Genomic DNA, 461,373 nt, shown 5'->3' with positions numbered 1-461,373 from the left:
TTATTATTCGTCATATGCGTTTCCGTCGTGGTGCAACCGAAGTAACGAGAAGAGACGACGCTCTAGGCGGAAATCCAATGGGAAATATCATTGTAGATCACTGTTCTGTTAGCTGGGGATTAGACGAAAACATTTCTTTGTACAGACATCAGTTTGCTGCTAATGCAAAATCGAAACTGGAAAAATTACCAGCTTGTAATATCACGATTCAAAACACTATTTCATCAGAAGGTTTAGATACGTATAACCATGCTTTCGGAAGTACAATCGGCGGATTAAATAGTACTTTTATGCGCAACTTATGGGCGGATAACATTTCTAGAAATGCTTCTATCGGAATGTATGGTGACTTTAATTTTGTGAATAACGTAGTATTCAATTGGTGGAATCGTACTCTTGATGGAGGCGATTATCGTTCGATGTTAAACATTATCAATAACTATTTCAAACCAGGTCCAATAACGCCACAAAACGAACCTATTTCGCATAGAATTGTAAAACCTGAATCTGGTTATATTGAGCCAAAGCAATATGGAAGAGCTTATGTTTCAGGAAACTTTATTGTGGGTTCTCCAGAAGTTACAGCAGACAACTGGAATGGCGGAGTACAATTGGAAAACCTTCCAGAAGCGGAAACGGCAGCATTTTTAGCAACTATTAAACAGCCAAAACCTTTTTCAATGCCAAAATTCAATATCATGTCGGCAGAAGAAGCTTATGATTTTGTTTTAACGAATGTCGGAGCCACAATCCCAAAAAGAGATGCTGTCGATGAAAGAATTATCAAACAAGTTAAAACTGGAAAAATCGAAGTAAAAGACGGCTTAGAAAATAATATCGGAAAAGAATTCATCAAAAGAAGATTGCCAGCAGATTCGTATAAAAAAGGAATTATAACACATCCTGACCAAGTTGGCGGTTATCCAACTTACAAAGGAAAAGCATACAAAGATTCAGATAATGACGGAATTCCAGATGCATGGGAAAAGAAATACGGTTTAAATCCGAATGATGCTTCAGACGCTAATAAAGACGCAAATGGAGACGGATATACGAACATCGAAAAATATTTTAACGGAATCGATCCAAAGGGCAAAACAGATTGGACGAAAATCGAAAATAATACGGATACTTTGGCGAAGTTGAAATCATTATTACAATAGTTAAGTATTCTCAACGCAAACCTGACAGGTTTTTAAAACCTGTCAGGTTTAATAACACAAAGAAAATCCATCTAGTTTGTCATTCCGAGGAACGAGGAATCACACTAGAAGCTCCGCAACAGTGAGTAAATCCCGCGTGAGATTTCTCCTTCGTCGAAATGACAAAATTGCGGAAATGCTTAACTTTAGAAAATTGAAAAATATACTAAAAGTGAATTTCATTAAACAAAATATAATCCCTTGCTTCAAAAACACATTAGTAATAATGTGTTTTACTATGTCTATATGTAGCAAGATCACAGCCCAAAACACTTTCCCAGATATCATCAAAACGAAAGAAGGAAAACTTTCTTTCACAACCGATAATCAAGGAAATCAAATCCCAGATTTTTCTTTTGCTGGATACAGAAACTCAGAAGTTGCCATTCCGAATCTAGACAACAAAATTTTTGTTTCTATACAAGAAGAAGACGCAACTCAGAAAATCCAAAATGCAATTGATTATGTCAGTGCATTAAAACCTGACAAATCAGGATTTCGTGGAGCAGTTTTGTTAGACAAAGGAACTTTCAAAATCAGCGGAACTTTATACATTAGAAAATCAGGAGTAGTTTTAAGAGGAAGCGGAAATTCCGAAAACGGAACCGTACTTTTAGGAACCGGATTAGAAAGAGAAGCTTTAATTAGAATTTTAGGTGTAAGCGATAAAATGTATAAAGATTCATTTGAATTTGCAAACGCTTATACGCCACTTGGAACTCAGAAAATCCAATTAAAAAACACTTCAAAATTAAAAGTTGGAGACGAAATCGAAATCAGTAAACCTTTAACGGATAATTTCATTAAAGAAGTAAACATGCAGGATTTCGGTGGAGAAACTTCATGGATTGGCTGGAAAAAAGGCGACTGGATTACCACTTGGAATCGTGTCGTTACCAAAATTAACGGAAACGAAGTAACCGTAAACGCGCCAATCACAATGTCTTTGGATGATGTTTTCGGAACTTCAAAAGTAACCGTTTATTCTTGGCAGGGAAGAATTGAAAATACTGGAATTGAAAACATATTAATAAAATCAACTTACAATCCTTCAAATTTAAAAGACGAAGAACACCGCTGGCAGGCAATCAGCATTGAAAACACTAGAAATGCTTGGGTAAAACAAGTGAATTTCAAACATTTTGCAGGCGGCGCGGTTACGATTTTAAAAACAAGTCAGCAAATTACCGTTGAAGATTGTATCGCTACAGAACCAATTTCAGAAATCGCTTCATTCAGAAGACATACGTTTTATACCGAAGGGCAGCAGACTTTATTCCAACGTTGTTATTCAGAATTTGGATATCATGATTTTGCTGTAGGCGGATTCGGAACAACGGGTCCAAATGCGTTCGTACAATGCGAATCACATTTGCCATTCGAAAACAGCGGTGCAATCGGAAGCTGGGCAACTGGAGTTTTATTTGACATTACCAATATCGACGGAAAAGCATTAAGCTATAACAACAGAGAACAAGGCGGAAGAGGCGCAGGATGGACAGCAGCTAATTCTGTAATTTGGGAATCATCGGCATCAAAAGTAGAATGTTATAATCCGCCAACAGCACAAAACTGGGCTTTTGGAGTTTGGGGACAATTTCGGGGAAACGGACATTGGAAAAACGTAAACGAACATATCAGTCCAAGAAGTTTATTCTACACGCAACTAGAAGCCAGATTAGGAAAACTTCCAGTTCAGCCTTTTATCTATGATTTAGGTTCAGAAGCTTCTTCAAGTCCGAGTGTAGAAGTTGCTGCAGAATTGACTAAAAACTCTGCTACAACGGCAAAAAGTTTACAAGAATTGATTGCAGAAGCTTCAAAAGCAAATCCGATTAATACAGACAGTAAAGGTTTAAAAAATGCAAACGATTTAAAAGTTGCATCAAATAAAACTGAAAAATCAACTTCTAAAGTAACAGTAGAAAACGGCTGGTTAACTTTTGAAGGTAAAGTAATTGCAGGAAAACAAACCAACGTAGCTTGGTGGAGAGGTGATTTAAGTGATGATTTCGTTAATAAATCAACACCGCACATCACTCGTTTTGTACCTGGAAGAACAGGAAACGGATTGACGGATAAAGTGCAGGAAACTGTAGACTATTTGACTAAAAATAATATCGTTGCCTTAGAACACAATTACGGTTTATGGTACGACAGACGAATGGACGATCACGAACGTGTTCGAAGAATCGATGACGATGTTTGGCCTCCGTTTTACGAACAGCCTTTCGCAAGAAGCGGGAAAGATTTCGCTTGGGATCATCTAAGTAAGTACGATTTAACAAAATTCAACGATTGGTATTGGAGCCGTTTAGCGCAGTTTGCAACTCTGGCAGAACCAAACGGACAATTGTTAATCAATCAGCAATATTTTCAACACAATATTTTAGAAGCTGGAGCGCACTGGGCAAGTTCGCCTTGGCGTTCAGCAAACAATATCAACAGTACAGGATTTCCTGAGCCACCGCCTTACGCAGGAGACAAACGTATTTTTATGGCGGAGCAATTTTATGATATTACGAATGCTCAAAGAAGAAAATTACACGAAGGATTTATCAGAAAATCATTCGAGAACTTTCAGGAAAACAGCAACGTAATTCAGTTGACAAGTGCCGAATATACAGGTCCGTTACATTTCATGGAATTCTGGTTAGACCAAGCCCAAAAATGGAAAGATGAAACTGGAAAAAAAGGCTTAATTGGTTTAAGTGCAACTAAAGATGTTCAGGATGCTATTTTAAATGATGCTAAAAGAAATAAAACCGTTGATGTAATCGACATTCGTTATTGGTATTACAAAGAAGATGGTTCGGCTTATGCTCCACAAGGAGGCGTAAATTTAGCACCGAGACAGCACGCCAGAAAACTAAAAACCGGAAAAGAAACGGATAATCAAGTATATCGCGCCGTTCGTGAGTACAGAGAAAAATATCCTGAAAAAGTCATTTTATATTCAACAGATGGTTCTTCAAGATTTGGATGGCCAGCTTTAATGGCGGGAGCTTCATTGCCAAACATTCCAAAAATCGAACTTCCTGAATTTTATGCCGCTTTAAGCGAAATGAAATTAGTTGATGGAAATACGTTTTCAGACAATCTTTGGAAACTCGAAAACAAAGGAAAAAGCTATCTTTTTTATTTGAAAACCGACCAAGATATCACAATCGATTTATCAAACGAAAAAGGAACATTTGAAGTATTTGCAATTAATGCAACAACAGGAAATATAACGAAAAAAGCAAATATCAGCGGAGGAAAACAAGTCACAATTCCACAAGCCGAAATAAAAGAAAAAGTGCTTTTTGTAGTGAAGAAATAAAAGTTTTAATAGCCACGAATTCACGAATTAATCAGATTGAATTGAGAATGAAATCTGCTTAATTTCCCAAATCTGCGAGAGAAAAAAATTCACGCTCCCGATAGTTATCGGGATAAAAAGATCAAAGCAGATTAAGCAGATTTTTTAAAATTTTGATCTGCGCAAATCAGCTAAAATCAGCAAAATCTGCGTGAAATAAAACACAAAGATTATAAAAGAATAATTCGTGAATTCGTGGCTATCAAACCAAGAAACATAAATTCAAAAACAACCCAAAATGAATCTGAAAATTAAATCTTTATACGCTCTTAGTATAAGCTTTATGTTGACAGCACAAAGCGGATTTTCGCAATCTGCTAAAACAAAAGCATCTCTGCCTGAAATCAAAGTTTCTAAAAATCAGCATTATTTTGTTACCGACAACGAAAAACCATTTTTCTGGCTTGGAGACACGGGCTGGCTAGCATTCGGAAAATTGGACAGAGCAGGAATTGAGAAATATTTCAAAGACAGAAAAGACAAAGGATTTAATGTAGTTCAAGTAATGGTTTTGCATAACATCAATGCTGTTAATGTTTACGGAGATGCAGCTTTGATAAATGAAGATGTTTCAAAACCGTTGATTACGGCAGGAAATGATTTCAAAGATGCAAAACAATACGATTATTGGGATCACGTTGACTACACTTTAGACGTAGCTCAGAAAAACGGAATTTATGTAGCAATGGTTCCAGTTTGGGGAACCAACGTTTCAAAAGGAAATAAAGTAAGCAAAGAACAAGCAACAGTTTATGCTGATTTCTTGGCTAAAAGATATAAAAACAGAACCAATGTAATCTGGTTAAACGGTGGAGATACTCACGGAAATGAATTTCAGGATATTTGGAATGCCATCGGAAATACTTTAAAAAATAACAATCCAAATCAGTTGGTGACTTTTCATCCTTTTGGAAGAACTGATTCTTCAGAGAACTTCCACAACGAAAAATGGCTGGATTTCAATATGTTCCAATCAGGACACAGAAGATACGATCAGGATTCAGTGAAAACGAATTTCAAAGAAGACAATTACAAATTCGTTCTAAGAGATTTCGAATTAAAACCAACAAAACCAACACTTGACGGAGAACCCTCTTATGAAGGAATTCCACACGGTTTGCACGACACTTTACAGCCAAAATGGACCGCAAGCGACGTTCGCCGTTACGGATATTGGTCGGTTTTATCAGGCGGTGCAGGTTACACGTACGGACATAACGCTGTCATGCAGATGTTTAGAAAAGGCGATAAACCAGCTTACGGAAATAAAGAATTATGGACATTAGCAATTAATTCGCCCGGAGCAAAACAAATGATTTATATCAAGAAATTAATGGAAGAGTTTCCATTTATAGAAGGAGTTCCAGATGTTTCTTTAGTCGTTAATCAAGAAGAGAAATACGATTATATTCCAGCCATAAGAGGAGAAAAATATGCTTTATTATACACGTACAACGGAAGAATAATTGAAGTAAAACTAGGAAAAATTTCCGGTGATAAATTCGAAGCAACTTGGTACAATCCAAGAAATGGCAAGAAAACCAAAATCGGAACATTTGATAATAAGGGAACTCGAAATTTTCAGCCAGAAGGCAAAAATGAAGATGGCAACGACTGGGTTTTGATTTTGAAGTCAAAGTAAAAAAGTCTAATATGTCCTCCTGAGCGAAGTCGAAGGACCGCAACGATTGGACATATTGTTTGATATAGCAAGCGCCCTTCGACTTCGCTCAGGGTGACACAAAAGCCTAATAATAAAACTCTCGCAGATTTTGCAGATCAAGCAGATAAAAAAGTCATTTTAATCTGTGATCCCGATAGCTATCGGGAGTGGCAGAAAAAAAGATCTGCACAATCTGCCAAATCTGCGAGAGAAAAAAAAACACAACTATGAAAAACATACTAATAATACTCTGCTTCATAACCGGATTAAACACCGCTTTCGCAAACGACGGCTGGTTAAATATCCTAAACGAGGGCGGAAACAACAAGGGAATAAAATGTACTCAAGCCATTCAGAATGCTATCGAAAAAGCATCTAAAAACGGCGGAGGAACTATCTTTTTTCCAGCAGGAGAATATTTAACGGGAGCCTTAACATTAAGAAGCAATATTACAATTCACTTAGATTCGGGAGCACTTTTAAAGTTTTCAGAGAATTTCGATGATTTTCTGCCTTACGTAGAAATGCGTTACGAAGGAATTGTAATGAAAAGTTTCCAACCCTTATTTTATGCTAAAGATGTAGAAAATATCACCATTACAGGAAGAGGCGTAATTGACGGACAAGGAAAAGCATGGTGGAATGAAGTGTACCGAATCGAAACAGCGAAAGAACCACTTCATCCAACCAAATACCAAACGATGTGGGCAGAGCAAAACAAAGGCCTTTACACTGAACCGTATTACAAAAGAACGGTGGACAAGAAATTCTTTAGACCTTCTTTTTTTCAAGCTTATAACTGCAAAAATATTTTGATTGAAGGCGTTACGTTTCAAAATTCACCTTTCTGGACCATTAACCCAGAATTCTGTGATAATGTAACCGTTACCGGAATTTCAATTTTCAATCCGCATTCGCCAAATACAGATGGAATCAATCCTTCTTCATGTACTAATGTTCATATTTCAAACTGCCATATTAGTGTTGGAGATGATTGTATTACGATTAAATCGGGAAGAGATGGCAACGGACGTAAATATGGTAAAGCTACAGAAAATGTAACCATAACAAACTGCACCATGCTTAGCGGTCACGGTGGAGTAGTTATCGGAAGCGAAATGTCGGGCGGAATCAAAAAAATTACGATTTCAAACTGTGTTTTCGATGGAACAGACCGCGGAATCCGAATCAAATCGGCTCGCGGAAGAGGCGGTGTTGTAGAAGATATTCGCGTAGATAATATCGTCATGAAAAACATCAAAGAAGAAGCAATTGTATTAAGCCTTTTTTACGATAAAGGAACTACAGTTGAACCTGTAACGGAGAAAACTCCGATTTTCAGAAATATCCACATGAGCAATATTACGGCTTCAAACGTAAACAAAGCTGGACAGATTTTAGGAATTACAGAAATGCCTATTCAAAACATCACTTTCTCGAACATTAATATGGATGGAAAAGAAGGTTTTACAGTAAGTACGGCCACAGATGTTGAATTTCACGATGTAAAAGTTAACGCAACTGTAGGTTCGTCTTTCAAAATTTCAGATTCAAAAAATATCATTTTAGACAATGTTGGGTCTTCAACAGCTATAAAAGGAGTTCCAGTTATCAAATTAGAGAATGTTTCGAATGCGTTAATCAACAATAATTTTCCATTCAACCCAACCGATATTTTTATCGAAGCGGATGGAAAAGAAACTAAAAATATTTTCTTGAAAAACAATGTTTTAAATAACGTGACAACGAAAATCAAAAAAGGAGCTTCTTTAGATAAAAAAGCAATTACAGAATAATTATTTAGCCGTATCCTAACAGGTTTTTAAAACCTGTTAGGTATTAATAATTAGAAGCAGAAGCATCAGGCATTTTTGGAAACATAGTCCCGCTCTTCGTTACAATCTTGTAAACTGAACCCCAGTTTACAAGGATTTCCACTTCGATCGGGGCTAGAGAGAAAGATTAGGCTTTTTTGGAATCAATAGGATTCTGGATTAAACATAAAATATACCTACAAGGTTTTAAAAACCTTGCAGGAAAGAAAAACAAAGCATGAAAAAAATATTCATCATAGTAACCCTTTCACTTTTTGCGATTAGCTATTCGCAGAAAAAGAAAGATTTATATCTTTTTACATCGTTTAGAGAACCTGCAACAGAAGGTTTATATTTGGCATACAGCGAAGACGGTTACAACTGGAAAGGTTTAGAAGGATCTTTTTTAAAACCAGAAATCGGAGCCAGTAAAATCATGCGCGATCCGTCAATCACAATAGGAGCCGACGGAATATATCACATGGTTTGGACAACCGACTGGAAAGGTGGAAATGGTTTTGGTTATGCAAGTTCAAAAGATTTGATTCATTGGTCAGAGCAACAATATATCCCAGTAATGAAAAACGAACCAGAAGTGGTAAACGTTTGGGCTCCGGAAATTTTTTATGATGATGTAAAAAAAGAATACATTATTATCTGGGCATCAACAATTCCGTTCCGATTTGAAAAAGGAGTTGAAGATGAGAAAAACAACCACAGAATGTATTACGTGACGACTAAAGATTTTAAAACTTTTTCAGATACAAAATTATATTACGATCCAGGTTTCAGCGTAATCGATTGTGTGATTGTCAAAAAAGGAAAGAAAGATTATGTTTTGGTTTTGAAAGACAATACAAGACCAATGCGAAATATAAAAGTTGCTTTTGGGAAATCGCCATTAGGTCCGTTTGAAAAGAGTTCTGAACCGTTAACAGAATATTTATCAGAAGGTCCAACAGTAGTGAAAGTCGGTAAAAACTGGTTGTTGTATTATGATAATTACGGTTCAAAAAATTATAAAGCGTTAAGCACAACAGATTTTGTTCATTTTGAAGATGTATCCTCCAAAATAAGCCTTCCAGAAGGACACAAACACGGAACGATTACAACAATCTCTGCGGACGTTTTAAAAGGATTAATTGAAAAGAAATAAATTATCTCCAGCAGACCTAACAGGTTTTTAAAACCTGTTAGGTCTCTTAGAAGTTATAAAAAGATAAAGAATAATGATTACTTTCCAAAACATAAAAACCAACATCATCACAGCCTCAATTCTTCTGGTTTGTACTGCTGTAAATGCGCAGAACGACACAGTGCGTTATGTTGGTAAAACACTTTCAAATGTCGATTACCATCACGGAATGTTAAGTCCAGCCGTTGGAGTTCACGCTACACAAATCATGCGTGCGAGCCGTGAACATCCTGAAAAAGCGGATGGTTTTGGATGGACATACAATCACCAGCCGATGATGGCGTATTGGAATAATACATTTTATTTGCATTACTTAAGCGATCCTTCGGGCGAACATATTCCGCCAAGCCAGACTTTATTAATGACTTCAAAAGACGGTGTAACGTGGACAAAACCAGAAGTGATTTTTCCAATTTATAGAATTCCAGACGGATGGAAAAAAGAAGGCGTTGAAGGCGTTGCAAAAAACTTAGATGCGATTATGCACCAAAGAATGGGATTTTATACTTCAAAAGACAAACGACTTTTTGCCTTAGCATATTACGGAATCGCAATGGATGAAAAAGACGATCCAAATGACGGAAAAGGAATTGGGCGTGTAATCCGTGAAATCAAGAAAGACGGAAGTTTTGGCGAAATTTATTTCATTAGATACAATAAAACATGGGACAAATCGAAATCGAAATTTCCATTTTATACCACATCAAAAGACAAAGGTTTGAAAAAAGTCTGCGAAGAAATCTTATCAGATCCTTTAGTTTTACAGCAATGGGTAGAAGAAGCCGATCGTGACGATGAATTGATTCCGTTACAGAAACCATATAAAGCTTTCAGCTATTACCATTTGCCAAACGGAAATGTCGTTGGTTTATGGAAACATGCTTTAACTTCGATCAGTAGAGACGGCGGAAAATCTTGGGATTATATGCCATTGCGTGCTCCTGGATTTGTAAACAGCAATGCTAAAATCTGGGGACAAAAAACGTCAGACAATCGTTATGCGACGCTTTATAATCCGTCAGAATATCGCTGGCCTTTGGCAATTTCAACAAGCGATGATGGACTGAATTATAAAGATTTATTATTGGTTCACGGAGAAGTAAGTCCGATGCGTTATGGCGGAAACTACAAATCCGCAGGTCCGCAATACGTTCGTGGAATCACAGAAAAGAATGGAACTCCGCCAGACGGAAAAATTTGGGTGGGTTATAGTGTAAATAAAGAAGATATTTGGGTGGCATCGGTTCCTGTTCCTGTAACTTCAGAAGTAAAAGAACAAGCCAATGACGTTTTCAATAATCTTCCAGACGGACAAGAATTAAAATTATGGAATACGTACGATCTTTCGTGGGCATCAACAAAAATTGAAAAGAAAGCTGATGGTAAAAAATGGCTGACTTTAAGAGATCAGGATTATTTTGACTATTCTCGTGCTGAAAGAGTTATTCCTTTTGCATCAAAAATGGAAGCTGTTTTCACAGTAAAACCAGAGCAAAATAATCATGGTTTATTGCAGATTGAATTTCAAAATAAACAAGGTTTGCCATCTGTAAGATTGATTTTTGATTCCGATGGAGAATTAAAGGTAAAAAATGGTGCTCGTTTGAGTTCGGTTACAAAATACGAAGCAAACAAAGCATATACAATCACAGTTAAATTAGATGCTAAAAACCGTCAATACACTATAAAAGTAAACGATGGAAAAGAATCAACAAAAATATTTTATGCGCCAACAGACGGTTTTGAGCGAATTATGTTCCGCACAGGAGAGCAAAGACATACCCCAAATCCTGACACCGAGCCAGATACAGACGATTACGACGATCTGCCTCAAACTGGAAAATTAATTCCAGAAGCAGTATTCAATATCGAATCGTTGATAACTAAAAAGTTGTAAAGAAAAATAGCCACGACCCGAGCGATAGCGAACGGGCGAAGCAATTCACGAATTATTTTATAAACGTTGCGTAATTTTTGCCACAGATTAAAATGATTAACACAGATTATAATCCAATTAATCCTTTAATCTGTGGCAAAAAAGATTAGAGAAATAAAACGCAAAGAATAATTGGAGAAAATTCGTGAATTCGTGGCGAAAAAAAAATATACAAAGTGAAGTTTTTTAAAAACATATTATTAGCCGTTTGTCTTCTAGCAACTGTAGTTTCTAAAGGACAAATTCTGCCTGTACGCCTAACAACAGAAATGGCAGAAAACCCATTAGCAGTTGTGGAGAATCAGCCGAAATTGAGCTGGCAATTGGTTTCAAAAGAATCCGATGCTTCACAGATTGCTTATTTGATTTTAGTAGCTTCATCAGAAGAGAAACTAAACAATGACGATGGAGATATATGGAATACAGGAAGAGTAAATACAGATAAAAATCTGCATATTGTTTATAGCGGAAAACCATTAAAAAGTGAAACCAAATATTTCTGGAAAGTAAAAGTTTGGAATCAGTCAGGAAAAGTTTCAAAATGGAGTAGAACGGCTACTTTCAGAACCACTCCATTAGAATCAGATTTAAATCCGGTTTGGATTGGTGCGATTACCAAGGTCGACAGTCATTTACCTGAAGGTAGAACTTATCACACGGCAACTTTCAATAGAGAAAAAAAGAATTCGTTTATCAATGCTTCCGATTCTTTAGCACGCAGAAGCATTATGTTGCGTAAACCTTTCGAAGTAAAAAAAGAAATCAAAGAAGCTGTAGTTTACATTTCAGGTTTAGGACATTACGAATTGACTATCAACGGAAAAAAAGTGGGTAACAGCCAATTTGCACCTCTGTGGACAGACTACGACAAAACGGTTAATTACAATGTTTACGAATTAAGCGCAAAAGAATTTCAAAAAGGCGATAACGTAATTGGCGTTCTTTTAGGAAACGGAATGTACAATACGCTTGCTGAAAGATATACCAAATTCTTCGTAAGTTTTGGCCCACCAACTTTATTCTTTAAAATGAAAATTAAGTATAATGATGGCTCAGAAGAAATTATAAAATCAGATAGAACTTGGAAATACAGCAAAAGCCCGATTACCTATAACAGTATTTTTGGTGGAGAAGATTACAATGCCAATTTAGAGCAGAAAGACTGGAATCGTAAAGGTTTTAAAGATAGAGATTGGAAAAAAGTTGTCATTCAGGAAGCACCAAAAGGAGTTTTGAGACCTCAGATAGCTCCGCCAGTTACGATTCAGAAACAATATGAAGTGAAAACCGTAAAAGAGCTTAAACCGAATTTCTATGTTTTTGATATGGGACAGAATCTTTCAGGATTTCCAACCATCAAAGTAAAAGGAAAAAGAGGACAAACGATTCGTGTTTGGGTTGCCGAAGGTTTAAATGAAGAGGGCACAATAGCGCAGGGAAGATCTGGAAAGCCATACTATTACGATTACACTTTAAAAGGCGATGGAGTGGAAGAATGGACGCCAAAATTTAGTTTCTACGGTTATCAATATGTTCAGATTGAAAACATTAATTATAAGGAAGATAAGAATAAAGAGCTTCCAACTTTGGTTGATTTAAAATCGAATTTCATTTACAATTCGGCTGGAGAAGCAGGAAGTTTCGCTTGTTCGAATGAGATTTTCAACAAAACACACGAGCTAATCAATAACTCGATCAAAAGTAATTTTCAAAGCGTTTTTACCGATTGTCCGCAACGTGAAAAGTTAGGCTGGTTGGAAGAAATTCAGTTAAATGGGCCTGGATTAATGTTTAATTACAATCTTCAGAATTTCCTTCCCGCAACCATGCAGAATATTTCTGATTCGCAAAGAGACAATGGTTTAATTCCGACAATAGTTCCTGAATATGTAATTTTTGGAGGTGATTTTACCGATTCGCCAGAATGGGGCGTTACAGGCGTAATTTTGCCTTGGATGTATTATGAATATTACGGAGATGCTTCACTATTAGAAAAATATTTTCCTACAATGAAAAACTACGTGGATTATTTAGGAACGAAAGCAACAAACCATATCGTTTCTCATGGATTAGGCGATTGGTACGATTACGGAACACATCAGGCGGGATATTCTAAAAATAGTCCGATTGCGCTTTCTGCTACTTCTCATTACTATTATGGAGCTTATTTAGTAGCAAAAGCATCAAAATTACTAGGAAAAACCGAAGATTTTGAGAAATATAATGCTTTGGCTTCTGAGATTAAAACGGCTTTCAATAAGGAGTTTTTCAACGAAGAAACCAAACAATACGGAACAAACAGCCAGTTTAGCAATGCCGTTCCGATATTTATGGATATCGTAGAACCACAGTATAAAGAGGCAGTAATTAAGAATTTATTAGTCGATATCAAAGAAAAAGGAGATCGTTTGACAACAGGAGATGTTGGAAATCGCTATTTATTCCAGACTCTGGCGAGAAACGGCGAAAACGAAACCATGTACAGAATGCACAATCATTACGATGCGCCAGGTTATGGTTTTCAGATTAAATTTGGCTTGACCACTTTAACAGAGCAATGGGATCCGAGAAAAGGAAATTCTTGGAATCACTTTATGTTAGGACAGATCGAAGAATGGTTTTATCAAAGTTTAGCAGGAATTATGTCCGATCCTGAAAAACCAGGTTTCAAACATTTCTTTATTCAGCCGGAAGTGGTTGGCGATATGACTTTCGTAAAAGCCGATTATCAATCGGTTTACGGAAAAATTGCTTCTTCTTGGGAAAAGAAAGAGGGCAAATTTATTTTGACAGTTCAGATTCCGGTAAATACAACTGCGACAGTAAAATTACCAGTTGCTAAAAATTCAGAGATAAAAATTGATAATAGAAGAGTTAGAGCAGGTTTTGATGAAAAAGCTCAAAAGCCATTTTTAGAATTAGGATCAGGAATTTATACAATAGAATGTCAATTGTAGTTATGAGTTATGAGTTATGAATTGTAATTAAACTCGAAAAAAAACAGAAAAAATTAATTGCCTCCTGCTTTAGCTGGAGGTTCAAAATAAGACAATTCACAGGGCTTTAGCCAAATAATTAAGTTCGGTTAAAGCCAATTTTAGAAATCAATTTGTTTTCTTCCAGCTAAAGCAGGAGGCAAATCAAAAAAATGTAATAATGAAAAGAATAAAATACATCATCCTAGTTTCCATTTTTGCTTTGACATTTGCCAATGCGCAAAGCACTTCTGACACTAATTTTAGAAAACCAGTATCAGAAACACTGAAAAAAATAGAAACTCTTTTTAACGTCACAATCAACGACGACAGAGGTTTATTAAAAGGAAAAGAACTGGATTATGCCGATTGGAGAATTGAACCTGGAAATCTGCCACTTTCGCTGACTAATATTTTAGCACCGTTTGAATTGATGTATTTCAAACAACCCGATGGAACCTACATCATACGCAAGTATGAAAACCATAAAGTTTCAGTTGATAAAGGAAAAGAACGCTTGTTTTACTTAGAAAACCTTTATTCGACTAAAGAAGAATGGGAAAAACGCAAAACGGAGTTAAAAGCTTGTATGATAACCTCATTTGGATTAGAAAAGGCTCCCCCAATGCCAAAATCTAAACCACTTTTAACTCCAAAAAGAATTTATAAAGACTACAGTGTTGAAAATATTGCTTTGGAAATTCTGCCGGGAGTTTATGCAACAGGATCGATTTACAAACCATATCCGTTAAATAAAAAAGCAGCTGTTATCTTAACACCTGACGGACATTTTGGCGACGGAAGATACAGAAAAGACGAGCAGTACCGTTGTGCCATGATGGCCAAAATGGGAGCAATCGTTGTAGGGTATGATTTATTTGCTTGGGGAGAATCGTTATTGCAGTTTCCAGAAGAAACGCATAGAAATAGTATTGCATCGACGGTTCAGGTTTTAACCGGAATTCGTTTATTGGATTATTTAGCAACGGTAAAAAATGCTGATATGTCAAGAGTTGGCGTTACAGGCGGTTCTGGTGGGGGGTCGCATACGATGTTTTTAGCTGCAATTGACGATCGAGTAAAAGTTTCAGCGCCAGTTGTAATGGTTTCTTCTCATTTCTCAGGCGGTTGTCCATGCGAAAGCGGACGCGGGATTCACTTATGCGGTAACGGAACTAATAACGCTGAAATCTCAGCGATGATGGCACCAAAACCGCAATTGATTGTTTCTGACGGAAAAGACTGGACATTAGCAGTTCCAGAATTGGAATTTCCCTTTATCCAAAGAACCTATGAATTATATGGGAAGAAAGATTTAGTTGAAAATGCTCATTTTGCAAAAGAAGGTCATGATTTCGGAATCTCGAAACGTATGGCTTTGTATCCGTTTATGGCGAAATATTTAAATTTAGATTTGAATAAAGTGAAGAACGACAAAGGCGAAATCGACGAATCGACGTGTGTGATTGAACCTTATGAGAAATTATATGTTTTTGGAAACAAAGCTGAAAATCTGCCAAAAAATGCATTGAAAGACATCAACAAATTATATGAAATGTTCGGAGAAAAAAATCTGAAAGTTTACGAGGTTAAGAAATAAGATAGACGTTGCCACGACCCGAGCGATAGCGAACAGGCGAAGCAATTTCACGAATTGGCACGAATTTTTTTTTCTGCCACAGATTAAAAAGATTTACACAGATTATTTAATTAAAAAAGAAATCCAAATAATCCTTTTAATCTGTGGCTAAAAATTAAAAAGAAATTAGCGCAAATTCCTGTAATTCGTGGCTGAAAAAAAATATACTATGAAGTTAAAAATTAAAGTAGCGGCAATCTGTATCGGAATTTTTTCCTTAACAGCAACAGCTCAAAGTGATCTGAAATTATGGTACGATAAACCAGCAGCAATCTGGAACGAAGCCTTGCCTTTGGGTAACGGACGTTTGGGTGCCATGGTTTTTGGTGATCCAGCAGTAGAACGTTTGCAATTGAATGAAGAAACGATTTGGGCGGGTTCTCCAAACAGTAACGCACATTCTAAATCGATAGAGGCTTTGCCAAAAGTAAGACAGCTTATTTTTGATGGAAAATTTGACGAAGCGCAAGATTTGGCTACGAAAGATATTATGTCGCAAACCAATGACGGAATGCCGTATCAGACTTTTGGAAGCGTTTATATTTCATTCAACGGACATCAAAAATATACCGATTATTACCGTGATTTAGATATCAGCAATGCGACGGCGAAAGTAAAATACAAAGTAAATGGCGTCGAATTTACAAGAGAAATTCTAACCGCATTTTCAGATCAGGTTATTGTGGTGAAACTCTCTGCAAGTCAGCCAGGACAGATTACTTGTAATGTTTTCATGAACAGTCCGATTGATAAAACCGTCGCTTCGACAGAAGGAAACCAGATTATCCTTTCGGGAGTTGGAACTAACTTTGAAGGGGTAAAAGGAAAAGTAAAATTTCAAGGTCGATTAACGGCTAAAAACAAAGGCGGAGAAATCGATGCCAGCAACGGCGTTTTAAGCATCAATAAGGCTGATGAAGTGACTTTATACATTTCGATTGCAACCAACTTTAAAAACTATCAGGATATTTCAGGAGATGAAATTGCGAAAAGCAAAGGTTATTTAGCGAAAGCGGAAACAAAAGATTTTGAAACTATAAAGAAAGCGCACGTTGATTATTACCAAAAATTCTTTAACAGAGTATCTTTAGATTTAGGTTCAAATGATTTGGTTAAAAAGCCAACAAACGAAAGAATTAGAGATTTCTCTAAACAATTTGATCCGCAATTAGCTGCTTTATATTTCCAGTTTGGACGTTATCTTTTAATTTCAAGTTCACAGCCAGGAGGACAGCCAGCCAATTTACAAGGAATTTGGAACGATATGGTCACTCCGCCTTGGGATAGTAAATACACGACCAACATCAATGCCGAAATGAATTATTGGCCGGCACAAGTAACCAATTTACAGGAAATGCACGAACCATTTGTGCAAATGGCAAAAGAATTAAGTGTAACAGGAGCAGAAACAGCTAGAATGATGTACAATGCAAATGGTTGGGTTTTACATCACAACACCGATATTTGGCGTGTTACCGCTCCGGTAGATTCAGCAGCATCAGGAATGTGGCCAACGGGCGGTGCCTGGGTTTGTCAGGATTTATGGGAAAGATATTTATATACTGGTGATAAAAAATATTTAGCAGAAATTTATCCAATCATGAAAGGCGCTGCTGATTTCTTTTTAGATTTCATGGTTATTGATCCTAATACAAAATATTTAGTTGTTGTTCCTTCGAGTTCGCCTGAAAATACACACGCAGGAGGAACAGGAAAAGCAACAATTGCATCGGGAACAACAATGGACAATCAATTGGTTTTTGATTTGTTTACACATGTTATCGAAGCTTCGGCTTTGGTTTCGCCAGATGCTGCTTATGCGAAAAAGGTGAGTGATGCTTTGGCAAAAATGTCTCCAATGAAAGTAGGTAAATACAATCAATTGCAGGAATGGCAGGACGATTGGGACAATCCAAAAGACAATCACAGACACGTTTCGCATTTGTATGGCTTGTATCCGAGTAATCAGATTTCAGCAATTAAAACACCTGAATTATTTGAAGCTGCTAAACAATCCTTGATTTACAGAACAGACGAATCTACTGGCTGGTCAATGGGGTGGAAAGTGAATTTGTGGGCGAGATTATTAGACGGAAATCACGCTTATAAATTGATTCAGGATCAATTGCATTTGGTAACAGCGGATCAGAGAAAAGGTGGCGGAACGTATCCGAATATGTTAGATGCACATCAGCCGTTTCAAATTGATGGTAATTTTGGATGTACAGCCGGTTTTGCCGAAATGCTGATGCAGAGTCAGGAAGATGCGATTCATTTACTGCCTGCTTTACCAACAGTTTGGAAAGATGGAAGTATAAAAGGATTGGTTGCCAGAGGCGGATTTGTAATTGATATGACTTGGAAAAATAATAAAGTTTCGGAGTTGAAAATCTATTCGAAAATAGGAGGAAACTGTAGATTGAAAGTTGAGAATACGTTGAAAGGTTCTTCGCTTAAAAAAGCAAAAGGAAAAAATTCGAATCCGTTGTTTTATGATGTAGAAGTGAAGAAACCGATTATTTCTAATGAAGCAAAATTGCCTAAAGTACAATTGCCAACTTACAATATTTACGATGTGAATATGAAAGCAGGGCAGACGTATACTTTTACGGGGAATTAATTTCATATCCTAACAGGTTTTAAAAACCTGTTAGGTATTTACAGTTTTACGGACAGTTTGTCATTTCGACGAAGGAGAAATCTCCACAAGTAACTCCGTAAAGTGAATCGCCAATCTTTGTCGAGTTTCTAACGAAGATTTCTCCTTCGTCGAAATGACAAGATTGGGTTGAAAAAATAAAATATAGCACTTACAAGGTTTTGGAAACCTTGTAGGAGTGAGAAAACGTAAAGGTCTCTTGCGTGAGTGGTGGAAGTGGAGCTCTCCCGATTTTTCATCGGGAAGCGGGAACGGACAGCACGACCCGGAGGGACACGCCCAAAGAATTAGTTTTAAAATAATAATTAGAATATGTTACAACATTTCAAACATAAAATAATAGCACTTTCAATAGTAATCGCTTGTATAAACAGCGGTTGCAAATCGACTGCGGAACATTCTCAAAAAGGAAAATCAGTAATTTTAAAAGAAAAAAACTTTAAACATTATGTGGATTATTTCAACACAATGGAAGATGAAAACTTAAAATTTGCGATTCCGAATGACAGTGCGTGGGCTTGGATGGAAAAAAATATTCCGTTGTTTGAATGCCCACAGCAGAATTTTGAGGAAATCTATTATTTCAGATGGTGGAGCGTTCGAAAACATATTAAGAATACTCCACAGGGATTTGCAATTACAGAGTTTTTGGTAGATCGTTCTTATGCAGATAAATACAATATGATTAGTTGTGCTTTGGGACATCATATTAACGAATTTAGATGGGTTCATGATCCCAAATACATTGAGCAGGATGTGAAGCTTTTGTATCGAGGAAATGATGGAAAACCGATGAACAAATTGTATAAATTCAGCAGTTGGACAGCCGATGCTTTGTATAATCGTTATTTGGTAAATAAAGATGAAAAATTCTTATTGGATTTGTATCCAGATATGGTTACCGATTATGCCGTTTGGGAAAAAGATCGCCAACGCAAAGATGGTTTGTTCTGGCAACATGATGTGAAAGATGGAATGGAAGAATCTTTAAGCGGAGGAAGAAAAGTGCAAAATGCAAGACCAACGATAAACAGTTATATGTACGGGAATGCTGTAGCGATTTCTAAAATGGCTGAATTGAAAGGCGATAAAGATGTTGAAGCAAAATTCAAGGCAAAAGCTGACGTTTTGCAACAATTAGTAGAAACGAAATTGTGGAATAAGAAAAGTGAGTTCTTTGAAACTTTTACAGAAAAAGATACATTAGCACAAGTTAGAGAAGCGATTGGATTTATTCCGTGGTATTTTAATCTTCCAGAGCAAAACAAAGGATTTGAAAAAGCCTGGGAGCAGATTAAGGATGAAAAAGGATTTTCGGCTCCGTTTGGTTTAACAACGGCGGAAAGAAGAAGTCCAAGATTTAGAACACACGGAACAGGAACCTGCGAATGGGACGGGGCGATTTGGCCATTTGCAAGTTCGCAGACATTAACGGCTTTAGCCAATGTTTTGAATAATTACAATCAGAATTTTGTTGGGAAAACAGATTATTTCAAGCAAATGGATTTGTATGTGCAATCGCAATATTACCGTGGAAAACCCTATTTAGGAGAATATTTAGACGAAACAACAGGTTACTGGTTAATGGGTGACAGAGAAAGAAGTCGTTATTATAACCATTCCACTTTCAATGATTTAGTGATTACAGGATTGGTTGGTTTACGTCCGAGAGCAGATGAAAAGATTGAAGTAAATCCGTTGATTCCGCAAGAAAAATGGGATTGGTTTTGTTTGGATAATGTTTTGTATCATGGAAATATTATTACCATTCTTTGGGATAAAACGGGAGAAAAATATCATAAAGGAAAAGGTTTTAGGATCTTTAAAAACGGGAAGGAAATTGCGGTTTCTGAAAGATTGGAGAAGTTAGTTTCTGAATAAAATTAAAAATTGTTACGCAGAATTTTTCACGCAGATTTTAAGCAGATTTTAGCAGATTAAAATAGATTTTTTGATGCATAATCTAATCTGTAAAATGATAATAAAAATCTGTGAACATCTGCTTAAATCTGCCAAATCTGCGTGAAACAAAAATCATCGCAAAGGCAATAAAATAAAATCATGAAAAAGTTTTTTTTACATCTGACAATAATCATTTCACTTTTCACCATTTCGGCGAAAGCCCAAACCAAAATAATTGTGAGTGATTTAAAATGCGAAATGCTTACCAATCCAGAAGGAATTGACGTTTTACAGCCAAGACTAAGCTGGAAAATTAAAGCAAGCGTAAATGATGTAAAACAAACTCATTATCAAATTTTAGCTTCTTCATCTTTAGAAAAACTAAATGCAGGAAATGGAGATTTGTGGGATAGTGGAAAAGTGCAAAGCGATGAATCGGTAAATGTAATTTATAACGGAAAAAAGCTAAAAGATCGACAAGACGTTTATTGGAAAGTAACGATTTTTACCAATAAAGGAGAAATTCAATCAAAAGAAACAGCACATTTCAGCATCGGAATTTTGACTTATGCTGATTGGAAATCAACACGATGGGTTGGCTATGAGAAAACTTCTCCAGGAGATAGTATTTCGCAGTATTCGCGATTATCGGCCAGATATTTAAGAAAAGAAATCGACTTGAAGAAGAAAGTCAAAAGTGCCAAAGTTTATATCATGGGAATGGGCTTGTACGAGTTATACATTAACGGAAATAAAATTGGAGATCAGGTTTTAGCTCCCGTTCCTACGGATTATACGAAGAATGTAAAATACAATGTTTTTGATGTGACTTCGCAATTGCAGGAAGGTAAAAATGCATTGGGAACGATTTTAGGAAACGGACGTTTTTTTACGATGCGTCAAGATTACAAACCTTATAAAATCAAGACTTTTGGATATCCTAAAATGGCTTTGCAGTTGTTTGTAGAATATACAGATGGAAGCAAAGACGTAATCAGAACCGACGATACTTGGAAAATTACAACTGACGGTCCGATTTTATCCAACAACGAATACGACGGTGAAGAATACGATGCCCGTAAAGAAATGAAAGGCTGGAATACCATTAATTTCAATGATAAAAAATGGCTTTCGGCAGAATATGTTCAGGAACCGGGCGGATTCTACGAAGGACAGATTTCGGCGAATATGAAGGTAAAACGTGAAGTAAAACCTATTTCGATCAAACAGACACCAAAAGGAACTTATATCTTGGATATGGGGCAAAATATGGTGGGTTGGCTACAATTGAAAGTAAAAGGAAACGCTGGCGAGAAAATCACGATGAAATTTGCTGAATCTTTACAGCCAGATGGTTCGTTATACATTGCCAATCTACGTGATGCCAAAACGACTGATATTTATACGTTAAAAGGTGAAGGTGAAGAAGTCTGGGAACCTCGTTTTATTTTTCACGGTTTCAGATTTGTTGAAATTTCAGGATTTAAAACCAAACCAAGTTTAGAAAATTTCGTTGGAAAAGTCGTTTACGATGATATTGCTACAACGGGAACTTTTGATTCTTCGAACCCAATAATGAATCAGATTTTTAAGAATGCGTGGTGGGGAATCAGCGGAAATTATAAAGGAATGCCAATCGATTGTCCGCAGAGAAACGAGCGTCAGCCTTGGTTGGGGGACAGAACAACTGGAGCTTACGGAGAAAGTTTCTTATTTGATAATCAGACTTTATATGCAAAATGGTTAGATGATATTAAAAACTCACAAACCATTGATGGTGGACTTCCGGATGTTGCGCCTGCGTTTTGGCGTTATTATGGAGATAATGTGACATGGCCGGGAACTTATATTACAGTTGCTGATATGTTGTATCAACAGTTTGGAGATAAAAAAGTAGTGGAAAAACAATATCCGTCGATGAAAAAATGGATGGATTATATGGAAGAAAACTATTTGGTTGATGATATCATGACCAAAGACAAATACGGCGACTGGTGCGTTCCGCCAGAATCGTTGGAATTAATTCGTTCGAAAGATCCTTCACGTTTAACAGATGGTGAATTGATTTCGAGTGCGTTTTATTATCAGCTTCTAAATATCATGAAAAAGTTTGCTGTTATTGCAAATGCGCAAAATGACATTAAACATTATGACGAATTAGCTTCAAGAATAAAAAAAGCATTTAACGCCAAATATTTTAATGCAGCTAAAAACAATTATGCTAATAATACGGTAACGGCTAATTTACTGCCTTTAACTTTCGGAATGGTTCCAGAAGAATTAGAGCAAAAAGTTTTCGAAAATCTGGTACACGAAGTGGAAGTGACTAAAAACGGTCATGTAAGCACTGGGGTTATTGGAACACAGTTTTTAATGCGAACATTAACAAATTTTGGTCGTGGAGACTTGGCTTTCAAACTGGCCTCAAATAAAACATACCCAAGCTGGGGTTATATGGTCGAAAACGGTGCCACAACCATTTGGGAACTTTGGAACGGGAATACAGCAGATCCTGCAATGAATTCGCAAAACCACGTCATGCTTTTAGGCGACTTACTGATTTGGTATTACGAAAATATGGCAGGAATCAAAAGCAATCCTGAAACTCCAGGCTTCAAACAAATTATCATGAAACCTGATTTTAATGCTGGATTGACTTATGTAAATGCTTTATACGAATCGATTTACGGAACAATTAAAAGTGATTGGAAAAAAGATAAAAAAGCTTTGGTTTGGAATATTACGATTCCAGCTAATACTTCTGCAATTGTGTATTTACCAACAACGAATGTTTCAGCAATAACTGTAAATAAGCAAAAGTTAGATAAGACTTCTTATGTTTATTCAACAGAAAAAAATCAAACAGTAGTTACACTTTCGTCAGGTAATTATGCGATAAACGTTAAATAATTTACATTTTTAATAATTCGGGACAGTACAGGATACATTGTTAATTTTTTAGTGTTATTTTTACACTTAATAAATATTTTTGCCTAAAAAAATGTTGGGTATGTATTTATAGTCAAAAAAAATAATTCATAATTTAATTTAAGAATGAAGTTAGCAAAATTAGCATTTGTCTTGTTTGGACTTTTCCTTTTAGGAAGTTGTAAATCGGCTTTAGAGAAAAAGACTTGGAAAGAAGGAATTTTAGTAGATGAATTTATTTATGATAAAGCACCTTATCCGTCTTGCCACGCCGTTACAATTGTCGAAGCTACAAATGGTGATTTAGTTGCCTCATGGTTTGGTGGAACTCACGAAAGACACCCAGATGTTTGCATTTATGTGGCCATTAAACCAAAAGGAAGTGATAAATGGGGAGAAGGTGTAAAAGTTGCCGATGGTGTGATGAAAGAAGGGCCGAGATTACCAACTTGGAATCCGGTTTTATATCAAATACCAGGAGGCGATTTAATGTTATTCTACAAAATAGGACCAAAACCATCGGAATGGTGGGGCGTAATCAGAACTTCATCTGATGGTGGAAAAACGTGGTCTGAGGCTCAAAAAATGCCAGACGGTTTCTTAGGCCCAATCAAAAATAAACCAGTTTTATTAAGCAACGGAACTTTATTATGTCCGTCAAGCATTGAAGGCGACGGCTGGAGACTTCGTATGGAATCTACTCCAGATTTCGGAAAAACTTGGGTAATGGGCGATACGCTTCCAAGAGGAAAACAAAAAATCAATGCGATTCAGCCAAGTATTTTATTTCATAAAGACGGAAGCATCCAAGCTATTGGAAGAACTAGAAATAGAGCTATTTTCAGTACATTTTCAAAAGATAATGGAAAAACTTGGTCGGATGTAGAGTTAATCGGACTTCCAAATAACAACTCAGGAACAGATGCTGTAACGCTAAAAGATGGTAAACATTTACTGGTTTATAATCACGTACTTCCTCCGGGAAAAGAAGCAAAAGGGCCAAGAACGCCTTTAAACGTTTCGGTTTCTAAAGACGGAATTCACTGGAATGCTGCTTTGGTTTTAGAAGATTCAAAAATCAGCCAATATTCTTATCCTTCAATTATTCAAAGTTCAGACGGAATGGTGCATATCGTGTATACTTGGAGAAGAGAAAAACTGAAATATGTAAAAATCGATCCAAGCAAATTAGTGGCGCTTCCGATCAAAAACGGAATCTGGCCAGGCGACGAAGGAAAAGTAGTTACAGCGGTAAAAGCCGAAGAAGAGTAAAATAAATTGAACCATTAAGAGATTAAGAAAGTTAAGTTGCTGTATCTATTTATTCTTTAAAAAGAAAACTAAGCTTAATTTTCTTCATTTTCTAATGGATAATTATAAAAAGTATTGAAGCTTAATTTCCTTAATGCCTTAATGGTAAAACCAAATAACATGAAGCTAAATAAAAATTTAATTGTTGCGCTGCTTGTTGTTCTATCAACAACATTCAATAGCTGTGTAACGGCTCAGTCTTCCAAAAAACAAAAATATAAAGTGGCAGTTTGCGATTGGATGATTTTAAAAAGACAAAAATTAGGCGCTTTTGGTTTAGCAGCTGAAATAAAAGCGGATGGAATCGAACTCGATATGGGAGGTTTAGGAAATAGACCAACTTTTGATAGCAAACTAGGCGACCCAGTTGAAAGACAAAAGTTTTTAGATAAATCGAAAGAAACTGGCGTTGGAATCAGCTCAATTGCGATGTCTGGATTTTATGCACAGTCTTTTGCGACAAGAGAAATCACACCGATGATTACGGATTGTATCAAAGCTATGAAAGACATGAAAGTAAAAGTAGCTTATCTTCCGTTAGGAACACAAACCGATTTAGTTAAAAATCCAGAACTACGTCCAGAAGTAATTAAAAGACTGCAATGGGCAGGAAAAGAAGTTGGTAAAATTGGCGGTGTAATTGCGATTGAAACGTCTTTAGACGCGACAGAAGAGAAAAAGCTTTTAGATGAAGTTGCCTCAAAATATATTAAAAGCTCTTTCAATTTTGCGAATGCTTTAGATAATAAAAGAGATATTTCATCAGAACTAAAAATATTAGGAAAGAAATATGTAGCTCAAATTCACGCTTCGAATACCGATCAGTTTTGGTTAGAAAATGACAAAGCGATCGATATGCCAAAAATCAAACAAACTTTGGATGAAATGAAATGGAGCGGATGGCTAATTGTAGAGCGTTCTCGCGACGTAACGCAAGTGCATAATGTAAAAGCCAATTACGGAGCAAACGTAGCTTATTTGAAGAAGATTTTCCAGAATTAAACAATAAACAGTGATCAATATGTAATCGTTAAACAACACAATTTTTCACTATAAATCTGCCGAATTTGCTAAATCTGCGAGAGATATTTTTCACGCAGATCAGGCAGATTTAGCAGATTATTTTTAGAATGAATACCCAAAAACAGCATACTATGAAATATTTACAATTACTTTTTTTATGTCTTTACGTCTCTTTCGCGACAGCGCAGAACATCACAGTTGTGAGTGATCCGAGTTCGCCAAGAGCAAAATTTGGAGCAGAGAAATTATCAGAAACCCTTTCAGCAAAAGGATTCAGTGTAGCTTCTTCTGATAAATTCAAAAAATCAAAAGATAAAGTAATTGTAATTGGAGAAAAAGGAACCGATTTCTGGAAGGAAAATGCTAAAAACGCTAAAATTGACGATAGCAAATTAACCAAGAAAGAAGGTTTTCAGATTCGCACTCAGAATAACGTAATTTATATTGAAGGAACAGATGCTTCTGGAGCTTTGTATGGCGCATTAGAATTAACAGATAAAATTAAAGCTTCAGGAAAATTTCCTTCAGAAATTAATATTGACGATAGTCCAGAAATGGTTTTGAGAGGCGCTTGCATCGGAATGCAGAAACCGGTTTATCTTCCAGGTCGTGATGTTTATGAATATCCGTATACGCCAGAAACTTTCCCGTGGTTTTATGATAAAGCTTTATGGATAAAATATTTAGATATGCTGGTAGAAAACCGCATGAACTCTTTGTACTTATGGAACGGTCATCCTTTTGCTTCTTTAGTAAAATTAAAAGAATATCCGTTTGCAGTTGAAGTTAGCGACGAAGATTTCAAAAAGAATGAGGAAATCTATAAATTCTTAACGGTTGAAGCCAACAAGAGAGGGATCTGGGTAATTCAGATGTTTTATAATATTATTGTTTCTAAGCCTTTTGCAGAGCATTACAACATTAAAACTCAAGATCGTTCAAGACCTATTACGCCTTTGTTGTCAGATTACACGAGAAAATCTATTGCAGCATTCATTGAAAAATATCCAAATGTTGGATTAATGGTTTGTTTGGGAGAAGCAATCAATACCGTTGATGATGATGTAGAATGGTTTACCAAAACTATTATTCCGGGTGTTCGTGACGGTTTACAAGCATTAGGAAAAACAGAAGAACCGCCAATTATCCTTCGTTCTCACGATACAGACGGACCTTTGGTTATGGAAAAATCACTTCCGTTATACAAAAACTTATATACAGAAAGTAAATATACAGGAGAATCTTTAACGACTTATACGCCGGGCGGACCTTGGGGAGAAACGCACAAACAGTTGAGTGCCCTTAAATCAATTCACATTGAAAACGTTCATATTTTGGCTAATTTAGAACCTTTTAGATACGGTTCACCAGATTTTATTCAGAAAACGGTAAAAGCGATGCATAGTGTTCATGGAGCAAATGCGCTACATTTATATCCGCAGGCTTCTTATTGGGATTGGCCATATTCGGCAGATAAAACGAAATCGGGAGAACGTTTATTAGAAATGGATCGTGACTGGATTTGGTACAAAGCTTGGGCAAGATACGCTTGGGACAGCAAAAGAGATCGAAACGAAGAAGTTAAATATTGGGATAATGATTTAGCAGCGAAATTTGGAACGAGTCAGGAAGCTGCAAATAACATTTTAAAAGCGTACGAAGAAACAGGAGAAATTGCTCCAAAAACATTAAGACGTTTCGGAATTACAGAAGGTAACCGTCAGACTTTATTGTTGGGAATGTTTGAAAGTCAGTTGGTCAATCCGTCAAAATGGAGAGTTTATCCAGGATTCCACGAATCATGCGGACCAGCGGGCGAATTGCTTTTAGAATATGCTAAAAAAGAGTGGAATAAAGAACCGCATTCGGGCGAACTTCCAACGCAGATTATTGCTGAAATTACAGAACACGGAAGATTAGCTGTTGAAGCAATCGACAAAGCTGAAGCAAGTGTAACCAAAGACAAAGAAGAATTTGAACGTCTTAAAAATGATATGCATGCTTATAAGGCTTTTGCCGATTTCTTCTCAGAAAAAGTAAAAGCAGCTTTATTGGTTTTAAGATACAGTTATTCAAATGATATTACTGACTTAGACAAAGCTTTGCCTCATTTAGAAAAAAGTATTGAGTATTATGAGTTATTGGTAAAACTAACAAAAGATACGTACTATTATGCTAACAGTATGCAGACTGCTCAACGCCGAATCCCGATTGGAGGAGACGACGGAAACAACAAAACTTGGGCTGAATTATTACCGCATTATGAGCGTGAATTGGCTAATTTTAAAAGAAATCTAGAGAAGCTAAAATCTTCTAAAGATGGTAAAATTGAAACCAAAGAAGGAAAACCTTGGAAACCAGCCGAAGTAACTTTTATAGATGAAAAACCGGGAACTTATTTAGTGAAAACAGGGACAAAAGTGTATGGAACAGACATTTCTGAATTAACTAAAATTGCTCCAGAACTTCAGAATTTAAGAGGTTATTCTTTTGTAGAAAACGATCAAAACGAAAAAGGAACACATTTGAAGTTTAGAAATACAAAAGCGGTTAAATTAGTGGTAGGATATTTCAATTCAGATCAGAAGAGATTTTTATTACCGCCAAGTTTGGAAACAGACGCAGCAGGAAATGCGCACGGTCAAGCCGAAGTTATTCTGGCAAGTGCGATGAATTTGAAAGATTTGCCACGTGTAAACATTCATACGTACACTTTCCAGCCAGGCGAAAATAAATTAGATTTAGGAAAAGGGAAAGTATTGATTTTAGGTTTTATCGATGCAGATCAAACCATAACACCACGTGATGTTGGATATATAGATGCAGGAGAAAAAGCAGCTATTGACTGGTTGTTTTATTAATCTGCGTTCCTGCAAGGTTTTCAAAACCTTGTAGGTATAATAAAGTTTAGAAAAAAAAATAATTTGGGCGTGTCCCTCCGGGTCGGGCTGTACGTTCCCGCTTCCCGATGAAAAATCGGGAGAGCTCCACTGCCATCCCTCACGCAAACTCGTAGTTAATTTAGACCTAACAGGTTTTAAAAACCTGTTAGGTCTGTGTCAAAAAAACATATAAGTTTCCTGCAAGGTTTTCAAAACCTTGTAGATATCTAAAATGAACGTTATAAATAAACCTACAAGGTTTTGAAAACCTTGCAGGACATAGAAAATATGAATAGAATAGTTTTTTTTATTTTTTGTTTTTTCTCAAGCTTTTGCTCTGTTTGGAGTCAGAGCAAAGATTCGGGGAAGTTTCGTAAAGAAATTTCACTGAATTCGTCTTGGGAAACCGTAATACTGGATAATCTTCCGCTGAAAGAAGAAGATTTTGTAGAAAATCCAAAAACTGATTCCAATTGGCAAAGGGTAAGTGTGCCTCACAATTGGGATCAGTATTATGGTTTCAGAAGAACAAAACATGGAAATTTACATGGTACTGCCTGGTACAAAAAAACGCTAAAACTTGATAGAAAAGAGAGTTCAAAACAACATTTTCTCTATTTTGAAGGTGTAAGTTCTTATGCCACAGTTTGGGTAAACGGTAAAAAAGTGGGCGAACACAAAGGCGGAAGAACTACTTTCACCTTAGATATTACAAAATCGGTTTCTTTCGATAAAGAAAATATCATTTTAGTAAAAGCAGCGCATCCCTCTTTTATTGCCGATCTTCCTTGGGTTTGCGGTGGCTGTTCGGGAGAATGGGGGTTTTCTGAAGGTTCTCAGCCAATGGGAATTTTCAGGCCAGTTTCTTTGGTAATTACAAACGATATTAGAATTCAGCCGTTTGGTGTTCATATCTGGAATGATAAATCGGTTTCCAAACAAAAAGCGATTCTTCATACAACTACAGAAATCAAGAATTATGGCACTTCACCGCGAAATTTAACCATCGAAAATATTCTTTTGGATGCTTCAGGAAAGAAAGTTGTCATTACAAAAAGCGACAACAAAATCAATTTAGGAGAAACAAAAGAAATAGCACAAACCCTTCCTGAGATTCAAAATCCGAAATTATGGTCGCCATCGAATCCGTATTTGTATAAATTGGTGACTTCAGTTTACGAAAACGGAAAAATAATCGATCAGTTAACAACGCCTTACGGAATTCGCTGGGTAAGCTGGCCTGTTAGCCGTGACGGAAAAGACAATCGTTTTTTTATTAATGACGAACCTGTTTTTATAAATGGCGTCTGCGAGTACGAACATTTAATTGGAAAAAGTCATTCGTTTTCAGATGAAATGATTCATTCTCGAATCGAACAGATCAAAGCAGGCGGATTTAATGCTTTTAGAGAAGCACATCAGCCTCATAATTTATTATATCAAAAAGAATTAGACGAAAACGGAATTTTGTTTTGGAGTCAGTTTTCAGCTCATATTTGGTACGATACACCTGAGTTTAAAGAAAACTTTAAAACCTTATTAAGAGAATGGATTAAAGAACGTAGAAACAGTCCGTCTGTAGTAATGTGGGGATTGCAGAACGAAAGTACGATTCCGAAGGAATTTGCCGAAGAATGCACACAGATTATCCGCGAAATGGATCCGTTATCAGCTTCTCAAAGAATCGTAACAACTTGTAACGGAGGAGAAGGAACAGATTGGAATGTCGTTCAAAACTGGTCGGGAACTTATGGCGGAGATCCGTTGAAATACCATCTGGAAATGACCACTCAATTATTAAACGGAGAATACGGCGCATGGCGTTCAGCCGATTTACATACAGAAGGCGAGTTTGACCAAAAAGGAACTTTAAGCGAAAACCGTTTTTCTCAGTTAATGGAAATTAAAGTTAGAGAAGCTGAATCGGTTCGTGATAAAATTGCGGGACAATTCAACTGGCTTTTTGCTTCACATGAAAATCCGGGAAGAGTGCAGAATGGAGAGGGATTTAGAGATATCGATAAAGTCGGTCCAGTAAATTACAAAGGACTTTTTACGATCTGGGGAGAACCTTTGGATGCGTTTTATATGTACCGTGCGAATTATGTTTCGAACAAAACCAATCCGATGGTTTATATCGTTTCGCATACCTGGCCAAGCCGTTGGGAAAAATCTGGAATCAAAAACGGAATTGATATTTATTCGAATTGTGATGAAGTAGAATTGTTTAATGATGTGAATAAATCTTCTTTAGGGAAACTAAAAAATCCAGGAATCGGACAGCATTTTCAGTTTAACAAAGTCAACATTCAATACAATGTTTTGTATGCCGTTGGATATGTAAACGGAAAAGCAGTTGCCAAAGATTATATCGTTTTAAATAATCTACCAAAAGCACCAAATTTTGATGCTTTAACAACGGATAAATCAGATATTACAAAAGCAAAAAGCGGTTACAATTATATTTACAGAGTCAATTGCGGAGGTTCAGAATTAAGGGATTCTGCTGGAAACACTTGGTTTACCGATACACATAAAAACGGTCAAAATACTTGGGGTTCTTTATCATGGACCGATAATTTTGAAAAACTTCCAGACTTTTTTGCCAGTCAAAGAAAAACTTTCGATCCAATAAACGGAACAAAAGACTCAGAATTATTTCAAAGTTTTAGATACGGCGTTGATAAATTACGTTATGAATTTCCTGCATCAGATGGAGAATATTTAATCGAATTATATTTCACCGAACCGTGGTACGGAACTGGAGGCGGAATGGATTGTAAAGGCTGGCGTTTGTTTGATGTTGCAATTAATGATAATGTAGTTCTAAAAGATTTCGATATTTGGGCAGAAGCAGGACATGATAATGCGCTGAAAAAGACATTCAAAGTAAAAAGCACAAACGGAAAAATTGTGATTTCGTTTCCAAATGCAAAGGCTTCTCAGGCGATTATTTCTGCCATTGCCATTGCGACAAAAGACATTCACGCAAGACCAGCATCCGAATCTTCAAAAAACATTCAAAATCTGGTTTTAGATTCTTATCATAAAACCAACAAAGTAGCTTCATGGCTGGATATTAATTCAAAACAATATTCAGATTCTGATATTGTCTTTACCGAATTACCTTCGGAAGTTTTTGGAGCAGATTATTTACAGTTTTCATCTCATTCTAAAAATAAAGGTTCGTTTACAGCTAAAGAAGAATCGACTGTTTATATTTTAGTTGATGCTAAAATAAAGACTTTAAAAGGGCTTTCAGATTATAAAAAAATAGAAGAAAAAGCGAAAAACAGCAACGGAATTTCATTTGATGTTTTCACTAAAAAAGTAAAAAAAGACGAGAAAATTCTTTTTGATAATACTGAAATTATAAATACAATTGCCATTGTTCCAACTTACGATATGGGCGAAAAAGACGATTCGAGACCAGTTCTAATTATCGAAGCAGAAAAGACAAAAACAACAGGAACAGGAATCGAAAAAGGAAATTTCAAAAAAGCCGATTATATTGAATTCACTAAAAAGACCAATAACAGTATCGAGTTTGAAGTAAAACCTGGTGTTGCTGGAATTTATTTAATGCGTTTTAAATTTATGAATCGAAATGAAACTCCGTTGAAAGTGAAGTTTAAAATGGAGGATGCGTACGGAATTTTAATGCGAAATGACACGATTGAGTTTTTCTCTTCGCCTGAAAAATGGAAAATTTTGAACACAACTTCAGGTGGTTATATTAATGCTGGAACGTATAAGATTACGTTGGAAGGTGATGATTTGAAGGGATTAATGTTGGACAATTTCGAATTTCAATAGGTTTTATTTAGGTTCAAAGAGGCAAAGGGACAAAGGTTTAATTAGGATTGCATTGTAGAGACGCACCGCAGTGCGTCTACGCTCCAATTGTCCATACTGTTTGTTAGACGCACTGCGGTGCGTCTCTACAGAATAATACGATTAGAATAAAAAACATATTTATGATTAAACATAAAAACATATTTCAAAAAATTACAATTGCGTTATTGTTTTCAGTATCCATTTTTGCACAAAAACAAGCTAGAATAGTCGAAGACTTCAATAAAAACTGGAACTTCAAGTTAGGTGATTATGCCGAAGCAGTTAAAGCTGATTATAATGCATCAGATTGGAGAACGCTTCAACTGCCGCACGATTGGAGCATTGAAGGCGCTTTTGATAAGGATAATAAAACAAAGCAGGCACAAGGATTTTTACCTGCTGGAAAAGGCTGGTACCGCAAAGTTTTCACTATTCCTGCAAACTGGAAGAACAAAACGGTTTCAATTGAATTTGACGGTGTTTTTAAGAACAGCGAAGTTTTCATAAATGGAAAATCATTAGGAATTCGTCCAAATGGTTATATTTCTTTTGGTTATGATTTAACGCAGTATTTAAACTTTGGAAAAGAGAATTTGATTGCCGTAAAAGTTGATAATGATTCTCAGCCCAATTCGAGATGGTACACAGGTTCTGGAATTTATCGAAATGTGCGTTTGGTTGCAAGTGAAAAACTTCATGTAGGGAAGTGGGGAACTTTTGTAACAACTCCTGAAGTTTCTGCGGAAAAATCAAAAATACATTTAGAAGTTACCATTGATAATGATAATGCTTCGGCGAAAGATTTTAAACTGGTTACTTCTATTTTAAATGCTGAGAATAAAGAAGTAGCAAATTTTACTTCAACAGAAAAAATCGGCGCTAAAACATCAGAAAAAAAGATTCATGATTTGGTTTTGAATCAGACGAAATTATGGAGTACAGAAAATCCGTATTTGTATAAGGTGATTACCAAAGTTTATGAGAAATCGAAGTTGGTTGACAATTATGAAACGCCGCTTGGATTTAGATATTTTAATTTTGATTCAGAGAAAGGATTTTCTTTAAACGGAGTTCCAACGAAAATATACGGCGTTTGTCTGCATCACGATAACGGTGCTTTAGGTGCGGTAGAAAACATTCATGCCGTTAGAAGAAAACTGACTTTGATGAAAGAAATGGGAGCAAATGCTATCAGAATGTCTCACAATCCGCATTCTTTGGAAATGATGCAATTGTGCGACGAAATGGGTTTTATTGTTCAGGACGAAGCTTTTGACGTTTGGAAAAAGAAAAAAGTAACCAATGATTACCACAAAGATTGGGATGCTTGGCACAAACAGGATTTAGAAGATTTTATCAAAAGAGACCGTAATAATCCGTCGGTTATGATGTGGAGCATTGGAAACGAAATTAGAGAACAATTTGATTCGACTGGAATTGCGATTACGATAGAATTAGCTAAAATTGTAAAATCATTAGACACAACTCGTCCCGTAACTTCGGCTTTAACCGAAAATATTATTGAGAAGAATTTTATTTATCAATCTGGTGCTTTAGATCTTTTAGGATTCAATTACAAACACGAGGATTATAAAGATTTTCCAGCTCGTTTTAAAGGACAAAAAATCTTGGCTTCAGAAAGTGTTTCGGCTTTAGAAACGCGTGGTCATTATGATTTTCCCGATGGAATTAAAGCTTGGCCAACAAAACACGGCGCTCCGTTTGACGGAAATGTAGATTGGACGGTTTCGGCTTACGATCAGGTAAAATCGTATTGGGGAGCAACGCACGAAGAGAACTGGAAAACAATTAAAAAACAGGATTTCATGGCGGGAACATTTATCTGGACCGGTTTTGATTATATCGGTGAACCAGATCCGTATCCGTTTCCTGCAAGAAGTTCTTATTTCGGAATTGTAGATTTAGCCGGACTACCAAAAGATGTGTATTATATGTACCAAAGCGAATGGTCGAACAAAACAGTTCTGCATATTTTACCGCATTGGAACTGGAAAAAAGATCAGGAAGTAGAAGTTTGGGCCTATTACAATAATGCTGATGAAGTAGAATTGTTCTTAAATGGAAAATCTTTAGGAAAAAAAGCAAAACAAAATGATGATTTGCATATTTCTTGGCGTGTAAAATTTGAACCAGGAACATTAAAAGCTGTTTCAAGAAAGAACGGAAAAGTAGTTTTAGAGAAAGAAATTCATACAGCTGGTGAAGCTTCTAAATTAGATTTGCAAGCAAATAAAACTTCAATCAAAAATGATACTTATGATTTGGTTTACGTAACCGTTTCTATGACTGATAAAGATGGCAATTTAGTGCCAAACGCAATGGATTTAGTTAATTTTGAAGTTACTGGCGGAGGAAAACTAGTTGGAGTCGATAATGGTTATCAGGCTAATCTAGATTCTTTTAAAGCGAATTCTTGTAAATTGTTTAATGGGAAATGTGTTGCTATTATTCAATCGAATGGTAAGAAAGAAAATATTCAATTGAAGGCGATGGTAGGGAACAAAGTCCCAGTTTCGTCAATTCAGATAAGCATTAATTAATTTAAAAAAAAGGCTAACTATAAATGCGTGTAAAAATCTTATTTTTTACTATGTAGTTTTATCCTTTTCTTAGCATTACTATTTGGACAAACGGATTCTCAATTTTCAATAAAAGGAAAAGAAAATTAAACGGATGCTACTCTACTACAGTTTTTTTTCCTTCAACAATTATTGTATGTTTGAAAGAAAATATCGCTTTTATGGAAATACATAAAAAAGAAACATATGATATTGAGTTTATTCAATCATTAATTACAAACGGTATTGAGGAATCTCCATATGTAGATTTTAAAGCGGCTCCAGCTTTGTCAAAAGAAGAGTCGAAAAAAAAAGAAATTTCAAAAGACGTATCAGCTTTTGCAAATTCTAGTGGGGGTATTATTATTTACGGTTTATCGGAAGAAAATCATAAAGCGAGCAGTTTATCATTTATCGATGGACATGAATATACGAAAGAATGGCTTGAGCAAGTAATAAGCTCTACAATTCAAAGAAATATAAATGGTTTAAAAATATTTCCAATACGAAATAATGGAAACATAAAGGAAACAATTTATGTAGTACAGATTCCTGAAAGCGTCGATGCTCCTCATATGTCATCAAAGGATCAAAGATACTACAGAAGATATGATTTTCGATCAGTTGCAATGGAAGAGTATGAAATTAGAAACTTATATGGTCGAAAATCAAAGGGAAAACTTATTTTAGAGCAGGTTAGCTTAAAATTTATTGAGACTGAAAATAAAATTTTAAAATTTCAAATTTTTATACAAGCTTATAACGTTGGTGATATCGAAGTAAATCAATATAAATTAAATACATATTTTGAGGATAATGTACCTGATACAATGACAGTAGCATGGGATAGAGATGACATTGATAAGCAATTTACCATGACAAGAGTAAGCGAAAAAAAATCAAAATTAAGTAATATTGGTACATCAGCAATTTATCCGGACGAAACTATGACAATTTCGAAATTTTATCTTAATATACATCAAGATGATTTTGATAACAATATTTCAAAAATGAAAATACACTTTGTGCTCTATTTCTCAGGGGGAGAAAGTACAGTAGAATTAAATTCTGATTTATTTTCAAGGGCTTTTTCAAAAAGAATAGATAATTAAATTAGGAGTTTGTCATTACATTTAAAAATGAAAGAAGAATTGTTTAAATATATCTTTATAGAGGTCGAGAACAAGTCTCATTGTAAAAGTGTAAAAATTAAACTGATTGATGATTTGTTTAAAGAGTAGAAATATTAAAGATGTAAAGCATAAGTCCAGAGAAGTTAAATATAACAAAAATCCGCTTCAATTTAGAAGCGGATTTTTTGTCTGGAATATTATATATTTATGGAAAATAAAGGACAAAATGGAACCAACATTTTTCGCAGATCAATCAGACTTTAGAAAATGGCTCGAGAAAAACCATCAGAAAGAAAAAGAACTTTTAGTTGGTTTTTATAAAGTCACAAGCAAAAAGCCCTCTATGAGCTGGCCAGAATCGGTTGATCAAGCGCTTTGTTTTGGTTGGATTGATGGTGTTCGAAAATCTATTGATACGGAAAGTTATACGATACGTTTTACTCCAAGAAAACCTTCTAGTATTTGGAGTGCGATTAATATTCAGAAGATAGAAGATTTGACTAAATCTGGACTTATGACAGATGCAGGTTTGAAAGCCTTTAGTTTTAGAACTGAAAATAAGTCTAAAATTTATTCGCATGAAAAAGAACCAGTTCCGCTGTTAGAAGTTTACAAAAAACAGTTTAAAAGCAATAAAATCGCTTGGGAATATTTTGAGAAGCAAGCGCCTTCTTATAAAAAAGTAATGATTCATTGGATTATGAGTGCCAAGCAGGAAAAAACACAACTGTCAAGGCTTGAAAAAACGATTGCTGAGAGTGAGAAACAGAAAAGAGTGCTGTAAATATTTCGAATAAAATCCTTATTTTAGTAATCTGACTTTTAGCGAAATATGGAAAGAGAAAATACCACAAAAATAAAAGGGGAGATTTTGCTGGGTATTATTTTTGCCTTAGAATTATTCGCCTTGCCTGTACAGTTTTATTTACTGGTAAAAAATCCTGAATTTACTTTTTTTAGCGCTGCAGTTCGTTTTTTTAGTTTTTTTACAATTTTAACTAATGCGATAGTTTTTCTTTGTGGCGCAATGTTGTTATTTGGCGGAAGTTCTAAACTGAATTCATTTTTTAAGAGATGTACAACTCTCACTGCTATAACAGTTTATATTCTAATTGTGGGAATTGTTTTTAATTTGCTTCTTCGCCCAATCATTGATTTGAAAGGACATCATCTTATTGTAAGCGAAATATTTCATACTGTTGTTCCAGTTTTATTTTTCTTCTATTGGCTGTTTTTTGTCAGTCCCGAGAAGATTTCTTTTAAAGTTATTTTTTTCTGGCTCGTATATCCGATCATTTATATTTTTTATACTTTATTTCACGGAATAATGACCAATTTTTACCCTTATCCTTTTATTGACGTAACTAAATTAGGTTTTGAGACGGCTCTCGTAAACGGATTATTTGTTTTAATCGCTTTTGTGGTTTTGTCTGTGATTTTGATTTCGATTTCAAAAATTAGGACTAAGAAGATTAGCTTGGAAGACTAAAATATTCAATCTTCTCGTCAGGAATTGACAAAAAAAGCAACTTTATTCTTTCTTTCTTTCTTTCTTTCTTTCTTTCTTTCTTTCTCCTGAAATTTTTCTACGAACTTCCGACGGCATTAATTTAATAGATCAAAAATATCTTGGTTTTTGTATCAATACTTCATTTTGATATTGTAATTAATTGTTCCTAAAGTTGTTAAAGGTAAAAAATCATTACCTGAATATTCCGTATTTACTGGTTTAACTAATTAATTAGTATAAATATTAACCAATTAGTTTTGCTACTAATTAATTAGTAGTTATATTTGTCAAAAGATTTCTACTATGATAAAATTAGCCAAACGAGAAGAACAGATTATGCAGGTTTTTTGGGATTTAAACAAAGCCTTCATCAGAGATATTATTCCATTGTTGCCAGATCCGAAACCACATTATAATAGTGTTGCGACGATTGTCAAAATATTAGAAGAAAAAGGGTTTCTAAATCGGGAAACAATAGGGAATATGCATTGCTTTTTTCCGGTAATTCAAAGAGAAGAATATCAACAATTTGCGCTGAAAGATATTGTGAGTCAGTATTTTGATAATTCGTATCCACGAATGCTTGCCTTTTTTGCTAAAGAGCAAAAATTAACCGAAAATGAATTGGACGAAATCGTAAACATGATAAAAAAAGATTCTAAATGATACCTTATATTCTATACACAGCGCTTATTCTTTTTGCTTGCCTTATGTTTTATAAGCTGCTTTTGCAAAAAGAAACTTTTTATAATTTGAATAGATTTGTTTTGCTTGGATGCATGCTAGTAGCTTTTACTTTGCCGTTGCTTCCGATTCCGCAGCAATTCTCCCTTCAAAAACAGAAAGCAACTGCAGCCATTCCTTCCATAAAAAAAACAGTTGCAAAAGAATCAATTGCTGAGCTAAAACCACTTCCTGTAAGTGAAGTTTTAGTAAATGAAACAAAGCAACAATTTAATATGGCTTTGGTCATGCAGTGGATAGTGTATTTGTATTGGTTTGGTGTCATTGTTTTTGCGCTTAATTTTTTGATGCAAGCTGTTATATTATTTTACAGAGCGTACACATCAGAGATTATTCGGGATGGAAAATTTAGAATTGTCGAAATAACAGGCGATAAAGCACCTTGTTCTTTTGCTAATAATATTTTTATAAATCCTGAAAAATACGAATGGGAAACGTACAATCAGATTTTGCTGCATGAAAAAATTCACATTGAGCAAAAACATACTATTGATCTTTTGCTTGCAGAAATCGTACTTGTTTTTCAGTGGTTTAATCCTTTTGCTTGGCAATGGCGAAAAGCATTAGAAAGTAATCTTGAATTTTTGACTGATAACGAAATGCTACAACAAGGTAGCGTAGAAAAAGAAAGTTATCAATTTAGCCTGCTTAAAGTAGCGGCGCCACAATTTCCTTTGAGTCTTACAACTAACTATAATCAATCATTACTCAAAAAACGAATCATTATGATGAATTCAAAAAAATCAAACGTAAACACAACATGGAAATATTTTTTCCTGTTACCATTATTGGTATTGTTTGCCTGCCTTTTTAATCAACCGGCAGCGCAAAGTCAGACGCTAACTTCGAATCTTAAAAGCGAAGAAACTAAAGCGAATTCAAACACTCACAAGGGTGATCAAACCGAAGGAAACTGGTTTGCCACAATCAAAGGCAATACGGTAGAAATGGAATTTAAAAACGACGGGAATAGCCATTCTACTCATACTTATGATATTAGCGAGTTTAGCGGATTATCAAAAGATAAACAAGGAACATTTTCTCTAACGCGTGAAGCGGGAACAATGAACTTTACCGGAAAATTTGACGGAAATAGCGGAATGGGAACGTATAAATTTGTTGGCAATAAAAATTTCGCCAAAGAAATGGCTGCACAAGGGATTACATTGGCAGATGATACAGATCTTATGGTTTTCTTTGCTGTAAATATAAAAACGTCGTATGTAAAAATGCTGCATAAAAAAGGGTATAAAAATGTAGACAAAGAACAAGTAATTCCGTTGGCGGCTTTAAACGTAAGTGAAGATTACATCGATTCTATTAAAGATGCCGGAATTGGAAATATAGATATTGAAACCTTGATTCCTTTTAAATCCTTAAACATTGATAAAGCTTTTATTGAAGACATTATTAAATCAGGTTATAAAAATGTTTCACCAGAAAATCTGATCACTTTAAAATCTCAGAATATTGACGGAAAATATATTAATGATTACCGTTCTTCGGGAAAAACAAAAAAGAATGGAAATGGAGAAGAAGATGAGGACAATATTGTTGCTTTCAAAGCTTTAAATATAGATAAGGCTTATATTGATTCTTTTAAGAAAATGGGTTATAATGATCTTTCAAACGATGACTTAATTGCTTTAAAAGCTTTAAATGTAACTCCAGAATATGTTGGCCAATTCGAAAAAGTAGGTTATAAAAACATTTCGTCTGAAAATCTTACGGCTTTAAAATCGCAAAATATCACGGCAGATTTAATTAAGGAATATAAAGATCTGGGTTTTTCAGATCTAGATTTAGATGATATTGTGGGTGCAAAAGCGGTTGGTGCAACGCCAACTTTCATTAAAGCTATGAGAGAAAAAGGACATAACTTTAAAGGTATTGAAAAGTATATAGCTTTAAAAGCAGTTGTTGGCAACTAAGCTGATATTGCTTTTGATAGTTAAAGCAATACATTTTCTCTGTAAATAAAATATTCAAGTTGTAAGACTACAATCAAAATGTACTAATAAAGCCCAAATCTACAGATTTGGGCTTTATTTTTTAGACAACTTCAAAAAACAGTTGTTTTAAAATAGTATACTCAAACGAATTATTTAAATAAAATCATTTCATACCAAAGTGCTGTAAAAAATGTTGTTGGTCGAAATTCTATTCGAAAGATTTCAATTTATAGTACATTTATGCTTTATAGACCATTTTAAAGCAGATCAGCAATGAAAAAAATATTCCTTTCCTTATGTCTTTTGGGTGTAATTTCTAATGCTTCAAGTCAGGAATTTGCGAATGCGCCAAAGCCTTTTGGACCAGTTCCGACGCAGAAACAAATCGATTGGCAGGAAATGGAATTTTACGCTTTTGTGCATTTTTCATTAAACACTTTTACCAATAAAGAATGGGGTTACGGAGACGAATCGCCAGAACTTTTTAATCCGTCGCAATTAGATGTTCGTCAATGGGCGCGCGTGGTAAAAGAAGCCGGAATGAAAGGAATTATTTTAGTTGCAAAACATCATGACGGATTCTGTTTATGGCAATCGGCTTATACAGAACGTTCTGTGAAAAATTCACCTTGGGAAAATGGAAAAGGCGATTTGGTTAAAGAATTAGCTGCTGCCTGTAAAGAATACGATTTAAAACTAGGATTATATCTTTCACCTTGGGATAGAAATCATCCGCAATACGGAAAACCTGAATATATCACGTATTTCAGAAATCAATTAAAAGAATTATTGACGAATTACGGAGATGTTTTTGAAATGTGGTTTGATGGTGCAAACGGCGGAGACGGTTATTACGGAGGTGCAAATGAAACTAGAAAAATCAATTCGCTTACGTATTATAATTGGGATGAAACCTATAAGTTAATTTACAGTATAGCACCAAAAACATTGGTTTGGGGAGTTGGTCCATCTGAAGCAAGATGGATTGGAAATGAAGAAGGTCGTGCAGGAAAAACCAATTGGTCGTTATTACGTCAGAAAGATGAATTGGCTGGAAAAGTTCATTACACTGAATTTATGTCTGGACATGAAGATGGTGAAAAATGGGTTCCTGGTGAAGCCGATGTTTCGATCAGACCGGGATGGTTTTATCATTCAGTTGAAGACGATAAGGTTCGTTCGCTTGACGAAATGGTAGATATCTATTACGAATCGATTGGGAGAAATGCAACTTTATTATTAAATCTGCCAGTTGACAGACGTGGTTTGGTTCATGAAAATGATGAAGAAAGATTAAAAGAATTAGTTGCAACAATCAAAGCCGATTTCAAAAAGGAATTATTAGCAGGAACAAAAATTCAAGCTTCAAATACAAGAGGAGTTGATTCTAATTTTGGACCTCAGAATGTTGTTGATGGGAATAAAAACACATACTGGGCAACAGACGATAAAGTAAAACAAGCTACAATTGAATTTACATTTAATAAGCCCACTGCAATTAATAGAATTTTGCTTCAAGAATATATTAAATTGGGACAGCGTGTAAAAGCATTTTCTGTTGAAGCAAATGTAAACGGACAATGGAAAACTATTGCCAATGAAACTACAATTGGCTATAAAAGAATTCTGCGTTTAGACCGCGTTACAGCTTCTGCAATTAGAGTTAATATTTTAGATGCAAAAGCGGGATTTGTAATCAATACAATTGAGGCATATAATGCGCCGACTTTTGTTAAAGAACCTCAAATTCTTCGTGATAAAAATGGTTTGGTTACGATTAAATCGGAAGAAGGAAATGCAGTTTATTATTCGCTTGATGGAAAAAATCCTTCAGAAAAAAGTACTTTATACAAAACTCCATTCATATATAATAAAGCGGTAGAAATCAAAGCTATTTCGAGAAATACGAAAGAGAAAATCAATAGTGCGGTAAAAACTGCGAAATATGGTGTTTCTAAAGAAAAATGGAAAGTGATCTCGGTTTCAAGCGGAGACGATAAATCGGTTGAACGAATTATTGATGGAGATGCAAACACAGATTGGGGATTTGGAAACGATGAAAACAAGCTGCCACAAACTGTTGTTATAGATATGGGAGAATTGGTCAGTATTAAAGGTTTTACTTATACGCCGCAACAGGTTGGTAACAATTTAAATTTGATTTCAAATTATGAATTGTATACAAGTGTAGACAGTTTTTACTGGGACAAACAATCAGAAGGAGAATTTTCGAATATTAAACATAACCCAATTGAACAAATTAAGAGTTTTACTGCAGTAAAAGCAAGATTTTTGAAATTTGTCGCTACAGCTGCTGTGGGAAAAGCGCAAACAGTTTCGATTGCAGAAATTGGAGTTGTGGAATAAAATATAGGTTTGCACTAACAATTCATTCCGTAGGAATGTTATATCGGTAGAATCAAATTGGAGTTATGGTTATACGTTCCGTAGGAACGTTTGATTAATAAAACAGATTAGAAATAAGACAAATGAAAAAAAGCTCCTCTAGAGCTTTATAATGTAAATCTTTATTCTTTTGCTATAAATATTTCGCTCCTCCGGAGCTTTATAATGTAAATCTATATCTTCTTTTTGCTATAAATATTTCGCTCCTCCGGAGCTTTATAATGTAAATCTATATCTTCTTTTGCTATAAATATTTCGCTTCTCTAAAGCTTGTAAAAAAAGAATTCCTTTTTTGAAACTGTCTTCTTTTGTCTTTTGCCGAAGCGCAGTCGTTATTAGTCGAATTTTTGTTTAGAACGGATAATTTAATTCTACTTTTAACTTAGAAATTAAATGACAAGGCATATGATTAAAGAAGATATAGGTTTTAGAGAAGCAGGAAAGTTTGAAGAAACTCGTTTTGAAAGAATTCACAATGTTATTTTCGAATCATCGCAAGAGGCATCTTTTTTGGTGGCTCAAGAAATCGCCAATTTAATTCAGAGAAAAAATGAGCTAAACGAACCTTGTGTTTTAGGTTTGGCTACAGGTTCTTCGCCAATTAAGGTTTATGAAGAATTGGTTAGAATGCACAAAGAAGAAGGGCTTAGTTTTGCAAACGTAGTTACTTTCAATTTAGATGAATATTATCCGATGGATAAAAATGATATTCAAAGTTATTATCATTTTATGCACGAACATTTATTTCATCATGTAAATATTCTTCCAGAAAATATCAATATTCCAGATGGGCAGGTGAGTGCCGAGGAATTACAGCAATATTGTATCGATTATGAAATGAAAATTAAATCGTATGGAGGTTTAGATTTTCAGCTTTTAGGAATCGGTAGAACAGGACATATTGGGTTTAATGAACCAGGTTCTCATGTTAATTCAGGAACCAGAAGTATTACTTTGGATCATTTGACTCGTATTGACGCGGCTTCTTCTTTTTTAGGAATTGACAATGTTCCGAGAAAAGCCATTACAATGGGAATTGGAACCGTTAGAAATGCAAAAAGAATTGTTTTACTAGGTTGGGGAATCAGTAAAGCAGGAATTATAAAAGAGACAATCGAAGGGGAAGTTTCTTCGCACGTTCCAGCTACGTATTTACAAGAGCATCACAACACAACATTTGTTCTGGATACAGAAGCTTCGTCTGAATTGACACGAGTAAAAACGCCTTGGCTGGTGAAATCTTGTGTTTGGACTGACGAATTAAAATTAAAAGCAGTGGCTTGGTTAAGTGAGTTAACGAAGAAACCTTTCCTGAAACTAACAGATAAAGATTACAACGACAACGGAATGTCGAGCCTTTTGACAGAAGAAGGAACTGCATACGATTTGAACATTAAAATGTTTAATAAAATGCAGCAAACCATTACAGGTTGGCCAGGCGGAAAACCAAATGCTGATGATACGTACAGACCAGAACGTTCTACTCCAGAGAAGAAAAGAGTAATTATTTTTAGTCCGCATCCAGATGATGATGTGATTTCGATGGGAGGAACATTCGACCGTTTGGTAGAGCAAGGACACGAGGTTCATGTAGCTTACCAAACTTCTGGAAATATTGCAGTTTCTAACGAAGAAGCTTTGAAGTTTGCAGAAATTTCAAGAGCATTAAATCCAAATTCTGAAGTTTCTGAGGAGATTATTAATTTCCTTAAAAATAGAACTGGAACAGAAATGGATTCGTCTGAAGTTAGAAAATTAAAAGGATTAATAAGAAGAAGCGAATCTTTTGGAGCGACTCGCTACATTGGTTTGCCAGATTCGAATGTAAACTTTTTAGATCTTCCGTTTTATGAAACTGGAACAGTTAAAAAGAACAATCTTTCAGATGCAGATGTTGACATTATGTGTGACATTATTGAAAGAATAAAACCGCATCAAATTTATGCCGCAGGAGATTTAGCAGATCCGCACGGAACTCATAAAGTGTGTTTAGATAGCTTATTTGAAGCTTTGAAAAGGCTAAAACACAAAAGCTTTATGGATGATTGCTGGGTTTGGTTGTACCGAGGTGCATGGCATGAATGGGAATCGTACCAAATTGACATGGCAGTTCCAATGAGTCCTGACCAAGTTTTAAAGAAACGACATGCAATTTTTTATCACCAGTCTCAAAAAGACGGCGTTATGTTTCAAGGTGATGACAGCAGAGAGTTTTGGGTTCGAGTTGAAGACAGAAATAGATTGACTGCAGAAAAATATCACAGCTTAGGTTTAGCAGATTATTCGGCTATCGAAGCGTTTAAAAGATATCATTTCTAAACTTTTGCAGCAATAAAGATAATAGACTATTTCATGGTTTATTTTGGTTAGTTACCTATAATTGAGAGAAAATGCGGTCGTGGTTGGCCGCATTTTCGTTTTTTATTATTTTGTAAAATGTTAATTGTAAAATGTGAAATGTGAAATGTTATTTGAAAAAGGAATAAAAAAAGTTAGACATTTTGTGTCTAACTTCTTGCTTATAACTTTTTACTTTTCACTAATCACTTCTCACTAGATCGAAGAATTCAATATTTTCTGTTTTACTTCGTCAATATAAGATCTTCCAATAACGTATCGAAGTCCTTCAATTTCAATACTGTTTCCTTCAACGGCATCGATTTTGTCAATCGCAATTGTGTATGATCTGTGGATTCTGATAAAATCTCTTTCAGGTAATAAACTAGTGAAATCAGATAAAGTGCTGTGAATGATAAACTTCCCTGAAGTTGTACTGATTTTTAAATAATCTTTTAAACTTTCGATTACCAAAATTTCGTTCAAGAAAATCTTTTTCATTTTTTTCTTGTCTATTTTAACGAAAATAAAAGGGTTTTCTTTGCTGTTTTCCTGCGGAAGCTTACTTGCATTATTAAGACGTTTGTTGATTTTGTTTACCGCTTTCATTAATCTCGGAAACTCAATTGGTTTTACCAAATAATCTAAAACATCAAGCTCGTAAGTTTCAATTGCAAACTGATCGTAAGCACTTGTAATAATAAGCAAAGGAGGATTTTCTAAACTTTTAATAAAATTAATACCGTCTAAAACAGGCATATTTATGTCTAGAAAAATTACATCAATGGTATTGTTTTTCAAGAAATTTAATCCTTCAATAGAATTACTAAATGTATTTACTAATTCTAAATCTTCAATCTGCTCAATATAACTCTTAATAACGTTTATTGCCAATGGCTCATCATCGATAATCAAACACTTTATTTTCATTTGTAATATTATTTTTGGGCCACTATTTGGTTTTTGTAGGGATAATTCTCAAAACAGTTAAAAACGGGGTTTACGTGACTTTTATAACTAGTTTAACGACAAAAATATTCTTTTTATTTTTAAATGAAAGCTTATAGTCACTTTTATTGTATCCTAATTCAAGTCTTTTTTTTACGTTTTCTATACCTATACCACTTGCCTTGTTAAAATTATCTTTATGTACGGTAAATTCGGGCATAGGGTTTGAAATTGTGAAATATAAATAATCGCCTTTTACTTTAAACCTGATATCAATGAGAACATTTCCAGTATTTTTATTAACACCGTGTTTAAATGCATTTTCGACAAAAGTCAAAAGTAAAACAGGAGAAATTTCCTTATCATGAATATCCCCCGAAATAGACATGTCAACTTCTAAACGTTCTCCGTTTCTAATTCTTTCCAAATCCAGATAATTCTGAATACACATAATCTCATTTTCCAAAGTCTGTTTTTTGCCTTTTGTTTCATATAACATATAGCGCATCAATTCAGAAAGCTTCAAAACGATTTTTGGAGTTTTGTTTGATTTTTCTACAGAAAGCGAATAAATATTATTTAAAGTATTAAAGAAAAAGTGCGGAGAAATCTGTGACTTCAAAAACAATAATTCGGTTTCCAGCTGAGATTTCTCTAAATCTGTTACACGTCTTTGTTCTTTCAAGAAATCTAGAGTAATTTTAATTGCGGTAACAAAAGTCATTACATACAATTCTCCCATCATCATATCTATAGTATAATTGAGTGTAAGTGTGCTGATGGTTTGTGGACCTTCGGGCCAAACATTGTGCGTAATCAGTAAATAAGTCAAATTAAATTTGAGTACCACCATTACAAAAATTGCAGATAAAACGGTTACTATATATAGGAAGTATTTTTTTCGGTAAACCAAATTTGGCATCAAAACCAAAATATTTAGATAACACAATGCCATGTGAATTGGAAATCCGAGTAAAGTGGTTTTTAACGAATAAACATAATCGTTAAAATAGCTTCCCCAACGGAATGTGTTGAACACAAAATACGTCAGCCAAAAGTAAATATGATAGCGTATAGGTAAGCTGTAAGGTTTGCTTGAGTTAAAAATCATATTGTTAATTTAAAATGTCGTTTGTTACTATTTTTTGATGTTTAGAGCTGTTTAAATGTCGTCCGTCTAAAAATATTTTGGTAAAAGTTGAATTTATCTAAATTTAAAGTTAAATTAATATTGTTTTGATATGAGGAAAATTACTCTGCTTTCTCTGACGGTAATTTTTACTGCAAGTTGCAAAATAAATGTAGATAAAAATCAACATAAAGAAAGTTTTGCAACAAATTATGTAGATCCTTTTATAGGTACTGGTGGTCACGGACATACGTATCCGGGTGCGACGGTTCCTTTTGGGATGCTGCAAGTAAGTCCGGATAATGGAATTTCGAGCTGGGATTGGTGCTCGGGTTATCATTATTCTGATTCTATAGTTTCTGGATTTAGTCACTTACATTTAAGCGGGACAGGAATCGGTGATTTGGCAGATATTTTATTTATGCCGACAAACAAAAAGTTAGACTTAACCGCCAAGGCCACTTCACGCGATTTCCTACCGTATAAATCAAAATATAATCATGTTAACGAAAAAGCAATACCGGGTTATTACCAAGTTTTTCTTGAAGATCCTAAAATCAATGTAGAATTAACTTCTACACAAAGAACCGCATACCATAAGTATACCTATAATAATAACGACAAACAATCTGTTGTTGTCGATTTAGGTTTTGCTATTAATTGGGATAAAGCGACAAAAACTGCCATTACAGTTGAAGACGAAAACACGATCAGCGGTTACCGTTACAGTACGGGTTGGGCAAAAAATCAGAAAGTATTTTTTGTAGCTAAGTTTTCTAAACCAATTACCGAATCTATTATCACAGCTGATAAAAAAGTAGTTTCAGCTAAGAGTGCAGAAGGCGAAAATACTGCTCTGCAATTATTCTTCGATTCTAAAAATTCTAAAGAATTAGGCGTAAAAGTTGCGCTTTCTTCTGTAAGTATCGCTAATGCGAAAGACAATTTAGATAAAGATCAAGAATTTGAAAAAGTTAAAACAGATGCATCTGCTATCTGGAATAAAGCTTTAAGTAAAATTACAGTTGAAACTCCAGTTGATTCTCTAAAAACGATTTTCTACACTGCTTTATATCACGCTCAAGTTGCGCCAGTTACATATAGTGACAAAAACGGACAATTTAGAACTGAAGACGATAAAATTGTTACTTCAAAAAATTATACAGCTTATTCTACTTTATCTCTTTGGGATACGTTTAGAGCTGAAAATCCGCTGCTTACTATTTTAGATCCAAATAGAGTTTCTGATATGGTTAATTCAATGTTAGCCTATTACGAAACTAAAAAAATACTTCCGGTTTGGACTTTATATGCAAATGAAACCAATACCATGACAGGATATCATTCGATTCCAGTTATTGCAGATGCTTATTTAAAAGGAATTAAAGGTTTTGATGCTGAAAAAGCTTTTGAAGCAATGAAAGCAACGATGATGCAGGACGAACGCGGTTTGAATTTCTACAAAAAATACGGTTACATTCCTTATAATTTATTAGATGAATCGGTTACCATTACTTTAGAATATGCTTATGACGACTGGTGTGTGGCTCAAATGGCGAAAGCTTTAGGAAAAACAGCAGATTATGAGTTTTTCTCGAAACGTGCAAAAGCTTACGAATATTTATTTGATGCGAAATCTGGTTTCATGAGAGGAAAATCTGAAGATGGAAAATCTTGGAATGAACCTTTCGATCCAAAACACTCTAACCACAGAGAGCATACAGATTATACTGAAGGAAATGCTTGGCAACACAGCTGGTTTGTGCCTCATAATGTTGACAATTTTATTTCGCTTCACGGAGGAAATGACATTTTTACAAAACGTTTAGAACAGTTATTTACAGAGAGTTCTGAAATTACAGGAAATAACGTTTCTGCAGATATTTCTGGTTTAATCGGACAATATGCGCATGGAAACGAGCCAAGCCACCACATTGCTTACATGTTTAATCATGCGAAACAGCCTTGGAGAACGCAATATTGGGTTCGTCATATTTTGGACACACAATATAATACTACTGCAAATGGTTTAAGCGGAAACGAAGATTGCGGCCAAATGTCGGCTTGGTATGTATTCAGTTCAATGGGATTATACCCAATGAATCCAGCTTCTGGTGAATACGAAATTGGAAGTCCGATTTTCGAAAAATCGACTTTAAATCTTCCAAATGGAAAAACTTTTGTAATTGAGGCAGAGAATGTTTCAGACAAAAACTTCTATATCCAATCGGCTACTTTAAACGGCAAAGCATTTAATAAAACAGCAATTTCTCACCAAGAAATGCTAAAAGGAGGCGTACTTCATTTTGTAATGGGAGCGCAACCAAACAAAAACTGGGGTCTGAACTAACTAATTCAAAATAAATAATTTAATGAACATAATAGACGTATCAATCATCTTAATCTATATCGTACTCTCGGTCGGTATAGGAATCTGGATTTCAAGAAAAGCATCAAAAGGTCTGGACGATTATTTCCTTGGCGGGAAATCAATCAAATGGTATTTTTTAGGATTGAGCAATGGCTCAGGAATGTTTGATGTTTCAGGAACTTCCTGGATGATTGGAGTTTTATTTTTATATGGCGTAAAAAGCTTCATGTTTATGTGGCTTTGGCCAATTTGGAATCAGATTTTCGTAATGATGTTCCTTGCGGTCTGGATTAGAAGATCAAAAGTAATGACGGGTTCTGAATGGATTTTAACTCGTTTCGGAAGCGACAAAGCTGGAAAAGCATCGCATATTATTGTAGCCATTTTTGCTATTATTTCTACAATTGGTTTCATCGCGTATTTCTTCGTTGGAATCGGAAAATTTGTAACTATTATTCTTCCTTGGGATTTGACAGTTCACATGAATGGCGGAGTTTTCTTAACGTCAGAACAAGCTTATGCATTATTAATCATTTTCTTAACGACAATTTATACCGTTAAAGGTGGAATGTTTTCTGTTGTGGCAACAGAAGTTGTGCAGTATGTAATTATGATTATTGCAGGAGTTTTAATCGCTGGTTATGCATTCATTAATTATACAGATATTCAAATCAATTCGGTAATTACGCCAGAATGGAAAAATGTTTTCTTCGGATGGGAATTTGAAACGCAATGGGGAGATAAATTCGAAACATTCAACAAATTAATTGATACGGAAGGCTATAAAATGTTTGGCGCTTTCATTGGAATGACGCTTTTTAAAGGATTCTTCGCGAGTGTGGCAGGGCCAACTCCAAGTTACGATTTACAGCGTGTCCTTTCTACAAAATCGGTAAAAGAAGCAGCTTATATGAGTGGTTTCACCAACTTGATTTTATTCATTCCGAGATATTTATTAATTACTGGAATCGTGGTAATTGCTTTGGTGAATTTAGCACCAGAATTAAATGCAAACGCAAATTTAACTGGGGCAGATTTAGAATTATTAATGCCAAAAGTGGTGAATCTTTATATCCCAGTTGGTATTAAAGGAATTCTTCTTGCAGGTTTATTAGCGGCGTTCATGTCTGGATTCTCAGCTTTCGTAAATGCAGGACCAGCATATATTGTAAATGATATTTATAAAAAATACTTTAAACCAGTTGCTTCAAACAAACATTATATCAAAGTAAGTCAGATTTCTTCTTTTTTAGTTGTTGGTCTTGGAGTTTTCATGGGATTCTTTGCAGATTCTATTAACTCATTAACACTTTGGATTACAAGTGCTTTATACGGAGGTTACGTTGCAGCTAACTTCTTAAAATGGATTTGGTGGCGTTTTAATGGATGGGGTTATTTCTGGGGAATGGTTGGCGGATTAATTGCTGCTTCTCTTCAGTTTGTTTTAGATCAAAACAAAGGAAATTTAACAGCTGGAACATTCTTGCATGATCTTTCGCAAGTACCTTCAATTTACTTATTCCCATTAATTTTCGGAATGTCAATTTTGGGTTGCCTTTTAGGAACTTACTTAAGCAAACCAACAGATATGGAAGTTTTAAAATCTTTCTATTCAAATGTTAGGCCTTGGGGATTCTGGACTCCAGTTTACAAACAATTAAAAGCGGAAGATCAATCTTTCCAAAAAAATAATGATTTCTATTTAGATATGATGAATTGTGTAATTGGTATTATTTGGCAGTCAAGTATGATTCTGCTTCCAATTTATTTCATTATCAGAGATTATCCAAAAGCGGCAGTTGCTTTGGTGGTTTTCTTAGTGACGACTACAGTGTTGAAGTTTACTTGGTTGGATCGAGTTCGTAAGATAGAAGAGTAAATTAAGTATTGCAACTTTGTCAAAGTTCAAAACTTTGACAAAGTTTTTTAACCATGAAGTTTGTCATTTCGAGGAACGAGAAATCACACTCGAAAATAGACAAAGATTGGTAATATAGATTGAGGAGTTTCTAGTGTGATCCTTCGTTCCTCAGGATGACAAAACGAAGCTTTAGAATAAAAGAACAAAAAAACTAATAAATAAAAAGAACAAAAAATGAGTACTATTCCTTGGCAAGACAGACCCGAAAACAGTAAAGATGTAATGTGGAGATATTCTGAGAATCCAATTATCGACAGATATTCGATTCCTTCATCAAACAGTATATTCAATAGTGCAGTTGTACCTTTTGGAGACGGATATGCTGGGGTTTTCAGATGTGATAATAAAGCAGTTCAGATGAATATTTTTGCTGGTTTCAGTAAAGATGGAATCAATTGGGACATCAACCACGAACCAATTGTAATGCAGTCTGGTAATACAGAAATGATCGAATCTGCTTATAAATACGATCCTCGTGTGGTTTGGATCGAAGACCGTTACTGGATTACTTGGTGTAATGGTTACAACGGACCAACAATTGGTATTGGTTATACTTTTGATTTTAAAGAATTTTTCCAATGTGAAAATGCCTTTTTACCATTCAACAGAAACGGAGTTTTGTTTCCACAAAAAATTAACGGAAAATACGCGATGTTAAGCCGTCCAAGTGATAACGGACACACGCCTTTTGGAGATATCTGGATCAGCTATAGCCCAGATATGAAATATTGGGGAGAGCACAGATTGGTGATGAAACCAAGTCCGTTTGAGCAAAGTGCTTGGCAATGTACAAAAGTTGGTGCAGGACCAATTCCAATCTTGACAGAAGAAGGATGGTTAATGATTTACCACGGAGTTATCAATACTTGTAATGGTTTCCGTTATGCAATGGGTTCAGCGCTTTTAGATGTTGATTCGCCAGACCAAGTAAAATACAGAACACAACCTTATTTATTAGGACCAGCAGAGACTTATGAAATGGTTGGAGACGTTCCAAACGTAGTATTCCCTTGTGCTGCTTTACACGATATTAAAGAAGATAAATTAGCGGTTTATTACGGTGCGGCTGATACTCACGTAGCAATCGCTTTCGGAAAATTAAGTGAAGTAATTCAGTTTACAAAAGAAAATAGTTTATAATATAAAGATGCATAGTAGAAGTAAATTATTGTCCCTAGCCGTTTTTTTTGTTGGATTGATGGGTTATTCGCAATCTGAAAAAGGGGTTACACCGAAAAGTTATATTGCGTATAAGACTTCAAAAGAAATTGTTATTGATGGAGACGGGGCAGATAAAGACTGGGAAAAAGCAGCTTGGACAACACCTTTTGTCGACATAGAAGGCGTTGAAAAACCAAAATACAATACTCAGGTCAAAATGCTTTGGGACGATAATTACTACTATATCTTGGCAAAAATAGAAGAGCCTCACGTTTGGGCAAATCTAAGACAACGCGATACGATTATTTTTTACAATAATGATTTTGAGGTTTTTATCGATCCAGATAATGATACACACAATTATTATGAATTGGAAATAAATGCATTAAACACGGCTTGGGATTTATTTATTAATAAACCTTACAGAGAAAAAAATACGGTTTTAAACGATTGGAATATTACAGGTTTAAAATCGGCGGTGAAGATTGACGGAACTTTAAATAATGCTTCAGATGTAGATAAAGGCTGGACATTAGAAATTGCAATTCCGTGGTCGGTTTATAAAACATCATATTTCGATGATATTGTTCCGAAAGATAAATTTTGGAAAGTCAATTTCTCTAGAGTGAATTGGCAGCATTCAGTCGTTGACGGAAAATATGAGCGTAAAAAAGATTCAGAAGGGAAATTTCTCCCAGAATACAATTGGGTTTGGTCGCCTATGGGAGTGATAAATATGCATGAGCCCGAAAAATGGGCTTATGTATACTTCTCTTCAAAAGAAATAGGAGGACAGGATACTTTTACAATTCCACAGGAAGAAAAAGTAAAATGGGAACTGTATACGTTGTATCGTGCTCAAAAGAGATATTTCGATAAAAATAAATCTTGGGCAAAATCACTGCAAAGTATCAGTAAAAAAAATATAGTTGTGGATGGAAAGACTTTAAAACCAGTTTTAGAAAATCATTCATCAGGATTTAATATCTTGGTAAAGAGTCCTTTTTCAAACAAAACCTTAATAATTAAAGAAGATGGTAAAATTATTACGAACGAATAAGTTACAAAAGCTGTCAAAAGTTTTAGTTTTGGCGCTTTCGCTGAGTTTATTTTCGTGCGGACAAAAAGAGAATAAAGATCAGGAAAACGGAAAATTCACTTTTGGAGTTTGGACAACTGCTGACGCTAAAAAATCGGATGCAGATTATTCGAAAGAATTTAAAAAATATAAAGACGGCGGAATCGATGAAGTTTTAATTAACACGCAAACAGATCCGAAACTATTAGCAAGATTAGTTCCTCTTGCAAAAAAAGAAGGACTAAAAGTTCACGCTTGGATTATGGCAATGAATCGTCCAAATGATTCAGTTGCCTTACAACATCCAGATTGGTATCAAGTAAGTAAAGAAGGAAAATCTTGTTTTGATAACCGTCCGTATGTAGATTATTACCAATGGCTTTGCCCAACTAAAGAAGAATCTAGAAACCACGTTTTAGGTTTAGTGGAAGGTTTAGCAAAAGTAGAAGGAATTGAAAGTGTACATTTAGATTATATTCGTTTCCCAGATATTTTCTTACCAATCAGTTTGTTGCCAAAATACAACTTAGTTCAGGACGTAGAATTACCACAATTTGATTTCTGTTATTGTGATGCGTGCGTAAGCAAATTTGAAAAAGAACATCATAAAAATCCAAAAAAGAGCCACAATACGTCAATTGATATGGAGTGGAAAAATTTCAGGTTAAATGCTGTAAAAGCTGTGGTTGACGACGCTTATAAAATTGCTCACAAATACAATAAAAAATTAACGGCAGCAGTATTCCCTTATCCAGAAATGGCAGATCACATGGTACGCCAGCGTTGGGATAAATGGAATATTGATGAAGTATATCCAATGATTTATCATAGTTTTTATGATGAAGAAATTGACTGGGTGGGTTACGCAACAAAGCAAGGTGTAACAGATTTAGAAGGAAAACAGACGAAAGTAAATACAGGAATTTATATTCCAGGATTAAAATCGGATGCAGAATTGAAAGAAGCGATTTTATTAGCTAAGAAAAATGGTGCAACAGGAGTTTCATTTTTTGACGGAAATGCTTTATCAGATAGTAATTTAAAAACAATTGCAGCCGTAAAAGAGGGGTTATAGACGATTTTACTGGGATTAAAAATTATTACTGATTAATTTAGCAACTATTAAGAACATTTTGTTTTTGAAAGTTGAATTAAAACAAAAAAGACATGTCAAATAGAAGAGATTTTATTAAGAAAACGACTTTAGGCACATTAGCCATTAGTTCTGTTTTGGGCGTAAGCGGATTTGCTGCAAATCACGAAAATGAACCAGAAGTAGAATCAAAAGATAAAAAACAGACAAAACCGATTATCATTTCGACATGGAATCACGGTTTGCCTGCTAATAAAGAATCTTGGAAAAACCTAAAAGAAGGAAAATCAGCATTAGACGCAATCGAAGCTGGAATGAAAATACCTGAAGCTGATCCAAACGTTCGCAGTGTTGGTTACGGAGGATATCCAGATCGCGAAGGAAAAGTAACTCTTGATGCTTGTATCATGGATCACAATAGTAATTGCGGATCTGTTTGTTTCTTACAGGGAATCATGCACCCAATTTCTGTTGCAAAAAGAGTTTTACAAAATACGCCTCACGTTATGTTATCGGGACAAGGCGCATTACAATTTGCTTTGTCAGAAGGATTTAAAGAAGAAAATTTACTGACTCCAGAATCTGAAAAAGACTGGAAAAAATGGCTGGAAGATTCAAAATATAAACCAGTCATAAATATAGAAAATCACGATACCATAAGCATGCTAATGTTAGACCAAGATGGCAATCTTTCGGGCGGATGCACCACGAGCGGTGCGGCTTGGAAAATGCACGGACGCGTCGGTGACTCCCCAATAATCGGCGCGGGTCTTTTCTTGGACAACGAAGTAGGAGCTGCAGCAGCAACAGGTTTAGGAGAAGCTGTTATTAGAACTGCTGGAAGCGCAATGGTTGTCGAATTAATGCGTCAGGGAAAATCTCCTTATGATGCTTGTAAAGAAATTACAGAGCGTATTTACAACAAACATAAAAACCACAAAGACATGGAATACTTGCAAGTTGGTTTTATTGCTTTGAATAAAAATGGTGAATATGCTGGTTACAGCTTAAGATCAGGATTTAATTACGCCGTTTCTGATGATGTGAAAGGCCACAGAATGGAAGACGCGAAATTTAAAATGTCTTGGGATAAATAATTATCACGTTTAGAACTTTGACAAAGTTTTTCGACAGTATTGTCATTTCGACGTAAGGAGAAATCTTCGAAAGTAGCTCCACAAAGATTAGTGAATTAGTATGAGGAAGTCCTAGTCTGGTTTCTCCTTACGTCGAAATGACATACAAAAACTAAAAAAATACATCTCTAAAAATAGCTTTATAAGAAGTATCAGAGAAACCAAAAAATAAAGAATGAAAAAAATACTATTTCTATTAACCGTAATCACTTCAATTTTTTCGGCTAACGCGCAGAAAGTTTACACGGAAAGTGATATTCATATCATTCCAAAACCGAGTCAGACTCTTATTAAAACAGGTGTTTTTGAATTTACAAAAGATACAAAGTTTGTAGTAAATGGTGATTTCCAAAAAGATGCAGCAAATGCTTTGGCTTCTAAATTTGAAGTTGCTGCAGGATGGAAACCAGAAACGACAACAAAAGCTCCAATAAGCAATTTTGTTCAGTTTAAAGTAGATCCGAACTTAAAAAATGAAGCTTACGTTTTAGATGTTAATCCGACAAGTATTGTTATTTCTGCAAAAGGAAATGTTGGTTTTTTATATGGTTTAGAAAGTGTTAGACAATTGCTTCCTGAAGCAATCGAAAGTAAATATGCGATCACTTCTGCAAAATGGCAGATTCCAAGTTTAACAATTACAGACGAACCACGTTTCAAATGGAGGGGTTTAATGTTGGATTTATCTCGTCATTTTTTTGATAAAAATTATATTCTGGCTACAATTGATCGTTTGGCAATGCACAAAATGAACGTTTTGCATTTACATTTAGTTGACGATCAAGGTTGGAGAATTGAGATTAAAAGATATCCAAAATTAACCGAAGTTGGTGCTTGGAGAGTTGATCAGGAGAATACAAGCTGGAATGCTAGATTAACAACAAATCCTGATGAAAAAGGAACTTACGGTGGATTCTTTACACAAGATGAATTAAGAGAAATCGTAAAATATGCATCTTCAAAAGGAATCGAAATTATTCCTGAAATTGAAATGCCAGCACACGTAAGCAGTGCAATTGCTGCTTATCCAGAATTGGCTTGTTTCAATCAGAGAATTGGTGTTCCGTCAGGCGGAGTTTGGCCTTTGACTGATATTTATTGTGCAGGAAAAGAATCGACTTTTGAATTTTTGCAAAATGTAATTGATGAAGTAATCACGATTTTCCCTTCAAAATACATTCATATTGGTGGTGATGAAGCGACTAAAACGAATTGGGCAAAATGTCCAAACTGCCAAAAAAGAATTAAAGATGAGCATTTAAAAAGTGTTGACGAATTACAAAGCTATTTTGTAAAACGTATGGAAAAATACATCAACTCAAAAGGTAAAAAAGTTATCGGTTGGGATGAAATTTTAGAAGGAGGTTTAGCTCCAGATGCGACTGTAATGAGTTGGAGAGGAATGAAAGGCGGAATTGAAGCAGCTGATCAAGGTCATGATGTTATTATGACTCCAGAATCTCCTTGTTATTTCAACTTTTACCAAGGCCCTCAAAACGAAGAACCTTTAGCTTTTGATGCTTATAATCCGTTAAACGAAGTGTACAAATTTGATCCTGTAGTTTCAACAATGACGTCTCAGGAAGCAGCACACGTTTTAGGTGGACAAGCGAATTTATGGACAGAACATTTAGCATTGCCAAAAGATTCTGAGTATATGATTTTCCCAAGATTGGCAGCATTATCAGAAACTTTATGGAGTCCGAAAGAGAAACGCAATTGGAATGATTTTACTGCAAGATTGTTTTCATTATTCAAACGTTACGATTATTTAGGAATCAATTATGCCAAAAGTGCTTATTTGGTAACTGCTTCTTCAACAGCAGATTTGCCTAATAAACAAATTAAAGTTGAATTGAAAAATGAGTTTCCTAATCCAGACATTCGTTATGCTTTAGGAGATAAAAGTATCGATCATCACGCTATAAAATATACGGCTCCAATTGAGATTAAGGAAACAACAGTTTTAAAAGCTTCTTTATTTCAAAATGATAAACCAGTAGGAAAAACATACACAGATACAATTGTTTTCCATAAAGCATTTGCACAAAAAGTGAAGTACTTAACACCTTATAATCAGAATTATAAAGGAGATGCAAATACAATGGTGAACACTATCAGAGGAAGTAAAAATTTCCACGACGGACAATGGCAAGCTTGGCTAGTTAATGATATGGAATTGGTAATTGATCTTGAAAAAATAGAAAGCATTGAACAAGTTACAGTTGGAGCTTTAGAAAGCCAAGGTGCAGGAGTTAATTTCCCAATTCAAGTGAAAGTGTTGATTTCTACAGATGGAATTAAATATACGCAAGTTGGAAAAATAACACGCCCGTATGCGGTAAATGCAGTTCCAGAATTGAAAGATTTCAAAATCAATTTCCAAAAACAAAATGCACGTTTTGTAAAAGTAATTGGAGGCAACTTAAAGAAAAGTCCAAAAGGAGAAAGCTCTTGGTTGTTTGTAGATGAAATTTTGGTGAATTAAATATTTTTCAACACATAGAAACATAGAGTTTTTTCTTTTGAAACTTGGTAAAAGAGTTTAGAAAGAAACTAGTTTCTAACACATAGTTTAACGTGAAATGCTTGTGACAGCTTTGTCAAAGTTTCAAACTTTGACAAAGCTTTAAAGTCATAAATGTATAATCTGAAAAAAAATGAATAAGATATTATTTAAGCTCGGAGTATTATTGATTTGTTTGATGCCGTTTTTTAATGCGGCGCAAACAAAAGGATTTTCTATATCTAATGGAGAATTTCAAAAAGATGGGAAAGTCATAAAAATACATTCAGGAGAAATGCACTATGAGCGTATTCCTAAAGAGTATTGGAGACATAGGCTACAAATGATTAAAGCTATGGGATTGAATACCGTAGCAACCTATGTGTTTTGGAATTATCACGAAATAGAGCCAGGTGTATGGGATTTTAAAACAGGAAATAGAGATTTAGGAGAGTTTTTACGTATTGCTAAAAGTGAAGGATTGTATGTGATTCTTAGACCAGGTCCGTATGCATGTGGCGAATGGGAATTTGGAGGATATCCTTGGTGGTTGCAAAATAATCCAGATTTAGTAATTCGTACCAATAACAAAGCATTTTTAGAAGCTTGCAAAACGTATCTGGAACAATTGTATGCAGTGGTAAAAGGAAATTTTGCTAACCAGGGAGGGCCAATTATTATGGTTCAGGCAGAAAATGAATTTGGTTCTTATGTTTCTCAAAGAACCGATATTAGTGCTGAGGATCATAAAGCATATAAAACTGCAATTTACAATATGCTTAAAGAAACTGGGTTTCCAGAGCCTTTTTTCACTTCTGACGGTACTTGGTTGTTTGAAGGTGGTATGGTTGAAGGCGCATTGCCAACTGCAAATGGGGAATCAAATATAGAAAATTTAAAAAAACAAGTTGATAAATACCATAAAGGACAAGGGCCTTATATGGTCGCAGAGTTTTATTCTGGATGGTTAGATCATTGGGCAGAACCATTTATTAAAATTGGATCTGAGGAGATTGCTAGTCAAACTAAAAAGTACCTTGATGCAGGTGTTTCTTTTAATTATTATATGGTGCACGGTGGTACTAATTTTGGATTTACCTCTGGAGCAAATTATAATGAAGAAAGTGATATTCAGCCGGACATTACAAGCTATGATTATGATGCTCCTATTAGCGAAGCAGGTTGGGCAACACCAAAATTTATGGCTATACGTGAAGTAATGCAAAAGTATTCTAAAACAAAATTAGCATCGATTCCAGAGAAAATACCAGTTACAAAATATCCTAATCAGCCTGTCAAATCAAGTATGGATGTTTTAAGTTGGATCAAAAAAGAAAAAGCGGTTGTAAATGACCAGCCATTAACATTTGAAAAATTGGGGCAAGGAAATGGATATGTTTTGTATCGAAAAAGATTTACGCAACCAATTTCTTCTGGCAAATTAAAAATTGAGGGATTGAGAGACTTTGCTACAGTTTATGTAAATGGAGTTAAGGTTGGTGAATTGAATAGAGTTTTCAAGAATTACGAGTTGACAGTTTCTATTCCTTTTAACGGTATTTTAGAAATTCTAGTTGAAAATATGGGACGTATTAATTACGGAGCCGAAATTGTACATAATACTAAAGGAATTATTTCTCCAGTATTCATTAATGAATATGAAATTAGTGGTGGATGGGAAATGTATAAAATGCCAATGAATGAAGCGCCAGTTATTAAAAATGAAACGATAAAACCAGGACGCCCAGTTTTATATGAATCTACAGTAAACATAGATAAACCAGCCGATACTTTTCTTGATATGACAAATTGGGGAAAAGGAATTGTATTTGTTAACGGCCACAATCTTGGTCGCTACTGGAAAGTAGGACCGCAACAAACACTTTATGTACCAGGCTGTTGGTTGAAAGCGGGCGAGAATAAGTTTGTTGTCCTTGAGCAACTTAATGAAAACACCCAAAAAGAACTAATTTTTACAGATCAACCGATACTTGAAAAACTAAACTAAAAAACAAAGAATAATAAATTATTAAATTAGATTAAAGATGAAAAAAGGAATATTCATAATCGCCCTTTTATTTTCAGCTCAGATATTCGCTCAGGCGATTTATGAAGATGAAAGATACGTACCAGAAACTGATCCGTTAGTTTTAAAGAACTTAGACGAATGGCAAGGCAAAAAATTTGGTTTGCTAATGCACTGGGGAACTTACAGCCAGTGGGGTATTGTAGAATCTTGGTCTATTTGTCCTGAAGATTACGGATGGTGTGAACGTAAAAAAGGAAGCAATCCGTCTAATTATAATGATTATATTAAAGATTACGAAGGTTTAAGAAAAACGTTTAATCCTGTAAAATTTGATCCTGAAAAATGGGCTAAAGCGGCTAAATATGCTGGAATGAAGTACATGGTTTTCACTACAAAACACCATGATGGATTCAATATGTATGATACTAAATATTCTGATTACAAGATTACTAGTAACGATGTTCCTTTTCATACAAACCCAAAAGCTGACGTTTTAAAAGAAATTTTCAACTCTTTTAGAGGTGAAGGTATTTCAACTGGAGCGTATTTCTCTAAACCAGACTGGCATAACGAAAATTACTGGGATCCATATTTTCCTCCATTCGACAGAAACGTAAACTACGATCCGTCTTTATATCCAGAAAAATGGCAGAAATATGTTGACTTCACTCACAACCAAATCTTAGAAATTCTTTCTAACTACGGAAAAGTTGATATCTTATGGTTAGATGGAGGATGGGTTAGAAAAAGAGACCAAGTAAACATCAAAGAAAACTATGACGAGAAATTTACTGAAAACGAATCTAAAAATGGTTTCATTAAACACAGAGTTGTAGACCAAGATCCTAAAATGGATGAATTGGTAATTAAAGCGCGTCAAAAACAACCTGGATTAATTGTAGTAGATAGAGCTGTTCACGGTAAAAACCAAAACTATTTAACTCCAGAAGGACGTGTTCCTGCTAAAACGTTGCCTTATCCTTGGGAATCTTGTATTCCAGCTGGCGGTGGATGGTCTTATTCTCCAGGTGCTACTTACATGACTGGAAGACAAGGAATTCATTTGTTGGTTGATATTGTGGCAAAAGGTGGTAACTTACTGTTAAACATTGCTCCAAGTCCAGAAGGAGAATGGGATAAAGGTGCTTACGATTTATTGCAAGCTTACGGAGATTGGATGAAAGTAAACAGCACAGCAATTTACAACACAAAACCAATCGAGCCTTACAAAGAAGAAAACATCTGTTTTACACAAAACAAAGCTGGAAATGTATTTGCATTTTATTTAGCTAAAGACGGAGAAGATAAAATTCCTGCTGAAGTTACAGTGAAATCTATCAGTCCTAAAAAAGGAACAAAAATCACGATGTTAGGTTCTAAAACTTCTTTAAAATGGACAAAAGAAGGAAACGGATTTAAAGTAATTATTCCAGAAAGCTTAAGAAAAAATCTTCCTGCGAAAGAAGCTTGGATTTTAAAAATCGAAGCTATAAACAGATAAGAATGAAGCCTATGCTTTTAAATATTAAAAATAAAATGAAGACAGCATGTATTTTATACATGCTGTTTTTTAGCATCACTATTTTTGCGCAGGAACCTGCTGATTTTGTTAATCCATTTATTGGGACTTCCAATTATGGTGCGGCTTATCCGGGTCCGATTGCACCGCGCGGAATGGCAAGTATTAGTCCGTTTAATGTGGCTGGAGTAAAAAATACTCCGATGGAAAAAGACAGCCAGTGGCTTTCTAATCCGTATGTGAATGAAAATAATTTTTTGACAGGTTTCAGTCAGGTGAATTTGAGCGGAGTTGGCTGTCCAGAATTGGGTGTTATTTTATTGATGCCAACCACTGGAGCAGTAGAAATTGATCACTTAAAATACGGTTCGACTTATTCTAATGAAGTTGCCAAAGCTGGCTATTACAGTGTAAACATCGAGAAATACAAAGTAAAAGGTGAATTTACAGCTTCAAAGCGAGTGGGAGTAAGCAGATTCACTTTCCCGAAAGGGCAATCTAATATTTTATTAAATCTTGGTTTAGGATTAACCAATGAAGAAGGTGCGATGATAAAAGTGGTTTCTGCTACAGAAATTGAAGGAATGCGTTCAGTTGGTTCGTTTTGCTACAATAGTCCAGAAGACGCTTATCCAGTTTATTTTGTGGCTCAATTTTCTAAACCTGCCGATAAATTTGGAGTTTGGAAAAAACCTGCAAAATACAACGGCGTTGAAGCGCAATGGATGGGCTACAACGGAAAAGCCAGAATGATGGAAAATACAATCAAAACCGTTGTGGGGGATAGTATTGGAAGTTATTTTACGTATAAATTCGACAAACAAGAAACGGTTGAAGTGAAGATTGGAATTTCGTACGTAAGTATCGAAAATGCCCGTGAAAACTTAGCAAAAGAAGTTGGTAACAGATCTTTTGATGCAATTTACAAAGAAACCTACAACCAATGGAACGAAGAATTGTCTAAAATTTTGGTTGAAGGTGGTACAAAAGATGAAAACACGATTTTCTACACAGCTTTGTATCACACTTTAATTCACCCAAATACTTTAAATGATATTAACGGACAATATCCCGTAATCAAAAGAAGTAAAATTGCTAAAACCGATGACACCCGTTATACCGTATTTTCTTTATGGGACACGTATAGAAATGTCCATCCGTTAATGTCTTTGGTTTATCCAAAACAGCAATCGGATATGGTAAAAAGTATGTTGGATATGTTCGATGAAAACGGCTGGTTACCAAAATGGGAATTGAATTCGACTGAAACTTTTACCATGGTTGGAGACCCTGCAAGTATTGTAATTACAGATACTTATATGAGAGGAATTCGTGATTATGATGTTAATAAAGCCTATTATGCGATGTTGAAAGGCGCAGATAATATTGAAAATAATCCGCTTCGTCCAGGATTGAAAGATTATATCAAAAAAGGATATTTAACAACTGACAATAAAGGCCCAGTTTCTACAACTCAGGAATATAATATTTCAGATTATTCTATTTCGCTTATGGCCAACGAATTCGGTGACAAAGACAATGTAAAACGTTTTAAAGAACGTTCATTATCCTACAGAAAATTATTTGATAAAAACTTAAATCTGCTTCGACCAAGAACGGCTGACGGAAAATGGTACGAGCCATTTGATCCTGCATCTGGAGCTAATTTTGAAGAAAATGTAGGTTTTATCGAAGGAAATGCTTGGCAGTATAATTTCATGGTTCCTCACGACATTATCGGATTAAAGAAATTAATGGGTGGTGATCAAGCTTTTTCGGCGCAATTGCAGAAAATATTTGATACGAAACAATTTGATATGGCAAATGAACCAGACATTGCTAATCCGTATTTATTCAATTATGTGAAAGGCGAAGAATATAAAGCTCAGGAAATGGTAAAGAAATTGGTTCACGAATATTTCAAAAATGAACCAAAAGGATTGCCTGGAAATGACGATACTGGAACAATGTCAGCTTGGTTGGTGTATTCGATGATGGGAATTTATCCAATATCGCCAGGAGATCCAATTTACACCATTACAGCGCCAATGTTTCATAGAGTGACGATTAAATTAGATCCAAGATATTATAAAAAAGAAAGCATTGTTATTGAAAGACAAATCAATAACGGTGGAAAAATCAATTCGATTGAGCTAAACGGAAAATCAATTAACAGCTTTTTTATTTCGCACGATGATTTTGTGAATGGAACAAAGCTTAAAGTGATTCAAAACTAAACACAACACAACTATGTTACAATTAAGAATGAGAAAAACGGCCATTATTTTTGTAATGGCTGTTGGTTTTTTAAACCAAACCCACGCCCAGAAAAAGTATCTGTATCAAGATGCGAAAGCGCCTGTTGAAGACAGAGTAAAAGACCTGTTAAGCCGCATGACCCTTGAAGAAAAAGTGCGTCAGATGGATATGTATAGAGGAGATTTTTTTAAAGAGAAAGAAGATTTTGCTAAAGCTAAATCGGCAGAAAAAATCGGAAAATTAGGAATTGGAGCAATTCATGATCTTTATCCGCGTTCAGCGAAAATGATTAACGACCTTCAAACAAACGTAATAAAAGGAAACCGTTGGGGAATTCCGGCGCTGATTATGTGTGAAATGCTTCACGGTTATTTAGACGAAGGAAGTACTGCTTTCCCAATGAACATAGGGCTTGGAGCAACTTGGGATACATCAGTTATTGACAAAGTTGGAAAAGTAATTGGTATGGAAGCTAGAGCGCATGGAGTTCATTTTGGATTTGGTCCAAACTTAGATTTAGGGCGCGAACCAAGATGGGGACGTGTTGCTGAAACTTTTGGTGAAGATGCTTTCTTGAACAGTGAAATTGGTTTGGCTTTCATTAAAGGACTACAAGGAGATGATTTAAAATCTGATCGTTCTATAATTGCAGAACCTAAACACTTTGCAGTTCACGGTATTCCACAAGCGGGAGGAAATTCTTCTCCAATTTTGGTTGGAGAACGTTCAGCAAGAGAAGATCATTTACCATCTTTCCAAAAAGCATTTACAAAAGGTGGAGCGTTGGGAACAATGTGTGCTTATTCTGAGTTAGACGGAATCCCTTGTGCAGCAAATCATTGGTTATTGACGGATGTTTTGAGAAACGAATGGGGTTTTAAAGGACTTGTAGTTTCAGATTTAGGAGCTATTAAATACATTCAGACAACTCACAAAGTGGCTGATTCTCCAAAAGATGCTATTAGAGAAGCGGTTTCTGCGGGTGTTGATATGCAGTTTTATGATTTTTCAAACGAATTCTGGCAAAATACAGTTATTGAATTGGTAAATGAAAAGAAATTGACAATGGAAAACATCGACCGTGCAGCGGGAGCAGTTTTGCGTTTGAAATTCTTGTTAGGATTATTCGAAAATCCGTACACAGATAAAAATCTGATTAAAGAGCGTTTTCATACTCCAGAAAACCAGCAAGTTGCTTTAGAAGCGGCTCAAAAATCAATGGTTTTATTGAAAAATGATAACAATACTTTGCCTTTAAGTAAAAACTTGAAAAACATTGCGGTTATCGGACCAAATGCAAATGCTTCAAGATTGGGAGGTTATGCTCCTAAAAATAGTGTCGGAATGACGGTTTACGAAGGAGTTAAGGAATTGGTTGGAAAAACTGCGAATGTAGTTTATGAAGAAGGAGTTCCATTGATCGTAAAAGGACAGATTATTCCATCTAAATATTTATTTACTCCAGACGAATCTCAAAACGGATTAAAAGGAGAATATTTCAATAACAGAAACTTAGAAGGAACCCCAGCATTGACACGTATTGACAGTCAGTTAGAGTTTGACTGGCCTTGGGCGCCAGGTGACGGTGTAAATGTGGATGATTTTTCTATTAGATGGACAGGATTCTTAAAATCAGACCAAGCATTGGATGGCTGGTTAGGTTTAAGTTCTGATGACGGAATCAGAATGTATATCGATGATCAATTGGTAATTGACAACTGGACAAAAGGAGCAACAAGCATGGTTACAGTTCCAAAAAATATTGAAAAAGGTAAAAAATACAAAGTCCGCATTGAAATGTGGGAAGGAGGCTGGGGAGCCAGAGCGCATTTCCGTTGGAATTTAGAGAAAGTAAACTTACAGCCAGCAATCGACGCAGCTAAAAAAGCAGATGTTGCGATTGTAGTTTTAGGAGAATCTAACGAATTGGTAGAAGAAAACAGAGATGTTGCTTCTTTAGATTTATTCGGAATACAACAGCAATTGATAGAAGAGATTCAAAAAACAGGAACTCCAGTAGTTTGTGTGTTACTAAACGGTCGTCCGCTTTCTACAAACTGGATTGCAGAAAATATTCCTGCTGTTCTTGAAGGATGGTTCCCAGGAGAATTAGGAGGAAGAGCAGTTGCTGATGTTTTATTTGGAGATTACAATCCAGGAGGAAGATTGCCAATTACAGTTCCAAAATCAGTTGGGCAGTTACCTATATATTATAATCAAAAACCATCTGCTATTCACAAATATGTAGCAGAAAGCGAACATCCTTTATATACTTTCGGTTACGGATTAAGTTATACGAAGTTTGAATATTCTAATTTAAAGGTTAGTTCAAAAGAAATTAAACCAAACGGAGAACTTAAAGTTTCTGTTGATGTGAAAAACATTGGAAATTTAGATGGAGATGAAGTTGTACAATTATATGTAAATGATGTTTACAGTTCTGTTACGACTCCAGAGAAAACTTTAAGAGGTTTTAAAAGATTAAATATTAAAAAAGGAGAAACTAAAAATGTTGAATTTACACTTACTAAAGACGAGCTAGGCCTTTATAATAGGGAGATGACGTTCGTTGTCGAGCCAGGAGACTTCGAAGTTATGGTGGGCGGAAACTCTACTGATTTGCAAAAAACGACATTTAAGGTTTCTAACTAAAAAACGTTAAACACAGAATAATTTTGAACGTTTTTTAGTTAAAAAAAAGAATACAATTAAAAAAGGCCAAAATCTATTAGATTAATAGATTTTGGCCTTTAAAATAAGGCAGAGTTTGATTACAAATGAAAACGTTTTCTTTCAATAATTGGCGAAACTTTCACCAACACCTTTTGAAAATTGTCATTTGTCGAAATAATGATTCGTTAACAAAATGTATTCTTAAATTTAACATGTTATTAACTCTAAAAAAACAACTAATATGATTAAAAACGTACTAAAATTACTGTTGGTCATCTGCCTTTTTGGGTTTCAAAGCCTACAAGCACAGACTACAGTAAAAGGAACGATAACAGATGCTGTTAGCGGAATTCCGATTCCTGGAGCAAATATTATTGTTAAAGGAACAAAGACGAGTGCTTCATCAGATTTTGATGGTAAATACAGCATTAATGTTCCAGGTCAATCAGCAGTTTTAGTTTTCACTTATGTGGGATCTGCTTCAAAAGAAGTTGCTGTTGGATCACAAACTACAATTAACGTATCTTTAGGTGCAGACACGCAGCAATTAGGAGAGGTAGTAGTTACGGCTCTTGGTATTAAGAGAGAGAAAAAAGCTATTACTTATTCTGCACAAAACGTTTCAGTAGGTGAACTTTCTGAAGCAAGATCATTAAACGTTGCCAACTCTCTTTCTGGTAAAGTTGCTGGTCTTAACTTCTCTACTACTTCTAATGGTGTTGGATCTTCTTCTAGAATTACTTTAAGAGGTAACAGATCTCTTAACGGGAACAACCAGCCTCTTTATGTTGTAGATGGTGTGCCAATTAGTAACGGAACAACAACAACTAATCCTGATATTGATACAGGAGGAACTACACAGCCTGATGGTATCTCTAACATTAACCCAGAAGATATTGCTTCGATGACTGTTCTTAAAGGACCATCTGCTGCAGCTCTTTATGGATCTAGAGCATCAAATGGTGTAATCGTAATTACAACTAAATCTGGTAAAGCTGGAAAAACTTCAGTTTCGTTATCATCTAATTTCATGGCTTCTTCTGCTTACAATTTGATGAACTTACAAAACGAGTATGGTCAAGGTACAAATGGTGTTTACGTTTCTAACTCAAGCTCAAGCTGGGGAGGAAAATTAGACGGAAGTCAAGTATCAGCATGGCAATTAGTTCGTAACCCAAATTATGCTGGGCCAGCTACACAAAGCTATTCTGCACAACCAAACAACGTTATTGATTTCTACAAAACAGGTTATAACTTAGCAAACACTTTAACTGTTACAGCTGGTAACGAAAAAGCGCAAGGTTATTTCTCTTATACTAACACACGTGCTGAAGGTATTGTTGGAGGAAACCAAATGGACAGACACAATCTTAACTTAAGATTGACTAGTAAAATTTCTGACAAATTAACTTTAGATGCTAAAACAAACTACATCGTTCAAGATATTAATAACATATTGAGAACTGGTGAAGAGTCTATTGGAACATCTGCTTATTTATTACCTCGTAGTATCGCTTATAACGATTACAAAGATTTCGAATATTTTGATGCTGCTGGACAAAGACAAGTAAACTACTTTCTTGATGAAACTGGAGCTCCAGGAGGAAACCCTTTCTGGTCTGCTTTAAGAGATGATGCTCGTACAGATAAAAGAAACAGATTTATTGGTTTAGCGTCTCTTAAATATGAGTTTACAAAAACATTAAGCTTACAAGGTAGAGCTGGTTTAGACCAAATGACAAATACAACTGTTAGAAACGGATATGCAACAAATGCTTTCAATAGTAATTTGGGATCATACAGAGAATCTTATGAGACAGTTAGCGAGTTAAACGTTGATGCTTTACTTGCGTATAGCGAAAAATTTGGAGATTTTTCTATTGGACTTAATGCTGGAGCAAGTTCATTGCAACAAAATAGTTCATCGTTAAATTCAGGTGGAGTTTTAAGTAAAAGAAACTTCTTTGCATTATCGAATGTTCAAACTCCAACATCTACTTCTACAGCTTCAGAGAAAAGAATTAACTCTGTTTATGGATTTGGACAAATTGGTTTCAGAAACTATTTATTCTTAGATTTAACAGCTAGAAATGACTGGTCTTCTACTTTACCAAATGATTATTTCTACCCATCTTTCGGGCTTTCAGCAGTTATCTCTGATATGGTAACATTGCCAGAAGTAATCAGTTTTGCAAAATTAAGAGCTTCTTATGCACAAGTTGGTAACGATACAGATCCTTATCAAACACAACAAAGATTTTCTTACATCGGAGGTAACGGTGGTATGTTATATGGACAAAGCACAAAAGCTAATCCAAACTTGAAACCAGAGATTTCTTCTTCTTCTGAGTTTGGTGCTGATGTTAGATTTTTCAACAACCGTTTAGGTTTAGATTTCACATACTTTAAAACGTTAACTAACAACCAAATTTTCTATATCAACACTCCTGAATCTTCTGGATACTCTAGAGCAATCGTAAACGGTGGAGATATTGAAAATAAAGGTATGGAGTTCACGCTTACTGCAACTCCAATTCAAACACAAAACTTTACTTGGGATATTACAGCAAACTATGCTTCTTATAAGTCAAAAGTAAAGTCTATCTTTGAAGGACGTGATGAATTAGTAATTGGTGAAGGACGTTTAGTAAGAAGTAAAGTAGTTGTTGGTGGAGAATATGGTGATTTATACATCAAAGGTTTCCAAAGAAATGATGCAGGACAAATTTTAGTTAACAGCGCTGGTATTCCTTTAGCTACAAATGGTTTTGATGTTCGTGCTGGTAACTTTAACCCAGATTGGACCGCAGGTTTCAAAAACAACTTCAAGTACAAAGATTTCTCTTTAAGCTTCCTTGTTGATTTCAGAATTGGTGGTGAAGTTATTTCATACACTCAAGCTAGACAAGCTGGTTTAGGGGTAAGCGACATTACGTTAGCTGGAAGAAATGGTGGAATTATTGTTGATGGTGTTGTTGATAACGGAAATGGAACTTATACTCAAAACACAACAAGTATTAATGCAGAGCAATATTGGACAGCAATCGGTCAAAGAACTCCAATTGCAGAACCATTCGTATATGATGCAACAAACATTAGATTAAGAGAGCTTGTATTTGGTTATTCATTGCCAAAACGTTTATTAGGTAACTCAGGATTTAGCAGTATTGACTTCTCTTTAGTGGGTAGAAACTTATTCTTCTTCTTAAACAAAGCTAAGTATTTTGATCCAGAGGCTGGAGCAGGTACAGGAAACTTACAAGGGATAGAATCTTTCAACATTCCTTCAACGAGAGATTATGGAGTTAATGTTAAATTCGGATTTTAATTAAAAAAAGAGATATCATGAAATATAGTTTTAAAATAAAAACACTAGGAGTTGCTCTAGCAATGCTATCTACTTTTTCTAGTTGTACAAAAGATTTCGACGAAATAAATACGGATCCAAATTCTCTTACAGAGAGTCAATTAGATCCAACCCTTGCAGGACCAGCATTTGCATCTGCACTTTATGCAGGTATCCACAACGGTTCTTACTCGTCACCTAGTGGTATTGATGACCAAGGTACTTGGGGTATTGCAACTGGTATTTTGTCTTCAACTTTTATTCACTACTTAAACTGTGGATATGGAACTGAAAGAAATGCTTTCGTTAACGGATACGAAGGTAGAGGATGGACAAGATTTTATACAGTTGCTGCACCAGCATTAACAAATGCTATTAAAGCTTCTGAAGGAAATGCTGAAGCATTAGCAGTTTTAAAAATCTGGAAAGTTTTCATGTACAACCAAATGGTTGATGCTTACGGACCAATTCCTTACACTCAAGCAGGTAATGGTTCAGATAAAGTTCCTTACGACAGTGTAGAATCTATCTATGAAGATTTCTTTAAATTATTAGACGAAGCTAATGCTACATTGTCTTCTACTTCAACAACTACAGTTGCATCTCTTTCTCCAAATGATAGAGTTTATGCTGGAAGCGTTGATAAATGGAGAATTTTTGGAAACAGTATGAGATTGCGTTTAGCTTTAAGAATTTCTGATAAAGATGCTGCTAAAGCAAAAACTCAAGCAGAGGCTGCTGTTGCTGCTGGAGTTATGCAAACAAACGATCAAAGCGCATTCTTTAAAGCAAGTAGCATTACTCCAAACAACTTAAACATGATTGTTAACAGCTGGGGTTATGTAATGACAGCTTCTATGGAAAGTATCTTAGTAGGATACAATGATCCACGTTTATCAAAATGGTTTGCCCCAATCGATACTGGAGTTTATAGAGGAAACCCTGTTGGAGGTTTAGAAGATCAATTTGGAACTACTAAATTCTCTGCTTTTAACAATGAAGTTTTAGGAAATGGTGCAGCTAATAACCTTAGTGAATCTAAAAACATTGAAATCTTAATGGCTTCTGAAAACTACTTAAGTAGAGCAGAAGGAGCTTTAAATGGATGGAACATGGGCGGAGATGCTAAAACTTTGTATGAAACAGGTATTAGATTATCTCTTGCACAATGGGGAATCACTGATACTGCTACAGTTAATGCATATATCAATGGAGTAACTTTGCCAACATTACCAAACATTTTAACATTATACCCAACTTTAGATTTACAAGATATTCCAGTTAAATTGCCAGTTGCTTGGTCTGCATCTACTGCTGATCAAAGAACTCAAATTGCAGTTCAAAAATACTTAGCAATTTTCCCAGAATCTTGGGAAGCTTGGGCAGATTTACGTAGAAGTGATGCTAAAGTAATCTATCCAATTTTAAACACTGATAACCCAGATGCTGGAGTTGGTAAATCTTTGATGAAAAGAATTATTTACACTACAAACGAGTACTCAGCAAACAAAGAAGCTGTTGAAGACGGAGTTTCTAAATTAGGAGGTCCAGATTCAGGTGGAACTAGACTTTGGTGGGACACAAAATAATTAATTTGGTAAGTAATGATCGACACAATCCTTACTTAAAACGCAAAAGGAGAGGTAACTCTCCTTTTGTTTTATTACAATGTCAGTATTTCTGATAATATTATGCTCTTTTAACTAAATGATGATTTTCTCCAATTTAATAAATCATCAAAACCACAAAAAACATTAAATAAAATAAAGAATGGTTAACGCAAATACCACTAACTCCTCACAAACCAAACCAAACTTATTACCAATATTAATAATCGCAAGTCTATTTTTCATTTTTGGATTCGTAACCTGGATCAATGGCGCTTTGATTCCGTTTATGAAAACCATTAACGAATTGACCTCTGCACAATCTCTATTAGTTGCTTCGGCATCTTATATTTCGTTTGTGGTTATGGCGCTTCCCGCATCTTATATTTTAGCTAAAATCGGTTATAAAAAAGGAATGTCTTTAGGATTATTCATTATGGGATTTGGAGCTTTAATCTTCATTCCCGCTGCCGAAGCTAGAACGTATTGGATGTTCTTAACTGGAATTTTTATTCAAGGAGCTGGAATGACTTTATTGCAAACCGCTTCCAATCCATATATTACTATTTTAGGACCTATCGAAAGTGCTGCAAAACGAATTTCTATTATGGGAATTTGTAATAAAATTGCAGGAGCTTTAGGTTCGCTTATTTTCGGATCAATTTTATTATCTGGAATTGATGAAATTCAGGAAAAATTAAGTAAAGTCAGTGTTTCTGAAAAGAATATTTTATTGAATAATATGGCCGACAGCGTTGTAGTTCCTTATATTTCTATGGCTGTCGTTTTGTTTATTTTGGGAATATTAATTCGTAAAGCACCGCTTCCAAATGTAGAAGCAGCGCCAATAGAAGAAGCAAAAGATGGACAAACAGTAAAAACGAGTATTTTTCAGTTTCCGCATCTTTGGCTTGGAGTATTAACGTTGTTTATGTACGTTGGAGTAGAAGTAATTGCAGGTGACACCATTATCGCTTACGGAATCGCTTTAGGATTTCCTGCTGCCGATGCTAAATTCTTTACCACTTTTACTTTATTAGCAATGGTGGCAACTTACGCTTTAGGAGCATTTTTAATTCCGAAATATATTACACAAGCTTTAGCTTTAAGAGTTAGTGCAGTTTTAGGAATTATTTTGTCTTTCTGTATTGTATTTTCAACTGGATTTACGTCTGTTTTATTTGTTGCTGGTTTAGGAATCGCAAATGCTTTGGTTTGGCCAGCAGTTTGGCCACTTACACTAAATGGACTTGGAAAATTTACAAAAACTGGAGCAGCTTTATTAGTAATGGCAATTTCAGGTGGAGCAGTTATTCCGCCATTGTATGGAAAATTCGTTGACGGTGCAAAAGCAGATTTAATTGCACAAGGAATTAGCGAAGTAAATGCCTCAGCAAGTGCATCAACAAAAGGATATTGGATTTTGCTTCCTTGCTATATCTTTATTTTATATTACGCAATTTCAGGACACAAAATAGGTTTGAAAAATAGTTAGATCTAAGATGTATTAGATGGAAGAATCAAGAAAAGATTTTTACTTTCCAAATCTTTTATCTTGAATCTTTCATCTAAAAAAACAAAAAATAATAAAATGATATCAAAAACAAAATATACTGCAGTAGCTGTACTAGTGATTTTTCTTTTTTCGAATGGAATAAAAGCACAGATAAAAGCAGTAAATATTGAAAGCAGTTATATTGCAGATCCTCCAGTTACGACTAATAGTCACGCATCGACTTTGGTGGAATATAAGCCAAACGAGATTTTAGCAGCTTGGTTTGGAGGAAAATATGAAGGCGCAAAAGATGTCGGAATTTATATTTCGGCTTATAAAGACAAAAAGTGGTCTTCGCCTAAAAACCTAATTAAACCTTTGATTAAAAACGGAGATACGCTTCCATGTTGGAATCCAGTTTTGTTTAAAAGCAAAAGCGAAAATCTGTATTTATTTTACAAAATTGGTAAAAATCCTAGAGAATGGTTTGGAGCTATGATTGTTTCAAAAGATAATGGAACAACTTGGGGCGAACCAAAATATCTTCCAGATGGAATTTTAGGGCCAATTCGTAACAAACCTATTGAAACTACTCCAGGTGTAATTTTATGCGGAAGCAGTACAGAAAGTGTAAACACAGACGAATGGCGCATACATGTAGAAGAATATACAGAAGCAACAGATTCTTGGAAGAAAATTGCGGTAGAAAACAATCAAAACTTAGATGTGATTCAGCCTACATTCTTAATTCATAGTTCAACTGATATTCAGATGTTGTCTCGAAGCAAACACAATAAAGTGGTATCGAGCTGGTCTGGCGATAATGGAAAAAGTTGGATTAGAACTAACACTATAAATGTGGTCAATTCAAATTCAGGCATCGATGCTTTAACTGTAAATAAAAATTTGTTTTTATTGGTAAATAATCCACTGCCAATTGGAAAAGATTGGTTTAACGGACGAAACATTTTAGATGTCGAATATTCTAAAGATGGTCTAAATTGGACAAAATTATTTGATCTTGAAAAACAAGAAAAAGGAGAATTTAGCTATCCAGCCATAATTCAGACAACAGACAAGAAAATTCATGTTTTATATACTTACGATAGAAAATATATTAAACATACCTCTTTTGAACTAAGCTTATAATTTTAGATAAGAACAAAATATGCAAACTCTAAAATATCTTTTTTTAAGCATTTTATTTTTTGGTATTCAAGCGAATGCTCAAAATAAAGACATATCTAAAACCTTTTATAAACATGACAAATATTTGTCTTCCGATAAATTAGAAGGTCGTTTTCCAGGAACAAAAGGGAATAACGAGGCTGCGGTATATATTCAGAAGTATTTTAAAAAATACGGTTTAAAAGAATTCAATAATTCCTATTATCAGCCTTTCAAACTTTTTGTGAAAGAAGGAATTAATAAAATGAAATCGGATAGTGTTGCAACTCAAAATGTTTTCGGTTACATCGAAGGTTCAGATCCGAATCTTAAAAACGAATACATTGTCATTGGCGCACATTATGATCATTGGGGCTGGGGCGGACCAAATTCAGGAAGTAAAAAGAAAGAAGCTTTTGCCATTCACAATGGAGCCGATGATAATGCTTCTGGCGTTTCGGCATTATTGTGCATTTTGGAAGAAGTTTCTAAGATGAAAGTAAAACCAAAAAGAAGCATCATTTTTATTTCTTTTAGCGGAGAAGAAGAAGGATTGCTTGGTTCGAAATACTTTATCAATCATTTGCCAATTCCAAAAGAAAACGTAAAAGTAATGCTGAATATGGATATGGTTGGAAGATTGAATGATAAAAAAGAGCTTTATATGGGCGGTGCAGGAACTTTTCCGAACGGAGTCGAATTAATGAAAAAACTCCAAGAAAACAGCGGATTAAATCCAGTTGTACATGCAGGCGACGTTGGCGGTTCTGATCACGTTTCTTTTTATAAAGAATCGATTTCTGCCGTAGGTTTTCATACAGGCGGACATCCACAATATCATACGCCTGATGACGATATTGATCTGATTAATTCAGATGGGGGAGCTTTGGTTGCAAAATACATTTACAATGCCCTCACCCAAATTGCCAATTATGAAGAAGCTTTAATTTTCATTAAACAAAATTAAAAAAGCGTTATTCAATACAAATAAGTTAAGTAGTTGAGTGAAATTATTTTAACACATAGAAGCATAGTTTTTAAAAACTTAAAAGTTTAAATGCACGTGCATAAATATTTTTCTCTTAGTCCTTCTTTTTAGGATAGAACCTATGTTTCTATGTGTTGAAATTAAATCCTGTACAATTTCACGAAATTAAGTTAAGTTAATTAGTTTTTTGTTGTTTGAAGAGGCGGTGTCTATTAAATAGTATAGACGCCGTCTTTTACTTTAAAAGCCCACGCAGCCATTGCATCAATAACGGGTAAAAGGCCATTTCCTGCATTGCTTAGTCTATAAGTAACAAATGGAGGAACAACAGGTTTTGCCTCTCGAATAACCAAACCATCTGCCTCAAGTTGTTTTAAATGCTAATAAGCATTTTTTCTGTTACTGCCGGAATTGCTTTTTTCAATTCGCTGTAACGCTTATCTCCGGTCGATAAATGATATAAAATAATGGGTTTCGAGTAGCCTCCAATTTTTTCCATAACAAAAGTTACGGGACATTTTTCCAATGCATACTGCTTGTTTTCCTGAATAGTAGACGATTCTTTAATTGCTGTCATGATACATACTTTAGGGTAAGTACTTGTATAAAAGTAAGTACAAAGATACCTTTGTAATGTTAAATAAAAAAAACATTTTAAGATGAAAATTATAATCTCAGGTTCATTAGGGAATATCGGAAAGCCATTAACGGCACAATTAGTAAAATCGGGACATGATGTAACGGTTATCAGCAGTAATACAGATCGAAAAGATGCGATCGAAAATTTAGGTGCAAAAGCAGCAATTGGGTCAGTTAGCGATGCTGATTTTCTTTCTAAAACTTTATCAGGTGCGGATGCTCTTTTTGCAATGACACCTCCAAATATGGGTGGAATAAATATTGTTAAAAACACAACAGATGCTGGTCACGCTTTCGCGAAAGCAATCCAGACAGCCAACATTAAAAGAGTAGTAATGTTAAGCAGTATTGGAGCTGATTTACCGACAGGAAACGGGCCAATTGCAGGTTTGTATAATATTGAAAAGATTTACGAGAAACTGGACACTTCAATTACATTTTTGAGAGCTGGATATTTCTACTTTAATTTCTTTAATGATATTCCGATGATAAAAGGAGCGGGGATTATGGGAGCGAATTTCCCTGCGTCAAACCGTATTCCGTTAGTGCATCCAGAAGATATTGCATTTGCTGCGGCAGAAGAATTACAGAAAACACAAGAAGGTAAAAACATTCGTTATATTATTAGTGATGTTAAAACGCCTTCAGATATTGTAAAAACTTTTGGAGCTGCTATAGAAAAACCAGAACTTCCTTGGATTGAGTTTACAGATGAACAATATTTTGGCGGAATGACACAAGCTGGAGTTCCTGAAGAAATGGCTGGTTTATATACCGAAATGGGAACAGGATTAAGAAACGAAACGATCGCTGCCGATTTCTTAAACAATGACGGAAACGTACAAGGAAAAATCAAATTAGAAGATTTTGCAAAAGAATTTGCTTCAAAATTCTAATTATAACCAGTTGATTGAAATTATTTTAAACACATAGAAACATAGTTTTATAAACTTAAAAAAGGCGTTTCACTTGTTTAAAAGCACATAGGAAACTATGTGAAATTATTTTTATCTCTTCAGCATGATTCTTACGCATAAAATCTATGTTTCTATGTGTTTAAATTTGATTCAGTTCAATTTCTCATGATAAATTAAAAAAACATTCCGCTTACTAAAGATAGAAGCGGAATGTTCAATTTTAAAAAAAAATCTCAAAATGAGAGCGGTTAACGAGCTGTTTTTACAGCCGTATTTTTTTAGAATACCCCAATATAGTGGTTTCCTGGTTTGTTCAATAATTTAGCACCTTTTGTCACTTGTCCTGAAGGAATATCAATTACATAAATGTTACCATCTTTTCCAACTGGAGTAACAGCGATGTAGAAGTTGTTTCCATCAACTACAAAACCTTGATATTGACCGAAATCTAAATCAGCATCATAAGCAATTCCTTCTACCAATGTTGCAGTTTTAGCATTCAAATCAAGTCTTGCTAAGAAACCTTGTTCAGTACCTTCGTAAGTATAAACCGCATAAGCAATTCCGTTTCCAACATATCTCCAAGCATCAATATAACTTCCTTTAACACCTAAAGCAGTATCTAAACTAAATACATAAGAGTTGTCATATTCATTATTTTGGTTGATTTTTAAGATATAAGAACCTTTTTGAGTATCCCTTTGTGTTGCTTGATAGATATTTCCGTCTGTAGCCACAAAACTGTTGAAACTTCTGTATCCGCTAGTGTCACCAAATCCTATAGTTGAAGTAATCACTTTTGGATTTTCCAATGAAGGATAATCAACCACAACAGATTTAGATCCTAAACGTGTGAAAGATGATGCGTTTTGTCCCGTTGCAGGATCAGTTTTACGCATCCAAGTCCCGATGATTAATTTGTTTCCAGCTTTATTTAAAGTTGGCGCATCTAAACGGAAAATATGGTGTCCTTGCGCTTCTTCTTCAGCAGTCAATGGAATTTCATATTGTTTGAAAGCAGAAATTAAAGTTTGCTGCATATCTAAAGATAAAACTGTCGCAACACCTCTTGTATTTTTGTATGTTTTATCTTCATTTGTGTTAACAACTGGAGTAGTTACGTTAACGGCTACACCTGTTTTGTCACCATCAAAAAGTTTTACCCATCTTGGAGACGTTCCAGCATATTGTGAAATATTTACTTTTGTCTGAGATTCTACAAAGTTATTAGCGCCGTTTACTTTATACGTCATGAATTCACCTCCATTAGCACCTGTATATGTGATGTTGAAAAGTGTGCTTCCATCTACAGAAGATTGCAAACGTGCTGTTCTGCTAGATTGTACAGGTACACCTTGATCGTAAACATTTACAGAAAAAGTAGGATCAATTGCATTTTCTTTGCTAATAGCGTAAACTCTCGTTCCGCCATTTCCGTCACCAGGTTCTGTCTGCATTAAAGCTCCAGCAACCGTAATCCAACGTCCGTCTGTAACAGGATTAACAGGTTCAGTATTTTTATTGTCATCGCTGCTGCAAGCTGTAGTTAAAGCAAATGCACCAACTAGTAAACTAGATGTAAATAATTTGAAAGTGTTCTTTTTCATCTTTATTGCATTAAAAAATTAGTTATTTATTGAATGATTAAAATTTATTAAGGTTGTAGTTAATTTTCAGATAAAATGCTCTTCCCGGTTTTTGGGCAGCAAAGTTGTCGTAAACCTGTTCATCCAAAATATTTCGGGCATCAAAACTAACAGTGAATTGTTTGTTCGGAAAAACATAACTTAAACCTAAATCCTGTGGAAATTGAGCTGAAGTTCGGTCGATTTCTAGCCATGAAGTATAAAATGGAGCAACATAACCGCAGTAGTAATACAAATTAAGTTCTGACTTACTCTGTATTACGTTTCTAAAGTTGTATTGAAGATTTCCGTTAACAGTGAAATACGGTTCATTTGGCAATTGTTTATTGTAATAAGGAAGTACATTACCGTTTGAATCGTATTTGTCCTTATATAGAGAATTGAATTTAGAAAGATTTATTCCTCCAAAAAATCGATCGTTGTACGAATACTGAAGCGAAGTTTCAAAGCCAACTGATTGTGCTTCTCCTAAGTTCACAAAAGGCGTAGCCTGTACTGCTTCATTTAAGCGAATGCTTATTTGACGTACAATTTTATCTTTTGAATTTCTTAGAAAACCATTTCCAGAAAATGTGATTTTATGATGATTAATTTCATACGGACCAAAACGAAATCCTGCATTAAAATTATTGCTTTGTTCAGGTCCTAAATTAGTATTGCCTAAAATGTTCTCGCCTGGACGCCCAAAGACTTCATCTTCTGTTGGAAGCCTAATTGCTTTTTCTGCAGAAAACATCGCCATTACTTTAGGGAAAAGTGTATAAGAACCAGCTATTCCATATCCTGTAAAATTGGTATTTTTTGATGAAACTTCAGCTCCAATAGTATTCTGACCATTTTCGTTGACAATTATAGGTTTAATTTCTGTGTTGTCTAAGTCATAATTTTTGACAAACAAACTTGCTCTTAAACGTGATTCAAAAGCTGACATTTCATAACCAAAGGATGAAACAATTTTGGTTAAATCGCGCGTTACATCAAAGTTTCTAATTAATTCAGGTTTCATTCTATCAAGCTCATTTTGGTCAAAAATGTGAGTCATTACATTCGCAAGAATTTTATGATTTTCATTGATAGAATAAGTTAATCCAACTCTGGTATTGAAAACATTAGCAGTTCTGTAATTTAATGTGGTGGCTCCTTGCTGCGCTCCAGTTGTTGACAAAATAGGCTCGCCGTATAAACCAATAGCTTTTTCTCCATTCCAGTTGTAATTCCATTTTACGGTATCACTTAGAAATTCTTTTTTGTGGCTATAGACCGCAACAGCAGAGAAATCCAGTTTTTTAATCAGGAAATCTTTTTTAGCATAAGTAAGGCTGAATACATTTGCGGCATTTTCACCATATCTTCCCTTATAAGGTTTTGTCATGTATTGACCATGCTGAATTTGGTTGTAATCCTGTGATCCGTTATAACTTACTGAGAAAGTATCAGCCCAATCTACATTAGTGAAGCCAGCTTCAAGTCTTCCTCCGTATGATCTGTACATACTCTCAAATCTTTTGGTTCTAATGTATTCGTAACGCCCATTTGGTAAGATGTTATAAACCCATCTTCCCCAAACTTCATAATCATTATCAGAGTAATTTTGGAAAGCATTTGCTTTTACTGTAAAGCCATTTTTATCTCTAAAAGTTGTATTTACATTAGATTGTACGGTGTTAAATGAACCGTAAGAAACAGAAGCATTTAAGCTATTTTTAGCTCCTTTTTTCAAAACCACATTAATTGCGCCGCCAAGAGAATCATCTGCTAAATAAGCTGGAACGACTCCTTTAAAAACCTCAATTCTTTCAATCAAAGCAGGCGGAATACTATTTAAACTGAAAGAAGCTCCATAAGTTTGAATTGGAACGCCATCGATGAAAATTCTAATAGCATTTCCAGACATTCCGTTAATATTATAGCTTACAGCAGAACCTAGACCTCCATTTTGTCTAACTCTTACACCACCAGAACGATCTAATAAATCGTTGGTTTGCAGGTTTCTTTTTGCAGCTTCTTCTGTTTCAATTACATTTACTGCAAAGCCTTTGTCAATGATTTCTTTTTTGAATGTTTTTTTCTGAATTTTAACTTCTTTCAGTGCTTTTGGATCTGTAGCTTTTTCGAGTTGAATATTAAGCAGTAGAGAAGGACGATTAACCACAACATTGACAGTTTTTGGTTTTGCCTCCATAGAAGAAATCTCTAAATTATAACTTCCATAAGTCAAGCCTTTTATTTCAAATTGGCCGTCGTTATCGACTACAACGAAGTTTTTTGTTCCGTTAATTTGAACTGATGCTCCGTAGGCATTTTCATTATTAGTAAAATAAACTTTCCCTGTAATTTTTCCAGTTTGAGACCAGCCAGAAAAGGTTATCATAAAAAGGAGAGCGTAAAGTATTCTCATATGGCAGTTTTATTGGACTGCAAACTTATATGATAATTTAAATTTAATCTAAATAAAGCAATTAGAAGATTATTAGAATTGAGTTGTAGATTCTAATGTTTTTTTAATATTGCTCTTTGAGTTATGAGTTGTGAGTTGTGAGATGTGAGATGTGAGATGTGAGATGTGAATTGGGAATTCGTGTTTTGTCTTCCTTAGCGATCCCGAAACTTCGGTATCGCTAAGGAAGACAACTGAATCAACCATCAACATCAACCATTAACCATCAACCATTAACAATTAACCATTAACAATTAACCATTAACCATTAACCATTAACAATTAACCATTAACCATTAACAATTAACCATTAACAATTAACCATTAACCATTAACCATTAACAATTTACAACTTATAGGAGAAGTTTTTAGATTTAATAACTTTCCCTTTATCAGTAATCATGAGACAGCTGTATTCAGGAAATTTTTGAAGTAAAAGCAAACCTTCTTTCTGGCCTAAAACCATCATAGAAGTACTCAATCCGTTGGCGGTTTCTGCGTTTGGACCAAAAACGGTTACGCTACATAAACCGGTTGCAGGATAGCCAGTTGCAGGATTTATAATATGAGAATAGCGTTTACCGTTAAAAACAACAAACTTTTCATAACTGCCAGAAGTAGTCACAGCGCCTTGTTTTAGCGGAACAGTTCCAATCAATTTTTCAGGATTAAACGGATTCGTAATTCCGATTTTCCAATCGTGTCCGTTCGGTTGTTTTCCCCAAGTGCTCATATCGCCCGAGCCGTTTATTATTCCAGCCTGAACACCTTTTTCGAGCATCATTTTACGGCATTTATCGGTTGCATAACCTTCGCCTAAAGCACCGAAACCAATTTTCATTCCTTTTAATTTTAGAAAAATAGTCGATTCTGTGCTGTCTAAAATGATATTTCTATAACCCACTTTCTCAACTGATTTTTTTATGGCTTCCGCCGAAGGCATTTCGGTCATCGAACCATCAAATTTCCAAATACGATCTAAAGCTGCAAAACTAACGTCAAATCCGCCGTTTGTAATTTCAGAAAGTTTAATCGCTCTTTGCGTCAATTCGAAAACTTCACGATCTACTTTAATGGGTTTTATTCCTGCATTTTGATTAACCTCGGAAACTTGAGAATCGGGTTTCCAATCAGAAATTAAATTTTCAATTCGGGTAATTTCGCCAATAACTAGATCAATGTTTTGCTCTGCCGAAAGAGAATCTTTATCTACAATACTAATATCAAAACGTCCGCCCATAAGCAAAGTCGTTCTTTTTCGTAAAACTTGCGAATGTGCTGAAAAACAGCAAGTAATTACAAATAGGAATAAAATTTTATGTGATAATAATTTGTGCATGAAAATAGTTTTAAAAGCTCCAGAGGAGCAAAATATTTATAGTTAATTGATTGATAATAGTTAACAAAGCTCCAGCGGAGCGACATATTTTACAACATTTGTGTCACCCCTCTGGGGCTTTAGCTGTATGTGGATCAAATCAAATCTATAAATATGTCATCCCTCTGGGATTTGTTTTAGAATTAAAAATTAAAAATTCCAGCTAGAGATCCAAAATCAGCAATCCAAAATCAACCATCAACAATTAACAATTAATAACAGTCGGTTAAAATTTGATTATTGGCTTTATATTCTGAAAGCGTTTTTAATTGGTTTGCTGTGCACAATTCGCTCAAAACTACTTCAACATCTTTCTGCATTTGAAGCGAACCGCAAATCATGATAACGCCACCTCTTTTTAATAAATACACAAAAAAAGAAGAATCTCTTTTAATCAAATCCATTACATAAATATGTTCTGCTTCGCGCGATAAAGCAACATGAAAATTATCAAGTTGTTCTTTCTGAATCATAATTCCTGCAAACTTTTTATAAGCCATCAGCGTTGGCGTTTCCATTCTGAATCCGCTATAAAGATGCAGTTCTTTTTTAGCTTTATTCTGTTCAATCATTCCTAAGAAAGGAGCAATACCTGTTCCGTTAGAAATAAAAGCTATTTTTTGCACTTTCTTCGGAAGATGAAAAGCAGGATTTTTAACAATCTGAGCTTTTATAACATTTCCAGGTTCTAAAGCATTTAAATATCCAGAACCTAATCCGTTTGGATGAAGTTTTACGACTAATTGAATATTTCCAGAATGATTTCCAATAGAGTAGAGACGCTCTCTCGAATCATTAGCCGGATAAATTGCTAATAAATCTCCAGAACTGAATTTAGTTCTCATATTCGGACGCAAAGTCAAAATAAAAGTATGTTCGGTTTCGGAAATTGGAGTTTTATCTAAAACCATTAATTTTTGCAAACCTTTTGGAACGTGATTGTATAAAGAAGGTGTTGTGGCCAATGGAATTCCAGTTTTGGCACTCCATAATTTCGCCCATTCAACAAATTCTACAGCCGATTTATCATTTACGGTTTGTAAATCTAAAAAACGTTCTGTCCAATTTTGATTTTCTAAAAGCTGATCAATTTCAATTGCAAATCCGCAGAAATCCGGATATGATTTAGAACCAAAACCGACTACAGAAAAATTGATTTTCTGCTCCTGATTTTGTTTTTCTAATAATGCTTTGAATTTATTAGCATTAGAAGGTGCGTCTCCCAAGCCATGCGTTGAAGAAAATACGATAATATGTTCCGCTTTCGGATAAACAGAAAAGCGATTTAATTCGGTAATAAAAGCTTTATGGCCTTGGTCAATTAATTGTTTTAGAATTGTATTTGCAAATCGGAAAGAACTTCCATTTTCAGATCCAACTAAAAGAATAAAAGCACTTTCATTTGCTTTAAACTTATTTTTAATCAAGCTTGATCTTCTTTTCAATGTAATCGCAAAGCCAGAATAAATGAAGAACAAAATATTAAGGCACGCAATAGCTAAAATTACAGCCCAAATTCCGTTAATTCTTCCCGTATGAAGATCGAGACTCAAAGCTGCATATTGTGCAGTTATAGGAGAAAGTTTTTCAGAAATTACAGTTCCTGTAACTTGATTTACTTCAACTTCTCGATCTTTCAATTCGATGATATAATATTCTTCTGGATCATCTGTAAACGGAAATTCGATTTTCTTTACATCCGATAATAAAGTTGTTTTGAAAATCGAAGCTGTTTTCGCTTTGGCAGAAAGTTCTGTTTTTACAGGTTTTGCTTTTTCTTCACCCATAAAAAAGTTGAATCTTTCCAGCGATAAATAAGTTCCTGTAAGTGCAATAATCAAAATCGGAATTAAAGCTAATCTTCCTAAAAGAACATGATAATATTGCGCAAAATATTCTTTAATAATTTTAGAAAAGAAATTTCGGATGCCGCGCTGTCTTTTTAGAACCAACACTAAACCCGAAATTGATATTAATAACAAGCAAAAAGAAATAACACCAACAAAAAAACGTCCCGCTTCATGAAGAAAAAGCGAACGGTGAAAACTCATAATCCATTTAATGAATTCTGATTTTTTTACAGGAGTTCCTAATGCTTTTCCAGTTTTTGGATCAATATAAGCATTAACGTCATTTCCATCTTCATCAATTGCCTGAAGTGTTACAAACTGATTGTAATCTACACTCAATTCTGTAATTTCTGGATATGCCTTCTTTAAAATTGGAAGGGTTTCGCCCAAAGTTATTTTATTAAAATTTTCAGCTTTATACGGAAGTGTTTTTTCCTGAACTGCATCGACTGCCAGAATGATTCCTGTTACCGAAGCCAAAAGCAAAAAAATAGAAGAAAATAAGGCCAAAGCCAAATGTGCGTAACGCCAAAAAGAAAGAGTCATTGAGTGTATTCTAGAAATGTAATCGTATTATATTTTACTTAATCTTACGTATTTGATGTAACCTTTACCATCTGTTTTATCGGCCATACCTTCTGTTGTAAGCGGAATTTCAAGATCGCTCACATAATATTTCTGATCTTCAACAGCAGATTCAAAACGTAATTTGTAACCTTTATTAATTTTAGAATTTTCGATTTCGATAGTTGTTACACTACGATCACCTCCAGTTACAGAAGCTCCAGTTTTTGCACTAATATCATCTGATTTTGCAGTGTGAAATTTATTCCATTCTTTTAAAGATTTATACCATTTTTTATCATCGCCCATTACATAAAGCGTTTTTTCGTATTCGCCAGCTGAATTAACTAGAGAAACTACAATGTAAGCACCTTCTCCCATATAATTATTCATTTGCAGCATAATCTTGTATTTGCTTGATTGCGCTTGAGATTGGAAAGAAACTAAAAAGATAAAAGCGCTTGTAAGAGCAATTTTTAATATTGATTTCATCTGAAATTATGTATTTGTGTGGATTTGTAATGTGAAATCCCAAACACCAAATGTAAAGTTTGGAATTTGGAATTTCAAATATTGATTATTAATTAATTGTTTATTTTAAAAATTCAACAGAAACGTTGTTTTTAGTTAGAAGCTCATTTTCTTTTGCCAAAGCGTAAGCCGTTTCATCAAATTCTGTGCTGATGTCTTTTTTTGCTCCTGCAGAAACTAAATATTTCAAGATTGAATCATCTTTAGAAGTCATTGCAGCTCTGTGTAAAGCAGTTAAACCATCTTTGTTTTTAGCGTTAATGTCTACTTTTAAATCAGTAATTTTTTTAAGAAGCGAAACATCATTTTTTGTAATAGCTAAATGATACAAAGTATTTCCATCTTTTTGCTGAGCCGCTAAGTCCAGTCCTTTATCTTGAAGGAATTTAGCTTTTGCATCAAAAGGATCTGTAGTTACTTTTTCTCTTCCAGCCGGACGATAAGATTGTACTAAATACACACCTAAATTATTTCCGTCTTTATCTTTTACATTTACATCTGCACCTTTAGCTAAAAGTAAATTTACTGCTTCTGGCGATCCGTTTCTAACTGCAAAAGTCAAAGCAGATTCTCCTTTTAAATTTTGAGCATTTATGTTTTTAGTAATAGGAAGAAGCAATTCTAAAACAGCAGTTTCTCTAGCCGCAGCTGCAGCCATTACAGGCGTATTTCCATCTTTATCGCCTTTATTTACGTCAACACCTTTTTCTAAGAAATATTTAATGATTTCTGTCTGATTAGGTTTTCCAGCCAAAATATGCAATACATTTTGTCCAGCTTTGTTTTGAGCAGTTGCTTTAATTTTTGCTTCTTCAACCAAATATTTATAGGTTTCCAAAGTATTAGTTTCTCTACGGCTTCCTTGAGCAGCAAATAAAAGAGCATCGCTAGTTGGTTTAATTCCTTTTTCTAAAAGTTTCTTCAAAAGCGGAAGATTTCCTGATCTTGCAGCATACGTAAAAGCAGTATTTCCGTAATTATCTAAATCTTTTAAAGACATTCCTTTAGTAGAAAAATATTCGGCAGCTTTTAAATCTTTATCAGACGCAATGGCTAAAAGTAGAAGATTAGCGCCGTTAGCATATTTTTTTGTCGGATTAAGGCCAGCTTTGAAAAATGCGTCATACATCGCTGGAGCTGATTGACCGTTTGAAGCAGCAAAATCTGCAGGAGCAGTTCCGTGGCTGTCTTCAAAATTTACATCAGAACCTTTTGTTATAAGATATTGTACCAATTCTGTATTACCTCTATAAGCAGCCCAGTGCAGATAGATACGATTATCGTGAGTTAATTTTGTGATCGAATTTCCAGGTTGTTCAACTAAAAATTTGATTGTTGCAAAAGGAGCATCATTATTAATGGCTAATGTTGTAACGTCAAACGCGTTTACATTAGCTTCAGCTGGATTATTTCCTTTAGCGATTTCTGCCTGAACCGTTTCAACACTTGGAGAAGTTTTCCAGAACGCAGCATCTAACAACGTGTTTTTTTGCTGAGCATTTACAAATAAAGACGTAGCAAATGCAAAAGAAACGAAAAGATTCTTTTTCATATTTCGATAATTTATGGTTATTGAATTGTACAAGATTAATTTAATTTTTCGGGAATATTTTGTTCTATTTAGAATAAATAAAAATAAAGCAAATGTAAAAATTAATATTCTTAAACCAATAATAATTTGCCGTAAAAAGGAATTTGGGTCTAGTTTTACCTAAAATTAAGAATAGCTTAAGCGAATTTTAATTTTTTTTTAATCTGATAAGTTGTATGAGATGGAAAAAGCTAAAATTTGAAGTTGAAAAAAGACTTAAAAGAGCGAAACTTGACGGAAGATTTTACTTTGTTGGATGTTTATAGCATTATTCGTCTTTTAATCTTATTTCGTATCAAAAAAAGCCTTTTTCATGATCTTGTTTTTTAAAACAGAAAAGAATCTTAAAAAAATATTGATTGTAAATGTTTGTGATCAAGAATGTTGTGATTTTTTTTGTGAAAAATAGCTTTAAAAATTATTTAGAATAATTATTAATAAGAAGCTTTTTTTGATTGAAAAATGCGACTTGGATTTTGCTTTTTTTAAATCGAAATGTTGATAACTGTTTTGCGTTTGACCCTAAAAAAGTTCGCTTTTTCATGTTGATAACTTAACATTAATTTTAAGGAAAATGCTAGCTCATTGACAATTACAAGATATTATGTTGCTGTTGATAAAATTTGCGAATTTGAGGTTTTTTGAAGTTTTAAAACTGTTGATAATTGGACGGATTTTTAACATCAAAAACTGGATAAAAGAAGAACTGTGGGTTAAATTTGTACTTATAGAAATCACGCCAATCCGACCCCAAATTTGTGCGCTCGCTTTTCTATTTCAAATACGTCACTTAAAACTCTATATATATGTCAATTTTTGATAAAAGAATCAATTATAAACCTTTTGAATATCCTGAGGTTCTGCAATTTACCGAAGCAATTAATAAGGCTTATTGGGTACACACTGAAGTAGATTTTACTGCCGATACGCAAGATTTTCATGCGCATTTAGATTTGGCTGAAAAAACAGCAATTAAAAATAGTTTATTGGCAATCGCACAGATTGAGGTAGCTGTAAAAAGTTTTTGGGGTAATATATATGAGCATTTTCCAAAACCAGAATTCAACGGTTTGGGAACTACTTTTGCAGAATGTGAATTCAGACATTCAGAAGCATATTCTCGTTTATTGGAAGTTTTAGGTTATAATGACGAATTTGAAAGACTTTTGGACGTTCCTGTGATTCGCAGACGTGTAGATTATCTTTCTAATGTATTGAAAGATACAAAATCTCAGGATAACAGAAAGTATATGGTTTCGCTGATTCTGTTCAGTATTTTAATCGAAAATGTTTCATTATTCAGTCAGTTTGCTATTTTATTGTCGTTCACAAGATTCAAAGGATATATGAAAAATGTGAGCAATATTATCGCTTGGACTTCAATCGACGAACAAATTCATGCAAATGGCGGAATTTATATCATCAATAAAATCCGTGAAGAATTCCCTGAATATTTTGATGCAGAAACTTTAGAATTAATTAGAGAAACGGTTAAAGAATCAATTACGGTTGAAGCTGATATTTTAGATTGGATTTTTGAAAACGGAGCGATTGAAACTATTAATAAAGAAGATTTGGTAAACTTTATGAAATTTAGAATTGACGAAAGTTTGAAACAAATCAATATCGAAACAATTTTTAATGTTTCTCCAGAAGAGTATTCAAAAATGACTTGGTTTGAAGAAGAAGTTTTTGCAAACAGTTTAGATGATTTCTTTGCAAAACGTCCAGTTGAATATACGAAACACGACAAGAGTATCACTGCAAACGATCTTTTCTAATACAAGCCCATAATATATGAATACAATAGACACAAACCCAGCAAATAACAATTTTGAACCACAAAACGACAGTAAAATGTGGTGGAAAAATTCTGAAAGTGAGCAGATTTTAAACCGCGGTTATCTTTTAAAAGGAGAAACTGTAGAAGGAGCAATCGATAGAATTTGCACTGCTGCTTCAAAAAGACTTTACAAACCAGAGTTGAAAGAGTCTTTTATGGAAATGATAGAAAGAGGCTGGATGAGTATCAGTTCGCCAGTTTGGGCAAATATGGGAACAGAAAGAGGATTGCCAATTTCTTGTTTTAACGTTCACGTTCCAGATAAAATTGAAGGAATTACACATAAGCTTGGAGAAGTAATTATGCAGACTAAAATTGGAGGTGGAACTTCTGGTTATTTTGGTGAATTGCGTGAACGCGGAAGTGCTGTAACAGATAACGGAAAGAGTAGTGGAGCTGTAAGTTTCATGAAACTTTTTGATACGGCAATGGATACCATTTCACAAGGTGGAGTTCGTCGTGGTGCATTTGCAGCTTATTTAGATATTGACCACCCAGATATTGAGGAATTTTTGAAAATTAAAAGTATCGGAAACCCAATTCAGAACTTGTTTACTGGAATCTGTGTGCCAGATTATTGGATGCAGGAAATGATTGATGGCGATGGAGATAAAAGACAAATTTGGGCTAAAGTATTAGAAAGCCGTCAGCAAAAAGGTTTGCCTTATATTTTCTTTAGTGACAACGTAAATAAAAATAAGCCACAAGTTTATAAAGATCAGAATCTAAGAATCAATGCAAGTAATTTGTGCAGTGAGATTATGCTTCCATCAACTCATGACGAATCATTTATTTGTTGTCTTTCTTCAATGAATTTAGAGTTGTATGAAGAATGGAAAGATACTGAAGCGGTTAAACTGGCGATCTTTTTCTTAGACGCAGTTTTACAAGAATTCATTGAAAAAACAGAAGGGAACTATTACCTTTCTGCAGCTAATAAATTTGCTAAAAGACACCGTGCATTAGGTTTAGGAGTTTTAGGATGGCATTCTTATTTACAGAAAAACATGATTCCGTTTGAAGGAATGGAAGCTAAAATGAAAACTACAGAGATTTTCAAACATATTAGCGATAAAGCCGATAAAGCAAGTCAAGAATTGGCTAGAATTTATGGCGAGCCAGAATTGTTAAAAGGTTACGGAAGACGTAATACAACGACAATGGCAATTGCACCAACAACTTCGTCTTCTGCAATTTTAGGACAAACTTCGCCAGGAATTGAGCCTTTCAGCAGTAACTATTATAAAGCTGGATTAAGCAAAGGTAATTTCATGCGTAAAAATAAATACCTTAAAAAACTCTTGGAAGAAAAAGGTTTAGATAATGAAGAAGTTTGGAGAGGAATTATGCTAAACGGAGGAAGTGTTCAGCACATGGAACAATTAACTCAGCAGGAAAAAGATGTTTTTAAAACATTTAAAGAAATTAGCCAGTTAGAAATTGTACAGCAAGCAGGAATTCGTCAGAAATTTGTTGATCAGGGACAAAGTTTAAATCTTAATATTCCAGCAGAATTGGCAATTAAAGATGTAAACCGTTTAATGATCGAAGCTTGGCAGCAAGGAGTTAAAAGTTTATACTACCAAAGAAGCCAAAGTGTTTCTAAAGAATTAGTAACAAGTCTTGTTTCTTGCAGCAGTTGTGAATCATAAAAATCATAAAGCCGGATCTAATTTAGATTCGGCTTTTTTAATTTAAATGTGTCGAAAGGTTTCACGCAGATTTTACAGATTTAGGCAGATTTTTAAGAAAAGTGTTTGCGTAATGTTTGTCATGTCGACGGAGGAGACATCTCCGCAAGTAACTCCGCAATCAAAATCAAACTTTAGACTTTAACCTACTTAAAGTTTCCTGAGAAATATTTATATAAGAAGCCACAATTTTATTAGGAAGCCGTTTTACAATTGCAGGATTTATTTTCAAAAGCTGATTGTACCTTTCCAAAGCATCCATAGTGGTAAATGACATTAAACGATTGGCATTATTAACATAGGCTTTCTCCAGATAATTGCTGTAAAACTCTCTCCATTGCGGAATAATTTTCATCAAATGATTAAAATCTTCATGAGAAATAGACAGCAATTCTGATTTCTCGACAACTTGAATATTTTCGAGAGCTGGCATTTTAGTTATAAAACTAACTAAAGCTGTAGCAAACTGATTTTCAAAAGCAATATATCGAGTTACATCTTTTCCTTCTTCATTTATAAAAAAGATGCGCAGACAGCCTTTTGCGACAAAAAAAGTCTCCTGACTGATTTGACCTTGAGCCAGTAAAATTTCATTTTTTCCTTTTTTAATAAGTTTAAAATAGGAGAGGATGGTTTCCAGATCTTCATCAGAAACGTTAATGCTTTTTCGAATGGAATTGCCAAGCTGTTCGTATATCATTTAATTGTAATCTCTAACGAATTTGCGGTAATAGATAATATCTTCAATAGATAAAACTACCAAATCATGTTGTTGTGCAAAGCTAATGATTTTGTCTAGTTTCGCCATGCTGCCGTCTTCGTTCATCAATTCGCAAAGAACAGCTTCAGGTTGCAAACCCGCCAATTTCATTAAATCGACACTTCCTTCTGTATGACCATTTCTTCCTAAAACGCCATTATTGTTTGCTCTCAGCGGAAAAATATGTCCAGGTTTTGCTAAATCTTCTGGCTTTGTATTTGTTGCAATTGCTGTTTTTATGGTCGTAATTCGATCTTTTGCAGAAACTCCAGTCGTCACTCCGTTTTTAGCTTCAATAGTAATAGTAAACGGAGTTTGAAAACTGCTGGTATTTTCTTTTACCATGTAAGGAAGTTCCAATTCATCAGCTTTTTCGTTAGTTAAACAAAGACAAACAATTCCGCTGCATTCACGAATCATTAAAGCCATATCTTGAACGTTCATATATTGGGCAGAAAAAATAAGATCGCCTTCGTTTTCTCTATTTTCATCATCGGTTACTAAGACACCTTTTCCGCTTTTAAGCTGTTCTAGGGCATTTTCAACACGATCTTTGCTGGTTAGTCCAAATTGCAATAGCGGACTTATTTCTGTACTTATCATTTTGGTATATTTTAAACTTATTTTGAAGAAACTAAAAAGCAAATCTAAAGTTGTTTGAAACCAAAAAGTTTGATATAAGTCAATAAATCGATGTTCTATTTTTTTATTGTTTATCTAATTTAGTTGCCATAAAATCTTAATTTAGTACCCAAAATCTATAATCCAAAATCCAATAAAACCATCTCACATGGAGAATATTACCGTTATTATAATGCTGCTTTTTGGAGTTGCTTTTCTTAGTCTTGTTAGCAAAAGATATAATTTCCCAATTCCAATTGTCCTTGTTTTGTGTGGCGTTGTAATTAGTGTTGTTCCAGGACTTCCAGTAATTGCTTTAAGTCCAGAAATAGTATTTATTATATTTCTTCCGCCGCTTTTATATCACGCAGCGTGGCATACTAGCTGGTCAGACTTTAAGCAAACGATCCGACCGATAACATTAGCAGCGGTTGGTTTGGTTTTTTTTACAACAGGATTGGTTGCTGTGGCGGCGCATTGGCTTATTGATGATATTTCTTGGCCGTTAGCTTTTTTACTTGGCGCTATTGTTTCACCGCCAGATGCAGTTTCTGCAACAGCGATTACAAAAGGTTTGGGACTTAATCCAAGATTAATTGCGATTCTTGAAGGAGAAAGTTTGGTAAACGATGCAAGTGGTCTTGTCGCGTACAAATATGCTCTTACAGCGATTACGGCAGGAAATTTTGTTTTATGGCAGGCAGGATTAAATTTTGTACTGATGTCAGTTCTTGGTATCGCAATAGGTTTAGCTGTTGGTTACATAATGTTTTATATTCATAAAAGATTTGTTTGCGATGATATTATCGAGGTAACACTGACCTTATTAACGCCATTTGCATCTTATTTAATTGCAGAACATTTTGAAGGCTCGGGAGTTTTGGCAGTTGTAACTACAGGTCTTTTCCTAGCGGCGAGATCAGGAACTATTTTTTCTCATGAAAGCCGAATCATGACCAATACAATTTGGGATGTTTTAAACAACATTCTAAATGGTTTGATTTTTATTTTAATCGGACTTCAATTGAGACAAATTATTGCAGGAATCAGCAATTACTCTGGAAATTCATTGTTTATTTGGGGAGCAGTAATTAGTATTGTGGTGATTTTAGTTCGCTTTTTATGGGTTATTCCAGCGACAATTATTCCGAGAATGATTAGTAAAAAGATTCGAGAAAAAGAAACTTTCGATTATCGGAATATGATCATTTTTGGATGGTCTGGAATGCGCGGTGTGGTTTCTATGGCTGCAGCTTTGGCTCTTCCATTAATGTTGAATAAAACAGAAGAATTTCCGCTTCGAAATTTAATCATATACTTAGTTTTCTGTGTCATACTTTCAACTTTGGTTATACAAGGTCTTACGCTTCCGTGGTTGATCAAGAAACTAAAAATTGAACGTTATTCGATTCTTGCAGAAGAATATAATATTAGAAATGTTATTGTCTCAGAAACTATCGCGCATATTGAAGATAATTTTTCTTTGTTAAATGATGAATTGCTTCACAACATAAAAAGCAAATACGAAGTAAAATTTAACCGTTTGCAAAAGACAGAACTTCCGGCTAATTTCTTTGGAAATGGTAAACTTCTTGGCGGTGAAATTTTCAATGATTTCACTAAAATTCAAATCGATTTGCTTAATGTAGAAAGAGCAAAATTAGAATCGATGCATAAACTAGGTTCTGTAAACGAAGAAATCTTCCGTAAAATAGAAAAAGAACTAGATTTAGAAGAAACCCGTTTGTGGATGGAAATGTACGAGGAGAATTAATTGTAAATTGTTAATGGTGAATGGTTGATGGTTGATTGTTGATGGTTTTCAAAAAAGAAAAAGCTTTGTCAAAGTTTAAAACTTTGACAAAGCTCAATAAAGTTGTCTTGTGCTTTTTTTTTAATTCACAATTCACAATTCACAATTCACAATTCACCATTCACCATTAAATCACGTTCATTTTCTGCATTAAAAATGTTGCACTTTTGTTTTTACAGATTCCGTTTCTGAGTTTGTAATCGAAATGCAAATCGTTGTTTTGAATCTCAACTTCGAAACATTGATTGATTAAAATTTCAGGATATTCGTTCGTAGTAAGACAAACTTCTATGTCATGAGTTGCGATTGCACCAATAGCTTTTTTAGAAATTATTTTCTTAACGACTTCAATTGTTCCGTTTCGTTTGTCATCAGAATTTGTACCTCTTAAAATCTCATCTAATAAAACAAAAGCAGGCTGATTTTCAAGCGCATCCATGATCTGTTTTAAACGTTTAATTTCAGCAAAAAAGTAAGATTCAGAATCAGATAAAGAATCTGACAATCGCATTGAAACTAAAACTGGAAGTGGATGAATCTTAGCTTCTGATGCACAAACAACTGAGCCAATTCCGCCAAGAACCATATTGATTCCCAAACTTCTTAAAAATGTACTTTTTCCAGACATATTAGATCCAGTCAAAATCACGAAAGAGTGAGGATGAAACTGAGTATCATTTCCAATTCTTCTTACAGGATTTAATAAAGGATGACTTAGATTTTTAAATTCAATTTTATACTCAGAATTGATTTCAGGGAAAACAAAATCTGGATTGTTGTAAGCTAAATTTGCTAAACTGTTTAGGGCTTCAATTTCTCCAATAATAGAAACCCAATGGTTCATTTCTGAAGCATAATTTTCTTTCCACTTTAATAATGCTTTTAAAACATGCAGATTGAATAAAAATGTTCCATTGAATAAAGTTGCTGTAACAAAGTTATTTATCGTATCCATTCTTGAAAATAACTCAGAAAGCTGTTTTAAATGCTGACTCGCTTTTGCATTCTTGAAATTTAATTGTTCTTGTAAATGAAGTAACTTTTTCGACTGGAAAGATTCGCGTTCAATTTTTTCAATTAATAAACTATATTGTTTTATGATGTTAGCGACATTGTCTGCTTTTGCTATTTCCGATTGAATTCTTTTTACAGCTCTTCCTAAAACAATCAAATTGGCAATAAAGACATATGTTAAATAAGAAAGTATAATAGTTTTTGATGTAATAAAATAAGCAACCAGAAATCCAAAAAATGTTACTGGGAGAATAAATGATAATGCAACTAAAGCTTTAGGTAATGAATTATTTGTAAAAGAAGCCCAATGTTTTAAAGCTTCATAAGATTGTTTTGAATCTTGACTTATAATGGCCAAGGCTTGAAACTCCTGTCGCCAGTCTATTTTAGTTTTTAATTCATTTACAGCTTCCTGATTCTCTAAAATTTCAGCTTCAGGTAGCGTATCAAGCAATAACTCTGCAAGTGTTTTTTTTCCAATAAAGGAAGCCGTTCTGTTTAGGTTTTGGAATAAAGAATGTTCTCCAAAAATATCCAAATCGTAAGCATACGGATGATGAAAATCGATAAATTCAACTCCATTTTCAAAGTGTGTTTTTTCTCTTTTTAGAAAAGCTATTTCATTTTTATTAATTTTTAAAAGCGTTTCAGCCAATAGTTTTTGAAAAGCCAGTTTAGAATGTATTCTCATTAAAACAATAAAACCAGCAAAAGATAAAACAGCTAAAATGACATAAAGTATTTCGTTTGTTTTGATGTAGTAAAACATAAAAAGCAAAAACATAAAAATACTCAATAACCTCAAAAGGCTTATGCTGTTATATTTTTTGTTGGTTTTATGATATAATTCTGAATGTTTTGTAACGTTGTCCTGATATGCTTTCATTCTAATAATTTGCTTGAAATACAAATATAGCTTTTAAGTTACAAAATTAATTCATAAGAACAGTTAATCTTCATGCATAACCAAAACTGGAATTTGGACTTCTTTTGATATTTTTTTACTAAAACTAGAATCAAATAAACTTTCAAAGAAAGAACGTTTGTGTGTGATAGTTGTCAAAATATCGATGTCTTTGTAAAGAACAAAATCAAGAATGGTTTCTTTTACATCATCACTTGGCAGAACCAAAAACTCTACGTTTTCATCTGCAAATTCTTTTTCCCATTCTTTTATAGTAGCATCCGAAACGTCAGAGTTGGATGTTCTTACATATAAACTTTTAACCTTTGCATCTGTTTTCTTTGCAATCTTCAAGATTTTTTTCAGCTCTTTTTTATCTTTTTCGCGGTAGCGCGTAGTAAATCCGATCGTTTTGATTTTTTTGTATTTGGCATCAACAGGCACACATAAAACGGGAACTTCTACGCCAGAAATTACAGAATTCGTATTTGATCCCGTAAAAAATTTCGTCCAGTCAGAAGCACCGTTTGTACCCATAATTACAAAATCAACGTTATCTTCTTCAACCGCATTTTTAAGGTTATAAATAAGATCACCATCCATTAGTCGGTGTTTTATTATGATGTCTTCTAATTTTCGCTCGGCAGCGATCGCGCGCAGTTTTGGAATTTCATCTTTGAACATTTCAAATTTTGCTAATTCTATCGAACTATATATCGCAGCATAATTCTCTGGAAAGAACTGGCTGTCGTAAACAGGAATCTCAAATGTATGAAGCAAGATTAATTCGGCTTTTACAACTTTAGCAAATTCTAAAGCGTGGACAAATGCGTTTGTAGCAGCTTCAGAGAAATCGGTAGGGAATAATATCTTTTTCATCGTATTTAGGATTAAGGTTTGTCTCTCAAATTTACTTATTATGTAAGGAAAATAACCTGATAATTATCAGTATTTTAACACTTAATGATTTCTTAACTGTAACTAATTTACAGATTTTTTACGAGAATTGAGCACGTGTCAGTACAGAAAAGAAATTAAGGCTTTTTTTATACCTTTGCAGCATGATAAATCAAGATTCTATAGTTGCTTTAGCCACACCATCTGGAGCTGGAGCTATCGCCATAATCCGTATTTCGGGAGCTGAAGCTATTACAATTGGTAATTCAGTTTTTAGATCTATTAAAAACAAAGATTTAACCAAACAGAAAACGCATACGCTTCATTTAGGTCATATTGTTGATGGAAGTAAAACTTTAGACGAAGTTTTAGTGTCGGTTTTTAAATGTCCAAATTCATATACAGGAGAAGATACGATCGAAATTTCGTGTCACGGATCAACTTATATTCAACAGCAGATTATTCAGTTATTACTTCGAAATGGCTGTAGAATGGCAGATGCAGGTGAATTTACGTTAAGAGCTTTCTTAAACGGAAAATTAGATTTATCGCAAGCAGAAGCAGTTGCCGATTTGATTTCGTCAGATAATGAAGCTTCTCACCAAATTGCAATGCAGCAAATGCGCGGCGGATTCAGTAATGAAATTGCAAAATTGCGAGAAGAACTATTAAATTTTGCTTCTTTAATTGAATTAGAATTAGACTTTGCAGAAGAAGATGTAGAATTTGCAGATAGAACGCAATTTCATGAATTATTAAATAGAATTGAATTTGTTTTAAAACGTCTTATCGATTCATTTGCTGTTGGAAATGTAATTAAAAATGGAATTCCTGTTGCGATTGTTGGCGAACCCAATGTTGGAAAATCGACTTTATTAAACGCATTATTAAACGAAGAGCGTGCGATTGTTTCTGACATTGCGGGAACAACACGTGATACAATCGAAGACGAATTGGTTATTGGCGGAATCGGATTTAGATTTATCGATACGGCTGGAATTCGTGATACAAAAGATGTTGTGGAAAGCATCGGAATCAAGAAAACTTTTGAAAAAATAGAACAAGCGCAAGTTGTAATTTATTTATTTGACGGTTTGAAATTTCAAACTTCAAGTTCTGAGTTTGTAAATGAAATTGAACAAATCAAGAACAAATACCCACTAAAACCTCTAATTATTGTAGTAAATAAAAGAGATATCCTTTCTAATGATGAAGTAGCAAATATTACGAATCAGTTAGAAAATTTAAATGCAAAACTGCTATTAATTTCTGCGAAAGAAAAAATAGGAGTAGAGGATTTAAAAAATGAATTATTGTCTTTTGTAAATACTGGTGCACTTCGAAACAATGAAACTATTGTAACTAATACAAGACATTATGATTCATTATTAAAAGCTTTAGATGAAATTCAGAAAGTGAAATTTGGCTTAGAATCCGGACTTTCAAGTGATTTAATGGCACTTGATATTCGTGAAGCTTTATACCAATTCGGTCTTATAACTGGTCAAGTTTCTAATGACGAATTGCTGGGGAATATATTTGCTAATTTTTGTATTGGCAAGTAGAGGGGACAAAAAAATACAAAATAAAAATAACAAAAAGAGCTAAAATGTTGGTAATTAACATTTTGGCTCTTTTTTTATTGGGTTGTTTTTTGGAATATTTGGGTGTTGTTTTGCTCAGATTTGTACCCCAGTTGTACCTCGAATTTCGAGGTACAAACAAAAATTAATGATAAGGGGAAATTTTGGCACACTTTGGCACCTTATGGCACATAATGACACATCAAAAGAGGATTTAATGGACAATGTAGGGCACATAACTAAAAAATTGAAAAATTATGAGTTCAAACATGCGAATTACAAGAATCTGCCAATTCTGCAAAGAAGAATTTACGGCAAAAACGACCAAAACCAAGTTCTGCTCCCTAAAATGCTCGAGTAAGAACTATAAATTAATTACCAGGCACAAGATAGTTGATATCAGCAATAAGGAAACTGAAAGGATTCGGATGCTGGATTTTGAGGCTGTCAAAAAAAGGGAATATTTAAGCATAAATAACTGCGTCCTGTTTTTTGGAATAAGCAGAAGAACACTCTACAGAATGATCGAGAGAAAGGATGTAGAAACAGTAAAACTGGGCAGACGGAATTTTGTCAGCACAAAGAGCATCCAAGCTCTGTTTGCAGTCAATGAAGCAGCTGCAGTCAAGCCGGCTGCTGAACCTCAGATTTTAGATTTAAATGAGTGCTGTACCATAACGCAGGCACAGGAACTTTACGGCATAAGCCAGACCGGGCTGTACTTTTTAATTAAAAAGCACAGCATACGCAAGTATGCATCCGGCAAATTTACTTATGTGCAGAAAAAGGATCTGGATATTTATTTAAAAAGTATTGATCATGAATAAAAGTATTATCACACTTAGAAAGAAAGCGATTTCAGGAGGACGATTATCCTTATATCTTGATTATTATCCTCCATACTGGGATTCGAAAACGAACAGTTTCTCGAGACGAGAATTTTTGAAGCTGTATCTTTACCAGAAGCCTGCAAATCAGTACGAGAAAGCCGCTAATGCTGAGAATCTCCACACTGCTGAACTTATAAGGGCAAGAAAACAGAATGAAATCAATAAAAGTGAAATCTATTCTGCATTTGAGAAAGAACAATTAGCAATACAGGAGGTTGGAAGGGAATCTTTTCTTGAGTATTATAAAAAATTAGGCGCCAAAAAAGTCGGCAACAATCTGTCAATCTGGACCTGTGCTATTACCCATTTTGAAGCCTTCCTAAAAGGGAAGGATCTGGCATTTAATGAGGTGACGGTTTCTTTAATTGAAGATTTCAGGGATTATCTTTTAAAAGCTAAAAGCTTGAGAAAGAATAAAAAGCAGCTGTCACGAAATACAGCCCTTTCCTATTATAACAAGATTAAGACAACCCTGAAGGCTGCTTATAGAGAGGATAAGCTGAAAACGGATATCAATGCCAAGATAGGATCAATAAAGGAAATGGAATCACAGCGGAATTTTATGACTCTTGAAGAAACGCGCACGCTTTTTGCAACACCCTGCCCTAATCTGACTGTACGTAAGATTTCAATGTTTTCGGTTCTTACAGGTGTAAGATATTCCGATATTGCCAAGCTGACCTGGTCCGAACTGCATTACATTGAGAATGACGGCCATTATATCATATTCAGGCAGAAGAAAACGGAAGGGGCAGTGTCCATTCCTATTTCTGATGAGGCTTTTGAGCTTTTGGGAAAGAGAAAAGGAGAAAATGAGAAGGTATTTAAAGGTTTAAACAAATGGGATGTTGACCGCGCGCTTCCGGTATGGGTGGCACTATCAGGAATAAGCAAGCATATTACTTTCCACTGCTTTAGGCATACTTATGCCACATTGCAGCTGACAGCAGGAACAGATATTTTTACCATTTCAAAAATGCTTGGGCATAAGAGCGTAAAAACGACCCAGATTTATGCAAAAGTGATTGATCAGAAGAAAAGAGACGCTGCTAACAGAATTTCCATCCAATAAATTGAAAGTGCTTATGAAATTTGAACGCCTCCTTTTTGCAAGTGAGGCGTTTTTTAGTTATGCGGTAAAGAACAGACAGATAAGCTAAGCTTCACTAGTATTGGAAGTCTGTGGATACAGAAAGAGTTTTCCAGTCCGACATCTCCTGATTCAGCTGCTCGATCTTATTTTTTGCCCTGTTGAAAGAATCGCTACCTAAAAATAAGTTTACTGGAGGGTTCTGGCTCGCGGCCAGCTGTAAAAAAACATCTGCGATCTGGTCGGGATTTCCCAGCTGCATGCCGTCCATGCTGTTCATTTTCTCATGATATTCGCGCAGATATCCATACTCCTGCATCTGGTTTTTATTGTAGGCGATTGAATCAGGTTTTGCAAAATTTGTCCTGAACCAGCCCGGCAAAACATTTGTGACATGCAGTCCAAGGGGTTTTAGATCATTTGCGAGCGCTTCGGACAATCCGCTTAGTGCAGATTTTGCTGCGCAGTACACTGGCCATCCCAATCCCGGTGCGAAACCCGCTATTGAGGAAATGTTAATGATATGCCCTGAACGCTGTTCCCTGAGGTAGGGCAGTGCATTTTGGATGACCCTTACGGCAGCAAAAAAATTCACCTCGAAATTTTCTGCCATTTCTTCAGAGGTAATTTCTTCCAGTGCGCCTCCTAAACCATAACCTGCATTATTCACAATTACATCTGCCCGGCCAAACTTTTCAATTGTTTTTTTTAACGAAAGCGCAATAGACCGTTCGCTTTTTAAATCGACCTCCAATGCCAGAAACCTGTCTCCATATTCTTCGAACTGCTCCAATGCGTCCGCAGTTCTTGAAGTGGCCGCAACGCTGTGGCCTTTAGACAGCAGCTGTTTTGTTATCGCCCTTCCCATGCCTTTAGAAGCTCCCGTAATATACCATACTTTAGTTGTGCTCATAATTTTTTATTTTGAGGCAAAGTTATGGCCGATATTCAACGCAGTTTTGTTAAAACAGAACCATTTTTTGTCAAATTCAAACCTTTCTGATAGAAGAGGGATTGGTATTTGTCTGCTTCTTGAAAAAGTTGTTAAAATGCGCCTGGTCTTCAAAACCCAGAGCATAACTAATTTCTCCGATACTCCAATCAGTATATTTAAGCAGGGCTTTTGCTTCGGCCGCAAGCCTTTCGAAAATATGATCTGTAGTAGTGCGTCCCGTAGTTTTTTTGATTGCCCGATTGAGATAATTGACATGAACAGAAAGCTTGTCGGCTATGGCTTTGGGAGATCTCAGGGTAAAACGCTGGGAAGCAGATTCAATAGGGAACTGCCTCTCAAGAAGCTCCATAAATGCAGATGTAATTCTGGAGCCGGCGTCAATATGCCCTAAAATTTCACTGGCAGGCCGCAGCTGCAGCGCCAGATAAATCAGCTCACTGACATAGCTTTTAATCAATTCAAACTTATAGATATAATCCTTTTCAAAGGCTGCAATTACCTTTTCAAAAATGGCACCGATCTCTGCATGCTGCTGGTCACTGAGTTTGAAAACGGGATAAAATCCAACGGAAAAAAGGGGGAGCTCGCTTAGATTGATACGAAAGCTTTCCTGGAAAAAATCTTCTTTGAATACGCAAAAGCATCCTGTGGTTTCCGGTTCAAGCGAATCGTAAGTGTATGGCACCCTAGGATTGAAAAACAGGAGCGTACTGCCCTCAACGCTTATGGTCCGATCGCCGTAATGAAAATTATTAGTGCCCGAATACAGCATGATTTTAAAAAAATCCCTGCGGATATACGAGGCGGAAACTGTATTGGACTGAATGCGGTCTTCAATTCTAAAAACATTAAACTGTCCAGCGTGTCTGGCCAGATTCTGTGATAGACCGCTGAATTTATGCCTGTAAAATTCTTCGAGCGATTCTGCTGATTTTACCATATGCGAATGTATTTTGCAAATTTCAAACTTTTTGCTGTAAAACCGGCTTCTTTTGCGGACTTTTAAGTTTTATTTTAAGCCAAGAAAGCCATGTGCTGGAAAATAAGCCTGGAAGCGCGGATCCATAGGCTTTGGAGGGCCCTGTCTTTTTAACATTTATGCGGTGGCAGGCTTTAATCAAATTATGTATATTTGGTTTGACCAAACAGCAAACCAGCAGATCTTTCACAATGGAAAAAGCGATACAATTAAAAGTGAGAAAAGATTTGGATGCCCGCCAGCAGCATACCGTTCTAAAGCTTAAAGGCAGCCTGATATCAAAAGGCTATACCGAGATTATTCATATAGTGGATCAGGATGAAGAATTTCATATCAATACTTTTGAAACTTCTTCTGAAAAGCGAAATGAAGTGCAGGAGTATATAGCTGCTTTTATCAATCAGGAGAACCTAGCGGACACAATCACACTTAAATAACAATGATTCCTTTGAATGCGCTTTCACATAAGAGGATAGAGGCATTATGCTTTATAAAATCAGTTTTAAATTCTCTGCTCTAATGGGCATCATATAGCAGAACAGAAAAATCCTTTAAAGGCATGAACATTTAAATGGGACCGGACCAGTATATCAGACTCTCACAGCTCAATGACCAGATCCAGGATGCGATCAATGCCCGATTTAAGGGCCAGACTTACTGGATAGTGGCCGATATCACCAATCATTCCTTTAAGGCTGACAAGAAGATCCATTATTTTGAGCTGGTGGAGAAATCAGAAAAAGACAGCACCATTACAGCGAAGATTAAGGGCAAGTCCTGGGGAACAGGTGCGCTGCGGATACTTGATTTTGAAATCGCAACCGGACAGCGCTTCACCAACAATCTTCATGTGCTGGTGCAGGTCAGCATAGACTTCCATCCGCTTTACGGACTATCTGTAAACCTGCTGGATATCGACAGTAATTTTATGCTTGGCATTCTGGAACAGCAGCGTAATGCCACCCTGGCAAGACTGGTCAGGGAAAATGGCTATATCTGGAAAGAAGGCGAGCAGTATTCTACGCTGAACAGCCGTCTTAAGCTTCCTGCGGTAATTCAGAAGATTGCGGTAATCTCTTCCAGCAGCTCTGCCGGAAATGAGGATTTCCGCCATACGATGGTCCATAATGATTTTGGCTATGCATTCCAGATTGATGATTACCATACTGTCGTGCAGGGAGACAATAATGCAAAACTCTTTCTGAATAAGCTTATTGATGTCTATAATACTGGAATCCCTTATGACGCCATTGTTATTGCAAGAGGGGGAGGTTCGCAGTCCGATTTTCTGATTTTTGACAATTACGGTATCGGCAGGGCGGTGGCGAAGTTTCCCATCGCGGTCATTACAGGAATAGGACACCAGAAAAACGTCAGCATCACCGATCTTATGGCGCACACCAGCACTAAGACCCCTACCAAGGCTGCAGAATTCATTATTGCGCATAACCGCAGCTTTGAAGAAGGCATACTCGCATTGCAGCGGACTATTGTGATCAGATCGCAGCAGCTTTTTCTCGGACATTACAGGGAACTCAGCCAGCTGAAAAACGCTGTTTCCTATAACGCAAAAGCACTGGCTGAAAACCATAAAAAGCAGCTCGAGAGGACCAGAGAGCAGCTTGCCAGAAATTCAAGGGCAGTGCTGCATGAAAACCAGAAAAGACTGCTTGTTGCCGCCCAGCAGACCCTTCAGCGCCCGAAGATGATTCTGGCGGAGCGAAAAGGAGAACTCGTTCAGTTGAGAAATGCCATTAAAACATTCAGTAATTCTTATCTTCGCAGAGAGGAGCTTACGCTGGAGCATCATCAGAAGACCATAAAAATGATGTCGCCGCAGAATATCCTTAGAAAAGGGTATGCGATTGTCAGAGTAAATAATGCCATTGCCAGCAGTGGCGAGAACATAGAGCAGGGGGACGATATAGAAGTGATCCTGAAAGACACCAGACTGATAAGCACCGTTAAAGAAAAAATACAATACAATGGAAGAGAACCTGACTTATGAAAAGGCTTTTGCCGAACTAAGCGCTATTTCAAAGGAAATTGAAAATGAGACCATTTCGGTGGACGAGCTGGCGGCAAAGGTAAAAAGAGCCTCAGAGCTCATTGAGTTCTGCCAGGCCAAACTCAAAGCTACCGAAGCCGAGGTGGGTAAAATCATCAGCAGCATGGAGAATCCTAAAGAATAAAATGTCGTTCCTTATACTAAAATCAAGATTTACGGCGTTATAAGGTAAATTATACTCCGACAAAACGGATGCCTCTGCTGAAAAGTTTCAGGCGTTCCTTATTTATATGCCGATACAAGACAAAGCCCATTGCTTCAGATGAACAATGGGCTTTTGTATTCAAGCAAGTGAATTAAGTTTTTTAGGCAGGGGTATTGCGATACTCGTTTTGCTACACGATTTTTTACCGTTCTTCCTGATTTTCGAGAGTATTTTTATCATATAAAAATTTCTGGGCATTCTGATTGGCTACCGCGTCAGTCTGTTCTGTCTGACCCGCAAATTTCCGCCAGGCATTGGTGTTTCCTTTCATCAGCAGAAAACAGAATTCTAAATGTAAAAAATATGCGGAAAAATATGTTATTGTTTTGATAATATTCAGTATTTTGTGAGATCAGCAGTATTTCCTACAAAAAGAAAAGCTACCTTTATGATCTAGTAACCGCTCGACGGATATAATTCGATTATTTATCGATTTTCAGCTGCCTGTATATTCCGGTATATGGCCTTTGCAGATTTTTAGATTCTTGTCTTCTGCAACTGCATAAAATATTAGGCCATGTTACAGCAAAAGAAGCCGCTCAAAGCCATTTATTTGGCTAATGATGATGCAGATGAGAGAATGCTCTTTCTCAGTGCCATGGAGGAGCTCGGCCTTCCTGTAATCGCAAAGGCTTACGAAGACGGACAGGAGCTGCTCAATATGCTTTATCAGGAGACGGCCAGCCTGCCGGAAATGATTTTTTTGGACATCCATATGCCCGTTAAAAATGGTTTTGAATGTCTGGAAGAAATCCGAAATGCCGAGGAGCCGTTAAGCTGCATAAAAGTGATCATCCTTTCCACGAGCAGCAGTCCTCAAGATATAGATCTATCCTATAAAATGGGTGCCGATTTTTACGCGATCAGGCCCTCCAGTTTTAAGGAGCTTAAAGATCTGCTGCAGGACATATTGGCAATAGACTGGAGCGCGACAGCCGGAAGAAATAAAACAAAGTTTCTTCTTTTCTAAGCCCGTAAAATCAGATGTTAAATGACAGCCCAGCCGGTGAATATTTTTTTTTGCTTTCGGAATTTTTGGGCCGTTTTTTTTGTTTGGCGGTGTTTTTAATTAGAATTTTTCTTACTATTAATAGCTGGCGGCTGCTTCAGGGATAATCCTCGCTGTCGTGCAGGCCAATCTTCTATGGCTTGCAGCGTTTTGCAATGAATAGATCTATACGGCTTCGTCTTCAGCAGGAGCTGCCGGGGGAGTTTCTTCAATTTGCGTGTCCGCAGCAGTTTCTGGAGGGTTCGATTCGGCCACAATCTCTTGTTCAGCCGTCTGCAGCTGGGCTGTTTTTTTCATGAGAATATAAAAATCCCTCAGATGCCACCATGCCGGACAGCGGTCTAGGGGACCGTTAAAGTTTCTGATGCCGATATAGCAGCTCTTAAGGAAAACCTGCGTATCGGTGATCTTTGCCCATTCTGTCCAAGTGACTTCTCTAGGCGGAGGATTGTTCTCAAAATGCCGTTTAATGTCTTCGTAATTCATGCTGCAAAAATAATTGAAAACTATACATCAGGCAAGACGGACTGCGGTTTTGCAGGATATTTGGCGATTGTTTTTCATACCGTTCTGGCACTGTTCTATCATTCAGGCATTTGCTTCCGGTCTGCATGCTGGAATTGATATAAGCGCTGTGTACGGTGCTGCTATCCGTATGCCCAGATCCTTTTGTTCTTGAAATGGGAGGCAGCTGCCTTGGATAGCGCATTATCGTTTAATCCCATCACAAAGTTCGGGCAGGAGCCTGCGGTTCGCCGCAAAAAATTCCCCCATAAATGCAGGACATCCGTCCTGCTTTATTGCGTTGCTTTCTGCGCTCGCTGGCCTCTGCCCGGTGCAGGTGCTGCTATTAACCTTAAATCTGCAGCATCATGAAGACAGAAGAAAACAAAAGCTGGAAAACCGTTTCAGAAATCGATCTGGTCTACAGGACAAAAGTTAAAAATTCCGAGAGACCCCATATTACATCCTCCAGATATGCATATAGCCTTATAAAGGACTGCTGGGATCCGGGCAAGATCGAATTCCTTGAGCAGTTCAAGGTTCTGCTGCTCAACCAGTCCAATAAAGTGCTCGGAATTTACGAAGCTTCCTCGGGAGGCATCACGGGAACCGTGGTGGATATCAGACTGCTGTTTGCGGCAGCGCTTAAAGCAGGTGCAGTAGGCCTGATTATCACGCACAACCATCCTTCAGGGTCGCTGCTGCCTTCAAACCCTGACCGATACATCACCGCAAAGATAGCACAGGCAGGAGAGCTGCTGGACATCAAGCTGCTGGATCATCTGATCATTACAGAAGAGAGCTATTATTCCTTTGCAGATGAAGGCGCTTTATAGCGCCTTTTTCTGTTTTTTATTCTTTTAGGAACAGTTCCAGAGTTGTGGCTTGGCATAGCTTAGAATCCTATAATCTTATTGGAAGATTCTGTAAGCTTTTGGATTTTTATTGCCGTAATTTTGGCTTTATATTAATAGCGATGCTGCACAATCAGCCAGAAAAAGCACAGGGGACCGGCGGGGTTCGTCTGGAGGTTCTGTACAATGATTTAGTTAGTTATCGCATACCATTTCAGGCACCCGCCGGCTGCCGAAGAGCTCCCTATTTTTTAGGGAGTTTTTCGTTTATTGATATAGGCAGGCCTTAGAGCAGATGCTATAAATGTATGGTCAGTGCATCTTTGGTATCCAGTATTCTATAATCGGCAGACTGCCTGTTAAAGAATATGATCTTGCTGTCGTACAATTGATAGTGCCTATAGATAGGCTCTACCATGATTTCGTTTTTGGAATTGATGAGTCCCCAGAGCCCATCCTTGACATACCATGCCCCATCTTCCTGTTCGCCCTGGTAATAGTACATCAGCCCTGAAGGGTTGATTAAAAACAGATCATCCTTAAGCGTCTGTCCGATCCAGCTGTATTCAAAAGGGATGATAAGGCTTCCGCCATGGTCAAATGCACCCCATTTTCCGCCGTCCAGCGTATAGTAGCATTCGGAGCCTTCCGCTTCTTTCGCCTCATAGTCACGGCCCACTTCCGCGTTTCTTTCTTCGTAAGCCAGAATAAACTTTTCGCCTTTAAAAATCAGATCATAAAGCGGGGGGATTATAGTCTTAAAGTTCTGGTCCAGAAGCCCCTGTCTGCCAATCATAACAGTCGGATCCACATAATCGCTGCAGAAGCTTCCGATATCATAAACCGTATAGAAGGAAGGGCTGTTGGCAAAATTGACCAGTCCGTATTCAAGGGTATTGACCAGCATGCCATTCTGGTCGAAGATCCTGTAAATGCTGCTTTCTTCTTCTTCTTCTTCTTCTTCTTTATTGATCTGTTCCCTAGCTTTGAAAACTTTTAGGGTTTCATTGTATTCAATTTCCCTGAACTTTAGAGGGATGATTATTTCAAATCTTGAATTGAGTATGCCCGCATAATCGCCAATAGTGGCCAGAAAGCTGTCTTCATTGATGTCTCGCAGGGAATCGTATTGGGCGGGAAGCAGGACCTCAAAGTTTTCATCCAGCACTCCCTTTCTGGTGGTATTATAGCCATCAGGCCTGTCTCTCAGCTCGCTGAAGAAAAGGATATTTCTTTTCGTATTGGACTGGTAGACCGAGTGGTATTTATGGGTGTCAATAAGAACTTCTGCAGTCTGCGAAACTTTCAGCGCTCTTGTTTTATTTCCCTGATCATTGTAAATATTAAGGACAGCGAATCCTCTTGTATCGCGAAATCCAAAGAACTCTCCGTATTTCAGGTTCAGCCTGCTGCAGATGAGATCAAAAAGGTCTCTGGTCTGCTGCATTTCAGCCTGTCTTTCTTCAAATCCTTTCAGTTCTTCGGGGGTCATATATTCAATATTAGCTGTCCAAAAATAGCATAAAAAGCAATATGGATTTAAGCTGTGCATAAACAAAAATAATAGTGCGCTGGGAATAGCAAAAAAGCCGTTAGAAATTTCATGCTAACGGCTTTTTCTTTCTGTTCTCTACTGTTTTTTTTCTGCTCCGAGGCGGGCAAGCTTTTCATTGAGTTCGGTAAGTCCGGCCCTGCTCAGGCAGTCTGCGGAAAGCTGTCTCAGTTCTTCAATGTTCTCCTCTGCGGCGCGTTGCAGCAGCACCGAAGGGCCGCTGCCATTTTGAATCAGGCCGCGTGCGATCGCATGGTGGAGCAGCAGCACATTTTTTCGTGAAATCTTCAGATCAATCCTCACCAGTTCATTCATGCCAGGGATACTCAGTATGGTATCAAAAACCTGGGCAGCTTCATTTTCTGTCAGCATAATTCAACGTTTTTAAATTAATAATCAGCTCCTGTAAAGATAGGCAGATGCCTTAAAAGCAGCCTATTCAAAATATGGGCATGATGGTAGGGATCGCTCTGCCTTTCATAACTTCGGGCAGGATTTATTTCTGGCGGCAGTGATGCCAAATGCTTTTATAGGGATTGGAGACTGCCCGCCTTGCTGCAGTCGGCCAGATGTCCGTTTGTTAAACAAACGAATCTGGCGGCCTTTCTGCTCGGAACTCGCGGGCAGCTGAAGCCTGAAGGGAAAGCATTTTAACGCTTAAAAAGAATGGAGGAAAAGAAGATGAAAAAAGAAATTTTAAACAGGACCCGCATCGCTGCGGTCAGATTTACAGCGGTAGAATATGAGGCGCTTGAAAGAAGATTCAAGGCCACCACATGCAGGCAGATGAGCGAATACCTCAGAAAATGCCTTCTAAACAGACCTGTAACGGTGAAGCACCGCGATGCCTCCCTTGATGAATTCATGCTCGAATTTATACGGCTTCGAAAAGAGCTCAGCGCTCTTGGAAATAACTTTAACCAGAGCGTTAAAAAGCTGCACACCCTGCAGCAGATCCCTGAGTTCAGGCAGTGGATTTTAGAGACTGGGCTGCAGCGCGATCGGCTCCTTTTTCAGGTGTCGCAGATCCAGAATCTTGCTGCTAAAATAAGCGGGAAATGGTTGCAGTCATAAAGACGGGGCATTCGCTGCACCGCATCTTCAATTACAATGAAAATAAGGTTCAAGATGGCCAGGCAAAATGCATCGGGGAAGGGAATTATCCTGCTGCAGCTGAAGACCTATCCAGGGCTATGAAACTCAACAGGCTCCTGCATCAGGCGGCCCTGAATGGGAACGTGAAAAGAAGCAGCGTCCATATCTCGCTGAACTTTCATCCGTCAGAGAATTATCCTGCTGAAAAGCTTATGGAAATAGCTGATAGCTATATGGAAAAAATAGGTTTTGGACAGCAGCCCTATCTGGTGTATGAGCATTTTGATGCGGGGCATCCGCACATCCATCTGGTGTCGGTTAAAATAAAGGAGGACGGTTCGAGAATAGACATGCAGAACATAGGGAGAAACCAGTCTGAAAAGGCGAGAAAAGAGATTGAAAAATCCTTTAATCTGGTGAGGGCAGAAGGGCAGGAAAGAGCAGCTGCCCTATCGCTGAAACCTGTGCCTGCAGGCAGAGCGGCCTATGGAAAAATGGAATCCAAAAAAGCCATATCAAGTGTGCTGCAGCAGGTGCTTTACAATTATAGATACGCATCGCTTGCAGAGCTCAACGCGGTGCTGCAGCTCTACAATTTAAAGGCGGATCGGGGCAGCGAAGATTCTAGGGTTTTCAAGTCGGGCGGGCTTGTATACCGCATACTGGATAAGGAGGGGAAGACTGCTGGAGTTCCCATTAAGGCAAGCGATTTTGCAATCAAGCCGACCCTTGCTTTTTTAGAGAAGAGATTTGCTTTAAATGCGTCAGAAATCGCGTTTGAAAAGAAGCGGATCCGCAATGCGGTGGACACTGCTTTTCTGCAGAAAGATATGGATTTGGAAAAGCTTTTTCCAATGCTGCAGAAAGAAGGGATCCATGCCGTGCTGCGGCGCAGCGATGCCGGAGAGCTTTATGGAATCACCTATGTGGATCATGTGACCAAATGTGTTCTAAATGGAAGCGCTCTGGGTAAAAGCTACAGTGCCAAAGGCATGCTGGAGCGCTGCGGCGGCAGTGTGAAAATGGAAGGCGGTGCAGCGCATAAAACCAGCTTGAAGAATGTGAAAGCCGAGCCACAAGAAACGCCCTTTAAAAACCTTTGCGCAAGCGCGGCCGAGCCTATCGCGGCCCAAGAATTGCAGAGGCTTTTAAAGCCTGAGTGGCAGCTGGACTATGCTCCTGCAGCATTGAAAAGAAAGCGCGGGAAAAGAAAAGGAAAAAGACGCTCAGATCTGAATTAATCCAAATTATTAACGGTAAAATCAGGCAGCTATGCAGACAGGAGAGAATGAACAGGCGCTGAGAAAAATACTTGATATGACAAGGCTGATGAGCATCGTTTTACTGATGCTGCATTTTTATTATTGCTGGTATGGAGCTTTCCAGTTATGGAATCTTACAGGCAGTTTTGTGGATACCATTTTAGTTTCGGTCTATAAGACGGGGCTGTTTGGCAGTTTCCATACATCCAAATTTATTTCGCTGGGGCTTCTGGCGGTTTCCCTATTAGGGGCAAAGGGAAGAAAGGACGAGAAGCTGCGGTTTAAGACCGCTTTTTATTATGCTGCTTTAGGGCTGGCTGTTTATTTTTTAAGCGGTTTTGTGCTGTTTTTTGGCGATGCTGTTCCAGCTAATGCGGTGCTGTATATGATTGTTACGGTTTTGGGGTATCTGATGGTGCTTTCGGGCGGCACGCTGCTGTCGCGCATCATTAAAAACAGGCTGTCCGCAGCAGATATTTTCAACAGCGAGAATGAAACCTTTCCGCAGGAAGAGAGGCTGCTGGAAAATGAATATTCGATCAATCTTCCTGCGCAGTATTATCTAAAGGATAAGCTGCGCAGCAGCTGGATCAACATCATCAATCCTTTTAGGGGGCTGCTGGTTTTGGGAACGCCTGGTTCGGGCAAATCCTACTTTGTCATCCGCCATGTGATCACCCAGCACATAGCCAAAGGTTTCAGCATGTTTGTCTATGATTTCAAATACGATGACCTTTCCAAGATTGTCTACAATACCTTTGAGAAGTATAAGCATGTCTATAAGGTGATGCCGAGATGCTACTTCATTAATTTTGACAGCATCATGCACCGCTGCAATCCTTTGGATCCGCAGAGCATGGAAGATATTACCGATGCTTCGGAGTCTGCAAGGACCATCCTGCTGGGGCTAAACCGGGAGTGGATCAGGCGGCAGGGAGACTTTTTTGTCGAGTCGCCGATCAATTTTTTATCGGCCGTAATCTGGTATCTCAGAAGATACAATGATGGGGAGTTCTGCACGCTTCCCCATGTGATCGAGCTCATGCAGATCGATTACGACAGCCTCTTTACCCTGCTGCGGACAGACAGGGAAATCGAGGTGCTTATCAACCCCTTTGTCAATGCCTATCTCAATGATGCCATGGACCAGCTGGAGGGTCAGATCGCATCGGCTAAAATAGCCATGGCAAGGCTTTCGTCGCCACAGCTCTATTATGTGCTTTCGGGAAATGATTTTACCTTAGACATAAATAATCCAGAGGAGCCTAAGATTGTCTGCATGGGAAACAACCCGCAGAAGATACAGATCTATGGAGCGGTTTTGTCGCTTTATGTGAACCGTCTGGTAAAGCTGGTCAACAAAAAAGGAAAGCTTAAATCCAGCCTTATTTTTGATGAGTTTCCGACAATCTATCTCAACAATATGGACAGCCTGATTGCCACGGCGAGAAGCAATAAAGTTTCAACCTGTCTGGGGGTGCAGGACTTCAGCCAGCTTAGAAAAGATTATGGGCGTGAGCAGGCCGATGTGATTCTGAATATCACCGGAAATATCATCTCGGGACAGGTCACGGGAGATACCGCCAAACAATTGTCAGAGCGCTTCGGAAAGATCATGCAGGACCGCGAGAGCATTTCCATCAACAGCGCCGATACCTCCATCAGCCGTTCCAGACAATTGGAAGCTGCTGTGCCGCCCTCTAAGATAGCCTCTTTAAGCTCTGGGGAGTTTGTGGGCATGGTAGCGGATAATCCGGACTGCAAGATTGCATTGAAAACCTTTCATTCGGAAATCTTAAATAACCATGAGGCTATACGGAAAGAGGAGGAAGGCTATAAAGAGATACCTGCAGTCAGAAGGCTGGATAATGCGATGGTCCAGCAGAACTTCAGCCAGATCAGACGCGATGTGCAGGAGATTATCCACACTGAGATGCAGAGGCTTTTGAATGATCCGGCGCTGGCGCATCTGATTGTGGCTAAGAAGAAATGAGCTCTACTTTAAATAATTTCTCTTTTGGGATAATAGATTCTGAATCAAATTTCTTTCCTCCTCTTCATTATTTCGGCGTTTATTAACTGCTATCCGACTATAAAATACAGATATGCCTGCGAACCATATTTTTCGCATCGCTTCTAAAACTCCGAAATCGCATATAATATCAAACTGTTTCATAAAGCTTGATTTAAAATTCCGGACAGCTTTCATGCGCTGCCCAATTAAACGCGCGCGAACTCTTTTATGCAAATGGCACTTTAGCTTTTTGTCTAAAACTAGAGCAGCTTCATTTTATTTAATGCTTACTCGTAATGGGATTCTGAAATGTTAAATTTTTTAAGTTTTTGTTTTGATGAGGTCAGTAAAAGTGGGTATTTCTGTTTTTTTTGATTTTTTTTTGAATAAAATTATCTAAAATATGGGAAACCGTAAGGATTTGAAAAAGATGGTTTTTAAGTTTGTTCTTACAATAATTTAAAAAATAATGAAATATAGAGGTTTCATTATATGAGGCTGGAAGAAAATAATACTTAGATAGTTTCTTTTCGGACTCGTTTAGCGATAGTGGAGCCTTTAGCAGTTTAAGTGCATGTAATCAGATAAAAACTATAATTATGAAAAAAGGAAAGAGATCCGCGCCTACTTAAAATTATTATACAATTGTGCCAATACCGGTAAAAGAATCATATCCTATTTGCTGCTGGCCTAAGCTCTCCTTCTAGAATCTTCAGGAGATGCCTTTTTTACATTTTTTACTTTTTTAATTATTTTATAACACTAAACATCTATGAAAAAAATTAAGCAGAATAAAAAAACTTTAAAACTTGATAAAAAGCAGATTACAAATTTAAGTGCGGATCAAATGGAAATGATTAAGGGAGGAAAGCAGCAGGATCAGCCACAGGTGACTGTAACAGTTGATTTAACTGATACGGGAGGAAGCCTTTTATGCACACTTAGCTTATAGATAGCAGAAGTCTATCTGAATGATTTTTTAGGAACTCTGCGATTTATTCAAAGAGTTCCTTACTGAAGGAAATATTTTAAAAAATTATTATGAAAAGCGTCTCTCTTATAGGCAGTAATATTTATGGCCCTGCAGGCATTAAATTTTCAGGGAACTTTAAGCTTGAGAATGAAAGCATCAATGTAGGCCTAGTTGAAGAAGAGGATCTGTCCTTAGAGCAATCTGCTGATCCAGATAATAGGGTGTTAATTAAAAAAAGGGGGATTTCATGCAATTATAGAGATAAGTCATTGATACTTAAATACGATAAGCAGATTAATGCACTGGCAGAAAGAGGAGAGGCCGGTTTTTCATATATCGGCTCTGAATTTGTTGGGGAGGTTATAGCTGTCGGCAAAAATGTTAAAACTCTTAAGATTGGAGATCGTGTTGTTGCAAATGCGGCATATCCATCTTATGCTAAGGGGTATATCGGCGGTCTTCCTTCGAACCATGCATCAAGAAGAATTGATGACTTTAATGAAAATAAGCTTATTAAAATTCCTGATGCGCTAACTGATGAAATTGCTTCAGCTTTTGTCATCGCCGCATTTACCGCATATTCGATGATTCGAAAAGTGGTTAGGCCCAATATAAAAGTTTTAGTTACAGCTGCTAAATCAAATACATCTTTGGCCGTCATTAATGCTTTAAGAAATTTTCCTGTAGAGGTGTATGCGATGACTTCAAATTTTAGGAATAATAAAATACTTTATGATTATGGAGTAAAAAAAGTTTTTGTGGTTGATCATAATGCTGACAGTTATCTTGAGGCTGATGAAATTTCTGATTTTGTCAATAAAAATGGACTTTTTGATGCAGTTATTGATCCTCTGTTCGATATTCATCTTGGCAGAGCCATAAAATTAATGAATTATGACGGCAGGTATGTCACCTGCGGCTTTTATAATCAGTTTCCGGAATTTTTGGATAATAAATTCCATGCGAGGGATTCTTTTGAGGATATAATGAAATCAGCTATGGTTAAAAATATCTCTATTATAGGAAACTGTATAGGGGTAAAAGAGGATTTTGACCTAGCGATGGAACATTTCCTTGCAGGTAAATTTTCAATCCTAATAGATAAAGTCTTTTTTGAAGGCGAAGAAAAGGAATTTTTTGATTTGAGCTATAACTTTAAAGACAGATTGGGCAAAGTGGTCTATCTATATGATAAAAGGCCCTAAGATTTCAGCTTGAAAACAGAAATGCAAAAAAGTAATAGTTTCCAATTTTAATCTCATGGAAAAGAATAAGTATAATTTGTGCGATAAATTTGTTTTGAGGACTCCTCTTCTAAGGTTTGATTCAGATTTTTTTGCAGCATTAAAAGAAGAAGACGTAATGTCGCTTCTTGAGGATGAAATAATTTCGGAATCGATTTATCTGGCATCCTGCGATCTATTGAATGAAGCAAATAAACAGATTGGCCTGAACAGAAAACTAAGTAAAGAAAGCCTATCGGCCTTTCTGAAATATTTTTCACGCATGAGTACAAGATGCACTCCATTTGGATTATTTGCAGGAACAGCTGTTGGAAATTTTGACGATGAAGCGAGTGCTCCAAAGCTGGGAAAGCTTAAAAATTATAAAAAGCATGTCCAACTGGATATGAACGTAATTTTCTCCATTTTCCAGCTGATCAATCAGAATAAAAAGATTAGAAAATATTTTACGTATTATACAAACACCACTATCAATTCAGGGGCATATCAAGATCGATTGACGTATGTTGAATATGTATACAGAAATGGCAAGAGGAACCATATATTAAATTCCGTAGCAAATAGTCTTTATCTGCATCTGGTTTTAGCAGAAAGTGAGGGCGGTTTGAAATTTAATGATCTGGTGAAATTGCTTGCATCAAAAGATATAGATAAAAAGGAAGCCCGCAGATACATTAATGATCTTATCGATTCACAGCTCCTAGTGAGTGAATTGGAACCTTTTACAACTGGAACCGAGCCGCTGAAATTCATATTAGAGAAGATCAATGGCATCATCGAATTAAAGGATCTGCATGAGAGTCTAAACGAAATAGACAGCATATTAGAGGATGTGAATAGGGCATTTTCAGACAGATTCTGCAGTGTTGAGCATTATTTAAGGGTACAGGAGATTTTGGACGGCCTTGATATAGCATATGATAAAAAACATCTATTTCAAGCTATCCTCACTACAGTTTTAGAAGAAAGAATGCTGTCTTCTAAAGTTCAAAAGGAAGTTTTGGAAGGAATAGAAGTATTGAACAGATTGACAGTAAAACAGTCAAATGCAAACTTAGAAACTTTCAAGAAGGAATTCTACGATCGTTATCAGGATCAGGAAGTGGTTTTATCAGAGGTTTTGGATATTGACAAAGGTGTTGGCTACTGCAATACTTCGACGAAGACCGATTCTCCGCTGCTGGAGGGGCTTTATTTTCCTGCGGGGTCCCAGAAAAGACCGGTTAAATCACAATACCTGCATGATTTTTTTATGAATAAGCTATCTGAGGCGTCCTTTTGCAACGAGAGAATAATTTATCTATCGGATAATGATTTGGAGAATTTCGAATTAAACTGGGAAGATCTTCCGCCAACCATGTCTTCGCTGGTGGAGATTTATGCAAAAGATGATTCTCAAAACATATATGCGATCACAAATTGTGGAGGAAGTTCCGCCGCCAATCTATTGGCTCGGTTTTGCAACTCAAATTGTGAAATATCAAATTTTGTATCGGATGAAATTATTAAGGCTGAAAACGATTTAATTGATGAAAATTTTATACTCGCGGAAATTAGCCATTTGCCTGAGTCTCGAGTTGGCAATATTTTGCTGCGGCCGCAATTTAGGCAATATGAAATTCCATATCTGGCCAAATCAAATCTGCCGATTGGCAGCCAGATATTTATAAAAGATATTTGGGTTTCTCTTAAGAATGATACAATTTGCCTATATTCAAAAAAACTGAAGAAGCATATCATTCCGATATTGACAAATGCGCATAATTATAACAATCCTTTTATGGTTTCTGCCTATCGATTTTTATGTGATGTCCAAAATCAAAACGGAAGAACTTCCATGGGCTTTTCTTGGGGGCCGCTTTCTGAAAATTTCATTTTTCTGCCTCGTGTGCAGTATAAAAATATTGTTATATCTAAAGCATTTTGGAACTTCAAAAAATGCCACATAGCACACCTGTATGATTTGGAGAGTGAAATGCTGATATCTGAAATCCACAAATGGAGAGCAAAGTACCATATTAAAGATGAAGTGATCATCAAAGATTTTGATAATAAATTGTACATCAATTTTAATAATAGGTTATATATTGAATTGTTCCTTAGGGTATTAAAAAACAGAGATAATTTTATAATCGAAGAGTTTTTATATAGTGAATTCAAGTCAATAGTCAGATCGGATATGGGTATCCATACCAATGAATTTATTTTCCCACTTTATAAAATCAACTAATGGAAATTCAGAGAAAGTTTATTTTAGGGGACCAATGGATTTACTATAAAATTTATCTGGGTGAATTTACATCTGATCTTATCCTGGTAGACTTAATTAAAAGTCTGGTTGAGCATCTGCTGGAAGCAGGCATTATTGATAAGTTTTTCTTTATTCGCTATAATGAAGGCGGACATCACTTAAGAGTGAGATTCCATTTGGCCGGCAAAGAAAAAATTATTCATCTGATCACGCTTTTTAACGAAGCTTTTAAAGAAAGCATGGAAAAAAACTTTGTTTCAAAGATTCAGGCTGACACATATGATCGCGAACTTGAACGCTATTTTGATGAATGCATTATTTTTTCAGAAAACATATTTTACCATGACAGCATTGCCATTTTAGATTTTCTAGCCCTTATGCGAAAGAAGAATCTGGATGAAAATTACAGGTGGCTTTATGGAATCTATATGATTGATTTTTTAATAAAAGATTTTGGATTCAATATGAATGAAAGGCTTAAAATCATTGAGTCGCTTAATGAATCTTTCAGTAGGGAGTTTAGTTTGGACAAGAGGCTTAAAGATCAGCTGGATGCTAAATTCCGAGCGGAAAGGGAAAAAATAAAAAGAATGCTGAATGGTGAAAATGGCGATTTTCAATCTCGATTGAAATTGAAATCGCGTCATATTTCGTCGGATATTGCTGATTTAAAATTAAGGCTTGGCAGGGACGAACAGATTAAAATTCTGGCCAGTTACATTCATATGTCCTGCAACAGATTGTTTAGGGGCAGCCAAAGAAAACATGAATTTGTCCTATATCATTTTTTATGGAAACATTACAGGTCCGAAGTTGGAAGAGCCAATCATCATAGCAAATCTCTAAAATCAAATGAAAGCCTTCTTTGATCATATAGCAGATATGGATTATATGATTAGTGATCATTAAAATTGCGTGAGAAAAATCTTTGTAATACATGGAGATGATTTAATTGTTAATTTAAGAAAAATACTATATTTGGTTTTTATTGCCAATACAGGAAATTCATAACCCAAATCTGAAATGAAGAAAAAAATATTGCTGCTGCTGAGCTGTATCACTTTCGCAGCCAGTGCCCAACAGATCAGCGGAAGCTGGGCCGGAACCCTTAAAGTGCAGTCTTCTTCCCTGAGGCTGGTATTCCATATCTCAAAAACGGAAGCAGGCTATTCAGCATTGATGGACAGCCCGGATCAAGGGGCTTACGGGCTGCCGGCTGGCAGCGTCACTTTTACCGATCCGTCTCTTTTAATCGAAGCCCCGGCGATGGGAATTATCTATAGGGGAGAACTTAAAGATGATCATATCACAGGAGTGTTCCAGCAGGGAGGGCAGAAATTTAATGTGGATCTCTTCCGCACTCAGACGCAGGAGGCCAAAGAAAGGAAAAGGCCTCAGGAGCCTTCAGCGCCCTATCCCTATTATACGGAAGAGGTTGTTTTTAAAAATGCAAAAGAGGGCATCGAGCTCTCGGGGACACTCTCACTTCCCAAAAAAGAAGGAGTTTTTCCAGTTGCAATCCTGATAAGCGGCAGCGGGCCCCAAAACAGGGATGAAGAACTGATGGGGCACAAACCTTTTCTGGTGCTATCTGATTATCTTGTCAGAAAGGGGATAGGCGTACTGCGCTATGATGACCGCGGCACCGCTAAATCAGGCGGAGTATTCAAAACGGCGGTCACTGCTGATTTTGCCCAAGATGCCGCATCGGCAGTGGAGTACCTGAAAACCAGAAAGGATGTCAATAAAAACAAGATAGGGCTTATCGGACACAGTGAAGGAGGCCTTATTGCGCCGATAGTGGCGAACTCATCAAAAAACACAGCTTTTATTATCCTGCTGGCTGGTCCGGCAATATCTGGAGACCAGCTGCTTCTAAAGCAGCAGGAGCTTATAGGGAAGGCTTCAGGGAAAAGCGAGGCGGAGATTCAGAAATCAAAGTCAGAGAATGAAAAAGCTTTTGAGATTGTAAAAAAGTATAGTGATCCGGCAGAATTAAAAGCTAATATGACCCGTTACATCAGCGAAATTTCCCAAAACGATCCTGCTAAGCCTGAAGGGATTTCCCAGAAGGATTATGCAGAAGCGCAGGTTGCAAGAATTCTGACCCCTTGGATGGCCAGCTTTATAAGATATAATCCTGAGCCTGTGCTGGAGAAGGTGAAGTGTCCTGTCCTAGCTTTAAACGGGGCAAAGGATCTGCAGGTGGCGCCAAAAGAGAATCTTGACGCCATGAGTAAAGCGCTGGGCAAAGGAGGCAATAAAAATATTGCCGTTAAGGAGCTGCCAGGCTTAAACCATATGTTTCAGGAATGCTCCACAGGACTGCCAAGCGAATATGGCCAGATCGAGCAGACAATTTCCCCTTTGGCTCTTAAAACAATCTCTGAATGGCTTGATTTATATATTAATTAAGAAAAATACTAATTAATTTATGTAAATTATAAGTTTTTATTTATATTTTAATTTTTTTTATTTGAATATTATTATATATTCGCAGGATAATTCCTATTACAAATAATAACCTAAAAAAATTATTTAAATGAAAAAAATCAGAAAATTTTCCAGCAGTCCGCTGGCCATTATCCTAGTGGCCATGAATTTATTATTTGCCAGCTGTTCCAGCGACGCGGCTTCATCTGCGGGCGATCAGACAGCGGCCAAGCTCAGCGGCGAAGAGCTTTTTAAATCCCTAATATTTGCGGACGGTGAATTATCAGAGGCAGTTCCGGCGCTGAAAAGCGCATTTGACATGGGCGATCTTACTGCAGAGCAGAAAGCAAACTACAAGAAAGCCGAGCAGGAGGCTATTGCCTATCTTAAAGCAAAAGATGCGGCATATTTTGAAAAATTCCAGAAGCAGATCTATTCAAAGGATCCTGAAACTATTCTTGCGAGCATCAAAAAGGTCGCTGGGGACATAAAGCCGCTTATTGACAGCAAGCTGGCGGTGTATAACCTATCGGTTGAAAAAATCAGTAAGGAGTATTACCAGAAAAACGCAAAAAATGCCCCATTGTCTGCAAAAGTGCAGGTAGAGGCTTGCGGGGTATGGGCTCTGGCTGTGGGTGTGGTAGTGGTTGCAGTGGCTGTTTTCTATGTGGCGGCAATCTCAGAGGTTACCTTCGGTCTTGTAGAGCCTGTTCCTCCAATTACAGAGGAGGCTATTGCCCTGCAGGTTGCTGAAGGAATTGATGGGCTTGAGACACCGATCGGACTAGAATGAGAAGAAGCTTTTTAAAGATAGCCTATTTCTATTTTCTGGCGGCAGTATGCTTCTGCATAATCGCATATCTTACGGTTTTGAGCGTAAAGCCCAATCCGATAACGCTGCGCTACGACCTGCCGTTTAAAAATACGTTAAATGCCCTTGCCCCTCAAGGCTGGGCATTTTTCACCAAAGACGTTAAAAAGGATTATTTCAATCTTTACACACAGGACAGAGAGGAATTTCAGCTAAAGGCTTCAGGCACCGAACAGTTCTTTGGGTTTAAGCGCGACAACAGAATCATCAATCATAAAATCGGAAGCGTACTCAATAATGTGAATGCCAAATACTGGTATTCGTTTAAGGGCGATCCCCGAAAAGTGCCGCAGGACTCCCTTACAAAACTCTCCATAAAGATAAGCCCTCCGATGGTTTACGGAGTGTTTCTGGTCGAAAAGGGGAAGCCTCTTCCATATGAGTGGCACATTTCAAAACTGAATGTGCGCCAGACCATGGATTATGTATTGCTTGAAATAAAAAAATAAACGCATGATTTTAAAACAACTCAGCGCAGCTGAATCATTTGTCAATAAAAACTGGTGGTCAAACTGGATGGGCCTTAGCAGGACCATTATGGCATCATCGCTCATTTTAACGCTGCTGTCCAACAGCAGGTACACGCTTTTTTTTACGGGCTATCAGAATGAGACTTTCCATAAGTTCACGCATTATGAATTTAATTTTTTCTCTTTCTTCAGTGATTTTCAGACCGGCATTGCCTTCGCTGTGGCAGGTCTGCTGCTGGCAGCCTCGGGAATCTATCCGCGTTTCACCTGCGTGCTGCACTGGTTTATAGCCTACAGCTTCAGCATCACATCAACCTGCATGGACGGAGGGGACCAGGTATCAGCGATACTGGCCCTGCTTTTAATGCCGATCTGCCTGCTGGATAAAAGGAAATGGCACTGGTCAGAGGATACCGCTGTACATTCCTTTTTCGCCAAAGCCACAGCTGCAGCGGCTTTTTATCTAATGTCATTTCAGATATTTGTAATCTACTTTTTCGCTTCAGTAGGAAAATTTAAAATAGAGGAATGGAAAAATGGAACTGCCCTGTACTACTGGTTTACCCAGCCATTGTTCGGTGTGACTGATTTTTTCAAGCCTTTTATTGAAGTGATTCTCAGCAGTCCGGTGCTCACAACGCTGCTTAACTGGTCGGTTCTTGTCATTGAATTATTGATTGCTTTGAGTATCTTTACAGCGGATGCAGAGAGAAAGAAAAAGATTGTTTTCGTAGGCATGCTCTTTCATTTTTTCATTGCGCTTTTTATGGGCATAATCAGTTTTTCATTCGTAATGTGTTCTGCCTTATTATTATTAATCTCTAATACAGCTAATTATGAATTCAGAAATGCTAATCTGCCTAGTGCTGCTTTTGATTTCAGGAGTCTATTATTTCTTCCAGCCAAAAAAGATAAATAGGTTTTACGGCTATAGAAGCAGCAAATCAATGAAAAATCTGTCTAACTGGCAGTATTCTAACAGGCTTGCAGCCATAGTGCTATTTTGGATAGCATTGTTCAATTCCATATTTGTATCAGTTATTTTCCTTTTAGGCGGAAGCCTGAACAAAAACATGTTCGGGATTTTTTTAATTGCCCAATTTGTTTTCATGTTTTTTTACATAGAAAGAAAGATCGGAGAATATGAAAAGAAATTGTAAATTGATTTGCAAGAATTGCTGAAGCAGCATGTAAAGCCATGTAAGCCTTAAGATTTTGACTTTTTTTTATGCTTGGGCATGGATGTAGTGCTTTTGGCAATGCATCAGATGTGCTGGCGGTTAGCTATTGCATAAAACATTTGCAGATTATCAATGATTTATAGTAGTATCGCATAAAAATTAAAACAGCCTTCGGGCTGTTTTTTTATTTTATAATCTGTTATATGCCAGATGGTTTATGGCTGTTTTCTTTTTAGGCTGTTTTTGCTTATTGATTGTTTTTTTTAGACTGTTTTTTTTAGACTGTTTTTTTTAGACTGTTTTTTTTTCATTTGGCTGGTGACAGGGATACTTATTATAGAGGGGGAGCTTTCTGATAGCTGTGCTGCAATTTAAATTTATGCGGAAGCTTTTAGTTTAGGATGCTATCCGTTTTCAATCGCAATAAAAGCAGGCCAAGCTAGCGGCCATCGCATGCGCGGTGCGCATAACGGACTCCAGCTTCTTTGTCCGCCTTCGGGGCTTATAGCGCCACTGCATTCTTCGTGCCCGCTTTTTCTGCGCTTTCTTTTTTTTTTTTTCGTTTTTTCTTTTGCAATGCAATATGTAATTAGAGGCAATGCTCTATATATATGCTTGTTGGTTTAATTTGTTTATTTACAGCGTGTTAAATTTAAATTATTATTGGGGACAGGTTTAATTTGTAAGATATTTTTTAGTTATTTTGTTTATGTGTTTTTTAATGTTAAAAAATATATTAAGCTTGTCTATCAGTGTTTTAAAAATTAGTGTCTAACATAAAATTTTGCCCAATGGAAAAAGAAATGGATTCTGGCAACGAAATGAAAAATGATTATCCAACAGTCGGCTTTCAGGATAATGCCGGCAATATTATAAGACAGATTGAGAAAATTGCAGAGCGGTATCCCCATAAATCGGCACTTGCCGATGGGGGAGGGAAAACCGCTTATGGGGACCTCAATGCCAAGGCCAATCGGCTGGCACGTTATTTACGGCTGCATGGAATTGGGCGGGGAGGGAGAGTGGGAGTGTGCCTTCCGCAGTCCGCCGACCGCATTATTGCTTTTTTGGCCATTTTAAAGTCAGGGGCAGCCTATCTTCCCATAGACGGAGAATTGCCCCAGGCACGGATACATCTGATGGCCGACGATGCTGAAATCGATCTGCTGCTGACCAGCCGGGAATATTTGGAAAAAGCCGGCAAAGATGGAATTGAAAGCATCGCATTGGACCTTCTGTTTCAGGATGATGGATATAAGCAGATGCCTGAAGACGGCATGCATGCTGAAATCCTGCCTCAGAACCCCGCTTATATCATCTATACTTCCGGGAGCACGGGAACGCCCAAAGGCGTCGTTATCGCACATGGGGCCTTTTATAATTTTGTGCGGCAGCAGGCTGAGGTTTTAGGCCTGTCTTCTGAGAGCAAAACGCTGCAGTTTGCCTCTCCCAGTTTTGATGCCGCTGTGATTGATATCTGGACGCCCCTGATAAAAGGCGCCTGCATATACCTATATCCCAACAACAGGATTGTCGGCGAGCCGCTTTTGGATTTTATTGCGGCCCATAATATCGATACAGTGCCTCTTATGCCTCCGATGGTATTGGCTTCACTGCCTCTAGATAAGCCCATAGGCAATCTAAAGGCCATCGCAGTTGGCGGTGAGGCCTGCAGTGAAAGCACTGTGAGATCCTGGTGCAGGAAAGTGCGTCTGATCAATAGCTACGGACCGACAGAGGCTACAGTTGCCGTAAGCAATTATGAGTTTAAAGAGGAAACGGATCCGAGAATTATCGGATCTGCAATGCCCAATGTAAATCTACTGGTCTTAGATGAAGATCTCAGGCCCGCAGCCAAAGGAGCCATCGGAGAGCTCTATATAGGCGGCCCCCAGCTGGCATTGGGCTATCTGAACCGGCCCGAGGATACCAGAAAAGCTTTTCTGCAGGCCCCGGAATGGCTTTCAGGCCAGCTGCAGGGCAGCGGGACTATCTATAAGACGGGAGATATGGTGCTTGAAAGGCCCGACGGAAATCTCGAATTCTGCGGCAGAAAGGACGATCAGGTCAAAATCAGAGGCTACCGCATTGAGCTTGCAGAAATTGAATACAATATGGCCAAATTGCCTCAGATTTCAAAGGCGGCAGTTAAGGTTGAAAAAAAGGCCAATGGCCTGCCCGCGCTCGTTGCTTTTGTCAAGCTCCGAGGCATTGGGGATGATCGGGCAAAATCCCTGCAGGGCATCAGAGCAAAGCTGCAGCAGGCAATGCCCCCGTATATGCTTCCCGATAAAATCATTGCCGTGGATGAAATGCCCCTGACGCATGCCGGCAAAATAGATAAAGCGCTTTTGGAAATCCCCGAGAGCCAGATTAAAAATGCCAGTCAGCCGAAATGGAAGGAAGATAACCTTACTGAAATTGTAAGGCATATCTGGAAGGAGCTGCTTTCGGCCGAAGACATTGGAGAGGAAGATGATTTTTTTGATTTGGGAGGGCATTCCCTGCTATTGGCGCAGCTTTATGCCCTTCTTCCCGAGCCTGTAAGAAATAGGATCAGCCTGCCGGAACTTTACATTTTCACGACTATTTCTGCGTTTGTAAAAGAAATTGACAAACGTATGCTTGAAACGGAGATTACGCAGCAGGCTAAGGCCCGAATAATGGCCAGCGAGCTGATTCAGGATTCGGAGCTGCGGATTGATTTTACTGTGGAGGCACTGCCGGATGCCGCTGTGCTGGGCAATCCCAAGAATGTTTTTCTGACGGGCGCGACCGGTTTTGTCGGCTCCCATCTATTGGCGGAGCTTCTGCAGGATACGGCCGCCAAAATATACTGCCTGGTGCGCGCCCCGTCTGCCAATGAGGGGCTGCAGCGCATTAGAAGCACTTTTGCAAAATTTAAGCTGCCCTGGCCTGCCGATTATGATGGCCGGATTGAAGCGATGCCAGGAGACCTGTCTCTGCCCCGCTTTGGAATGGAAGATCAGGCTTACCGCTTCATTGCAGAGGAGATGGAAGTCATATACCATTCGGGAAGCTCCGTAAGCTATGTGCAGCCGTATCCGCTGATTAAAAAGCCCAATATTGACGGGCTGCACAATATTATCGGTCTGGCCGCCGCAGCAAGAGTGAAATTTCTGGTGCTGCTCTCCTCAATGGGCGTCTTTAGCTGGGGAAGGCCTTTTACCGGAAAAACATGGATGTATGAGGATGATGCCATAGGCCAGAACCTCGAAGCGGTCTGCCGTGACTTAGGCTACATTAAAAGCAAATGGGTAATGGAAAGCATTGCCGAAAAGGCAAAGGCAAAAGGGCTTCCCATCATAAATTTCAGGCTGGGCTTTGCAGTATGCCATGGCGCTTCGGGCGCAACTGAAATGAACCAGTGGTGGGGTGCGCTCATAAGAAGCTGCGTCGAGCTGAAATCATTTCCGCTGGTGATGGGGCTAAAGGATGAACTGACAACAGTGGATTATATGTGCAGGGCCATTATGCACATCAGCAGAAAGAAGGAAGCCGTAGGCTTAAATTTCCATCTTTCCCCTCTGGCGGAAAATGACGTGTCCCTAACGGATTTCTGTGCTAAAATGAATGAATATTACGCCATGGGCTTGGAAGGGATGGAGTATCGCCAATGGCTCAGCCAATGGAAATATGACCATAATCTTCCCATATATCCTCTGCTGAGCCTCTTTACAGAGGATGTGCACGAGGGAAGATCCCTGGTGGAAGCCTATGAGAATACCTATTACTATGACAGAAGCAATACAAAGCAATTCCTGGAAGATGCCGATTTGGCGCCCCCTGTTTTTGACAGGGAGCTTATGGGGAGGTACTTGGAATTTATGGGGGTCATCTAAAAGGCAAAGATTTTTTTGCAAAAGGGATAATGCCTTTTTGCCTAAGCCGGCTATGTGTTTTTTTCTTTCTTTCTTTTCTTTCTTTCTTTTCTTTCTTTCTTTCTTTCTTTCTTTCTTTGTAAAGCTAGGGTAAAACTGACATTTTTTCGTTTATGGAAACTGAAAAAATGTCATTTTTTTTCTCTGGCATAATTTTGGTTTTTTTGTCCCTGGCACTGCAAAGGCAGTGTATGTTCAAAAATATTGTATAACAATTAAAAGTAAAATGTTATGAATCTTATCAAAAGAAATGCAAACCAGCATCGTGGCCTGCAGCATACGTTTTTTGATGACGTTTTTGGCCGCGAGCTTTTCAATTGGGAAAACAAAAATTTTTCTACAACAAGCACCACCCTGCCATCGGTAAACATCAGAGAGACTGCAGAGCATTTTGAAGTCGAAGTGGCCGCTCCTGGCCTGGAGAAAGACGATTTCAAAATCACCCTTGACGGAAACCTGCTGACTATTTCTTCGGAAAAGGAAAACAAGCAGACCATCGAGCAGGAGAATTTTACCCGCAGGGAATTCAGCTACCAGTCTTTCCAGAGAAGCTTTGAGCTGCCTAAAAATGTGGTGGACGAAGAAAAGATCAGTGCACGTTATGTCAATGGCCTGCTTCATCTGTCCATACCCAAAAAAGAGCAGGCGAAGCAGAAGCCGCCTAGAATGATTGAAATTGCCTGATTTCTAATCGATTATTTTACCTTTTTTATTTTAAAGCTGCCCCGAAGGGCAGCTTTAATCATTGCAAAAAGCTATAATTATGTTTTCGGACTTATTTTCTGCCCTGGCCGTGCTCTGCTTTGCTGTGCTGTTGCTGATACTGGTGCTGCGCCGCTTCAGGCAGCCCTATTTTATTGCCTATATAGCTGCGGGCGTGCTTTTGGGGCCAAAACTCCTGAATATAATTCCTGATCCGGCAGTGGCGGCGGAATTGGGCGAAATCGGTATTGTCCTTCTGATGTTTTCAATTGGAACCGAGATAGACCTGCACCATTTAAGCCAGCATTTCTGCAGGCCCTTTGCAATAGCTCTGGTCCAGGTCCTCTTAAGCGCCTTATGCATGTATGTCTTGGGAATGCAGTTGGGATGGCCAGCCAGTAGGATTATATTATTATCTTTTATCATAAGCCTCAGCAGTTCGGCTATTGTATTTCAGTATTTGCAGAGAACCGGCGAGATTAAAAGCCAGTTGGGGATTATAACATGCGGTGTGCTGCTGATGCAGGACATACTGGTTGTGCCAATGGTCTTATCGCTAAATTTCATTTCAGGCAGCAATACCTCTTTTTTGGAGCTTGCCAAGGTCAGCATAGGCGGCATGCTCATACTGCTTTTTTTGCGGTCAGCCATCAATAGGAGGATTTTTAATATTCCCATGAGAAGAGAGCTTATTGCCGACCATGATCTGCAGGTATTCATCGGCTTCTGCATATGTTTTGGGATGGCCTGGGTCAGTTTCTGGTTTGGGCTCTCGCCAGCCTTTGGAGCCTTTGCAGCTGGAATTGTGATCGGGCAGGATAAGGCAACGCGCTGGCTTGGAAAATCGCTGATTCCCTTTAGGGTCTTTTTTATGGCATTTTTTTTTCTGGCCATAGGACTGCAGCTTGATGTTGGATTTTTTGCAGCCAATGCCGGCACAATTGTCTTGGTGGCTATAAGCGTTCTGATAATCAATAGCTTGATCAATAGCCTGCTTTTTAAGCTAAGCGGAAACGGCTGGAGGGACAGCATATATGCTGGCGCGCTATTGTCGCAGATTGGCGAATTCAGCTTTGTGCTGCTTACGCTTGCCGCTTCTCTTGGGCTGGTTGGAGATTATATGCATCAGATTACTCTTGCAGTGATTACCTCCACCATGCTTCTGTCAAGCATCTGGCTGGCCATCATCCAGAAGCTGATCTATAAGCTGCCGGCTCAAAAGGCTTGAACTGGTCCGGCCATTGATTAATGCTCAAACCGCTTTGGGATTGCAGGACAGTATTTCAATAAGGGTTGAAAGCTCTCAGCAATGAGGGCTTTTTTTAATTTTTGTTATTTAGTCTTTGATTTTATTCCTTTTTTAATCGGACTGTTTTTAGTATGGTTTTGTCTGCCGAAAGGTAGGGTTGCCGGAGCGGTGTTGCTATTCGGATGGGAGATTTTGACTGCTTGAGTTTTTTGCTCTTAATTTAAAATTCACCTAATGCTATCGAAACATTTTGCAGACAGGAGCTTATTGTGTTTATTTATGTGAATTTTGATATATTGCAGGTTCAGTTTTAATTGTCGGCTCTTTATCTGTCATGCGCCGCATCGAATTATATGGTTCAGCATTAATGCATGCGGCTGCCTTAATCCTGCCGCATTTTTTTTAAATTTGCGCTATGCATCATCAGCTTCTCCAACTTATTGCACAAACGGTGGAAATTTCCGGCAGGGAAAGAGATTTGTGCACACAATATTTTGACCGGGTCGTGTGTTCCAAAAACAGTATTTTGGAAGAATCCGGAAGAATTCCCAAGTATTTATATTTTGTCGAATCAGGCTTTGTCCGTCTATTCCATTATAATAATAAGGGGGACGAGGTGACTACGCACATTAACTGCCCTCCCGGTTTTATAACATCCTATTCTAATTTTATCACTCAGACAATTTCAGATGAAAATTTGGAATGCATCACAGATTGCGTGCTTTTACGGATTGCAAAGGCAGATCTTGATTTGCTGATGCGCCAAAGTCCGGGTTTTAGGGACTTTAGCATTTTAGTGTTTCAGCAGTCATTGGCCTATAATGAAAAGCGCTCTAAAGATCTGGCGGCGCTCACTGCCGAGCAGCGCTATTTAAAGCTTATTGATGAGCGTCCGGAGGTTCTGCATAATGTCCCAATGCAGCATATCGCTTCTTTTCTAGGGATGAATCCTAAAAGTTTGAGCCGCATCCGAAAGCAGATCATTAGGTAACATTTGTGAAGCGGATTTAAATGGGCAAAGCAGAACTTTGCGCTATCATTTAAATTAAGATTCATGACAAATAAAAACTTAGTGCTGGTGTCAGGCGCCAATGGGCACTTAGGCAATAACCTGGTAAGACTGCTGATAAAAAAAGGATTTCAGGTTAGGGCTTCTGTCCGCGACATCAATAGTAAAGGCTGTTTTAAAGATCTGGACTGCGAAGTGGTTCAGGCCGATATTACGGATAAGGCTTCTTTCGTAAAGGCTCTTCGGGGTGTTGAGACATTTTATGCTGTAGGGGCCGCTTTCAAATTATGGGCAAAAGATCCTAAAAAGGAAATCTATGAAGTGAACATGGCCGGAATCCGCAACACAATAGCAGCAGCGGCGGAAGCCGGCGTAAAAAGGATTGTTTATGTGAGTTCCATTGCAGCGCTGGATTACACCCATCTCCCGACTAAAGAAAGCAATGGCTATAACCCCGATCGCAGGGATATGTACTATAACTCTAAAAATGATGGTGAAAAGCTGGCCTTTCAATTATCCAAAGAATTGGGCATTGAACTGGTGTCTGTAATGCCGGGCGCAATGATTGGAGGAGAGGCTTTTCTTCCCCTGAATGTTTCATACGGAGTGCTTAAGCTTATTTTAAACAGACAAATTCCGATGGACACCAGAATAACCTTAAATTGGGTGGACGTAAAAGACGTAGCCGAAGGCTGTCTTCTTGCTGCCCAGAAGGGGCGTTCAGGCGAACGCTACATTCTTGCCAATGAAAAATGCATGACCATTACAGATACCGCAAAATTGGCTCAAAAAAATTATCCGGAACTGAAGCTCAAAATTCCTGGGTCTGTCCCTAAGTTCGTGCTATATGCAATCGCAGGCTTTATGGAGCTTTCAGCTAAAATAAGCGGCAAACCGCCGGTTATCACAACAAAAGATATTGCAATGTTCTCTGGATTGCAGCAGGATTTTGACATATCCAAATCAAGGAATGAACTAGGCTTCAATCCGAAAAATGCGGAGCAGGCTGTAAAAGAAGCCTTGGCTTATCTTATGGAGCGCAGGAATTTGCTATAAATGGTTTTATTCTCTCAGATTCCCGATCAGCATCTTTAGCGGCAAGCCAGTGCTATTTTTTGCGATGTATTCAGGCCATGCAAAAGTCAGGGCCAATAGGCTCAAAAATAGCAGATGAAGGGAAAGCATAGAGCAGCGGCGGCCGCCGGTCCGGAAGAAGATTATAGAGGCAATGGATAAGGTCTCTGAAAACGGATTGGGTTTAAGTTGGAAAATAGCAGCGGTCTGGCTGTGATCATGGGGGGGTAGGATCGCAAGCATAAAAGCCAGCTCTTTATAAAAGAAAATTTCAGCAGCAATGGAAAGCTCTCAGAAATGAGGGCTTTTTTTATTTTTAGTTATTTAGTTTTAGATTGTTTTTATTTTATTGGAGTTTTTTAGTTTGATTTTGGCCGGTGAAAGCGGAGATGTTTAAAGTGTTTTGTGTATTTGAAAGCTGTCTTTTAATGCATCGAGCCTAAGCTTCTTAATTTACAGCTTCATTTTGGTCTGTTTATTTATGGTTTGATGTTTCATTTTATAAGATGAAACCATTTAAGGGATTGAATTGGAAGTGTTTATGAGAATTGGTTTTTAATTTTATTGGATACTAATCCAATAAAACGCAATTATGAGACAGAAAGCCATACTGTTAGCCGCCGCTTTAAGCGCGCTTGCATTTTTTAATGCAGAGGCTCAGACTAAAAAGAAGCCTAATATTATAATGGTCATCTCAGACGATACCGGCTGGGGAGATTTGGGAGTCTACGGGGGAGGGGTTGGACGCGGAATGCCCACGCCCAATCTGGACCGGATGGCCAAGGAAGGGATGCAGTTCTGGTCCTTTTACGGACAGCCCAGCTGTACGCCAGGAAGGGCAGCGATGCTCACTGGGAGGATTCCCAATCGAAGCGGTATGACTACCGTTGCTTTCCAGGGACAGGGAGGCGGACTGCCTAAAGAGGAATGGACGCTGGCATCAGTTCTTAAAAAAGCCAATTATAAAACCTATTTTTCAGGTAAATGGCATTTAGGTGAAGCAGATTATTCAATGCCTATAGCACATGGTTTTGACAAAATGCAGAATGTGGTGCTTTACCATTTGAATGCCTATACCTATGCTTTCCAGTCTTGGAATCCAGAGATGTCTCCAGAGATGCTGGAACTTTTCAAAAAAGTGACCACAGGCATACTTGAAGGCGAGGCAGGCGGAAAAGCCCGCGAGGTAAGCAAGGTGACCGAAGAGAATATAGCTGAGCTTGATATGATGATGGTGGAGAACAACTTAAAGCAGCTGGATGAATACGGAAAAAGCAAAGAGCCATTTTTTATGTGCATCAATTTTGCCAAAAACCATCAGCCCAACCTTCCTTCCAAGCAGTTTGTCGGCAAATCTCCGGGCAAAAGCAAATATTCGGATGCTGTAGTGGAGATGGACTACAATGTGGGCCGAATTATGGATAAGATCCGTTCTTTGGGCATTGCCGAAAATACCATTGTTATCTACACGGTAGATAATGGCGCGTGGCAGGACGTGCATCCCGATTCTGGATATACCCCTTTCAGAGGCACTAAAGGGACAGACAGGGAAGGCGGCAGCCGCGTGCCCGCAATTGCCTGGTGGCCGGGACAGATTGAAGCGGGAAGCCAAAGCCATGATATTGTCGGAGGGCTTGATCTTATGGCAACATTTGCAAGCCTTGCCGGAGTGGAGCTTCCTAAAAAGGACAGGGCGGGAGCTGATATGGTCTTTGACAGCTATGATATGTCAAATGTGCTGTTTAAGAAGGGAACGCCGCTTCGCGATAGGTGGTTTTATTTTACTGAGGCTGAATTATCGCCGGGAGCTGTGCGTATCGGAAAATTCAAAGCGGTATTCAATACCCGTGGAGATAATGGCGCTATTGCAGGTAGTGACGCTCCTGGACAGCAGCTTGGCTGGAGAGGAGATGAAACCTATGTGGCGACAGTTCCGGCTATCTATAACCTGTGGCAGGATCCCCAAGAGCGCTATGATCTGTTTATGAACAGCTGGACAGAGAAGACATGGACGGCTATAATTTTTAATCAGGCCATTGCCGATCTGATGAAAACTTATGCCCAGATACCACCAAGAGCGCCTCAGAGCGAAACTTTTACCGGAGAGATGCAGATTGAACGATACAGGACTATCGAACAGGTGAAAAAAATGATGAACGAAAAGAAGGTGAATCTCCCGCCGCTGAGCGTAGACCCTAAATAATCGGATATTCAGCTTTTCATATTGCAAGAGACGGCCTAGCCGTTTCTTTTCATTTTCTGCAGAAAAAACATTCTTTCTTTCTTTCTTTCTTTCTTTCTTTCTTTCTTTCTTTCAGTTATTGATTCTCTTTTATATTTTTTTATGCTGTTTTGGCCGCTGAGGGAATGCTTTTGAGAAAAATTAGGACAATAAGGTTTCAGATTATAAAGTGAAACCAAAACGGGAATCATTTTCAATAATTTTCAGCACAAAGCGCTTAATTTTGGATGCAGCTGCAAATCTGCTGTTTAATAGCCTTAAAATATGATCGAATTACAGACGGCCGTTTTTTTTACTCACAGCGATATCGATTCAGAACTCCAAAGGGTGCGGCATTTTCAGGAATTCAGAAAATCTGCCGTGCTTTCTGAATTTCTGAGGTTCATCGTAAATGAAACAATGCTTGAAAGAGCCGGGTGCATTAAGCAATATGCAATTGCTGTGAATGCATTGAAATGTCCGGCTTCTTTTAACGGCAGCAATGCCATTGTCAGAACCCGCGCAGTAAGGCTCAGAAAACTGCTGGGCCTATATTATCAGGCAGAAGGAAAGTATAATGATCTGCGGATAGAAGTGCCGTTAGGAGGCTATATTCCGGTTTTTAAAGCTCGTGAGGCTGCTATTTGCAATGCCATCAGTGATACTGATGGCGGGCTGACCCCAGCAGTATTCCCGTTAAAAGCTCTCTGCGCTGATTCCCATGCATCTATTCAGGCTTCTTTTCTAATGCAAGAGCTCAGTGCGCAGCTTTCAGTTTACAGTGGCACTGCTGTACTAGGATGCCATCTGGCCGAAATCCTGAGAATATATGAGAAAAATGCTTCAAAGGCGGCATCTGCTGCAGACCTCTGTATCAGCAGCAGCTTTGCGGCATCGGAATCACAGTTAGTCCAGTCGGTTTATACTAGCCTCATTAAATATGGATACATTTCAGCATACGATCCAGATTGTTGAGCTGAGATCTTAAGCTGTAAAACGGTTTTATTCTTGAGGCACTAATTAGCTTTGGATCATTTAGAGAATCTACAATGGAATGCTGGTCTGTTTTTTATTAAATTAAAGTAGGAACCTGAATTTATGGCTTAAAGATCGGAGGGATGCATCAGGAACTCCGCTAATGCCGGATTTATATCTGGTTTTTAGATGGTGCCTGCCACTGTAAAAAATATGTGCTTTATTATTTAATTGAAAATAATTTTAAAAAAATTAAACGTATGGGTAATATATTTCACAAATTAAGAAAGGAAGAAAAAGAAGAATGTTTAGCAGCAATAGAATTTTTTACAAATTCTAAAAAACTTTTTTTAAATAAAGATTTATGCCTGGCCCAGCTATCAGAAGAAACAGGAATCACAGTTCATAAGATTTCTTATCTTATCAATGCAGAGTTTGGCCTCAATTTTAATGACTACATAAATTTAAAAAGAATTCAGTATTTGATAGAAAATCTAAATGAACCTATGCTAAAGGATCTTTCTATTGAGAAAATCTCGTCTGCCTGCGGATTTGGCTCCCGAACAAGCTGTTTTAGGGCATTTCGTAAACATAAAGGTACATCTCTATCAAATTTTTTAAATAGAATCTCCAAAATCTAATGCGATCTTTGAATTATTTGTTCTTTAATATTTTATGGAAACAGATCAATTTATGGCCTCAGGTGGACAGCAGCAAATAGTGCAGATGTGCAATCTGTTTTGTAAAAATAATAATAATTGAAAATTAAAAAATAAAAGCTTGCAAAGATTTAAGTATGGTTAGTTAGTTATATTTTTTTTTCTCAGACTTATTTTATTTTTGGTTTTGGCCGGTGAGAGGGGAATTGGTTGGAGCAGGTTTGTTTTTTGGAATTGGATTTTTATGATGCTTCCGCTTCGCTGTCTTCAGATATTGCTAAGAAAATGGTACTGCAATATTTAACCTTAATCTTGTAATGTTAACTCCTGATTATTTTCGGTGCTGTTCCCAACCTTTTACGTTAATTGATCATCTATTGGAGTAGGGATGGGCAGCGAAACATGGCATTCGTTTTTAAAAATGCTATTCCTCTTCTGCTAAAATGGATTGGCTCAGAAGAAATGCTGTTACATCCATCTAATAAAATTAATTGAAAAAATATGTGGCAAATGAGATTTAGATTCTGGCTGTCGTGCTGTCTTTTATGCATTTTCGCATCGTGCGCGACTCAAAAAGATTCAAAATCCGGCATTAAAATTACTAAAACAGTGAGTGGAATTGTAATGGATGAAAATGGTCCGTTGCCAGGTGCCACTATAATCGTGAAAAATGAGAGAAAGGGGACTTATGCAGACATGGATGGAAAATTTGAAATCAGCATTAATGAAAATGACACATTAGTTGTAGGCTTTATAGGTTTAGAATCCAAAGAAGTTGCCATTACCTCTAAAGATTGCTATGAAGTGCATTTAGAGGCTTTTAAGCCTATTGAAAGCCGTAAGCAAAAAAGAAGAATAAGACGGGAGATGCGAAAAAACGGATATTATATCTATCCGGATTAGTACAGGCAGCCTATAGCCCCTGTTTGGCAGCATGGGTAATTTATAACTGAACAAATCGGTTTAGCTCTGTTTCTGCGGCACTCTTTTTAAAACCATTAGGCAGGGAATTGGGCTGAAATTCTTATCTTTGTAATAATGGATAAAAATCTCTATATAATAGCTGGCTGTAATGGTGCGGGTAAAACTACAGCTTCATTTACAATTCTTCCTGAGATATTACAATGCAAAGAGTTTGTAAATGCGGACGAAATTGCCAAAGGTCTTTCTCCTTTCCAGCCTGAAAAGGCCGCCTTTGAATCGGGAAGGATAATGCTTCACAGAATAAAGGAATTATTAGCCAATAATGAGGTCTTTGCTTTCGAAACTACCTTAGCGACAAAAAGCTATAAACAGAAAGTAATTGCGGCTCAGGAAAAAGGCTATAAAGTAGTGCTTTTATTTTTTTGGCTGGATAGTGTCGACCTGGCTATCGAGAGGGTGAGGACAAGAGTTCAGGAAGGAGGGCATAACATTGAAACCGATGTTATTAGACGCAGGTATAAAAACGGAATAAATAATTTATTCGATATATATCTGCCAATAGTCAATGAGGCATTGATTTTTGACAATACAGCCGTAAAAGCTGAATTGATAGCACAAAAGACATTAGGCAATCCAATTGAGATTATAAATAAAATCAAGTTAGATAGACTCAAAAATAACAGATGATGGGAGAACATAAAACAACAACGACACCGACTCAGAAAAAGATCATAGAGGCAATGGATAAGGTTTCTGAAAAATTAATTGAGTTTAAAAAGAAGAATAACAGCGATTTAGTGGTTATGAAGGATGGTAAGATCATAAGGATAAAAGCCAGTTCTTTATAAAAACAGTATTTTACTAAAACTTGAAAGCTCTCAGAAATGAGGGCTTTCTTTCTTTCTTTTCTTCTTTCTAAAGATGTTTCTGATTATGATTTTGACCGGTGACGGTAAAATTGATTGGGTTAGGGAATCTGTTTAAAAGGACAGGCTGTTTAAAAGTTAGTTAGTTAGTTAGTTAGTTAGTTAGTTAGTTAGTTAGTTAGTTAGTTAGTTAGTTAGTTAGTTAGTTAGTTAGTTAGTTAGTTAGTTAGTTAGTTAGTTAGTTTTTGATTTTCGCAGATTTTTTTAGTTTGATTTTGGCTGGTGATGGGGAGATGATTTAAGAGGGGAGTTGATCTGAATGGCGAAGATTTGATTATTCTTTTTTATAATTCATCAGACAAAGTAATTAGGAAGTATTTTTTAAGTGATGATAATGCTAATCCTTTTTCAGTTGCTAAAATTAACAGATAGTTCGGGACCTCCAAAGGACAAATTTCTATAAATTTTATAGACGATTTGAAGAGATTGGCGTACTAGATTTAGTGTATGTCTTCCATTGGCTTTGTAAATTTGGTTTGGATGTCCCGTTGGCGATTGAGAGAAAATTGATATCGTATTATTTTTGATTTTGCTACAAAATATACTCTAATATTTTTTACTTTATTTAATTAATTGTAAAAGATACGCCTTAACTTTTTGTGGCAAAAAAGGTATCCATTCCATAATATTTAAGCATGAAAAAGTCCTATTTCTAATAGGACTTTTTAGGGGAGAGGGCGGGATCATTATATTAGCACAGACATTATTGAAAAAATAAAAGACCTCTAAAAATGAATCGTTTTTAGAGGTCTGTTATTATTATATAGAAAAAATGATAAAATTAATTATGCGAAATTTGTTCGATTCTGTATCCTGATCCAGACGATCCAGCGATAAAAACGGTGTACACTTTTCCGGCCGCAAAATCTGTTTCTGGCAGCGTTGCCAGATTATCAGATGCTCCAGTTCCGTGTACCTGAATGCCTAGCGAACCAGCATTAATTTCAGTGTAATTGCTTTGACTGTAGCGTGAAACATTTGAAGCTAGGTTATTGCCTTGAGCATCAATAAAATCAATATTCGCAGGAGCTCCACCGCTTAAATGAATGAATTTTACTTTAGCTTTTCCACTAGCCGGCGCAGTTATATTGTCTTCATAAAGCCTTACTTCAGCATCGTCTCTCGATTCTCCTGTAAGATATACAGTATATCTTCTGTCATCGTTAAGATCAAGTTCTTCACTGGCATACAAATCATTATCATTTTCATCTCTAAACTGGCTTACAAGATTCTTACCTACAGCAACGTCATGATATGATACTGAATGCTCTAAATAATCCAGATCACTGATGTATGGAATGTTTGCCATAACAAATTTTTGGGAGCCTGAGTTTGGAGCCGCGTTTACGACTTTAAGGCGTGCAGAACCAAATGGATCGATTTCATTATTATCACAAGAGGATAAAAAGATCAGGGCCGCTGCAGCCATTAATGGAATAAAATTTTTAGTTTTCATAATTTTAATTTTGGATTTTACTTTTTTTTTAAAATTGCATTACATATATTTTACCTTAATGGTAATTTTATTGCTCGGGTTTTTTATGGTGATTTTAAAATCATCAAATACCGGTTTTTTCATTTTTTCCATGAAGAAATTAGAAAATCCAAAACCTTCTTTTGGCATGCCGATGAGATTTTTGTTTAGTGCTCCATTTTTATTCTCATCATCAATAAGTGTGATGCCGTATGTTCCCGGATCGAGATCACAATTAATAATTATGAGGTCATTACTGATTGCTTTTTTATCAAAGATTAATTTTTTCGAAACTTTTTCATTTTCGTAATCTTTGCTGTTTTTAAAAACATTTAGTATAATTTGTCCTTTTTCTGAACGGATGCCCGTAATTTTGATAGTGGTATTTTGGGCATAAGAGCGACCAAGGCATAAAAGGATTATAAAGACTATAAGCCAGCCTTTCTGAGGGATTTTCGTTTGAATCATTATGTTGATTTTTAAGATATTTGCACTGCGAAAGTAGCAGAGCAGTTGCTTAAAAAGCATAAAAAATAAAGTCAAACGGACAATCTTACGGGTGAACCGTTTCGTATAAAAAAACTGTTTAGTGAGAATTAAAAACTGGAAATTGTAAAAAAGGAAGATTTTTACAGCCTAAACTAGTATTTGTTTAAGCTCTTAGAATCGATCTATAGTTGCTTTATAAACAAGTTGCTTTTCTGAAATTCCTTTTAATTCAATATCAGTAATAGGCAAAAAACTAAAGGGATAATCAGCAATTAAATGATTGTAAAAACTTTCAGAAATAACTAAATCAGCATCATGATCACGGCACACTTTCTGAAGCCTTGAACATAGATTTAGGACTCCTCCATGATAGGCCATTTCTTTTTTATACACTCCAACAAGTGCAGCAGACACAATCCCGGAATGTATAGAACTTCTAAATTCTGGAAATTGATTGTGTTTATCAATATAATACTGTCGTTTTTTCTCCAAACGCTCTGCCAGAGAAAAATGCATTTGAAGCGCATTATTAAAACTTTTTCTTGTTGTAATCTGCCAGCTCAACACAGCTTCGTCTCCAACAAATTGGTAAATCTCTCCACCCAAATCCAGTGCAATGGCAGAAATATCTTTAAAGCAGTCCTGAATAAAACTGCTGAATTTTGTACTTCCCATTTTTTCTACTAATAATGTAGAGTCCTTAAGATCCATAAACATAAAAATTCGGTCTTCAAGTGAAGGTGTAAAATAGGCATTGCGAATGAAATTTCTAAAGTAGTTTTTACCCATATTAGTACGAATAGTAACTACCATTCCTACCAGAATTTCCATTAAAATCATCGAAATCATAACGCTCACCCCTGAACCCTCGGGCAGCGAATTACTTTTCCAGGTATTTGAAGGCATGCCTGAGAATTGAAAAGCAACTAAAATAAGAGCTGTTGTGAGTGCTGTAAAAACAGTGATACGTAAAACAATAGTGAGAATAATATTTCTGGTTTTTATCATCTTAGGATAAATCAGGGTATGAAAAACACCCATTAGCAATCCTATAGAAATGCAGGTTATTGCAGAAAATAAATAGATCCATTTTTTTGTCATTCCTGGAATTAGGGGATAGGCAATGGAGATGATGTGGTTGGGAATATCATTAAATTTTATGTATACAAAAAGCAGTCCGCCAAAAAACCATAACATGGTGACCGAGAGAATTTCGCGCAAATAATACTGAAGCCTGTAAGGAGTAATCTTCATTGTTTTTATTTTACAGGTTGCTGCTTTTTAGAAATTAATTTTCTAACCACGCCAATACTTTAGACCTTTTTTCTCTGCTGACAAAAATATCTTTATGGAAAGGAAATGAAAGGTTTATTTTCAGCTTTCGCGGAAAATAATCCGTAACATCAGCAATGGCATTTCGGTTTACGAGAAGCTGCCTGTTCATTCTGAAGAAAAAGCTGTTTGTTCTTTTTTCCAGATCTTCTAGGCTTTCTGTCAAGCTGTAACTTTTGCCATTATGTGCCAGCATAACTGTGGTTTCCGCTTCAACATAAAACAAAGCAATTTTTTCTAATGTAAAAGGAAGAAGGCGATCTCTGTATTTTACCATTATAGTGCTGCTGACCGGCTGCTGAAGGTTGGAAATAGTCTCCATTGCCTTTTGATACTGTGCAGCAATCTGACCGCTCATTATTTGCTGCATGTTATGAAATTTACTTAGAGCAATTTTTAACTCGGCTGCACTAAAGGGCTTTAGAATATATTCAATACCATTGGCTTTAAAAGCATCAAGAGCATATTCATTAAAAGCGGTACAAAAAATGACCGGAACATTTAAAGGTACAGTTTGAATAATTTCAAAACTCAAACCGTCTCCCAGCTGAATATCGCTAAAGATAAGATCAGGCTGAGGATTATTTTTAAAATAAGCAATTGCTTCTTTAACAGAACCCAGAAGGGCAGTGATTTCTATTTCGGCATTGCTGCTTTTCAGGCTTGATGCTAGATCTTCTGCTACGAGCGATTCATCTTCAATAATTATGATTTTCATCGGTATTTATTTTAAAGCTTACAGAAAAAGTTACGCCATCGTTGTTGATTATAATTTCATTTCCGGACCAAATCAGGCAGCGTTCAGCCAGATTTGCCAGTCCGCTTTTTAAGGATGTTTCACTGGGACATCTAACATTCATCGTATTGGATACTGATATGTATTCTCCTGTTTTCTCTATTTTAATCCGTAAGGGCTGCTGTTTGGTAAACCTGTTGTGCTTGATCGCATTTTCTGCCAGAGGCTGAAGGGAGAAGGTTGGCACAGTACATTTAAGCATCTCAGAATCATTTATTTTAATGTCCCATTCTAAGGCCTCACCAAATCTCATTTTCTGCATTTCAAGATAGTTTTGGCAAAAATCCAGTTCTTCCTGCAATGTAGTAGCCATGCTATCATTAAGGGTTACGGCACTTCTAAGAAATCCAGCCAGCTGAATTAGATAATGCTCTCCAAGAACAAGGTCTTTTTTATATAGGGCTTTCAGCGTATTGAGAGAGTTGAATAAAAAATGCGGATGAATCTGCTGTTTCAAAAGCAGGTTTTCAGCTTCTGCCGTGCGAAGCAATAATCTTGAATTTTCAATTTCGGCTTGTGTTTTAGCTAATCTTAAAATTGCAAAATCTTGTAACAGCAATATTAAAATGGTGATAAAAATAGCTTCTGCTAAAAAGGTCATAATTAGCTCTAAATTGTCAGCACTCCAAGAAATATGTGCCATGTAAGCAAAAAAAGGCCATAATAACATTTGAAGAAAAATGGAAGTGCAAAAGCTTGCCAAGTAACGCCAAAGCCTAAACTTATTAATATCATTAGGAAATTTAACGGCACAAAACTCCAATATAGCTGAAAGTGCAAAAGTTACAGTGAAAATATAAAACAGACTTTTTAAGGTCATAAAAAGTATAAGAGCTCCTGAGTTTTTAAAAATAATAAGAAAAAACAAAGCAATTAACGAGATAAACAACGTCAAAAAAATATTCATTTTATAAATCTCCCTCAAAATTAAAGGAGAGAAAGATTTGGCGATATTGTTCATGATCATGCTTTTATATTTTTGATACAGAACTTAATCCGTTTTAATTTTAGGTATGCAAAATTTAGGGAAAGTACAAAAAATAGTAATACTGCTCTTGTAATTTTGAACAATAAATAATACCGCCTGTAAATGCAGGTGGTATTATTTGGCTCTTAGTTTGTAAAATGAAATTTATCTGATTTAAAAAATGTAAAAAAGACTGACTTGTGACATATGATTTTGAAAATCAGTATTTATGGTCGTTGATTTTGTTTTGCTGACATCAGTCAGTCCCATATAATAGCGCGCTCCAATACCAAGACCGTTTGAAAACTGATAGCCGATACCCCCAACCATACCCGCATCAATTTTTTCTGCGAAATCAGTATCATTATTCGTTATTTCTTTAAAATCTTCGGAGGCTAAAATTCCTACTTGAGGACCTGCTTCAAAATAGAGTCCGAAGCTGGTTTTGTATTTTACTACGATCGGTATAGAGATATAAGATAGCTTCAGGTCTTTGCCATCAGTAAGTCCGCCTTTTAATTTAGCGCCCTGGGTAGAATATAAAAATTCTTCCTGTACAGACCAGTTTTTATTGATATCAAAAGCTACAATTGCTCCGGCGTGGAATCCAGGCAGACCTTCAGTATCAAAATCAGCATTGTAAAAATCACTGTAATTAGCACCGGCTTTAAGACCAAAATGAAGTCTGTCAAAAAAACTTTGGCTAAAAGCGCTTGAAGATACCAGAACAATGCAGAGCAAAAATAAATTTTTCATGATTTACTATATTTTAAATGTTATCAGGCAAAAGCCTTTTTTTAGTTTGATGATGCAAACATAAAAGGCACTTGTGACAGAACATAAAAAAAAATGGCTCAAACGGACAAAATTATATGTGAAACGGTTTTGCTTTTAAAATTGCTGTTGAAATAATTAGAATTTAAATGATTTTGATCAATGAAGAGGGGCAAATTATTTAGCTTTAGCTGATCCATTGTTTTAGAGAAATAACCTCTGCCTGCATCTGGAAAACTTTAGTGGTTAAAATGTGATGAACCTCTTCATCTCCATCGGCACAACAATCACTAAGAACCGTTAAGACAAAGTCCTTGTCAGAAGCTTCTCTAATAGTTGATAAAACTACGCCACTTGTAGCAATACCCGTTAGGATGAGATGATTTATATTTTGGCTTCTCAATATTAATTCAAGGTCGCTTCCTGTAAAAGCGCTATATCTGCGTTTGGTTACAATTATATCGTGTTCATACGGAGTCAATGAAGGATGTATCTTCATCATTTCGTTTACATCGGCATTTACCATACGTTCTTTACTAGCAGAAAAAGTTTTGTTATTAGCACCCACCTCCGGCATGCCTTGTCGAAAGCCAACTACAACATAAATAATGGATATTTTATTTTTTCGTGCATTTAAAATTGCTTCTGCAACATTATTTATTGTTGCTGTGCTATTAGGATATCTGTCTACTATCGCAGACTGCATGTCCATTACTAGAAGTGCTGTTCTTTTTTCGTTCATTTTTCTTTTGATCTTGTATGATAGTTATGTGTCAAGGGGAAGGGTATGTTGCAAATTTAGCAATGTTTTTTAACGTGATCATAATTTAATAAGGGATGAGATGTGATGATTTTTTTCTAATAGTATTTTTGTCTTTTTATAAAATTTAAAATGACATTCTAGGTAAGAGCTATTCCTAAAAAAAGCAAAAATGATTCAAAGTGACTTTATTTGGTAGTAAATACAAAAAAATGGCGTCAATTGTCTTCAATTGGCGCCATTTGGCTGTTGTGACAGGAACAGGACAAATTTCTATAAAATTTATCGATGATTTGAAGCGATTGGCTTACTGGAAGTAGAGGCTGTCTTTGAATGGCATAATGATTTTGGTTTGGATGTCCCGTTGGGGATTGTTGAAAAAAAATATTTGATTTCTCAAATGATTTTCAAGAAATACGAATCTCATAAAATCAAATTAATGTCTGGCTGGTCTTAAATCAAAGCTAAGAGTAAACATACTTATAGTGCAAGTACAATTAACTTTGGTTTTATTTGCAGCAAGTTTATAAAAAGTACGGCGTGGCCTGCCAGATATACCCATAACAAAACCCCAAATCTTTCAAAGCATTGTGCCAACATCTCCAAGGCAAGCAATAAACCCATTGTTAAAATATAAGTAAAGTATCCTGTTTGGCTAAATTACATTATTTGTTTGTCAGCCCGAATATCTATAAATGGTTTTGCATCTAATGTAGCTTCAGTCAGTTCAGGAATATTCACGATTTGTAATATTTGTGCTGGCAGTGCCGCTCCAACACCAATTCGAATAATTCTCTACCCCGGTAAGAGTATTGTTATAAGTAGTACTATTTTATTTTTCATATGTTTATTTTTATAGAAATATTTAAAATGAGTGAGTTTTATAAATTTAGATTTCTCACATTTAGTCTATCTGCTTGATAAACAGGATGGAAATTGCTTTTTTTTGGAATTTAAGATAAAGAGATTCACTCTACATTGCCTTTTTTCCTCCATTGTGTAAAACTCTATAATATTGGTTATTTTCAATTAACAAACCTTCTGATTTTTGGCTGGGAATACTTTTAGAATAATCTTTGGGATGTTTAACATCAATTCCTATCACTTTTCCGTTGAATTGTGTATTAATTTTTGATTGAAGAGTATGACCAACAACGATTGAATTTGCGTCGAATTTATTTAGTCCTCGCTCTACATCTTCCTGAGTCAAATCGTCTTTGAAATAGCCTCGGTACCAAGCGATGCCTTTGTGTGAAGAAATCAGTAATTGTTCTATATTTTTTTGTGGATTAGGATAGTAAGGTTTGTAATAATTACTGCGAATTATTTGATTTACCTCGTCCAGATTTATTTTATAATCACCCAAATCAGGATGTATTCCTCCGTGTGTAAAAAGGATACCATTAATTTTTTCAATGGTATTTTTGCTCGACATCCATTTGCCAAGAAAAGAATTTGTACCATATAACTCGGTTTGTTGTTTTTTTAAGATCGAAGCAACGTGATAATATTTTGGAGAAGTAGATTCAAAATTTCCCTGCATATTCTTCAATTCGTGGTTTCCTAAAATAAAATGAACTGTTCCGCCTTTCTCTTTTGCTTCCTGTTCTAATTTGTAAATAAACCAAAGTACTTGAGTGGTAGAAAAATCTCTGTCCACAAAATCCCCCAGCAAAACAAGATGTCCATTTGCAAATGTCCAATTTAGCTTTTCATTAATTACCTTATTGGCAATCAAAAAATCCCGAAAGGTTTTAAAACCGCTTTCAATATCGGAAATGGCTAAAATTTTAGAATTGTCATTATAGGTGTTTTTCGGAATCGTAATTTTGTTATTTATTGTAAATTCAAAAAGTGTTGCATCTAATGGGAAATAACAATAAGCAGGGATTTTTGAATTCAGGGCATAATCTTTTTGGTCTAAATAAAACCCTTCATCCTGATTTCCTCTAATGTAGCTGATAGTAGCAGTGCTGTCATTTTTATTAAAAACATAAGGGCCGTCTTTATCCCAATTCATCATTACTGGATTTTCTGCATAACGAAAACTTGCTCCGTGATATAGTCCGAATGAAACAACTATAAATACTAGTACTGCAAATGTGATAATGATATGTTTTACATATCTGAGATTTTTTTTTTCATTGTTTTTCGATTAATTTTGGTAAACATAGAAGTGCGTGCTTTACTATTAAAATAATTGTGACAAACGTCTTAATCTGCTCGATAAAAAGTGTTTGCGAATACTCAAACTGCTTTCATCACTCATTTACATCATTTCAAAACGCATTGACTGTTCTTTGTCAACATTCTTGCTGAGGGCTATTAATAATTGTAATATTGCAAAATGATTGCTGTGAAACGAAATTTAAAATGGGTTGTAATTGCTCTTCTGACAATAGGAGTTATTCCTCTAATAATTACTGTTTATGAAGTGATTTTTACGAAAAACAAATCCGTTGTATTTTTAGGCAATTACCATCCAAAAGTTGCCCTAATTGTAATTTATTACTATGTTTTGCTTGTATGCCTAGGGATTGTTTGGCTCATCAGACAGATTATTTTTATCACTAAACTGAAAAGCGAAAAAACAAAAGCCGAATTGATGCTCTTGAAAAGCCAGGTTAGTCCGCATTTCTTTTTCAATATGCTCAATAATTTATATGGTTTGGTTGCTAAAGATTCGCGAAAAGCACAAGAATTAATACTAAAACTTTCGGATATGATGCGTTACAGTATTTATGAGGGAGAAAAGGAAAAAGTTAAAATTCAGGAAGAAATTTATTTTTTGAAAAACTATATCGAACTGCACAAAATGCGTTACCATAAACATATTACAGTCGATTTTAATTGTGATGTAGATGAAAACCGAAAAGTAGTGCCGCTGTTGTTTATCATACTTTTGGAAAATGCATTCAAACACGGAGTCGAAAATTTGAGACAGAATGCTTACATTAAAATGAATTTGACCACCTCACAAAACGAAATAAGTTTTGCAATTGAAAACAACTACGAAAAAATGGATAACCAATCTGGAATTGGTTTGAAAAATCTAAAAAGAAGGTTAGAATTAATTTATCCAAACCAACATGATCTGACTTTTTCTAAAACAGAAAGTATCTATCAGGCCCGATTAATTTTGAAACAATTATGATTAGATATTTAATAATTGACGATGAGCCTATCGCTCACGACATCATTAAAGGCTATTGCGATTTAGTACCCAATATGCAGCTAATAAAAAACTGTTACGATGCTTTGGAAGCCTTTGAATTTCTGAACACCAATGAAGTGGATTTGATTTTTTTGGATTTGAATATGCCCGTTTTGAAAGGGTTTGATTTTCTAAAAACGCTGCAAAATCTGCCAAAAGTAATCGTTACAACCGCTTATCAAGAATTTGCATTGGAAGGATACGAATATCCTATTTCGGATTATTTACTAAAGCCTTTTGGTTTTGAACGTTTTTTAAAAGCCATCAATAAAGCGTTTAGTTCAGTTAATCAAAAGGTTATACAGTCTGGAAATAGTATTATTTCAAACCGAATATTTGTTCAGAGCAATAAAAAACACTTTCAAGTGGAGCTTGAAAACATACTTTATATTGAAGCAACAGGGAATTACACCAAAATTATAACCACGATTGAAACCATTACAATTCGTGAAAAAATCTCTGTGTTTTTAGAACAATTACCCAAAAATGAATTTGTGCAGGTTCATAAATCCTTTGCTGTTGCCATTAAACATATTAAAAGTGTGGAAGGAAACAGGATCAAAATCGGTGATTTTACAATTCCTATTGGTAAACTGTATAAGATAAATGTAAATGGGTTATTAAATTCAAAATTATAAAAGCATCATAATGTTTTCTTTATAAGTTTGTCCAATAGGTACTTTATATTTATCAATTAATATCCTGTTACCTTCAATCTGTTTAATTTTACCTTTTGCAGCAATAAAAGATTTATGGGTTCTTATAAAATTAAATTTTGGGAGAAGCTGTTCAAAATCTGAAATTTTCTGATGACTTATAATCATGTCATTTTTTAGATATACTTTACAATAATGTCCATAAGCTTCTATAAACAGTAAATCGTCAAAATGAATTTGATGGTACTTTTTATCACCCCTTAAAAAAAAGCTATTTGTTTTTGGCTCTGCTTCGTTTGTTGGCAATGCAACACTACTTTTTTTATTTTGAGCACTATCAAATGTCTTATTAATAGCTTTTAGAAATCGGTCAAAGTTAAAGGGCTTTAGTAAATAATCAGAAACATTAAGTTCATAACCCTCTAAAGCAAATTCTTTATAGGCTGTGGTCACTATTATTTTAGGTGGATTGGGTAATGTTTTTAAAAAATCGAAACCGGATAATTTGGGCATATTGATATCTAAAAATAGCAAGTCTACTGCATTTTTATTTAAGAATTCCATAGCTTCAAAGGCATTGTAGAAATTTCCTTTCTTTTGTAAATGCTGCAGGTTTTCACAATAGTTTTCAATAATACGATGTGCAATAGGTTCATCATCTATAATTAAAAAGTATATCATGTCATTTCTATTTTTAGATGTAATTTATAAATAGAATCTGTAATGTCAATTTTCATTTGGTCTTGCCTGTATGTATTAAAGGCAGTATTACGGTAAATTCAGCCCCATTGTCTTTTTGGCCAGATGCACTAATTCTTCCATTGTGTCTTTTCACTATTTTTTGGCACAATGCAAGCCCCAGACCATTGCCCTCGTATTGGTCTTTGGAATGGAGACGTTCAAATGGAGTAAATATTCTTTCACTAAATGCCGGATCAAGCCCGATACCATTGTCCTTAATTTTGATCTCTACAGATTTTATTCCTTTATGATCGATTAGTGATGAAGAAATGATTACCATTGGGGGCTGGTCTGCTTTTGAAAATTTTAAGGCGTTTTGCATCAGGTTGTAAAAAAGCTGGCTGATGAGAATAGGGGCCCCTTCCATTTCAGGGAGTTCACAAGTAATTAAAATAGCATCTTTTTCTTTAATGACAAGTTCAAGATCCGTTTTAATATTTTCAATAATTTGATTGAGGTCAATTTTCTCGAAGGGCTGACTAGTTTTGTCAAGAGTAGAATAGGTTAAAATGCCTTCTATTATATTTTCCATCCTCTTTGCAGACTGATCAATTTTTAATGTATATTTTTCTGAATTTCTATAGAAACCAGATTTGCTCTCATCACTCAGCAGCGTATTGAAAATTTTAATTTTTCGAACAGGCTCCCGAAGATCATGGCTAACAATACCTGCAAAATGAAGAAGATCATTATTGGAGCGTGTCAGCTCTTCTGTCTGATTTTCAACCTGTTTTTTTAGCTCTTCTTCAAATGCTCGGTGTTCTTGAATATCCTGAATGACACCGATAATAGTTTTGGGAATTCCCTTTACATTATTTATGATTTTACCGCTAATTTTGACCCATTTTGCAGATTGGTCATTGCTTATAATTCTGGCTTCATAGCTTATTTCTCCGGTAGTCAGAGCCTCCTTATGTGCCTTTTCCCGTACAGGCAGATCATCGGGATGCAGTCGGGAAATCAGCTCATCAGTGCTTATTTCTTTATCAATAGAGCAGATGGCATTAAAATTCCCGGAAGTTTTAATTTTTTTTGTGGCCAGGTCAATTTCGTAGGTTCCTATACCCGAAGCATCAATTGCCATGGTAAGTTTTTCATTTGAACTTTTCACCTCTTCTTTAGCCTTCTTAAGATCTGTTACATCGGTTCCTGTATTGAGTACACCGTATACTTCTCCCTTTTCATTAAATAGGGGAATAAAACAGTAATTAAAATAGTGTTCGGTCATGATACCCTCTATAATAAGGTCCACTTTTTTATTTTTGGCATGAAATGCAATGCCGGTTTTCAGCACAGTTAGCGCCTGATCAAAAATTTGCTGATCCTTAATTTCAGGGACTATATCAAGATAGTTTTTTCCAATTACCTGATCTCCTTTACCCCAGGTCTTAATCATGGCAGGATTGGCAATCTCAATGGTTAAATTATTTCCCACATACACTGCAACAGGCAGGGGAAGGGAATCAACTATATTATTCAAAAGCATCGGATTTTGGTACATAGCGATTCTGTTTTGGTACCTGCGAATCTAACTAGAATTTTTTAAAGAATCTTTACATTACATTTTTAAAGTGTTTCACAATTTCAATTAAAATATTAAAACGATTCAATTGTATATTATTTGGTTTTAAAAATAAAAATCTCAATTTCAGTAAGTTCCAATTAAATAAGCTATCTTTGAACAATTAAATACATTAAAATGCAAGAAGGTACAGTAAAATTTTTCAATGAAGAAAAAGGTTTCGGATTCATAACTCCTAATAATGGAGGGGACGAAGTTTTTGTTCATGCTTCAGGTCTATCAGAAAACATCGCTCAAAACGATGCAGTACGATATGACGTAGAAGAAGGCCGTAAAGGTCCAAACGCAGTAAACGTAGTTGTAGCATAACCATACTATCACAGTGAGTTTATATAAAGGCACCTGCTAAGCAGGTGCCTTTATTGTTTTATGGATGTGGTGTATATATTATTAGTATTTATTTTTCAGGAGCTCTTCCCGCTGTAAGATGCACCCGAGCGACAGCGAACTGGCGAAGCAATCTTTTGTGCCCAGCCTCGGGTCAATTGTATGTAATATTATTTTTTAGGAGCTTTTTCCCGCTATCCGTTCCAATCTTTTGTGCCGAACCTCGGCACAAAAGTATTTCCACTGCACACGAGCGAAACGAAGTGGCGAAGCAATCGGGGCTAAGGGCTGCCAAAGAGCCCTGTTTTTGTGTTGGAGAGATGTACCATTCAAACCCAATTGATGTCTTTCTATTCAACACAGAGAGTTGTCTTTCAGCTTTGCTGTACACTTAGCTTTTATACTGATATAATAAAAACAAAGTATATTTCAGCTCTTTAGACTAATAAAAATTAGAAAGGTTATATAAAAAAGGCACCAATTGTCTTCAATTGGCGCCTTTTGGCTTGTTTGTGACGGGGACAGGACAAATTACAGCATCTTTTTTGGATGATTTGAAGAAATTGGCTTATTATATGTAGTTATCTGTCCTCCAGTGGCTTTGGTAATTTGGTTTAGATGTCCTGTTGGGGATTGATGTAAAAAATTATAAAAACTAAATTTGTTTATGGTATTAAACTAATTTACCATTCTACAAATATTATGGAGGATTTGAAAAGATTTTTAGAGTTAAGTTGGAATTGTCTTTCATTGGCTATGTGAATTACTGTCTTGGATTTATGAATAAATTTATTTGATTTTTTATTTGTTTAAATAAGTCTTCTTTAATTTTTGTGGAAACAGTGTCAGAGTTTAATGGTTAACTAAAAGTGACCACATATTATTCGTCTTAGCTATTTGTGTGAGAAAAAGCATTAAGTCACAAATAAACCAATTTCTTGCATGAATTGAACAAGAAGTCAAAAGAGCAATCCGTTAAGCTAAAATGCAGTTTAAAAGTAAAAAAAAATAATTTGAGTTTCAGATTTGTTGCATAAAGCTCTAGCATTTATATAGAATGGAACTTGAAGCTTTAAAAAAAATGTACTGTGCCTTTTAATTATCATACATATTAATCAAGCGAAACATCTGTAAAATTCACTTTAATTTTTTGCAGCAAAAAAACATCAACTCCAACTGCTGGATTTTTAAAAATTTCCGTAAGATTAGAAGTTAATATTTTAAATTTGCTTTGTCATAATTTATAAAAGTGAGCAAATACACAAAAATTCAGAATTATAGCTTACGGGATATTATTAATATACTCGGGGATGAAGCTGAGTACGGTACCGAGTTTTATGTGCATTACAACAAAGAGCTCATTCAAGAAAATCCGTTCCCATTCCCTTTCAGATGCAGTAATACAGGAATAATGCTCCTCTTGCACGGTAAGATGAAAGTACAGGTAGATTTGCAGACCTACATTGTAAGTCCAAAGGACGTCATTGTATTTTCGTCGCAGTCTGTTATTCATATTTTGGAAATTATAGAACCTGCTCAGAATATAGGTTTTGTATTTACGGATGAATTTGCAATGACCAATATGCTTAATTATGAGGATATAAGACTTTTTAGATTAACGGAGCTTAACCAAACTCCAATATTATCGCTTACAGAAGATCAGTACAATATTATTTTCGATATTATGACAAAGATGTATATGCTTAATTTGTCACAATCCGAAACGAATCTCTTCAAGAACGCAAAAGCATTTCACTATTTTAATTTGCTGGCGCTTGAAATGATGGAAATACACCGTACCGGAGCAAATCAGGCCGATTTGAAAAACAGCAGAAAAAAAGAGATCATTCATGAATTTTTATCCCTACTTTCGATTCATGTTAGGGCGAATAGGAATGTACAGTTTTATGCCGACAAGCTTTTTATAACTTCGGGACATTTGTCTAAACTTTTGAAAGAAGCCACAGGAAACTCTTCGCGCGAAATTATTGAGGAAGCAGTAGTCATGGAGGCGCGAGACCTGCTGATGGAAACCTCTCATTCGCTGGCAGAAATTGCTGAAATACTTCATTTCAGTGACCAATCTTTTTTCGGGAAATTCTTTAAAAAGAAAATGAAAATCACCCCAAAATCATTTCGAGACAAATACAAATAACATTAAAATTAGTGCTGTATTTTTCTTAAAAAACTACCTTTCTTATGCAAGTGAGGCGAAACGCTATGGCCTAAAATGATGGTTATAGACCAAAAACGGCTCGGAACAGACCTTTTGTAGACTAAACATTCTATGGAGATTTGCACCATCAGTTGGAATAACTGCATGGATTTTTATTAATCAATATAAAAAAGCAAATTATATGGTAATGTTTAAGAGGAATATCTTATCTATTCTGAGTATTATGTTATTAAGTGCCGGATGCGGTAAAAAGGAAACAGACCAAAACCAGACAGTTGAACCTGTAAAAGTAAGTGTTAGGGAAATTGAACTGTCATCTCAGGCAGAAGTTTTGGATTACAGCGGCACTATTGAAGCAGACAATACTGTTTCTATCGGCTTTAGCATTCCGGGAAGGGTGACTGCTGTTCTGGTGCAGGAGGGAGAGCGTGTTGTCAAAGGACAGCTTCTGGCATCAATAGAGCAGAATGCCTATCAGAACAATCTTATCGTCGCAAATGCAGCCTTGGAACAGGCACAGGATAATTTCAACCGTCTCCATCAGCTCTATAAAAAAGGAAGCCTTCCTGAACGAGATTATATTTCTGGAAAAACGGGTCTGGCACAAGCAAAAGCAAATAAAGAAACGGCATCGAAAAACATGCACGATACCAAATTGTATGCTTCTTTCTCAGGAATCGTAACCCATAAACTCACCGAGGCAGGTGCCAGCGCGGCACCAGGAATTCCAGCTTTTACCATTGTGAAATCTGATAAGGTATATGCTGTGGCCGCTATTAATGAAAATGAAATCAGTTCATTGAAAATAGGGGCAGATGCCACTATTTCGATACCGTCTTTGAATAGGGAAATCAAAGGAAAAATTACCATAATTAATCCGCAGGGCGATGATCTTTCGAAAACTTACACCGTTAAGGTGCGTCTGGATAATGCCAATGGACAGCTGCTTCCTGGAATGATTGCCGATATCAGCATCAACTCCGGACAGATTCAAAATACAATAATTATTCCGGCGCAAGCCCTAGTGCGAGATCCGGATAATATAAACTACGTGTATATAGCTAAAGAAGGAAATACTGCTTTTAAAAAGAGACTCAATATATCTAAAATAACCGGAACCAATGATGTTGTAGTAAAAGAAGGACTTCACGCGGGCGACAAAATCATTGTAAATGGACAAACCAACTTATCAGACGGTACGCCTGTCAAATTCTAATTTCCTAAAATTCAATTAAAAGATGACAAAGCGAAAAATACACTTTTTAGAAGCCGCAATGAAACACAAGCAGGTGGTCATTGTACTGGTTGTGCTGCTGATGCTGATGGGAATTAATTCCTTAGTGAACATGCCCCGAAGCGAAAACCCTAGAATTGATATGCCTACAGCTCTGGTATATGCTATTTATCCTGGTGCTGACGAACATCAGGTAGAAGAAGAAGTGGCAAAGAAAATAGAGCAGTACTTATTCTCCTTTGAAGAAATCAAAAAGAAGAAAGTAAAGTCAGAAGTTCGTGAAGGACAGGTTTTCATTACCACCGAAATTTACACAAATGTAAAAGACAGAAAGAAATTCTGGCATACCCTTCAGCTGGATATGGATGCCAATTTGCGTTCAAAATTGCCTCAGGGTGTTATAGGTCCCTTTATCAATAGTAATTTTGCCGATGTTACGGCAATGATTATTTCTGTATCGTCAAAAGAGCGTTCGTATGCTGAGATCGAAAAATACCTTGACAAACTGGAAGACGGGTTAAAAGTCATTCCGATGGTTTCTAAGATCAATCGTTCGGGGGGGCAAAGACAGCAGATTTATATTAAAATAAACGATAAAAAACTTCAGCAGTACGGACTGGATGCCGGCACTTTAATGGGGATTCTGCAACAGCAGAATATTACAGGCTATACTGGAGAAGTATCAGTAGGATCTAATAATATTGTGCCTATTTATGCCAACAGCCGCTACAGGGATGAAAATGATATTGCCAGCCAGATTGTCTACACGACACCATCAGGAACAATTGTCCGTTTAAAAGATGTGGCTGAGATTGAACGCCGTTTCGAAGAAAAATCATCATTTGTACGTGTAGGGGAAGACAAATCTATGGTCTTGTCTGTCGATATGCTTCCGGGGAACAATATTGTAGCATTTGGTGAAGAAGTTGAAGCAAAAATTGCGGCTATCCAAAAAACATTTCCTCCGGATATTAAAATGAAAACCATTGTGAACCAGCCAAAAGATGTGGAGCACAGCATCAGCCATTTTATGAAAGAATTTGGTCTGGCAATCGGTTCAGTGCTTTTGGTGGTCATGCTTTTACTGCCTTTTCGTATAGCAGTAGTGGCTTCCGCAGCAGCTCCGATTTCTATGCTGATCACTTTTGCCTTTATGAACATGCTTGGTGTCGAACTTCATCAAGTAACACTGGCCGCTCTTATTATTGTATTGGGAATGGTAGTCGATAATGCCATTGTGGTGGTCGACAATTATATCGAAAAACTCGACGAAGGCGTAGAGCCTTGGACAGGTGCCTGGCAGGCTGCCAAGCAATTGATGGTTCCTATATTTACGGCAACACTCGCAATTATATTCGCATTCCTGCCGCTGGCCATTTTTATGGACGGAATTGCTAAGGATTTTATGTTTTACCTTCCAGTAACAGTTGCCATTGCTCTTATTGTTTCCATGCTTATTGCGCTTCTTTTTACCCCGTACACTTGTTATGTGTTTATAAAGAAAGGATTAAAACACAAAATAAGCGACAGACCCATAAAGAAAAACCTGCTGGATCACCTTCAGTCCGCTTTTGATAAAGGAGTAGAAGCAGCTTTTAGAAATCCTAAAATGACCATGGGATTGGGATTGCTTTCTGTTGTTGCAGCTCTCTTTATTGCTACAAAAGTCGATTCTGAATTTTTCCCTTTAAGTGAGCGCAATCAGTTTAATATGGAAGTCTGGATGCCAAACGGCACATCTCTGGAGAGAACCGAAGCGAAAGTAAAAGAATTGGAAAATATCCTAAAACAAGACAAACGGGTTGTTGACGTAACGAGTTTCATAGGAATGAGCTCACCGCGTTTTCATACGTCATACGCACCGGAAACTCCAAGAAAACAATTTGCGCAGGTATTTATTACAACAACGGACATTGATGCAACAAATGAAATGGCCAAGGAGTATCTGGACAAGTTAAAAGGTTTTATGCAGGACGGAGCGGTTAAAATCAAACAGCTGAGTTTTCAGGAGGGTGCTCCGATTGATATCAGGGTGGTAAGTGAAAATGAAGCTGATCAGAAACGAACAGCTATAGAAGTCAAAAAAATTCTGGAAAAAGCTGAGGGGGTCAACTATGTCCGATTGAGCAGCGAGTACGATTATATGGGGGTCAAACTCAATATAGATAATGCGAAAGCAAGCCGCTTAGGTATAAGCACACAAGCCATTACGCAGACTTTAGGAGCCGGTTTAAAAGGATATTCTATTTCGACCTTATGGGAAGGAGATAAGACGGTAGACATTTTCCTTCGTTATGACGAAGATAGTCGTAAAGATCTCGTTGCCTTGCAGAATCTTCACATTACAACACGTTATGGGAAGAAAGTGCCGCTTAAAGCTGTAGCAACTCTAGATCCTGAATGGCACACCGGAATGCTACTGAGAAGAAACGGATTAAAGATGCTGAGTGTATATTCAGAGGCGCAGCTGGGTAAAAAGCCCTCGCGTATTCTTCAGGAAATACAGCCGGAAATAGATGCTCTCAAGCTTCCTGCCGGAACTACGATTCAATATGGAGGCGATGCCGAATCAAGCGGTGAGAATGCGCCAAGTATGGGGATATCTTTGGGAGTTAGCCTTATTTTGATTTTCCTGACCCTTTTGTTTCAGTTCAAAAGTCTTGGAAAGGCACTTATCGTATTGTGTACATTTTTACTGAGTCTTTTTGGAGCCTTCCTAGGGCTTCTTGTAACAGGTAACCCACTTGGTATGACTGGATTTATGGGAATCATAAGTTTGATAGGCATCGTGGTGCGAAACGGAATCATACTGGTCGATTATGCAGATGAGCTTATCAGAGATCATGGATACAAACACAAAGCTGCTGCAATTGCCGCTGCTAAACGTAGAATGAGACCTATCTTCCTGACTTCTGCCGCTGCCGCAGTCGGCGTAGTGCCTATGATTATAGGTAAATCGCCTATGTGGGGTCCGCTGGGAAGCGTGCTAGCTTTTGGTTTGATCTTTTCGATGATCCTAACCCTTTTTGTGGTGCCTGTCATGTACTATAAGTTACTGAAGAACCCTATAATCGAAGATGAAGCGCCTCAAGAGCAGCCTGATGGAGAAGAGGATGTACTGTATAAGCCGGTTCACCAGCATTGATAAATAATAATAATTCTTCAAACCTCCTGTCGATTTGTAATAAAATTTCGGCAGGATTGTTTAAAAATGAATTGACATGAAAAGTAAACAAAACACTATATATTTTTTGTTCCTGATTTTTTTCTCAGGAATTGTTCACGGGCAGCAGACTGTCTCTCTGGATCAGATCAGAATCATGGCTTTGGAAAACAACAAAAAACTCAAGAAGGCCCAAAGCAGCATTAGTGCAGCCAAAGCGGCCAATCAGGCGGCCAATGCAGCGACAAAACCCACTGTAGAGGCAAGCGTTTTCGGGCTCTATCTCTCGGATCCTTTCAGGACGTTACTGCCTGAATACAGTGCTAATGGATCTGTAGCCGTGACCCAGGTTGTCTATGCAGGAAACAAAATCCAGACGGCAAAAAAAATGACAAGTTCATTGGTTGACCTGCAGAGCGCCCAGAAAAATTTAACCGAAGACGAGGTGCTGCTGAACGCTGAAACTGCGTATTGGCAGGCTGTCAACCTAAAGGAAAAAGTAGTTCTGGCAGAAAAATACCTAAGCCTTTTAGGCGAATTGAAAAAAGACCTTGAGAACTCTTTTAATGCAGGTTTGATCTATAAAAATGATCTGCTTAAAGTGGAAGTGCAGCAAAACGAAGCGATCCTTAACCTGACAAAAGCTAAAGACGGTTTAACGATAACCAAACTGGCTCTGTCTCAGATTACAGGTTTAAGTGCAGCTCAATACGATGTAGCAGGCAATTTTTCAGATGATATGCGGCTGATAAGCAAAGCCGATGTTGCGTCGGCTGTAAATAACCGTCCTGAGATCTATGCGCTCAGTAAGTCAGTCGAGGTCAACGAGTACCAGGCCAAGTTACTGGAAGGAGACCAAAAACCCACTGTTGCCTTAAGTGCAAACGGCCTGGCATCTTACGGTAAAAAGATTAATTTTTCTGACGGGAGCGATGATATGAAGGCATTTGTGGGACTGGTAACAGTTTCTGTTCCTATTCTGGATTGGGGAGCGAGGAAACAGAAGGTAAAAGAACAGCATTTTGTAACCGAAGCGCAAAAGTTGGAACTTGAGGAAACAAAAGAACTTTTGAGCATTGAGGTTCAGAACGCATGGCTGATGCTTAATCAGGCTGCAACACAAATAGATCTGAATAAAAAGTCACTAAAACAGGCTGAGGAAAATCTTCGTTTAAATCAGGATCGTTTTGATGCCGGAACCGTTCTGGGAGAAGACGTTTTGGAAGCCCAGGTGCTTTGGCAGAAAGCCTACGCTGATCTTATCGATGCAAAGGCAGGATACAAAATCAGCGAAGCCAAATACAAAAAAGCAATTGGCGAATACTAAATAATTTTATAAGCAGAAGCATTTTCTCTTCTGCTTATAATCAAAATATCTGATGGCTTGCAAAAGCATCTAAAAACATACAACTATGATCACACCGCTAACCATCATCGCTGCTACAAATTATTCCGATACAGCCAGAAATGCCGTTACCTATGCGGCAGGAATTGCCCAAGCCACAAATGCGAAACTTGTTCTATTTAACTCTTTTAGCTTAAATGTGCACAGCGCAAATGCGCTTATCAGCGCAGAAGAACTGCAGAAAGAATTAGACAGGGCTATTTTAAGACTGGAAAACCTGGGTAAAGAAATAGCCCATTTGTTTAAAATTGAAGTCCAATGTTGCTGCAGCTATTCCCTTCTGAAAGACGAACTGTCAGCTGTAATTGAAAGCACAGGTGCTGAATTGGTTGTAATGGGTATGGCAGAACGTTCTTTTGAGCAGGATCTGCTGGGCAACACCACAACATCAGTCATTAAAAATATTGATATCCCTGTTTTGGCAGTGCCTCTCAATGCCCGCTTTAAAAAATTAAGAAAAGTACTATATGCCTGCGATACGCTGAGTTTTTCGGCCGCTAGGAGATTCAGCTGGATTATCAAGGTAATAGGAAATCCTGATATTGAGATTGAAGTTTTCAGTGTCGAGGAAAGTGTTGCTGAAATAAGGAAACGGGATGAGGCAGCAGTAAGGGATGGCACACAGGGAAAAGAGTTTGAGGATGTGAAGTACATTTACAAGACAGTGCGGTCAAATGCCGTTATTAATGAAATAGAAAAAGAAATCAAGCGCTATCAGGCAGATATACTGGTCATGGTGCCTAAAAAATATGGTTTTTGGGATTCTCTGGTCCACAAAAGCAAAACAAGAATAATGGCATCTGGTTTAGATGTTCCTTTATTGTCATTTCCGCAGTATTAAAAAGCGGGGTGTTTAAAACGTTTATAACCAATGGGCTAGTATCCCATCGTACTTGCTTATTATTCAGGAGGCAATTTCGCTGCCTTTATTTATGGTTACTACTTTATCGAAAATATCAAGAAAAACTTCATTAAATAAATATGTTGCCGAGACTTTCGGTGACCATTATTTTAATTGAAAAAAGATTAAAAAACATCTGTTTAATCTTTTTTCGATTAAGTGCATTATAACGATATGAAAAAGCTACGCTTAAAAAAAAATAGACAATGAATGCCGTCATAACAGCTGTCGGTGGCTATGTGCCGCCTTTAATTTTAGATAATAAAAAAATTTCTAAAACAGTAGATACTTCAGAACAATGGATTGAAAAAAGAACAGGAATTAAAGAGCGCAGAATAGCCGACGATGATACTGCTGTATCTGATCTTGCATCTGGTGCGATTAATAATCTTATCGAAAACTATGAGGTTGACCCGTATGAGATTGAAGTCTTGATACTTGCTACTGCTACTCCCGATCATATGCTGGCGCCGGCAGCATCTCTGGTATGTGAAAAAAGCAATTTGCAAAATGCCTTTGGACTTGATATCAATGCAGCATGCAGCGGTTTTTTATATGCACTTGAATTAGCGGGCTGCCTGATCGAAAGCGGGCGTTACAAGAAAGTTATGGTGGCAGGGGCAGACAAAATGAGTTCTCTTGTAGATTATGAAGATCGCTCTACCTGTATTTTGTTTGGTGATGGAGCAGGAGCTGTATTGCTTGAAGCATCAGAATCTGATTTTGGATTATTGAAATCGATTCTTCATACTGACGGGAGTGGTACTTCTTCGCTTTTAGTTCCGGCAGGAGGTTCTAAAATACCTGCTGGTATGCAGAGTTTGCTTCATAGAGATCATTACATAAAACAGGATGGGGCTTATGTTTTTAAAAAGGCAGTTGCAGCAATGAGTTCTGTAAGCGGGGAAGTTTTAACAAGCTGCGGCTTTAGCACGGATGATATTGACTGGGTAATACCTCATCAGGCCAATCTGCGGATAATTGAGGCGGTGGGTTCAAATTTAAATATCGATAAGTCCAGAATAAAAATTAATATCGAGAAATACGGAAATACGACCTCTGCAACAATTCCTCTTTGTCTTTGGGATTTCAAAGATGATTTTAAGACAGGAGAAAACCTATTAGTCACAACCTTCGGGGCTGGCTTCTCTTGGGGAGCAGCTTGTATAAAATGGGGTGTAATGCGAGACAAAAAAAATGCTGACACAGCAATAAAAAGTCAAAAAGAAGTAGTGTCAATTTACTGAGGACTATTTTATACAATCTTAAATAATCTATTTGTGAGGCGCAGAATTTATTGTGATCTCTCTGCAAATACATTTTTAAATCTGCTATTGAGTTGAATTTAGAATAAATGGCTGATGCTTACTAATAAAAAATTATATGAAATGCAATCTATTTTCTCGGTACATAAAAAATAACTATTTCTTACTGTTATTAATGTTTTATACCTTCAGCTATGCGCAATTTTCCTTGGATAGAGATTCAATTCATAAAATAATTACCGAACTTCCTGCCTTTTCGATTTATAAAGATAATTATTTTGTAACGGGTGTGAATTTAGATAAAACACCTACGAGAAACAGCATGGATGCTAAGTTTCAGTTTAGCTTCAAGCAGCGATTATCAGACAAACCTTTGCTGTTTGATTCTTATGCTTATCTAACTTACACACAAAAATCCTTTTGGAAGATATATAAAGCATCAAGCCCTTTTGAGGAAAGCAATTATAATCCGGGATTGATGATGCTAAGACCCGTATTTAGAAATAATTATTTTGTTGGTGCTCTGACCTATGGAATAGAACACGAATCCAATGGACGCGACAGTATCTATTCAAGAAGCATAAATATGATTTCGATAGGATTTATTAGAGTATTTTCTCCCGAACTTTTTGTTTCGGTCAAGGCATGGCTGCCTTTTTTGATAGATAACAATCCATCTCTTCCAAAATACATCGGATACGGCGAGGGGCAGCTTCAGTGGATCACCTGCAATGACAGATTGTTTTTTGACTTAACGCTAAGAAAAGGCGCGAGCTGGGATTTCAAGGGAAGTTTGAATGCAGGGATCAGCTATAAACTGTCAAAAAAGGCTAATCAGCTCATTACCCTGCAGTGGTGGCAAGGTTATAGTGAGAGTCTGATAGATTTTAAATCTGAAAGGGGAATGCTCCGGGCAGGATTTATTTTGAAACCGACATTTCACCGTTTTTACTGAATTTATAAAAGTGATATTTAATGCTGATGAGGCCTAAATTGAAGTTTTGGGATAAATTAATGCTAACCCCTTTAAATTAAAAAAGCTTCATTTAGACCAATTTTGGCTATTTATTGACCTTTTTCTATTGATTTTGGACAACTACCTTTGCCCCGAAGCGAACTAGCGAAGCAATCGGGCTAAAGAAAGACAGAAGAAAGATAAAAATGATTCAAAGTTAACTTCTTTACTAGTGCAAATAAAAAAATGGTGCCAATTGTCTTCAATTGGCGCCATTTGGCCTTGTGACCTCGAGGGAACAAATTGCAACAAAATTTATGGAAGATTTGAAGAGATTGGCCCACTACAGGTAGGGTATGTCTTTGTATGTCTTGAACAATTTGGTTTGGATGTCCTGTAGGGGATAGATTGAAAAATTTTTATGATTTCACAAATCAAGCTTAAGGAAAAAAATTATTAGATCTTTTATAGACAGCCTTAAGATTTTGTGGCAAAAGAGGCATTCCATTGTGCAATCAGATGTTTTAATACAAAAAAGAACTGTAAGATTATTTTTTTCGAGAAAATAATTATGGTAAAAAAGATAACTAGAAATAGAAAGAATCTATTTTTCAATTACCAAGTATTTTGCAAAATTATTTCTCCAACTGATTCGTTTTTATTTCCAAGTGTTTTTATGATGCTGTACCTCGTATAATAATCAACTGTAACTTCAATAAGATAAGTTTCCGAGTTAAGGTTTTTTATTAAAAATTCGCCATTATCATCTCTGACTTTAAAATCTTGGATTATTTTTTTTTGATTTGTAATAGTATTAAGTTCGAAAACCTTAATCGAAAATGATTCAATAGGACTAAATCCACTATCTACAATCCTTCCCCAGATGTTAAAAGTTTCCTTCAGTGATGGAGTAGCAAAAAGGGGAATAGAAAGCAAGATAATTAAAAGTATTCTTTTCAGCATAACATTATAGGGGTTAAAACAGTTGATAAAGAGTTTTTATACGAGAGCGAAACTCTATGATTAGAGATTAGGTAATGGTTTATTTTTTATAATTATTTAAAAGCCTTCTCTAATGCTATCTGTTGTAAAATAGCACTTATTTTTCCAGGTGTTCTATTGTTGAGTTTTTTGACTATTAGTGAAGGATGGGTTGCTTTGTTTATGCAATTACTAACTTCATTGTAAACCAATCATTAATAAATTTAAATTCGATTTTATTATTGGTTTTGCGATATGATAATATAAAAGTTGTTATGTTTCAAAAATAATCAATGTGGATCTTAAGGAAAAAGGATAAAGATATTTGAATCGAAGACTTTTTACTTTGTAGTTTTATAAGTTTCAATTTGTGGCATCGTATCCCTTGTTAATTGTATTAATTATTGTGGAGCTATTATTTCTTTTATCATATCATTGATGGCGTTTTCAATAACTTTTGGTTGTTCCTGGTTTAAATAATGTCCACTATTGGGAACCAGAATTTGTTTGCTGTTGGTAGAGAGGATTAAAAAATCCTTTTGCATCTTAGTCCAGGCATTTATCATTTCCGATTTTAATTTACCGTCTTTAATAAAGGAATCATAGCGTTTTTGATCTTCGGCGGTCAATACGTAAAGAGGGATACTGCCAAAAGAGTGTATTTTTGATGCTTCCTTCTTGATGGAACGCATCTGATCTTGCTCTTCAAACACAGCCTCAGCACTCTTGTAAAGTAAAGCGGGCATTATTGCATTTTGATGTTGGTATTGTTTGTTCTTTGGAAACATGTTTTTGAACACTAATCTGACCAGTCCAAAGTTATTGGCGAATTTCAAAAAACCTTCTGGCAATCCTTGATTGACCATTTTAAATAGTTTGGGAGATAAATATTTTTTATCATTAGGACATTGACTATCCACTAATATTACACCAGCTACATCTTCAGGATATTTGTTGACAAAAAATCGAACAAGTGTCCCTCCAAATGAATGTCCTACAAGAATATAGGGTTTTGGAACATTGGCTTTTTCCAGTAAAAGATGTAATTCTCCAGCGATCTCCTCACCTGATTTGGGATTGTGCCCTCTATCACTCCATAAAATTCCTGCCCTGTCATATGAAAAGCTTGTATAAGAAGTTGGTAATTCTTGTTGAATATTATACCATTGCAGGTGTCCGCCAGGATCAAGTGCAGTTTCAAATACAACCGTTGGTCCCCCATTTCCTTTTTTAAAATAATGAAGGCGATGATCTCCAACTTCTGCAAAGCTGCCATCGGGATTAATTTTTTCAGCATCATTTCGGGATATCCTTTCAAACACAAATCCAACAAGAAGTAATAATACTATCAATGTAATTAAGCCTAAGCCTATTCGTTTTGACCATTTTATAAAATTTTTCATAGTTTTTTATTACCAAAGACATTTATATTTCATTTTACTTACACTTTGATGTATGTTTTGCAGATATATTTGACTAAACATAGTATTTAATTTTATTTCACCATGCAAAATATTGCATTTGCAAAAATTTGCTTCTACAACTAAATCTCACTTGCTTCTGCCACTGTAATATTCTGCTTTCTCAATTTCTGAATGCTGAGATTTTAAAATTAGAAACCAAGACCTTAGCGTCATTTTTATATTCCCATGGAGCGGTTATAAAGAAGTTTTTAGCTGCGCCAAGACTAAATAAAACGGTATCGGCAAGCTTTGTATTATTCAGATATACAGCCATCGTGTCTCCATCAATAGTTAAGGCAACATGCAAAGGCTGGTTAAGGTCCTGAGCAAGATCATACGTGGTATTGACAAATTTTTGTGGATTGCTGCTGCCGATATTGACCTGATTGGCGTCATAATAGTGCAGTTCTACATATGACCCCACATTACTGGTATACTCACGGTCACTATTATCTGCTGCAAAACCAAAGGACATGGGCGAAATATCGGTAATCTTATCTCCCGATGCCAGTATGTCAAATTCTACAGTAAATCGCTTTGGATACTTGAGTGCCTTTGAAAGCTTGAAGGTTGCTTTATCCTGCAAAACCATCCATTTTCCTTTCTGTCCGGCTACAATGGCCACAATCGCAGCACCGTTTGTCTTAAAACTCCCGGCGGAGGCGCCTGCTTTATATTTCGAAAAATCTTCATCAAAAATCAGCGTATCTCCTTTATGAAAATCACCAGAAGCAATGACAGTCCGTCCGGAATTTTTATGGCTTTTTGTGGACCTTTTATTATCTGTCTCTTTTTCAATTACTTGTCCAGCCTTATCCTTTGCTTTTTGAAGCAGGCCATCCAGCTGGGCGCTGGCAGAACTTCCGGTCAATAAGATAATTACAATAAGAAGTTTTATAAGCGATTTATATTTTAGCATGATTATAGGTTTGATGTTAGTAAATAAATTGTGAGGCAGAAATTATTAGTGTGACTCTAACTTAACAATCTCGCGATATTCCTTCTTCAATTCGATCCCGATATTTTAGCATTGTTTCTATGAATTATTTGACTGCACTCTATGGCACTTTTATGGATTTACCAGCTGATCATAAGGAAGATTGAATGAACCATTAGTGATTATCCTGGTTTCTCCTTGCTGGTTTTGAAGGGTTCCCGCCATTGTTCCTTTAATGCCTTCTTTGCTGATCGCTTCTATAGTTACCTTAAATGGCGAGTCATGCCAGGATGTATTATATACATTCGTTCCCTCGGAAGTCTGGATAGCATAGCGTACTATCAAGCGCTCATCTGTGGGACTAATATAATCACCGGGTTCGATATTCCCAGCGTTATACCATATTTCAAAATCAAGAGAAGGAGGCAATGGTCCATTAAAAGTATATGAAGTTTCATCAGCTCCAACTACGACATGTTCCCATATGTTATCAGTACCGCCATCGCCTTGAAATTTTGCGGAATGGTAATTTATTTCACGGCCATCAACGGTAGCCTTAAAATAATATTCAGATGTATTTCCTCCCCCTTCGTCATTGGAACAGGCAGAAAAAATCAAAGCAATCAGTGACAGCAATAGTATAGTATAAACGATTTTTAAACTTTCTCGAGCAGTTTCTGATTCCTGCAATAAAACATTGTTCATGATTGATTTTCTCATAAGTATAAGTTTATTTATAGATTAGAACACAAAATTAGCAGATGGATTTACCAAGAGATACAGGTTTAGTAATGGTTTTATTTTTTATAATTTATCTTAATGATCTTAAAGTCTCCTCCGCTGCTGTCTGCTGTAAACAGCCCTATTTTTCCAGGTGTTCGATTTTTTAGTTTTTCAACCATCAGCGAAGGGACGGTTGCATTGTTTATATATGCTTTAACAGTTGTTCTGTCAATTACTAATTTCATGATAAACCAATCATCAGGGTTTGGTGGATTGATGATTTCTTTCTCAAAAACAGCATTCCTTTCCTTTCTTAATTTTTCCCAGGTAAAATCGGGATGCGAGATGTATTGCACAGCATGAATTCTCCGAACAGAATCTTTAGCAAAAAAATTGAAAGGACGACAATAAACAGCATCATAATTAATATCATCGACACCATGAAAGGCAATCCCAATAAAACTTCGTTGAAAAACGTCTTTTCCACGCATTTCAATTTCAATTGTACCGTTTTTAAAGTCCCGAGCAGGCAGCCATATAATACCTTCCTTTTTACTTTCCAATATTTTTAGATAAGCTCCAATATCACTCGAAACGATTTTGATCTCTCTATTTACTGATTTTAGCTTTCCTTTTTTGTACAGGCTCGCGAGTTCGAGGGTTTGTTGTCGTTGGCCGAATAAAAAGCAGGGGAGTAATATCAAAGTGAAAATAGAGCTAAATTTGATTTGCTTTTTCATTGAAATGCTATTTTAATTGTCTGCTAGTTTAAGTGTCCTACTGAGAGTAGAACATATTTACTAGTGATTTCGATAAGGATGCTTGCTGTCTTTTGATAAAGATATTCTCATGTACAAATATATCATACATGTAAAATAGAATAGTTACCAGTTAGATAACAGAACTACCATTTTGATAAGCATTTCTAAATTCTTTTGGTGAGATTCCTGTTTGCGCCTTGAAGAAACGCGTTAAATGATTTGCCTGGGAGAATTTCAATAGGTATGAAATTTCATTTATATTCAGCTTCGTATAAGACAGCAGGGACTTTATTTCAAAGAGAATAAATTGATTTACCATTTCAGAAACGGTAACCCCGAACTGCTTTTTGATGCATTTGTTTAATGTTACTCTGCTGATACCTAACAGCTTCGCGTAATGGTCTATATTTCTTGTCGTGCGGACTTCATTTTGCAGAATCTCTTTAAACATAAATGCAACGCTGTTATTTTCTGTTTCTGAAGACAGAAGGTAATGCTCTGCATAGGCCCGGTTGAGTTTGATCAGTATAAAATACAGCAGTGCCCTTATAATATGTTCGCTATCTGACCTGAATGTTTTGACCTCAATAAGCAGCTCCTGAATTATATTCGTTAACTGTTTAAAGAAGTCATCGTTAACCTTTAGATAGAGCGGTTTGGTTTTGTTGTAGAAAAACTGCAGCCTGAAAGAGAAGAGTTTATCGGAGAAGAAATTAGATAGGAAGCTGTCCTGGAAAAAGAGGAAATAGCATTCGATCTTAGTCTTGTCCAAAAACCATCTTCTTTTTTGAAATGGGGAAATAAAAATGACTGTATTATCTGAAATTTCTACTCTCTGCTGGTCCAGTTCTAAACAGCCGTTTCCTTTAGAGAAAAATATAAGTTCATAAAAATCGGTATGATGAAGCTCACTTTCAAAAAAATAATAGGGGATGTCTTTATAAGTGCCAATATCAATTAGGAGCTCAACATTATATTTATTTTTTAAGAATTTAAATGTCTTCATTTTTAACGTTTTTCTCATTAGTTAGATGCGGATATTTAAATTGTAAGATTGACCATCTCATTTTGCTAACGATCATCGATACAAATCCAATGCAAGCCGGTAAAAATAGTTATTTAAACGCAAATTATGCGATAGGTTTGCATTCCAAGTTTGCACCTATCCAGGTTTTGAGAGCAACTATCCATAAATCCACGTTTTTTATCCCAGAAGCAAAACCGAGAAATTCATCGTAACTTATTTGGTGAACTTCCACCAGTCGTAATCAAAAAGGCCTTTGCTCGCTCTCTTAAAAACAAAGTATAGATCATGTATGCCTGCCTGCTTCCCGGTAAAAGTGTGCTAATAGAGTATTGAGGTAAGTGATCTGAAAAGGCATATTAATTTTTTTCAGGAGCTCTTCCCGCTATACTTTCCAATCTTTTGTGCCGAACACCTGCACAAAATGGTTTCACTGCTATCGGGGTATGGCTGCAGAGGACGCAATCTTGTCTTTGGAGAAATGTAAATTAGACCACTAAAAAAATAAATGTTTTATACTAAATAAATGGCGCTAATTGACTTGAATTGCGCCATTTGGCTGTGGTGACTCGACCGGACAAATTTCAACAAAATTTATGGAAGATTTGAAGAGATTGGCGCATTATATTTGGTTTCTGTCTTTCATTGGCTTTATAAATTTGGTTTGGATGACCCGGTGTGATTGATGAAAATTACGTAATAATTTATTTAAAGTAAATAAACTTTCATAGCTTATTATGGCAAATTTGAAGGGAAACAGCGCTCGTTTTTAGTGAGGCCACTAGCAAATAACCCTTTAAGAATTTTTATTCATTCTTTGCAATTCAGTTGGGGAGTAACCAAACTGTTTTTTGAACGCAAAGGAAAAATGCGATAAATTTTCAAAACCTGTTTCATAATAAATGTCGACAGGTTTTTTATTTTTTTCATTGAGCTGATAATGGGCTAGTTCTAATCTTTTTTTGGTTAGCCAGCGTTGCGGTGTAACGTTGAAAGCCTTATGAAAATCACGCTTAAAAGTGGTCAGACTTCGGCCTGTTAAATAGCCAAACTTTTCCAATGTCATATTAAACATAAAGTTCTTCTCCATAAAAGCAATTAAATCAATCTTGTAAGGTTCATCAAAGTTTGCCAGTATAGCGTCAATATCCGGGTCAATAGTTCTAAGTATCGAAATTGCCTCAGTAATTTTTAAGGAAGCGATATTTTCCGGGAAATTTTCCTGCATCTCAAAATACGGAATCAGCGAAGCCAAGCAGCTTTCCAATAAAGGATGTTTATGGAAACTGAAAATTTTTGGTGTCGCCGTTTTTGACTTTGCATTTTCGTGATCATAAAATTCCCGAAGTCTTTTTGCCGATAAATGCATGGCAACTGCTTTGTGCGGCAAACCATCTTTTGGAATATTAATAATGGCAGCCAATTGATTTCTGGGAATTAAAAAAGTACTGCCAGCACCAAATGCGAAAGTTTCATCTGCCTGAATAATTTTCGTTTCCCCCGAAATTAACCACACAAGCAAATGATCATTAAACGCGGCTTCCGTTTTAAACAGCTTGCCGGTATAATTAGAAAGTTTAATCTCTGGGTTTATGTAATTTACCTGATAATCCATAATTGCTTGTGTGGTATAAAGATACAAATATTAACGAAGATCGAATTTTATTCCAGTCATCTCCTCGCTTAATTTCCATAAACGTTTTGCATTTTTTTCATCTAATGAATACGATTTAATACCGCCAATAATTGCATCATTTGAACTCAATGCTGCTATATCCGTATTTTCACAGTAAACCCCGCCAATATCATTCAGCAATTTGCTTGTGGCTGCCCAAAGGGTTGTAGATGCACCTTGCGGAATTGTTTTTAATGACGCTGCAACTTCCGGAAGTATATTTCCTTCAGCATCACTGTAACCCAGTTTTTGAAACAAATCAACTGGTGCTTCTCTTGCTAATTCTGTTTCGCCAACAGCACCCGGACATAAAGAATAACTGCGGACATTATAGGCTTTTGCACGTGTATCTAATTCAACCGAAAAAAGATTAACAGCTGTTTTTGACTGTCCATATCCCTGTAAAGTTTCATACTCCCGATTGAGGAAATTAGGATCTTCAAAATCAAAATCTGAAAATTGATGTCCTCCCGAAGAAACATTAACCACCCTTGCGCCATTAGCCTTTTTTAGAGCAGGCCATAATTTTGCCGTGAGCTGAAACAGCGCCAGATAATTGGTTGCCAGCTGCGATTCATATCCTCGCTTATCCCTGCGCAGCGGCACCCACATAATTCCTGCATTGTTAATCAGTAAATGAAGCGGTTGTCCTGAAAGCAAAAACTTTTCAGCAAAAGCATCTATAGAATCGGGATTCATTAAATCCATTTTTTCTATTAATACATTGGCAATTCCTTCCAGATTTCTTTTGGCTTTTTCGACATCTCTGGCAGGTACGATCACTGTTGCGCCGGCTCTGGCAAGTGTTTTCACCGTTTCCAGACCAATACCTGTATTTCCGCCCGTAACAATGGCAATTTTTCCTCTAAGATCAATTCCTTTTATAACCTCGTTTGAGGTGGATTTGGCATCAAATCCGGAACCTGTAGCTTTCTGCAATTTTCCCTGATAATTATTCTGTTCCATTTTTTTTAATTTTAAGTTATTTAACAGGACAAAATTAGAGGATACACTAAGACATGACTTTGTTTAAACGTCTCAATATACATTGTTTAAACGTCCGAATTAAAAATGGGCGAGTCATATTAAACTCAAAATAATAATTCTAAAGTCAATCAAACCAGGGGTTTATTTCCAGTAATGTTTTAATATTACTACATTTATAGCATTACTATTCAAGCTGATTTGATTCTATATCAGTTTAATGATGTTTACAGACAATGAGAAAAGCAAAATCAACCCAAGATACAAGTGCTGGTGCAGAGACTTCTCAAAATGAGCTTTTGCATAACGAAGGATCCATCTTGTTAGAATTAGGGAAAGACATTACAAGAGTAAGAGAAAAAAAAAAAGGGAGAGTGGGGGCGAGTTGGAGATTGGATGAGACCTATATCAAAGTAAAAGGTATTTGGTGTTATTTATATCGAGCAGTAGATAAATTAGGCAATACAGCAGACTTTCTTTTGACCAGAAAAAGGCAGAGAATGAGTGCTCAGTCATTTCTAATTAAAGCAATTGGTAATAACTGCCGGCCAAGAGCAATAAACATTGATAAAAGCTGTTCTAATACTGCCGCTATCAAATTCTATAACTAGCGTTCGTGCTCTAATATTAAAATCCGACAGTGTAAATATCTCAACAATATTGTAGAGCAAGATCATCGTTTTATCAAGTGGCGCATACAAAATGGGTTAGGCTTTAAAAGTTTTGAATCGGCCAAAAGAACCTTGAGCGGAATTGAAGCTGTGCATATGCTGAGTAAGAATCAGATGGTTAGACCAGGTATAGCTATGTTTAAATCCTTCTGTAAATTGGCGGCCTAACTTTTAAATTACTAAAATTCTTATATTTGATTCTGACAGATGCGACAGAACCAAGAATTCTTAGCGTAATATTAAAATCATTATAAATGAAAAAGTTAATCAATAATCTTCAGAGCAGTTTTCCAAATAGTTTATTCTTGTATTTAATATTTGCAACAATGTTTTTAACTTTCAGCAATATCTCAGCTCAAAAAAAAGATATGATGGTTCGTCTTTCAGAAATTGAAATTTACCCGGAATATTTATCCGAATATAAAGCCATATTACAAGAGGAGTCTTCGGCTTCAGTAAACTTAGAACCTGGTGTACTGGCAATATTTCCCATGTATCAAAAAAATGATTCAACTCAAGTAAGAATATTAGAGATTTATAATGATAACAATGCTTATCAATCGCATTTAAAAACACCTCATTTTCAAAAATATAAAACAACGACAAGTAAAATGGTAAAATCATTAAAGTTGGTAGACATGAATACAATAGATCCAGAATCAATGAAAATACTGTTTAGAAAAATGATTGAATAAATAATTTATTGTATGCGATTTAAATTATAGGCTCTCCTTGATGAAGATGAGCAGATGCATTTTTCAAATTTAAAATCTAAGTTCTGATTCTTTACATTTTTTTTCAAGTTTTAAAAAAAAATTGGTTTCTGGGTTCACTCTTAACTTACTCGTAGACTTGTTTTAACTATAGTTCAAACTGTCTTTTGCCTACAACAAATAGTTTAGAAACCTCAAAATCATTTGATTTTGAGGTTTTTTGTTTATCGAGAGTTTGTAATTATTAATCAGCTGCACATTCGAACCTAAACTTGCGCAGACTTGTCGATGTTGAATTTTTAACTTACAAAATCAAATGTGCCACGATTTTGCCACAAAAATTTTGACCAAAATTATCTTTAAAAGCTGCCTTAGCTTTTTGTGGCAAGATCGGAAGCAGCTCCAAAATAAACAGTTAGAAGATTGTAATCATTTTTAGTTATTTTTGCGAAATAGTAAGCTAAATGAGGTTTCGCTGATTATCCATAAATATGGGCTGTGTTAGTACGCCTTTGGCTGTTCCTTTGTGGAAAGATCAAATAACAGACAACCATTAGAACGAAGATTTCAATATCATCTAGCTGCGCCCTGTAAAAAGATCTATCTCTAATAATATATTGAATAGCCATAGAATATGGTTTGGCGAATTAGATAAAACATTTACATTAATACAAAATTCAAAGAAGTATGCAGCAATCAAAAATCCGGTTATTATTATTACTAATTTTCATTATAGTTTGTCAGCCTGTTTTTAGTCAATATATCCCCTACTGCCAGAAAGATAAATGGGGATTTGCGAGTATCGATGGAAAAATAGTCGTAGCATGTATATATGATGCTGTGGACTTTTACTCGGATGATAATCTGGCAAAAGCAAAAAAATCAGGTAAGGTAGGGTACATTAATAAAGAAGGAGTGACAGTAATTCCATTTCAATATGACCAATGCACTCGAATTTATGAAGTTTATCATGGCGAGCATTCAGTTGGTATTAAAAACAACCCTGAGATTCTTTTAAATAAAGATTTTGATTTCCAGGATACTGCTAACAATCGGTTTATTGTCGCCAAAAATAAAAAATACGGCGTGATTCGTCTAATGGATGGAAAACCTAAGATATTGATTCCGCTGAGTTATTCCAAGATTCAATTTGATCCTTCTAATAAAACGTTTCATTGCATTTATAACGAAAGCACGGTATATTTTACTTCAAATGGAAAAAAGCTTACGGAGCAAGAAGTTAATAGCATTGAGAAAATTCAGTATTCGGGGATTGTCATGGGAGAAATGGAGAGGCCCCAACTTATAAAAAGCAAAGGCAAGATAGGGGTCATTCTAGAAAACACTTCACGCATGCAGCCTGTCTTTGATACATTAGTTCCTGCAATTTATGATGATATCATAACCGAGAAGTACGATAAAAACTATGCTCCGGGCAGAGATGTTTTTGGTGTAAAGATTGGCAGAAAATGGGGAATAGCCGGCAGTAAAAATATTATTCTTTTACCAGTTGATTTTGATGAGATCAATTTTGATTTGAGTAAAGATTCAAGGCACTGGGCAGTTTATCAGCGCATTTTTGTAGTTAAGAAAAACGATCGATGGGGAATTCTTGGAAAGAAGAATGACAGCAGTGAAGAGCTGAAGGTGCTTCTTCCCTTTGAATTCGACAAAATTAGTAAAATATATTACTCTTATCTTATGGTACAAAAGGATAATAGATTTCAGGTATTCAATATGGAGACGTATAATTTAATCAGTGATAAAAGTTATTCATCTTTGAGGCCGTATGAATATGAATCGGTGAACGATTTCCAGATCTTTGAAATCACTAATAAACTAGGGCAGACTGTATATCTTGGAAAAAATGGTGTGGAATTTTTTACAGATTGAAGATAGAGTAATTAGTTTGAGCTAAACCATTCTCTTTTTTTTACTTCACACCTTTGTACCTTCAGCTAAAGCTGGAAGCAATTATGCAAAACACAAGTGTTCATTGTGTAATATGATTTCAAAAGCAGCCTTACTAGATATTCCTGCATTAACAGCCTTGATCAATTCTGCATATAGGGGTAAAACTTCTAAAAAGTCTAGACTAAGTCTTAACGCGACTCGAACCAAATCCCTTGAAAATACAAGTATTTAAATTTTTCAAGAAATTGAAACAAAATCATCTAATAAAAAAGCCTGAGAAATCTTGATTTCTCAGGCTCTTGCTTTAAAGTTGTAGCGGGAACGCGACTCGAACCTGATAACGAAAAAAAATAACTATAATATATTCGAACCTAAATTCGGCAGGTATTGATTTTGCTGGATTTATGGTTTTCAAAAATACCTTGTGCCATGATTTTGCCACAAATCTTTAATTTCTAATTTTTATAGCAGTTTTTGATGTAGTAATGTTTCGAGCTTAGGGTTTTATTTCAAGTGATTGTTATATAGTATTTTAAATTGTGTTTTGATTCTAGGTGCATCGAATCTGCATCCATATTTATATTAATGCTATTTGAATTTTTCTAGCTATCTAAGTTTTTCTTTTATATACTCGAACTGGTTCTGTCGCATCTGTTAAATAACTATTACCTTTAAAGATTCAAAATATATGGCATGAATACCAAAGGTCATTGTTATCCTAAAGCTGTTATTCTTCAGGCGGTTTATTTCAAATTGAGATTTACATTGAGTACAGAGATGTTGAGGAAATAATGAAAATGCGTGCAATAGCAGTTGATCATGCGACCATTCAGTGCTGGATGTTTAAATTTGCGCCTTTAATTGAATCGGAAACCAAAAAGAGAAAGAATAGAGTAGGCGCCAGCTGGCGAATGGATGAAACTTATATAAAGGTAAAAGGAATCTGGTATTAATTATATCGGGCTGTTGATAAGTTGGGCAATGCGGTGGATTATCTTCTGACCAGAAGAAGGCAGAGAATTAGTTCCCAGTCCTTCCTAATTAAGGCAATAAAGAATTACAGCGGGCCAAGGATAGTAAACATAGCTAAAAGTGGCTCTAACACCATCGCAATACGAGTTTGCAACAAACGCTCATTTTCGAACATAAAGATTAGGCAATGTAAATAACTCTATAATATTGTGGAACCACATCGGTTTATAAAATGGAGAATACAAAACGGTTTGGGTTTTAAAAGTTTTGAGTCTGCCAGAAGAACCTTGGCAGGAATTGAAGTTGTAAATATGTTGAGAAAGAATCAGATGCTGAAGCCAGTAACAGGTATGTTCAAATCATTTTGTAAATTGGCTGCGTAATTTTTGGAGTAACTGATTTATCTTGAATTTATATGGCAAATGAGACAGAACCTAATCCAGAAGTATTGAATTGACTTTTTTTTTTACATAAACCGACAGACTAAAAATTTAAATATAAACCAAATGAAATCAAAATTTTTTTACGCACTAAGTATTTGTAATCTGGCAGCCTTTAGCTTCTATCTGTTTTCTTTTTCGACTAAGGAAAATAGTAAGGCTGTTGATTTTCAGGATAAAATAATAAAAGTCAGAGGTATTGTTGTTGTTGACTCACTGGGAGTTGAGCGGATTATTATAGGTTCGCATCTGCCTGAACCTAATTTGAGCAGTTATGGCAGCAGATTAAATTCCAGAGGTAAGGTTGGCGTTTCAGGTGTCATGCTTTATGATGCAGAAGGGCAGGAAAGAGGAGGATATGTTACAGATGACAATTTAGGAAATGCTTTTCTGTCTTTAGACTCGAAAACCAATATGCAATTGCTATTACTATCAGAGCCACAAGGTGCTGCAGCAATAATGTTAAATAGCCATGATAGAAAAAACACGATAATACTATCTACCAGTGATGAAAATGCAGATGTAAAATTGAAGCAGAATGATAAAAATGTAAAATTATATGAAAATGGAAAATAATAAAATTCTATATACGTACATTTTACTTTTTGCGATACTGGGTTGTAAGGGGCAAAATATTTTCATCCCTAAACTCACAAATATAAACCCGGTATCTTATACAGATGTAGTTTATGCCGGTGTTAAAGACACAGTTCTTGTTTCTACTTTCAGCGGGCGGATTTCAAAAAGAATAAATGGCAGCCCAAAAGAAATTGTAATTGCAAGAATTGCTGATGAAATTTATTCTCTGGCCTATAATCCCCAGCGAAAAGAAATTGCAGCCGCCACTTTAGAAAACAGCATCCTCTTGATCAATGAGAAAAATGGAAAAATTATAAAAAAACTGCCTTTAAAAACTACTTGGTCTATTAGCGTTTTCTATTCAGATAATTTGAATTATCTGATCACTCAGGACCAGAAAAAAAATCAATATGTCTGGGATGTTACCAAAAATTATCAGGAATTGATATTGCCATCTGATTTTCCAAAAGGAACTATTGTAGAAATTGACAAACAAAACATAGCAGTAATTGTTGCTCCAAGTAAAGTTACCTATTGGGATATGAATAACAATACGGTGCAAAAAGAGATGTTGGTTGACCTAAAGAAATTTGCGGACATTGATAATCAAGGAAATTTCCTTTCTTTAAATTATAATGAATGTACCAAATACAACAGCAATACGCATCAATCGGAATTTAAAGTAAAACATCCCAATTGGATTACGCATGATATCGAAGATGAAACTAAAGTTTACCAGGACGATTACAGCATGAATCTTACCACGGCAAAATTTGCTAAAAATAAAATTTATACGGCCAGTATTGACCGTTCTATAAGAGTTTGGGATAAAAAAACCGGTGAGCTTTTAAAATCACTTACAGACCATAAGGGAACCGTAAATAAATTAAAAGTTTCAAAAGACGAAAGCCAGCTCGTATCAATTGACCTGAAAGGCGGAATCCAGTTTTGGAATCTATAAGTTATCCTGAAAAGACTGGCTGATTGCTATTATAAAAGTACTTAAATCGGAACAGAATTAGTTTTGTCCCGATTTTTTTGCCTTTTTTAGACATGTGTATACTTTGTATTTGGATATCTCCTGCATGCTCAGATCATCTTGGTAATCGGGTTGGGCATTGTCTGTAAACAGGTGGGCTGCAGGGGAGGCGGTTTTCTGCTGTCCCTGCTTGCCTGAGTCTGTATTTTGGAAATTTTCGTCATCCTGACGGTCATTTTCCTTTGTATCTGTTTTCATCACATTCATATTTTTAAAATAATTTTTTGCTATTGTCTGCCGCTAAGGGATTGCCCTGCAGAGGGTATCGCAGCGACTGCCTGTCTCTGTAATTCTTTCGTAGCAAAATTATAGCGGACAGGTACAATTTTCTTTACAGAATAATGAATTCCAGTTATAAAATAGCTATAAGACAAGCAGGCAGGCAGATCCAATATGCTGCTGGAAGATGTTTCAAATACTGCTATTTAGCTGCTGCTGGATTAAGCTGCTAGGCAGCAAAAGGCATATCATTCTCGAAAAGGACCTTTGTCACAGGGAAATCTCTTTATTTTTATTCCACGCTTTTGAGTTCTTTCCAGATTAACGGCAGCACCCTGAATCCAGAGACAATGGTTAAATAGAATAGTTGTCCCGGCATTATTGTGATTATGCCGCATTTTAAAAAAAATTGCAGTAAATTTGATACAGCGTCAAATTGAAAAATAGACAAATCTTTCACAATGGAAAAATCGATACAGCTTAAGGTGAGAAAAGATTTGGATGCCAAAATGCAGCATAACATTCTTAAAATCAAAGGAAGCCTGATTGCAAAAGGTTACACTGAAATTATACATATTCTGGACCAGGACGAGGACTTCCATATCAATACCTTTGAAGCGGAATTGGAGAAACACACTGAAGTGCGGCAGTACATTGCCTCTTTTATAGAACAGGAAAACTTAGCGGCAGTAAAGAAACTGTGAAGAAAGAATTATTGTCGTTCCTTAAGGAAACTAAAGTAAGTGAAGTCATAAGTGTTTCAACTCTTTTTAATTTTGAAGACAGAATTTGGTCTGCACAACTTTTTGCTGAAGTAATGAAGGAAATTAACGAAAGCTATTTGTAATTAAGGTAAAAGAATCAGATACGCCAGCACAGCTTTAAAAACGATGCTCATATTACCGGCACAATAAAGACAATAAAAAATAATTCCGTTAGTGTGCACCTTCTACCCGAGAGTTTATGGTTCAAAGAAATGCAGTAAAGCCATTGGATTCCAATGGCTTTAATTTTTTGTGTAATACAGTTTCGAACCTATACTTTTTAGGGTGCTATTTTGCGAGGTTTCTATTTTTCAAAAACACCATTTGCCACGGTTCTGCCACAAAATTTAGACAGGTAAAATATTTTTAAAAAGCGCCTTATCTTTTTGTGGCAGAAATAGTATCAATTCCAAATGCCATGTGCCATGATTCTGCCATAAAACTCAAAACGATAAAATGTAAAAAACTAATTTATTTAAAATGGATGCTATGATTCATATTTTAAAAATGTAAAGTGAAGTAAAAAAAAATCTATGAAATTCAATAGACAAGGATGCAATTAAGCATTCAGCTCAATAAATAATATTTAATAAAACGAAAACAGCAAAAAATCCGTATATATAAGAAAGATGTTAATAATCTAGGATAAATAGTACTAAAGAAAGATATATGCTAGATTTTACCAAGTAGGAGAAGTACTAATATTGTTTTTTTATTACAATTGGAATATTGTTTTTTTATGATATTCTCATTATTGATTAAATATTGGCGTGTTTTTTAGCTTTATTCAGAGAAATCTATTTGATATTTGCTGATAGCTTAAATTTATATAGATTTGTTTTTTATAATATTGGCCTTTAGATATTGCTTTGGAAATAAATATTGTCTTAAAAGAACTTCAAAACCAAAATAAGTCCGTTTATAAAAATGTATTCAATCATTTTTATAAAGGGCTGGTTCTATATGCCAATAATTTTCTATTTGATCAGCAGGCAAGTGAAGATGCTGTTCAGGAAGTATTTATCTCTTTATGGGAAAATGCAAAAAATATCGAAATAAAAACATCTTTGAAAGCATATTTGTATGCCATGGTGCGCAACAGATGTTTGAATTATTTGAAATCAGTTAAAGTTACCGATGATTTAAATGTCATCGATTTAAACTCGATGCTCATATTGGATGAAGATTTGGATTTAATCTCAGACCAAGAAAAAACAATTCTCTACAATCATATTTTAAAAATTATTGAAACTTTTCCAGAAAGCATGCAGCAGGTCTTTAAACTTAAATTCATAGAAAATTATAAGTATGAAGAAATTGCAGAGCAAATGGGCATTTCTGTAAATACGGTAAAAACACAGCTAAAAAGGGCCAAAGTAAAAATCAGTGAATCGCTGGTTTTTGTTTTAGCGTTATTATCCATTCATTCGTAGGAAAATTATTTTGTTTTGTATATAATTTAATTTTTTCTTCATTTTTTCTTAAACTTTTGTCACCCATTATTTAGTTTCAGTTGTCTTGGTTATAAATTACATCATGTAATTGTTAATTTAAAGAGATTCTGAAAATGGAATTTAAACTGATCATAAAGAAAATAAACGATACTCTTACCCCAGAAGAAGAATCAATTTTTGCTGCATGGTACAAGGAGTCTGACTCGAACAGGGAGTATTTTAAAAGAGTGCAAAATAGGTATCAAATCGATATTGAGGAAATCGACCTTGAGAATGCCTGGGAAATTATTGGCCAAAAAATTACTCCAAAAAGAAGCAATAGAATATACTACAAATATGCAATTGCCGCATCTGCAGCTTTGTTAATAGGAATTGCTTATTTTGCCAAAACCAATACATCAATCAATAATTCAGTTGTTAAAACTGAAAATGCCTCAGCTTCAGAAAAAAAATCTAATGATATTGTACTAACCCTTTCTGACGGTTCAAAGGTGGTTTTGAATGAAGAGAAAAACGGTGTAGTGGCAAATCAGAAGGATGTTGTCATTACAAAAGACAATGAAGGGCAGATTCGTTATGGCCAAAATAATGGCGCACATACCGGAAAACCAACCTATAATACTCTAGCTACACCTAATGGAAAGACCTTTCAAATTGCATTGCCAGACGGAACTAATGTTTGGATGAATGCCGGATCTTCACTAAAATATCCAACTTATTTCAGCGGAAGCGAAAGAGCTGTAGTTTTAACGGGAGAAGCTTATTTTGAAGTAGCCCATAACGAGAAAATGCCTTTTAAAGTTTTCTCTAACGGCCAGCAGGTTGAAGTTTTGGGAACTCATTTCAATATTAGAGCCTACGAAAACGAACCAGTCTTAAAAACTACTCTACTGGAAGGAAAAATTAAAATTACAGAAGGCGGCAATTCTGCTTTAGTAAAACCAGGGCAGCAGATCGTTGTTTCGCTGGATAAACATTTGATGAAAACAAAAGAGGTAAATGCCGAACTCGCAATTGCCTGGAAAAACAGATTGTTTTATTTTGAAAATGCCAAGTATGACGAAATTATGCGCGAAATCGAAAGATGGTATGATGTAGATGTTATCTATAAAGGGAAAATTCCAGATGAGCGTTTTGAAGGCGCAATTCAAAAAGATTTAAAATTAAATCAGATTCTTAAAATGCTGGAGAGCAGCGATGTCCACTTTAAAGTTTCAGGAAAGGAGGTGATTGTGACACAGTAAAATTGTGAAGCAAGAACTGCCGCAAAAAAAATACCCAAAGCGTTCCCGCGCCTTGGGTATGTACAGCCTAGTTCTTAAATAAGAAAAATAACCGATCCTATTTATTAAACTAACCGATTCAAATGTAATGAATTTTTTAACTAATCAAAAATTAAGCAGGGACCAGAATTCCTATCAAAGAGATGCATTCAGGCCAAATGCAAAATGTAATTTGAAAAAATTATATTTTATATTATTTATGTTTTTTGCGTATGCAGCTGTTGCGCAGACCAATAAAACCGTAACGATAAAGGGAACAGATCTTACCTTCCAGAAAGCATTTGCTGCTATTACAAAGCAGACAGGCTATGTTTTCTTTTATAATGTTAAGATTTTAGACAAAGCAAAACCGGTAAGCCTAAATATTCAAAAGAAAAGCATTTCAGAAGCCTTGGGAATTATATTCGAAGGGCAGCAGTTTGCTTTTACCATTCAGGATAAAACTATTGTAGTTACCTCTACAAGTCCGCAAAGCCTTTCGACGGGTTCAATAGAGGTAAAGGGACGTGTGCTTAATTCCAGCGGAGAGCCTTATCCGGGTGTAAATATTTGGGTTACAGGCACCAAAAATGGTGCAACTACAGATTTTGACGGAAGTTTTGCTCTTTACGGCGTACCAACAAATGCCATAATCGAAGCTTCGGGATTAACCATTGAAACTGTGAGAGTAAACCTTGATGGCCGGTCCAATATAACAATAACAGCCAAAGAAAAAGTTTCGCTAATGAACGAGATTGTGGTAAACAACGGTTACCAGAAAATTTCTAAAACTCGTGCGACAGGTTCTGTATCTACGATTACCGCAAAAGATTTGGAGAAAATTCCAGTTTCGAATGTAATGCATCAGTTAGAAGGACAGGTTGCAGGTTTGGCAATCGATGTGATGGAGTCTGATAATTCATTTGTTTACGGAAATTTATTTGGTGCAGGTGCAGCAAAAACGAGTTACAACTTCAGAATTAGAGGACAATCCACTTATGATACAAGCGGTGCCAGCAGCTTGCCTTTAATCATCTTGGATGGTACGCCAACAGAATTGGATATCAGAACCCTGAATCCAAAAGATATTGAGAAAATAACCTTCTTAAAAGATGCTGCGGCCGCTTCTATTTACGGTGCAAGATCTGCCAATGGAGTTATGGTAATCGAAACCAAAAAAGGCAAAAGAGGGAAAACAAGATTCAGCGCTTCTCAAAATTATGCCATTGCCAATAAAGCCTCCTTATCCCGCCTGCCTTTGATGAATTCTTCTCAGGTATTGAATTTAGAGCAAGAATTAGTAGACAAAGGCATTATTACAGATCCAGCGGCAGCAACTAGCTTATATTATTCAACTCCAATTAGCCAAGGTGTGGAATATATGTTTCAGGAAAAAAGAGGAACTATAACAACAGCTGAAAAAAATGCACAGTTAGATATTTTAAGACCAAGAAATAACTACGATCAGATTACGAAGTATTTAATGCGTCCTTCTGAGTCAAATAATTTTGATTTTTCTTTTAGCGGAGGCCAAAACGATTACACCTATTTTACATCGGCTTCATTTTCTAATGAAAAGACTCAGGCTGTTGGCACTGGAGGCAAACGTATGACTTTTACTGTAAACCAGGATTTTAAGCTGCTTAACTACTTCAAGGTAAGCACGAGTTTAAAAGGGTCTATTTTTAATTACGAGCAAAACGGCTTAGGACTAAGTCCGCTTCAGGCATCTTTAACCTCATTTCTGCCATATAATGAAATAGTTGATGCTAACGGAAATTCAGTTTCATACGATCGACGTTTTTACAGTGCAGATACCCAAAGGCTTCAAAATCAAGGATATTTGCCATGGACTTACAATTATATGGACGAATTGGATAATAGCAGCAGAGGCATTAAAGAACAAAACTATTCTGCAAATATTTCTGTCACAGCACCTTTATTCAAAGGCTTGGATGCTGTTGGAACTTATTATATCGAAACTTCAAATCTGGACAATAAAAATCTATACAATCCAGATACGTATTTTGCCAGAGATCTTGTAAACCAGTATACAACTGTTAATACAGCCACAAATGAGCTGATTTATGGAGTTCCGTTAGGAGGAATCAGCCAAAATTCAAGATTTGGCAAAGACAGCTATACAGCAAGAGGCCAGCTGGTTTACAATACTACTTTAGCGCAAAGGCATGCTATTGATGCTCTTGGCGGCATTGAGTTTAGAGAAACCGTAGAATCAAATCAGGCAGGAACTTTGTTTGGCTATAATGAAACATCACAGACTTCTATAGATCTTCCTTCAAATACCCCTAATACAATTTATGGATATCCTCAGGGAATCAGCTACAACAATACATTAAAAAGCCAGACACGACGCTTTCTGTCTTATTATGGAAATGCTTCTTATACGTACGATAACAGATATACTGTTTCTGGAAGTGCGCGTTTGGATGATTATAACAATTTTGGCGTAGATAAAAGCTATAGAAGGACGCCTTTATGGTCTACAGGTTTCAAATGGAATATCAGCAGAGAAAATTTTATGAAAAATGTAACTTTCTTTGATAATTTGAGCTTTAGAGCAAGTTACGGATATAACGGAAATATTAGTTTAGATACATTCCCATTTACGAATATTTCTTTGGCGGATGTTGATAGATTTTCACAGCAGCCATTTGCTTTTATAACTGAAGCCGCAAATCCTGCGCTGCGCTGGGAAAAAACCGGAATTATGAATTTTGGTCTTGATTTCAGCATTCTTAATTATCGCTTAAACGGAACAATCGAGTACTACAGAAAAAATAGCAAAGATTTAATTACGGAATTCGATGTGTCGCCATTTTATGGAATTCCAAACAATATGCTGACTAGAAATGCATCAACCTTAGAAGGGCATGGAATTGATTTGAATTTAAACGGATCAATTGTTAAGAGCACAGATTTTAGTTTTGATTTAAGTTTAGTTACATCTTACAACACCAACGAAGTTACCGATTCGAGATTTACAAATTTTGCCAATATCTTAAACGGCTCGGGAAGCACACCGCCACTTGCGGGATATGGAACAAACAGTGTTTTTGCTTTTCGGAATGCAGGATTAAATAATGCGGGATCAGTGCAGGTTTATGATAAAGACGGAAATATTGTGCAGTCAAATGTCATGCTGACGGATATTGAAGACATGAAATATATGGGGACCAGCACACCTAAATATTATGGAAGCTTAAGTGCCAATTTAAGCTATAAAAAACTTTCGCTTTATCTCTTGGCTACCTACAAATTGAATTATGTACTGTTTAAACCATCTTTTGACCAGTATGTAGACAGATACGGAAGTTTCAAAGGATATGATTTAAATTCAGACATCGACTTAAGATGGAGAAATCCAGGTGACGAAGCTATAACAAACGTTCCGGGTGTAAGAGGAATGACAGGCTACAGTTATTCACGCTACCGATTGAGTGACGACAAAGTAATTGATGGAGACCATGTTCGCTTCAAAGAAGTTTCGATGAAATATGATCTGTCAAATCTTTTTGAAAATACATTTATAGACAGTGCTTCTTTAACTTGTTCTGCAAGAAACATTGGAATTATCTGGAGAAAAAATAATGACAATATCGATCCTGATTTTTTACCGGTTACCGGTACAGGCATGAAACTGCCTCCAACGGCAATGTATTCAATGGGATTCAATTTTAATTTTTAATAGCTGCAGCGATGAAAAAGTATTTAATATATATAGCCATTTTATCAGCACTTTTAACAAGTTGCGATAACTACGTAGATATACAGACAGAAGGGAAGCTAATCCCGAAAGAAACCATAAACTATAGATATCTGCTGCAAGGTGCAAGCACCTTTAACAGCACTTACAATTTAGTGGATGTAGCCTCAGATGATATTGTAATGCGTGATGACCATGCGAATTACTTTAATCGGTATTTTTCGGGTTCTGCTTATTACAAGCCTTATTTAGAAACATATAAATGGGCAGATCAAATCATTCCTGTGGGAGAAAGAGACAGCGATATGAATTCTTTATATGCGTCATTGTATACCTGCAACGTAATTATAAATGAGGTAATGACCAGCACAAATGGCACAGATGCAGAACGTTTGGCTATAAAGGGAGAAGCGCAAGTACATAGAGCATTTATCTTTTTAACTTTAGTTAATGTATTTGGAAAAGCGTATGACCCTGCAACTGCTTCTACAGATTTAGGAATACCGCTTTTAACTGTACCCACTGTAACAGAAAATATTACAAGAGCATCTGTAAAAGAAGTCTACGATCAGATTGTAAAAGATTTGACAGAAGCTATTGCATCGGGATTAAAACCGGTAAATAGATCCAGAAGCATATGGTTTCCATCAAAAGCATCTGCGTACGGATTATTGGCAAGAACAAATCTGTATATGGGAAATTATGCAGAAGCCCTGCAGAATGCAGAATCGGCTTTAGCATTGCAAAATACTTTGTTGAATTTAGAAGACTACCAAAATGCTGGAGATTACGGATGGCCGAGAACCTTTGATGATCCGGAAAACATGCTGGCAAAAGAATCAATGGCTTATATGTATTCGCCAACTCTCTTATCTCTAAGCGATGAGCTATTAGATTCATTTGATACTAAAGATCTTAGATATCAGCTCTACACAAGATCTATTAATGCAATGACTTACGGAAGCCTCACACAGGGAAGAGCCTATTGTAAAGAACTTTTATCTGGAGATGGCCGCAACGCCGGGCCAACTGTTCCTGAAATGTATGTGATCAAAGCCGAATGCGAAGCAAGAGCAGGAAATGCAGCAACAGCAATGGCAACTATTAATACATTAAGAAAGAAACGTTTTAAAGCGGCAGAATATACAGATTTAACTGCCGCTGATGCTAACGACGCCCTTGTAAAAGTTTTGGCCGAGCGCCGAAAAGAATTAATGGGAAGAGCAGGTTTTAGATGGGCGGATCTGAAACGCTTAAATAAAGATCCCCGTTTTGCTAAGACCATTACGCATAAATACCTAACAGAAACTTTTACCATTGAACCGGACGGAAACCGTTATCAGTTTCCTTTTGCGGCAATCTACTTTGATTACGCTCCGGATCTGCAGCAAAACAATTAAAAAGAATTGATTCAAAAAAATATGGCACGTTCAGTTTCGCTTGAACGTGCTTAAACAAAAAGAAAATGAAAATATTAAAACTATTAACGCTTTTTATAGCTGCAAATGCAGCTATATATGCGCAGGATCAGCCCAAAAGATTTGAAATTTCGCCAGAACAGCCAAATCCAGGAGAAGAAATCACGATTACCTATGATGCATCGGCAACTGTTTTGAAAAATGCAAAACAGGTTTCAGCAAGATTATATGCCTATGATAATTTTAGATGGTTAATTAAGGATATTAATCTTAAAGCAGCTTCAGATAAAAAATGGCAGACGAAAGTAAAGCTTTCGGATCATGCCTCATTGATAACTTGTATTTTTACTTCAGACACCCTGATCGATAAAGGGGGAGATGCTACCTACAGCTGGATGCTGCCAAAATCTCCGGGCGCTTATATTGGCTGGGGAATGCTGCGTAACAAAGTTTTTGAAAATGATGTTCCAAATATCGTAGATGAATCAGCTTTTAAAAATGATTCTGTAGCCGTAATGTGGGTAAACTATGAATTGCAATACCATCCGGAGAGCCGCAAGAAAATATTTTATAATGCATTAAAAGTCGCTCAAATTGTGAGAGGCGGCGATTTCTCTCCTCGCATAAAAAAAGAAGTCCGTTTTGCACTGACAGATGAGTTAGATAATCAGGACCAGTATAATGTAACCAGAACAATCGGTTTATTAGAACCGGCCGCCAATAAGGTTTTTATTGATTCAGTGCAGCAGGCATTGCTCAAAAAGTATCCAAAAGGTGTTTTAGCGCGTGATATCGAAATTAAGAAAATCTTTATGGAATCAGATTTTGACAAAAAGGTAAAGCAGTATGCTGAATTTGAAAAAAACTTTCCGGCGGAGAAATTCTCAGATATCACTACAGAAACGGAAAATCTTTTCAGCGATAAATTATTTAAAGCAATTGCTTACAGTTATATCGTAAAAAACAAAGATTACAATTTCGCTTTAAGCAGCGTTAAAAAAGCATCATTCAATATTCTATTGGATTACAGCTGGCACTTGGTTTCAATTCCCTTTAACAGACACGAAGACGGAATCGAGAAAACAGATTTGGAAACACTAAAAAAATACGCCGATATCTTCATTCCTGAAATGGAAAGCAGAGAAGCATTTGTGCCTAAAGAATATGCTCAAAAATTATCTCCTAAAGAATGGCAGGCAAAGACGATAGATTATGCGGCAAGAGAATATTTTACCTATGCAAAACTTCAGGAAATCTTTAAAAACTATGATCTAGAAAGAAGATATCTGGATAAAATTAAGCCATTTTACGGTTACAAAGATGCTAGCTACAACGAGGTGTATGCCAGAATGCTGCTTAGAGAAGGAAAAATGCTTGATGCCAAAGAATTATTGGCAATAAGCATTAGAGAAAATAAAGCGACTCCAGAAATGCTGGCTTCATTAAAAACAATTTATTTAAAGGAAGGCGGTGCCGCGGCAGGTTTTGAAGCATATGTAAATTCATTTAAATCAGACATCAATATTCAGGAACACAAAACCAGACTGATTGCAGAACTGATCAATATGCCAATAGAAGGTTTTGATTTAGAAAGCAGCAGAGGCGGTAATGTGAAGCTAGCCGATCAGAAAGGAAAAATCGTGGTGCTTGATTTTTGGGCAATGTGGTGCGGACCATGCAAAAATGCAATGCCGGGAATGCAGATGGCAGTGGAGAAATACAGACAAGATCCTAATGTAAAATTTTATTTTGTAGATACGCAAGAATACATTAAAGACTTTAAAGCGCAGACACAGGCATTTATTAAAGAAAAAGGATTTGACTTTACGATTTTGTACGATGGAAAAAATCCAAAAACTGGAAAGTTTGATCAAGCATATGAGAAATATTCTAAAGCATTTCAATTTTCTGGAATTCCAGAAAAAATGATTATAGATCAAAACGGAAAATTAAGATGGAAATCAAATGGATATTTTGGAAGCCCAACTGAATTGGCCGACGAAATTTCGATCATTATTGAATATTTGAAAGCTGAGAAAAAATAATTTAGTTAAAGGTTAAAAAATGAAAATTGTTAATTTTTTATATCTCAGTATTGTGCTATTGTGCTGTCAGATTGGTTTTTCCCAGACCATCTGGCAGGGACAATATCAATCCTATAGAATTATTGTATCTGGAGATTTCGATGCCAAAAAAGATTCCCTTTCCTTTAGCATTCCTGAATTAGGTTCAGACTGCAAGGTTGCTGTAAAAGCTGCCGCTGACAGTGTTTCTTTTAAAAATGGCATGTATGGCTATACTTTTAAAGGAAAATACAGTTCCGATAAAACTGCAGTTACAGGAATTTTTAATAATTACTCGATTCCAAATGCTGCTGTTGTTTTAAAGAAGCAAAACCAAATAAAGCCTTTGTTTTTTGCACAGCATCCGCAGAAACCGTATCCGTATGAAGTGAAGGATTTTACCTTTGTAGGGAAGAATACCAAACTGGCTTATGGCGCAACATTGACGCTTCCGAAAAACAGAAAGAAATATCCGCTGGCCATTTTAATTTCTGGAACCGGACAGCATGACCGCAATTATACGTTCATGGGAAGAGAATTTTTCACTGTTTTAGCTGATTATCTGGCTCGTAACGGAATCGCCTCTCTTCGTGTAGACGACCGCGGATTTGGTAAAACAGCCGGCGATTTTGAAAGTGCCACAACCGGCGATTTTGCAGATGATATAGAAGAAGAAATAGCGTATTTAAAAAGCGATAAAAATGTGGATGCTTCCTATATTGGTTTAATCGGCCACAGCGAAGGGGGAATGATTGCCTCTATTGTGAGTTCGAGAAACAAAGATGTAAAATTCATGATCAGCTTATCTGGAGTAGGGGTAAGCGGACTCGAGATGCTGAATCTGCAGAATACGGCGATTTTAAAAAGCTTTAATTTTACAGATGAGGTGGTAGCCAAACAGATGGAGCTGTACAATATTCTTTTCAAAGCCGTTTACGAAACCAAAGATGATGAATCTGTAAAGCCAGTGATGGAGATAAAGCTGAAAGAATGGATGCAGAAACAAGATTCGGTCATGCTCAAGAAAGTACAGCTTTGGGAAGGACGCGACCAGACTTTTTTATACCGATATGGAAAAGATGCCGACAGAAAATGGTATCGCTATACTATCCATTACAATCCAGAAGACTATCTGCCAAAAATTAAGATTCCGGTATTTGTTGGAAATGGAGACAGAGATATTCAGGTTCCTGCTCTAGAGAATATAAATTCATTTAAGAAATACCTTGGAACAAAAGATCTTACTTCGAAAATCTATCCGGGCTTAAACCATATGTATCAGCATTGCAGGACTTGTACGCAGAAAGAAGTCAAAGAATTAGATGAAGTTTTTGCACCGGAAGTTCTCGATGATATTTCCAAATGGATTTTGCAGCGATATAAAAAATGATCATTGAAACGTATTAATATAAAGACATAGAAACATAGATCTTAGAACTTTAAAAAGGCATTCCACTGCTCTTGACACACCAAGCTATGCCTTAATAATGAGTTTCTTCTAACTATTTTTTTGCAGGCAATAAGACCTATCTTTCTATGTGTTTAAATAATTTTTCTGCTTAGATACACAGCTTTCATGATGATCCAAGCGATCATCGTCCTAAATTTCTTTTTTATGAAAAAACTAATTCTTTTTATCGCAATTTTCTTTGCGATGCATAATCTTACTGCCCAGATTTACGACCCCGTGTCGTTTAAAACGTCTGTAAAAGAGGTGGATAACTCCAGTTATGAATTAAGCATTACAGCGCAGATAGACAAAGGCTGGCACATGTATTCTCAAAAAGTTCCCGCAAACGGGCCAATGCCAACCAGTTTTGTGTTTGCAAAATCTAAAAATTATGCGGCAAAGGGAGGCATTGTTGAGCCAGACGGACATGAAATTGATGATCCGATTTTTAATATGCGAATCAAACTTTTTGAAACAAAAGCTGTTTTTACGCAAAAAATAGAAAGAAAAAACAGCGATGCTTTTAAGGTCAAGGCAGCTATAGAATTTATGGTCTGCAATGATCAAAGCTGTCTGCCGCCAAGCGAAAGGGAATTTGTTTTTGAGATTCCCAAAGGTGCCGCAAAAGAAGAACTAAAAGCGGCAGAAGAGGTCAAAAAAGATGCCACTGTTCCTGTAAAAGAAGATGCAGTTAGGGCAGAAGTTCCTGTGAAAACGGTAATAAAAAAAGAAATTGCATCGCTGCAAAAAAATGAAGATGCAGCAGGAGGAGAAAATATCTGGAGTATTTTTCTATTGAGCTTTTTAGGAGGTTTAGCGGCTTTGCTGACACCATGCGTTTTTCCTATGATTCCAATGACGGTTAGTTTTTTTACCAAACAAAGCAAAAATAAAGCGGCAGGAATTCGAAATGCTTTGGTATACGGCATTTTCATTATTATTATTTATGTCGCTTTGGGCACATTGGTAACCACTATTTTTGGTGCCGATGCCTTAAATGCATTGGCAACAAATGTCGTATTCAATTTAATATTCTTCTTATTATTGGTTGTCTTTGCCATATCATTTTTAGGCGCATTCGAAATTGTTTTACCAAGTTCATGGCTTACCAGAGTCGATAATAACTCGCAGAAAAGCGGTGTAATCGGAATCTTTTTTATGGCTTTGGCGCTTGCCATTGTATCATTTTCATGCACAGGGCCAATCGTGGGTACTTTATTGGTTCAGTCGGCAAGCCAGGGCGGTTTGGCACCCGTTATCGGAATGTTTGGATTTTCGCTGGCCATCGCTTTGCCTTTTACGCTTTTTGCCGCTTTTCCGGGATGGATGAATTCACTTCCAAAATCGGGTGGCTGGCTAAATTCGGTAAAAGTAGTTTTAGGATTTTTAGAATTGGCTTTGGCTTTTAAATTTTTATCCAATGCCGATTTGGTTTTGCAGCTTCATTTATTAGAAAGAGAAGCCTTTTTAGCAATTTGGATCGCCATCTTTACAGCTTTAACCTTTTATCTATTTGGAAAAATCCAGCTTTCGCATGACTCGCCTGCAGGACACCTTTCTGTGGGAAGATTGGGTCTCGGAATTGCAGTTCTCGCTTTTACCATTTATCTGATTCCGGGATTATGGGGCGCGCCGCTGCAATGGATCAGCGGATTTCCTCCTCCAAAACAATACAGCGAATCTCCAGATGGATTAGGAATGTCGGCCACGCCAAGTACCGCCGCAGCAATCCTGGCTGAAGGTGCAGAAGAAGGTCCAAACGGAATTGCGGTTTTCAGGGATTATGATTTAGGATTGGCTTATGCCAAAAAAGTAAACAAACCCGTGATGCTTGATTTTACCGGATTTGCCTGTGTAAACTGCCGTAAAATGGAAGAACGCGTCTGGCCTGATCCTCAGGTTCTATCACAATTGAAAAATGATGTGATCGTAATTTCATTATACGTGGATGACAAAAGGCCGCTGGAAGAAAAGGAGCAGATTACTTCAAAGATCACTGGAAAAAAAATAAAATATATCGGTCAGAAATGGAGCGAATTTCAAATCCTGAAATACAAGACGAACGCCCAGCCATATTATGTTTTAATCGATCATAATGGCGAAAACTTAAATCAGCCTACAGCTTATAATCCTGATATTGCATTTTACGCCAACTGGTTAAAAGAAGGTGTGGGGAACTTTAAGAAATGATATTAGCCTTATTATCTTTTAAGGCATAGAAGCATAGCTTTTGCAGCCTTAATTTAGGCATTTCATTTTTAGCACATCCCAGTGCTTTTGGAATATGTGCGGGAAACGGGTTTCTTTTTGCAGGCTTTTCTGGAAAGGGAGACCTATGTTTCTATGTGCTTAAATAAAAAAACAATCTTTAAAAAAAGCAAAAAATATCAAATGAAAATCTTTCCATCAAAATGCTTTCTTCTGATCCTATTGATTGGATTTAAAAGCAGTGCGCAGTTTTCGACCACGATTCCGCTCAGTAAAGATGTGGCTTGGGGAACTTTAAAAAACGGAATGAAATATTACGTGCTCCATAACCAATGGCCAAAAGATCGTGTGAGTTTTTATTTCGCTCAAAATGTGGGTGCCATTCTGGAGAACGACGATCAGAACGGATTGGCACATTTCCTGGAGCACATGGCTTTTAACGGAACTCAAAACTTTGAAGGAAAAGGAATTATCGATATGCTCGAGAAAAATGGAGTCCGTTTTGGTGCTGATATTAATGCTTACACAGCTCAGGATCAAACGGTTTATAATTTAAGCAATGTGCCTTCGACAGATGATAAATTGGTAGATTCCTGCCTTTTAGCCCTGCATGACTGGTCTGGTTTTCTTTCTTTAAAAGAAGCGGAAATCGATGCAGAACGAGGTGTTATTAGGGAAGAGTGGAGAACAAGAAGAGACTCAGATTTCAGGCTTCGTTTGGAAACGGATAAAACCCTGTTTAAAGGTTCCAAATATGCAAAGCGTGATGTTATTGGCGATTTAAATATCATCAATAATTTTGGATATCAGGTGCTTAGAGATTATTATAAAAAATGGTACCGCCCAGATTTGCAAGCCATTATTGTGGTTGGCGATGTCAATGTGGCGCAAGTGGAACAAAAGATTATAAAACTTTTTTCCTCGATCGAAATGCCAAAAAATCCTGCGAAACGCTATTATGTCTCAATTCCTAAAAATAAAGGAATAGAATATGTTTTGGCAAAAGATAAAGAAGCGCAGGAAACAGCCATAGTGCTTTATTATAAAAAAGATTTTGATAAAGCTAAAAATGCGGCAAGCATAAGAAAGGATTTGGTCCATAATTTATGTGCCGATATGTTGAATAGGCGTTATCAGGAATTTATTCAGAATAACCAGTCATCAGTTTTGAAAATGGCGGGAGGAGCTTCAGAAGTATCAAGATTAACCAATTCATTCAGCTTGTATGTTGTTCCAAAAAACAATAAGACGGCCGCTGGGTTTAAGGAATTGATGATCGAAACCGAAAGAGCAGTCCGCTATGGTTTTACGCAAAAAGAATTAGACCGGAATAAAGAGGGAATTTTAAGCTATTACGAAGATCTGCTTCAGAATAAAGACAAAATAAGCAGCGATGAATTTGCAGAAGAACTGGTTAATTATTTCCTGAAAGCGGTTCCGTTTCAAAGCATTGAAACGCAATATGAAAACATCAAAAAAAGTCTGGCTTCGATTACGCTTTCGGAAATAAATCAGGCAGTAAAGAAACTGCAGACTGCCGATAATGTTGTTTTAACAGTTACCGGCCCTGATAAAAGCGATGCAGTCTATCCTTCAAAAGAAGACTATCTGGATATTATGGAATCGGTTAAAAAAATGCCTTTAGAAAAATACCAGCAGGCAGATACGGACCAGCCTTTGATTGCAGCAGCATTAAAAGGCTCTAAAGTATCTAAAGAATTTAAAGTTGACGGAATTGCGGCAGCAAAAGGCTATGTCTTAAATAACGGAGCGAAAATTATTCTGTATCCAACAGCGCTGTCAAAAGATGAAGTCTTGTTTTCGGCATTTAGCAGAGGAGGAAGCTCTTTAATTAAAACAGAGGATATTCCATCTTCGCAGATTGCGGTTGGTTTAGTGGAAAGCTCTGGATTGGGTAAATTTAAAAGCACTGATTTACAGGATAAGTTAAACGGAAAAATTGTAAGTCTAAAACCATATATTACAGAATTGACAGAAGGTTTTAAAGGTTCGAGCAATCAAAAAGATGTAGAAACTTTATTGCAGCTGCTTTACTTGTATTTTGAGAATCCAAGATTTGATAAAGATTCGTACGCAAGAATGCTCACTGGTTTTAGCAATTCTTTAGAAAATGCGGCAAATGCAAACGCTAAAGTTTTTCAGGATACCATTTCGCTTTTAAATTCAAATCGCAATAAAAGGCTTCCACTTTTTAATGAAGCATATCTCAAACAATTGAGTTTTGAAAAAGCATCAGAAATCTATAAAAACAGGATTCAAAACGCGGCCGATTTTACTTTCATTTTCACTGGAAATCTGCCTGACAATACGCTTTCGCTGATTGAAAAATACATTGGCAGCATTTCATGCGACAGCAGCAAAACCGAAAATTTTATAGACAATCGCATCAGTCCAGCTGATGGAGTTGCCAAACAGGTAGTAATCCGTGAAATGAATGTGCCAAAGGCAAGTGTCTATATCCGATTTGTAAAAGAGTTTCCTTACACCTATAAAAATGTTTTTACGCTTCATATTTTATCTGAATTATTATCTAAAAAATACATGGATTTGATCCGTGAAGAAGAGGGCGGAAGCTATGGCGTGCATGTGTCTTCCAGCGTGAGCAGACTTCCTTCTGACCAGTATGCGATGACAATTAATTTTGATTCTGATCCTGAGAAAGAAGAAAAGCTGACCAAAATTGTTTATGGGCAAATTGAATCAATGCAGCAAAAAGTGGCAAAAGAAGAAGATGTCCAATCGGTAAAAAATACAGTTTTGAAATCAAGAGCCGAAAAAGTTTTAACCAATAGTTTTTGGCTTGGCAATTTAAATAGCATGCTTTTAAATAATGAAGAATTTAAAGATGACACGATTTACAGGAAAACCCTCGATGAAATTACTCCGGCAGACATAAAAGTTTTTGCCAAGCAGTTTTTTGCTGCAACAAAAACGGTTGAGGTGATTATGAAATCGAAAACTCGCAGTGCTGATCCTCAATAGTAACAATAAAATGGTTTTTCATTGATTTTTATTTTGAAGTATATGAATTAGTAAGCTTGTACATTACTTGAAAAACCTAAAAGAGCTGTTTTGCCAACAGCTCTTTTTTTTTGGCTATTGATGGGATTTATAATTTAAATTATTTCGCTTGATCAGGTTCATAATTGATGCTAAAAGGAATGTTTTAATACAGTTTCGAACCTAAAGGCAGAAGGAGTTGATTTTACTATGTTTATAGTTGCTTAAAATAGCAAGTGCCACGATTTTGCCATAAAGCTAACAGTCGCATATCGTTAAAAACCGCCTAACTTTCTGTGGCAAAAATGTATCCGCTGCATTTAACTGTTGTCATATATTTTGAGATTTTCCCATTGCTTTTTCCACTGTTTTTCATTTACTCTTTTTTGGAAAAGAATTAAATCGAAATTTGGAGTTGGCTTAACTATTAAATTGAATAAATCGTATAAACCGTATGGAGCCAGAATTTCAATTTGATCATTTGGATTTAATCTTACCGAAACTGCTGTCGCTGTTTCCGGCCAGTGGGAAATTGCATTTTCAGTATTAATATATTTAGGATGATTATTACGAAAATGCATTCGTGCCTGATTTTTGACAGACCAATTATCCTCTGGACTTATTTGAGTAAGTTGATGCTCAATTTTTTTTTCTAAGTTTTCTGAAATATTGCTTTCATCAAAAAAGACCACATCTATATCATTTAGTTTCATAGTTTTTTGTCCATGTAAAATATCCCAAACTTTATTTCTTACAAATCCTGCGCCAATCCAGCAATCATTTAGGTTTAGATTTTTAACCCTGGTGAGTGTGCTGATCATTTGTTCATCTTTTACAATTATATCAGTTAATTCATTTTTAAATTGCATTTTAATTGGGAGTTAACGGCTGTTGACTTGGCTAATTTAAAAAATTATAGGCTTCAATATTAAATTTAGGCAAGAAATCAATTTGCAAGCCCTTGCTGCTGGCTAAGACTTCTTGAAGGCACCTGAAGCAAACCTTTTTTTTGACTCAGTCGAACAGCAATTAATAATTGAAGTTATGAGTGCAAAAAATTCAAGTAAATGTTAGACCATTTTCTAAATTAAATCGCATTATTTTCCATTTGAACAGCAGTAAAAAACACTTTAACCTTCTTTGGTTAATTGAACAGTCTTTTGATTGATATCTAATTTGTAAGCTTGATTGGTATAATTTTCAATAAGACGGTAACAGCATATTTTACAATAGTACTGCTGTTTGTAGTTTTTGTTCTCCCGTTTTTAATAACCTTTTTTCTTTACATTTTGGACAATTCATATAATCACTAACTCTGGAGCACTATGTCGGATTTTTACTCATTTTAGCTCATTTAAGGCAATATTAAAACAAAAAAGATGAGCAGTAATGCTCATTTTTAAATTATTTATTCCTAAAATTTGTTCAATTTCAAAAGGTTAGAATTCCAAAATCTCATATCACTAACTTTGAAACACTGCCAAATTTTCGAACCAAAAAAAGCCTGCAAAATATACACTTCGCAGGCTTTCATTTTTTTGTAGTGACGGGGACAGGACAAATTTCAACATCATTTTTGGATGATTTGAAGAGATTGGCTTTCTATATGTAATGTCTGTCTTTCATTGGCGTTAAAAAATTGGTTCGGATGTCCTGAGTAGGATTGATGCAAAAATTGTAAAAACTCAATTGATCCATCGCATTAAACTGATATATAAATTTACAAAATTTATGCAGGATTTTAAAAGATTGTTTAAGTTAAGGCAGGATTGTCTTTCTTTGGCTGTATGAATTATTTGATTGTTGTTCCACTGGAGCATTTCTATCCTAATTGGTGCTTTTAAATGAGTTTTTCGTAAAAGCAATAAGCCCGAAACAAATCGGGCTTATTGTCTTCAAATTTAATTATAATTCTAAACTTTTGGATGCATCGTAATTAAACTAGTTTTTTACAAGTTATGCAAGACTTTCTCCTATTCGGAGATGGGTACTGAGAACAACCCTGTTCCAAAGATTGATTGTTATGACGGCCGTTATTATATCTGCTATCTGGCTTTCACTGAAATACTGTAAGGCCTTTGTATAGGTTTCATCCGTTAATCCGTTCTCATGAATTAGTGTTATCTCTTCAGTTACCGCGAGCACCACTTTTTCCTCTTCTGTAAAAATGTCCCCAGCTTCTCTCCAAGCACTCAAGAGAAAAATGCGCTGGTTTGACTCGCCGTTTTTAACGGCGTCCTGAGTGTGGATGTTGATGCAGTAGGCACAGCCGTTGATCTGCGAGGCACGTATCTTTATGAGTTCTTTGGCTGTCTTGGATATGGAAATTTTTGAAAGGTAGCTTTCAAGTCCTATCATCGCTTTTAGTGCATCCGGAGCGGCCTGCTTAATGTTAAGTCGTTTTTGCATTGTATTATTCTTTTAAAATTGTTCAATGCAAAATTCAATAATAGGGAAAGGAAAAAACTTAAACTGGTTTAAGAAAGAAGCCTTTTGCGTATTTCGCTCAAGTATTCGGGCGTGAATCCTAGATAGGAAGCGATGAGGTATTGGGGAACACGCTGGATGAATTCGGGGTGGTTTCTGACTGCCTGGAAATAAAACTCTTCCTTAGAGAACGAGAAAAGAAATTTGATGCGTTTCTGTGCGGCTGCATAAGCCCTCTGGTAGACAAAACGGAAATAGCGCTCCATTACCGGAAACTCTTCCAGCAGCTTCTGCTGCTTCTCCAAAGTGATGTAAAGCAATGTTGATTTCTCTACTGCCTGAATATAAAATTCTGTCGCGAGCTGGTTCTCGTAGGCAAAGTTATCGGTAAGCCACCATGTTTCTATGGCAAATTCCGTGGTTTGTTCGGTACCTTTCTCGTTAATATAAAACTTTCTAAGCAGGCCGTCCAAAACAAAATAATGATGACGGCAGATCTGTCCCTCCTTTAGCAGGTTCTCTTTTTTACACGTTTGTTTTATGTCGAAGAATTTTTTGATTTGCTCAAAGTCATTGTCTGATACCTGTGCAAATTTGGCTATATGGTTTTTGAGTATAGTGGACATCTGGAGTAAATGACATATTGGTTTTGACTGTTCGGCCAGCTTTTTTAATCGGAATGGCATCGCTGGCAGGCTCTTAAGCAAATATAGCAATAATATACTTAAATACGTTTTGAAATCAGATTTCATTATTTGTCATTAAATAGTAATTGAAAGCAATTTGGAGATTATATAGAGTCAATTTCTATAATATTCTGGGGGTTCGAATCCTGTTAAGTTATCGAATGATAAATTAACTATTTGTATTATTTTTCATCTAAATATACACGCTGAAGCAATTTTTCTATTATTTTAGAGAAAGAAAATAAAAGCAAAAATGACTCAAAGCCACCGTATTTATTAGTGTAAATGAAAAAATGGCGCCAATTGTCTTCAATTGGCGCCATCTGGCTGAGTGACCCCGACGGGACAAATTTCAACATTTTTTTTGGATGATTTGAAGAAATTGGCTTATTATATGTAGTCACTTGTCTCCCAGTGGCTTAATGAATTTGGTTTAGATGTCCTGTTGGGGATTGAAGGAAAATACAGCTTCAAAAAACAAATCGCTAACCTCTTTTATTAAAACCGCCTTAGCTTGTGTAACAAAATTGGAGGCAGTTTTACACCTGCAGGAGGCGTGTTTTGTCATGCACATTCCAGCCCAAATTTATTGTGGCAAAAAAAGTAGTAGCTATGTAATATATACTATAGATTTGATTCAAGTTCTTTAAAAGCATTTTTAATAAATCCTTCCTTATCAGCATTCATTTGTGCCAGCAATTCCTTTCTTTTTTCAGGAATGTCGGTATACTTTTCTGCCCAAAGATTAATTTCAACAATTATTGGAATTAAATCCATTCCTTTCTGTGTCAATTGATATAATACTTTGGCTTTACTGTCGGGATGCTCCATTTTCTGAATAATTCCGTTTTCTTCTAATGAAAGCAGTCGAGCAGCCAAAATGTTAGTTGCGATCTTCTCATCAGATTTGGATAATTCGCCATAGGTACATTTTTTTTTAAGCATTAAATCTCTCACAATCAACAGCGACCACTTGTCACCAAAGGCTTCAAGTGAAAAACTTACCGGGCAGTCTGATCTCTTTTTTTGAGTTTTCATAAAATAAATTTAAAATCACTTGCTTTTTGCAAGTAATTGTATTTATATTTGCACTTGCATTTTGCAAGCAAATATAGAAATAATAAACTAAATAGAAAAATTATGGAATTAAAAGGTAAGACAATTTTGATTACAGGCGGCTCTGCCGGAATCGGATTAGAGGCTGCAAAACAATTCATTACAGAAGGCGCTAAAGTAATTATTACAGGAAGAGATCAGAAAAAATTAGATCTTGCCAAAAAAATGCATCCATCCATTACGACCATTAAAAGTGATGCGTCCAGTCAGGAAGCTGCGGTTGCTTTGTACAATCAAATTAATGAAATGGGCGGTATCGATATACTTTATAACAATGCCGGAATTATGAATGGCCAGGATAATTTAGGTTTCAGTAATTCAAAACATTTTGAAAAAGCTGCCATAGAAATTAATACCAACTACTTAGGAGTTATTCTCTTAAATGATCTTTTTCTGGATATGCTTAAAAGCAGAAAAGAAGCAGCTATTATCAATACATCATCGATATTGAGTTACACCCCGTCTAATCTTGTACCGACTTATTCAGCATCAAAAGCTGCAGTACGTTTTTATACAGAAGCATTACGAGATCATTTACAGATAATTGGAAGCAGAATAAAAATATTTGAATTATTGCCGCCGTTGGTAAAAACAAATATGTCTGAGGGAATGGAAGGTAAATCGATAACACCAGATGTGCTAATTGATGCTTTGATAAAAGGATTAAAAAACAATACGTACACTATTCGTGTTGGCGATACAAAAGCGATTTATCTGTTAAATAGATTTTTACCAAAGTTAGCTTACAAGTTATTGAATCATAAAGGTATTACGGCCAGATTGCAATCTTAATTTGTATAAAAATATTTAACTGAATAAAAAATGAACGGCGTTCATTTTATTTTATATCTTTGTCTGCAGCAAGCCTGGAATAAAAATAAGTATGAGTACAATTGATAGAAAAGCAAAAGAGAAAGAAGCTTTAAAAGCCCTGATATTAAAAGGTGCTAAAAAGCTTTTTGTTGAAAAAGGAATTGAACAGACTACCATAAGAAACATTGCTGAAGAAATTAACTACAGTGTAGGGACTGTTTATGTTTATTTTAAAGATAAAAATGATATTCTCCATGATCTTCATACAATAGGTTTTCAGGAATTAGATAGTTATTTTATGGAGCTATATACTATAGAAGATCCGAAGGAAAGATTAAAGAAAATGGGATTTACCTATATCAAGTTTGCCATCGAAAATTCTGAAATGTACGATTTGATGTTTAATCTAAAAGCTCCAATAGAATTTCTGAAAGACTCCGAGAATGAAGATTGGGATGAAGGATGTACAGCATTTGGATTAGTTAAAAAAACTATTGAAGAATGTATTAACAAAGGTTATTTTAAAGGCCATAGTGTAGAGCCGCTGGCATTTATGGTTTGGAGTTTGGTACATGGTATGTGCTGTCTGGAAATTCACCAGAGAATTAAAAATGTAAATTTTACGAATCCGGATACCATTTTGTATGACGGATACAATGAATTTTTAAAAATGATAGAAAAGCTTTAAAAATTTTTTTGCCAAAAAAATGAACAACGTTCAAATAATAAACAACGTATAATAAATGAAAATTAAACTAACTTTTGCAATACTCTGTCTAGGATATTTAGGGTATGCACAGAACAAGCTCGAAAGTTATATACAGACTGGCTTAAAAAATAACGAAGTAATCAAGCAGCATAATTTTGACATTAATAAAAGCATGTATGCCTTAAAAGAAGCACGAGCCTTATTTTATCCAACAGTTTCCTTAAACGGAAGTTACACCAAAACAGAAGGCGGAAGGACAATCGATATTCCGATTGGAGATATGCTGAATCCGGTGTATAGTACTTTAAATCAAATTACCAATTCTAACGCTTTTCCAATGTTAGAAAATCAGTCGGTCTTGATAAATCCGGATAATTTTTATGATGCTAAAATTCATACCACGATGCCATTGCTGAATTTTGAAATTATTTATAATAAAAGAATAAAAACCCAGCAGACGACGCTTCAAAAAATAGAACTCGAAATCTATCAAAGAGAGTTAGTAAAGGAAATTAAGATTGCCTATTACAAATATCTGCAGTCGGTTGAAGGAATTAAGATTTATGAAGATGCTCTGGCTTTGGTAAAAGAAAACCAAAGGGTAAATCAGGCTTTATTTAAAAATGAAAAAATAAACCGGACTGCCGTTTTACGAAGTGATAATGAGGTAATCCGCATTCAGGCGAATTTAGAAACCGCCCGACAAACCAGTAATAATGCAAGATCGTATTTTAATTTTTTATTGAATCAAAAACTTGATGCCGTAATAGATACTGATGAGAGTGAAGCACCGCCAACAGAAGTACTTTCAGAAAATACCCAAAATAGAGAAGAGTTGCAAAAGCTCACTCAGGCAAAAGAAATAAACGAAAATGTAAGCAAACTAACCAACTCGTACTGGCTGCCAAAAGTAAGTGGTTTTGCCGATTTCGGAATTCAGGATTTTGATTTTGAAGCAGATAAAAACTCACGCTACTATTTTGCCGGAGTGGGGCTGGAGTGGAATATTTTTTCGGGAAACAAAAACAAATGGAAGCTGAAACAAGTTCAAGAAGACAGTAAAAAAATCATTTCACAAACTGATAATGTAAAACAGCAGTTACTGCTTCAGTTTCAGGTTTCACAGAACAATCTAAAATCCACTTTAGAGCAGTTCTATGCTGATAAAAATCAAAAACAGTCGGCCAAAAAATACAATGATGACATTACCAAATTATACAAGGAAGGTCAGGCAATATATATAGAACTGCTGGATGCACAGAACCAATGGGTAAATGCGCAGCTTAACACTAATATTTCGCTTTATAACTCCTGGATTGCTTTTGCAGAATTAGAAAGAGCCAACGCCACTTTTACTTTTAACTAAAAACAAAAAACATGAAATTAACGATTCACAAATATCTAAAAAAAGATATCGCAGCCTCCAAAAAAGGGTTGATTATATTGCTTGCTTTAACACTTTTTTACGCTTGTAAAGAAGAAAAAAAGGAAAATTCGCCCTTTGAAAGCGCAGATGTCATCCCGATTAAAACAGCTCCGGTCGAATCTTTTGCTCTTAACAATACCATAAGCGCATCAGGTTTAGTAACAACAGAAAATCAGGCCAATTACGGATTTAAAATAGGAGGGATCATCAGTCGTATTTATGTTGAAGAAGGCCAGTTTTTTAAGAAAGGCCAGCTTCTGGCATCATTAGACGAAACAGAGATTAATGCAGGATTGAACCAAACCGATTTGAATCTCAAAAAGTACGAGCGTGATTATAAACGAGCTAGCAATTTGTACAAAGACAGTGTGTATACATTAGAACAGCTTCAGAATACCAAAACGGGTCTTGACATTGCTAAAAAGCAGAAAGATGCGGTTGCTTTTAATGCGCGTTATTCTAAAATTTATGCTGCTGCAGATGGTTTTGTTTCGAAAAAAATAGCAAACGAAGGAGAAGTAGTTGGCGCAGGATCACCAATTCTGGCTATAAATGAAACCAGCCAAAACAATAATTATCTGCTAAAAGTAGGATTGACAGACAAAGAATGGGCCGCGGTAAAAGTAGGGCAGAAAGCCACTGTGACGCTTGACGGTTATCCTGATGAAAAATTCGATGCCTTTATTTTTAGAAAATCGCAGGCGGCAGATGCGGCATTGGGCTCCTTTCAAGTCGAATTAAAACTGAGCCTTAAAAAAAGTAAACCAGCGGTGGGAATGTTTGGAAAAGCCGAAATAAAGGCAGAACAATCAGAAGATTTCATCATCATTCCGTACAATTCGCTTATTGAAGCTGACGGAAACAAAGCGTTTGTTTTTATTGTGGAAAACAACAAAGTAAAACGCCAGCCGGTGACCATTAATAAATTTGAGAACAATAAAGTATTCATAAAAGAAGGTCTTCAGAAAACAGATCAGATTGTGATCTCCAACAGTGCTTATCTGAACGAACAATCAACTATCAAGATCATTAAATAATCAGTATTATGAAAATAACAAACTTTGCTGTTAAAAATTATCAGTTTACGCTGATTATATTTCTGCTGGTTGCTGTGGTAGGCTATCTTACGCTGTTTACCATGCCGAGAGCGGAAGATCCTTCAACGCATCCGCCGCAATATTTAATTACAGTAATTTATCCCGGGACAAGTCCAAAGGATATGGAGGAGCAGGTTGTAAAACCAATCGAGAATAAAATTTACGGACTCGAAAACATCGAAAAAATATTAACCACAGTAGAAGACGGTGTTGCAGCTTTTCAGGTAAAATTTAAATACGGAGTAGATGTTGATAATAAATATCAGGAAATTTCCACGGAAATGAATGCCCTTAAAAACAGCGAACTTCCAAAAGATATTTATCAGATAAAAACCGAAAAAATTGCTTCTTCTGATGTGAAAATCCTTCAGATAGCGTTGGTTTCAGAAAATGCATCAGACAAAAAACTTCGTGATGAAGCGGATAAACTTAAATCTAAAATTGAGAAAATTACCAATCTGAAAGATGTAAAATATGCTGGAATTCCCGAGCAGGAAATTCGTATTGATTTACAGCTGGAAAAGTTGGCCCAATTAAAAATTCCGTTAAATGTTGTCATGGCAAGCCTGCAGAGCGAAGCGGCCGATATTCCAGGAGGAAGCATTGATTTAGGCAGTAAAGTATTTAATGTAAAAACCAGCGGTAAATTTAAAAATGCGGACGATGTATCCAATACAGTAATCTACAATGCTAACGGTAAAATAATCTATATGAAAGATGTAGCCGAAGTAGGCTACAAGTCGCAGGTTGTCGATCATATTACCCGCATCAACGGACACCGATGTGTACTGGTTACAGCTGGTATGAAAGACAATGTAAACATTACAGATGTGCAGAAAGAATTCCTGCCAATTGTTGATGAATTTTCTAAAGAATTACCATCAAACATCAAATTAATAAAAAACTTCGATCAGGCCAATATGGTATCGCAGCGTTTGGGACATTTAGGTTTTGATTTTACACTGGCAATTGTTTTGGTAATTGTTACTCTGCTTCCATTAGGTTTAAGAGCTTCGGGAATTGTGATGATTTCCATTCCGTTATCCCTCGCATTAGGATTAATTGCAATGAATGCTTTTGGCTTTTCTTTAAATCAGTTAAGTATCGTAGGTCTGGTAGTAGCTTTGGGATTATTGGTGGATGACAGTATTGTGGTAGTGGAAAACATAGAGCGATGGCTGCGGGAAGGACATTCTAAAATGGATGCAGTCCTTAAAGGTACCAAACAAATCGGAATTGCAGTAGTAGGATGTACCGCAACACTTATCATTGCTTTTTTACCGCTTGCTTTCCTGCCGGATGTTTCGGGAGAATTTATCAGAAGTCTTCCAATGGCAGTTATTACCAGTGTACTGGCATCGATGATTGTCGCTTTGACTTTGGTGCCGTTTTTAGGAAGCCGATTTTTAAAAACGCACGATCATGCGGGAGGAAATATTTTTCTTCAGTATCTGCAAAAATTCCTGACCAGAGCGTATAGTGATATTATGCCCAAAGCATTAAAATATCCTAGAACAACTATTGCTATTTCTATAGTCTTAAGCATAACTGCTTTTGGATTGTTTAAAGTGACGGGTTTTAAATTATTTCCAACTTCAGAAAAACCGATGTTTCTGATCAATATAAAAATGCCCCTTCAGGCCAATATTTTAGAAAGTGACCGTGTGACCAAAATTGTAGAAGCAGAGCTTAAAAATCATAAGGAAATTGTGTATTACACTTCGAACGTTGGTAAAGGAAATCCGCAGATTTATTACAATGTGCATCCCCAGGACAGAAAACCCGATTTTGCCCAGATTTTTGTCCAGCTCGAAGATGAAGCAAAACCATCAGAAAAAACAGCTTTGATTGAACAACTTCGAAATAAATTCAAAACAATGCCTTATGCAAAGGTAGAGGTAAAAGATTTTGAACAGGGAACACCATTAGAAGCTAATATTGTCGTAAGATTATTTGGTGAAGATCAGGAAGTGTTACGTAAGCTTTCTTCACAGGTAGAGACTATTCTTAGAAATCAGGAAGGAACCGTGTATATCAACAATGAGCTGAATACTTATAAAACAGATGTTAAAGTCAAAATCAATAAAGAAAAAGCTAGAACATTGGGCGTATTGACGAGCGATGTAGATAAGTTAATTCGTCTTTCGGTAGCAGGATTAACAGTTGGCGATTATATAGATGACAGGGGAGATGCCAGAAATGTTACGCTGACATTGCCCCGAGATAAATTTTCGAACCTCGATGCTTTGAAAAACCTGTACGTAAATAACCTTCAGGGAACCCCGATTGCACTGAACCAGATTGCTGAAATTTCGTTTGAAACTTCTCCAACTGCAATTAATCACTTTAATAAATCACGCTTTTCAAAAGTAACCGCTTTATCAGCAAAAGGGTATTATGCCAATGATTTATTGACGCACATTGTTCCAAAACTGGATCAATTGAAAATGCCAAAAGGATATTATTACAAATTATCGGGTGAGAAAGAATCGGAAGGCGATGCGTTAGGCGGTAACTTTTTGGCAGTAATTATTTTGAGTACCTTTTTGTTTGTTGCAGTTTTACTGCTGCAGTTTAAAACTTTTAAAGGAATTATTATTGTATTATCTATCATACCGTTGGGGATTTTAGGTGGTGTGTTATTATTGCTTCTCAATGGAAGCCCGATGTCTTTGGTTGCTATAATCGGTTTTATTGGTCTTTCGGGAATTCAGGTAAAGAACTCTTTGCTGCTGGTAGATTTTACCAATCAGCTAAGACAGGAAGGACATTCGATCGATGAAGCTATTTCAATTGCAGGAGAAACGCGTTTTCTGCCTGTAGTACTGACTTCAATTACTGCAATTTGTGGTTTAATTCCGATTGCGTTAAACTCAAATCCTTTGATCGCACCATTGGCAATTGTGTTAATTGGCGGTTTAATCAGTTCTACAATATTATCACGAATTGTAACGCCGGTGATGTATAAATTGATTCCTCCTAGTATTGAAAAGATGTAATGAGGCGGAATTACTTAATATTAAATATTATGTATGTAAAAAATGGCGCCAATTGTCTTCAATTGGCGCCATTTGGTTTGGTAAGATCGAAAGGAAAAATTTTTCCAAATTTTATGAAGAATGTAAAAATTTTGCTTACTATATTTAGTGTGTGTTTTTCATAGGCTTTATTAATTTGGTTTTGATGTCCTTTTGGGATTGATGCAAAATTTATTAAGTTTTATACAAGATTTTGCCCTGTAACCTAATCAGATAATTTTATATTCACCTAAAGGCCAAAAATAAATGTAGCTACATTTTGTAAACAAAAGCATTAGCTAAGTAATTTAATTTCTGCAATATTATCTTTCTTGAAATATTTTTTTCTTATGGTTTAATCCCCAATCTTTCATAGCGTAGATAATAGGGGTCAAGGTATCTGCATAGGGTTCTAAGCAATACGATATTTTGACAGGATAATCGTTCGTTATAATTCGTTTGATCAGCTGGTGCTGTTCAAGTTCCTTAAGTTCTTTAGAAAGGACTTTTGGAGTTAATCCTGGAATACTCTCTTGAATTTCAGTAAATCGGCTGTTTCCTACACCTACAGAAATAATGATTGATAATTTCCATTTTCCATTAATTACTTCAAGTGTGTCCCGTACTGGCTTTACGGTATTTAGGCACTCACAATAAGGTTTCTTTTTCGGCATGATAAATTATTTATTTCGCTTTCCTTTAGGAAAGAGCTATACAAAGGAAAGCAATTTTGTTTAATTTTGCAATATAATTAATCAAAATATTGAATTTATGAATGCTGTGGGAAAAATGCTTATTGGACTTCATCTTGGAAATGGATACGGATCTCAATCGGGAGCGTGGCGTATGCCGGGAGTTGATCCCGAAAGCTACACGAGTTTTGATATCCGTGTAAAGCAGGCTCAGGCTGCAGAGCGTGGAAAATTTCAATTTATATTTTTACCGGACGGTCCCGGTGCAGTTATGACAGATATAGAAACAGAATCACCCGTTTTCAATCTTGATGTAATGATGACCCTCGCCGCGGTTGCCAGAGAAACTCAATATATTGGATTGGTCGCTACCGGATCAACCACTTTTAATGAACCCTTTAATCTAGCCAGACAATTTAAGGCATTGGACATTATGAGCCATGGCAGGGCCGGATGGAATGCAGTTACATCAAGCGGGGAAGATGTTGCGGCTAATTACGGAAAAAGAATTCCGTCGAGCCAAGATCGTTATGGACGTGCTCATGAGGCTGTCCAGCTCATTCAATCACTTTGGGGGAGCTGGGGCAAAGATGCTTGGATACACGACCAAAAGAGCGGTCAGTTTGCAAAGAAAGATCAGATTCTTCCAATCAACTTACAGGGTAAATACGTCGGTTCAAGAGGACCTTTATACATTCCGCCGTCAGAGCAGGGACAGCCAATCATCTTTCATGCAGGCGGCAGCCCCAATGCACATCAGTTGGCAGGACGCTTTGCTAATGTGGTGATAGGTGCAGCATTTACAATTGAAGATGCAAGAGCGCAGCGTAATGCATTTAGAGCGGCAGCAAAAAGTTACGGCCGTGATCCGGATGAAATAAAATACATTGCTGGATTGATGACCACCATTGCCAAGGACAGGCGCACGGCGCTCGATCGCCGGATACAGTTAGGAGGCAGTTCACTTATACAAAAATTTGAATACCTGCAAAAAATGCTGGGTATTCCACTTGATCCTTCCTTAATGAATGAACCGCTATCAGAAGCGCAGCTGGAAAATGCCCGTCCATCTCCTTATGATCCTCGTTCTTCCAATGCATTGAAAATTGCCAGGCAAGGCTGGTCCGTTCTTGATATTCTTGCTCACGGCGTGATAGATTACCATCCTGTAATTGCAGGGCCGGGCGTAGAAGCGGCAGATCATATGCAGGCTTGGTATGAAGCCGGTGCTGCAGATGGTTTTTGGATTTCACCTGATGTTAATTCGGATGGAATTGATGCCTTTGTTGATCAGGTTGTTCCGCTGCTGCAGGAGCGAGGGCTTTTCCACAAAGAGTATGAATGCAAAACTTTGCGCGGACACCTTGGAGTTCCGGATCAGTATGGAATTGATCCAAGGGTTTAAATTGAAAATTATAACAAATGAAACTTATATAATATGAAAATAGGAATAATAGGTACTGGAGCAATAGGCGGTACGATCGCAAAAAAAATGGCACAAGCCGGTCATGAAGTAAAAGTTAATAATACAGATCAGGCTGATAAATTACAGACCCGTGCTGAGGAGTTGGGTGTTGAAGCTGCAACACTAAAGAATGTTGTAAAAGATGTAGATGTCATTATTTTATCATTGCCTACCATAGCAATACCAACTTTGCCTAAAGATTTGCTGGCAGGCGTTCCGGAAAATGTAATTGTGGTAGACACATCCAATTATTATCCGTTCCGTGATGCCGATATTGAAGAGATCAAAAACGGAAAAGTAGAAAGTATCTGGGTATCCGAGCAATTGGGAAGGCCTGTTGTAAAAGCTTTCAATAATTTGCTGGCAGAGACGCTGGCAAACGGCGGAAAAAACAGCGGTGCTGAAGACAGAATAGCAATGGCTGTAGCGGGTGATGATCCGCAGGCTAAAAAAGTAATTGCCGCATTAGTTAATGATGCCGGTTACGATGCAGTTGACTCGGGCGGACTTTCTGAATCTTGGAGACATCAGCCTGGAACTCCTGCTTACTGCACGGAACTTAATGAAGAAGAATTAAAACAGGCAATCTCTGATGGTGTAAAAGAAGCAGCACCGTCATTAAGAGATAAGGCTATAGCTGATCTTTCTGCCCTGCCTTCCTATCCATCACATCCAGATGTCGTAGAATACAACAGAGGATTGTTTCAAAAAAATCCTAAGTCAAAATAATTTATAATGACTGCACTGCAAAATCCCATCTCATTTATTGAGAGGGATTTTGTTTTTTTATATTCCTTCTTTGAAACAGTGAACCAGAGCCATTACAATTTCGTTAAAATGTTTCATTATTGCCTACTTTTGTATCACAACCGTCTGTACTATCTGTGCGAACTTTGTCCATATCAAAATATTAAGAATTAATATCATGGCAAAAACAATTTTTATAACAGGTGCTTCCCGTGGATTCGGAAGAATTTGGGCAGAGGCATTTTTAAAACGCGGCGATAATGTGGTTGCGGCCGTTCGCAATCCTGAAACACTAAACAAGCTTAATAAAGAATTTTCATCATCTCTTTTAGTGCTAAAACTTGATGTTACTGATCGAAACGAAAGTTTTGAAGCAATTGAAACTGCAAAAAAGCACTTTGGCAGCATCGACGTATTAATAAACAATGCCGGTTTTGGACATATAGGGGCAGTAGAGGAATTAAAAGAGCAAGATGTAAGAGCTCAGTTTGAAACTAATGTATTGGGATCATTATGGACTATTCAGGCAGTTCTGCCTATCATGCGCCAGCAAAAATCGGGACATATCATTCAGCTTTCAAGTGCGCTGGGTTTAAATACGGTATCATTAATGGGGCTGTATAGTGCAACTAAATTTGCTGTTGAAGGCCTTACTGAAACACTCGCGGGTGAAGTAAGCCGATTTGGCATTAAAGTTACCATAGTAGAACCAGGTGGTTTTTCTACAGATTTCTTCGGGACCACTTCCCTTGCACTCAGCGAATCAATACCGGCTTACGACGGTGTACGAAAAGATTTTTATCAGCATGCCGGCGAACAGGATTCAGGTAACCCTGCAGCCACTGCCAAAGCTCTTGTCAAGCTCGTTTATTCTGAAAATCCGCCGCTCAGATTACTGCTGGGTAAAACTACTTTTCCCTGGGTGCAGCACATTTACTCAGAAAGATTGAAAACATGGGAATCATGGCAGGATGTGTCGGTGGCAGCACATGGTTAATAGACGTTTGAATTAACAGGATCTAAATTTTTTTTTTGGTCTGTTTTTAAAATTAAGAAAAATGATACATTTCAAAAAAATCAGCGATCTGCATGAAGCGCTCGATATCAAACCTCCCCAGCATCCGCTCTTTAGTGCCGCATATGGTGAGCGGGATACCTGCAGCGGTAATACTATTCTGGAGTTTTCATCTGACTTTTATATTATAGGATTTAAAAAATTGAAATCTGGAAGCATGCAGTATGGTAAAACAAAATATGATCATGACCGCGGCTCCATGTCCTTTACAAAGCCCCAGCAGAAAGTAGTCTTTAAAAATGTGGAATTAGAGGAAAAGGGATTTCTAATTATGATTCATGAAGACTTTTTACCGGGAACAGTCCTTTACAACGAAATCAGGAAATACAGTTATTTTGATTACGAGGTTAATGAGGCTTTACATCTTTCACCTGCAGAGGAGGATATCATCTGGAATCTGTATTTCAATATTGAAAAAGAGTACAACAACAATACTGACGAACTCAGCAAAGCCATTATTGTAAGCCATCTCGATTCCATGCTTAAATATTCACAGCGCTTTTATAAAAGGCAGTTTATAAACCGTACAGAGCTTACTGGTTCTACAGTCACGAAGTTTAACGCTTTGCTTGCTGCTAATTTTGAAGAAAGAAAAACAAAAAATATTGGATTGCCAACGGTATCTCTCATGGCAGAAAAGCTGAATATATCTTCCCGTTATCTAACCGATTTGCTCAAACAGGAAACAGGAAAGACGGCCTTGGAGCTTATTCATCTTTTTTTGATCGGCGAGGCAAAAAACTTACTGACCGAAGGTGAACTGAATATATCTGAAATTTCTCACCTGCTTGGTTTCGAAAATACGACTTATTTTTCACGCCTTTTTAAAAAAGAAGTAGGGAGCACGCCAAATGAATTCAAGGCAAACATATTAAATTAAAATTGGTAAACATCATAAAAAAAAGTAAGAGATATACTGAATAAAGAATTAATTAAAACACATAAAAGTTTAAATCAATAAAATGTCAAACAATCAAAATAAAATAGCATTAGTAACAGGCGCAAGCCGTGGACTTGGAAAAGATTCGGCTTTACAGCTGGCGAAAAATGGATTTGATATCATCCTCACCTATCAGACCAAAAAAGAATTTGCGGACCAGGTGGCAAAAGAAATTGAAAGTATTGGACAAAAAGCGTTTGCATTGCCTTTGGACATTTCTTCAACTGCCGGTTTTGATCAATTTGTAACTGAAGTAAAAGATGTTTTAGATGCTCAATTTTATTCTGCCAAATTAGATGCGCTGGTAAACAATGCTGGTATCGGAATTAACCAAAGTTTTGAAACAACAACGGAAGAGATTTTGGATACAATGGCAAATATCCATTTCAAAGGACCTTATTTTTTAACACAAAAATTGCTGCCATTACTCAATGACGGCAGCAGCATCGTGAACACGTCTTCTGGTTTGGCAAGGTTTTCATTTGCTGGATATTCCGTTTATGGCGCCATGAAAGCGGCAGTAGATTCATTATCAAGATATCAGGCTTTGGAATTGGGAAGCAGAAAAATAAGGGTCAATTCCGTTGCTCCTGGGGCTATTGAAACTGATTTTGGCGGCGGTGCTGTACGTGATATTTCAGATTTGAATAAGCATCTGGCTTCTGAAACTGCTTTAGCAAGAGTCGGCTTGCCCGATGATATTGGAAGTGTAGTAGCCTTTCTTTGTTCTGATGATTCCAAATGGATAAATGCGCAGCGAATAGAAGTTTCGGGCGGATATAGAATATAATGGACCAACATATAGAAAAGCTATTTAGCTGGTTTAGAATGTTTTTTATACGTTAGTTTTACCAATCCAAAGAATTTTGTTTTGATCAACAAAAACTAGTTAAGTTATTTATAGAGTAATAAAAAATGGCGCCAATTGTCTTCAATTGGCGCCATTTGGCTTTGTGACCTTGACAGGATTCGAACCATTGATTTTTGGTGGAGATTTGAGCCCTTTGCTTTAAAGATTTCTTTCTTTCTAAGGATGTTTTCTAATTATAATTTTGACCGTGACGGTAAAATTGATTAGGTTAGGAATTTGGTTAGTTAGTTAGTTAGTTAGTTAGTTAGTTAGTTAGTTAGTTAGTTAGTTAGTTAGTTAGTTGGTTAGTTAGTTAGTTAGTTAGTTAGTTAGTTAGTTAGTTAGTTAGTTAGTTAGTTAGTTAGTTAGTTAGTTAGTTAGTTAGTTAGTTAGTTAGTTAGTTAGTTAGTTAGTTAGTTTTATACTGTTTCGAACCTAGAATTCTTTGGCTTTGATTTAGCTGATTTTTCAATTTTCCATATACTGATGTGCCATGATTCTGGCCCAGATATTAAGGTTTTTATATTATTGTCTGGACTTCGCGCTCTCTGCGGTGGGAGGAGTTTCAGCCCTTCAATCGCTCCCGCTGCAATCGGCAGGTGCTGCAAAGGCTCTATGTTAAGTTTATACGATTTTTGAAAACCTCGATGTATGTATTATTTTTCGTTCAAAAAGCAAACATGTAGGATTTTTTTTTGTATTTTGGTACAAGCAAAAAATAAAAGACTACTGCTTTTACCGCATATATGAAACGGATCTTTTCTTGCCTAAAAATAAGACGCTGTAGGATTTACTTCGAAAATTAAACTTTATTGCTTAAAAGAAAACAATGATGCACTAAAAACGGCCTCAATTAGAAATTGGCAAATCTATGATTCATAACTTAATTCAAACCAGTCAAACTAAAAAGAGATTTAAATGAAAACAGCCGCCATTTTATTTGAAAATAATTCTTTCAAGAAAGAATTCAATAATGATAATTTAGATTTCGCTGACTGCGAACTGGTTTTAGGCTTTGGCTCAAGAGATTTATTAGCAGATGAGAAAATTTTCGCCCAGTTAAGGAATAGATTTCCATCCTCGGAATTAGTCTTATGCTCTTCAGCGGGTGAAATTTATGAGAATGAAGTGTTAGACAATACTATAAGCCTCACTGCAATTAAATTCTCTTCGACTCAAGTTAAAACTTGTGAAGTTAATATAGCAGATTTTGAGAATAGTTTTGAGGCTGGCTCTTCGTTAATTAGGAAGTTTAGCCAAAATCACTTAAAATTGGTTCTCATACTTTCCGACGGAGGAAAGGTGAACGGGAGTGAGCTGGCAAACGGAATGAACTCGGTGAAAGAAGAGCGGGTGCTAATTGCAGGCGGTCTTGCCGGCGACGGAGCAAGATTTGAAAAAACACTCGTTGGATTGAATAAAATGCCAGAGCAGGGCAAGATAATAGCCATCGGATTTTATGGCGAGAAACTCTTGGTTTCACATGGTTCATTAGGCGGGTGGGAAAGTTTTGGGCTGGAAAGGCTTGTTACAAAAGCAGAAGGGAATGTTTTATATGAAATCGATGGGAGAAACGTATTGGATCTCTACAAAATTTATTTGGGGAAATACGCTGAAGAATTGCCAGGTTCGGCACTGCTTTTTCCCTTGTCAATCAAAATTGACGGGACAGATGAACCTATTGTTAGGACCATCCTGTCAATAGATGAAAAGAATCAGACCATGACTTTTGCGGGCGATGTGCCTACAGGCAGCAGAGTGCGGTTCATGAAAGCTAATTTTGACCGCCTCATCGATGCAGCAAGCGAAGCTGCTTTGTCCTGTCTGGAAGTTAATAGCTTTAAGCCCAAGCTGGCTCTTTTAATCAGCTGTGTAGGCCGAAAATTAATTTTGGGATCCAGAATTGATGAAGAAGTTGAAGCAGTCGCAGAGATTTTTGGCAATACCGCTATCGCTGGGTTTTATTCGTATGGGGAAATTTCTCCCTTAAAGCCATTTGGAAACTGCATACTGCATAATCAGACTATGACTGTTACCTGCATTAATGAAATGAATTAGCTATGGAGCTTCATAAACTTCTGCAGAGGCAGATAAATAAAAATCTGCCTGCTGAGCTGCAGGGCAATCCATCTTTTCAATCCTTTATAAAGGCGGTTAATGATTCATATTTATCTTTCGAAAGGGATAAGGATTTGATGGACCATTCTTTCCAAGAAAGTGAGAAGGAGTATAACGAGGTGCATGAGAACTTAAGAAAAGAGTACGATTTAAAACAGCAGTCAATTCTAAATCTCTATAAAAGCCTAAATGAGCTGGACCAGAGATATGTCTCTATTAAAGAAAATGAAAAGAATGATCTTCTGTTTATTTCAAAATATGTAGGCGAAGAGATAGCCAAAAGGAAAGAAACGGAGAAAAAATTAGTGCAGACTGCACAGTTTTTAAAGACATTATTGGAAAACTTACAGTCAGGAATTTTAGTTGTAGACAACAGTGGCACTATATTGTTTGTCAATCAGCATTTATGCGATATGCGCGGCATCAGGGCTTTGCCTGACGATATGATTGGAAAAAAGTCCAGTGAATACATACATGATGCCCAGCTGTTATTTAAAGACGGAGAAGCCTATAGAAGGAGGATTGATGAAATTTTGCTTCGTAAAGAAATTGTAGCGGGAGAAATACTTGAAACAGTCGACAATCGCTTTTTTGAGCGCGATTACATACCCATAATTGTGGAGAATGAATGCATTGGCCATCTCTGGAAATCCAACGATGTGACGCAGCGTACAAAGAGCAAAAACCTGCTCAAACAGAGTGAGGAGCGTAACCGCATTATCATGAATTCGTCGCTCGATGCGATTGTGACCATTGATATCACAGGAAAAATAACTTTTTGGAACAATCAGGCAGAAATTATTTTTGGATGGAGTAAGGAGGAGGTTTTAGGAAAAACATTAAACGATGCTATAATTCCTAAACGCCACAGACAAGAACATGCGAGAGGGCTGCAGCACTATCTCAAGACAGGTGATGGCTCCGTCCTGAATAGACATATTGAGCTTCCCGCATTAAATAAGGCCGGATACGAGTTTCCTGTAGAAGTTTCCATAATTCCCTTAGAACAGAACGGGGAGATTTTCTTCTGCTCTTTCATGCAGGATATTTCTGAAAGGAAAAAAACAGAAGCCAAATTAAAACTGCAGGAGGAGAAGTATCGAAATATTATAGCCAATATGAATCTGGGACTGATAGAAGTTGATAATGAGGATATAATCAGATATGCCAATCAAAGTTTTGCCAATATATCTGGGTTTGAAGCCAGGGAACTAATCGGCTTAAGCGCTTCCGATACTTTTGCATTCGGCGAGAATATAGAAAAATTGAAAGCTAAAAATAAATTAAGGAAAAAAGGCGTATCGGATGTTTATCAGATACCTGTAAAAAATAAAAGAGGAGAGCTCAGGTGGTGGGCAATAGGGGGAGCGCCTAATTACGATGACAAGGGAAATCTGGTAGGATCAATCTGCATTCATTTGGATATTACCGATCAGAAGCAGATGGAGATTGAACTTGAGAAGGAAAAAATCAAAGCGGAACGCGCCTCAAAGGCGAAAGAGGCTTTTTTAGCCAATATGAGCCATGAAATAAGAACGCCATTAAATGGCATAATCGGCTTTTTAAGAGAACTGCAAAGACAGCCGCTGACCGATCTGCAGAAAAAATATGTGGAAAACAGCGCTGTGGCATCCAGACATCTGCTGTCTATCATCAACAATATTCTGGATATCTCAAAAATTGAAGCGGGGGAGATGTCGCTGGAAGCAGAAGACTTTGTTTTTGAGAAGGTTATCGCCAATGTGGTCAACGTGCTTGGACCATTGGCAAAGAAAAAAGGACTGAAGTTAAACAGACAGATTTCCAAAGATGTCCACAAAATACTTAAAGGCGATATTTTAAGGCTCGAGCAGATACTGTTTAACCTGATTGGAAACTCCTTAAAATTTACCAGCAAAGGCAGAATAACCCTAAAATGCGAAGTGCTGAAGGATGCTGAAAATTTTCAGAGAGTGGAAATTTCAGTAATCGATACGGGAATAGGAATGGAACAGAGTTTTGCAGATAAAATATTCAACAAATTTTCCCAAGAGGACAAAGCGGCTAATCGGAAATTTGGCGGAACCGGACTAGGAATGGCCATTACAAAAGAGCTGATTCAGCTCATGAAAGGCGAAATTAAGGTTAAAAGCGAAAAGGGCACAGGCACTGAGATCAGTTTTGTAATTGATTTAGAAAAGGGTAATATCGATAATATCAGAAAGGCTGTGAATGAAATCAATGCCGACATTTCCGGCATAAGCGTTTTACTTGTTGAAGACAATATCATTAACAGGATGGTTGTCATCAATTCACTGAAACACTTTGATTGTGCTGTTACTGAGGCAGCTGATGGCCTCGAAGCCTTGGAAGTTTTAAAAAACAAAACTTTTGATGTTATATTAATGGACGTTCAGATGCCCGTAATGGACGGCATAGAGGCAACCATAAAAATAAGAGAAGAATTGAAGCTGCAGACACCTGTGATTGCCCTGACCGCCAGCGCTTTCAAAAGCGAAGTCTTTAGATGCAGAAATGCAGGAATGAACGATTACATTACCAAACCTTTTGAAGAGTTTGATCTCATTGAAGCCATTTCAAGACACATAGTTCGGTAAGAGGGAATTGCGGATGGTTTTGGCGGGCGAGAAAATTAACATCGTTTTTAACTACTCTAGTTAACGCCAAATCAATCAGATTTAAAATCTCTGCCTTACTTTTTTGAGCCAATTTAAAGGCCGCTTCAAAATTCTTAATTAGAGATTTATATTTATCCAAAAGTTACAGAACCAATTTTTTTGGTAAAAAGGTATACTCTCGAACATGAAAATGTTTTTTAGTTTTTTGAATAGACATATTCGTGTCTCATAATCCATTTATTTTCCCCAGAAAAGAGAACTTCTTTGCGTATAGAAAATACAGTTTTGCTGATCGTATAAGTTTGTCTTATTAGGGCTTCTTTATTATCATTACCGTCTTTTCCCTGTCTTTGAGTTACAATCTCTATTTGACCATCTGTAAGTTCTGTTCTTGAGACTATCTGTTCTTTTCCAATATATTTTCCATCTTTTGAAATGGTAATAATTTGAGTTGAGTTGGCACTTTTTTCTTTAGGGTAAGTATTAATGAATTCAAATTCATTAGAATCATTGATCCTTTTAACTTCAATGTCGGCAGACATTGTATAAGGTTTGCCGGAAGAATAATCCAAGTAGGTCAGGCTCCCGTTCCAGTTTCCAGACAATTTTTGAAAGTCCTCTATAAGCTGTTGTGAATTTTCCTGAGCATTTGTAGAATTAGAAACAAATAGAATAATAGCTAAGGCTATAATGACAGTGATTTTTTTCATTCGTAATATTTTTGCGTAATACATTACTTGATACTATCAAAATTAATGAAAATAAAAAGAGAAAAAATTGACTTTGGTTAAGTTTTTATCAATCACTTTTTTACATGTAATTGTTTGATAACTATATTTTTATTCTTTTTATAACGCAATAAATAAAGAATAAAGCTATGCAGAAACATTAATTTCTTTTATTTGTTTTGTTGGCTTTATTTTCTGCCAGCGCAATAAACAAAGAGGAAAATACTGCCAATGCCAGGTTTGCATATCTCGAGATTGAAATTGTCAATATGTGGTTTAAATTAAATTTTGCTTAAACGAATATATTTTATATAGTTTTTACCTTCAGTTTTTGCAGACAGCTGTTCATCATTCAGTACTATTCCAAGATCAGCGGGATAATATTTCTGATCTTCCACAGCACTTTCGAAACGCAGTTTATATCCTTTATTGATTTTTGAATCTTCCAGTTCAAGAGTTGTTATGCTTCTGTCTCCCCCTGTTATAGAGGCTGCGGTCAAGGCACTGATATTTCGCCTCTTCATGAATTTGTACCCCACGGGCATGCAAGCCAGAGAGAAATGGCAGAAGAGATGGATGTTTCACTTTCCGCATTGCAGGATAAAATAAAAATGATGCATGAGTCTAATCCAATGCTGGGGCACGGAGGATGCCGTTTGGGAAATGCATGTCCCGAAATTTCAGAAATGCAGACAAGGGCAATAATAGAAGCGGCTCTGAATCTGAAAAAAAAGCAGCTATTAAAACTTCTCCAGAGATCATGATCCCTTTAACGGGAACTCCTGCCGAAATGGAAATGCAGAAAAAGATTGTGAATCAAACAGCAGAGCAGGTTTTTGCAGAATGCGGGGAACGCATCAATTATAAAGTGGGGACTATGATCGAGGTTCCTCGTGCTGCTTTGGTTGCTGATAAAATTGCCCATTTCGCAGAGTTTTTCTCTTTTGGAACTAATGATCTTACGCAGATGGCCTTTGGCTATTCAAGAGATGACGCTGGCAAATTTCTTCCTTTCTATTTGGAAAATGGTATTTTAGAGCATGATCCTTTTCAGATATTGGATCAAAAGCTCATTGCTCACGGATTTTTTTATGATATTTTTCAACTATTTTTTTTTTGTAAAACAATATTGAAATAGACAACATTTTTAATAGAATCAGGCTCCGTTGGCTGGTCTCTTAAAGATAAAGCCTCCAAATTCTAACTTTGAAGGCTTTTATCATGTTAATAGAAAATGAATTCTAACAAGGAAGCGGATCTTGTCCTAACAGCTTGGTGCCTTTTTCAGCAGATTTACGCACAACATCAAATCCATATGCTGTAATTTCAGCCTCATATTCCTTTAAAGAAGCGGCAAGTTTTTTTTCTCCTCTGAAAACTTTAATAAGTTCTTTGCCAAGTATGGCAGCATCTCGTAAGGCAACATTTGCTCCCCTTCCTAAACTTGGGGTCATTGTATGGATAGCGTCTCCCAAAAGTGTAACATTTGGATGGCTTTGTAAAGTGAAAGGAATACTGGAAGTCATTTCAATATAAAAAAATGAATCTTTTTCTCCGGCTGCGGGAACAGCAGCAGCATTGCTTGGCCAGTCACTAAGTAAATCCACTGCCAATTGCTGCAGTTCATCGCTTGTCTTTTTTCGGATTTCCTGGTCTGTTGAGCCAAAGAATTCTTTTCGTCCCGATACGATGCATCCAAGATAATCATCTTGGGGACTTAAAGATTTATTAATTCCTAGGCTTTGTGCCGCAGCTTCCGGCCTTACCGGAAAAATAACAGGCCCCACTCCTAAAATCAATTTACGCACATCGGATACAGCTGTGAATACATCTGCCATACACAAGTCGGGTAAAACTTTTCGTGCCTGATCAGTTTTTATTCTTCCATATATTGCCCTTGCTCCAGAGTCCATGAAATTTGCTTCTGGCGCCCGCTGTTTGCGTACGGCAGAACCGGTTCCATCTGCACCGATAAGTAGGTCTCCCTCTATGGCTCTTCCGTCTTCAAAGTATGCAGTTACTCCGTTTAGGTCTGTTTTATAAGACTCCAATTTTGCTCCATAATTGCACACGTCATCTAAGTCCATAAGCAGTATCTCCCTCATAGTTGATCTGTTGACATTTAAATGTTTTGCGACACCAGATTCAACGTGATGTTCAGTTTTACTGTAGCTGTCAATAGGAAATCTTTTATTTAATTTTAGTCCTGTATCTAAAATCGTCGTATAAGGAAGGGGATTTGTAGATGTTGCTTCAAAGAGCTGGAATAATTCATTTGGCAGTGATTCTTGCAGAGCTGAAATACCATCTGCATCCAAATGTAGACGATATCCCTGCATACGCTCCGAAGGGCTGCTATCCCGTTCAAATATCTGAACATTTATGCCGTTTTTTTTCAATAGCTGTGCAAGGCATAGTCCCCCGATACCTGCACCAATAATTAGTGCTTTCATTTTGATTCTTTAATTTTTGAGAAATAATTTAGATCCAATCTTTGAAAGATTAGAATTTTGAAGCGTCCAAAAATTAAGGAGGTACTTTCTGTTTTATAAAAAAAAAGGCATAAAATAGCATAACATTATCTTTTAAGATTATGATGCCGTTTTTGCCTGCAAAAAAGATTCGCTAAAACATCGTCACGGAAGACGTAGAGTTTTGATAACTCAATATGCCGCAAATCTATTTTATTATTTTTAAAATAAAAAGAAATTAAAAGTTGTTTTTAATAAAATTAATAGATAGAGCAGGATTGTAAAGTGGTTTTAAGGTAAATTGTAAAAGCAAAATAGTTTTCTAAAATTGTATTTGGTTAATACCTAGTTGGCTTTCTCTTTCTGTCTGATAAAATTATATTTTTATATGGTTGCTTTAGAGTAGTTTAAATATCTAATGATTTAAAATCTTCATCTCTAATAATCTTTTTAACTCATCTGATGGTTTTGAAAAACAGTGTAAGTCATTTATTAATTCTTTCACTTTTTTTGATCAGTTGCCCAAGATGTAATAAGTCGCATTACAGCATTTTACTGGCTGTTTTTTAATAATAATCTCGAGGATGCCTAAAATTTTTTTACGCTGTTTTTATATTTTTTCGAAATATTTAAAAGTAAGATTAAAAATGAAGGATCATCTGCAAAACCTTCTCGGATTTTTTGAAAAAACAAAGCTGTAAAATTTTATTTGGATAAAATTGTTATTTTATTTTAGAAAAAACAAAAATGCTGTATTTTTGCTGGAGTTAAAAAAACAGACAAGCGTTTGAAAAGATTTCTCATCATAATACTTTCCTTTCTGATCTTAGTGCCCTCTTTTGGCAGTCTGTTTGTATATGCTTCATTTAAGATTAATCAAAGAGAAATTGCCCAAACAATCTGCGTTCAGCGAAAACAGGTTTTTAATACCTGCAACGGCCGCTGTGAACTTCAAAAAAGCATAAAAAAATACTCCGATAACGAAAAAGAAATGCAGGGCAGACTCAAAGATAAAATAGAGCTTGTCTACATTCAAAACGCAGCTGATGCCAGCTTCAGTTTTATGCCTTTATTTGAAGTGAAAGAAATCTATTTTGCTTCAGCTGAAAAGAAGCCGATTGCAGTTTCTGATGCTGCATTCCGCCCTCCTGTCTATTTTATATAGATTTAAACTCCTGTTTCAATTCTGTAATTAGATTTTAGTTGTTCTTGCTGTTCTAAACAATATTAATAATTATTTTTAATGTTTTAGTGTATGCTTAAATCACGCTGCCTGCTTTTGCATGTCTGCTGTGTTAAGTCTATATGTGTGCAAATATTTGTATTTATCATTTTTTACTGCATTAGGCCGCTAGGCCTTGCAGTGCATCTGCAATTCTTTTTTGCCGCAGTTTTGAGGCTCTAAATTTCATCACAGATTTTTTTATTTATCAACGCTGTATTCGAACTATTTACAGCACATGAAAACAATTATATATTAATGAGAAAAGCGATATTTTTTGCTGTGGCTTTGGCGGCTTCACTGCAAATCTCTGCACAAAAAAAAGACAGTATAGCCAGCAGATACACCCTAATGGACGAGGTTATTATTGAAGGGGTCAGAAAGTCCAAAGATGTATCCAGTGGACTGGCTTCCAAACTGCCGCTCAAGAACCTGGAAAATCCTCAGGTGACCGCTTCGGTTTCACCGCAGCTTATTAAAAACAGAAATTTTTTCACCCAAGGCGCAATGCTGCTAAATGCTGCTGGTGTTGCCCCGAGCTGGGCGGGAATTTCGCCTTATTATTCCATCAGGGGATTTCGTACCCGCTCCAGCTTCAGAAATGGCGTAAACGGTTATGTGGCCTCCGATATGGATCCGGTTAACATCGCCCAGCTGGAAGTGATTAAAGGACCGAGTGCCGTAATTTTTGGAGGAGGAGGTGCTACTATGGTTACTTTCGGGGGACTCATTAACCGTGTTACCGTAAAACCTCAGAATGCCGCTTTCGCCGACATCAGCGCAGCGGGCGGGTCTTACAATCTGCAGCGTTTAACCCTTGATGCCAACAGGCCTCTAGATAAAGACGGAAAGATTCTTGCACGATTGACAGGAGCTTATAACTATAATGATACTTTTCAGGACAAGGGTTTTTCAAAAACATTTTTTTTAGCTCCCAGCATTTCTTACAAGATTAGCGATGACTTAAAAATCCAGCTTGATGCCGAAATCTTAAACAAAACTGCTACGAACAATCCGCTGTATCAAGTGGCTTTGGGGACTGCTAAATCAGCTGATAAACTCAATTTAGATTACTACCGTTCTTTTAATGACAACTCGGTTACGATGAATAACAAGGCGGTAAATATTTACGGAAAAATCATTTACAGGCTTTCAGAAAATTGGAGATCGGAAACCAATTTAATTTCAATCAATAATAAAACTCCGGGGGATTACATTAGGCTAAGATTAGATGATGACAGCCAGAATGTGACACGAAGAGTGTACAGAATGTATCCGGAAAACATTGCCAGCGGGCAGATCCAGCAGGATTTTGTGGGGAATTTCAAAATCGGCAGTATGAAGAACCGGCTGATTGCAGGTGTTGAATATTACCATTATCTCTATGGGATTGCCAGCAAATCTATGAATTTTACAAAAGTTTCGGCTACTGCTGCAGATCCTGAGAATGCTAATTTCAATAATGAATATATTTCGGGTCAATTGGCCTTAAAACCCTATGGAGAGAATTATAAGGCGGTTCAGGATCATTACTCGATATATGCTTCAGATGTTATTAACCCATTGGAGAACTTGAGCGTAATGCTTAGTGCCCGAATAAATTACATCAATAACAAGGGGACAGAGGATCTATTAACCGAAACAGCTGCGGGTGATTATACACAAACGGCTTTTTCTCCGAAATTGGGAATCAATTACCAGATAATACCTGAAAGAATTGCATTGTTTGCCAATTATATGAATGGTTTTCAGCCGCAGGCACCGCAGTCTGTAAACGGGCAGATGACCAATTTCCAGCCCGTTTATGGAAACCAGTGGGAATCAGGCATTAAAGTTTCTTTGAAAAAGAACCTGTTGGATGCTGTTTTGAGCTATTATAATATTGATGTGGCCAATGTGGTAAGACAGGACCCAAATGATACGGCTTCCTATCTGCAGGACGGCGAGCAGCGCAGCAAAGGTTTTGAAGCCGATTTAGAATCAAATTCGATCAAAGGACTTTTTCTGCATACAGGTTTTGCTTATAATGATAGTAAACTCATTGTTTCTGACGCACTTACTCAAGGATTGAGGCCTGTTGATGCCGGTCCTAAACTATCTGGAACCTGGTACGTTAATTACGCTCCGCAGTCAAAAGCTTTATATGGCTTTTCCTTAGGCATAGGCGGCAGCCATTATGGCAAGGATTTGATTATTAATAACGCCAATGGCTCTTTTTACACCAATCCTTATACCTTAATCAGCTCGGTTCTAAGTTTTGAGAAAACAGGCTATGTATTTTCGCTATCTGCCAATAACCTGCTCAATGAGCACTATTGGTACGGCGGCCGCGGTATGATCACTCCGGGAACCCTTCGTCAGATCGTTTTATCTCTAAAACTAAAATTGTAATGCTGCAATCCAGAATTTCCAATGAAAAAAAAGACACTTTTTAACTAAACATTCACCTCGAATTGTTTTTCGGGATGCTGGATCTAGATAATGCATCAGTTGCTGGCCGGTTAATTATTGCATCTAACATTTGCAGATTATGAATGATTTATAGTAGTATCTCATAAAATAAAAAAACAGCCTTAGGGCTGTTTTTTTATTTTATAACCTGTTATATGCCAGCTGGTTTATGGCTGTTTTCTTTTTAGACTGTTTTCTTTTTAGACTGTTTTTACTTTTTGATTTTTGCCGCTGATGGGGATGCTGATATGGAGGTAAGCTTTCTAATGGCTGTGCTTGTAGCTTCATGAAGCAAAACGTAGATGATAGCATCAAGATTACCTGCTTCAATCATAACCTGATATTGACTCTCTGCTGAATTTTCATAGCAGGTGTTTTCTTTCCAGGTTGTCCACTTTCTTATGATTTGAAGTTAATTGAACTATTGATTAGTCTCGTGTCTCCACTAATTCATTAATGTAGCAAAAGCATCAAAATTAAGTTCTAATTTATATGAAAAGTATTCAATAAATTCAAACCCCTTTTGATGTTACATAAATTTTATTATTATATATTTGATAATAATAAATCCTGATATTTATGAGATATATCTGCTAAATATTGGTTGAAATGACTCATGTTTTCAGTAGTAATCAATAGTTAGTGGCAACAAAAAGTCAAAATTTCGCATGAAAAATTAATCCAAAAAATACAGAATGGAATTGAATTTTAAAGATTTTCCTATACTAATAACTGAAAGATTAATATTAAGAAATATTGAAAACACTGATGTTATTTTAATTCATAAATTACATTCTGATACAATTGTAAATGCTTTTGTAGGAAGAGAGAATTCATCAAGCTTAAAAAAAGCAGAAGAATACATAATTAAAATACAAAATTTAATAGCGAAAAATGAATGCGTTTATTGGGTTATAACCGAAAAAGAAAATAACAATCTAATTGGTTCAATTTGTTTATGGAATTTTGATGTTGAAAATGAAATTGTAGAAATAGGATATGAAATATTAAGTGAATTTCAAGGCAAAGGAATAATGACCGAAGCAATCAAAAAAATTATAGAATATACGTTTGAAAAAATAAAGGCAAAAATAATAACTGCTTTTCCGTCTTCTGACAATATTAATTCGGTATCAATATTAAAAAAAATGAATTTTGTATTGGAGAAGAAAAAATATAATAATACCCATCAGAATATAAAAAATCTGGTAACTTATACTTTAAGAAATAGTCAAACTAAGAACTAGACGAAAAATTAAAAATTTTCGAACCATAAAAAAAGCCCGAGAATCTATATTCTCAGGCTTTCAAAAATTTATAGTGACCTTGATGGTACAGAATTCGAACCATCTGTTAGACGATTTAAAAATTTTAAATGAGGTCTGATTTTGTGAGATTCGAGTGTAAATCCCTCCTAAGCAATAAATTAAAAAGCTTATTTTTGAAAAGAAGAAAATACTTATATTTATCTAGTGCAGCCAATACATAATGTCGGACATACATATAAGTTACCAACAAGCTTAAACAAGATGAACATACCAAAAACAACAGATGATTTTCAAAAAGAATTTTATTTGTCTATTGACTTAATGGATAAAATAGGAGATTTAAGAATAAGACAACTTATTGATAGGCTGGATAACGTTGTGGACGAAATAATTGTAAGCGCCATAATTAAAATATTCGAAAACGTAAATAGACCAAATACTCAATATACAGACCAAAAATATGCTGGAATAATATTGAATAAGCTAAAACCAAAAACAGAAATTGACTTAAGTATTGTTTTAAAATCTACAATCGAAAATTGGAACAAAAGCGTTGAAGAATTCCCTTTTTGGCTAAAGGAAAATTACGGTCTCGAATCACTCAAAAATACATTGACTGAATTTGATTCTCAAAAATTGAATGACATACAAACTGAAAAAATAAAAACAATGAAATGGTGGCTGAAAATATAAATCTTACTAAAAGCCATTAGATAAAAGTTCTTTCAAGTGATTTGCGAATTTTAGTGAGATTTATATTTCTATTTTTGGTTAACAGAAAATCCTCCATTTAATAACTAGCAAACCTCATGTAGCCTTAGAACGTTTGTGGCAATATCTCTCAACAATAGGAAAAATCAATAACATAATGTAACAAATGATAAAATTAAAGATTATTACCCGCTTATTTATATATATTACTTCAGTATTGATTTTATCGGCTTATACTGTTGATCTAACGGAGAATAAAATGGTCTCAATACAAAAAAAACATAGTGTCTCAGACATTTCAGGAATTTATGAGCTTCAAACAAGTTGGCTTCAATCAACTGTTAATTTTAAATCCGATGGAACTTTTGAAATGAGCTATACAATGGGCGAAAAGCATACAACTTTTGGAACTTGGACTATTAAAAAAGATATATTAATCCTAAAAAACGATGATAATTTCCCTGCAAATAAAAAATGGCTGATTAGAAATGAAAAGCTTTATCCAATTTTAAAATCATCAAAGGAATATGATATGAATTTTTTCTATGTAGCAAAAAGACAATCTATTGAAAAAGTAAATTGTTCATTTTTAAAAAATTGCAAATTAAGATATTCCGAAACAGATGATGATTCAACTTACATAATTATTAAAGACAATGTATTTACGGAGTATCCAAATGGTGATAAAAATTATATTAAATCAAACCTAGAATGGATAAATGAGTGTGAATACAATGCAATAGTAATCGAATTAACAGCTACCGAATTAAACTATAAAATAGGCGATAAAATGAACGTGAAAATTGATAGAATTGATAATAAAATTATTTACTATACAGCGACTTTTGAAGGTGAAACAATAAAAGGAAAATTTAAAATCATTAATTGATTCAAAATACTCTTCTATGGGATTCGAACCAAAAAAAAGCCTGAGAATCTACATTCTCAGGCTTCAATGTTTTATAGTGAACTTGACGGTACAGAATTCGAACCATTTAATGCAAGTTTTGAAGATTTTAGATGATCTGTAATTGCCAATTTGATTTCTTATGCAATAAAAATCCTATTTTTGATAACAAAAGAATGATATTTGTCAGACATAGTCAGGCTATATACAAGTTGTTGGCAATCCTAAAAGAAACTAAAAATTGACTGAAAATTATCTTATCACTAAAAAGAAAAAATACTATTGGAAAGACCATTTTTTTGGTCTACTATTATTTTTATTAATTGCAATTCTAACTTTTGTTAATTATACACCTAAAAACAATGCAAAAAACCTTTGTTTGATTTTGTTAATATTATCACTGATAATCATAGTTTTAATTTTACTCAATCTATTTTCAGTTAAAAATTATTGCTTTACAAAAAATGAATTAATTGAATCATCCTTCATAAAAAACAAAAAAAAAGTATACAATCTTGATGAAATTGATGGATGGACAGAAAAACAGTATAAAGGAAAATTTGAAAATTGGGAAGAAATAATAGTATATTTTAAGAATGGAGAAAAAACAAAAATATCAAGCGACTATTTTGAAAATTATTTTGAAATAAAAAACAAAATTGCACTAATCAAAAATAGAGATACACAAAAAGAGGAGTTAATCGAAAAAAGAATAAATAAAAAACTAGCAATTGCTTTTTTTATTATTTCACTTTTATTTTTTTATTGGGCTTACAACGCATTACAAGTTGAATATATAAAAAGTAATGATATTTTTGTCTTAAAAGATAAAACATCGGAGCGAATAAAATTAACTAGAGGCAAACATAAATCTATTGAGATAAAATTAGAAATGTATCCTGATTTAATTTTTAGAATAAGTGGAAATGATGCTATGAAAGCAACTCATGTCGAAAAATTAATTGAAGAAATTAAAGTAGGAGATTCAATTTTTGTGGGAATAAATAAATCAGACTACAAACAAAAGTTACTTAAAGTTGATTCTTTGACATTTGGCGACAAGTATTTTTTTAATGAAAATATTAGCGTAGAAAGTGTGAGATCTGTAAAATCTGATTATCTAAGTTTATCCGATAATAATTTGAGTAAATCCGAAAATAAATCTTGGAATTTTGGATGGTTTTTTGCATTTGGTATATTTTTTCTTTTGATGTCTATATTTGGTTGGAACAAAGAATAGATAAAAGTCTACCGCCAATAGCAAATACAGCGAATTTGGCCAATAGTCTGAAAAAGAATCGTAAAATTTTTCGCCAGATAAAAAAAGCCTGCAAAATATACACTTTGCAGGCTTTCATTTTTTTGTAGTGACCCTTACTGAACAATTTACAAACCATTTTATGAATGATTTAAAGAAATTAGCTTATTTTTAGATGATTTTGTAAGATAATTATTTTAAATTTTTACTAGAGAGCGGTTTGTATGTATTGTAAGGGTTAAACGTTAAAAAATGTTAATACAGAAGGATATTTAAATTTAATGGGATGTAAAAACTTTATAAAATTCTTGAAAATCAAATTTAGTATTGACTAAATAAAAACAGATTAGTTTTTAGTAAAATTAAACAATCATTTGGAGATTATTCAAATCAAAATTTGTTGAAGATATTAGATTTTTTAAATTGTTTTAATCTAATTAGAAGTTAATTTTGTTGGATACTTAATTTGTTAGTTTTCTGTACAAATAAAGATATTTAATTTAACTCATTAATTGTCGTTCGATTGGGGTTAAAAATTGATTTATTTTTGTCTAGTTAACTGCTGAATATTGCTCATCTGAGACAGGTTCAAGCCAAGTTACTTGAGTATCTCCCTTAAAATTGGTAATCGCAATATGAACCATTTTTGTATCCGCGGATGCGCCATGCCAATGCTTTACGTTTTCAGGGATATTTACAACATCGCCTTTTTTTATTAACTGTGCCGGTTTTCCTTCTTCTTGATAGATTCCACTTCCTTCTGTAACTAGTAAAACCTGTCCCTTAGGATGAGTATGCCAGTTGGTTCTTGCTCCTGGTTCAAATGTTACGCTTCCAGCTGAAAATTCATTGTTTTTGTCACGTGCCACTAATGGTTTTAAAAAGGCACTGCCTGTAAACCATTCGTTTGGAAGAGGCTCTCCTTGTGGAAAAATTTCTGTTGTGCTCATTTTATTTTCTGATTTAGAACTGCATGCAGTTAAAATTGAAGTTATTATAAATGTAAGAATTATTTTTTATTTTTTTTTATTCTGCAATAGCTTTAATAATTTTTGCTGGAATACCGCCGACTATTGTATTATCAGGCACATCTTTTGCAACTACCGCTCCAGCTGCGACTATTGAATTTTCTCCAACAGTTACCCCCGACAAGATAGTTGCCGCAGTTCCAATCCAAGCATTTTTTTTGATATGTACAGCTCCAGGCACAAGTGATTTTCTGTTTTGACTGGAAATGGGATGACCTTCCGAAATAATATTTACTCTTGGCGCAATCAATACATTATCTTCTATAGTAATGCCGCCTAAATCCAAAAATGTGCAGTCAAAGTTTATAAAGACGTTTTTTCCTATTCTGGTATTTTTTCCATAATTGATATGTATGGGCGTAAATACAGTAGTGGTCTGATCGATTTCGCTATTGGTGATCTCGCTTAATAGGGATCTGATTTCTGAAGGGTCAGCTGAACTATTCAAGCGGATAAGGAGCTTTTTTGTGGAAAAGGATTCTTCAAGCAGTCTGTAGGCCTGGCTATTTGCCGGAGATATGGTTTGGCCATTCATAAGCTGTTCAAAAACATCCTCTGTATCTTTTTTTATGTTCATTGCAGTTTAAGTTTAAAAGCATGAGGCTGGCTATTTTAGATTATTTTTAAAAAAAGCATCCAGCTTATCGAATGGTATTTTTTCTTTTCTGTCATACAGGTCAACATGGACCGCATCAGGTATAATCAGAAGTTCCTTAGGTTCGGCCGCCGCTTTGTAGATATCCTCGCTAAAATATCGTGAGTGTGCATTTTCACCGGCAATAATCAGTATAGGTCTTGGGGAGATTTCCTTAATGTAGGCCAGTATTGGCATATTCATCAGAGAGAAGCCATTTGTTTTTGTCCAGGCGCCATTTGAGTTTATTGAACGTTTATGAAACCCCCTTTCTGTTTTGTAATAATCGTAATAATCTCTTATAAATTGAGGTTCATCTCCTTTTATGGTATTTTGATTGGGGCAGTTTCCGTATTCAGGTCTGCCGGCTTCAGCGTCTTTCCAGCGCTGCAGGCTCATTTCTTCTAATGTTTTGGTGCGCTGCTCCAAAGTTACTTTGTCATAATATCCCTTTGATGCAGCTCTTGGAATATCGTACATGCTTGTTGTGGCTACCGCTTTTATACGTTTGTCAATCGAAACAGCGTTTAAAGCAAAGCCTCCAAATCCGCATATGCCTATAATGCCAATTTTGTTTCGGTCTACATTTTTCTGCAATCCCAGAAAATCTGCTGAAGCGCTAAAATCTTCCGTATTGATGTCTGATGAAGCAATATTGCGGGGCTCGCCGCCGCTTTCTCCAGTATAAGAGGGATCAAATGCCAAGGCCGCATAGCCGCGTTCTGCCATTTGATTGGCGTATAAACCCGATGATTGTTCTTTAACCGCACCAAAAGGACCGCTTATAGCTAGCGCCGGCAATAATTTTGTCTGTGGATTTTTTGGAAGATATAGATCTCCGCAAAGCGTTATTCCATATCGGTTTTTAAAGCTTACTTTTTGGCGCGTTACCTTATCGCTCAATTGAAATGTATAATGTTCCAATTCTGTCTTCATGTTTTTTTTATTTTGAGGTGATTCTTTTTTCTGTGCGTAGGCCTGTCCAATAAATAGGAAAGACATAGCTATGAATACTGTTATTCGCATATCAAATTATATTTTAAATTACAGTGCAAAAGTAAAACGGCACCCAGTGGCGCCGTTAAAGAATATCAAACTAAAGATTAAGAATTTCAAACTTCTGCACCTCTTAAGGATTTAGGATTGGTTCCAGTATGTTTTTTGAAAAAATTATTAAAATACGTAGGGTAGGCAAAACCTAATGCATATCCTATTTCGGCAATATTCCAATCGGTATGCTGTAAAAGGGCTTTTGCCTCTGCTGTAATTCTTTCTGTAATATGGGTTGTGGTAGATTTTCCAGTAATTTCTTTAACAGCACGATTTAGATAATTGACATGGATATGCAGATTTTCGGCATAATGCTGTGCAGTTGTCAGCTTTAGCGGGTTATCAGCGTTTTCAATAGGAAATTGTCTTTCGAGAAGTTCCAAAAATATCGAAGCAATTCGGGCAGTTCCATTTTTACCAACGTTATAATTTTCTGAAGGCTGCAGTTTCAGCGATTCATGAATTATTAAATTAATGTAGTTTCGTATTAATTCATCTTTGTATATATAGTCGCTTTGCTGTTCGTCAATCATTTTCTGAAAAAGGCCATTTAGAAAAAGTCTTTGTTCTTCAGAAATTTGAAGTATGGGAGTGCCGCCAATTTTAAAGAAAGGAGACTGGTGGAGGCTTTCAGATCGTTCGGAGTTTTTTAAAAAATCCTCAGAAAAAAGTATGGTATAACCGATGTACTTTGTAGAAATCGTTTCCCATGAATAGGGAATGTTAGGGTTGCCGAAAAATAGAATAGTTCCGTCCTGATCAAAACTTTTATCGGCATAGTGTATTTTACTATGTCCAGTGGTAAGGCAGATTTTAAAAAAGTCCTTCCTGCTATAGATGCGCGTGGCATTGCTGTCATCCTCAATCTGAAAAGCCTTGAATCCTTTTAGCTTAAGTTCACTGTTAAACTCTGAAATACTGCGTACTGTTTTCTTTTCCATAAGAGCAAAATTAATAAATTCAAATCTATTAAGTACGTTTATGAAAGACTTAAACTAATCTCCAGTTTTTAAGAAAAATTGAGGCTTGTATAAATTGCAAGCCTCAATTAAATTTTACGTACTTAATAGCCTTTCCTCAATAATGATAAAATGGCCCTCACGATAGTTTATAAGCCATTTGTCATTTTGGAATATGTATTTATCATCATATCTAACGCTGTAGTCTGTTAATACATTTTTTCCGTCAATTTCTCTTATCATTTTTATTTGGGCAAATGATACGCCAGAAGCTGTATCATTGTCAATTTGTACTTCATGCTGTCCATTAAGGGTGAAGTAGGTTTTTACCAGCGATGCATGACCAATAAATTCTTTCTCCATGTTAGTTTTTCCTGAAACTTCAGAGACAACTATCCCACCCATAAAGGCTTTATAGGTTATGTTAGGTGTAAATAATTCCATTTGCTCAGTAATTTTTTTATCATCTCCCAAAACAGCGTAATCATCAATTAGCTTTCTGAGTTTTTCTTTTTTTTCTAAAAATTCTAGTGTCATAATTTTCTATATTTAATAGTTATTGCAATATTATTCTGCCGCGGTTTCAGGTTAATACTGCTTTTTATCTATGTCAAAATTATTCTATATTTGCTAACAATTTATTAGTTGTTACCTAAAGGTTAGTGGCTAATCAAAATGTTTGCGAATGAAAAATCAAAATGAAAATAAAGAAGTAAATAAGGAGTTTACAGATGAATGCCATAAAGTATTGCTTGCAGTAAGTGATGCGCTTTATGCAATAGGAGGAAAGTGGAAACTTATGATAATTATTGCTATAGCTAGAGGTAATAATCGATTTACGGAAATTCAGAGACAGGTTACAGGAATTTCTGCAAGAGTTCTTTCGAATGAGCTCAAAGAACTTGACATGAATGGTTTTATCATTAAAAAAGTCGATGCTGGATACCCTGTAACTATAGAATATCAACTTTTACCATACAGCAATACTTTAGAAGAAGTGGTTAGTGCTATGACGAAATGGGGAATGCAGCATCGTGAAAAAATAAAAAAGGAAAGAAGTTAAGATAGTACTCTAAATTTATGCAAAATAGATTGAACTCGCTAATAGGAATTAGAGAACGGGAATAGATAAATAAATCAATTTTTAACCTCAGTTGACCTTGACGGGATTCGAACCATTGATTTTCGGTGGAGATTTGAGCCCTTTGCTTTAAAGATTTCTTTCTTTCTTTCTTTCTTTCTTTCTTTCTTTCTTTCTTTTTAAAGATGTTCTCTAATTATGATTTTGACCGGTGGCGGTAAAATTGATTGGGTTAGGGGATTTGTTTAGATGGATAGACTATTTAAAAGTTAGTTAGTTAGTTAGTTAGTTAGTTAGTTAGTTAGTTAGTTAGTTAGTTAGTTAGTTAGTTAGTTAGTTAGTTAGTTAGTTAGTTAGTTAGTTAGTTAGTTAGTTAGTTAGTTAGTTAGTTAGTTAGTTAGTTAGTTAGTTAGTTAGTTAGTTAGTTAGTTAGTTTTTGATTGCTTTTATTTTTGGTTTTGGCCGGTGAGAGTGCAGGCTGGCTTGAAGGGGAGCTGATATGGACGGAAGAATTATTATATGGTCATTTTATTTCTGATGATTTTATAACACTAGCAGGATATTGGTTAGAGTCCTGTTCGCACTACCATAGAAAGAAGAGATGTTCGCTGATAGTTTAAAATGAAGGTATAGGTTCCTAGCCTAACGGGACAATTTTCGAACCATTTTGTGGATGATTTAAATAAAATAAATATCAAGCAATATTAAATTTTTCGGTTCAAATCTATAAAGGTGACTAGTCCTGAAATAAGGATAAACAAAAGTATTATTAAGTTCATTTAAGCAATTATAATATTTCTTTGAAGTGTAATTCTTCTTCTTTTTAATATGATACTTTTGCTTCTTTATTCTTATCCTATGCTAATGCAATATAGTTGACGGGAAATAAAATTAGTTGATTGATAATTTTTTCCATTTTTAAAATTTTATTTAATTTTCTGGCAGAATTATTTTAAATTGATAAAGTTGTCCTTCTTTACCTTGTCCCTTATAAAAACCGTAAATACTACAATTCAATTCAGTGACATTAGGTTCTTTTTTTACGAGACATTGTAAGCGTGCATTAATATAATTTATCCATGTAGATTCGTTAAGGTCATAAACAAAGTCAATCGAAGAACATATATCTTTTTGGGTATAATCATTTGTTGCTAAAGAGAAGGAAAAAATAATGAAGCCTGATGAAATACCTGTTTTCTCTTTAATGATTCCATCTTCAATGCTATAAATTTGAAGAAGATGCATTGATTTATAGCGTACTGCTTGTACCTTAATGCCAAGACCCAAATCATCAATACTAATTGGCTTTCTTGGTGGACAACCTTTATCTAGATATAAATCCCAATCTTCCTTAAACTTCATTATTTTAAAAATCTTTTCATCGTCAGTATTAGAATTTTCTAGATAAAAATTTATATAACTTTTAATTCTAATTTGATTTTTTTCCGAATTTAGATATGCGCTATTGCATTTTTTACTTAAAAGCATATTGAATGCTTGTAGTTCCAAAAAAACTATTTTTTTGTTTTTTGACCCTAATTTTTGAACTGTTTGTTCACAGAAGTCAATAGATTCTGTGTATAAATTATTATTATAAGAATCTTCGGCTTTATGATATAGATATTGTGCATCAATATCTTTAGAAGCATTGTTTTGCGCTTGAGTTTGTACAAAAACTAAAATAAATCCTATTGTATATAGAAAGTTCATATGCTTTTTTTTAGTTATCCCAAAAGTTTTTTTCTTTTTCAGTTTGTTTTTTATTTATTGTATTTTTTTTACTTATTGGATCTCCCCAAAAATCCCTGTTGTTTACTGACTCATTATTTTGTTTGCTAAATGGATTATTGTTGAAGTTTACTAATTGCACTTCTAAATTTACTAAATGAGCACTCCCCATTTTTTTTGTAAAATCATCTTGAAATGTATCCAAATTTGTTATTGGATATAACATGTGAATTTCATTTCCATCGATTAGAGTTTTATCGATACTAGAAGATATTTTATTTTTTATTTCATCTTTTAAAGGATATGTATTGTCTGAATATTGAGTCACTTTAATGGCAACTGTAAAATATGCCTTTTGTTTATCTGCATTAAGATTTTTTGGGATAACTAAAATTGCTGCATATCTTTCTTTTGACAATAAATCTGAAAATTCATATTTATTAATATTCAAAGCATCAGAAATAAATTTTTCTTTAGCCTTTTTAATCAATTTTATTCGCTTGTTTTCTTCTTCAATTTTAGCCTCGTCCTCCAATTTTTCTGTTTTTTTTTCTCCTAAATGCATAAGTAAAGATAATCCAAGACCAACACCTGTATAAGCCAACTGTCCAGTAGGATCGCTAATTTGATTAGCTGCTGCAAGAGTAGCGTCCAGCATAGCTTCAGAATCTTTTTTACCATTGTTTAAAGACTGCTGATAAGAGTTCATTGAAGTATTCTTTGCGTTATCAAGTTCAATTTGTGTTTTTTCATAGCGTTGTTGATGTTCGGTTAATTGTTTTTGAACTTGATTTAATTTTTCGTGTTCCTGTTTTTGTTTGGCTAATTTTTGTTGCGATTGTAATTGTTGCTCGTTCTGTTGTTGCAGTTTAGTATTATTATGCAAATTATTAATGGCATTAATTTGGTTTTGGTTTTCTATGTAGGAATTTTGCCATGCTTTCATTCTATCTTCGCTTGTCTTATTCTCTTCTTTTTGCTTTTGAGCATAATCAATTTTAGACACTGGATTATTGATTACATCACCTTGTTGAGAAATACCATAAGTAGGTTGTTTAGGCGAACTATTTTTCTCTATCAGAACTTGATTTGACGGGGCTTTATTTGTTTGAGATGTATCAAAATCAATTTGAGAAATACTCCAGCCTGGGGTTACCGTTGAAGTAAAATACCAACCGCTATCATCTCCAAAAGTTTTATCGCCGGATTTAAGAATTACAGCACCTCCAAAACCAGTTCCCGACGGTTGATAATTTGTATGTATAACAACATCATATTCGCCTGGTGGTGTACACCATGATATCATGCTTGAGGGTTTTACTAATCCATAATATATCCTGGCATTTTTTCCTGAATTATTTGACAATGTCCACCGAATTTTAACAAGGTAAACAGTGGCCTTTTCTTTGGCGCAATAGGTATATTTTAATACTTCGGTTGTATAGGAGAGACTTATACCACCTTGGTCATATAAATAATTTTGTGCGAATAAATTAGAACATAATGTTGGGAATAATAAAATAGCAAATAATCTAATTTTATGAAGAATATTTATTTCAATTAGCATTGCTTGAAATTTTTGTTGTACCGCTTGAATTTGGAATCTCTGTAGAAGTGGGACTTACAATACCTCGTAAATTATTTGTTTTTTCTCTGGCTTGTTCCTTTTCATCATTAATAACTGGCTCGTAAGGAGCATAAATTATTTTTGGTTGTTCCTGGTCTTGATTGATCTCTTTCGATATTTCTTCAGTTTGCAATAGAGCATCATTTAATACCTTTCTTATTTCGGGTGTTGTCTCCGGATCTTTTAGCTGCTCTTTTATAAGAGAGATAGCCTGTTCATATTCATCTGTTTGTGCCTCAACTTTACAGGTAAGTAAAAAAGCTGAAACTAAAAATAAGTTTAGAATAAGTGGTTTAATAATTTGTGTTTTCATGATTTCTATGTTTTAGGATGAGTGTTTATTAGACAAATTGTTAGTTTTTTTCAATATTTCTATTTTTACTTTTACGTGACTGAACTATTTTAAAAAAAAATCTAAATATTTCAAAAACGGCCTTAGAACATAATTTCATTTTGACTGGTTCTAAAATACAAGTGTAAATTTCAATCTTAATTACATCCTAAAAAATACCTAATACTTGGTATTTTTCGCATATAATCTTATAAAACAGTTAGTTACTCAATTTTTTAATGCTTATAAAATATTTTTTATTACATTTAAAACTGCATTTAATACGATATAGGATGGAGACAACAAGTATTATAAAACTGTTTGATGTTTTCAGGTCTCAAAATAAAATTCTTAGACCAGCAGAAAATATAAATGTATTCGCGATAGTAGACCAGATTGCCGCTCTTTTTGCTGCGGGATCTTTTTACTACTTTGTGTTTAATTTGATCACACTTGAATTTGACTATGTTAGTGAAGGTACTAAGCCTTTACTAGGTATTGATCCTAAAAACTTTTCATTTATAAAATATCTTAATATATTGCATCCAGAAGATCAACACCAAATGAGATATAAAGAATCTACATCCTTAAATTTAAAACTAAATGTTATTCCTAAGCAGTATATTAAAAATTACAAAACAGTTTATTTGATGCGCGTAAAGGATAAAAAAGGGAATTATAAAATTATTTTGCATCAGGTTAAGGCACTCACGATTTCTGAAGACGGTAAAATCCAACAAACGATTGGCATTCATACTGATATAACATATTTAAAAATACCTTTTGATCATAAAATATCTTTTCTACCTATTGATTCTAAATTACCAATCTATCATTTTGAGTATTTAAATAACAAATACATGCTTGCTACTGATGATTCAAATAAATTTACAAGACGTGAAAATGATATTATTAAATTATTGGGACAAGGGAAAAGAGTTAACGAAATTGCAGATATATTGTATATTTCTAAACATACAGTCAATACACATAAAAAGAATATTTTTAAAAAATCAAACTGTAATAATTCGGCAGAATTGGTTGTTAAATGTTTGAGAGAAGGTTTTATGTAAAAACTTTGGCTGTGATTTTTTTTATGATATCGATAAATTGTAATGGTTGTTCTATACTTGGATAATGACCACAACCTTTAATAATAATTAGTTCACAAATTCCTTTACTATTATTAACCACCTGTAACAAATATTCAGTTTTTATACAGGTATCATGCGCTCCCGCAATAATAAATTTTGGAATTGTAAGATTGGTAAATATTTCAAATTGATTAGACCAATTGTTATTTGCAAAATCATTAGCCAAAGCTTTCCTTATTTTGGGATTGGTTTCTTTGTAAGATTTAATAAAAATATCAACTACTTTTTTATTAAATACAATAATATTAACAGCAGTCTCAATTTCGAGATCTGTTGCATATTCTAGGCTATAAATCTGTAATTCACTCATTGGTAGAATTGCCTCTTCAAAATTTAAAGGTTTTTTTAAAGGAGGTGTTCCAAAAATGACGAGCCCTTTTAATCTTGTTATTCTCTTAGAAATTTCAATTGCAATATGTCCTCCCAGGGAATTTCCGCATATTAAAATATCATCATCAATTTGATTTAAAATTGATATGATTTTTTCAGAGTATGATTTCATAGTAAAATCCTCTTCTTCATTATGAATATCAGTGCTTTTGCCATGACCTGGCAAATCAAGAGCCAACTTGCTTTGAGTAATTTTGTTTGAATTCATGATATCTTTAAAAACTTCAGAAGATGATGAGTTTCCATGAATAAACACAATAGTTCCTTTTTTAATTCCTCTGATTAATGAATAATTCATTTTACTGTATTGACTATAAATGCTTTAGTAAATATAAAATAAATTTCAGGACAACGATCATAAAAGTTAAAGGATGTTAAAAAGCAGCTATTGTGTTCAAATCTTTCAGTAAAAGGTTCGAAGATTTAAAAATTCTAAATGAAATCTAACACTTTAATTTGGAAATGAACCCAATCGTTTAATTGATCCGTTTTTATTATGATTTAAAATAATCATTAAATCGGAACAATTATCAATATTCATCTTTTATAAGATAACTATCTATTATCATGTCGAAAATATTATCCTCAATAACAACTTGTTTGAATATTTCTACTTGAATCTCTGCATCTAGTTCCTCTTCATTCATTGATTGTGCATCGGCAATATAAAAATTCCATGAAATCAAATCAATTTTGTCTTGATGCTCAAATAATAATTTTGCAAGTTCCAATTCTGACTCCGTTAGTTTTATCAGAGTACCCCACTTATCAAAGCCTGCTATATTGGCGATTATATGTTGTGCCTTCATAAGTGTGAAATTTTCCTCGTCGATTTCAAAGTCATGCACGATTGCATCAATAGTAAAATATTTAGGGCTGTATACATAAGCAAAACGATTAAGATCCTTGTCAAAATCAAGAATTTTTGTCTTGAAATCTCTGTATAGATTTTTTGCTTGAAGTTTAAAGTAGTCAATAGTATCCATAATATAATCCTTTAGTTCAAAGATTATCATCCTGAGATATTGCGTTCGTAAACTTTAGTCGGATAATAAGCTCTGAAGGTTATATTATCTAGCTATTGGTCGATGAAATCTTCGCACGAACGAGCAGGCGTACCAAAACACCTGACACAAATATAAAAAAACTAGCAAGAAATCAAATGAAATACTATTTATGCATATCGAAAACTAAAGAATCTTCAGCTTTTATAAAGTCTTTGTGCTGTCTGGTTAGTTAGTTATGTGTTTTTTCTTTTTTCTCAGAGTCCGTATTATTTTGATTTTGGCCGGTGAGGGGGAGTTGGTTAAATGGGGAAGTTTATTTAATTTGGTAGAATGACTGAATTCTTAGTAGTTCCTTAGGATTTAATAAGAACTGTATGGTGCTGGTTAGAATCCTGTTCCGGCTACTATAGAAAGAAGAGATGTTTGCGGATAGTTTAAAATGGAGGCATAGATTCCTAGCCCTAACGGGACAATTTTCGAACCATTTTTCAAATGATTTGAAAGAATTGAGTAGTTTTATTGAGTAATATTGAATTGATTGAACTGAAGTTTCATTTTCCAAAAATACATTAATATTTCGGCAATGTTTTATTTATATAAGGATTATAAATTCTAATAGTCAAATAGAGGAAACACCATTGTTCAAATAATAATCTTCTGCATTAATGTGTTTTAAAACTATTCCATTTTGTCTTTAACCTTCCTGAAATATATATTTCCATAAAATATAAATCATATTCAAGATCTTCAGGAATAACTACAAGTCTAAAATTTTTCATCTTTTGCTGTTCGGAGAATAGTTCTTCTTGATTTAATGCACTTCTATGTTGTCGATGATTTAATCTGTTTTTTGCCATTAAATACGCAAAGCTTGCTTCATTATGTTTAGTTCCCCATAAGTGCTGATAAAGTCTCCTAAAAACAGTTCTGGAGATGCCTACATATACTGGTTTTACTGCTCCCGAATTATCAATTTCTCCGAAAACGTATAATCCCTTAACCTCATTGTTTATTTTGTTTTTTAGTGACAATTTAGCATTACAGTTTAATTGTAATTTTTGAACAAAATCAATCTGCCTTTTTCCTTTTTTTGGATGATATAAATCTTTAACTATAACACATTCTTTATCTAGGAATTTTTGTTGTATTGTTGTAATTACTTCTTCACATTTTTGAATAAGTATATTTATATCTTCTGGAAATTTTTCATTAGCATAATTCATATATTGGTTTCTAAATCTTTTAGACACATACTTTCTTTGATGTTTGCTGTTAAGTTGCAAATAGTATTAGTGCTTATTATAAACTGCCATCCATTCAGGTTTATTTTTCATTTCTTTAAGGAAAGCAACTTTTAAAAATTTCGATTCATTATATTTGTCTAATTCGTAATTCATTATTTCAAAGTTTAAAACAGTATCATAGGAATTTCCATTATTTATTTCTTTATTCATATAAATTCTGTTTTTTATTGCACGTAGTTCCGTAAACGAAAAATCCCTGACCTCGATGTTGTATCGTTCTTTTATTCCAAATAGATAATCCCAAGTTTTGTTCTTTTCAGGATCTTCAGAAAATTTAAATTCAACATCTTCTTTTTGTAATTTCGAATAATTTAATGTGGGAGAATTTTTTATTTCAACCGAAACTTCAATGTCATTTCGAGCTTCAAATCCATAATATGCAACCCCATTATGCTCTTGTGGTGTTTTAGTTCCTTTACGTTTTTTATTACACTTCTCACAAACTGGTATAAGATTTCTAAAATTTACTGAAGCAAAAGGGTATTTTGAGATTGGAAAAAAGTGATCATTATCTTCTCTATAGTAAGATTCCGCTGATTCCATCTTAACTAATCCGCAACATGGGCATGTTTTATATTTTTCACCAACTAACGCATTATAATATTCTAGTTTATCCCCTGAAACTTCAGAACGATCAAGTAAAGGAGTATAAAATTTTTTCAACAGTGATGTCATGTGAGTAGTAACAACATCAGGGAGGTCAACTAATTCAATTGGCTTTAAGGTACCTTTGCACAATTCAGAAATCGAATTATTTACAAAAAATGCTTCTCGTATGTCAGCTCTGTCATCATCTGTCAAATCTTTACATTTTTCATAAATTACATCTACGTCTATTTTTAGCCAAGAATAAGCGTTATAAATTATTTCAAACTTTCTATCAAGCAAATTAGAGCAAGTAATATCATTTGAAGCATTACACCATACTTGACAAACCAGATGTTCAAGCATATTATGCAATTCAAAAATAGAGTGCTCTATTGGAGTATAAGTACGAAGCATACTAGTTATTTAATGAAATTCTATTCAATCTGGCTAATACCATATCTTTCTCAATTGATTCTCCTAAAACTCTTAGTTTAGCCTTTTGTTCTTGTACTTTTTCGTCTGAATCTAGATTATTAAAATCGATCTCATTCAAAACAGAATGTGACAAATCACCAATCGATTGACGATAATCAAACAATTTATCCAATATTAATTCTACTGAAGTTCCATAAGTATTAAAAGCATTGTTTAATTCTGAAACCTTTTTTGCTGTAACGGATCCATCATCCTTGCGCTCAAATAAAACGACATTATTAGGCATACAATCTGATATGATAAATGGAGAATGGGACGTAAGTAAAATATCTTTTCTTAAATGAATCATATTTTTGAGAGTATTTGACTCTTCAAAACTTACTTCTTCCTCTTCTTTATCCTGACTTGCTTCAATACTATCATTTAAAATTTTAATGAATTTAGCCCTCCAACTAGGATTAAAGTGTGTCTCTGGTTCGTCAAGAAGTAGTAATGTTCGTTTTGATTTAAGCATCAAACAAATAGCAGTTGTGTGCAAAAACTGGTGTTCACCATCACTTAAATCTCTTAATAATAAATCAAAAATTTTGTTTGATTTTTTTTCCTGTTTAATTAAATAATATTGCAGAAAATAAAAAGCATCATCGGCGGGACCGCCAACTGGTATTTTCCAGTCTGTATAGTTACCTTTTGATTGATAAACATCTTCTACATTACTTTTACCTATGAAATGATTATTAAGAATATAGAAAAGGTGAAATAGCTGAAATAATTCAAACGAACTTTCGAAATGAACTTTAAAAGCATTTTTAGTGGAGTCATTTACAAAATAATCGAGTGAAATACCTTCTTCATCTTCATACCAAAAACTGGCACATTTTTTTAGCTTCTCAATTTGTTTGGGTAATTCTTCCTGTATTTCAGGTTTATTAAAATTTCCTTCTAATGATTTAAATACATTTTCAGATTCTTTCTGAAAATCAAATTTTTGATAAGTAAGGTAAATTGTAAACCTTCTTAGCCCTAATATTCCAGTATTATCTATATCTCTAATTGGCGCTAGTGTAGCTTCACTTTCAAATAAAAGGCACGAAAGTAAAACTGCTTGGCTCATGTCATTGTCAATATAAATAAGACTATTTTCAGGCTCTTTATATTCACGAAGTTCAGCCTTGGTAGCTTCTTTATATTCGTCTAATTGTAAAAATCTACTTTTGATAAACGGTAAACTTAATAACTCATTTTCGCCTGATGAATATCCTATTATATGGTCTGGTAAGAAGATTTTAGATGGTGCACTTTTTTCTTCACCTGATTCAAATGATACAATAAGAGGCTTTTCTTCATTGTCAAAAGGATATGGTTTAATTTGCATTATTGGTTCATTTCCAAAATCTTTAGTTATGATGACTTTGGTTAGTGATTCTATCCCGTCTGAAGAAGAATCTTTCAATCCAATCAGGTATTCAAGCTTAAAAACATCTACAACACAAACACTACGTTTAAAATTTTCTTGGTTACGAATGGAGTCGGGGAGTATTCTGGCAGACATTACTTCTAAATGATAGAAGATGTTAGCTAAAGCTTCCAGTACGTTGGACTTACCACTTCCATTTAAGCCAGCAAAACAAAAAGGACTAAATTTAGTCATAGTCACTTCATCCTTTTCATTGTGAAATTTAATTTCAAATCCCGGTTTTAGACTTCTAAAACCAGTATTTAGCTTGTTTTTTGGTATAGAAAAAGATATTAGTTTCATTAGAGTTGTAAAGTTATTTTTCTTTCATCAAAATTAAAATTTTGTTTTATAAGATTTGATTCCTCCCTCATTATTCTGAAAACTGCGTATTTAGCTTTTTCGTACTGTTTGGAATTTTCAAAATCTTGATCTTCAAGCTTGTCAATCAATCGCTGAAGAAAGGTTAAATCATTTTTTAATGTTTCAATATTATTTTCATTATCTTTTTTCTCTATGTCAATTGCATTTAATAGAGAATCTAATTCTGCATCTACATCAATTGTAATACGTTCAGAAAAAACTTGTTGTGAAAGACTGTGTAATAAACTTGTCGCTCCTTCTTTAGCAGTGGTAATCTTGTTAATTATAGATTGTATGGTATTTGCTTTGGAGGCAAACTCATTTTGTAAATGAATTGGCGGGTAAATTAGCTCTAGGGTCTCAACTTGATTAGTACTTATATTCGCCTGTCGAACACCTTTTCCCTTTTTTTGTATTAAAGTTTTAATTTTTTGGTGTTTAAATAGGTAAAAAATAAAATCTTTATTATATATAGTTTCATTAATTATTAGCTTAGCCACCCTTTGGTTAAGCAAGTAATTTGGATAATGTCTTTCAACTTTACAGATATTTCCATAATCGTCTTTACCAACTGTGCCAGTCAATGTAATTAAAATATCTTCGGGGTATACAATATATTTTTGGTGTATTTCTGATTTCAATTCAGATAGAAAGGATAACGATTTAATATCAAAGAAACCTTTGTTGACGGTACCTATTTTTATTACTGGAATACCAGTATTTTGGAAATTTGAACTTTTAAATGCATATCCACCTAATAATTTCAGAGCATTGTCCATATTTAAACATCGTAGTGGATATTTGTTTGCGTTAGTCGGATCTCCAAACATTTCCCAAAAAACTGCACTAAGTAATTCATTAAATTTCCGAATAGTTATTTCACGCTTATCCAATATAGAATTTGCTTTATCTAAAACAGCAACAATTTTGTTTTGGGTTTCAATATCGGGGTAGGATACCACTATATTTCCTAAGTCACTGAAGGTGATTGCATCGAGACCTGTTGTCTTTTTTGCAATCTTATTCATATCATATTTAGTAAGCCAATAATAAAGAAATCGATTATTGATTTTGCTCTCATCTTTTACAATTAATGCGCAAATATGACTCACAATAATAGAATCTTCAGCTAATATAGCTCTATGGTTCAAACCAACAGAACCACTTCTTGGTAACAATATTGATCCTTTTGGAATAGGCTTAAAGTTGTTATGTAAAGCATATTCTATTGAAATCTTGTTATCTGTAGCATTTAGATTTGTTGTCAAATGATATCTTCCCAGATCTCTCATTCTAACAAAAGGAATTCCATTAGAATTGAACGCACCATTTTCATTTTTAGGTGCAGGTATGCCACCGACTATGTGACAAAGAGTATGTATTTTATGTTTATACCACATTATCCTATTAAATTTTTTAGTTCCTGCATATCTAGTTGAATTTCTTCTTCCAATTTAAATATGGCTTCTAAGATTTTTTGTGGTGGCTCATAGGTTTGTTCTTCGTATTCAAACTTTTTATATCGGTTGTAACTTAGATCTAAACCATTCGCTATTATTTCGTCTATCTCAACATAAAACTGACTAGTTCTATCAATGGGAGTTTGGGTTTTACGATTTTTGTAAGCATCTACAGCTATCGGCAAAGGGTTTTCTGCAAGTTTTCTGCGGTTATCATCTAAACTATAACCATCATTTTTCAATTCATAAAACCAGACTTTTTCAGTATGCCAAGTTTCACTTTGTTCTTTTACTTTGGTAAAAACCAATATAGCAGTCTTAACTCCCGTGTACGGTTTAAATGCACCACTTGGTAAAGAAATAACTGCTTCCAATTGATTGTCTTTTAAAAGTATTTCTCTAGTCTGTCTTTGTGCTTTACTACCTCCAAATAATACACCCTCTGGAATTATCACTGCGGCTTTTCCTCCAGAACTCAACATTTTTGAAATACGAATTAAGAAAAGCAATTCACTTTGCGTACCATCAATTTTCAAATTGCCACTCATTCCACCCTTGTCAATTCTACCTGTAAAAGGTGGATTCGCCATTATCACAGAATATTCTCCATCTTGATGTAATTGGTCGTATTTTTTGGAAAGCGTATCTGTATTTTCAACTTGTGGAATTTTAATTCCATGAAGCATTAAGTTCATCAAACCAATTCGCACCATTGTTTGATCTACATCGAAACCGAAAAATGCTTTTTCATTCAATCTATCCCAAACTTCTAATTTTGAAATTAGATCCCCACCAAATCTTTTAAATCTTTTAAATCCATTTTCATCTTCTGTAATTTCATTAGGACTAGTGTGTTTCGTTAAAATATGTTGATATGCACCAACTAAAAATCCTCCTGTACCACATGCAGGATCGCAAATTTTATCTGTCCAGTCGGGATCTATGATTTCACTCATAAACTGAATTAAATGCCTAGGTGTACGAAATTGTCCATTTTTACCAGCAGATCCAATTTCATTGATTAAATATTCGTAAACATCACCTTGAGTGTCTTGGAATTGTTGACCAGATTCTTGCTGTATTCTAATTTCATCAAAAATTTCATTTATAACTACAACTGCTTCCTCCAACAAAGCAGAATTATTTATTATGAATACAGCATTTTCCATGTACCTCGTGTAAGGTTGCGACGGATCATTTAGTGTTTTAATAAATGGAAAAGCTTTAGTGGAAACAATTTCTAACATTGTTTCAGGGTCTTTTTCTGAAAAATATGACCATCTACTTTCTTCATTTCCTTCAAAGATTGAATTAAAACCTTTTTCTTCAAAAATTGCCTTAGCTTTTTCAAGAGAGTCTGCATCGTCAATTCTCCGCATAAAAAGCAAATAAGAAATTTGCTCAATGGCTGTGATAGGATTTGTAATTCCTCTGCTCCAGAATTTATCCCAAAGTTTATTGATTTTTGATTTTAACTCGTTTGATAACATTTTTTAATCTTAAGTATTTATTAATGGTGGATGTATTTATTTCCCACTTTATGAATTATGGTTGTAATTTGTCCAATTTCTTTAGGAAAAAAAGTTGCTTATAACTTGTGCATGTACTTCTTTCCATGTTTAATTAAAATCTTTCTTTTAACCATATATTAATATGATATTTTTAGAGTAATTTCATTAACTCTCCTTGAATGTTCTATATGTTGGCACATTCTTAATTAAATTCATCAAAACCATTAAGCTTCCTCAAGAGGCTGAACTAATGTAAAACTACATAGGTTTGATAAACTATAAAACTTAGTGTGTTGATTATGTTAATACTTGCAATAAATTTTCAGTTACAAATGTGATTTTATATAATCATCGTTTGTGCTAAAGTAAGTGTTTAATAAAAATGATTGTGCTAAAGTATTGAATATATATTGAAGTTTAAGAATGAAAACTTTAAAGTATGTAAAAAAAGATTTTGGTATTATTATGATTAAATATTTGCGGGATGGATAAAGAAAAAAAGGAAGACAAAGTTAGGTTTAAATTAAAGTATTCTAAAAAGAAAAGTATAGCAAATTTATATAAAAGCAGAGAGCAAAAATGCACATATGTCGAGTTTGATTCTTCTTCTTTTATACTCAGTGAATTATAGTGTTTTTGCTATCTGACAACATATTTTTATGCTTTGTTTTTTCTTTTTTCTTTTCAGAAATTGTAATTTATTTTTTTGAAAAATGTCAAAGTCCATCTCGTTCCTGTAATATGCCAGATTCCCGTCTGTATTACAAACGATATCTTGTTGCCCTTCTGCTCGGAACTCGCCTGGCAGAGATTTTTGAAGCTCTAGAATTTTAGAACAAGGAAAAAATAGCTTAACAATAGTGGTGGTATTAGTGAAATTTGGTTTAGATATTTAGGTATAAACACTTGTTTTTATTAATTACATAATTAATATTTTTGATTTTACTAATGACTAAAGTTTTTATTAGAAGAAGATAAAACTGACCTCATGATTTAAATTGTTATAATATCAAATATCATTATTAACTCACAATTGAATTTAGTTTTTGAATATCAATAAGATTATAATATCGATACAAATTCCGCCTTTTATACATCTTAAATAATTTAAAACATTAAAATTTTGGAACTTAGAAGGTTCGGTTTGCAGTGTGAGAAAATATAAAAATTTTATATATATAATTATCGAAGACGATCTGCTACAAAGATTAAAATTTGCAATTAACAAGATATGGAGAATTTAAGTTATTTAGTTGTGAGCATTACAGTATGAAAAAGTTATATGGTTAAAAAAAATATAGGATATCTTTTAATCATAAAGCTAATTTACAGGTTATTAGAGATGCCCATAAAATATACCCGAAAAACAAGTATAGAAAAATTTGAAATTAATCCATTTTCATAAAACAAATATATTATGAAACTTAAAGTAAATATTAAAAAAATTAAATCTATTGAAAATTTAGAAATTAATTTACCTATTGAGAAAGGACTTTATGCAATAACTGGGCAGAATGGATCGGGAAAAAGTACTGTTGTGACTGCAGCCTCCTGTGTTTTTTTTACATTGCCAATGAATGATTATTTTGGAATAACAGAAGAAGATTCTAGAATTGATTTTGAATTGAATGGCGCAAAAAGAGCTTGGTTCAAGGAATCTGGTAAATGGAAAAAATTCTCAAATGGAAAAATGACAATTAAGGGGTTTTATGAAGGTTCTCTAATTTTTGGAAACAGATTTAGAAATACAAATTATGAAACTTTAAAAAAGTTTGATACCATTGATACTACAAAGCTTACAGAGGCACCAGATTTTATTAAAGAAAATTTAGGAATTATATTGCAAAATAATAAAAACTTTTATGAAAAATTATTTGTGTTAAAGTGGAAGGATATTGATAGTAAATCAAATTTTACCAGAGATATATTTTATTATAAAAAAGGTGAAAAAAGAGTTAGCCAGTTCCATATGTCAACTGGTGAAAATTTGATGGTTAGTATTTTAAACTCTATTTACATTAGAAATAATGATCGGGCAAGTTTGTTAAAGCCTTGCTTAATGTTTTTAGATGAAATAGAATTAGCTTTACATCCAAGTTCTTTAAAACGATTGATAAATTTCCTGAAGGAAATTTCGACGCGATTCAATTACGCAATATATTTTTCAACACATTCAATTGAACTGATTTCAGGCATTTTACCCGATAATATATTTTTTATTGAAAGATATCCTGATGATTCTCTTGACGTGTTAAATCCTTGTTATCCTGCTTATGCAACAAGAATTTTATATGATCATTCAGGATATGATCATATATTTTTAGTTGAAGATGATTTGGCTAAGTCCATTATAAATAAAATTTTGAAAAAAAAGAATTTACTTTCCAATAGACTCGTTCATGTACTACCCTGTGGAGGATATACAAATGTAATAGATCTTGCAGAAGAGGTTGTAAATAGTAATTTGGTAGGTAAGACTTCCAAAATTATGATTGTGCTGGATGGAGATGTCAAACAAGCTTCAAAGGCTTATCTCGCAAATAAACAATATACTAATAATATACCATTAAACTATTTGCCAATTGAAAGTCTAGAAAAATATTTAAAAGAAAGCTTGATAAGTAAAGTTGATCGTGAAATATTTAAGCTATTGAATGATTATGTATTTCAGCAAAAGAGCTTACAGAATATAATTGAAGAATATAAAAGTGAAAATGACTTGTCTAAAGATTCTAATGGTAAAATTTTCTATAAATACATAGATTCCGAGTTGAGAGCAAGAAATAAAACTAGAGATGAGTTGGTGATAATGATTGTAGATTATCTCTTCAATAAAAATGACACGAATCTTACTAAAATTGCGGAGTTTTTTGATAAACAATTGTCTTAGTGAATGAATCGAATTAATTGAGTTACGTATAATTTGATATTCCAACGAATATTGGTAGAAAAAGCTAAGGATGCATTTTTACACCCTTAGCTTTTCAAATACCATTATATAGTCTCTTTTTCTTTTTTGGTGTAAACTCTTTCGAAACTTAGTCAGTTATTCTCTCTCCACGAAGAAGAATATCTACCAGATTTTCTTTGATATACTGTCTTGATTTAAGATCTTGAAAGTTTTCAGAATTTGTTGAAATAGAATTTTGATACTTTCTTTCAAGTGAAAGAATGTTCATAGCACAGTTTTCCTGAATTCCTTTTGCACTGAATTCTTTTCCCAGACTGCTTCCGTTGAAAACGGATCTGGTTTTGTGGTCAATATAAGTTATTCCATAAAGCTGTCCTTCCTTGCTTTTTCTCAGTATCATGTGAATGCTTTCTCCTTCCAATGCTTTGGATAATTTTTCGGGAGAAAATATGCTTTCACGATAGAAAGCCATTTTTAATGCATTCTTCACATATTTTTTGCAAGACTCTTTCTCTGACTCATTAGACTTAAACTTTCTTTCCAAAAATTTTAAGGTAGGTCTGCTGTAGAATTCGCTGGCTTTTATTGGGACGCCTATCGGTTTAGAATTTTGGTCAAGTATCTTGTAAAGCAGTCCATTGTTTTTAAAAACTCTCGATTCCTCAGTCCCTCTGTCAGCATGAACATTATAGAGGTTTAGAACTGCATTGAGTTCAGGCAGGCTTGAATATTTATAATCAAATAGAACCTTATTCAAAACTGAATTAATTGCTTTTCTTGACTCTGCTTTTCCGTATTCGACTCTGCCGACACTTATCGGTTTTAAAGTGAAAACTTCTTTCTGTTTTCTACCTTCCGCTTTTACCAGCCCAAATATATCTTCAATTTCTTTTCTTGCAGGTTCTGATTTTTTAACGCCTATCAGATGCAGATCAATTCTTTTCCCGTCTCTCTGGATATTATTTGTGACTACGTGCAGATGAGGATGTCCCGCATCATGGTGCTGATAGACCAAATAGGGCTGTTTCCCAAAACCTATTTTGTCCATATAAGTGTCCGCAATTTCAATCAGCTTTTCTTTAGAATGATTTTCCGACGGATCAAAATTGAGCGATATGTGAACGCTGGTCCGTTTTGTGTTTTCATTAAGCGAAGACAGGTTTAAAAAACGGTTCAGTTTCTGGGTAAAGCTTAACTTCTCCAATTCCAATGGATAGTTTACGGCATTGATGCACTCAGCCACTCCTTCCTTAACTTTGTTTTCGTTATAGTTGAGAATGCTGTTTATTGAACGGCTGGTTTTTATCACTGCAACCATCGCTCAGATATTTTTTGGGTGTGACTGGAAACTTCTTCCATTTTATCAAAAAGCTTTTTTCTCTGCACTTCAAACAGATAAAGATGCCCTTTGAAGTCGGGAATCATTTTCAGTGTATTTACTTTTCTGGCAATCTGGTTGATGTTGTTTCCAATTGAACGGAGTTCTGAAGAAAGTACGACGGTTTCTTCCATAAGTTCGTCTAATGACTGGTTACGGTATTTGCTTGTGATCGGTCTGCTGAATAAGTGTTTTCGAATATAATCGCTTAATTTTCTGCGGGTGCTTGCTTTGAACTGGCTTTCAATTTTTGCATACTCTTTCTCTGTCAGGCGCAGGGTTATTCTGCGTGATCTGTTTGAATTTTCTCTTTCCATCATTTTTCCTTTTCATTGTTTTCAAACTCTCTTCTTTTAAGTTTCTCCACCGCCGAGTTCCGAGGCAATGGGTGGTAAGATAGGCGGTTGTTAAACAACCGTTCATCTTGCTGATTGCAGGAACGAGGTGGTGCTAGCATTTTGCATTTATATAATTGACAAAGATGTTTTTATAGTTCAGATTGGTTTTCATTCGAAACGGCTAAAAAGGGCAGCCAAGATAGCGCCGGCCGTATGCTGCATGCGCATAACTGGCTCTAGTTCCTTTCGCCAGCCCTTCGGGACTTATAGCACTCCGCATCCTCTATCTGGAGCTTATCTATGTTTTGTTTTTTATAAGATTGTTTTGAAGTATGATTTTGACCAGTAAGAGTAAATCAGGTTAGTTTTCTATATTGCAGAAAGATAAGCTTGCTTCAAAAGAAGCTGTAGTAAAGGTCGCATAAATTATGCCTATTTAAAGCCCTGAAATAAGCAAAGGATTGCTGCTGAAAATTATTAGGGGTTTTATGTTTAATCAGGGCTTATGCAAGAAAATCAAAATTTCATTCTGTGGCGAGGCAGGCTTATTTCATGATCCTGCGGATATGGCTGCCTGTGTGTGCTGCTGACATCCTGTTTGATATTGTGCTGCGTGGTATACCTTTTGTCTGAGTCCGAATATCTTGGGTCAGGAATGAAAGGCATTTTCGCCATCCTTGAAATGGTGATGGTCGGGAAATGATAGTCAATTTCCACGGTTCCCAATAGCAGGTAGCAGCCTCCTCCCTGAAATGGATTTTTTGCCAGACTGTCGGGAAAATGCGCTGTATCAAAGTAGGCTCCTTCATGATCAATCCATGTCCCGAAATACATATTGCCCCTTTTGGTGGGCACCTGTTTGGTCGAGATCAGGTAAGCCAGCATGCGGACCTGCTTTTTATGGTGTTTCAGTAGGTCGCGCACCATCACATCCCCGCGATAATTGGTCTGAAGCAGATCAAAAACGGTACAGGAAACAGGGAAATTCAGAAGCTCGATTTCATCAAAGGCATCTTCAAATACCGAGCGCTCCAGAACAGGCAGCTTAAATTCTTTGGCAGGTTGCTCAATGAGCATAAGCCCGCGGTTCTCGGGCTTGAAATTGTTCATCAGAAGGCTTACCTGCACCAGCAGCTGATTTTTGGTTTTTCCCGTAAAGCGGAAAGCGCCTATGAAAAGAAGCACCTTTACATTCTCAATGCCCATGGGAACCCTGTTTATGAAATCCTCCAGAGATTTATAAATGCCGTTTCTCTCGCGCTCAAAAGCGATGAACTGCGAGAGTTTGGAATCAAGGCCCTGCAGGTGCATAAAACCCAGATAGATATTGCTGCCATAAAGAGCAGTTTCATATCCGCTTCTGTTCACGCAGGGTGTATGGATGACAGCGCCGGCCATTCTGGCTTCGTGCACATAGATTTCAGTTCTGTAAAACCCTCCCTGATTATTTATGACGGCAACCATAAATTCAATGGGGTAGTGCACCTTCAGGTACAGGCTCTGGTAGCTTTCCACGGCATAGGATGCAGAGTGCGCCTTGCAGAAGGAATAGCCCGCAAAGGATTCTATCTGGCGGTAGATTTCCTGGCTCAGCGCTTCGGGATGCCCTTTTGCCGCGGCTGAAATAAAAAAATCGTCCTTTACTTTCTGGAGCGCCGCTTTCGAGCGTCCTTTGCCTGACATGGCACGACGCAGAATGTCCCCATCAGCGGCGGAAAGCCCTCCGTAATGCAGGGCAATTTTGATCACGTCTTCCTGATACACCATAATGCCGTAGGTTTCTCCAAGCTCCTTTTCAAAAACCGGATGAAAATATTCAAATTTTGACGGGTTGTTATGGCGGAAGATGTATTCCTTCATCATTCCGGACTGAGCCACTCCGGGGCGGATAATCGATGATGCCGCCACGAGTGTTTTATAATCGCCGCATTTCAGACGGCGAAGCAGTCCGCGCATAGCCGGGCTTTCAATGTAAAAGCACCCTATTGTCCTGCCCTGGGCAAGATAGACGTTTGCGGACGCTTCGTTTTTTGAGATTCTTGTATCGCGGATATTGATGCGAATGCCTCTGTTCTGCTCAATTATTTTTACCGTGTCATCAATATGTCCGATGCCTCTCTGGCTGAGGATGTCAAATTTTTCCAGCCCGATATCCTCTGCTGTATGCATATCAAAGAGCACTATCGGAAAGGCTTTTGGAGGCATTTCCAGCACGGAATAATTGGTTATCGGCTCCTCGGATATCAGTATGCCGCAGGAGTGCATGCTTCGCTGGTTGGGATATTTTAGCAGCAGCATTCCGTATTCCTGAACTTTTTTGACGACTTTATTCTGGGAATGCAGTGCCATCGGATTTTTAGCCAGAGCATCAAGCTCCTCTTTGGGAAGACCGTATACTTTTCCAACCTCACGGAATATGGATCTGTATTTGAATTCCACATTGGTGCCGCAGAATGCCACATTTTCATAGCCGTAGCGGCCGAATATATATTCAAGGATCACATCCCTTTCCTTCCAAGACCAGTCGATGTCGAAATCGGGAGGGCTTTTGCGGTTTTCATTCAGAAAGCGCTCAAAATAAAGATCAAGCTCCAAAGGGCAGATGTCTGTTATTCCCAGGCAGTAGGCAATAATGCTGTTGGCGCCCGAGCCCCTTCCGATATGGAGGAATCCCTTAGAATTGCTGTATTTTATGATATCCCATGTGATGAGAAAATACCCGCTGAATTCCAGCTGGTCAATTATTTCCAGCTCCCTAAGCATTCTGGATTCAGCCTCTGGATTGTTTTTTCCGTATCGCCATTCCAGACCGTCTTTCGCCAGAGCGGTCAGCAGGGACATGTCGTTTTTTCGGCTATTGGTGTAAAATTTCTTGTTTTTGGATGTTTTGAAGTCAAACTCAAAATTGCATTCTCTGATAATTTTCTCGGTATTGGCTATAATTCCGGGATACTGCCCGTAGCAGGACAGTATCCTTTCAGCCGCTACCATGATTTCCGAATGTCTGCAGTAATCGGCGGGCTTCAATTTAGAGAAAATGGTATTCAGGTCAATGGCGCGGAGAATTTTATGGAGTTCGTATTCTTTTTTGGTCCTGAAAGTGACAGGCTGGAGTATGACCATTTTTTCCTGCCTGCTTTTCCATTCCGATACAATCAGTTTCTGAAGCTGTTCGGGACGAATGCCTATATATTCATTCTCTCTTAAAATTAATGGAGCATTCTCCAAAGGATAGATAATGGACACTTCGGAAAAATTGGGGGCCGCAAGGGGTAGAACTGTTTTGTCAAAGTTGTGCTGTGTCAGAAAACGGTTCATTTCCGCCAGACCTTCAGCATTTCTGGCAAGACCGATATAGCGTAATTTGTGCCTGCAGCGGAATTCTATCCCGACAAGCGGTTTTATTCCTAAGGCTTCGCATCCTCTTATAAAATCATAAATCCCTGTTACGGTATTGATATCGGTTAAAGCTGCCGCCGTGGCACCGCAATCCGCTGCCTGTCTTATCAGATCATCCAGCGGAATGGTGCCGTAGCGCAGGGAATGAAAAGAGTGGCAGTTGAGGTACATGATCTATTTTTTGCGTTTTAAAATTTCGTCTTTATTATTGGGTTTGAAAGATGCGCCGGCACATCTCATCACGGCATCAAATCCGTAACGGGTCTTCATTCTGTCCATAGCCTGATAGAGTGCCAGCATTTCTTCGGTATCATTGAAAAGGTCAATCTGGTAGGTTCCCCTGACCAGTCCGCTGAAGCGGACTCCGATGAGGCGCAGCCTCATTCGGCGCTGGTACAGTTTGGTAAAGAGCTCTATCACCGTCTGGGTCAGAATATGATCCGCTGAGGTGTATGGCACCCTGCACTGTTTGGTTTCGGTATCAAAATTGGCGTACCTGATCTTCACGGTCACCGTTGAGGTTAGCCACTGCTCTGCACGCAGCTGATAGGCCAGTTTCTCTACCATTCTCTGCAGGATTCTGTTGATTTTCAGCACATCAATAGTGTCCTGGGAAAAGGTGTCTTCGGTTGAAATTGATTTTCTTTCCGTGTAGGGCTCCACAGGCGTGTTGTCAATGCCATTGGCTTTTTTCCAGAGTTCGGTTCCGTTTTTGCCGATCATCTGCTGCAGGGATTCGGCAGGCATTTCAGAGAGTGTCTGGATGGTGCGGATGCCGATTCGGGAAAGAAGCTCAAAGGTTTTCTGGCCGACCATCGGAATTTTTCTAATGGAGAGCGGATTTAAAAAGGACTGGACAAGATGTTCAGGAATTTCAAGGTTCTGCTTCTGCTTGCCTTCCCCTGTACCGATTTTCGATACGGTTTTATTGACCGAAAGCGCAAAGGTGAGAGGAAGGCCTGTTTCTTTTGTAATGCGCTGCGCGAGCTCATCGGTCCATCTGTAGCTGCCGTGGAATCTATCCATGCCGGTGATGTCCAGATAAAATTCATCAATGCTGGCTTTTTCCACCACGGGCGCTTTTTCCTGAATGATTTCGGTAATGTCATGGGAGAGCCTCGAATAGAGTTCCATATCTCCTTTCATGATTTTTGCCTGAGGGCAGAGCTTCATGGCCATATGGATCGGCATGGCAGAACGCACGCCGAATTTTCTGGCTTCATAGGAGCACGAAGCCACAACGCCTCTTTCACCGCCTCCGATAATAAGCGGTATGCCGTTGAGTTCTGAATTGGTCAGCCTTTCGCAGGAGACGAAAAACGTGTTCATGTCGATGTGTACAATAGCCCTGGCCATGATCTGTTCATTTTTATACGGATCAAAATTAGCACAGATAAGAACAATTTTAAAAATATTTATGTTACATATAATAACAAATTTTGAAAAGCCTTATTTTTCAGGACATAAAAAAGCACCCAAACTGGTGCGTTTTCCTTTATTAGGAATTTACGGAATGATTCAAATTATTCTGAAGCAGGTTCCTCGCTGATCGGCTGGGCCGATGTTTTCTTGATAAGAATGTAAAAAATCTTTGAGGTGCCGCCAGGCAGGGCATCTTTCGATATTTCCGTTAAAATTGTGGGTGCCGGTATAACAGCTGTTGAGGAAAAACTGCGAGTCGGTAATTTTTGCCCATGGTTTCCAGTCTGCCTCTTTATAGGATTGAGAAGCAGAGTTCGAATTTTAAGTGCAGCTGCTTTTTAGTTTTTCCATAAAGAGAAAAAACGGGGAAATGCTGTTTTCATTCGAAACGGCTAAAAAGGGCAGCCAAGATAGCGCCAGCCGTATACTGCATGCGCATAACTGGCTGCGTTTCACTTCGCCAGCCCTTCGGGACTTATAGCACTCCGCATCCTTGAGCCTGCGCTTGGCTCTTGCTTTCTTTTTTTCCGTTTTTTCTTTTGAAAACAATTTTTTGAAGGGGCGGAGCGGGAGTAAGGGAAGCGGCTGGATCAGCAGTTATTGGGTAAGCGTTTCATTAAGCATTCATTAGCTATTGGCCAGCTGGCAATTATTTATTCACTATTAAATTTTAAGGTTATGGAAATTACGGGTAGAGTTGCATCAGATGCAAAAGCGGTTAAAGTAGGGGAAAAAGAGGTTTTGAGCTTCAGCATAGCGGTTAATGACCGCTATAAGCCAGCGGGGAGCAGTGAGTTTAAAGAAGTTGTGACCTTTATCAGCTGTTCGTATTGGATAAGCATGAAGGCAGGGCAGTGGGTTAAGAAAGGGGCAGTGGTGCTTTTAAGCGGAAGGCTGGGCATGCATGTGTACATCAACAGCGATGGGAATCCGATAGGGAGCATTGACTTTCATGTCGACAAAATCAGCTTTCTTGCTTTTGCCAAGCGAAGCGGCAATAAGATAGATACTGATACTGATACTGATACTGATACTGATGCTAATGCTAATGCTAATGCTAATGGAAGCGAGGGTAAGGCACAGAAAGGTAACAGCAGAAGTGCTGCGGGAAAAGACAGGGCAACAGAAGACGTGCCATTTTAAATATGGCGTTTAATCATTTAAAAATCAGAAATCATGGCACATCATATTCATTTTAACGACGGGAATGGAAGACACAGTTTTTTCAGCGTGAAGGAAAAGCCTTGGCACAATTTGGGACAGGCAGTGGAAGACTATCCGACAAGCGCCGAGGCAATAGCCCACGCAGGGCTGGATTTTGAAGTGGAGAAAAGAAGGCTTTATACGCCTTCAGCTCCAATTGTAACGCAGGACTTTATAACTGCTGGCAGGCTGGATATACCAGATTACTGCAGTACAGTACGGACTGATACCGATACGGTGCTGGGAGTTGTCGGGAAGGATTATCATATCGTGCAGAACAGGGATGCATTTTCTTTTTTTGACAGCATCGTGGGCGGTGACGGCATCTTATATGAAACCGCAGGAGCATTGGGAAATGGCGAGAAGATCTTTATCACCGCAAAACTGCCTGACTATATCCGTGTGGGAAAGGAGGACCTGATTGAGAAGTATCTTTTTCTCACCACCTCCCATGACGGAAGCGGCAGCATAACGGCAGCTTTTACGCCGATCCGGATTGTATGCGCCAATACGCTCAATGCTGCCATGCAGTCCAAAACCAGCACGGTGCGCATACGCCATACTTCAAATGCGAAAGACCGTCTCGAGCAGGCTCATGAGGTTATGGGGATTTCAGATGCATTGGCTGGCAGTCTGGAAGCCGTTTTTAATTACTGGACAAAGACACGCATATCCGATAAGGAGGTTAAAAAACTGATCCAGCATGCTATGGCTCCAGGAAGAGAGGTTCTTAAAAAACTGCAGGAAGGGAGAAACGCGGAATTATCGGCCTGCTTTAACAATATGGTGGACAATGCTTTTGAGTATGCGATGAGCCATCCCACACAGCAGATGGCAACCACTAAAGGAACTGTATTTGGTGCCTACAATGCTGTGACGGGCTATTTTCAGAATGTGAGAAAATATAAAGATGAAGAGGCCAAGCTTTCTTCCATCCTGATGGGAGGAACGGCGCAGCTTCGGGGTCAGGCCGCTTTTAATCTGTGCTTTGATTTTGCTGTTAAAGGGTTTAGTTCTTATGTTGCTCAGAATTAATTTTGCTTAATAATGGGAATGCAGGCAGTTTTCAGCTGCCTGCATTATTTTTTCGGAGGTTCGGACGCGCTGCAAATCTTGCGATTTACAGCGCGTTTTTTATTTTAAAGATTATGGATCAAATCTGCCTGCTTTTGAAAAGTTTAGACGTGATTCTGATAATGGATGATAAATCTTACGGTTTTAGATTTGCATATCATTATGGTGGCCGCATCAGTTTAACGTAGTGCAGCCATATTTAAACTTTAGGATTATGAAATGGAGTGCGAGCATCAAAACGGTTTTTATCCAATCAGTCTGCTATCTGTTTGCTGTTCTATTTGTTTATGCCGCGGTAAGCAAAATGCTTGATTTTGAAAATTTTCAGGTGCAGCTCGGGCAGTCTCCGCTTTTGAGCGCTTTTGCCCGATGGATTTCCGTATTGGTGCTTGCAGCAGAATTAATTGCGGCACTGTTTCTTCTGATTGGCAGACTTCGCCATATTGGCCTTTATTGCGCACTTTCTCTCATGGTTATGTTTACGGCCTATATTTTTATTATACTGAACTACAGCTCTTTTATTCCGTGCTCCTGCGGAGGGATTTTGGAAAAGATGGGCTGGAATGCGCATCTGGTGTTCAATATTGTTTTTGTCTTTCTGGCTGCCTCCGCAATTGTTTTAGATGCATCGGTAGGGAAGGCTCGCAATACTGGCTATAGTTTTTTGGCTCAGACCAAATGGATAGCTGTAGCAATAGCGGCTAGCATATCGGCTGTTGCGCTTCTGTATATGTCTTCAGAAGAGGTGATGCACCACAGCAACCCCTTTATAAGACGATATCCCCACCATCCTGCAGAGTATTCCGCGTCTTTCAGATTAAAGTACAGTTCGTATTATATTGCGGGCTTTCGAGGCCAGCGGATCTATCTGGGAAACTATGAGTTTCCTTCCTATCTGATGTCGCTGGATTCCAGTTTGAAGCATCAGAAAATGGAAAGGATTTCTTTTTCTCCCGACAGCATACCTTTTAAAAATATCTATGTAAGGATTCAGGAGCCTTATTTCTATCTGTACGACGGAAGCGTTCCTGCCGTATTTCGCGGAGATGCGAAAGACTGGCGCATCACGAAAGCCTTTAAGGGCGTTCCGTATTTTACAAAACTGGCGCCGATTGATGGAGCTTCCATCGCTTTCAGATCCAATAATTCCAAAAAGCTGGCCCATGTGCTAGGCGTTTTCAATATGGATTCGGTTCCGAAAATAAGCTATAAGAGAAATCTGCTCCAAAAACAGATTGACGGGATCTTTGATACCGATGGGACACTGCTGTACAGCGAAGGAATGGAAAAGATGGTATACCTGTATTATTACCGCAATGAATTTATTGTGGCTGATAAATATGGATCGCTAGCGTACAGAGGGCATACCATTGACACTATTAGCCATGCTAAAATAAAAGTGTCGGAGCTCAAGGGCGGAAGGGAGTTTGCGATGTCTGCTCCTGCTGATGTGGTGAATTCGAATGCGGCAGTTTTTGAAAATCTGCTTTTCGTCCATTCGCTGGTGAGGGGAAGATACGAGAATGAAAAGCTGTGGAAGAAATCTTTTATTATTGATGTGTACGATCTGAGCAGTGGCTCTTATCTTATGAGCTTCCCAATATACCATACTTCCAGCAGCTCCTTAAATTCTTTCGCCGTTGCTGACGGATATCTGGCTGCTGTCATCGGGAATGATCTGATTGTCTATCAGCTAAAGGATGCCCTAAAAAAGGAAATAAAAAAAGAATAGGGATAGCGTTACAGCCCGTCTGTGGGCTATCAATATAATATACTGATCAGTGTCAGGAATCAGATCGAACACCTGTAGAAAAAAGTAGATCATATTACGGTTATAAATTTTAATGCTATGAAAACGTTAGTTTTAAAAAATGTGCTGCCCGCTGCTATTGTAGCCTTGGCAGTTTCAGGAGCTTTTGCAACCACTTCGATGCAGCGCGCACCTGAAAAAAGCACGGTTGCCTTTAAATGGGGCTATCTGCCGAATGCAAACGGAACCTGTTCCACTACACAGGTTTCCTGCAGTGACATACAGAAAGATCAGCTTTGCCGCGTAGGCGACACTTCTGGTGCCATTGCGTATGACAGAGACAGCCAGAACAACTGTGTTCAGCCTTTGTACCGTCTTATAAATGGACAGTAATCAAAGCCTGCTGAAATGGCAATGCAGTTCCATAGGAACTGCATTGTTTTTTTAAGCCTGATTCTATTCCATTCCATTGGCAATCCAAGGATAGGAATGGTTGCCTTTCAGATGATAGCTGAACCACTCCAGAGTGCGTATCGTAATATCTTTCTGCTGGCTAGGATCTATAAGAACGTGGCCTGCTTTTGGATATACCAGCATAATGCCTTTCTTTCGAAGCCAGCGAAGGGCAAGGTAAAGCTCGTAGCTCTGATGCGGATCCACCTGAGGATCCTTCTCACCAGTCCACAAAAGCAGTGGCGCTGTAATTTTAGGGGCATGGATTATAGGGGAGTTGGCCTGATAAAGTTTAGGGATCTCATAAGGGGATCCACCCATATTATACTGCTCTCCGCTATACCTCCATTGTTCGGGATCTCCCGCACGCGGACCGATGCTATTGTAGTGGCTGAAAAGATCCGTGATTGCTCCGCTTGCAATCCCGGCAGCAAAGAGATCTGTCTGCGACATTATAAAAGCGCTTTCAAAACCTCCGAATGAATGCCCTATGAGGCCAATCTTATGCTCATTTACAATCCCTTTTTCGATTATTTTTTTTACGCCCGATATGACGCAGTCAGCTGCAGCGATTGCGGGCTTCTGATATTCCAGCTGTATGTCGGGAAGGAAGACAAAATAGCCTTCAGCTGTGGCCAGAGTGATATTAAAGCCGGCTCCGTTTTGATAGGTCGGATTATCATAGATGTGAAGCTCATGGGACTGGAGCTCATAAATATGCACAATCATGGGATACTTTACTTTAGGATCATAATCTGCAGGATAGAATAAGACTCCTTTTAAAGATCGGCCTTCCGTATTTTTAAATTCGATCAGTTCAGATTTTCCCCAGAAATAGCCTTTATGATGGGGATTGCTTTTGAAAAAGCTCTTTTTGCCTTGTGTTCCTGTACTGCTCAAGAGCTCAGGAGGGCTGTCGAATTGCTGCTCCCTGAAAAAGAGTGTTTTCTTCTTTGGAGCGTAGTTTAGCTCATCGCTGTAATAGTCTCCGTACGTGACTGCTTTTTCTCCTGAAGTGCTGTTCCATCTGAAATAGCCTGTTTTCCCATCACGTCCGCTGCCGCGAAGCAGCAGTTCCTGCCGCAGATCAAAACTGTCGGCAACAGGGCCGTCATAAAGATGCTTTGCGCCCAGCCTATTGGGCTGCGGTGCTATTCGAAGCTTAATGCCCAATTCCCGTCCTTTGGTGAGCCTTCTAGAAGTGCTGCCGCTTGGAGATACAGCCCAGATATCAAACTGGTCATAAAGCAGGATTTCTTTGTCCTCAAGGCTCCATCCCGGATTGCCGTAAGTGGATTCAGGAACAAGCTCCTGAACTTTACCGCTAAATTTCACGCCTATTTTTTCAGATACATTTTTATGGATGCCTGTGGCAAATTCATATACCCACCAGCTGTTATCCCTAAAGTACGCAAAATATTTTCCCGAGGATGAAGGATTAAGCGCCCAAGGCAGGTAGACATGCTTTTCCAAAAGCATCTTCTTTTCAAATGTGGTGAGATCCATTACATAGAAATCCCTGACGTCCTGGGCTTCAAACTGCGGCTGGTGGCGGGCTGGGTCTGATAGTACGGCATACTTCATGTCATCCGTGAGCATTAGCAGTGGCAGCTCGTTTGTGGTAATCTGGCGTACATGATTCCCTGCTGGATTCCATACTGCGATTTTGGGCATTTTATCAAAACTTTCAAGGGTCTTATGCTGGGAATACACCCATTTGTCGTTTGCATTCCAGATCTGGACATCGGACTGTGATTTGTTTTCAGCGGTCTCAGCTTCTTTTTTGATGGAGAAGAACACGCGCTGCAGATCGCTTGAAATTACAATGGGAGAGAATGCATCGTAGAAGATGGAGGAATGGTTCGGAAAATCAGTGCACGAATCGGGTTCCAATTCATACATTCTGTTTTCAGTGGGAATATAAAGGCCTAGTGCTTTTATTTTCTGGTCTGCTGACTGTTTTAGAAAAGCCAGTGCCCTGCCTTCTTTTTCCCATGTAAGGCCAGCCAGTGGCTCTGCGTTTTTTGCGCTGATCCACTTTGCCTTTTTTGGCTGTTTAAGGCTCAGGACAGCTGCAGAGGCTTCTGAGCTGGATAAAACAGTAAAAGCCAGCATAGCTCCGTTTGGGCTCAGAGCAAATTGGCTCACATTCTTGAATGCAGTGCCTTCTGCTTTTTTAGGTGATCTGATATGCAGCATTCCTTTTTCTTCTGGACTGTCCAATAGGATAATAAGCTGATCGGTCTGTTTATCATAAGCATATTTCTGTATGCCAGAGACTGTTTCTGTTTTTAGCGTTTCCAAATCCAGAATCGTAAGATCAGAGCCGGTACTGCAGATGAAGAAATTGCTTTGCGTAAACAGCGTTTTTTCAGCATCGGTAAAAAAGTGTCTTTGGCCTGTTTTTATGTTCTGGATAAAAAGCGTATCGGCTCCGTTTTCATAAGCCATCCTGTAGGTTGCCCATTTTTCGTCACTTGAAATTTTATCCAGATGGACTTCGCCCCAGCGGGAGTAGTCAGCCGGAGAAAGATGCTTTTTTTGCATTGCCTGCCCCCAGAGGGGACAGGCTACTAATGGCAAAATAAATAATAAAAATAAAAATTCTAAAATAGGCACCGCGGTGAGCACTGCTGTTCGGCAGCTGTCGGTGAATATTGCTTTTGACATAATAGTGTATTGTTTAGTATCCGGGATTCTGCGGTCTCAGATTGGGGTTGGCACTCAGTTCGCTCTGCGGAATGGGGAATAGGCTGTCGGTCGAATTCCATCCCTGTTTGATGCGCGCCAGCTCTGCATCAAGCCTTCCAGTGCGCTTAAGGTCAAAGAATCGGTGTCCAGTTTCCGTGAATAGCTCCAGTTTTCTTTCCAGCAGCACGGCATCGAGAATTTCATTCTGCGTTTCGGCGAGCGTATCGGGAAGTCCGGCGCGGTTTCTTATTCTGTTCAAATCCTCTTTGGCTCCGATCAGATCGCCCTGCCATGCTCTGGCTTCTGCTCTGATGAGGTACTGTTCGGCAAGCCTGAATACGATGGAATATTCCTTGGAGACAGCCGTCGGAATGTTTTCTTTGTATTTGTAGGGATGATACCAGATAGCGGTTTCGTCTGAAAGGCTTTTAATCCAAGTGGATCTGCGAAGATCATCAGGAGAAAAGGAATCAGCCAGCGATTCGCTGAGCGATACATATCTTGGAGGCACCGAAGTAAAAATAAAGAAAGAGCCCTCCGCCGAATTCTGTCCCGCTGCACCGGACTGCAACTGCCAGATGGTTTCTCTGGAAGTGTTTAAAAATACTTCCAGAGGCTGTTCCAGACTGTAGGTCTGCTGCTGGTTTAAAACAGCAGATGCCATATTGGAAGCTTCGGGATAGGCATTGGTGTACAGAAAGGTTCTGGCAAGCAGCGCTTTGGCTGTAAAGGCATTGGGGCGGACTCTTGCCGGATCAGGATAGCTTTCTGGAAGCAGCGCAGCAGCATTTTCAAGATCAGCAATTATCTGCTCGTAGACCTGCCCGCTAGGAGTCCTTTTCACCGTGCTGTTTATTTTATAGTCGGTCTGCGTTACATAGGGCACATCTCCAAAGAGATTCACAAGATAAAAATGCACCAGCGCCCTTACAAACAGCGCTTCACCCTGAAGCTGTCTTTTCTGCGCATCGGTTAGATTTTTGCTTTCCGTAACTCCCTCAATAACGGCATTGGCAGCATAAATCTGATAGTAGGCCGAGTTCCAGTAGCCTGTGATGTAAGTATTGCTTGGCAGAAGCGCATTGGCATAAAAAGCAATGCTTGGATTGGAAGGGTTTTCGTTGCTGACCATCTCGTCGGAGTAGTTGCCGAGCTGATTGGAAATTCCGGTTCCGTCTCCGGCAAGAATGCCCTTGTCACGCAGATTGGAATAGATGTCTGCCATAGCCGCTTCCGCAGTATGATAGTCCTGAAAAACCGTTACAGCAGTAAGCTGATTTTTTGGAAGCTCCACTTCAACAAAAGAGTCGCAGGAGGTGCATGCAGTCAGGACGGCAAGCCATATCCACTGCGTCAGTATAAGATGAATCGTTTTCATAATGATAGGTTTAAAAGGTTAGCTGTATTCCCATAGTCACTACTTTGAGCGGCGGCAGGAAGCCATAGCTGGTAAATTCAGGATCTCCGTCTATGTACTTTGTAAAAGTGAGCAGGTTCTGCCCCTGAACCATGACTCTGCACTGCGTCTCCTTTAAGCCCAGAGGCAGATCATAGGAAAGGGAAATATTCTTAAGGCGTATATAAGAGGCATCCGTTACTGATGCTGTGCTCTCGTTATAGAGATAGGTGCCCATCAGGGCTGCGTAATTGTAGCCAGTGGTATAAATCTGGTAGGGAGCGATATCGCCCGGAACGCTCCAGCTATTGCTTATCCTTTCCTGCTGGTTAGACATCATTCCGGCCGTTCCCATCGGATAGGTCCTGTTTTGCTGCTTTACAAACTGGAACAGAAAATCAAGTGTTACGCCTTTATAGGTAAACTGGTTTTGAAGTCCGCCGTAATACTGGGGATTCAGATCCACTGCATTCTGCCGGTCTTCAGGAAAAGTTATGGCACCGTCATTATTGAGATCCTCAAAGGCATATACGCCTGTCTGGGGATAGACTTCTTTAAAGCTGTACAGCAGTCTGATGTTCAATGGCTCGCCAATGCGGTACTGCTGGCTGTAGGCAGAACTTTCCAGACCCGGAAACTTGAGAAGCTTATTCTTGGCAAAGGTCAGATTCAGGTTTGTGGTCCAGTTAAAGCCATGGCCGCTAAAGTTAACCGTGCGGAGCGTAAATTCGAGTCCGCGGTTCTGCACCACTGCATCAAGATTTGCCTGATAGGAAGTGAAGCCTGTGGAGCCGGGCAGAGGAATTCCTGTCAGCTGGTTGGAAGATCTGTTCTGGTACCATGAGGCAGTTGTGAAAATCCTATCCTTAAGGAATCCGAGCTCCAATGCCGCTTCAATTTTTCTATTGGTTTCCCATCCGAAGTCTGCGTTGAAGAGCCTGCTCGGAGCAAGTCCGGGTGTTCCGTTATACAATACTCCAGTGTTGGAATAGGTATCTAAAAACTGATAGTCTCCAATCTGGTCATTTCCTGTAGTTCCATAGCTTGTGCGTATTTTTCCGAAGCTCAGCCAGCTGTTGTCCTGCATAAAGGATTCATTTGAGAAAAGCCAAGCCAGTCCGGCCGCTCCAAAACCAGCGAACTGTCTGCCCGGACCAAAACGGCTTGAGCCGTCACGGCGAGCGGTAAGATTCAGGATATAGCGCTGCTTGTAGTTGTAATTGACCCTGCCAAAAAAGGCCTGATATTTATAAAGGGTTTCATCGTTGAGCAGCACTCTTGTGGTTTTTGCCGCAGCCAGATTGTAAATAAGGCTGTTTGAAGTGAATCCCGTTCCCGACTGCTGGATGCGAAGGGACTGCTGGCTCTGGAATGTGGCTCCTAAAAGGATATCAATTATGGAAGTTTTTAGATCTTTTTTCCAGCTGATCTGCGGCTCTGCTATCCATGAGCTTCTGCTGACATCGTTGAGAAAGAGCGCTGATCTTTCACTGCTGACATTGTAGGCAGGATCATAAATGGTTGATGGCACTATGCGCGTTTCATTATTGGCCAGATTGGTGTATCCCAGATTTGCTTTAGCGGAAAGCCCCTGAATTATTTCATAGGACAGCCCGGCGCTGGCGGTGAGATCATTGGTTCTGGATTCGAATTTTGTATTTAGATTTCCCAGTGGATTGGTCCAGGTGCTGTTCTCCCAATTTAATGTTCCGTCAGCATTGTATAAGGCTGGCGCATTAGGGGGAAGGCTGCGGGCATCATAGGTGAGGTCAAATGATGGCTGGTCATTATCCTGAAGGGTGACTCCCGCAGAGAAGGCCAGTCGGAATTTCTTGTCATCCGAGATATGGTTAAAGCTGAATTGGCTTCCGCCTTTCTTATATAGGAAAGTCCCAGGAAATACGGTAGACTCGGTGTGATAAGATCCGCTGAGCATAAACTGGGTGTTTTCTGATCCTCCTGATGCCGTTGCCTGAAGGTCGGTGATCTGGGCGGTGCCCCCAAGAAGCTCTTTCTGCCAGTCGGTGTAGCGGTTCTGATCCCAAGTGCCGTTGACATCATAATCCCAAGGAGAGTATGCTGTAATGCCGTCATTTTTAAATGCCTGCCTGCGCATGGAAAGGTACTGTTCGGTGTTCATGAGCTTCATGAATCTGGTGACTGTTCCGGCTCCTGTGGAGGCCGTTACAGTAAATTTTGTTCTTCCTGCTTTTCCTTTTTTTGTGGTGATCAGCACTACTCCGTTGGCTCCTCTAGATCCGTAGATGGAGGTGGCGTCAGCATCCTTTAGAACCTCAATGCTTTCAATGAAGTCTGGATTTATGCTATTTAAGGGGCTAGAGAGTGTTGGGAAAGTCAGGTTTGTTATGCCCGAACCGATTGGGTCTGAGGCATAGGGAACCCCGTCAATAATATATAGCGGCGCATTGGCTTCTGAACGCAGGCTGTTCTGTCCTCTGATCTTTATATCAAAGCCTCCACCTGGGACGCCCGTTGTCTGGGTGATGCTGACTCCAGCCATGCGCCCCTGCATGGCAGCGAGCACATTGGTGACAGGCTGGGTTTCGATGTCTTTGGAGGTGATGCGGGAAATGCTTCCCGTGCGTTCGCTTTCCTTGACGGTATAATAGCCCGCATTGATTTTCACTTCCTGCAATGTTGTGGTGTCATACTGCAGCTGGATGTCAATTCTGCTTCTCCCCTGGACAGGAATAAAGGCTTTTTTGAATCCGATGAAGGAAACGACTAGAGTGTCATTGGCAGAGACGGAAAGCTGGTAATGGCCATTGTAGTCCGTAATCGCATTGCCAGCTGTTCTGCTTTTAATGGCGACGGTTACGCCGGGGAGAGGCGCAGTACCGTCGGTGACGGTTCCCTGAAGCTGATACTGCTGATTAGATGATTGATAATTCCGTTTGGAATTTTTGGCGGATAGGGATGAAAAAGAAAGCAGCATGCCTGTAAAAATTAGGCAATAAAGAGCTTTTCCATCCTTGTAAAATGAAAAATAATTCATAATATTGGGATTGGTTAGTTAAATGGATATTTGATTGGCTACAGGCTCTCTATACTAGTTTGGCGACGAGGTAGAGGGCTTTTTTTGTCTTTTAATTCGCTTAGATTTATTTTTAAATTATCATGATTTAAGGTTATTATTTTAATAATAAGTTCGATTCTTAAAAGCGAAAATCAAATAAAATAAGGAAGTGTTGCTATGAATTTATAAGGAGATTTATCGCTTAATAAAGTGACGTGGAACTCAACTTAATGTTTAGAAGGATTTACTGGACTACCTGCGCACAAATAAGTGAGCCCACGCACTTTTAAGCGTAGGCATTTGCACTTATCATCTTGCGCGCTAAAAAAGTGTCCAGTTTTTCTAAGCAAGATTCAAAGCGAATGCTTCAAATATTTTTTATGAAGTATCGCAAAAATATGTATTTCATTACAAATATAACAAAATATTTTAAAATGCGCATTTTCGTGCGCATTATTTTTTATCTATTAGCTTTCCTTTGTTAGAATGGGCGACGTTAATAAAATAATATGTAATTATATTTATAAGATCTGGATTGAAACTTATAAGTCTCAACGTGCTTTCGGATTAGATCACGGCATTGAAGAAAGTATTGTAAGAAAAATAAAAAATACCGCACTTAATAAAGAAAAAGTAAATTATAATATTCCTGTGAATACTTTGAATAAAATTTGTGAAGCTAAGAATGTAAAACTTTCGGAGTTTTTTAAATTAATAGAAAAATAATTAAACATGTAATTAAATGTTAGGAGATGCTCAGGCATCTTTTTTTGTTAATATCAACTTTAAAACAGGTAATTATACTTATTCCTTTTATATATTAAAAAACTAATTTTCCATTAAAGAAAAAGTAAATTTATAAAGCCTTAAAATAAAGCAAAATGTTTATATTCAATCCGAATTTAAATTATAAATTTTAATAGTTGAGTGGGAATTGACACCACTCGGTAGCACATCCTAAAAATTTATAGATATGGATTTTGAGAATCTTTTTACAAACTTTAAAGGTTTAGGAATTGAGCGACTTCCTACAAAGGATGTTGCAAAATTTTTAACTGATTTTTTCGATGTATCATTATATAAAAAGCTCAGGGGCGAACAAAAGGAAAGTCAAATTTTTAAAAGTTACAACAATAATGAAGATTTTTGGAAAGACTGTTTGCAAAATAAAATCTTTGCAGGTAAGACAATTAAATTAGAAAACTTTTGCCTTATCGAGTGGCTACCTTACTCACCAGGATTATATTACACAAAAAGAGCATTTAATTCTCGCATGGAAGCTAGATCTATGATGAGCGCCGATAAAAACGAATATTTACCGTTAGGGAAAATGAATATGATGTTGGGAGGAGTTGGGTCTGTGAGACTAGCACCTGAAAAAAGTAATTTTTACTTGAATGCAACTTCAACAGGAACAAGTCATCAAGGCATACCAATAATAGTAAGCAAAGAAGTTTATAACCAATTTATTGACGAAATAAAGCACCAAGGATATTCCACAGTAGATATTATTGGAACAATTGAAATTTTACCTATTGAAAAGGCTTTAATTAATTATGCTAGAGAAATTCCTAAATATAGTTTAGTGATAACCTCGATTGCGAAACGAAAAATAGTAGAAAAAGAGATATTAGTTTCAGTTTCTGCGATTTACTCTAGCGAGCCTTATGACAATTATAGCACTGGACATTATTGGTCATTTGCATCTTTTTCTCCTGATGAAAGTGAAGTTGAATTGACAAAAGCTGTGGAATGGATTGAACAATATGCTCTTAGATATTCTAATGGCAAACCAAAAATTCTAACGGACTTTGACGAACATAAATCACATTTTAATGCAGATATAGAATTCAAGCTTCAAAATATAATGAGCGGTAATATTAATGAAGAGCTGCTTGTAAAATATTCTGAAAAATTTAAAATAATAATTAACAAAACTGTTATGGGAGACAATATTGAAAACAATTCAGGTAATATTATTAAAGGGAATACTGGAAATGTAGTTGCAACTAATTCAGGTGATATTAATGTTTCTAATTCTTTTAATAAAGTAAAAGATAAGTACGGTGAGGATATTGCAAATGCTTTAATTAAAGTTGATGAAATAATTAAAAAAGAAGGAAATGAAGAAGCGAAAGAACAATTTTTTACTTTTAATGAAGAACTTGAAAAAGAACAACCTAAAAGATCGACACTAAAGGCACTTTGGGAAGGCATTGCAACAGCAATCCCATTAATAAAATCCTCTGTGGAAATTTATGATAAAGTCAAAGATTTTATTGGCTAATTCATATCTTGAAGCTAATGATAGACTGAATTGAAAAAAAAATAGTTCTTCAATTCAGATTTAGTAATCAACCGGGCATTTGTACTCAATTCTTCCTGCCGAGTATAAAGCTTTAAAACGTTGGCAGTATTATAAGCACGACATAATAAAATGAACGAAAACATTTCGAGAATAAATGCACTTTATAATCAAGGTCTTGAAGCAAAAGATATCGCAAGAAGGAGTGACAATGATTTAGAACAGTATAAAATTGCTTCTAATTTTTATGAAAAAGCAGTTGAATTAATAGATCTCATTTTAAAAAATACAGACTATTCAAATATTAATTTTATAACGCAAACAAAAGCTTTACGGGAATATTATTTGTATGAGTCTAATGAATGTTTATATGCTTTCGATTATAAAAGAAACTTATTTGAGACAGCTATAGTTTTTGCAACCAAAGCAAAAAAACATATTCAATATGCTCTTAAAATCATAGATGAAAATTTTGATCAGTTAAATGAAGAAACAAAATCGTTTCTGTTAACGATGAAAAGTAATTGGACGCTTAGTATCCAAACCATTCCTATAAGACAATTAGAACCGATAGCCAAAAGAGCAATGCTTAATAAAGATTATATTACAGCATTAGACTCATATAGAGAGATGTGGGAACTTCAAGATAAAGCTCATAGCTATGTAATTAATTCACAATTACCAGAAGTTTTTAAAAGAACTGAAAGAGGCAATTATTTAGCAAGTAAAGCAAGTATTTCAATGTCCTTAGCTGGTGTCTATGTTGCAAAATCAATAAATAATAATTATCAAAAAGAAATACTAGAACAGTTTTTAATAGCTTTAGATTATATCAAGCAAGCTCAAGAAATTAATCCTGAACAAGATAAGTATAAAGTCGGAAAAGATCAGACTATAAGAAATATTCGCGAAATTTTAGAGAAAAATCCAGATAATTGGGATGCATTTTACTATAATTTTGAAGGCAATACACTTTTAAATAATATAATGAAGGAAACAAACGTAAAGAAGTTCAATGAAACGGAACTAAAAAGAAAATTAAATTTAAATGAGAATAAAGGAAAAAAACTTCTAATCTTTGGGGGATTTTGGCTTAGTGTGTTTATAATATTAATGTCATCTATTTCAATATTATTTATGTTGAACATTCCATGGTGGTCAATTATCCTCATTGTACTTCTAGTACAATTTGCTTATGCTTTAATTTCAGCAACAGTATTAAGAAATCTAGGAGATTTAAGTGAAAAGGGATTATTAGAAATTTATAAATTAACAATTAAATATAATTTTAATTTGTTCAATAGTAATAAACCGGGTAAAGAAGATGCTAAAATGTAAGTTAGGTTAAAGTCTTAAAACGTGTTACAGAAAATAAAATTTTAAAGATTCTATTTTTTGATTAATAATTTCCTGATGCAAGAGTTGGAAAAATATTTAAAAATCCATTAAAAAATCCCATTAGCATAGGTAATGGGATTTAAATAATACATGAAATTATTATTTTTTTGATTCCTCAATAGAAACTTTTCTAAACTCTTTTAAAAGTTTTTCAATTTCTAATGAAGATTTGCGAGCTCTTGCTCCAGCAGCTTTAACTCCTTTTTCTGCTAATGAATCCGATTCTGTTTTGAATGTTTCGATTTCAGCAGTAATTTTTACTAGTAGGTCTTTCATAATGTCATTTTTTAATTACGGCGTAAAAGTATAAAGTTAAATGAGATATCCTAACTCTTGAAGGAAATTAAAGTCTATTGCTTTTCTTTTTTTATCGCTGCAATGAAATATGACGGTGCAATTCCGGTGTTTGACAGGAAAGCTTTTGTAAAGCGTTCTGTGGTGCTGAAACCTGCTTCTTTTGCAAGTGCCTCGTACTTGTAAAGCATAATTTTGGAATCGTTACGGAGTAGTTCAGTAATATAATCGATACGCAGTCCGTTTATATATTCGTTGATGCCTTTATCTCTGTAATGGTCAAGGATGCTGGCTAAATATTTTGGGTTTGTTTTAAAGGCTGCGGAAAGAGTTGTAAGATTCCAGTCTTTTTCAAGGAATTTTTTATCTTTTTCGAAGTTTTCAAGCTGTTTGAGAAGCAAGACTACTGTATCGGAACTAATATTTTTAATAGGAGCCTTTTCTGTTTTTGATTTAGGCCTGTTTTTCTTTGTATCGAGCTCTTCCATCAGCAGCTTATAATTCTTTTTATATATTTTTCTGGTTTTGTAATATCGATAGGTAACCGCTGCTAAGATGAAAAAAAGTGCAATAATAATCCCAGCAAATATACGGTCATAGTATTTCTCCCAAATCAGCTCCGTGCTCATGTTCTGATTCTCTTCAGCTATTCTTTCTTTTTCCAGTAGCAGCTCTCTAGTGTCATACTGCTTATGTATTTTTGCGATGATATATTTATTGGTTTCTGTCAGCAGCGTGTCGGCTTTTAACAGCTGATTAATATAATAAAGCTGTTTATTTAGATCCTTTTTTGTTTTATAATAGCTGATCATAAGTTCGAAGTTCTGCCTTATATCAGATCTCAGATAGTTTTTTTTATTGAAGATTTTATCCACGAGCTCAAAATAGATTATAGCTTTTTCTTTCTGATGCAGCGACCAGTAGCTTTTTCCAATGTAGAAGTACCCGATTGCTTCATTTGCGAAATCATTATTTTCCTTAATGCCTTCAAGGGAAGATTCTAGATTTCTGATTGACGCTCCATAATTCTTTTTAAAATACTCATTGATTCCTTCAGAATGTGTAAAGTAGGCAGCCATTTCCTCAATTTTAAGCCTTATGCATTCTGAGATTCCAAGTTCGTTTATTTCAGTGCATTTTCCGTAGTTTCCTAGCTTGTTATAGCAGAGTCCGAGAGAATGGAGAGAATTTAAATACGGTTTGGGCTGTGTCTGTCTGTAGTAGTCAGCGCATTCTTTCAGCAGGGAAGCAGCTTCATCATAAAAGCCGATATAGAATTTAGTCAGTGCAATGCAGTATTTTACTTTATGGATAAGGTACTGGTCTTTTGTTTTTGATATATAGCTGTTGGCAATAAGATAATTATCCATTGCCTGCTGCTGGTGCTTTATTCCGTAATAGGCTGTGCCTTTGCTTAAATAGGCTGAACCGATCAGTGCGTCATCCTTTGCTTTCTTAGCGGTATGAACCATACTGTCCGTATACGCTATCCGAAGCTTTTCAGGAGCGATGAGCATTAGGTTCTGGTAGCCGTTTATGATTTCTTTCAGATTCTTCTCTTTCTTAGCTTTATAGAGAAAAGAATAGGCATATAATGACGCACGGATGCTATCTTTTTTATGCATATAGAATCGGTCATCCAGATATTCAAAATCTTTATTTTTCAGGGAATCGGGAATGTTGAAAGGATTTTTCTGGGCTGAAGCTGCACAGAAAAACATCAGAAGCAATAAAAGTGAATTTGGTTTAATCATAGTTATGGTTAGTTTGGGATTGTGCTGGGAATATTATAAGCTTAAAGATGGTAATCGCTGCAATAGCTCTACTTTAAGTTAATATAAAAATAATATAAACTATTGAATAATAGGTGGTTGTTGTCGTGAGATGCACTACGGATTTTCCGAAAATCCGTAGCGGAAATGGCGAAAATCCACACAAGTCAGGTTGCGGGAGATGTTTAGACGGAATAGTTTTGTCTTGAATTCAAAAGCAAAATGCCGGGCAGGGTGCCAGGTAAAAGTTCTGCTTATCCGGATGAAATGGACTGGGAAGGAATTCCCGTTCACCTTCAAACCATTAAACCATGAAAACCATTTTATTATGCATTATTACTATCCTTTTATCTGTATCATGTTCTGCTGATGAAGATTTTGAAGCTGCAGAGATTTTAACTGATTTAGCCAATGCGCCTGTCACGGATAATAATTTTCCTGCGAATCCGATTAACCCTTTTGATATGGAAGGAAAGAGAATCTATGAAGCGCTTGAAGTCTATTATCAGAAGAACCACTCTCCCAATTCAGTTTCAGAACTAGCAGATCAGATCAGGCATATTTCGAATAAATTAGACAGAGGAGAAGGGAAGAGCAGCAGGCTAATACCTTTTACAGACGAGATGGTGCAGTCTATAATGGATGATCCCGATAACAGCATGATCTCCATTGTTCAGAACAGTGTGCTGCAGGCTTATGCAAAAACTAACCTGATTAATTTTCTTCAACATCTTATCGTTAAAAGGCTCGAGGAATTCAGTATTACCTATAGCTATATTACAGATTATGAAGAAGAGGTGCTTGCTGATACAGTTTTCACTTCGGAAGAAACCGAAACCATTCTTACAGTTGCTTCGATATCAAGGTATTCGCTGTATTCGGAAGAGGAGCGAAAGGATAAGGATTGGGATATTCTTGTTGGAAGCAAGCCTGCAAGACCATTATTCGGGACCAATGAAGTGCCGATTGTTTCAATCATAGCTTTACTGGAAAGGATTCTTTAGTAATTAAGTGCTTAAAATGAAACTGCCAATTATATTATTTATACTGCTTGTCTGCTTTAATCTTTTGAGCCTTTATCTGATTATAGGTCTGTTCAGCTGGAATGGAGCTGAAGAGACTGCTATTGATACTCATGGGAGCGGACATCCCAGATTCATGGCTTATCTGCTTTATATTACAGTGCTTTTAAACCTTTATAGCCTATTCTATATAGCAGTAAGGAAAAGATTTGATGACTAGCATTGCCAGTTTCTTTTAAACTTCAATGAATCAATCAAACTATGCTTAAAGATTTGATCAATAGCGAAATTAACGGCCTGTTTTCTAAGGGAGTTGCTGTATATGCCGTTAAAGAATATTGGATAAAGTTTTCTTCTTGGGATTCTTTCCAAGTTAGGTATCCTGCGGTGCTGTTAATGAAATCAGGAAGATTTAAAATAAGGTCAGGAGAAACCGTCCATGATCTGAAAGCGCATGATCTTTTGATATTTCCAAAGAAGTCCCACTGCTCTGAGATGGAAGGTGGAGAAAAACTGCGGTTTTATCTAATCCGACTTTCTTCATTGAAAGATAGGACGGGCAGTATGAACTTACAGGCTGATTCTTTATTCTTTCTGAAAGTGAAAGATGCTGTGAAAATCAGTTTAGAGGCAAGCGATTATCTGTTGCTCTCACTGGTCTGCAGACTGCTTCACGCGGAAGAAATGAATCAGATTAGCACCGATTTTGAATTGGAGCTTCGACGGATCAGCACCAATCTGCTGCTGTTTGAACTCAAGCTTATCTACTCCAAGTATTTTGCTTCTGCTGCGCTGCACATTTCAAGGGCCGAAAAGCTGGCTGTGCAGTTTCTCACTGTGCTGTCCATCCACTGCAGAAAGCATCATACGGTGAAATTTTATGCCGGAGTGCTGTATGTGACTTCGGGCTATCTCAATAGGGTGGTGAAACAGATTACTGGAAAACCGGCCAAGAAGATGATCACAGATGCAGTTTTGGCTGAAGCTGTAAACCTTCTGGAGGATTCTGTCTTTACCATTGCCGAGATAGCAGAAGAGCTGCAGTTCAGCTCGCCGTCTGCATTTGATATCTTTTTTAAAAAATTAATGTCCTGCACGCCGTCAGAATACCGCGCAGAAGCTGCCGAGAGATTTAAGAGTCGTTAGTCCCTATTAACTGCAATTAAAACATGAAAATGATGAAGAGCAAATATCCTTTAGAATGGCTGGATAATCTGATATTGGAACGCCTTAATCCCAATAGGACAGATCTTAGCCAAATTTCAGAAGCTGAGCTGGCTGCAATTTCAGAAGATGCGGCAAAAGAATCTAAGCAGATTCAGGTTCGGATTAAAAATGAAATATTTGCCCTTAGGCGAAAGAGGCAGATCCGCCTTCTGGTCCGAAAATACCATTCGACATTAATTTTTCTATTGGATAGGATGTCAGACAGCCAGAAAAGCATCATATTCCAATCGGCTCTTATCTCAAAATGCGGGGAAGCGGTCATTGGATGTCTGGATGGGCTGCTGTCCTTTTTGGAGCAGCGCTATTCGGGCTATCTGAGTCTGGATGAAAAAGTCCCGATCACCTATCTATTGGTTTCCCGCAAGGAGCTGCAGCTGAAATTAAGCAGCCTTCAGAAGCGGAAATCTGACAGCGAAGAAATGCAGGAGGCATTAAAAGTGGTGGCTCAGGAACTGGGCGAAGCGCTGTCACTGCAGAGCAGAAGCAGGGTAACTTTCCGTCAGGTGCTCTATGAGCGAACCCTGCTAAATGGGCTCGTAGAGACTGACTGTTTGGAAGAAGGCCTATTCTCTTCGCTTGACCGGAAGCTGATCGGCTTGAATTTTAACAGCCCTGCCTATATCAGTCTGCTGGAAAGGCGCATTGTGTCAAAAATGGAGGCGAAGGAAAACTTTTCCGAAAAGGCCATTCTGCTGAGTCTGTATTTTAAGGAGTTCAGCCAGATCTATTGCAGCGATAAGCTTTTTTTTAATGCTGGGATGCAGCCAGTTAAAACCGTTATGGAGAACTGGTTTAAGCATGAGCTTGGATATTTGGAGAAGCAGGCTGAACTTGCGATTGTTCTGAATGCAGAATTGAGTTCCGAGGAGAGGCATAAATATAAGCTGGAGTGCGATCTGTCTGCAGATCAGATCGCGATTATCCTTCGAGCGGCAGATGAAGCGCGCATTGTCAAGTCCAGATCCATGAGCCTGGTCTTTCAGAGGATAGTGCCCCATCTCTCAACGGCCTTTAAAAAGGATCTGTCCTACCAGTCGGTTCGGAGCAAATCCTACAGTGCGGAAGAGAACGATAAAAACATAGCCATACTGACTCTGGAGAAGATGATCCGAAAGATCAGATCGTACTGATTTTTTAATTGTCTGACATTTAATGCTGTTTTTCTGAAACAAAACAGGCTCTGTATCGACTAAGTATTTAAGAAAGGGTTTTAGATCCTTTTGCTGTTAACTGTAAATACCATTAAAACTAAAACTATGATGACCTTAATTGCCATATTCTTTCCCTCGCTGTCTTTTCTTCTCAGAGGAAAGCTTCTGACCGCGCTGCTGTGCCTTATTCTTCAGATTACGCTGATCGGTTGGATTCCCGCAGCCATATGGGCTGTGGTGTCGCTCCAGAATTCAAGAGCGGACAGAAGAAACGCTAAGCTTATTAAAGCAGTTAGAACTAGATAAGCTGATTATACCAATGGAGCCTCTGGAAGCGTGGGATGTTTTCAGGGGCTTTTCGCGTGCGGCTGCTCTGTATGCCTGAATGAATTTGCGACAAGATGCTATCTGATAGTTTCTAGCCGTTAGATTATATAATAGATAGACCTAATTTTTGCGGCAAAAAAGGTATTGGCCCTGCCTTCCATTGGGCTTCAGACTGCAAAAAGGATCAGGTGAAACAAGCTGGAGATTGGATGGCGCCTGTACCGGAGCAAATGCATTTGGGCTTATAGATAAAGCCGTGCAAAAAATAAAATTTAACACAAAAAAAGCTATATTCGTGCTCTCAAGTTATTAGAAGATCTGATTCAATTAACCTTAAAAATTATGATGAAAAAATTACTGTTTTTTATTCTGCTTCCTTTATTGGGTATGGGGCAGGTGCAAATTGGAGATGATATTTATGGAGAACCCACTGCACGCCATAGCGGTAGCAGCGTTTCGCTTTCCAGCAATGGCAAGACCCTTGCCATTGGATCTCCCGGCACTGACAATAGGGGGAATGAAACAGGATCTGTCAATGTATATAAATACGATTCGGGCAGCTGGGGAAGGATAGGATACGAAATTCATGGAGTGGCGGCTGGCGATTATAGCGGTAGCAGCGTCGCCCTTTCCGGTAATGGCTATACTCTTGCTGTTGGATCTCCAGGGAATGATTTGGGGGGAGCTGATGCGGGATTGGTCAGGCTGTATTATTATGTTTCCGGTTGGTGGCAGCAGATAGGGTCGGATTTTTATGGAGAATCGGCTGGGGATAATAGCGGCAGCAGCATTTCCCTTTCCAGCAATGGCAATATCATTGCCATTGGATCTCCAGGAAATGATGGAAATGGAACTGACGCGGGATTTGTCAGGGTATATGAGAGCGTTGCCGGAGTCTGGACACAGGTGGGAGCCGATATAGATGGAGAAGCGGCTGGAGATGCCAGCGGCTCTAGTGTTTCCCTTTCTAGCGATGGCAGTATTTTGACTATCGGATCTCCCGGAAATGATGGAAATGGAACTGATTCGGGATCAGTTCGGGTGTATAAAAATGTTGCGGGAACCTGGACCAAGATTGGAGTTGATATAGATGGAGAAGCAGGAGGAGATAATAGCGGCACTAGCGTTTCCCTTTCCGGCGATGGCAATACGGTGGCTATTGGAGCCTCAGGAAATGATGGGAATGGAGCTGATGCAGGATCAGTTCGGGTGTATCAGAATGCATCCGGCACCTGGACAAAAATAGGAGGCGATATCGATGGCGAATCGGCTGGAGACAGCAGCGGCAAAAGCATTTCCCTTTCTGGCGATGGTGCCATCCTAACAATTGGATCGCCTTTAAATAAGGGAAATGGAGCTGATGCGGGATCAGTTCGGGTGTATCAGAATATATCGGGCACTTGGACAAAAATGGGGGCAGATATGGATGGAGTTGCGGCCGGAGATAATTTGGGCGCTAGCGTTTTCCTTTCGGGAGATGGCGCGACCCTTGCAGCCGGAGCTCCATATAATGATGGAAACGGACCTGGTGCGGGGGCAGTTTCGCTGTACCAGAATGTATCGGGCATCTGGACAAAAATGGGAAATGATATAAAAGGAGACCCATCTGAAGGCATGGTCGGCGTCAGCGCTTCCATTTCTGATGATGGCACCATCATTGCCGTAGGAGATTGGCTAAATGAGGCAAACGCAGGCGGATACCACACAGGATCGGCTAGGGTCTATAAAAATCTATCCGGCATCTGGACGCAGATAGGAGATGATATAGACGGGGAAAAAATAGGCGACTATTTGGGCTACAGCCTTTCCCTTTCGGGCAATGGCGCCATTCTGGCTGTTGGAGCTTATGCAAATGACGCCAGCGGGGACCAGGCTGGATCAGTTCGCGTCTATCAGAATGCATCTGGCACCTGGACACAGATAGGGGACGATATTGATGGGGAAGCGGCTGGAGATAATTTTGGCATTTGTGTTTCCCTTTCCGGTGATGGCACTGTCGTGGCTATCGCAGCTCCATATAATGATGCAAAGGGAGATGCTACAGGATCGGTTCGTGTGTATAAAAATGTGTCTGGCACTTGGACAAAAATAGGAGGGGATATAGATGGAGAAGCAGCCGGGGATTATAGCGGCAATAGCATTTCCCTTTCCAGTGATGGAAATACTTTAGCTATTGGAGCCTATCTAAACAGCGGCAGCGGAACTTATGCGGGATCAGTGCGTGTCTATCAGAATGTATCTGGTGTCTGGACGCAGATAGGTGCCGATATAGATGGGAAATCAGTTAGAGATAGAAGCGGTACTAGTGTATCCCTCTCTGGTGATGGAACAATTCTTGCCATTGGAGCTCCCGGAAATCTTGGAGACGGATCATATAACGGATATGTCCGAGTGTATAAAAACGTTTCGGGAACCTGGACACAGATAGGGGCAGATATAATTGGAGAAGCATTTTCTGATGAGAGCGGCTATAGCGTTTCCCTTTCCAGTGACGGCAGTATTTTGGCAATTGGAGCCCATTACAATGATGGAAAAGGAGACCGTTCCGGATCGGTTCGTGTGTATAAAAATGTATCTGGCGCCTGGATAAAAATAGGATCCGATATAGATGGGGAAGCGCCTGGAGATGAAAGCGGCCATATTGTCTCTCTGTCTGGAGATGGCAGTGCGCTGGCCATTGGAGCCCCTTATAATGGCACGAATGGCCATGTCCGCGTCTATGGCCTATCGCCTGTTTTGAGTTCAGACAGTTTTGTTCTGGGCAGTTTTTCAGTTTATCCGAATCCAGCATCAGAGGCTGTAACCATTAGTTTGGAAGATGGTTTGGCATTGGAGAAAGTATATGTCTACAATGCTTTAGGGCAATTGGTGAAAACAGAAAAGAAGGCTGTTATCGCTGTCAATTCTTTAGCAAAAGGAATATATTTTTTTCAGGTGATCACCAGTCAGGGAAAAGCCACCAAAAAGGTCATTATAAACTAGCCGCATTTAAAAGCCAGTACTAAGAATAATGCACGGGGCTTTCGCATTTGGAATAGCTTTGCTTTCTTTTTTTAAATTCACCGAAAAGAGGCAGTGCCGCAGATAGGCGCTTTTATGGAATAGCGTCGGAACGGACTGAAAAAGAATATGAAAATTAATTATCCAATAGTAAAAGAGACGGCCTACTGGCCGTCTCTTTCGTTTTTGGTCTTTATAAGCTTTAAAAAGGCTTTTGCCGGTTCTGCCGCATCTATTTAATAGATATTGAAGGAATTTCAAAATCAGACGATAGCCAAAATTATTGTGGATCTGCATTGTCATGCAGGAGGAGATGTTTCTTCCTTAATTTTTTGCGTTAAAAAGGTATCCACTTCAAGCTGAAATTTCTTTAAAATTTGCCTCAGCTTTTTGTGGCGGAAAAATGTATCAAGTCCATTTGCCGTATGTAAAAAATAATGATTGAAATCATTATTTTTTACATACATACATATAGATGACTATAATTTACTGCTGTTATATATTTTCTATTGCACCTTAAAAAAAGACCTTTGAAGTTAAATATTATAACTATTAAGAATATTTTACTCCTTTACGATCTTGGAACTATGCCAGTAAATCAATCAAATTTGCAATCGTTATAAAAGACGCTTCTATTTAAGATGTTGATAGGCTTTTTGGGGGAAGCTTATGATTCCTTTTGCTCCATCCTTGCGAGATTGAATTGAATCAATATCAATAATCTAAAAGCCGCTGTTTTGGTAAAAACTGACGGTCTGAGTAGATATAGAAATTCAATTGCTGGCTTACTGGCCAGTGATTGAAACTATAGATAATTTACGGATGCCGTCGGGTCTCTGAGAAAGCATGTTTTTGCCTCTTGCCCTCTCTTGGCAAGTGGGATATTTATAACTTTTAAAGGCATAAATATAAATAAATTTTTAGTGTGCAATTATAAATTTACTTTAATCATGGAGATAAATCCTATAAATAAAATATCTTTTTTTATGACTGTAAGCTCAAATTCACCTCCTGTTTTTTTGTCAAAGTATAATTTACTCTCCTAATTTCAGCGAAAATGCAATCAATAGCTTAAGATTATTTTAGAGTAGCAGCCAGCAAATTTATTTACCCACTTAGTACTTATTTAAATTATACGATATGAAAAAAAAATACTCATTAAATTTTATGCTTTTAATTTCTTTTGTGCTATCAGGCTTTCTACATGCCCATTCTGTTTTGGGCAGGCCTGTATTTCAAAGCAGCAGCCACTCTATATTATATTGCAAGAGTATTCCCGCAGTTGAAAGGCACCGAGTATGGCTTAATCTGACTAATAATGAAGGGCTTTTTAAGCAGCTTTTGATTGGCTACATGCAGGGAGCAACCAATGGTTATGATTACAATTACGATGCCGTTTCCATGGATGCAAATAAATATGCGGATTTTTACAGCATTAACGAAGGAAAGAAGCTGGTGATTCAAGGACGGGGCCTGCCGTTTCTTCTTAGCGATACGGTTCCTCTTGGCTACAGGTCTGAAATTGTCGGAGATTTAAGCATTTCAATTGATCATGCAGATGGCGATTTAGCTGATCAGGATATTTATCTGGAGGATAAAATGACCGGTACTATACATAATTTGAAAAAAAGTGTTTATACATTTTCAACAGAAAAAGGAACTTTTGCAGATCGTTTTATAATTCGCTATGCTGCCCAGGTAAATTTAGGAAATGCCCAATTTGAGGATAATCCCGAAAATCTAATAGTTGTTTCAAAAAATAAAGTGATCACATTAAAATCTTACGGGAACGCCGTGGAGCAGGTTTCAATTTATGATGCGGCAGGGAGGCTCATTTACAATATTCCGCAGATAAAAACATTTGATTTAGAGATTGATGGCATCCGATCCGGCCCTCAGGTATTGCTGATTAGGGTATTTTTTGAAGATGGGAGCAGGACATCAAAAAAAATATTATTTTAATTTCACATCATAATTATATCTTTCCAGCGGCAGTTTTTTTTTAAATTCTGCCGCTTTTTTTAAATAGGGCATTAAAATATCATAAAAATGCCAATAGGCGATAAGATCGGAAGTGTCTACGAATTGAAAAATTGCACCCAGAAAGCCATTTTTAAATGGGATTTCATTATTTGCAATAGAAAAGCAATTGAAATTAATTTTTCTTCAGCATGTAAAGAATGCATCTGTTTTCCAATAATAGATTAATGCATACTTTGATCTTTTTTATTTTTATCAGTCAGCAATTGGCTATATTGGGATTTTAAAAATCAAATGGATCAAAAAATATTGCTATTTTTTATTTCCAAATATACTTTTTAGTATATTTGCACCCTAATTGATTAGTAATGCTTAGTAAGGCTGAAAGAACAAAACAATTTATACTCGAAACTGCGGTGCCCCTTTATAATGAAAAAGGCATTTCGGGAGTCAATATTGATGATATCCTGGAAGCCACCAAACTTACAAAGGGCTGCCTTTACGGCCATTTTGAAAATAAAGAAGATCTGTCAGAGCAGGTTATTGATTTGTCGCTGAAAATGATTTCAGACAGAATCAGAGCGGCAGTTTATCAGGCAAAAACAGTTAAAGGCAAAGTGTCTGCATTTCTGGATTTTTATAAGGACCCAATTGAAACCTATATTTCCGGTGGCTGCCCGATACTTAATACTGCCGTAGAAGCAGATGATAATTATCCGCTTATAAAAGAGAAAGTTGCTAAAGTATTTAGAACCGGTCAGCAGGAATTAGCAGGTTTGCTTCAGCAGGGAATTGATTTAGGGGAGTTTTCCGCTAAACTTGATCCCGCTGTCTTTGCGTTTAAATTAGTCGCATCGGTTGAAGGCGGCATCGTAATGTGCAGGGTTATGGGGACAGCAAAACCAATGCAGGGACTTGTCAAAAGCCTAAAGTCTGAATTGGAGCAATATGCAATATAATTTTTTTTTGATTCAAAATATACTAAAAAGTATATTTTAAAATATACTAAAAAGTCTAAAAAAAAGGAATTTGTTAGCTTGATAGCTAAAGAATAAAAAATAATTTAAATAGAAATACTAATGAAAACAGCAGGGAATACAATATTCATAAGCGGCGGAAGTGCTGGAATAGGATTGGCAATTGCTAAAAAATTAAGCAGGTCAGGCAATAGGATAATAATTAATGGGCGCAGTGAAGAACGTCTGCAGAGCGCTTTAAAACAATTGGATAATGCAGCAGCGATACAAGGCGATTTATCTGAAGAAGCCGATAGAATTCGAATTGCAAAACAATTAAAAGAAGATTACCCGGAAGTAAATTTAATCATTAACAATGCCGGGGCAGCGTTTAGTTATCTTTTGAATGAAACTTTAAATGCCCACCAAAAAGCCGCTATAGAAATGAATACCAACTATTTGAGCGTAATTCATTTTACGGAGCTTTTACTGCCCCACTTATTGCAGAAAGCAGAATCTGCTGTAGTTAATATTTCCTCTATTGCAGTGTTTGGAAGCCATAAATTGCTTCCAACTTATGGAGCAACCAAAGCAGCACTGCATAGCTATACTGCTGCACTTCGATCTACTTATGAAGAAGAGAAAAATATTCAAATCTATGAAGTCTATCCGCCATTGGTAAATACTGAATTTTCAGCTGAGATAGGAGGGGTAAACGGCATTTCGCCGGATGAAGTTGCAGATGAATTGTTTTTGGCTCTTGGTAAAAATCAGTTTGATGTTCCGGTTGGTGATTCTAAACAATTCTTTAAATAAATCATTATGGACATAAAGGGCAGAACAATATTGATCACAGGAGGGGCTTCCGGTATTGGGTTTGAAGCGGCTAAGCAGTTTTTGGCAATCGGAGCTAAAGTAATCATTACGGGAAGAAATCAGGCCAAATTAGATGCCGCTAAAAAGGCATATCCTGCGATCACAGCAATTCAAAGCGATGCGGCAGATAAAGAAGATGCAAAATTTCTTTTCAGCAGAGTAAGAGAATTGGGCGGCATTGATATTTTGTATAATAATGCCGCGGTACTGGTGCCACCGTCAAATTTAGGCATTGCAGATGACAGGCATGCCGAAGGCGCGGCCTACGAAATGGAAGTGAATTATCTGGGGGTGATAAGGCTCAATAACCTGTTTATGGACATGCTGCAATCAAGAAAAGAAGCGGCGATAATAAATACGACATCAATATTGAGCCAGGCTCCGTCATTGATTGAAGCCACCTATTCTTCGTCTAAAACGGCACTGGCTTTTTATACGGTCTCGCTTCGAGAGCATTTGAAGATAATTGGAAGCAATGTAAAAGTATTTGAACTGATCCCGCCGCTTGTTGCTACAGAAATGACTGCAGACCGGAAAGATAAAAAAATATCTGCCGAAGAAATGGTAAAAGGGCTTATCGACGGGCTTCAAAAGGAAAATTACACAATCCGTGTAGGGGATGCGAAACTGTTTAGCCTAATTAACAGATTTTTTCCAAAAACAGCCTATAGATTGATTAATCCGAAGAAAAGCTATCAACTTTTAAAAAATTAATATGAAAGCATTTGTAATAAATAAATATGGTAAAGGAGCGCTCGAGTTTGCAGATGTTGCAGCTCCTGATGTGGGCAGCAACGATGTTTTGATTGAAGTTTATGCCGCAGGCTTAAATTTACTGGATTCAAAAATAAAAACAGGAGAATTTAAATTGATGCTTCCCTATAGGCTGCCTTTGATTCTGGGGCATGATGTGGCGGGTATTGTTATCAAAGCAGGCAAAAATGTCAGAAAATTTAAAGTTGGCGACCAGGTGTATTCCCGCCCTGCGGATTACCACATAGGAACCTTTGCCGAGTATATTGCCGTCAATGAAAAAGATGTGGCATTTAAGCCCAAAAATATTTCTATGAACCAGGCGGCTTCTATTCCATTGGCGGCACTAACGGCATGGCAGGCATTGGTGGAGCGTGCCGATTTGAAAAAGGGGCAGAAAGTATTTATTCAGGCAGGCTCAGGAGGTGTTGGAACCATAGCGATACAGCTGGCAAAGCACTTAGGTGCAGTGGTTGCCACTACAGCAAGTGCAAAAAGTTTTGAACTGCTTAAAAATCTTGGAGCAGATGTGCTGATCGATTACAAAACCAATGATTTTGAGCATATACTTAAAGATTATGATGCTGTGTTAAACAGCCAGGATCAAAAAACACTTGAAAAATCATTAAACGTTTTGAAGCCCCAAGGAAAGGCTATCTCTATTTCAGGACCGCCGACACCTGAATTTGCCAGAGAAATGGGACTGCCCTGGTATTTCAAAATCATTATGTCGCTGCTTAGTTTTGGCATAAGGAGAAAAGCCCAAAAAAAGCACGTTGATTTTAGCTTTCTATTTATGAGGGCTGAAGGAAACCAGCTGCAGGAAATTGCGGCTCTTATTGAAGCTGGGATTATCAGACCCACAGTAGATAGAGTGTTTGCTTTTGAGCAGACTAATGAGGCCCTGCAGTATGTAGAAAGCGGCCGCGCGAAAGGCAAGGTTGTAATAGAATTAAAGAGTGAGAAATAGTACAGGCCGGGAGTAAAATCTCATTGATTGATGCAGGTTTTGCTCTCAGCCAATAATAAATTTTTTAATCGCCGCCAATGCAGAAAACTAGCGACAGCCTCAATAATGCCAGTGAGTATCATCTGAATCAATATCAGCAGAATGCGCCAAGATTTTCTGTGTGCGAGATTGATGCTTACTTAAAAAAATATGATAAAAAAAGGAGGAAAGCCCATGCCGAGAACCACTATCAGATCATTTGGTTTAAAAAGGGGAACGGCAGCTATTTTGTTAATTTTAAAGCCTGGGATATTGACCGGAACACTCTTTTTTTTCTATCTAAAAATGATAATCATTATTTTGACAGAAATACCAATTACAGCGGAGTTTTAATTCAGTTTAATGAAGAGTTTCTGATTCAGGACAATAAGGATATTTCCTTTTTTTCAAAACACGGCCTGCTGGATAGCCAAAAACACACATCTTGTTCGCTTACCCAAGATGACGCCTTTATTTTGGATGAATATTTAAAGCTGATCAAAAATGAATTGGCAGATAAAAATGAAAACAGCCATGAGGAGCTTTTAAGGTCCTATCTCAAAGCATTTATCATTCAGGTTCATCACAGATGGGAAAAAGCAGGCACATCTGATGGGCGACAGATTTCGCCTGAGAATAGAAAGCAGCTGCAATTGAGAAAATTTGTTGATCTAGTGGAGGAAAATTATAAAAATGAACTTAAAGTCTCCGAGTATGCGGCGCTTATGCAGATGTCATCCAGGACATTGTCGGGCCTTACCAGCCAATTATTAGATAAAAGCCCTTCTGAGATTATCTGCGAAAGGATCCTAGCAGAAGCAAAAAGAATGCTCCTTGAGACTAGCTACAGTATCAGTAAGATTGGCCATTGTCTGGGCTTCGATGATGATTCCTATTTTGTAAAATATTTTAAAAAATATACCGGTGTCCCGCCTTCGGATTTTAGGAGGTCCAGCCTAAAGAAATAGCCAGGCAGGTAAGCCCTTAATAGTAATGGCTGCTAATCTTCCTTAGCGTATCATCGATTTGCCTAGTTCAGGAACAGAAAATAATTGCGTAATGTTTTTCATATCCAGCCAACCTGTTTTCGCCAGCGGTTAAACTCCAGGTCATGCGGGTGCAGGTCCATTTTGTGAACTGAAGCCACAAATTCTGCTATAGATTCTTCGTCATGCGGAGCCAGCTGGAGCTCTCTTCGCAGGCGGATCATTTCTGCCTTATCTTCTACGGGATACATGCCTCGGCGGTCAAACTGGGTGCCAAACTTCTGCGGCCTTCCTTCAAAATAGCATATCCTATCATGCAGGTAGGCAAGGTTTTGCGGACTCACTTCATTGGCCGCTTCGGATATGAGCGCATAGCATCTTTTCATAAAAAGCGGCAGGCTGATTGCGTGCTGGACAATGAGCCAGGCCGCCTGGCTGGCTTCTTCACCGACACTTGATTTTGTAGGGTATCCGAGAGAATCAATAATTTCCTCAAGCCGCTGCGCATTTTTTTTATGCACACGCTCCATATCGGGATTATAGCCTGGTGACAGCTTTCCTTCTTTTAGCAGCGCTTCGCGCACCTCCAGGTCATGGTGTGCCATTTCTATTAATTCTCTGGCAATATTTTTGGTGTTCTCCATTAAAATGTCAAATGTTAGTTTCTACAATGCATTATAATGCAACGGAAATTCCCTTACCTTCCGACTTGGGTCCTGTCTTGCATATTAAGAGCCAGCGCAGCAATATCCCTGACAGTCTGTGTAGGAGAATTACAGTCGCAATTGCTTAATCCTATAACATAAATATCGTGCTCGGGAATATAGACCGCCATTGTTTTGAAGCCGAAAATACTGCCTCCGTGTTCCCTAGATGCTATTCCGTCTACATCTTTTATGTGCCAGCCGTAGCCATATGCAAATTCATCGCCATTGTTTAATCTATGCCTGCTAAAAGCCTTGCTGGTCTGGTTCGCTCCAAGCAGCAGGTTCTGATTTAAGGCATTCTGCCATTTGAGCATATCCCCTGCGGTAGACATCAGCGAACCCGATATGAAATAGCTTATTCTTTGCAATTGCATTTCCAGCTAATTTTGACAAACATTCCAGCACAATTTTGATGGCTTTTATCAATGGAAAAAAATCAGTAAAGATTTTTTCAGCCAAGAGGGGCAAAGCGTGGAGTTTTATGCGGCATCCACTTTATTTAAATTCAAAAGCTTTCATAGCGGTCTTTAATCAAAATAGATGTAAAGAATTGCTATTGGCTCTTTCATCTATACAGATAAAATTGCCTATATTATTTTATATAGCCTAACAAAGCAAAAATAAGTGATGGCGCAGCTCCATTATTAGGATTAAAATTTTGTTATGTTAAACCTAAAAGAAATCTATGAACAGCGAATTGAAAACCATACGTGAACTGATATTGCATTATATAGACATTAATGACTCTGAATGGGAGCAGTGTAAGTCTATGTTTAAGCTTAAGCGCATTAGGAAAAAAGAGATAATTCTGTCTAAAGGAGAAATCAGCCGTGAAATATATTTTGTGGCAAAAGGGATATTGAGGATATATTTTGTTGATGAAAATGATGATGAAAAAACATTCCATTTTTCACTGGAAAATACTTTTGCCACCGATTATGAGAGTTTTTTAAAACAGACTTCTGCAGACTTTTACATTCAGGCACTTGAAAATACGACCGTTATCGTAATTACTTTTGAGATGCTGCAATTTCTTTATAAGAATCTTCTTTATGGAGAAAAGTTAGGGAGGCTTATTGCAGAGGACTATTTTTTTCTGATGAATTATAAAATCAAAGGATTTTATACGCAGACCCCCATACAGCGCTATAACAGCATGAATATTATGTTTCCCAAAATACTCATCCGTGTGCCTCAGCATTATATTGCCTCTTACCTTAACATAAGCTCTGTTCATTTAAGCCGCCTTAAACAGGGTGCTGAGCAGGAATGAGCCAAAATGTAAACAAATGTTATTGCTGTTGTTTTTTTTAGAATTTAATTTTACACGATCGCAAAACTAATAGAGATGCAGCATTTTGCCATTATGGATATTGATAAGCTGTATCTTTGAATATTGTCGAGAAGAATTAAAAGGATATGGTACTATGGAAATGTCAATAGGGGCTAAGATTAAAAGCATCAGGGAATTAAAAAATTACACTCAGGAATATACGGCGTATCGGCTGGGAATTACACAGGCAGGCTACAGCAAGATTGAAAAAGGAAAAACAGGCCTGAGTCTGGAGAAGCTTGAGCAGCTTGCCGTTATTTTCGATCTCTCTGTAGAAAATATAATCAATTTTGAGATTCAGAAATATTTTAGCGAAGAAAGGCATATCAAAAAGAACGGCACTTTAAATGGCCAAAATAACTTTCATTTAATTGCAAAGCTATATGAAGATAAGATTCTGCTTTTAGAAAAGCTGCTTGGCAAGACAGATCTCGAGCTTAAATATTACAAAGAAAAATGCAGCTCCCTATAGTCTGCAATCTTAAGGGCAAGCATGATATTAGGCAAGGCCAGCGGGAAATGTAATAAAGGGCTTAGGTAAGCCGCTGCCACGGGAAGCAGTTTGGCTATTTCCAGCTAAAAAAATAAGTCCCTTGAGCAGATTGCGGTTTATAAAAAGAAATTATTGCTTGCTGAGAAAACAGATGCTCTCGATTATGATCTTATGATAGTTCAGTAGCTGGAAAACCTTTTAAAGTTCGGTGAGGTCCTTTAAAATGGCACTTTAGCTGATTCGCGCGAAATGATTGGCTTAATTTTTCCTGAAAATTTCACATTTCGAGAAAGCGGAATAAAACCCGCTGAAGCAATGAAAAGGGGCTAACTGCATCTGATTGGCGGGTGATGGTTTGCATGTGGAAAAAATCTGGGCTCCCTGCCTTAAGCGGGAGGCTTTCTGCTCTTTGAAAAAGGGCGTGCGAAAGGCTCTTTTTCTTTCTGATGCTGGCCTAGGGGCATCATTTTTTAACGGCTCTTTATGATCTGGATTTCTCGCTGCTTTTAAAATTATTGGCTTATCGAAATCTTTTAGGCATTTATGTGCTAAATTTGAGGGTGTAAAACCGCTTCAAGATGATGAGTTCTGAAAATTCCCACCCGGCTCCTGAAGGCTTAAATGGCGAAGAGCCCCTGAAAATTATACTGGCCGAAGATGATAAGGACGACCAGGAATTATTCATAGATGCCCTCCAGGAAGCTGATGTTTCCTCTGAGGTGGTCACCGTTGAGAACGGGCAGGAGCTCGTGGACACCCTAAAAGATAAGTCCCAGCCCGATCCTGATATTATTTTTATCGATATCAATATGCCCGCTAAAGGGGGGAAGCAGGCTCTGGAAGAGATAAAGGCCGATAAGGAGCTTAAGGGCATTCCTGCCGTTATGCTCTCCACCTGGGATCACCCCTCGGATATTGAGGAAACCTTTGAGAAGGGGGCGGACCTTTATGTGCAGAAACCGAATTCCTTCAGCGGCTTTGTGATGATCCTAAAGAAGGTGTTCTTTCTGCACTGGGCCAAAGCTTTGCTAAACCCGGTTAAAAAATTATTTTTTGTTTCAGAAAAGAATATATCGCAGGGGGACTCCTAAGCGGCCTTGCCAGTGTTATCCGTTTATTTTTTCCCTGTGATGGTGCTTTAGGCATTTTTCCATTTTCTGTAGCAGCTGTATTTCATTCAGATCCCCTAAAGGATCAGATAGTCCTGTGATGGTCCTCTGGTAATTGAATCTTTGATCTTCAAAGAAGCAGGTCAATTTTGGGAACTCGTTGTGGGACACCAGCCAGGTGTCTTTGCCTGTATTTTTAATTTTAAATTTCTTCCTATTTCATAATCTGCTCAGCAGCTGCAGACACTCCGATATCGCTGCTGTTTAAATTTGCTTTTCTTAGTGGATTTCAAGCTGCAGAGTTAGGGGATTATTGAATTCTGAATGCGCAGCAGCGGCTGATGGAATTCAAAGATGGGGCATGGGAATCTCTCCGGCAAATGCTATTGCCAGGAGAAAAACCCAACCCATAGCAATGCAGCTGCGCCAGGTTGGGCTCAGAGAACCGTATAGGGAAGGATTTGAAATAAATTTTATCTGTACTTGATATTGATGCTGATGATATCCGAAGCCATATTGGTGGTTCTGGTGTAATGCCCGTAGCGGATCTCTAAAGTGTTCCAGTGCTTAAGGCCAAAAATGCCATTTGGCGGGGTGAATTTCATTCCCATTCCAAAGAAACTGCTGTCAAACCTGGACAGATCATAATTGCTGGTGTAGAATTCCTCAGCTGCTGTATGTTCTCCATAAGGCTTGAAATACTTGGTTCCGCTCTGGGTATAGTATCTGTAGAATGGGCTTAGAGAAAAAGCCTGCGTTAGCTTTACTGGAATTTCCAGATCTGCGGTATGCGCTTTGAGGCTCCAGTCATCCGTGTAATATCGGTAGTATGCCCTAATGATCATATTGTCACCCAAGAAATAGCTGGCTCTGATTCCCACCGGAATTTTAAGTCTGGTGCCAGGCATTTTTTCCTGATGCACCGAGCCATCTGCAAAGTAGACTCTGTGAAAAGGAAGGCTTAAATAGCCATTTTGGCTGATTACATCTCCAACCAGCATTATCTGGAGGTTTTTATTTATAACCTGGGAATAGCTTAAAGTTCCAGCAAAAGTATTCCGGCTGGCACTGCCATAGCCCTCGCTTCCCGGCTGGCGAAGCTCAACAGGCTCAATGAGCTTTAGCTGATCGATAAAGGTCTGCAGCTTGGCTGTAAATTCGCCGTTTTTATTTCTGGTTTTTTGAGAGAAGGCAATATTTGCTCCAAAAGACTGATAGTCAAATTCTGTTGAGGATGAAACCCCGAAGGCATATGCTCTTCCTTTTTCTTCATTTTCCCTCAGATAGGTGAGGGAAGGATAAAATCTGTTGTCTGAAGAAGAGGCTGATGAATTGGCGCTCAAATCAATCATATCTGATGAGGCGGAAGTGTAATGGTCAATTCCTGCTTCAATATCAAAAGTATGTCTGATTCCGGTTTCTCCGTATTTTACCAGTCGGACATCTATGGTATTGGCAATGTCAGTAAGATGCTCAGAACCGATCCCTCCTGTAACGGCGGAATTGTTTCCATCCTGCTTATAGTAGCTTGAAACTAGATTGACCTCTTCCAGCTTTAATTTTCTGCTTTTATAGCCTGTGGAATCCGTCGGGATATCCTGCGCTCTTGACTGAAACAATGCCAGCAGAGCAGCTCCTGTAAGGAATATTCTTTTCATTTTTAAAAGTATGAAAATTAGTTGCAGCCGCAGCCGCCGCCGCTTTTTCCTGAATTTGCCCCGGAAGCTCCTTCACGGTAGGATTGGAAGCTAAGCTCCGTTTTTTCAATCTTCCTGTTGGAAAGGACCATTTCAGAATCGTTGAGTTTTCCTTTTTGGTATTCCTTTACCGAAGTGCAGGAGCCAGCCATCAGGCCAGCGAGAGCAGCACTGCATAGCAGTGCAAAAAATTTCTGCTGTGGCTTTTTCATTTTAGGCGTATGTTTTTGGATGTGTAAATTTTATTGTTGTCATCAATTATTATGCAGTATAAATCAGGTATCTGATCTATTAAAAACAAGCCGGCTTTGATGCCCATAACAGCTATCGGGGTGGCCATTGCATCTGCAAACTCTGCATTTGAAGCTATGATGGTCACGCTTTTGATTCCAGTTATCGGAAGCCCGGTTTTTGGGTCAATAGTATGGGAATATTTTTTGCCTCCAATGGTGATGAACTTTTCATAATTTCCCGAAGTCGCCACGGCTCTATTGGATATCTCCATATAGGAAAAAGCAGCATTTGGAGAGTCTGGATCCGCCACTCCGATGGTCCATTTCCTGCCATCGGGCTGCAGTCCCCAGGCAGAAAGATCCCCGCTGGCATTAATGATGCCGCTCTGGACATTGTGTTTAAGCAGGACCTGTTTGGCCATTTCAGCGGCATATCCTTTTCCTATGCCGCCAAAACCAATCCTCATTCCTTTTTCCTTCAGAAATACAGTTGTATTTTCCCTGTCAAGTATAATATTGCGGTAATCGATAAGGTGCACCATCTTTAAAGCGGCAGCCGCATCAGGCAATTTAGCCATGGACTTGTCAAAATTCCAAAGGCTTTTATCTATGCTTCCATAAGAGATGTCAAATGCCCCTTGCGTAATTCTCGAAATCCCGATGCTTCTGTCAATTAGATTAAAAACTTCAAGATCTACTTTGACAGGCTTGATTCCAGCGCTATCATTGATCAGATTGGTCTGGCTGTCTTCTCTGTAGGTGGTCAGGAGTTTTTCAATGCGCCTGATTTCTTCAACAGCCAGATTAATATGCTCATTTCCCGTTTTTTCATTTTCGGCCACAACTGTAATAGTGAAGCTGTTCCCCATTAGTTTTAGGGACTCAGAGTATTTATGGCTCTTACTGATGCTATTTTCGGCTTTCACAGATTGCTTTTATTTCGGCTGTCCATTGTTCGGGTGAGGATTCTGGCTTTCCATGCCAGACTTTAATTACATTTCCTTCAGGATCAAGAAGAAGGGTTAGGGGGAAGCTTCCCTCTTTATTATATATTTCGGCTAAATCTTCGTTTTGCTTTACCTGCTGGGCAGTTCCAATATTTTTCTTTTTTCTCGGAAAGTCAGCATTAACCAGCACTAGGTTTTCATTTGCCATGGCAGTGAAAACCTCACTTTCAAAATAGTCTCTGCGCAAGACGATACAAGGGCCGCACCAGTCTGAACCGGAGAAGTTCAGCAGAATCAATTCGTGCTTTTCCTTTGCAGTCTTTTTGGCATTATTAAAGTCAGTCTCCCAATTAATCGGCAGCACTGCCAGTAGAAGGAACATTGTAATTAATTTCATTTTGCAGTCTGTTTTTGGATATGTGTAAAATAACGAATTGCTGCAGATCTTATTTTTCGGGCCTGCTTAAGATTAGATTAATTTTTCTAGGCACTTTGAACTCCAAAAAAATATCCAACCAAAGCCGATGCAGCCATTGCGAAAGTGCCCCAGATACAGATGCGCAGAACTGCTTTCAGGATATTTGATCCTCCTGCTTTAGCTGCCAGAATTCCTGAAAAAGCCAAAAAGAGTATCGAAAATCCGTATTGGTAAAATACCATGTCTTTGATTGGCGCTAAAATGGCAATCAGCAGAGGAAGCAGTCCCCCAATAATGAATGATGCTGCTGATGCAAGGGCTGCCGTTAGAGGATTTGCGCGGGTGGTTTCATTAATTCCAAGCTCATCTCTGGCATGGGGCTCAAGTGCGTTATGGGCAGTCAGTTCCACAGCAACCTGATGGGCAAGCGCTCTATTTAAGCCTCTTTGGATATAAATGTCTGCCAGTTCTTCCAGCTCCTGATCCGGCATGGTTTGGAGCGCAGATTTTTCCCTTTTTAAATCAGCATCTTCCACATCAGCTTGCGAACTTACTGATACATACTCCCCGGCCGCCATCGAAAGAGCTCCGGCAACCAGTCCTGCAAGGGCGGCAAGTAAAATAGGCTCTCTTGTTGCACTGGCCGCCGCAACACCGATAGCCAAGCTTGTAGTGGAAAGAATTCCGTCATTTGCGCCAAGAACTGCTGCCCTTAGCCAGCCGCTTCTGTTAATGTAGTGATTTTCTGTATGCATAGCTTGAGTTATAATGATTTAATCCAGTCAGGATCTTCACTGATTTTTTGCACGCCCCCAAAATTAGTTTTTAGAAATTCCCTGATTTTAAATTGCGATTTATTCTGGGTCTTGCTTTTCCATTCGTTAAAATCATAAATATGGATCTGCTGCGCGTTAGGATTGGCAATAAAGGAGATTCTGGATATTGAATCTTTATATTTTTTTAATTCATTTAGAACAGAGCGGCTTGGAACAACAACAAGGATAGTGTCCCATTTAAGGAAGTCCCTGTCAAGATCTTCCCTTGCGGCTAACCCCAAAGCATCAAATAATGCTGTTATTTTCTGATCATTCAACCGGTCAATTTTTAAGTCAATTTCTTTTAAGCCAGCCTGAAGCGCCTTTTCGTCTTTTTGGATGCCCATTGTATTGGATACTAATTGTTTACTAAATAAAATTACACCAAATTTTTCCCCATAACGAAATAAGGGGCATTAGAATGATTCTAAATTTTGCAGGCATTTATGATTCAGGCCATTTTAGCACATTTCTGAAGCACGGCGGCATCTTGGCCATTTTAAGAATAAAGTAAAATATATTAGAGTGTCTGCTTCTCATATCCAAGAGTGTGATCCTGCTTTAGAGCACACACTTGACTCATTGGAACAAGACTGCATACAGGAGAAATCTATGCTTGAAAATGCATTAAGCAGGCTAAGATAATGCTGGCGGTTTTATATTTTGATATTATAAATGGCTGTATCGGCGGACTAGGTATAATAGACCCGATATGGAATGATTCCAAATTTCATTCTTATGATTTTTTTTTGTGCAATTCATTTTAATTTAGCATTGCATGTTTAGCAGCTGATAAGTAAGATTGCTGCTGCAGCAGCACATCTTTCTATTCTTGATTGCCATTAGCCTATTTTGAATTGTAATTATAGCAAAAAGAAATCAGCATTTTAATTGGAATCCTAACCTATGTATACACTAAATACACAGCTTGCCAATTTTAAATACAATCAGGATTTTAAAAAGATGATTGTGAATGTTACATGGTACAGGCTGGAAAGCTTTAATGATGCAGGTATCAGCGCATTTTCGTTTAGCAAAGAAGAGCTGAATCTGCTGCAGTCCTTTATAGATAAAAACCCGATGAATTTTCCCGGATTGCAATTTGTTAAAGAAACGCCAGGAGAAGGGTTTAATACGCCCGCAATTAATGGATTGTTAAAATCGCCACTGCCAATTTTCCTAATTTTATCCAAACAATCTGTTTTAAGGCCAGATGATGAAGTTTGCCAGAGCATGATGATTGTTTTAACTGATAAAAATTATGAAATGTAGATCGATTATAATTTGGATATTGATGTTGTAGGCAGAATTGAAATCTACAGGGAAGTAAGGCAGCAATAGCCGCACCACTGCCAGATGCCGATTCGATATTGCCGCAATCATTTATTTGAGGGCTTCTTTCTTTTTTAAGCATTATGCAGTCTGGTCTTTGGATTAGAGAGATGGGGACTGACTGGGTAGGCTTCTAATTTTAAAGCATATGATAAAAAGGAAAAAATATCTAAAAGCCCAATATTGCTCTGCAATTTCCCAAATCACCAATTTATTTCCGTTAAGGCTTCTGGCTATTGAAAGGTTTTTGCCCTAATTCTGCAGATGGGAAATTGCTGTTGCTTAAATTCTTATGGCGGATGCCTGTTCTGATATCCCTTTGCGATTATCTATTTTGCCCAATCATTAATCCAGCCCGCTACAGTCTCACACCATTCATCGCCATCATTCAGACAAGGAATTGCCAGGAATTCTTCTCCTCCATTTGCCTGAAAATCTTCTTTGGCACGCATTGCGATTTCTTCCAGAGTCTCCAAACAGTCTGAAACGAAAGCTGGCGTTACAACTGCCAATCTCTTGATTCCTTTGGCCGGCATGCTGTCAATTTCGACATCGGTATAAGGTTCCAGCCATTTGTCTCCCGCCAGTCGCGATTGAAAAGTCAGACTGTATTTATCTGCAGGAAGCCCTAATAATTTTACAGCTTGTCTTGTTGTCTCGTAACATTGGTGGCGATAGCAGAAATCATGCGCAGGTGACGCTGTGCTGCAGCAGGAGCCGTAAATTTTACAGTGGGATTTAGTCACATCAGCTTTGCGGATATGGCGCTCCGGAATTCCGTGGTATGAAAACAATAGATGATCATATTCAAATCCGGCTAAATGTTTTTGGATTGAATCGGCCAGATTCTTAATGTAATCCGGTCTGCTGTAGAATGCCGGAAAATCTGTGAATTTCATATGAAGGAACTTCTTCTTGCGGATTTCTTCAGCTTTAGCCAAAATAGTCAGAGTCGAAGCCATTGCATATTGCGGATACAGCGGAAAAAGCAGCACATCTGCAACTCCCTTATCGCTCAGTTCCTGAAGCCCTTTTTCGATTGTCATGCTTCCGTAGCGCATTGCCAGCGAAACGGGAACATTCGCCAAAGGCTGAACTTTTTTGCGCATTCTTTCTGAAAGGACCACTAATGGAGAACCTTCTTCCCACCAGATTTTTGAATAGGCATGTGCGGATTCCACCGGTCTTTTTCTTAAAATGATCCCGCGAACCAATAAGGCTCTTAACAGATATGGAAAGTCTATTACATATTTGTCCATTAAAAATTCATCTAAATACGGTTTCACATCTTTTGCTGTTGGACTCTCTGGTGATCCTAAGTTTACTATTAATACGCCTTTCATTATCGTTTTTGTTTTAAGCTTTGTTTTAATTTTCCTCAAACTTAGTGCTTGCCGCTTCTTAGAAATTAATCAATATATTTTTATTTATGCCCTAATCTATAAAAGCGATACTGTTTTTATGATTGGTATTAATGGACATTAGATATCTTTTTGGGGTTGTGGAAAATTTTTTCTTGAATCCCGCAATAAAATGGCTTCCGGTGCTGTATCCTATTTTCAGGCCGACTTCATTTACATTGTAAGAACCGCTGTCCAATAGTTTTAGGGCAAAATCCATTTTGTAGTCAAAGAGAAAACCATAAACCGTATCTCCGTAAATTTGTTTGAAACCTGTTTTTAATTTTTTCATATTCAGTCCAATTTCATCTGCCAACTGCTGCAGTCCTGGTGGTTCGGCCATATTGGCGATAAGTATTTCTCTGGCCTTTTTGATTTTCAGCACGTTATCTTCATCAGTCAAAAATGGACATTGCACTGCGTTTGGATCTTCCATTTTATTGAAATACAGACTCAATAATTCATATCCTTTTCCTTTGTAATAAAGGTTCTTTAGGGAAGGGTGAAGGCTGTAATGAAACAGCTGGCTCAAAACAACAGCCATAGAAGGACTGATGTTCCCTTCGGTATAATACTTTTTTTTCTTCTTATCGGGGCTTAAAATAGTAATATAATCTGCCTGAACGGAAAATAACGAGTGAAATTTATTAATCGAAACAATAACAGAAATCACCCATGAATTTGGAGAAAGTTCTAACTTAAGCAATGACTGCTGCTGCAGATTGCACAATATCAGTGATTTTTCCTCTTTCAATTCTAAAGTGCAATGATCCTGACTGGACAAAATAAATGCATTGCCTTTTAGTCCGAAATGAAACTGTATCAGGCCGGCACCTATTTCGTGCTGTGCAGAAAAAGAATCTGGACTGTCGTTCTGGAAACGGATAAGGGTAAGGCCGTCCTCAATTTGTATTTCTTCCTCCATTTTTTTGATATAAAGATTACTGACTTTTCAAAATAGTGTTTAGGAGGTTATTGTCTTTTTGCACCTAAGACTGCGGCAACCTGGATATTTATTTTATTGGAAAGCTTGCTTTTAACCAAATTGGGGATTTCAATATTAAAATCACTGGCATTTACGCTGAAATTACATGAAATGCTGACCCCTGATAGTGATTTGCTTATCTTTGCAGCAGTATTTATATCTCTGGATTTACCGTGGAGTTCTAATTTGCCTTTAATGATAAAATCCTTAGCATCTGCGCTTAGGCTTTGAAGATCAAATCCTTCTATTTTTCCTTTAAATACGGCTTTTGGATACTGGTCGCTTTCAATATAATTTTCATTAAAGTGTTCTTCCATTAAGGCAACCTTAAATTGGAAACCTTTCATCAGTGCTAAACTTGCAATCTCTCCTGTTGCTGGATTCAAAACAAAAGTAACATTCTTATTTACTGCCTTAACTTCTTCAAAAGAAGGAACGGAAGCTTCAAAGGTAACTTTTGCCGATTTACTGACCATTTTTTCTTGTGATACACCGACAGCGCAGACACACAGCATTGCAATAAGTATTGTTTTTTTCATTTATTTTGCCTTTATTTTTTTTTAATAATTATCTATTTTGTGCAGCTCTTATTTTAAAACTGCAATAATTTGAATTTTGACTTTATTATCCAGTTTATATTTAATAAGCGCTGGAATCGGAATGTTGAAATCACTTGCATTTACTTCAAAATCAGATATAAAGGTGACTCTGGAACCCGATCTTGTAATTTTTGCATCGGCACTTATATCCTTGGATTTTCCATGCACTTCTAATTTTCCTTTTATGGTATAATCTTTATAATCTTCTGTTAGACTTCTAATGTCGAAACCTTCGATTTGTCCTCTGAAAACTGCTTTTGGATACTTATCGGTTTCCATGTAATTTTCATTAAAATGTTCTTCCATCAATGCCATTTCAAACTGGAATCCTTTCATTAATGCAAGACTTGCCACTTCTCCTGTTACGGGATTTAAAACAAAAGTTACGCTGCTGTTAGTTCCAACAACAGGCTGAAAAGAAGGAACGGAAGCTTCAAGGGTTATTGCCGCTGATTTGGTTATTATTTTTTCCTGTGAAAAAACAATGAAAGAAGCCAATATCATTGGCATTGTTATGATTTTCTTCATGTTCTTGTTCTGGATTATTGTTCTAATAATCCATCCTGATTCCATTTATTTATAATCTCTATAGTGGTCTGTGGCAGTCTTGGGCCTCCCTGGGGCATGAGGGAACTATCTCCGTTTTCTAAAGAAATTCTTGTAAGCAGTCCTCTATTTAAAACTGCATTTTTCACCTGTTCATAAGTAACTAAAGACATCGGCGCTCCATTTTTAGGAACTGCTGCATGGCACACAATACAGTTATTATCAATAATAGATTTTACATTTTGCCTGTATGCTGCCAAACCATTAATTGGTGCAGTGTCGCTTAGGGTGCTTGGATCGTCATTGGCACAGCTTACAAAGATTGAAGCTAATGATGAGATGGCCAGAAGGGTTTTTAGATTCATAAGATTGGTTTTTAGTTATAAATAAATGCATGACCTTAAGAATTACCAGGCATTTCAAAATCATATACGATGAAATGAATAATCCAGATTTCGAAGGAGGCATATTTAATGGTTTAAATCCAACAGGCATTTTTTAACGTAGATAAAACCAAATGCTAAAAATTAATCATGAGAAAAAAAATACTAATTGCAATTTCACTTTTTATAATAATCGGAATTTCGGCGTACCTCTACCTCTACAAAGGACATAGGGATGTAGAATCGGAAACTGCCGATTATGCTGTAACGGTCAGCGGACTGGAGAGAGAGTTTACTTCAAACGACTCTCTGGCTTACATCAAATATCAGGACAAAACAATTGAACTATCTGCAAGGGTAACTAGTATCGATAAAGCCGGCAATGGAATTGTTATGGGCGAAAAAGTATTTGTGACATTCAAAGGCCGTTTGCCGCAAAATATTATATCCGGGAAAAACCTAAAAATTAAAGGGCGTTTTTTAGGATATGACGAACTGCTCCAGGAATTTAAAATAGACCAATCTTCAGTTGTACACTAATGCAAATAACAATTTAAAACTAACCACATGAAAAACTTTATTCTATTATTTTTTTTATTTCCGCTTTTAACCTTTTCCCAAACCGATTTATTGTCTGGAGTAGAAACTCCTTCTGCAAAAGAAAAAGTGACCTCTGCATTCAAAGCCTTAAAAATTGTTAATCTCGAATCTACAAAATTGGCAGCAAAAGGCGATTTGTATTTTGTTGTTGCACACCGTTTCGGCTCAATTAAAGACGGCTTTGAAGGGTTTTACGGACTCGATAATGCCAATACGCAGATTAAATTTATTTACGGTCTAAAAAATGGACTCAACGTAAGTGCCGCCAGAAGTGAATTTGCTTATGATTTTGCGACAAAGTATATGCTGTTTCCTCAAATAAAAGACGGTTTTCCTGTTACTATCGCCGGGTTTAATAGTTTGTCTATCAACAATACATTAAAAGAAAGCCTTTATCCTAAACTTCAATTTAAAGACAGGCTTACTTATGTTGCGCAGCTGCTGATTTCCAGAAAATTTTCTGAAAAGCTATCTTTAGAAATTGTGCCGTCATTCTTTCATCAAAACTTTGTTGATGACGTAGACCAAAGCAATTCCCAATATGCCATAGGATTTGGAGGAAGGTATAAATTCGCTAAGCGCTGGTCTTTAAATATGGATTACGCGGCGCATTTAAACAGGGCGCCAAATTCTCTTTATAAAAACCCATTATCTATAGGTTTTGATCTGGAAACCGGCGGACATGTTTTTCAGATGCATTTTACCAGTTCACAGGCAATTGATGAAGCTGGATATCTAGGAAGAACCACTGGCGACTGGACAAAAGGAGATATATTTTTTGGATTTAATCTTGCCCGGGTTTTCTAGTATCTTCTTTATAATTAAATTATTAGGTAATTTCTGTATTTAAAACGATTCTAAATTGGATAATTTTCGATTATTTCTAAAACCGCAGGGCTAAAGTACACGTAGATAATTTTAAAACCGTAAAAATTATGAAAACTAATAAAATAATCAAAAAAGGACTTTTAATTCTGAGCGTAATATTTGTACTGTTTGCCGCGATTTTGCTTTTTCACATTATAACGGCCAAACCGCCCGTTTATGACACCCCGAATCTTCAGGTAAGCAGAATCGATTTTAAATCAGACATCGATCCTCTGCAGGCCAGAAAAATCTGTGCCGACCTGAGAAGCATAAAAGGCCTGACATCAGACTCTATCATTGTTAAAAGAAATGTTGTGGTGTACTTCCATAATAATAAAATTACAAACTCGGAGAAAGTTTTCAATGAGCTGATGGCTAAAGGAAGTTATGATGCGAAGCGTTATATACTGCCGGCAAATTTAGCAGACAAAGAAGTATGCCCAATGAATCAAAATAGTTTGAGCTATAGACTGTCTCAAAAAATAAATCGTTTTTTTAATTAACCCTTTAATACTTTAAATTTATGAAAGTTTATTCAAAACTTACACTTAGTGTACTAATTGCTGCATCGGCAGCTATGATTTCCTGCAGCAGTAATGACGATGAAACCCCAGCACCAGTTAAGGCTTCTATCTATGAGCGATTAGGCGGAACTAAAATGGTTTCTGATCCTGATAATTCCGGCCAGATGATCGAGCAGGGACGTTTGAGTTTCCGCAAAGTGGTAAATTCAACTATCGGATTGATTGTTGCTGATATCCAATCGAACGCATCAGGTAATCTGCAGGCACATTTTGCGCCTTTATTAGCAGAAACTGGAACTACCCAGTCTACCAATATTGCTAAATTATCAGATAACCTTACTGATTTCTTTTCCTTTAATACGGGAGGAACAAATGCTGTAAATACATATTCTGGTTTGAGTATGTCGGCTGCGCATGATCCTGCAAAAAATCCTCGTATGGGAACAAAATCAAGCAGTGCAGATTATACGAAATTTGAAGGATATGTTGGAGCTGCGGCCAATGCGAATGGCGTTGCTTCGAATACAGAACTTTATACTGATATTGTTGCTGTTTTGGAATCATTGAGAACTCCTATAGTTCAAAAATAAATTTCTTCTCAAAACGCTGCCTGAAAAAGGCAGCGTTTTATATTTCAATACTATTTGAAGTATATAAATATTTTTCAAAACCTGTTAGTTAGCTTTATAATACCTGGAAATTATCTAAAACTGCAGTTTAAATCCATTTATTCCATAGTGATCTAAAAAGCATTTCCGGCGCTGTTATATAAATCTGCAGGTACTAATTTTTGAACCTTTTAAGGAAACCATAAATATGGAAAATTTTACTATGTCCAGATCCACCACTTTTTATGCATTGGGGTTAAGCTACAAGAAAGCAGATGCAGTTATTAGAGGAAAATTTAGTCTAGATGCCCAGGCACAATCTGATTTATTGCAGCAGGCCAAGGCAGAAGGCATAGATTCACTGGTTGTTACTTCTACCTGCAATAGAACTGAAATTTATGGTTTTGCCCATCATCCTTATCAACTCATCAAACTGCTTTGCGAGAACAGCAATGGCTCTGTAGAAGAATTTCAGCAGGCTGCTTATATATATAAGAATGAAGAAGCTGTCAGCCATATGTTCCGGGTAGGAACAGGTTTAGACAGTCAGATTCTGGGTGATTTTGAAATCATCAGCCAGATTAAAACCGCCTTTGGCAATAGTAAACGGGAAGGTTTGGTCAATACATTTCTGGACCGGTTGGTAAATACAGTTATTCAGGCGAGCAAAAAAGTTAAAACGCAGACGCAAATTTCTTCCGGTGCAACGTCAGTTTCTTTTGCATCAGTGCAGTATATCATCCGAAATGTGGCGGATATTGGAAATAAAAATATTTTGTTATTCGGAACGGGGAAAATAGGAAGAAATACATGTGAAAACTTAGTAAAACATACTAAAAACAGCCATATTGCCCTTATAAACAGAACAAAAAACAAAGCTGAATTACTGGCTGGCAAGCTGAATGTTATTGTAAAAGATTATGCTGATTTAAAAGAAGAACTGCAGCAGGCCGATGTGCTGGTTGTAGCTACAGGAGCACAAAATCCGACTATTGACAAAACATCTCTTGCTTTACGGAAACCCTTATTGATTCTGGATTTATCCATCCCGCGCAATGTAGATGCCAATGTAGAAGAAATCCCCGGTGTAACTTTAATACATCTGGATGATCTGTCTCAAATTACGGATGACACGCTGGAAAGAAGAAAACAGCATATTCCTGCTGCAGAAGCCATTATTGATGATCTGAAATTAGAACTGAATACCTGGGTAAACGGCCGAAAATGTGCTCCGACTATTCATGCCTTAAAATCCAAGCTAAATGATATTGTATCAGCAGAATTTGCTTTTCAAAAAAGGAAAACAACCCATTTTGATGATGCACAGATGGATTTAATCAGTTCAAGAATTATTCAAAAATTAACAAACCATTTTGCGAGCCATTTAAAAAATGAAAACACTTCAGTGGATCAAAGCATTGAATTTATTGAAAAAGTATTTCAGATAGGACAGCTTGCATCGAATAAGGCTTCTTCGCCAATAGAAGAAAAATACAAAATCAATCTGTCATAAATGCTTAATCAGCTTCAGTTTCAAAGCTTACCAGAGTACTGAAACAAGCCATGCAAAAATAGAACCCGTCATCTGCGGTGCACGCTGCGACGGGCTTGTCCATAAACATAATCTTCCAAAAAATGTTTACTTAATTCTGCATGGGAGTAATCAATTCCCCATTTTGTAAAGTTAGACTAATTGATTTGGTGATAATTACATAATTATTAATTAATTTTATAATTAGCTTTTCTACTATAAATTACCTCACATCATTGATTCATGTTATAAAAGAGGCGGGCCGTCGCACCAAACGGTTTAGGAGAAAACTAATTTTTTGCCTCAGCTGAGCAATAATTGATAATCGGAGAGTGAGAGCGGAAAATTCAATAAATTATAAATAGTTAACCATTTATAATGGATTTTCATTATTTCAATTAAATAGAAATTTAAATAAAAGGAGTATGGGGCTATTCCATTTTTGGTGTTCGAATCCTGTTGGCTTTTAACTTAGGCTGCGCTTCAGTTTATCTTATTTTTAAAGTGAATTTGGAAGATGATTTTAGCTTTTTTACTATGGCTAAGGGGTTTGGGTAAAGTTCCGCCAGAGTGCAGTATTGAATCCCAAAAAGCGCATATTGAACAGGATCAATATGCACTTTTTAGTTAGGACTTTTTATAGAATTAGACTTTTCCTAAAGTATAAAGTTGCTCCATTGTAGGTGTAAGGCTTCCCCCTGCGGGTTCCAGCGTGATGCCAAAAGCTTCAGCTGAATCGGTTTGGCTTACAGCGAAGATTTTTTGAGAGTTTTCTTCAAAATTATCCAGCAGACCAATACTTGTCGGGGTAAGCACCGGACTTAGTTTTAAAGACCAAACCTGGTAAACCATTCCTTTTGGAGGGTTTGGCAGACCTGCCGCGTCGACATAAGTCGTTTTTGTTTCTCTGTTCCAGTATACTTTTGCAAATGATGCCGGAGATACGGATTGTCCGCCCAGAGCAACGCTTGTGTTTTTAATATCTCTTACAATGCTCAGGTTTTTCTCAGTCTTTTTATTCTGCTGGTCTAAAAAAGCATATTCTCTTTCAATTTTATTTTTTTCCCCTCCAGCCTCAGATACTGCCTGTTTGGATTTTGCCAGTTCTAAAGTCTGATATCCAAATCCTAACAACATTAATACTGCAGCCGCCCAGCCCAAGTACTGCGGACGCTTTGATGCTGGTCTTATATTGACAACTTTGCCATGGTCAAGCTCTAAACGCGCTTTTGTTTTCTCGAAATTGGCAACCGAGTGGAAAGGTGAGAAGCTAGATGATAAGGCCGAAACAGCTTTTTCTATAGAAATGATTTCACTTTCAATCTCAGGGTTTTCTCTGGCCAGTTCGGCAATTTCCAGGTTCTCCTTTTCTGTCAGCAGGCCGTAAACGTACAGTTCTAAAATGCCTGATTCAATATATTGATTCGCTTCCATTATATCTTTAAATAATTCCTTAAGTCATTGATACAGTTTCTGTTTTGTGTCTTTACAGTTCCCAAAGGTATAGCTAATTCTTCTGAAGCTTCCTGCTGGGTATATCCTTTAAAGAATAGCAGATCAATAATCTCGATGCATTTTGGTTTAAGTTTTTTAACGAACTCCTGAATGCCAATTGCATCTAGTTTATTAGCTAATTTATTACTGTCATCTAACAGATTTACGAAATTATCCGAAGAAAGGTTTTTTTGGCTGTTATTAAAATTTTTAGACCGCAGCCTGTCAATCGATGTGTTCCTTGCAATATTAAGGATCCAGGTGTAGAATCGCCCCTTGCTTTCGTTATAAGAATCGATATTTTTCCAGATTTTTACAAAGACTTCCTGCAGGACATCTTCGGCTTCTTCCCGGTTTTTTACCAGAACATTAATGACGGAAAACAAGCTTTTTGAATACATATCATAGAGATGGGTGAAAGCCCTTTCATCTTTTTTGCGGATTAACACCAATAATTCTTCTTGGCTCATAGGATTGGATTTAAAGCTTAAATAAATTTTTAATTTCTCATAAAGCGGCAATGCCCGATAAAGGTAATTTATTTTTTACGCAAATAATCCAAAAGCAGAAATAAAGGGCATCACTCTAAAAAAAGCCAGTTTTCGAAGGTTTATGCTATGCTTCTGTTTTTGTCCCGCACCGCTGTTTTGCAAGCTTTTGCGAATGTTTGGGAATTGCACCTGCGAGATTTATTTTATTTTTTTAGCACGATATAGCGGCATTGTCGATAAAGCTTTGGTGCAGACAGGCAGAATTCTGCACGGACTAAATTTATAGGGAATTTGGAACAGGAATTAAACCAAGTTTTGCCTCAGTTGAGCGGCAATCAATAATCAGAGTGATAAGGCCGGAATATTTAAGTGATGATCAGATTATCGGCCATTTACAGACCAATATGAAACGGATAGTTTATCTTTTCCATAAAAACGTATTCTTTGAATAAAAGCCTGATTAGTTGTATTAATAAAAAAATGGCGCTAATAGAGCTGGTAAAGATGGAAAGTATTTTTAACGGCATCTGAAAATGGGCAAGAGATGATAAAATCATATCACCCCAAATGGCTCAATACCAGGTGCCAGCCCATAGCGGTTTCTGATGTGCTGGAGTTTCTGATCCGCTCACTTCTGAGCTTTTAGGGAAGCTTATCAATTAATTGGAAATGCTAAGATTATTGCACAGCTAGCAAGATTTAAAGGATCAAATAATGAATCTGCCTTTTTTTTATGCTTATGTCATGGGCTAGATAGAAATAGCCATTTTTGCAGGAATTTCTTCTTCTATTTGAATGAGGGCCGCAATCTCTTGAAAACTTTGATAGCGTGCGTCTCAGCTAATAATATCCCTATTTCCTTTAAACATGGGTTCTCTAGTATTACAGGCAATGATGAAGAAAATGCAATATTAAAAATTGGGCTGTTAGTGCGTAAGATTATTTTTTCAGCCATATTTTGCAGGCTTGATAATATTGATTCTAAATTTTCCCATTTAACAGAACATACTATAAAATCAGCTATCTGTGCGCTGCCAACGATTTTTTTTTGCTATTTCCTTTAAATTGCCTATCTCCTTAGCATCAAAAGCTAAAACCCCATAACCTAATTGGGCTGCCTTAATCGCAAAATTAATTTTGATGGCTCCAGCCCCCATAACTCCTAATTTCATTTTTAGCATCTGTTTTTTAGAATGTGGCCTTCCGATTGATTTTTATGCTTTTAATGCTCGCTCAAGCAGTGCTTGCTGCCTATATGCCTAATGTTTTGCCATCACTAAAATACGCCTATCGGCATTCTGAACTGAAGCATTTTTTTTGAAAATTTAGTGGCTATTGGTTAGATCAGGCAAATTTTATTGGGCTTTTCCATTTTCAGTGTATTTAAAATATTAATATCTAGAGCAGCTGGACAATTTTTAATTTCTTCTTTTCGGCTTCCTTCCGATAGCTGGCTTTTTCCCCACTTGGTGGCTTTTTGAGTGATTTTTTTGATTATAAGCGACTGATATGTAGCGGTTTGAACTGTTAAATTTTTATTTTTGTTTAACCTTTTATTGTTTTCGTTAAACAAAATTGATTAACTTAGTGTGACAATAAAAAAAAAAACTTATGAAAACATTCAAAATTAAATTAATTGCTTTTTTAGCCTTAATTGCGTTAGTCAGTATTTCATGCAGTAATGATGATGATTCATCCCAGCAGCTTCAGCCAATAGCAGCTGCTGCCAAAACAAATCCTAATCTTAGCTCTTTGGTGGCCGCTTTGGATAAAGCGGGCCTTACTGCAACATTGAACTCCTCCGGTACCTATACCGTTTTTGCACCCACTAATGAGGCATTCACTGCCTTTTTATCTGCCAATGGCTACGCTAATCTTGATGCGGTTCCAGTGGCGGCATTAAAAGAAATATTGCTCAATCATGTTTTAAGCGCTAAAGTTAAATCTGCTGAAATTGAGACCGGTTATGTCAAAACCTTAGCCAAAGGCAGCGCCTCATCTTCCAATACAATCAGCATGTATCTTGAAAAAGGCGCCACTGTTGATGTAAATGGCGGTAAAGCAAATGGAGGGGCAACAGTAACAGCAGCTGATATTGAAGCTTCAAATGGGGTCATTCATATTGTTGATGGCGTTATCGGACTTCCTACAATTGTAAATCATGCGGCAGCCAACAAGAATTTCACAACATTAGTGGCTGCCTTGACCTATAATCCTGCCTCTGGTTTTGCCGGAATTCTATCGGGAACAGCCAGTTCTCCCTTTACTGTTTTTGCGCCTACCAATGCCGCCTTTGCCGCTTTTCTTACAGAAACTGGATTTTCCGGACTTGCGGCAATTCCTGCTAATGTTCTTGAAACAACTCTGAAGTATCATGTGGTGGCTGGAGCAAATGTAGAGTCATCTGCTTTAACGGATGGGCAGTCTGTAAGCACATTTGCAGGACAGAATTTTAAGGTTGGTTTAACCGGAGGCGCAAAGATTACAGATGCCAGCGGAAGAGTAAGCAATATTATCGCAACAGATGTACAGTGCTCAAATGGAATAATTCATGTAATTGATAAAGTACTGCTGCCAAATTTTAGCTTATAAGCCCTATTTGCACTGAAATATTGCTCAATCTTTCGGTAGGCTCTTAGAAATTTAAAAAGCGGTTAAAAACATTTTTAACCGCTTTTTTAAACCTATTGGGATATCTATTGAAATTTTGTGATTTGTATTCTAAGATGGCTGTTCAGGGCATTAAAAAAGAATCTTAATGAAGCTAAGCTGCATAATTAGATTTATTTTGTCCAGTCTTATCTGGCAATTGCCAAACAGCAGCCGCTTTCAATTCTAATTCGGCAGATTACGAAAGCCTGCTATCAATAAAATCGATTATAAATTTTAATCTGCATATGGAAATCATGGAAAATGTTGTTATAATAGGAGGCAGCAAAGGAATCGGAAGAGCTATTTTGGAGCAGCAGTTAGAGCATAAGCGGGTATGCAATATCAGCAGGACGGCACCTGAAATTCTGCATCCCAATCTGATTCACTGCAGTGCCGATGTATTAGCGGATGCACTTCCCGAAATAGAAGGCGTTGATGCTCTTATCTATTGTCCTGGTTCCATAAATTTAAAGCCTATTTTGAGTTTAAGCGCCGATGATTTCAGAAATGATTTTGAAATTAATGTGATAGGCGCCGTGAAGGCGATTCAGCATTTTCTGCCTGCCTTAAAGAAGGGAAAAAATCCTTCGATAGTTCTGTTCAGCAGCGTTGCGGCAAAACTAGGAATGCCTTTCCATGCCAGCACTGCAGCAGCCAAGTCGGGAGTGGAGGGGCTGGTTAAGTCGCTCGGTGCAGAACTTGCCCCTTTGGTTCGGATTAATGCCATTGCGCCCACTATTACGGAAACTTCCCTATCTGCTTCCATTTTAAGAAATGACCGCATGAAGGAAAATATGATGCAGCGGCACCCCATGAAAAATTACCTGAAGCCAAAAGAAGTGGCTCGTATGGCAGGCTATCTGATTTCTGAAGATGCAGCTTCAATTTCGGGCCAGATTTTCCCAATGGACTATGGTTTGGTAAGCTTTAAATTGTAAAAAATGAAAATTCTCTTAACAGGTGCAACAGGCTATATAGGCAGGAGGCTTTTACCCCTGCTGCTGGAGAATGGCAGTGAAGTAATCTGCTGTGTGAGGGATAAAAGCAGATTCCGTTTTCCTGAAAAGCTAACCGATAAAATACAGGTTATCGAAGTTGATTTTTTAGATCCGGGAAGCCTCAATAAGATTCCCGATGATATTGATGCGGCCTATTATCTGATACATTCCATGTCTGGCGCTTCCAATTATGATGAACTGGAAAGCATTTCGGCAAATTATTTCATTGAAAAAATAAACAGGACAAATGCAAAACAGATCATTTATCTCAGCGGAATTGTAAACGGCCGGTCACTATCCAAGCATTTGTCATCAAGAAAGGCAGTAGAGGATATTTTAAAAACCGCAGCAGTTCCCTCAACTGTGCTTCGGGCTGGAATCATAGTTGGATCAGGAAGCGCTTCTTTTGAGATAATGCGGGACCTGGTGGATAAGCTGCCCATTATGATTGCCCCAAAATGGCTCAATACGAAATGCCAGCCGATTGCAATCGGTGACGTTTTGGAATTTTTAATCCGGTCACTCTTAAATCCATTGGCTTACAGCAAAAGTTTTGATATCGGGGGGCCAGATATATTGACCTATAAAGAAATGCTTTTGGAGTTTGCTAAAGCTAAAAACCTGAAGAGGCATATTTTTACAATACCGGTAATGACGCCAAAATTATCGTCCTATTGGCTGTATTTTGTCACCTCAACTTCCTTCAAACTGGCTTCAGCGCTGGTCAGCAGTATGAAAACAGAAGTGATCTGCAGCGATAATAATATTAATAGCATGCTGGGAATCGCTCCTATTGCCTACAGGCAGGCAGTAGAGAGGGCTTTGAAAAAAATTAGTGAAGATGATATCCTCTCAAGCTGGAAGGACTCACAGGTAAGCGGGCTGTTTAGGGGAAATGTTTCCCAATACCTAAAAGTTCCAAAAAAGGGCTGCTATATTGACAGAAGGAAAAGAACGGTAATAGACCGGGAATATACTATTGCCCGAATCTGGTCTATTGGCGGAGAAACAGGATGGTATTATGCCGACTGGCTTTGGGATTTGCGCGGCTTCATCGATAAGATTTTTGGAGGTGTTGGAACCCGAAGGGGAAGGACAAATAAAAATGGGCTGCATGCAGGAGATGCACTGGATTTCTGGAGGGTGGTATATGCCAATAAAGCGGAAGGGAAACTGGTTTTATATGCCGAGATGAAGCTGCCCGGTGAAGCATGGCTGGAATTTAAAATAATCGGCAATACCTTATATCAGGCCGCTACTTTTAAGCCGCGCGGATTGATGGGCAAAGCATACTGGTATTGCGTCCTGCCGTTTCATGGCTTTATATTTGACGGAATGCTTAAAAAGCTGATTCAGCAGCGCAATTGACGGCATAACTCGATTAAATTAGGGTTTATAAGGCGCCTGTTTTAAACAGGCGCTATAAATCCGAATCTTTTTTCTCCATTAAAAATTCTACTGTGCCTTCCTGCATCTTAAATGCTTAATCTGTTCAAATGGAGCCTATTAAAGGATAGGGGGCCAGAAAATAATTTTTAGTTATGCTTTTATCAGCTTTAAGAAGCGGTAAGCTTTTTTTCCATTGTTTTTTTAGATGCATGACCGCTGAAAAGATTTCCTTTTTTGATTCTTTTTGTGAGGATTATAAAGGCAAAAACCGGCTGATAAAATAATAGGGGCGTCGGTTATGAATTAATTTGCCATTTGGGTCTCCGCATTTAATTATGCTTTAAATTTAAAGCATTAAACCATTGCAATGAAAATTAGTCTTATTAAAATAACTTTAAATGCGTAAAAATGAAGGCCCCAATTTTATTTATGATCTCTTTATTTCTATTACTGTCCTGCTCAAAGAACGAAGCAGATGATTCAGGCCAAGATTCCGCTTATGTGGACGATGATTTGGCCGGGCCCATTTCCAGGCCAAAAACCGGCTATGGATCAGATGGAGCCTATACTGTGGCAAAAATCAGTTTTCCAAGCCCGCTGTACAGTGGCAGAAATGTTGAAATATTTTACCCAAAAGATATTGCTTCCCCAAGACCCGTAATTTTTTATTCGCATCCATTTGGAGGAGAGGAAAGTGCATATAATATTGGATTGTATGAATTCATCGCAAAAAAAGGATATGCTGTGGTTTTTGCGCCTTATCCCACAACGGGTGTGACAGTGGATGAAAGGTATGGCGTACTATGGGAAAGCTTTAAAAAAGCTGCCGCGGATTACCCTGATGTAATTGATACCAAAAAAGTAGGCTTTATGGGGCATTCATTTGGCGCAGGAGCCTCTTTTGCTTTAGCCCATAGAGGGTTTGTTGATGAAGGCTGGGGAGAGAACGGACGTTTTATTTTTGCAATGGCGCAATGGTATTCCTATGAAATTACGCAGGAGGAACTGCAAAATTTTCCGGAAAACACAAAACTGATAACCCAGGTATATAATGACGACGTAACGAATGACCATAGGATGGCAATTGATATTTTTAAGAATATAAATATTCCAAACTCTGAAAAAGATTTTATTTTAATGAAAAAATCTGTATTGCCTACTTTCACATACAGCGCGGAGCATAATCTTCCCAATACGCAAAGCTCATATGATGCATATGATTACTATGGGATCTACAGATTGCTTGACGCACTGATTGATTATAGTTTTAATGGAAATTCGGCAGCCAAAAATGTAGCGCTAGGAAATGGATCTAAAGAGCAGGCAACAATGCCGAGCTATAATGGCCAGGCGCTGTCTCCATTGGAAGTGACTGATGATCCTTCTCCCTTATATCCACAGAGTAAATATTCTTTCCAATGTGGAGCATCAAATAATCCGAGAATTGCAAACTGCAATTAAAAATCTGTACATTTTGAAGAGATGGCTAAGACAAATAGACGCATTTTAGCTTCAGAGGCAATAAAAAGCTTGAGAAGCAGATTAATATTTCAAGAAGCTTAGAAAATGCTGTCTGCAGGCATTTTGCTGCTGTTTTCAGCATTCAGATTGAACAGGTCTTTTATGGCACTTTAAAGATGGGCATCACGCCCATCTTTTTTTTTGATGATTTTTAAGAGAATTGAAATAGGCAAGGCATTTTCTTCAGTTCTGGCAGGCTGCTGATGGAAATTGAGGCTTGCCATCATCATAAGGGACAGGAAGGCACAGCAGAAAGTTGTGCTTGTAATGGGGCTGATGTAATTGTTCCTTTGTCCTGCATTTAAATCAGAACGCGCTGTCTGATTTTTGCAATGGACGTTTAACGGTAAAAGAAACAGTTATGATTGCAGATATTTCTTGGGGAGCTTATGCGGCTTCCGTTATTGCTTTTGTTTTGGTGTGGTATGGGTTTGTGTATTTCCGATATTACTCGAAGAATATCAGCTCTGTTTTCAAAGGCAGATCGGGGAGCAGATCTTCTGTCGGGAAGAATGAAAAAAGGCTGGGGCCTTTTTCAGAATACAGCGAGCCTTTTGATACTCTTGAAGATGCTGAGGAATTGTTTAATAGGCTGTTAGGCGTGTTTTCTGAAAGTAACGATAGAGGTGTGTCTAAAGCTGAATTCAGGCATTATCTGCAGTTTGTGCTTGCTGAATATCCTTTTGTAAGGCAGTCTGCTTTACGCGATAAGATAAATTCCCTTACGGTCTTGGAAAGCCAAAAATATCCTGAATTTCTGCTGAGCGCGGAAGAGATGGATCGCTTATGGGACAATGGTGAAGAGTAAAGCTTATGCAGAGGAATATCCCTGTTCGCTCTAGTGCGGTATGGCATTTTGTGACAAGGAGATAGCAGCTGTAACAGCGGTATTTCTCTGCTTTTATTTCAAGTGATGGTTTAATTTAAATGATGGGAGATGAAAAGGTGTGGATGGAAATTAAAGGAGCTGGATGAAGAAAAAGTATTATCCTATTGTATTCTGGCATTAATGCTAATATATGAAGCTAGAATTTATGCCCAAGATGGAGTGGCTGGAATTAATGAGGCAAACCAGAAGGTGCGCAGCTATTTTGATGCGGGAACCGAACTGATGTATGCCGTAGGAGCCATACTGGGACTAATCGGAGCAGTAAAGGTGTATCAGAAATGGAATGCGGGTGATCCTGATACGGGCAAGGTGGCGGCCGCCTGGTTTGGGAGCTGCGTGTTTCTGGTGGTGGTCGCCACGGTCATTAAGTCCTTCTTTGGAGTCTGATGGCAAACAGTGTATATAAGATCAATAAAGGCATTAATCAAAGCATTGAATTCAAGGGTCTGAAAGCGCAGTATATCTGGTACTTGGGAGGTGGTGTTGTTATGCTGATGATCTTATTTGGCGTGCTGTATATTATTGGAATCCCTTCCCTTGCATGCGTTATTTTTATTGGAATGGCAGGAGGTCTTCTCGTTTTTAAAATATACAGAATGAGCAATAAGTATGGCGAGTATGGAATGATGAAAGCAATTGCTAAAAAGCAGGTTCCAAAATGGATCAAGGCGTACAGTAGGGCTATATTTATAAAATTATAGCTATAGAACGTTAAATGTGGATTATGATGTATGAAAATCTTAAACTTATATGCCGGAATTGGAGGCAACAGGAAAAGCTGGACAGCCGTATCAGTGACAGCTGTGGAGCTGGATCCTTTGCTGGCTGCGATATATGCACAGAGATTTCCTGATGATACAGTGATAGTTGCCGATGCGCATCAGTATCTTTTAGACCATTTCAATGAATTTGATTTTATCTGGTCTTCTCCGCCATGCCAGTCACATTCTTCTTTCAGGCACAATATATGCGTGAGATTTAGAGGCACTGTCCCAGTCTACCCTGATATGCGGCTTTATCAGGAAATACTGTTTCTAAAGCATAACGCTTTGTGTTTCTGGGCAGTTGAGAATGTCAAGCCTTATTATAAGCCTCTTATTGAGCCGGATGCAGTGCTGCATCGCCATCTGTTCTGGTCAAATTTCACGATACATGCAGCTGATGCCCTTTCAGACATAAAGATCAGATATGCCCAGATACCCGATCTTGAAAAAGTTTTAGGATTCAGCCTCAAGGAATTCAAGCTAAAGAATAGAAGACAGATTCTTCGCAACTGCGTGGATCCGCGGCTTGGACTCCATATCCTAAAAATGGCTAAAGCGGCATATGCCGGCAGCGGTAATCGTTCAGCTGTAAAACAGTAGGTAAAATACATTAAAGATGAAAAAGGAGATGAAGGAAATACTGCCGATTATGGCAGTGGAGCATGACTGCATTTTATCAAAGCAGGGGGATGCGACAGTAGTTTTTAAAGCGGAACTGCCTGAGATTTTCACATTGTCGGATCAGGAGTATGAAGCTTTTCACCAGTCCTGGATTAAAGCGATAAAGGTGCTCCCCAAGTTCTGCGTCTTCCATAAGCAGGACTGGTTTTTAGAGAGTGCCTATAAAGCTGATTTTTCAGGCGGTGGGGACAGTTTTCTGGCAAGAAGCAGCGAGCGTTTTTTTAATGAGAGGCCATTTCTGGACCATTGCTGCTATATCATGCTTACCAAGAAGCCGCAAGGCAGAAGGAATTCAACATCATTGTTTTCCAATCTGCTCAGGGGTTCCATCGTTCCTGAAGAGGCTTTAAAGCCGCAGCTGCTGCAGGATTTTATCGATGTATGCGGGCAGTTTAAAAGGATTATGGAAGACAGCGGGTTTGTTAAGCTTATTCGTTTGAAGAATGATTCGCTTAGAAGCCAGAGCAGAAGGATCGGGCTGGTGGAAAAGTACTGTTTCTTATCTGAAGCAGAAGATTCATTTGTTTTTAGCGATATCAGCTTTGATGAAGGGATTGCGGTTGGAGATAAGCACTGCCAGCTCTTTACGCTTGGCGATGTGGCCGACCTGCCGGGGCTCTGCGGCTCTCGGATCAATTTTGACCGCTATTCGACCGATAAGACGAAATTCAGTATAGGATTTGCCTCAACATTGGGACAGCTCTTATCCTGCAATCATATCTACAATCAGTATCTCTTTATTGAGGATGCCCAGAAGACGATCCAGAAGCTGGAGAGCAAAAGGCTTCGGCTCCAGTCCCTGTCCGCTTGCAGCAGGGAAAATTTAATAGCAAGGGATGCCACGAATGATTTTCTGAACGAGGCGGTCTCACAGCAGAGGCTTGCTGTCAAGGCGCATTTCAATGTTCTGGCATGGAGTGCTGACAAGGAAGAGGGGAAAGATATTAAAAACAAGGTGTCGTCAGCTCTGGCGCAGATGGATGCCGCCGCAAAACAGGAGACTGTCGGAGCGCCTCAGATCTATTGGGCCGGCATGCCTGGAAATGCAGCAGATTTTCCAATGAACGATGCCTTTGACACATTTACGGAACAGGCGGTCTGCTTTCTGAATATGGAAACAGGCTATAAGAGTTCGCTCAGTCCTGTCGGGATAAGGCTGGGAGACCGTCTGACAGGAAAGCCCGTGCATGTGGATATCAGCGATGAGCCTGTCAGGATGGGAATCTGCACCAACAGGAATAAGTTTATTTTGGGGCCTTCGGGAAGCGGCAAGTCGTTTTTTACCAACCATATGGTCAGAAGCTACTACGAGCAGGGAACCCATATTGTGCTGGTGGATGTGGGGCACAGCTACAAGGGCTTGTGCGATATGGTCGGCGGCTATTATTTCACCTATGACGAGAAGAATCCGATCCGGTTTAATCCGTTTTATATTTCAGAAGGGGATAATCTGGATACCGAGAAAAAGGAAAGCATCAAAACGCTTCTGCTGGCTCTGTGGAAGAAAGATGACGAGACTTTCAACAGGAGCGAGTATGTGGCGCTTTCCAACGCCCTGCAGCTGTATTATGGAAAGCTGGAAATCCATTCTGATATTTTTCCGTGTTTTAACAGCTTCTATGAGTTTTTAAAGGATGATTTTGTTTCCATTCTGGAAGATGATAAAGTGAAAGAGAAAGATTTTGATGTGAACAATTTTCTCTATGTGCTGCGTCCCTACTACAAGGGAGGGGAGTTTGACTATCTATTGAATGCAACAGAGAATCTGGAGCTTCTAAAGGAAAGATTCATTGTATTTGAGCTTGACAATATCAAAGACCATCCGATTCTTTTTCCAGTGGTGACAATCATTATAATGGAAGTGTTCATCAGCAAGATGAGAAAGCTCAAAGGCATACGAAAAATGATCCTCATTGAAGAAGCTTGGAAAGCTATAGCTAAGGAAGGTATGGCAGAATATATCAAGTATCTCTTTAAGACTGTCCGCAAGTTTTTTGGGGAAGCTATAGTAGTCACGCAGGAAGTTGAGGATATCATTTCTTCGCCTGTTGTAAAGCAGGCCATTATCAACAACAGCGACTGCAAGATCCTTCTGGATCAGAGCAAATACCAGAATAAGTTTGACCAGATACAGGAGCTGCTTGGTCTTACGGAGAAAGAGAAAGCCCTTGTGCTTTCAGTCAATAAAGCCAATGATCCTGATAGGAAATATAAGGAAGTTTTTATCTCTCTTGGCGGGATGCTTTCAAAAGTATACAGGACAGAGGTTTCATTGGAGGAATATCTTGCCTATACCACAGAGGAAAGCGAGAAGGTGAAAATGAATGCCTATGCGAAAAAGTTTGGAGGGGACATCAGAAAAGGAATTGCAGCAATGGCTCAGGACATTAGAAACGGAAATTAAATGAAAAGGAAAAATGAAAAAGAAATTAATTGCCTGCATGGTCTGCCTGCTGCTGATCACCAGTCCGGCAAGGCCTGCAGAAAGAATGGCCGCGCTGCCGATACTGGAGATTGTGAAAGCGGTTACCAAAAAAGTCATAAAAGCGATTGATCTGAGAATCCAGAGGCTGCAGAATAAAACCATCTGGCTTCAGAATGCGCAGAAGCAGGCAGAGAATGTCCTTTCAAAATTAAAGCTTGATGAGATTTCAGAATGGACACAGAAACAGAAAGACCTATACAAAGGCTATTATGAGGAACTGGGTAAGGTAAAATCAATTATCACCTATTACCAGAGGATAAGGGAAATAGCCAAAAAACAATCCAGACTGGTTCAGGAATATGAAAGGGCCTGGAATCTTTTCAGACAGGATCCCCATTTTAAAGACAGCGAAATCCAGTATATGGAGCGGGTCTATTCAGGCATTATGGAAGAAAGCCTGAAGAATATCGACCAGATCTTTTTGATGCTGGATTCTTTCACCACCCAGATGAGCGATCTCAAACGTCTTGAAATCATCAATAAGGCTGCAGACCAGATTGATGCCAATTATGATGACCTGCTGCTTTTTAACCGGCAGAATGTGATGCTGAGCCTTCAGAGGGCTAAAACAGAGGCAGATGCCAAACAGGTAAAACAATTTTACGGAATACCATAATTCAATAAAAAACATGAAAAAGATAACTGTAATTCTAATAGTGCTATGTGTTTTTAACCATAGTATGATTGGGCAGGCAAAGCAGAGAAAGGAACTGCTGCTTCAGATTGCGGCGCTTAAGGTCTATATTGACTATGCGAAGAAAGGGTATTCGGCCGTATCCAAAGGGCTGAATTTTATAGGGGATGCCAAGAGGGGCGAGGTGAACCTTCATGGCGATTATTTTGCATCGCTTCTGAAAATAAATCCAAAAGTCAGGGATTATTATAAAACAGCTGAAATTATTTCAATGCAGCTTCAGATCGTCAAAATCTATAAAAAGGCTCTTGCCGAACTGAAGGGAACGGATCTGTTTCATGGTGATGAACTGGATTATATAGAACGCTCCTTTAAAAGGCTTCTTGAGAACGGCAGCAGGACACTGGATGAACTGCTGGCTGTTACTGCTGATTCAAAACTGGAACTGAAAGATGACCAGAGGATCCAGCGCATTGATGCGCTGCACAGTACAATGCTGGAAGATTATAATTTCTGCGTTTCTTTCAGCAGGGAAGCCAAACTGCTTTCGCTCTCAAAAGCTGGCGAGAAAAAAGATTCTAAAGATTTAGATATTATCTACGGACTATAAAAATAAGCAGAGATGAAAAAGATGGCGATTATAGCACTGCTGGTTTTTCTGGGCCTGGTTCCTTATCGCACGAGAGGCCAGTCAGCAGAAATTCAGCAGCTGATCTTAAATATTGAAAAGCTCTCGCAGTTCAAAAAGATTCTCAGTGACATGAAAAAGGGATACGAGCTGCTCTCGGGAGGCTATAAGACAGTTAAAGACATGACGGAAGGAAACTTCAGCCTTCATAAAACCTTTCTGGATGGCCTGATGCAGGTCAGCCCTGCGGTTAAGAACTACAAAAGGGTGGGGGATATTGCCAATTTTCAGATTCTTTTAATGAAAGAAAGCAGGAAAGGGCTTTCCAGATTTATGGAAAGCGAAAGCTTCAGCGCGCAGGAAATTGCCTATTTCGAAAAGGTTTACGGGAATCTTTTGAGCCAGAGCCTGAGAAATCTTGACGAGCTGGCCACTGTGATCACTGCCGATAAGCTCAGGATGTCGGATGATGAAAGGCTTGAGGCTGTCGATGCTATCTATCTGGAGATGCAGGACAGACTGCTGTTTCTGCGAAGCTTTAATAGGGAATCAAGCGTCTTGGCGCTGCAGCGGGCTAAAGAAACAAAAGACGCATATGCATCGAAAGAACTTCAGAACTTAAAAAATTAATGTGATGGAAATCTATAAATCTTTAAGGGGAGCGCTGTTTTTAAATGCCTCATTGCTGATGCCTTTTGCGGGTCAGGCTCAGGGGCTGGGAGATGATATGCAGAGCCTTCACTCCGTATTGGAGAGGCTGTATGATGAGATGATGCCGCTATGCGGCAATCTTCTGGCAGTCGGGCAGGGTATAGCAGGGTTTGGAACGATCTGGTACATAGCTTCACGGGTCTGGCGCCACATTGCAAACGCAGAGCCCATCGATTTTTATCCGCTGTTCCGTCCTTTTGTGATCGGCTTCTGCATTATGATATTTCCATCGGTGCTGGCCCTGATCAACGGGGTGATGAAACCCACTGTAACGGCTACCGCCGCAATGGTCACCGGTTCCAATAATGCTGTTGCGGTGCTGCTGAAGGAAAAGGAAAAAGCGGTCAGGGAAACGGATCCCTGGAAAATGTATGTTGGGGTATCAGGTGCCGGGGACCGGGACAGATGGTATAAATACACCCATGATGAAGATCCTTCGGATGAGGGCATGCTTGCCGGTATAGGGAATGATGTGAAATTCGCGATGGAAAAAGCTTCCTACAGCTTCAGAAACTCTGTTAAGGAATGGATGGGCGAAGTATTGAGGGTATTATTCGAGGCGGCCGCCCTATGCATTGATACGCTCAGAACTTTTCAGCTGGTTGTGCTATCCATTCTGGGGCCTCTCGTATTTGGAATCGCCGTTTTTGACGGGTTCCAGCATACCCTCACTGTCTGGCTGGCAAGATACATCAACATATACCTCTGGCTCCCCGTTGCCAATATTTTTGGGAGCATCATCGGAAAAATCCAGGAACTGATGCTGAGGCTGGATCTGTCTCAGGTGCAGTCGACGGGAGACACCTTTTTCAGCAGGACCGACATGGCTTATCTCATCTTTATGATTATCGGCATTATAGGATATTTTACAGTTCCATCGGTGGCCAACTATATCGTCCATGCGGCTGGAGGAGGCGCTTTAGGCCAGAAAGTGACGGGTCTGCTGGGCAGTTCTGCAAGTTCGGCTGTTTCCAAAACATCCCTTGGGGCGGGTATGGCCATGGATGCTATGGGCAATGCGGCTGGAAGGATGTCCCAGAGCATGCCAGCATCTTCGGCGGGTTCGCCTTATTTTGAAGAGAAAGGAAATTATATGGGCGATAAGCTCAAAGGAAACTCAAAGTAATCTAAAAATAACAGGGCATGTTTACCAGAATGAAAAATATAGATACGGCATTCCGATATGTCAGGGGATTTACCATGCTGGTGATTGCAGGCTGCGTTATCATCTGCTGCTATACGCTCTACAGAAGCTTTGGGTCTGTGGCACAGATGCAGGACAGAGTCTATATACTGGCCAATGGCAAGGCTTTGGAAGCCTATGCATCAGAGCGGAAAGATAATGTGCCGGTTGAAGCAAGGGATCATGTAAAAACTTTCCATAAGCTTTTCTTTACCCTTGATCCCGATGACAAAGTGATTAAAACAAATATCACTAAAGCGCTCTATTTGGCAGATGACAGCGCTAAACGCATTTATGATGACCTGAAAGAGAATAATTTTTATTCCGGCATCATATCGGGAAACATAAGCCAGACTATCCAGATTGATAGCGTGAGCATCGATGTCAGGGAATATCCCTACCGTTTTAAATGCTATGCGAGACAGAACATTATCCGCACTACCAGCATTCTGAAAAGAAGCCTGCTTACCGAAGGTGCCCTGCGCAATGTGTCAAGAAGCGACAATAATCCGCATGGTTTTCTTATCGAGCGGTTTAATACGGTTGAAAATAAGGATCTCTCGGCTGAAGCCAGAAAATAGAATTGCATGAAGGCCTTATTTAAAAGACAGACTGAGCCTTTTGCATATCACAGGCATTACCTGCTGGCGCAGAAAAGATGGGCAGATGAAATGCAGAGGCTCACGGGTGGCCTCTCAAGGAGACAGCTGGTCTGGGCTCTGCTGCTATTTACGGTTTTGGCATCAGGCTTTTTAATCTATAGCCTGTATCGGTCATTTAATAAAGAAGCTGAGGCTTCTGCGGATTTAATAGACGCTTCAAAAATTAAGACAATCAACTTAAAAAAGTAAAACGATGCAAGAGAAAACATTATCTCCAAAAGAATCAAAAAAGAGAAAGATGCTTCTAGTGCTGCCTCTTATAGCGTTTCCATTTCTGACATTCTTATTCTACTCGTTAGGAGGAGGACGTATGGTAGCCAAAACTGCAGGGAATGATGAAAAGAAGGGATTTAATTTCAATCTGCCCCTGCCTAAATTTAATGAGGACTCAACACTTGACAAGATGAGCTATTATGATCAGGCGGCGCTTGATTCTATAAAATTGCGCGAGCAGATAAAGAAAGATCCTAATTATTCTGAAGGTAAAGCCTCAGAAGATAAAGCAAATTCTTTTTCGGCAGATGATTTTGAATCCCGCATTCTTTCAAAAAACAGAACGGCTTTTAATTCACTGTCTTTTCAGGACCACAATGAACAGAAAGTTTATGAGAAGCTTAGGGCTCTTGAAAAGGCAGTCAGCCAGCCTACTGCTGCTGCTTCGGGTTATGGACAGGACATGAGGGAATTTGAAAATTACGGCCTGTCAGGGGACTCGGATGGGATTAAAAAGCTCGAAGGGCTTATGTCCGCGATGAGCGCACCGCAGGAAGCTGATCCAGAACTTCAGCAGCTTGGCGGCATGCTGGAGAATATCTTAGACATACAGCATCCGCAGCGGGTGCAGGAAAGGCTTAAAGAGTCTTCCGAAAGCAAAAAAGGCAGGATATTTTCCGTACAGAAAAAGGGGGCAGAGAACATTATCAGCTCACTGGAGCAGAAGGCCGATATGCAGAGCTATCTAAAAACCAATGCATTTTATCCGCTGGATGAAGAACCGCCTGCTGAGGAAGTGCAGAACTCTATTGAAGCGGCCGTCCATCAGACCCAGACAATTGTTAACGGCTCGGTGGTTAAGCTAAGGCTTACGCATGATATTTATCTGCAGGGAACAGCCATACCCAAGAATACTTTTCTGTATGGAATAGCCGCCTTAAAAGGAGAGAGGCTTGAGGTAAAGATTGCCAATATACAGTACAATAATTCGATTTTTCCAGTGGATCTGGCTGTTTATGATGTTGATGGCATTGATGGCATCTATATACCCGGAGCGATCAGCAGAGATGTGGCTAAAGCATCCGCCGACCGCTCTATCCAGACTCTGGGGCTAACAGGAATAGCTGATTCCTGGGGAGCGCAGGCAGCAGGAATGGGAATCGAGGCGGCTAAAAGTTTGATGAGCAAGAAGGTTAAACTCATAAAAGTGGTGGTGAAAGCGGGCTATCGGGTCCTGCTCTATGATGAGAAGCAGAAGAATATAAAACCTTAAAGAATTGAAAAAATGAAAAAAATAAAGCATCTGCTTTTAATTGGATGGCTGCTGATCTGCAGCTGCGCCTATCCGCAGCCGGCAGCAAAAGAAACGGTCTTCTATGAAGATAATTACAGCAATCTTCAGATTGGGTTTTCCAAAACAACAAGCATTGTTTTTCCTTATGCCATTAAGAGCATCGACAAAGGAAGTTCAGATGTGCTGGTGCAGAAAGCCAAAGGGGTGGAGAATATACTGCTGGTAAAGGCAGCCAAGCAGTATTTTTTCCAGACTAATCTAACAATAGTGACTTCAGACGGGAGACTGTACGTATTTGTGCTGAATTACGATGAAGACTGCCCGGACTTAAGCATTAAAGCTGAAAATGCAGTTGCAGCCAGTAAAGATGTACTGTTTTCATTGGAGAACGAGAACCAGAAGAAAATAGAGCAGCTCGCATCACTTGCCTTATCAAAGAAGAAAAAGACGGGCGGTTTAAAAAAGTCAAAGTTCCGGATCAGCCTGGAGGTAAACGGCATTTTTATCCATCAGGATGTTCTGTATTTAAGGGTAGTATTCGAAAACAGATCCAAAATTAACTACGATATAGACCAGCTTCGATTCTTTATCAGAGACCAGAGAAAATCAAAACGCACGGCATCTCAGGAAATAGAACTGCAGCCATTGTACAGCACCTCTTCATCTTCTGTTGTTCCTTATAAGTCTGAAGTGGTTAAAGTCTTTGCGCTGGAGAAGCTTACCATACCTGAGAATAAATATCTGACGCTTCAGATGATTGAAAAAAATGGAGGCAGGCATTTGGAAGTCGATATTAATGATAATCTGACTGATAAAGTGTTTCCAATTGGCGAATCCAGCATCACTTCCAATTAAATGCTAAAAATAATTATGACTATAAATATTGCTGATACTGAAATGCTTTTGGGCTTTGCTAAGGAAATGGCTTCTCTTGGCTATCGCTATGCCGCGCATCCTTTGAATCTAGTGACTGACAGCGATAGCATTGCGTTTTTTAGAACAGCAATGGGCGCTGAGGACCACTGTCTTATAGGACCTAATGATACGGACTATTTTAAGAGCATGCCAATAGATTCGCTTATTGATGGCTTAAAGATGGTGATGCAGAGCGGAATGGACACCTGCGGCAATGGGACCCTTGATCTGGCATCGTTTGTCCGATCGGAAAGCGAAAAGAGGGAATTAACAGAGAATAACTTAAATGGAAATATTATGAATCAGAAGAATTTAGAATTTTTAGAAAACCAGATCAAATACACTGGTTTTGGAGAGTCACTGCAGATAGAGCTAAAAAAGAAGATGGAGAAGGGGGAAAAGGAGTTTACCCTTAGCCATGATGCAAGATTTGATACCGCCAGGCTTCTATCAGAGCTCAGCTTTAAGAAATCGGATCAGAGCGATCTGTATTTCTTTAACTCCTATAAGGCTATCCTTCAGAAAGAGGGCGCTCCGCATGCATTGGAGCAGATTTTTTACATAGGCAGTGAGAATAACTTTACGATGAAGGAAGCTTTTAATCTGCTGGAGGGAAGATCAGTGAATAAGGATCTGGTGAGCAGGGATGGGGAGATCTATAACTGCTGGGTAAAATTAGACTTTACTGATGGCGAGACCAATGGAAATTTTAAAATGCACCATTACCATCAGAACTACGGCTATAATCTGGAGGCGGCCCTTGAGAAGCATGCAATCAAAGAGCTTCAGACCCCAGAGGCTAAAGAGAGCCTGATGAATTCCCTTAAAAAGGGAAATGTGCAGGCTGTGACTTTTATCGTCGGCGGGGAGGAAAAAAGACAGTTTGTGGAGGCCAATCCGCAGTTTAAGACTATCAGGGTGTATGATTCCTCAATGCAGAGGATCAATGGCAGAGAGAGCCAAAATCAGAAGCAGCAGGATCCGCAGCAGAATGCTGTTTCTTCCTCCAAATCGCAGAAAAAGGGGGCGGATGGTGAAAGCAAAGGAGAAGATGTCTCGGAAGAGCAGCAGGAAAAGAAGGCTAAAAAAAAATCGCAGTCGATTTAAATCCAAATAGCGGGAAGATATGGAAAGCCTGAAGCCCTTAACGGACTTCTTTTCTGCAATTGAAAAGGATTACCGGATCAGCACTACGCATATTGCCATTTATGCGGCCCTTCTGCAGTTCCGATATGTTAGGGGCTCTGGCAATCCCATTGAGGTTTTCAGAAGGGAGCTCGCGCCCATTGCCAAGATTTCCTCCAGATATACCTACCATAAATGCCTTCGGGAGCTGGACGAGTACGGCTATCTGCATTATGAGCCTTCGTTTAAGAAGACCAGGGCCAGCAGAATTTACTTTTTTGATTTTGAAATCCGTAAAATGATAGAGCAATGAAACCGTTTACTTTTGAAGACCTGCCCAATATACTGGGAACCCTTATGATGCGCATGGAGAGCATTGAGCGTATGGTGAAGGACATTAGAAACAATAGGCCGCCTGAGGATTTTGATCCGGGACTGCTGACAATTCTGGAGGCTTCCAAACTTGTGAACCTTTCTGTGGCCACCATCTATTCCAAAGTGTGCCGAAATGAGATTCCCGTGAACAAGCAGGGCAAGAAGCTTTACTTTATAAAGTCGGAGCTTTTAGAGTGGATAAAGTCTGGGCGAATTAAAACCATTTCAGAACTGCGGTCCGAAGTGGAGCAGAGATTTAAAGGCAGGGATTGATTTTTCCTGCCTTTTTTTATGGCTGGATTTATCCTTTTTATGGAAGAGGTCTGTCTGATGTGAGGCTGATTTCTGCTTTCAGTAAAAAGTGAGATCGGATCCGGATGGTCAGACAGGAAATTCAAACAGCGGCGAAGTTGTCGAGGCGGTCTGCTATTGCAGTGCACGAAAAAAAATTATTGAGCAGTTTCTAAGAGAAGAAATCCATTAGCTTTGCGTAACTAAATCCTATTTTTATGTACAGTTTTAAAAATGATTATTCTGAAGGTGCGCACCCGAGTATTCTCAAGAGCCTTATGAAAAATAATCTGGACCAGCAGAATGGATACGGGGATGATGACTATTCCCTAAAAGCTAAAGAATGCCTGAAAGAGAAAATGGGCAATCCCGATGCCGCTGTTTATTTTGTGTCTGGAGGCACCCAGGCAAACCTTCTGGTAATTTCCGCCTTGCTGAGAACCCATGAAGCTGTAATCAGTGCGGCGACAGGGCATATTTTTGCCAACGAGACAGGTGCAGTAGAACTCACTGGCCATAAGGTAATTGCTGTTGAAGGCCAGAATGGTAAAATAACGGCTTCTGATATTCAGAATGCAGTTGATTCGCATCAGCTCAGGCCACACGCCGTTAAGCCTAAAATGGTCTATATCTCCAATTCCACTGAAATAGGAACCGTTTATAACAAGACGGAGCTCTGGGAGATTGCAGCGGCATGCCGCGCCCTTGATCTTATTCTTTTTATGGACGGAGCCAGGCTCGGCCACGCCCTTACTGCTGAAGGCAATGATCTGACATTAGCTGATATTTCACATCTAACCGATGTGTTTTATATAGGGGGCACCAAAAATGGCGCTCTTTTCGGGGAAGCCATCGTATTTAAGAACTCCAGCTTATGCAGTGAATTTGACTATGTCCTCAAACAGCGCGGCGCACTGCTGGCAAAAGGAAGGGTATTGGGAATTCAGTTCTATGAACTCTTTAGGGAAGATCTGTATTTTACTCTTGCGGCAAAAGCCAATGGATATGCCCAGCAGATTGCCGAAGCGATTTCAAAGGCCGGTTATGAATTTTTAACCCAGCCAGCCACCAACCAGCTTTTTCCGATTCTTCCTAAAAAGGTGATTGCGCGGCTGCATGAAAAGTTTGCGTTTTACGTTTGGAAAGAAATAGACAAAAGAAGTGCGGCAGTGCGTATAATCACTTCATGGGCGACGGATCAGAAATGGGTGGACGAATTTGCAGAGGATATTAAAAACAGCACTAATCCGAAATTGGACAGAATCTCTGGAAAGGGAAAATAATGATTATAATTCATTATAAATAAAAAAAGCACCTGTTTTTTGGACAGGTGCTTTATAAACTGCTACTATAGTATATTATGCTACGACTACGTTTACTGCGTTTGGACCTTTTCGGCCTTCCTGTATGTCATATCGAACCGAATCGTTTTCACGGATATTTTCCGATAGACCTGAAGCATGAACAAAAATTTCGTTTCCTCCATCATTAGGAGTTATGAATCCGAATCCTTTTTCTTCATTGAAAAATTTTACTGTACCTTCTTGCATATTAAATATTTAATTTGTGCAAATGTACTCTATTAGATAATAGCAGCTTAGGAAATAATTTTTATTTATGCTTTAATTAACTTTAAATGAAAAAAGATCCATTTTTTGGGTGCTGCTTTACAGGAGGTATCCTTTAAATAAATTAGGGAGGAAGAAGCGCTAATTTATTTTGGAAAGCATTAGATGATTTATTATACCATTAAATTTAATGTTATGATGCTGTCAAATCCTTAAAAATCATTATTTTGGCTGTAAAGAATAATTCAGGGAAATGCAATCTACAGCCAATGGAAAATAAAATAAATCTGGCACTCATTCTTATGGTGGTGCTTTTAGGCAGATCATCTGCACAGACCCATTATGATACTTTGTCGGTTGGCGGCATAAAACAGGTAATCTCCTATACGGGGAATGCCGATCGGCCTTTAATATTATTCTTGCACGGCGGTCCGGGCAGTTCCAGAATGAGCCAGTCTGATCTTTTTTCCGCAAGGCTTCGGGATCACTTTACAGTTGTGCAGTGGGACCAGAGGGAAACAGGCAGAACACTGTCCTTAAACCAGTCGCCGGTTCCCATTACATTGGAATTGATGGAAAATGACACTTACGAACTCCTGCAGCTTCTTTTGAAAAAGTTCAGCCAAAAGAAACTGTATCTCGCAGGAGAATCCTGGGGAACTGTCCTTGGCTTCAAAATGGCTGAAAAGCATCCCGGACTGCTGTATGCCTATCTCGCATTCAGCCCTGTTATCAATCAGAGCAAAAGCGAGCGGCTGCTGCTGGACAGGCTCAAAGCGGCTGCAAAAGAAAAAGGAAATCTGGCTGCTGAAAAAGAATTGAGTACAGTTAAAATTCCTTTTGAAAAATACCAGTCGCTGTATTACTCCAGAAAATGGATGTTCCATTACGATGGGCAGCCTTTTCCGGATAAAGACACCACTGCTGTTAAAGAGTATCTGAAAGGCTGGTCAGAGAAATGGCTGCCTACATGGAATAAGGCCGTCAAGCAGAATCTTATGAGGGAGCTTCCTAAAATCAGCTGCCCAGTTTATTTTTTCATCGGCGGAAAAGATTTCCAGACTAACTATGCCATCGCTGAAGAATACTTTAAGCAGCTTAAAGCGCCGGAGAAAAAAATATTCCTGTTTGAAGATGCTGGCCATTCGGTGCTGACGGAAAAGTCTGGGGAAATTCAAAAAATAATTATCGGACAGATTTTAGGTAAAAATTAAAATCCCGTCATAGGTGGGGTGGGAGGCAATTATACTGCAGGACCGCATCAGTAATAAAAAACATGATGCTGCAATGTAATTGGCAATGTTTGATAAAGTGTAGAACCTGCTGCCCAGCCATTATTCTGCTGTCTTTTATTTTCAGGCTTACTTACTTAATAATAAGCTGATTTCAGGTATGGGGGCCACTGTCTGCCATTAAAACCATTCAAAAGCGCATCGTCGGATTGCGGATCAATTGCGCTTTGGCAGTAGGTGGCATGCAGAAAATCCTGTAAAAGCTTTTAATCGGCTGTTTTTCTTATATTTATATTCTAATTCTTGTGAAAATGGAAACACCAAGGGATAAGATAATCATGATTCTCGACCGGCTCGGCATGTCTGTTAAAGTTGCCGCAAAGGCAATGAACATAAAAGAGGAAACCTTTCGAAGAAACAGAAGCGGAACAGATCCGAGAAATTATTTCAACGAAAAGAATTATACGGACCTTTTGGATTTTGCCATCTCGGAACTGGAGTATCTGATTGCATACAGTTTTACCAATAGCACAAATGCGGACCATTATAGTGATGCGGTCTCTCAGATCGGGAGAATATTTGAGGAGTATCCGGAATCTAAAAAGAAAAGGGGGTTCAGCCTTTTTGAGGAGCTAAAGGCTGTGGTAGATGGCATGGAAAAGGGAAGCGTCTTTTCAGATATGAATCTGTATGCCTTTCTTATCAATGATATCGTTGAGAAATCTTCGGCTCTTGAAAATGAGCCTGATGCCTTTACTATAAAGCGGTACAACAATTATGTGCACAGCGGAAAGAAAAGCGATCATCCGCGTTGGATCAGCTTTATTAATTGCCGCAGGCAGCAGGCTGTCCACAAAATCCTTCTTCGAAATATCAGCCAGCAGCTTTAGGCTATAAAAATTGGTTGGCTGAAAAGGTTTTTATAAGTGAAGATAATAAGACTGTGACTGATAATGTAAATGTTAATTGCAATTGTCAGATGAGTTAGATGTGTTAAAATGTAGATTTAAGTAAAAGATTAAATGTTTGGTTGTTAATAGTTTTAAATCAGATGATTAAGCGGGTTCGGATTCTTCTTTATAGATAGATTTGGCTAATGCATTTTCAGATAAAAGAGAATAAAACTCCCATAGTACCGTTTTTTATTAAAACGATATTATGGGTTTATTTGATTTTATGATAGTGGAAATCGCTATGGATTTGGGAACTGCCAACACTTTAATAATCCACGCAGGAAAGATTGTGGTAGACAGTCCTTCAATAGTGGCAAGAGATATCAGGAACGGAAAAATTATTGCCGTGGGCAAGGAAGCCAGCTTAATGCAGGGCAAGACACACGAGAATATTAAAACTATTCGGCCGCTTAAGGATGGGGTCATTGCTGATTTCGATGCTTCGGAAAAAATGATCAGCTGGTTTATCAGCAATATACCTGAGATAAAGAAAAATCTTTTTAAGCCGGCACTGCGTATGGTGGTCTGCATTCCAAGCGGTATTACGGAAGTTGAAATGAGAGCTGTAAAAGAGTCCTGCGAAAGGGTGAACGGAAAAGAAGTCTTCTTAATTCATGAGCCGATGGCGGCTGCTATAGGAATGGGGCTGGATGTTATGCAGCCCAAAGGAAATATCATCGTGGATATCGGCGGAGGCACCACAGAAATTGCGGTTGTTGCGCTTGGGGGCATCATCTGCGATAAATCCATTAAAATTGCGGGAGATGTCTTTACCGGAGATATACTCTATTATATGAGAACGCATCATAATCTGTATATTGGTGAAGCAACCGCAGAGCAGATAAAAATAGAAGTGGGTGCAGCAATTGAAGAGCTTGAGGATGCGCCAGATGATATGATGGTGCGCGGAAGGGATCTGCTTACGGGCAAACCCAAAGAAGTGCAGATAACCTCAAGAGAAATTGCAAGAGCTTTAGATAAATCAATACTGCGAATTGAAGATGCCATTATGGTAACGCTTTCAGTTACGCCTCCTGAACTGGCAGCAGATATTTACAACACCGGGCTGTATCTTGCAGGCGGTGGAGCAATGCTCCGCGGTCTTGATAAAAGAATTTCCCAGAAAACAGACCTGCCGGTCTATATTGCAGAAGATCCCCTGCGAGCGGTGGTAAGAGGCACGGGGATTGTTTTGAAAAATATAGACAAATATAAAAGCGTGCTGGTAAAGTAGGCTTTAAAATGTCAAGCAGCTGCGAAGCAGATAAAGAAATTAAAAAAGTATAGATATGCTTATGACTATTATCCACATGGAATAGCGCTTTCTGAAATTAATCTAATCTATTTGCTATGAGAAAAAAGGCAGAAGAGAACGGTGTGGCAGTAAGTGCTATTGCAGGTAATATACTGTTCATATCAAAGGATGCCTTGTGAAGATCCGCTCCCTTTAATTTCTTTAGATAATGAAAAACAGTCTTTACTAAGGCAAGCATCTTAAATGCTCTTTTAATTATGGCTGTTTTTAAAGGGTTTGATGGCAAGAGGGTTAATGAATCTTTTTAGATTTATTTCCTTCTGCAGATGAAATCTGGTTGAAAGGTCGATAGGAAGATAATGAAGCTTTTTTAGTAAAGCTCGGATCTGGTTTCTGGAATCTGAGTGGTCAGCTATAAAAAAAATATCTTCTTTGTTTTTGTTCAGGGCTGAGATCTGTTTTTGCTTAGTTTCGACTGGATTGAACAATTTTACCACATGAGCCTGCGGAAGCAGTGAGGCTGTTATTTTATAGGTCATGGCATTTGTGATGCCTGACAGCAGCAGATGCGGATCGAAAATCAGTCCGCTTGTATGAACGACTATCTTGCCGGACATGTCAGGCAGAGACTGTATAACGTTTTCTAAATCATCCTTTGCAAGAAACAGCAGAACTATTTCAGCAGAGGCTGCCTCTTCTAAGGTTCCAATCCTTGCGTTGGGCTCCATTTTTTTTATTGCCTCTTTTATAAGATTCCCGCCCCTGGGATTGTTTATTATCACTTCATAACCTGCGTCTGATGCCCTGCAGGCTAATTCAAGGGTAAGGCTGCTGATGCCGATGACTCCAATTTTCATAATTTCTTCTTTTTTAATTATTACTGCTCACTAGTAAATTTTAAGAATGTCGATGCTATATGTAATTGCATGTGGATTTATTGGAGAGAATGTCTTTCGCATCCGAGGAATAAATTTACTGCTATTATTTATTTGTAATCAGAGTATATTTACTTGTTTTCAATGGAAAAGCGAATTGTTGAGAAGTGTTAAAAATGAAAATGCAGTTTTATTTTAAAGCTGGAGATTAAACGGTTGTGGGTTAGAGCAGCTAAATTTTAGATATTTTTAATATATTTGTTTTAACTACTTTGTTATCGTTCTATTGAAGGCCCATTTATTTGTAAAAACAGCTCTTTTTGATTTTTTATTCTGTAAGAATTTTATATTTAAAATCTTGTACCTTAATTGTACCTCGGCATTGCTTAACCCTTATGAAATAAGGAAAGTTAATTTCTGTATTGGCAAGTAGAGGGGACAAAAAGAAACAAAATAAAAACAATAAAAAGAGTTAAGGTGTTTGTAAGAAACATTTTAGCTCTTTTTTTGAATATTTAGGTTTGTGAAACGCACCTTGATGTACCATCGCCTCCTTTTGGAAAGATGTTTACAGCCTTTTTTAAAATATCATGTTCTAATTCTTTTTCTTTTTCTTTTTCTTTTTCTTCTGAAGGGATAATAGCTACTTTTTAGGGAAATAATTAATGTTAATGAATTGTTATTTAGGTTTTTAAATATTTTGGTATTCTACATTTTATCTTCTGGATTGCGATTGTATCCTTATATCGTTTAGATTTACAATATAATATTACTATCTAAAAAACCGCTAACAATGAAGAACGCAATTATTATACTTGGTGCTGTGCTGCTCTCAAGTAGCCTTACAGCGCAGTTAAAACTGAACCCAAAAAATATTGATGCAGTCATTAAGGAAATGACCATTGAAGAAAAAGCCAATATGCTTGTAGGCTATACCTTTGGTAAATCGTATTGGGGGTTGCCGACTAACCCCGATCCTAATGCTGGAGCTATTGTACTTGGAGCAGCTGGAAATACTGCCAAAAACGACAGGTTTGGAATACCGCACACTGTTTTTGCCGATGGGCCTGCAGGTGTACACATAAGTGCTGAAAGGCCAAACGATCCCCAAAAATACTACTGTTCTGGTTTTCCAATCGGAACGCTGCTTGCCTCTACATGGGACACTGAACTTGTGAATGCAATAGGCTCCACCTTTGGAAGCGAGGTGAAAGAGTATGGCGTGGACGTTATATTGGGGCCGGGAATGAATCTGATGCGCAATCCGCTATGTGGGCGCAATTTTGAATATTATTCTGAAGATCCTTTTGTTTCTGGTTTGATTGCCGCGGCAATTATTAATGGAATTCAAAGCAAGGGCGTGGGAGTCTCGGCGAAGCATTTTGCGGCCAACAATCAGGAAGGAAACAGAACCCATAATAATGTGATAGCCAGCCAGCGTGTGCTCAGAGAACTGTATCTGAAAGGATTTGAAATAATGGTAAAGAAAAGCCAGCCTTGGACTATCATGAGCAGCTACAACTATATTAACGGAGTCTACACGCAGGAAAGTGAAGATCTACTCACTACAATCCTGCGTGATGAATGGGGGTTCAAAAACCTTGTCCTAACCGACTGGACGAATACGAGAAATACCGCAGCACAGGTGCATGCTGGAAATGATCTTTTGACACCAGGAAACGCCGAGCAGATCAAGCAGATTGGGGATGGATTGAAAAACGGCTCTATCTCTATGGCGGATGTCGACCGTAACCTAAAACGCATATTGGAATATATAGTTAAAACCCCAAGATTCAATGGATATAAATTTTCAAACAATCCTGATTTAAAAGCCCATGCAGAAATAATACGTAAAGCTGCACCTCAGGGAATGGTGCTGCTGAAGAATGAGGGCAATGTGCTTCCTCTTGCTTCTTCAATGAAAAAAGTTGCTCTTTTCGGACATACTTCCTATCATCTTTATGCTGGTGGTTCAGGATCTGGCGATGTAAATAAACCATACGTGGTGGACTTAGTTGAGGGACTTAAAAATGCGGGCATTCGAATTGATGACACTTTAAACACTGTCTATTCAAAATATCGAGATTATGCCCATCACGAGGCAGAATCTGAAATGGGAGCTTTTTCATCATCGAGCTATTTTCCAAGGCCAAGGGTGAAAGAACCGCAGATGGGAATTTTCACCTATGCCAATGCCGCAGAAAGAAATGAATTTGCCATTGTTACGGTAGGGAGAAGTTCTGGTGAAGGCAATGACCGTGCTTTTGAAGACTTTAATATAAACGCAGATGAACTTGATATGCTCAAACAGACTTATGAGGCTTTCCATAAAAAGGGAAAAAAGGTCATTGTAATTTTAAATGTGGGAGGTGTAATTGAAACAGCTCCTGTACAGAAATATTCAGATGCTATACTGCTTGCTTGGCAGCCAGGTATGGAAGCGGGAAACAGCATTGCTGATGTGCTTACTGGCAAAACAGCCCCTTCTGGAAAACTGACGATGACATGGCCAGAAGCTCTGGCTGATGTTCCTTCCACTAAAAATTTCCCTAATGGTTTAACATGGAGAGATGAAATTTTTGTCAAGCAGGATGAGATCAATAAAATGCCAAATTTGGGAGAAACTAGATACGATGAGGGCTTGGATGTCGGCTACAGATATTTCCAGACAGCAGGAAAGAAAACAGCTTATCCTTTTGGATTTGGAATGAATTACACGCAATTTGAATATGCCAATGCCTCAGTTAAGGAAAAGAACGGAGTGTACACAGCATCAGTAACTGTAAAAAACATTGGAAAATTAAGCAGTAGAGAAGCTGTCCAGCTCTACATTACAGCACCCAAAGGAAAATTGGCAAAACCAGTTTATGAGCTCAAAGCATTTGGAAAAACAAAAGAACTACAGCCAGGTGAAAGCCAAAAGATTGAAATGACATTTACCAATTATTATTTGGCTTCCTATGACGAATCAGAGCAGGCTTTTGTCACTGATAAAGGAGTTTATGTTGCACATTTCGCCGCATCGGCAGATGATATCCGCCAGAATGTTAACTTCAAGGCGGTGGCACAGACAGTCAAATGTCATGATGTTTTGAAATTGCAGCCGTAGCGTTGTTTATAAGTGTGGATATGGCTAGTTAAGATTTTACACTTTTTTATATAAAGGAGAGTATAAGTGATGAATTTAATTTTCTTCATTTATGCTCTTTTTTATTAGCAGTTATATGAGTAATGCTCCCGTTGTATTAGTTAATCTTTTTATAGTGTTATTGTACTAAATGGCTATTAGCAGCAGTTTTAATTATAATACTCTGATATTGTAATGAATGTGCTTTTTTCTTTTTCTAAAATCTGTATCCCTTCAGAAACTAAATTATCTTCTGGATCATCATCTTCAAACTCCAAAAATAATGATGAATTGGCATTGTCATTTTTTTTAAATCGGCCTTCGATAAGCTTTTTGCAATAGTTGTCAAATTTAAATTTACATGCTATATCGTTAATTTTGCCTATTAAAGCACTATCTAATTCCTTGTTTGGGTAAATATCTGTTTTAATTTCTACTGAACTGATAAAATGGTCACAGCCGCCTTTATATACAGTTAGAGTGTCTCCATTGTATATTAATGTCGCTTTGTTGGTTTTTGGATCCCAAACATATTTTTTGATTTCAAGCTCATTGAGCCATTCCTCTGTTATTTTTTTGTAATTGTCATCAAATACGCAATCTGAATCGTTTTCTGATTTACCATTATCTGTTTTTAAAACCGTATCGGATTTACTATTTTTAACTATAATATTTTCTGTCTTTGTTTTTTTCTCAGAACAGGAAAGTGCTATAATCAGTATTAATGTATAACAGAAAGTTTTTTTCATAAAATTATTCTTTAACTAAGATATATGTCTCACAAATACTTCGCTTATTTACCCTATTTTTTTGGGTGGGTTGGCGGACGCTAGTTTTTTTTTATTTTCAAAAATAGCCTTTTTATTTCATAGAACTTCAAGTGAATCCTTTTCATTTACACTGCGCGGTGAGTAGCATTTAGGTTTTGGCGGTTATATTGCGATTGTTATTTTTTAAAAGCCTTCCTAAGAATAAACAGAAAAAAAAAGGTATAAATTCATGAAAGGATTTTGGACTAATAGCTTCAGAATCTTTTTTTTGCATTTAAAAACGTCTTCTTTTTCTGCTAATATTAAAAAATCATTAAATGAATGTGTAAGCAAAATAATGAAACTCTGTTTGCGGTAATTTTGTAAGGATTCTTTTCCAATTTAAAATTATACTATGAGCACTGTTTTGATTACAAGATTAAGAAATGGAGATGATTCCTGCTTTAAAGAAATCTATGAATTGTATCATTTTAAAGTTTTTTGTTTTGTTAAGAAATATGCTGCTCGGCAGTCCGATGCCGAAGACATCACTCAGAATGTCTTTATCCATCTTTGGAAATATCGCAGTAAAATTGATCCTTCCGTAGAACTTGATTCTATTTTATTTAAAAGCTGCAAACAGGAAATTTCCAAATGGTATAAAAAGCAGAATCGCATTCTTTCGGTCGAAGATTCCCAGTTAATTAAAGAACTTGACAGTGCTGAAGAGGCAGAAACTGATCTGTCTTCAAAACTGGAGAAGATAGAGCATTTGCTGCAACAGATTCCTGAGAAAAGAAGAAAAATTTTCACACTCCATAAGTTCGATGAAATGAGCTACAAAGAGATTGCCGAGGAAATGGGAATGTCTCAGAGTGCCGTCGCTAATCAGATATCAAAAACACTCCAATATCTTAGAAAGAATTCTGTAGAAAGCCATGAACTGTATTGGTTTGCACTGTTTTTTATCAATCACTGCCATTCCTTGAATTCTTTTACTGATTTTTCATAAAACCCTAAAGCTATTTTGATTAAAAATGTATCGGCATTGTAAAGGAATTGTAACCTGATTTTTGAGCTTGTTTTTTAAGGTGTTAGATTTTAAAGGGTTAAAGGAAATATGGCTTTTTTTATGTATTAATAAATCATTAAGTCTGAAATTGCCCGTGATTTTTTGGAGTAAAGCTGTCTAATGTAGATTGACAGGATATTTTGAGGATTTTCCTTAAACATTAATTTTACTCTTATAAAATGAAATTAAATCGGCTAAAAGAAGAATGGGACGAATTACCGCAGAAAGGAATATTTCCCGAAGAAGTAAAACTGCGAATGTGGCATGCTGTTGCATCGGTAACTATTAATAGACGCAGAAATATTTACCGCGGAGCTGTGGCCGCCTGCGCAGTTCTTTTTATTTCACTTGCCGTATCTCAGTTTTATTTTGGATCTCAGTCTTTAAAAACTACTGGAGTTATCACACAAACCTATCCGCAAGATATTAGGCTAATTCGTCTGTCTGATGGAACCCGTGTCTGGGTAAATGAAAACACACGAATTGAATATCCGGAAAAGTTTGCTGGGAAGGAGCGAATCATAAAATTAAAAGGGGAAGCTTTTTTTGAAGTGGCAAGAGATACTTCACGTCCTTTTATTATCAGCTCAGGAAATATAAAAACTACCGTTTTAGGAACTTCATTTGATGTAAAAGCGTATGGGAATATTGCTGAGGTAAATGTAAGAACAGGAAAGGTCAAAGTAGAAAGTAGCCAGAATGCTGTTTTTCTTGAAAGAGGTTCTGCAGCTGTATTTGTTCCAAAAGAAAATATAGTTCAAAAACGTAAGGCTTTGGTTATTGATCCAGAATGGAAAAACTCCCTTATTGATGTAGACGGCTTAAGTCTTGAAGCCGTTATTGAAAAACTAAAAGCAAATCACGAGTTTACTTTTAAATATGCCAGTGAAGATCTAAAAAAGCTTCAGGTGAAAGGAACTCTTGATACCCGACAAGGAGTTCAGGAAATATTGCAGACTATTGCTTTTGCATTAGAAATTACCATTAAACCTGTTGGTAATGATACCTACGTTGTAAGCCGATAATCAGCATACGAAAAGGTCTGCTGAACCTTATCTCTATAATCCAGAAAAAAATATATACAACCAAAAACAAATTATTTATTATGAATGATTATTTTAGGCAGTTTCCTACTGCCGTACAAATTCTATTTTTTTGCATTTTCTTGGGGATCACAAATGTTTATTCTCAGTCGGGTGCTGTTTCTGTTGATTTTAAAAATGTTTCTCCACAGCAGGTTTTTGAAAATTTAGAATCCAGAACGCCGTATCGTTTCATTTATCAGAAAGATATGGATTTAAGCAAACCGCTTATTGATCTTAAAAAAGAGAATATTTCCATAGATGATCTTTTGGCAGAACTTCAAACACTTACGAACTTAAATTTCAGAAGAAATAATACCAATATTGCCGTAAATAAAAAATCGGCTTCCAAAAAGCTCGGAAGCATTTCAGGAAAGGTAGTAGACAAAAATGGTTTGGCACTTCCAGGAGCTTCGGTTAGAGTTATTGAAACTGCTAATGCTGCCGTTTCTGATTTTGACGGAAATTATTCATTTAGCTTAGAAGCTGGAACCTATTCGATAGAAGTAAGTTATGTCTCTTTCCAAACTCAAAAAATTACAGATATAAAAGTTGCAGAGTCTGACGTTGCGCTGAATGTTATTTTGAAAGATGATTCGGAATCTCTGGATGAAGTTGTAGTAACACAGACGTTTCAAAAAGCGACAGCTTCAACTGAAGGAATGCTGCTACAGCAAAAAAAAGCGGCACAGCTTTCAGATGGTATTTCTGCCGAACAGATTGCCAGAACACCAGATAAAGATGTTGGAAGCACTTTAAAGCGTATTACAGGAGTTACAACCATTGATGATAAATATGTAGTAGTTCGTTCTATGGGAGAACGTTGGAATCAGGCTGTTATGGATGGAGTAAACCTCCCAAGCACAGATCCAAGCCAACAGCAGTTCAATTTTGATATTATCCCGACTGCTATGGTAGAAAGCGTTGTAGTTAGTAAAAATGCTACGCCAGATATGTATGCCAATTTTGCGGGAGGATCTGTAGAGGTAAAAACAAAAGATATTCCTAAGAAAAATTTTATGGCTTTTTCTATTGGAACTTCATACAACAGCAGAGCCACTTTTAAAGATCGTTTGACAAAAAAGGAAGGAGAACATGATTATATAGGTTTTGACGACGGGACGAGAACTTATCCTTCAGGTTTGACAAATATTGATGTTCCAACAACTGAAGCAGAATCAGGTCCGTTTATAGAACAGTCTAAAAGGTTCACGCAGGATAATTTCACCACTTTTAAAACCTATGCTACTCCTGGAACTTCGCTACAATTTGCTTTGGGACAGGTTTATAAATTAAAAGATAATAATAAGTTTGGTTTTGTGGGATCGGCTATTTTTAAGAATACGCAGGATCAGTTAAAAATCGATCATACCGAAAGAGGAAGCTATATGCCAAATTCAGAGTTTGTTCCGGAAGAAGAAAATGGATATTCTACTTTCAAAAAATATGGCTTTAAAAATTCGGGAGCTTCTTATAACTTCAATTCTACTTTGGGCGGAATGTTAAATGCAGGAATCCAGTTAGGAAAGCATAAAATTACTACCCGAAATACCTATATGCATATGTATGACAACCAGCTTACTCAAATTACGGGCTGGAATATGTATACAGGAAACCTTGAAGGAATTGTTGACGGTACTTTTCTTCCTTTTACCAAAGAAACAGATTATCCGGTTTATCAGACTTTTATTCAAAATAAAATTGAAGGGAACCACCGTTTCGGGAAATTTGAAATCAATTGGTTTGGAGCTTTCAGTAGCACTTCAAAAGATACAAAAGATGCTACTTTCCTAACGAGCCTTCGCAGAAAAGTAGGCGATGATACGCAGCTTTATCAATTGGTTTACAATTCAGATCCTGAAAGCTTTAAAAGATCAAATTTCACCAATAGTGAAAACGATTATAATGGTGGAATAAACTTCAGCTATGCTTTTGACTTTAATGATTCTTTTGCCAATATAGTAAAAGCAGGATATTTTGGAACTTATAAAAAAGCCAAGAACCAGCAGGAGTCTTCAGCTTTAAATGTTGTTGGACAAGGAACAGATACTGCCATTGTTGATTTTCCTCTTTCAGAGCTGTTAGATGGCTCTTATTACCGCTGGGGAGGTTTTGGCTGGAAAAGGATTACCACTTATGGTAATGAGTATATAGGAGATGTAAAAGTTCATTCTCCTTTTTTAATGCTCGACAATAAATTTAGCCAATACGTTCGATTGGTATGGGGACTTCGTGCTGAAAGCTATGTATATACACAAATTGCAAGTCAGTCAGACAATGCAGGCGGTTTTGAAACGGTACAGAAAGATGATAAAGTTTGGCAATATCTGCCTTCAGCAAATCTTACGGTAAGCCCTTCCAATAAATTAAATCTTAGGCTTGGATATAATAAATCGGTATTGAGACCACAATTCTCAGAACGTCTAAACATGCCCTATTATGATCCAGTGCGCAATGCGATGGTATTAAACTATACAGGCGGAATTGTTTCTACAGTGGTTGATAATTATGATTTTAAAACAGAATGGTTTCCGTCGCAAGGTGAGATTATTTCATTTGGCATTTACAAAAAGAATATAAAGAATCCAATTGAAGGCGTTACTCAGATAGGAAATGATGGAGGAACGAGATACATCTATAACATGAATTCTGATAGTGCAGAACTGTTTGGATTTGAATTTGAAATCTATAAGAATTTATCTTTTTTAGGAGAAGGCGATTTATTGAGAAAAATTTTCATTTCTGGAAATGCAGCTTTCAATACTACCAAAGTAACAGGTTATGTCAATATTGATGGAACGGGAGGATTATATGAAGCAAACCGTCCGCTGTTTGGCCAGGCTCCTTACAACTACAATATTGGAATGGATTATATAGGAGACCGTTTAGGTTTCAGCATCAGACATAATGCAATAGGTGACCAGTACATTCTGGTAGGTTTTGATTATCAAGCCGAAGAAATCCGTATGCCTTATGGTGTAACTGATGCACAGGTAAGCTATAGGTTTTTTGAAGAAAGAAATTTAGAACTAAAACTGGGAATCAAAAACCTTTTTGATACTGCTATTGAAACCTATAACAATGCAAACAGCTATTCTAAAAATGTTGATTTTGAAGTTGGTGCGAATCCAAGAGATCAAAAAGCATTAGGAGCTGGAGCTTCAGACAAATATGATCCTTATATCGATAGAAAAATGTTTAAGGCTTGGACAGGCAGAAGCATCAATCTTTCGCTAAGCTACTCATTTTAATAACATTGAATACTTAATTTTTAACATAAGTGATGGTGAAAATTAAGAAACTGTTAAGGATGAAATTTTAAGTGATTTTTCCCTCATTTGAAATCTAATGTAAATAAATAAGCAATTCATCACGCTCTTATAAAGATCGGTTTAAAATTTTAATTCTTTTAAAAACTGCAGTCTGAAAGTAAAAAATTGACACGTCAGAAATCTGCAAATAAAATCCAAGTCACAAGAGCTGACTATATAGGTAAAATTGAATTTCACGAATAAAATTTCACTGTTAAGCCTGCCAATAGTTTTTAAAAGAAATAATCCTTTCGTGAATGCCCCTGAAACGAAAGAAGAATATAAGGGATAGGTCTCCGGCGGTAAAACGGAACACTTATTACAAAGTTTACCAAAAAAGGAAAAGGCCAAAGAGAAGATAATTTGCTGCTCCTCTCAATGACCTCTGATGTAAAAACATGCAGCAATATAATCAAAATTCAATTACCATGAAAAAAGTTTTTTTGTTAGCGATTGCAATGATGTTCTTTAATTCTTGCCAAAATGATGATGCGGCTGCTGATTCTTCTTTTGCAATAAACTCTGCTGGTGCAGATTATTCAGGTGTTCCAACCGCAGTTCAGACTGTAAGCGGAAACATTACTACAAACACTACTTGGACAAACGACAGAGTTTGGGAAATCAGTGGAGTTGTTCGCGTAATTGGGGCTAAATTAACTATACAGCCAGGTACTTTCATCAAAGCTAAACCGTTAACAGGTGGAGCAGCTACAGGTGTATTAGTAATCACTAAAACAGGACAAATTGATGCTCAGGGAACTGCTGCTTCTCCGGTTATCTTTACAAGCTATAACTTATTAGATGCAAACGCGGCTACTGTAGCTGCTCCAGGTGATTTCGGTGGTGTTGTACTTTTAGGAGATGCTCAAACTAACACAGGAGTTACAACTAACGTTATCGAAGGTTTAGGAGATCAGCCAAACGTATCTGATTTCTACTATGGTGGTTCAAACAATGCTCATAACGCTGGTATCTTGAAATATGTTCGTATTGAATTTGCTGGACGTATCCTTGATGCTGCTACAGGAGTTGAAATCAACGGTTTAACAGCTGGAGGTGTAGGTAGTGGAACATCTATCGATTACGTACAAGTTTCTTACGGTAGAGATGATTCATTCGAATTCTTCGGAGGAACTGTTAATGCTTCTCACTTAGTATCTTTCGCACCAGACGATGATAACTTTGACTTTGATTTTGGTTATACAGGAACAATCACTAAAGCTATCGCTATTGCTGATAAAAATTCTACTCACAGTTTAAGCGGAGGAAGCCCTGACTCAAATGGTATCGAATTAGATAACAATGCTACAGGTTCATCTACTACATTAATTACAAGACCAGTTATTTCTCAAATGTCTATCGTGGGTGCAAGTTCTTCAACAGATGCTGCTCTTTACGAAAATGCTATCCACGTACGCAGATTGGGACAAATCAGCCTTACGAACGTTACAGTTACTGGATATGTTACAGGTATCAGATGGGAAAGCCCTTCTTTACCAGCTAACTCTTCTTGGAGCCTTTTATCAGTTCACGGATTTACAAACCCTGTTCTTCCAGTTGGCACTTCATTAGGATTAGGAAGCACAACATCTACAGTTAATCCTGCAACTGCTTGGAGCTTAACTCAGCCATTCTTCAATAATGGAGCTTTAAACTTCACAGGAGCTACAGGAGCGTTTAAAACTGAAGCTAACTGGACTAATACTTGGACTAAGTTTACTAATTTTTAATTAGTACTCCGTATTAAATAATAGCATGAGACTGTCTGAAGAGTGTGTTTATGTTTTTTTCTTTAGAGCAGTACAAGTCGGTATATTTGTTTTGCTTTATCATTGCTCATCTTACTGCAAAATATATACTGCTGTGCCCGCTCTTTAGGCAGTCTCTTTTTAAATACCAAAAAATGAAACAAAAACTACTCGCACTACTATTTTTACTTGCTTCTGGAATGGCAAATGCGCAATTTACAATTTGGGAGGATGATTTTGAAGATGCTGAGGTATCTGATTGGATTTTAACAGATGCTGATGGAGATGGAATGAATTGGATCGCAAGAAACAATTTACAGCTTGATGAAAATGGTGCCATAACAGGTGGCAGTTACAAAGTGCTGGGCACTTACAACATTGATTTCGCTTCAGGTGCACCACTTGGAGTGGAACAAAAAAACTGGGCAATAATGCCAGAAATTGACTTATCATATTATGCAGGAGCTATGGAGCTGATTGTAAATGCACAAAAAGCCATATTCGACGGTCCTGATAATTTATACATATATGCTTCGATAACTGATACCAACCCTGATTCTTTTACCCAGATTGGAACTCTGGAAATTACAAGAGAATCGGTAACAGACGCGGAGTTTAAAGATTATATCCTAGATATCTCTCAACTTGTAGGACAGAAAAAAGTATATATTGCTTTTGTAACCACGCCAAACTTCGTTATCGGCTACGAAATAGATAAAATTTCGATTACTGCAGCAGCATTAGGTTTAGATAACGCTGATGGAAAGAAAACCACTTTCTTAAAACAAAATCCGGTAAAAGACCTTTTAAGACTTGAAATAGGAGATACAGTTGAGACTGAAAACCTCGATTTAAAAATATATAACGTCTCAGGAGTTTTGGTAAAAGAACCTAAATACAATGCCTCAGGAATTACAGTAAACGATTTGTCTTCAGGATTGTATTTTCTGGTTATTGAAAACGAAGATTCTATTCAAAAAATAAAGTTTATAAAGGAATAACAGGCTTTATGAACTTACAATCGCAAAAACATTTTTATAATATTTAGACTTCATGAAGAAAATAATCAAAGCCGCATTTCTTTTTTTAATTCCAATTGTATTTTTTACCGCTTGCACCAATGATAATCTGGTGCCACTTTATGAAGAGCAGAAAGCAGGTAAGATTGTTATACGTGGCTACAATGCCATTCAGGATTCACTGCAGATCGCTGTTGACGGCAAGATACTGGCTGTTGATGCCAAACATGATGCTTTCCTTAAAAAAATTGAGAAAAATCATGAGTTTGTATTTTATGGAAACAGCAGAAAAACAGTAGAAATCATCAATAAAAAAACTAAAGCAGTTATACATTCCTATCTTTTTACATCGGATAAACCTATAGATACACTTTCATTTTATACTAAAGAAGAAATCTGGGTAGACGATGTTTTATCTTTTAAACCTGGAACCTTATCAGCAGCGGGACGTACGGGATATAAATTTATTTTCCCCACAATGAATAAATATTCTAAAACCAGTTATACAGGCGCTTTAGATGCTATAATTAGAAAAGTAACCGGAGAGCAGGTGGGCATATGCGAAAATATAACCACAACAAATTTTAGCACTTTTGCCGAATATCAGTTTAGTTTGCCGCCAATTATTGATATTGAATTGGTAAAACATGGAACAAACGAATCTTATATAGCAGGACAGAGAGTTATTTTTCGCACTGTTATGCAGAAAAACAAATCAAGTCTGATTGTTTTTGAAGAGAAGCCAAAAGAAACAGGTGCATTTTCTCATGTAGAGGGATTAATTAATCTAACGGATTATTTCTCATTCTAGATGACATCCATTCCTAAATATCAGCCAGCTTTAATTATTCTATTAGGAGCTTTTTTTGTGGTCCTGTCCGTTTCGTGTAACAATGATTATGATCCTGCAGTTTATGAAAAAGGAACCAATGAATATACAAACAGTTGGATATTAGAACAGATGAAAAGGTATTATTTATGGAATGAAAATTTACCAGAAAACACCAGCTTATCTTTAAAGCCAGAAGATTACTTTAAAGAAATGCTCTATAAAGGCGATCGCTTTTCGTATGCTGTTCATCCATCATTACCGGAAACAGCACCTCAGAGTATCAGGAACAGTTATGGTTTTGATATTTCGTTTGCAGAATATGATAGCCAAATCTATGGAGTGATTTTATATGTGCTTGCGGATTCTCCAGCGGAACGTGCGGGCTTAAAAAGAGGATTGTTCATCAAATCTATTAACGGAACTTCTTTAAGTAGCCAGAATTTTGAAAATTTATATGAAGCTGCAGCATCTTCATCTAAATTGACATTGCAGTTAATGCAATATAGTGAGGCTGACGGATTTTCTGATGATGGAGAAATAGAAATTATACGAGGCTTCACATTTTCCAATCCAATCAGCAGTAAAGCGATTCTGTACGAAAATCAAAAAGTTGGATATATTGAAATCTCCCATTTTGACGTCGGGTTGGCGGGTTCGCTACTTTCGGTTTTCAAGGAATTTCAAAATCAATCGGTAACCAAAATTATTTTGGATTTGCGTTATAATGGAGGAGGAGATGTTTCTTCGGCTGCGGCTTTAAGCAGTATTCTGGCTCCTATTGTCAAATCAGATGATCTGTTTATTACATTTAGAGGCAATAAAAACGGAGGCGTAGTCAACAAAACATTTAAAGAAGCTTTAGTAATGACTGAAACTCAGGTAAGTTTTGAAGCATTACGGGCTGTCCATCCGCCTATTCAGGAATTATTTATTTTAACTGGTGGCCATACGGCATCAGCTTCTGAAATTATTATCAACAATCTTAAACCATATATGAAGGTTATGGTTATAGGAGAAAAAACGGTAGGAAAGGACGTGGCAGGATTTGCTATAGAAGATGATCGTATTTCAGAGGAAAGAGGATGGGTTTTATATCCAGTAATTTATAAACTCTTTAATGCCCATAATGAAGGCAACTATGCATTGGGAATAAATCCTGACATAGAAATAAATGAACTTCAGAATATTAAAGTTTTCCCATTAGGAGACATACAGGAAACACTATTAAATAAAGCTTTAAGCAACGAAATAAGTGCTAAAGGTCAAAAGAATATGCTAGTTAAAAAACTAACATTGCATAAAACCTATGATATTGATCCATTTGTTCAGATTAATTCTGAATGATTCCTTATTAATGACTAAAAAGAAATCTTACAGTTGCCATATATTGAAATTGGGTGGTAATTTTTCTTTATTCTGTTTCTGATCCGTTCGATAAAATCATGATTAGCTGAATTTTTGATAAATGATTAATTTAAGCTTGCTTTTGTTCCTATCCAAACAAGTCCCTTTAAAGTTATGCGGCTCTGGTCAGTAAGCGGATTTAAGACAATATACCCGCCATCATTCAGGGCAATCAAAGCGTCGAGCAACGCAGCCTGTCCATTTTTTTTGATGGAGGGCGCGCCGTCATAGCCAGCGGAACTGTCTGGTAAGGGTGAGACAAGCGCTGTAAGATGTTCCAAATTCAAGCCACTATCCCTGTCAGAAAGTGCTGTTAGAATTTTTGCAAAAAGGGAGGCTGTTGTATTCATAAATGCCGTTTAACCACATATACGAAAAAATCTTCATTTTGGTTTGCATTAAGGCAGCCAATACGGAATTCTGTCCGTCGCTTGCTTTAGATTTGAAACAAGGCTTAAATGTTTAATTCTTAGGTTTTTATTTATCTGAGTTGCATTAATATGCCTATATGTTTTCTAAAAAAGTCACCAGATTGATTTCCTCATTTTGGATATTAAGTTTTTTTCTTAACCTCGCCCTTGCTACATTAAGGCTGTTATAAGACTGACGTGTCAATGCGCAGATTTCTTTAGTGGTCATGTTCAATCTTAAAAAGGCACAGATTCTCTTTTCATTGATTGTCAGATCTGGATATTTAATGTTTAAACGTTCGTAAAAGTCATTATAAACCTGACTGAATCTAACTTCAAACTCTTTCCAGATATCATCATCTTGAGCATTTTTTATATCCAGAATTATTTTTTGAATAACGTCTTGATCGTTTTTTTTCATTTGCTTTTTAAGCTCCATCAATCGGTTTGAAATTTCAGTATTAAATTCGTTCTTTTTTAAGAGATACATAATATTTGTTGTAAGCTCTTTATTTTTAAATTCTAATTCCCTTTTTAAGGTATCTTCTCTTAAAGAAAGCTGTTTATTGCTCGATTCTGCGCTTTCTTTTGCCAATTGCTGGATTTTAGCTTTGGTTTCCTGAAGTCGGTACATTATAACCACGATAATGATTAACAGTATCAGAACAATCGCAATAATAGCGTAAACTAGCTCTCTGTGGTTTTGGGCTATTTTTGCTGCCTGTTTTTCCTTATCAAATTTATACTGCATTTCGGCCTGAGTAATTTTTTGCTGATTTTCTTTATTAAAAAGGCTGTCGTTTAGAGCTTTATAGGCAACGTGATATTGGTAGGCACTTTTGTAATCTCCTTTTCCGGCCATTACAAGACTCAGTTCTTCCAAAGCAGATGCTCTGGAAGATGAAGATTTGATTTGCTTAGAATATTTTAGGCTGGCAAGTAAGTGCTGTTGCGCTTTATCGAATTCCTGTTTTTCCTTATAAAGTCTTCCTAAGTGGTAATTTGATTTGGATAATCCGAAAATATTATTTTCTTTTTTTCGCAAATTAAGAGCTTCAATAAAAATAGCTTTAGCAAGATCGTAACGTTTCGATTTGAGGTAAATGATTCCCATATTTGAATATACAGAAGATAGATTTTCATTATCCTTAGCTATTTTACTATGAGTTGAAGCCTGTACATAATATTCTAGCGCAAGATCTCCCTGAAGTTTATTATCGTAAATTATGCCAATATTATTGAGCAGTTTTCCTTTAATAAAATGAAGTTTTTTAGGATCTTTTACAATATTTTTATTCAGCAGGGCTTTAAGTTGATTATATTTTTCAAGAGCTTTATCAAAATCAGTCTGATAATAATAAACGAGAGCTATGCTATTATAAACTCCTATAATATTTTGCTCGGGCGGATAACGCTCATATAATTTCAGTGCTTTTAACTGATATTCCAGACAGACATCAATATTACCTTTCAATAAATTTACATCTCCGACATTCGAATACACTTTGGCTAAAATGGTGTCACTGATTTTTTTTTCGAATGAAAGCGCTTTTTTATAATAAAACAGAGCTGAATTCAAGTTCTGTTTTTCTAATTTCTGCCCAATTTTAACAAGGAGATTTACTTTTTTATCCGCATCAGCGCTTTTTTCATACTGCAATTTTAAACTGGCAATATTTTGTGAAAACAGTGCTTCACAGACAAATATGAAAAAAACGGCATAAATGTTAAAACGTTTCAAATTAAATGATTTGTTTGCTAAACTATGAATAATTTTTGAAGATTTAGTTATGTAAATGGGATTTGCTCAAAAAGCAGGTAGATTGAATTTTACCTTAAAGGTTGCAAAGTTTTCTATTGCTGAAGTTATATAGAAATGTAAAGTCTGCAAAGCTTTATTATGGCCAACTTTTCGAACTTTCTGCATTTTTCTAATACAATATGATGCCAAAACTTTCTGTGGGTTGTTGCTATTTTGAATCATTTAAAATGGCTATTTTTTAAAAATTTTTAATTTGTAAAGTTCTTGTTTTTAGCGTTTTATGGTTTTTGTTATACAAATGTAATAGCTGTTTATTCGCTATATATAAGATGTAACTATGGTTTGAAGTCTCACTATTTGATTTTTCCATATCCTTGCTTCGAAACATTTAATGGGTAATGAAAACAGCAAACTCTTCGATACTAAGATTAGTGTTTAATCAAAAGGTTGCTTTATTAATTACACAAAATCATTAACTAACCAAAAAACAACTTTTAATGACAAATTATTACAAAAAAGGAAATCGATTATTATGGTTTTTTATTTTTTCGCTTTGGTCAGTTTTTTCCTTTGGTCAGCAGGCGACTTTTAAAGATGGCGTCAAACAAGGTTCTGTTAAAATTAAGTTTTCAGGACAGTTGGCACCGACTTTAAAGAAAATGAATCTGACAACCGGAAAAAAACTCACCACCGGAATTCAGGCTTTTGATCAGGTTTCGAGTAAGGTTGGAGCCCGGAATATGCGTAGGCTCTTTCCAGAAAATCCTAATCCGAGATTAGAAGCAAAATTGAAAAAGCATAAACTTGATTTATGGTATGTTGTAGACATAGACGCGAACCAGAGCGCTAAAGATGCAGTACAAAAATACAAGGGAATTGCTGAAATTGAAACAGCAGAAACAGAGAAACAAAAAGTGCTGTCTAATTACAATTTTAAAACAGTTGAAATTAGCAATGCAAAATCTTCGGCAGCTGATTCTTATTTTAACGATCCTAAATTGCCAGAGCAATGGCATTATAACAATACAGGACAAACGGGGTATCCAGATGGTTCTGATATTAATTTGTTTAAGGCTTGGGATGTTGTAAAAGGGAATCCAGAAATTGTAGTTTCAATACACGATCAGGGTGTAGATATTCAACATCCGGATCTTCTGGCGAATATCTGGACTAATAAAGCCGAACTTAACGGAGTTGCCGGAGTCGATGATGACGGAAATGGTTATGTTGATGATATTCATGGGTGGAATTTTGACAAAAATAGTGGAGCGATCGAAGGACAGCCTCACGGAACGCACGTAGCGGGAACAATATCTGCTGTAAATAACAACGGAATTGGTGTTTGTGGAGTTGCCGGTGGAAGTGGCAATAATGACGGTACTAAAATTATGTCAGTTCAGACTTTGGGTGGCGGAAGTTTTGAAGAAAGTTATATCTATGCGGCAAACAATGGTGCGGTAATTTCTCAAAATAGCTGGGGATATACGGAACCAGGAAATTTTGACGAATCGATAAAAGAGGCTATAGATTATTTTATTGCAGAAGCAGGAGATTATCCAAATAGTCCGATGAAAGGCGGAATAGTAATTTTCGCTGCAGGAAACAGTGATTCTGACGGAGAATGGTTTCCCGGTTATTACGAAAATACTCTATCTGTAAGTTCAATTGGGCCAAACTGGCAAAAAGCGAGTTATTCTAATTATGGAACTTGGGTAGACGTTGCAGCTCCGGGAGGAGAAACTGAGCTTGGGGCAAAAAACGGAGTTTTAAGCACATTACCTAAAAATCAATACGGTTTCTATCAGGGAACTTCAATGGCTTGTCCGCACGTTTCTGGTATTGCGGCACTTGCTTTGGCCAACAGAAAAAGCCAATTGACACCAGAAGTTTTGAGAACCAAACTTTTAACAGGAGTAGTAGATATCGATTCTCATAATCCTGATTATAAAGGGAAATTAGGTTCAGGACATATAGATGCATTTTTAGCGATCCAAAATAATGCAGGTGTTGCGCCAAATGCGATTTCAGATTTGGCAGTGACGGGAATTGCTCAGGAATTTGCCAACTTATCATGGACAGTCCCAGCGGATACGGATGATTTAAAACCGGTAGATTTTAGGATCTATTACAGTACTTCACCATTGACAAAAAATAATCTGGCTTCGGCAAAGTACGATATTATCAAAAATACGGATGAACCAGGAACAGTGGTAACTCATTCGATTAATGGACTTTTAGGACTTACAACCTATTATTTTACTGTGATTTCAGGAGACAGATGGAATAATTTGTCTGAATTATCAAATAGTGTTCAGGGAACAACAAATGCAGGCCCAGAAATTACGGTAGATGATAATAGTAAAGACATTGTAATAAATGTAGATGCTAGCACTTCTTTTAAGGGATCACATGACATGACGATCTTAAATAATGGTGAAGGAGTATTGAGATGGGAATTTTTAGCCCGTCATAAAGAAACTGTACTGTCTTATTCTGCAAAAAACATCAAATATCCTTCTGCAAAAACAACAAAAGTTGCAGCTGCAGGAAAAGTGGGTAGAAGTAAATCTAAAATCGCAGCTACATCAAAAAAAGCAGCAATCCAGCCGTTTGGATTTACTCAAGTAGATAAAGGCTATTCTGATTATCCTACAGATCTTATTGGAGATACAGATACTAATGTTCCAAACTCAGCTGCATCAAAATACATTGTTAGTGAAGCAGATGGTTTTAACTTAACACAAATTACAAGCTATTTAAAAGTAGATCCAAAATTTGGTCCTGTTGTAATTGAAGTTTATAAAGGAACGTCTTTAAATAAAGAAAATTTAATATACGCACAAGAATATACTCCTTTTGATGCGTCTGAAGGTTATGTGTCGATTAACTTAGAGGAACAATTGTTTTTTCAGCAGGGAGAAACTTTTTGGGTTGTATTGCATATTCCAGCTGGAAATCTTTACCCTTTAGGGCTTGGTTATGAAAATACACCTGAAGGCTCTGATAATTGTTTTATTTCTTTTGACGTAGGACAAACTTGGGGACCGTTGAGCACAGCTCTTGAAAGCAATGATTTTGCGTGGTTCAACATTATAAGTAGCCAAAATAAATATTTAGGAGAATATTTGTCCTTAGATCCTTCTAGTGGCGAAGTAAACGGAAAAGCAAATGAAAAAACAGTTCTTTCTGCCGATGCTTCTAATCTGATAAATGGAACTTATTATGCTAATGCGATTTTAAAATCTAATGACGCAGTTCAAAGAGAGCTTAAAATTCCGGTTACTGTAAATGTATCAGGTCAGCAGCCAATTCTACAAGGACCAGAAAAACTTGATTTCTCAAGTGTTTTTCAGGGAACTTCTAAAGAATTGGAATTTGTAGTAAAAAATACAGGACTGGGTAATTTTAATGATATTGCTCTAAATATCTCTAATCAAAATTTTGAACTTATTGATGCTTATCCAAATCAGCTTGCAGCTGATACTGAAGCGGTACTTAAAGTAAAATATACACCAAGCGCTACAGGAAACGATAATGGATTTTTAACGCTTACATCTTCTAGCAGTTCTAAAACTTTGCGTGTCATTTTATTTGGAGTAAGTTCTGAACCTGCAAAAATAGTGGTTGATCCAATGACTCAACTTATTGATAATGTTGCGTTGGGAGATCAGGTGACGGCTTCAGTTACTGTGAAAAATGAGGGTAAGGCTGCATTAAAATATTTTGTTCCAAAATTTGATCAGTCTGGGACTAGTGATACATGGGAAGGTGGATATCATAAATATGGATATAAATACCGTACAAGCTATGCTTCAGAGACGTCTCCGTTAACGTATGAATACAATGATATTTCAGGAACGGGAACAGACATTACAAGTTATTTTAAAGCAGAATCAAACCGATATTATCCTCTTGAAATGGGATTTGATTTTCCTTACTATGCTAAGAAAATGCAAACGCTGTACATTAGCTACAAAGGTTTTACAGCTTTTGATGATGAAATAAATCCGATTAATGATCCGGTTTTAGATGGGGCGCCTTATTCTCCAAAAGGCCTTATTTCTATTTTAGGAACGTACTTTGAATTAAGCAAAGGAGGTTCAGTTCATTATAAAGTGGAAGCAGATAGAGTTATAGTGCAATATTCTAATTTTGATGATGGGCTTGGAGGAAAGATCAGTGCACAGATGGTTTTATTTGCAGATGGGAATATCCGTTTTTACTATGACAATATTAATTATCTGAATGAAACCCTTGGATATCTAAACGTTCTTATAGAAGATTATGATCAAACAGATGGTATTTTAATCAATAATTATACTAAAATAGCAAACATTTATTCTGGACTTGCTTTAGGTTTTGATTATCCGGGTCCAGATATGATTACCTCTGTAACTAATGCTGGAGGAATTTTATTGCCAGGTGAATCTGCAAAAATGGATGTCGTTATGGAAACGGCAGCATTGAATGAAGGTATGATCAACAGATATTTGAATATCGTTTCTACAGATCCGATAAATGCGCAGGTTAATCCTTTAATACAAATTAATATCACAAGCGGAGGTAAGGCAGAGCTTGCTGTATCTGAAACAAATATTGATTTTGGAAATGTGTTTCAGGGAGCTGTTGCATCCAAAAAGTTCAGTATTAAAAATACGGGAACTACTTCTGTAACATTAACAGGTTTTACTTTAGACAATAATAAATTTCAAGTAACAGGTGAAACAACTGCAACAATAGCACCTGGACTTATTAAAGTTTATGATGTTATTTTACCTACTGATGTTGTAGGTGATTTTGCAGATGTATTGCATATTACCGATAATAAAGGAGGTAATTATACGATTACACTTGCTGGAAAAGTATTAGATCCTCCAGGAATAAAAGTTACAAATTTTGATCTAATTACAGAGACTTTACAACACGGAGAAACCTCTAAATATCCTTTACTTATTGAAAACACAGGTAAAGCTGATCTTGAAGTGGTAGCTACGGGCACAAACTGGCTAACGATGTCTGTACCGACAGCTGCTGCAGAGGCTATTCCAAATTTCACTTATAGTTATGAGCTTTCTAATGATGGAACAAACTATCAATGGATTGATATTCGTAAAACAGGAACTCAATTATCAGTAGGTGATGATCCAACGACTGTTGACGGATATTGGAAGAAAGTAACCATGCCATGGTCTTTTAATTATTATGGTAAAGATTATACAGATATGCATATTGGTATATCTGGATTATTAACTTTTGATCAGCCAGAAGCGCCTGCACCATTTATTGGAAATATGCCAACAGATGAATTAAAAACGGTTATTGCTCCTTATTGGGTATTTGGTGCTTTTGATACGATGACTTATCCAAAAGATGATGTTGGAGTTTTCTATTATGCAGATAATGATAAAGTTATTATCTCATGGGAATACGTTGTAAACTTCTTTGGCGGATTAGGAGATCCAACTTCTGCTCAGGTTATCATTTATAAAAATGGTACTATGAAGTTTCAGTATAAAGTTAATGGAAGTGCAGATTTTACAACAAATTTATCGGTTATAGGTCTTCAAAATGGTGATCAGTCAGATTCTGTTATCATTTCAAATCATGCAAATGTTAATCATGATAAAGGCTTGGCATTTTTGATCAGCCCTGCAAAAAAACATACAATTCCTGCAGGAACGACTTTAAGTGCTCAAATAGATATTGATGCAAGCAATATTTATGCAGGAGAATATAGTGGAAAATTAAAATTGCGTACAAATGTTCCGAATCAGGAATTGTTAGAAAAACCAATCAATCTGACTGTTACAGGAGCACCAATTATTGCATCAAGTTTAGAAGAAATAAATTTCGGTGAAATAATGGTGAACCCAGATGCAATTTATTCACGAGAATTTTTAGTTCAAAATACAGGTGCAGAGAAACTTCAAATCTCTAATATTTCGATAGAAAGTGGTTCTTCAGAATATGCCATTGAAACTTATGCTTTTTTTACAGGCTGGTTCGGCGGAGGCTATTGGAGCTGGACAAATATTAATGATTTAGCTGGTAATTACCCAGTAATATTGCCAGGAGAAAATTCTAAATTTAGAATTACTTATACTCCAACAGCAGCAGGTTCTATTAGTGATCATGTTGTTATTGAAAGTAATGCCACAGTAGCAAAATTCTTAATTCCGATTAAAGCTGAGGTTGTGCTGCCACCAACTTTAGCAGTAAAAACTACTGAAGTTAATAGTGTTGTTAATTATTTAACGGATACAGATACGCAATATGCTGTTTTTGAGAATGGTCAGGGCGGTGGAAATTTAAAGTACGAACTGAGCATTGATTATTTGAGAAAAGCTCCAGAAGGTATTGTTTCAGGTTCACAATCGATGGCCAAAAAAGCAAAAACAGCAAAAGCAGATTCATTATTAAAATCAAATCCAGTGGCTAAAGGTGGCGTTAGTGTTTATGCTGAACCTACTTTTAACAGAGTATTGGCTCACGAAGACAAGACGGCTGCAGATACGAGATTTGGTTATGATGGAGGAGAACCTTTTACAACCGCTACCAGATTTAATGCAGGTAAAGAAGGTTTCACGCTATCGCATTTTCAAACCTTTATGTTTGGTCTTGATAAACCATCAGGAACTATTGTTTACGAGATAAGAGCAGGCGGTTCTTCGGTTGCAGATGCAACAATAATAGATCAGGGTTCTGTTGATTATGTTTACGAAGGCGGTAAAACAGGGGCTTGGGTAACATTGCCTATAAAAGAACCTAAAGGACTTTATCCAAATGAAGATTTCTATGTAGTAATCACATATCCTTATGAATTACCGTATGTACAAGGTTCTATTTCTGGAATTGAAGATACTCCTGGCAGATATACATTAAGCGATGGCGAGAAATGGTATGATTTACAAGAAGCTGATTTATACCCAGGTTATGGATGGATGGTGAGAGCAGGTGAAGAAAAATATACTTCTAATGCATGGGTTTCTATAAATGGACTTTCAGATGGAACGATTACTCCTAGCGAGAAAAAAGATGTCCAGCTTGACTTTATAGCTGCAAATGGAGTTCGCGGAGATCAGCATGCGGTTTTAAACATTAGAACAAACGATCCTATTAACAGTGTCGGAAAGATTCCAGTAAAATTACATATTAATGAAGCTCCGATTTTCTCTAATTTACCAGTAGAAACTATCGTTGTTAATGAAGCTTCAGAAGTAACTGTGAAAATTGGGCTAACTGATCAAGAAGCGAATAAAATTACGGTTCAGTCTTCTAATGCTCCCTCATGGGCCACATTTGAACTGACTGATGGTGAACTTTCAGTAAAACTTGCTCCGGGTTATGAAACTTCGGGAACATATACAATCAATTACACTGCAACAGATGAGCTTGGTGCATCTACAGAAGCAGTATTCGAAGTTAAGGTATTGAAAACTAATCGTGCACCTATAGCAACTAACTCAGAAGAATTAATTTATTCTAAACTGAATTATTTTGATGTGAAAGTATTCAAGGATTATTTTACAGATCCAGACGGCGATGAAATGACTTTTAAAGCAACGACAGCAAATGATAAAATTGTAACTGTAACAGTTGGTCAGGAATTGGGTCAGTTTGTAATTGAAACGCATACTGTAGGAGAAACAATTGTAACCCTAACAGCGACAGATGCTTTTGGATTAAGTACAGAACAGCAGATAACTGTTAAAGTAATAAATAATAGTGCTCCTGTTGCACTTGGCGGAGAGGCAATTATATTCAATAAATTATCTGTACAGGAAGCCTTTAGTTTTGATAAATATTTTACTGATCCTGACGGAGATGAATTGACTTATCAGGCAGTGATAGCAGATCCAGCAATTGCATCATTATCAGCATCAGCAACTGGTTTTACAATTGAAAGTATTTCTAATGGTCAAACCGATTTAGTTTTAACAGCTACAGATATTTACGGAGCAAGTACAGAACAGCATGTAACGGTTATTGTAAACCAGTCAGAAGTTGCTGAACTTAATATATTTCCTAATCCTGTTGTAAATACTGTTAATATCAAGTGGACAAGCCGTTGGGTTGGAGATGTTACTGTTGAGGTTGTAGCTCTTAATGGTTCAATTGTACGCAAATTTAATATTGATGATGTACAGTTGAAACAGTATAGCCAGTTAGATTTGAGCACATTACCGACAGGCGCTTACTTTTTGCATGTTAGCGGAAAAGAAGGAACGTCATCAGTTTTCAAATTTATCAAAAGATCAGGAGAGTAAATAATGAAATGAAGAAATGCGCTGTGATGCAATTTTAATGTTGCATAAGAATTCAATCTGATGTCCGACAATAGATATTGCATCACGGAAGCGCATTGGAATTTCAATCAAAAACAATTAACAGATACACATGAAAAAAATATTTCTATTATTTATACTACTCTTTGGAGTTGGAAATCTACTCGCTCAAGAACAAAATAGGGCAATTGTTACTGCAGTTCCTTTTTTGCAGGTCTCAGCAGATGCGAGAGCATCAGGAATAGGAGATATGGGAGTTGCGACTTCGGCAGATGTCTACTCACAGCAATGGAATGCGGCGAAATATCCTTTTGCAGAAGACAAATTAGGAATAGGGTTGAGTTACACGCCCTATATGTCTTCATTGTCAAATGATACAGGTTTATTGAATTTAAATTTCTATAACAAGATTAATGAAAGAAGTGCATTTGCATTCAGTTTGAGATATTTTGGGATCGGAGAAACCTTATTCAAACAAGATGAAGATGATGCAGGACAAATTGTGAAGCCAAATGAACTTGCATTTGATGGATCTTATTCATTAAAATTAAGTGAAAAATTTGCCATGTCTGTTACAGGAAGATACATTCATTCTAATTTAGAAATTCAGCAGGGAAACTCAAGTGGCCATGCGTCGGGTTCATTCGCTGTAGACATTGCAGGATATTTTCAGACGGAGGAAACTGCTTTCAAAAACTTTAATGGCATCTGGCGAGCAGGATTTAACATTTCAAATCTTGGCCCAAAATTAAAGTATAATGGAGATTCAGGATCTGAAAGCTTTCTGCCAGCTAATTTAAAAGTAGGTGGTGGTTTTGATTTTATTTTTGATCAGGACAACACATTGGCAGCTTCTATGGAACTTAATAAATTATTAGTTCCATCACCACAAAATGACCAAACTAATGCCCAATATCAGGAAACAGGTTTTGTTAAAGGAGCTTTCAGTTCTTTTACTGATGCGCCAGGTGGTTTTAGTGAAGAATTAAAAGAAGTTACTTGGGCTCTTGGATTGGAATATCTATATCAAAAGTCCTTTGCCCTAAGAACAGGTTATTTTCATGAAAGCAGTGAAAAGGGAAACCGCAAATACTTAACCCTTGGAGCTGGATTTAAATACAAGAAAGTTAAATTTGATTTCTCTTATTTAAGCTCTGCGGCAAAACAGAAGTCGCCATTAGATAATATGATAAGATTTTCTCTGTCTTTTAATATTGGTGATAATGCTACGGCTGGGATTGAAGAACAGGAACAGGAAAAACCTGCTAATTAAGAAAAAAGTTTTTCTGATTCTCTGATCTGCATTTTAAATAGCTAGATCCGATTATTTCTTATCTATTGAGATGATATTTAAAAACCTCTAAAATTTAATTTAGAGGTTTTTTTATTTGATTTTCAATAAATTATGGTGTCAGATTTCTTAAAGGCTATTTTTTTTGGCACGTTTCTTGTCTTTTTAAACTGGTATAATAATAAATAAAAGTAAAATCATGAAAACTATCAAATATTTTATTATTGGAGTATTGTTTCTTTCTTTTAATTATTCCAACGCGCAAGTATCGGTAAACGTTAATATTGGAAATCCTCCAGCATGGGGACCGGTGGGCTATACAGACGTTCGATATTATTATCTGCCTGATCTTGAAACGTATTATGATATCAACACATCTAATTATGTTTATTTAAATAACGGAAGATGGATCAGAGCTAGATCTTTGCCATCGGCTTATAGAAATTATGATCTTTACAGCGAGTATAAGGTTGTACTGACAGATTACAGAGGCGAGCGCCCTTATGATAATTTCAAAAATCATAAAGTAAAATATGCTAAAGGTTATAAAGGAAAACCTCAGAAAACAATAGGTCAGAAACCTGGAAATGGTAACAATAAATCTGGAAAAGAAAAAGGACACCATGATAATGGCCATGGCGGAAAATCAAAAGGAAAACATTAATAAATTGTGTAATATTTATATTAATATCGCTTACAAATTAAAACAGCCTTCGAGCTGTTTTTTTTATTTTGATATAGAGTCTTTTTTCAGCTACAATAAAAAAGCTTCAGATTTCTCTGAAGCTTTTTTGTTTTTAGATGATGAAGTAATTTGCGTTCACAAGAAAAACGCTCATTCCACTGGGATATTACCAAATTGTGATTCGATCTTTCTTAGGCAAAAACATTTTGTCTCCCTGTTTTACATCAAATGCTTCGTAAAAAGGAGTAGTATTCATAAGAGGGCCGTTAACACGCCAATTTGGTGGAGAATGTGGATTGTTGTTAATCCACAAGCGTAGGAACTCGTCTTTCATTTTTACTCTCCATATTTTGGCTATAGAAATAAAGAAGCGTTGGTCTGGAGTAAACCCATCGATTTTTGTATTCTCTTGTCCTTGTTGGGTCATTTTAAAAGCATCATAGGCAACTGCTATTCCAGCAATATCTGCCGTATTTTCACCAACTGTCATCGCGCCATTAATGTGTAGATTGTCTAAAACGGTATAGGTACTGTACAAATTAATAACCTGTTGTATTCTTGACTTAAACTGTGCATAATCTTCTTTTGTCCACCAGTTTTTCAGGTTTCCATCTTTATCATATTGAGCACCTTGATCATCAAAAGTATGAGTTATTTCGTGACCTATAACCATTCCAATACCGCCATAGTTAAGAGCATCATCTGCATCATTATCAAAATATGGGGGCTGTAAAATACCTGCAGGAAAAACAATTTCATTTGCAGTAGGATTATTGTATGCTGTAACTGTTGGAACAGTTGTAAACCATTCTGATTTATCGACTGGTTTGCCCAATTTTGCCAATTGAAATTGATACGCAGCTGTAGAGGCCGAAACTACATTCTCAAAATAGGCATTCCTAGCTATCTGTACGTTGCTATAGTCTCTCCATTTATCTGGATATCCTATTTTCTTAGTAATAGCGAACAATTTTTCTTTCGCTTTTTGTTTCGTAATAGGACTCATCCATTCCAATTTATCGATTCTTTTAGCATACGCTTTCTGCAAATTATTTACGAGAATCAACATACGTTTTTTAGCATCTTCTGGAAAATATTTCTTTGCATACAATTCACCCAGAGCTTCGCCTAAGTAATTGTCAATAACATTAGCCATTTTTTCGCCACGTGATTTTTGGACAGCCTGCCCAGAAAGCACTTTGGTATACTCAAATGAAGCATCTACAAAAGGTTTGCTCAAATCGTCTGCATATCTTTCTATAGAATTTGCTTTCAAATAAATTTTCCAATTATTAATAGGGATGGTCTTTAAAAGCTTATTAAGAGCATCATAATAAGCTGGCTGACAAACATTAATTGAATCCGTTTTAGCGCCTAAATTATTTAAAAAAGTAATCCAGTCTATGTTAGGATGTCTTTTTACAAGATCCTTCACAGCCATTTTGTTGTAATTTGCCTGTACATCTCGAAGTTCAACTTTTGTTTTATGCGAAACGGCGATTTGTTTGTCAATATCGTAAACCAAATCGGCATTCTTTTTAGCCTCTTTGGCATCGCTGCCTGTTTGTTGAAATAATGCAGCAACGTATTTTTTGTATGATTTCTGTATGGCAACAGTTGATGAATCTGATTTGAAATAATAGTCCCTGTCAGGCAAACCAATACCCGTTTGATAGATTTCGGCAATGTTCATACTGCTGTTTTTTTGATCAGATGAAACTCCAAAAGCTATAATAGAAGAATTGCCTGCTTTTTCTTCATTAGCTACAAAATTCATTAAGGACGGCAAATCACTAATTGCTTCAATTTTGGCAAGTAAAGGTTTAATAGGCGCATAACCGCGTTTCTCAATGGTTAGAGTATCCATACCAGATGCATAAAAGTCTCCTACCTTTTGTGCTATACTTCCTTCTGGATTCTTGCTTTGCGAAATGCTATCCAATATTCCTTGTAATCGAATTCGTTGCGGGAAATTCATAAACATATAGGCACCTACTCCAGCTTGAGATGCAGGTATTGATACAGAATCGTACCACTTACCATTTACATATTTAAAAAAATCATTACCTGGCCGCAATGTGGAATCTATTCCGCTGATAGCAATATTTTTTTTTCCTTGATGTTTTGAGCATGCTGTAAAAGCTAGTAACGTAATGAAGAACAGAAATGATTTTTTCATAATCTAGATGATTTCTATTAAAATGAACTGAAAAAAGTTTGAAAGCAAGTATTTATGTATATGCCTGACATAGGCAATTTTTAGCAGAACAATATAGGAATTCCGTTTTTAATTTTAAAGTTTTTGTGGGAATTATTACTCGTAAAAATCAGAATTATAAGCAGTTATTTATCGTTAACCTATTGTTTTTCTGTGAAGAATACTCAGTAAATTACTTTAAAGCTTTATATTTAATATTCTGCAATAGACAGTAAATAAAAAAGCAGCCTTTTTAGTCGCTCTTATTCTATATAGATTTAAATGGAAAGAAAATTTTGATTACTTAGTTTTCGTTGGACGGACTTCTATTTTGCTTGGCAGTACATTCGGATTCATTTTTAAGAGGCCTACCACCATTTGGCCTATATCGGATGGCTGAATTTTCCATTCATCATCTTCATTCGGTGTATGGCCGTTAAAGTTTGTGCTAACTGAGCCAGGCATGATGGTGGTGCATTTTACGTCATAATCGCGAAGATCCAGCATGGCAGCCTGCGTAAAGCCAACAAGGCCGAATTTTGATGCATTGTAGGCAGCTCCTTTGGCAAAGAAATTGGTTCCCGCCAACGATGCGATTGAAATATAGTAGCCTTTGTTTGCTTTGAGGTGTTCACAGGTCGCTTTCAGGGTATGGAAAGCCCCAGTTAGATTGGTGTCAATCATCGCGTTCCAGTCCTCTAGGGACATTTCGTCTATGGACGCAAATTTTCCCACACCTGCATTGGCAATGACAATATCGAGTTTTCCGAATTCAGACACAATCTGCTGAACGGCTTTTAGTTCGTCATTGAAATTTCTGACATCAGACTCTATTACAAGTACGTTCTGGTTTCCTAATGTTTGACGTGCCTTTTCAAGCGCATTAGTGTCTCTTCCTGATATCGCCACTTTAACTCCGCTTCGCACTAAAGCTTCTGCAATGCCCAAACCGATGCCTTTAGACGCGCCAGTTATATATGCCACTTTGTTTTCTATGTTTTGCATTTTTATAAGATTAATTGAGGTTTTTTATTTTCATTTCTAAGTTTGATGTTTTCTCTGCACTTTTTTTTAAAGACAGACGGTCTATAAAAATACGATAAATTATAGTATTGAAGGCTCTCTTTTTTATTTTGACAGGTGAGATGAAAGCTGGCTGGAGTGGGGGATTTAAAAAGTAACTATTTAATAGATTCTAAGCTAAACTTTTTAGGTTTTGATCTTTCTAACTTTTTTAGCTATTGAAAACTTTAGGGAAAACAATAAAAAGTTATTCGCGATTATGAAATTATTGTTGTCAATCCGAATAGATCTATAGAAATTAAGAAAAATTTCAAAGCTTTCTATTAATGTATTAGCGTTGAGAAAAGGAATGATTTTAGAAAAAATAATAAAAAAGGTTTCATGTAACAGATTGATAAAGATGGTGTCTAACAAGAATTATCTAATCAATCAAAACTATGAAACAATCAATCACAAGATTTTTCCTTTTTCAAGGATTATTAATTCCATTTATTTTTTGGCTTTCTGTAATTGTTGCAGGAATGCAAAACGAAAATTACAGTCACGTTCGTGACACAATAAGCGCATTAGGCGCAATTGGTGCAAAATCCGAAAATCTTATGGAGATTTCAACCTGGTTATGTTCTTTACTTAGTATCCCTTTTTTAATCGGACTTTTCAATGTTTGCCACCAAGAGAAATTGAAAAAAGCACCACTTTTAGGAATTGTAGGATTTACTGTTATGTTAGGCTGGGCAGCATTTTATCATTCTGGAAATCCAATGCATTCTAAATCTGGGCCAATACTCTTGCTTCTGTTATTAGGACCATTATTGGCAGCTATTTTATGGAAAAGAAAAGGATTGAAAAATCTCAGAATTTTAAGTTTGATCAGTTTCTTTATTATGTTATTTATCTTGATCAGAGCAATTCCCTCAGAAACAATACAAATGAATTATACCGGACTTATTCAACGCTTTGTACATTTTGGTTGGACTGTTTGGTTTATTGCTCTTTCGTTGGGTTTTCTGCGATTGCTTAATATTTCTGCGAAAAAATAGATTTAATTATTGAAATGGCGGTTTTTTAAGGTTTAAATAATTGAAAAACAAGTGTTTGTACTTAGTGTAATTGTTTTAATATATTTTATTTTTGTTTTGAGAATAAAATTGGTTGAAATAACTAATGAAATGATCCTATGGCAACTAATCATACCACATCAATCGAGATTAAACACGGTGCTAATACACAAGGGTATTTTAGTTTTGAAAGCCCAGAGAACCTTATTGTTTTTGTTCATGGATTTGGAGGCAGCGCATTAGGAACATGGAACAACTTCCCCTTAATTTTACTTTTTGATGACCATTTTAAAAATTCCGATATTGTTTTTTATGGTTATGACACTTTTAAGGGACAAGCTGGTGACCATGCGGCGGAATTGTACCATTTTATAAATCTAGCTTTTAAACCTCTTCACAACCAAATTTTGCCTAGTCTTCAAAATTTACCTGAAAGAGACTATAAGCGAATAGTTCTGGTTGCCCATTCTTTAGGAGCAGTTTTAATTAGACAGGCCCAATTGCATGGCCATATTGCAGGAGATGATTGGGTAGAAAAATCTGAACTAGCCTTATATGCTCCAGCTCATCATGGAGCGGAAGTTATTTCCCTTGCGATGCAAGCTTTGCCTGGGTTATCAGGATTATTCGGCTTATTTGTTAAGTTTAGATTTCCAATATTAAATGATTTGGATTCAAAAAATAATGGGATTCTAGATTCAATCAAAAATCAGACTTCAGCTCTACAAAATGGAGGAGAAGGAAATTTTTCAAAAGCTAAATTGGTGGTATATTCTAAAGGAGATAAAATAGTTAGGAATTTCAATTATCTTGAGGATTCTCCGGCCCACGTAATCCCAAATACAACACATATTTCTGTCTGCAAGCCAAAAGACGCCTTCATCACACCTGTTGAGTTGCTAAAGCAGATTATTTAAAACATAGAAAAATGGAGCATAAGGAAAGAAATCTAATGTCATTAAAGGCAGAGTTTCATGATAAAGGAAAAGCTGCCCGCGGATTCAAAAATATAATGAATTTTATTGACCGAAATAAAGAGACAGAACTAAAAAAACTGCTCCGGTTTCATATTCCAGATGGTGTATATGGCCAAGAACTAATAGAGCGCTTTGAAATTGATGCTCTTTTGGAATATTACAATTTGCTATTAGTTGCCATATTTGCCGGTTATGTGCCTGGTAAATTTGATGAGATTTCTTCAAAAGAAATATTAGCAGTTATCAGACACCCTTCTGTTATGCCTTACTACAACGAGTATTATAAGTACAAAATGATTTCTTATACTGCTGAGTTTGCGGAAGAGAATAGGTATTTTGAGCTTGAAGGAAATTCAGTGACAATTTCAGCTTTTAACGAATTTATTTCGCTCAACCGTTTTTTGAAAAGAGATAAGGATGTTGAATTGTTTTTAGGAATGCTTGATTATGTTTGGTACGGCGACAATAAAATTTCAGATGTAATTAAAATATTATCGTCTGAAGAGAAAATAAATTCGGCGTTTATTACTGAAGCCGAAAAGAGAACTAAAGCACAATGTGGAGTTTGGGGCTTTATAAAATATACTATTTTTTTGAGCCAGTTAAAAGATTTGCTGAATTCAATTGATGGCTACCCCTTGCTTCAATCTTCATTCTGGATGTTCCACGGCTATTTCTTTGAGAGAATGAATTCGGAGATGAAAAGTATTTTCCACAAGGCTTTTGAAAATTTGGAAGAATCTTTCAGTAATCCTTTAATCTTTAAAAATTTAATTGAAGAAGTGTACGGTGGTGAAGCGCCTGAAGACTTTAATGAAGTGCAACTCAGTAAATTTGCAGCAAATGCGATAAGACAGTCGCGTGAAGATGTAGATTATGTATTAGATAGAAAGTGGAGCGATCCTTTGAGAGATTATTTTGGACATTGAAATTTATTTGTCTGAATTTGATTGCTAATGGTTTAATTAAAATGAAATTATGTGCGCTCGAGTACTGTTCAAGCTAGTTAACATTTCTCATGAAATTTAGGCTGATAACTTAAAATGGTTCGTTAACTAGGTAAGCTTCAATATAAAGCCATATTATGACATTATTAATCTTTACGAATAACAGCAGCGAAGAGGAGCAATATTTTTTCCATTAAAACAATATCTATTTTCACTTATACTTTAATAGATTCAAAATAAAGCTCAGGTAAAATTATTTTGATTTCCTGCGAAGTTTCTTCCTTAAACCAGTACAATATAAAATTTACATTTACACTTTTTAATTGATAGTGTCTAGACTTCATTATTTCAATTTTCTCGATGAATTGCTTTGAAAATTTCAGTACAGATTGTCCGCTTGAATTTAAGCATTCATAACCTTCAACATGTAGGATTTCTCCACACGTAAGTTTAGAAACCAAAACCTGTCTGTTAATAAAATAGTCTAACCAGATATCTTTGAATGTGGCATGTATCGCAATTTTATCAGGTGCATTGTAAGTTTCAAAATCATCGATTTGTTCAAGATTTTCCGCTACCAATGGATTGAGAAAGCCTGAATTTAAATGCACATATAGATTATATTTTGCTCTTGTCATTGCCACATAAAGTTGGCGCTTAGCATCATCTGTATCTATATTAAAATTCTCAAGCAAAAGGAATACATTGTCAAACTCTTTTCCCTTGGCTTTATGAATAGTTGATACAAAAATTGTTTCGCCATTTTCAGAATAGAAATCCTCCAGTTTAGACTCTCGGATTAAAATTTCTAAATCAGATTTGTACTTTTTATAAGGATTAGTGGTTTCAAAATCTTTGATGATGTTCAGACAAATCTCTAATTTATTGCTATTACGGAAAGTATTGATTAGCTCTCTTTTAGCATTGTCCCAAATCTCATCACTGATTGTGTAAATATCTGTTCCCAGATCGACTTTATCCAATAAAAACCGGACTTCAACTAGATTATACAGATTAAAACCATCATTAGATTGTATCAATTTTGCCTTGATGCCGTTCTTTAAAAGTAACCCCGCAACTTTTATAGCCTCTTCGTTTGTTTTTGTGAGTACGCACGTAGTTCCAGAAAGATCGGTGTTAACTATATCCGTTACAAGAGGTGTAATAAGGTTATTGCTTTGATATCTAATAATCTTGATTTTTCCATTATCAGTTTGATTAGCAATAATCGGTGTTTCTTTTAATCTGTGATGAATTTGTTGGACAAATTGATTTGAGAATGTAACCAGATTACTTTTACTACGGTAATTTTCAACCAATTCATGTTTTATGGTTTTGTTGTCATAAATGAACTGTTCAAGATATTTAGCACTAGCCCCCCTAAACTCATAAATATTCTGGTCATCATCTCCCACAGCAATAACCCTCATTTCTTCATTTTGCTCCATTAATGCATTAATAAGAGCGAACTCATCTGCATTCATATCCTGGGCTTCGTCAATAACTAAAACAGTCTTTGTAATTTTACTAGCCTCAACATCACCATTTTTGATTCTTTGAACCGTAGTGTTTAAAATATCCGTCGATTTTTCTAAAGTGCCAACCTTACCCAAAAGATCAAAACAATAAGAATGGAATGTTTTAATCTCAATAAAGTTAGCGGCATTGCCAATGAGCTTTAGTAAACGCTTTTTAAATTCGGTCGTAGCAGCCCTTGAAAAGGTTAACATTAATAGTTGCTCATGTTTAACATCTTCCATCAAAAGAAGCGAAGCCAGCTTATGGACCAAGACCTTTGTTTTTCCACTGCCTGGACCAGCAGCAACAACGATATGCTGTGTTTCGTTATCATTAATAATTTTCAACTGCGTAGGGGACAACTCCCCGAAGAGTTGTCTGAATTTTGCAGGTGTAATATTCCGTTTAATCTCATTTTGCCTGCTGCCTTTAAAATACTTGTTTAAGAAAGAACTATAATTGAGTTGGAAATAATCTTCCACAAACTGAAGTGCATTCCTGTAATCGGTAATCATCCTTTGAGCATATTCGCCTACAATGTGAATTTGCTGAACTTTACTTTCGTAAAATTGACTAAGCTTTTGATAATCTTCTTTAGTGTATTGCTTTTTATTATTTTGTTCGGTTCGCTCAATGGTTAAACAATTATATACAACAAGAAAACCGCCTTCTATCTTTATTGCCTCAATTCTTGAAAGATAGAACAGCGTATCTTCAATATCATCAATGCTTATTTCTTTTTTGAAAAGACTGAGACTATTATCATAAGTAGCCTTTAGTTCATGTACTGAAAACTCCACTAAAATCTCATCTTTATCTTCCTGATCTTTTATGGCTTCGGCGATGGTTTTATCATAAAAAAAATCAACGATAAATTTTGCGAGCTCATGCCGTTTTTCAAGCCTATCTTTTAGCTGTTCTTTGCTTTGAAGGCAATGTATAGCAATGTGATTTTTAGAATGTTCTAAGTTTTTTCTTTTAATCCAATTTTTAATAGACCAAAAGTTAATTATTGTTTTCAGCTTATTGGTATTTACACCATCGCACCCATTTTTTTCAGCTTCCTCGTTCAATTCTTTTAAATGGAAGATACTTTCTTCTTCTTTGAAAACTGGAAGTAAAAAGTTTTCAATTTTACTGTATATTTCTACAATGGAAAGGGAACGGTTTTTATTGTCTACTTTTTTTATAAATGCGGTCAGGTCCTTTGCATCTGCCAGAATATTCTCCTCACGCAGCAGGTTTATAATATTAATGACCTCTTCTTTTACAATACCCAAATGATCACTAATATAATCTACTCTTGATTCAGCAGTTTCGCTGTTGATCTGCTTTCTGCTTTTACTTGAAAAGAGTTTCTTTATAATACGTACACCTTGCTCTTTTTGCTTTTCTTCAAATTTTCCCGAAATGTTTATTTTATCAATAGCTTCTTGGGCATTTTTAGGTAAAATACTGTTAGCAAATACCCTCGGCATATTCTGCCCACGTTTAAGATATCCGGCATCTTCAAGAGCAGCAATTGCGGTAGTTACACGCGTTTCTATTTCTACAACATTGTCATCCCAACCTGCCTTACGGGCAATCTCTAATGCTGAATTGGATACTTTAGAACGAAATCTTGTAATATCTTTTATTGCTTTCCATACCTGTTGGATTTCTTTTAAAGAAAGCTTGGTCTGATTCAACAGGATAAAGTGCTTACTGAGATCCTCTTCGTTAAACAGTACAAAACAATCAGCTGAAATATTCTCATCCCTGCCAGCGCGTCCTGCTTCTTGAACATAATTTTCAAGGGAATCTGAGATTTCGTAGTGAATTACCAAGCCCACATCTTTTTTGTCTACACCCATACCAAAGGCAGAGGTCGCCACCATAATTTGCGTTTCACCATTTAAAAAGGCATTCTGGTTTTTAGTCTTTTCCTGTTTATCCATTTTGCCATGGTATGGTTTTGCACTAAAACCGTCATTAGCTAACCTTTCAGCTAGCAGATAAGCCTTTCGGGTTCGGGACACATAAATAATAGTAGGGCAGTTTTTTTCTTCGATTAAATCTCGGGTGGCCAAATATTTTTCTTCTTCATTTTGCTTTTCAAATACCTTGTATTGAAGATTAGTTCTTGATGCTTTTGAAGTGAAAATTTCAAGATCCAGTGATAATTTTTCGCTAAAATAATCCCGTATGTCCTCAATCACCTTCTGTTTGGCTGTTGCGGTAAAGCACGACACTGGAATGCCATTCTCAAGGTTTTTCTTTTCTTGAATTAGTTTTATAAAATCCCCGATGTATAGATAGTCTACCCTGAAATCTTGTCCCCATGAGGAAAAACAGTGTGCTTCATCAATTACAAAACGGGCAACTTTCCTGCCTAAAATTAGCTTTTCGATAGTTCTCGATCTTAGTGATTCGGGAGAAATGTATAAGATAGAAGCAGAACCATCTTCAATCCTTTCAAACGATTTGGCTCTTTCAATAGGGTCTAATAATCCGTTAATGGTAACAGCTTGAATTATGCCAATCTTTTCGAGATTATCAACCTGATCTTTCATTAGTGATTGAAGCGGAGAAATTACAATAGTCAATCCTTTTGAATTTTCAGCGTTTATTAAAGCAGGAACCTGAAATGTAATTGATTTTCCTCCGCCTGTTGGAAAAACAGCCAATACTGACTTGTTATTCACAGCTGCCTTAACGGCTTTTTCCTGGAGTGGCTCACCACCATAAGTCCGATATGAATCGAAACCAAAGAATCTTTTTAATCCTTTGTGGATGTCAAGGGCGTTATTACAATAATTACAACCGGTTATGCAAGGTTTATTCCTTAATAATAGCATTATGCGCTCTACATCAGGGAAGTTCTTTAAAACCCAAGGAGGTGTGATAGAATGAACAGTTTTATGGGTTATGAATGAATTAATCAATGCTAGGCAATACGCTAATTCAATAGGGTGTTCAGCAATTATTTTGGTTAAATCTGACTGTTCACAAATTTCATTTCGAAACTTTAATCTAATCTGCGCTTCTGCATTAGAGCTTATACTCCTGTAATTTACAAAACGAAAAAAAGCTCCAAACTCTTTTGTGGAATTTAAGAGAAAGCAGAAGATTTCTTTAAGTGTTTTATCAATTTGCCAAAAAGCAGCAACCTCACTATTGAATAAATCTCGTGCCTTAATGGAATCGTTTAATGGGTTGTTCGTGTCTTCCGTTTGAAGTTTGTCATCCTTCAATAATGCATGGTAGGGCTTTGTCGGAAATAGTAAAGGAGATAGGTATAGTGTATCAATTATGTTTAGAGATTTAATCCCAGCCTCATAAATTGCTTCACCTATATATTTTATATCGTGATTTAAAATGTTATGTCCGCATACATAATCGTCACCTTGGAGAAACTGTACAAAATCCCCTAAAGATGTTTTATGGAATTGATTACCGTTTTGTTTAATTGCACCTATATCAAGGATTTTACCTTTGTTTGGTTCAATTTCGGTATCAATGAATGTTATTGAATAAGTATTTTTCCGTTCATCTAATAGCATTAAATTCAATAAGATTATGGTTTGGTTTATCTATCTAGGCTATAAATTCACAAATATTTAATAGTCAATATGATAGTATGCTAATTTAATAATTTATTTCGTAAATTTTAAAGATATCTTTTAAATCAAAATTATGGTAATTGATAACATCAAAACCATTCGTTAAAGGACTTTGTTGCGTAAGTGCATCACAAAGAGCTTCTGCTTTAAAGAATTCCTGTTCGCTGAAATTTAGTATATTAGAGCTGGAAAACTAAAAGCTGTAAATTTAAATCAAATGCTCATGAATGCATATAAAAAGATTTTTCTAGTAGTGCTTGGTATGTTGTGTGCTACAGCGTGTGGCGATAAGCAAGCAGAAAAAGAAAGCGTATCTCTCGACGCGTACTTAAAAGATACATCTACTGGTATAAAAATGGGAGGTATAAAAGTTATAGAGATAAACACGCCGAAAGGAAAATTTAAGGTCTGGACCAAGCGCATCGGAAATAATCCGAGAATAAAGTTGCTTCTTTTAAATGGAGGGCCTGGAGCTACCCATGAATATTTTGAGTGCATGGAGAGTTTTCTGCCTCAGGAAGGAATCGAATTTATCTATTACGACCAATTAGGCACTGGCAATTCCGATAATCCCAATGATCCGACTTTTTGGGATCTTGGCCGTTATGTAGAAGAAGTGGAGCAGGTGCGACAGGCACTGGATCTGGATCAGAGCAATTTTTATCTCTTAGGTCACTCTTGGGGTGGCATTTTAGCCTCCCAGTATGCATTGAAGTATCAGCAGCATCTAAAAGGGCTTATTATTTCCAATATGATGATGAGCGCTATTGATTATGATAAGTATGCAGATGAAGTGCTGGCAAAACAGATGGATCCGGTTGTGTTGGCAAAGATCAGGGAGATAGAGAAGAATAAAGATTTTGAAAATCCACAGTATATGGAGCTGCTGATGCCAAACTTTTATGCCAAGCACATACTGCGTTTAGATCCAGACAAGTGGCCAGAGCCGGTAAATAGATCTTTTAGTAAAATAAATCAGTCGCTTTACGTAACTATGCAAGGGCCAAGTGAATTTGGACTGTCAGGAAAACTCGAGAAATGGGACATCAAAAAAGAGCTTCCAAAACTGGCTGTGCCAACATTATCTATAGGAGCTCGCTATGACACTATGGATCCCGAACATATGAAATGGATTGCCTCTCAGATAAAAAACGGTACTTATTTGTACTGTCCCAATGGAAGCCACATGAGCATGTATGATGATCAGGACATTTATATGAAGGGCCTTATTAAGTTTTTGAAAGATACCGATGCAGCGGATCAAAACAGAAAATAAGAGAAAAAAGCCAGAAATTAATCTGGCTTTTTCATAGCCTTGCTTGCAGGGTATATTCCGTTTTTTTTTAAGAGTTTTTAAAAAATAACTCTTTAGATGGAAACCAATTTGATCCTGCAGAAAGGTAGGATTATTTTCCGTCTACTAATACCAGTGAGACCCTTCTGTTAAGCGGCCTGTTCTCAGCAGGCGTGTTAGGGACCAGAGGTTCGCTTTCCCCTTTAGAGAAGAGATGCATTCGGCTGGATTCTATTCCTTTATTTTGTAAATAATCAGAAACAGCCTGCGCTCTCTTCATCCCGATTTCAAGATTTCGCTGCTGGGTTCCTATATCGCAGGTGTATCCGGTAATATTGAGCTCTGCATCTTTATCTGCTTTTAGTATCTCGGCGATTTTATCCAGTCTCGAAGCCAGTTCGGGAGTTACTTTTGCGCTTCCGATTTCCTGGAAGGCAAGGGGCTGCTTTTCGATGTAGCTCCTTTCCTCGGCAGTAAGCTCTTTTCTGGCTGGCGCAGCCTGGACAGCTTTCTGCTGTGCGGGAGCCGCCTGCTGAATTGGAGCCGTCTGCGTCTGTGCAGGCGGTTCCGCTTTCGCCTGCACAGGTTCCGGTCTGCCTTTAGCTAAAGAAAAGCCTAATTTCAGCTGGATCCCCGCAGAAAAGTAGCGGCTTTCCTGCACTATTTTTCTGTTTCCGGCCGTGCCGTCTGCCTGAATATTGTCAATTCCGTTCGGACTGTATGCCGCGATATTTGCATTGGGAGTCTCTTTTGCCAGATCAGTCAGGCCATAATCAATATATATGCCTGTGTAAAGCTGTGTCCTTTCTTTTAATCTGAAGGCAAGGCCTGTTTCGGCACTTAATAGAAAAGCAGGGTCTAGGCTTACGGCTGTCTTATCCTGCCAATCGGTTACTTTTCCGAATCCGTGGGAAGGCAGATCGTCAACCAGAAGATTCACGTCAGGATAATAGCCGCTCAGCTGCAGTTCGGATGCCGAAGCTTTTACGGTCTGCTTTCCGGGAAAGAGGATTTTTCCCCCGAATCCAAAATATAATCCTGTCTGTGAGGCAATTGATGTTCTGTACTGCATCATAAGGGGAATCGCAGCAGAAATAAAATGCTGGTCTTCCTTATAATTGGTCGGCGTAACCCGATACTCGAAAGCGGAGGTCTGGTCATCAACCTCATAGCTTGAGATTGTGGTTCCGTTATCCAGTCCAAAGCTGTTCTGGCTGTATGTGACATCAACGCCAGCTGTAATTCCCCAGTGGCCGCTGAAGAAATAGGTGTACCCGACACCTATTCCTCCGCCAAATTTCAGTTTTCCGTCTCCGATGCTGCTGTCATAAAGGATTCCAGAGGGGCCTGCGTTAATCTTAAAATTAAGTTCCTGCGCTTCTATCGAGATATTAAATAGTGCCAATACGGCTATAGTGATTTTAATCTTCATTTCCTGTAAATTTAAATTGGACCCCATTTTTATTTAACCAATAGGTTGATTGTTTTTATCTGCCCGTCGGCCAGCTTAAGGACCACAACATAAATGGCAGCCTGCGCAGGAGCGGTGATCTGGGTGCTTGCCTTTACATTTGAAATGGTCTGCACTAATTTTCCCGTAATGTCAAAAATAGCTATCTCGGCTCCATTTAGCTGGGATTCGCTGAAATCGCACTCTAAGGTAAATTCACCTGCAGGTTTAACCGGGTTTGGAAAAATCTTGATTTTCTTGGTGAAGACTGTTCCGGCTGTCTCAATCGGGCACGATTTGATCGAGTTTCCATTTCTGTCTTTTGCAATCACATGGTAAGTTCCATTCAAAGGCTGAAGTTCGCTATAGTATTGGCGGGTCGCACCGGAAACGGCCGCTCCGTTTCTGTACCATTGCCAGGCCACATAATTGTTTGATCTGTTGTCAAAGAACAGGACATTTGCCCACTGCTGCACAACAAGCCCGGACTGGCTTATTTCGATGGTTTTGACAACGGCCACAGCAGGGTTATGGTTCTGGTCGCCATTCTGCACAGCGGTAATGGTCGTGCTTCCAGCTCCAGCTATATTTAAGGCTGTTCCTGTAACTGCAGCCAATGCAGGGTCTGCACTGGTATAGGAAACCGGCAGTCCGCTGTCTGCTGTGGCAGTCAGGGCTAGAGAATTGGAATCGGAACAGCCAAATTCTAAGGTCTGGTCCCAAGTGATCGTCTGGTCTGCTTTAGTAATTTCAAATTCAGCACCTTCAAAAACAATGATATAATCTGCACCGGCGCTAACTGTTCCCAGTTTAATATTGTATTTTCCTGCATTTTCTCCGGCATCTCTGGACAGCAGTCCAGCAATTACTGACGGAGCGTCTCCGTTGGCAAGACCTAAATATTTATAGCCAAAGACAGGATCGGCAGTTCCATATACTTTTGTCTGTCCTGCGCTGGCAGTTATAGTAAGGGTATATTTTTCTGTAGTGAAGCTGACTTCGTTTCCGTAATTGACAAAACCACTGCTGTTTACCGCATAAGTTCTGACATAATAGGTTCTGTTTCCTCTAAGTCCAGCTAAAGAACCGGTAAATGTTCCTAACGCACTTGCAGCATTTATTTTAGCATCGGCTGTAGTAGGATCTGTATGCAGAGCATATACAAAACCGGCTTCTGTCAGACACTCTCCTGTATCTGCATTTATTCCGTCTGAAGATACAGTGCCGGATAAAGATGCGCCAGCTGCGGTTATTCCAGATACGGCTGAAGTGTTCAAACTGACAGGATTGGCAGGTTCAGCTATTACAACATCTATAGCAGCGGCACAAGAATTGGCATCTGTAACGATTACGCTGTAGGTTCCGGCAGAAAGCCCCGTTGCAATGGCGGATGTTCCTCCAGATGGAGACCATAAGAAGGTGTACGAGCCAGAACCGCCGCTAGGATATACTATAGCTGATCCGTTATTTCCTCCATGGCATGAAACCTGTGTAACGGCCGTAACAAGAGTTAAAGCATCTGGTTCTGCAATTGTAATGGTATTAGCAGTAGAGCATAAGTTTGAATCTGTTACGGTTACGGTGTAGATTCCGGCAGAAAGGCCAGACGCCGTTGCAGCAGTTCCTCCAGACGGTGCCCATAAATAAGTGTAAGTGCCAGTTCCTCCTGTAACGTTTACTGTCGCAGATCCATCATTACCGCCATGACAGGACACATTTGTCTGTGCATATGCTGCCGAAAGAGCCGCAGGTTCTGCTATCTGTACAGTCTGTGCTGTGAAGCATCCATTTGCATCGGTAACGGTGACAGTATAATTTCCAGGAGCAAGACCCGTTGCAGCTGCAGCAGTTCCTCCAGAAGGAGCCCATAAGTATGTATAGGCACCTGTTCCGCCAGTTACGGCAACAGAAGCAGATCCGTCAGATCCTCCATTGCATAAAACATCTGTAACAGCTGCAGTTAATGCTAAAGCATCAGGTTCTGTAATTGTGATAGTTTTATCAGTAGAACATGAGTTTGCATCGGTAACAGTAACAGTATACGTTCCAGCTGAAAGGCCAGCTGCTGTAGGAGCAGTGCCTCCAGAAGGCGACCATAAGTATGTATAAGACCCGGTTCCTCCAGAAACAGCTACTGAAGCTGTACCGTCATTACCGCCATTGCAGGATACATTAATTTGTGAATCTACCGCTAAAAGAACAGCAGGTTCAGTAATCTGAATAGTTTCTGTTATGAAGCATCCATTTGCATCGGTAACGGTGACAGTATAATTTCCAGGAGCAAGACCAGCTGCTGTTGCAGCAGTTCCTCCAGATGGTGACCATGAATAGGTGTAAGGGCCTGTTCCTCCAGAGGCAGTTACTGTAGCCGTGCCATTATCTGCCTGACTGCATAAAACGTCTGTTTTTGTTGTTGAAGCAGTAAGTGCAGCCGGTTCGTCTATGGTTACCGTTTCAGTTGTCTGGCATAAATTGGCATCTGTTACAGTAACAGTATATGTCCCGGCAATAAGGCCAGATGCAGTAGCAGCAGTTCCTCCAGAAGGAGCCCATAGGTAAGTATATGCGCCAGTTCCTCCTGTAACGCTTACTGCTGCAGATCCGTTAGTGCCTCCATTGCAGGAAACATTAGTTTTAGATATTGAAGCAGTAAGCGCAGTAGGTTCATTTATTATAACATTTGCATTAGCTGAACAGGAATTGGCATCTGTAACTGTTACAGTGTAATTTCCAGCAGATAGGCCTGTTGCAGTAGCAGCAGTTCCTCCAGATGGAGCCCAAGAATAGGTATAAGCTCCAGTTCCTCCAGTTACGGCTACAGAAGCAGATCCGTTAGCGCCTGTGCTGCATGAAACATCGGTTGAAGTTGCAGTTAATGCTAAAGCATCAGGTTCAGTAATTGTAATTGTATTAACAGCAGAGCAGGAGTTAGCATCTGTAATGGTTACTGTGTAAGTTCCAGCTGAAAGGCCAGCTGCTGTTGCAGCAGTTCCTCCAGATGGAGCCCATAAATAGGTATAAGCGCCAGTTCCTCCAGTTACGGCTACTGAAGCAGATCCGTCATTACCGCCATTGCAGGAAACATTTGTCTGTGAATCTACAGCAGAGAGAGCGGCAGGTTCAGTAATCTGAACGGTTTGTGCTATGAAGCATCCATTTGCGTCTGTAACTGTTACAGTATAAGTTCCAGGAGAAAGACCCGTTGCAGCTGCAGCAGTTCCTCCAGATGGTGACCATGAATAGGTGTAAGGGCCTGTTCCTCCAGAGGCAGTTACTGTAGCCGTGCCGTTATCTGCCTGACTGCATAAAACGTCTGTTTTTGCTATTGAAGCGGCAAGCAGAGCCGGTTCATCTATAGTTACCGTTTCTGCTGCAGAGCATCCATTTGCATCTGTTATGGTGACAGTGTATGTCCCGGCAGAAAGCCCGGAAGCGGCTGCGGCAGTCCCTCCGGAAGGAGCCCAAGCATATGTGTACGAACCGGTTCCGCCTGAAGCAGCTACAGCAGCAGATCCATTAGCTCCGCCATTGCAGGAAACATCGGTTTTAGATATTGCAGCCGTAATTGCATCAGGTTCTGTTATGGTAAAGCTTTCTGTCTTGGTGCATAAATTGGCATCTGTTATGGTAACGGTATAGGTTCCGGCAGATAGGCCAGTCGCTGTGGCTGCAGTCCCTCCCGATGGAGCCCATGAATAGGTGTAGGCGCCTGTTCCGCCAGTTACGGCTACAGAAGCAGATCCGTTATTTCCCCCATTGCAGGTGACATCTGTCTGCGCCGGAACTGCGCTGATTGCTGAGGGTTCAGTAATTGTAAAAGTCTTGGCAATGGAGCACCCGTTTGAAGAAGTGACCGTTACAGAATAGTTTCCTGCGCTAAGATTCACTGCCGTATCGCTGTTTCCTCCGAAAGGGGACCAGACATAGGTAAATGGCCCTGGAGCTCCGGATGGGATCACTGTTGCGCTTCCGGTTGATGAGCCGCTGCATAGTACGTTGGTTTGAGCGGTGCTGGCAACTAGAGTGTTGGCTGTACCGATTGTGAAGTTTTTGGTAATGGAACATCCGTTTGCATCTGTAATTATACAGATGTAATTACCTGCCGCTTTACCTGTAATGATAGGTGCTGTCTCGCCTCCTGGCGACCAAAGATAGCTATAGCCTGGTGTGCCGCCAAAGGGTGATACACCTGCCTGTCCGCCTGTTGAACAGGTAGCGTTAATTTGGGAAGTGGTAGCGGTTAATGGAGCAGCTGGCTGGGAAATGGTGAAGGATTCCGTCAATTGGCAGCTGTTTGCATCTGCAACAGTTACTGTGTAGGTTCCGGCAGTAAGGCCTGCTGCTGTTGCTGCAGTTCCTCCTGAAGGGGACCATGAATAGGTGTAGTTGCCTGAACCGCCAGAGACAGTGACAGATGCTGTGCCTGTCGCTCCGCCATTGCATAAAACGTCCGTCTGTGATTTTGACGCCGATAGAATAGCAGGCTCTGCAATGGTAAAGCTTTGTGCAGCCTGGCAATTATTGGCGTCAGTAACTGTTACCGTATATGTTCCCGCTTGAAGACCGCTGGCAGTTGCTTTGGACTATTCCAATCATACTTGAATCTCTAAAATATCATTTAAAGAATAAAATCTGTACTTCTTTTCTATTCTATATTTGTTTAGCTACAGTTTTAAAATGCTATATTAAAACTGGATTATTTTGCAGTCTTGCAAAAAATATTTTTGTAAGATTCTGACTTGTAAAATTTATATCTTATTTGTAGCTCGACAATGTCTATCATTATTGATAACTTACTTTGATTATTGTTTTTTTTAGTTAACGTAAAATTTATGTTTGAATAAACTCAGGATAGTATACTTGCGTGTTAAATAACATACAATGAACAGAATATTTATAATGTTTTTACTTTTGACAGTAAATTCATTCGCGCAACAGATAAAATTTGAAAATTTTACAACGAATCAAGGATTATCTAACAATTCTGTAGTGGATATAGAAAGCGATAGAGATGGAGGCTTATGGATTGCTACTTGGGACGGTCTAAATTATTTTGATGGGTATAATTTTAAGGTTTTTAAAAACGATTTTAATAACCCAAAAACAATCTCCAGTAATTATATTACTAAACTTAAAAAAGATATATCTGGGAAAATCTGGATCATGACAAAAGAAGGTCATGTGAACAGCTATCTTGGAAATAATGAATTTGAAGAATTTAAGTTTAAAACTACTCCAAAAAACGTTTATTTATCTCAAAAAGGGAATATTGTAATAGAAACAAATACCGCATATTACGAATATAAAAATAAATCTTTTGTTGAAATAGCTTCAAATAATGTCAAGAGAACGGATACCAGTAATCTAAAAAATATTTTACTTCAAAAATATCCTAAACTTATTATTAATGATGTTCTAAAAGATAAATTGGGAAACATATGGTTTGCTACTCGTGAAAACGGATTGTTCATTATTACAAACGAAAATAAAATAGAACATCTTACAGCAGATTTATATGCGCCATATTCTTTTAAAAATAACGAAATAGAAACACTCCACAATGACGACTTTGGGAATATTTGGTTGGGTCAGAAAGACGGAGGTTTGAGTATGGCATTTACTGGTTCAGAGAAAATAAACTCAATTGTACCGCATCCTTTAAAACAACCGAATCTTCCAGACGAAACAATTAGGGCAATAACCAAAGATACTAAAGGAAAAATCTGGCTGGGTTATTATACACGAGGGCTTTACTGTTATAACGACAGAAATCATTTTTTTGAGAAATTTAAAATAGATAAAGCAAGTTCTAATCCAGACTGGGAACGAATTCGAAGCTTATTTACTTCGAGCGATGGAAGTATTTGGGCGGGAACTTATAAAGGAATTCTCCGTATTTCAGACAATAAAGTTATTAGCTATGAAACTTCCAATATAGAAGAAGTTTCTATCAATAGATGCTATTCTATAATTGAGGATCAAAATAAACAGCTTTGGATGGGATGTTGGGGAGGTTTGGCTAAATTTAACTTGATAACGGAAAAGTTTGAAAATTTTAAAGGGCAGGAGTTATTAAGTAAATATCATATCAGAAATGTCAAAAAAGACAATCAGAATCTTATTATTTCTACCGAGAATAATGGCGTAATTCTGTTTAATTTATCTACTCATTCTTTAAAAAGAATTACTACTCTGGAAGGAATCTTAGGAAACAGTATTTATTCTATTTTTGTAGACAATGAATCTAATAATTATTGGATTGCTTCTTTGGGAGGCGTGAGCATTTTTAATAAAAAAACAGGAATCTTAAAAAACATTACAGAATTAGAAGGATTGCCAAGTCACATGGTTTATGGACTTATTGATACCGGCGATAAGGTTTGGATTAGTACAACAAAGGGAATTGCTTCTATTGATAAAAAAAAGTTTACTGTTACGGCTTATAATCCAGATCACGGATGGCAGGCAACTGAATTTTCTGAAGGAGCATATTATCAAGATCTTAAAAGGAATTTGTTTTTTGGAGGAGTAGAAGGACTTAATTATTTTAATCCAAGTACGATTCATACTAATAACTCGAAAGCAAAAATTAAATTGAAAATCGATGGCGTTGAAAATTCGATGGCTTCAATTGAAAAAAGTTTTAGTAATAATGCATTAGAAATTGAAGTTATACCAATAATTTTCCCAAGAAACAGCAAATATGAGATCTATTATAAAATGGAAGGGAAAGATGAAAATTGGATTCTTTTACCTGCCAACAATAAAATAGAATATTCTAATCTTTCTTCTGGCGATTACAATTTTGTGATTAAGCAAGGACGAAAAGGAAAACCGGAACCGGTATTTTTTTCACTTCATATAGGAAAAGCATTTTACGAATCGATAATGTTTTATATGCTCTTGTCAGGGTTTATACTGCTTATGTCTATTATTGTGGTTTACGTCAAAAACAAAGCGGCTCTTGTTCAGCAAATTTATCTCGAAGAACTTGTTGCCGCTAGAACAGCTGTGATTGAAAACCAGAAAAAAGAAATGGAGCAGGTAAATGAAGAATTGGATGAAAAAAATAGAAAGATTTTAGAACAGAAAGAAAAACTTCTTATTCTTCACAGCAATTTAAAAAAAGAAAATTTTGAAATAGAAAAGTTTAAAACTTTTATGCTGGCAGAATTCCAGGAACCAATATCCAAAATTATCAAAATATCGAGCGCATTTAAAAAAGATACAGAAACGCATCGGGATTTAATAGTACAATCGGGGAAATTGGTGAAACTAATCTCGGAATGGAATTATTTGGAACATGTAAAAGATCTTGGTCCAATAAAAAAATCGCCTGTAGGTTTGTTTCCTGTTTTTAAGAACAATGTCGAAAAATTAAAGAAAGACTTGCAGCTAAATGAAGTCAATTTTAATTGCGAAATAGATAATTCGAATTGTTTTGCTTCGGTAGATGTTTTACGTTTAAAACTTTCTATGCAATATTTTTTTAATGATTTAAGTAAATATTCAGACAGAGACAGTACTTTAAATATTTCAATTACTCACAAAAATAATTTTGTAGAGATTAAAGCAATTTCAGATAGTGTAATTCTAAAAGAGAACTGGTATAATATTTCACATTACAGTCCCTATTTTAAAGCCTTACAGGTTTTACTGCAAGATTTGGAAGGAGAATTAATTTCATCTGAAGAAGAAGATTTTGAAATCACTTTACAAATTCCAATAGAAGTTGTTGATCCTGATGTTAATTTTAAGGAAACTATTTCTTGGAAAAATTTTAATTCGACAGATCAATTTTCTGATGATAAAAAATGTCTTCTAGTTTTTGGAGATTCTTATAACAATCAAGCTGCGAGTCAGGTTTTGGAAAGTGAAAATTTCAATTTGATTTTTGAAAATTCTATTTTCAATCTGAATTCAATAATGAAACAAATTGATATTTCAGCTTTGGTTTTATATCAAACAGAATTCTCTAAAAAGCTAATTGATTTTTTAAAATTGAATAAAGAAAGTTCGAATATTAAAATTCCGATGATTTATATCTCAGAAGACATTAATTACGAACTGAACGAACAATTATTAGAAATTGGCATCGAAACCCACATTCAGCTTCCTGCCAGTGCATCATTCGTCAGAAAAAAAATTGACAGTTTGATTAATCAAAGTACAAAACCTCTTCGAGAGCATAAAATTCAGGAGAAAATTTTTGAAATTCTCACAGGAGATAACGAACACGTTACAGCCAATGACAGACTTTTAAGAAGAGCCTTAGAAATAATAAAAAGACAATTGCATAATCCGTCATTTAATGTAGAAGTGCTTGTAGAAGAATTGGGAATTTCTAGAGTAAAATGCTATCGCGTATTCAAGGAAACTTTAAATCAATCTCCTTCAGATATTTTAATGTCACTTCGATTACAAAAGGCAGAAGTTTTATTAAAAACAAAGAGATTGAACATATCTGAAATAAGTTTTGAATGCGGTTATAATGATCCAAAATACTTTGGACGTTCTTTTAAAAAGTATTTTGGGAAAACTCCTAAAGAATTTAAAGAGTTTAAAGAGTACTCGGTTTAGAATTTTTGTTAGCCCTGTATTTGCGCAAAGTTAGGTCAATGTTAATGTGCAAAATTCCCCTTTTTTACTGTTAATTCTATCCTAATTTGAATTAAAAGTCCTCTTTTGAATAACAAAAATCCTCCCTTTGGAGGTGTCGTTAAGATACTTTTGGCAAAACAAAAAAAGTATTTTAAATGAAAAAAATTTATGCATTATTACTTCTTGCCTTTGGATGTATGTCTTACTCCTATGGGCAGATAAATGTATCAGGAGTCGTGGTTTCTGATGTTGAAAAAGTGCCTGTACCAGGTGTTTCTGTTTATATTAAAGGAGAACCTAAAGGCGCAGTAACAACTGATTTTGATGGGAATTTTAAAATTAAATCTCAACAAAATGACGGTATTTTAGTTTTTTCTTATGTAGGATTTAAAACTAAAGAGGTTTCTTTCTCAGGTACTCAAAAATTAACTGTTTCTCTAGCAGAAGAAGTTAGTACTTTGAATGAAGTAGTAGTTGTTGGTTACGGTTCTCAAAAGAGATCTGATGTAACTGGAGCAATTTCTTCTGTAAAAAGTGAAAGTTTTAACAAAGGAGTAGTGGCCAATGCAGGACAATTGATTCAAGGTAAAGTTGCCGGGGTTAACGTTGTCGCTTCTAGCGGTGAGCCTGGAGCTACTCAAGATATTATTATTCGTGGAGTTGGAAGTTTACGTTCTGGTACAACTCCTCTTTATGTAGTAGATGGATTTGCTTTAGATAACAGTAATACTGGTGTTGCTTCAAATCCTTTAAACTTCATTAACCCACAAGACATTGAAAGTATTGACGTACTTAAAGATGCATCAGCTTCTGCAATTTACGGTTCTAGAGCTGCAAATGGAGTTGTGGTAATTACAACTAAAAAAGGTTCAAAAGGAAGAAGTCAAATCAATCTTTCTATGTCAACTGGTTTTTCTTCATTAGCGAACAAAGTTGATGTTTTTAGTGCTGACGAATTTAGAAGAGCAGTTGCGTCGGTAAATGGAAATTTACAAGACGGAGGAGCAAATACAGATTGGCAAGATGAATTAACAAGAACTGGAGTTTCTCAAAACGTTAATTTATCGATGAGCGGAGGAACAGAAAAATCTACTTATTCTGCATCTGTTGGTATGGATGATCAGGAAGGTGTTCTAAAAAATAGTGATTTAAAGCGTTATTCTGGACGTTTGAATTTAACTCAAAAAGCATTAAATGATAAATTTAATGTGGCTTTCAATTTGACTGGAACAAAACTAGAGAACTCTAGACCAGACGCTAGAACAGTAGTTGGAAATATGCTGACAATGAACCCAACTGATGCGGTTTATGTTAATGGACAACCAAATACTAATTTGAGCAATGATGTTTTGAATCCATTGATCAGTCAAAACATTTACTCAGATATTACGAACAACAATCGTATTTTGGCTAATATCGCACCATCTTATGAATTTATCAAAGGATTAACTTATAAGTTTAATCTAGGTGTAGATTATTCTATGTCTGAAAGAGACATTCAGGTATTGCCTTATTCATCGGCAACAAATACAACTTTGGGTTCTTTGAATAATATCATTACTACAAACAACAATACTTTATACGAGAATACTTTAACGTATAATTTCAATGTAAAAGCACATAGTTTTACGGTTTTAGCTGGTCAATCTTACCAAAAAATTCAAGTAAATCAAAAAAGCTATAATTTATCTGGATTCCCTGATAATGGTGTAGAACCAAAAAATCAGATCGAAACCGCAAGTGAGCGTACAACGCAATCTTCTTCTGCAGTAGAAAATGAACTTCAGTCTTTCTTTGGAAGATTAAATTATGCTTTCGACAACAAATATTTAGTAACAGCAACAATGCGTGCTGACGGTTCTTCTAAATTTGGTAAAAACAATAGATACGGATATTTCCCATCTGTAGCATTAGGTTGGAATATTACGAAAGAAGATTTTTTAAAGGAATCAGAAACACTTAATAATCTTAAATTAAGAGCAAGCTGGGGACAAACTGGTTCTCAAGAGATTCCTTCAAAAATTACAAAAGCAAGTTATACTGAAAGTAACACAGGAAACGATACTTACCCATTAGATCCTTCTGCGACAGATTTGAGCGGATATCCTTATGGTTCAATCTATACACGTTTGGCTAATCCAAATATCCAATGGGAGGTTTCAACACAAGCAAATATTGGATTAGATTTTAGTTTATTCAATAATAGATTATCAGGTACTGTTGATTACTTTAACAAAGTTTCAGAAAATATTTTATTAGAAGTTGCGCCTACAGATCCAATTCAGCCAACATCAAAATATTGGACAAATATTCCTAATATGCAGATCAAAAACAATGGTATTGAGGTGGCTTTAGATTACAGCAGTGATAAAAGCAAAGATTTCTCATATAACATTGGTGGAAATATTTCTTTCACAAACAATAAAGTAGAAAATTCTCCATATAAAATTTTAACTACAGGTGGTGCACAAGGAGGAGGACAATCTGGAGCTACTATCAACGGTGTACTTAACGGACAGCCTATTGGTTCTTTCTACATGCTTGATTTTATAGGAATTGGTACTGATGGTTTAAACCAATTTGCTGATACAAATGGAGATGGACAAATTCTTGATGATGACCGTATCGTTGCAGGAAGCGCTTTACCAGATTACATCTATGCTTTCTATTTAAACTTTAAATACAAGAATTTAGATTTAGGATTTAATTTCAATGGTGCTGGTGGAAACAAAATCTACAACCACGTTGCAATGACTTCATTCAACAGAGGAAGTTTAGCAAACTCTTTTAATACGACTGATAGAGCTACTCAATATTTAAATGAATCATCGACTAACTCGAATACAGTTTCTACAAGATATTTAGAAGATGGTAGTTTCTTAAGATTAAACAATGCTACTCTAGGATATAATTTAAGCCCAAAATTAGTTGGACTTGGCGATGCGATGGATAATATTCGTCTTTCAGTTACAGGACAAAACTTATTTGTAATTACAAAATACAGCGGTTATGATCCTGAAATTAATACAGGAACATCTGTTGGTGATATTCAATCTTTCGGAATTGATTATTTCAGTTACCCAAGAAGCAGAACGATTGTATTTGGCTTAAATGTAGCATTCTAACAAAAAAAACATAACATGAAAAATAAAATAATAGTAGCAGCTCTTGCAATTGGTTTATTATTTACCTGGAGCTGTACAGATTTAGAAGAAAAAGTGCTGGACGAATCCTTGAATGGAGGAGGACAGGCAGACGCGATAAGTGGTGCAATTGCTCCAGCTTACGGTCAGTTAAAAGCAACTTGGATCCATACTAACAATTTTGGTTTACAGTTAATTGCGAGTGACGAAGGAATTTTACCTTACAGAGGAGGAACAGACTGGTACGATGGAGGTAAATATTTAGCAGTTCACGCACATACTACTACACCTACAAATGACTTGGTTACAAGTACTTGGAATGAGCTTACTAAAAATATTTCAAGAACATTATCTGCTATTGAAGTTTTAACTCCGCTTGCAGCAGATGGAAATACTGAAGCACAAGGAGCGCTTTATGAAATGAAAGCTTTAAGAGCATATTTAAATATGATGACTTTAGACAGCTGGGGACTTGTATTCAAAAAAGAATCATCGGCTGCAACTTCAGAAATCCTTAGAGGACAAGACGCTGTTACATACATTGAGAATGAATTATTGTCAGTTGCTGATGTAATTAACACAGATAAAGGACCAGGTAGAATGACTCAATCTGCTGTTTGGGGACTTCTTGCAAGATTGAATTTAAATGCTGCTGTTTACCGTGATCCTTATGGAACACCAAATTTCACATCAGCTGATATGGATAAAGTTATTAAGTACACAGATAACATTATAAACTCAGGAAAATTTACTTTATCTCCTGAATATTTTGACTTATTTGATGATGATAATAACTCTAACAAAGAGTTGATTTTTGCAATTGATCAGCGTGGAGTTTTAAAAGACGAAAACAACCGTTGGGCTTATTGGTCTATTCCAGGATCAATGTTTCCAAGACCTGAATCTATTAATGCTGACGGAACTGACGGACCAGCTATTACTTCAGATTTCTATCAAACTTGGGTTGACGCTTACGGATCTGTAGATCCTGCTGATGCTGATTCAAGATTTTATAAAAACAATGCAAAAGTGCCAGATAACTTAAAAGATCTTACTGGACTTTCTCCTTTAAATGATGAGAATCACTACTACTGTGTAAAAGCAGAAGAGTTTGAAATTGATAGAGGAATTTTGAGAGGTATTCCGTGGGCTGCTAGAAAAGATGCTAATGGAGCATTTTATAAATGTGATACTGGATACAGAATTTACCCAGTTAAACAAATTAAAGGAAACGGACCAGACAAAAATGTGGGTTATGTTAACCTTACTTTGAAAGTTGATTTTACAAACGAAGGAAGTACACACGCTTCTGGATATAGAGTTTCTAAATACCAATTTAGCCATACTTCACCTGACGGAAATTACTACAGTAGTGTAGACATGGTTTTATTGAGATATGCTGAAATTTTCATGATGCGTGCTGAAGCTAAGTTGAGAAAAGGAGATAACGCTGGTGCACTTGCTGATATGAATACAGTAAGAACTTCAAGAACGGCACGAGCTCCAATTCCTGCTGCGCTTGCATCTATCAACTTGAATATTTTATACAGAGAATATGGATTCGAATTTTACTGGGAAGGTTTAAGAAGAAACACTCAAATTCGTTTCAGTCACTTCGAAGATAAATGGACTGAAAAATCAGATACAGATGTAAACAAAAGACTGTTCCCAATTCCTCAAGTAGCAATTGATGGAGCGTCTAACACACCAGGATATTTAGTTCAAAATAAAGGATATTAAGTAGTTGTTTTGTGTTTTATAGGAAGGCTGCCTATTGCTTAAGGCAGTCTCCTTTCGCTTAGTTGTTAAAACAGGGAGATTTTAAAGCTTATAAAACCCCCTGTTTTTAATTTTTTTCTTCAAAAATCCCAAATTCGTTTATAAAAATTTTAAGTTTTAATCTGATTGCCCTTCAGGGAAACGAATTCTTTTTATAATAAATCACCTTTTTTGCCCCTCAAACCTACCGCATTTTTTTACCCAATATTCATTAATTTATTTCAAAATGAAAACATCATTTTTATTCATAAGTTTATTTCTTTCTCTTTTTGGAGCAGGAAATCGACTATATTCTCAGGAGCAAGTTAAAATACATTCGCATAATGATTATAACCAAACCGTTCCTTTTTGGAATGCTTATGCAAATGGGGCATCATCTATCGAAGCTGATATTTTTCTAAAGGACAACAATTTATATGTATCACATGATGAGAAGGGAATTACCTCTTCTAGAACTTTAGAGGATTTGTATTTAAAGCCTTTAGAATCTGCTTTAAAAATGAATTTCAAAAAAGAGAATAAATTAACTCTACTAATAGACATTAAAACAGATGCTGAACCTACTTTGAACAAATTAGTTTCTGTTTTAAGCAAATATGAATCAATTATTACTAATAAGGATATTAAAATAATTGTATCAGGAAACAGACCTGATGCAGAAACGTATGTAAAGTATCCAAATTTTATCTACTTTGATTTTCAAGAATTAGGAAAATCAATTTCAAAAGAAAACTGGTCAAAAGTTGCCATGGTTAGTGCAGATTTTAAAAAGTATTCTGTTTGGAACGGATTAGGAAGACTAACTCATGACGATTATAACCGCATAAGCTCAGTTATTGCTAAAGCTAAAGAAACGAATAAACCATTCCGTTTTTGGGGCGCACCAGATTCAAAAAGTGCATGGAAAGCATTTTTAGAATTAGGAGTAGATATCATCAACACTGATTCTCCATACAATTGTGTTCAATATATTCAAACGCTTCCTAAAAGATTGGTTACAGTAACTAATTCTTCAAAAGTTTATAAACCTACTTATAAAACAGATAAAAAAGAAGAGCCAGTTAAAAACGTAATCCTTTTAATTGGAGATGGAAATGGTTTGTCACAAATATCATCGGCTGTTTTGGCTAATAATGGAGTATTATCTGTTACACAATTGAAAAGTATTGGTTTTATAAAAACACAATCTGCAGATGATTTCACAACAGATTCAGCGGCTGCTGGAACTGCATTGGCAACAGGCCAAAAAACAAATAATAGAGCAATTGGAACAGATAGTTTAAGAAAACCAATTGCAAATATTATGGAAGTTTTGCAAAAAAGAAAATACAGTACAGGTGTTATTACAACAGATGAAATTACTGGCGCAACTCCAGCAGCTTTTTACGCACACACAGAAGAGAGATCTAATACAGAGGAAATTGCTAAAGACTTATTAAAAAGTAAATTGAATTTGTTTATTGGAGGAGGAGCTTCTACTTTTAAAAATATTTCTTTGAGTTCTAAATTTAAATTATTGAATTCTGTTAAAGAATTAGAAACAGTAATAAGCGATACAGTTGGTGTTTTTATTGCTGACGGAAGAGTTCCATCGGTTATGGAAGGAAGAGGAGAATTACTGGCAGATGCTACAAAATATAGTCTTGATTTTTTTAACAAAAAGAAAAAGCCTTTTTTCTTAATGATTGAAGGAGCACAGATTGATAGTTTTGGTCATGTTAATAATGCTGGCGGAATTGTATCTGAAACCATTGATTTTGATACAGCGATAACTCAAGCATTGATTTTTGCAGATAATAATAAAGGAACTTTAGTAATTATTACGGCAGATCACGAAACTTCCGGATTTGCTATTCCGCAAGGAAATGTAAAAAAACATAAAATCGAAGGAGACTTTATAACAAACGATCATACTGCAACGATGGTTCCTATCTTTTCTTATGGACCTCATTCGCAAGATTTTCAAGGAGTTTACGAAAATAATGAAGTGTTCAATAAAATACTTTCATTATTGAAATAAAATCGAATCATCTCAAATTGACTAAATAACAAAAGGCCGTCTCAACGCTTGAAGACGGCCTTTTGTTTAACCTTTTAGACCAATATATGTTTTGAGACATTAAACTTAATTGTTTATCGTTTAGCGTAAGTAGTTAAACTCTAAGTTATTTCTTTTTTATACTAAATGTAGATACCCAATATTTAGTATTGGCTTTGAGAAATAAAAATCTCAGTTAAAACCAGCGCGAAACTCCAAAGGCGAAAGATCTGTTTTAATTTTAAACAATTTACTGAAGGATTGGGGATGTTCAAATCCCATTTCATAAGCAATTTCACTTACCGATAAATTTGTTGTAGATAATTTTTCTTTAGCTACAGCTATTAGCTTGGCGTGTATATGCTGCTGCGTGTTCAGCCCTGTAAGCACTTTTAGTAGAGTGCTCAAATATTTTTTAGAAACATTTAGTTCTTCTGCTAGAAATTGGACAGAAGGTAATCCGTGTTGAGAAATTCGGTGTTCAAAATAGTCATCAAGCAAATCTTCCAGCCGTTCCAGAATTTGATGATTGGCTTTTTCCCTTGTGAGAAACTGACGGTTGTAAAATCGGTCTGAATAGCTTAGCAGGCTTTCTATCTGCGAAATGATAATCTGTTTACTGAAACGATCAATATTTGTATGGTATTCCTGTATAATGTTCTCAATAATACCACTGATTGTTCTCTGTTCTTTTTCTGAAAGAAAAAGTGCTTCGTTTACTGAGTAATCAAAAAAATCATATCGTTTAATAGTTTTGACAAGTGATGTATTCCACAGAAAATCAGGATGTATTAATAGCATCCAACCAGAACGTTTTTCGGCTGGGTCATGAGCTGGCTGGATTCTGAAAACCTGATTTGGCTCCATGAACGCCATAACTCCTTCATCAAAATCAAATTCTTGCTGTCCATAATGCATTTTTCCAATCATTCCCTTTTTCAGTGAAATCATGTAGAAATCAAGAATCCAGTTTATTTCGCCAATGTCAACAGCCTGTTTAATACTGCTATAATCCACTACGCTAATAAGCGGATGCTCGGGTTTAGGCAGACCGCGAAGCTTGTGAAATTCGCTGATTGATTTGATTCTCTGTGTCTGCCTCTGTTCCATAAATGCAAATTTAGTAATGTTTTTGCTGTTCCTGTCTCTTTAGAAATAGTTTTGTTTCATATCGTCCAGTAATCCAATATGTTCAGGTTTCCAGTTTAGAAGTTCCTGCGTTTTTAAGTTTTCTGCTGGACTGTCAAAAGAAATAAAACGGCTCATCCATTCAAAGTGCGAAGCAAGATCATCGCCAGAGAAAGAAGCAGATGGCAGATTTAACTGTTCACTGATTAAGGTTGCAATGCTTTTTATTTCTATACTGTATTCGCCCACAACATTATATAGCGCACCTTTTATACCTTTCTCTGCAGCAAGACGGAAAGCTTTTGCTGCATCTAAACGGTGTACTGCAGTCCAGCGATTTGAGCCATTTTCAGGATAAGCTGAAATACTGTTTTTAAGCGCTTGTGCAATAATAAATGGAACAAAGCCCTTGTCGCCTTTGTCATGAACTGAAGGTGCAAGGCGGATTACAGAAGCATTAATACCTTTTTCAGCCAATGCTAGAGCAGTAGTTTCAGAAGAACGCGGAATGCCAGATGATCTGCTTTCTTCCGTAATGATTCCATTGATGAGTGGTAACCCCAAAGTGCCTGCTGTTACTACCAACGGTTTGTCTGTACCAACTAATGCTTCACCCATTGCGTTAATAGCCTGTTTGTCCATTTCTGCGGCTTTTGCAAATTGTGTAAAATCATGAAAAAAAGCAGTATGGATAACAGCGTCAGCCTGCAGAGCTCCTTTTTTTAATATTTCCAGATCTTCAAGATCTCCTATTAATGCTTCTGCGCCTAAATCTCTTATGATCTGTGCAGATTTTTCTGAACGCGCCAAACCAATTACTTGATGTCCAGCACTGATTAATTCTCTTACTACCGCAGAGCCAATGAAGCCCGAAGCTCCAGTTACAAATATTTTCATTTTAATACTGTTTTTATTTAGGCAAAGATCGGCACAACATGAAGAGTAAATGTTTCCAAAAGTCAGATTCTTGTAGCCAGAATGGAAATGGTATTTTAGTAAGATGAAGTTATTAAGAATGTATTAAACGATTTAAAGTAACAGAAGAAATCTACAATACATGTTATGAAGAAATCGTATAAAACGTGCAATAGCAAAAAGCTTTTAGCTTATTAGCTATTTTTAAGAAGTCTTAGTTTGGTATTCAATCAATTATTTACCATCCGCCTTTTAATCCTTCTTTTAGAGCACTGTTATATTTCTCCAAATCAAAACTATACAAATCTGGTGCTTTATGCGCGCCGCCTCTTCGTGATTCATCTAATTTCGTGAGTATATCGTAACGAAGAATTTTGCGGTAGAAATTTCCTCTATTTAATTTTTTTCCTAAAATACCTTCATATAGTTTTTGAAGTTCTGGCATTGTAAATTTCTCAGGAAGAAGATTATAGCCAATCGGATGATTGTTTAATTGTTCACGAAGTGTTAGCAAGGCTTTATCATAAATACTTCTGTGATCCATCATAAACTCGGGAAGATTGTCTATTAAATGCCATTCAACAGCACTGGAAAATTCATCAATAACCAAATTTACCTGCGAATATTCAGCCAAAGCATAATATCCAATTGAGATAAAACGCTGTTTGTACCAAATGTCATCATCATAGTCTGCAAAAGCATCTTCAGAACGATTGCGATTTCCAAAAGTATGAAACTGATGCAGATAAATATTTTCAGTTCCAGTTCTGTCTTTTAAGATGCGAACTGCAGCTTCATCAACATTTTCAGTCTTTTTTACATATCCGCCAGGTAGTCCCCAAGATTCCATGTCTTTCATTTTTAAAAGTAAAACATGAAGAGAATTTTGATGAAAACTAAAGATCACACTATCAATAGAAAGTGTCGGAATATATTTTTTCCAAGCCTCTTTAGACTCGATTTCGAGAAACTTTTTGAAATCCATGACGGTATAATTAGCTTCAAATTTAAACTTTTTAATAGTTACAAGTCAAATTAGCGCAATTTTTTCTGACAACTTTTTAAACGTCACAAAAAAAATGATAAAAGGTGATAATCTATTTTTTGATCCTCTTTTTTGAATTTGATAAATCAATTATAAATCAAGTCTTTTTTTCAATAATTACAGGACTTTACGCAAACGAGATAGTAAAATTTAAGTGTGAGTTTGACAATTCAGGCATATCTTCTTGTTTGTTGTTTTTATGCAATTTAAGGATAGGTTTTAATGCGATATTAAAAATTATAACATCAATTATTTGTTGATATGAAAAATAGTATTTAATATTGATTCATTATGAAGCAATGAAAAATTCATAATGAAAAACCTAACTTAACTACTCATGAAAAGATTAATTATTGCCACGATTTGTCTGGCATTTTATCCAGCTTCCGAAGCTTTTTCGCAAGAAGATAAAAAACAGCAAGCAACAGATTCGATTAAGAAAAACACCAAAATCGTAGAGACAGATACGAAAGAAGAAAAGAATAGAAACGTAATGCTTAATGCGGCCAACAATACGGGACCACGTGAAGTAAATATTGGTCTTCCTTCATCAGTTGGAGGAATTACGATTCAAGAAAATGATTTGCCAGTTGTTTATTATTTCTGGCCAGAACTTCCAAATCGTACTTGGAGACAAAGTACAAGCTTAGGAAGAACAGGATTATTAAAAGTTGGTGAAGCGGCGATTACTACTGGAGATTTAGGATTTGCTGTAAACTCATACACAAAACTGGGAACAGATAAATTAGAAATAGTTGGAAATCTTTCTGGTTCAAGTTTCGGATGGATGAAAGGAGACTTAAATGTTTCAGGCCCGTTGGCAAAAGGTTGGTCTTATACAATGGGAGCTTATGCCAATTTTGATCCGAATTCTTTTGATTTGAAATTTGCTAAATATTCAGACCGAACTCAAATTTATAGAGCGGGTTTGACTAAGAAGTTCAATAACGGAAAAGGTCAAATTAGCTTTTTATATAAATATGCAAACTCAGCATCCTTAACCAATTACGCAGTTTTTAAATATAAAGAAGGCGGAAAAGTTGAAGAATATAACGATTTTAAAATCGGACGTGATTCGTACATCGTAAATGATGGAATCATGAAATTCAAAGATATCTTGACTGGCGAAACTAAATTTGCCGATATGGGCGGAAGTGATGCAGCATCAACTTCGCATACTTTTGATATCTTAGGAAATTACGATTTGGCAAATGATTGGAAATTTAATTTCTCTACGCGTTTTCGTTATGCTGAAGCTTCTCAGTTAATAGCTATTCCGCTGGGGATTTTTGAAGCAACTGCTGCAGATAACTTCACTTACAAATCGACTGGTAATGCTTATGTTGGAAATGTAAACTCAATGTTGGGATTATACACTGACGGAACTCCGACAAAAACGGCAATGTCAAGATTTGAGCTTACAAAAAATATAGAAAAACACAAATGGAGATTTGGTTTAACCGAATACTATTATCAAGTTGATGACTTTACTTCAAGTAGATCTTTCTTTAATCAAACAGTTAGTGCAAATCCAGATAAATTGGTTCGTAATACGCCTGGAGGAACTTCAAATACAGATTCAGACGGATTTTACAATTACAATGTTGGAGGTGAATATCATAACGGTTTTGAAAATAAATTATCAGGTTATTTCTCTGATAACTGGACGATTTCAGATCGTTTCAGTTTAGCTTATGGAGTGAATTTGAGATACCACAAATTAAAAGGAGATTATTACCTGACGCCAAGAACTCCAGATTTGGTGTTTGATCCAAGTCAGAAAACGTATTTTGATAACAACTGGTTTCATTTAGGAGGTTCTGTAAATGCAGTTTATAAAGTAACAAGAAGTGCAGGAATACTTGCGGATTTTACTTATACAGAAAAAAATGGACAGTTAGAAAGCTACTCTGGAGCCGTAGCGCCAAATAATGCCAAATCAAAAAGTCCAATGGCAGCATTTGGATTATATTTCAATCAGAAAAATTTCAGCATTGTTTCTCAGGCGACTTATTTAACCAGAAATAATTATCTGGCGAGATTAAACTTAGTAAATCCATCAGATGCTACGCAGTCAGAAGTAGCAACGGTTTTCTATGATATTCAAACTTTAGGCTGGACAACAGATATTGTGGCTTCTCCATTCAAAGGATTTGATCTTCATTATTTAATTACGTTTCAAGATCCAGTTTACAAGAATTATGATTTTACTGCTTTTGGAAATAATTATTCATATAACGACAAAAACGTTTTGGAAATCTCTAAAGTATTAATGGAAATTGATCCAAGCTACACATACAAAGATTTCAAGGTTTGGGCAAGTTTCCGTTACTTCAGCAAGCAGTATGCTAACCAGACAAACGCTTTATATTTTGCGCCAAGATGGGAAACTTTCGGAGGTGTAAATTACAAAATCAACGATCATTTTGATATTGGTTTAACTGCTGTAAACTTCTTAAACCAAACGGGAGCAAAAGGAACAATCAACGGAGCAGAATTAATTACAGATGCTTCAGCATATTACGATCAGCTTTTGGTGGGATCTTACATTCGTCCATTTACTTTGGAAGCTTCTCTTAATTTCAGATTCTAAATTTTATTTCGATGAAAAAAATAATTATAACTGCTGGTTTCGCTTTTTTTCTGAGTGTGACAATGCAGGCACAGCAAGCCAATTTTACAATTGTTAAAAATAATAAAGGTGCAGATTTGGGATATTCTCCTGAATCTGGCATCAAGATTTTGACTGTAAATGGTAAAAAGTTTAAAGATTTAAACAAAAACGGAAAGCTTGATAAATATGAAGATTGGCGACTTTCGGCAGATGAACGAGCGAAAGACTTGGCTTCAAAAATGTCTGTTGAACAAATTGCTGGTTTAATGCTTTACAGCCGTCATCAAGCTTTGCCAGCAGGAGTTTCAGGATATAATGCTGGAACTTACAACGGAAAAGTATTTCCAGAAAGTAATGCTAAAGCATATAATTTAACAGACCAGCAGAAAGCATTTTTAAAAGAAGATAATCTGCGTCATGTTTTAATTACAAGTGTTCAATCACCAGAAGTTGCCGCTTTATGGAACAATGAAATGCAAGCTTTTGTAGAAGGAATTGGATTGGGAATCCCAAGTAACACGAGTACAGATCCACGTCATACAGCAAATGTAACATCTGAGTTTAACGCAGGAGCAGGAGGAACAATCTCGATGTGGCCTGATGGTTTAGGAATGGCTTCAACTTTTGATCCGAAAATTGTGGAGCAGTTTGGGCAAATTGCCGCAAAAGAATATCGTGCGCTCGGAATTGCAACGGCTTTATCTCCGCAAATCGATTTAGGTTCTGAGCCAAGATGGTACAGAATTTCGATGACTTTTGGCGAAAGCCCAGCTTTAACCAGAGATATGGGAAGAGCTTATATTGATGGTTTTCAGACTTCATACGGAAAAGACGAAATCAAAGACGGTTGGGGCTACAAAAGTGTAAACGCAATGGTAAAACACTGGCCAAGTGGTGGTGCGGAAGAAGGCGGACGCGACGGTCACTGGGCTTATGGAAAATTTGCGGTTTACCCTGGAAATAATTTACAGCAGCACATTGATCCGTTTATTAATGGTGCTTTCAAATTAAAAGGAAAAACGAGTAAAGCTTCGGCGGTAATGCCTTATTACACGATCACTTTTGATCAAGATAAAAAATACAACGAAAATGTAGCCAACGGTTACAGCAAATATATTATTACCGATTTATTAAGAGACAAATACGGTTACGATGGAGTTGTATGTACAGATTGGCTGGTAACTGCAGAGGAAGGAAAAACACCAAATGTTTTTGCGGGAAAACCTTGGGGAGTTGAGAATCTTTCTATCGATCAAAGACATTACAAAGCAATTATTGCTGGTGTAGATCAATTTGGTGGAAATAATGACAAGAAGCCAGTTTTGGCAGCTTACGAAATGGGAGTTAAAGAATTTGGAGAATCTTTTATGAGAGCCAGATTTGAAAGATCAGCAGTTCGTTTATTGAAAAACATTTTCAGAGTCGGACTTTTTGAAAATCCATATTTGAATGTGGAAGAGACAAAAGCTGTAGTTGGAAATCCGGAGTTTATGAAAGCGGGTTATGATGCACAATTGAAGTCGGTTGTGTTGTTGAAAAACAAAGCGGCAGTTCTTCCTGTAAAAGAAAAGAAAACCGTTTTTATTCCGAAGATATATACGGCTTCAACCAAAGATTGGTGGGGAGTTGCTAGTCAGCCAAAATTAGAATATCCAGTTAATTTAGAATTGGTTAAGAAATATTACAATGTTACCGAAGATCCTTCAAAAGCAGATTTTGCAATTGTTTTTGTGACAAGTCCACAAAGTTTAGAGGGTGGTTACGATTTGAAAGACAGACAAAACGGAAGCAACGGTTATGTGCCAATTTCACTTCAGTACGGAACTTATACTGCAACTGAAGCAAGAACAAAAAGTATTGCAGCTGGCGATCAGGTTATTGATCCAACAATAAAAGACAGAACTTATAAAAACAAAACGGTTACTGCAGCCAATACAATGGATTTGAGAACGATTCTCGATACCAAAGATATGATGAACGGGAAACCAGTTATTGTTTCGGTTACGGCAAATAAACCAATGATTTTTAATGAATTTGAAAAAGAAGTAGACGGAATTGTTTTGAATTTCGGAGTTTCTTCTCAAGCTGTTTTGGATATCATTTCAGGAAAAACAGAACCTTCAGGATTGCTTCCAGTGCAGATGCCTGCGAATATGGAAACGGTTGAAAAACAATTTGAAGATGTTCCGTATGATATGATTCCGCATAAAGATACAGAAGGAAATATTTATGATTTTGCTTTTGGATTGAATTGGAAAGGGGTTATTAAAGATGCCAGAACAGAAACATATAAAAAGCAGTAATTCTTTATAAGATTTTAAACCTAACAGGTTTTAAAAACCTGTCAGGTTTCTACAAAGTAAACACAATCTTGTCATCCTGAGGAACGAAGGATCACACTAGAAACTCGGTAATCTTTGTCGAATATTGGATGTGATCCTTCGTTCCTCAGGATGACAAAACAGGAAAGATTAAAAAAACAGAAAAACCATAAGTAATATGAAAATTAAATATCCAATATTATTAGTGTTTTGTTTGCTTTTAAGCATTTGTTCACAAGCACAATCAACTGCTAAAAACTCTATTTCGAAAGATTTGGTAAATCCCAGAATGCGTGTTATTGTCGACAATGATTTTAGTGGAGATCCAGATGGATTATTTCAATTGGTGCATCAGATTTTATCGCCATCGGCAGAAATTAAAGGCATTATTGGATCGCATTTAAAACCGGGAGATGGTTTTGATTCTTCATCAGAAACTGCTACAAATGCGGTTAAAAAAGTGAAAGAACTTCTGGAAGTCATGAAACTTCAAAGCGCTTTTCCAGTTTATGAAGGTTCCAATTTACAATTGAAAGATTCTAAAACGCCAAATATTTCTGAAGGAGCAAAAGCCATTGTAAAAGAAGCAATGCGTACCGATGTTAAAACGCCGCTTTATGTAGTGTGCGGTGCGGGTCTGACAGAAATTGCAAGTGCTTATTTAATGGAACCTAAAATTGCCGATCGCTTGACTTTGGTTTGGATTGGCGGTCCAGAATATACTGATTTGGCTTCTCCGCCACCAGGATATACTTCATTAGAATATAATCTTGGAATTGATATAAAAGCTGGACAAGTTGTTTTTAATGATTCGGAAATTCCAATCTGGCAAGTGCCGAGAAATGCTTACAGACAAACGCTTTTATCATATTCTGAATTGCTTTTGAAAGTGAAATCAACGGGAAAAACAGGAGAATATCTATCAGAAAAAATAGAAAGTTTAATGAAGAGAGTACAGCAATTCGATCTTCATATTGGCGAAACTTACATTATGGGAGACAGTCCGCTGGTTTTGCTGACTGCTTTACAATCTTCTTTTGAGTCAGATCCGAGTTCGAGTTTTTATGTTCTGAAACCATCTCCTTTAATTAATGCGCAAGGTCTTTACGAAACCAATCCTAACGGAAGAAATATTCGGGTTTACAATCAATTGGATACTCGATTGATGTTTGAAGACTTTTTTGCAAAGCTTCAATTATCAAAAATCTAACTTTTAAAAACTATATATTATGAAACATAAAGTTACAAAAACAGTGAGAGTAACGCTTTTAACGGCGCTTGTACTTTCTAGCTTGTCTTTTAACAAGTTACCTGATAACGAAAATGATCCTGTAATTACAATCAACGGATTTAGTTTTGTTGATTCGAATAAAAATGGAAAATTAGATCCGTGGGAAGATACGCGTCTTTCTGTAAATCAGAGAATTGATGCTATTATCAAAGAAATGACCAATGCAGAAAAAGTGGAATTATTAATCGGAACCGGAATGCCAGGGATTGAAGTTTTGACTGGTCCAGTTGGAGATTCTAAACAAGGTTTGGTACCGGGAGCAGCGGGAGGAACAGCAGCTTTTGAAAGATTCGGAATTCCTGCAACAGTCGTAGCCGATGGTCCTGCGGGATTAAGAATCGCGCCAACAAGAGAAAACGATTCTAAAACCTATTATGCAACAGCATTTCCTGTTGGAACGGCTTTGGCTTCGACTTGGAATAAAGCGCTTTTGGAAGAAGTGGGAAAAGCAATAGGAAATGAAGTTAAAGAATATGGTGTTGATGTTTTATTAGCGCCAGCATTAAACATTCAAAGAAATCCATTAAACGGAAGAAATTTCGAATATTATTCTGAAGATCCTTTAGTTTCTGGAAAAACTGCTGCAGCAATCGTAAACGGAATCCAGTCGCAAGGCGTTGGAACTTCGATCAAACATTTTGCTGTAAATAACGAAGAAACCAATCGTTTGACTGTAAATGCTCATGTTTCTGAAAGAGCGATTAGAGAATTATATTTGAAAGGTTTTGAAATTACCGTTAAAGAATCTGATCCTTGGACGATTATGTCTTCATACAATAAATTGAATGGAATTTATACTTCTGCAAATAAAGATTTATTGACGGAAGTTTTAAGAAATGAATGGGGTTATAAAGGAATTGTAATGACAGATTGGTTTGGTGGTTTCCCAGGTTTTGAATCGATCCAAAAAGGTTCAAATTCTGATGTTGTGCAACAAATGATTGCAGGAAATGATCTTTTAATGCCTGGAATTCCAGTTCAGAAAAAAGCGATGTTAGAAGCTTTAAATTCGGGAAAATTATCTCAGGAAGTTGCGAATACAAATGTTAGAAGAATTTTAGAATATATTTTCCGCACGCCGACTTTCGCAAAATACAAATACAGCGACAAACCAAACTTAGCTCAAAATGCTGCAGTAACTAGAAAAGCGGCGGCTGAAGGAATGGTTTTGCTTAAAAATGAAAAAAACGCGCTACCTTTCGCTGACAAGCAAAAAGAAGTTTCTTTATTTGGTGTGACTTCATACGCTTGGATTACAGGCGGAACAGGATCTGGAAGTGTAAATAACAAACACACAGTTTCTCTTTTAGAAGGTTTGAATGCTGCGGGTTACAAATTAGATAAAGAATTGGTTGATTTGTACACGCCTCACGCTGAGAGAGAAGTTGTTTTTGAAAAAGAAAGAAGAAAAGCAAGAGGTATTTTGGCTTTGCCAGAAAGACTTCCAGAATTAAAAATGGATGATGCATTCATTGCTAAAAAAACAGAAAGTTCTGAAATTGCTTTTGTAACTTTAGGAAGAAATTCTGGAGAAGGCGGAGACAGAGTAGTAGACAACGATTTTAACATGGCAAACGAAGAAATCGAAATGTTGGATAAAATTTCAAAAGCTTTTCATGCAAAAGGCAAAAAAGTAGTTGTGATTTTAAATATTGGAGGTGTAATTGAAACAGCTTCTTGGAAAGATAAAGTAGATGCTATTTTATTAGCTTGGCAACCAGGTCAGGAGGGAGGACATTCTGTTGCTGATGTAGTTTCAGGAAAAATCAATCCATCTGGAAAATTGACTATGACTTTCCCAACGAAATATGCTGATACACCTTCAGCTAAAAACTTTCCAGGATTCCCAATTGATAATCCGACAGAAGTAACTTATGAAGAAGGAGTTTATGTTGGATACCGTTATTTCAATACTTTCAACATTAAACCATCTTACGAATTCGGTTTTGGAAGTTCTTACACCACATTTGAATATTCGGGTATAAAATTAAGCTCTCCAACTTTCAAAGATAAATTGACGGTTTCTGTAACAGTTAAAAATACAGGGAAAGTGGCTGGAAAAGAAGTAGTTCAATTATATCTTTCGGCACCTTCAAAATCAATAGATAAACCGAAAGAAGAATTAAAAGCTTTCGCTAAAACAAAAGAGTTGAAACCAGGTGAGAGCCAGACATTGACGTTGACTTTAGCTCCGAAAGATTTGGCTTCTTTCTTAGAAAATAAAAGTGCATGGGTTGCTGAAGCAGGGGATTATAAAGTACTTGTTGGGGCTTCTTCTTTAAATATTAAACAAACTGCTTCCTTTTCAGTTTCAAAGGAAATTACAGTTGAAAAAGTGAAGAAATCTTTTGAATTAGATTCAAAGTTTACTGAACTTAAACCTTAAAATTTAGTTAGTTATTCCTGAAAACCGTCTTGATTTTTTTCGAGGCGGTTTTCTCGATTTATATATTTTGTTAGTTATGAATACCAAAAACACCTCTAATCAAGCGGTTCCAAATTATACTTTACCGCTTATTACAATAACATTACTATTTTTCATGTGGGGATTTATTACCTGTATGAACGATATTTTGATTCCTTATCTAAAGAAATTATTTGATCTTACTTTTGTAGAATCAATGCTGGTTCAATTCTGTTTTTTCGGCGCTTATTTTCTTGGGTCATTGGCTTATTTTATATTTTCATATTATAAAGGTGATCCAATTAATAAAGTGGGATATAAAAAAGGAATTCTTTCTGGAATTCTTCTTTCTGCTTTAGGCTGTATTTTATTTTATCCTGCAGCTACTTTTTCGGCTTATGGCTTATTTCTGGGTGCTTTATTCGTTCTCGGATTAGGATTTACTATTTTACAGATTACAGCAAATGCTTATGTGTCATTGCTTGGATCAGAAGAAAGCGCTTCAGGACGATTAAATATGACACAGGCTTTTAATGCTTTTGGAACTACTATTGCTCCCGTTCTTGGCGGTTTTCTGATATTTGGCTCAGGAAATGACCACAATATTACAGCAGAGGCGACACGTATTCCGTATCTTGTTTTTGCAGGAATTTTAATTTTGGTAGCTATTTTAATTTATAATGTAAAATTACCATCTTTTCAAACCGAAGAAACAGAACATGGGGGATTGGGAGCTTTGAAATTTCTGCATCTGAGATTAGGAATTTTAGGAATCTTCTGTTACGTTGGAGGAGAAGTAGCAGTAGGAAGTTTTATTATCAGTTTTCTAGAATTGGATAACATTGGAGGGTTAACGGAAGCTGTGAGTAAAAATTATCTTGCGATGTATTGGGGCGGCGCCATGATTGGACGTTTTTTAGGAGCTATTTCGTTAAATCAAAGTATAAATGCTTCTAAAAAAGTCTTATATATGATAATTACTGCTGGATCGGTTTTCGCACTGATTTATTCTATTGTAAATCTTACTTTTAGTCAGATGAGTTTTTTTATTGTCTTTTTGGTTTTGAACTTTTTTGCTTTTATGATTGGAAAATCAGCACCAGCAAGAACGTTGGCAATATTTGCTTCTATAAATATTGTTTTGTTGCTTTTAAGCATTTTTACTTCTGGGAAAATGGCGATGTACAGTATACTCGGAATTGGTATTTTTAACTCGATTATGTTTTCTAATATCTATACTTTGAGTATTGCAGGATTAGGAAAATATACAAGTCAAGGTTCGTCTCTTTTAGTTATGGCAATTTTAGGAGGAGCTTTGATACCGTTAATTCAAGGTGTACTTGCTGATTCTGCTTTTGGAGTGCAGAAGTCATTTATTGTTCCTGTATTCTGCTATTTATATATTCTTTGTTTCGGAGTGTATTGCGCAAAGAATATGAAGTTTGTCGTGCATACCAAAAATGTTTCTGGGCACTAATTTTTTTGATTCTCATTCTTCAATTAAGAAATCATTTAATTAGTAAACTTTTTATCTTATTTGAAAAACTTATATCCACTTTGCGCCTTGAACTTTAGGTGCAAGTGGATATACTTTTAAAAAAATGGGAAGATCCTTTATTTCTAAGTTTGTCAACTTCCGTTTTAAAATGTTCTTCTGGAAATACATTCTTATACAATATTTACTAAGAAGCTTTTTAAAAATTTAGTTACACACTATTTCTTTTCTGAATAATACTCAATTCCTTATTAAAAGAATTTCTATACTTTTTTATATATTCTGAAGGTTTCATTCCAAACAGTTTTACGAACTGCTGACGGAAATAACGCTGATCTTCTATTCCAACTTGAGGACCAACTTGTGCAATGTTGATATTTTCAGTTAGCATAATTACTGCAGCTCTACGGATTCTGATAGATCTAATAAAAACATTTACGGTTTGTCCTGAAATTGCTTTAATCTTTTTATAAAGACTTGAATGGCTCATTCCCATTGCAGCAGAAAAACTCTTTAGGTTAAATTCGCTGTTTTCAAGATTGGCTTCGACAATTTCGATACACTTATCAAGAAATTCTTTGTATTCAAGAGGTACTTTATTCACATTTTCACGAAGTGTAATACTATCCAAGAAATACTTGCGCAATTGCCCTCTGTTTCTAAGAACAGAATCAACTCGCGCCAGAAGTATATCACTATCAAAAGGTTTGGTAACATAATCATCGGCGCCCTCTATAATACTTTGTAAGTGAATGTTATTACTAGTTGTAGCCGTGAGAAGTATTACCGTTATATGACTCAAATCATCATTTTGTTTGATTTTTTTGCATAAATCTAAACCATTCATGCCTTCCATAGAAATGTCACTAAGAATAACATCAGGCATATGTTTTTCTACAAGCTTTAATCCATCGAGACCATTGAAAGCGGAATAAACGATATAGTTTTTAGAAAAAAGCTGCACAAGGTAATGATTCATTTCAGGATTGTCTTCAACAATCAGCAATACTTTTTTCGAGCTAATTAGTTCTTCCTGTAGAGTTTCTGGATGTGATGGCTGGATACTTTTTTCATTTGTAGTTTGATTTGCTACAGGCATTCCTTCAAGAAGTTCACCCACAATTGGAGACATTTGCTGATGATTTTCGTTTATGCTCATTTCTGCAAAATGACTATTTCCTTTTAAAAGTGTTACAATAAACGAAGTTCCCTCTCCAACTTTACTTTTACAAATTAATTCACCATGATGTTTATTCGTAAAATATTTAGCAATATAAAGACCTATTCCAAATCCGTTACTGGTTTTAGTTTGAATTTGCTTGAATTTTTCAAAAATCGTATCAATATCATTTTCATCAATACCGCTTCCAGTATCAGATATAATTATTGAAACATCAGTAATATTCTCAATTATCTCAATAGTTATTGATCCTCCATTTGGAGTAAATTTAAAAGCATTTGAGATTAAATTGAAAAGAGTAATTTCTATTTTTTCATAATCGCCATATATTTCTGTCGGCGCTTTTTCTTCAATAAACTGATATTTCAGACTTTTAGCTACTGCCATTTGTGTAAAACTTTCGTAGATTTCTCTGCAAAGAACATTTAAATTGATCTTTGAAATTTTGAGTTCATCAAGGTCAGTTTCTGCTTTTCTAAACAATAGTAATTGATCTGTAAGACTCAATAATCGTTTAGCATTTTTGTAGGCGAGATTTAGATCAAGATCATCTTCGGAATGTTTTTTTCTTTCAATTACACTTTTTAGAGGATTTATAATTAAGGATAGCGGAGTACGCAATTCATGAGCCATATAAGTAAACATAGAAAACTGCTTCTCGGCATGTTCCTTGTCTTTTGTATGTTCCATTCGGGCAAGTTTTATTTCATAGCGGAGCCTTTCTTTGTTTTTATGATAACCTACGTATGCATAAATAGCACTAATCGCGCCCATTAAATAAAAGATATAGGCCCACCATGTTCTGTACCACGGCGGAAGAATTTTTACAGTTGCCAGCGCCACTTCATTATTCCAATTTCCGAAAATATCGGTTGTCTTAACTTTAAAAACATAAGTTCCTTCGGTCAGTCTAGAATAATTTGCTCTATTATTTTTTGAAGTATAATTCCAGTTTTTGTCCCAACCATCAAGAAAGTATGCAGTGTTGATTTTTTCAGAATTGACATAATCAAGATACACAAAATCAAAACTTAAAGCCGATTTTTCGTAAGGAAGTTCAGCACTGCTGATCATTTCTAGCTTTTTTTCTGTTATGTAAGGGCTGTCTAACTTTAAAGATTGATTGTTCACAAGCAAATCATTCAATAAAAATTTGCCTGTATTTTTTTTATCTTTAATACTGTCAGGATGAAAAACATTGAATCCGTTTATACCTCCAAAAATAAATTCTCCTGTAGACAGTTTCGTACCTGCATTCCAGCTAAACTGATTGCTTTGGACACCATCGGTGACGCCAAAATTTCTAAATCTATTATTTCTGGGACTAAATCTTGAGATTCCATGATAAGTACTCATCCATAAATTTCCTTCTTTGTCTTCTAATAAACGAAGTATTGTATTGCTAGGAAGTCCGTTTTGAGTGGTGTATTTTTTATAAGTTCCTGTTTTTCTATCAAATAAAAGAAGACCGCCTTCGACTGTACCAATCCAAAGATTCTTATTTTGATCTTCAGTGATGCATCTAACAGTATATTCAGAATGATATTTTTTTACCTTTTTTGTTTTTGGTTCTATCTCAAAAAAAGAATTGAATGTTCCTCCCCAGATTTTTCCGTCTTTGGTCTCATATAGGCAGGTAACATCTCGTAAAGTATTACTGTAGCAGGTAAATTTATTTTGTTTTCTATCAAATTGATATAGAGCGCCAGAGTTTGTTATGGCAAGCCACAGCGTATTTTTTGAATCTAAAAAAAGAAGCCATGATTCCTGTTCCGCTTTTTTAGTAAATTGATTGTAAATTGAAAAATTTTGAATTGCCTTTGATTTTGGATCGATGCGGCACACTCCGCCTTTCCACATAGCGACCCAAATGGCATTATCAGAATCTCTGACAATACTTGTAACAAAATCACTTTGAATTTTTCTGCCAGCAGCCGATGTTGTTGAGTAAACATCATAAGTGTTTTGTTTTCTATTCCAATAGCGCATTCCAGCACCATCTGTGCCTATCCAGATATTTTTCTTTTCATCTTCACAAAAAGAAAGCATAAAGTTTGCCGCAGGATCTTCGTCTTCTTTATGAGTTAGTGGGTTCTTACTTTTAAAATGATTAAAATAGAGCGGTTTTTCCCCCATCATACTTACGCCTCCACGAAGGGTTCCAAACCACATTTCTCCAGTTTTGCTTTCAAATATATCGTATAAGGATTTACTATTAAGCAATGGAAGTGGGCCACTTGCTCGATATAAAACAGGAACAATTTGATTTTTTGTTATGGTGAAAATACCAGCTCCATCAGTGGCAATCCAGAGTCTGTTTTTTTGCTGAAAGAAATCGCGCACAACTGTTTTTTCAAGAAAGTAATTTTTAGAATAAGTATTTAAACTTTCATTATATAAATAAGCACCTTCGTCAGAACCAATCCAAAGTCCTTCATTTGTAAATTTAATGCAATTTGCACCCGTAATTGTATTGTTGAGAAGCGTCAGTTTTTTTGATTTAATATCGTATCTACAAAGCCCAATATCAGTTATAAAAACATAGAAGATTTGTTTTTTCTCATTGTAAGCTATTGATCTTGCGATGTAATTTAATTTTCCTTTGAATGGTATTGCAGTTCCAATTTTTTCGCCCTCTTTATAAAGTACAATTGCTTCTTTTGTGGCAACAAGAATAATATGAAGAGAATGTACAGCAATTATTTCGTAAGCAGTAACATTTAAAGTTTTGACTTTGTTGTTGGTATCATAATATTTTAGCGGACTGAAAGAAGACCGTTCAGCATTAAAAATGACTGGTCCTGCAGTTGTTCCTATCCATAAATTATTTTCAAAATCACCTTCAATACAGCTTATAGCATTTCCTTGAATAGAATTTGGATCGGTATGGATATGGCGATAAATTTTAAAATCATTTCCATCATATCGATTAAGTCCGTCAAAAGTTCCAAACCACATATATCCGTTTTGATCCTGATATATTGATGCAACAGAATTATTAGAAAGTCCTGAAGAAATATCAAGATGCTTTATTGGGTAATTCTGCCCAAACACACTTATAGAAAGAAGACTAATAAAAAGAAAAGACTTTAGCTTATTCATTGATTTTTTTTAAAAGCTTGTTACTGTTTGGTACAAGACACCGCGATCATAAAATCGGATTTGATTTTTATATTGATATATGTTAAATCAGTATAATTTACGAAAATAATGATTTATTGTAAAGCGTGTAAAAATAACATTTGTTTTTTGGATTAATTGTTACTGTGATTTAATGTTTTTTGTTAAACATTTAGAATACTGCAATTTTTTGAAGTATATGTTTCTAAAATTTATCAGTTAAAAACTACAGTCTAGTTGATTGTTAAAAACATTGTTATAGAAGGGAAATATTTCTTTTATCGTTTTTTTTAGAGTGAAAAAATGAATAATATGTTTTTATTGGGTGTTATATGCATGCTTTTACGAAATTGTCCCCTTTTATAAATGAATTTTTCCCTGTCTTAAAAACTTCCTGTAGCCTTAATTTGCAGTATGAGTTGATAAGCTATATCGTTTGAACAAAGTTGCTTTGTTTTTTTCTTTAAAGCATATCAATGAATGTAACCTAACTAATTATCTTAACCAAAAAAAACTAACATGACCAACACTCCAATTAAAATTTACGGTAGTAAACCTTCCTTCATTCTAGAAAAATAGAATAGCTTATTTGACAAGCAGATTGTAATCTTTTAGAGATATTTCTATAAAAACATTATTTAAATGCAAATGGAGAATATTTCCTTAAAGGTTATATTTCTGCAATGATTTCGTAATCAAACAAATTAACCAAACTAACTTAAAACCAAACTAATTAAAAGTATGAAAAGAATTAAAACCAAATTTTTACTTTTATTACTCTTACTTCCTTTTTGTGTCTTTGCTCAGAGCACAATAAGTGGTATTGTCTTGGAAAAGGATTCCAAGCAGCCCATACCAGGAGTAAACATTAAAGTGGTAGGTGCAAATATTAGCGCCTCTACTGATTTTGACGGAAAATTTCAATTAACTGGAGTAAAATCAAATAGTCAAATTGCATTTTCCTATACGGGTTATACCAGCCAGACGATTCCAGTTGGCACACAAAAAAACATTACTGTATATCTTGAAGAAGATACCAACCAGCTGAAAGAAGTAGTCGTTCAAGTAGGATACGGAATCGTTAAAAAGAAAGATGCTACAGGATCTGTTACAGCACTTTCTACAAAAGACTTTAACAAAGGAAATAATGTTACGACAGAAAGTCTGTTTAACGGAAGAGTAGCTGGTTTAACAGTAAATTCAACTGGCGCTCCAGGTTCTAGTTCTCAAATTAGAATTAGAGGAGGAAGTTCGCTTTTCGCAAGTAACGACCCTCTTATTGTCATTGACGGATTACCTCTTGATAATACTACAAATACAGGATCTTCTTCTTTTTTAGCGTCGTTAAATCCTGCGACTGTTGAGTCGATAACGGTTTTAAAAGATGCTTCAGCCTCTGCGATATATGGTTCTAGAGCTTCAAATGGTGTAATTATTATAACTACTAAAAAAGGGAGTAAAACATTATCAGTAGATTATAATGTGCAATATGCCGCAGGTTCGCTGACTAAAACGGTTGATGTTTTTAGTGCAGATGAATTTAGAAGTGTTATTGCAGACAGAAGAAGCGATGATCTAAATAAACTTGGAACTGCAAATACAGACTGGCAAAAAGCAATTTACAGAAACACTGGTACGATAGATCAAAGTTTAGCTGTGAGAGGAAATCTATTCAATATTATTCCAACAAGTTTAACTCTTGGAAATACAGATCAGCAGGGATTGCGCTTGACCAATACTTTTAAAAGAAATACGGTTGGTTTAGTAATGAATCCAACGTTTCTTGACAATCATTTAAAACTTAGACTTTCTGCTAATTATACAAACGAAAAAAACAGATTTACAGATGCTGTTGAAGGAGCAGCTATAGGTTTTGATCCGACGCAACCAATAAAAGTTGAAGGTGCACCTTATGGAGGTTATTTTGAATATACTACAGGGATTGATGCCAACGGAAATTATCCGTTAGTTTCAACGGCTGCAAGAAACCCTGTTTCGCAATTAGTAAATACAAATGATAGAGGTACGAATGATCGAATTTTTGGAAATTTTGAAATAGATTATAAATTTCATTTTTTACCTGCTTTAAGAGCTGTTGTAAATGTTGGTTTTGATGAATCGGATGGAGATAGAAGAAGATTAGTTGGTGCCGATGCTGGTTCTGCGCCATCAAACAACAACATTCCGTATGGAACAGATGAATACACAGAAGCAACTAGAAAAAATAAATTATTAGATACTTATTTAGTTTATAACAAAACTTTTAATGCATTAAATTTTGAATTGACTGGTGGTTATTCGTATCAAAAATTTCAAAGTTCAAGATTTGAGACTGGTAATATTCTAAACCCAGATTTGCCATCAACATTTCCTGAAACGACTCTAGATACAGATGTTGTTTTGATAGGATTCTTTGCCAGAACAAATTTGAACTTTAGAGACAAATATTTATTAACGCTATCTTACAGAAGAGATGGTTCTTCAAGATTTGAAGAAGATAATCGTTGGGGGAATTTCCCTTCTGTAGCTTTTGGATGGAAAATCAAAGAAGATTTCTTTAAAGAAAGCACTGTCTTATCAGACTTAAAATTAAGATTAAGTTATGGAATTACAGGACAGCAGGATATTCCTGAGCCAAACGGATACTTGCAAAAATATCAAGTGGGTGGTGGAAACTCTGAGTATTATTTTGGAGATAGTCCAATTCCAGTTGCACTTCCTTCAAAAAGAACAAACGATTTGAAATGGGAAGAAACTACTTCATACAATGCAGGTCTTGATTTCGGATTTTTAGATAATCGCTTAACTGCTGGACTTGATGTTTATTATAAAGAATCTAAAGATTTGTTAGTAAATGCAGCAATATCTGATGGAAGTAATTTTTCGAACCGTGTTTATCAAAATGTGGGAAGCTTTACCACAAAAGGGATCGAGTTTACGATTAATGCGAATGCAATTAAAACAGAAAATTTTAATTGGAATATGAATTTTAATATATCCAAGTTCGAAAGAAGAATCAAAAATCTAGTTGGAGGAACTGATATCTATTTAGGAGACAATATTGCAGGAACAGGAACTCCTGGACAAATTTTTAGAGAAGGCTATACTCCTTATTCTTTCTATGTATACAAACAGTTATATAATAGTGAAGGAAAAACAATCGAAGGAGCTTTTGCAGATTTAAATGGTGATAATATTAAAAATGATTCAGATAAATACATTTATAATAATCCAGATCCAGATTTTACATTAGGGTTTGCTTCTAATATGAATTATAAAAAGTTTGACTTTTCATTTAATTTAAGAGCAAGTATTGGCAACCGAATTTTTAATGCCGTAGACGCAAGTAGAGCGCAATATGATGCTATGGAAAATGGTGGAGTTTTAAGTAATATTCCATCTCAGGTATTAGATACTAATTTCCAGACTACTTCAAATGTTGTATTATCAGATCTTTATATTGAAAATGCTTCGTTTTTAAAATTAGACAACATTACGCTAGGATATACTTTAAATAATTGGGTAAACAGTAAAGCCTCGTTAAGAGTATCAACTGGAGTTCAGAATGTTTTTGTACTTACAAAATACAGTGGTTTAGATCCTGAAATCACAAATAACGGTGTAGACAAAACGATTTATCCAAGACAGCGATCAATCTTATTTGGTCTTAATCTTAAATTTTAATAGCGAAATCATGAAAAAATATATAGTAACAGCAATAGTTGCATTGACTTTGGTTTTTCAGTCGTGTACAGATGATTTAAATGTAGTTTCGGAAGATGATGACGTTCTTTCTTCGGATGTATTATTTTCTACACCTGAAGGATACCAGAAAGCATTTGCCGGAGTGTACGGAAACTTAACTTTAACAGGAGTGCTTGGTCCAGATAATTCTTCGCTTGAAGGTGTAGATGCTGGTACAAGCCAGTTTACAAGATGTTTGTTATACATGCAGGAATTAACTACCGACGAATTGGTTTGGAGTTATGAAAATGACGCAGGGACAGCAGAATTACAGCGTAATATCTGGACTGCTGCAAATCCTATTATTTTAGGAATGTTTAGTAGAACAATGGTTTCTGTTGCTTATGCAAATGAGTTTTTGCGTCAGAGCACACCAGAAAAATTAAGTTCAAGAGGTATTACAGACGCAGCATTTTTGACAGATATCGCTCTTTACCGTCAAGAAGTTCGTGTTTTAAGAGCGTATGCTTATTATAATATGATGGATTTATTTGGAAAAGCGCCAATGTATACGGAGAACGATCCTTTAAATTTTGCGGGACCTGAGTTTAACAGAAAGCAGCTATTTGATTATGTGGAATCAGAATTAAAGGCAGTTTTACCTGATTTAAAAGCACCAAGAACAAATGAATACGGAAGAGTAGATCAATCTATGGCGCGTATGATTTTGGCTAAAATATATTTGAATGCACAAGTTTATATTCAGGAAGATCGTTTTGATGACTGTGTTGCAATGTGTAACGAAATCATTGCTGGCGGTTATACTTTGAAACCGAAATATCTTGACAATTTTAAGGCTGATAATAATACTTCTGAAGAAATCATATTTGGAATCCAATCGGATGGAGCAGTTTCTCAAAACTGGGGAGCAACAACTGTTTTAACAAACGGACAGATTGGTGCTTGGGAAAATAATGGTGCTGATTTTGGAATTGGAGGTTGGACAGGAGCACTTAGAATTAGAAAAGAATTTGTTCAAAAGTTTGATGGAACAAAATTCAGCCAAGACACTAGAAATACGATAGGCAAAGGTGTTCAGGGCGATCCGTCAAAACAAAGATCTATTGATATCGATGATATTGGTGTAAAAACACAAGGTTATATTTTATCTAAATTTTCTAATAAAACTTCAACAGGAGTTAACGGCAGCAGTTCGACTTATGCAGATACTGATTTCCCATTATTCAGATTGGCAGATGTATATTTGATGTATGCAGAAGCTACTTTAAGAGGCGGAAACGGAACAACAGCTCAAGCTTTAGATTATGTAAATGCATTAAGACAAAGAGCCAATTCTAATTCAACTGTTGGAAACATAGCTTTAAGTGAATTAACGCTTGATTTTCTTATTGATGAAAGAGCCCGCGAATTACACTGGGAAGCACACCGAAGACAAGATTTAATCCGTTTTGGTAAATATACTGGAGGATCTTATAACTGGGCATGGAAAGGAAATTCTTCAAAAGGAATTGCTATTCCTACTTACATGAGTATTTTTCCAATTCCAGAAGGATCATTGGGAGCAAATAGAAATTTAACTCAAAACACGGGTTACTAATTTTTTTAACTTAAACGATATACAAAATGAAACTTATATATAAAATATTTATAGCTGTAGTATTGCTTACAGGATTCTGGTCTTGTGAAAACGAAGAAAATTTAATGATTTTAGAACCTCAGGAAGCTGCTTTTACTCTTATAACTCCAGAGAATGGTTCTTCAGTTATTTTAAATAAAGAAATACCAAACAATACAGCTCTGACTTTAACTTGGGAAAAAGTTAGTTACGGGACTCCAACAATTGTTACCTATACAGTACAATTTGCAGCTAGCAATACTGAATTTGCTGCACCGGTAGATATTACAACTGCCACAACCACGCATGCAACTATTTCGGTAGCAGAACTTAATGCAAAAGCTTTGTCTCTTGGACTTGCGCCTGATGTTGAAGGAACAATTGATATCAGAATTAAATCGACGGTTGGAACAACGCTTTCAGAACCAAAATTATCTACGCCAATTACCATTACAGTAACTCCGTTTAGAGGTGAATTCCCTAAAGTTGATTTGTTTTTAGTAGGACCTGGTACATCTGCAGGATGGAGTGTAGATAACAACAATATGCCAATTTTTAGAGATACTAAAGAAAATGCAAAACAATATTATACAGGATATTTTAATGCAGATGGATTTAAACTAATCGAGCAAATTGGTTTTTGGGCTCCAATGTACGGAACAAATGGTGCCGCAGTACAATACAGAGCAACAGAAAGCGATTCTGATCCAGGTGTTTTCCCAACGACAGCTGCAGGTTATTATAGTTTTGAAATAAATCTTGAAGAATTAACCTATAAAATTACACCATATACAGGACCAATGACAACGTATGCTACGATTGGTTTGACTGGATCTGTATTAACAGGTGATGATACTGGTTGGAATACTGAAGTTCCTTTAGTAAAATCTGATTTTGATGGACATATCTGGAAAGTTACTCAAACTTTAAAAGCTGGAAAAATGAAATTCAAAGCAAACAATAGTTGGGATGTTAACTGGGGCGATAATGGTGGAGATATTATTGTTGAGGCTGGAAAATATGATATCTGGTTCAATGACTTAGATGGCCGTTACATGTTCATAACAGTTCCGTAATTGAATTAAAAAATAAGAAGAAGCCTCTCTAAGCTTTTTGAGGCTTCTTCTTTACATTAAAAAGAACTTACTTTTTAAATTCAAAATTTCTTAATTACAATTCATATCATGAAAAAATATATAAAAATTCTTGGGTTATTAGCTATAACTGCAATTCAGTTTTCGTGCTCAAGCAATGATTCAACAGATACAGAAACGGTTGCTCCACCAGATGCGAGTGATACTTTTATCAGAGCCTCAGATGTTTCTTTTCTTCCTCAAATGGAGTCTTTGGGAACTAAATTTTACAGCAACGGCAAAGCCGAAGGAATGCTTACAACGCTAAAAAATGCTGGCTGTAATACAGTTAGAATTCGTTTATGGAAAAATCCTGTAAATGGACGTTCTGGTTTAAGTGAAGTAAAACAGTTAGCTCAAAAAGTAAGACAAGCGGGTTTAAGAGTTTGGCTTACCGTTCATTATTCTGATGATTGGGCTGATCCAGGAATACAGACTACTCCAGAAGAATGGAAAAATTTATCTTTTTCGGAGTTAAAAAAAGCAGTTTCAGATTATACAGCAACAATAATTTCAGAAATCAATCCAGATATTATTCAAATTGGAAATGAAATCAATAGCGGATTATTGTGGCCACAAGGGCATTTAATTAATAACGAAGAACAATGTTTAGCTTTATTAAGTGCCGCAAGTGCAACAGTTCGAAGTAAAGCTCCAAATGCAAAAATAATGATTCATTATGCAGGTGTTGATGGTGGCGCGACAGATTGGTTCTTCAACAAAATGAAAAATGTTGATTACGATTATATCGGACTGTCTTATTATCCGGTTTGGCATGGTAAAGATTTAGAAGTAGTAAAAAATACTATTAATGCTTTAGGAAGTAAATTCAGTAAAAAAGTCTTGATCGCAGAAACGGCTTATCCATTTACTTTATTACATAATGACCAAACGAATAATATTGTAGGGACAAATGATCAGCTAGTGCCTGGATATCCGGCAACTCCAGCGGGACAGAGAACTTTTGTAATGGATATTAAAAATATAGTAAAAACATCAGAATTCGGACAAGGATTTGCGTATTGGGGAGGTGAATGGGTTGCTTTCAAAGGGCCACAATCAACAAGCGGTTCTACATTCGAAAATCAAGCTTTATACAGTTTTGATAACAATGCGTTATCAGTAATGCAAGCCTTCAGTAAAGACTAAAACATGAAAAAATTACTTAAAAATGTTTCCTTATTAATGCTAATTGCCATTTTTTTTGCTTCATGTAAATCTCAAATGGCAACTGAAAAATATTCATTTTCTAAAGGAGCAGATGTAGGCTGGTTACCGCAAATGGAGGCGACTGGCTATAAATTTTACGATACAGACGGTTCTGAGAAAGACTGTCTTCAATTACTAAAAGATCGTGGAATAAATACCATCAGATTACGTGTTTGGGTAAATCCAAATGATGATAAAGCCAGCGGACATTGCAGTCCCGAAGAAACTGTTGTTATGGCAGTTCGAGCACAAAAAATGGGAATGCGAATCATGATCAATTTTCATTACAGCGATTCTTGGGCAGATCCTGCAAAGCAGAATAAACCTGCAGCATGGGCAAAACACTCTTTTCCAGAATTGTTAACTGATGTTTACAACCATACTTATGATGTTCTGAAGCTGTTAAAAAAAGCAGGAGTAACTCCAGAATGGGTTCAAGTTGGAAATGAAATTCCGGGCGGAATGCTTTGGCCAGAAGGAAGCACAGACAATTTTAATCAATTGGCGCAATTGCTTAATAAAGGATATGATGCGACAAAAGCTATAGATTCAAAAATCAAAGTTATTGTTCATTTGGACGAAGGAAATAAAAACGAAAAATTCAGATGGTTTTTTGATAAAGCGACTGAAAATAAAGTGAAGTATGATATAATTGGTCTTTCGTATTATCCTTTTTGGCTAAAAACAGATTATAAAGAAAACATTTCAGATTTAGAAAATAATTTGAAAGATATGGCTTCTCGATACAACAAAGAAGTTATGGTCGTTGAAGTTGGTGGTGATTATACGTTAGAGCAAAACACAAAAGACATGCTTGAAGCTACTATAAAAGCAGTAAAAAGTGTGCCTAACAATAAAGGTTTGGGAGTTATTTATTGGGAACCAGAAGGTGAAAAAACCTGGAGCGGTTATCAGTTAAATGCTTGGCTTCCTAACGGAAAACCATCACCAGCATTAGATGCTTTAAAAAATTAAATAATCAATTAAATTCTACCATTTAAGAAATCAAGAAAGTTCAGTTTAGAGACTTGATTTCTTAATGGCAAGAAAACAAAGAGTAAAATGAAACTAATTTTTAAATCGATATCATTCTTATTTCTAGTGATTTTTTCGTCTGGAAAAGTTATGTCACAATCAAAAACCGTTATTTTAAAAGATAACTGGCTCTTTTCTAAAGAAGTGAAAGGGGATGCTTTTTCGGTAGATTTTGATGCTTCAAAATGGGAAAAAGTAAGTGTGCCTCATGATTGGGCTATTTATGGACCTTTTGATAAAGAATGGGATAAACAGGTTTCGGCAATTGAACAAAACGGAGAAACAGTTCCAACGGAAAAAACAGGACGTACTGGAGCACTTCCACATATTGGCACAGGATGGTATCGAAATATATTTTCAATCCCAGAGTTTAAAAAAGGAAAAAAAGCACTTCTTATTTTTGAAGGCGCTATGAGTGAACCTCAAGTTTTTTTAAATGGAAAAAAAATAGGAGAATGGGGTTATGGATACAGCTATTTTTATATTGATATTACTAACGATCTTTTGGTTGGAAAAGAAAATGTATTGGCAGTAAAATTAACCAATAAGCCATTTTCTTCAAGATGGTATCCAGGAGCAGGTCTTTATAGAAAAGTTAGCATTGTGGTGAATGAAGAGGAAAATTTTGCACGATGGGGCACTTTTATTACAACTCCTGAAATGAAAGGCAATAATGCGAATGTTGACATTAAAGCGGAGTTTAATGGAAGCAACATATCAATGGTAACTGAAATAAAGGACGCTAGTAATAATGTAGTTGCGACACAAAAAAGTACAGAAGCAACAGGTGGAAAATTTCATCAAATAATTGAAGTTGCTAATCCTCATTTGTGGAGTCCAGAAACACCTTATCTGTATACAGCGGTAACTAAATTATATGCAGCTGATGGAACTTTAAAAGACGAACAAAACATAAAGTTTGGCATCCGATTTATTAAATACGAACCCAAAGTAGGATTTAGTCTTAATGGTAAAGTGACCAAATTCAAAGGAGTTTGTCTTCATCATGATTTGGGACCACTTGGTGCGGCTGTAAATAAAGCAGCTCTTCGCAGACAGCTAACAATTTTAAAAGACTTGGGCTGTAACGCGATTAGAAGTTCTCATAATATGCCCTCTTTTGAACAGCTTGAATTGGCTGACGAAATGGGATTTATGTTTCTTGCAGAAAGTTTTGATGAATGGGCAAAGCCAAAAGTACAAAACGGTTATCATCGCTTTTTTGAAGAATATGCAGAAAAAGACATTGTGAATTTAGTAAGAGCCACACGCAATCATCCTTGTATTGTAATGTGGAGTTCCGGAAATGAAGTTCCGGATCAATGGGGAGCTGAAGGGGTGAAACGTGCCAGATGGCTGCAGGACATTTTTCACCGTGAAGATCCTACAAGACCCGTGACTGTTGGTATGGATCAGGTAAAAGCAACTATGGAATCTGGCTTTGGAGCTTTGCTCGATATTCCGGGATTAAATTATAGAGTACATCTTTACGAAGAAGCGTATAAAACATTCCCGCAAGGATTTATATTAGGTTCAGAAACAGCTTCAACAGTGAGTTCAAGAGGAATTTATAAATTTCCTGTTGTGCAGGCAAAGAATAAACAATATGATGATTTTCAGAGTTCGTCGTACGATCTTGAAGCATGCGACTGGTCCAATGTTCCTGATGAAGATTTTGTGCTTCAGGATGATAAACCATGGGTTATTGGAGAATTTGTTTGGACTGGTTTTGATTATTTAGGAGAACCTACGCCTTACGATGAAAAATGGCCGTCAAGAAGTTCATATTTTGGAATTTCAGATTTAGCGGGACTTCCTAAAGACCGTTTTTATCTTTACAGAAGCAGATGGAATACTAAGGAGAAAACGCTTCATATTCTGCCACATTGGAACTGGAAGGGAAGAGAAGGAGAAATTACTCCTGTTTTCGTTTACACTAATTATGACAGCGCTGAGCTTTTCGTAAATGGGAAAAGTATGGGAATTCAGAAAAAAAACAATTCAACTCCGCAAAACCGCTATCGTTTAATGTGGAATGATGTAAAGTATGAGCCAGGAACTGTAAAAGTTGTTGCATTTGATTCAAATGGAAAAATAGCTGCTGAAAGTGAAGTTAAAACAGCCGGAGATCCTTATAAAATTGTTCTCGAAGCAGATCGAAAAACCATTAAAGCGGATGGAGAAGATATCTCTTTTGTAACAGTTTCAGTAGTTGATAAAAATGGAATACCGTGTCCTATAGCAGATAATGAACTTCAATTTAAAGTAACTGGAGCAGGAACTTACAGAGCAGCATGTAATGGTGATGCTACATCATTAGAAATATTTCACCAAAATAAAATGAAGCTTTTTAGTGGTAAACTTGTGGTTCTAGTTAAAGCAATTCAAACTGCAGGCGCAATTCAGCTGGAAGTAACAGGTAAAGGACTTCAAAAAGGTAAAATAAATTTAAAAGCAGAACATTGATGATTAGGCAACTATAAATTTTGAGTTTTTAGAATGTTAGTAATTTCGATGTTGAGGGAGAGTTTTTTTATTTAAACTCTCCCTTACTTTTCACTCGAACTATCAAAAGAGACATACGAGATATTTATCAAATAGAGAAATTGTCTTTTTTTTGATATTAAAAAGGCAATAACTCAGATATCACTTAAACCTTATTTTGTTTTCTTCTTTTAATTATTTTTTTGCCAATAATATAAAGCCCAATGATGGCTAGAAAATGAATTAAATAGGATTTTGGTTCACTGTTTCCAACTACAGAAAAAATACGATTCCATCTCAGTTTATTTAATCCTTTGCCATCTTTTTCCCAGCTGAACCATATAAAAACTGGTTTCCCAATTACATGGTCAAAAGGAACATATCCCCAAAATCTCGCATCTAAAGAGTTCTGGCGATTGTCACCCATCATCCAGTAATAATCCTGTTTAAAAGTGTAAAAATTGCTGACTTTACCATTGATCATAATTTTGTCTCCATTCACAACTAAGGTATTTTTCTCATATTCTTGAATGATTCTCTTATAAAAAGGCAGTGTTTTTAAATCCAATTTTACAGTTGCACCTTTTTTCGGAATGTAAATTGGTCCGAAATTGTCTATATTCCAGCCTAAAGAAGAAACATGAGGAAAAACATCACCGTCTACTCCCTTTGGGGTTAAATATTTTGTGACACTTTTCACCATTGGATTCTTTGCGATCAAGGCAGCTTCTTTATCGGTCAGAGTTAAAAAATATTGCCCTTTATCAGTTTGGGCAAAGAAGCCGTTGTCGTACTTCATACCTTCTCTGGCACCGTACATATTTACAAGAGCTTCTTGACCAATTGTTTGACCTTTTGTATCAACAAAAAAGTTATACTGTGGTTTCGCACTTTCAGGCATTACGCTCAATTTTCCATTAATGTAAATATCGCCATTACGAATTTCTAAAGAGTCGCCAGCTATACCAACACATCTCTTTACTAAATTTGTTTTCTTATCGATAGGCTTATAATAATTTCGATCAGGATGAAAATTATTCATGTCACGTAAGGTATCTGCTGGCTGATTAAATACGACAATGTCGTTGCGTTCTATTTTTTCTATTGCAGGAAACCTAAAGTAAGGTAGTTGAAACTTGTTTAATAATGATGTTTCTTTTTTTGTCTCATCATCATTAAACAGATACGATTTTTTATTTAAAACAGGAATTGTGTCATGAACCATTGGCAATGCGATGGTGGTCATGGGAGTTCTTGGGCCATAATTAATTTTACTTACAAATAAAAAATCCCCAATATATAAGGTCTTTTCTAATGATGAAGACGGAATAGTAAAAGGCTGAATAATATAAGTATGAACGAGAGTAGCGACAATAATAGCAAATAAAAGAGAACTTACTGTATCTGCTCCTTTTGACTTAGAATTAAGATCTCTATTTTCAATGTATACAAGATTTTCTGAGGTATAATTTAAAAAAGTGATGTAGAGTCCTAATGTCAGAACAACTAGTATAGTATCAACCATCGAGTTTTTTCCAAAACTTCTAATTGTTTCTACCCAGACCACAGGAATCATTATAAGATTAATAATAGGTAGAAATAATAGAAAACACCACCATTGTGGGCGGTTGATAATTTTCATTAAAACAATTAAATTATAAATTGGAATAAATGATTCTATAGCCTTTCTGCCAGCCTTTAAATAGAGCTTCCAAGTAGATAGTCCATGAATAATTTGCATAATTAAAATGAAAATAAGCCATTCTGATAAATTCATATTTTGCGTTTTTTGGTGTTTAAATGGAATAAGGATAAAAAATCAACAGGATCTTCAATTGAAATAATTAGTTATATGTAGTCTTTTTCAAAATATGTTACAAAGTAGTTAGGGAATAAATTATTTGGTCGAGTTAAGTTTAGAAGTGTTTAGAAGAATTTTATAATCGCGGGATTTTATGGTTTCACCTCATTAATTTGATTCTAACCTAGAGGATCGCTAAATTTGGGATAAATCCGTAAGATTTATGAAAAGGAAAATTTCGTTTTATGCGCTTCATCTGTGTTTGTGTTTGGCTTTTTTATTTCTGCCTTATGCATTTACATCATCAAAAACCATTTTTACATGGCCAGATTTATATTCAAATGTACACGACCGAATCTATTTTTTTATTTATTTCAGTTTATTGTGTTTCTTCTATTTTAACTACTATTATTTAATTCCCAAATATTATTTTAAAAACAAGCGGTTACTTTATTTTATAATGATTGTTTGTTTTCTTTTATTTTTTCTTTGGATATCAAGATTTCTAGATCATCCGGATCATAATTTTTTAGATTTTAGACCTCATCCAAGAAGTTTTTCTGGTGATCCAAAACCATTTGAAGGAATAAAACCACCGCCAGATTTTCGAGGAATGCCTCCGCATCCAATGCCTCTTGATACAATTGGCGGACCGCCAACACAATACGGACATACAGCGCTTGTGTATTTACTTGGGGTGATTTCAAGTTTGTTATTTGCTATTTCTGGAAGGCTGCAGAATGTAGAAAAAGAAAAAATGAAATCGGAACTTGCTTTTTTGAAAGCGCAGATTAATCCGCATTTTTTGTTTAACACACTTAACAGCATTTATGCGCTGGCTTTAAAAAAAGACGATAGAACTCCAGATGCTGTCATACAGCTTTCTGAACTTATGCGCTATATAATTTCAGAAGCTAATGAGGAAGTAATCGATTTAAGTAAAGAAATCAATTATATAAACAGTTTTATCTCACTCCAAAAAACACGTTTGGGTAATACTGCTAAGGTTGATTATCAAGTTAGCGGAAAGCCATTTGGTAAATCCATAACTCCGCTTATTCTAGTTTCATTTATTGAAAATGCTTTTAAGCACGGTGTAAATCCAGATCAAACTTCTGAGATTGGTATTCATATTGATATTTTAGAAGATATGCTTAAGATGGAAGTATCTAACAAAAAAACATTTTCTGTCAAATCTGAAACGGGCATTGGTCTACAAAATACAATTGAAAGACTAACGTTATTATATCCAAACAGGCACCAGCTGGAAATTGAAAATAGCGCTGATAAGTATATTGTAAAATTAAGTATCAAAGTATGATAAAAGCAATTGCATTGGATGATGAACCTCTGGCATTAGAAATTCTACAGAGTTTATGCGCAGAAATTGATTATATCGATCTGCAGAAAACATTTTCAAAATCTGAAGAGGCTTTTAAATACCTTAAAAAATACCCAGTTGACCTATTATTTTTAGATATAAATATGCCTGCCATTTCAGGATTGGATTTTTATAAAAAACTGCCACATAAAACAATGGTGATTTTTACAACGGCGTATTCACAATATGCTGTTGAGGGATTCACATTAAGTGCTACAGATTATCTTTTAAAACCGATTTCTTTTTCCCGATTTCAGCAGGCTGCCGAGAAAGCTTTGCAGCAATGGAAATATCAGAATCAGAATTTAGAACAGCAGCATCTTTTTATTCGTGCTGATTATAGTTTGGTTAAGATTCTTTTTTCGGATATTCTATACATCGAAGGTTTAGATGATTATCTTAAAATTCATATCCAAAATCAAAAAACGGTTGTGACGCGAATGACTTTGAAAACCATACTTCAAAAATTGCCAGAAACCGAATTTGTTCGTGTGCACCGTTCCTTCATTGTTCCTGTTTCTAAAATAGAAAGAATAAGGAATAAAATCATTTATATAGATCAGGCAGAAATACCAATAAGCGCTAGTTTTGAAACTGCTTTTTTTGAATTTTTAAGCAAAAAACAATAAATTTTTATTGAGCTAATTTTACTACAAAATATTTTTTCCTCTCGGTTTACCTCATAATTATTGCTGATTACCTCAAACTTTTTTCACGATTATAATTTCAGATAATTTTACTTAGAAAATACTGTTCATCATTTAAATGATTCTAACAAAAAAACAAGTGAATATGAAAAGAAAAGATTTTTTAAGAGGTTTAGGTTTAGTAGGAATAGGTTCATTTGCTATTCCAATCCTAAATGCATGCAGTAAAGATGATGATTCTGAAAGCACGTCAACAGATACGGATAGTGGTACAGCTACTGATACAGGATCTAATTCTGGTTCTACAGACTGCTCTGTAACTTCTTCTGAAACGGCTGGTCCATTTCCGACTATTACGCCGTCTTCTTTAGTAAAATCAGATATTATCATGGACAGAACGGGAGTTGCTTTTAAGATCAATATTACAATACAGAACACAAAAGCAAGTTGTGCCGCTTTAAAAGACGCTATTGTAGATATCTGGCACTGCGATAAAGATGGTTATTATTCTGAATATGGAGGAACTTCTATGCAGTCAGTTAACTACACTTCGTCGCATTTTTTAAGAGGAAGACAGACTACAGACGAAAACGGATTAGTGACTTTTACCTCTATATTTCCAGGCTGGTACACAGGTCGTGCAACACATATTCATGTTCATATTTATAATTCTAGCGGAACGTCATTATTAGTAACTCAAATTGCATTTCCTGAAGGATCTGGCAGTGCAGTTGCTCTGGTAAATGCATCAACAGCAAATGGATATACTAAAGGATTATCTGGTTATACATATAACGCTTCTGATAATGTATTTTCTGATTCGGTTGCCAATGAATTAGCTGAAGTTACAGGAAGTGTTTCAGAAGGATTTGTTTTAAAACATACTATTAAAGTTGCGGCTTAAAAATGTTTAAGTTAATTAAGATGATTAAGCAGATTCCAACACAAATATATAAGTCAGAAGCAAGAGGAGTTTTTAAAACAGAAAACCATAATTGCTTTGCCACTTTTAATTTTGCAGATTATCAGGATTTGTCAAGAAAACCATTTGGAACATTACAAATTTTGAATGAAGAAATACTTGGTCCAAATCAGCGTATTAATGTAACTGTTAAGGAGAATACAAATGTTGTTATTTTGCCATTATTTGGAGGAGTAGAATATTCAGATAATTATCTTAAATCGGAATTTTTAAGGGTTGATCAGGTTAAGTTAGTGAAAGTTTCAAGCGAAATGTCTTTTGAAATATTTAACCCGTATGAAAATGAAATCGTAAGTTATCTACAGATTGATTTTCTGCAAGATTTGCAATTTTATCAAAATCACTCTGAGCTTTCTGAAATCGATTTTACTTCTAGAAATAAAATGTTGCCTTTATTCGAAATCGGAAAAAATGCTGGTTTTATAGGTGTTTATGATGCGAGAAAGCATGGTTCTTATACTTTGAGAAATACTAAAAACGGTGTTTTTGTATTTGTGATTAACGGCGCTTTCGAAGTAGAAGACAGACTTTTAGAAGCTAAAGATGGTTTAAGTCTTAAAAAAGTAAGTGCAATAGAATGGGAAGCTCTTTCTGAAAATGCCGTTTTGCTTGTTTTTGAAGTTATCTTAAAACAAATTGGAATATAACACATGGAAATATCAAAAATAAGACTTGCATATCGTGTAATTATTGATAGTTCTTCTACAATATTATGGGATAAATATGTTTTTGAAGATACTTTTAAAGAATATAAAATGCAAAGCCAGCAGTTCAATTCTACTGAAAATCCTAAAAATACTTTCAGGCAATTATTGTCTGAGAATGAAAAAGCTTCACAACTGCATTTTCTTGTCGGAATTGCTGCCGATGGATACGTTCAACAGTTAAAAGGTAATTTTCATAGAGTTTCGGATGTGTTAGGAAATCAGTATTTTCCGTTTATTAATTACAAACTGGACATTATAAATAGTGATATCACAGATCCTTTAAAGCATAAAATAGGAATTACATTTTATTCTCCGCTATTAACTTATTTCGGAATTATTGATGGAAATTATGTAGTATCTAAAAATACGGATAATACAAACGAATATGAGGTAATTATGTTTCCAACAAGACAAAATCTGTCCATTTGTTTTATCCAGAAAGAATAGCATTTCATTTTTTTTTCAGGAACAATTTTAGAATAAAATATAAACAAAGAATCTGTTGCGAAGAATAAACTGCAACAGATTCTTTTGTATTTTTTCTAAACTTTGTGTTTCTATTTTTCTTATCAGAAGAATAAATAAAAGACATTTAAAAATTAATTAAAGTTTTTTCGAAGATCAATAATTGTCTGATTAGGAACATCAAGATTTACAAAACCTCTTCTAGGTCTGTCCAGATCGAGAGTAAAGAGAATTACAAGAGATACAAGAAGACAGAATCCAGTTTCAACTAACCAATCTACTTTTCCTTTTCTAGCGCTTGAATATCCGTTATAGAAAGCGGTAATAGCAGAAAGGAAAAATAACATTATCAGAATGCTTTGCGGAACTTTTGCTTTTTCTCCAGCAAGACGTGATGATGTAACATCGATCATCGTATTCAGAGCGGGAATCATCTGCTGTGTGGCAGCCAAGTTTTTAGGATCTTTAGACAGTTCCGCAGAACGCTTCCATAATCTAGATGAAATTACTTGGGAAAGACTGTCGGCTGCAAGTATCTTTTTTATATTTGGTCCTGCAGCGTAATAGTCTATTCTTGCATCTACATATTCTTTAAAATCCTTACGAAGTAAAGTCCGAACAGAATCTGGGTAAAGGTCGCAGCGAAGTAGTGCGGTACCTATGTCATTGGCTTCTTCAACTACTATTTTTCTTCTCGAATCGTATCGCTCGCTACTCATTCCAAATGTAAAGGCAAGCAGAAAGAAGAGCAGGGCAGTTAGTGCAGAAGTTTCTGAAGTTTTTTCCTCAGAAGCTTTTTCGTTGCGTTTACGGCTTCCAATTGTCTTCCCAATAAAAATAGAAAAAAGCATTACGATAAAAAGTAGAAGAGCGATGAGCCAAGCTTCAGTTTGAAGTAGCATATTAGGTTCCATTATTATACTGTTTTAGTTAAACCAATTTTTATATAAAGATGGAAAAAAAATATGTACAGTATATCAAAATTCCGTTTCAGATTATAATCTGAAACAAGCTTTAGCTATTTTACTTAAGAACGCGGCTTAGATAAATTTCTATCGTACATAACAATAGTTCCAGCCACTGCTACATTTAAACTTTTTTCTGATTTGAATTTTACTAAATGATGGCATTTTTCCATTACTTTTTTGGGCAAACCATGATCTTCTGCTCCTAATATATAGACACAGCGTCTTGGATGTTCAAAGGTTTCCAAGTCGGAAGCCTTATCAGATAATTCAACCCCAACTAATCTTGCTCCTTTTGGTAAATTTTCAAAAAAAGCTTCAAAAGTTTCGTAGTGAAAATAAGGAATTGCTTTTACTGCATCATGAGTATCACAAGCTTGTTTGGCATATCGATTACCAATAGTAAATATAAAAGTAGCGCCTAAATTTTGAGCCGATCGCCATAAGACACCTAAGTTTTCTGGCGTTTTACCGTTTTGTATTCCTATGCCGAAGTATTCATTTATAAAGTTGTCATTCATAAAAGCAAAAGTACAAACTGAATACACATAAATCAATATTTTATTGAGACGAAAAAATGATGTTTTGATTAGACATTTTCTACAAAAGTTGCAGGTTAACGAATCAATTTTTAAATGTTATGAGATTATTAAAAGAAATACTGCTCTAATTTTCCTAGAAATAAGAGAAATCTTTTTATTAAATTTATATAATTAAAAATGTTTTTTCTTTTCTAAAAGCCTTTTGTAAATACCGTTTGACCTTTATAAGCAATTGTAATTATAAAATAACTTGAAAATAGATTTTGTCTATTTTAGAAGTGTTATTTATGATTCGTCCTCATATCTTTCTGTTTCATTAGTTAGTAATTTAGTAAAAAATAAAAAATTTAAAACTATGGATAATCAATCGAATGACATCAGCAAATGCCCTTTTCATAATGGGAGCATGGATAAGCAAGCTGCAGCAGGAACAAAGAATCTTGACTGGTGGCCTAAACAGTTAAAGGTAAACATCCTGAGACAGAATTCATTATTGTCAAATCCGCTGGATAAGGATTTCAATTATGCAGAAGCTTTTAAAAGCCTGGATATTGAGGCTTTAAAGAAAGATCTACATGCTCTTATGACTGATTCGCAAGATTGGTGGCCTGCTGATTTTGGTCACTACGGAGGTCTTTTCATAAGAATGGCTTGGCATAGTGCTGGTACTTATAGAGTTCATGACGGACGAGGAGGTGCTGGAGCGGGACAGCAGCGATTTGCGCCTCTTAATAGCTGGCCTGATAATGTGAGTCTTGATAAAGCGAGAAGGCTGCTTTGGCCAATCAAACAAAAATATGGACAAAAGATTTCGTGGGCCGATTTGTTGATCTTAACAGGAAATGTTGCTCTTGAATCAATGGGTTTCAAAACATTTGGTTTTGCAGGAGGACGCGCCGATGTATGGGAAGCAGATGAATCTGTATATTGGGGATCTGAAACAACATGGTTAGGTGGTGATGAACGTTATAAAGATGGCTCAGAAGGTGTTCCAAAAGATCATGGTGTAGTATCAGCAGATGATGATGCAGATGGCAATATCCATAGTAGAAATCTAGAAAAACCTCTTGCAGCAGTGCAAATGGGACTTATATATGTAAACCCTGAAGGTCCTGATGGAAATCCTGATCCTATTGCTGCAGCAAAAGACATAAGAGATACTTTTGGACGTATGGCGATGGATGATGAAGAAACGGTAGCATTAATTGCGGGAGGACACACTTTTGGTAAAACGCATGGTGCCGCTTCTTCTGATAATGTGGGTAACGAACCTGAAGCTGCTGGTTTAGAATTGCAAGGACTAGGATGGCAGAACAGTTTTGGTTCAGGTAAAGGAGGAGATGCGATAACAAGCGGACTTGAAGTTACATGGACAACAACACCAACTAAATGGAGCAATAACTTTTTCGAAAATTTATTTGGTTTTGAATGGGAGCTTTCTAAAAGCCCAGCAGGTGCGCATCAATGGGTAGCAAAAAATGCTGAAGCAATTATTCCAGATGCTTTTGACGCTAATAAAAAACACCTTCCAACAATGCTTACTACAGATTTATCTTTAAGACTGGATCCTGCTTATGAGAAAATATCACGTAGATTTTTAGAAAATCCTGATGAGTTTGCTGATGCTTTTGCTAGAGCATGGTTTAAATTAACGCATCGTGATATGGGACCAAAAACACTGTATCTTGGATCTGAAGTGCCTTCAGAAGAATTATTATGGCAAGATCCAATTCCAGAAGTAAATCATGTATTAATAAATGATCAGGATGTAGCGCAACTGAAAGAAAAAATATTAAATTCAGGTTTGAGTACGTCTCAGTTGGTTTCAACAGCATGGGCTTCGGCTTCTACTTTTAGAGGATCAGATAAGCGAGGCGGTGCAAATGGTGGTCGTATTAGACTTGCTCCTCAGAAAGATTGGGAAGTAAATAATCCAGCAGCATTAAAAGTGGTTTTGGATAAATTAGAAACTATTCAAAAAGAATTTAATGGTTCACAAAATGATGGTAAAAAAGTGTCATTGGCTGACTTAATTGTTTTAGCTGGTTCGGCAGCTGTTGAGAAAGCGGCTAGAAACGCTGGAACATCAGTAACAGTACCTTTTTCTCCTGGACGTATGGATGCATCTGCAGAACAGACAGATGTTGAATCATTTGGATATCTTGAACCAAAATCGGATGGTTTTAGAAATTATAGAAAAACAAAATCAACTGTTTTAACAGAAGAACTTCTTATAGATAAAGCACATTTATTAACTCTTACTGCGCCAGAATTAACGGTACTTTTAGGAGGACTTCGCGTTTTGGATATTAATGCTGACGGAAGTAAAAATGGTGTCTTTACAACTCGACCTGGTCATTTGACAAATGATTTTTTTGTAAATCTTTTGGATATGAATACACAATGGCAGTCAGTTTCTAATGATAAAGAACTTTATACAGGAAACGACCGAAGCACTGGACAGCCAAAATGGATTGGAACTCGTGCTGATCTTGTTTTTGGTTCAAATTCAGAACTAAGAGCAATAGCTGAAGTATATGCTGCTTCTGATGCACAGGAAAAATTTGTAACTGATTTTGTTGCTGTATGGACTAAAGTAATGAATCTGGACAGATTTGATTTAAGATAATCTAACTGGAAACAGTAACCTTATAAAAGACGCCTTAATTGGCGTCTTTTTGTTTTATGATACTTACAGAAAGCGATCGTTTAAATATTTCCTTTTTTAACTCTTTATTAAAAATTGCTAAGCAATAAATAAATTAACTTTGATTTGTCCAATAAAAATGAATAAATGAAAGTAAAATCTATTCCTGTAAATACAATTCCTTCGGAATTTAAAGAAGGGATTATAATCGGAAAGGGAATATTTAATGGTGTACCTGATTCTAAAGAAGTAGAAAGATCCCATCGAGACGGAGGATACACCTTTATTCTACAGGAAAAAGGCACTACCAATATTGAAATTGATTTTCAAAAACAAGAGATAAAAGAATCATCAGTTATTTTTATTCATCCCGATCAAGTACATCGTCTCATTTCATTTGAAGAAGCGACAGTAACCAGCTGGATAATAACTGTCGAAAATCTCCGTCCTGAATATTTAAAACTGCTTGAAGAACTTTCTCCAGTGAATACATTATCATTAACAGAAGATGCTTTTTCTATTCTAAAAGAAAGTGCCTCATTATGTTTGAAACTTTCAGAAAGGAAACATGAAAAATTGTATGGTTCCATTTTGAAAGAAAGCGTTAATACATTAGTAGCATTAATAATTTCTCAATATGCTGTACAATCAAAATCAACCGATAACTATTCAAGATTTGAAGTTGTTGCTAAGACTTTCAAAGCGGCATTAGAATTAAATTTCGTCAAAATAAAAAGACCAGGTTCGTATGCTGATAAACTGAATATTTCTACTCCTTATCTCAATGAATGTGTGAAAACAGTAACAGGTTATCCACCTTCTTATCATATTCAGCAACGTGTTATTTTGGAAGCAAAACGCCTGCTTCATCATTCGGATAAATCCATCAAGGAAATTGCATCTGAATTAGGCTACGATGACTATTCTTATTTCGCACGTTTGTTTTCTAAAATAGCTTCCATGTCTCCAATAGCATTTCGAAACAAAAACCTCGATTAGTTCTATATCTGCTTCGTTTTGATATTGCTTATGCTTTTGAGACGCGTTTCCTTTGTACCTGAAAAGAATAAGAAGTAAAATGGAAACAATCAAAGGAATAAATCTTTTAGAAAATAAAAAAATAGCAATATTAGGTGCGGGTCCAGGCGGATTGACGCTAGCACGTTTGTTGCAGATGAAGGGTGCAGAAGTTAAAGTTTATGAACGAGACTTTAACCAAAATAGTAGAGTTCAAGGCGCAATAGTTGATCTGCATTTTGATTCGGGTTTAAAAGTGATGAAAGAAGCGGGCTTAATAGAAGCATTCAAAGCCAATTATATGAAAGGCGCTGATCGATATCGAATAGTTGATAAAGAGGCCAATCTTTTTGTCGAGGAAAATACAGGTGAAGATGATTTTGAAAATGAACATTTTAGACCAGAAATTGACAGAGGCGCATTAAGAGATATGCTAATTGAGAATTTGCTGCCAGATACCGTTGTTTGGAACAGTCAATTTTTGAGTATGAATAAAATTGGAAGTTCATGGGAATTGAAATTTCAAAATGGAAGTACAGCTTTTGTAGATATTGTAATTGGAGCAGACGGTTATCGTTCAAAAGTCAGAAGTTATGTAACCGATATAAAAGCATTGTATTCTGGAGCTGCAATTATTCAGGGAGAAATTGAAAATCCTAAAATAGATTGTCCTGATATTTATGAATTAGTAGATAATGCAAATCTTATTGCAATGGACATTGGAAAAACTATTGCTGTACAGCCAATGGGCAGTGGAGGATTGACTTTTTATGCTGCTTCTTTATATCCTGAAAATTGGCTGGAGTCAAACGGAATTGATTTCAATAATGCTGATAAGGTTTATAATTACTTAATTAAGTATTATGAAGACTGGAATCCTTTATTTTTCGAATTGTTCAAATCATGCCGTAGTTTTGTGATGCGTCCGTTAAATTATTTTCCAACTGATCAAAAATGGGAACCAAATGAAAATGTTACTCTTATTGGCGACGCAGCTCATTTAATGCCACCTTCAGGAGAAGGAGTAAATACTGCGATGCTTGATGCTTTAGATTTAAGTGAATGTCTTAGCAATGGTCAATTTAGTGATTTGAAATCTGCAATAGGAGCTTATGAATTAAAGATGAGATCAAGAGCAGAAATTCTTGGCAAAGATGCCATTGATGGTATTCAGGATTTCGCTTCTCCGTCACAGCAATCCATTGATGAATTGGTTGAAATGTTTAAATCTAAATAAAACACGATAAAACTAGTTTAAACGATGATGAAGGATAGTATCGATAAGTTCCACAATATTATCTATGCTATCTTCATTAGTTTCGATTGCTGAGCTGTAATTGTTGTAAGGAGCATATCTTTCCGGATTTGTAATGAACAAACCTAAAACAGGCACTTTTGTTGCACTTGCCAATTGCATAATTCCATTATCGGCACCAATAAATATAGAAGTATTGGCAATAATTGAAGCTGTTTTTCGAATGTCGCTGCTGTAAAATGATTTGGCTTTAAAGCCAATTTGAGAAACTTTTTCTGTGGGAAGAATTTCTATAAGGGCATAAGAAGGAAAACTTCCTCGCACTTTTTGGTAAAATTCCTCCCACCATTCTGCAGAATGACGTTTTTCTCCTTCCTCATAGGTAAAAATGCAGATTGATTTTTTTGCGGCTGGAGCTATTTTGCGAAAAATTCTATTTCCTTCAGACATCTCAGATGAATCAAGTTTTAAATCAAGATTAGGAACTTTATCATTCCATTCAAAAATGCCATCTTTCGATACCGAAAATCGGAAATCATATACAGAAGTTTTGGCCGCATGCTTGTAATCTGAAAAGATTAAAGCCGCAGATTCGCTTAAGGTATCACCGTAAAGTTTAAATCGGGCTCTTGTAAATTTGACAGCAATTCTTCCAAGCCATGATGATTTATCAGCATTAATTACCAGATCGTATTTTGTTCTTCTAAGTTTTCCCCAGCATTTTAAATATTCCAAAGGCTGTTGGAACGATTTTTCAGGAAGTTCAATTACGGTGTCGATGTTGTTGTAGTTTTTGAATATTTCTGTCGCCTTAGAGCCTTTCACAAATAAATCAATGTTTGCAGTAGGATAGGTGTTTGACAGTTCTTTTAAAAGCGGACTCATTAATAAAAGATCTTCAAGTTTAGAACTTGTTCGGCAGATTGCGATTTGTCCAATATTCTTAACAGGACCAATCTTTTTTAAAGAATTGGTGCAACCTGTAAATTGCGTTAAGGTATGCATTGCAAAACTACGCACGTTATTAGTTTTTATTTTAAAATCCATTTTTAAAGTATCTTTTCGAATCTGTTATATATGGCTTTCGCCGAATTCCTAATTTCGATTTAAAAGTAATTATCTATAATTAGATCAGCACATTAAATATACTGGCTAAGGAATTTCATAGACGAATAGTTTAATTTTACAGAATTTTGTTTTCGAGAAAATCTTAAAACTGAACATTTTAAATCAATTTCCAAAAGTGTATCGAATGGTAAGTCCTGAACTAATTGTAGTTAAAGGATATGTAGTTGAAATAACAGGTTTAGAAAATGAATGGTTATAATAAAATATCATAGTTAGGTTTTTGCTTAACGAATAATCTGCAGTTGTCTTTAAAGTCCAAATATTTTGTCCTGCCACTAGCTGATTGTTATCATAATCAAGATAACGCACAATAGTCTGATTGTTTCTGAGCGTCAAATCTGCTTTTATAATGATATCGCTTTTTACTGTATTTGTGGGATTATCAGCTAATCTAGAAGTGAAAACCACATCTTTAATACGATAGCCAACTCCTACAACATATTCTATTCCGTTTACTTCGGTTAAATTATTATTGTCAAAACTCATTGATAAAGACCTGTCTTTGTTGATTTGCGTGAGAAGTCTAAATGAATTCTTCATTTCAAAATCGACTTTTAAAAAAGGATTAAATTGTTCTGTTAAAGTAACATTAGACATAATCGTCTGATTATAATAATTGCCATTATCATCTATTCCGTTCGGATCTTTAGCATAATTATAATTTGAATTAAAGGCATTTACAGTATAAGTTGCCTGATAACTGTGCTGGAGCGAAAATCGTTTAAATGTGTTTTTGAAAAAATTATACCTCATCAAACCATTATATTTTAATGACCAGTTTGGGATAGGGAAGTTTCTAAATATTCCCAAAGCTGCATCGTTAGGATTAGTTCCTGTATACGCAGCAAGAAAAGAAGCCAATAAAACAGATTGATTAGTGCTTCCATATCCTAAAGGGAATCCGTCAGTACCAATATTAGTGCCGTTATTTACGTTTATTCCTCTTCTTTCAGCAAGTCGGTAGGCAATTGTTATTCGGTTTTTTCTAAAATTTTCAAATGCTTCAGAACCATTCTCGTCGCTGGCAGAAAATGCTGTTTTTATCAATGCTGTAGAAATTGAGAAAGTCCCCGAAGTATAAGGAGATCGCGAATTGTATTGTCCGTTGCTTATATCATATTGTTCTGAGAAATTTTGGGAATACGATCTATTCGCTTGCAAATCAATTTTTAAATCTGGAATTAATTCGATATTGGCAGTTCCTTTAAAAATCTTACTCTGAGAAGTAGAATACATTTGATTGAATTCTTGATAATTGGTCAGCCAGCCTTTTTTTGCCGCTTCATCACGAATGTCATGCTGACTTCCAAAAATAAATCCTAACGTAGGTTTAGAAAATCCCATAAACCCAGAAGTCGGAAGATAGCCGGGCAAAATGGTTCCATTATTTTCGCTAAAATTTAAAGTAATGTTTTTTACACTTGTTAATACACCATAGAGACTTTTTACAAATGTGTTTTTGTTTGTATTTTCAACAGTATTTGCTTTTACAATTTTTTCTCCAGGTTTTACAGCAGTGGCTTTCTGTGCAATGTTTTTATTATTTGCAGTTTTCGAAATGCCTAAATACTTGTATAAAGTTTCCATATTGAAAGTAGCATTCAAATTACTTGTATTTGCATTTTGAACAGTATTTCCTAAATTATAAGTAACGCCATCGACTTCAATTTTAGTTAGCGCTTCAGATGATCGTTGCCAGTTATAATCGCCAGTGTAAGTTAAATTAGCTTTTACAAAACTAAAAAGAGGAATTTTACTGATAGGAATTTCATAGTTTACAACCAGTTTTTGAACATGTTTATTTGGTTCTCCAATGTCAAAATAATGATCCGAAATTTTAAAACCATCTATAGGTTGATTGTTATTGTCCAAATAGTTTTTTACAATATTACTGGTCGAAGAGGTAAAGTTTAATTTTAAAGATTTAGTCAAATTAAAAGTAAAACCATACTGTATATTAAACTCAAAATTTCTGCTGTATGAAGGATCTAAAGCGATTCCCTCAACATCAGTCTGTCTAAATTGCTGTTGGTTAAACTGCCTTAAAATATTGGTATTGAAAGTAATATTTGAAGGCATATAATTGAAATTAAAATCGCTTAAAAGTTTCCAATAATTGCTCTTTTTCATGAATTCTGTTTTCTTGAAAGGCTCAACAGTTTTTGTTTCTGTGCTATAATCATAATTCAAAGCTGTATTGCTTCTTTGGTCAACATAGCTTTCCCTTTCGTAATCATGACTTGAAGTTTCATTAAAAGACTGCGAAAATGTAAAGTTTTCTATATCATAAATATGAGCTTTTTGTTCAGGCTTTCTTTCTTTTCTAACGCCAATAAAATTGATACTTGTGGTTTTTGTATAATCAATCGCTCTGTTTTTAATATTTTGTCTTTCTGCTTCACTTTCTGCCGTATTCAGCATAGTTTGAAGTGTAATGTCAGGATTTTCAGGATCGTATTTTGGCGTAATTGTAGCTTCAGATACAGCATAGTTAAATGGCAGGGTAATTCCCCAGTTTTTTGGCATCAATTTTCCAAAATTAACATTCGTCAGTAAGTTATATTGCTGTACATCTTCCTGACTTCTTTCTAAAGAAGTTTGTTCCAAAGATCCAAAACCAATTGTGCTCATTTTTCCTGTCGCCGAAACAGTCGCAAAATCGGCAAGGTTAGAATCGATGTTTACAACCGCAGCCATTCCGCCAGTATTGTCCATTTCTGCCAAACGAAGTTCATTAAACCAAACTTCTCCTTTTATATCCTGATGCTGATCGTTATTTTTAATTCCGATCATTAAGGTTCGCACATATCCCAGATTTGGATTTCCTTTTACTCCCAATCGCAGCTTATTTACTTTGCTGCTTAAAGAGGGATCTAGTTTCTCATTATCTTCGTCTAAATAATAAATTCCGTCAGCGGGAAGATCGGCAGTTGCTATTTTTTTGTATAGCATTTTCAGTTGAGATAATAATGATAAAGACAAATCGATTTCATTGCTTTCTGGCCAAACTACTTCTGGACTCAAATACGAACAGCCTGATGAAAGTGTAACTTTTAATGGAATTTCAATCTGATAAAAATTCTCGGTATAATCATTTCCTAACCGAATGAAAGCACTCATCTGATTATCTGCAAGTGGCGTCTGACCAGTTAATGATTCTGCATGCAAAAACATTTTAAGTTTTTTATACTGTCTCATGTCCATGCTTATGCTTTTGTAAACCGCACGTGAATCGTTTGCTTCCAATCCTTTTCCAGAAACTTTCAGACCAAGCGACTGTTCATTTTGATAGATAACAGTATTACCGCTGTAAGTTTGTTCTCTTTCTACGCCTGGAGGAAGTACATAGTTTACAGGACATTTTCCGTCGTTTTCTTCAATATTAACAGCTAAAACATCCAGCTCTGTATTATCATCTTCTGTATTGGTATCATTGATGTCTAAAGTTTCAGTATAGTTTCTCCAATCGCCTTTTTGAAGATCTAATGATCCAAAACGAAGCGTGACAGGCTCGCTGAAACCTGTCATAAACATACGCATAAAGCGAATTGAAGTAAAATCTGAAATACTTCCAATGGTATTTTCTGGCTGTGAAATAGGAATTTTAAACTGAATCCATCTTGCTTGTGTCGTATTTCCATTTGCCAACGTAACCTGAGTATTTCGAATATCAGTAATATAATTTTGCCCAATTTCCATGTTTGGTTTTATATCAATACTATATTCATAATAAGCATTGATCGTATTCATGGTAAAATCACTGTTTATGTCTTCTACATCTGGTAAAGTTGTAGATCCTCGATTGGCATCGTCTGCACTTACAGCTGAATTTCCCTCGGTTCCGTTATACTTTTTGTATCGTTCTAAAACATCTCCTGTACTGTTAAGATAATAAGTATAATCGTCAGCTGCGGGATCAGATTCTGAGGCATAATTAGTATAAATCTGTGCTTCTTCACTATTTTTTAAACCATCTAAACCTATATCCTGATTGGAACGATTTGCAGTATCGGTATCAAAAGCATAAGTCAACGATTGTGATGCTGGAACATCACCCCAAACTCCGCGAGGCGTTACCATTAATTGATCTGTTCCGAGTCCGTTCTCATATTGTTTTCTTCCATCTTTAAGAATATCTTCGGAGATTTCGCCTAAATTAAAATAGACTTTTCCTGAATTGACATCATTGGTTTTTCCGTTTCCAACATAAGGATCTAAAACCCAAAACTGAATATATTGTACATTTCCCTGTTCGAAATTGGTCGAATTTAAAGATCTCATGATTCCTCCAAAGTTTTCTTTTGGAGAAGCAGAATAATTGAGAGCATTGTTATATGGTCCTCTTTCTGAAGGATAATAGCTTAAATCTAAAGTGCTGACAACAAGAGTTTGTCCCGTTTCGGTTTCGGTGTTTGGATATAACTCTTCTTTATAAATTCTTCTGGTTGAATTAAGAGAAAGATCATCGTTAGAAATGCCTGAAGGTTTAGAAGTGTAAAATACTGGATCAATGCTGTACCATGCCAATTTAGCTCTTTTATAGCCATAACTTAAATCGGTTGCACTTTCGTTAAAATTATAAAGGCTTGTAGTATTATTTGCGGGCGTAGAAGCAAGGCTCCAAGAATAAGCAGAACTTAAATCGATAGTTGTCGCAGCAGTCTCAAAATCATCTACATAAATGGTTGATTCTCCTTCAAAATCGCTTGCTTTTGCAGTATTTGGTTTTAAAAAAGCAACTTCACCTCGAACCGAAAGATTCGACGGAACATCGGTATCAATATTAGGAAGTTTATTGACCAGTCGGGTAAAGAAAGGAACTTCGCTAGAAAAATTGGTATTCAATCCAAAAATGGTATTATCGACAGATTCCTGCCCATAAACCGACTTTTGTGTATAAGGTTTCTCCGTATATTTTAAATAAGTAGCTCCAATGGTAAATTGATCTGATATTTTATGATCGATATTTAAGCCAATGAAATTTTTAGTCTGTTGTCCAAAAACCGAGTTACTTTCTAGTGTCACCGTAATACTAGCATTTGAAGCCAATAATGCAGCATCAAGAATATGTACTTTTCCTAATTGATAATCTACGCTATAATCAATTCCTTCAGTTAACGTTCTTCCATCAGCTGTGACAATTACAGATCCTTTTGCAACGTTGGTTGAACCAATTGAAATTCCATCTGATCCTGACGATTTATATTTTCCCTTTAATAAATACTTGTTTTTATCACTATCCTGAAGAGCGCCAGTTTGCGTATTGTTGTACAAACTTCTAAAAACATACTTTTTCTGATTCGCATTGTATGATGCTGTATTGTTATAATCTTCTGATGAGTTTGTCGCTAGTTTTTTAAAGATCAGTTCGCCAAAAGGTTCTTTTGTGGTAAAAATAATTCGTCCGTTTGAAGCGTCAACTGTAATACCTGATACATAATCAAAAAAGCCATCTCCGCCGTCTTGTGGATCATTAGTTGAATTTAGCCTATCCATATCAAAAACTTTTAATAAAGGAGTTTCAGCAACTTTATTTTCGTCTGATGGATTTGGCGGAAAAGAAGTTACAGGCGTAATATAATTTAGCTGTGAAGGATTTGTATAAAGAATATTGAATTTAAAATCATCTTGCGTTATTTGGTAAGCATTTGGAATTTGGTAAATGTTTTTCATCATCAAATTCCAAACAGGATTTTTTATATTGACCAAACTGCTTTTCAGCATTTTTAAAACCAAACTTTGTGTTGTAATAGTTTGAGAATCTGTTACTACTGTAGCATCGACACCATCATCAGCAAATTCTCCAACTTGATATACCTGATCACCTGAAGTATACTGATAAGCAACGGCAAGAACTTCATCATTAGACAGTTTTTGAGTTAAAGAAATATATCCTAATTGCTTGTTTAAAGTATATTCTGTTGAAGTTAATTTCCTTGCATTTTCAAGTTTCGAATAATCTTGCCCTTCTTTTACAGACACATTAAAACCAGATGCTGAAGTAGCAATTTCACGAATATTACTATTCAGCAAACCACTTCCAGATTTAATCTGAGCAGGATCATAATCATTATTTGAATTATCAGGAGGAGAATCGGCAGCGTTATTAAACATTCCCGTTGAAGGACTCAGCACCACAACTTGATCATCTGAAAGACCAGTCAATTGTGCTTCACCCAAATCCTGAACAGCAACAATATTTCTTAAATTATTGGCAGTTGTACTAACGCGACTTTGCTTATTGGTTACCCAGACTTCAACTCTTGAAATCTGAATACGGCTATCAATTAATGGATAATTTTTTAGAGTAGCATCGTATTTGTTTCTAAAATACTGTGATAAGAAAAAGTGCCTGTTACTGTCATAATCCAAGGCATACAAATTAAATTCTTGAACCGCTCCGCTGCCTTCTGCACTTACAGTTTTCGTTTCTGATTTTTGCTGAGAGAAAACGCCTGTAACTGTTGTTTTTCCAAATTGTAAAGCTGTTTTTACGCCAAATAAGTTTTGCACTCCAGTAATCAAAGTGCTGTTTAAAGGCATACTAACATTTCCCACTTCAACTTTCTGGACAATATCATCTTCATCAGGAGTATATTCTAATTTGAACATATTCTGAAACGCAAATGTAGATTGAGTATCATAATTGACATTTACACTTAACCTTGTACCTATTTTACCCACTAGCCCAAGACTAATTCGCTGGTCAAAATCAAAAGTAAGACTTGATCTATTTCTGGTTGAAATTGCAGGATTATCTTGTTTAGAATACAATAAACCCAAATCCATTTCTACTGATCCTGTTGGTTTTACGTCGATTGTATTGCTTCCAAAAATAGATTCAAAAAAGCTTGAATTGACGTAATATCTGGGTAGCAAATCTTTTTTTGCATTTTCTGTACCCTTTTTTTTGCCATCAACCGCATCCATTTTTTTCCTGAAATAATTTCTTCTAGCTTCTTTCAGCATTAAATCTTCATATTCCGCAGGAGTTAGATAAAGAGGATAATTTATTGAAAAATCATCGACAGAATCGGTATAAACATAAGTATTGGTAAAAGGATCGTAAGTATAAGAAGATAAGATGCTTTTAGGGTTTTCGATTTCAATTTTCCCTATATCAAATCCACTTTTTATGGTGTCTTGCGATACTTGCGCATTTGAAATAAAGGCACAGAAAAATATCAGAAAAAAGAATAATTTTTTAATCATTTACCAGATCCTGATAACCTTTTGCTTATTGTTTTGAATGAATACTAGGTTCAAAAATCCCGATGAAAGTATATGAACACATTCAGGTTTTTGAAAAAGAAATAATTAGGATGTTACCAGAAGTAGTTTTGTTTGATAGGCGTGTAGGGTTAAAGGAGCTTTTTGGTTTTCTCAATTCTTACTCAAAGGAATGATTTCGCTTCGGGATAAAATAATAAAGTAGAAGTATAGAGATTATTACTATACTAAAAAGATAAATTGATCGATGAAAATTTATTGGATGTGGTGTAGATGTGGTGTTTTTTATTAATCAAGACTAATTTATCTACTCTAAGGAGAACAAACTGGCAGATATAGAATATGCTTAAAAACTGAGGAAGGAATTGATGTTGATTTAAATCTTTAATTGATTAGCATTCAATTGTATAATAAAAAAATACCGTACTTATCCTATTTTTTTACATGATTTTTATTGTTAATTTTATCTCAAAATAAACCAAAAACAAACCAATATATGAAGAAAATAATACTTGTTTTAACACTTACTCTTTTTTGTCAGTTTCTATATTCCCAAATTGGTCCTACGCTTGGGGTCGGTTTGGAAAAATTAACCATGAATAAAGGAACAATAGATGTCAAAGTATTAACCGAAATTATAATGCAAAAACAAAGCGAGCTTAAGCAAGAAGCTTTAAAGCGTTTTTTGTTTAAAATGTTTCCAGAATCAGATTATACTACAAAATTCTATGTTCAAAATTGCCTAAACATTTTTTTGAATGAAAAACAGCCTGAAGTAATTGAAAAAGAAATTTTGGAACTAACAACAAATTACGCTTTAGCACTTGGAATAACTCAAGCTTTGATAAAGTCTGAAAGTGATATTTTTCAAAAGCTTAATGATAAATATAATACCAATTTCATTGGTAAAACCAATTTTGATTTAGAATTAGAAAAGATAAACAAAAAAGAAAAACTTAGTTCTCCACGAGCAGCAAGATTAGAAAGTAAAATTGAATTGTACAGTTATTTTATAGAGTACTTAATTCATTGTGAAAATGGCGATTGCTCTCAAGAATCAACTAATATTCCTAGTAAGATAAAAGATGATTATGAAGAAAAGATAGCTGATAAAAAGACAAGTGACGAAATAACTAGTAAATTCATAAAAAGAAAAATAGAATCTTTAAACCGTAAGAAATCTCGTTTGTCTAAAATTAAAATGAAAAATAATATAAAACAAAACTTAGAAATAAATAATGATAAAGAAATAAAAAATGATCAATTAGTGAGTAATAACCAAACAGCAAATAACAATCAAATAACAAATAGTAAATCAGTAATAAAATCTAAACAGGTACAAAACAATGAGCAGGTAGTAAAAACTCAAAAAATAGAGATTAGCGTTCCTTTTGGGATTTTACTAGATGTTGTAAGTTTTACATTGTCAAATAATGAAAACGTTACTAAAAAAGGTTTCTTCAAAAATAAAATAGATTATCATAAAGATGATTATTATGTTGATGTACCATACAAAAATGAGATGGATTCTCTTCCCAAAAAGATTAAAGAAAAAATTGACCTTTACAGTGAGAATTACGATGTTATAAAGGAATTTTTATCAGTTAATTTAGGGAAGACTCCAGCTGATGTAGTAGATCAATTAACAACACAGGGCGTCAATGCTTTTAATTATGATGATAAAATATTTAAAGAAAATGATAGGTTAAGTTTAATTAAGCAAGATGTTGAAAAATTATCAAATTACATTAAAACTAGAGAAGTGGTTAGTGTGCTTGAAAATGCGGATTACACGAGTTTCAAATCAGACACAGGTACTAGTTTAAAGTCAGATTTAGATACTAACAATCTTAATACTTTAATCCTAAGATTAAATCCAACAATTAAAAATTATAATTCAAATATTAATACTTTCAAGCTTCTAGATAAAAATTTAGAAACAATAAATGAATTGGATATTAATAAGTATTATGTATTGAAAGATAATTATAAATTTAATGATTTAGATAAGATCGGTGATAATAATAAAAAAATGGTTCTAGATTTTATTAAAGATAAAAAAGTCGAGAATTATTTAAAAATAAAAACTGAATTAGAAAAAATTAGTGTAACAGATAACACCATAAAGTCTGAGATAGATTCTTTTTTGAATAATATTGTTATAACAAGAACTGACTATGATAAAGAATTTAGCAACATTAATAAAATTATTGATGATTTACAGAAACTAAAAAATTTGTCAACTCTTTTAGATTCATCGATTTTAAAGTATAAAAAAGAAATTACAAAATCGCAGGTCTTTTTTAAGGTGTATTTAGAGCAGATTTTAAAAGATATTGAAGAAGCCACTATGGTAACATCGAATCTAGATACGATTTCAAAAAATAAAATTTCAAGCTGTATCTCGGAACTTCACGCTAAAGTTTATTATTTGACTAAGAATGAAAATATAAAAATTGAAGACTTGAATTTTTTAGAAGAAATGGTTTCTAAAAAAATTATTGAAGTTGCTTATCTAGACAATCAAAATAAAGAAAGATATGTCAAAATACTAGAAAAAGTAAAATTATTAATACCTCTTTTAAAAATTCAAATTCTATCAAAAATTGATCAAAAAATTAGCTATAAGCCTGAAATGGCTTCATTATTTGAATTTATTTCAAACCTAGACAATTTAGATAAGGCACAGACATATGAGAGTATTATTAATTTGCTAAGAGAGTATAGTCATATTGTGGAAGGACAATTGCCTAATAGTAAATTCAAAGAGGGATATATTATTTTCATTAATGGAATGAAAAAATATACTTTAATTAATTCTTCGCCAGAAAACCAATATGTAGAAATTGATATTGTTTCATTTTTGAATGATTTACAGCAGTTTTACAATAGAAATAATCCATCTCGATTTTCATTGTATTTAACTTTAGGACTGAATGAAAATTTCTTCTTTAAAGATTTTACATTCCCAGATGATGGTTCCGAGGCTGAGAATCCAGACAATCCAAAGAAACCAGAAACTATAAAAACGATCGGTTTTGCATCTGAAAAAATAGGTGTTAAATATAAAATATACGATTTCAAAAAGTATAGAGGATATGAAAACGTAATTAAAGATGATGTTTATCTTAATAAAAGAGCTCCTTTTATTAATGAGTTTTATACTATTCTATACGGCTCAGGACTACTTTATACTTTAGCGAATACTTCTACAGATCAAAATTTTGATTTTCCTCATGTAGGAGCAGGAGTGGGATTACGTTTTTACAATGCTTTAGATTTTAATGTTATACTAGGATTTCCATTCGTTAAGGATAGAAATTTTGGAAAAGATGGATTTATAGGTATTGGTCTGGATATTCCTTTAGGTGAATATTTGGAAAAAGTAGGTAATAAAAACTAATAAATTATTGAGTTTATTTACTAATCATAAAATTTTACGTAATAAGTATATCTATTTGTTTTTCAAATAGATATACTTATTTTTTTGTAGTTTTGTACAAAACATATCTTCCTCAATCTGCCAAAGTAAAAACGGTTTCTTAGTTCAACGAGCTTTTCACGGATTTTTAATAAATACAAATAATTATTGTGATGAAACATTACTATTTACTATTTGCAGTTATTTTTGTTTTTGGCTGTAAAAATAAAGACGCAGAAACAGAATCGATAAGAGTTACTTCTCCAAAAGGCTGTTATACGCCAAAGACAACAGATAAAGATTGGTATGCGCTAAATCAAAAAGCACCGAAATTTAAAGGCCTTGACGGAATCGATTTTAAAATTACAACCCATAACAAAGAAGCACAGCAATATTTTAATCAAGGAATGATGTTGGCTTACGGTTTTAATCATGCCGAGGCAGCAAGATCATTTTTTGAAGCTTCTCGGTTAGATCCAAAATGCGCTATGGCATATTGGGGATTTGCTTATGTTCTTGGGCCAAATTACAACGCTGGAATGGAAGAAGACAATTTCCAACGGGCTTATGATGCAGTTCAAAAAGCTAAAAGTCTTTCTGTAAATAGTTCCCCAAAAGAAAAAGCACTTATTGAAGCTTTAACGACAAGATATGCTTCGAAACCACCTGCTGATCGAAGACCTTTAGATATTGCGTATGCTACAGCTATGAAAAAGGTTTATACGCAATTTTCCTCTGATCCTGATATTGGAGCGCTTTATGCAGAATCATTAATGAATCTTCATCCTTGGGATTTGTACGATAAAAACACGGGAGCAATAAAAGAGTGGACTCCAGAAATTGTAAAGGTTTTAGAAGCTTTAATGATTAAAAATCCGAAACATCCTGGAGCACATCATTTTTATATCCATGCAATAGAATCTTCAGCCACTCCAGAAAAAGCGATGAAAAGTGCCAAGTTATTAGAGAGTTTGGTTCCAGGTGCAGGACATTTGATTCATATGCCATCTCATATCTACATTAGAACGGGTGATTATCATCAGGGATCGCTTTCAAATATTGAAGCAGCAAGAATCGACAGTATTTATACTACGACTTGCCATGCACAGGGCGCTTATCCTTTGGCATATTATCCGCATAATTATCATTTTTTAACAGCAACTGCAGCTTTAGAAGGAAATTCAAAATTGGCTTGGAATACCGCAAAAGTACTTCAAGAACATACTTCAGTCGAAATTATGCGTCAGCCTGGATGGGGAACATTACAGCATTATTATACTATTCCGTATTACATTGCAGTAAAATTTGCAATGTGGGATACTATTATTTCACTTCCTAAACCAGATAAAGATCTTATTTATCCTCAGCTTGTTTGGCATTATGCACGTGGTATGGCTTTTCTCGGAAAAAATAATATGACCGAAGCGCAAAATGAACTTTCTGCTCTCAATAAGCTTTCAAAAGATAGTTCTCTAAAAGATATTACGGTTTGGAATATTAATAAAATAACAGATCTTGCTGATATTGCTTCCAAAGTGCTTGCGGGAAACATTGCTTTCAAACAGAATGATCTGCCTAAATCAGTTTCTTTATTGACTGAGGCTGTAGCGCTCGAAGATCGTTTGAATTATAATGAACCGCCAGACTGGTTTTTTTCAATCAGACATTATCTAGGAGCAGTGTTGCTTAAAGCAGAAAAATATGCCGAAGCAGAAAAAATCTACAGAAGAGATCTGCAAATCTGGCCTAAAAATGGCTGGGCGCTTATCGGACTTTATAATTCTTTAACTCAACAGAAAAAAGGAAAAGAAGCTTTGCAAATTAAAAATGCATTTGATGAATCTTGGAAATATGCTGATTTTAAAATTGTTTCATCTTCATCTCTTAACTGATAAAGATCTAAGCATTTTAACTGATTATAGTTAATTTTAACAGTTAAAGGTGTTATTTTCAGATATTTATCATATCTTTAACGCTGTAATGTGGGAATTGTATAATGTTTCTATATAATTTTGCAACATAAAAATAAATGACACCCAAATCGTTTTATTAACTATTAATTAATTGCCTTATATGAGAGTATTTTTTCTGGCGCTGTTTTTTTCTTTATGCTCCTTTACAAACCTACATGTAATGGATGACAAAGATATATTAAGTGAAATTGAAATTGCGAGGCTTGCGGAACATGTAAGTGAAATAAAAGCCTATACTGCGACAAATCATAAGTATAGCAGCAAAATTGCTTTTTTAGTAGACATGAAAATCAAATCTGGTAAAAATCGTTTTTTTGTCTATGATCTTGAACATGATCAAATATTAGATCAAGGATTAGTGGCACATGGCTCAGGATCTGAGACAGGTATAAAAGGAGATATTTTACAGTTTAGCAACAATCCAAATTCAAATTGCACTTCTCTTGGAAGATATTCTGTAGAGAAACCTTATAAAGGAGTTTTCGGAAAAGCTTTTAGACTTGCTGGTTTGGACGAAAGTAATAACAATGCTATGAAACGCGCCATTGTTTTGCATTCTTTCAGAGAAGTCCCTTACGATGAACAAGGTTACTACATTATCAATAGTCATGGCTGTCCAATGGTAAATGACTTATTTTTTAAGAGACTTGAAAAATTTATCGAAGGTTCAAATTCTAAAATTTTGTTGTCTGTTTATTACTAAATCATAAATGTATCTTTATACTGAGTAAAGACATTTTTAAATAACAAAGAAAGAGCCTTAGGGTTCTTTTTTTATGCCAATTTTTAGAAAAACGAAAAATACTTTAAATGATCTAAGATTGAAAATTATCTCTATATTTGCGCATCAAATCAAGGAAATGAAAAACTTAATTAACATCGCTTTTATTATTATCATTATTATCATTCGATAGTAGTGCAGGGATGTTATATAAATAAGTAAGATATACAATTTAAAAACCTCCCATAATATGGGAGGTTTTTTTATTTACATCAGTTATGAAACAAGCAATTCAAAACAATATTATTATTTCTATTATCATTATTCGTATCACATGACGAGTTAGGAATATATTGTCTATACATAAAGCCTTTCTCAGTCAAATGAGAAAGGCTTTTTTTTATCCTTAAAAAGAAGTTCAAATAAAAATCACACAATGAAAAACGAATTTACACTTACTATTTATTCAGAAGAGCAATTGAAATTAATCAATAAACTTGCGGCTATGTTTTTGAGAAAACAAATCAAGATTTTAAGCCTTAATATCTCTGATTGTGAAATTGATAAAATGTACAGACATACCATTGTTGTAAATGAAACGTTGCCTGATGTGATCAATTTATCGACTCAGATAGAGAAAATAATCGAGGTTTATAAATGTTATTATCATTTGAATGAAGAAACTGTTTTCAGGCAGATGGCTTTATTTAAAATTCCAACAGAAGTTTTTATGACAGATCTAAAACTAGAAGTTTTGCTTCGAGAAAATGATCTTAAAATCTCTGAAGTTCATAGAGAGTACACAATAATCCAAGCAATAGGAACAGAGGACGAAATAGCTTTTTTGACTCAAAAATTAAGTTCTTTGGGACTGATTGAATTTGTAAAAAGCTCTAGAATTTCGTTAATAAAATCAAATGAATGCTTTGATGCAGATAGCTTAGAAATGAAGACAAAAAACAATTCACTTGCTTTATAATTCTTTTTTCTTTCTGAAAGGTTTTGTTTCTCTGCTATATTTCTTATTTTTAATAGACTAAGTTGCTAAAATAAAGGAATATGATTTTAGATACTAAACGGTTACTGTCTTTTTTACTGTTAATGATGCTTCTGTTTGTAAAACCATTTCAAGCAGAAGCACAGCTTTTGGGTACTAAAGCCACAACAGAAGAACCTGAAAAAACACCTGATGATTCTCTTGGAAGAAGAACTCCTCAAGGTACAGTCAACGGATTTATCAAGGCAATTGGCGATCAGAATTATCTGCGTGCCAGTCAGTATTTTGTTTTAAGTAAGCGCTCTTATCGCAAAACAGCTGAAAGAATACGTATTGCCAAAACTTTTCAGCAGCTGTTAGATCAAGGCGGGAGTTTTTCGCCATCTTCTATTATTAGCAATAAAGAACTTGGACGAATAGATGATGATCTTACAACTGGTGTAGATCTTGTTGGTAGTATATCTACAAACAAGAATAATATACAGCTTTATGTAGAAAATCAATCAGATGACAGTGAGCCTGCATTATGGCTTTTTTCTTCAGAAACTATCGATGCAATCAATGCTGCTGACGTTAGCGGAGAAAAGACTTTTTTAGATAGAATACTGCCAAAAGTATTAATAGAACGAAAACTGGGAAATGTGCCAATAGGACATTGGGGAGTTGTCGTAATTATGGCTGTTGTAGCTTATCTGCTTTCAAGACTGTTAATCTATATAATTATTTTTCTCATACATAAAATATGGAAACAAGCTGATTCTGAAAAAGGTGAAGCAATTATAGACGCCTTTACATTACCAATCCAGATGTATCTTACAGTGATTTTATTTGTTGTGACGACACAGCGAATGGGGATTTCGATAGTAGTGCGCCAGCGTTTTAGCATTATTATAATTACAATTGGAATTTTAGCTTTTCTGATTCTCCTCTGGAGACTAACTGACTTCGTAAGTATGTTTACCCGAAGCAGAATGAATAGACGTGGGCGTATATCTGCAGTTTCTGTAGTATTATTTTTAAGCCGTACGACAAAAGCAGCTATTGTTGTTATAGGGATTATTGTAATGCTTGGAATTATAGGTGTCGATGTGACAGCAGGACTTGCAGCACTAGGTATTGGAGGTATCGCATTGGCGCTGGGAGCACAAAAAACAATCGAAAATTTTGTGGGAAGTGTAAGTCTTATTGCAGATCAGCCGTTACGTGTTGGAGATTACTGCCGTGTTGATGATATTAAAGGAACAGTAGAATCAATCGGGATGCGTTCGACTACATTGCGTACTTCTGCGCGAACCATTGTAACAATTCCTAATGGTCAGCTATCAGCTAGTAAAATAGAGAATTATGCACATCGTGACCGTTTTATATTTAATCCAATTTTTGGTTTTAGAATGGAAACAACTCCCGATCAGATGCGTTATCTGCTTGTGGAATTAAGATCGTTATTGTATGCGCATCCAGCAGTTTTAAATTCGCCACCAATAGTCCGTTTTACTGGTATTACGGCAGATGCTTTAAAAGTTGAAATCACTGCTTATATAGAGGCTATCAATTTTGAAACATCACAAGAAGTGCAAGAAGATCTTTTATTAAGAATGATGGATATTATTGAAAAAAGCGGAACTTCTTTAGCATATCCATCACAGACACTTTATATGGCAACTGATATTCCTGTCTCAAATGAGAAAGCCGATGAGGTTGCTAAAACAGTTAAGAAATGGAAAAAGAATAACGAATTGCAACTTCCTAAATTTGATCCAAAAAGAGTAGAGGAATTAAAAGGCAGCATTAAATATCCTGATGATGGAAGTTTTGAAATAAAAGAAGAAGAATAAACCAATAAACTAGGATAAACTTAACTTGTCTTAAGTGCTAATGAAGGAAATACAAATATAGAATCAAAAAATCCGTCACACTCTGACGGATTTTTTGGTTTTATTTTACAAGCTCTTATCTTTTAGAATCTGAGGATATTTAATGCTCGTATGTACAATCATTTCGCCAAACAAGGTATTTGCCCAAGCAAACCATTTTCGGGTAAACTTAGCTACATCGTCTTTATGAAAAGATTCATGCATAAATCCTGTATCTGCATTGGTTTTAATTAAAGTACTTATACAAGACTTAATTTCTTTTTCATCAATACTTGTAATAGCTCTTAGAACAATACTCATTGGCCAAATCGTATCTACACCTGTATGCGGTCCGCCAACACCTTCACCAGCTGAACCTTTATAGAAAAACGGATTGTTTTCTGAAAGTACTACTTTACGGGTATTTAAGTATAAAGGATCGTCGGGAGAAATTGCGCCCAAATAAGGAAGCGAAAGAAGAGAAGGAACATTTGCATCATCCATCATATGAAAACTGCCATATCCGTTTACCTCAAAAGCTATGATTTTTCCAAATTTAGGATGATTTATAATTCCATATTCGTTTAAACCTTTCTGAACTTGCGCTTGAAGTTCTTTAGCTTCAGCTGCTAAATCATTGTCTCTTAAAGAAGGACTTGAAAACATTTCTACAAGATAGCCTAGAATTTCTATTGCAAACATATTGCTCGGAATTAGATATCCAAACAAAGTAGAGTCGTCGCTTGGTCTAAAAGTCGAAACAATTAAACCGCATGGTTTTACAGGATATCCGTAACCGTTTAAAGGAACTCCATCTGTTGCCCAAGCTGTTTGTCGCATAAAACTGTATGGTCCGCCTTTTCCATCCATTCTCTGCTGTTCTTTGAAAGTTTTCAGAATCAACTTCATGGCATCTTTCCATTGCTTGTCAAACATGCTGATATCGCCAGTTTCTTTCCAGTAGCCATGAGCCAATCGGACAGGATAGCATAAACTGTCTATTTCCCATTTTCTTTCATGAATTCCTGGTTTCATATCAGTGAGATCATTTTTCCATTCACTTTCTTTATTAAAATCTTTATAAAAAGCATTTGCATACGGATCAAGCAGAATGCATTTTGTTTGACGATTTATAACGCCTTTTACCAATTCGGCAAGTTTAGTATCTTCTTTTACAAAAGGAATATAAGGCCATATTTGCGCTGTACTGTCGCGAAGCCACATTGCATCAATATCTCCAGTTATAACATAAGTATCAGGCTTGCCATCTATAATTTCAAATTCGACCGTAGTGTCTAGTGTATTTGGAAAACAGTTTTCAAAAAGCCAAGCCAATTCTGGATTTGCTATCTGTTTCTTAATTTTTACAATTGCTGCTTCAATTGCTTTACTGGTAAATTTTCTTTCTGCAAGCGGAGGTCTTTTGGTAATAAAATCTTTTAAAGGAAATTCAAAATAATTAGAATTAAATCCAAAAGCATCACTTTGAACAGCCAATAATCCTGCTGAAAAAATTCCTGCATTTTTTATAAATTTTCTACGAGACTGCATATGTTTTTTTAGTTTTAAATAGAATGAGAATAGTTAGATCTGTATAGCATTATAAATAAACGACTTTTTTTTATTATTCTATTGAAATTTAGACCAATGACGTTTGTGATACCTTAAATAGCGGAAAGAATCATTAAAAGTTAATTAATCAAATAGAAATGAAAAATATGTCTATTCTTTTGATTGATTCGTCCATCTTGAATGATAAGAATGTGAGTAATTTTATTTTCGGTTTAAAAGCTAATTGAATTTCAATAGGTTTTAATAAAATTGAAGGTGATTAATTAGTAAATATTTGTTAGTTTTTATTAGTTAGGGAGATTAATGAGAGATTTAATCTCCCTTTTTTTATTCAATTTTTAAGGAAGAGAATTTATTAAATACATGATTATATGAAAAGAGTGAATCTTAAAATTAAAAAAGCTGTACCGGTATTTGTACTGCTGTTTTTTTGTGCCGTAAATGGATATTCCAAAACTAGCGAAGAGACTAAAAGTGCCTTTGCAGTAATAGAACGATTAATTGGGAGCCGTGCCAATGAATTTGAATTGAATATTGTTGAGAATAAAAATCAAGATAAAGATTGGTTTGAAGTTGAAGCAACAAAAAATCTTGTAAAAATTAAAGCTTCAAATAATACGGCGCTTTGTTACGCCGCATATAATTTTCTGAGAGATATTGGTGCAGTTTTAATTAGTTGGGAAGGAAACAGAATCAATTTGCCTAAATCTTGGCCAACATATTCTAAAAAAGGAAATACGCCATTTGAATATAGAGAATATTTAAACGCTTGTACTTTTGGCTATACCACACCTTGGTGGGATTGGAAACGCTGGGAGCAAGAAATCGATTGGATGGCAATGCATGGTATCAATCTTCCAACTGCAATGGAAGGTCAGGAAACGGCGTGGCAGGAATTGTGGAAAGAATATGGTTTAACAAATAGCCAATTAGAAGCGCATTTTGCTGGACCAGCTTTTTTGCCTTGGCAGCGAATGGGGAATATCAATAGTCTAGAAGGGCCTTTGCCACAAGAATGGTTCGTTAAAAAAGAAGAACTTCAGAAGAAAATATTGGAGCGAATGAGAGCTTTGGATATGCATCCTGTAGTTCCTGCATTTAGCGGATATGTTCCTAAGGCTTTCGCCGAAAAACATCCGGAGGCTAAAATTACAGAACTTAAATCTTGGTCTGGCGGAGGTTTTGAAAGTACTTTTCTATTAGATTCTAAAGATCCTCTGTTTAAAAAAATTGGAAAACGCTTTATTGAGATTTATACTAAAATGTACGGAAAATCGAATTTTTATTTGGCTGATTCTTTTAATGAAATTGAACCTCCAGTTTCTGAAGCCAATAAATATGAAGAACTTTCTAATTATGGAAGTGCCATTTATGAAACAATTAATGAAGCGGCTCCAGGCGCAATCTGGGTTATGCAGGGATGGCTTTTTGGTGATAATAAAGAGTTTTGGACAAAGGAAGCTACAAGTGCTTTTTTAAGTAAAGTTCCAAATGACAGATTAATGATTCAGGATTATGCGAATGATAGATATAAAGTATGGGAAAATCAAGAAGCTTTTTACGGTAAACAATGGACTTACGGTTATGTACATAATTATGGAGGATCGAATCCTGTGTATGGGGATTTGAATTTCTATAAAAATGAATTGACAAATTTGTTGAAGAATCCGCATAGAGGTAATGTTGTGGGTTATGGAGCAATGCCAGAAGGTTTAAATAATAATTCAATTGTATACGAATACATTTATGATCTTCCTTGGACTAAAGGCGAACAGCCTGTAAACGATTGGCTGACAAAATATCTGAATGCGAGATACGGACAAACAACTTCTAAATCTGTTTTTCAAGCTTGGGAATTATTATTAGAATCTGTTTATAATGTCAAGTATTGGGAAACGCGTTGGTGGAATGATAGGGCAGGAGCGTATTTACTGTTTAAAAGACCAACAGCAAGTATTACAGAATTTAAAGGAAATCCTGGAGATAAGAAGAAACTAAAAGAAGCTTTAGATATTTTAACCAATGAAGCGAAGAAATACGATAAAAAGAATTTTATCCAATACGATTTAATAGATGCTACAAGACATTATTATTCATTATTTATAGATGAAGATTTAATGGAATGTGTAAAAGCGTATCAGCAGAAAGACATTGTAAAAGGAGATGCTTTATTTAAAAAGATTGAAAAACAAGTTTTGAATATCGATACTGTAATGTCTGGACAGCCTTTGAATAGTTTAGATCAATGGGTAAAATCGGCTTCAGATTATGGAAGTTCTCCAGAGGTCTCTTCATTGTATGTAAAGAATGCTAAAACCTTGATTACGCTTTGGGGAGGAGAAGGCCATCTTAATGATTATGCTTCGAGATCATGGAAAGGAATGTATAAAGGATTTTATTGGCCAAGATGGAAAATGTTTTTAGAAGCCTTAAAAAAATCAGCAGAAAATAATACTCCTTTTGATGAAAATAAAGAAAGAGAATCAATTAAAAATTGGGAAATTAATTGGACAAAAAGCAAATAAAAAAGTACTCAATTAATAAATACTACGTATATAGATAAAATTTAACTAAATATTAAAATCATAACCTTAAAATAACTAAAAAATATGAAATGAAATTTTACGAAATCGATTAATTAATAAGTTTTTAACTATAGAAATTTAGAAAAATAATCTCGCGAAGCCTTACTATCACTGACTTTAAAGAAATTATCCATGTTTATGAATAACTTGTCCATTTGTTAACATTTCTTTAGCACTAATTTCGTCAATACTATTTAACCAATTAACCAATTTCACAATGGAAAAACTTAAACTTTTATTATTAGCCTTCTTCTTTGGCTTATCAATTAATACCTGGGCACAAAAAACAGAAGTGTCTGGTGTGGTATTAGATGAGAAAGGTATTCCTCTACCAGCTGCTAATGTGCTTGAGAAAGGTACGACTAATACTGTAACAACGGATTTTGATGGAAAATTTAAATTTTTGGCATCAAATAAATATGCAATATTAATTGTCTCTTTTATCGGATTTGAGGATCAGACTTTAAAATTAGACGGATCAAAAACTAATTACTCAATTAAACTACTACCTAATACAATGAACTTAGAGCAAGTTGTAGTTGTGGGTTATGGTAAAGGATCTCGTAAAAATCTTACTACTGCAGTATCTTCTGTAAAAGCAGATGATTTAAACAATGGTGTAATTGCTGATGTTGGTCAATTATTGCAAGGTAAGGTTGCTGGTTTGAATGTTTCTTCAAGCGGAGACCCAACAAAAGCTGCATCAGTAGTTTTGCGTGGAGCTTCGACATTAAATAGTTCACAAGGTCCTTTTTATGTTGTTGATGGTATCCCAGGAGTTGATATATCTGTTATTGCTCCAGAAGACATTGTTACTATCGATGTATTGAAAGACGCTGCTGCAACAGCTATTTATGGTAACCGTGCAGCAAACGGAGTTATCATGGTTACTACAAAAAGAGGTTCAAAAGAAAAAAGCCAAATTAGTTATAGCAATTATTTTGGTTTTGAAAAAGTATCGAACCAACTTGATTTGATGAATGCAGATCAATTAAGATCATTCTTGGCAAAAAACAATATGAGTTTTGCTCCTGAAAATGACAAAGGAGCAGATACTAATTGGCAAGATGCAATTTTAAGACCAGGATATGCTAATTCACAAAGCCATAATCTTTCGATGAGCGGTGGTGGTGATCATGGGAATTATTTTGGAAGTATTAGCTACATTGATAAAGAAGGGGTATTGCAAGGGAATAATTTTTCACGTGTAATTGCGCATTTAGCTGTAGAACAACTGGCTTTTGATGATAATTTAAAAATTGGGGTGAATGTTACAAATTCAAACAGTTTATACAACAACGTGCCTCAACGTAACGTGGTGCTTCAGCAATCGATTAATCATCTTCCTGTTTCTCCAGTTACAAATCCTGATGGAAGTTATTTTGAAAATTTCAATCAAACTGGATATTTTAACCCAGTGGCGATGATCAATCATGCTGATGATGATACAAAAACAAATAATTTTGTGGGTAGTTTAACAACAGAACTAAAACTTCCTTGGGGATTTACGTATAACTTAAACTTTTCTTACCAACAATTAAATTCATTGCATGGGGAGTATTATGATAGTTATTATCAGCAATATAACAGCGGTAACTTTTATAATAACCCAGATCCACCATTGGTAAAAACATTGATGAATTTTGGAGTAAATGGATCAGCATTAAGAAATTCTTACCAAACCACCAATACTATCGTCGAGAGCTTCTTAACTTGGGAAAAAACTTTAGGAAATCACAAAATTAAAGCTGTTGGAGGTTATTCATGGCAACAAGATGTTCTTGGTGATGGCTTTCAGGCAACAAACACAAACTTTCCTGTAGATAACATAAGTTATAACAACTTAGCTTTAGGAAATTATGGTTCAGTTTCAGGTTACAAAGTTGATTTTGGAGACAGTAGAGCATATCAGAAAAAACGTCTTATTTCTTATTTTGGACGTTTAAATTACAATTATAAAGACAAATACCTTTTACAAGGATCGATCCGTAAAGACGGAGGATCTGTATTTGGAACAAACAATCAATGGGGATATTTCCCTTCTGTAGGTGGTGCTTGGAGAATTGATAAAGAAGGTTTTATGGCTGACCAGAAAATCTTTACCGACTTAAAACTTCGTGCAAGCTGGGGTAAAACAGGAAACTCTTCTGGTTTCAATGCTTATACTGCACAATTTATTTCAGGAAGTCTTGGAACATTCTATTATAATGGACAACAAGTTGGAGCTTATGGTCCGGTTCAGGCAGCAAATCCTGATTTGAACTGGGAAGTAACGACAACTGGGAATATTGGTGTTGATTTTACAGTATTAAAAGGAATCTTATCTGGATCTGTAGATGTATATAACAAGAAAACTAGTGGAATGATCTACAGTTATTCTGTAAATCCAGTACTTGTACCAGTAGGATCAATTGTAGCTAATGGTGGTGATATGACCAACAAAGGGGTAGAGATTGCGCTTAATAGTACTCCAATTAAAACTAAAAACTTTAGCTGGAGCACAAGTTTGAATTATTCGAATAACAAAAACGAAATTACCAAACTGACAAATCCATATTTCATTGGAGGAGATTCTATCCGTAGAGTACAACCTGACGGCGGTGGACAAACTGGAAGTACCTTACAAATTTTAAAAGAAGGAAAACCATTAGGGCAATTCTTTACGCTTCAATATGCAGGTAAAAATGATCAAGGTGTTTCTCAATATGTTGCCAAAGATGGTAGCTTGACAACAAATCCACAAATTGGTGTTGATTACCATTATGCTGGTAGTGCACAACCAAAATTCTTAATGGGATGGAATAATAATTTCACGTACAAAAAATTTGATTTAAATATCTTCTTCCGCGGAGTATTTGGCAATAAAATATTTAATGCAACCCGTGCAGATTTATTCAGGCCTAGTACAGCCATGTCGAGTAATATTCTTGTAGATGCCGCAAATGAATCGCCAAATGATCTCAATGCTTACAAGTATTCAACGCGTTTTATAGAAGATGGCAGTTATATTCGATTAGACAATATGACTTTAGGATATGACTTTGGTTCGGTTGGTAAATACATTAAAAAGCTTCGTATTTACGAGACGGTAAACAATCTATTTGTTATTACTAAATATACAGGAATTGACCCTGAAGTTGAACAAGGTGGAACAGCACCTGGTGTTGATTCAAATAACTTTTATCCAAAAACTAGAACTTTCTTGTTTGGTCTGAACGTGATATTCTAAAAAATTAAATTGTAAATACTATGAAAAAAATATTCAAATATATAGGACTTCCAGTACTTGCTGCTGGGTTGTTATGGGCTTGCGATGATCTTGAGGTGCCAATTACAACACAACTTACACCAGATGTATTTCCACAGAACTCAACACAATTTATTCAAGCTTCTGGTGCAGTATATACAGCCTTCCGTGGAGATTTTGCATTTTCTTGGTGGTGGTCACAGTCACTAACTACTGATGAAGCTATTTTGCCAGCACGTGGAGGAAACTGGTTTGATAATAGAGGTTATGCTTGTCAGCATTATCATGATTGGACAGCAGACAATGGAGTTGGTCCATGGGATTGGGCAGAAAAAGTTATTGGAACCAGCAATCAGACCATTTCAATTTTAAATACAACTATGCCTGCTGGAGCTGAAAAATCAACAATGATTGCTGAATTAAAAACAATGCGTGCCATTTCTTATTTTATGATGATGGATTCTTATGGAGGTGTTCCGCTTGATACGGTATATGGAGATTTCAGTTCTAAACCGAGATCAAGCCGAATAGAAGTTTTCAATTTTATAGAAAAAGAATTGAAAGCTGCACTTCCTAATTTAAATCCTGCATCTGGAATTACAACTTATGGTCGACCAAATAAACAAACGGCCAATGCTATGCTTGCTAAATTATACTTAAATGCAGAAGTTTATACAGGAACACAGCGAAACGATGATTGTATTGCGGCTTGCGATGAGGTAATTAATTCAGGTTTATATATAATTGAGCCAAGAAGCACTTACCTTCAAATGTTTTATCCAAATAATGGTCCAGCAATGAAAGAATTCATTTTTGCTGTTCCTTATGATCCTTCAGCTATAGCGGTTGGCTACAATGGACAAATGTATCATTCACGTTATGATGTGCCACGTTCTGAAAGAGCAAAGTTTGGTCTTCCGTTTACACCTAGTGCACCTAGAAGTACTTTGCCATCATTCTATGCTTATTTTAATGATGCTAATGATATTCGTAACAAACAATGGCTAACTGGATTGCAATACATGAATGATGGTGTTACTCCTGTAACGGTTACAACAACAAAAAAAGGATACGATCAATTCTATACAGGTTCAGATGGTGGTGCAACTTATACTTATCAGGTAGACTTAACACCAGATATTGTACTTCGTCAGAGTCCAGCTTTATTTGACTGCGGAAATGATGAAATTGCTTGGAATATGGGATACAGAAACATAAAATTTTATCCTGATGCAACATCAACAAGCCGTAACCAAAATAACGACGTTCCTTTTTTACGTTATTCGGATGTTCTTTTAATGAAAGCTGAAGCTATCTTACGTGGAGGAAACGCAACTTTAGGACAAACTGCTGTTTCATTGGTTAATATGGTTCGTTCAAACCGTACAACATCTGCATCATGGACGGGAGTAACATTAGAAGAACTTTACCAAGAAAGATGTCGCGAATTTGCTTGGGAAGCATGGCACAGAAATGATATGATTCGTTTTGGTAAATATGAAGGACAATGGGGATTCAAAACGAATGCAGATACGTATCGCCGTATTTTCCCAGTTCCAACTTATGCTAGAGCGCTAAACCCTGCTTTGGATCAAAATCCTGGTTATTAGGATTAAAATTTAATTAGAACGCAAATCTTAATTTAATATTGATTTATAAAAAGGAGAGGAAGAGCAATATTTCTTCTCCTTTTTTCCTCAAAAAAACTGATTTTTCAGTTGCTCGTGAAAATCAGTTCAGTTTTATTTTTTGTTGAATGAAGACAAAGCTTAATCGAATGCCGATTTGTAAGCCAATGAAAGATTAAGCTTTGTAACATTCATTCCAATCATTTTTTGAGAATAAACAATTCTCACAGAAACCTTTTGCCTAATATTTTCGATTTAGAAATAAATCAATTAAAGCGCAATCCTGTATAAAACAATATTGCCCATCAATAAACAAATAAATGGAACTAAAGAAAATCTATAAAATAGGACGTATAGGAATAAGTTTAACCCTTATTTTTTTAGTGTCATGCAACGCCCAGAAAACAGTTTCATTAAAAGAGAAACAAGTTTCAGATAAGGTATATCCGTTGTTGGACACTGAAAATTCAAGATGGTTTTATTTTTCATCTGCTAGCCGTCCATTTGGCATGGTAAACTTAAATCCCGATACAGAAATTAAAGGCGATTGGGGAGGAGGCTATAAATATACTACAGATACAGTTAAAGGCTTTAGCCATGTTCACGAATGGCAAATGTCAGGAGTCTCTGTAATGCCCGTAACAGTTTCAGCTGAAAATAAATCCAATATTTTTAAAGACTTTTATTCAAAATTCAGTCATCAAAACGAAATAATTACACCAGGATATCATTCCATAAAATTAGACCGATATCAAATAAAAGCAGAATTAACCAGTACGCTAAGAGTTGGTTTTCATAAATATACCTTTCCTGCAAAGGCACAAAAAGCAGTTCTTTTTAATCTAAATACCATTTTAGGACCTTGCGAAAATACTAATGGCAAGCTAGAAAAAAACAATGATTACGAACTTTCAGGATCTTTAGTTTTAAGTACCAATTTCAGACGTCCAAAACCATTGACTGTATTTTTTAAAGTTAAAACAAAACAGCCTATTGCGTCAATAGAAAGAGATGTTGAAACAGGAAATTATTTGATTAATTTTAATGAAAAAGCGACAGAAGTACTAATGAAAGTAGGAATCTCTTATACTTCAATTGAAAACGCAAATAGTAATATTGAAATCGAATTACCACATTGGGATTTTAATAAAACAGTTAAAGATTCTAGAAAAGAGTGGAGCGATTTATTGGGAAGAATAAAAATAGAAGGAGGAACCGAAACGGATCAAAGAAGATTTTATACTGATTTATGGCATGCGCTGCAAGGAAGAAAAATGATTAGTGATGCAAATGGTTCTTATCCTGATAACACGGGAGACACATTTAAAGTAGGACATTTGCCTCTAAATCCAGATGGAAGACCAAAATTCAATCATTATAATTCAGATGCATTTTGGGGAGCGCAATGGACAATAAGCAATCTCTGGGGATTGGTTTATCCTGAAATTATGGAAGAATTTGTTTATTCTTTAATGCAGTATTATAAAGATGGCGGAATTATTCCTCGCGGGCCTTCAGGCGGAAATGATACTTATGTAATGACAGGAGCTTCAGCAACGCCGTTTATTGTTAGCGCTATTCAAAAAGGAATTGTAAAAGATGATTTAGAAGCTATTTATATCGCACTCAAAAAAAATCACATGCCAGGCGGAATCATGGAAAAAGCCGGTTATGAGCATAATACAAATATTGGCGGAGGATTAAAATATTATTTAGAAAAAGGATATGTACCTTACCCGCTTCCAGAAGGCAATTTCGGAAGTCATGAAGATGGAGCAAGCCAGACTTTAGAGTATGCATATCAAGATTGGACTTTGGCACAATTGGCAAAAAAACTTGATCATAAAGAAGATTACGATTATTTCATCAAAAGATCAAAAAACTATAAAAACGTTTTTGATCAATCGATTGGATGGATGCGCCCAAAGAATGTACAAGGAAAATGGAGAGAAAACTATGATCCTTATCAATATGAAAATGGCTTTATAGAATCAAACGGAGCGCAATCAACATGGTTTGTTCCGCATGATATTGAAGGTTTAGCGAATTTGATGGGAGGAAAAGAAAAAGCAATAATGAAATTAAACCAACAATTTGAAACGGCTAAAAAACAAAATTATACTTCTGGTACATCGCACGATGCAGAATTGCATCCAGAATTTAGCCGAATCCCAGTTAATTTTGGAAATCAACCATCTATGCAAACATCAAATATTTTTACCTTGCTAGGAAGACCAGATTTAACGCAATATTGGACAAGAAATGTAGTAAAAACCACTTTTAGCGGATTATCACCCGCAACAGGTTATAATGGAGATGAAGACCAAGGATTAATGGGAAGTTTGAATGTTCTGCTTAAAATTGGTCTATTTCAAATGAATGGAGGAGCAGATAAAGAAGCGGTTTATCAAATAGGAAGTCCAATATTTAATAAAATTTCGATCGCTCTAAATCCGAAATATTATTCAGGTAAAACATTTGTGATTAAAGCCAATAATAATAGTTCTGAAAATGTATATATAAAAGATATCAAATTCAATCAGAAAGCGGTTCCAAATTTCAGTCTTTCACATCAGGAAATTACCAATGGAGGTGAATTGATTTTACAAATGTCAGATCAATCAAATTTAGAAAAACATTAATATAACGTTGGGTTAAAACCCTATTAACGCATAAAAATATATAATTATAGTTATTTGAGAGAGATTAAAAATAATTAAACACACAAACAAAAAACAAAGAAATAACCACAATGAAAATATCATCCAAGTTTATCTTTTTTTTAGGAATATCATTTCTTATTACAATTACAAGCAACGCCCAGAAAACAGTCCATCAATACGTTGATCCAATGATTGGTTCTGAAGGCGTTGGTAGAGTTTTTATCGGACCTTCCTGCCCATACGGAATGGTAAAACCAAGTCCTGATTGTACTTCGAGTCCAAATAGTGGCTGGCTTCCAATACCTAAAGAAGTGACAGGTTTCAGTCAAGTGCATGTGAGCGGAACGGGCGGAGGGCCAAAATACGGCAATATCCAGATAATGCCTTTTTCCGGAGCTTTGGACAAAATGGATCAAACTTCTTTTAGAGCGGAGGAAAATGTAAAATTGGGTTATTACGAAACAGTTTTCAAAGAAAATAATATTAAAACGGAAATCACTACAGGAGAAAAAGTTTCGTTTTATAGAATAACCTATCCAAAAAATGCATCGAAAGAATTAAAAATTGATCCAGGATTTTTCTTAGGAGAAGAAAAAATTCCAGATGCCAGAGAAGCACAGCAGTTTGTGGGTTCTCAAATCGAAATAGTTTCAGATACCGAAGTAAGAGGCTACAGTAGAATAAGAGGCGGCTGGAACAACGGACGTGCTTATACCGTTTATTTCTGGGCAGTTTTCGACCAGCCAATTGCAAAATTTGTCACTTTTAAAGACGGAAAATTTTATAGCAATCAGAAAGCACAGTTTGATTCAGGCAAAAAAACAGCAGCTTTGCTTTCTTTTGGAAACACAGGAAAAGAAGAATTAAATGTCAAAATCGGAATTTCATTTTTAAGTGAATTAAAAGCGAAAAATAATATTGAAGTCGAAATTCCGCATTGGGATTTTAATAAAGTTTTATCCACTTTAGAAAACAAATGGGAAAATTTATTAAGCAGAATTCAGTTATCTCAAGATACTTCAGAAGAGTACAGAAAAATGTTTTATACAGGTTTATATCATACCATGATTATGCCAGTTGACAGAACAGGAGAAAATCCGTTATGGACAAATGACGAACCGTATTACGATGACTTTTATACGATCTGGGATACTTTCAGAACTTCGAGTCCATTAATCACTTTAATAGATTCCAAACGAAAAGTAGATATTATCAACGCGATGCTGAATATTTACAAACGTGAAGGCTATCTGCCTGAAGGAAGAAGCGGTAATGATAATGGAAGAACCCAAGGCGGATCAAATGCTGAGGTTGTGATTGCCGATGCTTTTGTAAAAAACTTAAAGGGAATAGATTATGAACTAGCACTTCAAGCTATGCTAAAAGATGCTACTGTGCCACCTGGAGGAAATGAGGAAAGAGAAGGAAGAGGAGGACTTTTAGATTATCTGAAACTTGGGTACGTTCCATACGGCACAGACCGTGCAGGAAACCGAACTATCGACTACTCCTACAACGATTATAATATTGCAACTGTAGCTAAAGGATTAGGTAAGATGGACCTTTATAATCAGTATATAAAACAGGCAGATAGCTGGCAAAATTTATGGCGTCCTGATTATGAAAATAACGGCGCAAAAGGATTTATTATGCCAAAAGACAAAGACGGAAACTGGCTAGATGATGTCGTTTTCGGCGAATCAAAAATTCAGAAACCAACTTTTAAATATACGCCTGTAATTATCGAATCGCCTTGGTATGTCTGCCATTGGTGCGTGTTTTTCTACGAAGGAACTTCATGGGAATATTCATTTAGCCTTCCGCATGATATTCCAGAATTAGTAAAAAAATCAGGAGGAGAAAAAGCTTTTGAAAAACGATTAGATATTTTCTTTGATAATGATCTATTTAATGTTGCCAATGAACCATCATTTCTTACGCCTTGTTTGTATCACTGGATTGGAAAACCTTATTTGAGCAGCGATCGAATTAGAACGATTATTAAAAAGAATTTCAACACTTCTAGAGAAGGACTTCCCGGCAATGACGATTCAGGAGCTATGTCTTCGTGGCTTGCCTTCCACATGATGGGATTGTACCCAAATGCGGGACAACCTTATTACTTGATTAATACGCCTTTGATTACAGAGACTGTCATGAAATTAGAAAATGGTAAAAGTTTTAAAATCTCGGCTAAAAAAATGAGTGATAAAAACAGATACATCAAAACTGCTTTGTTAAACGGAAAACCATACAATAAAGCTTGGATTACACATGATGATATTAATAATGGAGGAGAATTAGTTTTAGAAATGGATTCAAAACCTTCGGCTTGGGGAACGACAATTTTACCGCCAGCAAAATAAATAAAAGGATAAGCAAGATGAAAAATATACTTTTAATGATTATTTTCTGTACCGTTTATCAAAAAGGAACAGCACAGAATTACATTCCAATCTTAAAAAATAATACGCAGTTGCATTATGTTTGTAAACTGCACGGACAAACTAGAACTTTGCAGCTTACGACTGAAACCTCAAAAGAAGAGTTGGCTTTTAAACTGGAAACAAAAGGCGTAAAAAGTAAAATAGTAATGCTTTCTGAAGCCATAAAAAACGGAAATGCCTTAAGTTTTAATCAAGGAGAATATGCGCCAGTTTTGAACTTAAAACCGAATGAGACTTTTTTTATGATTTCACAGTCAGCTTATCAGAATTTAGTCAAAAACAATTCTTTTGTGTATAATAACACGACTTATATTCTCGACAAAAACGAAGATAAAAACGGAGTTTCTATTGATGGAAAATTAATTGATGCATTGCATGTAAAAGCGAAGATTGACGAAACCGAAATGTGGATTGTAAAAAATCCTGAGTTTCCGTTAATCTGTAAAATAATCAAGAACCCGTTAGGGATTAATCCAACTTTAGTGAAAGTGGTAGATTAATATAATGTTTTCACACAAAGCAGACCTAACAGGTTTTTAATCCCGATGCTTCGGGACTGTTAGGTCTCTATTATAATATCAAATAATAAAATGTCATTCAAAAATACCTTTTGCTCATTGATTGTTCTAGTTCTGATTTCCTGCAAAACAGAACAACATTCTCATGAGAAAAAGATTCAAATTGCTTTTATAGCCGATGCTCATTTACAGGATATTTTTGCAAAATTTGAAGACAATGATTATCAGGGAATAAAAAATCCAGTTACGGGCGAATATGCCAATATTCGAACAATGAATTCCCAGCTGCATTCTACTAGAATTTTCAATGAAAATTATTTTGCCTTTTTACAAGCTTTAAATGACATTGTAAAAAGAGGCATTAAAGAAGTTGTGCTTCCAGGCGATTTTAGCGATGACGGACAACCAGTTCACGTTCGCGGATTACGAAAAATACTCAACGAATATTCTCAAAAACACGGACTTTCTTTTTATGTAACTACAGGAAATCACGATGTTGTGAGACCGTTTTCGCAAGATGCTGTTAAAACTGATTTTTTAGGAAAAGATGGGAAAGAACAGATTATCAGCAGTTCTACATCTAATTTCAATAAAAATAAAACAGAACTCGAACCCATTATAACAGCCGATATAAAAAATTGGGGTTATCAAGAAACCATTCAAGAAATGCGTGATTTTGGTTTTTTTCCAAAAAAGACTGATTTGTATTGGGAAACACCATTTTCTGACTACGCTTATGAGCAATATAATTTCGAAAAAGCTCAAAAAGAATCTGTTTTAGAAAAAAGAACGTATTTAATTAAAAATACCAATTTATTTCTTCCAGATGCAAGTTATTTGGTCGAACCAATAAAAGGCATTTGGCTTTTGGCTATTGATGCCAATGCTTATGTTCCAAACGAGAAATTATCAGGTTTACCGAATAATCCGAATGATTTTTCGGGCGCAAATACAGGATACAATAACGTTCTAATTTATAAAAGCCATTTGATTAATTGGGTGAAAAAAGTTTCCGCGGAAGCGAAACAAAAAGGAAAAATCCTGATCGCTTTTAGTCATTATCCAATGGTAGAATTTAATAATAATGCTTCGCCTGAATTGAAAGAACTTTTTGGCGCTAACAAAATGCAATTACAAAGAGTTCCTAGCGAAGAAGTCGCTCAGCAATTTGCAGATGCTGGAATTCAGGTTCATTTTGGAGGACACATGCACATTAATGATACAGGCGTTCGAAAAACAGCAAACGGAAATACACTTTTTAATATTCAGACACCATCTCTTGCGGCTTATATGCCCGCTTACAAAATATTGACCATTCATTCTAATTCAGAACTTGAAGTAGAAACAATTGTAGTAGGTAAAGTCGCTAATTTCAATAGTCTTTTTCCTTTTTATGAAGAAGAATATGATCACCTAAAAGATATTAAAAGCAAAGAGATTTGGGATAAAGAAATTTTGAAAGCCAAAGATTATGCAGCATTTACCAATTGGCATTTAAAGGAACTCGTTCGTTTAAGGTTTCTACCTGAAGATTTTCCAGCTGATTTTTTAAAGTCGATAGAGAAACTTTCAGGCAGAGAGTTGTTAGAAATAAATAAAAACACGAATGAAGTTGCTAAAGATTTGAAAGATAATTCTCTAACTCTTTCAGATTTTGAATCTTGGACAGGATTTGATATGATTTTCGATTTTTACCGCTTAAAGAACGCTGATGAATTGGCTATTCCAGAAATTGGAAATAAAAGATTAAAGCAATACGGATTGATATGTAGGCAGTTAAAAAAGGCAAATGATCCAAAACTGGTTTTATGGGCCAAAATATTTCTTAAAACCATGCATGGCGAGCCTTCTGATCATTTTAAAATTGATTTGAAAAATAACAAAATTGATAATTTATCTGTTAAATAATTTTAATATTTATTAAATCAAAAAGATTAAATTGCATATATAATTTATTTTCATGAGACAAAAAGCCTTTATATTATTCTTGTTATTTGCCGTTTTTTATCATTCTTATTCACAGAATATAAAATTCGCGCATTATAATGATAATAACGGACTGTCTCATAATTCAGTACGTCATATTGTACAGGACAAAAAGGGATTTATGTGGTTTGGAACTTTCTCTGGATTAAATCGTTTCGACGGTTATCAGTTCAAAAATTACATGAGTTCTACACTTGGGAAAAACAAATTATACAATGACGATATTACGGCTTTAGAACTTGATGAAGATTCCAATCATTTATGGATTGGTACCCGAAAAGGGCTGACTCTTTTCAAAATGGATACGCATGTTTTCACTACTTTTTTTAATAAAAAAGAGGATGCAAACAGCCTTCCAGATGATGAAGTTAGAGCTGTTTATGTAGATAAATTCAAAAGAGTTTGGGTAGGGACAAAAACAAAAGGAATGTATATGTTCTTTTTGAAAGAAAACCGATTTGAGAAAATTCCATTAAAAGGTTTTGATTATGTAAAAGAAATATTTGAAGATAAAAAAGGAAATATCTGGATTGGGAGTTACGAAAAGTCTTCGGTTGCAAAAATAACAATGGATGCAAAGGGAGCGATCGTAAAAATTAACTATTACTCGCTTTCTGTACCCTATTCAAATATCAAAAATCCATACATCAATTTTATATATGAAGATGCGAAATCGGATATTTTTATTGGAACTCGTGAAGGTTTGTATAAATTGGATAAAGCCACTAATGAGTTTGTTAATTTATATATTGACAACAAACAAGTTAGAGGCGCTTTAGGGCCCTATTTTCTTTCAGTTGCAAGAGCTCCAGACGGCAAATATTGGGTCGGGACTTTGGGAGGATTGCTAGTTTGTGATCAACTAGAAGACATTCAGAAAGGAAATTACAAATGGTATTATTCTATTCTTTCTGATGATACTTCGCTTGTCGATAATTTAATTTCGGCACTTTATTTTGATAAATCTGGTGTCTTGTGGATTGGAACTGAAGATGGTTTGGATAAATACGATCCTTATGAAAATCAGTTTACTTTAAACAAAGATATTTCGCGTTCAATTGGCAATCAGGCGCCACGAATAAGAGGTTTTGCTAAAACGTATGACGAAAAAGTAATTGTAGCGACTTATCACAGCGGACTTTTTATTTCTAACATAAAAGGCTCAACGCCTTTGCACAATGTTGGTAAAGACATTGCAAGTATATATTCTGATGATGGAAAGATTTTTTACTGTGGTCTTTGGGATGGAAACATTTTGGTTTACAATTATTTGAGCAAATCTTCTAGAGAAATACATTCGGGATTTGAGAAATCGCCTGTTTTTGCTTTTAGAAAAATTACAAACGATAAAATGATCGTTGGTTCGTTTGGAGAAGGAGCTGTAATTCTAAATACTAAAACACTACAAGTAGAAACCTCGAGTAAACTTTTACCTGATTTTCAGATAAATGCCATTGAAAGGGACGCCAAAGACAATGTGTGGTTTGCTACAGAAACAGGCGTAGTAAAATACAATATCAATTCAGGAAAAATTGAGACTTATTCGTCACTTTTTATAAAGGAAAAAGGCGTGCCTCATGATGAAAATGTGAGTGACGTTTTAGTCGATGTAAAAGGGAAAATATGGGCTTCAACCCGTTTTGGCCTGTGTTTGTACAATCCGAAAAAGAACGAATTTGAGCCTGTAAAAAATCTGAAAGAACTTTCTGGAAAATGGATCACTGATATTTTATCTGATGCTAACGGGAATTTATGGCTGAATATCAACAACAATAATATCGCTTTCGTAAAATCGAATTTGAAGGATATTAGCATTTATCACGTAAATAGTGGTAACCGATTGGACGTTTTTAGTTCAAGCGGATTCTTTTATTTTAATAATTCTAATATTTTTCTAGGCGGTAAAAACGGAATTATTTCTTTTTCTCCACCCGCAATGAAAAGAAATAATTGGTCGCCATTACCAGTGATTTCAGAGTTTAAAATTCAGAATGAAGAAGTGTTTCCTGAAATGGAAATTAATGGAGAAATTCCGCTTTCAAAAGATTTGAATTATGGAAATGAAATTGAATTAAGTTATAAAAACCGAAACTTTTCTCTTCAGTTTTCGGCTCCTTCATTCGCAAACGAAAAACTGAACAAGTTTCAATATATGCTGGAAGGTTTTGATAAGCATTGGA

332 protein-coding genes and 3 pseudogenes (2 of these 335 running past the window's edge) are annotated in these 461,373 nt (G+C 36.3%); 225 read left to right on the top strand and 110 right to left on the bottom strand.

All coding sequences use genetic code 11. From position 1 onward, the window contains the following. The 23 genes from V6624_RS19225 to nagB all read left to right on the top strand — a co-directional run. Positions 1–1,163: the 3' portion of a polysaccharide lyase gene (locus V6624_RS19225; RefSeq protein ID WP_422389318.1), read on the top strand. It extends 502 nt beyond the left edge of the window; the window shows 1,163 of its 1,665 coding nt (coding positions 503–1,665); its start codon lies beyond the left edge, outside the window; it ends in the stop codon at positions 1,161–1,163. 277 nt (positions 1,164–1,440) lie between these two features. Beyond that, positions 1,441–4,524 carry a DUF6298 domain-containing protein gene (locus tag V6624_RS19220; protein WP_338839845.1) on the top strand — a complete coding sequence of 1,028 codons (3,084 nt, stop codon included), beginning with the start codon at positions 1,441–1,443 and terminating at the stop codon, positions 4,522–4,524. Between the two features lie 277 nt (positions 4,525–4,801). Then, the gene (locus V6624_RS19215; protein ID WP_338839843.1) at positions 4,802–6,205 is read left to right on the top strand and encodes a glycoside hydrolase family 140 protein; all 1,404 of its coding nucleotides are present in this window, start codon (positions 4,802–4,804) and stop codon (positions 6,203–6,205) included. A gap of 248 nt (positions 6,206–6,453) precedes the next feature. Continuing rightward, entirely contained in the window at positions 6,454–8,022 is a 1,569-nt protein-coding gene (locus V6624_RS19210; RefSeq protein WP_338839842.1) for a glycoside hydrolase family 28 protein, read from the top strand. A 256-nt stretch (positions 8,023–8,278) separates the two neighbouring features. Then, on the top strand, positions 8,279–9,196 hold the full coding sequence (locus V6624_RS19205) for a glycoside hydrolase family 43 protein (protein ID WP_111289759.1): 918 nt from the start codon (positions 8,279–8,281) through the stop codon (positions 9,194–9,196). Positions 9,197–9,269: 73 nt separating this feature from the next. Next, positions 9,270–11,132 carry a six-hairpin glycosidase gene (locus V6624_RS19200; RefSeq protein WP_111289761.1) on the top strand — a complete coding sequence of 621 codons (1,863 nt, stop codon included), beginning with the start codon at positions 9,270–9,272 and terminating at the stop codon, positions 11,130–11,132. A gap of 215 nt (positions 11,133–11,347) precedes the next feature. Then, positions 11,348–14,128, top strand: a complete 2,781-nt coding sequence (locus V6624_RS19195) for a glycoside hydrolase family 78 protein (RefSeq protein WP_338839841.1) — start codon at positions 11,348–11,350, stop codon at positions 14,126–14,128. Between the two features lie 199 nt (positions 14,129–14,327). Then, the gene (locus V6624_RS19190) at positions 14,328–15,746 is read left to right on the top strand and encodes an acetylxylan esterase (RefSeq protein WP_111289765.1); all 1,419 of its coding nucleotides are present in this window, start codon (positions 14,328–14,330) and stop codon (positions 15,744–15,746) included. 208 nt (positions 15,747–15,954) lie between these two features. Then, positions 15,955–18,405 carry a glycoside hydrolase family 95 protein gene (locus tag V6624_RS19185; RefSeq protein ID WP_338839839.1) on the top strand — a complete coding sequence of 817 codons (2,451 nt, stop codon included), beginning with the start codon at positions 15,955–15,957 and terminating at the stop codon, positions 18,403–18,405. Positions 18,406–18,756: 351 nt separating this feature from the next. Beyond that, positions 18,757–20,325, top strand: a complete 1,569-nt coding sequence (locus tag V6624_RS19180) for an MGH1-like glycoside hydrolase domain-containing protein (protein ID WP_338839838.1) — start codon at positions 18,757–18,759, stop codon at positions 20,323–20,325. Between the two features lie 180 nt (positions 20,326–20,505). After that, positions 20,506–23,256, top strand: a complete 2,751-nt coding sequence (locus V6624_RS19175; protein ID WP_338839837.1) for a glycoside hydrolase family 78 protein — start codon at positions 20,506–20,508, stop codon at positions 23,254–23,256. Positions 23,257–23,400: 144 nt separating this feature from the next. Next, positions 23,401–24,546, top strand: coding sequence for a sialidase family protein (locus tag V6624_RS19170; protein ID WP_338839835.1), 1,146 nt, complete (start codon positions 23,401–23,403; stop codon positions 24,544–24,546). A 159-nt stretch (positions 24,547–24,705) separates the two neighbouring features. After that, entirely contained in the window at positions 24,706–25,587 is an 882-nt protein-coding gene (locus V6624_RS19165) for a sugar phosphate isomerase/epimerase family protein (protein WP_338839834.1), read from the top strand. 152 nt (positions 25,588–25,739) lie between these two features. Continuing rightward, entirely contained in the window at positions 25,740–28,469 is a 2,730-nt protein-coding gene (locus V6624_RS19160; RefSeq protein WP_338839833.1) for an alpha-d-galacturonidase, read from the top strand. Positions 28,470–28,778: 309 nt separating this feature from the next. Beyond that, positions 28,779–32,306, top strand: coding sequence for a malectin domain-containing carbohydrate-binding protein (locus V6624_RS19155; protein WP_338839832.1), 3,528 nt, complete (start codon positions 28,779–28,781; stop codon positions 32,304–32,306). A 161-nt stretch (positions 32,307–32,467) separates the two neighbouring features. Then, a complete protein-coding gene (locus tag V6624_RS19150) occupies positions 32,468–34,888 on the top strand; it encodes a sugar-binding domain-containing protein (protein ID WP_338839831.1) in 2,421 nt (806 codons plus the stop codon). 179 nt (positions 34,889–35,067) lie between these two features. Further along, positions 35,068–36,018, top strand: a complete 951-nt coding sequence (locus V6624_RS19145; RefSeq protein ID WP_338839830.1) for an ATP-binding protein — start codon at positions 35,068–35,070, stop codon at positions 36,016–36,018. Between the two features lie 247 nt (positions 36,019–36,265). After that, positions 36,266–36,823 carry a YdeI/OmpD-associated family protein gene (locus tag V6624_RS19140; RefSeq protein WP_338839829.1) on the top strand — a complete coding sequence of 186 codons (558 nt, stop codon included), beginning with the start codon at positions 36,266–36,268 and terminating at the stop codon, positions 36,821–36,823. Between the two features lie 48 nt (positions 36,824–36,871). Beyond that, positions 36,872–37,528, top strand: a complete 657-nt coding sequence (locus V6624_RS19135) for a Pr6Pr family membrane protein (RefSeq protein WP_338839827.1) — start codon at positions 36,872–36,874, stop codon at positions 37,526–37,528. Positions 37,529–37,852: 324 nt separating this feature from the next. Further along, on the top strand, positions 37,853–38,215 hold the full coding sequence (locus tag V6624_RS19130; RefSeq protein ID WP_111289785.1) for a BlaI/MecI/CopY family transcriptional regulator: 363 nt from the start codon (positions 37,853–37,855) through the stop codon (positions 38,213–38,215). Next, on the top strand, positions 38,212–40,224 hold the full coding sequence (locus tag V6624_RS19125) for a M56 family metallopeptidase (protein WP_338839825.1): 2,013 nt from the start codon (positions 38,212–38,214) through the stop codon (positions 40,222–40,224). The genes V6624_RS19130 and V6624_RS19125 overlap by 4 nt, the downstream gene beginning before the upstream one ends. A gap of 294 nt (positions 40,225–40,518) precedes the next feature. Then, complete coding sequence (locus V6624_RS19120) at positions 40,519–42,612, top strand: alpha-L-fucosidase (RefSeq protein ID WP_111289789.1); 2,094 nt, start codon at positions 40,519–40,521, stop codon at positions 42,610–42,612. A 444-nt stretch (positions 42,613–43,056) separates the two neighbouring features. Then, positions 43,057–44,970, top strand: a complete 1,914-nt coding sequence (nagB, locus tag V6624_RS19115) for a glucosamine-6-phosphate deaminase (protein WP_338839823.1) — start codon at positions 43,057–43,059, stop codon at positions 44,968–44,970. Positions 44,971–45,204: 234 nt separating this feature from the next. On the opposite strand, the gene V6624_RS19110 is transcribed toward nagB, so the two are convergent. Together V6624_RS19110 and V6624_RS19105 are read right to left on the bottom strand one after the other, a co-directional pair. Next, positions 45,205–45,918 carry a LytR/AlgR family response regulator transcription factor gene (locus V6624_RS19110; RefSeq protein ID WP_111289793.1) on the bottom strand — a complete coding sequence of 238 codons (714 nt, stop codon included), beginning with the start codon at positions 45,916–45,918 and terminating at the stop codon, positions 45,205–45,207. A 70-nt stretch (positions 45,919–45,988) separates the two neighbouring features. Next, the gene (locus V6624_RS19105; protein ID WP_111289795.1) at positions 45,989–47,047 is read right to left on the bottom strand and encodes a sensor histidine kinase; all 1,059 of its coding nucleotides are present in this window, start codon (positions 47,045–47,047) and stop codon (positions 45,989–45,991) included. A 130-nt stretch (positions 47,048–47,177) separates the two neighbouring features. Between V6624_RS19105 and V6624_RS19100 the strand changes: the two genes are divergently transcribed. The 16 genes from V6624_RS19100 (at position 47,178) to V6624_RS19025 (ending at position 75,393) form a co-directional block, all read left to right on the top strand. After that, on the top strand, positions 47,178–49,415 hold the full coding sequence (locus V6624_RS19100) for a GH92 family glycosyl hydrolase (protein WP_111289797.1): 2,238 nt from the start codon (positions 47,178–47,180) through the stop codon (positions 49,413–49,415). A 22-nt stretch (positions 49,416–49,437) separates the two neighbouring features. After that, the gene (locus tag V6624_RS19095; RefSeq protein WP_338839820.1) at positions 49,438–51,315 is read left to right on the top strand and encodes a sodium:solute symporter family protein; all 1,878 of its coding nucleotides are present in this window, start codon (positions 49,438–49,440) and stop codon (positions 51,313–51,315) included. Between the two features lie 216 nt (positions 51,316–51,531). Beyond that, positions 51,532–52,497, top strand: coding sequence for a glycoside hydrolase family 130 protein (locus V6624_RS19090; protein WP_338839819.1), 966 nt, complete (start codon positions 51,532–51,534; stop codon positions 52,495–52,497). 7 nt (positions 52,498–52,504) lie between these two features. Continuing rightward, on the top strand, positions 52,505–53,578 hold the full coding sequence (locus tag V6624_RS19085; protein WP_338839818.1) for a carbohydrate-binding family 9-like protein: 1,074 nt from the start codon (positions 52,505–52,507) through the stop codon (positions 53,576–53,578). After that, the gene (locus V6624_RS19080; RefSeq protein WP_338839816.1) at positions 53,553–54,671 is read left to right on the top strand and encodes a putative glycoside hydrolase; all 1,119 of its coding nucleotides are present in this window, start codon (positions 53,553–53,555) and stop codon (positions 54,669–54,671) included. The genes V6624_RS19085 and V6624_RS19080 overlap by 26 nt, the downstream gene beginning before the upstream one ends. A gap of 92 nt (positions 54,672–54,763) precedes the next feature. Further along, positions 54,764–55,786 (top strand): N(4)-(beta-N-acetylglucosaminyl)-L-asparaginase, encoded by a 1,023-nt coding sequence (locus V6624_RS19075; protein WP_338839815.1) that lies wholly within the window; start codon positions 54,764–54,766, stop codon positions 55,784–55,786. Positions 55,787–56,000: 214 nt separating this feature from the next. Next, a complete protein-coding gene (locus tag V6624_RS19070) occupies positions 56,001–58,313 on the top strand; it encodes a beta-N-acetylhexosaminidase (protein WP_111289809.1) in 2,313 nt (770 codons plus the stop codon). Between the two features lie 172 nt (positions 58,314–58,485). After that, positions 58,486–60,339 (top strand): beta-galactosidase, encoded by a 1,854-nt coding sequence (locus V6624_RS19065; protein WP_338839814.1) that lies wholly within the window; start codon positions 58,486–58,488, stop codon positions 60,337–60,339. Positions 60,340–60,376: 37 nt separating this feature from the next. After that, complete coding sequence (locus tag V6624_RS19060) at positions 60,377–61,861, top strand: alpha-L-fucosidase (RefSeq protein ID WP_338839813.1); 1,485 nt, start codon at positions 60,377–60,379, stop codon at positions 61,859–61,861. Positions 61,862–61,896: 35 nt separating this feature from the next. Then, positions 61,897–64,116, top strand: a complete 2,220-nt coding sequence (locus V6624_RS19055; protein ID WP_422389317.1) for a GH92 family glycosyl hydrolase — start codon at positions 61,897–61,899, stop codon at positions 64,114–64,116. Positions 64,117–64,129: 13 nt separating this feature from the next. After that, entirely contained in the window at positions 64,130–66,790 is a 2,661-nt protein-coding gene (locus tag V6624_RS19050) for a glycoside hydrolase family 3 protein (RefSeq protein WP_111289815.1), read from the top strand. Positions 66,791–67,052: 262 nt separating this feature from the next. Next, positions 67,053–70,139, top strand: a complete 3,087-nt coding sequence (locus V6624_RS19045) for a SusC/RagA family TonB-linked outer membrane protein (protein WP_111289817.1) — start codon at positions 67,053–67,055, stop codon at positions 70,137–70,139. Positions 70,140–70,156: 17 nt separating this feature from the next. Beyond that, positions 70,157–71,746, top strand: a complete 1,590-nt coding sequence (locus V6624_RS19040; RefSeq protein WP_338839810.1) for a SusD/RagB family nutrient-binding outer membrane lipoprotein — start codon at positions 70,157–70,159, stop codon at positions 71,744–71,746. Positions 71,747–71,927: 181 nt separating this feature from the next. Continuing rightward, complete coding sequence (locus V6624_RS19035; RefSeq protein WP_338839809.1) at positions 71,928–73,259, top strand: sugar MFS transporter; 1,332 nt, start codon at positions 71,928–71,930, stop codon at positions 73,257–73,259. 96 nt (positions 73,260–73,355) lie between these two features. Next, entirely contained in the window at positions 73,356–74,408 is a 1,053-nt protein-coding gene (locus tag V6624_RS19030; RefSeq protein ID WP_111289822.1) for a sialidase family protein, read from the top strand. A 19-nt stretch (positions 74,409–74,427) separates the two neighbouring features. Continuing rightward, positions 74,428–75,393, top strand: a complete 966-nt coding sequence (locus tag V6624_RS19025) for a M20/M25/M40 family metallo-hydrolase (protein WP_338839808.1) — start codon at positions 74,428–74,430, stop codon at positions 75,391–75,393. A 233-nt stretch (positions 75,394–75,626) separates the two neighbouring features. Here V6624_RS19025 and V6624_RS19020 read toward each other — a convergent pair whose 3' ends face one another. Both V6624_RS19020 and V6624_RS19015 read right to left on the bottom strand, forming a co-directional pair. Then, on the bottom strand, positions 75,627–75,767 hold the full coding sequence (locus tag V6624_RS19020) for a winged helix-turn-helix transcriptional regulator (RefSeq protein ID WP_338839807.1): 141 nt from the start codon (positions 75,765–75,767) through the stop codon (positions 75,627–75,629). A 20-nt stretch (positions 75,768–75,787) separates the two neighbouring features. After that, positions 75,788–75,991, bottom strand: coding sequence for a winged helix-turn-helix transcriptional regulator (locus tag V6624_RS19015; RefSeq protein WP_338839806.1), 204 nt, complete (start codon positions 75,989–75,991; stop codon positions 75,788–75,790). Between the two features lie 82 nt (positions 75,992–76,073). Between V6624_RS19015 and V6624_RS19010 the strand changes: the two genes are divergently transcribed. Continuing rightward, entirely contained in the window at positions 76,074–76,949 is an 876-nt protein-coding gene (locus V6624_RS19010; RefSeq protein WP_338839805.1) for an NAD(P)H-binding protein, read from the top strand. Positions 76,950–77,248: 299 nt separating this feature from the next. Here V6624_RS19010 and V6624_RS19005 read toward each other — a convergent pair whose 3' ends face one another. The 6 genes from V6624_RS19005 to V6624_RS18980 form a co-directional block, all read right to left on the bottom strand. Continuing rightward, positions 77,249–78,577, bottom strand: a complete 1,329-nt coding sequence (locus V6624_RS19005; protein WP_338839804.1) for a hypothetical protein — start codon at positions 78,575–78,577, stop codon at positions 77,249–77,251. 37 nt (positions 78,578–78,614) lie between these two features. Next, on the bottom strand, positions 78,615–81,014 hold the full coding sequence (locus V6624_RS19000) for a TonB-dependent receptor (RefSeq protein WP_338839803.1): 2,400 nt from the start codon (positions 81,012–81,014) through the stop codon (positions 78,615–78,617). Between the two features lie 385 nt (positions 81,015–81,399). Beyond that, positions 81,400–82,392: an FAD:protein FMN transferase gene (locus V6624_RS18995; RefSeq protein ID WP_338839801.1), complete on the bottom strand. Its 993-nt coding sequence runs from the start codon at positions 82,390–82,392 to the stop codon at positions 81,400–81,402. Positions 82,393–82,643: 251 nt separating this feature from the next. Next, positions 82,644–84,827, bottom strand: coding sequence for a PepSY domain-containing protein (locus V6624_RS18990; RefSeq protein WP_338839799.1), 2,184 nt, complete (start codon positions 84,825–84,827; stop codon positions 82,644–82,646). Positions 84,828–84,854: 27 nt separating this feature from the next. Next, positions 84,855–85,337, bottom strand: a complete 483-nt coding sequence (locus tag V6624_RS18985; RefSeq protein WP_111289833.1) for a DUF2271 domain-containing protein — start codon at positions 85,335–85,337, stop codon at positions 84,855–84,857. 100 nt (positions 85,338–85,437) lie between these two features. After that, positions 85,438–86,928: an ankyrin repeat domain-containing protein gene (locus tag V6624_RS18980; protein WP_338839798.1), complete on the bottom strand. Its 1,491-nt coding sequence runs from the start codon at positions 86,926–86,928 to the stop codon at positions 85,438–85,440. 845 nt (positions 86,929–87,773) lie between these two features. Between V6624_RS18980 and V6624_RS18975 the strand changes: the two genes are divergently transcribed. Together V6624_RS18975 and V6624_RS18970 are read left to right on the top strand one after the other, a co-directional pair. Further along, positions 87,774–88,748 (top strand): ribonucleotide-diphosphate reductase subunit beta, encoded by a 975-nt coding sequence (locus V6624_RS18975; RefSeq protein ID WP_111289837.1) that lies wholly within the window; start codon positions 87,774–87,776, stop codon positions 88,746–88,748. A 16-nt stretch (positions 88,749–88,764) separates the two neighbouring features. Beyond that, entirely contained in the window at positions 88,765–90,462 is a 1,698-nt protein-coding gene (locus V6624_RS18970; RefSeq protein WP_111289839.1) for a ribonucleoside-diphosphate reductase subunit alpha, read from the top strand. Between the two features lie 166 nt (positions 90,463–90,628). Here the strand turns inward: V6624_RS18970 and V6624_RS18965 are convergent, their stop codons facing one another. Both V6624_RS18965 and ribB read right to left on the bottom strand, forming a co-directional pair. Further along, the gene (locus V6624_RS18965) at positions 90,629–91,201 is read right to left on the bottom strand and encodes a Crp/Fnr family transcriptional regulator (RefSeq protein ID WP_338839796.1); all 573 of its coding nucleotides are present in this window, start codon (positions 91,199–91,201) and stop codon (positions 90,629–90,631) included. Beyond that, positions 91,202–91,864, bottom strand: coding sequence for a 3,4-dihydroxy-2-butanone-4-phosphate synthase (ribB, locus tag V6624_RS18960; protein WP_338839794.1), 663 nt, complete (start codon positions 91,862–91,864; stop codon positions 91,202–91,204). A 187-nt stretch (positions 91,865–92,051) separates the two neighbouring features. Here ribB and V6624_RS18955 point away from each other — a divergent pair, with 187 nt between their 5' ends. Further along, positions 92,052–93,656, top strand: a complete 1,605-nt coding sequence (locus tag V6624_RS18955; protein ID WP_111289843.1) for a Na+/H+ antiporter — start codon at positions 92,052–92,054, stop codon at positions 93,654–93,656. Positions 93,657–93,822: 166 nt separating this feature from the next. On the opposite strand, the gene V6624_RS18950 is transcribed toward V6624_RS18955, so the two are convergent. Together V6624_RS18950 and V6624_RS18945 are read right to left on the bottom strand one after the other, a co-directional pair. Further along, entirely contained in the window at positions 93,823–95,595 is a 1,773-nt protein-coding gene (locus V6624_RS18950; protein ID WP_338839793.1) for a MutS-related protein, read from the bottom strand. Between the two features lie 63 nt (positions 95,596–95,658). After that, positions 95,659–96,492, bottom strand: coding sequence for a universal stress protein (locus tag V6624_RS18945; protein ID WP_338839792.1), 834 nt, complete (start codon positions 96,490–96,492; stop codon positions 95,659–95,661). 182 nt (positions 96,493–96,674) lie between these two features. Between V6624_RS18945 and mnmE the strand changes: the two genes are divergently transcribed. The 3 genes from mnmE (at position 96,675) to V6624_RS18930 (ending at position 100,055) form a co-directional block, all read left to right on the top strand. Beyond that, positions 96,675–98,075, top strand: a complete 1,401-nt coding sequence (gene mnmE, locus V6624_RS18940; RefSeq protein ID WP_338839791.1) for a tRNA uridine-5-carboxymethylaminomethyl(34) synthesis GTPase MnmE — start codon at positions 96,675–96,677, stop codon at positions 98,073–98,075. 275 nt (positions 98,076–98,350) lie between these two features. Continuing rightward, entirely contained in the window at positions 98,351–98,920 is a 570-nt protein-coding gene (locus tag V6624_RS18935) for a helix-turn-helix domain-containing protein (RefSeq protein WP_338839789.1), read from the top strand. Further along, a complete protein-coding gene (locus V6624_RS18930) occupies positions 98,913–100,055 on the top strand; it encodes a site-specific integrase (RefSeq protein WP_111289853.1) in 1,143 nt (380 codons plus the stop codon). The genes V6624_RS18935 and V6624_RS18930 overlap by 8 nt, the downstream gene beginning before the upstream one ends. A 94-nt stretch (positions 100,056–100,149) precedes the next feature. Here V6624_RS18930 and V6624_RS18925 read toward each other — a convergent pair whose 3' ends face one another. Together V6624_RS18925 and V6624_RS18920 are read right to left on the bottom strand one after the other, a co-directional pair. Further along, complete coding sequence (locus V6624_RS18925) at positions 100,150–100,986, bottom strand: SDR family NAD(P)-dependent oxidoreductase (RefSeq protein WP_111289855.1); 837 nt, start codon at positions 100,984–100,986, stop codon at positions 100,150–100,152. Between the two features lie 76 nt (positions 100,987–101,062). Further along, positions 101,063–101,968 (bottom strand): AraC family transcriptional regulator, encoded by a 906-nt coding sequence (locus V6624_RS18920; protein ID WP_338839787.1) that lies wholly within the window; start codon positions 101,966–101,968, stop codon positions 101,063–101,065. Between the two features lie 230 nt (positions 101,969–102,198). On the opposite strand from V6624_RS18920, the gene V6624_RS18915 reads away from it, so the two are divergent. From V6624_RS18915 to V6624_RS18900, 4 genes are all read left to right on the top strand, one after another. Next, positions 102,199–102,444, top strand: coding sequence for a hypothetical protein (locus V6624_RS18915; protein ID WP_111290159.1), 246 nt, complete (start codon positions 102,199–102,201; stop codon positions 102,442–102,444). 134 nt (positions 102,445–102,578) lie between these two features. Then, complete coding sequence (xseA, locus tag V6624_RS18910) at positions 102,579–104,015, top strand: exodeoxyribonuclease VII large subunit (protein ID WP_338839786.1); 1,437 nt, start codon at positions 102,579–102,581, stop codon at positions 104,013–104,015. Further along, complete coding sequence (xseB, locus tag V6624_RS18905) at positions 103,993–104,199, top strand: exodeoxyribonuclease VII small subunit (RefSeq protein WP_111289861.1); 207 nt, start codon at positions 103,993–103,995, stop codon at positions 104,197–104,199. The genes xseA and xseB overlap by 23 nt, the downstream gene beginning before the upstream one ends. 598 nt (positions 104,200–104,797) lie before the next feature. Continuing rightward, positions 104,798–105,250 (top strand): response regulator, encoded by a 453-nt coding sequence (locus V6624_RS18900; protein ID WP_338839785.1) that lies wholly within the window; start codon positions 104,798–104,800, stop codon positions 105,248–105,250. A gap of 204 nt (positions 105,251–105,454) precedes the next feature. Here V6624_RS18900 and V6624_RS18895 read toward each other — a convergent pair whose 3' ends face one another. Continuing rightward, complete coding sequence (locus tag V6624_RS18895; protein WP_263522578.1) at positions 105,455–105,775, bottom strand: DUF6965 family protein; 321 nt, start codon at positions 105,773–105,775, stop codon at positions 105,455–105,457. 383 nt (positions 105,776–106,158) lie between these two features. On the opposite strand from V6624_RS18895, the gene V6624_RS18890 reads away from it, so the two are divergent. Continuing rightward, entirely contained in the window at positions 106,159–106,629 is a 471-nt protein-coding gene (locus tag V6624_RS18890; protein ID WP_411970328.1) for a JAB domain-containing protein, read from the top strand. 316 nt (positions 106,630–106,945) lie between these two features. Here the strand turns inward: V6624_RS18890 and V6624_RS18885 are convergent, their stop codons facing one another. Both V6624_RS18885 and V6624_RS18880 read right to left on the bottom strand, forming a co-directional pair. Beyond that, complete coding sequence (locus V6624_RS18885; RefSeq protein ID WP_338839784.1) at positions 106,946–108,139, bottom strand: WG repeat-containing protein; 1,194 nt, start codon at positions 108,137–108,139, stop codon at positions 106,946–106,948. A 138-nt stretch (positions 108,140–108,277) separates the two neighbouring features. Continuing rightward, complete coding sequence (locus V6624_RS18880) at positions 108,278–108,571, bottom strand: hypothetical protein (protein WP_338839783.1); 294 nt, start codon at positions 108,569–108,571, stop codon at positions 108,278–108,280. A 294-nt stretch (positions 108,572–108,865) separates the two neighbouring features. On the opposite strand from V6624_RS18880, the gene V6624_RS18875 reads away from it, so the two are divergent. The 12 genes from V6624_RS18875 to V6624_RS23750 all read left to right on the top strand — a co-directional run bounded on the left by V6624_RS18875 (position 108,866) and on the right by V6624_RS23750 (position 121,972). Continuing rightward, positions 108,866–109,273 (top strand): plasmid mobilization protein, encoded by a 408-nt coding sequence (locus tag V6624_RS18875; protein WP_338839782.1) that lies wholly within the window; start codon positions 108,866–108,868, stop codon positions 109,271–109,273. Next, positions 109,258–110,535, top strand: a complete 1,278-nt coding sequence (locus tag V6624_RS18870; protein ID WP_338839781.1) for a relaxase/mobilization nuclease domain-containing protein — start codon at positions 109,258–109,260, stop codon at positions 110,533–110,535. The genes V6624_RS18875 and V6624_RS18870 overlap by 16 nt, the downstream gene beginning before the upstream one ends. A 31-nt stretch (positions 110,536–110,566) precedes the next feature. After that, a complete protein-coding gene (gene mobC / locus V6624_RS18865; protein WP_338839780.1) occupies positions 110,567–112,549 on the top strand; it encodes a conjugal transfer protein MobC in 1,983 nt (660 codons plus the stop codon). A 793-nt stretch (positions 112,550–113,342) separates the two neighbouring features. Further along, a complete protein-coding gene (locus V6624_RS18860) occupies positions 113,343–113,522 on the top strand; it encodes a class I lanthipeptide (protein ID WP_111289879.1) in 180 nt (59 codons plus the stop codon). 89 nt (positions 113,523–113,611) lie between these two features. Continuing rightward, positions 113,612–114,748, top strand: a complete 1,137-nt coding sequence (locus V6624_RS18855) for a zinc-binding alcohol dehydrogenase family protein (RefSeq protein WP_338839778.1) — start codon at positions 113,612–113,614, stop codon at positions 114,746–114,748. A gap of 55 nt (positions 114,749–114,803) precedes the next feature. Beyond that, positions 114,804–117,017: a lantibiotic dehydratase family protein gene (locus V6624_RS18850; RefSeq protein ID WP_338839777.1), complete on the top strand. Its 2,214-nt coding sequence runs from the start codon at positions 114,804–114,806 to the stop codon at positions 117,015–117,017. Beyond that, positions 117,017–117,907: a thiopeptide-type bacteriocin biosynthesis protein gene (locus V6624_RS18845; protein WP_338839776.1), complete on the top strand. Its 891-nt coding sequence runs from the start codon at positions 117,017–117,019 to the stop codon at positions 117,905–117,907. Before V6624_RS18850 ends, V6624_RS18845 begins: the two co-directional genes overlap by 1 nt. Positions 117,908–118,061: 154 nt before the next feature. Then, positions 118,062–119,453, top strand: coding sequence for an alpha/beta hydrolase family protein (locus V6624_RS18840; RefSeq protein ID WP_338839774.1), 1,392 nt, complete (start codon positions 118,062–118,064; stop codon positions 119,451–119,453). Between the two features lie 127 nt (positions 119,454–119,580). After that, positions 119,581–120,264 (top strand): hypothetical protein, encoded by a 684-nt coding sequence (locus tag V6624_RS18835; protein ID WP_111289889.1) that lies wholly within the window; start codon positions 119,581–119,583, stop codon positions 120,262–120,264. Then, positions 120,261–120,791: an SdpA family antimicrobial peptide system protein gene (locus tag V6624_RS18830; RefSeq protein WP_111289891.1), complete on the top strand. Its 531-nt coding sequence runs from the start codon at positions 120,261–120,263 to the stop codon at positions 120,789–120,791. The genes V6624_RS18835 and V6624_RS18830 overlap by 4 nt, the downstream gene beginning before the upstream one ends. A 4-nt stretch (positions 120,792–120,795) precedes the next feature. After that, complete coding sequence (locus tag V6624_RS18825; RefSeq protein ID WP_111289893.1) at positions 120,796–121,731, top strand: sporulation-delaying protein SdpB family protein; 936 nt, start codon at positions 120,796–120,798, stop codon at positions 121,729–121,731. After that, the gene (locus V6624_RS23750; protein ID WP_111289895.1) at positions 121,649–121,972 is read left to right on the top strand and encodes an SdpI family protein; all 324 of its coding nucleotides are present in this window, start codon (positions 121,649–121,651) and stop codon (positions 121,970–121,972) included. Before V6624_RS18825 ends, V6624_RS23750 begins: the two co-directional genes overlap by 83 nt. A gap of 425 nt (positions 121,973–122,397) precedes the next feature. On the opposite strand, the gene V6624_RS18820 is transcribed toward V6624_RS23750, so the two are convergent. After that, on the bottom strand, positions 122,398–122,592 hold the full coding sequence (locus V6624_RS18820) for a hypothetical protein (protein WP_111289897.1): 195 nt from the start codon (positions 122,590–122,592) through the stop codon (positions 122,398–122,400). Between the two features lie 192 nt (positions 122,593–122,784). Between V6624_RS18820 and V6624_RS18815 the strand changes: the two genes are divergently transcribed. The 11 genes from V6624_RS18815 (at position 122,785) to V6624_RS18765 (ending at position 135,556) form a co-directional block, all read left to right on the top strand. Then, complete coding sequence (locus tag V6624_RS18815; protein ID WP_338839771.1) at positions 122,785–125,856, top strand: amino acid adenylation domain-containing protein; 3,072 nt, start codon at positions 122,785–122,787, stop codon at positions 125,854–125,856. Between the two features lie 270 nt (positions 125,857–126,126). After that, a complete protein-coding gene (locus V6624_RS18810; protein ID WP_111289899.1) occupies positions 126,127–126,579 on the top strand; it encodes an Hsp20/alpha crystallin family protein in 453 nt (150 codons plus the stop codon). Positions 126,580–126,658: 79 nt separating this feature from the next. Continuing rightward, positions 126,659–127,825 carry a cation:proton antiporter gene (locus tag V6624_RS18805; protein WP_338839770.1) on the top strand — a complete coding sequence of 389 codons (1,167 nt, stop codon included), beginning with the start codon at positions 126,659–126,661 and terminating at the stop codon, positions 127,823–127,825. A 436-nt stretch (positions 127,826–128,261) separates the two neighbouring features. Beyond that, the gene (locus V6624_RS18800) at positions 128,262–128,837 is read left to right on the top strand and encodes a Crp/Fnr family transcriptional regulator (protein WP_338839769.1); all 576 of its coding nucleotides are present in this window, start codon (positions 128,262–128,264) and stop codon (positions 128,835–128,837) included. A gap of 63 nt (positions 128,838–128,900) precedes the next feature. Further along, on the top strand, positions 128,901–129,911 hold the full coding sequence (locus V6624_RS18795) for an NAD-dependent epimerase/dehydratase family protein (RefSeq protein WP_338839768.1): 1,011 nt from the start codon (positions 128,901–128,903) through the stop codon (positions 129,909–129,911). A gap of 610 nt (positions 129,912–130,521) precedes the next feature. Beyond that, positions 130,522–132,132 carry an arylsulfatase gene (locus V6624_RS18790; RefSeq protein ID WP_162615005.1) on the top strand — a complete coding sequence of 537 codons (1,611 nt, stop codon included), beginning with the start codon at positions 130,522–130,524 and terminating at the stop codon, positions 132,130–132,132. Positions 132,133–132,435: 303 nt separating this feature from the next. Next, positions 132,436–133,125: a hypothetical protein gene (locus V6624_RS18785; protein WP_338839767.1), complete on the top strand. Its 690-nt coding sequence runs from the start codon at positions 132,436–132,438 to the stop codon at positions 133,123–133,125. Positions 133,126–133,385: 260 nt separating this feature from the next. Next, positions 133,386–133,766: a helix-turn-helix domain-containing protein gene (locus V6624_RS18780; protein ID WP_338839766.1), complete on the top strand. Its 381-nt coding sequence runs from the start codon at positions 133,386–133,388 to the stop codon at positions 133,764–133,766. 528 nt (positions 133,767–134,294) lie between these two features. After that, a complete protein-coding gene (locus tag V6624_RS18775) occupies positions 134,295–134,687 on the top strand; it encodes a carboxypeptidase-like regulatory domain-containing protein (RefSeq protein ID WP_338839765.1) in 393 nt (130 codons plus the stop codon). Between the two features lie 135 nt (positions 134,688–134,822). After that, complete coding sequence (locus V6624_RS18770; protein WP_204251699.1) at positions 134,823–135,395, top strand: AAA family ATPase; 573 nt, start codon at positions 134,823–134,825, stop codon at positions 135,393–135,395. Continuing rightward, positions 135,395–135,556 carry a hypothetical protein gene (locus V6624_RS18765; protein WP_338839764.1) on the top strand — a complete coding sequence of 54 codons (162 nt, stop codon included), beginning with the start codon at positions 135,395–135,397 and terminating at the stop codon, positions 135,554–135,556. Before V6624_RS18770 ends, V6624_RS18765 begins: the two co-directional genes overlap by 1 nt. 859 nt (positions 135,557–136,415) lie before the next feature. Here V6624_RS18765 and V6624_RS18760 read toward each other — a convergent pair. From V6624_RS18760 to V6624_RS18725, 8 genes are all read right to left on the bottom strand, one after another. After that, positions 136,416–137,090 (bottom strand): DUF4397 domain-containing protein, encoded by a 675-nt coding sequence (locus V6624_RS18760; protein WP_338839763.1) that lies wholly within the window; start codon positions 137,088–137,090, stop codon positions 136,416–136,418. A 39-nt stretch (positions 137,091–137,129) separates the two neighbouring features. Beyond that, positions 137,130–137,576: a DUF2141 domain-containing protein gene (locus V6624_RS18755; RefSeq protein ID WP_338839762.1), complete on the bottom strand. Its 447-nt coding sequence runs from the start codon at positions 137,574–137,576 to the stop codon at positions 137,130–137,132. A gap of 192 nt (positions 137,577–137,768) precedes the next feature. Continuing rightward, positions 137,769–138,851, bottom strand: a complete 1,083-nt coding sequence (locus V6624_RS18750) for an adenylate/guanylate cyclase domain-containing protein (protein ID WP_338839761.1) — start codon at positions 138,849–138,851, stop codon at positions 137,769–137,771. A gap of 34 nt (positions 138,852–138,885) precedes the next feature. Then, complete coding sequence (locus V6624_RS18745) at positions 138,886–139,647, bottom strand: LytTR family DNA-binding domain-containing protein (RefSeq protein ID WP_338839759.1); 762 nt, start codon at positions 139,645–139,647, stop codon at positions 138,886–138,888. Further along, positions 139,628–140,686, bottom strand: a complete 1,059-nt coding sequence (locus V6624_RS18740; protein ID WP_338839758.1) for a sensor histidine kinase — start codon at positions 140,684–140,686, stop codon at positions 139,628–139,630. The genes V6624_RS18745 and V6624_RS18740 overlap by 20 nt, the downstream gene beginning before the upstream one ends. 180 nt (positions 140,687–140,866) lie before the next feature. Continuing rightward, entirely contained in the window at positions 140,867–141,448 is a 582-nt protein-coding gene (locus V6624_RS18735; protein ID WP_338839756.1) for a porin family protein, read from the bottom strand. A gap of 205 nt (positions 141,449–141,653) precedes the next feature. Next, entirely contained in the window at positions 141,654–142,208 is a 555-nt protein-coding gene (locus V6624_RS18730) for an isochorismatase family cysteine hydrolase (RefSeq protein ID WP_338839755.1), read from the bottom strand. A gap of 991 nt (positions 142,209–143,199) precedes the next feature. Next, a complete protein-coding gene (locus tag V6624_RS18725; protein ID WP_338839753.1) occupies positions 143,200–144,249 on the bottom strand; it encodes a metallophosphoesterase in 1,050 nt (349 codons plus the stop codon). 324 nt (positions 144,250–144,573) lie between these two features. Between V6624_RS18725 and V6624_RS18720 the strand changes: the two genes are divergently transcribed. Together V6624_RS18720 and V6624_RS18715 are read left to right on the top strand one after the other, a co-directional pair. Continuing rightward, positions 144,574–145,380, top strand: coding sequence for a sensor histidine kinase (locus V6624_RS18720; protein WP_338839751.1), 807 nt, complete (start codon positions 144,574–144,576; stop codon positions 145,378–145,380). Continuing rightward, positions 145,377–146,078, top strand: coding sequence for a response regulator transcription factor (locus V6624_RS18715; RefSeq protein ID WP_338839750.1), 702 nt, complete (start codon positions 145,377–145,379; stop codon positions 146,076–146,078). The genes V6624_RS18720 and V6624_RS18715 overlap by 4 nt, the downstream gene beginning before the upstream one ends. Here the strand turns inward: V6624_RS18715 and V6624_RS18710 are convergent. Continuing rightward, a complete protein-coding gene (locus V6624_RS18710; RefSeq protein ID WP_338839748.1) occupies positions 146,073–146,777 on the bottom strand; it encodes a LytTR family DNA-binding domain-containing protein in 705 nt (234 codons plus the stop codon). The genes V6624_RS18715 and V6624_RS18710 overlap by 6 nt on opposite strands. A gap of 52 nt (positions 146,778–146,829) precedes the next feature. After that, entirely contained in the window at positions 146,830–148,323 is a 1,494-nt protein-coding gene (locus tag V6624_RS18705; RefSeq protein ID WP_338841918.1) for a PAS domain-containing sensor histidine kinase, read from the bottom strand. A 213-nt stretch (positions 148,324–148,536) separates the two neighbouring features. Between V6624_RS18705 and V6624_RS18700 the strand changes: the two genes are divergently transcribed. From V6624_RS18700 to V6624_RS18665, 8 genes are all read left to right on the top strand, one after another. Next, on the top strand, positions 148,537–148,728 hold the full coding sequence (locus V6624_RS18700; protein WP_338839747.1) for a cold shock domain-containing protein: 192 nt from the start codon (positions 148,537–148,539) through the stop codon (positions 148,726–148,728). Between the two features lie 1,267 nt (positions 148,729–149,995). Beyond that, entirely contained in the window at positions 149,996–150,901 is a 906-nt protein-coding gene (locus V6624_RS18695; RefSeq protein ID WP_338839746.1) for a helix-turn-helix domain-containing protein, read from the top strand. 244 nt (positions 150,902–151,145) lie between these two features. After that, entirely contained in the window at positions 151,146–152,138 is a 993-nt protein-coding gene (locus V6624_RS18690; protein ID WP_338839744.1) for an efflux RND transporter periplasmic adaptor subunit, read from the top strand. Between the two features lie 22 nt (positions 152,139–152,160). Further along, positions 152,161–155,301, top strand: coding sequence for an efflux RND transporter permease subunit (locus tag V6624_RS18685; protein WP_338839742.1), 3,141 nt, complete (start codon positions 152,161–152,163; stop codon positions 155,299–155,301). A 76-nt stretch (positions 155,302–155,377) separates the two neighbouring features. Beyond that, positions 155,378–156,646 carry a TolC family protein gene (locus V6624_RS18680; RefSeq protein WP_338839741.1) on the top strand — a complete coding sequence of 423 codons (1,269 nt, stop codon included), beginning with the start codon at positions 155,378–155,380 and terminating at the stop codon, positions 156,644–156,646. 85 nt (positions 156,647–156,731) lie between these two features. Continuing rightward, positions 156,732–157,565 (top strand): universal stress protein, encoded by an 834-nt coding sequence (locus V6624_RS18675; RefSeq protein WP_338839740.1) that lies wholly within the window; start codon positions 156,732–156,734, stop codon positions 157,563–157,565. Between the two features lie 266 nt (positions 157,566–157,831). Next, entirely contained in the window at positions 157,832–158,872 is a 1,041-nt protein-coding gene (locus V6624_RS18670; RefSeq protein ID WP_338839739.1) for a beta-ketoacyl-ACP synthase III, read from the top strand. Positions 158,873–159,065: 193 nt separating this feature from the next. Beyond that, on the top strand, positions 159,066–159,845 hold the full coding sequence (locus tag V6624_RS18665; RefSeq protein ID WP_338839738.1) for a phospholipase A: 780 nt from the start codon (positions 159,066–159,068) through the stop codon (positions 159,843–159,845). Between the two features lie 615 nt (positions 159,846–160,460). On the opposite strand, the gene V6624_RS18660 is transcribed toward V6624_RS18665, so the two are convergent. The 8 genes from V6624_RS18660 to V6624_RS18625 form a co-directional block, all read right to left on the bottom strand. Then, the gene (locus V6624_RS18660) at positions 160,461–160,808 is read right to left on the bottom strand and encodes a hypothetical protein (protein WP_338839737.1); all 348 of its coding nucleotides are present in this window, start codon (positions 160,806–160,808) and stop codon (positions 160,461–160,463) included. Between the two features lie 419 nt (positions 160,809–161,227). Further along, positions 161,228–162,229 (bottom strand): alpha/beta hydrolase, encoded by a 1,002-nt coding sequence (locus V6624_RS18655; protein ID WP_338839736.1) that lies wholly within the window; start codon positions 162,227–162,229, stop codon positions 161,228–161,230. A 181-nt stretch (positions 162,230–162,410) separates the two neighbouring features. Further along, positions 162,411–163,208, bottom strand: coding sequence for a hypothetical protein (locus V6624_RS18650; protein ID WP_338839735.1), 798 nt, complete (start codon positions 163,206–163,208; stop codon positions 162,411–162,413). Positions 163,209–163,358: 150 nt separating this feature from the next. Continuing rightward, the gene (locus tag V6624_RS18645) at positions 163,359–163,946 is read right to left on the bottom strand and encodes a hypothetical protein (protein ID WP_338839734.1); all 588 of its coding nucleotides are present in this window, start codon (positions 163,944–163,946) and stop codon (positions 163,359–163,361) included. Positions 163,947–164,023: 77 nt separating this feature from the next. Beyond that, the gene (locus tag V6624_RS18640) at positions 164,024–164,689 is read right to left on the bottom strand and encodes a hypothetical protein (RefSeq protein WP_338839733.1); all 666 of its coding nucleotides are present in this window, start codon (positions 164,687–164,689) and stop codon (positions 164,024–164,026) included. 151 nt (positions 164,690–164,840) lie between these two features. Then, entirely contained in the window at positions 164,841–165,716 is an 876-nt protein-coding gene (locus V6624_RS18635) for an AraC family transcriptional regulator (RefSeq protein ID WP_338839732.1), read from the bottom strand. An 814-nt stretch (positions 165,717–166,530) separates the two neighbouring features. After that, entirely contained in the window at positions 166,531–167,349 is an 819-nt protein-coding gene (locus V6624_RS18630; protein ID WP_338839731.1) for an AraC family transcriptional regulator, read from the bottom strand. A gap of 30 nt (positions 167,350–167,379) precedes the next feature. Further along, positions 167,380–168,375: an SDR family NAD(P)-dependent oxidoreductase gene (locus V6624_RS18625; RefSeq protein WP_338839730.1), complete on the bottom strand. Its 996-nt coding sequence runs from the start codon at positions 168,373–168,375 to the stop codon at positions 167,380–167,382. A 254-nt stretch (positions 168,376–168,629) separates the two neighbouring features. On the opposite strand from V6624_RS18625, the pseudogene V6624_RS18620 reads away from it, so the two are divergent. From V6624_RS18620 to V6624_RS18595, 7 genes and pseudogenes are all read left to right on the top strand, one after another. Beyond that, positions 168,630–169,232, top strand: a pseudogene (locus V6624_RS18620) (IS6 family transposase). 86 nt (positions 169,233–169,318) lie between these two features. After that, positions 169,319–169,759, top strand: coding sequence for a putative quinol monooxygenase (locus tag V6624_RS18615; RefSeq protein WP_338839729.1), 441 nt, complete (start codon positions 169,319–169,321; stop codon positions 169,757–169,759). 705 nt (positions 169,760–170,464) lie between these two features. Continuing rightward, entirely contained in the window at positions 170,465–171,670 is a 1,206-nt protein-coding gene (locus tag V6624_RS18610) for a WG repeat-containing protein (RefSeq protein ID WP_338839728.1), read from the top strand. Positions 171,671–172,488: 818 nt separating this feature from the next. Continuing rightward, entirely contained in the window at positions 172,489–172,644 is a 156-nt protein-coding gene (locus V6624_RS18605) for a hypothetical protein (RefSeq protein WP_338839727.1), read from the top strand. 12 nt (positions 172,645–172,656) lie between these two features. Continuing rightward, positions 172,657–172,860, top strand: a pseudogene (locus tag V6624_RS23745) (hypothetical protein); the annotation flags it as partial. Between the two features lie 309 nt (positions 172,861–173,169). Next, positions 173,170–173,679: a hypothetical protein gene (locus V6624_RS18600; protein WP_338839726.1), complete on the top strand. Its 510-nt coding sequence runs from the start codon at positions 173,170–173,172 to the stop codon at positions 173,677–173,679. Then, on the top strand, positions 173,669–174,643 hold the full coding sequence (locus tag V6624_RS18595) for a WD40 repeat domain-containing protein (protein WP_338839724.1): 975 nt from the start codon (positions 173,669–173,671) through the stop codon (positions 174,641–174,643). The genes V6624_RS18600 and V6624_RS18595 overlap by 11 nt, the downstream gene beginning before the upstream one ends. Before the next feature lie 57 nt (positions 174,644–174,700). Here V6624_RS18595 and V6624_RS18590 read toward each other — a convergent pair whose 3' ends face one another. After that, positions 174,701–174,919, bottom strand: coding sequence for a hypothetical protein (locus V6624_RS18590; protein WP_338839722.1), 219 nt, complete (start codon positions 174,917–174,919; stop codon positions 174,701–174,703). 482 nt (positions 174,920–175,401) lie between these two features. On the opposite strand from V6624_RS18590, the gene V6624_RS18585 reads away from it, so the two are divergent. From V6624_RS18585 to V6624_RS18545, 9 genes are all read left to right on the top strand, one after another. Next, complete coding sequence (locus V6624_RS18585; RefSeq protein ID WP_338839720.1) at positions 175,402–175,644, top strand: hypothetical protein; 243 nt, start codon at positions 175,402–175,404, stop codon at positions 175,642–175,644. Between the two features lie 929 nt (positions 175,645–176,573). After that, entirely contained in the window at positions 176,574–177,137 is a 564-nt protein-coding gene (locus tag V6624_RS18580) for an RNA polymerase sigma-70 factor (RefSeq protein ID WP_338839719.1), read from the top strand. Positions 177,138–177,271: 134 nt separating this feature from the next. Further along, a complete protein-coding gene (locus V6624_RS18575) occupies positions 177,272–178,402 on the top strand; it encodes a FecR family protein (RefSeq protein WP_338839718.1) in 1,131 nt (376 codons plus the stop codon). Positions 178,403–178,613: 211 nt separating this feature from the next. Then, entirely contained in the window at positions 178,614–182,129 is a 3,516-nt protein-coding gene (locus V6624_RS18570) for a SusC/RagA family TonB-linked outer membrane protein (protein ID WP_338839717.1), read from the top strand. A gap of 11 nt (positions 182,130–182,140) precedes the next feature. Beyond that, on the top strand, positions 182,141–183,547 hold the full coding sequence (locus tag V6624_RS18565; RefSeq protein ID WP_338839716.1) for a RagB/SusD family nutrient uptake outer membrane protein: 1,407 nt from the start codon (positions 182,141–182,143) through the stop codon (positions 183,545–183,547). A 65-nt stretch (positions 183,548–183,612) separates the two neighbouring features. After that, positions 183,613–185,610: a TlpA disulfide reductase family protein gene (locus tag V6624_RS18560; RefSeq protein WP_338839715.1), complete on the top strand. Its 1,998-nt coding sequence runs from the start codon at positions 183,613–183,615 to the stop codon at positions 185,608–185,610. A 19-nt stretch (positions 185,611–185,629) separates the two neighbouring features. Beyond that, positions 185,630–187,018, top strand: coding sequence for an alpha/beta hydrolase (locus V6624_RS18555; protein WP_338839714.1), 1,389 nt, complete (start codon positions 185,630–185,632; stop codon positions 187,016–187,018). A gap of 225 nt (positions 187,019–187,243) precedes the next feature. After that, the gene (locus V6624_RS18550) at positions 187,244–189,268 is read left to right on the top strand and encodes a protein-disulfide reductase DsbD family protein (protein WP_338839713.1); all 2,025 of its coding nucleotides are present in this window, start codon (positions 187,244–187,246) and stop codon (positions 189,266–189,268) included. Between the two features lie 201 nt (positions 189,269–189,469). Then, a complete protein-coding gene (locus tag V6624_RS18545; RefSeq protein ID WP_338839712.1) occupies positions 189,470–192,289 on the top strand; it encodes an insulinase family protein in 2,820 nt (939 codons plus the stop codon). A 338-nt stretch (positions 192,290–192,627) separates the two neighbouring features. Here the strand turns inward: V6624_RS18545 and V6624_RS18540 are convergent, their stop codons facing one another. From V6624_RS18540 to V6624_RS18525, 4 genes are all read right to left on the bottom strand, one after another. Further along, entirely contained in the window at positions 192,628–193,176 is a 549-nt protein-coding gene (locus V6624_RS18540; protein WP_338839710.1) for a nucleotidyltransferase family protein, read from the bottom strand. A gap of 1,087 nt (positions 193,177–194,263) precedes the next feature. Then, a complete protein-coding gene (locus V6624_RS18535) occupies positions 194,264–194,716 on the bottom strand; it encodes a carboxymuconolactone decarboxylase family protein (RefSeq protein WP_066034741.1) in 453 nt (150 codons plus the stop codon). A 68-nt stretch (positions 194,717–194,784) separates the two neighbouring features. Then, positions 194,785–195,360, bottom strand: a complete 576-nt coding sequence (locus tag V6624_RS18530) for a Crp/Fnr family transcriptional regulator (protein WP_338841917.1) — start codon at positions 195,358–195,360, stop codon at positions 194,785–194,787. A gap of 684 nt (positions 195,361–196,044) precedes the next feature. Continuing rightward, on the bottom strand, positions 196,045–196,458 hold the full coding sequence (locus tag V6624_RS18525) for a helix-turn-helix domain-containing protein (RefSeq protein WP_338839708.1): 414 nt from the start codon (positions 196,456–196,458) through the stop codon (positions 196,045–196,047). A gap of 102 nt (positions 196,459–196,560) precedes the next feature. Between V6624_RS18525 and V6624_RS18520 the strand changes: the two genes are divergently transcribed. The 5 genes from V6624_RS18520 to V6624_RS18500 all read left to right on the top strand — a co-directional run bounded on the left by V6624_RS18520 (position 196,561) and on the right by V6624_RS18500 (position 203,580). Further along, a complete protein-coding gene (locus tag V6624_RS18520; RefSeq protein WP_338839707.1) occupies positions 196,561–197,328 on the top strand; it encodes an SDR family oxidoreductase in 768 nt (255 codons plus the stop codon). A gap of 91 nt (positions 197,329–197,419) precedes the next feature. Then, complete coding sequence (locus tag V6624_RS18515; RefSeq protein WP_338839706.1) at positions 197,420–198,037, top strand: TetR/AcrR family transcriptional regulator; 618 nt, start codon at positions 197,420–197,422, stop codon at positions 198,035–198,037. Between the two features lie 55 nt (positions 198,038–198,092). Then, positions 198,093–199,424 carry a TolC family protein gene (locus V6624_RS18510; protein ID WP_338839705.1) on the top strand — a complete coding sequence of 444 codons (1,332 nt, stop codon included), beginning with the start codon at positions 198,093–198,095 and terminating at the stop codon, positions 199,422–199,424. 11 nt (positions 199,425–199,435) lie between these two features. Next, complete coding sequence (locus V6624_RS18505) at positions 199,436–200,521, top strand: efflux RND transporter periplasmic adaptor subunit (RefSeq protein ID WP_338839704.1); 1,086 nt, start codon at positions 199,436–199,438, stop codon at positions 200,519–200,521. Between the two features lie 8 nt (positions 200,522–200,529). Then, on the top strand, positions 200,530–203,580 hold the full coding sequence (locus tag V6624_RS18500) for an efflux RND transporter permease subunit (RefSeq protein WP_338839703.1): 3,051 nt from the start codon (positions 200,530–200,532) through the stop codon (positions 203,578–203,580). Positions 203,581–203,921: 341 nt separating this feature from the next. Here the strand turns inward: V6624_RS18500 and V6624_RS18495 are convergent, their stop codons facing one another. Continuing rightward, complete coding sequence (locus V6624_RS18495; protein ID WP_089051453.1) at positions 203,922–204,272, bottom strand: winged helix-turn-helix transcriptional regulator; 351 nt, start codon at positions 204,270–204,272, stop codon at positions 203,922–203,924. Between the two features lie 97 nt (positions 204,273–204,369). Between V6624_RS18495 and V6624_RS18490 the strand changes: the two genes are divergently transcribed. The 7 genes from V6624_RS18490 to V6624_RS18460 all read left to right on the top strand — a co-directional run bounded on the left by V6624_RS18490 (position 204,370) and on the right by V6624_RS18460 (position 214,082). Beyond that, positions 204,370–205,695 carry an NtaA/DmoA family FMN-dependent monooxygenase gene (locus V6624_RS18490; RefSeq protein ID WP_338839700.1) on the top strand — a complete coding sequence of 442 codons (1,326 nt, stop codon included), beginning with the start codon at positions 204,370–204,372 and terminating at the stop codon, positions 205,693–205,695. A gap of 33 nt (positions 205,696–205,728) precedes the next feature. After that, positions 205,729–206,484 (top strand): NADPH-dependent F420 reductase, encoded by a 756-nt coding sequence (locus V6624_RS18485; RefSeq protein ID WP_338839699.1) that lies wholly within the window; start codon positions 205,729–205,731, stop codon positions 206,482–206,484. A gap of 196 nt (positions 206,485–206,680) precedes the next feature. After that, positions 206,681–207,499, top strand: coding sequence for an SDR family NAD(P)-dependent oxidoreductase (locus tag V6624_RS18480; protein ID WP_338839698.1), 819 nt, complete (start codon positions 206,681–206,683; stop codon positions 207,497–207,499). Between the two features lie 61 nt (positions 207,500–207,560). Continuing rightward, the gene (locus V6624_RS18475) at positions 207,561–208,457 is read left to right on the top strand and encodes an AraC family transcriptional regulator (RefSeq protein WP_338839697.1); all 897 of its coding nucleotides are present in this window, start codon (positions 207,561–207,563) and stop codon (positions 208,455–208,457) included. An 82-nt stretch (positions 208,458–208,539) separates the two neighbouring features. Next, positions 208,540–209,307, top strand: a complete 768-nt coding sequence (locus V6624_RS18470; protein ID WP_338839696.1) for an SDR family NAD(P)-dependent oxidoreductase — start codon at positions 208,540–208,542, stop codon at positions 209,305–209,307. 978 nt (positions 209,308–210,285) lie between these two features. Beyond that, complete coding sequence (locus V6624_RS18465) at positions 210,286–211,425, top strand: FIST signal transduction protein (RefSeq protein WP_338839695.1); 1,140 nt, start codon at positions 210,286–210,288, stop codon at positions 211,423–211,425. 2 nt (positions 211,426–211,427) lie between these two features. Beyond that, positions 211,428–214,082 carry a PAS domain S-box protein gene (locus V6624_RS18460; protein ID WP_338839694.1) on the top strand — a complete coding sequence of 885 codons (2,655 nt, stop codon included), beginning with the start codon at positions 211,428–211,430 and terminating at the stop codon, positions 214,080–214,082. A 218-nt stretch (positions 214,083–214,300) separates the two neighbouring features. Here V6624_RS18460 and V6624_RS18455 read toward each other — a convergent pair whose 3' ends face one another. Then, positions 214,301–214,813, bottom strand: a complete 513-nt coding sequence (locus V6624_RS18455) for a hypothetical protein (protein WP_338839693.1) — start codon at positions 214,811–214,813, stop codon at positions 214,301–214,303. Positions 214,814–215,112: 299 nt separating this feature from the next. Then, entirely contained in the window at positions 215,113–215,355 is a 243-nt protein-coding gene (locus V6624_RS18450; protein ID WP_338839692.1) for a DUF2271 domain-containing protein, read from the bottom strand. A 36-nt stretch (positions 215,356–215,391) separates the two neighbouring features. On the opposite strand from V6624_RS18450, the gene V6624_RS18445 reads away from it, so the two are divergent. Both V6624_RS18445 and V6624_RS18440 read left to right on the top strand, forming a co-directional pair. After that, positions 215,392–215,595 carry a putative PEP-binding protein gene (locus tag V6624_RS18445; protein WP_338839690.1) on the top strand — a complete coding sequence of 68 codons (204 nt, stop codon included), beginning with the start codon at positions 215,392–215,394 and terminating at the stop codon, positions 215,593–215,595. After that, on the top strand, positions 215,592–215,969 hold the full coding sequence (locus V6624_RS18440) for a putative PEP-binding protein (RefSeq protein WP_338839688.1): 378 nt from the start codon (positions 215,592–215,594) through the stop codon (positions 215,967–215,969). The genes V6624_RS18445 and V6624_RS18440 overlap by 4 nt, the downstream gene beginning before the upstream one ends. Positions 215,970–216,072: 103 nt before the next feature. Here V6624_RS18440 and V6624_RS18435 read toward each other — a convergent pair whose 3' ends face one another. Beyond that, positions 216,073–217,284, bottom strand: coding sequence for an NAD(P)/FAD-dependent oxidoreductase (locus V6624_RS18435; RefSeq protein ID WP_338839686.1), 1,212 nt, complete (start codon positions 217,282–217,284; stop codon positions 216,073–216,075). A gap of 805 nt (positions 217,285–218,089) precedes the next feature. Here V6624_RS18435 and V6624_RS18430 point away from each other — a divergent pair. The 6 genes from V6624_RS18430 to V6624_RS18405 all read left to right on the top strand — a co-directional run bounded on the left by V6624_RS18430 (position 218,090) and on the right by V6624_RS18405 (position 225,101). Then, positions 218,090–218,467 (top strand): hypothetical protein, encoded by a 378-nt coding sequence (locus V6624_RS18430; protein ID WP_338839684.1) that lies wholly within the window; start codon positions 218,090–218,092, stop codon positions 218,465–218,467. A gap of 315 nt (positions 218,468–218,782) precedes the next feature. Next, the gene (locus tag V6624_RS18425) at positions 218,783–220,915 is read left to right on the top strand and encodes a TonB-dependent siderophore receptor (protein WP_338839682.1); all 2,133 of its coding nucleotides are present in this window, start codon (positions 218,783–218,785) and stop codon (positions 220,913–220,915) included. A 755-nt stretch (positions 220,916–221,670) separates the two neighbouring features. Further along, on the top strand, positions 221,671–222,222 hold the full coding sequence (locus V6624_RS18420) for a GNAT family N-acetyltransferase (protein WP_111289923.1): 552 nt from the start codon (positions 221,671–221,673) through the stop codon (positions 222,220–222,222). 282 nt (positions 222,223–222,504) lie between these two features. Further along, entirely contained in the window at positions 222,505–222,936 is a 432-nt protein-coding gene (locus V6624_RS18415; RefSeq protein WP_162615008.1) for a hypothetical protein, read from the top strand. 184 nt (positions 222,937–223,120) lie between these two features. Further along, a complete protein-coding gene (locus tag V6624_RS18410) occupies positions 223,121–223,843 on the top strand; it encodes a hypothetical protein (RefSeq protein WP_338839680.1) in 723 nt (240 codons plus the stop codon). 259 nt (positions 223,844–224,102) lie between these two features. After that, a complete protein-coding gene (locus V6624_RS18405) occupies positions 224,103–225,101 on the top strand; it encodes a hypothetical protein (RefSeq protein WP_111289929.1) in 999 nt (332 codons plus the stop codon). 569 nt (positions 225,102–225,670) lie between these two features. On the opposite strand, the gene V6624_RS18400 is transcribed toward V6624_RS18405, so the two are convergent. From V6624_RS18400 to V6624_RS18380, 5 genes are all read right to left on the bottom strand, one after another. After that, on the bottom strand, positions 225,671–226,069 hold the full coding sequence (locus V6624_RS18400; RefSeq protein ID WP_111289931.1) for a (R)-mandelonitrile lyase: 399 nt from the start codon (positions 226,067–226,069) through the stop codon (positions 225,671–225,673). A 76-nt stretch (positions 226,070–226,145) separates the two neighbouring features. After that, positions 226,146–226,718 carry a sugar O-acetyltransferase gene (locus V6624_RS18395; RefSeq protein WP_111290167.1) on the bottom strand — a complete coding sequence of 191 codons (573 nt, stop codon included), beginning with the start codon at positions 226,716–226,718 and terminating at the stop codon, positions 226,146–226,148. 36 nt (positions 226,719–226,754) lie between these two features. Next, on the bottom strand, positions 226,755–227,807 hold the full coding sequence (locus tag V6624_RS18390; protein WP_338839677.1) for an alpha/beta hydrolase: 1,053 nt from the start codon (positions 227,805–227,807) through the stop codon (positions 226,755–226,757). An 86-nt stretch (positions 227,808–227,893) separates the two neighbouring features. After that, entirely contained in the window at positions 227,894–228,772 is an 879-nt protein-coding gene (locus tag V6624_RS18385) for a helix-turn-helix domain-containing protein (protein ID WP_111289935.1), read from the bottom strand. A gap of 114 nt (positions 228,773–228,886) precedes the next feature. Further along, a complete protein-coding gene (locus V6624_RS18380; RefSeq protein WP_111289937.1) occupies positions 228,887–229,327 on the bottom strand; it encodes a nuclear transport factor 2 family protein in 441 nt (146 codons plus the stop codon). Positions 229,328–229,475: 148 nt separating this feature from the next. Here V6624_RS18380 and V6624_RS18375 point away from each other — a divergent pair, with 148 nt between their 5' ends. After that, positions 229,476–229,853 (top strand): winged helix-turn-helix transcriptional regulator, encoded by a 378-nt coding sequence (locus tag V6624_RS18375; protein ID WP_111289939.1) that lies wholly within the window; start codon positions 229,476–229,478, stop codon positions 229,851–229,853. Positions 229,854–230,801: 948 nt separating this feature from the next. On the opposite strand, the gene V6624_RS18370 is transcribed toward V6624_RS18375, so the two are convergent. From V6624_RS18370 to V6624_RS18360, 3 genes are read right to left on the bottom strand one after another with little or no spacing between them, the layout of a single operon-like run. Continuing rightward, entirely contained in the window at positions 230,802–231,581 is a 780-nt protein-coding gene (locus tag V6624_RS18370) for a hypothetical protein (protein WP_338839675.1), read from the bottom strand. Positions 231,582–231,591: 10 nt separating this feature from the next. Continuing rightward, a complete protein-coding gene (locus V6624_RS18365) occupies positions 231,592–233,166 on the bottom strand; it encodes a hypothetical protein (RefSeq protein WP_338839674.1) in 1,575 nt (524 codons plus the stop codon). Then, the gene (locus tag V6624_RS18360) at positions 233,156–233,539 is read right to left on the bottom strand and encodes a hypothetical protein (RefSeq protein ID WP_338839672.1); all 384 of its coding nucleotides are present in this window, start codon (positions 233,537–233,539) and stop codon (positions 233,156–233,158) included. The genes V6624_RS18365 and V6624_RS18360 overlap by 11 nt, the downstream gene beginning before the upstream one ends. Positions 233,540–233,850: 311 nt before the next feature. On the opposite strand from V6624_RS18360, the gene V6624_RS18355 reads away from it, so the two are divergent. Next, the gene (locus tag V6624_RS18355) at positions 233,851–234,630 is read left to right on the top strand and encodes a LuxR C-terminal-related transcriptional regulator (RefSeq protein ID WP_338839671.1); all 780 of its coding nucleotides are present in this window, start codon (positions 233,851–233,853) and stop codon (positions 234,628–234,630) included. Here the strand turns inward: V6624_RS18355 and V6624_RS18350 are convergent. The 7 genes from V6624_RS18350 to V6624_RS18320 form a co-directional block, all read right to left on the bottom strand. Then, positions 234,623–235,399 carry an alpha/beta hydrolase gene (locus tag V6624_RS18350; RefSeq protein ID WP_338839670.1) on the bottom strand — a complete coding sequence of 259 codons (777 nt, stop codon included), beginning with the start codon at positions 235,397–235,399 and terminating at the stop codon, positions 234,623–234,625. The genes V6624_RS18355 and V6624_RS18350 overlap by 8 nt on opposite strands. A 232-nt stretch (positions 235,400–235,631) precedes the next feature. Beyond that, the gene (locus tag V6624_RS18345) at positions 235,632–236,087 is read right to left on the bottom strand and encodes a hypothetical protein (protein ID WP_338839669.1); all 456 of its coding nucleotides are present in this window, start codon (positions 236,085–236,087) and stop codon (positions 235,632–235,634) included. 683 nt (positions 236,088–236,770) lie between these two features. Further along, the gene (locus V6624_RS18340) at positions 236,771–237,331 is read right to left on the bottom strand and encodes a hypothetical protein (RefSeq protein WP_338839668.1); all 561 of its coding nucleotides are present in this window, start codon (positions 237,329–237,331) and stop codon (positions 236,771–236,773) included. Positions 237,332–237,397: 66 nt separating this feature from the next. Beyond that, positions 237,398–238,363 carry a hypothetical protein gene (locus V6624_RS18335; RefSeq protein WP_338839667.1) on the bottom strand — a complete coding sequence of 322 codons (966 nt, stop codon included), beginning with the start codon at positions 238,361–238,363 and terminating at the stop codon, positions 237,398–237,400. A gap of 52 nt (positions 238,364–238,415) precedes the next feature. Next, a complete protein-coding gene (locus V6624_RS18330; RefSeq protein WP_338839666.1) occupies positions 238,416–240,194 on the bottom strand; it encodes a restriction system-associated AAA family ATPase in 1,779 nt (592 codons plus the stop codon). Next, the gene (locus V6624_RS18325; protein WP_338839665.1) at positions 240,194–241,654 is read right to left on the bottom strand and encodes a restriction endonuclease subunit S; all 1,461 of its coding nucleotides are present in this window, start codon (positions 241,652–241,654) and stop codon (positions 240,194–240,196) included. Before V6624_RS18325 ends, V6624_RS18330 begins: the two co-directional genes overlap by 1 nt. Next, positions 241,654–243,204, bottom strand: a complete 1,551-nt coding sequence (locus tag V6624_RS18320; RefSeq protein ID WP_338839664.1) for a class I SAM-dependent DNA methyltransferase — start codon at positions 243,202–243,204, stop codon at positions 241,654–241,656. The genes V6624_RS18325 and V6624_RS18320 overlap by 1 nt, the downstream gene beginning before the upstream one ends. 1,438 nt (positions 243,205–244,642) lie before the next feature. Here V6624_RS18320 and V6624_RS18315 point away from each other — a divergent pair. Then, complete coding sequence (locus V6624_RS18315) at positions 244,643–246,115, top strand: ATP-dependent nuclease (protein WP_338839663.1); 1,473 nt, start codon at positions 244,643–244,645, stop codon at positions 246,113–246,115. A gap of 148 nt (positions 246,116–246,263) precedes the next feature. On the opposite strand, the gene V6624_RS18310 is transcribed toward V6624_RS18315, so the two are convergent. The 4 genes from V6624_RS18310 to dinB all read right to left on the bottom strand — a co-directional run bounded on the left by V6624_RS18310 (position 246,264) and on the right by dinB (position 252,607). Next, positions 246,264–247,454 (bottom strand): relaxase/mobilization nuclease domain-containing protein, encoded by a 1,191-nt coding sequence (locus V6624_RS18310; RefSeq protein WP_338839662.1) that lies wholly within the window; start codon positions 247,452–247,454, stop codon positions 246,264–246,266. Next, positions 247,442–247,831, bottom strand: a complete 390-nt coding sequence (locus V6624_RS18305) for a plasmid mobilization protein (RefSeq protein ID WP_338839661.1) — start codon at positions 247,829–247,831, stop codon at positions 247,442–247,444. Before V6624_RS18305 ends, V6624_RS18310 begins: the two co-directional genes overlap by 13 nt. A 537-nt stretch (positions 247,832–248,368) precedes the next feature. Then, the gene (locus V6624_RS18300) at positions 248,369–251,422 is read right to left on the bottom strand and encodes a DNA polymerase III subunit alpha (RefSeq protein WP_338839660.1); all 3,054 of its coding nucleotides are present in this window, start codon (positions 251,420–251,422) and stop codon (positions 248,369–248,371) included. Positions 251,423–251,425: 3 nt separating this feature from the next. Further along, positions 251,426–252,607, bottom strand: a complete 1,182-nt coding sequence (gene dinB / locus V6624_RS18295; protein WP_338839659.1) for a DNA polymerase IV — start codon at positions 252,605–252,607, stop codon at positions 251,426–251,428. Between the two features lie 61 nt (positions 252,608–252,668). Between dinB and V6624_RS18290 the strand changes: the two genes are divergently transcribed. Continuing rightward, positions 252,669–252,800, top strand: coding sequence for a hypothetical protein (locus V6624_RS18290; RefSeq protein WP_338839658.1), 132 nt, complete (start codon positions 252,669–252,671; stop codon positions 252,798–252,800). Here V6624_RS18290 and V6624_RS23740 read toward each other — a convergent pair. Beyond that, complete coding sequence (locus V6624_RS23740) at positions 252,770–252,937, bottom strand: hypothetical protein (protein ID WP_422389346.1); 168 nt, start codon at positions 252,935–252,937, stop codon at positions 252,770–252,772. The genes V6624_RS18290 and V6624_RS23740 overlap by 31 nt on opposite strands. A 414-nt stretch (positions 252,938–253,351) precedes the next feature. On the opposite strand from V6624_RS23740, the gene V6624_RS18285 reads away from it, so the two are divergent. The 4 genes from V6624_RS18285 to V6624_RS18270 all read left to right on the top strand — a co-directional run bounded on the left by V6624_RS18285 (position 253,352) and on the right by V6624_RS18270 (position 257,093). Beyond that, positions 253,352–253,816, top strand: a complete 465-nt coding sequence (locus V6624_RS18285; RefSeq protein WP_338839657.1) for a single-stranded DNA-binding protein — start codon at positions 253,352–253,354, stop codon at positions 253,814–253,816. A 33-nt stretch (positions 253,817–253,849) separates the two neighbouring features. After that, on the top strand, positions 253,850–254,911 hold the full coding sequence (locus V6624_RS18280; RefSeq protein ID WP_338839656.1) for a DUF932 domain-containing protein: 1,062 nt from the start codon (positions 253,850–253,852) through the stop codon (positions 254,909–254,911). A 253-nt stretch (positions 254,912–255,164) separates the two neighbouring features. After that, positions 255,165–256,682, top strand: a complete 1,518-nt coding sequence (locus tag V6624_RS18275; protein WP_338839655.1) for a DoxX family protein — start codon at positions 255,165–255,167, stop codon at positions 256,680–256,682. Between the two features lie 117 nt (positions 256,683–256,799). After that, positions 256,800–257,093: a DUF6520 family protein gene (locus tag V6624_RS18270; RefSeq protein WP_338839654.1), complete on the top strand. Its 294-nt coding sequence runs from the start codon at positions 256,800–256,802 to the stop codon at positions 257,091–257,093. A 63-nt stretch (positions 257,094–257,156) separates the two neighbouring features. On the opposite strand, the gene V6624_RS18265 is transcribed toward V6624_RS18270, so the two are convergent. The 3 genes from V6624_RS18265 to V6624_RS18255 are packed head-to-tail and all read right to left on the bottom strand — an operon-like array spanning position 257,157 to position 264,256. Further along, positions 257,157–259,823 (bottom strand): alpha/beta hydrolase family protein, encoded by a 2,667-nt coding sequence (locus tag V6624_RS18265; protein WP_338839653.1) that lies wholly within the window; start codon positions 259,821–259,823, stop codon positions 257,157–257,159. Between the two features lie 13 nt (positions 259,824–259,836). Beyond that, positions 259,837–261,222 (bottom strand): RagB/SusD family nutrient uptake outer membrane protein, encoded by a 1,386-nt coding sequence (locus V6624_RS18260; RefSeq protein WP_338839652.1) that lies wholly within the window; start codon positions 261,220–261,222, stop codon positions 259,837–259,839. Positions 261,223–261,232: 10 nt separating this feature from the next. After that, positions 261,233–264,256, bottom strand: coding sequence for a SusC/RagA family TonB-linked outer membrane protein (locus V6624_RS18255; protein ID WP_338839651.1), 3,024 nt, complete (start codon positions 264,254–264,256; stop codon positions 261,233–261,235). Between the two features lie 994 nt (positions 264,257–265,250). Between V6624_RS18255 and V6624_RS18250 the strand changes: the two genes are divergently transcribed. Further along, positions 265,251–266,564 (top strand): hypothetical protein, encoded by a 1,314-nt coding sequence (locus tag V6624_RS18250; protein WP_338839650.1) that lies wholly within the window; start codon positions 265,251–265,253, stop codon positions 266,562–266,564. Positions 266,565–266,714: 150 nt separating this feature from the next. After that, the gene (locus tag V6624_RS18245) at positions 266,715–267,920 is read left to right on the top strand and encodes a hypothetical protein (protein ID WP_338839649.1); all 1,206 of its coding nucleotides are present in this window, start codon (positions 266,715–266,717) and stop codon (positions 267,918–267,920) included. Positions 267,921–268,079: 159 nt separating this feature from the next. On the opposite strand, the gene V6624_RS18240 is transcribed toward V6624_RS18245, so the two are convergent. Further along, positions 268,080–268,256, bottom strand: coding sequence for a histone H1 (locus tag V6624_RS18240; RefSeq protein ID WP_338839647.1), 177 nt, complete (start codon positions 268,254–268,256; stop codon positions 268,080–268,082). 74 nt (positions 268,257–268,330) lie between these two features. Next, positions 268,331–270,028: a helix-turn-helix domain-containing protein gene (locus tag V6624_RS18235; RefSeq protein WP_338839646.1), complete on the bottom strand. Its 1,698-nt coding sequence runs from the start codon at positions 270,026–270,028 to the stop codon at positions 268,331–268,333. Positions 270,029–270,357: 329 nt separating this feature from the next. Between V6624_RS18235 and V6624_RS18230 the strand changes: the two genes are divergently transcribed. The 11 genes from V6624_RS18230 to V6624_RS18180 all read left to right on the top strand — a co-directional run bounded on the left by V6624_RS18230 (position 270,358) and on the right by V6624_RS18180 (position 283,294). Continuing rightward, complete coding sequence (locus V6624_RS18230) at positions 270,358–271,050, top strand: hypothetical protein (protein WP_263522523.1); 693 nt, start codon at positions 270,358–270,360, stop codon at positions 271,048–271,050. A gap of 279 nt (positions 271,051–271,329) precedes the next feature. Beyond that, complete coding sequence (locus tag V6624_RS18225) at positions 271,330–272,214, top strand: AraC family transcriptional regulator (RefSeq protein WP_338839644.1); 885 nt, start codon at positions 271,330–271,332, stop codon at positions 272,212–272,214. Between the two features lie 29 nt (positions 272,215–272,243). Then, positions 272,244–273,425: a hypothetical protein gene (locus V6624_RS18220; RefSeq protein WP_338839643.1), complete on the top strand. Its 1,182-nt coding sequence runs from the start codon at positions 272,244–272,246 to the stop codon at positions 273,423–273,425. A gap of 126 nt (positions 273,426–273,551) precedes the next feature. After that, entirely contained in the window at positions 273,552–273,752 is a 201-nt protein-coding gene (locus V6624_RS18215) for a YqaE/Pmp3 family membrane protein (protein ID WP_338839642.1), read from the top strand. A 363-nt stretch (positions 273,753–274,115) separates the two neighbouring features. Beyond that, positions 274,116–276,755 (top strand): T9SS type A sorting domain-containing protein, encoded by a 2,640-nt coding sequence (locus V6624_RS18210; protein WP_338839641.1) that lies wholly within the window; start codon positions 274,116–274,118, stop codon positions 276,753–276,755. A 1,158-nt stretch (positions 276,756–277,913) separates the two neighbouring features. Beyond that, the gene (locus V6624_RS18205; RefSeq protein WP_338839640.1) at positions 277,914–278,735 is read left to right on the top strand and encodes a T9SS sorting signal type C domain-containing protein; all 822 of its coding nucleotides are present in this window, start codon (positions 277,914–277,916) and stop codon (positions 278,733–278,735) included. 386 nt (positions 278,736–279,121) lie between these two features. Next, on the top strand, positions 279,122–279,712 hold the full coding sequence (locus tag V6624_RS18200) for a TetR/AcrR family transcriptional regulator (protein WP_263522518.1): 591 nt from the start codon (positions 279,122–279,124) through the stop codon (positions 279,710–279,712). Between the two features lie 120 nt (positions 279,713–279,832). Further along, positions 279,833–280,525, top strand: a complete 693-nt coding sequence (locus V6624_RS18195) for an SDR family oxidoreductase (protein ID WP_338839639.1) — start codon at positions 279,833–279,835, stop codon at positions 280,523–280,525. Positions 280,526–280,531: 6 nt separating this feature from the next. Continuing rightward, entirely contained in the window at positions 280,532–281,299 is a 768-nt protein-coding gene (locus V6624_RS18190; RefSeq protein ID WP_338839638.1) for an SDR family oxidoreductase, read from the top strand. 1 nt (position 281,300) lies between these two features. Beyond that, the gene (locus V6624_RS18185) at positions 281,301–282,308 is read left to right on the top strand and encodes an NADP-dependent oxidoreductase (RefSeq protein ID WP_338839637.1); all 1,008 of its coding nucleotides are present in this window, start codon (positions 281,301–281,303) and stop codon (positions 282,306–282,308) included. Positions 282,309–282,385: 77 nt separating this feature from the next. Continuing rightward, complete coding sequence (locus V6624_RS18180) at positions 282,386–283,294, top strand: AraC family transcriptional regulator (protein ID WP_338839636.1); 909 nt, start codon at positions 282,386–282,388, stop codon at positions 283,292–283,294. Positions 283,295–283,392: 98 nt separating this feature from the next. On the opposite strand, the gene V6624_RS18175 is transcribed toward V6624_RS18180, so the two are convergent. Both V6624_RS18175 and V6624_RS18170 read right to left on the bottom strand, forming a co-directional pair. Beyond that, positions 283,393–283,956: a DUF6624 domain-containing protein gene (locus V6624_RS18175; RefSeq protein ID WP_338839635.1), complete on the bottom strand. Its 564-nt coding sequence runs from the start codon at positions 283,954–283,956 to the stop codon at positions 283,393–283,395. Positions 283,957–284,009: 53 nt separating this feature from the next. Beyond that, positions 284,010–284,393: a serine hydrolase domain-containing protein gene (locus tag V6624_RS18170; RefSeq protein ID WP_338839634.1), complete on the bottom strand. Its 384-nt coding sequence runs from the start codon at positions 284,391–284,393 to the stop codon at positions 284,010–284,012. A 311-nt stretch (positions 284,394–284,704) separates the two neighbouring features. Here V6624_RS18170 and V6624_RS18165 point away from each other — a divergent pair, with 311 nt between their 5' ends. From V6624_RS18165 to V6624_RS18155, 3 genes are all read left to right on the top strand, one after another. Continuing rightward, a complete protein-coding gene (locus V6624_RS18165) occupies positions 284,705–285,292 on the top strand; it encodes a Crp/Fnr family transcriptional regulator (RefSeq protein WP_338839633.1) in 588 nt (195 codons plus the stop codon). A 154-nt stretch (positions 285,293–285,446) separates the two neighbouring features. Then, positions 285,447–285,824, top strand: a complete 378-nt coding sequence (locus V6624_RS18160) for a helix-turn-helix domain-containing protein (protein ID WP_338839632.1) — start codon at positions 285,447–285,449, stop codon at positions 285,822–285,824. 599 nt (positions 285,825–286,423) lie between these two features. After that, positions 286,424–286,936, top strand: a complete 513-nt coding sequence (locus V6624_RS18155) for a response regulator (protein ID WP_263522509.1) — start codon at positions 286,424–286,426, stop codon at positions 286,934–286,936. A 491-nt stretch (positions 286,937–287,427) separates the two neighbouring features. On the opposite strand, the gene V6624_RS18150 is transcribed toward V6624_RS18155, so the two are convergent. The 6 genes from V6624_RS18150 to V6624_RS18125 all read right to left on the bottom strand — a co-directional run bounded on the left by V6624_RS18150 (position 287,428) and on the right by V6624_RS18125 (position 291,411). Continuing rightward, positions 287,428–288,612: a DUF3570 domain-containing protein gene (locus V6624_RS18150; protein ID WP_263522508.1), complete on the bottom strand. Its 1,185-nt coding sequence runs from the start codon at positions 288,610–288,612 to the stop codon at positions 287,428–287,430. Between the two features lie 17 nt (positions 288,613–288,629). Further along, positions 288,630–288,803 (bottom strand): DUF4266 domain-containing protein, encoded by a 174-nt coding sequence (locus V6624_RS18145; RefSeq protein WP_263522885.1) that lies wholly within the window; start codon positions 288,801–288,803, stop codon positions 288,630–288,632. Between the two features lie 56 nt (positions 288,804–288,859). After that, complete coding sequence (locus V6624_RS18140; protein WP_338839631.1) at positions 288,860–289,753, bottom strand: FAD:protein FMN transferase; 894 nt, start codon at positions 289,751–289,753, stop codon at positions 288,860–288,862. Between the two features lie 40 nt (positions 289,754–289,793). After that, complete coding sequence (locus V6624_RS18135) at positions 289,794–290,228, bottom strand: thioredoxin family protein (protein WP_338839629.1); 435 nt, start codon at positions 290,226–290,228, stop codon at positions 289,794–289,796. Positions 290,229–290,314: 86 nt separating this feature from the next. Further along, positions 290,315–291,004 carry a VIT family protein gene (locus tag V6624_RS18130; protein ID WP_338839627.1) on the bottom strand — a complete coding sequence of 230 codons (690 nt, stop codon included), beginning with the start codon at positions 291,002–291,004 and terminating at the stop codon, positions 290,315–290,317. Between the two features lie 8 nt (positions 291,005–291,012). After that, complete coding sequence (locus V6624_RS18125; RefSeq protein WP_338839626.1) at positions 291,013–291,411, bottom strand: hypothetical protein; 399 nt, start codon at positions 291,409–291,411, stop codon at positions 291,013–291,015. A gap of 559 nt (positions 291,412–291,970) precedes the next feature. Between V6624_RS18125 and V6624_RS18120 the strand changes: the two genes are divergently transcribed. Continuing rightward, positions 291,971–292,336, top strand: a complete 366-nt coding sequence (locus V6624_RS18120) for a hypothetical protein (protein ID WP_338839625.1) — start codon at positions 291,971–291,973, stop codon at positions 292,334–292,336. A 389-nt stretch (positions 292,337–292,725) separates the two neighbouring features. On the opposite strand, the gene hemH is transcribed toward V6624_RS18120, so the two are convergent. From hemH to V6624_RS18095, 5 genes are all read right to left on the bottom strand, one after another. Beyond that, entirely contained in the window at positions 292,726–293,739 is a 1,014-nt protein-coding gene (hemH, locus tag V6624_RS18115) for a ferrochelatase (RefSeq protein WP_338839624.1), read from the bottom strand. A 91-nt stretch (positions 293,740–293,830) separates the two neighbouring features. Continuing rightward, positions 293,831–294,721 (bottom strand): AraC family transcriptional regulator, encoded by an 891-nt coding sequence (locus tag V6624_RS18110; protein WP_338839623.1) that lies wholly within the window; start codon positions 294,719–294,721, stop codon positions 293,831–293,833. Positions 294,722–294,768: 47 nt separating this feature from the next. Continuing rightward, complete coding sequence (locus tag V6624_RS18105; protein ID WP_338839622.1) at positions 294,769–295,320, bottom strand: YceI family protein; 552 nt, start codon at positions 295,318–295,320, stop codon at positions 294,769–294,771. 48 nt (positions 295,321–295,368) lie between these two features. Then, complete coding sequence (locus V6624_RS18100; RefSeq protein WP_263525616.1) at positions 295,369–295,908, bottom strand: YceI family protein; 540 nt, start codon at positions 295,906–295,908, stop codon at positions 295,369–295,371. Positions 295,909–295,922: 14 nt separating this feature from the next. Further along, positions 295,923–296,291, bottom strand: coding sequence for a hypothetical protein (locus V6624_RS18095; RefSeq protein ID WP_263525615.1), 369 nt, complete (start codon positions 296,289–296,291; stop codon positions 295,923–295,925). 168 nt (positions 296,292–296,459) lie between these two features. On the opposite strand from V6624_RS18095, the gene V6624_RS18090 reads away from it, so the two are divergent. The 5 genes from V6624_RS18090 to hemA all read left to right on the top strand — a co-directional run bounded on the left by V6624_RS18090 (position 296,460) and on the right by hemA (position 300,421). Further along, complete coding sequence (locus V6624_RS18090; protein ID WP_263525614.1) at positions 296,460–296,849, top strand: hypothetical protein; 390 nt, start codon at positions 296,460–296,462, stop codon at positions 296,847–296,849. Between the two features lie 27 nt (positions 296,850–296,876). After that, positions 296,877–297,716 (top strand): DUF5777 family beta-barrel protein, encoded by an 840-nt coding sequence (locus tag V6624_RS18085; protein ID WP_338839620.1) that lies wholly within the window; start codon positions 296,877–296,879, stop codon positions 297,714–297,716. Between the two features lie 128 nt (positions 297,717–297,844). Next, positions 297,845–298,279 carry a hypothetical protein gene (locus tag V6624_RS18080; protein WP_338839619.1) on the top strand — a complete coding sequence of 145 codons (435 nt, stop codon included), beginning with the start codon at positions 297,845–297,847 and terminating at the stop codon, positions 298,277–298,279. 20 nt (positions 298,280–298,299) lie between these two features. Then, positions 298,300–298,890 (top strand): hypothetical protein, encoded by a 591-nt coding sequence (locus tag V6624_RS18075; protein WP_095955078.1) that lies wholly within the window; start codon positions 298,300–298,302, stop codon positions 298,888–298,890. A gap of 226 nt (positions 298,891–299,116) precedes the next feature. Then, positions 299,117–300,421, top strand: a complete 1,305-nt coding sequence (hemA, locus tag V6624_RS18070; protein ID WP_338839617.1) for a glutamyl-tRNA reductase — start codon at positions 299,117–299,119, stop codon at positions 300,419–300,421. Between the two features lie 663 nt (positions 300,422–301,084). Here hemA and V6624_RS18065 read toward each other — a convergent pair. The 4 genes from V6624_RS18065 to V6624_RS18050 all read right to left on the bottom strand — a co-directional run bounded on the left by V6624_RS18065 (position 301,085) and on the right by V6624_RS18050 (position 303,997). Beyond that, positions 301,085–301,873, bottom strand: a complete 789-nt coding sequence (locus tag V6624_RS18065; RefSeq protein WP_338839615.1) for an anti-sigma factor — start codon at positions 301,871–301,873, stop codon at positions 301,085–301,087. Next, positions 301,873–302,403, bottom strand: coding sequence for an RNA polymerase sigma factor (locus tag V6624_RS18060; protein ID WP_263525609.1), 531 nt, complete (start codon positions 302,401–302,403; stop codon positions 301,873–301,875). The genes V6624_RS18065 and V6624_RS18060 overlap by 1 nt, the downstream gene beginning before the upstream one ends. Before the next feature lie 1,037 nt (positions 302,404–303,440). After that, positions 303,441–303,596: a hypothetical protein gene (locus V6624_RS18055; RefSeq protein ID WP_338839613.1), complete on the bottom strand. Its 156-nt coding sequence runs from the start codon at positions 303,594–303,596 to the stop codon at positions 303,441–303,443. A gap of 167 nt (positions 303,597–303,763) precedes the next feature. Continuing rightward, positions 303,764–303,997, bottom strand: coding sequence for a hypothetical protein (locus tag V6624_RS18050; protein ID WP_338839612.1), 234 nt, complete (start codon positions 303,995–303,997; stop codon positions 303,764–303,766). A 38-nt stretch (positions 303,998–304,035) separates the two neighbouring features. Here V6624_RS18050 and V6624_RS18045 point away from each other — a divergent pair, with 38 nt between their 5' ends. The 21 genes from V6624_RS18045 to V6624_RS17945 all read left to right on the top strand — a co-directional run bounded on the left by V6624_RS18045 (position 304,036) and on the right by V6624_RS17945 (position 323,117). Then, entirely contained in the window at positions 304,036–305,016 is a 981-nt protein-coding gene (locus V6624_RS18045) for a fasciclin domain-containing protein (protein WP_338839611.1), read from the top strand. Positions 305,017–305,330: 314 nt separating this feature from the next. Next, a complete protein-coding gene (locus V6624_RS18040) occupies positions 305,331–306,014 on the top strand; it encodes an SDR family NAD(P)-dependent oxidoreductase (protein WP_263522997.1) in 684 nt (227 codons plus the stop codon). Between the two features lie 3 nt (positions 306,015–306,017). Next, positions 306,018–307,442, top strand: coding sequence for an SDR family oxidoreductase (locus V6624_RS18035; RefSeq protein ID WP_263522989.1), 1,425 nt, complete (start codon positions 306,018–306,020; stop codon positions 307,440–307,442). 429 nt (positions 307,443–307,871) lie between these two features. Next, positions 307,872–308,924 (top strand): alpha/beta hydrolase, encoded by a 1,053-nt coding sequence (locus V6624_RS18030; protein ID WP_338839610.1) that lies wholly within the window; start codon positions 307,872–307,874, stop codon positions 308,922–308,924. Positions 308,925–309,345: 421 nt separating this feature from the next. After that, a complete protein-coding gene (locus V6624_RS18025; protein WP_263522987.1) occupies positions 309,346–309,792 on the top strand; it encodes a hypothetical protein in 447 nt (148 codons plus the stop codon). A 201-nt stretch (positions 309,793–309,993) separates the two neighbouring features. Further along, entirely contained in the window at positions 309,994–310,260 is a 267-nt protein-coding gene (locus V6624_RS18020) for a DUF4134 domain-containing protein (protein ID WP_263522996.1), read from the top strand. After that, the gene (locus V6624_RS18015) at positions 310,260–310,574 is read left to right on the top strand and encodes a DUF4133 domain-containing protein (RefSeq protein ID WP_263522986.1); all 315 of its coding nucleotides are present in this window, start codon (positions 310,260–310,262) and stop codon (positions 310,572–310,574) included. The genes V6624_RS18020 and V6624_RS18015 overlap by 1 nt, the downstream gene beginning before the upstream one ends. A gap of 30 nt (positions 310,575–310,604) precedes the next feature. Then, positions 310,605–311,237, top strand: a complete 633-nt coding sequence (locus tag V6624_RS18010; protein ID WP_263522985.1) for a DNA cytosine methyltransferase — start codon at positions 310,605–310,607, stop codon at positions 311,235–311,237. Between the two features lie 16 nt (positions 311,238–311,253). Then, entirely contained in the window at positions 311,254–313,722 is a 2,469-nt protein-coding gene (locus tag V6624_RS18005; RefSeq protein ID WP_263522984.1) for a TraG family conjugative transposon ATPase, read from the top strand. Positions 313,723–313,735: 13 nt separating this feature from the next. Beyond that, on the top strand, positions 313,736–314,419 hold the full coding sequence (locus tag V6624_RS18000) for a conjugal transfer protein TraI (protein WP_263522983.1): 684 nt from the start codon (positions 313,736–313,738) through the stop codon (positions 314,417–314,419). Positions 314,420–314,432: 13 nt separating this feature from the next. After that, the gene (locus tag V6624_RS17995) at positions 314,433–315,047 is read left to right on the top strand and encodes a hypothetical protein (protein WP_338839609.1); all 615 of its coding nucleotides are present in this window, start codon (positions 314,433–314,435) and stop codon (positions 315,045–315,047) included. Between the two features lie 12 nt (positions 315,048–315,059). Continuing rightward, positions 315,060–315,695, top strand: coding sequence for a TerB family tellurite resistance protein (locus V6624_RS17990; protein ID WP_318013868.1), 636 nt, complete (start codon positions 315,060–315,062; stop codon positions 315,693–315,695). 4 nt (positions 315,696–315,699) lie between these two features. Next, positions 315,700–316,902: a conjugative transposon protein TraJ gene (traJ, locus tag V6624_RS17985; RefSeq protein WP_263522981.1), complete on the top strand. Its 1,203-nt coding sequence runs from the start codon at positions 315,700–315,702 to the stop codon at positions 316,900–316,902. A gap of 17 nt (positions 316,903–316,919) precedes the next feature. Beyond that, positions 316,920–317,540 (top strand): conjugative transposon protein TraK, encoded by a 621-nt coding sequence (gene traK, locus V6624_RS17980; protein ID WP_263522980.1) that lies wholly within the window; start codon positions 316,920–316,922, stop codon positions 317,538–317,540. A 6-nt stretch (positions 317,541–317,546) separates the two neighbouring features. Next, positions 317,547–317,810: a hypothetical protein gene (locus V6624_RS17975; protein WP_263522979.1), complete on the top strand. Its 264-nt coding sequence runs from the start codon at positions 317,547–317,549 to the stop codon at positions 317,808–317,810. A 4-nt stretch (positions 317,811–317,814) separates the two neighbouring features. After that, positions 317,815–319,107, top strand: coding sequence for a conjugative transposon protein TraM (traM, locus tag V6624_RS17970; protein WP_263522978.1), 1,293 nt, complete (start codon positions 317,815–317,817; stop codon positions 319,105–319,107). A 12-nt stretch (positions 319,108–319,119) separates the two neighbouring features. Continuing rightward, positions 319,120–319,983 (top strand): conjugative transposon protein TraN, encoded by an 864-nt coding sequence (gene traN / locus V6624_RS17965; protein ID WP_263522977.1) that lies wholly within the window; start codon positions 319,120–319,122, stop codon positions 319,981–319,983. A gap of 15 nt (positions 319,984–319,998) precedes the next feature. Then, a complete protein-coding gene (locus V6624_RS17960) occupies positions 319,999–321,150 on the top strand; it encodes a hypothetical protein (RefSeq protein ID WP_263522976.1) in 1,152 nt (383 codons plus the stop codon). A gap of 19 nt (positions 321,151–321,169) precedes the next feature. Further along, positions 321,170–321,481, top strand: coding sequence for a hypothetical protein (locus tag V6624_RS17955; RefSeq protein WP_263522975.1), 312 nt, complete (start codon positions 321,170–321,172; stop codon positions 321,479–321,481). Further along, positions 321,478–321,816, top strand: a complete 339-nt coding sequence (locus tag V6624_RS17950) for a helix-turn-helix domain-containing protein (protein WP_338839608.1) — start codon at positions 321,478–321,480, stop codon at positions 321,814–321,816. The genes V6624_RS17955 and V6624_RS17950 overlap by 4 nt, the downstream gene beginning before the upstream one ends. A gap of 236 nt (positions 321,817–322,052) precedes the next feature. After that, the gene (locus V6624_RS17945) at positions 322,053–323,117 is read left to right on the top strand and encodes a threonine aldolase family protein (RefSeq protein ID WP_338839607.1); all 1,065 of its coding nucleotides are present in this window, start codon (positions 322,053–322,055) and stop codon (positions 323,115–323,117) included. A gap of 75 nt (positions 323,118–323,192) precedes the next feature. Here V6624_RS17945 and V6624_RS17940 read toward each other — a convergent pair whose 3' ends face one another. Continuing rightward, entirely contained in the window at positions 323,193–323,384 is a 192-nt protein-coding gene (locus tag V6624_RS17940) for a cold-shock protein (protein WP_263522972.1), read from the bottom strand. Between the two features lie 287 nt (positions 323,385–323,671). On the opposite strand from V6624_RS17940, the gene V6624_RS17935 reads away from it, so the two are divergent. From V6624_RS17935 to V6624_RS17925, 3 genes are all read left to right on the top strand, one after another. Further along, a complete protein-coding gene (locus tag V6624_RS17935) occupies positions 323,672–324,616 on the top strand; it encodes an alpha/beta hydrolase (protein WP_338839606.1) in 945 nt (314 codons plus the stop codon). Between the two features lie 329 nt (positions 324,617–324,945). Next, positions 324,946–325,524, top strand: a complete 579-nt coding sequence (locus V6624_RS17930) for a hypothetical protein (protein WP_263522970.1) — start codon at positions 324,946–324,948, stop codon at positions 325,522–325,524. 268 nt (positions 325,525–325,792) lie between these two features. After that, entirely contained in the window at positions 325,793–326,821 is a 1,029-nt protein-coding gene (locus tag V6624_RS17925) for a rod shape-determining protein (protein WP_338839605.1), read from the top strand. 272 nt (positions 326,822–327,093) lie between these two features. On the opposite strand, the gene V6624_RS17920 is transcribed toward V6624_RS17925, so the two are convergent. Then, positions 327,094–327,699 carry an NAD(P)-binding domain-containing protein gene (locus V6624_RS17920; protein ID WP_338839604.1) on the bottom strand — a complete coding sequence of 202 codons (606 nt, stop codon included), beginning with the start codon at positions 327,697–327,699 and terminating at the stop codon, positions 327,094–327,096. Between the two features lie 811 nt (positions 327,700–328,510). Here V6624_RS17920 and V6624_RS17915 point away from each other — a divergent pair. Then, entirely contained in the window at positions 328,511–330,826 is a 2,316-nt protein-coding gene (locus V6624_RS17915) for a glycoside hydrolase family 3 C-terminal domain-containing protein (protein WP_338839603.1), read from the top strand. Between the two features lie 188 nt (positions 330,827–331,014). Here V6624_RS17915 and V6624_RS17910 read toward each other — a convergent pair whose 3' ends face one another. Continuing rightward, positions 331,015–331,593, bottom strand: a complete 579-nt coding sequence (locus V6624_RS17910) for a hypothetical protein (protein ID WP_111290081.1) — start codon at positions 331,591–331,593, stop codon at positions 331,015–331,017. A gap of 415 nt (positions 331,594–332,008) precedes the next feature. Here V6624_RS17910 and V6624_RS17905 point away from each other — a divergent pair, with 415 nt between their 5' ends. The 7 genes from V6624_RS17905 to V6624_RS17875 all read left to right on the top strand — a co-directional run bounded on the left by V6624_RS17905 (position 332,009) and on the right by V6624_RS17875 (position 342,001). Further along, positions 332,009–332,605: an RNA polymerase sigma factor gene (locus tag V6624_RS17905; RefSeq protein WP_111290083.1), complete on the top strand. Its 597-nt coding sequence runs from the start codon at positions 332,009–332,011 to the stop codon at positions 332,603–332,605. Positions 332,606–332,844: 239 nt separating this feature from the next. Beyond that, entirely contained in the window at positions 332,845–333,690 is an 846-nt protein-coding gene (locus V6624_RS17900; protein WP_111290085.1) for a FecR family protein, read from the top strand. A gap of 80 nt (positions 333,691–333,770) precedes the next feature. Then, positions 333,771–336,998: a TonB-dependent receptor gene (locus tag V6624_RS17895; protein ID WP_338839602.1), complete on the top strand. Its 3,228-nt coding sequence runs from the start codon at positions 333,771–333,773 to the stop codon at positions 336,996–336,998. A 488-nt stretch (positions 336,999–337,486) separates the two neighbouring features. Continuing rightward, complete coding sequence (locus tag V6624_RS17890; RefSeq protein WP_338839601.1) at positions 337,487–338,788, top strand: hypothetical protein; 1,302 nt, start codon at positions 337,487–337,489, stop codon at positions 338,786–338,788. 173 nt (positions 338,789–338,961) lie between these two features. Next, positions 338,962–339,807 carry a T9SS type A sorting domain-containing protein gene (locus tag V6624_RS17885; RefSeq protein WP_338839600.1) on the top strand — a complete coding sequence of 282 codons (846 nt, stop codon included), beginning with the start codon at positions 338,962–338,964 and terminating at the stop codon, positions 339,805–339,807. A gap of 52 nt (positions 339,808–339,859) precedes the next feature. Beyond that, complete coding sequence (locus V6624_RS17880) at positions 339,860–340,636, top strand: hypothetical protein (protein WP_338839599.1); 777 nt, start codon at positions 339,860–339,862, stop codon at positions 340,634–340,636. Further along, positions 340,637–342,001: a S41 family peptidase gene (locus V6624_RS17875; protein ID WP_338839598.1), complete on the top strand. Its 1,365-nt coding sequence runs from the start codon at positions 340,637–340,639 to the stop codon at positions 341,999–342,001. It begins immediately after the preceding gene. A gap of 125 nt (positions 342,002–342,126) precedes the next feature. On the opposite strand, the gene V6624_RS17870 is transcribed toward V6624_RS17875, so the two are convergent. Both V6624_RS17870 and V6624_RS17865 read right to left on the bottom strand, forming a co-directional pair. Continuing rightward, entirely contained in the window at positions 342,127–342,411 is a 285-nt protein-coding gene (locus tag V6624_RS17870) for a hypothetical protein (RefSeq protein ID WP_338839597.1), read from the bottom strand. Positions 342,412–342,565: 154 nt separating this feature from the next. Beyond that, positions 342,566–344,131, bottom strand: a complete 1,566-nt coding sequence (locus V6624_RS17865; protein WP_338839596.1) for a tetratricopeptide repeat protein — start codon at positions 344,129–344,131, stop codon at positions 342,566–342,568. A 599-nt stretch (positions 344,132–344,730) separates the two neighbouring features. On the opposite strand from V6624_RS17865, the gene V6624_RS17860 reads away from it, so the two are divergent. The 3 genes from V6624_RS17860 (at position 344,731) to V6624_RS17850 (ending at position 354,473) form a co-directional block, all read left to right on the top strand. Next, complete coding sequence (locus V6624_RS17860; RefSeq protein WP_338839595.1) at positions 344,731–352,500, top strand: S8 family serine peptidase; 7,770 nt, start codon at positions 344,731–344,733, stop codon at positions 352,498–352,500. A gap of 130 nt (positions 352,501–352,630) precedes the next feature. Next, positions 352,631–353,791: a type IX secretion system outer membrane channel protein PorV gene (gene porV, locus V6624_RS17855; RefSeq protein WP_338839594.1), complete on the top strand. Its 1,161-nt coding sequence runs from the start codon at positions 352,631–352,633 to the stop codon at positions 353,789–353,791. 217 nt (positions 353,792–354,008) lie between these two features. Then, a complete protein-coding gene (locus V6624_RS17850; protein ID WP_338839593.1) occupies positions 354,009–354,473 on the top strand; it encodes a hypothetical protein in 465 nt (154 codons plus the stop codon). 187 nt (positions 354,474–354,660) lie between these two features. On the opposite strand, the gene V6624_RS17845 is transcribed toward V6624_RS17850, so the two are convergent. Together V6624_RS17845 and V6624_RS17840 are read right to left on the bottom strand one after the other, a co-directional pair. Next, the gene (locus tag V6624_RS17845) at positions 354,661–356,673 is read right to left on the bottom strand and encodes a M13 family metallopeptidase (protein ID WP_338839592.1); all 2,013 of its coding nucleotides are present in this window, start codon (positions 356,671–356,673) and stop codon (positions 354,661–354,663) included. A 318-nt stretch (positions 356,674–356,991) separates the two neighbouring features. Beyond that, positions 356,992–357,696: an SDR family oxidoreductase gene (locus tag V6624_RS17840; RefSeq protein ID WP_338839591.1), complete on the bottom strand. Its 705-nt coding sequence runs from the start codon at positions 357,694–357,696 to the stop codon at positions 356,992–356,994. Positions 357,697–358,151: 455 nt separating this feature from the next. Here V6624_RS17840 and V6624_RS17835 point away from each other — a divergent pair, with 455 nt between their 5' ends. From V6624_RS17835 to V6624_RS17825, 3 genes are all read left to right on the top strand, one after another. Beyond that, positions 358,152–358,754 (top strand): DUF998 domain-containing protein, encoded by a 603-nt coding sequence (locus tag V6624_RS17835; protein WP_338839590.1) that lies wholly within the window; start codon positions 358,152–358,154, stop codon positions 358,752–358,754. A 137-nt stretch (positions 358,755–358,891) separates the two neighbouring features. Next, positions 358,892–359,689: an esterase/lipase family protein gene (locus V6624_RS17830; RefSeq protein WP_111290112.1), complete on the top strand. Its 798-nt coding sequence runs from the start codon at positions 358,892–358,894 to the stop codon at positions 359,687–359,689. Between the two features lie 11 nt (positions 359,690–359,700). After that, positions 359,701–360,678, top strand: coding sequence for a hypothetical protein (locus V6624_RS17825; protein ID WP_338839589.1), 978 nt, complete (start codon positions 359,701–359,703; stop codon positions 360,676–360,678). A gap of 233 nt (positions 360,679–360,911) precedes the next feature. Here the strand turns inward: V6624_RS17825 and V6624_RS17820 are convergent, their stop codons facing one another. Beyond that, complete coding sequence (locus tag V6624_RS17820; protein WP_338841916.1) at positions 360,912–365,756, bottom strand: RecQ family ATP-dependent DNA helicase; 4,845 nt, start codon at positions 365,754–365,756, stop codon at positions 360,912–360,914. A gap of 283 nt (positions 365,757–366,039) precedes the next feature. On the opposite strand from V6624_RS17820, the gene V6624_RS17815 reads away from it, so the two are divergent. Then, positions 366,040–367,092 (top strand): proline iminopeptidase-family hydrolase, encoded by a 1,053-nt coding sequence (locus tag V6624_RS17815; RefSeq protein ID WP_239455746.1) that lies wholly within the window; start codon positions 366,040–366,042, stop codon positions 367,090–367,092. Between the two features lie 130 nt (positions 367,093–367,222). Here the strand turns inward: V6624_RS17815 and V6624_RS17810 are convergent, their stop codons facing one another. The 3 genes and pseudogenes from V6624_RS17810 to V6624_RS23735 all read right to left on the bottom strand — a co-directional run. Then, complete coding sequence (locus tag V6624_RS17810) at positions 367,223–368,542, bottom strand: OmpA family protein (RefSeq protein ID WP_338839588.1); 1,320 nt, start codon at positions 368,540–368,542, stop codon at positions 367,223–367,225. Between the two features lie 29 nt (positions 368,543–368,571). Beyond that, complete coding sequence (locus V6624_RS17805) at positions 368,572–372,843, bottom strand: T9SS type A sorting domain-containing protein (protein ID WP_338839587.1); 4,272 nt, start codon at positions 372,841–372,843, stop codon at positions 368,572–368,574. A gap of 87 nt (positions 372,844–372,930) precedes the next feature. After that, a pseudogene (locus V6624_RS23735) lies at positions 372,931–373,038 on the bottom strand (SprB repeat-containing protein); the annotation flags it as partial. Between the two features lie 403 nt (positions 373,039–373,441). Here V6624_RS23735 and V6624_RS17800 point away from each other — a divergent pair. The 4 genes from V6624_RS17800 to V6624_RS17785 all read left to right on the top strand — a co-directional run bounded on the left by V6624_RS17800 (position 373,442) and on the right by V6624_RS17785 (position 384,103). Next, positions 373,442–377,140: a two-component regulator propeller domain-containing protein gene (locus V6624_RS17800; protein ID WP_338839586.1), complete on the top strand. Its 3,699-nt coding sequence runs from the start codon at positions 373,442–373,444 to the stop codon at positions 377,138–377,140. A gap of 176 nt (positions 377,141–377,316) precedes the next feature. Continuing rightward, on the top strand, positions 377,317–380,286 hold the full coding sequence (locus V6624_RS17795) for a TonB-dependent receptor (RefSeq protein ID WP_338839585.1): 2,970 nt from the start codon (positions 377,317–377,319) through the stop codon (positions 380,284–380,286). Between the two features lie 15 nt (positions 380,287–380,301). Next, positions 380,302–382,044 (top strand): RagB/SusD family nutrient uptake outer membrane protein, encoded by a 1,743-nt coding sequence (locus V6624_RS17790; RefSeq protein ID WP_338839584.1) that lies wholly within the window; start codon positions 380,302–380,304, stop codon positions 382,042–382,044. A gap of 265 nt (positions 382,045–382,309) precedes the next feature. Next, positions 382,310–384,103, top strand: coding sequence for an alkaline phosphatase (locus tag V6624_RS17785; RefSeq protein ID WP_338839583.1), 1,794 nt, complete (start codon positions 382,310–382,312; stop codon positions 384,101–384,103). Between the two features lie 210 nt (positions 384,104–384,313). Here V6624_RS17785 and V6624_RS17780 read toward each other — a convergent pair whose 3' ends face one another. The 3 genes from V6624_RS17780 to V6624_RS17770 all read right to left on the bottom strand — a co-directional run bounded on the left by V6624_RS17780 (position 384,314) and on the right by V6624_RS17770 (position 387,149). Next, the gene (locus V6624_RS17780; RefSeq protein ID WP_338839582.1) at positions 384,314–385,231 is read right to left on the bottom strand and encodes an AraC family transcriptional regulator; all 918 of its coding nucleotides are present in this window, start codon (positions 385,229–385,231) and stop codon (positions 384,314–384,316) included. Between the two features lie 39 nt (positions 385,232–385,270). Continuing rightward, positions 385,271–386,146 carry an SDR family oxidoreductase gene (locus tag V6624_RS17775; protein ID WP_338839581.1) on the bottom strand — a complete coding sequence of 292 codons (876 nt, stop codon included), beginning with the start codon at positions 386,144–386,146 and terminating at the stop codon, positions 385,271–385,273. Positions 386,147–386,402: 256 nt separating this feature from the next. Beyond that, positions 386,403–387,149: an NUDIX hydrolase gene (locus V6624_RS17770; RefSeq protein ID WP_338839580.1), complete on the bottom strand. Its 747-nt coding sequence runs from the start codon at positions 387,147–387,149 to the stop codon at positions 386,403–386,405. A gap of 397 nt (positions 387,150–387,546) precedes the next feature. On the opposite strand from V6624_RS17770, the gene V6624_RS17765 reads away from it, so the two are divergent. From V6624_RS17765 to V6624_RS17745, 5 genes are all read left to right on the top strand, one after another. Beyond that, positions 387,547–389,802 (top strand): TonB-dependent receptor, encoded by a 2,256-nt coding sequence (locus tag V6624_RS17765; protein WP_111284096.1) that lies wholly within the window; start codon positions 387,547–387,549, stop codon positions 389,800–389,802. 11 nt (positions 389,803–389,813) lie between these two features. Continuing rightward, the gene (locus tag V6624_RS17760) at positions 389,814–392,126 is read left to right on the top strand and encodes a glycoside hydrolase family 3 protein (RefSeq protein ID WP_338839579.1); all 2,313 of its coding nucleotides are present in this window, start codon (positions 389,814–389,816) and stop codon (positions 392,124–392,126) included. A 196-nt stretch (positions 392,127–392,322) separates the two neighbouring features. Beyond that, positions 392,323–393,354 (top strand): nucleoside hydrolase, encoded by a 1,032-nt coding sequence (locus tag V6624_RS17755; RefSeq protein ID WP_338839578.1) that lies wholly within the window; start codon positions 392,323–392,325, stop codon positions 393,352–393,354. A 19-nt stretch (positions 393,355–393,373) separates the two neighbouring features. After that, positions 393,374–395,821: a beta-glucosidase gene (locus V6624_RS17750; RefSeq protein WP_338839577.1), complete on the top strand. Its 2,448-nt coding sequence runs from the start codon at positions 393,374–393,376 to the stop codon at positions 395,819–395,821. 76 nt (positions 395,822–395,897) lie between these two features. Continuing rightward, complete coding sequence (locus tag V6624_RS17745) at positions 395,898–397,316, top strand: sugar MFS transporter (RefSeq protein WP_338839576.1); 1,419 nt, start codon at positions 395,898–395,900, stop codon at positions 397,314–397,316. Between the two features lie 229 nt (positions 397,317–397,545). On the opposite strand, the gene V6624_RS17740 is transcribed toward V6624_RS17745, so the two are convergent. Then, entirely contained in the window at positions 397,546–401,616 is a 4,071-nt protein-coding gene (locus V6624_RS17740) for a hybrid sensor histidine kinase/response regulator transcription factor (protein WP_338839575.1), read from the bottom strand. 759 nt (positions 401,617–402,375) lie between these two features. On the opposite strand from V6624_RS17740, the gene V6624_RS17735 reads away from it, so the two are divergent. The 6 genes from V6624_RS17735 (at position 402,376) to V6624_RS17710 (ending at position 412,797) form a co-directional block, all read left to right on the top strand. Beyond that, a complete protein-coding gene (locus V6624_RS17735; RefSeq protein ID WP_111284108.1) occupies positions 402,376–405,318 on the top strand; it encodes a SusC/RagA family TonB-linked outer membrane protein in 2,943 nt (980 codons plus the stop codon). Between the two features lie 10 nt (positions 405,319–405,328). Continuing rightward, entirely contained in the window at positions 405,329–406,936 is a 1,608-nt protein-coding gene (locus V6624_RS17730; RefSeq protein WP_111284224.1) for a RagB/SusD family nutrient uptake outer membrane protein, read from the top strand. A 26-nt stretch (positions 406,937–406,962) separates the two neighbouring features. Further along, the gene (locus V6624_RS17725; RefSeq protein ID WP_111284110.1) at positions 406,963–408,030 is read left to right on the top strand and encodes a SusE domain-containing protein; all 1,068 of its coding nucleotides are present in this window, start codon (positions 406,963–406,965) and stop codon (positions 408,028–408,030) included. A gap of 108 nt (positions 408,031–408,138) precedes the next feature. Beyond that, positions 408,139–409,236 carry a glycoside hydrolase family 53 protein gene (locus tag V6624_RS17720; RefSeq protein ID WP_111284112.1) on the top strand — a complete coding sequence of 366 codons (1,098 nt, stop codon included), beginning with the start codon at positions 408,139–408,141 and terminating at the stop codon, positions 409,234–409,236. 3 nt (positions 409,237–409,239) lie between these two features. Beyond that, positions 409,240–410,271: a glycoside hydrolase family 53 protein gene (locus V6624_RS17715; RefSeq protein ID WP_338839574.1), complete on the top strand. Its 1,032-nt coding sequence runs from the start codon at positions 409,240–409,242 to the stop codon at positions 410,269–410,271. Positions 410,272–410,358: 87 nt separating this feature from the next. Continuing rightward, positions 410,359–412,797, top strand: coding sequence for a DUF4982 domain-containing protein (locus V6624_RS17710; protein ID WP_338839573.1), 2,439 nt, complete (start codon positions 410,359–410,361; stop codon positions 412,795–412,797). A 184-nt stretch (positions 412,798–412,981) separates the two neighbouring features. Here V6624_RS17710 and lepB read toward each other — a convergent pair whose 3' ends face one another. Then, positions 412,982–414,592, bottom strand: a complete 1,611-nt coding sequence (gene lepB, locus V6624_RS17705) for a signal peptidase I (RefSeq protein ID WP_338839572.1) — start codon at positions 414,590–414,592, stop codon at positions 412,982–412,984. Positions 414,593–414,839: 247 nt separating this feature from the next. Here lepB and V6624_RS17700 point away from each other — a divergent pair, with 247 nt between their 5' ends. The 5 genes from V6624_RS17700 (at position 414,840) to V6624_RS17680 (ending at position 418,780) form a co-directional block, all read left to right on the top strand. After that, positions 414,840–415,937 (top strand): sensor histidine kinase, encoded by a 1,098-nt coding sequence (locus tag V6624_RS17700; RefSeq protein WP_338839571.1) that lies wholly within the window; start codon positions 414,840–414,842, stop codon positions 415,935–415,937. Then, on the top strand, positions 415,934–416,626 hold the full coding sequence (locus V6624_RS17695) for a LytTR family DNA-binding domain-containing protein (RefSeq protein ID WP_338839570.1): 693 nt from the start codon (positions 415,934–415,936) through the stop codon (positions 416,624–416,626). The genes V6624_RS17700 and V6624_RS17695 overlap by 4 nt, the downstream gene beginning before the upstream one ends. A gap of 163 nt (positions 416,627–416,789) precedes the next feature. Beyond that, positions 416,790–417,548, top strand: a complete 759-nt coding sequence (locus V6624_RS17690; RefSeq protein WP_338839569.1) for an intradiol ring-cleavage dioxygenase — start codon at positions 416,790–416,792, stop codon at positions 417,546–417,548. Positions 417,549–417,550: 2 nt separating this feature from the next. Next, positions 417,551–418,273 (top strand): hypothetical protein, encoded by a 723-nt coding sequence (locus V6624_RS17685; protein ID WP_338839568.1) that lies wholly within the window; start codon positions 417,551–417,553, stop codon positions 418,271–418,273. Between the two features lie 3 nt (positions 418,274–418,276). After that, positions 418,277–418,780 (top strand): hypothetical protein, encoded by a 504-nt coding sequence (locus V6624_RS17680; RefSeq protein ID WP_338839567.1) that lies wholly within the window; start codon positions 418,277–418,279, stop codon positions 418,778–418,780. 152 nt (positions 418,781–418,932) lie between these two features. On the opposite strand, the gene V6624_RS17675 is transcribed toward V6624_RS17680, so the two are convergent. Both V6624_RS17675 and V6624_RS17670 read right to left on the bottom strand, forming a co-directional pair. Next, a complete protein-coding gene (locus V6624_RS17675) occupies positions 418,933–419,712 on the bottom strand; it encodes a hypothetical protein (RefSeq protein ID WP_338839566.1) in 780 nt (259 codons plus the stop codon). Between the two features lie 113 nt (positions 419,713–419,825). Next, the gene (locus V6624_RS17670; protein ID WP_111284129.1) at positions 419,826–420,284 is read right to left on the bottom strand and encodes an RNA methyltransferase; all 459 of its coding nucleotides are present in this window, start codon (positions 420,282–420,284) and stop codon (positions 419,826–419,828) included. 376 nt (positions 420,285–420,660) lie between these two features. Here V6624_RS17670 and katG point away from each other — a divergent pair, with 376 nt between their 5' ends. The 3 genes from katG (at position 420,661) to V6624_RS17655 (ending at position 425,206) form a co-directional block, all read left to right on the top strand. Further along, entirely contained in the window at positions 420,661–422,934 is a 2,274-nt protein-coding gene (gene katG, locus V6624_RS17665; protein WP_338839565.1) for a catalase/peroxidase HPI, read from the top strand. Between the two features lie 165 nt (positions 422,935–423,099). After that, on the top strand, positions 423,100–423,951 hold the full coding sequence (locus V6624_RS17660; RefSeq protein WP_111284133.1) for an AraC family transcriptional regulator: 852 nt from the start codon (positions 423,100–423,102) through the stop codon (positions 423,949–423,951). A 79-nt stretch (positions 423,952–424,030) separates the two neighbouring features. Next, positions 424,031–425,206: an NAD(P)/FAD-dependent oxidoreductase gene (locus tag V6624_RS17655; RefSeq protein ID WP_338839564.1), complete on the top strand. Its 1,176-nt coding sequence runs from the start codon at positions 424,031–424,033 to the stop codon at positions 425,204–425,206. Between the two features lie 12 nt (positions 425,207–425,218). On the opposite strand, the gene V6624_RS17650 is transcribed toward V6624_RS17655, so the two are convergent. Both V6624_RS17650 and sprA read right to left on the bottom strand, forming a co-directional pair. Next, the gene (locus V6624_RS17650; protein WP_338839563.1) at positions 425,219–426,271 is read right to left on the bottom strand and encodes a glycosyltransferase family 9 protein; all 1,053 of its coding nucleotides are present in this window, start codon (positions 426,269–426,271) and stop codon (positions 425,219–425,221) included. Between the two features lie 183 nt (positions 426,272–426,454). Further along, positions 426,455–433,564, bottom strand: a complete 7,110-nt coding sequence (sprA, locus tag V6624_RS17645) for a cell surface protein SprA (protein ID WP_338839562.1) — start codon at positions 433,562–433,564, stop codon at positions 426,455–426,457. Positions 433,565–434,078: 514 nt separating this feature from the next. On the opposite strand from sprA, the gene V6624_RS17640 reads away from it, so the two are divergent. The 5 genes from V6624_RS17640 to V6624_RS17620 all read left to right on the top strand — a co-directional run bounded on the left by V6624_RS17640 (position 434,079) and on the right by V6624_RS17620 (position 442,529). After that, positions 434,079–436,985 (top strand): hypothetical protein, encoded by a 2,907-nt coding sequence (locus tag V6624_RS17640; RefSeq protein ID WP_162614912.1) that lies wholly within the window; start codon positions 434,079–434,081, stop codon positions 436,983–436,985. 191 nt (positions 436,986–437,176) lie between these two features. After that, positions 437,177–438,895, top strand: coding sequence for a hypothetical protein (locus V6624_RS17635; protein ID WP_338839561.1), 1,719 nt, complete (start codon positions 437,177–437,179; stop codon positions 438,893–438,895). Between the two features lie 241 nt (positions 438,896–439,136). Next, positions 439,137–439,679 (top strand): murein L,D-transpeptidase catalytic domain-containing protein, encoded by a 543-nt coding sequence (locus tag V6624_RS17630; RefSeq protein ID WP_338839560.1) that lies wholly within the window; start codon positions 439,137–439,139, stop codon positions 439,677–439,679. Between the two features lie 454 nt (positions 439,680–440,133). Next, on the top strand, positions 440,134–440,676 hold the full coding sequence (locus V6624_RS17625; RefSeq protein ID WP_338839559.1) for an acetolactate synthase small subunit: 543 nt from the start codon (positions 440,134–440,136) through the stop codon (positions 440,674–440,676). 80 nt (positions 440,677–440,756) lie between these two features. After that, positions 440,757–442,529 (top strand): mechanosensitive ion channel family protein, encoded by a 1,773-nt coding sequence (locus V6624_RS17620; protein ID WP_338839558.1) that lies wholly within the window; start codon positions 440,757–440,759, stop codon positions 442,527–442,529. Positions 442,530–442,634: 105 nt separating this feature from the next. Here V6624_RS17620 and V6624_RS17615 read toward each other — a convergent pair whose 3' ends face one another. Beyond that, the gene (locus V6624_RS17615; protein ID WP_338839557.1) at positions 442,635–444,098 is read right to left on the bottom strand and encodes a glycoside hydrolase family 125 protein; all 1,464 of its coding nucleotides are present in this window, start codon (positions 444,096–444,098) and stop codon (positions 442,635–442,637) included. 392 nt (positions 444,099–444,490) lie between these two features. Between V6624_RS17615 and V6624_RS17610 the strand changes: the two genes are divergently transcribed. The 8 genes from V6624_RS17610 to V6624_RS17575 all read left to right on the top strand — a co-directional run. Continuing rightward, positions 444,491–446,644 (top strand): alpha-N-acetylglucosaminidase, encoded by a 2,154-nt coding sequence (locus V6624_RS17610; protein WP_338839556.1) that lies wholly within the window; start codon positions 444,491–444,493, stop codon positions 446,642–446,644. Between the two features lie 277 nt (positions 446,645–446,921). Then, positions 446,922–449,933, top strand: coding sequence for a TonB-dependent receptor (locus tag V6624_RS17605; RefSeq protein WP_338839555.1), 3,012 nt, complete (start codon positions 446,922–446,924; stop codon positions 449,931–449,933). A gap of 20 nt (positions 449,934–449,953) precedes the next feature. Further along, positions 449,954–451,561 (top strand): RagB/SusD family nutrient uptake outer membrane protein, encoded by a 1,608-nt coding sequence (locus V6624_RS17600; RefSeq protein ID WP_111284157.1) that lies wholly within the window; start codon positions 449,954–449,956, stop codon positions 451,559–451,561. A 338-nt stretch (positions 451,562–451,899) separates the two neighbouring features. Then, complete coding sequence (locus V6624_RS17595; protein ID WP_338839554.1) at positions 451,900–454,221, top strand: GH92 family glycosyl hydrolase; 2,322 nt, start codon at positions 451,900–451,902, stop codon at positions 454,219–454,221. A gap of 110 nt (positions 454,222–454,331) precedes the next feature. Continuing rightward, positions 454,332–456,608, top strand: coding sequence for a GH92 family glycosyl hydrolase (locus V6624_RS17590; protein ID WP_338839553.1), 2,277 nt, complete (start codon positions 454,332–454,334; stop codon positions 456,606–456,608). 17 nt (positions 456,609–456,625) lie between these two features. Further along, positions 456,626–457,189: a hypothetical protein gene (locus tag V6624_RS17585; RefSeq protein WP_338839552.1), complete on the top strand. Its 564-nt coding sequence runs from the start codon at positions 456,626–456,628 to the stop codon at positions 457,187–457,189. Between the two features lie 90 nt (positions 457,190–457,279). Beyond that, positions 457,280–459,115 (top strand): metallophosphoesterase, encoded by a 1,836-nt coding sequence (locus V6624_RS17580; protein WP_338839551.1) that lies wholly within the window; start codon positions 457,280–457,282, stop codon positions 459,113–459,115. Between the two features lie 52 nt (positions 459,116–459,167). Beyond that, positions 459,168–461,373, top strand: the 5' portion of a protein-coding gene (locus V6624_RS17575; protein WP_111284167.1) for a hybrid sensor histidine kinase/response regulator transcription factor. It continues 1,829 nt past the right edge of the window; only the first 2,206 of its 4,035 coding nucleotides appear in the window; its start codon is at positions 459,168–459,170; the stop codon falls past the right edge of the window.

This window comes from Flavobacterium ginsenosidimutans (assembly GCF_037478105.1).
Classification (GTDB): Bacteria; Bacteroidota; Bacteroidia; order Flavobacteriales; family Flavobacteriaceae; genus Flavobacterium; species Flavobacterium ginsenosidimutans.
The sequence above is the reverse complement of the archived record's forward strand: the minus strand, read 5'-3'. Positions and strand labels throughout refer to the sequence as shown.

What these genes read in the sequence shown, in the direction of transcription:
- V6624_RS19220 (WP_338839845.1), top strand. Translation starts at nt 1,441, where the DNA reads ATGTCTATATGTAGCAAGATCACAGCCCAAAACACTTTCCCAGATATC.
- V6624_RS19215 (WP_338839843.1), top strand. Translation starts at nt 4,802, where the DNA reads ATGAATCTGAAAATTAAATCTTTATACGCTCTTAGTATAAGCTTTATG.
- V6624_RS19210 (WP_338839842.1), top strand. Translation starts at nt 6,454, where the DNA reads ATGAAAAACATACTAATAATACTCTGCTTCATAACCGGATTAAACACC.
- V6624_RS19205 (WP_111289759.1), top strand. Translation starts at nt 8,279, where the DNA reads ATGAAAAAAATATTCATCATAGTAACCCTTTCACTTTTTGCGATTAGC.
- V6624_RS19200 (WP_111289761.1), top strand. Translation starts at nt 9,270, where the DNA reads ATGATTACTTTCCAAAACATAAAAACCAACATCATCACAGCCTCAATT.
- V6624_RS19190 (WP_111289765.1), top strand. Translation starts at nt 14,328, where the DNA reads ATGAAAAGAATAAAATACATCATCCTAGTTTCCATTTTTGCTTTGACA.
- V6624_RS19185 (WP_338839839.1), top strand. Translation starts at nt 15,955, where the DNA reads ATGAAGTTAAAAATTAAAGTAGCGGCAATCTGTATCGGAATTTTTTCC.
- V6624_RS19180 (WP_338839838.1), top strand. Translation starts at nt 18,757, where the DNA reads ATGTTACAACATTTCAAACATAAAATAATAGCACTTTCAATAGTAATC.
- V6624_RS19175 (WP_338839837.1), top strand. Translation starts at nt 20,506, where the DNA reads ATGAAAAAGTTTTTTTTACATCTGACAATAATCATTTCACTTTTCACC.
- V6624_RS19170 (WP_338839835.1), top strand. Translation starts at nt 23,401, where the DNA reads ATGAAGTTAGCAAAATTAGCATTTGTCTTGTTTGGACTTTTCCTTTTA.
- V6624_RS19165 (WP_338839834.1), top strand. Translation starts at nt 24,706, where the DNA reads ATGAAGCTAAATAAAAATTTAATTGTTGCGCTGCTTGTTGTTCTATCA.
- V6624_RS19160 (WP_338839833.1), top strand. Translation starts at nt 25,740, where the DNA reads ATGAAATATTTACAATTACTTTTTTTATGTCTTTACGTCTCTTTCGCG.
- V6624_RS19155 (WP_338839832.1), top strand. Translation starts at nt 28,779, where the DNA reads ATGAATAGAATAGTTTTTTTTATTTTTTGTTTTTTCTCAAGCTTTTGC.
- V6624_RS19150 (WP_338839831.1), top strand. Translation starts at nt 32,468, where the DNA reads ATGATTAAACATAAAAACATATTTCAAAAAATTACAATTGCGTTATTG.
- V6624_RS19140 (WP_338839829.1), top strand. Translation starts at nt 36,266, where the DNA reads ATGGAACCAACATTTTTCGCAGATCAATCAGACTTTAGAAAATGGCTC.
- V6624_RS19135 (WP_338839827.1), top strand. Translation starts at nt 36,872, where the DNA reads ATGGAAAGAGAAAATACCACAAAAATAAAAGGGGAGATTTTGCTGGGT.
- V6624_RS19130 (WP_111289785.1), top strand. Translation starts at nt 37,853, where the DNA reads ATGATAAAATTAGCCAAACGAGAAGAACAGATTATGCAGGTTTTTTGG.
- V6624_RS19125 (WP_338839825.1), top strand. Translation starts at nt 38,212, where the DNA reads ATGATACCTTATATTCTATACACAGCGCTTATTCTTTTTGCTTGCCTT.
- V6624_RS19120 (WP_111289789.1), top strand. Translation starts at nt 40,519, where the DNA reads ATGAAAAAAATATTCCTTTCCTTATGTCTTTTGGGTGTAATTTCTAAT.
- nagB (WP_338839823.1), top strand. Translation starts at nt 43,057, where the DNA reads ATGATTAAAGAAGATATAGGTTTTAGAGAAGCAGGAAAGTTTGAAGAA.
- V6624_RS19110 (WP_111289793.1), bottom strand. Translation starts at nt 45,918, where the DNA reads ATGAAAATAAAGTGTTTGATTATCGATGATGAGCCATTGGCAATAAAC.
- V6624_RS19105 (WP_111289795.1), bottom strand. Translation starts at nt 47,047, where the DNA reads ATGATTTTTAACTCAAGCAAACCTTACAGCTTACCTATACGCTATCAT.
- V6624_RS19100 (WP_111289797.1), top strand. Translation starts at nt 47,178, where the DNA reads ATGAGGAAAATTACTCTGCTTTCTCTGACGGTAATTTTTACTGCAAGT.
- V6624_RS19095 (WP_338839820.1), top strand. Translation starts at nt 49,438, where the DNA reads ATGAACATAATAGACGTATCAATCATCTTAATCTATATCGTACTCTCG.
- V6624_RS19090 (WP_338839819.1), top strand. Translation starts at nt 51,532, where the DNA reads ATGAGTACTATTCCTTGGCAAGACAGACCCGAAAACAGTAAAGATGTA.
- V6624_RS19085 (WP_338839818.1), top strand. Translation starts at nt 52,505, where the DNA reads ATGCATAGTAGAAGTAAATTATTGTCCCTAGCCGTTTTTTTTGTTGGA.
- V6624_RS19080 (WP_338839816.1), top strand. Translation starts at nt 53,553, where the DNA reads ATGGTAAAATTATTACGAACGAATAAGTTACAAAAGCTGTCAAAAGTT.
- V6624_RS19075 (WP_338839815.1), top strand. Translation starts at nt 54,764, where the DNA reads ATGTCAAATAGAAGAGATTTTATTAAGAAAACGACTTTAGGCACATTA.
- V6624_RS19070 (WP_111289809.1), top strand. Translation starts at nt 56,001, where the DNA reads ATGAAAAAAATACTATTTCTATTAACCGTAATCACTTCAATTTTTTCG.
- V6624_RS19065 (WP_338839814.1), top strand. Translation starts at nt 58,486, where the DNA reads ATGAATAAGATATTATTTAAGCTCGGAGTATTATTGATTTGTTTGATG.
- V6624_RS19060 (WP_338839813.1), top strand. Translation starts at nt 60,377, where the DNA reads ATGAAAAAAGGAATATTCATAATCGCCCTTTTATTTTCAGCTCAGATA.
- V6624_RS19055 (WP_422389317.1), top strand. Translation starts at nt 61,897, where the DNA reads ATGAAGACAGCATGTATTTTATACATGCTGTTTTTTAGCATCACTATT.
- V6624_RS19050 (WP_111289815.1), top strand. Translation starts at nt 64,130, where the DNA reads ATGTTACAATTAAGAATGAGAAAAACGGCCATTATTTTTGTAATGGCT.
- V6624_RS19045 (WP_111289817.1), top strand. Translation starts at nt 67,053, where the DNA reads ATGATTAAAAACGTACTAAAATTACTGTTGGTCATCTGCCTTTTTGGG.
- V6624_RS19040 (WP_338839810.1), top strand. Translation starts at nt 70,157, where the DNA reads ATGAAATATAGTTTTAAAATAAAAACACTAGGAGTTGCTCTAGCAATG.
- V6624_RS19035 (WP_338839809.1), top strand. Translation starts at nt 71,928, where the DNA reads ATGGTTAACGCAAATACCACTAACTCCTCACAAACCAAACCAAACTTA.
- V6624_RS19030 (WP_111289822.1), top strand. Translation starts at nt 73,356, where the DNA reads ATGATATCAAAAACAAAATATACTGCAGTAGCTGTACTAGTGATTTTT.
- V6624_RS19025 (WP_338839808.1), top strand. Translation starts at nt 74,428, where the DNA reads ATGCAAACTCTAAAATATCTTTTTTTAAGCATTTTATTTTTTGGTATT.
- V6624_RS19015 (WP_338839806.1), bottom strand. Translation starts at nt 75,991, where the DNA reads ATGACAGCAATTAAAGAATCGTCTACTATTCAGGAAAACAAGCAGTAT.
- V6624_RS19010 (WP_338839805.1), top strand. Translation starts at nt 76,074, where the DNA reads ATGAAAATTATAATCTCAGGTTCATTAGGGAATATCGGAAAGCCATTA.
- V6624_RS19005 (WP_338839804.1), bottom strand. Translation starts at nt 78,577, where the DNA reads ATGAAAAAGAACACTTTCAAATTATTTACATCTAGTTTACTAGTTGGT.
- V6624_RS19000 (WP_338839803.1), bottom strand. Translation starts at nt 81,014, where the DNA reads ATGAGAATACTTTACGCTCTCCTTTTTATGATAACCTTTTCTGGCTGG.
- V6624_RS18995 (WP_338839801.1), bottom strand. Translation starts at nt 82,392, where the DNA reads ATGCACAAATTATTATCACATAAAATTTTATTCCTATTTGTAATTACT.
- V6624_RS18990 (WP_338839799.1), bottom strand. Translation starts at nt 84,827, where the DNA reads ATGACTCTTTCTTTTTGGCGTTACGCACATTTGGCTTTGGCCTTATTT.
- V6624_RS18985 (WP_111289833.1), bottom strand. Translation starts at nt 85,337, where the DNA reads ATGAAATCAATATTAAAAATTGCTCTTACAAGCGCTTTTATCTTTTTA.
- V6624_RS18980 (WP_338839798.1), bottom strand. Translation starts at nt 86,928, where the DNA reads ATGAAAAAGAATCTTTTCGTTTCTTTTGCATTTGCTACGTCTTTATTT.
- V6624_RS18975 (WP_111289837.1), top strand. Translation starts at nt 87,774, where the DNA reads ATGTCAATTTTTGATAAAAGAATCAATTATAAACCTTTTGAATATCCT.
- V6624_RS18970 (WP_111289839.1), top strand. Translation starts at nt 88,765, where the DNA reads ATGAATACAATAGACACAAACCCAGCAAATAACAATTTTGAACCACAA.
- V6624_RS18965 (WP_338839796.1), bottom strand. Translation starts at nt 91,201, where the DNA reads ATGATATACGAACAGCTTGGCAATTCCATTCGAAAAAGCATTAACGTT.
- ribB (WP_338839794.1), bottom strand. Translation starts at nt 91,864, where the DNA reads ATGATAAGTACAGAAATAAGTCCGCTATTGCAATTTGGACTAACCAGC.
- V6624_RS18955 (WP_111289843.1), top strand. Translation starts at nt 92,052, where the DNA reads ATGGAGAATATTACCGTTATTATAATGCTGCTTTTTGGAGTTGCTTTT.
- V6624_RS18950 (WP_338839793.1), bottom strand. Translation starts at nt 95,595, where the DNA reads ATGAAAGCATATCAGGACAACGTTACAAAACATTCAGAATTATATCAT.
- V6624_RS18945 (WP_338839792.1), bottom strand. Translation starts at nt 96,492, where the DNA reads ATGAAAAAGATATTATTCCCTACCGATTTCTCTGAAGCTGCTACAAAC.
- mnmE (WP_338839791.1), top strand. Translation starts at nt 96,675, where the DNA reads ATGATAAATCAAGATTCTATAGTTGCTTTAGCCACACCATCTGGAGCT.
- V6624_RS18935 (WP_338839789.1), top strand. Translation starts at nt 98,351, where the DNA reads ATGAGTTCAAACATGCGAATTACAAGAATCTGCCAATTCTGCAAAGAA.
- V6624_RS18930 (WP_111289853.1), top strand. Translation starts at nt 98,913, where the DNA reads ATGAATAAAAGTATTATCACACTTAGAAAGAAAGCGATTTCAGGAGGA.
- V6624_RS18925 (WP_111289855.1), bottom strand. Translation starts at nt 100,986, where the DNA reads ATGAGCACAACTAAAGTATGGTATATTACGGGAGCTTCTAAAGGCATG.
- V6624_RS18920 (WP_338839787.1), bottom strand. Translation starts at nt 101,968, where the DNA reads ATGGTAAAATCAGCAGAATCGCTCGAAGAATTTTACAGGCATAAATTC.
- V6624_RS18915 (WP_111290159.1), top strand. Translation starts at nt 102,199, where the DNA reads ATGGAAAAAGCGATACAATTAAAAGTGAGAAAAGATTTGGATGCCCGC.
- xseA (WP_338839786.1), top strand. Translation starts at nt 102,579, where the DNA reads ATGGGACCGGACCAGTATATCAGACTCTCACAGCTCAATGACCAGATC.
- xseB (WP_111289861.1), top strand. Translation starts at nt 103,993, where the DNA reads ATGGAAGAGAACCTGACTTATGAAAAGGCTTTTGCCGAACTAAGCGCT.
- V6624_RS18900 (WP_338839785.1), top strand. Translation starts at nt 104,798, where the DNA reads ATGTTACAGCAAAAGAAGCCGCTCAAAGCCATTTATTTGGCTAATGAT.
- V6624_RS18895 (WP_263522578.1), bottom strand. Translation starts at nt 105,775, where the DNA reads ATGAATTACGAAGACATTAAACGGCATTTTGAGAACAATCCTCCGCCT.
- V6624_RS18885 (WP_338839784.1), bottom strand. Translation starts at nt 108,139, where the DNA reads ATGACCCCCGAAGAACTGAAAGGATTTGAAGAAAGACAGGCTGAAATG.
- V6624_RS18880 (WP_338839783.1), bottom strand. Translation starts at nt 108,571, where the DNA reads ATGCTGACAGAAAATGAAGCTGCCCAGGTTTTTGATACCATACTGAGT.
- V6624_RS18875 (WP_338839782.1), top strand. Translation starts at nt 108,866, where the DNA reads ATGGAGGAAAAGAAGATGAAAAAAGAAATTTTAAACAGGACCCGCATC.
- V6624_RS18870 (WP_338839781.1), top strand. Translation starts at nt 109,258, where the DNA reads ATGGTTGCAGTCATAAAGACGGGGCATTCGCTGCACCGCATCTTCAAT.
- mobC (WP_338839780.1), top strand. Translation starts at nt 110,567, where the DNA reads ATGCAGACAGGAGAGAATGAACAGGCGCTGAGAAAAATACTTGATATG.
- V6624_RS18860 (WP_111289879.1), top strand. Translation starts at nt 113,343, where the DNA reads ATGAAAAAAATTAAGCAGAATAAAAAAACTTTAAAACTTGATAAAAAG.
- V6624_RS18855 (WP_338839778.1), top strand. Translation starts at nt 113,612, where the DNA reads ATGAAAAGCGTCTCTCTTATAGGCAGTAATATTTATGGCCCTGCAGGC.
- V6624_RS18850 (WP_338839777.1), top strand. Translation starts at nt 114,804, where the DNA reads ATGGAAAAGAATAAGTATAATTTGTGCGATAAATTTGTTTTGAGGACT.
- V6624_RS18845 (WP_338839776.1), top strand. Translation starts at nt 117,017, where the DNA reads ATGGAAATTCAGAGAAAGTTTATTTTAGGGGACCAATGGATTTACTAT.
- V6624_RS18840 (WP_338839774.1), top strand. Translation starts at nt 118,062, where the DNA reads ATGAAGAAAAAAATATTGCTGCTGCTGAGCTGTATCACTTTCGCAGCC.
- V6624_RS18835 (WP_111289889.1), top strand. Translation starts at nt 119,581, where the DNA reads ATGAAAAAAATCAGAAAATTTTCCAGCAGTCCGCTGGCCATTATCCTA.
- V6624_RS18830 (WP_111289891.1), top strand. Translation starts at nt 120,261, where the DNA reads ATGAGAAGAAGCTTTTTAAAGATAGCCTATTTCTATTTTCTGGCGGCA.
- V6624_RS18825 (WP_111289893.1), top strand. Translation starts at nt 120,796, where the DNA reads ATGATTTTAAAACAACTCAGCGCAGCTGAATCATTTGTCAATAAAAAC.
- V6624_RS23750 (WP_111289895.1), top strand. Translation starts at nt 121,649, where the DNA reads ATGAATTCAGAAATGCTAATCTGCCTAGTGCTGCTTTTGATTTCAGGA.
- V6624_RS18815 (WP_338839771.1), top strand. Translation starts at nt 122,785, where the DNA reads ATGGAAAAAGAAATGGATTCTGGCAACGAAATGAAAAATGATTATCCA.
- V6624_RS18810 (WP_111289899.1), top strand. Translation starts at nt 126,127, where the DNA reads ATGAATCTTATCAAAAGAAATGCAAACCAGCATCGTGGCCTGCAGCAT.
- V6624_RS18805 (WP_338839770.1), top strand. Translation starts at nt 126,659, where the DNA reads ATGTTTTCGGACTTATTTTCTGCCCTGGCCGTGCTCTGCTTTGCTGTG.
- V6624_RS18800 (WP_338839769.1), top strand. Translation starts at nt 128,262, where the DNA reads ATGCATCATCAGCTTCTCCAACTTATTGCACAAACGGTGGAAATTTCC.
- V6624_RS18795 (WP_338839768.1), top strand. Translation starts at nt 128,901, where the DNA reads ATGACAAATAAAAACTTAGTGCTGGTGTCAGGCGCCAATGGGCACTTA.
- V6624_RS18790 (WP_162615005.1), top strand. Translation starts at nt 130,522, where the DNA reads ATGAGACAGAAAGCCATACTGTTAGCCGCCGCTTTAAGCGCGCTTGCA.
- V6624_RS18785 (WP_338839767.1), top strand. Translation starts at nt 132,436, where the DNA reads ATGATCGAATTACAGACGGCCGTTTTTTTTACTCACAGCGATATCGAT.
- V6624_RS18780 (WP_338839766.1), top strand. Translation starts at nt 133,386, where the DNA reads ATGGGTAATATATTTCACAAATTAAGAAAGGAAGAAAAAGAAGAATGT.
- V6624_RS18775 (WP_338839765.1), top strand. Translation starts at nt 134,295, where the DNA reads ATGAGATTTAGATTCTGGCTGTCGTGCTGTCTTTTATGCATTTTCGCA.
- V6624_RS18770 (WP_204251699.1), top strand. Translation starts at nt 134,823, where the DNA reads ATGGATAAAAATCTCTATATAATAGCTGGCTGTAATGGTGCGGGTAAA.
- V6624_RS18765 (WP_338839764.1), top strand. Translation starts at nt 135,395, where the DNA reads ATGGGAGAACATAAAACAACAACGACACCGACTCAGAAAAAGATCATA.
- V6624_RS18760 (WP_338839763.1), bottom strand. Translation starts at nt 137,090, where the DNA reads ATGAAAACTAAAAATTTTATTCCATTAATGGCTGCAGCGGCCCTGATC.
- V6624_RS18755 (WP_338839762.1), bottom strand. Translation starts at nt 137,576, where the DNA reads ATGATTCAAACGAAAATCCCTCAGAAAGGCTGGCTTATAGTCTTTATA.
- V6624_RS18750 (WP_338839761.1), bottom strand. Translation starts at nt 138,851, where the DNA reads ATGAAGATTACTCCTTACAGGCTTCAGTATTATTTGCGCGAAATTCTC.
- V6624_RS18745 (WP_338839759.1), bottom strand. Translation starts at nt 139,647, where the DNA reads ATGAAAATCATAATTATTGAAGATGAATCGCTCGTAGCAGAAGATCTA.
- V6624_RS18740 (WP_338839758.1), bottom strand. Translation starts at nt 140,686, where the DNA reads ATGAACAATATCGCCAAATCTTTCTCTCCTTTAATTTTGAGGGAGATT.
- V6624_RS18735 (WP_338839756.1), bottom strand. Translation starts at nt 141,448, where the DNA reads ATGAAAAATTTATTTTTGCTCTGCATTGTTCTGGTATCTTCAAGCGCT.
- V6624_RS18730 (WP_338839755.1), bottom strand. Translation starts at nt 142,208, where the DNA reads ATGAACGAAAAAAGAACAGCACTTCTAGTAATGGACATGCAGTCTGCG.
- V6624_RS18725 (WP_338839753.1), bottom strand. Translation starts at nt 144,249, where the DNA reads ATGATGAATTGGGATAAAGACGGCCCTTATGTTTTTAATAAAAATGAC.
- V6624_RS18720 (WP_338839751.1), top strand. Translation starts at nt 144,574, where the DNA reads ATGATTGCTGTGAAACGAAATTTAAAATGGGTTGTAATTGCTCTTCTG.
- V6624_RS18715 (WP_338839750.1), top strand. Translation starts at nt 145,377, where the DNA reads ATGATTAGATATTTAATAATTGACGATGAGCCTATCGCTCACGACATC.
- V6624_RS18710 (WP_338839748.1), bottom strand. Translation starts at nt 146,777, where the DNA reads ATGATATACTTTTTAATTATAGATGATGAACCTATTGCACATCGTATT.
- V6624_RS18705 (WP_338841918.1), bottom strand. Translation starts at nt 148,323, where the DNA reads ATGCTTTTGAATAATATAGTTGATTCCCTTCCCCTGCCTGTTGCAGTG.
- V6624_RS18700 (WP_338839747.1), top strand. Translation starts at nt 148,537, where the DNA reads ATGCAAGAAGGTACAGTAAAATTTTTCAATGAAGAAAAAGGTTTCGGA.
- V6624_RS18690 (WP_338839744.1), top strand. Translation starts at nt 151,146, where the DNA reads ATGTTATTAAGTGCCGGATGCGGTAAAAAGGAAACAGACCAAAACCAG.
- V6624_RS18685 (WP_338839742.1), top strand. Translation starts at nt 152,161, where the DNA reads ATGACAAAGCGAAAAATACACTTTTTAGAAGCCGCAATGAAACACAAG.
- V6624_RS18680 (WP_338839741.1), top strand. Translation starts at nt 155,378, where the DNA reads ATGAAAAGTAAACAAAACACTATATATTTTTTGTTCCTGATTTTTTTC.
- V6624_RS18675 (WP_338839740.1), top strand. Translation starts at nt 156,732, where the DNA reads ATGATCACACCGCTAACCATCATCGCTGCTACAAATTATTCCGATACA.
- V6624_RS18670 (WP_338839739.1), top strand. Translation starts at nt 157,832, where the DNA reads ATGAATGCCGTCATAACAGCTGTCGGTGGCTATGTGCCGCCTTTAATT.
- V6624_RS18665 (WP_338839738.1), top strand. Translation starts at nt 159,066, where the DNA reads ATGTTTTATACCTTCAGCTATGCGCAATTTTCCTTGGATAGAGATTCA.
- V6624_RS18660 (WP_338839737.1), bottom strand. Translation starts at nt 160,808, where the DNA reads ATGCTGAAAAGAATACTTTTAATTATCTTGCTTTCTATTCCCCTTTTT.
- V6624_RS18655 (WP_338839736.1), bottom strand. Translation starts at nt 162,229, where the DNA reads ATGAAAAATTTTATAAAATGGTCAAAACGAATAGGCTTAGGCTTAATT.
- V6624_RS18650 (WP_338839735.1), bottom strand. Translation starts at nt 163,208, where the DNA reads ATGCTAAAATATAAATCGCTTATAAAACTTCTTATTGTAATTATCTTA.
- V6624_RS18645 (WP_338839734.1), bottom strand. Translation starts at nt 163,946, where the DNA reads ATGAGAAAATCAATCATGAACAATGTTTTATTGCAGGAATCAGAAACT.
- V6624_RS18640 (WP_338839733.1), bottom strand. Translation starts at nt 164,689, where the DNA reads ATGAAAAAGCAAATCAAATTTAGCTCTATTTTCACTTTGATATTACTC.
- V6624_RS18635 (WP_338839732.1), bottom strand. Translation starts at nt 165,716, where the DNA reads ATGAAGACATTTAAATTCTTAAAAAATAAATATAATGTTGAGCTCCTA.
- V6624_RS18630 (WP_338839731.1), bottom strand. Translation starts at nt 167,349, where the DNA reads ATGGATTATCAGGTAAATTACATAAACCCAGAGATTAAACTTTCTAAT.
- V6624_RS18625 (WP_338839730.1), bottom strand. Translation starts at nt 168,375, where the DNA reads ATGGAACAGAATAATTATCAGGGAAAATTGCAGAAAGCTACAGGTTCC.
- V6624_RS18615 (WP_338839729.1), top strand. Translation starts at nt 169,319, where the DNA reads ATGAAAAAGTTAATCAATAATCTTCAGAGCAGTTTTCCAAATAGTTTA.
- V6624_RS18610 (WP_338839728.1), top strand. Translation starts at nt 170,465, where the DNA reads ATGCAGCAATCAAAAATCCGGTTATTATTATTACTAATTTTCATTATA.
- V6624_RS18605 (WP_338839727.1), top strand. Translation starts at nt 172,489, where the DNA reads ATGCGTGCAATAGCAGTTGATCATGCGACCATTCAGTGCTGGATGTTT.
- V6624_RS18600 (WP_338839726.1), top strand. Translation starts at nt 173,170, where the DNA reads ATGAAATCAAAATTTTTTTACGCACTAAGTATTTGTAATCTGGCAGCC.
- V6624_RS18595 (WP_338839724.1), top strand. Translation starts at nt 173,669, where the DNA reads ATGGAAAATAATAAAATTCTATATACGTACATTTTACTTTTTGCGATA.
- V6624_RS18590 (WP_338839722.1), bottom strand. Translation starts at nt 174,919, where the DNA reads ATGAAAACAGATACAAAGGAAAATGACCGTCAGGATGACGAAAATTTC.
- V6624_RS18585 (WP_338839720.1), top strand. Translation starts at nt 175,402, where the DNA reads ATGGAAAAATCGATACAGCTTAAGGTGAGAAAAGATTTGGATGCCAAA.
- V6624_RS18575 (WP_338839718.1), top strand. Translation starts at nt 177,272, where the DNA reads ATGGAATTTAAACTGATCATAAAGAAAATAAACGATACTCTTACCCCA.
- V6624_RS18565 (WP_338839716.1), top strand. Translation starts at nt 182,141, where the DNA reads ATGAAAAAGTATTTAATATATATAGCCATTTTATCAGCACTTTTAACA.
- V6624_RS18560 (WP_338839715.1), top strand. Translation starts at nt 183,613, where the DNA reads ATGAAAATATTAAAACTATTAACGCTTTTTATAGCTGCAAATGCAGCT.
- V6624_RS18555 (WP_338839714.1), top strand. Translation starts at nt 185,630, where the DNA reads ATGAAAATTGTTAATTTTTTATATCTCAGTATTGTGCTATTGTGCTGT.
- V6624_RS18550 (WP_338839713.1), top strand. Translation starts at nt 187,244, where the DNA reads ATGAAAAAACTAATTCTTTTTATCGCAATTTTCTTTGCGATGCATAAT.
- V6624_RS18545 (WP_338839712.1), top strand. Translation starts at nt 189,470, where the DNA reads ATGAAAATCTTTCCATCAAAATGCTTTCTTCTGATCCTATTGATTGGA.
- V6624_RS18540 (WP_338839710.1), bottom strand. Translation starts at nt 193,176, where the DNA reads ATGCAATTTAAAAATGAATTAACTGATATAATTGTAAAAGATGAACAA.
- V6624_RS18535 (WP_066034741.1), bottom strand. Translation starts at nt 194,716, where the DNA reads ATGCAAAAACGACTTAACATTAAGCAGGCCGCTCCGGATGCACTAAAA.
- V6624_RS18530 (WP_338841917.1), bottom strand. Translation starts at nt 195,360, where the DNA reads ATGTCCACTATACTCAAAAACCATATAGCCAAATTTGCACAGGTATCA.
- V6624_RS18525 (WP_338839708.1), bottom strand. Translation starts at nt 196,458, where the DNA reads ATGAAAACTCAAAAAAAGAGATCAGACTGCCCGGTAAGTTTTTCACTT.
- V6624_RS18520 (WP_338839707.1), top strand. Translation starts at nt 196,561, where the DNA reads ATGGAATTAAAAGGTAAGACAATTTTGATTACAGGCGGCTCTGCCGGA.
- V6624_RS18515 (WP_338839706.1), top strand. Translation starts at nt 197,420, where the DNA reads ATGAGTACAATTGATAGAAAAGCAAAAGAGAAAGAAGCTTTAAAAGCC.
- V6624_RS18510 (WP_338839705.1), top strand. Translation starts at nt 198,093, where the DNA reads ATGAAAATTAAACTAACTTTTGCAATACTCTGTCTAGGATATTTAGGG.
- V6624_RS18505 (WP_338839704.1), top strand. Translation starts at nt 199,436, where the DNA reads ATGAAATTAACGATTCACAAATATCTAAAAAAAGATATCGCAGCCTCC.
- V6624_RS18500 (WP_338839703.1), top strand. Translation starts at nt 200,530, where the DNA reads ATGAAAATAACAAACTTTGCTGTTAAAAATTATCAGTTTACGCTGATT.
- V6624_RS18495 (WP_089051453.1), bottom strand. Translation starts at nt 204,272, where the DNA reads ATGCCGAAAAAGAAACCTTATTGTGAGTGCCTAAATACCGTAAAGCCA.
- V6624_RS18490 (WP_338839700.1), top strand. Translation starts at nt 204,370, where the DNA reads ATGAATGCTGTGGGAAAAATGCTTATTGGACTTCATCTTGGAAATGGA.
- V6624_RS18485 (WP_338839699.1), top strand. Translation starts at nt 205,729, where the DNA reads ATGAAAATAGGAATAATAGGTACTGGAGCAATAGGCGGTACGATCGCA.
- V6624_RS18480 (WP_338839698.1), top strand. Translation starts at nt 206,681, where the DNA reads ATGGCAAAAACAATTTTTATAACAGGTGCTTCCCGTGGATTCGGAAGA.
- V6624_RS18475 (WP_338839697.1), top strand. Translation starts at nt 207,561, where the DNA reads ATGATACATTTCAAAAAAATCAGCGATCTGCATGAAGCGCTCGATATC.
- V6624_RS18470 (WP_338839696.1), top strand. Translation starts at nt 208,540, where the DNA reads ATGTCAAACAATCAAAATAAAATAGCATTAGTAACAGGCGCAAGCCGT.
- V6624_RS18465 (WP_338839695.1), top strand. Translation starts at nt 210,286, where the DNA reads ATGAAAACAGCCGCCATTTTATTTGAAAATAATTCTTTCAAGAAAGAA.
- V6624_RS18460 (WP_338839694.1), top strand. Translation starts at nt 211,428, where the DNA reads ATGGAGCTTCATAAACTTCTGCAGAGGCAGATAAATAAAAATCTGCCT.
- V6624_RS18455 (WP_338839693.1), bottom strand. Translation starts at nt 214,813, where the DNA reads ATGAAAAAAATCACTGTCATTATAGCCTTAGCTATTATTCTATTTGTT.
- V6624_RS18450 (WP_338839692.1), bottom strand. Translation starts at nt 215,355, where the DNA reads ATGAAGAGGCGAAATATCAGTGCCTTGACCGCAGCCTCTATAACAGGG.
- V6624_RS18445 (WP_338839690.1), top strand. Translation starts at nt 215,392, where the DNA reads ATGGCAGAAGAGATGGATGTTTCACTTTCCGCATTGCAGGATAAAATA.
- V6624_RS18440 (WP_338839688.1), top strand. Translation starts at nt 215,592, where the DNA reads ATGATCCCTTTAACGGGAACTCCTGCCGAAATGGAAATGCAGAAAAAG.
- V6624_RS18435 (WP_338839686.1), bottom strand. Translation starts at nt 217,284, where the DNA reads ATGAAAGCACTAATTATTGGTGCAGGTATCGGGGGACTATGCCTTGCA.
- V6624_RS18425 (WP_338839682.1), top strand. Translation starts at nt 218,783, where the DNA reads ATGAGAAAAGCGATATTTTTTGCTGTGGCTTTGGCGGCTTCACTGCAA.
- V6624_RS18420 (WP_111289923.1), top strand. Translation starts at nt 221,671, where the DNA reads ATGGAATTGAATTTTAAAGATTTTCCTATACTAATAACTGAAAGATTA.
- V6624_RS18415 (WP_162615008.1), top strand. Translation starts at nt 222,505, where the DNA reads ATGAACATACCAAAAACAACAGATGATTTTCAAAAAGAATTTTATTTG.
- V6624_RS18410 (WP_338839680.1), top strand. Translation starts at nt 223,121, where the DNA reads ATGATAAAATTAAAGATTATTACCCGCTTATTTATATATATTACTTCA.
- V6624_RS18400 (WP_111289931.1), bottom strand. Translation starts at nt 226,069, where the DNA reads ATGAGCACAACAGAAATTTTTCCACAAGGAGAGCCTCTTCCAAACGAA.
- V6624_RS18390 (WP_338839677.1), bottom strand. Translation starts at nt 227,807, where the DNA reads ATGCGAATAACAGTATTCATAGCTATGTCTTTCCTATTTATTGGACAG.
- V6624_RS18385 (WP_111289935.1), bottom strand. Translation starts at nt 228,772, where the DNA reads ATGGAAAAGAAAACAGTACGCAGTATTTCAGAGTTTAACAGTGAACTT.
- V6624_RS18380 (WP_111289937.1), bottom strand. Translation starts at nt 229,327, where the DNA reads ATGACACTAGAATTTTTAGAAAAAAAAGAAAAACTCAGAAAGCTAATT.
- V6624_RS18375 (WP_111289939.1), top strand. Translation starts at nt 229,476, where the DNA reads ATGAAAAATCAAAATGAAAATAAAGAAGTAAATAAGGAGTTTACAGAT.
- V6624_RS18370 (WP_338839675.1), bottom strand. Translation starts at nt 231,581, where the DNA reads ATGAACTTTCTATATACAATAGGATTTATTTTAGTTTTTGTACAAACT.
- V6624_RS18365 (WP_338839674.1), bottom strand. Translation starts at nt 233,166, where the DNA reads ATGCTAATTGAAATAAATATTCTTCATAAAATTAGATTATTTGCTATT.
- V6624_RS18360 (WP_338839672.1), bottom strand. Translation starts at nt 233,539, where the DNA reads ATGAAAACACAAATTATTAAACCACTTATTCTAAACTTATTTTTAGTT.
- V6624_RS18355 (WP_338839671.1), top strand. Translation starts at nt 233,851, where the DNA reads ATGGAGACAACAAGTATTATAAAACTGTTTGATGTTTTCAGGTCTCAA.
- V6624_RS18350 (WP_338839670.1), bottom strand. Translation starts at nt 235,399, where the DNA reads ATGAATTATTCATTAATCAGAGGAATTAAAAAAGGAACTATTGTGTTT.
- V6624_RS18345 (WP_338839669.1), bottom strand. Translation starts at nt 236,087, where the DNA reads ATGGATACTATTGACTACTTTAAACTTCAAGCAAAAAATCTATACAGA.
- V6624_RS18340 (WP_338839668.1), bottom strand. Translation starts at nt 237,331, where the DNA reads ATGAATTATGCTAATGAAAAATTTCCAGAAGATATAAATATACTTATT.
- V6624_RS18335 (WP_338839667.1), bottom strand. Translation starts at nt 238,363, where the DNA reads ATGCTTGAACATCTGGTTTGTCAAGTATGGTGTAATGCTTCAAATGAT.
- V6624_RS18330 (WP_338839666.1), bottom strand. Translation starts at nt 240,194, where the DNA reads ATGAAACTAATATCTTTTTCTATACCAAAAAACAAGCTAAATACTGGT.
- V6624_RS18325 (WP_338839665.1), bottom strand. Translation starts at nt 241,654, where the DNA reads ATGTGGTATAAACATAAAATACATACTCTTTGTCACATAGTCGGTGGC.
- V6624_RS18320 (WP_338839664.1), bottom strand. Translation starts at nt 243,204, where the DNA reads ATGTTATCAAACGAGTTAAAATCAAAAATCAATAAACTTTGGGATAAA.
- V6624_RS18315 (WP_338839663.1), top strand. Translation starts at nt 244,643, where the DNA reads ATGAAACTTAAAGTAAATATTAAAAAAATTAAATCTATTGAAAATTTA.
- V6624_RS18310 (WP_338839662.1), bottom strand. Translation starts at nt 247,454, where the DNA reads ATGGTTGCAGTGATAAAAACCAGCCGTTCAATAAACAGCATTCTCAAC.
- V6624_RS18305 (WP_338839661.1), bottom strand. Translation starts at nt 247,831, where the DNA reads ATGGAAAGAGAAAATTCAAACAGATCACGCAGAATAACCCTGCGCCTG.
- V6624_RS18300 (WP_338839660.1), bottom strand. Translation starts at nt 251,422, where the DNA reads ATGTACCTCAACTGCCACTCTTTTCATTCCCTGCGCTACGGCACCATT.
- dinB (WP_338839659.1), bottom strand. Translation starts at nt 252,607, where the DNA reads ATGGCCAGGGCTATTGTACACATCGACATGAACACGTTTTTCGTCTCC.
- V6624_RS18290 (WP_338839658.1), top strand. Translation starts at nt 252,669, where the DNA reads ATGTTACATATAATAACAAATTTTGAAAAGCCTTATTTTTCAGGACAT.
- V6624_RS18285 (WP_338839657.1), top strand. Translation starts at nt 253,352, where the DNA reads ATGGAAATTACGGGTAGAGTTGCATCAGATGCAAAAGCGGTTAAAGTA.
- V6624_RS18280 (WP_338839656.1), top strand. Translation starts at nt 253,850, where the DNA reads ATGGCACATCATATTCATTTTAACGACGGGAATGGAAGACACAGTTTT.
- V6624_RS18275 (WP_338839655.1), top strand. Translation starts at nt 255,165, where the DNA reads ATGAAATGGAGTGCGAGCATCAAAACGGTTTTTATCCAATCAGTCTGC.
- V6624_RS18270 (WP_338839654.1), top strand. Translation starts at nt 256,800, where the DNA reads ATGAAAACGTTAGTTTTAAAAAATGTGCTGCCCGCTGCTATTGTAGCC.
- V6624_RS18265 (WP_338839653.1), bottom strand. Translation starts at nt 259,823, where the DNA reads ATGTCAAAAGCAATATTCACCGACAGCTGCCGAACAGCAGTGCTCACC.
- V6624_RS18260 (WP_338839652.1), bottom strand. Translation starts at nt 261,222, where the DNA reads ATGAAAACGATTCATCTTATACTGACGCAGTGGATATGGCTTGCCGTC.
- V6624_RS18255 (WP_338839651.1), bottom strand. Translation starts at nt 264,256, where the DNA reads ATGAATTATTTTTCATTTTACAAGGATGGAAAAGCTCTTTATTGCCTA.
- V6624_RS18250 (WP_338839650.1), top strand. Translation starts at nt 265,251, where the DNA reads ATGGATTTTGAGAATCTTTTTACAAACTTTAAAGGTTTAGGAATTGAG.
- V6624_RS18245 (WP_338839649.1), top strand. Translation starts at nt 266,715, where the DNA reads ATGAACGAAAACATTTCGAGAATAAATGCACTTTATAATCAAGGTCTT.
- V6624_RS18240 (WP_338839647.1), bottom strand. Translation starts at nt 268,256, where the DNA reads ATGAAAGACCTACTAGTAAAAATTACTGCTGAAATCGAAACATTCAAA.
- V6624_RS18235 (WP_338839646.1), bottom strand. Translation starts at nt 270,028, where the DNA reads ATGATTAAACCAAATTCACTTTTATTGCTTCTGATGTTTTTCTGTGCA.
- V6624_RS18230 (WP_263522523.1), top strand. Translation starts at nt 270,358, where the DNA reads ATGAAAACCATTTTATTATGCATTATTACTATCCTTTTATCTGTATCA.
- V6624_RS18225 (WP_338839644.1), top strand. Translation starts at nt 271,330, where the DNA reads ATGCTTAAAGATTTGATCAATAGCGAAATTAACGGCCTGTTTTCTAAG.
- V6624_RS18220 (WP_338839643.1), top strand. Translation starts at nt 272,244, where the DNA reads ATGATGAAGAGCAAATATCCTTTAGAATGGCTGGATAATCTGATATTG.
- V6624_RS18215 (WP_338839642.1), top strand. Translation starts at nt 273,552, where the DNA reads ATGATGACCTTAATTGCCATATTCTTTCCCTCGCTGTCTTTTCTTCTC.
- V6624_RS18210 (WP_338839641.1), top strand. Translation starts at nt 274,116, where the DNA reads ATGATGAAAAAATTACTGTTTTTTATTCTGCTTCCTTTATTGGGTATG.
- V6624_RS18205 (WP_338839640.1), top strand. Translation starts at nt 277,914, where the DNA reads ATGAAAAAAAAATACTCATTAAATTTTATGCTTTTAATTTCTTTTGTG.
- V6624_RS18200 (WP_263522518.1), top strand. Translation starts at nt 279,122, where the DNA reads ATGCTTAGTAAGGCTGAAAGAACAAAACAATTTATACTCGAAACTGCG.
- V6624_RS18195 (WP_338839639.1), top strand. Translation starts at nt 279,833, where the DNA reads ATGAAAACAGCAGGGAATACAATATTCATAAGCGGCGGAAGTGCTGGA.
- V6624_RS18190 (WP_338839638.1), top strand. Translation starts at nt 280,532, where the DNA reads ATGGACATAAAGGGCAGAACAATATTGATCACAGGAGGGGCTTCCGGT.
- V6624_RS18185 (WP_338839637.1), top strand. Translation starts at nt 281,301, where the DNA reads ATGAAAGCATTTGTAATAAATAAATATGGTAAAGGAGCGCTCGAGTTT.
- V6624_RS18180 (WP_338839636.1), top strand. Translation starts at nt 282,386, where the DNA reads ATGCAGAAAACTAGCGACAGCCTCAATAATGCCAGTGAGTATCATCTG.
- V6624_RS18175 (WP_338839635.1), bottom strand. Translation starts at nt 283,956, where the DNA reads ATGGAGAACACCAAAAATATTGCCAGAGAATTAATAGAAATGGCACAC.
- V6624_RS18170 (WP_338839634.1), bottom strand. Translation starts at nt 284,393, where the DNA reads ATGCAATTGCAAAGAATAAGCTATTTCATATCGGGTTCGCTGATGTCT.
- V6624_RS18165 (WP_338839633.1), top strand. Translation starts at nt 284,705, where the DNA reads ATGAACAGCGAATTGAAAACCATACGTGAACTGATATTGCATTATATA.
- V6624_RS18160 (WP_338839632.1), top strand. Translation starts at nt 285,447, where the DNA reads ATGGAAATGTCAATAGGGGCTAAGATTAAAAGCATCAGGGAATTAAAA.
- V6624_RS18155 (WP_263522509.1), top strand. Translation starts at nt 286,424, where the DNA reads ATGATGAGTTCTGAAAATTCCCACCCGGCTCCTGAAGGCTTAAATGGC.
- V6624_RS18150 (WP_263522508.1), bottom strand. Translation starts at nt 288,612, where the DNA reads ATGAAAAGAATATTCCTTACAGGAGCTGCTCTGCTGGCATTGTTTCAG.
- V6624_RS18145 (WP_263522885.1), bottom strand. Translation starts at nt 288,803, where the DNA reads ATGGCTGGCTCCTGCACTTCGGTAAAGGAATACCAAAAAGGAAAACTC.
- V6624_RS18140 (WP_338839631.1), bottom strand. Translation starts at nt 289,753, where the DNA reads ATGGGGAACAGCTTCACTATTACAGTTGTGGCCGAAAATGAAAAAACG.
- V6624_RS18135 (WP_338839629.1), bottom strand. Translation starts at nt 290,228, where the DNA reads ATGAAATTAATTACAATGTTCCTTCTACTGGCAGTGCTGCCGATTAAT.
- V6624_RS18130 (WP_338839627.1), bottom strand. Translation starts at nt 291,004, where the DNA reads ATGCATACAGAAAATCACTACATTAACAGAAGCGGCTGGCTAAGGGCA.
- V6624_RS18125 (WP_338839626.1), bottom strand. Translation starts at nt 291,411, where the DNA reads ATGGGCATCCAAAAAGACGAAAAGGCGCTTCAGGCTGGCTTAAAAGAA.
- V6624_RS18120 (WP_338839625.1), top strand. Translation starts at nt 291,971, where the DNA reads ATGTATACACTAAATACACAGCTTGCCAATTTTAAATACAATCAGGAT.
- hemH (WP_338839624.1), bottom strand. Translation starts at nt 293,739, where the DNA reads ATGAAAGGCGTATTAATAGTAAACTTAGGATCACCAGAGAGTCCAACA.
- V6624_RS18110 (WP_338839623.1), bottom strand. Translation starts at nt 294,721, where the DNA reads ATGGAGGAAGAAATACAAATTGAGGACGGCCTTACCCTTATCCGTTTC.
- V6624_RS18105 (WP_338839622.1), bottom strand. Translation starts at nt 295,320, where the DNA reads ATGAAAAAAACAATACTTATTGCAATGCTGTGTGTCTGCGCTGTCGGT.
- V6624_RS18100 (WP_263525616.1), bottom strand. Translation starts at nt 295,908, where the DNA reads ATGAAGAAAATCATAACAATGCCAATGATATTGGCTTCTTTCATTGTT.
- V6624_RS18095 (WP_263525615.1), bottom strand. Translation starts at nt 296,291, where the DNA reads ATGAATCTAAAAACCCTTCTGGCCATCTCATCATTAGCTTCAATCTTT.
- V6624_RS18090 (WP_263525614.1), top strand. Translation starts at nt 296,460, where the DNA reads ATGAGAAAAAAAATACTAATTGCAATTTCACTTTTTATAATAATCGGA.
- V6624_RS18085 (WP_338839620.1), top strand. Translation starts at nt 296,877, where the DNA reads ATGAAAAACTTTATTCTATTATTTTTTTTATTTCCGCTTTTAACCTTT.
- V6624_RS18080 (WP_338839619.1), top strand. Translation starts at nt 297,845, where the DNA reads ATGAAAACTAATAAAATAATCAAAAAAGGACTTTTAATTCTGAGCGTA.
- V6624_RS18075 (WP_095955078.1), top strand. Translation starts at nt 298,300, where the DNA reads ATGAAAGTTTATTCAAAACTTACACTTAGTGTACTAATTGCTGCATCG.
- hemA (WP_338839617.1), top strand. Translation starts at nt 299,117, where the DNA reads ATGGAAAATTTTACTATGTCCAGATCCACCACTTTTTATGCATTGGGG.
- V6624_RS18065 (WP_338839615.1), bottom strand. Translation starts at nt 301,873, where the DNA reads ATGGAAGCGAATCAATATATTGAATCAGGCATTTTAGAACTGTACGTT.
- V6624_RS18060 (WP_263525609.1), bottom strand. Translation starts at nt 302,403, where the DNA reads ATGAGCCAAGAAGAATTATTGGTGTTAATCCGCAAAAAAGATGAAAGG.
- V6624_RS18055 (WP_338839613.1), bottom strand. Translation starts at nt 303,596, where the DNA reads ATGAAATTAGGAGTTATGGGGGCTGGAGCCATCAAAATTAATTTTGCG.
- V6624_RS18045 (WP_338839611.1), top strand. Translation starts at nt 304,036, where the DNA reads ATGAAAACATTCAAAATTAAATTAATTGCTTTTTTAGCCTTAATTGCG.
- V6624_RS18040 (WP_263522997.1), top strand. Translation starts at nt 305,331, where the DNA reads ATGGAAAATGTTGTTATAATAGGAGGCAGCAAAGGAATCGGAAGAGCT.
- V6624_RS18035 (WP_263522989.1), top strand. Translation starts at nt 306,018, where the DNA reads ATGAAAATTCTCTTAACAGGTGCAACAGGCTATATAGGCAGGAGGCTT.
- V6624_RS18030 (WP_338839610.1), top strand. Translation starts at nt 307,872, where the DNA reads ATGAAGGCCCCAATTTTATTTATGATCTCTTTATTTCTATTACTGTCC.
- V6624_RS18025 (WP_263522987.1), top strand. Translation starts at nt 309,346, where the DNA reads ATGATTGCAGATATTTCTTGGGGAGCTTATGCGGCTTCCGTTATTGCT.
- V6624_RS18020 (WP_263522996.1), top strand. Translation starts at nt 309,994, where the DNA reads ATGCTAATATATGAAGCTAGAATTTATGCCCAAGATGGAGTGGCTGGA.
- V6624_RS18015 (WP_263522986.1), top strand. Translation starts at nt 310,260, where the DNA reads ATGGCAAACAGTGTATATAAGATCAATAAAGGCATTAATCAAAGCATT.
- V6624_RS18010 (WP_263522985.1), top strand. Translation starts at nt 310,605, where the DNA reads ATGAAAATCTTAAACTTATATGCCGGAATTGGAGGCAACAGGAAAAGC.
- V6624_RS18005 (WP_263522984.1), top strand. Translation starts at nt 311,254, where the DNA reads ATGAAAAAGGAGATGAAGGAAATACTGCCGATTATGGCAGTGGAGCAT.
- V6624_RS18000 (WP_263522983.1), top strand. Translation starts at nt 313,736, where the DNA reads ATGAAAAAGAAATTAATTGCCTGCATGGTCTGCCTGCTGCTGATCACC.
- V6624_RS17995 (WP_338839609.1), top strand. Translation starts at nt 314,433, where the DNA reads ATGAAAAAGATAACTGTAATTCTAATAGTGCTATGTGTTTTTAACCAT.
- V6624_RS17990 (WP_318013868.1), top strand. Translation starts at nt 315,060, where the DNA reads ATGAAAAAGATGGCGATTATAGCACTGCTGGTTTTTCTGGGCCTGGTT.
- traJ (WP_263522981.1), top strand. Translation starts at nt 315,700, where the DNA reads ATGGAAATCTATAAATCTTTAAGGGGAGCGCTGTTTTTAAATGCCTCA.
- traK (WP_263522980.1), top strand. Translation starts at nt 316,920, where the DNA reads ATGTTTACCAGAATGAAAAATATAGATACGGCATTCCGATATGTCAGG.
- V6624_RS17975 (WP_263522979.1), top strand. Translation starts at nt 317,547, where the DNA reads ATGAAGGCCTTATTTAAAAGACAGACTGAGCCTTTTGCATATCACAGG.
- traM (WP_263522978.1), top strand. Translation starts at nt 317,815, where the DNA reads ATGCAAGAGAAAACATTATCTCCAAAAGAATCAAAAAAGAGAAAGATG.
- traN (WP_263522977.1), top strand. Translation starts at nt 319,120, where the DNA reads ATGAAAAAAATAAAGCATCTGCTTTTAATTGGATGGCTGCTGATCTGC.
- V6624_RS17960 (WP_263522976.1), top strand. Translation starts at nt 319,999, where the DNA reads ATGACTATAAATATTGCTGATACTGAAATGCTTTTGGGCTTTGCTAAG.
- V6624_RS17955 (WP_263522975.1), top strand. Translation starts at nt 321,170, where the DNA reads ATGGAAAGCCTGAAGCCCTTAACGGACTTCTTTTCTGCAATTGAAAAG.
- V6624_RS17950 (WP_338839608.1), top strand. Translation starts at nt 321,478, where the DNA reads ATGAAACCGTTTACTTTTGAAGACCTGCCCAATATACTGGGAACCCTT.
- V6624_RS17945 (WP_338839607.1), top strand. Translation starts at nt 322,053, where the DNA reads ATGTACAGTTTTAAAAATGATTATTCTGAAGGTGCGCACCCGAGTATT.
- V6624_RS17940 (WP_263522972.1), bottom strand. Translation starts at nt 323,384, where the DNA reads ATGCAAGAAGGTACAGTAAAATTTTTCAATGAAGAAAAAGGATTCGGA.
- V6624_RS17935 (WP_338839606.1), top strand. Translation starts at nt 323,672, where the DNA reads ATGGAAAATAAAATAAATCTGGCACTCATTCTTATGGTGGTGCTTTTA.
- V6624_RS17930 (WP_263522970.1), top strand. Translation starts at nt 324,946, where the DNA reads ATGGAAACACCAAGGGATAAGATAATCATGATTCTCGACCGGCTCGGC.
- V6624_RS17925 (WP_338839605.1), top strand. Translation starts at nt 325,793, where the DNA reads ATGGGTTTATTTGATTTTATGATAGTGGAAATCGCTATGGATTTGGGA.
- V6624_RS17920 (WP_338839604.1), bottom strand. Translation starts at nt 327,699, where the DNA reads ATGAAAATTGGAGTCATCGGCATCAGCAGCCTTACCCTTGAATTAGCC.
- V6624_RS17915 (WP_338839603.1), top strand. Translation starts at nt 328,511, where the DNA reads ATGAAGAACGCAATTATTATACTTGGTGCTGTGCTGCTCTCAAGTAGC.
- V6624_RS17910 (WP_111290081.1), bottom strand. Translation starts at nt 331,593, where the DNA reads ATGAAAAAAACTTTCTGTTATACATTAATACTGATTATAGCACTTTCC.
- V6624_RS17905 (WP_111290083.1), top strand. Translation starts at nt 332,009, where the DNA reads ATGAGCACTGTTTTGATTACAAGATTAAGAAATGGAGATGATTCCTGC.
- V6624_RS17900 (WP_111290085.1), top strand. Translation starts at nt 332,845, where the DNA reads ATGAAATTAAATCGGCTAAAAGAAGAATGGGACGAATTACCGCAGAAA.
- V6624_RS17895 (WP_338839602.1), top strand. Translation starts at nt 333,771, where the DNA reads ATGAATGATTATTTTAGGCAGTTTCCTACTGCCGTACAAATTCTATTT.
- V6624_RS17890 (WP_338839601.1), top strand. Translation starts at nt 337,487, where the DNA reads ATGAAAAAAGTTTTTTTGTTAGCGATTGCAATGATGTTCTTTAATTCT.
- V6624_RS17885 (WP_338839600.1), top strand. Translation starts at nt 338,962, where the DNA reads ATGAAACAAAAACTACTCGCACTACTATTTTTACTTGCTTCTGGAATG.
- V6624_RS17880 (WP_338839599.1), top strand. Translation starts at nt 339,860, where the DNA reads ATGAAGAAAATAATCAAAGCCGCATTTCTTTTTTTAATTCCAATTGTA.
- V6624_RS17875 (WP_338839598.1), top strand. Translation starts at nt 340,637, where the DNA reads ATGACATCCATTCCTAAATATCAGCCAGCTTTAATTATTCTATTAGGA.
- V6624_RS17870 (WP_338839597.1), bottom strand. Translation starts at nt 342,411, where the DNA reads ATGAATACAACAGCCTCCCTTTTTGCAAAAATTCTAACAGCACTTTCT.
- V6624_RS17860 (WP_338839595.1), top strand. Translation starts at nt 344,731, where the DNA reads ATGACAAATTATTACAAAAAAGGAAATCGATTATTATGGTTTTTTATT.
- porV (WP_338839594.1), top strand. Translation starts at nt 352,631, where the DNA reads ATGAAAAAAATATTTCTATTATTTATACTACTCTTTGGAGTTGGAAAT.
- V6624_RS17850 (WP_338839593.1), top strand. Translation starts at nt 354,009, where the DNA reads ATGAAAACTATCAAATATTTTATTATTGGAGTATTGTTTCTTTCTTTT.
- V6624_RS17845 (WP_338839592.1), bottom strand. Translation starts at nt 356,673, where the DNA reads ATGAAAAAATCATTTCTGTTCTTCATTACGTTACTAGCTTTTACAGCA.
- V6624_RS17840 (WP_338839591.1), bottom strand. Translation starts at nt 357,696, where the DNA reads ATGCAAAACATAGAAAACAAAGTGGCATATATAACTGGCGCGTCTAAA.
- V6624_RS17835 (WP_338839590.1), top strand. Translation starts at nt 358,152, where the DNA reads ATGAAACAATCAATCACAAGATTTTTCCTTTTTCAAGGATTATTAATT.
- V6624_RS17830 (WP_111290112.1), top strand. Translation starts at nt 358,892, where the DNA reads ATGGCAACTAATCATACCACATCAATCGAGATTAAACACGGTGCTAAT.
- V6624_RS17825 (WP_338839589.1), top strand. Translation starts at nt 359,701, where the DNA reads ATGGAGCATAAGGAAAGAAATCTAATGTCATTAAAGGCAGAGTTTCAT.
- V6624_RS17820 (WP_338841916.1), bottom strand. Translation starts at nt 365,756, where the DNA reads ATGCTATTAGATGAACGGAAAAATACTTATTCAATAACATTCATTGAT.
- V6624_RS17815 (WP_239455746.1), top strand. Translation starts at nt 366,040, where the DNA reads ATGAATGCATATAAAAAGATTTTTCTAGTAGTGCTTGGTATGTTGTGT.
- V6624_RS17810 (WP_338839588.1), bottom strand. Translation starts at nt 368,542, where the DNA reads ATGAAGATTAAAATCACTATAGCCGTATTGGCACTATTTAATATCTCG.
- V6624_RS17800 (WP_338839586.1), top strand. Translation starts at nt 373,442, where the DNA reads ATGAACAGAATATTTATAATGTTTTTACTTTTGACAGTAAATTCATTC.
- V6624_RS17795 (WP_338839585.1), top strand. Translation starts at nt 377,317, where the DNA reads ATGAAAAAAATTTATGCATTATTACTTCTTGCCTTTGGATGTATGTCT.
- V6624_RS17790 (WP_338839584.1), top strand. Translation starts at nt 380,302, where the DNA reads ATGAAAAATAAAATAATAGTAGCAGCTCTTGCAATTGGTTTATTATTT.
- V6624_RS17785 (WP_338839583.1), top strand. Translation starts at nt 382,310, where the DNA reads ATGAAAACATCATTTTTATTCATAAGTTTATTTCTTTCTCTTTTTGGA.
- V6624_RS17780 (WP_338839582.1), bottom strand. Translation starts at nt 385,231, where the DNA reads ATGGAACAGAGGCAGACACAGAGAATCAAATCAATCAGCGAATTTCAC.
- V6624_RS17775 (WP_338839581.1), bottom strand. Translation starts at nt 386,146, where the DNA reads ATGAAAATATTTGTAACTGGAGCTTCGGGCTTCATTGGCTCTGCGGTA.
- V6624_RS17770 (WP_338839580.1), bottom strand. Translation starts at nt 387,149, where the DNA reads ATGGATTTCAAAAAGTTTCTCGAAATCGAGTCTAAAGAGGCTTGGAAA.
- V6624_RS17765 (WP_111284096.1), top strand. Translation starts at nt 387,547, where the DNA reads ATGAAAAGATTAATTATTGCCACGATTTGTCTGGCATTTTATCCAGCT.
- V6624_RS17760 (WP_338839579.1), top strand. Translation starts at nt 389,814, where the DNA reads ATGAAAAAAATAATTATAACTGCTGGTTTCGCTTTTTTTCTGAGTGTG.
- V6624_RS17755 (WP_338839578.1), top strand. Translation starts at nt 392,323, where the DNA reads ATGAAAATTAAATATCCAATATTATTAGTGTTTTGTTTGCTTTTAAGC.
- V6624_RS17750 (WP_338839577.1), top strand. Translation starts at nt 393,374, where the DNA reads ATGAAACATAAAGTTACAAAAACAGTGAGAGTAACGCTTTTAACGGCG.
- V6624_RS17745 (WP_338839576.1), top strand. Translation starts at nt 395,898, where the DNA reads ATGAATACCAAAAACACCTCTAATCAAGCGGTTCCAAATTATACTTTA.
- V6624_RS17740 (WP_338839575.1), bottom strand. Translation starts at nt 401,616, where the DNA reads ATGAATAAGCTAAAGTCTTTTCTTTTTATTAGTCTTCTTTCTATAAGT.
- V6624_RS17735 (WP_111284108.1), top strand. Translation starts at nt 402,376, where the DNA reads ATGAAAAGAATTAAAACCAAATTTTTACTTTTATTACTCTTACTTCCT.
- V6624_RS17730 (WP_111284224.1), top strand. Translation starts at nt 405,329, where the DNA reads ATGAAAAAATATATAGTAACAGCAATAGTTGCATTGACTTTGGTTTTT.
- V6624_RS17725 (WP_111284110.1), top strand. Translation starts at nt 406,963, where the DNA reads ATGAAACTTATATATAAAATATTTATAGCTGTAGTATTGCTTACAGGA.
- V6624_RS17720 (WP_111284112.1), top strand. Translation starts at nt 408,139, where the DNA reads ATGAAAAAATATATAAAAATTCTTGGGTTATTAGCTATAACTGCAATT.
- V6624_RS17715 (WP_338839574.1), top strand. Translation starts at nt 409,240, where the DNA reads ATGAAAAAATTACTTAAAAATGTTTCCTTATTAATGCTAATTGCCATT.
- V6624_RS17710 (WP_338839573.1), top strand. Translation starts at nt 410,359, where the DNA reads ATGAAACTAATTTTTAAATCGATATCATTCTTATTTCTAGTGATTTTT.
- lepB (WP_338839572.1), bottom strand. Translation starts at nt 414,592, where the DNA reads ATGAATTTATCAGAATGGCTTATTTTCATTTTAATTATGCAAATTATT.
- V6624_RS17700 (WP_338839571.1), top strand. Translation starts at nt 414,840, where the DNA reads ATGAAAAGGAAAATTTCGTTTTATGCGCTTCATCTGTGTTTGTGTTTG.
- V6624_RS17695 (WP_338839570.1), top strand. Translation starts at nt 415,934, where the DNA reads ATGATAAAAGCAATTGCATTGGATGATGAACCTCTGGCATTAGAAATT.
- V6624_RS17690 (WP_338839569.1), top strand. Translation starts at nt 416,790, where the DNA reads ATGAAAAGAAAAGATTTTTTAAGAGGTTTAGGTTTAGTAGGAATAGGT.
- V6624_RS17685 (WP_338839568.1), top strand. Translation starts at nt 417,551, where the DNA reads ATGTTTAAGTTAATTAAGATGATTAAGCAGATTCCAACACAAATATAT.
- V6624_RS17680 (WP_338839567.1), top strand. Translation starts at nt 418,277, where the DNA reads ATGGAAATATCAAAAATAAGACTTGCATATCGTGTAATTATTGATAGT.
- V6624_RS17675 (WP_338839566.1), bottom strand. Translation starts at nt 419,712, where the DNA reads ATGGAACCTAATATGCTACTTCAAACTGAAGCTTGGCTCATCGCTCTT.
- V6624_RS17670 (WP_111284129.1), bottom strand. Translation starts at nt 420,284, where the DNA reads ATGAATGACAACTTTATAAATGAATACTTCGGCATAGGAATACAAAAC.
- katG (WP_338839565.1), top strand. Translation starts at nt 420,661, where the DNA reads ATGGATAATCAATCGAATGACATCAGCAAATGCCCTTTTCATAATGGG.
- V6624_RS17660 (WP_111284133.1), top strand. Translation starts at nt 423,100, where the DNA reads ATGAAAGTAAAATCTATTCCTGTAAATACAATTCCTTCGGAATTTAAA.
- V6624_RS17655 (WP_338839564.1), top strand. Translation starts at nt 424,031, where the DNA reads ATGGAAACAATCAAAGGAATAAATCTTTTAGAAAATAAAAAAATAGCA.
- V6624_RS17650 (WP_338839563.1), bottom strand. Translation starts at nt 426,271, where the DNA reads ATGGATTTTAAAATAAAAACTAATAACGTGCGTAGTTTTGCAATGCAT.
- sprA (WP_338839562.1), bottom strand. Translation starts at nt 433,564, where the DNA reads ATGATTAAAAAATTATTCTTTTTTCTGATATTTTTCTGTGCCTTTATT.
- V6624_RS17640 (WP_162614912.1), top strand. Translation starts at nt 434,079, where the DNA reads ATGAAGAAAATAATACTTGTTTTAACACTTACTCTTTTTTGTCAGTTT.
- V6624_RS17635 (WP_338839561.1), top strand. Translation starts at nt 437,177, where the DNA reads ATGAAACATTACTATTTACTATTTGCAGTTATTTTTGTTTTTGGCTGT.
- V6624_RS17630 (WP_338839560.1), top strand. Translation starts at nt 439,137, where the DNA reads ATGGATGACAAAGATATATTAAGTGAAATTGAAATTGCGAGGCTTGCG.
- V6624_RS17625 (WP_338839559.1), top strand. Translation starts at nt 440,134, where the DNA reads ATGAAAAACGAATTTACACTTACTATTTATTCAGAAGAGCAATTGAAA.
- V6624_RS17620 (WP_338839558.1), top strand. Translation starts at nt 440,757, where the DNA reads ATGATTTTAGATACTAAACGGTTACTGTCTTTTTTACTGTTAATGATG.
- V6624_RS17615 (WP_338839557.1), bottom strand. Translation starts at nt 444,098, where the DNA reads ATGCAGTCTCGTAGAAAATTTATAAAAAATGCAGGAATTTTTTCAGCA.
- V6624_RS17610 (WP_338839556.1), top strand. Translation starts at nt 444,491, where the DNA reads ATGAAAAGAGTGAATCTTAAAATTAAAAAAGCTGTACCGGTATTTGTA.
- V6624_RS17605 (WP_338839555.1), top strand. Translation starts at nt 446,922, where the DNA reads ATGGAAAAACTTAAACTTTTATTATTAGCCTTCTTCTTTGGCTTATCA.
- V6624_RS17600 (WP_111284157.1), top strand. Translation starts at nt 449,954, where the DNA reads ATGAAAAAAATATTCAAATATATAGGACTTCCAGTACTTGCTGCTGGG.
- V6624_RS17595 (WP_338839554.1), top strand. Translation starts at nt 451,900, where the DNA reads ATGGAACTAAAGAAAATCTATAAAATAGGACGTATAGGAATAAGTTTA.
- V6624_RS17590 (WP_338839553.1), top strand. Translation starts at nt 454,332, where the DNA reads ATGAAAATATCATCCAAGTTTATCTTTTTTTTAGGAATATCATTTCTT.
- V6624_RS17585 (WP_338839552.1), top strand. Translation starts at nt 456,626, where the DNA reads ATGAAAAATATACTTTTAATGATTATTTTCTGTACCGTTTATCAAAAA.
- V6624_RS17580 (WP_338839551.1), top strand. Translation starts at nt 457,280, where the DNA reads ATGTCATTCAAAAATACCTTTTGCTCATTGATTGTTCTAGTTCTGATT.